The sequence below is a fragment of the Mycobacterium sp. genome (genome assembly GCF_965229265.1).
In the GTDB taxonomy this organism is placed as follows: domain Bacteria; phylum Actinomycetota; class Actinomycetes; order Mycobacteriales; family Mycobacteriaceae; genus Mycobacterium.
In genome coordinates this window covers 627428-1088800 of sequence record NZ_CBDDIY010000013.1, presented here as the reverse complement: position 1 = coordinate 1088800, position 461373 = coordinate 627428, and the positions used below count along the sequence as shown (strand labels likewise).

Below are 461373 nucleotides of genomic sequence, written 5' to 3'. Positions count from 1 at the left end.
CCGTTGACCGCCCATCCGGAACCGAGGGCCAACAGCACGAACGGGATGCCCAGGCCCAGGCAATAGGCGATCACCAGAGCCACCCCGCGGGCGACGCTGGCACCGTCGGTGGCCGAGGCGACGGTGATCACACCGGTCAGCGTCGGCCCCAGACACGGCGTCCACCCCAGCGCGAAGACCGCACCCAGCAGGGGCGCGCCCGCCAACCCCGCCAGCTGCTTGGGGGTGATCCGGGCCTGGCGCTGCAGCGCCGGAATGAACCCGATGAAGGCCAGGCCCATGACGATGGTCAGCACTCCCCCGACCCGTTGCAGCAGAAGCTGATTGGTGATCAGCGCGGTCGTCATGCCCAGCACCGCCACGGTGCCGAGGACGAACACCGCGGTGAACCCGGCCACGAACAGCAGTGCCGCACCGGCGACCCGCAGTCGCTGGGTCTTCAGCGCGACATGCCCGTCGAGGTCGTCGACTCCGACCACCGCAGCCAGATACGACAGATAGCCCGGCACCAGTGGCACCACGCACGGCGAGGCGAATGACACCAACCCGGCCAGCACGCACACCCCCAGGGCCAGCAACAGCGGCCCCGCGGCGGCGGTCTGCGCGAAACCGGTCATGGTGCAGCCGGTTTCGACACAGGCTCGGCGGCCAGCCGCTGCACGACCGGCAACAAATCCTCGGCCAGTAGCTCGCGCAGGAACACCACGGCCACCCGGTGGTCACGGTCGAGTACGACCGTCGACGGGATCACGGTGGTGGGGTACTTGCCGCCGAACGCAATCATGGTGCGCATCGCCGGGTCGTAGATCGACGGGAACGTCACCTTACGGTCGACGACGAAGTCCTGTGGTGCGGTGATGTCGTTGTCGCGGACGTCGATGCCCAGGAACGCCACGCCGGAGTCGCGGGTCTCGTTGTATACCTTCTCCAGCTGGGTGATCTCCGAGCGGCACGGCCCGCACCACTGGCCCCACACGTTGATCACCACGACCTTGCCCTCGAAGTCCTTCAGCGACACCGTCTTCGACGGGTCCATCAACTCCGGACCGGACAGCGGTCCCGGGGTTCCGCGGCTGGCCGGCGGGTCGTAGAAAATGTCCGTCTTGCCGCCGGGGGCGACGAACTCGAACGTGCCGCCCTGCGCGACGGCGTCGTCACCGGTGGAGCAGCCGGCCAACACCGCCGCCGCCACCAGGAGGACCGCCAGGCGCTTCACCGCCCGCCGAGCTCCGCGTATCCCCATCCGACGTACTCGTCCCCGTCGAAGTAGAACGATGTCAGCGACGCGAGGTTGCACAGGCGCCTGGTGGGGAAGTGGTGCAGCGGCTGATCGGTCATCGACCGACGCAGCGTCTCAACCGGCAGCTGATGGCTGACGCACACCGCCTCGTGGCCGGTGGCCTTGACCCGGGCCCGTTGCAGTGCGCCCTGCATCCGGGCCGCGACCTCGCGGTAGGGCTCACCCCACGACGGGGAGCGCGGATTTCGCAGATGCCACCAGTTGCGCGGGTCGCGCAGCGCACCGTCGCCCGGCGAGACCCGCTGCCCTTCGAAGACGTTGTGCGACTCGATGAGTTCTGCGTCGGTGTCGACCGCCAGCCCGTGCTCGGCGGCGATCGGGGCCGCCGTCTCCTGCGCCCGGTCCAGTGGAGATGCCACGACGTAGACGATGTCGCGGGCGGCCAGCCAGCTCGCCACCGCCCGTGCCTGGGCGCGGCCCCGGTCGGACAGGTGATAGTCGGGCAGGCGGCCGTAGAGGACGCCCTCCGGGTTGTGCACCTCGCCGTGGCGCATCACGTGGACGACCGTCCGGGTGGGTTCGGTACTCACTGCTTGGCCTCCGCCGCGGCACGGGCAGCCGCCGGTAGTGCGGTCGCGATCCGGTCGAAGGCGGCGTCGTCGAGAGCGGCTGAGACGAACCAGGTTTCGAATGCACTCGGCGGCGCGTAGACACCTGCGTCGAGAAGGGCGTGGAAGAACGCCGGGAACCGCCAGGTTTCGCTGGCCCGCGCCGAGGCGAAGTCGGTCACCGGCGAGTCGGTGAAGAACACCGACAGGAAGTTGCCTGCGCGCGCAACCTGGTGGACCAGCCCGGCTTCGGTCAGCGCAGCGGTGAGCAGGCCGGCCAGGCGGGTGGCGTTGGCATCCAGCGCGGCGTACACCGCGTCGTCGGCGTGGCGCAGGGTCGCCAGTCCGGCCGCCACCGCCACCGGGTTACCCGACAACGTGCCAGCCTGGTACACCGGCCCGAGCGGCGCCAGCCGTTCCATCACATCGGTGCGGCCGCCGAACGCCGCGGCGGGCAGGCCACCGCTCATCACCTTGCCGAAGGTGAAGAGGTCGGCATCCACGGGATCGAGTCCATACCAACCGCTTCGGCTCATCCGGAAGCCAGTCATCACCTCGTCGACGATCAGCAACGCGCCGTGTTCGGCGGTGATCCGGCGCAGCGCGGAGTTGTAACCCGGCAGCGGCGGTACCGCCCCCATGTTGCCCGGGCACGCCTCGGTGATCACCGCGGCGATGCTGTCACCGAAGGCGGCGAAGGACTCTTCGACCGCGGCGACGTCGTTGTAGGGCAACACGATCGTGTCGGCTGCGGTGGCACCGGTGACACCGGGAGAGGACGGCAGCCCCAGGGTGGCGACCCCGGACCCGGCGTCGGCCAACAGGGCATCGACGTGACCGTGGTAGCAGCCGGAGAACTTGATGACTTTGGACCGGCCGGTGAAACCGCGCGCCAGCCGCACCGCGCTCATGGTGGCCTCGGTGCCCGAGTTCACCAGCCGCACCCGCTGGACTGGTGTCACCCGGGCCACGATCTCGGCGGCCAGCTCCGTCTCACCCGGGGTGGGTGCACCGAACGACAACCCGTTGGCGGCGGCCCGCTGCACCGCCTCGACGACGGCCGGGTGGGCGTGGCCCAGGATCATCGGGCCCCACGAGCACACCAGGTCGATGAAGCGGTTGCCGTCGGCGTCGGTCAACCAGTAGCCCTTGGCCGAGGTGATGTAGCGCGGCGTGCCGCCGACCGAGTTGAAGGCCCGCACCGGCGAGTTCACCCCGCCGGGGATCACCGCGCAGGCTTCGGCGAACAACCTGGCCGAGGCGGCGGTCGATGCGGCCTGGTCCGTACTGCTCATGGCCACCAGTGTCCCAGCCGCGGCGGGGTGGTCAACTACAGGGTGTAGCAGCCGAGGGACCAGGCCCCTCAGGCCAGACCGGCTACCAACAGGTCGAGCAGATGCTCGTAACTGGCGGCCGGGTCGGGTGTCTGCCCGATTCCGGCGATCTCAATGGTGATGGCGCCGTGCACGGCGCTCCAGACGGCCTGGCCGGATTCGGTCGGACTCTCGGCCGCCGGACCGGTGGCGAACGCCCGGATCAGATCCACCAGGACGGCGAAGACGGGGCGGCCGCGCGCCGCAGCGGGCGACGCCTGGTCCTCCAGTGGGCTTCCGATCGAGAAGATCAGCCCGTACCGGGCGGGGTGGGCCAGCGCGTACGTGCGGTAGTTGCGGCAGGCCTGGCGCAACCGCTCGACCGGATCGACGTCGACGGGCGTTTCGATGGCCACGTCGAGTTCGTCGAGGGCCCGCATCGCCAGCGCGGTGAGCAGGGCCTCCTTGTTGGCAAACCTGTTGTAGACGCTCATGGGCGCGACCGCCGCTTCATGGGCGACGGCCCGGATCGTGACGCCGGCCGTTCCGTCGCGGTCCAGCACGGTCTCGGCCGCGTGCAATACCACGGCCGAGACCTGTTCGCTGGCGGTGCGGCGACGACGAGGTGCAGCGCTCATGCCCGGCCGGCGACACCTTGGACCGCCAGCCACGACAGGGCGGTGTCGGCAACGTCGCGCCAGCCGTGGTCGATGGTGAGCGAGTGGCCGCGTCCCTCGAACTCGTGGAAGTCGGTGACCGCGCTGGATTTGCGGTACAGCCCGTGGGCTGCCCTGGCGCTGACCAGGGGAACGGTGTGGTCAGCCGAGCCCCCGGTGATCAGCAGCGGTCCGCGCCCGCTGTTGGTGGTGTCGACCTTGGCCGGGGAGTTCGGGGCGAAGTTCGCGGTCGCAGCCTGGAACAGGGGCCTGCCCGGCGACGGGATGGACCACTGCTGCCACAGCGCGTCCGATTCCTCGGTCGTCAGAGCATTACCGAATCCATAGCGCCACTGAGCCTGGGTCAGCCCCTTGGCGCGGCCACGGTTCAACGGGTTGCCCAAGACCGGGAAGGCCGAACGCAACTGCGCGATCGGGAGCGGTTTGACGCCCTTGATCGGGGCGGGGTCGATGGCGATCGCCGCGGCGGCTTTGTTCTGTCCGAGCAGTTTCTGGGCGATCAACCCGCCGAACGAGTGGCCGATCACCACCGGCGGGGTGTCGAACTGGTCGAGGATCTTCGCGAAGTGGTCGGTCAGCTCATCGATGCCGAATCCCGCTTGATCAGAGGCCTTCTCGCGGGTGGCGGCCACGGTGGCCTGTTCGCCCGGCCACGCCGGTGCGATGGCCTGATAGCCCTGGGCGGCGAAGTGGTCGATCCACGGCTGCCAGGCGGAACTGGCGACCCACAGGCCGTGGATGAAGACGACGTTGGTCATGAGGTGGTCCTCCTGTTACGGCTTCGCTGTTCCTTATAGAACAACGTTACATAAGTGTGCAATCGTCTGAACACATCCACGGGGACGAGAAATTCCCGAGCCGACGTGGGCGTGCTCACAGGCGGCCCCGGGCCGGCTCAGACCTGCGTCGCCGACAGCGCGTGGGCGAACTGGGCGGCGAGGAACTCGCGTGCGCGGTCTTCGGGCCACCCCAAAACCGTGACCGTGACGTGGAACCCGCTCTGCGGGCCGTAGTGATACAGGGTGATGTCGGCGAAGTCGTCGTCGGACAGCGACGGGGAGAAGGCGCCCAGGTGTCGCATCTTCTGGGCGATCTCGTGCAGTGCGGAGCGGTGCCGGACCATGGCCTGGCCCAGTGATTTCGTCGCCTCGGGGTCGTGCGGGGCCGCGGCGACCACGAGTTGGACGATGTCGTCCTCCTCGGGCACGGCCACAGCCCGTCACCGCCAGGAACGGCGCTGACGGGTGCGCATATTCTCTACGCGTGTCCTCTGTGTCCGACCGGATGAGCCGACGCCGCCTGGCGTCCGGCGCGGGTCCGGACGCCTCGACCGCGGTGACGCTGGCCGACCTGGAACGGGGCCAACGGGCCACGGTCGTCGGCTACGGCGACGAGGTGGCCGCCAGCACCGCCCGACGCTTCTTCGACCTCGGCATCGTCCCGGGTATCGAGGTCACCATGGTGCGCCGCGCGCCGCTGCGCGATCCCGTCGTCTACCGCATCGGCGACTGTGAGCTGGCCCTGCGCGCGGTCCAGTCCCGCTGCATCCAGGTGGAACGGATCAGTTGAGCGGCCATCACCACCACGGCGGAGGAACCGCCGAAGCCAACGTCGGACTGACCCGCTTCGCCGTCGTCGGTAGCCCGAACTCGGGCAAGACCACCCTGTTCAACGCCATGACCGGCCTGCACGCGAAGACCGGCAACTATCCGGGCGTGACGGTCTCCCGGTTCGAGGGAAGGATGCGGCTCGGCGAGCACGACACCGTCGTCGTCGAAGACCTTCCCGGCACCTACAGCCTGGACCCGATCAGCCCGGACGAGCAGATCGTCGTCGACGTCCTGGACACCGACCACCACAACACCCGCGTCGACGTACCGGACGCGCTGCTGGTGCTGCTCAACGCGACCACCCTGCGCCGCTCGCTGGGGCTGCTGGCCCAGCTGCTGCAGACCGGATTGCCGGCCTGCGTGGTGCTGACCTTCACCGACGACCTGGCGCGCCGCAATGGGCGGCTCGACATCACCGCGCTGAGCCGGGCACTGGGTGTTCCCGTCGTCCCGGTGGTGGCCGGACACCGTGACGGCCTGGTGGCGCTGCGGGAACTCATGGCCGACCACCGGTCGTGGCCCGCCCCGGTCGTGCCGCCGCCGACCGAGACAGCCGAGGTCACCGCCTGGATCGACTCCGTGCTGGCCGCGGCCGGCTACACCGTGCCCGAGGTGGACCGGCGCACCAGCCGCATCGACGCCGTGCTGCTGCATCCGGTGGCCGGAACGGCGGTCTTCCTGCTGACGATGTTCCTGTTCTTCCAGACGATCTTCACCGTCGCCGCGCCGCTGCAGGACTACGTCGGGCAGTTCTTCGGCTGGCTGGGTGAACTGGTCGCCCAGCACGTGCACATCTCCTGGCTGTCGGCGTTCCTGTCGCAGGCGATCATCGGCGGTGTCGGCAGTGTGCTGGTGTTCGTGCCCCAGATCGTGCTGCTGTTCATCCTGATCGCGCTGCTGGAAGGCACCGGCTACCTGGCGCGGGCGGCGTTCCTGATGGACCGGGTGATGGCCCGCGCCGGCCTGGAAGGCCGGGCGTTCGTGGCGCTGCTGTCCTCGGTGGCATGCGCCATCCCGGGGATCATGGCGACCCGGTCGCTGCCGTCGGCCAAGGATCGGCTGGCCACCATGATGGGTGCCCCGCTGATGACCTGCTCGGCACGGCTGCCGGTCTACATTCTGCTGGTCAGCATGCTGCTGGGCGCCGACGCGCGGGTGGGGCCGTTCAGCGCCCGCGGTGTGGTGATGTTCGCGCTGTATCTGATGGGTGCGCTCTCGGCGATGGCGGTGGCCGCGGTGTTCAAGCGGTTCACCTCGCGCGGCGCCGCGGCGCTGCCGTTCTACATGGAGATGCCGCCCTATCAGGTGCCCCGGCTCAAGACGGTGGCCGCCGAGGTGTGGACGGCCGCCTCGGCGTTCCTGCGCAAGGTCTCCTCGATCATCCTGGTCACCACGATCGCGCTGTGGGTGCTGCTCAACCTGCCGCTGCGCCACGACGCCGAGCTGGCCGCCGCCGGGGTCGACACCGCCGACGATGCGGCCGCGTCGTCCTACGTTCTTGACCACTCCTACGGAGCGTCGGTCGGCCGGGCGCTGGAGCCGGTGTTCACCCCGCTGGGCTTCGACTGGCGGATCAACATCGGCGTGCTGTCCTCGCTGGCGGCGCGGGAGACCTTCGTCGCCACGCTCGGTCAGGTGGCCGCCGCGCAGGATCCCGAGAACCCCGCGGATTCGCTGCGGTCGATGCGGGTGCAGAGCGGGCCGTCGGCGGGCCGGCTGCTCTTCGACGCACCAACCATCGCCGCGCTTCTGGTGTTCTTCATGTTCGCGCTGCAGTGCATGTCGACGGTCGGCGTTCTGCGCCGCGAGACCGGCTCGTGGAAGTGGCCCGCGATCGCGTGGGCGTACATGTTCGTGCTGGCGTGGGTGCTGGCGTTCCTGGCCAGGACCGTCGCGGCGGCCCTGGTGTGATCGCCCTGCACGCCGAGCGGGTGACCGGCGAGCCGCAGGCGGTGCGCTGGGTGGTGCGGACGGCCGGTGTGCCGGTGGGCCGGGTGGTCACCGCCCCTGGCGAGCTGGGCCGGATGTTCGACGACGGAATCCTCACCGGTGGGCTGGTCGACGACACCGCGGTGCTGCTGTGGCTACGCGAGGGTCTGTCGTGGCGCACTCAAGGCCAGCCGATCCAGGCCGCACTGCGCGAGGCGCTGCGCTCCCCCGCCGGCTGGGTGGTCGAGCCGGCGCCTGGTGAGGTCCTGGAACGGGTCATCGCCGACGTGTTGGAGGGATCGGTCGGTGAGTTCGTGCGGTCACACGGCGGCTCGCTACGTGTGCAGCGGGCCGGTGACGTCGTGGCCGTGCAACTCGGCGGGGCCTGTGAGCATTGCCCGGCCGCCGAGCAGACCCTGGGACAGCGGCTGGTGACCGAATTGCGGCGCCGCTGCCCCGACCTCGTCGAATTGGACTCGCGCGGCGGGCAACTGACCCTTCAGCTGGGCCCGGTGCCCGGCCCGTAACGCCTGTGCGCCGAGTTACCGCTCGGCGGCCGCCGCGGCCAGTACGGCGGTGAACTCCGTCAGGAGTCTGTCGGCATCCGGGGCGTCAAAAGCCAGCGGCGGGCGGATCTTGAGGACGTTACCGGCGGGACCGGATGCCGAGATGAGCACGCGTCGGCGGCGCAGTTCGTTGACGATGACAGCAGCGCCTGCAGCGTCGGGGGTTCCATCGCGCGGGTCGACGATGTCGACACCGAGGAACAGACCGCAGCCGCGTACGTCACCGACGATGCCGACGTCACCCGCCGCGACCTCAACGGTGCTCTTCAGGTGAGCGCCGACGCGGGCGGCCCGATCGATCAGTCCCTCGGCACGGATGGTGTTCAGCACGGCCTGGGCCGCGGCGATGCATACCGTATTGCCGCCGAAGGTGTTGAAATACCGGATGTTACGGCCAAACTCGGTGAGCAGATCGGGCCTGAAGACGGCGGCAGCGATCGGCATTCCGTTGCCCATCGGTTTGCCGATAGTGACGATGTCCGGCTCGATCCCGTGACGTTGGAAACCCCACCATGCTGCTCCGGTGCGCCCGAACCCCGGTTGGACCTCGTCGGCGATATACAGACCGCCCGCGCGATGCACCTCGTCGAGGACCGGCGCCAGAAATCCCGCCGGGTCGCTGAGCACGCCGTCGGAGGAGAAGATGCTGTCGGCGATGAACGCCGCCAGTCCGATGCCGTGACGATGGAGATCCTCCACCGCGTGGCGGATCTGGGTCCGCAGAGACTCACCGGGCGCACCGTCTGCGGTACACCGTGGATCGATGGTGCGCACGTGGACGTCCAGTGGTGAATGCACACCCAGCGATGGTGAGATCGCGGCGACCGTCTCGGTGACACCATGATATGCGTTGGCGGTCACGATGATTCCGCGTCGTCCGGTGACGTACTTGGCGACCCGCAGCGCAAGGTCGTTGGCCTCGGACCCCGAACAGGTGAAGACGATGTTGGATAGTGCCGCCGGGAACGTGGACAGCAGGTCTTCGGCGTACTCGGTGACGCTGGGCTGCAGATAACGGGTGTTGGTGTTGACCGTGTGCAGTTGCCGTGTGACCGCTTCGGCCACTGCCGGGTGGGAGTGACCGATGCAGGGGACGTTGTTGTAGGCATCGAGATACTCGTTGTCCTGCGAGTCGTAGAGGTAGGTGCCGTTGCCGCGGACAACCTCCACTGGATCGTCATAGAACAGTCGATACACCGGACCGAGGACCCGGCTACGGCGCTCGACCGCGTCTCGGGTCTTCGGATCGAGGTCCGACATCCGAGCCGGATCGAATCCATTCACCATGGTGGGCGCGACGATCCGTGGCTGTGTGCTCATTGCGGGTTCGGTCCCTTTCACGTCGCGACGATGCTGCGGATCCGCGCCTCGGCGCAGTCGCGCGGAATGCGGTGCAGGTGAGCCAGGGCCTGCCAGGTGTGTTGGGAGCGCGCGTGGCCGTACGTCCGGGTCGAACCGTCACGCCGAGCTGTCCAGGTGGCGGCGTTGACAGCGAGACGGACCACCGCCAAGGGATAGATCAGGGAGAGTTCGGCATCGGTGAGGGGCAACACCCGGTTGAATCCGGCGGTTACATCCACCAGCGCCGCGATCGGGTCGTCCTTTCGCAGCATCGCGTACGCACCGGCAATGGCGGGCTCGCACACCCTGGCGGTGTAGAGGGCGTCGGCGAAGTCGATGACTCCGGCGATGCGCGTGCCTGCCGCATCGGCAAGCACATTGAAGTCATTGAGGTCTTGGTGCACAACGCCTTTGGGAAGTTCTTCGACAGTGGGCGCAATCACGTCGTGAAAAACGGCCAGGGCGTCCTCGCAGATCTGTTGATGCGCCGACTCGACGAGACTCGGCAGTGCGGCCGTGAGGGCGCGTGGCGCTGCGAGCAGGTCCCACAGGTGAGTCGGGGGCGGTGTTCCGATCGTGTGCATGCCGGTCAGACCGACGACAATCCTGGCCGCGGTCGCCCCCCAGTCGGCCAGCAACGCAGGCGGATGGGCGTCCAGTTCGGCCAGCAGCCTGCCCTCGATCCAGGAATAGACGCCGAGGTAACGGCCGTCGCCGAGCTCACCCACGTCCTGGCCGGAACGAGTCCGAAGGACGCCGGGAACGGGCACCGCGTCCGCGAGGCGGTCCAGCAGCCGATGCTGCCACCGGACGCTGTCGATGTCCTCGGCTCGGTAGACCTTGACCACGATTTGTCGGCCGCGATCGGTGGTGGCGGTGAAGGTCTGATCGAATTCCCCACCGAGGGGCCGCACCTGCCTGACACGCAGCCCAAACGCGGTTACCGCCACCGGGATTTGGTGCCACCCGACGCCGGCTTCGCCCGTCCGCTCCTTGGGGTCAGTGCCCATCGTCACGATTACCTATCGTCGAGGTCGACGACGCCGAAGTCCAGCCCGCGTCACCCGCCTCAATCGCACCCGGGCATCGCAGCACGACTCCACCGATCGGGGGACATGAAATTTCCTCCCCCGGCTGTCCGTTTGGGGGACAGACACCCACTTCGCGGCCGCGCAAGATTCCTCTCGTGCCTGGCTCACCGAGAGCAGGCCCCACAACTCGGAGGACATCATGACTGCAACCACCACCAAGCGCGCCGCCGGATTCTTCGCCGGCGCCATCGCGGCCGGCGCACTCGCCCTCGGCTTGAGCTTCGCCCCCACGGCAAGCGCAGCTGACGGCTGCGGCCTGGGCTACCACCTCGAGAACGGCACCTGCGTCGTCAACATCCCGGGCCCCGGCGCCCAATTCATCAGCCCCAACTGCTGGATCAACAACAATGGCGACGAGCGCTGCTACGCCCCCTAAATCCACGAGCAACCGCCCGGACTGGTCAGTCCGGGCGGTTGCGTCTGTGTGGGCAGGACTAGACCGCGACCGTGCGCAGCGCCTCGGGCAGGCTGGGCAGGAAGTGCCTGGTAGCGAAAGCCCGTATATCGTCGGCAGTTTCGAGAGGTTCGGCGCTGGGCAGCAGTAACACCATCATCGCGTAGCGCCAGATGGTGTCGGCCAGTGCATGGACGGCCTGCGGCCCGATCCGCTCGGCGAAACCGGGCGGGAAGATCACCTGCAACGCGGCCTCGATGCGCTGCACCGCGGCACCGTAGTGTTTGCGCGCCAACTCCAGCGTCAGCGCCGGCTCGTCGAGCACCATCCGATTCAGCACCCGGTGTTTGCGGCCGCGCAGTATCGCCTGGGTGAACGCCTCGACGTAGTAATTCGACTGCGGGCGCGCGGCTTTGAGATCCTCGGCGATGTCGGCGAATAACCGCGCGTTCTCCCGATCGACCACGGCGGAGACCAGGTCGTCCTTGTTGGCGAAGCGGCGGTAGATGGTCGTGCGGCTCACGCCGGCGCGGCGCGCAACGTCGTCGAGCGCGACCCGTCGGATACCGTGCCGGTCGAACTCGACGAGCGCGGCGTCGAGGATCGCTTCGGCCGACAGGTCAGACATGCCCTGCCCGCGCGAAACCGGCTCTGGCGTAACCGTTGTAGCGCACCGTCATCGGCAGGTGGTCCCACAGCCAGTTCACCGGGCGCGAGCGCCACAACGCGGCGAAGCGCTGATAGTTGCGTTCCTTGCGCTCGCTCCACGGCAAGCCAAGCACCTCGCGGGTGCGTGGCGGCATGCCACCCGTAGTCAGGAACGCCGCCACCGGGTTGAACACCGGCGACACCAGCCGCCACACCAGCGGGTGAACCGCCTTGGGCCTGGGGAATCCCTTGGTGACGTAGCCGACGCCGTACTTGGCGGTGGGGTGCGCGACGAGCACGTCGTTGATCATGCGCTCCCAATACCGCTCGAACTCGGCGTAGTCGGCGGGCATCGGGCGATCACTGACTCCGTAGCGGCGATACCAGGTCTTGGACTCCAGATACATCTGCTCCTTCTCGGCGCGGGTGAGGCGCTTGACGAAGGTGTCGGCGAAGTAGAGCGCCTGGTCGAAGAAGGTGGCGTGCGCCCAGTAGTACGTGTCGGGATCCAGTGCGTGGTAGCGACTCCCCGGCCCGTACTCGCTGGGCATGTCGCCCTTGATGTTGACGTGGAAATCGCGCACCCGCGGGCCGGCGTTGTCGTCGTCGCTGCCGTAGACGGTCATGAAGATCGGCGGCAGTGAGCGCTTAATCCGCGCGGCGGTGTCGGCAAACCACACCGAGTGGTCGAACACCCCCTGGCCCAGCTCGGCCAGCATGTTCTGCAGCACCGCGGGGCGGGGTCCGATCAGGAACATCCGATTGTCCCCGAAGTAGCGCCACACCAGGGACTGCGGGCCCAGCGGCAGGGCGTCGGTGGCGGAGGAGGATTCGGCGAGGTCCGTCATGTGCAACAGTGTTACAGATTCTGCACTGTGTACCAGTGGGCCGTGACGAGCGTCACGGCCTCGCCGAGACCGACGCAATGGCGCGATCCACTCGGACTTTCCCGCCCAAACTCACGTTTCGGCGAATCAGGTGAAGCGCTTGAGGCGCAGGCTGTTGGTCACCACCAGCACCGAGGAGAACGCCATCGCCGCGCCGGCGATCATCGGGTTTAGCAGTCCCAGCGCGGCCAGCGGGATGGCCGCGACGTTGTAGCCGAACGCCCAGAACAGGTTCTGCTTGATGATCCGCAGCGTGCGCGCCGACAACCGCAGCGCGGTCGGCACGGTCCGCAGGTCACCGCGCACCAGCGTGATGTCGCCCGCCTCGATCGCGGCGTCGGTGCCGGTGCCCATCGCCATGCCGACGTCGGCGGTGGCCAGCGCCACCGAATCGTTGACGCCGTCGCCGACCATGGCCACCGTGCGCCCCGCGGCCTGCAGCCGCTTGATCACGTTGGCCTTCTCGGCGGGCAGCACGCCTGCGATGACGTCGCCGGGAGCGATACCGACCTCGGCGGCCACCCGCGCGGCGACCGCCGGGTTGTCGCCGGTGAGCAGCATCGGGGTGATGCCCATCGCCTTGAGTTCGGCGATGGCCTCGGCGCTGGTCGGCTTGACCGCATCCACCAGCCTGATCACCCCGCGCCGGACACCGTCCCAGGTCACCGCGACGCTGGTGCGTCCGTCGTCGTCGGAGAAGCGGGCGACCTGCACGCTCACCCCGTCCACCACACCGCTGACCCCGGTACCCGGATCGCTGGTGAAGTCGCGCACCGCGGGCACGCGCAGGCCCCGCGCGCCGGCGGCGGCCACGATGGCGGCGGCCACCGGATGCTCAGAAGCCGACTCGACGGCGGCCGCCCGGGTCAACACCGCCTCGGCGTCGGCACCCGCCTCGGTTTCGACGGCGGCCACCTCGGTTTCGACGGCGGCCACTGTCATGGTTCCGGTGGTCACGGTGCCGGTCTTGTCCAGGACGACGGTGTCGACGCCGGTGACCGTCTCCAGCACCTGCGGTTCCTTGATCAGCACGCCCAGCTGCGCGCCGCGGCCGGTGCCGACCAGGATCGCGGTCGGCGTGGCCAGGCCCAGTGCACACGGGCAGGCGATGATCAGCACCGCCACCGCGGCGGTGAAGGCCGCCGTAACCGGGCCCCCGGCCAGCAGCCAGGCGACCAGCGTCACCGCGGCGATGCCGAGCACGACCGGGACGAACACCGCCGACACCCGGTCGGCCAGCCGTTGGATCGAGGCCTTGCCACTCTGTGCGTCGGTGACCATCCGCGCCATCCGCGCCAGCTGCGTGTCGGCGCCGACCCGGCTGGCGCGCACCAGGATCCGTCCGTAGGTGTTGACCGACCCGCCGAGCACCTCGTCGCCGGGGCGGACGTCGACCGGGACCGACTCACCGGTCATCGCCGAGGTGTCCAGCGCCGAGGCACCGTCCTCGACGACGCCGTCGGTGGCCACCCGCTCGCCTGGGCGCACCACGATCACGTCACCCACCCGCAGTTCCTCGGCAGCAATCCGGACCTCGCCGTCATCTCGGAGCACGACGGCGTCCTTGGCGCCCAGTGCGAGCAGGGCTTGCAACGCCGCCCCGGCCGATCGCTTGGCCTTGGCCTCGGCGTAGCGGCCGGCCAGGAGAAAGACCGTCACCGCCGCAGCGACCTCGAAGTAGACATGGCCGTGCCCGTGGGCGGCCGCCCCGGTCACCACCTCATACAGCGACCAGATATAGGCGGCCAGCGTGCCGATCGACACCAGGGTGTCCATCGTCGAGGCGCCGTGTCGCGCGCTGTTCACCGCGGCCTTGTGGAACGGATAGCCACCCCAGAACACGATCGGGGTGGACAACGCCAGTACCAGCCACTGCCAGCCGGGGAATTGCCAGGCAATCACCATCGACAACGCCACCACCGGTACGGCAAGCACCGCCGACCCGATCAGCCGCGGGCGGAGCTGATCGGCCGGCACATCGTGGCTCATGTGGTCGTGGCCGCCGCCGGAGTGGTCGACCACCGAGGCGTGGTAGCCGGTGGATTCGACCGCGTGGATCAGGTCGCGCTCGGAGACCCCCGGCCCGTGTTCGACGTGCGCGCGCTCGACGGCCAGGTTCACCGTGGCGTGTACGCCCGCCAGATCGTTGAGGCCGCGTTCGATCTTCGCCGCGCAAGACGCGCAGCTCATGCCGGTCAACTGGAGGTCGGTCGTCGTCATCCTTCGATGATACCCCTAGGGGGTATGTTTTCCAGCGCGCGCAGCAGCGCTGAACAGTCCCAAACGCCCGGTAACCGGGCAGGTCAGACCGGGGTCGTCGGATCCCCGCCGCGCCGGGCTCGAACCAGACCGGCCACCCCCAACACCGTCAGCACACCGGCCGCGGTCACCAGCGCCCAGGTCAGCATCATCAGCGGGGGGTTGTAGACGACCGACGTGGTCGAGGGCTGCCCATCGGCGACCGGGGCGACGTAGACCATGCTGCGAGCTGCCAGGCCGCTGGCGATGCCCGCGGCCAGCGCCAGCACGGCCAGCACCAGCTGCACGGTGTGCCTCACGACGTGCCTCACGACGCGCTCGCCCTCTGCTCCTCGACCAGCGCGGTCAGCGCCTCACGCAGCCGGCGATGGTTGCGCGCCCACGCCTGCGCGGTGCGCTCGCCGGTGAGCTTGACGCCGATTCCGGTGCGACCGCGGGGTACCCCGCTCAGTTCGCCCAGCGCGCGGGCGGTCTGCCACTTCTCCAGCGGTCCGCGGGATTTCACTGTGTGCTCCGGCTCCGGGAACACGGCCACGATCTGGCTCACCGGAGTGACCTCGGTGCCTTCGCGCAGCGCGGCCCGGGTCAACTCGACGCTGGTGTGGATCCGGGCGGCCTTGACCTGCAGTCCGATGAAGCCGGTCACCAGCACCAGGAAGATCAGCGGCACGATGGGCTGGAAGCCCACCCCGCTCTTGAACTGGATCATCAGCATCGTGATCGCCGAACCCGGCCCGGCCAGCAGCCAGTACCAGCTGGCACCGTTCTCGACGAACAACCGCTCCGGCTGCTCGACGTGCGGATCCTCAGACATCGGACCCCGCGGCGTCGGCGTCGAACCAGCCGGCCACCGCCGGACGACTCAACAGCAGCGTGCCGACGATGATCGGCAGCAAGCTCAGCAAGGCCACCAGACCGATGTTGACGAACACCTGCAGCAGCCCGACCAGCACGATGATCGTCAGTCCCAAGCCCAGCGTCGCACGCCGGAACCGCACGTCGCCGGTGCCGCGGGTCCGGCCGATCAGGAACGCCAGGCCCGCCCCGGCAAGCAGGCAGATCACGCCCGCGCCACGGCGGAAGATCAGCAGCTGGTGGATCGCCTGATCGGAATACGAGGGCGGCAGCGCCTGGCGGAGCATGTCGTAGCCGACGGTGATGGCGAGCAGCCCACCCGCCATCAGCAGCACGGCCCCCACCACCAGCAGCCAGAAGGCGACGTTGAGGGCACGCGGCCTCGGTTGGGTCGGGGTCATGGTCGGGCCAGCCTATCGGGTCACTTGGTGAAGAACCCGTGCGCATCCGGGCGGTGCAGCAGGTAGATGCCACCGACGATGAGCACCGAGCCGATGATGCCGGTGACCGCGAAGATCACCGCCTGCACCGCGTCGCGCTGGGTGCTGAGCAGGCTGGCCGTGGTGTAGATGACGGTGGCCACCCCGCCGCCGGTCAGCACGGTGCGGGTCCAGCGATAGCCCGAGCGCATCAGGAACAGGAAGGTCAGTACCAGGGCGGCCATCATCAGCGCGAACAGCACCGTGACGGCGATGACCAGGATGGAGGCCTGCTTGGTGGCGAAGAAAGCATCGGCCAGATAGCCGGTCAGCATCAGCGGCAGCGCGATCAGCCACAGCCAGAAGCCGGTGTCGACGTCCTCGGGGCGTGACGGTGACGGTGTGCCCACCGGCGGTTGCTGTGTCACGCCAGCCAGCCAGCCACGTCGGCCGCCCAGTAGGTCAGCACGATGTCGGCACCCGCGCGCCGGATGCTGGTCAACGACTCCAGCGCGGCGACCCGGCCATCGATCCAGCCGTTGGCGGCGGCGGCGCTGATCATCGCGTACTCCCCCGACACCTGGTAGGCGGCCACCGGCACCGGCGAGACGTCGGCGGCCACCCGCACGATGTCCAGGTAGGCCATGGCGGGTTTGATCATCACGATGTCGGCACCCTCGTCGAGGTCGAGTTCGATTTCGCGCAGTGCCTCCCGGGCGTTGCCGCTGTCCTGCTGGTAGGTGCGGCGATCGCCCTGCAGGCTGGAGGCCACCGCCTCCCGGAACGGGCCGTAGAAGGCCGAGGCGAACTTGGCCGCGTAGGCCAAGATCAGCACGTCGGTGAACCCAGCAGCGTCCAGGCCGTCGCGGATCGCAGCCACCTGACCGTCCATCATGCCGCTGGGCCCGACCACCTGAGCGCCCGCTTGCGCTTGTGCCACAGCCAGTCTCACGTACTGCTCATTGGTGGCATCGTTATCGACTCTGCCGCGAGCATCCAGCACGCCGCAGTGGCCGTGGTCGGTGAACTCGTCGAGGCAGGTGTCGGCCATCAGCACGGTGTCATTGCCGAGGTCGTTGGCCAGATCCCGCAGGCCCAGGTTGAGGATGCCGTCGGGGTCCACACCACAGGAGCCCAGGGCGTCCTTGTCGGAGTCGCGCGGAACCCCGAACAACATCAACCCGCCGACACCGGCCTTGATGGCCTGCTCGGCCGCGCGGCGCAGCGAGTCCCGGGTGTGTTGGTAGACACCGGGCATCGAGGATATCGGCCGGGGCTCGTCGATCCCGTCTGCGACGAACATCGGCAGCACGAGATGACGTGGCTCCAGCGATGTTTCGGCCACCAACCGGCGCAGCGCCGGCGTCGAGCGCAGCCGGCGGGGACGCTGTCTGAGGAAGGACACGCCTGCCTCCTAGCGGCGTCGGCTCTTCTTGCGCGGCGGCGGCAACGCACCCTCGGCGCGCAGCCGGGCGGCGTGCTCGGCGAGCGCGTCGACCAGCGGACCGATCGCCGCCGTCTCGGGCTGCACATCGACACGCAGCCCGAACTCGGCGGCCGTCTCGGCCGTCTTCGGGCCGATGCACGCCACGATGGTGCGGGTGTGCGGCTTACCGGCGATGCCGACCAGGTTGCGCACCGTCGAGCTGGAGGTGAAGCACACCGCGTCGAACCCGCCGGTCTTGATCATCTCGCGGGTCTCGGCGGGCGGCGGGGCCGCGCGCACCGTGCGGTAGGCGGTGACGTCCTCGATCTCCCAGCCGCGGTCGCGCAGCCCCTCGGCCAGGGTCTCGGTGGCGATGTCGGCACGCGGCAGCAGCACCCGGTTGACCGGGTCGAAAATGCTGTCGTATTCCGGGAATTCGTCGAGCAGGCCGAGCGAGGACTGCTCGCCGGACGGCACCAGTTCGGGGCTGACCCCGAAGGCGCGGACCCGGTCGGCGGTCGACTCGCCCACGCAGGCGATCTTCACACCGGAGAAGGCGCGGGCATCCAGGCCGAACTCGCCGAACTTCTCCCACACCGCGCGAACGGCGTTGGTGGAGGTGAACACCACCCACTGGTAGCGGCCGTCGACCAAACCCTTGACGGCCCTTTCCATCTGAGCCGGGCTACGCGGCGGCTCGACGGCGATGGTGGGCACCTCGATGGGCAGCGCGCCGTGACCGATCAGCTTGTCGCTCATCTCGCCGGCTTGGTCCTTGGTGCGCGGCACCAGCACGGTCCAGCCGTACAGGGCGCGGCTCTCCCACCAGTTCAGCTTGACCCGATGGGCGACGGTCTTGCCGATGGTGACCACCAGCGTGCCGGTCAGCGGGCCGGCCGGATCGTTGTTGCAGGCCAGGGTCGCCCGGTCGGTCAATCCGTGCAGCGTGGTCTCCACCGAGCGCTGCGCACAGGTGGTGCCGTTGGAGGTGACCACGCACGGGGTGCCCTCGGCCAGGCCGTACTCGATGAGGGTGCGGGCGGCCTCGGGCAGGTGTGAGGCGCTCGCGGTCAGGATCAGCGGACCGGGAGCGGCGGCCAGCGCCGCCCAGTCGACCTCGCCGCGCACGTCGGCCACGGTGTGCGCCGATCCCAGCGGTAGCCCCGCGTAGGTCGGCACTGCGCTGGTGGCGGGCAGTCCGGGGACGATCTCGAACTCGGCGTGGGCCCGGGCCACCGCGTTGACCTCGGTGATCACCGAGTCCACCGACAGCGGGTCACCGGCGACCAGACGCACGACGTCGAAGCCGGCCTTGGCCTCGGCGACCAGCGTCTTGGCCACCTCGGCGGGGTCACCGAGCGCGGGGCGGATGTCGGGGCCGACCGAGACGACCGGCGACGCGGTCTCGTCGTGTCCGTCGGCGGGTGTGCCCTCCGGCGCCGGAGCCGGGCCGGCGGCGGGCGGAAGGTCGGTACCGACCACGCTCAGCACGGCCTGCGGCACGTCGGGGTCGGTGAACACCAGCGCGGCATTGGCCAAAACGGTGCGGGCGCGCGTCGTCAGCAGGTTGGGGTCACCCGGACCCGAGCCGACGAACGTGATGTGTCCCGGCTTCGCCTTAACTCCCCGACCGTTCACGTGCCCAGTCATCGCTTCACTCCCGCCCTACCGCTTCATCGCGGAATATGTTCGACATGACTTCGCGCGCACCGAGCTCGAACAACTCCGCGGCGACCGAGAGCCCCAGCTCTGCGGACCGGCCGGGCGTGCCGACACCGGACGCACGGATCACGTCGGATCCGTCTGCTGCCGCCACGCATGCGCGCAGCGACAGCTCTTCGAAGACGCGGCCGTCGTCATCGATGGACTCGACCACTTCGGCGATCGCGCCCACCGGTGCGGAACAACCCGCCTCCAGTTCGGCCAGCAGGACTCGCTCCGCGGTGACCGCGGCGCGGGTGTCGGGATCATCCAACTGTCCCAACAGCGCCACGAGCTCGGTGTCGCCGGCGCGGCACTCCACCGCGAGCGCACCTTGAGCCGGCGCTGGCAACATTTGCACCGGCTCCAACGTCTCGGTGACATCGCCGAGTCGTCCGAGACGGGCCAGACCCGCCCGGGCCACCACGATGGCATCGAGATCACCACTGCTTACCCTGTTCAACCTGGTATCTAGGTTGCCTCGTAGGGGGCGAATTTCCAAACCGAGACCCAGTGCTCTAAGCTGCGCGGCCCGCCGCACGGACGACGTGCCGATCACCGAACCGGCCGGCAACTCCCCGAGCACCATGCCGTCGCGGGCCACCAGAGCGTCGCGGGCATCCTCGCGCCGGGGCGTGGCGGCGATAACAAACCGGTCGTCGGGAGCCGTCGGCAAATCCTTGTAGGAGTGCACCGCCATGTCGACCCGCCCGTCGGCGATGGCCTCACGCAGCGCCGCGGTGAATACCCCGACCCCGATCTCGGCGACCGGCTTCTGGGATCGGTCGCCCTCGGTGCTGATGATGACCAGCTCGGCACGATGGCCGCGTTGGATGAGTTGATCTCTGATGGTCCCGGCCTGCGTGGTCGCCAGCAGGCTGCCCCGGGTGCCGATCCGAATCACCGCGTCGTTACTGCCGGCCAACCGCGCTACCCGGTGCCGTCGGCTCGGCCTTGATCGAATTCCGCTGCCAGCAGGGGCAATTCCCCCGCGGCGACGGCATCGACGGCCTGTGGATCCAGCTCGAACAATTCGCGCAGCGCCTCGGCATAGCTGTCCCCGCCCGGGGCGCTGGCCAGCTGCTTGACGCGCACGGTCGGGGCGTGCAGCAGCTTGTCGACCACCCGGCGCACGGTGCGTGCCACCTCGTTGCGCTGGGCCTCGTCCAGGCCGGGCAACCGGTGGTCCAGCCGCAGCAGCTCGGCCTCGACAACATCGGCGGCACGCTGGCGAAGGGCCGTCACGGTAGGGGTGACCTCGGCCATCCGCTGACCCGCCAGGTAGCTGGCAACTTCGGCGGCGACGATCTGGCGGGCGGCTTCGGCATCGGTGGCCGCAGCCCGGGCGGACGGCTCGCGCTGCACCCGGTCCATGTCGACGACCGACACACCGGGCAGCCCGGCAACGGCGGGATCGATATCGCGCGGCATACCCAGGTCGCACAGCACCAGGGGCTGGGCATTCTCGTCACGTTTGCCGTCGGCCAGCGCGTAGTGCACGTCGGCCAGCGACACCACCGGGCGGACCGCGCCGGTGCAGCTGACGACGACGTCGGCGGCCGCCAGGGCGGTCGGCAGCTGCTCGAGGGACAGCGCCTCGGCACCGACGCCCTGCTCGCGAATGATCTCGGCCAGCCGCTGCGCGCGGGGCAGCGAGCGGTTGACGACGTGGATGTGGGTGACCCCGGCCCGCACCAACTGGGCGGCCGACAGCCCGCCCATCGAGCCGGCGCCGACCACGGTGGCGGTGCGCCCGGCCAACCCGTTGCCTGACGTCACCGACTCTCCGGCCAGGCGTGCGCTCGCGATGTCCAGGGCCACCGAGACCACACTGGCCCCGGCGGCGTCGATCGCGGTCTCGCTGTGCACCCGCTTGCCCACCGACAGGGCCCGCTGAGCCAGATCGTGCAGGATCCGACCGACGGTCTTGTTGGCCTCGGCGGTGGCGTAGGCGCGGCGGACCTGGCCGAGCACCTGCTGCTCGCCGATCACCGCGCTGTCGAGCCCGCTGGCGACGGCAAAGAGATGTTCGACGGCGGCTTCGCTGTAGCGGACGTAGGCGTACTTGGTGAGATCGCCCATCGGCATCCCGGAGTGCTCGGCAAGCACCTGACCGATCGCCGACAGCCCGCCGTGGAAGGCATCGACCACGGCGTAGACCTCGACGCGGTTGCAGGTCGAGAGCACCATGGCCTCGGTCACCAGCGGCGATTGCAGCACCTGGTCGATGATCTTGACCTGGTCGGACTCGCCGGTGGACAGCTGCTCGAGGACGGACACCGGGGCACTGCGATGCGACACCCCAAACAGCAGGACGCTCACGGCACGATCACCTGGCCCGCTCCCTCGCAGTGACGGAATGCTCCGTTAGTGAAACTTAGTTCCACGGTAAACGCTGCGCAGGCAGCTGACCAAATTCCGGCGGTGTTCATCTATCGGCCAAATCGGCCCGCAACCGCGCGATGTCGACGTCCCAGTAGCTGTGTTCGCGACCGTCGAGCAGGACAACCGGCAGGCGGTCGCCGAACTCGGCGCGCAATGCAGTATCGCCGGCCGCCGCGGCGGCATCGACGTCGGTCGAGGACAGGTCGAACTCGAGTTCGGCGGCCAGTTCGGCCAGCCGGTCGTACACCTGCTGGCAGATGCTGCATCCGGCTCGGGTCAACAACTCGACATGTGCGCGGCTCACCCGAAGAAGTGTCGCAGTTAGGGTGAACCCATGGGTTCCGGGGACCACGACCAGGAGCTCGCAGGTGATGCCAGCGCCGAGCGGGCCGTCGACGAGCTGGTCGCCGAGCAGGCCAGCGCGGTCGCTCGCGACGCCAGCATCGCCGCGCATCGCGAGCCTGCGCCGCACACCGCGCCCGAACCAACCCCCCCACCGCCGGCGGACCTGACCGCGGCGGCGTTCTTCGACGTCGACAACACCCTGGTGCAGGGCTCGTCGCTGGTGCACTTCGGCCGCGGGCTGGCCGCGCGCAAGTACTTCACCTACGCCGACATGTGGAAGTTCGTCTATGCCCAAGCCAAGTTCCAGCTGACCGGCCGGGAGAACAGCGACGACGTCGCGGAGGGCCGGCGCAAGGCACTGGCGTTCATCGAGGGCCGTTCCACCGCCGAATTGGTGTCCCTCGGCGAGGAGATCTACGACGAGATCATCGCCGACAAGATCTGGCCCGGCACCCGCGCGCTGGCACAAATGCACCTCGATGCCGGCCAGCAGGTGTGGCTGGTCACTGCGACGCCCTATGAACTGGCCGAGACGATCGCCAAGCGGCTGGGCTTCACCGGTGCGCTCGGCACCGTTGCGGAGTCCGAGAACGGCGTGTTCACCGGGCGGCTGGTGGGCGACATCCTGCACGGCGTCGGCAAGGCTCATGCGGTACGCCAACTGGCCATCCGCGAGGGGCTGAACCTCAAACGCTGCGCCGCGTACTCCGACAGCTACAACGACGTGCCGATGCTGTCGCTGGTGGGCACCGCGGTCGCGATCAACCCCGACGCCGACCTGCGGGAGCTGGCTCGCGAACGCGGATGGGAGATCCGCGATTTCCGGACCGCCCGCAAGGCCGCCCGCATCGGGGTGCCGTCGGCGCTGGCGCTGGGCGCGATCGGCGGAGCGCTGGCCGCGGCGGTCTCGCGTCGGCACGAGCCGTGAGAAGCCGCTGATAGGCTCCCCGGGTGTCAATCGCCAGCGACATCATCGGAACCCACTACCGCTACCCGGACTACTACCTGGTCGGGCGGGAGAAGATCCGCGAGTACGCCAAGGCGATCCAATCCGAGGATCCGCTGCACTACAGCGAGGAAGCGGCCAAGGCCGCCGGTTACGCCAACGTGGTGGCTCCGCTGACGTTCATCGCGATCGCCGGACGCCAGGTGCAGCTGGACATCTTCCGGAATTTCGACGTCGGCATCAACATTGCCCGTGTCATTCACCGTGATCAGAAAATCCGCTATCACCGGCCGATCGTGGCGGGTGACAAATTGTTCTTCGATTCGTGGCTGGATTCGGTGGTCGAATCGCACGGCACGGTGATCAGCGAATTGCGCAGCGAGGTCACCGACGAAGACGGCAATCCGGTGATGACGACCGTCGTGACGATGATCGGTGAAGCCCAGGGCGACGAGGAGACCAACGCCCAGGTTGCCGCGATCGCCGCCGCGGCACTGGGCAAGCAAACCGCGCGCTGAGTCCCGGGCTCAGCCCAGGAACATGTTGCGACGCTTGGCCAGCAACTGATACAGCGTCGCCTGGATGGTCTCGCGGACCTGATCGGTCAGCTCGAAGGTGACCATCGGGTCGTCGGCCGCCGACTCGTCGTAGTCGGCGGTCTCGATCGGAGTGCCGAATGCGATGTGCCACTTGGACGGTAGCGGCATCAGCCCGGCCGGCCCGGCCAGCGGGAACAACGGCGTGATCGGGAAGTACGGCAGGCCGAGCACCCGTGCCAGCAGCTTGACGTCGGCAACCATCGGGTAGATCTCCTCCGACCCGACGATCGAGCACGGGATGATCGGCGCCTTGGTGCGCAGCGCCGCGGACACGAACCCGCCGCGGCCAAATCGTTGCAGCTTGTAGCGGTCCCGGAAGTGCTTGCCCAGCCCCTTGTAGCCCTCCGGGAACACCGCGGTGAGCTCGCCGCCGGCCAGCAATCGGTGGGCGTCGATCGTGCAGGCCATGGTGTGGCCGGCCTTGCGCGCGATCGGGCCCAGCATCGGCATATCGAACACCATGTCGGCGGCCAGCAACCGTAGATCCCGGTGGGTCGGATGGTGATCGTGGACCGCCACAGACAACATCAGCCCGTCGAACGGCAACGTCCCGGCGTGGTTGGCGACCACCAGGCCCGCACCATCGCGCGGGAGATTCTCGATACCGCTGACCTCGACCCGGAACCAATTCTGGAAAAAGAACCGCAGCAAAGGCAGAACCAGCGCGTTGTTGAATTGGGGATCGAAGCCGAATTCGTCGACCGTGTAATCGCCGGTGAGCCGCTTACGCAGGAAATCAGCCACGGCCGAAATGCGTTGGGCGAGTTCGTTAGGAGTGTCCTCGGCTCGCCCGATTCCGCTGGCACCGCGCCGCGCGTCGATCTCGCGGACGACGGCGGCGATGTCCTCTGCCGAGGCACGGGTACCGGGATCGGCCAGCAACGAGGGATGCCGACGCGCCGCCTCCGCACGCAGCGCAGCACGTCGAGCGGCCGCGGCACGACTCGAATTAGAGTGCAGCGGAATCACTTTCGCTTTTGATTCACCCGCCACGTCAGTTACCTTCTCCCCAGCATCGGCTCATCAGCCGCCCCACCGCTGCGCGACGGCGACGGCGCGACCTTCCACCGAGCGTACCCATTTCGGATCGATGATCGGGGTCAAACCTCGGCCACGCACGTAGTCGTCGAATGCCTCTATCGTCGTCCACTTCGGCGAAAAGCCCAACTCGGTTCGCATTCTGGTGGTGTCCATGACCCGGCCGTAGCTCAGCCAATCCATCTGGTCGCGATTGAGTTCGGAGTTCCTGGTCGCCTTTCGCAACGAATCCAGTGCCCAAACCCCGAGGCCGGGCACCGGAAGCGCAATTCGGCCGGAGCGCCGGATTGCTTGCGACATCATGATGATTCCGTCGGCTCCGATGTTGAACGTGCCGGACCTGCCCGCCATCGTGGCCCGCTCCAGCGCCCCGAGCGCGTCCTGTTCGTGCAGCAGTTGCAGCCGCGCGTCATGACCGAGCACCGTCGGCACCAGCGGGCCCGCCAGGTACCGCGACAGCGCGGTATCCATGCCCGGGCCGATCATGTTGGCCAGCCGCAGAATGGTGACCGCGATATCGGGCCTGCGCCGGCCCAGGCCGCGGGCATAGCCCTCGATGTCGATGCTGTCGCGGGCGAAGCCCTCCCGGGGCGGGCGGCGGCTGCTGCTGTCCTCGGTGTAGACCACCGGATCGTGCGGGTGCGACCCGTACACCTCCGAGGTCGACTTGAGGATCACCCGTCGCACCGAGGGCGCCTTCTGGCAGGCCGCGAACAACTGCATCGCGCCCATGACGTTGATCTCTTTCAGCATGGCGCGACCGCCCGACCGCGGGGCGTAGGACGCCGCCGCGGCGTGCACCACGGTGTCGACGTCTCCGTTACGGATCACCTTGGCGATGAAGGGATTCCGGATGTCGGCGCGGACGAACTCGGCCCGGCCCATCCGGCGCAGGAGATCCTTGCTCGGCGCGACGGCGTCGACGGCGATGACCGTGTTGATCAACGGGTTCTGCGCCAACCGCGCAGTCAGGTATCCGCCCAGGAAGCGGCAGGCACCGGTGACGAGCACGACCTTCGGGTAATGCGGAGCCCCGGAATCAGAGCCGATATCGGTACCGCCGGTATCCATCTGCACAGCCTATCGGCCGGACCAGAGTCCGGCGCGACGCGACGACGCCGGGCCAGGGAAACGTCCCAGGCCCGGCCTGGCGACTACTTGCCGAGTTTTCTGCGCTGCACCCGAGTACGACGCAGCAGCTTGCGGTGCTTCTTCTTCGACATGCGCTTACGCCGCTTCTTGATGACTGAACCCATGAAATCCGCTACCTAAGTCCTCGCAGTGCCCGCATCAGCGCAGGCTTCCTTGTGTCTGGGACACCTTACCTAAGCACGCAGGCGGAACGGAAAACGGCCTGCGCTCGACCGGTTCGTTAACCCGCGTCGAAGTAGGAAGTCTCCAGCAGATCGTGGACGGCCTTGGCGTGCACCCGGAAGGAGCGGCCCACCCGGACGGCGGGCAACTCTCCGTTGTGCACCAGGCGGTAAACCGTCATCTTGCTGACCCGCATCAGCGCAGCCACCTCAGCGACGGTGAGAAATTGAGCTCTGGCGGTTGGCGCAGCGTCGGCGCCACCGGCATCGCGCGCCGATTTCCCAGCCGAATCCCGCGCCGATGGCCCGTTCATAGACGTCATCGCAACCCAATCCGTCAGGCACGGGCAGTTCCAGCAGCTTCCCCACTGCTGGCACCCAGCCGTGCATACACGAGGAGAATAGCGTGGCGGGTGGGGTTACTGCGACGGGTGTGGGTCAATCCATCAGAAATTTCTTGAACTACTCTGATGTAATTCCTAGCTGCTCAGAGCGTGTTTTTGCGGCGTCGACGGCGGCGGCGACCGCCGCCCGCACCCCTCCGCGTTCAAGTTCCCGCAGGCCAGCAGCGGTGGTACCGCCCGGGGACGTCACCATCGCCCGCAACCGGGCCGGCGAGGTATCCAGGCCGGTGTCGGTAGCCGCCGCGCGCTGGTTGTCGAGGCGCTCCAGCAGCATCGCCGCCGATCCGGCCATGGTCTGCACCGCCAAATCCGTCGCGACCGCGCGGGAGAGCCCGCTAGCGACGGCGGCGTCGACCAGCGCCTCGACGAACAGGAAGAAATACGCCGGCCCCGAACCCGACACCGCGGTGACGGCGTCAAGCTGGCTTTCCGGGACCGTGAGCACGTCACCGACGCACTGGAAAAGGCCCGAGACATCGGAGAGCTGCTCGGCGGTGGCGAATCGCCCCGCGGCCAAGGCACTGACGCCTGCGCCGACGAGCGCGGGGGCGTTGGGCATCACCCGGATTACTGGCGATCCCGCGGGCAGCCGGGACTCGTAGAAGCCGATCGTCACGCCCGCGACGACGGTCACGAAGACTTGCTCGACGGTGTCGGTCTCGGCGCGGGCGGCGACCTCGGCGATCTCGGCGACCACGCTCTCGGCGTCGGCCGGCTTCACCGCGACGATCACGAAACCCGCGGTCTCGGCCGCCTCGGCGACCGTCGCGATGCGCACCGAGTACTTCTCCGCGAGATAGCGGGCGCGCTCCGGCATCCGCTCGGAGACCACCAGGTCCTTGACTTGCCGGCCCGCGCGAAGCAATCCCGCAAGGATCGCCTCGCCCATGCTGCCGCCGCCGATGATCGCGATTCTGGCCATGTCGGAGAACCCTATCGGGCCCGTACCCGCCCCCGCGATTTCGGCGCGCTTCTCGCCGCCCAGCGGCGATACGCGCGCCGAAGTCCTATTCGGGTGGCACCAGGGCCAGCTGGCGGGTCTGCACGATGATGCGCCCGGCGTTGTCGACGACCGTGTGGTCCTCGTCGAACCAGTCCTGCCCGATCTGCGTCGTCGTGCACACCACCCGCAACCACCCGTCGCTGGGCAGCCCGCGCAGATAGGCGGTCATCTGCACCGTCGGGGCCCAGCCACGACGGCCGACCGCGTAGCAGATCGGCAGCGAAATGTCGCCGCACATCAACGCGAAGAGGACGTCCACGGGCCCGTCCTTGGGCCGCACCCAGATCTTGAACGTCGGTGAGCTCGACACGCTGTCGGCCTCGGTCAGCTCTGGACGGATGTCACAACCACGAGCCAGGTGGTTGATCTCGCCCGCGGGATGACCTGGCCCGATCGGTTCCACATGCGGCGGCGGATCCACACTCATCACCGCGGTGACCGGATTGGCCGACAACAGCGGCGCCGTGCGATGTTCCGGCTCGCCGAGGGTCACCACCGCACGCACACAGGTGCGCTCCCCCTGTGCCAGCTCGACGTCAACCAGCCCGATCCGGCGGCCACGCTTGCGCACGACGGTGATCAGCTGCACCGGCCCCGGATCGGGGGCGGACAGAAAATCCGCCGAGACGGCAATGGGCTCGAAATCCGTACCGGGCCGCTCGCCTGGCGTGCCGTAGGCCTCGCGGGCCGCCTTGGCGCACAGCGCGAGCATCACACCGCCGTGTACCTTCGGCCCGATTGTCCAGTGCTCGTTGAGGTTTCCCTCAAAGCCGTGGTCACGGGGATGCAGCACCATCGCATCAGCGAAGCGGGGATTCATCGGGGCCCTTCTCCTCAGCTGCGGTGCTCACCGCAGCAGGTGGGTGCGCGCGAACTGGAGCGACTCGGCCAGCAGCGCCTCCCGCTCGGCCTTGGTGCGCGCCCCGGAGGTCGTCACCTCCAGGATCACGTGTCCGGCGAAGTCGCTGCCGGCCAACATCTGGCACACCTCGACGGTGGGCTGGTTGCCATGTCCGGGCACCAGATGCTCGTCGGTCGCCGCGCCGCTGCCGTCGCACAGATGGAGGTGCACCAGGCCCTCGCCCATCCGGCGGGCCATCTCGAGTGCATTGGTGCCGGCCGTCGCCGTGTGGGACAAGTCCAGCGTGTAGTGGGCGTGGTTGCCGTCCAGCGGATCGTAGGACGGCGCGAACGCCGAGATGCCCACCCCGGGATGGCCACCGCGTTTGCGCATCCGCTCGATCGAGGGCTGGCCGGAGCCGAAGAAGCGGTCGGCGCGGAACGGGAACATGTTCTCCACCGCGACCAGGACGTCGCTGCGGCCCTCGAGTTCGGCGACTTGCTCGCTGAACCCGTCGGCATACCGGCGCTGCCACCGGAACGGCGGATGCACCACAACGGTCTGCGCGCCGAGCCGTTCGGCGGCCTGCACACTGCGGGTCAGCTTCGGGATCGGGTTGGCACCCCACACCCGCTGTGAGATCAGCAGGCACGGGGCGTGGACCGACAGCACCGGCATGTTGTAGCGGCGGGACAGCTTGGCGATCGCGCCGATGTCCTGGCTGACCGTCTCGGCCCACACCATCAGTTCGACGCCGTCGTATCCCAGGTCGGCGGCGTACTCGAAAGCGGCCTCGGTCCTCAGGGGATAGACCGAGGCCGTCGACAGACCGACCTTGATGGCTGGGCGCACTGATGAATCAGGTCGACTGCAGCAGCGCCAACGGTCCGAGCGTGACCAGCGCGCCGACCGCGACCGCGATCAGGGTGCTGGCGATGTCCTCGGTTTTGCGGACGATCCGGACTGCTACCACGAGGCCCAGGATAACGAGCACCGACAGCACCAGCGCGATGATGTTGTTCCACCTCCACAGCTGGTCGAAGGCGACGAACAAGCCGGCACCGAACGCCACGGCGAGGATCGACTGTCCCGCGACCAGCAGCCCGCGCCACAGCGCGGTGAGCTTGCCCTCGCGGGGCAGCTCCGTGGCGGTCTCGGCCGGCGCCTCGGTGGCCACCGCCACCCGGGCGCCTTCGTCGTCGTCGGCGACCCCGCGGCGAGCGAGGTCGTCGGCCACCGTCTGACCGCCGAACAGGGTTCCGCCCGAGGACTTGAGGTACGACTGCAGCTCGGCGGCCTCCTCGACATGCTCGTCGGCCGCCGATTCCAGGATCAGGGCCGACTCGTCGACCGGGTCGAACGTCATCTGCTCGGCGTCGGAAGCCGATCCGTTGCCGCCGGCCTGCGGCTCAGGTCTGCGCCGAGGCCGGGGGTCGTGGCTGCGTTCGGGGCCGCGTTCACGCCGCGGAAGGGGGCTGTCGGCGCGCGGCGGGGGTGCATCGAAGGGACGCGCCGGGGTCTCGTCCTCGGGAGCCGCCGGGCCGGCGACATCGGCACCCGCCGGGCCGGCGACATCGGACAAGGCCGCCGGCGGCGCGCTGGCGGCGCCATTGGTGGCCGGTGCCTGCTGCGCATCCGCCGCGGTGTCCTCGGCGAGCGTGTCGTCGGCGTCGTCGTCCCGGACGACGGGAATCGCACCGGTGCGGAAGATCGGAATCTCACCGGTCAGTTCGGCGACCGTCACCGAGTCGCTGTTGCCGCGGCGGCGACGGCGGCGCCCGCCCAGCGGCGGCGAGCCGATCGTTCCGTTCTTGGCCAGCAACTCGGCCACCGAGATCGGCCGGCTGTTCTCACTGTCATCTGGTGCAGTCATCGTCTGCCTCTCGATCGGGCGCCAGTCGACCGATCAAAACCCTGGCTTCCAGCATCCCCCACCGACGTCTCCACCAACGCGGTTCCGTCGGCTTCACTGTCGAGTCTGCGCAGGATAATGCCCTCCCGCAGGGCCCACGGACAGATGTCGACGGATTCCAATGACAGTGCTCGCATGCTTGCCTCCGCCACCAGAGCTCCGGCCACGATCTGCGGCGCCCGCTCGGCACTGACTCCTTCCAGCTCGGCACGATCAGCCGTGGTCATCCTAGAGATGAAAGATATGAGTTGCCTCAGACCGTTTGCCGTCAGCGTTCGCTTGACCCGCGGCCCGGCACCGGAGGGGGCGGCTCCGGTCAGCCGCGCCAGCGAGCGGAACGTCTTGGACGTGGCCACCGCGAGGTCGGGGGCGCCGGCACCGAGAACGAATGCACTGGCTTCGGCGACCTCGTTGTCGAGCCAGTCGCGCAGCATGGCGACCCGGCGCCGGCCCGGCGGATCATCGGGTAGCCACTCGCGGGTGAGCCGGCCCGCCCCCAGCGGCAGGGACAGAGCGACTTCCGGCGCCTCGTCGACGCCGTTGGACAGCTCCAGTGAGCCGCCGCCGATGTCGAGGTTGATGATCCGCCCGGCACTCCAGCCGTACCAGCGCCGCACCGCGAGAAACGTCAGCCGCGACTCGTTGGCACCGGAGAGGACCTGCAGGTTCACCCCGGTTTCGGCCAGCACCCGGGCCAGCACGTCCTCGGAGTTCTTGGCGTCGCGCACCGCGGAGGTGGCGAACGCCATCAGGTCGGCGCAGCCCGAGCTGGCGGCGATCTTGGCGAACTCGTCGACGGTCTCGATGAGGGTGTCGGCGCCGCGGCGGGTGAGCTTGCCGGAGTCGTCGATGGCCTCGGCGAGCCGCAGCGCGGCTTTGGTCGAACTCATCGGAGTCGGGTGGCCGCCGCGATGCGCATCGACCACCAGCAGATGAACCGTGTTGCTGCCCACGTCGAGCACGCCTAATCGCACGTCGTTAAAACTAGCGTGACGGGCGCGCGCTCCGTACCGGAGTGCGCGGTAGCCGCGCCATCCACCGCCCCGGCGGGGCGTGACACAGCGCCAAAGCCATCAGGAAGGCAGCGCGGATGTGCATTACGGTGGCCCCTGTGACGCGTGAGCACCCCGGCGAAGTCGAACTGGACTTTCCTCGTGAGTGGGTGGAGTTCTACGACCCGGACAATCCCGAGCATCTGATCGCCGCGGACCTGACCTGGCTGATGTCGAACTGGACGTGCGTGTTCGGGACACCGGCGTGCCAGGGCACCGTCGAGGGCCGCCCGGACGACGGCTGCTGCTCGCACGGGGCGTTTCTCTCCGACGACGACGACCGGGCCCACCTCGACGACGCGGTCGCCAAGCTCACCGATGCCGACTGGCAGTTCCGGGACAAGGGCCTGGGCAACAAGGGCTACCTCGAGATGGACGAGTACGACGACAAGCCCAACCTGCGCACCCGTAAGTACAAGGGCGCCTGCATCTTCCTGAACCGGCCCGGGTTTGCCGGCGGGATCGGCTGCGCGCTGCACACCAAGGCACTCCAGCTCGGGGTCGAGCCGTTGACGATGAAACCCGAGGTGTGCTGGCAGCTGCCGATTCGCCGCAGCCAGGAGTGGATCACCCGGCCGGACGGCTCGGAGATCCTCAAGACCACCATCACCGAATACGACCGGCGCGGATGGGGTGAGGGCGGCGCGGACCTGCACTGGTACTGCACCGGTGACCCGGCGGCGCACGTCGGCGCCAAGCAGGTCTGGCAGTCCTACGCACCCGAGCTGACCGAGTTGCTCGGCGAGAAGGCGTATTCGGAACTGGCCGCCATGTGCCGGCGTCGCAGCGGGTTCCCGCTCATCGCGGTGCACCCGGCCACCCGCGCCGCGCAATGACGTTCACCACGCAGACTGCGTCTGCTCAGCTCTGCCTGATCCCGCTCCCGCGAGCCCGTCGTTATCGCCGACGGCCACCTCGCACTTCGGCTCGATAACTACAGTTTCGGCAACGGTGCGACGCGGCCGCGGCCGCACCGGCAGTTGCTAGGGTGACCCGCATGCGCGCAATGGTCACCGGTGCGGCCGGATTCATCGGATCGACGTTGGTGGACCGGCTGCTGGCCGACGGCCACACCGTGATCGGGGTCGACAACCTGAGTACCGGCAAGGCGGCCAATCTCGACGCCGCCCGCGAGCACGATTCGTTCGAGTTCGCGCTGGCCGACATCGTCACCCACGACCTGATCGCTTTGCTCGGCGACGCCAAGCCCGAGGTGGTCTTCCACCTTGCCGCCCAGATCGACGTTCGGCGTTCGGTGGTGGAGCCGGAGTTCGACGCCTCGGTCAACGTCGTGGGCACCGTCCGCCTCGCCGAAGCCGCCCGTCGAGCCGCGGTCCGCAAGGTGGTGCACACCTCATCGGGCGGGTCGATCTACGGCGTGCCGAAGGACTACCCGGTCTGCGAGACCACGCCAATCGATCCGGAATCCCCTTATGCCGCAAGCAAAGTCGCCGGTGAGGTCTACCTGAACACCTTCCGCCACCTCTATGGGATGGACTGCTCCCACATCGCCCCGGCCAATGTGTACGGCCCCCGTCAGGACCCGCACGGTGAAGCCGGCGTGGTGGCGATCTTCGCCCGGGCACTGCTGTCCGGTGCGCCGACCAAAGTGTTCGGCGACGGCTCCAACACCCGCGACTACGTGTTCGTCGACGACGTCGTCGACGCGTTCGTCCGTGCCTCCGGCACCCTCGGCGGCGGCCAGCGGTTCAACATCGGCACCGCCGTCGAGACCAGTGACCGCAAGTTGCACACCCTGGTCGCCGCGGCGGCCGGGGCACCCGACGATCCGGAGTTCGCCCCGGCGCGCCTGGGTGATGTCGCACGGTCCTGCCTGGACGTCCGTAAGGCCGAGATGGTGCTCGGCTGGCACCCGCGGGTGACCCTGCCGGACGGCATTGCGCGCACCGTCGACTACTTCCGCGCTCGCAGCGACTAGCGCGGCGTCAATCCCGGTGTGTCCCGGGAATTTTCGACACCGGAGACACCTGCCAGGACCCGCGCCGCGACGTCGTCCCAGGACGCCCCGGCGGCCAGGCTCTGCTGGCCGGCCGCGCCCAGCGATCCCGCCAGTTCAGCATCGGCGAGGAGCCGGATCAGCCCGCCGGCGAGTGCCTCGGGGTCGTCGGGGTCGACGAGAACTCCCGAGATCCCGTCCCGGACCACCCCCGGGATATCCCCGACTCGGGTGGCCACCACCGGCCGGCCCAGGGTGAACGCCAGGTGCGCGACACCGGATTGCGAACTGCGCTTGTAGGGCAGCACGACGCAGCGGGCCGGGCCGAAATACGAGGCTACGTCCGCGACGGGGATGTACCCGAGCTGCACCGTGAGGCCGGTGAGGCCGGCGATGTCGGCGCGGAGGGCAGATTCGTCCATGTCGGGCCCCAGCGCGCCGGCCACGACCAGCCGGGCATCGGGAATCCGGTCGGTCACCGTGGGCCAGGCTCGCAACAGCGTGTCGATGCCCTTGTAGGCGGTGATCGTGCCGAAGCACAGCGCGACCGGACCGGTACTCGCCGCGCTGGGCAGGTCGGGGGCGGCATAGATCCCCTCGTCGCCGTGCGGGATCACGTGGACCGGCGCGGTGACCGGCCAGGTCTGCAGCAGAACCTGTTTGGCGGATTCGCCCAGGACGTAGACGACGTCGAGATCGGCGTAGGCCCCCGACAACGCCCGGGTCATGAGCGCCGAGGTCTTGTACAACCCCTCCTGGCCGGGTTGCTCGACCAGCGGCCGCGGTTCATGGGCCACCAGCACCAGGGTGGCGTCCGGCAGGACCCTGCGCACCGCACGCACACCCCAGCCGTCGATCGGGAACCGCCAGGCCGACCACGCGACGACATCGGGCCGGGTACGGATCAGATGTGCCAGCAGCACCCCCCAGGCGGCGGTGTGCCGTCCGGCTCGGATGACGCGGCGTGCCAGACGCAACAGTTCGGGCAGGTCCGCACCGGCGGTCGGGTGCCAGGTCGGCAAGATGCCCAGGACCCGGCAGCCCGGCTCACGCGAACCCAATTCGGGCGACCAGCCGGTGATCAGCTCGACGCTCTCGCCGGCGCGGGCCAACGCCTCGCCCAGTTGCAGCGAGAACTGGAAAAGACCGCCCGACGGCGGGAACTCCACCAGCGCCACCCGTCGCGCGGGCCGGCCCGCGGCGCGTCCGAGCACCTGCTCGTAGAGGGTCCGCAGTTTGCTGACCCAGACATCGGCACTGAACTGCGTCTCGTATCGCCGGCGGGTGGCACGGTGCATGGCGGCCAGCGCGTCGGGGTCGGTCCGGATCGTCGCCGCCATGTCGGCGATCCCGGCACTGAGGGCGCGTGGCTGTCCCGCATCGACCAGCAGCCCGCAACCGGGGCCGACGATGTCGGGGATGCCCCCGACGTTCGTCGCCACGATCGGACGGGCACCGGCCAGCGCCGAGATGAGCGATGTCGGTAGCGCGTCCTCCAGCGAGGGCTGGACAACGAAGTCGGCCGCCGCAATCAAGTCGGGCACGTCGCTGCGGAAACCGAGAACCCGAATCCTTTGCTGCAGAACAGGATCAGCGTCGACAAGGGCGGCGATATCGTCGAGCAGCGGACCGTCGCCGGCCAGCGCCACCACCACGGGGGTATCGCCGGGCAGCAGTCGCACGGCCTCCACGAGGTCGGCGTGCCCCTTCTCGGGTCGCATCAGGCTGGCGCAGACCGCCAGCAGGCCGTCGTCGGGTACCTCGATCTCCGCCCGGGTGGTGGCCGGATCCCGGGTCAGTGTCGGTTCGGTGATCCCGTTGGGCAACACCACGATCGGGGCGGCAGCACCGGCGTAACCGGAATACCACCTGTGCTGGGCACTGGACAGGGCGATCACCGTGCTGGACAGCAACCGCCGGCCGACGACCGCGGCCTTGACCCGCAACCGACCCGTCCTCGATGTCGGCAGGTCGATGACATGCAGGGTGGACACCGACGGCACGCCGACCAGCCGGGCGGCCATACCGCCCACCAGATCGGCGTGCTTGAGGTGGGTATGCACGACGTCCACCCGCTCCTGACGCAGCAACCTGGCCAGCCGCGGCACCGCGCTCGGATCGTAGCGCGCGCAACCCATCTCGTAGACGGTCGCACCCTGCTCGCGCAGCAGCGGGACGACGCGGTTATCCACCCCGCTCGCGGTGTGCTCATCGGAAAGACCGATGACGACGAGGCGAATCGACGCCGACGGCGCCGCTCGGGCCAGATCGACCAGTACCGACTCGGCCCCGCCGGGTCCGAGCGAATGAATCACGTGCGCCACCGTCAACGGCGACGGGACTGCGTCAGGCGCGTTCACCGATGACCTCCCGGTAGAGCTGATCGAGCCTGTCGACCCACGTGCGCATCGAATACTTCTCCTCGGCCTGCGCCCGGCCCGCCGCGCCGTATGCGGCGGCCAGCTGGGGGTCACCGATCGTCTCCAGCAGCGCCTCGGTCAGCGCGGGCACGTCCCGCAGCGGCACCAGCCGCCCGGTCACCCGGTCCACGACGATCTCCCGGGTCCCGCCGGCGTCGGAGGCCACGACTGGCAGCCCGCACGCGCCCGCCTCGATCAGCGCGGTCGGCAGGGCTTCGTCGACGGATGCCGACACCACCCCGTCGACGGTGGTCAGGATGTCGGGTACGTCTTCGCGCCGGCCGAGGAGTTGCACCGAATCCTGCAGATGCGCATCGGCGACCGCCCGTTCGATATCCGCCCGGCTGGGGCCGTCACCGACCACCAGCAGCGTCGCGCCGGGATGGACGGCCACCACACCGGCCCAGGCCCGGACGAGGTCGACGTGGTTCTTGTCCGGCCGCAGCGCCGCGACGACGGCCCACACCGGTCGCTCCGCGGAGAAGGGCCCGGTTCGTACGACGTAACGGTTGACATCCACCCCATTGGGGATCATCCGCCACGTCGAGCGGGCCGGCCCGTGCAGCTCGGCGTATCGGTCGAAGGCGTGTTGGGACACCAGCACCAGCCGGCCCAGACGGGCCGGGATGCGGACCGACAGCCGCTCTTTGAGCCACTCGCCGCGGCTGGTGTGGGGTTGCGGACTCAAGTGCAGGGTGGCAACGACTGGCTTACCGACCAGGCGCGCGGCGAGCGGCACCAGCGTCGCGGCGTACCCGAGGTGGGCATGCACGACATCGACCGGGGCACGACGCAACGCGCGCACCAACCGAAGAAATCCACGGGCGTCCAACAACTTCCGGACGCAGATGTAGCCCGGGTCGAGTCCCGCGTCGGACAGCCGTCCCAGCATGGCGTTGCGGCCGCTCTCCGGCGGCGCCAGACTCGACACCGAAACATCAAGGGAAGCAGGGCGATAACGCCCCAGCTCGGCGATAAGGTTCTCGGCCCCGCCGAAGTTGAAGGAGTCCAGCACCATTAGGACCCGGACGGGTTCGGCTGCGCGTTGCTCGTTCACCGAGAACCCCCGCTGCGGTCGGTTGGGCGCCGGCTTCTGGCGAACGACCGCCCCAGGCCGTTGACGGCGACGGCGACAGGGGCGAGACCGAGCACCACCAGGACGATCGCGAACCCGCTCCCGGTCTGCCGCACGGCAGGCTCTACGGCAGCCGGGTCCCCGCCGTCCGGGTCGGTGGCACGGCGACCGCGAACGGCCCGCACCACCGACAGGCCCGCCTCGAACAGGGCGGGTGCGCTGAGTTGCAAGCCCAGGACATACGTCAGCAAGCCGGCCGCCAACGCGACGAAAAGAACTGCCGGGGAAGGAAGTTCGGCCATCAGGTGCGCGATTACCAGCATCACGACGCCCATCCCCACCGCCGCGGGCAGTGGCCGCCCCACGGCGTTCCACAACTGGCCCGGGCTGATGCCACCGACCGTCCGCAGCAGCAGGGTATTCACCGCGAACAACGCGCACTCGACTGCCACCAGCATCAGCGCCACCATGACAATGCTGTGCCCGGCCGCCCACCAGACCGGACCGACCATGAGGACGAGCCGGGCCGAGCCCGTCCCCAGCAGCAGCGTCGGCCGCCCGATGGCCTTGAATACGTCACCGGCGTGCCACGACACCGAGAACAGCAGGCCGTAGACGGACAACACGACGAGTACCGGTGCGGCACCGGCGTATTGGGGCCCATAGAGGGTGTCGATGACCGCCGGGGCCACCGTTGCCAGCGCAACGCTGATCGGCGCGCTCAGCGCCATGGTCACGGCCATGACTTCCAGGAAGTGCTCCGAAAGTCGCTCGCGCGCATCTTGAAGTCGCGACAGCGAGCTGAACAGCACCTCACTGATGACGTTGCACAGGGCCAGAACCAGAAGGTCGGGCAGCCGGTATGCCAGGGTGTACAGACCCAGCTGCTCGTCTCCCCGTCGCATGCCGATGAAGAGATAGTCCATGTTGAACATCGCAAAGCTGAGCAGCGCGACGCCGGTCAACGCCGATCCGTAGCGAATGAGGTTGCGGGCCTGTCGCCGGTCGAAACCAAACGCGACCCGGGTCCGGGCGACCACCCAGTACAGGATCGTGGTCAGCACGGTCCCGGCAAGTTGGCCGTAGACCAGGCTCCATACCCCGTGCCCGGTCGCCGCCAGGACGATGGTCAGCACCGCTTTGACCGCCGAGCCCAGGAACTCCGGCCAAATCCGTTGCCGGAAGTCGAGGTCACGCCGCAGCCGGGCGGCGGGGATCGCGCTGAACGCCGAGATGGTCAGGCCGATCGCCAGGACCCGGATCAACGGGGTCAGCCCGGGCTGGTGCACCACGTGGGCGCCGAACGGGGCGAATACGGCCAGCGACACCCCGGCGACCACACCGAACACCGCCGAGAGGGTCAAGCCGGTAGGGGCGAGCCGCTCCCATTCACCCGGACTCTGGACGAGCGCGGCACCGACTCCGAGGTCTTTCATGTAATCGAAGAGATTGACCACCAGCAGCGCGAGCGTGAACAGACCGAAGTCGGCGGGATCGAGCAGCCGCGCGGCGACGATCGTCATGATCAGGGTGGAACTCTTGCTCAGTCCGAAGACCAAGTAGTTCCAGGCCGCCTGACGCCCGGTCGGGGGAGCCGGTTCCGGCGCCGCCGACGGTTGGTCCGCGACGGGCACCTGGCCATCGCCGGCTACGGTCGGATCCTCGCTGTGTGACACCCCGAAGAATCCCCGATCAACCAGTAACCGCAACTATTTTCACGGCAATCATAAGGCCTCGCACGGCGCCCAGGGCCGGACTTGCTGCCGGTCCGCAGTGACGTAGCTCAGCGTGATGCAAACAGGTAGCCGGCCGCCCACGGGCGCGGGTCGGCATCGCGGGAAGTGACCGTGAAGCCGGCCTCGGTCAGGATCGTGCGCACCGCTTCCTTGGTGCGGTAGGACTCGTCGCCGGTCTCGTCCGCGAGGAAGTCGTGGCAGCCGATCGCGGCGTGCCGGACGATCGGGAGCACGTCTTTTGCGCCCCGCAGGGCGGGCAGTTCGGCGCCCTCGATGTTCATCTTCACGAAGTCGATGCGGTCCAAACCCAGTTTGGCGACCAGATCCGGGATGGTCGTCGCCGGAACGGGCACGCCTTGGGAGCCGATCTTGTTCTCCAGATAGGACTGCGCCTGCAGGTCGCTGATCATGACCGGTTCGTCGGAGTCCATCACCGCCGCGTGGATCGGTTCGACGTTGCCAAGGCCGTTCACCTGGCACACCCGTTCGAGCTTGGCGTAGGTCGTGGGATGTGCCTCGACAGCGATGACCCTGCCCGACTCGCCAACCATTTTCGAGAACGGCAGGGCCTCGGTCCCGATCCCGGCGCCGATGTCGAGAACCACGTCCCCGGGCCGAATCGAGTAGTCGCGTAGGAAGACATCCCGGGCGAACTCATCGCACTGCCCGGCATCCATTCCCTCACCACCCCGGAGATCCGACATCAGCATGGCGCCGGCACGGGTTCGAGTCAGCCAATCACCGGTCTGCCGGTCATAGGTGATGACGGTGCGCTGGCCCTGGAGGGTCTTACCGGCAGACGCCGCGAGCCCGATCAACCAGCGGGTGCGCGGCCGGTCGAGCGCATCGTAGACGGCGTGCTTGAGAGCCATTTGTGCACCCTAGCAGCATGTCTGGGCTCGGCCGCCGGGTTGAGCGGACGGCATCAACTCAACACCCGCAACTTCTCCCACGGAACGTGGTCCATCGGGTCGTAGTCCCACCGAAAGCCCGCAGCCTGATAGACCTTGCCCAGCCCGGGCGGCGGCGCAGAGGTGTCGAGTTCGAAGCTCACGCTCAGTGGCGCGCCACCGGCGTCGACGACATATCCGCCGTAGGTCTGCATCGCGGTGGCGACCGCCAACTCGCCGGAGCGCAGGCCGAGTGTGGTCAAATCCAACGCTGGATCCAGTTGTAGGCGAGCGCCCTCGGGGAGGCAGTCCGTGCGCAGCGAGGTGCCGTCGGACTTCAGCGCCGGCGGCCGAAACGTGCTGCACGCGTTATTGGTCTGCAGGGCCAAGGCGTGCGGGATCGCGCCCGCGCTGATTTCGGCGACGCGGATGACGCCGGCCAGCCTGGAGGCGCCCGAACCGGTGGCCGCTCCTCCCCATCCCGACCCGTGCAAGCTGTTGACCGCCCCCCACTGCGTTGACCATTGGTCGCCCGCCCGGCTCGCCCGCCAGAATTCGAAGACCGTGCCACTCGCCTTGTCAACGGTGACCATCGCCGCATCAGACCCCGAATTTGGTTGCGCCCCAGCGGGGATCGGCACTGGCCAGCCGGCGAACGGACAGATGCCCCAGTTCTGGCCGACGCATTGCACCCGATATTCGGGCGTACCCGGCTGCGCAGTGAAGATCGGGACACCGTATTGCACGAGGTTGGCGAACACGCCGCGGGTCGACTGGACATGTCCGATCATCGCAGCGCTGCCGGGATCGATCGAAGGCCGTTCGGGAATCGCTTGCCGCCACGGGCTGTCCGCCGCGAATGGCGGCTCGGCTCCACCGTTGCGGGTGGTCGAGCAGGCCGTTCGACCGGCCGAGGCGGCCACCACCGCGACGATAGTGGACACCAACACCACCAGGAATCGCGCCGACCGGCGAGTGGGGTTGCCGGCCAACCTCATTCGGAGGCGACGCGGTCGTCGATGCGGATCGGTGCGACGAAATCCGTCCTGTCCCGACGCCGCCGGTCGAGGAATGCCGACAGCGACAGGCCGGCCACCAGCCCTCCGATGGCACCTACGGCGATGGCGATGAATACCGTTGTGGTCGTGTGGTCCCGGGTGTCGGTGATCTGCATGCTGCCGATCACCTGAAGCAGGTACTGGTCGTAGCCGTTCACCTGGCTCAACCGATTTCCGGCCACCGCCGCGGCCCGTTGGAGTTCGTCACGGGCCTGGGTCGGGTTGTCGGCCTTGGCGGTGAAGGTGAGCAGTCCCCGTACCGCGTCGGCGTCGATGGTCACCGACGATCGCTCATCGTGGAGCACTCTGGCCATGGTCGGCAACAACTCGATCCTCGACCGCACATCGAGTGCGTAGGAATACCAACCGTTGACCGGACGAGCGGGCACCAGGGTCATGTGCTGGCTGGCCCGGTAGACCGGTGAACTGTTCGCGGCCACGTAGCCCCAGAAGATGGCCCCGCCCACGGCGGCGGCCGCCAGCCATACTCCACCGTCGCGCGCGAACCTCCGCAACGTCGCGGCGGGCACCGGCCACGGCGGCGCCACCGCGGCCACCGTCGCCAACACCACCGCGAAGGTGCGGAAATACGAAAGATGCAGCCCCGCACTCGATATCGACCAGCCGATGATCGCCGCGACCAGCGCCGCGACCAGAACCCGGTCCCGTGACCGTGGCTGCGCAATGATCCGCAGCACGAGCACGCTCAGGAAGCCCATGATCATCACCGACCAGCCGATCAATCCGAACACCCCGGACTCGGCAAGCAACTGCAGGTAGAGGTTGTGCGCCGCGAGATTCGGCTCGCGGACGGCTGTCGACACCCGCCCGGCGAAGTTGATCACCTCACCGGCGAAAGTACCCGGACCGAAGCCGAAGTAGGGGCGCTCCGACCACATCATCGCGGCCTGCTCCTGAGCAGCAAGCCGGCCGAGCAACGAAGGGTCGACGTGGCCGTTGGCCTCCCCCTGGCTCATCTGACGGAGCATGTCCTGCAGGCGATTACCGACACCGGGCACGAAGAACAACGCCAGCACTGCCGGCAGGCTGGCCAGGCCCCAACGCCGCACCGATCGCTCCGAGGCGACGAACCACACGGCCATCGCGATTCCGGCCGAGACGAAAGTGCCACGCGATTGGGTCAGGTAGATGCCGGCCAGCAGGGCGAGGATCGCCGCGACGACCGCGGTGGCGGCCGGCTTGTTCGACTCGCGCAACGAACGCGTCAACAGAGCCGCCGCCAACGGCAGGCCCATGATCAGGTGCCGGCCCCAGAAGTTCGAGTCCGGCAACGGGCCACCATAGCGCGGCGTGGTGACGAGCTCGCCGGAAGACGTTGTCACGATGGAAAACCCACCGAACGACGTCGACCCGCCAAAGACTGCGTAGTCGATCACCGTCAGCACCGAGAGCAGGGCCAACACCGTCACGACGGTGATCGCGACGCTCCACGGCCGAGCAGTCATCTGGGCCAGCATCAGGACCAGCAGCAAAAAGACCACGTCGATGCCGGTGCGGCGGATCGCGGACAGCGACTCCCCCAGCTCCGAGCTACCGATGGTGGCCACACACTGCGTCGCCAGGAACAACGCCAGCAGTCCCGCGCAGATCACCGTCCACGTATTCAGGCGCGCGCGCAGCACGGGGTCGCGCAGACCGAGCCCAACGGCCAACACACCCAAGGCCATCGAGCCCTGGAACACTGGAATATTGCCGTGTTGCTCCATGACGCCGGAGAGGTTGCTGACCTCGATGGCGACCATGACGATCAGGGCGACATGCGGACGGCGCGCCGCGAACACCAAGCCGACGCCGCCGATGAGAGCGGCAATCACCAACAGCGGGCCGTGCGAGCCGAACATCGCCACGGCCGCCACCGCCGCGGCGCCGCCAACCAGCGCCATCGCCGCGATTTCGCCGGACTGCGGCATGTTCCGGATCGACCCGGTCATAGCCCGGGCAGCACCTCTTCGTGGACTGGGCCGTCCCGCCGGGGGGCGGAGTTGTTTCGGCGGTCGCGCGATCGGGCGACGAACCAGCCGGCGCCACCGCCGATGAGCAGTCCGCCCAGCGCCACCGCCGCCGCCACCTGCGACCGGCGCGGACTCGGCAGGGGAAGGGCGTTGTTCTCGGGGGGCCAGAGCACCTTCACCGCGTAGGGCACGGCCAGCGCCGTCACATCCGGGGTGGCCTTGGTCAGGACGTCGTTCAAGCCCGCCTCGGCGGCGGCCGCCGAATGGGCAACCACCGTCACGACGACGATCGTGGTGTCCGGCAGCGCCGCCGCCGACAGCGAAAGATCGGCCGCCGGCACCTTGGCCGCATTAGCTGCCGACGGCACCCACCGGGGGTCGTTGTAGAGCACCGCGACGGTCCTGCTGACCTGGCCCCGCGTAAGCACTTCCCAGAAGGCTGACGATTGCTCGGTGGTCAGATCGGCGCCGGGGAGCAGCGCGACGTTGGCCGATGCCTGATACCAGTGCGACTGGGGGGCGAGAAAAAAGCCCAGCGCCGCTCCGAGGACAGCGCCAACAAGCGCGAAGAACGCGATCGTCCTGCGGTGCTTGGTCATGTCCCTTCCTTTACTCTCGCCACCCCACGTGCAGCGTAGCCTCGACCCACTTTCGCGTTCGCTTTTGTTGCCAATATCCTCGGCCCTCGGGCCCGGTCCGGCGCCCTCTGAACTGGGATGACTGTGGTTGAACCCGATGGCCGGCCGGCTGTGGCCGGTGGCTTGGCAGCCCAGCAGAAAGCCGCGACGGTCATGCTATCTTCACGCCAGGAACTACCGGGTGGAGTTGCCAATGAGGCGGACAATTCAGATCGAATTCAATGAGTTGAGTCCGGCCTTGATCGACGAGTTCATTGCCGCCGGAGAGTTGCCGAACTTCCGGCGGTTGCGCGACACCTGCGAGGTGTTCGTCACCGACGCGTCCAACGAGATCAACCTGGAACCGTGGGTCCAGTGGCCGACTCTGCACACCGGCATCCCCGACCGGGATCACGGTATCCAGCACCTGGGCGAAGCCGACCTGGTTGCCGGGCGAGGAATCGCCCGCGAGCTGGCTGCGGCCGGGTTCAGCGTGGGCGTGTTCGGCTCGATGAACCTCGACTACGGACCGCTGGACGGCTTTGTGGTTCCCGACCCGTGGAATGCGGACCTGACGCCGCATCCCGCCGCACTCAGCGCGTTCACCAAGTTCGTGGTTTCCGCCGTGCAGGAGAACTCGGCCGACCGACTCGACAAGAGAGCGGCGCTCCCCTTTGTCAGCTACCTGGCGGAGCGGCACTACGGCGGAGCGGCGGAGTTCGCCTTCCTCGGACTGCTGTCACTGCCCCACAACGACGACGGCCTGCGGTTCCTTCTGCGCGCGGTGTGGCCGTTGGTTCTCCAGCGGTTGCCCGGCGCGCGGCTGCGGGTCATCGGACGCGAAGCCCGGCCCGAGCTGCTGGCCCTGGCAGACCAGCTGCGCGACAGCGTCACCGTCGAGGGGTACGTCGCCGACCTCTCCGAAGCGCTCGGCGGGGTCGCCGCACTGGTCAACCCGCTTCGCTTCGGCTCGGGTATCAAACTCAAGGTCATCGAGGCGCTGGGACGTGCCTTGCCGGTGGTGTCCACCCCGGTCGGTGCGGAGGGCATCGACAGCGGCCCTGGCACCGGGGTCCTGGTGGGCACCGAACCGGCAGAGCTCGCCGAATTGTTGTGTTCGTTGACCGACCCCACGTACAACGCCGATATCTCGGCACAAGCCCGCGCGCGTTTCGACGCCTCCTACGCCGCTGCGGCGGTGTTCGCGGCCTACGACACCGCGTTCGGCGACAATTCCGGTCACTGATATTTGCTGTAACCGCACTCTCGTGCACGTTTTGATGTGACAAGCGTCATTGAACCAGGCATTGCCGCAAGCCATGGCCCAGGTTACGGTGACGTTAATGCCGACCTTCAACGATGGAACCCATAGTTTCGCTGTAATACGCGATGAGCGTGATATCTGCTCGTCAACCGGTCGCTACTCGTCTTCGTTCCTTCGCCATAATGTGACCTATCCGTTATCCAACGTCCGGGAAATGACGGCACTGGCACCCGCGTCCCCGCCGACACCCAACGACATCCGGCACGCCCGATATGTCAGGGCGCTCCTGGTCAGCGATGCCGCAGTTATTTGCTTGGTCCTGGCGGTCGCGACGGTCCTCCGCTTCGGCGGCCAGCCGGATCTCCTCACCCGATACGGCGTCGTCTCGGCCGTACTGGCCGTTCTGTGGATGCTGGCGCTGGGCCTGAGCGGCACCCGGTCGCGCCGGGTGGTCGGCCGCGGCGTCGAGGAGTACGCCAACATCGTGTTGGCGACCCTGCAACTGGTCGGTCTGGTTGCCATCTTCGCGCTGCTGGCGAACGTCACCGTGTCACGCGGGTACCTCGCGGTGGCCTTCCCGCTGGGCTTGCTCGGACTGCTGTTCAACCGGCGGCGCTGGCGGCGGGTGGCCGCGGCCCAACTCGGCCGGGGGGAAGGACTGACCCCGGTACTCGTGGTGGGCACCCTCACGGCGGCGGCCGACATCGCGGCCAGGTTCGCCAAGGATCCCGCCGCGGGCCATCACGTCGTCGGAATCTGCACACCCGCTGGACCGACGCGGCAGCTCCACGCCATCGACGTCGACGGCCGGACCATCCCGATCGTGGGGATCGACCAGGCCATCGTCACCGCCGTGCGCCGCACCGGTGCGCACACCGTCGCGCTGGCCGCCACCGACCAGCTGCAGCCCACCGAGATACGCCGGTTGATCTGGGAGCTCGACTCGCTGGGAGTGGACCTGATGATCGCGCCGGGGCTGGTCGATATCGCCGAGGAGCGGCTGCGCAGCCGCCCCGTCGCGGGCATGGCCATGCTGGAGGTGACCAAGCCGCAACACGACCGCGCCAACTCGGCGGCCAAGCGGGTCTTCGACATCGTGTTCACCCTGGCAGCCATGGTCGCGATGGCCCCGGTGTTCCTGCTGGCCGCGCTCGCGGTGCGGCTGTCCAGCCCGGGCCCGATCTTCTATGTCGCCGAGCGGATCGGCCGTGGCGGCACAACGTTCACAATGCTGAAGTTCCGCAGCATGTACGACGGCGCCGACGCCCGCGCGGCGGCGATGATCGACGCCGACGGCGGCTGTCCGCTGTTCTGGAAGGCCAAGGACGATCCACGGATCACCCGGGTCGGCAAGGTACTGCGCAAGCTGTCCATCGACGAGCTGCCGCAGTTCATCAACGTGCTGCGCGGTGACATGAGCGTGGTCGGCCCCCGGCCGCAGGTCCGCCGCGAGGTCGACTCCTACGATGACCTGGTTCGCCGGCGGCTGGCCGTCAAACCGGGCCTGACCGGCCTGTGGCAGGTCAGCGGTCGCTCCGATCTGCAACGCGAGGACGCGATCCGGCTCGACCTGAGCTACGTCGAGAATTGGTCACCGATTCAGGACCTGGTGATCATCGCGAAGACCGTCAAGACGGTGCTGCGCGGTGACGGGGCGTACTGACCTCGACTAGCCCTCGAGCTTGTAACCCAGGCCACGCACCGTGACCAGGTGCACCGGATTGGCCGGGTCGGCTTCGATCTTGGACCGCAGGCGCTTGACGTGAACGTCGAGGGTCTTGGTGTCCCCGACATAGTCCGCGCCCCACACCCGGTCAATCAGCTGACCACGGGTGAGTACCCGGCCGCTGTTGCGCATCAGGTACTCGAGCAGATCGAATTCCTTGAGCGGCAACGTGATCGGCTCACCGTTGACGGTGACCACGTGACGCTCGACATCCATGCGCACCGGGCCGGCCTCCAGGATGGCGTCGCCGATGGTCGAGTCGTCGGTGTCGCTGCCCCGGCGCAGTACCGCGCGGATCCGGGCGATCAGTTCACGCGCCGAGTACGGCTTGGTGACGTAGTCGTCCGCGCCAAGCTCGAGGCCCACCACCTTGTCGATCTCACTGTCGCGGGCGGTGACCATGATCACCGGAACGCTGGAGCGCGCCCTCAGCTGCTTACACACGTCGGTGCCGGTCATGCCGGGCAGCATGAGATCGAGCAGCACGATGTCCGCCCCGGACCGGTCGAATTCGGCTAGGGCAGAAGGGCCGTCGCCGACCACAGTGGCCTCGAACCCCTCCTTGCGGAGCAGGAAAGCCAGCGGGTCGGCCAGCGACTCCTCGTCTTCCACGATCAATACATTGGTCATTGGCGTAGTGCCTCCTCGTCGATGGCCGATTGGTCGGCCGGTTCGTCGTCGCTATCTGGGTAGGCGGGAATGGACAGGGTGAAGGTCGAACCGGTTCCCGGCTGGCTCCACAGCCGGATGCTGCCGTTGTGGTTGGCCGCAACGTGTTTGACGATGGCCAGCCCCAGGCCGGTACCACCGGTTGCCCGGGAGCGCGCTTTGTCGACCCGGAAGAAGCGTTCGAATACCCGCTCCTGGTCGGCCCGCGCGATACCGATTCCCCGGTCGGTGACCGAGATCTCGACGTTGTCGCCACGGCGCCGCCTGCTGATCGACACCTTCGAGCCGTTCGGCGAGTATGCGATGGCGTTGGAGATCAGATTGGCCAGCGCGGTGACCAACAAGGACTGATCGCCGAAGACCCGGAAACCGCTGGGCGCGTCGGTGGTCACCGTGATGTCAGCACTGTCGGCCGCCACCTTATGGCGCGAAATCGCTTCGTTGACAACGGAATCCACGTCGATCGCATCGAGGTCGGGCAGTGGTTCGGCGCCCTGCAGGCGGGACAGTTCGATCAGTTCTCCGACCATGTTGGCCAGCCGTTGCGATTCGGTGAGGATCTTCTCGGCGAAGCGGTGCACGGTGTCGGGGTCGTCGGCGGATTCCAACAACGCTTCGGCAAGCACGCCCATCGCGGCGACCGGTGTCTTGAGCTCGTGGCTGACATTGGCGACGAAATCGCGCCGGCTGGCCTCCATCCGGGCCTGCTCGGACTGGTCGTCGACGTAGACGACGGCGAACCGCGGATCCTGCTTGCTCAGCATTCGGACGTGGCCGCGTACCGACAGCCCGGAGCGCCCGGTCGGCGCCCGCCGCGGCGGGGACAAATCGACGTCGACATCCTCGCCGCTGGCCAGGACGCGCTGGGCGGCGTTCCAGGCCCGCTCGTCGAGCTGGCGGTCACGCACCAGACCCAGCTCCACGGCGCGGTCGTTGATGAACACCACGTCACGATGTGAGTCGACGACCACCACGCCGACCGGCGCCAGCGACACCACATGGTGCAGCATCTGCGAGACGGTGATCCCGGCTTCGGTGATCGCCCGGCGCTGCTTGCGCTCGAGGATGCGCGGGGTGAGTACGGCCCCGATGGCCAGACCGAGGGCGAGCGCCACCAGCGCGACGGCGGCCAGCACAGCCACCGAGACAACACTCACAGGAAAAGCGTACGCACTGGGTGAACGTCATCCCAGCAGCGTGCGGCCAATTCGGGATACGTCACACGGTCTGCGCGCATGTATTCCGCCGCCGTTTACCGCCCGTTTGCCAAACCGGGGGTGTCTCCGGCTACTTGGCACCCTGGCTGGCCACCGCGGCCGCACCGGCGGCGGCAGCCTCGGGATCCAGGTAGGTACCACCGGCCACGATGGGCTTGAGGTCGGCGTCCAGGTCGTAGCGCAGCGGGATGCCGGTGGGGATGTTCAGGCCCACCACGTCCGCGTCCGACATGCCGTCGAGGTACTTCACCAGCGCGCGCAGCGAATTACCGTGCGCGACCATCAACACCGTCTTGCCGGCCCGCAGATCAGGCTCGACGGTCTCGGTGAAATACGGCACGAACCGGGCAACGACGTCGGCCAGGCACTCGGTCAGCGGACCGCCACCGATGTCGGCGTAGCGCGGGTCGGTGTCCTGGCTGTACTTGCTGCCGGGCTCGATCGGCGGTGGCGGGGTGTCGTAGCTACGACGCCACAACATGAACTGCTCGTCGCCGTACTTGGCCTTGGTCTCGGCCTTGTCCAGGCCCTGCAGCGCACCGTAATGGCGCTCGTTGAGCCGCCAGCTGCGCTGCACCGGGATCCACAGCCGGTCCGCGGCGTCCAGCGCCAGGTGCGCGGTGGTGATCGCCCGCCGCAGCAAGGAGGTGTAGAGCACGTCGGGCAACAGGCCCTGCTCGGCCATCAGCTTGCCGCCGCGCACCGCCTCGGCACGGCCCTTGTCCGTCAGGTCGACGTCCACCCAGCCGGTGAACAGGTTCAGTGCGTTCCATTCGCTCTCGCCGTGCCGGAGCAGGATCAGCGTCGCCGAAGAATCCGAAGCCATGCCCGAAGTCTCTCACGCCCGGATTCAGTCGTCGCCCTCGAAGTGCTCGGAGATCAGGTGCTTGAACGCCTGCAGGTTCTTCAGCGACTCGCCGCGGGCCACCCGCCAGGCCCACTCCTTCTGGATGGACGATGCGAAACCCAGCTCCAGCAGGGTGTTGAAGTCGTTGTCGACGGCCTCCAGCACCTGCCCGAGCACCCGGTCGATCTCGTCGGGGCTCACCGCGTCGAGTGCGATGCGCCCGATCAGGTAGATGTCGCCGACGTTGTCCAGGGTGTAGGCCACCCCGTAGAGCCGTCGGTTACGTTTGAGCAGGAAGCGGTAGACGCCCTCGTGGTTCTCGTCGGGCTGGCGGCAGACGAACGCCTCGACACGCATCGAGTGCTCCCCGATGCTGAGCAACGTGTTGGTCGTGAGCTTGCGTTCACCGGGCAGCTCGACGATCAGCCCGGCCAGCCCGCCGTGCGCACCCTCATGCCGGGTGTAGACCAGCTGGTGGTCGGCCAGCGCATCCTCGACGATCCGCTGCACCGCGGCGGCAGTCGCGCTCACGCACGCACCCCGCGCCGCCGACTCCACCGGCGACCGTTGCGCCGGGCCAGCAGGTCGCCGGCGGCGCGGCGGCGGTGCGCACCGGCGTAGTCGGTGATCGCCTGGCCGTAACTGGCGAGCAGGCCGTCGACGGTGTTGTCCCAGGAGAATTGCTGCGCGTGTGCGACGGCCGCGCGGCTCAGTTCGGCCGGGTCGCGCTCCAGCAGCTCGGCGATCGCATCGGCCCACTGACCGGCCTCGTGGTTGGGCACCAGGGCTCCGCTCACGCCGTCGGCCACCGCGACTGGCAGTCCGCCGACCGCGGCGGCGACCACCGGAGTTCCGCAGGACTGTGCCTCCACCGCGACCAGGCCGAACGATTCCGAGTAGCTCGGCACCGCGACCATGTCGACGGCTCGGTAGACGTTGACCAGCTGCTCGCGCGACTGCGGCGGCAGGAAGGTCACCCGATCGGAGATACCCAACTCGGCGGCCAGAGCAACCAGGACATCGGGTGCGGCCAGGCCGCTTCCGGACGGCCCGCCGGCGACCAGCACCCGCACGTCGGGCAGCTTGGCCGCCGCCCGCAGCAAGACATCGGGCGCCTTCAGCGGCTGGATGCGCCCGACGAACGCGATCACCCGCTCGTGGTCGGGCAGACCCAGCGCGGCCCGCGCGGCGCGCTTGTCGCCCGGAGTGAACGTCGCCAGATCAACGCCGGGATACACCACGTCGATGCGTCGCCGATCAGCGTTGTGCAATGAAATCAGTTGCTGCGCTTCATCTTCGGTATTGACCACCAGCCGGTCAGCCTCGTCGACCACCTGCTGTTCACCCACCGAGCGCAGCCGCGGTTCCGGCGCGTCACCGTCGGCCAGTGCAGCGTTCTTCACCGCAGCCAAGGTGTGGGCGGTGTGCACCAGCGGAACAGCCCACCGGTCCCGGGCCAACCAACCGACCTGGCCGGACAACCAGTAATGGGAGTGCACGACGTCGTAGTAGCCGGGCTCGTGGGTGGCCTCGGCGCGCAGCACGCCGGCGGTGAAGGCACACAGCTGGGTCGGCAGGTCGTATTTGTCCAGCCCCTCGAAGGGGCCCGCGACCACATTGCGCACCAGCACACCGGGCGCCACCCGGACCACGGCAGGATCGGACGAGGACGTCGCCCGGGTGAAGATCTCTACCTCAACCCCGCGCCGTGCCATGTGCAACGCCGTCTGCAGCACGTAGACGTTCATCCCGCCGGCGTCGCCGGTACCGGGCTGGGCCAGCGGCGAGGTGTGTACCGAGATCACCGCCACGCGTCTCGGCATGCCATCGGTCGAACCGTCACTCAGCTCCCGGGCGTGCCGCACGCCTCCATCTTTACACCTGTTAGGCCAGGGCTTCGCGGCGGTTCTGCGCCCGCCGCAACGCGCCGATCGGATCGGCGTAGAGGCCGCCCAGCGACACGATGCCAGCTCCGGCCTCCTGGACGCGGTTACCGAACGCGGTCACCCGGATATCGCGCGCAGGAAGCGCCGAACGCTCGGCGAAGGCGGCCTCGACCAGTTGCATGCCCTCGGGGTATTCGGTGAAGGCCTGACCGCCGACCACGAGGTCGTCGGGGTTGAGCATGTCGCGCAGCAGCGCCACCGCGCCACCGAGGACGCGGGCCCGTTCGGCCAGCAGTTCGCGAGCACCGACCGCGGCGGGGGTGTCGCCTTGCCGGGCAGTGCGCAGCAGCGTGGCCATCGAGGCACCGGGGCCGGAATCCGGAACAACGCCACGTTTACGGGCGGCCGCCAGCACCGCCTCGTCGCTGACGGTCGACTCCAGCTGGCCGCTGCCGCCGAGCAGCTCCGAGGACACCGGCAGCGCGGCGATGGTGCCGGGCCCGCTCGCCGGGCTGTGCACCCGGCCACCGATCACCAACGCGAAACCGACTGTCTCACGGGCATAGACGTAGAGGCTGCTCGACGTCGGCGCCGGCGGGCGGCGCAGTCCGAGCAGCACCTCGGCGCCGGCCATCGCGTCCACATGGGAGGCAACCGAAACCGGCAGACCCAACGCATCGGCGAGCACCGGCCCGACCGGGGCCTGCGACCAGCCCAGTCGGCTGTGGTCGACGTGACCGGTGAGGCTGTCGACCACCCCGCCGATCGCGACGCCGATCCACAACGCCCGGCGGCGGTGCCAGCGGCTCAGATAGCGCCGGGCGCTGCCGGCCAGCGAGGCCAGCGCAGGCCCCTGCCCGCCGCGCGGCGTCGGCGTCTCGACGGCGTCGAGCGTGCGCCCGAGCAGGTCGGTGGCGACGATGTTGGTGGTGCGGGCCCCGATGTGGATGCCGAGGGTCAGGAACGGTTCGTGGTTCACCTCGACCGGGACGCGGGGCCGGCCGATCGCCCCGGACACGGCCAGGTCGGCGCGCTCCCGCAGGACGCCCGCATCAAGCAGGGCCGTGACCTGGCGGTTTACCGTGGCGATGGACAGGTTGGTGACGGAGGCGATCACGTCGCGGCCGATGGCGCCACGCTGGCGCACCGCGGCGAAGACCGACGCGGCGGCGCCGTCGGGAATGCGCAGCGACGGGGCAACGATGTGGTGGCGGGTCCGCAGCGGGTGCGGCCGGGCCCCGACGCGGGGCGCGTCATGGGCGGAAGTACGAAGCGGATCGTGGGAAGAAAGGGCGACGGTACGCACTGGGAATTGTCCTTCTCGAGTCGGGGCGGGACCTATGCCACACCTGGCGACTTGAGCGGAACGAAAAGAGGCGTCCGGTCGGGTCAGGCGCAGCGAATCGCGTGACAACAACACGCGGTGTGCGCGACCAGACAGCTGGTCAGCCCGAAACGGATCACAACAGGAAGTTAGCACAGTTACTAGAGTTGGTCAGATGGAAACTCCAGACGCTCATTCCCGGGTCGCGGTCGTCACCGGCGCGAGCTCCGGCATCGGCGAAGCGACATCGCGAACCCTTGCCGCACTTGGCTTTCACGTGGTCGCGGTGGCTCGGCGCGCGGACCGGATTCAGCGCATTGCCGACGAGATCGGCGGCACCGCCATTGTGGCAGACGTCACAGACGGTGCGGCGGTGGACGCCCTGGCGGCCGAGCTACCCCGCGTCGACGTGCTGGTCAACAACGCCGGCGGGGCCAAGGGTCTCGAACCCGTCGCCGAGGCGAATCTGGAGCACTGGCGGTGGATGTGGGAGACCAACGTCCTGGGCACCCTGCGCGTCACCCGGGCCCTGCTGCCCAAGCTCATCGAGTCCGGGGATGGGCTGATCGTCACCGTCACCTCGATCGCCGCGCTGGAGGTCTACGACGGTGGCGGCGGGTACACCTCGGCCAAGCACGCCCAGGGCGCCCTGCACCGGACCCTGCGCGGCGAATTGCTCGGAAAACCGGTGCGGCTCACCGAGATTGCTCCCGGGGCGGTACAGACCGAGTTCTCCCTGGTGCGCTTCGGCGGCGACGAACAGCGTGCCGAGGCGGTCTATGCCGGGATCACGCCGCTGGTGGCCGCCGACGTCGCTGACGTAATCGGGTTCGTCGCGACCCGACCGTCGCACGTGAACCTGGACCAGATCGTCATCCGACCGCGCGATCAGGCCAGCGGAGGCCGGTTCAACCGCCGCTCGTAGCCGGGCTGGTCGTCGTCGGGCTGCTCGTGGTCGTGGGGGTGGTGGTGGTCGGCGTACCCGACAGGGTCGGTGCATCGCTTGGGGTGGCCGGTGCGCTGCTGGGGATGTTCGACGACTGCTGGTTGTCCGATAGTGCCGACATCGACTTCCACTCGTCCCAATCCACCGCCCAGTCCCAGATGTCGCCATCGGCATAGGACAGCTGGATCGACGTGCCGGTCACCTCGACCGGGTCGCCATAGACCGCCGTGTAGTAGTACTGCTCGGCATCACCGGTGGACAGGTTGATGCAGCCGTTGGTGACGTTGGTGTTGCCTTGGGCGCCCGAGGAAGCCGGGTTGGCGTGGATGAACTCGCCGTTGTTGGAGATACGCACCGCCCACCGCTCGTGCACGTTGCTGTAGCCGGCGGCCTGGTTGGTCATGTAGAAGTCGGCGTACTTCTCGGTGACCACATGGATACCGCTGCGGGTGACGTTGCGTGGCAGGTCGGCCTCCCCATAGCTGCACGGGAAGTCCATGACGACGCCGGCGTCGGTGATCACCTGGATGCGGTGCGAGGTGGCGTCGGCCTTGACGACCTGGCTCCGGCCGATGTCGAAGTCCAAGGTGGAATCGGTCGCGCCGTAGGCGTCGTCGCCGAACCGCACACCGTAGAGGCGCGCATCGACGTGGACCTTGGTGCCGGGCCGGTAATACTCCCGGGTCCGCCAGTGCACCCGCGAACCGCCCGCCTCGTCGGGCAGCCAGGCCCAGCTGCCCTCGGTCGGGGGGTCGGTGGTGACCGTCAGCGCCCGCTCGACATCGGGCCGGTGTGCGTCGTCGATCGCGGCATCGAACTGCAGGATGATCGGCGCCGCGACGCCGACGGTCTGCCCGTCGGACAACTGGAACTGACCGTTGACCCGGGTCGTGGGGTCGACCGTGGTGAACGACGCGGCGACCGGCACCGCCTTGCCGTCACGACCCACCACCGACCCGGCCCACGTGTAGGAGGCGCCGTAGCCGAGTGACTCGGTGGCGGTGAAAGCGGTGCGGTCGCGGTTGAGGGCGCCCGCCACGACCTTGCCGTCGGCATTGGTCAACGTCACCCGCTGCAGCCAACCGTCCTTGACCTGGAGGCTGACCGGGGTCGTCGGCAAAACGTCCGTGGCCGCGTCGGCCGGGCTGAAGCTCACCGTCGGCTTGGGCGGCGGCGCCGGCGTCCCGGACTGTTTGCCGGTTCCGGTCATGCAGGCAGCCAGCACATTGGGTGCGGCCACGCCGAACGCCAGCGCGGTCAGGGCCCGACGCCGGTTCATCGGCGACGGGCGGTTGGCTGGGCTCACATCAACCAAAGATACGGAACCCAGCCCCCAAGCTGCCAATTCGCGAGGTGTGGTTAAGGCCTCACCCAGCCCTGATCCGTCAGAGACCGAAGATCTTGAAGAACGCCGGGGCGGCGCCGCCGAACGTGGACCCGGCGAACTCGATGCTGCCGCCCACCAGCGCGACCTGAACGCCGGATTGCTCGGCGCTGTAATCGTCCCAGCTCACCGACACCGGACGGGCCGGCGAGAACAGCCCACCGACGGGGATGTGCGCGACGATGGTGGGGCCCGAGACACCGGTTTGGATCGGCAGGTCAAGCGTTCGCGTCCCGAAAAGCAGTGCGTTGGTGAACTTCGGTGCCGCCTCGGCCCAGGCGAAGATCGCGCCACCGACGTTTCCGCTGCTGGCTGCGGTGAAGAACGTGTTCAGGCTGTCGTAGGCGGTGAGCCCGGCACTGATGAAGGCGCCGGCGACGCTGGCGGTGAACGCGACCGTCGGGGGCACGACCAGCGTCCCGCCGGTCAGGGTCGTCGTGCTCTTGGGCGACGGCGTGGTCGTGAACGTCTGGTCTCCGACCAGCGAGAATGCGGCGCCGCCGAGCGGCGTATCCGCAGTCACGTCGACCCCGATGGAACCGCTCGTACCCAGATCCGGAGCGGTCACGTTCGCCACCAGTGAGATGGGACCGAACGGAGTGTCGATGGACTGGTTTATCGCTGGGATGGCGGCGGCGATGGCCGTCTTGCTGGCGGCCGACCTGGCACTGGCCGAGGGCGACGACACCGCGGCAGCGCTCACCGGGCTCTTGTTCACCTTGACTGCCGACGCACTCACCCGTTTGGACGAGGCCACGCCGGCGCTGCGCTTCGGCCCGGCCTCGTGACTGCTCGACGAGCTCGAGGACGCCGAACTCGAGGCCTGGTGATCGCCGGTGTCGGCTTGGGCGACACCCGCCGCGCCCGCCAGGGCGGCTCCAACACCCAGGGTCAGCGCGCCCGCACCGAGCCAGGTCCTGACTCCGAGCGTGCGGTTCGGTGCGCGCTTCGCCAATTGTGCGGTCCTAGAAGCCATTTCAGATCCCCCGGAAGTCCTCGACGCTAACCCGTGAGCGGGCTGACACCCACCATTTTCCCCATTTTTCGTCCCGCGGGTTAATTTTGCCGATATTCATGCCTGTCGCGTCGCAGTGCGCGTGATGAACCCGGGCGCCGACAGGCGATGCACCGGCCTACAGCGAGCACCCCACCAGTACGGGTTCGGCGACCAGCGTGATGCCGAACGCGTCGCGCACGCCATCGCGGACGGTGCGCGCCAACCCCAGCACGTCGGCCGTGGTGGCACCGCCCCGGTTGGTCAAGGCCAGCGCGTGCTTGGTCGACAGCCGGCAGGGCCCAGCGGCCGGGCCCGGGTAGCCCCGGCCGAATCCGGCGTGCTCGACAAGCCAGCCGGCCGCCAGTTTGACCCCGTCGGCGGCCGGATAGTGCGGCACCGGCTCGTCGAGCCGGGCCTGGAGTTCGGCGAACTGTTCGACAGGTACGACGGGGTTGGTGAAGAACGACCCGACGCTCCATGTGTCGTGGTCGCCGGCGTCGAGCACCATGCCTTTGCGGGCCCGCAATGCCAAGACGGCGGCGCGCACCCTGGCTGGATCGGCGGACTCCCCGGCCGCCACGCCGAGAGCCGACGTCAGCTCCGCGTAGCGCAGCGGAGCCGACCGGCCGGAGCCGTCGAGGGCGAACTCCACCTCCAGCACCACCGCGTCCGCGGAGTTCTTCAGCACGCTGTGCCGGTATCCGAAGCCCAGCTCGGCAGCCGGCGCCCAACGCACCAGCGCGCTGCGCCGGTCAAACAGCCGCACGCGGGTCAGGCAATCGGCGACTTCCACGCCGTACGCGCCGACGTTCTGCACCGGGGTGGCACCCGCCGAGCCCGGAATACCCGACAAGCACTCGAGCCCACCCAGCCCGCGGTCGATGGCCGCCACCACGACGTCGTCCCACACCGCTCCGGCTTCCGCGCGCAACAGCGAACCGTCAACGGCCACAGCGGCACTGGCCAGTCGAACCACGGTGAGGTCGGTGAGGGCGTCGGCAATCACCACGTTGGACCCGCCGGCCAAGACCAGCACCGGACCGTCGGCGGATCGATCGAGGGCGCCGACCGCGGCCACGATCTGGTCGGTGGTGGTGCAGGTGATCACCCGGCGGGCGACCGGACCGACGCGCAACGTCGTCAGGGGTCCCAGCGGCACATTCTCGGCGACCACCGCGCCGCCGTAATCCTCCAGCCCGCCCACGGGGCGTAACGGTAGCCTCACCAGGTATGCCGCGTTCATTCGACATGGCCACCGACTACCAGGGCAGCGTCGAACAGATCATCCAGGCCTTCAGCGACGAGCAATACTGGCTGTCGCGGCTGGCGGGCTCCGGAGCCGACGACGCGACACTGGATTCGCTGCGGGTCAGCCCGGACGGCGGCATCGACGTGGCGACGACCCAGGTGTTGCGGGCCGACCGGCTGCCCGCGCTGGTCACCCAGTTTCACCGCGGCGACCTCCAGATCCGTCGGGTGGAGAGCTGGACGCCGCTGGTGGGCGATACGGCCAACGCGACGGTCAGCGGCACCATCACCGGGGCGCCGGTAACGCTGACCGGCAGCGCACAGCTGATTCCGTCGGATGCGCGGGCTCGGCTGGCCCTCCGGGCCACCGTCGAGGTCCGCATCCCGTTGGTCGGCGGCAAGGTGGAGAACTTCATCGGCACCCAGCTGGTCGACCTGCTGATCGCCGAGCAGCAATTCACCACCCTGTGGATCGCCGGGAACGGCTGAGCCGCCGGTACGGTGGCGTCATGTCCCGCCGCATGGACTACGTCATCGGGCTCGACAAACCCGTCGCCGAGCTCTACCTGAGCTTTACCAGTCTCGGCTACTGGGAAGACCTGATCAGCGAGCACCAGCAACACACCGACACCGAGCTCACCCGGTTCAGTTCCGATGCGACCGGCACCGACATCGTGTTCACCCACACGGTGTCCCGTAAGGACTTGCCGCCGGTGGCGGCTGCGGTGGTGCCGCTGAAGCTGACCGTCACCCGCGCACAGCACTTCGATCTCTTCGACCCCGCAACCAACTCCGCCAACGGGCACTACCAGGCCCTGGTACCGGCTGCGCCGATGGACTTCGGCGGTACCTATGTGTTGCACGAGACCGCGGCCGGCAGTGAACTCCGACTCAACAGCGTCTGCACGGTCAACGTGCCGCTGCTCGGTGGCAAGATCGAGCAGTGGATCCTGACCGGATTACGCGGATTGTTCGACGGCGAACGGGATTTCACCCGTGACTGGATCGCCAGCCATTACTAGGCCACTGCGGCCGGTCGGCATTCCGACCCGCGGGACCACCAACGCCAACCGGCTGCGGCGAGCAGACCGGTGGCTGGTCAACTCCTCGCGGGTGCGGGCCGCGCTGGACTCTGCCACCGATCCTTTGGTCGTCGACCTCGGGTACGGCCGATTGCCGGTCACCACCTTGGAACTGGCGACGCGGCTGCGGGTGGTGCGGCCCGACATTCGGGTGGTCGGCCTGGAGATCGACCCGGAACGCATCGTTCCCGACGTCGACGGCGTCGAATTCCGGCTCGGCGGCTTCGAACTGGCCGGCCTGCATCCGACCCTGGTGCGGGCGTTCAACGTGCTGCGCCAGTACCCCGAGGACGCGGTCGCGCAAGCCTGGTCGGTGATGCGCTCGCGGCTGGCATCCGGCGGGTTGATCGTCGACGGAACCTGCGACGAGCTGGGCAGGCGCGCGGGCTGGGTGCTGCTGGATCGTGACGGTCCGGTGAGCCTGACCTTGGCCTGCGATCCTCGCCATATCGACCGCCCGTCGGATCTGGCCGAGCGCCTACCGAAAGTTCTTATCCACCAAAATATTTCAGGAACGCCCATCTACGCGCTGCTGACTGCCGCGGACCGCGCCTGGGCGGCGGCGGCCGGGCACTCGGTGTTCGGCCCCCGGGACCGCTGGCGGGCGATGCTCAACGACTTGCGGTCGGCCGGGCTTCCGATCCAGGCGCAGCGGCGCAACGCCCGCGACGCGGTACTGACCGTGCCCTGGGCGGCGGTGGCGCCCGACTAGGCTGACGGGCATGCGGATTGCGCTGGCCCAGATCCTCTCGGACACCGACCCCGCCATGAACCTGAAGCTCGTCGAGGACTACACCCGCGACGCCGCCGACGCCGGCGCCCGGTTGGTGGTGTTCCCCGAAGGCACCATGAGCCGATTCGGTGTCCCGCTCGCGCCGGTGGCCGAACCGCTGGACGGACCGTGGGCCGACCAGATACGCCGCATCGCACACAACGCGGGGATCACCGTGCTGGTCGGCATGTTCACCCCGGCAGCCGGCGGGCGGGTCACCAATACGTTGTTGGCCGCCGGTCCCGGCGTCGACGCGCACTACGACAAGATCCACCTCTACGACGCGTTCGGTTTCGCCGAATCCGACGGGGTCGTGGCCGGCCGGGAGCCGGTGGTGATCCACGTCGACGGCGTCGGCGTCGGGCTGACCCTGTGCTACGACATCCGCTTCCCCAGCCTCTATACCGAACTCGCCGACCGCGGCGCCCAGCTGATCACCGTCAGCGCGTCGTGGGGTGCCGGGCCAGGCAAGCTCGACCAGTGGACGCTGCTGGCCCGGGCCAGGGCGTTGGATTGCGCGTCATTCGTGGCCGCGGCCGGCCAGGCCTACCCCGGCGACGAGTTGGCCACCGCCACCAAGGCGCCCACCGGTGTCGGGGGCAGTCTGGTGTCCTCGCCGCTCGGCGAGGTGGTGGCATCGGCCGGCGCCGATCCCCAGCTCGTGGTGGCCGATATCGACATCGACCGCGTTGCGCAGGTGCGCGAGACGCTCGGCGTGCTGCGTAACCGCTCAGAGTTTGCTCAGACTGATAAGGCAGAATCGCCCGGGTGACGAATCCGCCACAAGGTCCTGACCATCCCGTCGGACCTGGCCATCCCGTCGGACCTGGCGAGCCGACCGTGTGGGCCTACCCCGCCGTCCCGGCGCCGGAACAGCCCACCCAGCACATCCCGCGACCGGGGGGCCCGGCCGACGCGCCGACCCAGCACATCCCCCACGTTCCGCCGCCCGAGGAGCCGGTCGAACCCAAGCGGGGGTTCCTGCGCGACCCGCTCTCCATTGTTCTGGCGCTGGTCATCGTCGTTGCGCTGGCGGTGGCCGGGCTGGTCGGTACCGAACTCTATGTCCGGCATCGCGCAGATACCGTGGTGGCCAATGCCGTCTCGTGTGTGGTGCAGGACAAGGCCAGCGTGTCCTTCGGCATGCGCCCCTTCCTGCTGCAGCACCTGAGCGGCCGCTACAGCGACATCTCGGTGCAGACCGCGGGCAATCAGATCCGCCAGGCCAAGGGCATGAAGTTGGATCTGCGCCTCGACGACATCACGGTGAACAAGACCGCGGACTCGGCCGGAACGCTGGGCGCACTGGATGCCACGATCACCTGGTCCAGTGATGGCATCAAAGAGACCCTGCAGGACGCCATCCCGTTCCTGGGCGGCCTGGTGACCAGTGTCACCACCAGCCCGTCGGACGGCACCATCGAACTGCAGGGTGGCCTGGGCACGGTGACCGCCAAGCCCCAGGTGACCAACGGTGGGATGAGCCTGGAGGTCGTCCAACTCACCGGTCTGGGCTTCACGCTGCCGCGGGAGACCATTCAGCCGGCGCTGGACGCCTTCATGATCACGCTGACCAAGAACCTGCCGATGGGCATTCACGCCGACAACGTCGCCGTCACCGACAGCGGGGTGGTGGCCACGTTCGTGACCCGGAACGCCACGATTCCCAACGGCCAACAGGATCCCTGCTTCGCCGGCATCTGAGCCGGGGTTCTCGCGTCCACTGTGCAATGACGGCTTCGACTGAGTGTGGGCGGAATCAGGCCGTGCTGGCCGCCCCGCGGGCACAGTCAACGCCCTGAGTGCACCGTGGGCGGCCGTCAGTCCAGCCCGTCGAGCACTGCCCGGGTACCCGACAACCCGAGGCGGGTCGCGCCCGCGTCGAGCATCGCCACCGCATCCGCGGCGGTCCTGATGCCGCCGCTGGCCTTGATGCCGAGCCGGCCGCCGACCGTGGCCGCCATGATGTCGACCGCCAGCACCGAAGCGCCGCCGGCGGGATGGAATCCGGTGGAGGTCTTGACGAAATCAGCGCCGGCTTCCTCGGCGGCCCGGCACACCGCGACCAGAGTGTGCTCGTCGCCCAGGCTCAGTAACGCCGCCGACTCGACGATGACCTTCAGCACCGCATCCGGCACCGCCGCACGAACGGTGCCGATGTCGGCGGCCACGTCGGCGAGGTCACCGGATAGCGCCGCGCCGACGTCGATGACCATGTCGACTTCGGCGGCACCGGACTCCACAGCCAGGGCTGCCTCACGCGCCTTGACGGCCGGCAGATGCTTGCCGGACGGGAAGCCCGCGACGGTCGCAACGGCGAGATCTTCGGGATGAGCGCCGGCGGCCTTGTGGGCGACCGAGACCAGCGACGGCGACACACAGACCGCGAACACCCCAAGGTCGGCGGCCTCCTCGACCAGCGCGGCGACGTCGGCCCGGGTGGTCTCGGGCTTGAGCAGGGTGTGATCGACCAGCGCGGCCACGTCTGCGCGCGAGCGCATCGCCATCAGAAGGGCTCCTCGACGCCGCCGGGATTGCAGCCCGCGGCCATCATCGTGTCGTCGTCCACCACCGGCCGCCACGGCTCCAGGTTCCAGCTGGTCTTGCCCGGTGCGGCGATCTCCGCGAACCGGAAGTGGCAGACGAACTGGTCCCGCATTCCCGGGATGTCGGCGTCGGGAGCCAGGGCCAGCACCTCGCCCCACGCCTCGTCGATTTCGGCCGGCGGTTTGAGCAGCTGTGCCCCTGCGTCGCGGCCGGACAGTGTGGGATAGACCCGCAGGCTGGACAGATCGCCCCAGTGCACCCACTGGACATGGTCGATGAACGGCGGCACCGGGTCGGGAGCGGCGGCTGCGGGAGCGGCCAGCGCGAAGGCCGCGGGAACCGCCAGAAGCACGACCAGCAGCCGGCTCGGCCTGTTCAGCGCGACTTCCCCTGGATCTCGAGCAGCTTGGGTCGGACGTCAACCAGGTAGACACCGGCGGCCACGGCGGCGATCGCCACGCCGGTGACGCCGAGAACCAGCGACAGCAGGACCGCCACACCGAGAATGACCAGCCACACCGGCTTGGTGAGTTTCTCGGCCGCGGTGTAGGCATCGGGGCGCTGCATCGCGGCATGGACGAACGCGTAGATCGCGGCCACGGTCACCGCCCAGAAGACGACCTCAAGAACAACACCCGCCACACCCTGGAGCATCACAGCTACCAGCGTAGGCGGGTGTTGTCTCGATCGTCGAACTAGTCGCCCGGTACCCGGGTCGCTTCGTTCGCTACTTCTGGGTGACCTTCTTGGCCGGAGCCTTCTTGGCCGGGGCCTTCTTGGCGGCAGCCTTGGCCGGAGCGGCCTTCTTGGCCGGAGCCGCCTTCTTGACCGGAGCCTTGGCCGGGGCGGCCTTGGCCGGCAGGTCGACGCCCACCAGCTTGGCGGCGCGCTCGCCCACCGCGCGGGTCTGCGTGGATACGTTGCCCAGCGCCTCCTGGGTCAGCTCGACCGCCTGGTCGACATAGCCCTCGGCACGTGCAGCGGCTTCCTTGAGTTCGGGCTGATTGCGCAGCCGCACCAGGGCGGCCTCGCCACGCTCGACAAGGCTGTTGTAGGTCGCGGTGGCGTCCTCGACGAAGCCCTCAGCGGCCTTGCGGATCTCTTCGGTCGACAGCTTGCCGCGCAGTTCCTCGGCGCGCTGCGGCAGGTCTTCCTGCAGCTTGGTCAGTGCGGCGCGCCGCTCTTCGACACGGGTGCTGGCCTCGGTGCGCGCATCTTCGGCGCGGTCACGCAGGGTCGCCAGGATCTCGTTGACGGTCGCCAGGGCCAGGTCCGCGGCGCCGACGGCGGCGAGCAGGGGGGCCTTGAGGTCCTCAACGTTAGGGTTCTCAGCCATCGCAGTGGCTCCTTTCGAATCTTTGAATCAGTTGGGGTTCAATGGTTTACAGAGGTTTCGAGCTACGGTTGTTCAGTCGACAGCTCCTCACGGGCAGCGTCGTTCTGCTGACAGAACGAGGTGTATATGTCGAGCAGAACCTGCTTTTGGCGCTCGGTTATCGCGGTGTCCCCGATGATGGCGTCATTCACCTGGCTGGCATCCCCGGGTTCGAGGATTCCGGCTCGGATGTAGAGCACCTCGGCAGACATCCTCAGCGCCTTGGCAATCTGGCTCAGCACCTCCGCAGAAGGTTTGCGCAGCCCCCGCTCGATCTGACTGAGGTAGGGGTTGCTGACGCCAGCCTTCTCGGCCAACTGCCGCACCGAAACCTGAGCGGCTTCACGCTGCGCCCTGATGAAGCCACCGATGTCGTGCGCGGCACTGGAAACCACGGCCTGAAGATCTGCGTCCTGCGCCATGACTGACCTCCTACCGCGTAGTTTCCGATGCGTACCGGAAATACGTTACGCCGGGGTGCTAACTTTTGCAAGCACCCTGTTAGCGCAGTTCAGAACAGTAATTGCGCCACCGTGTAGATCACCAACCCGGCCAGCGCGCCGACAACGGTGCCGTTGATCCGAATGAATTGCAGGTCGCGCCCGACGTGCAATTCGATGCGCTGGCTGGCCTCCTCGGCATCCCAGCGCTCGATGGTGTCGGTGATGATCGTGGTGATCTCGGCGCCGTACTGGCCGACCAGGTGCTGGGCGCCGCGCACGATCCAGTTGTCCACCTTGTCGCGCAGTTCGACGTCGTCGCGCAAGGATTCGCCGATGCGTACCACCGAGTCGGTGATGCGGCCGCGCAGCGTGCTCGACGGATCGTCCACCCCGTCAAGTACCAAGCGTTTCAACGTCTTCCACGCCGTCTCGGCGGCGCGGGTCACCTCGTCGCGCGCCATCAACTGCTCCTTGACCGCCTCCGCGCGCGCGATCGTGGCGTCGTCGTTCTGCAGATCGTTGGCGAATTCGAACAAGAAGCGGGTGGCCGACTGGCGCAGCTCGTGATTCGGGTTGCGCCGCACCTTGTCGGTGAAATCCATCAGCTCACGGTGAATCCGGTCACCCACCAACTGGTCGACGAATCGAGGCGACCAGGTCGGCGAATCGCGGGTGACGACACGTTCGATGGTCTCGCCGGCATTGAGTGCCCACTCGAAAGCCCGGTCGCACAGCAACTGGATGAGCGCCTCCTGACGGTTCTCGGCCAGCAACTGGGCCAGCACCCGGCCCACCGGCGGACCCCACTGCGGCTCGGCGAGCCGCTTGACGATGGTGCGGTCGATCACCTGCTGGATATCGTCGTCGTTGAGCAGCTCAACGACGACCCGTAGGACGGTGCCGGCCTCGGTGCCCACCCGGGCGGCGTGCGACGGTTCGGACAGCCATTTGCCCAATCGGCCGGCCACGTCGGCGTCGCGCAGTTTGGTCTCCACCACCGCCGGTGACAGGAAGTTCTCCCGCACGAACGCGCCCAATCCCTCACCGAGCTGGTCCTTCTTCCGCTTGATGATCGCCGTGTGCGGGATCTTCAGGCCCAGCGGGTGCCGGAACAGCGCGGTGACGGCGAACCAGTCGGCCAGCGCGCCGACCATTCCCGCCTCGGCCGCGGCACCGACGTAGCCGATCCACGCCGGCCCCCCTTGCGCCTGGCCCCACCGACAGGCCAGGAAGATCACGGTGGCACCGAGCAGGAAGCTCAGCGCCACCGCTTTCATCCGGCGCAGCCCACGACGGCGTTGCGCGTCGGCCTCGGAGTCTGCACCGGCGAACGATTCGGCGAAGGACTTGCCAGCGCGGACGACACCCGCCGGCAATGCCGGAGGGTCGTGATTGGTTGCCACACCTCCATCATCCGCTATCCCGCGATCCAGTTAATGTGACGTTGCCGTTCGAACAGACCGTAGGATCGTTGAGAACGAGGGGAACGGACTCCGCGATAGTGGCACAGCAGATCAGCCATGGGGTCGCCAAGACCGACGGTCGTAAGCGACGCTGGCACCAGCACAAGGTTGAACGCCGCACCGAATTGGTGGACGGCGCGCTCGAGGCGGTCCGGCGACGCGGTCGTGACGTCAGCATGGATGAGATAGCTGCGGAAATCGGCGTATCCAAGACCGTTCTCTACCGGTACTTCGTTGACAAGAACGACCTCACCACCGCGGTCATGATGCGCTTCGCGCAGACCACGCTGATCCCCAACATGGCCGCGGCGCTGTCGTCGAACCTCGACGGTTTCGACCTGACCCGCGAAGTCATCCGGGTCTACGTCGACACGGTCGCCGCCGAGCCCGAACCGTACCGATTCGTGATGGCAAACAGTTCGGCCAGCAAAAACAAAGTGATCGCCGACTCGGAGCAAATCATCGCTCGGATGCTTGCGGTGATGCTGCGGCGCCGCATGCAACGGGAGGGGATGGACGTCCACGGGGTCGAACCGTGGGCCTATCTGATCGTCGGCGGGGTGCAGTTGGCCACCCACTCGTGGATGTCCAATCAGCGGATGAGCAGCGACGAGCTGATCGATTACCTGACCATGCTGTGCTGGAACGCGCTGTGTGGGATTGTCGAGGTCGGCGGCTCGCTGGAGAAGTTCAATTCCATGCCCCACCCGTCCCCTGAGCTACCGCAGACCATCCTGTGAGGTAGGGACCCCAGCAGGGTGTCCCAGGAGTTGCTGAGCGTACTCGTCCTCGCACCCGTCGGCGCGGCCCTCGGGCAGCCACGCATACAGCGACAGCATGGCGGCGCCCATCCGGACGGCCGGTGCGCGCGCTCGCCTCCAGAGTCGTCCGTTGAACGTTTATTGTTCACTGGGCGAGGCCGAACACGTCGGGCAATGCGCAGGCCGGCAAACGCGGTGTGAAAGCCCCGCAGATCAGGTAGAACTCTTCTTCGAGTCCTGGATGGTTGCATTGGTGGCGCGGCCGGGTCACCGCATTCGTTACGGAGGTCAGGTGGAAAGCATCAGCGTCGCGAAGCTGCGCAGGCCGGTGGGCGTCATCGCCGCCATCGCGGTGTCAATGTCGGCATTGTTTGCTGGAACCGCGGTCAGTATGGCCGACCCGTACGACGACGACGGTGGCGGCAGCAGTTACAGCGGCGGCGATGAGGGCGGCGGCGCGCAGGAGGCCCCGGCCGGTGGTGGCGTCGAGGAACCAACCGGTGGCGGGACGCACGAAGAACCCAACGGTGGCGGCATGCCGGAGGAACCCGCCGCAGGAGAACCCGCCGGCGGCGGCATGCAGGAGGAACCCCCAGCGGGTGGCGGCATGCAGGAGGGCCCGGGCGGCGGCGAACCCGCCGGCGGCGGCATGCAGGAGGGCCCAGGCGGCGGCGAACCCGCCGGCGGCGGCATGCAGGAGGCCCCGGGCGGCGGCGAGTCTGCGGGCGGCTCGCAAGACGACCCCGCTGCCGGCGGCGCCCTGGCCGAGCCGGCCGGAGCTGAGGCCGCTGCCGAGGATGTCGCGACCGCGACGACCTCCGAGGTGGTGACCGAGAGTTCCTCGGAGGTGTCCTCGACGGAACTGACCAGCTACGAGGAGTCGATCTCCTCGACAGTGAGCAGTTCATCTCTGACTACCAGCATGTCACTGAGTAGCCCTGTGACACAGTGGAATTCGAGCTGGATCTCCTACGACAGCTACTACCGCCCGGTGTTCACCAACCCGTACCGGACACCGCTGAGCGTCCTGTACGACTACGGCGGCCAGACGCAGGTTTTCACCGTGCCGCCGCTGCAACGTGCCGCGCTGAACGTGCCCAACGCCGGCGTCTACAGCTTCACCGCCATGACCCGCCCGGAATCCGGACCGGCGACCAACCTGTCCGTCGGGAGCTTCTCCGGTGGCGGATACCAGCCGGCGCCCGGGCAGGCTCCACCCCAGAAGCCGGCGCCGCTGAACACCAAGAAGAACGTGCTCGTCCAGGTGAAGTTCGACCGGGGCAGCTCCGATCCGTTCCGGGTGAAGGCACTGACCGACCTCGGCCCCGATCCGGCCGTCAACGGCGCGATCAAAGTGCTGCTGGACGAGGAGGTACCGGCGTGGGGTCAGTGGTCGAAGAACCCGAAGGGTGAGGCGCTCTTCGTCATCAACGAGACGCAGCTGCTGCCGGGCCTCAATCGGCCGGCGCAGCAACCGCTGCCCGGCTACAACGTGAAATTGGCCGCCGCGGAGCATTCGACGTCCTGGGTTGACCAGAACAAGACCCTGCTCATCGCCGTGGCGGTCGCGGTGGGCGTACTGGTCCTCGGGGCCGTCGGATACCTGCTGGTTTCGCGGCGCAGCCCCGACGCCGAGTAGCCGCGGGCTAATCTCGTCGGCTATGACCGATCTGCCGTCCGAATGGACCCACGAGCCGCGCAAGATCCTCAGGTTCCGTCCGGGTGCCAAGGTCAGCGACATCGACGCCGATTCCAGCCCCGGCTACACCGGCAACCGCAACGGCTCCGACGAGGTGCAGGCCGCCCGCAACGAACGCTTCGCGGGACTGCAGGAGATGCTCTACGCGAACGGGAAGGCCGGTGGCAGCCGCTCCCTGCTGCTCGTGCTGCAGGGCATGGACACCGCGGGCAAGGGCAGCATCGTCAAACACGTCGTCGGAGCGGGAAACCCGATGGGGATCCGCTACACCAGCTTCGGCGTGCCCACCGAAGAGGAACGGGCCCACCACTATCTGTGGCGGATCCGCAAGGCACTTCCGACCGGCGGCCAGATCGGGGTGTTCGACCGCTCGCACTACGAGGATGTGCTGGTGGTCCGGGTGCACAACCTGGTGCCCCGCGACGTCTGGGAGCCCCGCTACGACGAGATCAACGCCTTCGAGAAGGAACTCGTCGATGCCGGCACCACAATCGTCAAGTGCGCGATGTTCGTCTCCCTCGACGAGCAGAAGCGCCGGCTGGCCGAGCGTCTGGAGCGCCCCGACCGGTACTGGAAGTACAACCCCAGCGATCTCGATGAGCGCAAACTGTGGCCGGCCTACCAGGAGGCCTACCAGGCCGTGCTGGACCGAACCTCCACCGACTACGCGCCGTGGTACGTCATCCCCTGCGACAAGAAGTGGTACACCCGGCTGGCGATCAACGAGCTGCTCATCGAGGCACTCAAAGGCATGACTTTGACCTGGCCGCCGGCGAGCTTCGATGTGGAAGCGGAGAAGGCGAAGCTGGCCCAGGCCTGACCGGTCAGTCTTTGACCAGCGTGAACTGGCCGACGTTGGTGATCCCGCGGCGGAAGAAGTCCGCACAACCGGTCAGGTACTTCATGTACCGGTCATAGATTTCCTGCGAGGTGATGGCGATCGCCTCGTCGCGGCTGGCCACCAGGTTCGCCGCCCACATGTCCAGGGTGCGCGCGTAATGCTGTTGCAGCAGATGGGTGCGGGTCAACGTGAAGCCCGAATCGGCGGCGAGCTGCTCGATGTCCTCGACCGCCGGCAACCGTCCACCCGGGAAGATCTCGTTCTCGATGAACTTCATGAACTTGAGATCGCTGATGGTGACCTTGATCCCGTTCTCACGGAAGAACCGCTGGGTATGCGCGAGGATCGTGTGCAGCAACATCCGGCCGTCAGCCGGCAGCAAGTTGTAGGCCTTGTCGAAGAACAGCGGGTACCGCTCGACCTTGAACGCCTCGAAGGCGCCGATGCTGACGATGCGGTCGACCGGGTCGTCGAACTCTTCCCAGCCCTGCAGCCGCACCTCGATCGAGCGGTTGGTATCGAGTTTGGCCAGGCGCCGGCGCGCATACTCGGACTGCTTTTTACTCAGCGTGATACCGATGACGTTGACGTCGTACTTCTGGACGGCCATCTCGAGTGCCCCGCCCCAGCCGCAGCCGACGTCAAGCAGTGTCATTCCCGGCTCGAGACTGAGCTTGCCCAGCGCCAGGTCGAATTTGGCGTTCTGCGATTCGTCGAGCGTCATGTCGTCGCGCTCGTAGTAGCCGCAGGTGTAGCCCATGGTCGGTCCGAGGAACAGGGCGAAGAAGTCGTCAGAGACGTCGTAGATCGATTGCGACTCCTCGTAGTAAGGAGTCAGATCGGCGTCTACGTTGGCCATCAACAGCTACCTTCCAGCGTTACACACGGATGGTCGGACCAGCAAAGCAACTCACGGCTTCGATCCCCCGACCAAAACCAGCAGCCTAGTCAATCAATGCTGTGAATGCACAAAGGGAGAGCTGATATCCCGCTCAGTATTTGTAGAAGCCCTGGCCGGATTTCTTTCCGAGCAGTCCGGCCTCGACCATCCGCAGCAGCAACGGCGGCGGCGCATAGTGAGCATCCTTCAACTCTTCGTACATCGAGTCGGCGATCAGCTTCATGGTGTCCAGCCCGATGAGATCGGACAGTCGCAGCGGACCCATCGGGTGCGAGAGACCGGCCACGATCGCGGTGTCGACGTCCTCGACGGTCGCCACACCGCCCTCGACCATCCGGATGGCCGACAGCAGGTAGGGCACCAGCAGGGCGTTGACGACGAAGCCGGAACGGTCACCGCAGCGCACCACCTTCTTCCCGAGCACCTCACCGGCGAACTGCTCGACGCGGGCGACCGCCTCCGCCGAGGTGACCAGCGTGTTGATCACCTCCACCAGCGGCAGTACCGGCACCGGGTTGAAGAAGTGCAGGCCGAGCACCCGGCTCGGATTCTTGGTTGCCGCCGCGATTTTCATGATCGGGATACTCGAGGTGTTCGACGCCAGCACCGCGTCGGGATCGATGATGATCCGGTCGAGCTCGGCGAAGATCTTGCCCTTCACCGCCTCGTCCTCGACGACCGCCTCAATGACGAGCTGGCGGTCAGCCAGGTCGGCCAGGTCGGTGGTGAACGTCAGCCTGGCCAGTGCGGCATCACGGTCGGCCTCGGAGATCTTCCCCTTGCTCGCCGCACGCTCCAGCGAGCCGGTGAGCCGGGCACGACCGGCGTTCAGCAGCTCCTCGGTCGGCTCGAAGACGATGACGTCGGCGCCCGCCTTGGCGGCCACCTCGACGATCCCGGAGCCCATCTGCCCCGCGCCGACCACGCCTACCCGTTGAATGCTCACTTCATCTCCTCACACATCAGGCCCCGCCCAATATAAGGACGGGGCCTGATGACACAGTCAGCGGCTCTCAACGGCGAGCGTGCGCGTGGCGCCACGCGTTGCGGCGTGTCACCGTGCAGACACGCACGCTCGCGCTGAGATCTAGTGGAACTGGCCCTCTTCGGTCGAGCCCGCGAGCGCGGTGGTCGACGAGGTCGGGTCCACCGTGGTGGCGATCCGGTCGAAGTAGCCGGCGCCGACCTCGCGCTGGTGCTTGGTCGCGGTGTAACCCCGCTCCTCGGCGGCGAACTCGCGCTCCTGCAGCTCGACGTAGGCGGTCATCTGGTTGCGGGCGTAACCATAGGCCAGGTCGAACATCGAGTAGTTGAGGGCGTGGAAGCCGGCCAGGGTGATGAACTGGAACTTGAAGCCCATGGCGCCGAGCTCCTTCTGGAACCGCGCGATGGTCGAGTCATCGAGGTGCTTGCGCCAGTTGAACGACGGCGAGCAGTTGTAGGCCAGCATCTGATCCGGGAACTCGCTCTTGACGCCCTCGGCGAAGCGGCGGGCCAGGTCCAGGTCCGGGGTGCCGGTCTCCATCCAGATCAGGTCGGAGTACGGCGCGTAGGACTTGGCGCGCGCGATGCAGGGCTCGAGGCCGTTCTTGACCCGGTAGAAGCCCTCGGCGGTGCGCTCACCGGTGACGAAAGGCTTGTCACGATCGTCGACGTCGGAGGTGATCAGCGTCGCGGCCTCGGCATCGGTACGGGCGATGACGACGGTCGGGACGTCGGCGACATCGGCCGCAAGACGGGCCGAGGTCAGCGTGCGGATGTGCTGCTGGGTGGGGATCAGCACCTTGCCGCCCAGGTGGCCGCACTTCTTCTCCGAGGCCAGCTGGTCCTCCCAGTGCGAACCGGCGACACCGGCAGCGATCATGGCCTTCTGCAGCTCGTAGACGTTGAGCGCGCCACCGAAGCCGGCCTCACCGTCGGCCACGATCGGGGCCAGCCAGTTCTCCACCGAGGTGTCACCCTCAACCTTGGCGATCTCGTCGGCGCGCAGCAGCGCGTTGTTGATCCGGCGCACGACCTGCGGCACCGAGTTGGCCGGGTACAGGCTCTGGTCGGGGTAGGTGTGGCCGGACAGGTTCGCGTCACCGGCGACCTGCCAACCCGACAGGTAGATGGCCTTCAGGCCGGCGCGAACCTGCTGGACCGCCATGTTGCCGGTCAGGGCGCCCAGCGCGTTGACGAATTCCATGTCGTGCAGCTGGTTCCACAGCACCTCGGCGCCGCGGCGGGCCAAGGTGGCCTCCTCGACGACGCTGCCCTGCAGCGCGACGACGTCGGCCGGGGTGTAGGTGCGGGTCACACCCTTCCAGCGGGGGTTGGTATCCCAGTCGCGCTGGATTTCTTCTGCGGTCTTCGGCTTGCCAACGTTGGACATCCGCCTGCTCCTTCGAGATCGAGTCGCCACGGTGACTGCATGAATGTTGTTAACGTCAGCGCGGCTTCGCTTGTGTGCTTACTCGAGCATGCCTCGCACCATTAGCCCAGTTCAAGCCGTTGTGACTGCCAATTTTCGCCAAGCCTGGCTGGATCTTTGCAAAGGTTGCGAAGGACCAAGCGGGCTTGACCGGTTCAGAAGTTACCGCGCGGTAACACCTTTTCGCAGGTCAGTACGCTTGTACTGTTAAACCGCGCGGCTCAGAGCGCGAAGATCGAGGCGACGGCTTTGGTCTCGCCGCCGACGACGTATGTGAGCGTTCTAACAGTGCGATCCGCGAGCTCCGGACCGAACTTGTCGGTGGATCCGGGCGGATACACGTGGGACAGGATCTCGAGCTTGTCGCCCAGGGCGACCGGCGCGTCGTGCTCGATGGTGACCCGCAGCGGGGATTCCAGGAGTTCGGGGTGGGGCCCCAGGAACTCCTCAACAACCTTCCAGTACACGGAGTTGTTGACGTGGTCGAACAGGTCGATATCGCTGACCCGGACCGGGAACTCGCGGATCTCGGCGGCGTCCTCCCGTGCACCGGGGCTCAGGTAGGCCTTCCAGCGCAGCCGGTTGACGTCGGTGGTGCGCTGCAGTCCTTCCAGGAAATCGTCGGCGATGCGGGCCGGGCCCTGGGTCTCCCGGTTGATATTGATCCAGAACGCCTCGGATTCGATCAGCCCGCCCTTGCGGCCGTCGATGCGCACGCGCATCTCGCACCAGCGATTCGAGGTACCCGAGCACCAGCGGCGAAGGCGAAGCATGTCCTGGAACTCGATCGGGCGGATCAGGTCGACCATCGTGCGCCGGACGATCCACAGCGGGTGGGTCTCCTCGTGGCCCAGTTCCCGAAGCTGGTCCTGGCCAATGTCCTGGATGTGCCGGCACGCCGCATCCAGGCGAAGGCGCCCCGCTCGGTCGATATCACCCACCCGCAGCGGCCATTGCCGGTCGAACACGTCGGGGTGCGGATCTGGAACGGGCATCAACGCCTTCGCCAATCCGGTGCTGGCGGTGGTGTGGCTGATGCTCATGCGCGATCCGCCTTCGGCATCTCGCTGGTGCCCATGTACGGCAGTCCTCTCCCCAACAGGAACTTTCCCCGCCCAGCGCGATCATGCCAAAGGCCCTACTGAAAGCCAACCGGCCTGGTTGCCAACGCTGCGAAGAGTTCCTTCGCAACCGTCGGTAGGCTCGTCTCGTGTCCAAGACGTTCGTCGGATCCCGGCTGCGTCAGCTGCGCAGCGAACGCGGTTTCAGCCAGGCCGGACTGGCCCAGATGCTGGAGATCTCGCCCAGTTATCTCAACCAGATCGAGCATGATGTCCGCCCGCTGACGGTGGCGGTGCTGCTGCGTATCACCGAGGTGTTCGGTGTGGACGCCACGTTCTTTGCCTCCCAGGACGACACCCGACTGATCGCCGAACTGCGCGAGGTGACGATGGATCGCGATCTCGACCTCGATCTCGGCATGACCGAGCTGGCCGACATCGTCAACACCCACCCCGCCGTCGCACGCGCGATCGTCAACCTGCACCGCCGCTACCGGATCACCACCGCGCGGCTGGCCGCCGCGACCGAGGATCGGTTCAGCCTCAACACCGGGGGCAGCGGTACGGGATCGATCTCCATGCCGCACGAGGAAGTCCGCGATTACTTCTATCAACGGCAGAACTATCTGCACGAGCTGGACACCGCCGCCGAAGACCTCACCATCCGGATGCGGATGCACCGCGCCGAGTTGTCCCGCGAACTGTCCGACCGGCTCACCATGGTGCACGGCGTACACATCATCCGCCGCATCGATCTGGGTGACACGGTCCTGCACCGCTACGACCCCGCATCCCGCACGCTGGAGATCAGCAACCACCTGTCATCGGGTCAGCAGGTGTTCAAGATGGCGACGGAGCTGGCCTATCTGGAGTTCGGCACCTTGATCGACACCCTGGTCGACGAAGGCAAGTTCACCAGCGATGAGTCACGCAAACTAGCCCGGCTCGGGCTGGCCAACTACTTCGCCGCCGCGACGGTGCTGCCCTACGGACAGTTCCACGACGTGGCCGAGAACTTCCGCTACGACGTCGAACGACTCTCGGCTTTCTACCAGGTGAGCTACGAGACGATCTGCCACCGGCTCTCGACGCTGCAGCGGCCCTCGATGCGGGGCGTTCCGTTCTCGTTCGTCCGGGTCGACAAGGCCGGCAACATGTCGAAACGACAGTCCGCCACCGGTTTTCACTTCTCCTCCGCCGGCGGCACCTGTCCGCTGTGGAACGTCTACGAGACGTTCGCCAACCCGGGCAAGATCCTGGTGCAGATAGCTCAGATGCCCGACGGGCAGAACTACATGTGGGTGGCGCGCACGGTGGAACGGCGCGCATCGCGATACGGCCAGCCGGTCAAGACATTCGCCATCGGCCTGGGGTGCGAGGTGCGGCACGCCAGCCGGCTGGTCTACTCCAAGGGGCTTGATCTGTCCTCCGACAATGCGACGTTGATCGGTGCCGGCTGCCGGGTGTGCGAACGTGACAACTGCCCGCAACGCGCCTTCCCGGCCTTGGGCCGCGCCCTGGATCTCGATGAGCACCGAAGCACGGTCTCTCCCTATTTGGTGAAGGAGTCCTGATGTCCCAACGCATTCCACCCGGTGGACGTCGTGAGCTCGGTCTGATCAACTGGGGGATCGCCCGGGTGGCCGCCCGTTCGATCCGCGCTCCGCAGATGCATCTGTTCACCACCCTGGGGCAGAACAGGTTGTTATTCCTGTCGTTCCTGCCCTACTCCGGGGTGTTGTTGAACTGGGGGAAACTACCCAAGCGGGACAAGGAGCTGGTGATCCTACGGGTGGGTCAGCTGCGCAACTCGGAGTACGAATTACAGCAGCACCGCAGACTGGCCCGCAGCAGGGGGCTCGATTCGGCGTTGCAGGACAAGATCTTTGCCGGACCCACCGCGCCGGGTCTGACCGAGCGCCAGCGCGTACTGCTGGCGGCGGTGGACGAGTTCGTCCTCGACCGGGACCTCACCGACGCAACCTTCGCCGAGCTGGCGGCGCACCTGACCCGGCAGCAGATCATCGAATTCTGCGCCCTGGCCGGTCACTACGATGCGATCGCCGCAATTTTGGCCACCCTCCGGGTGCCCATGGACTTCCCGGACTAGCCACGGACCCTAATGGGAACCGATCGGCGAGGCTTCGACGGGTGAAGGCCCGACAGAGAGAGGCTGATCACCGAGCCGCTGGCTGGTGAGCACTGTGCAGGCCCTGAAGCGCTTTCGACTTCTAGGGTTAGATCGTGCCCCAGCCGGTTGGTGAGGTCGCCTGTAGCGCTGATGGGGTGTCGTGCTTCGAGCACTGATCCATTAGGTTGCCGCCGGGTGTCCTTCGGCTCGAACTGGTTCGACGCACATCGAGCAGGGAGGCGATTTGACGATATTCGTTGGAGACGACTGGGCTGAAGACCACCACGACGTTCACCTGATGGACGTCGACGGGATCAAGCTTGCATCGCGCCGGCTCCCGGAGGGGCTAATGGGCATCCGCGGGTTCCACGAACTGGTGGCCGCTCACGCCGAGGGGCCAGACCAGGTGATTATCGGCATCGAGACGGGGGCGTGTCTCATTGACTGTGTAAGGGGTTGGGCCTGAATGGTGGTCAGGCATACTGACCGCCGGACAGGAGTGAGTGTTGTCCCGATCTGATTCACGTGACGAGGCCGCTAAGCGGCTGTCGCAGGTGTTGCCGCCAGCAGCGGTAGACGCCTTGTTGGCTGATGCCGAGGCCTCGGGCACCCCGATTGATGGTCCCGAGGGGCTGTTGGCCCAGATGACCAAGGCTGTGCTGGAACGGGCTCTGGATGTTGAGATCGCCGATCACCTCGGTTACGAGCATGGCGATCCAGCCGGGAATGGCTCGGGGAATTCCCGTAACGGGCACGGCCGCAAGACCGTGCTGACCACCGCCGGCCCGGTCGAGCTGGAGGTTCCCCGCGACCGCAATGGCAGCTTCACCCCGGCGATCGTGCCCAAACGCAGGCGGCGCCTGGGCCAGGTCGAGGACATGATCTTGTCGCTGTACGCCCGCGGGATGAGCACCCGCGACATCACCGAGCACCTCGAGGAGGTCTACGGGGCCAGCGTGTCGGCGGCGACGATTTCGCGGGTCACCGATGTCGTGGTCGAGGAGATCGCGGCCTGGCAGTCCCGCCCGGTCGATCCGGTCTATCCGATCCTCTACATCGACGCGATCCGGATCAAGATCCGCGACGGCGGCGTGGTGGCCAACAAGGCCGCCCACATCGTGATCGGGGTCGACATCGACGGGATCAAGCAGGTCCTGGGGATCTGGATCCAGCAGAGCGAAGGCGCCAAGTTCTGGCACGGGGTGCTCACCGAGCTGCGCAACCGGGGCTGCCGCGATGCGTTGTTCGTCTGCTGCGACGGACTGACGGGCTTGCCTGAGTCCATCGCCGCGGTCTGGCCCCAGGCCGTCATCCAGACCTGCGTGGTGCACCTGCTGCGGGCCTCGATGCGCTACGCGTCCTACACCGACCGCCGGGCCATGGCCACAGCGCTGCGCCCGATCTACACCGCGGCCACCGAAGAGGCCGCCGCACTGGCGCTCGAGCAGTTCCGGACCGAATGGAAGTCCAAATCCCCTGGAGCCGTGGCTGTGTGGGACCGGGCGTGGACAGAGTTCACGCCGTTTCTGGCGTTCCCGGTGGAGATCCGCAAGATCATCTACACCACCAACGCGATCGAGTCGCTGAACTACCAACTCCGCAAAGTCACCAAAGCCCGCGGCTCGTTTCCCTCCGATGCTGCCGCGATGAAACTGCTCTATCTGGCCATCCGCAACATCAACCAGAAACGAGACAACCAAGGACAAGGAACCTACCGCTGGACCGAAGCGCTCAACAACTTCGCCATCCAATTCCCCGACCGACTCCCACTATGAGAACCGACCAATGACCAACCGGCCCGCACTCCTTACACAGTTATCTTGACAAGCCCCGAGACGGATCGCGGCCTGTGGGTCGAAGCGCTGACCGCGGCCGGATATGAGGTGTTCGCGGTCAACCCGCTCGCAGTGGCGCGCTACCGTGACCGCCATCAAGTTTCGGGCGCGAAGTCCGACGCCGGGGACGCCAAACTCCTCGCCGATCTGGTCCGCACCGACCGGCACAACCACCGCCCGATCGCCGGAGACACCCCCGACGTGGAGGCAATCAAAGTGTTGGCGCGTGGCCACCAGAACTTGATCTGGGCCCGTAACAGAAACACCAACACGCTGCGTTCGGCGTTGCGCGAATACTACCCCGCGGCGTTGGAGGCCTTCGAGGATCTGTCCGACCGCGACGCCCTGGCTATCCTAGGCCGTGCTCCCACTCCGGTTGAGGCCGCACGGCTGAGCTTATCCAAGATCAGATCAGCACTCAAAGCTGCTGGGCGACAACGCAATCTCGACACCAGGGCACTGCAGATTCAAGAGATCCTGCGTCGTGAACAGCTCGCCGCGCCAGCCGCGGTCACCGCCGCGTTCGGTGCAACCACCCGCGCCGCAGTGGCCATCATCGCCGAGCTGAACCACCAGATAGTCGACCTCGAAGCCGAACTAGCGACACATTTTGAGACACACCCGGACGCCGACATCTACCGCTCCCTGCCAGGACTTGGTGTCATCCTCGGCGCCCGGGTGCTCGGTGAATTCGGGGACGACCCGAACCGCTACACCACCGCCAAGTCTCGCAAAAACTACGCCGGAACATCACCATTGACCGTCGCATCGGGCAAGAAACGTGCCGTGCTGGCCCGCCAAGTCCGCAACCGCCGCCTCTACGACGCCATCGACCAATGGGCATTCTGCACTCTCAATCTCAGCCCTGGCGCCCGCGCCTTCTACGACCAACACCGCGCCGCCGGGAACCTGCACCACCAAGCCCTCCGCGCTCTGGGCAACCGCCTCGTCGGCATCCTGCACGGCTGCCTACGCCACCACACCACCTACGACGAACATAAAGCCTGGGCACACCGCCAACCAGCACCCGACACCCAAGCTGCTTGACAACTACCGATCCTGGGATGTCTAACTCTTGCCAAACCGCGGCGCCTTGACCAACGGTTTGGCCTTCTCCGTGGCCAGCACCGATGGTGGGATCGTGGTCGTGACGGTGTCGCCCTCGGTCATCGGACCGGGCAGCACCGGCGAGGCCGCCGGCACCCAGTGCGGTGCGGCGCTGTCGCCGATCACGACGGACAGCCCGGCCATCGCCAGCACGGCAGAGCCACCGACCACTGCCAACAGGAATTTCGTACGTCCCACAGACGTCGGCCCAGCCACCCGGCTCCCCCATTTCCCCCGGCGCCCGCCGGATGGGAAGAGTGCACACCGCGATGCTTGGCGCCGGCTGCATCGCACCTACCGAATAGCTGTCAACCCTCAGAGGTAGGTGACGCCCAGCACGACGAGGGTGAAGATCACCGGCGAAATTGGGCACGCAGGCCATTACGACCCGATCGCGGCGATCCTGGCCACCTCTCGGGTGCCGATGGACTTCCCGGACTGACTACTGGCGGTCGCGCTTGACCTTGGAGTGGCCGGCAGCCGGCTTTATGACACCGCCGCTATCCCCGGCGGATGCACTCTGGCCGGGCCCGGCGAGACCGCTGGCCGCAGCGGATGCCTTCTTGACCGCTCGCCGCCCGGCGCCGACCCCGTTGATGTTGATTCCGAAGCCGTCTTGGGTCACGGTCCCGTTGGTCTGTGCGATCGATCCCGCCAGGGCCAATGTACCGCTTGTCTCCACTTTGTTGTCCTCACCAAGCACGTTGAACGCCACACTGCCGACTGCGCCGCCGCCGAGGTGGTCTGTGGTGATGGTGATGTTGTCGCCCAAGACATTGGACACGGCGTTCAGGACGCCCACGTTTTTCAGGTTGGCGCCGACGCCGACGAAGTTCGTGGTGATCGTACCGACGCTGACGTGGTCGATGTTGCCGATGTTGCCGCTGCCAACGAAGTCGACAGCCAGATTGCCGACGCCTCGGGCGACGACGGTCGTAGTGCCAGGGCTGGTGAATCCCACCGCGACGTTGGCCAGGTTGCCGTCGGTGATCGGGCCGTTGCCGGCAACCGCGGAGGTGTTGACACTGTCACCGACCAGTGCGACGGACAATGCACCACCGGCGAATGTGGAGTTGTTGCTATTCAACGTGATTGCAAGATTGAACAGGCCTCCCGCTGCGGTGCTGGCGGTGGACGAGTTGCCCAGGGTGATCGCGGCACCGATCAGACCATCCGCGTGCGCTTCGGCATTGTCGCCGAACGCAATGGCGACGCTGGTGAGAGTGCTACTGCAGTTTGCGCTGTTGCCGATGCCGAAGAATGACGCGCACGTTGCGTTGGCGGTGGGTGGCGACTGCACGCCCACCACCACCAGCGTGCCCACCGCCAGGGCGCCGACCGCTGCCGTCTTCGACCTTCTTGTCGTCCTACTCTTGTTCATCGTGCCCCCTCCGGTCCCGAACCTGCCACGGTGCCCGAACCTAAAGGACGCGGGGCGGACACACGAGTGATCCCCTGGCGCAAGGACTTCGGTCCCCGGAAACGATGACCTCAGGCCGCCCAGCCGGCCACGTCTACAGGTAGGTGACGCCCAGTACGACGAGGGTGAAGATGACCGGCGAAATGGGCACGCAGGCCAAGAATGCCGACCAGACCAGCCGTTTGCGCTGGTACATCCACCATGCCAGCAACCCGATGGCGACGGCGGCGACCGCGATCACCGCGGCGAGGATCAGCACCCAGAAGCTGACCCTCGTCCCGCCCGTCGCGATGGTGATCCCGATCAGCCACAGGATGTGGCCGACCACCAGTCCGCCGATACCGGCGATCAGTGTTGGCCTCAAAAGTTGATCATGTGGCCGGCGAGGCCGTGGAAGCATTCCTGGAGTGCCTCGGACAGCGTCGGATGGGTGTGCACGTTGCGAGTCAGCTCGTTGACCGTGAGGTCCCACTTCTGGGCCAGGGTGAGCTCGGGCAGCAACTCGGAGACGTCGGGGCCGATCAGGTGGGCGCCGAGCAGTTCGCCGTACTTGCCGTCGGCGATGACCTTGACGAACCCGGTCGGGTCACCTAGACCGTGGGCCTTGCCGTTGGCGGTGAACGGGAACTTCGCCACCTTCACGTCGTAGCCCTCGTCGCGGGCCTGCTGCTCGGTGAGTCCGAAGCTGGCGACCTGCGGCTGGCAGAACGTCGCACGCGGCATCATCCGGTAATCACCGAACGCCAAAGTCTCGGCGCCGGCGATGGTCTCGGCGGCCACCACCCCCATCGCCTCGGCCACGTGGGCCAGCTGCAGCTTGGCCGTCACGTCACCGATGGCATAGATGTGAGCGACGTTGGTGCGCATGTAGTCGTCGATGGCGATGGCCTTGCGCTCGGTCAGCGCCACCCCGGTGTTCTCCAGGCCGTAGCCCTCGACGTTGGGGGCGAAACCGATGGCCTGCAACACCTTCTCGGTCTTGATCTCCTCGGTCTTGCCGTCCTTGCTCACCACGACGGTGACCATGGCGCCATCATCAGTGATCGACTCCACCTTGGTGCCGGTGAGGATCTTGACGCCCAGCTTCTTGTACTGCTTCTCGATCTCCTTGGAGACCTCGGCGTCTTCGTTGGGCAGCGCACGCGGCAGGAACTCGACGATGGTGACATCGACGCCGTAGTTCTTCATGACGTAGGCGAACTCCATGCCGATCGCGCCGGCGCCGGCGATGACGATGGACTTCGGCAGCTCCCGCGACAGGATCTGCTCTTCGTAGGTGACGACGTTCTTCGACAGCGAGGTGCCGGGGACCAGCCGGGTGCTGCTGCCGGTGGCGATGATGGCGTTGTCGAAGGTGACGGTTTCGGTTCCGCCCTCGTTGAGCGCGACCGAGATGGTGTTGGCATCGGTGAACGTGCCGTAACCGTGGATCTCGGTGATCTTGTTCTTCTTCATCAGGAAGTGCACACCGGCGACGCGGCCGTCGGCGACCTTACGGCTGCGGTCGAAGGCGGCGCCATAGTCGAAGCTCGCCTCACCGCTGATGCCGAAGGTTTTGGCGTCCTTGGTGAAGATGTGCGCCAGCTCGGCGTTGCGCAGCAACGCCTTCGACGGGATGCATCCGACATTGAGACACACCCCGCCCCAGTACTTGGGTTCGATGATGGCGGTGTTCAGACCGAGTTGGGCGGCGCGGATGGCTGCGACGTATCCACCGGGCCCGGCACCGAGCACTACGACGTCATAATGAGTCACGCCGCTAGCCTATCGTCGGGCGGGCGATCCATTCGAAGTAGTAGGCACCGTGCAGTATCGCCGCGGTGGAAACCGAGGCCAGCGGCGCGGACATCAGCGCGATGGACAGCGCTGTCACGGGCGGCCGGTTGGGCACCATCGACAGCAGCATGCTGGCCACCGAGCACACGATCAGGTAGAGCAGGACGCCGAACACGGCCGGAGTCTTGGTCAGCGACGTGTACCACCAGAAATAGAACGCGAGGCCGGTGGCGGCGGCCAGCACCCACACCGCCGACACGATGAACATGAACTGCCAGCGCTTGACGTACTGGTGGGTACCTGAGGCCGCGATCTGCGCCGGGAGCACCACGACCGGCTCGGCGTGCGGTGAGCCGTTGACCGGATGCAGGAACGCGTCGGTGTCGAAGTTCTCCAGTCCACTGAACGCGAACGGCTTCGACTCGGCCCCTCCGGTGATGGGCTGGAGCGGGTTGGGATGCGGCCCAGTGTCGAAGATCGGCGCGTGATGGGGCTCGGTCGACGGCAGCGAAGTCTTGTCAGCCACCGGACACCACCTGAATCAGAACCAGTACCCCCAGCCAGCCCGGGGCCATCGCCAGGATGAACGCGCCCGCGGCGGTGATCCAACGCCGCCCGGACAACAGGATCACCGCCATCCCGATCACGGAGGGCACCGCGATCACCAAGCCCACCACGACGTCGGGCCGGACCGGCGTCTTCACCAGCACAGTGGTGACGACGGCAGCGATCAGGCCGGCCACCGTTCCCAGCAGCAACGCGCTTGTGAGCAGCCATGCCCGAGGCAGGGGTATCACGTCTACGAGGGTACTTGTCCGCTCGCGGACTACGGCTCAACGACTCCGGCGTGCCGACCAGGGATTGCGCAGGCATCGGCGGCCTCGGCGACCACGAGATCGTGCCGCTCGGGCGGGCGGGCACCCCGCTCATAGTCGGCACCGGTCAGCGGCGCGGAATCACCCAGCAACCGGTTCTCCGCCTCGGTGAAGGCCCGGCCGCGGCTGAGGAAACGCATTCCCTCCGGCGATTCCAGGCTGAACCCGCCACCGCGGCCCGGCACGACATCGATGACCAGCTGGGTGTGCTTCCACGTCTCGAACTGGGAGCCGGAGATCCACACCGGAGCTCCTTCCAGCACCCCGAGCAGCACATCGCGGTCGCCGACGATGAACTCCCCGTCGGGATAACACATCGGCGAGGAGCCGTCGCAGCAGCCGCCGGACTGGTGAAACATCACCGGACCGTGCCGCTCCTGCAGGCTGTGCAGGAGCGCGGCCGCCGCCGCGGTGATGAGTGCCCGCGGCGGCGCCTCCGTCTCGTGATTTCGGCGCGTTCCCGTTCGCTGGGCGGCGGAATGCGCGCCGAAAGTGGTCAGAAGAATCCTTGGGCTTTGTTGCTGTAGGAGACCAGCAGGTTCTTGGTCTGCTGGTAGTGATCCAGCATCATCAGGTGGTTCTCCCGGCCGATACCGGACTGCTTGTAGCCACCGAAGGCGGCATGCGCCGGGTACTGGTGATAGCAATTGGTCCACACCCGACCGGCCTTGATATCGCGCCCAGCCCGATACGCGGTGTTGCCATCACGACTCCACACCCCCGCCCCCAACCCATACAACGTGTCATTAGCGATGCGGATGGCGTCGTCGTAATCAGTAAACGACGTCACCGACACCACCGGCCCGAAGATCTCCTCCTGGAAAATCCGCATCCCGTTATGGCCGGTGAAAATCGTCGGCTGCACGTAATAGCCGCCGTTGAGGTCGCCGCCGAGCTCGGCCCGCTCACCGCCGGTAAGCACCTGGGCACCTTCACTCTTACCGATCTCGATATAAGACAGAATCTTCTCCAACTGATCATTGGAGGCCTGCGCCCCGATCATCGTCTCGGTATCCAACGGATCACCCTGACGCACCGCCTTGGTCCGAATCGCCGCCATCGCCAGGAACTCGTCATAGATATCGGCCTGCACCAAACTGCGCGACGGACACGTACACACCTCGCCCTGATTCAGGGCGAACATCGTGAACCCCTCCAACGCCTTGTCCTGGTAATCATCATTGGCCGCCAACACATCAGAGAAGAAAATATTGGGACTCTTACCACCGAGTTCGAGGGTGACCGGGATCAGATTCTGGGAGGCGTACTGCATGATCAACCGCCCCGTCGTGGTCTCCCCGGTAAACGCAATCTTGGCGATCCGATTCGACGACGCCAGCGGCTTGCCGGCCTCCACCCCGAACCCGTTGACCACATTGACCACACCCGCGGGCAACAAATCCCCGATCACCGACATCAAATACAACACCGACGCCGGAGTCTGCTCAGCAGGCTTCAACACAATCGCATTGCCGGCCGCCAACGCCGGCGCCAACTTCCACACCGCCATCAAAATCGGGAAGTTCCACGGAATGATCTGACCGACCACACCCAACGGCTCATGGAAATGGTAAGCCACGGTGTCCTCATCGATCTGCGACAACGACCCCTCCTGAGCCCGTATCGCCCCCGCGTAATAACGGAAATGATCCACCGCCAACGGAATATCCGCATTCAACGTTTCCCGGATCGGCTTACCGTTATCCCAGGACTCCGCCAGCGCAATCGACTCCAGATTCGCCTCAATACGATCCGCAATCTTGTTCAACACCAACGCCCGATCCGCCGCCGAGGTCTTACCCCACCCCGGCGCCGCCGCGTGCGCCGCATCCAACGCCAACTCAACATCAGCCGCGGACGACCGAGCCACCTCACAAAACACCTCACCCGTCACCGGCGTGCGGTTCTCGAAATACAACCCATCCACCGGCGCCACCCACTGACCACCAATGAAATTGTCATAACGGGCCTGGAACGACATCAACGCCCCCTCCGAACCCGGGCGTGCGAACACTGTCATAAGTCCTCCTCTACGAGACACTTTCCTTGTTACGAACGACACGAACCGCGGGTGCGGTCGATGCGGGCAGCACCATCGACAGGTCAGCCGGATACCGGACCGCCACGTCGATGCCCCCGGCGAACCGATAGGGCTGGGCGGCAAGCAAGCCGGAGAACTGCTTGCGCAGCCGGGACAGTTCGGCGCGAACCGTCACCACACGGGACCGGTCGCCGTACAGATCGTCGGCAAGCTCAGGTGCCGAGCGACCCTGCGGATGCCGCGCCAGGATGAACAGGATCTCGGCGTGCCGAAGGGAGATGTCGTGGCGCCACCGGCCGAACTGGCCGGCCATGTCCAACGCGGGCGCCCCGGGCACACTGAGGTCCAGCGACACCTGCGCCAACGCCGGCGCGCCGTCATCATCGGTGGGTCGCACCAGCCATCCGCCGGGCAGCACGTCGACGTCGCAGATGCCGAATGTGGGGATCCATGACCGGCCCGGACCGACGCCGTCGGGCAGCAGGATCCGGTTGTGCAGCGGCAACGAGTCGACCGCGGCCACCCAGCCGTCGAGGTCCACCGCCAGGGCGGGCGCGCCGATGCGAGCCAGGATCGGGGCGGCGACCATCCGCAGCCGATTCAGGACGCGGTCGTGCTGCTCACGCAGATGTGACTCGGCGAGCCGGGCGACGGCGTCGACCAATGCCACCGTCGTGGGGTGCACGGTTGGGGCCGGTCCGGACACGTCGACCACGCCGATGACGTGTCCGGTTCGCGGATCGCGAATGGGTGCGCCGGCACAGGTCCAGGAATGGTGGGTGCGCAGGAAATGCTCGGCCGAGAACACCTGCACCGCGCGGTTGGACACCAGGGCTGTGCCGATCGCGTTGGTGCCGACCTCCCCTTCGGCCCAGTGTGCCCCCTCGATGAACCCGAGACGGTCGGCGTTGTTCAGCACCGCAGGGGACCCGGAGCGCCACAGCACCCGCCCCGCGGAGTCCGCGACGACCAGGATGTTGGCGCCCTCGGCGACGATCGACTCCAGGCCGCGCGAGATGTCGTCGAGCACCGCCATCAGCCCCGATGCCCGTCGCAGCGCCTCCAGACCGCCGGACTCCACCACCGGTGGGATACGGCTGTCCGGGTCGACACCCGCCGACATCATCCGCCGCCAGGAATCGCCGATGACCTCGCGCGGGCGGGCGGGCGCACGGTGACCCGCCATCGTCGCGTCGTAGACAGCCGACATCAGCCGCGCGTAGTGGCGCGGATCTTCCCCGACGGCGACGGCGGGTTCAGGCACGGACAGACCTTGCATTACTGCCGATTGTGCTCTGCATCTCAGCGGTAGACCAGACCGCCGTCGATGAGGCCCGATTGTCCGGTCATGTAGTCGGCATCCGGGCCGGCCAGATACGAGACGAAACCGGCGACATCGTCGGGTGTTTCGGCACGGCCCAGCGCGATCCCGCCGACGAACTTGTCGTAGGTCTCCCCCTCGGCCGCCCCGGTCAGCTCCGCGAACCGCTTGTCGATCTCGACCCACATATCGGTGCCCACCACGCCGGGGCAGTACGCGTTGACGGTGATGCCGTCGGCGGCGTGCTCCTTGGCGGCGGCCTGGGTCAGTGCCCGGACGGCGAACTTGGATGCGCTGTAGACACCGAGCATGGCAAAGCCGTCATGCCCGGCGATGGACGAGGCATTGATAACCCTGCTGATCTTTCCTTGTTCTTTGTTCCCCAGCTGCTTGAACTTCGCCGCGGCTGCCTGAATACCCCACAGCACCCCGTTGACGTTGATCGCCCAGATCCGGCCCGCCTCCTCCGGTGTCACGTCGGCGAGGGGCCCGACCAACGCGATGCCGGCGTTGTTGACCATGATGTCGAAACCGCCGAGCGCCGTGGCGGCGTGCTCGACGGCAGCGAACACCTGGTCACGGTCACTCACGTCGGCAGCGAATGTCGTTGTTTTACAGCCGATTTCCGCGATCTCCGCCGCGACGGAGTCGATACCGTCGGTGCCGAGGTCGACGAGCGCGACGTCGGCGCCGTCACGGGCGAGGCGCAGCGCGATGCCCCGGCCGATCCCGCGGGCCGCTCCGGTGACCAGCGCCACCTTGCCGTGCAGTGTCATGCGTTGCTCCTTCTAGATGGCGGGGTCGACCAGGACTTTCATCTTCTTGCCGGCGTGCAGCGCCTCGAACCCCTCATCGACCACGTCGTCGAGGGGAATCGTGGTGACCCAGCCGGTGGTGTCGTAGGAACCCTTGGCCATCAGTGCGATGACGGCCTCGAAGTCGGCGCCGGTGTAGCACAGTGACCCCTGAATCCGGCTCTCGTTCATCACCAGGTTGAGAAGTGGCGTTTCCAAGGGCTTTTCATAGATGGCCACACTGACCATCGGCTTGCGCGAACCCACGCAGGCCAGCGCCGTCGCCACGGCCGGGGCGACGCCGGCGGCGTCGTACACCGCGTCGGCACCCCGCCCCCGGGTGTGGTCGGCGATGAAGGCGCGCACGTCGAGTGCGGCCGGGTCCAGTGTGGCGGCCCCGAGGGCTTCGACGGCCGCGCGCCGCGTCGGGGACGGCTCGACCACGAAGACGTCGTCGAGCCCCTTGCCCCGCAACGCGAACCACAGTCCGATCCCGATCGGCCCGGCGCCGAACACCATGGCGGTGTCGCCCGGATGGACGTCGCCGAGGGTGGCGGCGTGGTAGGCCACCGACATCGGTTCGACGAGCGCACCGAGCTCTAGGGACACGTTGTCGGGCAGCTTGTGCAACATCGACGTCGGCACGACGGTGTACTCGGCCATCCCGCCGTCGGACATCAGTCCGTGGAACCCGATCTGCTGGCACACGTTGTAGTTGCCGGCCAGACACGGCGCGCAGTGGTCGCACTTGTAGATCGGCTCAACGGCGACACGATCCCCCACGGCCCATCCGGCGACGCCGTCACCGACCGCGGTGATGGTTCCGGAGAACTCGTGGCCGATGGTCAGCGGTAGCTGTTGATGGGTCAGGGGGTGCGGCTCGGTGGGGACGAAGATCGGCCCGGCGTAGTACTCGTGCAGGTCGGTGCCGCAGATCCCGTTGAAGCCCACCTCGAGCTTGACCGTCCCCGGCGTGGGGTCCGGTTCGGCGACGTCGTCGATCTCGACCTTGTTGGGTCCGTAGTAGACAGCTGCTCTCATGGGACAGTTCTATGTGACGGCGGCCACACCTGGAAAGAGTTGCAGGGGGTTGCAGGGCCGTGGTTGCAACGCTTCGCAACTCTTGCCGGGCCGCCCGCGGCGGATGTGTTCTGGCTCACATGACATCGACATTGGAACCTCAGACGGACCTGACCCCGCAGCAGCGGGTGGACGCCTGGCTCGGCGGCTTCGAAGCGGCGCTGGCCGCCCGCGACATCGACGGGGTGACCGGCCACTTCGCCATCGACAGCTTTTGGCGCGACCTGGTCGCATTCACCTGGAACATCAAGACCGTCGAAGGGCGCGAACAGATCGCCGGCATGCTGAGTGCGCGCCTCGACGACACCGACCCGTCGGGCTTCCGGACCAGGGAGGAGCCGACCGCGGACGGCGACGTCACCTCGGCGTTCATCGAGTTCGAGACGGCGGCAGGCCGGGGTACCGGGCATCTGCGACTCAAGGGTGATCAGGCCTGGACGTTGCTCACCGCGCTGCAGGAGCTCAAGGGATTCGAAGAGGCCAAGGGACCCAGCCGGGTGCTGGGCGCCGTGCACGGCGACGACCCGGATCGCCGGTCGTGGGCCGAGAAGCGCGCCCAAGAGGAAGCCGACCTGGGCCGGACCGCCCAGCCCTATGTGCTGATCATCGGCGGCGGCCAGGGCGGGATCGCGCTCGGCGCGCGGCTTCGGCAGCTGCGGGTGCCCGCCATCGTGGTCGACCGCCACGAACGGCCCGGCGACCAGTGGCGCAAGCGGTACAAGTCGCTGTGCCTGCACGACCCGGTCTGGTACGACCACCTGCCCTATCTGCCGTTCCCGCCGAACTGGCCGGTGTTCGCCCCGAAGGACAAGATCGGCGACTGGCTGGAGTTCTATACCAGGGTCATGGAGGTGCCGTACTGGCCGAAGACGACGTGCCTGTCGGCGTCCTATGACGAAGGCTCGAAGACCTGGACGGTCGAGGTCGACCGCGACGGACAGCGGCTGACGCTGCATCCGACGCAGCTGGTGCTGGCCACCGGGATGTCGGGCAAGCCGAGCGTTCCCACGCTGCCCGGCCAGGACATCTTCCGCGGCGAGCAGCACCACTCGAGCGCGCATCCCGGACCCGACTCCTACGTCGGGAAGAAAGCCGTCGTGATCGGATCGAACAACTCCGCGCATGACATCTGCAAGGCGCTCTACGAGAACGGCGTGGACGTGACGATGGTGCAGCGGTCCTCGACGCACATCGTCAAGTCGGAAACCCTGATGGATATCGGCCTGGGCGACCTGTACTCCGAGCGCGCGCTGGCGGCGGGGATGACGACGGAGAAGGCGGACCTGACGTTCGCGTCGCTGCCGTATCGCATCATGGCCGAGTTCCAGATCCCGCTGTATGACCAGATGCGCGAACGCGACAAGGACTTCTACGCCCGTCTGGAAGCGGCGGGGTTCGAGTTAGATTGGGGCGCAGACGGATCCGGCCTGTTCATGAAGTACCTGCGGCGCGGGTCGGGCTACTACATCGACGTCGGCGCCTGCGACATGGTGGCCGACGGGCGGATCAAACTCGCCCACGGGCAGGTCGACCGGCTGACCGAGGACTCGGTGGTGCTTGCCGACGGCACCGAACTGCCCGCCGACGTGGTGGTCTACGCCACCGGGTACGGGTCGATGAACGGCTGGGCCGCCGACCTCATCGGCCAGGAGGTGGCCGACAAGATCGGCAAGGTGTGGGGCCTGGGGTCGGACACCCCGAAAGATCCGGGGCCCTGGGAAGGTGAGCAGCGCAACATGTGGAAGCCCACCCAGCAGGAGAACCTGTGGTTCCATGGCGGCAACCTGCACCAATCCCGGCATTACTCGCTGTATCTGGCACTGCAACTCAAGGCGCGCTATGAGGGCATCCCCACGCCGGTGTACGGCCTGCAGGAGGTCCATCACCTGAGCTGAGCGCCCTGCGGCCACAATGGTGGGCATGGCCGAAGACGACCCCTACCTCTGGCTCGAAGAGATCGCCGGTGACGAGCAGTTGGATTGGGTGCGCAAGCACAACGATCCGACCATCGCCGAGTTCAGCGGCGAGACGTTCGAGCAGTTGCGCACCGAGGCGCTGGAGGTGCTCGACACCGACGCACGCATCCCGTACGTGCGCCGGCGCGGCGAGTACCTCTACAACTTCTGGCGCGATGCGGCCAACCCGCGGGGGCTGTGGCAGCGCACCACGCTGGAGAGCTACCGGACGCAGAGCCCGGACTGGGACGTCATCATCGATGTCGACGCTCTGGCGGTCGCCGACGGCGAGAACTGGGTGTGGGCCGGAGCCGACGTCATCGAGCCGGAGCACACGCGGGCGCTGGTCAGCCTCTCACGCGGCGGCTCGGACGCGGCGATCGTGCGCGAATTCGACATGGTGAGGCGCGAATTCGTGACCGACGGGTTCGAGCTTCCCGAGGCCAAGTCGCGGGTGTCGTGGGAGGACCCCGACACGGTGCTGGTGGGTACCGACTTCGGGCCCGGCTCCATGACTGAATCGGGCTATCCGCGGGTGGTCAAGCGCTGGCGACGCGGCCAGCCGCTGGCCGATGCCGAGACGCTGTTCACCGGACCGGTCACCGACGTCATCGTCGGGGCATCGGTGGACCGCACACCGGGATTCGAACGCACCCTGCTGCACCGGGCCGTCGATTTCTTCAACGACCAGGTGTACCAGCTGCGTTTAGGGGAGCTGGTGCGCATCGACGCCCCCACCGACGCCACCCTGTCGGTGCACCGCGAGTGGCTGCTCATCGAGCTGCGCACCGACTGGCTGACCGGCACCGCGTGCTACCGCGCCGGGTCGCTGCTCGCGGCCGACTACGAGCGGTTCATCGACGGCACCGCGGACGTGACGGTGGTCTTCGAACCCGACGAGCACACCTGCCTGCACCAGTACTCCTGGACCCTTGATCGGCTGCTCCTGGTGACGCTGGCCGATGTCGCCAGCCGGGTGGAGATTGTCACACCGGGAAGCTGGACACGGGAACCAGTGTCGGGCCTCGGCGACAATACGGTCATCGTCGCGGCCGACGACACCGGTGACGAGATCTTCCTGGATTCCAGCGATTTCGTCACGCCGTCCCGGTTGCTGCACGGTGTCGCCGGTGGTGAGTTGACCGAGATCAAGCGGGCACCGTCATTCTTCGACGCTGCCGACCTGGAGGTGGCGCAGCACTTCGCGACCTCCGACGACGGCACCGCGGTGCCGTATTTCGTGGTGGGCCACAAGCACAATCGAGCTGCGGGGCCGACGCTGCTGGGCGGCTACGGCGGGTTCGAGGTGTCCCGCACTCCCGGCTATGACGGCGTGCTCGGGCGGCTGTGGCTCTCGCGGGGCGGGACGTATGTGCTGGCAAATATCCGTGGCGGCGGCGAGTACGGGCCGACCTGGCATACCCAGGCGATGCGCGAGGGACGACACAAGGTGGCCGAGGACTTCGCCGCGGTGGCCCGTGATCTTGTCGAGCGCGGCATCACGACCGTCGCGCAACTGGGCGCACAAGGTGGCAGCAACGGCGGATTGCTGATGGGCATCATGTTGACGAAGTACCCCGAGCTGTTCGGGGCGCTGGTGTGCCAGGTGCCGCTGCTGGACATGAAGCGGTTCCATCTGCTGCTGGCCGGGGCGTCGTGGGTGGCCGAGTACGGTGATCCCGACGATCTCGAGGACTGGGCCTTCATCTCCGAGTACTCGCCGTATCAGAACATTTCGGCCGAGAAACGTTATCCCCCAGTGCTGATCACCACCTCGACACGCGATGACCGGGTGCATCCCGGCCATGCCCGCAAGATGACGGCCGCGCTGGAGGAGGCTGGCCACGATGTCTGGTACTACGAGAACATCGAAGGTGGCCACGCCGGCGCGGCGGACAACGCGCAGACCGCGTTCAAATCCGCGCTGAGCTACTCGTTCCTGCACCGCATGCTGGGCTGAGAGCTATCCCCGCTAGCCGGCGCTGGTCGACCCTGCCCTCCGTTTGGCCGCGTGCGCGGTGCCCGAGGGGCGACGCGGGCCGGCTGCGCCTGTCGCGTTGTCTTTCTGCGGCATCGACGATGCGGCCACGGTGCGCTCACGCGCGCTGCCCGACGACGCATGCGAACTCGTAACCGCCGTCACCGCCGCAGTCGGCGTGGTCGGTTGTTTTGTCGCGGCGGCGCGCTGGGCGTAGGTCAGACCGAACGTGATGTCGTCACGCGCGTTGAGTAGGCCCGCGGTGATGCTGGTGGTGGGGTCGGAGACCGTCTGCACGGCCACCGAAGCCAAACCCTCAACACCGTGTTCGATCGCCTTCACCACGCCGAGCGCTTCACCCGACCGTGCGGCCGTCGTCGCCTCGTCGACCGCGGCGCTGACCACCTTGATGGCGCGCGCCAGGGCAAGCGTCGTCGGTAAGGCGATTTCGTCAATCGCGGCTGGAAGCACCTTGATCAGGCCCGCCAGGCTCTGCACCGGATCGCGCAGGATCATCATCGCCTGATTGAGGACAGCTGAGATGCTCACCGGCCCAAGCCGGCTCACCAGTGATGAGACGTCTTGAGAGCCGAATACCTGGTTGAAGGTGCTCGTGCCGATCTGCGACTTGAGATCGTCGACAGCAAGATTGAGGGTGATCCACGAGCTGTCTTTGCTCGCCGAGAGCATGTAGCCGACTTCGGCCGAGCGGAGCGAGATCTGGTCCGATCGCTGCTCTGGAGTGACCACAGCGGTGTCGGTGGGGAGGTAGTCACGCACGGCGGCGACGTCGACTACCTGCGTGGTGGGCGTGCCGGTCGGTAGCGCTCCCGGATAGTTCTGCCAGCGCAGCACGATGCTGCCCTGGTCATAGCCGGAGGAATCGAGCCAGTTGGGCACACCGGGATCAGTAGGGCTGATCACATAGCGGGTGTAGCCGTCGGCATCCGGAATGACCTGGGCGTTGGACAGACTGGTCTGATGTGACTGCCACGGCAGGGTCTGGGTGAACACATCGGTGATCTCGGCACCCGTATAGTCCGCCTCGATGGTCGGCACGGTCACGATCAGCGCCTGTCCGGGCTGGAGTTTGTAGTTTCCCCACACCGATGCCTGCGCGGTCAGACCCGTTACCGCACCCGATGATTCCCGGATCGGCGTGGTGGTGTTGGCCGGCAGATAGAACACCTGGCCGACCAACTGTTGACCCTTGATGCTGTCCTGCTTCACGCTGGCCGCGATCGTGTCCAGGATTGCCTTGGTCTCACCGGGCGTCAACGCGGGTGGGATCACCTGCGGCGGCGAGGAGGTGTCCACTCGTTTGATGGTGACCCGCCCCGGTGTCGCACTCCAGTCCGACAGGCTGTCGCGGACGATGACCGAGTTGGCGCCATTGGTCAGCGGAAGCCAGTTGCCCTCCTGAGGTGTGGCGCTGATGGTGACCGTGTAGGTGCCATCGGGGTTGATCTGCAACTGGTTGATGTTCAGGTTCGCTACGGTGGCCGGCAACGAGTTCGCAGCTGACAGACCGGCCTGCAGTGAAATGTTCAGATCGGTCCCCTGGCCCACCCGTCCCGTCATGACGTAGGTGCCGCTGGGATCCAAGAGGGTATAGCCGTATACGTTGTCGGGGTTGATCTGCAGGGGGCGCGTCCGTGGATCGCTGCCCGCCCCGTTGAGCATGTCGGCGATGCGCAGCAGGTACGGATTAGCCGGATCCCGCCCGGCCAGCAGTAGTTGCAGCTCCGAGTAGGCGACATTCTGGGTGTAGGCCGGTAGGAGGGTCCGGTCGGCAGCGGTGACGTACGGCAGCGCACCGGCCGCGACGGCGGCTTGCTGCTGGGCGGCCAGCACGTCGTCGACGCTCGCCTGCAACTCCGATGAGGTCGCCGACGCGTTCGGAGCTACCACCAGCGCGGCAACCATACCGCCCAGCACAGTTGTCGCGAGACCCCCATATCGCAGGGAAATGTGGCTTTTTCCAACACTTTTGGCAACCATGATCTCTCCATTGAGTTCGGTGTCGAACCAGTGACCGAGCCGGCACACCGCGGAGTCGGCCTAGCCGCCGACGCTATACTTAATGCATATTGATTTGCAATAGAATTCTCAAAATTGAGGTAGAGTGTCGGCATGACAACGACCAAGTCACGCCGCGGGCGCGCACCCTCGGTCACCCCGGACAAGATCGCTGATGCCGTGCGCCGCGTCAGCGCGACCGAAAGTCTCTCCATGGCCGCCGTGGCCGGCCAGCTAGGCGTGGATGTCACGACCTTGTACCGCCATGTGGGCGGACTCGATGCGTTGCGTCAGATTGGCGCCGAGTTGACGGCTCCCACGGTTGGCGAATGGCCCACCCCGGCCGGCCAGTCTTGGCGCAGTTGGCTTACCGCGTTGGCCCACTACTACCGGGGGGTGCTGCGCCGGAACCCGGACCTGGTCGAGTTCGCCCATACCGCAATCGATCCCGACTTCGAGCGGTTCGCGCACGCAACACGAACCCTGGTCGACTTCGGGTTCGAGCCGCGCGCCGCGGGTTTCGCTCACGGATTTCTCATCAACACCGTCGTCGGCTACGTCGAGCAGGAGCTGCGCGAAGCCGAACTGGTAGCGCGGGGCGAATCGTCGTTGTCGCGCTACATGCGGGCACTGCAAGGCGACCGAGGCAACGACCGGATCACCACCCTGCGCCAACTTGAACTCACGCCATCCGATTTCGACCCCGACATCGCCTTCGATCGCTTTCTGCGCTACGCCGTAGACGGCATCGGAGCCCAACCAGGAGTACCGGCATGATCAAGACAATCACTTTGATATCAGCACCCACACTCGTCTACATGGCTGTCGTGGCACTCGCCATGGCATTGCTCTAACCCCCTTCGACACCAGCCGGCCCGGCAGCGAACATCTTGCGCTGCCGGGCTTTTGGCGTAACACAAGGGGCAAACACCCAACCGGACCTTTTTGCGAAACTATTTGCAAAATATATGGCGAAGAGGCTAGGGTCGTAACCATGACGCAGTCGAGCCGCGGCGTGAGATCCCTGTCGACACTGGACCAACTCATCGTGGGCTGTCTGGTCTTGCTGTTGTTGGTCTTCGTCCTGGAGCTGATGCTCCTTGTGCCGTGCGGGGGTTGGCACAATCTGCCGACCTGCACCGCGTCGGTCAAGACCGACGGCGCCTGGACCGACTACTTCGCCATCGACCCGTTCTGGTCGACCATGCCCGACTGGTACGTCGTGGTCATGGACTTCCAGGACTTCCTGTTCAACCCGTTCTGGGCGCTGTCACTGGTGATGTACCTGCTACACCGGCAGGACACCCCGTGGTTTCGTACGGCGACCATCGTCGTGTCGTCGATGATCATCACCACCAGCCTGGTGGTGTTCCTGACCCAAGCGGCCTTCCCGGGCATCACGGGACGTCAAATAGGTCTGCTGCTGGTCATCAACGCGGGCTGGGCGGTGCTGCCCGCATTGTTCATCGTCCGCATGCACCTGGCAGGAGGAAACCGTGTCAACAGTCATTGAGAAGGGGCCAGACACCTACAACGCACCGCTGCCGCCCGGTCCCCGTTATACCAACCCGCTCAAGTTCTTCCGCGAGTTGCGCGCCGACCCGCTCGGCTACTATCGCCGAGTAGTCGCACAGTACGGCGATATCGGGTATATCGACATGTGGCCCCGACCGCAGGTATGGACGATCCGACCGGAGCACTACCGGGAGATCCTCGTCAAGAACGTGGACAACTATCCCAAGGGCATCGCGTTCGAACGACTCAAGGTCATCGGCGGCAACGGACTGTTCTTCAGCGAGGGCGAGACTTGGCGCAAGAACCGCAAGTTGGTATCGCGGTCGTTCACTCACCGAGCACTCGGCAAGTTGCTGGTGCACATCAGCGGCGCTGCAGTTGATTTCACCGATCGGATGGCGATCCGTGCCGGCGAGCCCGCCTTCGACATCGTTCCCGAGATGGCACGCGTCGCAATGGACGTTGCCTGCCGGTCATTCTTCGGCGACGACATTCTCGACCGGGCGATCCCGCTGAGCGCCGCACTGTGGGAAACCGCCGAGTACGCCGACAACGCGATGAACTCGCTGTTCCCTCCCCCGATCTGGGTGCCGACGCGAGTCAACCGCAAGACCAAGAAGGCGTTGAAGGTCATGTTCGGCACCATCGACGACCTGATCGACGACGCGCGGCAACGCGGCGAGACCGAGAACGTTCTCGGCAAGTTGATCACAGCCGTGGACAACGGCGAACTCTCTGCCGGCGAACTGCGCGACGAGATGTGGACCCTGCTCAACGCGGGCCACGAAACAACAGCCACCACATTGGGTTTCGCGTTTCATTTCCTGAGTCAGCATCCCGAGGCGCGCCAGCGGGTGGAGGCCGAAGCAGACGCTCTCGGTGACCGTGCCCCCACCCCAGACGACGTCGAACAACTGGACTTCACCCGCCGAGTCGTCTTGGAGACCCTGCGGCTACTACCGCCGGCATGGGGGACCTCTCGCGAGGCGGTGGCCGACGGTGTCGTGGGCGGATACCTCGTCCCCCGCAAAGCCATCGTTCAACCGCTGTTCTTCCTCACCCAGCGGCACCCGGAGTTTTGGGATCACCCAGACGAATTCGACCCCGACCGCTTCACGCCGGAGCGTTCGGCGGGCCGGCCGGCCGAGGCCTTCGCTCCGTTCGCGCTCGGTGCACGCCGCTGCATCGGCGAACGCTTCGCGATCCTGGAAGCAACGCTGGTTCTGGCAGCCTTTCACCAGCGCCTGGAGTTTCAGCTGGCTCCGGGATTCACAGTCGAACCAGGCCTGCAGGGGTTCGGCCCGATGCGGGCCCTCACCGGCATACCGATGACCGTCCACCACCGGCACTAGGAGAAACAATGACGCGCTACGCCTTTGACCCCTACGAACTCCGCGACCTCGCGCTGCAGCACGTGGGCAAGCCCGTTCCGCAGATCGCGGCCGACCTCGAGCACGATCTGGTCGCGCGGTACGGGGACATGATCCAGACGGACATGCCATGGGTCATGACCCCGGCCGGGTTCGTCATGTACCAGGTGAAGATGGTCTTCGCGCGCCGCAACGAGTACATCGGGTTGATGGGCGTGCCCGTGGCCTCAACCGGGCACACGGGGCGGCATCCGGTTACCTACTACGACACGATCCTGTCCGGCTCGTCTCGTAATGCCTCAGCGACAGAGCTGGTCGCCAAGGACGTCAAGGCCGGCGACTTTCTGATCACCCGGCCGTGGGAGGCATTCACCGCCAGTATTGAGGACCACATCTTTTTCCTGGAGTACTGCCGCGGCCCGTTGGCGACGATCATGCCGTTCGGGCTGGCCAACTTTGTCTTCGGGACGCTGGACGTCAAGAGCATGGGCCAGATCATGCGGACCAACGCGACGCTGAACTTGCGCAGCCGCGGAGTCCCGACACCGCACCGCGACGATCCCAACATCTGACGGCAGGGCAGGTGGGGCCGGCTCGATGACGGGTCAAGCCCGGACCGGCAAAGTGAGCTTGACGTTGGAGATGTCGACCAACCCGAGGCTGTAGAAGTTCTCGTAGTTGATCGCCGAGCTGGTGATCTGCAGGGTCATCGAGTCGTCGTTTGCGTACGAGGTGAACGCGATGGATTCCATCGGGATAGTCACCGTGTGGTGTTGCCCGTCCAGGGTGACCGGGATGGGCGTGACCATGTGACCGACGACGTCTCCGGTGCTGCCATCCACCAGCTGCGCATAAACGGTGCGGCCGGTCCCCAGGCCGGTGTAGTCGAAGCTCAACACCGGGGCGCCCACCACCTGTGCACCGACCGGAATCGTTGCCGTGGAGTTGAGCGCATTCCATGCCTTGGCCGGGTTGGGCAGGGAGAAGGGCAACGCCGTGAGGCCTGGGCCGGAGCCGCCGATCACCGGCACGATGCCCAGCAGACCGCCTGAACCTGTGACGCTGACCGGGTTGGCGCTGGCGAACCCGGCCTGGAAGGGGAACAGCTGCGATGCGAAGTAGTTGCCTTGCTGGTCGTACCACTGGAAGTTCGGGATCGTCGCGGCCGCTGCCCCGTTGCCGGCGACGTACTGGTCGAGCCACTTGAGGTTGTCGATGATCCCTTGATCGTCTTGGGCATGCATCTGGGCGGGAGTCATGGAATCGCACGTTCCGTGGCCGCCGCAGAACCACACCAGTTTGACCGGCGGAGAGTACGGGTTGGCCAACAGCGCTTGAGCGGTGTCTGTTGCTTGCTGGAGAGTGAACAACAAGTCCTGCATCCCCTGGAACAGCAACGTGGGCGTCCGTAGTTGGCTCAAGAGGGCGGTGGGACCCACACTACCCATCAGTGCCTGCTGGGACTGAGTCAAGTAGCCGGTCAGCAGACCGGTGATGACGCCGGCGTAGATGGTCGGGTTGACCCGCGCTCCGGTCAATGCCAGCGCCGCGGCCATGATCGTCCCGAAGCCGGTCTTGAACTGGTTGCTATTCGGGTAGAGCGAGCTGAGCAGTGAATTCCAACCGATCTCGGGGACGAGGGCCTTGATCCGGGGATCCACGGTGGTCAGCTGAATGCCGCCACCGTAAGAGCCACCGGTCATTCCGACCAAGGGATTGGCGGGAGCATTCGGATCCATCGCCACTTGCAGCCGGGCGGGATTATCGGCGCTGGACAGCCAGGAAATGATCGAGGAGACGTCTCGCCCCTCGAACATCGGGTTGTCGATCTCCAGCTGTCCTCCGGATGCGTACTCGCCGCGGGGATCCCACGTAACGACGTTGTAGCCGCCGCCGCCGCTGTATGTCGCACCGGTGACCGGATTGGTGAACGAATCGCTGCGCAAGGGCGCGATTCCTGGTGTGGCCGAACCTAATTGTTCACTCCAGAGGTCCATCTGTCCGAAGACCGTGGTGGGGTCGGAGTTGGACTTGGTTGCCAAGCCCGACGCCGCCAGTATCGTCGGAGCCGATACCGCCGCGCCGGTAGCGACGTTCACCGCTGGGAAGAAGTTCAGGCTGATCAAGGTGTCGTCGAAGGAAGGCATCATGTAGGTGAACGCTGTCGGGCGGCCCGCGGCCAGGGTGTTCGGGTTGACGGTGAACGTCACCACCCGTGATGCACCGATGATCGGTGACAGCACGGTGCCGACGATAGGAATGTCGTGGATGACGCTCACCGCGAGCGGCACCAGCGGGCCCGCCTCGCCCAACAGGTTCTCCAGGGCCTGGTCGAACGGCGTCAACTCCGAGACCCGGATCGTGAAGGTCTCGTGAGCCGCCGGATCGGTGAGCGCCGCGCCAGTGGGGAGGTAGGTGAAATCGCCGTTGTCGTCGAAGGCCACGAGCGGCAGTACCGGTCCGTTGCCGAGCTTGCCGCCCAGGCTGGGTGCACCAACCATGCTGTAGGTCAACGGGTTACCCGATGCGTCGGTGGCGTTGGCATTGCCGGTGAATACCCCGGCGTTCCACTGGACGGTCGGTGCCACCGTGATCGGGTTGGCGCCGAACAACAGTGGTGATGAGTTCGCGGTCGCGCTCGTGGCCGTTGCCATGGTGCGCCGGGTGCCGGCAATGACCGGTGCCAGACCCGAATCAGACGGCACCGCGGGTGAACCACTACCGATCGGGGAGCGCGACTCCGCGGTCGCGCTCGTGGCCCCGTCCAGCGCCGACGTGGCCACCGGACTCAACCTGAAGCGACCGGTGGCGCTGCGGGCAGGTGCGCCGGATCGAGCACCGGAGAGGCGCGTCTGCTGAGCCGCAACCCCGCCTGTCCTATGGGTCGGTCCGCCACCGGCGCGCGTCACGGCCGTCGTCGAGGCCGGTCCCCCGCCCCCATTGCTGACAGAAGACGCGTTCGGCCCGGGTGACGCGGTATCGGCCCACGCGACTCCTGCGCCTGTCAACACCGCGGCGCCCACGCCGACGGCAAATGCCGGTGCGCCGACCCGACCGACGAATGTCGCAGCTCGCGCGGAGAATTTCCTGGACGAACGGGGCACCGGTGCCTTCGCCTCGCCACTGCGACCGCGCGAGTCTCGCATCTAACGCCTCCCTGCGTGGGGTTGAGCTACACCGGTAGCAAACAAAGATCCCAGATTGGCCCGACGCCGGGGGCAAAATGGACGACATGCAGGATCTGCGGGTCGCCGGCGCGAACGCCCGCCAGACGGATGCCGGGTAGCGATCTCCGCGGGCGGTGCGACTGTATCGGTTCAGCTTCACCAAGATCACGTCACATCCGCTGACCAGCCAGGCACTGTCCGTCGACCGGCTGGCGGCCCGTGTCGCAGAGATCACCGATGATCTGGCCGAATTCCGTTGCAGCCCAGCCACCCTGACCACCGGTGCCGAACCCCAACGCGAGGCCACGACCGATACGAATGCCCGCTGTGAGCGCAAGCAGTTAGACGCGCGGCCCCGTCGTACCGCATTGCCGCCTTAGCCCTGTTACCCGCATCAATCGCACCTAATTCGTTCTGGCCAGGCTTACCAGCAGCGACACGATCACCCCGATGATCACCAAGCCGCCGCCGGCGATCAGGCTGATGTTCAGCCACTGGTGCATGCTATTCACAGCGGTGTTCACGACGGCATCGCCGATTCCCCTTATGTCTCCCGAGGTGTTGTCCAACACCGCATCGAGGGAGCGGCGGCCGAATTCGATTGCCGCCCAACCTGCCGCACCGACCAGCAGCCCCGATACCCCCAGCGCAACAAGCATCTTGCCGCGGCTTCGGGCAATGAACAGGGTCATCAGCGCGGCCAGACCGGCCAGCACCGCCAGTCCGACGCTGACCCATGGGCCGTACGTCGCGACTGACCGCAACAAACCAGGCCGCAACACCGCGGGAGCGTTGTCCGTCAACGGAATTGGTGCCGCCGTCGGCACAGTGATGTTGTAGTCGCTCAACGTCTGCTTGAATGCCGCGTCGGACAGCATCGGCGCGATGTCGATCACCCACCGCCCCTGCTCGTCCACGCTCGACCGGACTTGGTCGGTGAACAGCCAGCTGTGGGCAAACCGGTTCGCCTGGGCGAACTGGGCGGGGAACGACGAACTCGACGTGTAGGTCGCGGCGACCAGACTCACGGTGCCGGTGTTGACGCCGCTACCCAGCCGGCCCACCTGCGACGTCAGCTCCGACGCCATCGCCGCCTGCAGCCCCGGGTCGGCGGCGGCCTTCTGCACCAACGCCGCGTAGCCGTCGGCGTCAACCAGGTTCTGCTGCACCCATGCCACCGGCAGCGCCACCGCCACCAGGACCGTCGTGACGACCCACATCAGGAACGTCGCCACGAACCGCACGCGTCCTCCTCAACAAGGACGCGTACACGTCAATCGGAGTGAGTCGCGCGTCCCACAATCAGGGGATCGGGCTGGCCGACCACCTCATGGTCTTTGTTGTCATAGTTGAACTTACTCAGCACGTGGCGCATCGCGTTGATGCGGGCGCGTTTCTTGTCGTTGCTCTTGATGACGGTCCACGGCGCGATCTCGGTATCCGTCCAGGCGAACATGTCTTCCTTGGCGGCCGTGTAGTCGTGCCACTTGTCCAAGGAGGCCAGATCCGTCGGCGACAGCTTCCACTGCCGCACCGGGTCGACCTGGCGGATGGTGAACCGGGTGCGCTGCTCGGAAGACGAGACCGAGAACCACAGCTTGGTCAGGCTGATGCCGTCGTTGACCAGCATCTGCTCGAACAGCGGCGCCTGCCGGATGAACTCAGCATGCTGTTTGGGAGTGCAGTAACCCATCACGCGCTCCACCCCGGCCCGGTTGTACCAGGACCGGTCGAACATCACGATCTCCCCGGCCGCCGGCAGGTGGTTGACGTAACGCTGGAAGTACCACTGGGTGGTTTCCTTCTCGGTGGGCTTCTCCAGGGCGACCACGCGGGCACCACGCGGGTTGAGGTGCTCCATGAAGCGCTTGATGGTGCCGCCCTTGCCTGCGGCGTCACGGCCTTCGAAGACGAAGACGTGCCGTAAGCCGTGGGCCTGGCTCCACTTCTGCAGCTTCAGCAGCTCGATCTGCAGCAGCCGCTTCTGCTCCTCGTATTCGCTGCGGGACATCCGATGTTCGTACGGGTAGTTCTCCCGCCACGTGTCGACAGCCAGACCCGAGGCGTCGAGCAACACCGGGTCGTCATCGTCGTCGTCGAAAATCGTGTAGCCGTTGGTCTCTAGTGACACGCATGGCAAATTATCGTGCGCACTCGACAACCAGGTGACGTAACGGTGAACGAACGGTGTTAGGCGTATTCGTCGAGCGCCGCGACCACGCACACCAGCGAGCTACCCAGCAGCAGGCCACCGATGGTGTCGGTGAAGTAGTGGTAGGTGACCGCCTGGCCGAGCATGCCCAACAGTGCCCAGCCGATGCCAACCAGGACAATCCACAGCCGCGCACCGGCGGCCAGGATCACCAGCCCCAAGGCCACCACCATCAGGGTCGTGTGCCCGCTGGGGTAGGCCACCGCATCGCCCTTCACCCGGCCAAAGGCGTGCTTGAGTACACGCGAAAGCCACACCGCCACAACGGGAGTTGCCACGAAGAACACTGCCGGCAGCCATCGGCGCCGCAGCAGGGTGACCGTCAGTGCGCCCAGCAGGAGCACCCCGACGGTGCGGTAGTCGCTGAAGAACAGCAGCCACCGCAGAGCACTGCCATGGGCCCGCTGAAACCAGTCGTCCAGCGGCGTCGACCCGCCCCGAACCGCCACCCCGAGCAGCACCATCAGGGCCACGCCGGCCAGCGGCCACCACCGCAATGACCGGGCGGTCAGCGCGCGATGCCCCGCACGTAGGCGGCCTGCCCGAGATGCTGAACGCAGTCGTCGATGATGCTGACCAACCGGACGCTCGCCGTCACCGGCGGATTCCAGTTCGTGTCGACCACCCGGGCGAGTTCCTCGGTGCTGACACTGGCGATGTACTCGAGTGCCGCCTTGTGCACCGCGTGGTAGTAGCCGGCCAGCAGGTCCGCGGGAACCCGAACCTTGCCGACCTCCTCGGCGGTGTGGCCGTAGCCGTGCGCGTCGCGCGGGAGGTCCAGATTGAAACGGTCCACCCACTCGCCGCTGAACCACACCTGCTCGGTTCCGGCGATATCGGCAAGTTGCGCGTCCTGCACCCGTGCGCTGTGCCAGATCAGCCAGGCGATGCTGTTGGCGGTCGCGGTCGGCCGGAAGAACGACACCTCGTCGGTCAGGTCGTCAGTCAGGTCGTCGACGTGCTCGATGATGCGGCTGAAGGCATCCCGCAGGAGTTCGCGGGCGGCGTCTGCGTCATTGAGGGAGTCAGCCATAGGTCCGACGCTACGCGGGGTTGACCGGGGTCTGAGCCTCGGGCTTCGCACCATGGAACACCGCTTCGACGTTATTGCCGTCGGGATCGCGGACGAACGCGCCGTAGTAGCCAGGGTGATACTCCGGCCACAGCCGCGGAGCGTGCAACGATTCAGCGCCCAACGCCAGGGCGGTGTCGTAGAACGCCTGCACCGACTCGACGTCCTTGGCCGAGAACGCGATATGCATCTCGCGGTTGGGCCCGGTGACCTCGCCCGCGGAGGCATCCGAGATCCAGAAGTCGGGATGACCGCCGACGCCGTAGCCCACCGCCGGGCCGACATCCATCACCCGGTCGTAGCCCAGCACGTGCAGCACCTTGTCGTAGAACTCCCGGGACGCGGCGTAGTCGGCACAGTTGATTCCGAAATGATCGATCACACCCGCCATCCTGGCAGGTGGGGACGACGTAATCTCTCGGTATGAGTTACGACCTGGTCATTCGCAACGGCGCGATCGTCGATGGTCTCGGTGGCGAGCCCTACCAAGGCGACGTCGCCGTATCCGATGGAGTCATCGTGGCAGTCGGCACCGTCGACGGAACGGGGACCCGGGAGATCGACGCCACCGGGCTGCTCGTCACCCCTGGCTTCGTCGACCTGCACACTCACTATGACGGTCAGGCGATCTGGTCGGACCGGCTCACACCGTCGTCGGCGCATGGGGTGACCACCGCGTTGATGGGCAACTGCGGCGTGGGGTTCGCCCCGTGCCGCACCGAGGACCACGACGTCCTGGTGGATCTCATGGCCGGGGTGGAAGACATCCCCGGCGTGGTGATGGTCGACGGTCTGCCCTGGACCTGGCAGACCTTCCCCGAGTTCCTCGACGCCATCGACGCCGGGCGCCGCGACATTGATGTGGCGGCGCTGCTGCCGCACTCGCCGCTGCGGGTGTACGTCATGGGTCAGCGCGGAGTGGACCGCGAACCCGCGACCGCCGAAGATCTGGCCCAGATGCGCAAGCTCGCCGCCGAGGCCGTCGAGGTCGGCGCGCTGGGCTTCGCGTCGTCGCGGCTGACCATCCACAAGTCCGAGAGCGGCAAGCCGATCCCGAGCTACGACGCCGCCCAGGCCGAGATCGAGGCGATCGCCCGTGGCGTCGACGACGCCGGGGGCGGGCTCATCCAGTTCGTACCCGACCTGGTCGCCGGCGACTACGAGCCCGCGCTGCGGACGGTGTTCGAGGTCGCCGCCGAGGTCGGGCTGCCGGTGACGTTCACGCTGGCGGTCGGCAACGCCGGCGAGCCGTACTACCTCGACGCACTGACGATGGTGGAGAAGGCCAACGCGAACGGCGGGGACGTGACCGCGCAGATCTTCCCGCGCCCGGTCGGGCTGGTTCTCGGGTTGGAGTTGAGCGGCAATCCGTTCGTGCTCTACCCCAGCTACCAGGAGATCGCCGGGCTTCCGCTGGCCGAGCGGGTCGCCGAGATGCGCAAACCCGAAGTGCGGGAACGCATTCTGTCCGACAATCCGGCCGGTACCGGGCATCCGCTGATGTTCGCCGTTCAGGCCTGGGACTACATCTATCCACTGGGGGAGCCGCCGAACTACGAGCCCGACCCGTCGGAGTCCATCGCGGCGCGGGCCAGCGCGCGGGGCGTGAGCCCACTGGAGGAGGCCTACGACCGCGTCCTCGACGACGACGGGCACGCCATGCTGCTGGTGACGCTGGCCAACTTCCGCGACAACTCGCTGGATACGGTGGCCGAGTTGCTTCGTCGCGACGACGTCATCCTGGGCTTGGGTGACGGCGGGGCGCACTACGGGATGATCTGCGATGCAAGCTATCCGACCTACCTGCTCACGCACTGGGTGCGCGACCGCGCGTCCGGGCGACTGAGCGTGGCCGACGCGGTACGCGAGCTGACCTCGGTGCCGGCGCGGGTGGCGGGCCTGGCCGACCGCGGGCGAATCGCGGTGGGCTACAAGGCCGATCTGAACGTGATCGACGAGGCCACGCTGAGGCTGCACCGCCCGGTGATCGCCTACGACCTGCCCGGCGGCGGCCGGCGACTGGACCAGACCGCCGACGGCTACATCGCTACCGTCGTCTCCGGCGAAGTGATCGCCGAAAACGGTGTGCCCACCGGGGCCCGGCCCGGACGCCTGATCCGCGGGCGGCAATCCGCGCCGGTGTCATGAGCGTCAACGTCGACTTGGACCGGCTCGCCGAGACGCTGGCCGACTTCCCGTTCGCCTACCTGATCACCGTCGGTAACGACTTCCACGCGCATACGGTCGCGGTGGATGCGGTGTTGCGCGGCGGGGTGTTCGACGTCGGGACCGTTGGCAAGGCGACCCGCGCGAACGTCGCGGAACACGGCGACGTGACGCTGCTGTGGCCGCCGCGTGAGCGGGGTGGCTACTCGCTGATCGTCGACGGGCACGCCCTGTGCCCGGAGGAGAACGCCGAGCTGGTGGTCGTTCCCCGGCGCGCGGTGCTGCATCGGCGTGCGACGACCGACTCCCCGCCCCACCGCCCCGGCTGCGTCGACGACTGCATTCCACTGGAGAGCTGACGAGCCCGGCGCCGAGTGTGCGGTTTCGTACGCAACACGCCGCGGCGCGCGGATGAAAGCGCACACTCACCAGGTGCGTGGGCACCCCCGGGCAAGCAACGCTGACCCGACGCGGGCGAGGAATGCCGCCGGATTGTTGTGCAGCATCTCTGCGGTGAGCCTGACGTCAATCCAGCCCAACTCCGCCAGCTCCGCGTAGCGCTCGATGTCCCTGGACCGCTGCTTCGGGTCGGTCCAATGATGGGCGCCGTCGAAGTCGACGCCCACCCGCCATTGCGGCCATCCCATGTCGAGCCTCGCGACCACGAACCCGCACTCGTCGCCTACCCGAACCTGGGTCTCCGGCCGCGGAAAGCCGTTGCGCACAAGCAGAATCCGTGTCAACGACTCGTACGGCGACTCCGATCCCCCGTCGACCAGATCGAGTACCTTGCGCAGTTGCACGAGCCCACGCGAGCCGCGGTGATCGGCGATGACGGCGTGGACCGCATCGACGGTGAGGTCGGTCGCGGCCAGGAGGGCGTCAATCCGTTGCACGGCCGAGGTGAACTCCAGCCGTCGACCGAGATCGAATGCCGTGCGTGCCGGTGTCGTTATCGGAAGTCCCAGCACCTCACGACTCTCGGCGGGCATCAACCGATCGGCGTGGACGACGACACCAGGTGGTGGGCGGCGATTGGTGTGCATCAGCTCAGCGGGTGTGTCGGGATCAATCCACTTGGCGCCCAACATCGCCGAAGCCGACAGACCGGCAAGCACGCCTCTGCGACCAGACCACAGGCGGCCCGTGCACGATCGATGGCGGAGAGGGACGCGTCGCGCGGAGCCCAGACGCCGGGGTAAACCGCGGCGTGGAATCGCCTCAGTTCGCGAAAAGTCAGCGCCTCGCCAGCCAGCGCCTCTGCCGCGATGAACGGCCATGCGATGGTCTGCATCCGCGAAGAATGGCAGTGCGTTGAGACTGTTGCGGACAAGCATCCACAACCCGGGTCGCGAGTGTGCGGATCGATACGCGCTCGGCGGCGTGTCGCGTACGAAACTGCACGCTCGGCACACAGCAAAGTGCCCGGCTCGCTAGGCGAGCCGGGCACTTCGTTTGGACAGACTTAGAAGTCCATACCGCCCATGCCACCGGTCGGGTCGCCCGCGGGTGCGGCGGCCTTCTCCGGCTTGTCGGCGACGACGGCCTCGGTGGTGAGGAACAGCGCCGCGATGGACGCCGCGTTCTGCAGCGCCGAGCGGGTGACCTTGACCGGGTCGGCGACGCCGGCCTTGAGCAGGTCCTCGTACTCGTTGGTGGCCGCGTTCAGGCCGGTTCCGGACGGGGAGTTGCGCACCTTCTCGGCGACAACGCCCGGCTCCAGGCCGGCGTTGAAGGCGATCTGCTTCAGCGGGGCCTCGAGCGCGACGCGCACGATGTTGGCACCGGTGGCCTCGTCACCCTCGAGCTTGAGCTCGTCGAGCGAGGGAGCCGCCTGCAGCAGAGCCACGCCGCCACCGGCGACGATGCCCTCTTCGACAGCAGCCTTGGCGTTGCGCACGGCATCTTCGATGCGGTGCTTGCGCTCCTTGAGCTCCACCTCGGTGGCAGCTCCGGCCTTGATCACCGCAACACCGCCGGCCAGCTTGGCCAGGCGCTCTTGCAGCTTCTCGCGGTCGTAGTCGGAGTCGCTGTTCTCGATCTCGGCACGGATCTGAGACACGCGACCGGCAATGGCGTCGGAGTCACCGGCACCCTCGACGATGGTGGTCTCGTCCTTGGTCACGACGACCTTGCGGGCCTGGCCCAGCAGGGTGACGTCGGCGGTCTCGAGCGAGAGGCCGACCTCTTCGCTGACGACCTGGCCACCGGTCAGGATCGCGATGTCCTGCAGCATGGCCTTGCGGCGGTCGCCGAAGCCCGGGGCCTTGACGGCCACAGACTTGAAGGTGCCACGGATCTTGTTGACCACCAGGGTGGACAGGGCTTCGCCCTCGACGTCCTCGGCGATGATCAGCAGCGGCTTGCCGGACTGGATGACCTTCTCCAGCAACGGCAGCAGGTCCTTGACGGTGGAGACCTTCGACGACACCAGCAGGATGTACGGATCCTCGAGGACCGCTTCCTGACGCTCGGCGTCGGTCACGAAGTAACCCGAGATGTAGCCCTTGTCGAAGCGCATACCCTCGGTGAGCTCCAGCTGCAGGCCGAAGGTGTTGGACTCCTCGACGGTGATGACACCCTCGTTGCCAACCTTGTCCATGGCCTCGGCGATCAGATCGCCGATGGTCTGGTCGCCCGCGGAGATGCCGGCCGTGGCCGCGATCTGCTCCTTGGTCTCGACCTCTTTGGCCGAGGCCAGCAGGGTCTGGGTGACCTTCTCGACGGCCTTCTCGATGCCGCGCTTCAGGCCGAGCGGGTTGGCGCCGGCAGCGACGTTGCGCAGACCTTCGCGAACCAGGGCCTGAGCCAGGACGGTGGCGGTGGTGGTGCCATCTCCAGCGACGTCGTCGGTCTTCTTGGCGACCTCTTTGACCAGCTCAGCGCCGATCTTCTCGTACGGGTCCTCCAGCTCGATCTCCTTGGCGATGGACACACCATCGTTGGTGATCGTGGGGGCGCCCCACTTCTTCTCCAGCACGACGTTGCGACCCTTGGGGCCCAGCGTCACCTTGACCGCGTCGGCGAGGGCGTTGAGGCCCCGCTCGAGGCCGCGGCGTGCCTCTTCGTCGTAAGCAATGATCTTGGACATTGCGAAGTGAATCCTCCGGTTGGGGGTTACACGTCTTTGGTCGGACACAGTGCCCGCGACGGACGACCATGGCTGTGTTCGGCTCTGGTCTCACCGTCCCGACCTAGCACTCACCGGTCGGGAGTGCCAACCACATTCTTAGCACTCGACCATGGCGAGTGCAAGGCCGGTCAAAGCCCGCCCCCACGCGTTCACCCTGCGCGTAAGCCGTCCACAATCACGTCCGTGATCCGGTCGGCGACCCCGCCGCCGAACTCCTGCCCGCTCTTGCAGACGACCAGTAGCGCCTTGAGTTCAGGCACACCGACATCGGCACGGACCGCGCCGGCCCGCTGTGCCGCCGAGAGCAGCTCACCAAGGACGGCCAGGAATTCCGCCTCGGCACCGGGGGCGGCCTTCTCGACATCGATGCCGTAGCGGGCCAGCGCATCGACCATCCCGTGGTCGGCGGAACCGCTGCGGACGATCTCGCGGACGAATTCGAACAGCGCGGTCGACGGGTCACCGCGCAGCAAGGCCTGCCCGCGCTCGACGACCTGGCGGATCCGGTCGCCGACGACGGCCTCGAACAGCGCCTCCTTGGTCGGGAAGTGCCGGTAGACGGTGCCGGCCCCGACACCCGCCTTGCGGGCGATCTCGTCGATGGGCACCGATAGCCCCTGTTCGGCGAAGACTTCGTAGGCGACCTGGAGCACCCGGGCACGGTTGCGCGCGGCGTCAGCCCGCAGCGGCCGGTCCGGTTCCGACACCTCACACACTCCCTCACATTGACAAACCGGAGCGCGCGTTCCGTATAGTTGGCACAACCGGGGCGCACGCTCCGCTTAGCTATTCTAGATGAGGAGAATGCCATGCCCGCCTGGACTTGCGCCGACATTCCGGACCAGACCGGCCGCACGGTGGTGATCACCGGGGCCAACACCGGGCTGGGCTATGAGACCGCCCGTGCACTGGCCGGCCGCGGTGCCCGCGTGGTGCTCGCCGTCCGCAACCTCGACAAGGGCAAGGCGGCAGCCGACCTGATCGCCCGGCGCTACCCCGGCGCCGACGTCACCGTGCAGGAACTCGACCTGACCTCGCTGGATTCCATCCATGCCGCCGCCGACCAACTCCGCGCCGGCCACGACAGCATCGACCTGCTGATCAACAACGCGGGCGTGATGATGACGCCGAAGGCAACCACCAAGGACGGGTTCGAGCTGCAGTTCGGCACCAACCATCTGGGGCACTTCGCCTTCACCGGACTGTTGCTCGACCGGATACTCGCGGCCAAGGGCTCGCGGGTGGTCACGGTCAGCAGCACCGGGCATCGCTTCGGCCGGATCCGGTTCGACGATCTGCAGTCCGAGCGCAGCTACAACCCCTTGACCGCCTACGGGCAGTCCAAACTCGCCAACCTGATGTTCACCTACGAGTTGCAGCGGCGGCTGGCCGGAACCGACACCATCGCCACCGCCGCACACCCGGGCGGCTCGAACTCCGAACTGTCGCGTCACGTGCCCCGCGGCGTGCAGCAGGCCTTCCGATTGCTGGAGCAGAGCACCGAGATGGGCGCACTGCCGACGCTGCGCGCCGCCACCGACCCGAACGTGCTCGGCGGTCAGTACTACGGACCGGGCGGCTTCCTCGAGCTGCGCGGCCACCCCAAGCTGGTCGGCTCCAACCGCCGGTCCCACGACGTCGCCGCCCAGCAGCGGCTCTGGCAGGTGTCGCAGGACCTGACGGGTGTGGTGTATCCGATCGGCTGAGGTGCACACTGGGGTCGATGTCACTGCATGTGCCGCCCTATCCCCCGCCCCGGTACGACGGTGACGCCGGCGAGGTCAGCGCCACGCTGCGCAAAGCCGACACCCCACCGGATTACGAGAGCTGGGGAGTGAGGTACAGCTACCTGGCCAGCCAGCAGTCCACCGACGGCGACTTCGGCCTGTATCGCGTCGACCTCGCCCCCGCCGCCGGCGGTCCGGGGCCGCACTTCCACAAGGCCATGGCGGAATCCTTCTTCGTGCTGTCGGGGCGGATGCGGCTCTACGACGGGCACGACTGGGTCGACGGGGCCACCGGCGACTACCTGTACGTGCCGCCGGGCGGCATCCACGGCTTCCGCAACGAGGCCGACGAACCGGCCTCGATCCTGATGCTGTTCACTCCCGGGGCGCCACGCGAGTACTACTTCGAAGGGTTGGCCACGCTCGGCGACCTCACCGACGACGAGCGTCGCGAATTCTTCATCCGCAACGACAACTTCTTCGCCTGACGACACGCCGCATCGAGGTGCGCCTGCGGATCCGCTTGCACTAGAGTCCATCTCGTTCAGAGAGGAGTCCCAGGGTGCGGGCAGTGGATGCGCCCAGCGCCCAGGCATTACGGGGCTGGCAACGGCGGGCTTTGGTCAAGTACCTGACCGCCAAACCGCGCGACTTCCTGGCGGTGGCGACACCGGGCGCCGGCAAGACCACCTTCGCCCTGCGCATCGTCGCCGAGCTGCTCGCCGAGGGCACCGTCGAGGCCGTCACGATCGTCGTCCCGACCGAACACCTCAAGATCCAGTGGGCGCAGGCCGCGGCCCGGCACGGCATCGCCCTGGATCCCAAGTTCTCCAACTCCAACTCGCAGACGTCCTCGGATTACCACGGTGTCGTCGTCACCTACGCCCAGGTCGCCAGCCACCCCACCCGGCACCGGGTGCGCACCGAGAACCGCAGGACCCTGGTCGTCTTCGACGAGATCCACCACGGCGGCGACGCCAAGACCTGGGGCGACGCCATGCGGGAGGCGTTCGACGACGCCACCCGCCGGCTGGCGCTGACGGGCACCCCGTTCCGCAGCGACGACAGCGCGATCCCGTTCGTCACCTACGAGACCGGGCCCGACGGTTTCGCCCGGTCGCAGGCCGACCACGTCTACGGGTATTCCGAGGCATTGGCCGACGGCGTTGTGCGGCCGGTGATGTTCATGGCCTACTCCGGGGAGGCCCGGTGGCGCGACAGTGCGGGCGAAGAGCACGCCGCCCGCCTCGGTGAACCGCTGACCGCCGAGCAGACCGCGCGGGCCTGGAAGACCGCGCTCAACCCGGCCGGCGAGTGGATGCCCGCGGTGATTGCCGCGGCCGACACTCGGCTGCGCGGCCTGCGCGAACACGTGCCCGACGCGGGCGGCATGATCATCGCCTCCGACCAGACCGCCGCCCGGGCCTACGCCGACCTGCTGCTGAAGATCACCGGCGAGGCACCGACCGTGGTGCTCTCCGACGACCCGGGCTCCTCGGACCGCATCTCCGAGTTCTCGGCGAGCACCTCACGCTGGCTGGTGGCCGTGCGCATGGTGTCCGAAGGAGTCGACGTGCCGCGGCTGGCGGTCGGTGTGTACGCCACCAGCGCGTCGACGCCGCTGTTCTTCGCCCAGGCGATCGGCCGATTCGTGCGCTCGCGGCGCCCGGGCGAGACGGCGTGCATCTTCCTGCCGTCGGTGCCCAACCTGCTGCTGCTGGCCAGCGAGATGGAAGCGCAACGCAACCATGTGTTGGGCAAGCCGCACCGCGAGAACCTCGACGACGACCCGCTCGAGGCCGAACTGGCCAAGCAGAAGCGCGACGAGGCCGACGACCAGGAGAACAAGATCGAGTACCTCGGCGCCGACGCCGAGCTCGACCAGGTGATCTTCGACGGATCGTCGTTCGGCACCGCGACACCGGCCGGCAGTGACGAGGAGGCGGACTACCTCGGCATCCCGGGGCTGCTCGACGCCGATTCGATGCGAGACCTGTTGCGGCGCAGGCAGGAAGAACAGCTGACGAAGCGCACCGCCAGCGGCGAGGTGCCGCGGCCGACCACCCACGGTCAGCTGCGGGATCTCCGACGCGAACTCAACACCCTGGTGTCGCTGGCGCATCACCGCACCGGCAAGACGCACGGGCAGATCCACAACGAACTACGCCGGATCTGTGGCGGACCGCCGGTGGCCGCGGCCACCAGGGATCAGCTCAAGGCGCGGATCGAAGCGGTCCGCGGGCTCACGTCGTCGCAGTGACGACCGACAGGTTGGCGAGGTTGGCCAGCGAGTTGTCCAGGTGCTCGAGCGGGAACGGCGGGAACTGCATGTTCTCCCGGACCTCGGCGGGTGCCTTCGACCAGTCGTAGGTCAGGGTCACGCGGGTCTGCCGCTCACCGGTCGGTTCCAGGTCATAGCGCCACGTCCAGCCGCCCAGCCCCAGGGACCCGTCGGGGTTGTCCCAACCCGGCTCCCAGGCGATCACCCGGTCGGGTTCGATCGCGATGACCTGGTTGGCCATCCGGTAGTGCTTGTCGGGGTGGTCGTCGTGGTACATGGCCATCCGGAAGATCTGCCCGGCGCTGGTCAGGGGCTGCCCGTCCAGCGGTTCGCGCACCCATCCGGTGCCGTCGATGTGCTGGTGGGTGTTCGGGTCGGCCAGCACCCGGAACACGGCGGCGGCGGGTGCCTCGATGGTGGCGGTCACGATCAGTGTTTCGGTCATGCTCGGGTAGACCGGCGCGGGCGGCGAAACTCATCGCCGCTAGAGCCCCCGGGTCGCCGCTAGAACCCGAGCAACCCCGGCAGGTCGGCGACCGAATCCAAAACGTGGTTGGGTTGCATTGCGAATTCGTCTGCGGCCCAACGGTCCAGGGTGTCCTGGCGGAACTTTCCGGTGCGCACCAGCACCCCTGTCATGCCGACCACCTGGGCGGCCAGCACGTCGTTGTTGAGATCGTCGCCGACCATGAACATCTCGTCGGGGTCGACGCCGAGCCGGGCCGCCGACGCCAGGAACCCCGCCGGCGCCGGCTTGCCGACCGCGGCGGCCTTGCGCCCGGAGGTCTGCTCCATCCCGATCAGGTACATGCCGGTGTCGATGCGCAGGCCCTCGGTGGTCGTCCACGCGGTGCTGCGGTGCATGGCCACCACCGGGACACCCTGGGCCATCCACTCGTAAACCCGGCTCAACGTGCGGTGGCTGTATTCCGGGCCGGCCCCGCCCAGCAGGATGACATCGGGAACGCCGGGATCGATGCCGTCGTCGAACATCACCGAGTCGACGATGTCGATGCCCGGCATGTCATCGGTGATCTGGCCATTGTTGACCAGGAAACATCGGGCGTCGGGATAGTTGGCGCGCACATAGTCGGCGGTCAGCACCGCAGCGGTAATCACCTCGTCGGGCCGCACCTCGATGCCGGCCTGGCACAGCGCCGCGGCGATCTGCTGGCGGGTGCGGGTGGTGGTGTTGGTCAGATACGACCGCGCAACCTGGCGGTCGGAGAGCACCGCCAGAGCCTCGGCCGCACCGGGGATCGGCTGCCAGGAGGTGACCAACACGCCATCGATGTCGAACAGGACCCCACCGATAGCCATACCGCGACAGTAAACGGCCACCGCTTGGATGCAACTTGGGCCGGCTGTAACTTGGGGCCACAGTATCGTCGGTGCCATGAGCGCACCACACTGGACCGAATCAGACGTCCCCGATCAGAGCGGACGCGTCGCGATCGTCACCGGTTCGAACAGCGGCCTGGGCTTCGACACCGCACGGGTGCTGGCGCAGCGCGGGGCCAAGGTGGTGATGGCCGTGCGTGACACCGCCAAAGGGGAGGCGGCCGCAGCGCAGATCGGCAAGGCCGTACCGGCCGCCGACATCGCGGTGCACAAGCTGGACCTGGGCTCGTTGGCCTCGGTGCGGGAGGCCGCTGCCGAGCTGGGCGGCACCTATCCCCGCATCGACCTGCTGATCAACAACGCCGGGGTGATGTACCCGCCCAAGCAGACCACCGCCGACGGCTTCGAGCTGCAGTTCGGCACCAACCACCTGGGTCATTTCGCGCTTACCGGCCTGCTGCTGAACAATCTGCTGCCCGTCGCCGGATCGCGGGTGGTGGTAGTCGCCAGCATCGCGCACAACATCCGCGCCAAGATCGCCTTCGACGACCTGCAGTGGGAGCGCCGCCGCTACGAGCGCGTCGCCTCCTACGGACAGTCCAAGCTGGCCAACCTGATGTTCGCCTACGAGCTGCAGCGCCGGCTGGCCGCCGCCAACGCGAAAACCATTGCGGTTGCGGCACATCCGGGTGTATCGAACACCGAGCTGATGCGCCACGTCCCCGGCTCGTCACTGCCCGGCGTCAAGCTGCTCGCCGGTCTGGTGCTCAACAGCGCCGAGCTGGGCGCACTGCCGACATTGCGGGCCGCCACCGACCCGACGGTGGTCGGCGGCCAGTACTACGGCCCGGACGGGTTCCGCGAGCTGCGCGGCTACCCGAAGCTGGTGGACTCCAGCGGCCAGTCGCATGATCGGGGCATCCAGCAGCGGCTGTGGACGGTGTCCGAAGAACTGACCGGCGTCATCTTCCCCGTCTGATGCGCAGCGTCGAGGAACATCAGCGGGTCGTCGCCGAGCTGATCACGCAGCGCCCGTCGGTGACTGTCGGGCTGGCCGAGGCCGAAGGCCTGGCGCTGGCCGCGGACGTGGCAGCACCGTTGTCGCTTCCGATGTTCGACAACTCGGCGATGGACGGCTACGCGGTGCGCGCCGAGGACGTCGCCGGCGCCACCGCGGCCACCCCGGTGAAACTGCCGGTGGCCGAGGATATTCCAGCCGGGCGCACCGACGAGCTGACGCTGGCGCCGGGCACCGCGCACCGGATCATGACCGGGGCACCGCTGCCGGCCGGTGCGACGGCGGTGGTGCCGGTCGAGGCGACCGACGGCGGGACCGAGATCGTCGAGATCCGCTCGGCCCCCCAGCCGGGCCAACACATCCGCCGCGCCGGTGAGGACGTCACCGCGGGGACGCCCGTGTTGCGGGCCGGTCAGGTGGTCACCCCGGCCGCGCTGGGGCTGGCTGCCGCACTCGGCCTGAGTGCGCTGACCGTCCAGCCACGCCAGCGCGTGCTGGTGATGTCGACCGGCTCGGAACTGGTGTCAGCCGGCACCGCACTGCAGCCCGGCCAGATCTATGAGTCCAACGCCATCATGCTGGCCGCCGCCGTGCGCGAGGCCGGCGGACACGTGGTGGCGATGCCGACGTCCAGCGATGACGTCACGCAGTTCAGCGCGGTGCTGGCCGGCTACTCCGGGCAGGCCGACCTGATCATCACCTCTGGTGGCGTCAGCGCCGGCGCCTACGAGGTGGTCAAGGACGCCTTCGGCGGCTCCGGTGCCGAAGGTCGCCGGCCCGGCGGCTCCGGTGTCGAAGGTCGCCGGCCCGGCGGCTCCGGTGTCGAAGGTCGCCGGCCCGGCGGCTCCGGTGTCGACTTCGTCAAGGTGGCCATGCAGCCGGGTATGCCACAGGGGGCAGGCACCGTGGCGGGCACCCCGATCGTCACGTTGCCGGGCAATCCGGTCAGCGCGCTGGTGTCCTTCGAGGTGTTCGTCCGCCCCGCCCTGCGCGCGGCGATGGGCCTGCCCCACCCGCATCGACCGCGGCGCACCGCCGTGCTGGCCGACGCCCTGACCTCGCCGCAGGGCAAGCGCCAGTTCCGCCGCGGCGTGTACGACGCGGCCACGGGCACGGTCACCACCTACGGCCCGCCGGCCTCCCATCACCTGCGCTGGCTGGCCTCGGCGAACTGCCTGCTGGAGATCGCCGAAGATGTCACCGAGATGGCCGCCGGGCAACAGGTGCAACTCTGGGACCTGGCGTAGGTTCCCCCGAGATCAGCCGCGGCTAGAATCACGCCGATGGCCAGACGCCCCCGCACCGCGGAAGACGACATGAAGTCCGGCCCCCAGCGGCTGGTCGCGCTGGTGCGTTCCTCGGTTCCCCCCGTCCACCCCGCCGGTCTGCCGTTCATCTCGGCGGGCCTGGCGGTCGCCGCAGTCGGCCGCAAGAACCGCTGGGTGCGGCGGGCCGGGTTGGCCGCCGCCGCCGCGAACGCGGGCTTCTTCCGGCATCCGCCGCGGCGGCCACCGACCCGCCCGGGCGTGGTCGTGGCCCCGGCCGACGGGCTGATCTGCCTGATCGAGGAGGCCGAGCCGCCGCGCGAACTGGGCCTGGACACCGGCCCGGTCCCGCGGGTGAGCATCTTCCTGTCGCTGCTGGACGCCCACGTGCAGCGGGTGCCGGTCGGGGGCGAGGTGCTGGCGGTGCAGTACCGTCCCGGCAGCTTCCATTCCGCCGATCTCGCTGCCGCCAGTGCGGACAATGAACGCAACAGCATGCTGATCCGCACGCCGGAAGGACGGGACGTGGTGGTCGTACAGATCGCCGGCCTGATTGCCCGCCGCATCGTCTGCGACGTGCACGCCGGAGACACGGTCGCCATCGGGGACACCTACGGGTTGATCCGGTTCGGGTCGAGGCTGGACACCTATCTTCCGGCGGGCTCGCAGATCCTGGTCGAACCGGGTCAGCGGGCGCTCGCCGGCGAAACCGTATTGGCCCAGTTGCCGTGATCAAGCCCGGGCGTCCCGCCGCCATGCGCATCTTGCCCAGTGCGACGACGGTGTTGGCCATCTGTGCGGGGCTGACCTCGATTAAGTTCGCCCTCGACGGGCGCCCGCACATCGCCCTCGCATTGATCGGGGCGGCGGCAGTGCTCGACGGTATCGACGGCGGCATCGCGCGCGCCCTGGACGCACAGTCCCGGATGGGCGCCGAGATCGACTCGCTTGCCGACGCGGTGAACTTCGGTGTCGCACCCGCGCTGGTGGTTTACGTGACATTGCTGCCGACCTCGCCGGTCGGCTGGATCTTCGCACTGCTCTACGCCGTGTGCATCGTGTTGCGGCTGGCCCGGTTCAACGCCCTGCTCGACGATGACACCCGGCCGGCCTATACGCGGCAGTACTTCACGGGTATGCCGGCGCCGTGTGGCGCGGTCGGCGTGATCGGCCCGCTCGCAGCAATGCTGCAGTTCGGTCCCGGCTGGTGGACCTCGCCGTGGTTCGTCTGCTTCTGGTTCGCCGCGAACGCCGCCCTCCTGATCAGCCGGGTGCCGACGCTGGCGCTCAAGTCGGTATCGATGCCACCCAACGCCGCTCCGATCCTGCTGATCATGATCGCCGCCGCGGCGGCGGCGTTGCTGCTGTTCCCCTACATCCTGGTCCTGGTGATCATCGTGGGCTACGTGTGCATCATCCCGTTCACCATCCGCAGCCAGCGCTGGGTCGCTGCCCGGCCAGAGGCATGGAACGACGCACCCAAACAGCGGCGCGCAGCGCGACGCGCGAACCGCCGCGGCATGCCGAACCGCCGGTCGGCCAGGCTTCGGCTGCGCAAACCGGGCGGCTGAGCCGTGCCGACGAGCCTGGCGCTGACCGCGCGGCTGAACACCTCGGCCCTGGATTCCCGCCGCGGGGTGGTGCGGCTGCATCCGGAGGCCATCGCCGCACTCGGCATCCGGGAATGGGATGCGGTCTCGCTCACCGGCTCTCGCACCACCGCAGCGGTCGCCGCGGTCGCCCCCGCCGACACCCCGGCCGGCACGGCGTTGCTCGACGACGTGACGCTGTCGAATGCGGGCCTGCGCGAGGACACCACGGTGCTGGTGGCACCGGTGACGGTGTACGGGGCGCGGTCGGTGACCCTGCGCGGCTCGACTTTGGCCACCCAGTCGGTGTCGTCGGCCACCCTGCGCGAGGCGCTGTTGGGCAAGGTGATGACCGTCGGCGATGCCGTGTCGCTGCTGCCGCGCGACCTCGGACCCGGCACGTCAACCGCGCAGGCCAGTGCGGCACTGGCCTCGTCGGTGGGCATCACCTGGACCTCGGAGCTGCTGACGGTGACGGGCACCGATCCGGCGGGGCCGGTGAGTGTGCAACCGAATTCGTCGGTCACCTGGGGTGACGGTGTGCGGGCCGGGACCAGTGCGGGCGGGCATACCGCGGCGGTCAGCCCGCCCATGGTGTGGCCGGAGGCGCCGCCGGTCAGCGTTGATGATCTCAAGGGCCAGCACGTGCAGGCCGGCCGGCTCGCCGAGTGGCTCAAGCTCGCCCTTGATGAGCCGCAGCTGCTGGAAAAGCTTGGCGCCAAACCGAACCTGGGGGTGTTGGTCACCGGTCCGGCCGGGGTCGGCAAGGCCACCCTGGTGCGTGCGGTGTGCGCCGGTCGACGGCTGGTGGAACTCGACGGCCCAGACACCGGGGCGCTGGCGGCCCAGGATCGGCAGCGGGCCGTGGCCGACGCGGTGGCCACAGTCGGTAACGGCGGTGGCGTGCTGCTGGTCACCGACATCGACGCGCTGTTGCCGACGCCGGCCGAACCCGTTGCGGCCATGATCCTGGGTGAGCTGCGCAAGTCGGTGGCCACGCCCGGGGTGGCGCTGGTGGTCACCTCGCAGCAGCCGGACGCCCTGGACCCCCGGTTGCGGGCGCCCGACCTGTGTGACCGGGAGCTGGGCCTGAGCCTGCCCGACGGCGCCACCCGCAAGGCGCTGCTGGAAGTGCTGCTGCGCGACGTTCCTGCCGAGGACCTCAGCTTGGATGCAATCGCCGACCGCACACCGGGTTTCGTCCGCGCCGACCTGGCCGCGCTGGTTCGCGAGGCGGCGCTGCGGGCCGCTGCCCGGGCCAGTTCGGACGGCAAGCCGCCGGCGCTGATCCAGGAGGACATCACCGGCGCGCTCAGCGTCATCCGCCCGCTGTCACGCTCAGCTACCGAAGAGGTGTCGGTCGGCTCGATCACCCTCGACGACGTCGGCGACATGGTCGAGACCAAGCAGGCGCTCACCGAGGCCGTGCTGTGGCCGCTGCAGCATCCAGACACCTTCGCCCGGCTCGGCGTCGACCCGCCCAAGGGAGTGCTGCTCTACGGGCCGCCGGGCTGCGGCAAGACCTTCGTGGTGCGGGCGCTGGCCAGCTCAGGCCGGTTGAGCGTGCACGCCGTCAAGGGCGCCGAACTGATGGACAAGTGGGTGGGATCCTCGGAGAAGGCTGTGCGCGAATTATTTCGCCGGGCAAGGGATTCCGCACCGTCGCTGGTGTTCCTCGACGAGATCGACGCCTTAGCTCCCCGGCGCGGGCAGAGTTTCGACTCCGGGGTCACCGACCGCGTGGTGGCCGCGCTGCTGACCGAACTGGACGGCATCGAGCCGCTGCGCGACGTCGTGGTGCTCGGCGCCACCAACCGCCCCGATCTGATCGACCCCGCCCTGCTGCGCCCGGGCCGGCTGGAGAAACTGGTGTTCGTGGCGCCGCCGGATGCCGAGGCCCGCCGGGAGATCCTGCGTACCGCAGGCAAATCGGTGCCGTTGAGCCCTGATGTGGACTTGGATGCGCTGGCCGCCGACCTGGACGGCTACAGCGCCGCCGATTGCGTGGCGTTGCTACGGGAGGCGGCGCTGACCGCGATGCGCCGCTCGATCGACGCCGCCGACGTCACCGCCGCCGACGTGGCCACCGCCCGCCAGACAGTGCGTCCCTCGCTGGATCCGGTTCAGGTGCAATCACTTCAGGACTTCGCGGCCGGGCGCTAGGGCTGCTCGGCGATCGCGGCCAGCCGGTTGATGGAGCCCAGCAGCTTGTCCGCAGTGGTGGCCCGCGCCCGCACCATCCGGTTGGGATCGGCCAGCTGGGTCCAGTCATAGGTGTGGGTGACCAGCGTGTGGTGATCGTCGACTGGCTCGAGCTGCCAGCGCCAGAGATGACCGGGCGGCGGCGAGCCCACCTCCGACGGACGCCACGCGATCAATCGGCCCTCATCGAACTCGACCACGTGATTCTCCCGGTTCGGGCCCTGGGTCAGCGTCATGGTGAAGACGTCGCCCACGGCGCGGACCCGCTGACCCACCGCGGCCTCGGCGAGGTTGTCGTTGCCGTCCCACTCCGGCTGCCGCGCCGGGTCGGCGATCAAATCGAAGATCTTCGCCGCCGGTGCGGCGATCTGTCGGCTTGCGGTGACGACCTGTTGTTCGGGCATGGGCCTCATTGTCCAATGTCAGGGCACACCCGGCTGGCCCGGGCTTCCGGGAGCTCCGGTCTGCCCGTCGGCACCGGCACTGCCTCCCGTTCCTCCGGACCCGGCCGCGCCGCCGAGCCCGCCGCCGCCGGGTGTCCCGGGCTGTCCACCGCTGCCGCCGGACCCACCACCGTCTCCGTTGCCACCGTCGCCGCCGTTGCCCGCGGCACCACCGTCGCCGCCATCGGCACCGTTGCCGTTGGTGCCCGCGTTGCCCGTGCCGAGCAGTTGGCCGGCGTCACCGCCACCGCCCCCCTGGCCGCCACCCCCGCCGTTGAACCCATTGCCGCCGTTGCCGCCGGCAGCACCGGTCGTCGTCGCGTTGGCCCCGGGTGTTCCATTGCCCCCGGCACCGCCGTTCCCGCCCACTCCGGCGGACCCGCCTGACCCGGCGTTGCCGGACACCCCACCGCTGTTGCCGCCGGCACCGCCGCTGCCACCATTGCCGCCGGTAGCGCCATTGCTGCTGTTGGCGCCAATCACGGCCACCGAATTGTTCCCCAGATTGCCCACATAGATCGCAGTGCTGTTGGGGGCCACGGCAATGGGGGCGGGGTACTGGAATCCCGGTAGGCGGTCGGTCACCAGATTGGTCGCGGTGTCGATCACCCAGACCAGGCCGGTCAACTGATCGGTCACATAGGCGTGCACACCATCGGAACTGGTCGCCACCGCTGTTGCCTCTTGGAAACCGGTAATGGACGCCGTCACGGTATTGCTGGCGGTGTCGACCGCCCACACCGTGCCGTTACCGGGGCCGGTGACGTACACCTGGGAGCCGTCCGGGGTCACGGCGACATCCAGCCCGTCGTTGACCTGCGAAACGGTGGCCACGATGGCAGCGGTGGCGGTGTCGACCACATACAGCGTGGCGGCACCACCCCCGACGACGTAGGCGGTGCTGCCGTCACCGCTCAGGGCGATACTCAAACCGTAAGTGACCGGAAGAGTCCCCACCAAAGTCTGGCTCGCGGTGGATATGACCGAAACGGGTTGGCTGGCACTGTAGTTGGTCACATACAGCAGCGAACTGTCCGGGCTGACTGCCAAGCCGCCGGCCCCGGCGAAACTCGCTTGGATGGTGGAGGTTTCGTAGGTCGTGGTATCGATCACCGCCACCGTGTCGGTTTGCGAGTTGACGACGTACGCGTGCGCGCCGTCCGGGCTGATGACGACGGCCATGGGAGCGACGAAGCCGGTGATGACGCGGACGACCTGGTTGGTGCTGGTATTGATCACCGACACCGAGCCGCCGCCGGTGTTGGTGACATAGGTATAGAGCCCGTCGGGGGTCACCGCGATGCCACGCGGGTTGTTCTGGCCGGGGATATCTGCGGTCGTCGTATAGCTGCTGTTGATACCGGTTCCACCGTTGCCGCCGGCGCCACCCGCTCCGCCGTTGCCGCCGTTGCCGCTCTGGGATCCGGCGTCGCCACCGGCACCACCGTCGCCGCCGGATCCGCCGTTCACCCCGTCGGTACCGATAGCACCGGTGCCACCGGCACCCCCGTCGCCCCCGTTACCGATGGCGCCGCCATCACCGCCCGCGCCGCCGGTACCGCCGTCGAGCCCGGCTCCGGGGGCTGGCGTCCAGCCGTCGCCGCCGGCACCGCCGTTGCCCACCGTCCCGGTCACAGCCGAACCGGCGCTACCGGGCGTGCCCGGGTTGCCGCCGCCGCCGGTACCGGCCGATCCACCCTGGCCACCGCTCGTGCTGGGAGCACCCGGGCTTCCGCCGGCACCGCCCGCGCCACCGTCGGGTGTTGTGGCGTTACCCGCGGCACCCGCGCCGCCGGACCCGGGTTTGCCGCCATCACCCGCGGCACCGCCGTTGCCACCGTTGCCGGCCAGACCGGCGACACCGCCACCGAGGGCAAGGCCGGCCGCCCCACCGTCACCGCCTTGGCCGCCCGCGGCCCCTGCGCCGCCGTTCCCGCCGGCCCAACCGGAACCACCAGCGGAGATCGCGGCCGCGCCGTCGCTTCCCTTGCCCCCGGCACCACCGGCACCGCCGGCGCCGCCGACACCGCCACTGCCGCCAATCCCGTTGGCGGCCAGGGCATTACCCCCGGAGCCGCCGGCGCCGCCGTTCCCGCCGGCAGTGCCGCCACCTCCGTCGGCGCTGATCAACGACACCGTGGAGCCCGAGGAGTTTGTCACATAGACGACGTCGGAGGCGCTGACCGCGACTCCCGACGGCGACTGGAAGCCCCCGATGACGTTGACGACCGTGTTGGAGGTGGTGGCAATCACCGACACCACACCGGAGTCGGAGTCGCTGGTGACGAAGACCCACAACCCATCCGGGGTCGTCGCCGGGGAGTTCGCGCCCGTCTGGACCGAGAGCGTGGTGAGAACCTGCCCGCTGCCCGTGTCGACAACGACCACCGCGTTATTACCTGGCTCGGCGATGTAGGCCGTTGCGCCGTCGATGCTCAACGCGATGCCGGACGGCGAGCTGAGACCCTTGATCGGCTCGGCGAAGTCGTAGGTCGCGGTGTTGATCACCGAGACCGTTGAGCCGCCGCTGTTGGTGACGTAGGCCCATGCACCGTCCGGAGAGATCGCCACACTGGTCGGAAACTGCAAGCCCGTGATGGTCGTGTCGACCGTGTTGTCGGTGGTGCTGATGACCGACACCGAGCTGCTGCCGGTGTTGGCGACGTAGACGTATCGACTGTCCGGTGTTACGGCAACCCCGGACGGACCGTAACCGACATCGACCGTGTCGACGATCTCATTGCTCGCTGTGTTGATGACCGCCACGAACCCGTCGGTTTGACTCGCGTAACCACAAGCGACATAGACATATCCGCCGTTTGGACTGACCGCGACAGAAGTGGGGACGCCGGAGTCCGGGATCGAGATGACCTTGACGATTGTGTTGTCCGAGTTGACCACCGTCACCGTGTTCGCCGGGTTACTCACGACGTAGGCGGTGCCGTTCGGGCTAACGGCCACGTTCGACGGGCCGCTGAGCCCCGCGATGGCCGCTGTCGCCGAGCCGAAGCCGGCAGCTCCGGTGGCACCTGCACCGCCCGAGCCACCGTTTCCGCCAGCTCCACCGCTACCGCTCAACGTCCCGCCGCTGCCGCCCGCACCGCCGGCGCCGCCATTGCCGCCAGGGTCGAGCAGCGCGCCGACACCGCCGACACCGCCCTGACCGCCAGCTCCCCCGTCACCCACCGCGCCCGCGGCACCGCCGTTGCCGCCGGCGCCGCCGGGGTACGCATTCGTCGCGCCGTCACCGCCGGCGCCGCCGTCGCCGCCGGTAGTGGGGATGGCGCCACTGGGCGCGCGTTGCGTTCCGTCGCCGGATATGCCCCCGCTGCCCGTGGTGCCCGGATCACCGCCGTTGCCGCCGTTTCCGCCGTCGATGTAGTTCACGGTTCCCTGTCCGCCGCCCCCGCCGACGCCGCCAACCCCGGCGGCGCCACCGATGCCGCCTGCGCCAGCCGCCCCGGGGCCTCCGGACGCACCGCCCGCACCACCCACGCCACCGTTGCCACCGGCGCCACCGGCGCCACCATCGGCACCATTGCCACCGTTGCCCGCCGCGCGGGTTGCCCCCTGAGCGCCGTATCCGCCTGCGCCGCCGGCTCCACCGGCACCGCCACGACCACCGGCACCGCCGGCGCCACCGATGCCGGTCACCGCCAGTGCAGCGCCACCGGCACCGCCGACTCCACCCACGCCACCCGCGTACCCGGGCGTGCCGTTACCTCCGTCTCCGGATTCCGGTGACGCGCCCGCGACGCCGCCGCCACCCACTCCACCAGCGCCACCTACGCCGCCGGCGCCACCGGCACCGGCCTGCGAACCACCCGTGCCGCCGCTGCCGCCCGCCCCGCCCGTGCCGCCGCTGACCGCCGAGTTACCCGTGCCGCCCGCCCCGCCGGTGCCGCCCGCCCCGCCGGTGCCGACGGCTCCGCCGGCGCCACCCTGACCGCCCGCACCACCAGTTCCACCCACCACGGTGGAGTTCCAGCCGTTTCCGCCGGCACCGCCGTCGCCACCGGTCGTAGCCGACGCACCGGTGGCCGCCCGCGTGACGCCGTCACCGGCCAGCCCACCCGAACCCGGGGCACCCGGATCGCCGCCGGTGCCGCCGTCGGCGCCATCGGGCGTGGCTGAGTCCCCATTGGCGCCGGTGCCACCGGTGCCACCGGTGCCGGCGCCGCCGCCGACGCCACCCACACCGTTGGTGCCCCCCGCCGCGACACCGCCGTCACCGCCGACACCGCCGTCTCCGCCCGTGCCACCTCCAGTACCGCCGGTGCCCGCAGCTTTGCCGGTCGCGCCGGTGCCGCCGCTGCCGCCGAGCCCGCCGGCACCACCACTACCGGCGGATCCGGCGGTTGCCGTGCCGCCCGTGCCGCCAGTTCCCCCGATCCCACCGTTGCCGCCCATCAACGAGCCAGAAGTGCTGTTCCAGCCCGCACCACCGGCTCCGCCGGCACCACCAGAGCCAGCCGTCCCACTGGTGGTCGCGCCACCGGTGCCACCGCTTCCGCCGGCCCCTCCGGTCGGGTTCGCGGCGTCGCCCGCGGCGCCGACGCCTCCGGTGCCGCCTGCTCCACCGTTTCCGGTCCCACCGGCGCTCCCGATGGACCCACTGGCTCCGGCCTGGCTGAATACCAGGAGGACTCGACCGCTACCGGCACCGCCACCGGCGCCACCCAGGCCGCCACCACCGCCAGATCCGCCGTTACCGCCGGAGCCACCGCTGCCGTCTGCTGTGCCGACGACACCGGCCGCCCCCGTAGCACCCGCCCCGCCGGTACCACCGACGCCGCCGCCACCCCCGGCGCCGCCGTTTCCACCACGGCCGACCACCCAGCTGCCGTTCCCGCCAGCGCCCCCGGCACCGCCTAGGCCGCCTGTTTGGCCGGTCCCGCCGGCATCGCCGGCGTTGGCTCCGCTGAGACCGACACCCCCGGTCGCACCGGCTCCGCCAGCACCGCCGTCACCGCCATTGCCGTAGACCGACAGCAGGCCGGTCTGGCCGCCGTTGCCGCCATTTCCGCCGCTAGCCCCGGCGGTGGCAGTCGCCGCACCGCCGGCGCCACCGTTGCCGCCGTCACCGGAGAACAGTCCGCCGTTGCCACCATTTCCGCCGTTGCCGCCGGTCAGACCCGCCCCACCGTTGCCGCCATTGCCGAACCAACCGGCAGAGCCGCCGTTGCCGCCGTTGTAGCCATCGCCACCGCTGCCGAAGAGACCACCGTTGCCGCCATTACAGGCGGTGCCGCCGGTGCAACTCGCCGAGGTATAGCTGTATCCGTTGCCGAACAGCAGGCCGGCGTTCGGGTGAGTGGCCGTCCCGTCGCCGATGAAGATGCTGATCACCGAGCCGGGCTGCCATCCGCCGACGGAAACAGCCATCGGTGTGACTGCGCTTTGGCTGGGGCCGCGCAGGGCGGGTGTACCGATCTCTCGGCGGATTGCGGCCGCCGCCGTCCAGGCAACCGTCTGGGCACCGGTGTCCTCGGCAGCGCCTCGTCGAGGCCGCCCGGTGGCCGCGGACCGTGCGGCCGTAACTTCGGCGCGGATCGACACGGCTGGCGAATCGGAAGCCAGGTCGGCCGCGGCGGGCACTCCCACCTTGCCCGCAGACGGGCGGGACGTGGGTCGGCGAGTCTTCTCGCCAGGCTGTGCCGACCGGGCCCTGGGCCCGGCGGCGGCCGAGCGGGCGGACGAATCAGGGGAGGCCGACCCGCCGGAGCCGGCCGTGTCGGCAGACGCAATCGCAGGTAAGGCGCCGATCGCCGCGCCCACCCCGAGAGCGATGGCCAGCCCGCCGACTCGACCGATGTACGTCGAGCCCCGTCGCGTACCGAACCGCCGTGCCGCCTCCTGTGGCGATGCGTGCTCCATTTCGACTCCCCCGTACTACGCAGCGACCACAGACTCCCCACCCCCGTGCGCCGAAGGGGTAGAGCGATTTCACACCGCACCGCAGCGTTTCGCCTCGGGTGCCAAACGCAGTCAGATAATGACATAGCGGTCAATATCCCCGGAGGTTTTGGCACCGGACGGGAGTCGATCCTCCGCGGGCCCACTGACTGGGCCAATCCCGCCGTTGCCAGCAGACCAGAACAATGAACGTCAGCCATCGAAGATCGAAATGCCATGCTGTCCAAGCATTTTCGACGCCGTATGGGTAGCTCCGACTTTCGGTAGCCGAAAGCCCTGGACCGAACAGCAACCGCCACACCGTAGACTTGCCCCAGGACCTAGCCGAAAATTTTGGCTGACACCCCGACCGTCCTATAGATCGGAGTGCCATGCTCGTCATCCTGATCGCGCATGCGATCGCCGCCGCCGTGGCGCCGGCGCTCGTATACCGATGGGGACGGCTCGCCTTCTATCCACTGGCACTGGTGCCGGCCGGCTCGATGATCTGGGTCGTGGCCAACTGGCCGCATCCCGGTCGCCCTGACCCCGGACTCGACATTGCCTGGGTTCCAGAACTGTCGATGAACATCACGCTGCGGTTCGACACCCTGGCCGCCGTGCTGAGTGTGTTGGTGCTCGGCATCGGCGCGCTGGTGTTGTTCTACTGCGCGGAGTACTTCCACCACCGCGACAGCCACACCGAGAAGCGGCTGCCCAGCTTCGCCGCCGAACTCGTCGGCTTCTCCGGTGCCATGTTCGGACTGGTCGTCAGCGACAACATGCTGCTGCTGTACACCTTCTGGGAACTGACCACGGTGTTGTCCTTCCTGCTGGTGGGCCACTACGCGGAGCGAGCCACCAGCCGCCGCGCCGCCATGCAGGCCCTGCTCGTCACCACCGCCGGCGGGCTGGCCATGCTGGCCGGCATCATCGTGCTCGGCCACTCCGCCGGCACCTACCTGCTTTCCGAGCTGGTAGCCGCACCGCCGCACGGCACGGCCGTCGCGGTGGCAATCGTGCTGGTGCTCATCGGCGCGGTGTCCAAGTCGGCCCTGGTGCCGTTCCACTTCTGGCTGCCCGGTGCCATGGCCGCCCCGACCCCGGTCAGCGCCTACCTGCACGCCGCCGCGATGGTCAAGGCTGGGGTGTACCTCATCGCCCGGCTGACCCCCGGCTTCGCCGACTCACCGGGCTGGCGGCCCACCGTCATCACCCTGGGCGTGGTGACCATGCTGCTGGCCGGTTGGCGTGCCGTGCGCGAATACGACCTCAAGCTGATCCTGGCGTTCGGCACGGTCAGCCAGCTGGGCTTCATCACCGTCATGGTCGGGGCCGGCGGGCAGGACATGATGCTGGCCGGACTGGCCATGCTGTGTGCCCATGCTCTGTTCAAGGCGACCCTGTTCATGGTCGTCGGCGTCATCGACCACTCGACCGGCACCCGCGACATCCGCCGGCTGGCCTGGCTCGGACACCGCATGCCCGCACTGTTCGTCATCGCCGCCGCCGCGACCGCCAGCATGGCCGCGCTGCCGCCATTCCTCGGCTTCGTGGCCAAAGAGGCCGACTTCGAGACCATCGCGCACAGCGAATCGCTGGGCCCGTGGGCGCCTGTGGTGCTCACCGGCGTGGTGGTCGGCTCGGTCTTCACCACCATCTACAGCCTGCGCTTCCTGTGGGGTGCGTTCGCGCGCAAGGGATCTGGCGGCCCGACCATCCTGGTGGCCAACCTGCACCGGCCCGCGGCGGTGTTCCTGGTCGCCCCGGCGATCCTGGCCGCGGCCGGGCTGGCGTTCGGTCTGGCACCCGGCCGGCTCGACGCCACCCTCGACGACTACGCCGAAACGCTGCCCGCCGCGGGCGCGGACGACGGACACTACGTGCTGGAACTCTGGCACGGATTCGGTCTGGCCCTGCTGCTGTCGGCGCTGGTGCTCGCGGTGGGCACGACGGCATTCTTCCGCCGCGAGCGCCTGCGCCGGGCCCGCCTGGGCAACTGGCAACCGCTGGGCAACGCCGACCGGGTCTACGACGCGGTCATCCGCGGCGCCGACATGGTCTCGGTCCGGCTGACCGCCGTCACCCAGCGCGGTTCGCTGCCGGTCACCCAGTCGGTGATCCTGTCCACCCTGGTGCTGTTCCCCGTCGTCGTGCTGGCTCTGGGAGCCACGGACCGACCGCACTTCGCGTTGTGGGACTCGGTGGTGCAACCGGTGGTGGGCCTGCTCATCCTGGCCGCGGCCCTGGCCGCCACCGTCATGCGCAACCGGCTGGCCGCGGTACTGCTGGTCGGCATCACCGGGTACGGCTGCGGCGCGATCTTCGCCTTCCACGGCGCCCCCGACCTGGCACTGACCCAATTCCTGGTCGAGACCCTCACCCTGGTGATCTTCGTGCTGGTGCTGCGGACCCTGCCCGCCGAAGCCGACGAGGCCGACACCAAGCGCTACCGGCTGCCGCGAGCGGTGCTGTCGCTGGCCGTCGGCGCCACCGTGACCACCCTGGCGGTGTTCGCGATGGCCGCCCGCACCGGAACGCCGATCGCCGATCTGCTGCCCGACGCGGCCTATTACCGCGGGCACGGCTCCAACACCGTCAACGTGCTGCTCGTCGACATCCGCGCCTGGGACACCCTCGGCGAGATCTCGGTCCTGGTGGTCGCCGCCACCGGCGTCGCCTCGCTGGTGTTCCGCAACCGCCGCTTCGGTGCGGCCCCGCGCGTCTCCGACGCCGGCCAGCCCGACATCGGGGTGCTGCCCGCCCTGGCCTACAGTCCGGCCGCCGGCGACACCACCTGGCTGCGCGGCAGCGAACTGCGCGATCCCCGCTACCGCTCGCTGGTGCTGGAGGTCGCGACCCGGATGATCTTCCCGCTGATCATGGTGCTGTCGGTGTACTTCTTCTTCACCGGGCACAACACCCCCGGCGGCGGCTTCGCCGGCGGGCTGACCGCGGGCCTGGCGCTGGTGCTGCGCTACCTGGCCGGCGGCCGCTACGAGCTCGGCGAGACGTTGCCGCTGGACGCCGGCAAGATCCTGGGCGTCGGGCTGGCACTGTCGGGCGGTACCGCGGTGGGCTCCATGCTGCTGGGCGCCCCGGCCCTGTCGTCGGCGGTCATCACGTTGCACCTGCCGCTGCTCGGCACGGTCAAGTTCGTCACCGCCCTGTTCTTCGACCTCGGGGTCTATCTGATCGTGCTGGGCCTGGTCCTGGACGTGCTGCGCAGCCTGGGTGCGCGCATCGACGAAGAACTCGCCGGCCTGCCCCGGCCGGCCGCGAAGGCGCGGGCCTCATGACCACCTACCTCGTACCACTCGTCATCATCGGCGGGCTCACCAGTTGCGGTGTCTACCTGCTGCTTTCGCGCAACTTGACCAGGATGTTGCTGGGCCTACTGCTGGTCGGCAACGCGGTGAACCTGCTGATCCTGACCGTCAGCGGTGAATCCGGAAACCCGCCGATCCGGGGCCGCACCAGCGGATCGGAGACGACGACCGCCGATCCCCTGGCCCAGGGCATGATCCTGACCGCGATCGTCATCGCGATGGGCATCGCCGCCTTCGTGCTGGCCCTGACCTATCGGTCGTTCCGGTTGACCACCCAGGAAGAGGTCGGCAACGACCCCGAGGACACCCGGGTGTCGAAACTGTCCGGCGAGGAGGCCTCCTCGATCGACGAGGACGCCCCGCAGCACATCCCCGCCCGCGACACCGACGAACCCGACGAACTCGACGCACTGCCCGGGCACGAGGGGTCGCGATGACCCTCGCGGGTGTTCTCATGCCGCTGCCGGTGCTGATCCCGCTGCTGGCCGCGGCGTCGACGCTGGTGGCCGGGCGCCGCCCGCGGCTGCAGCGGCTGATCACCGTCGTGGCGCTGACCGGGGTGGTGGCGGTGTGCGCGGTGCTGCTGTACCTGGCCGACCGCGACGGAACCCAGGCGCTGCACGTCGGCGGTTGGGGCCCCACCGGGCAGGGGCTGGGTCCGCTGGGTATCACGCTGGTGGCCGACCGGCTCTCGGCGCTGATGCTCGTGGTGTCGGCGATCGTGCTGCTCGCGGTGGTGTTCTACGCCATCGGGCAGGGCATCCGCGACGGGGACGAACACCAGCCGGTGTCCATCTTCCTGCCCACCTACCTGGTGCTGTCGGCCGGCGTGTGCACGGCGTTCCTGGCCGGCGACCTGTTCAACCTCTACGTCGGGTTCGAGGTGCTGCTGTCGGCGAGCTTCGTGCTGCTGACCATCGGCGCGAGTAAGGAACGGGTGCGAGCCGGCATCTCCTACGTGATGGTGTCGATGGTGTCCTCGCTGATCTTCCTGATCGGCCTGGCCCTGGTGTACGCGACCACCGGGACGCTGAACATGGCCGAGCTGTCGCTGCGGCTGCAGGACATCAGCGGCGGCACCCGCAGCGCGATCTTCGCCGTGCTGCTGGTGGCGTTCGGGATCAAGGCGGCGGTGTTCCCGCTGTCGGCGTGGCTGCCCGACTCCTACCCGACCGCGCCGGCGCCGGTGACCGCGGTGTTCGCCGGCCTGCTGACCAAGGTGGGTGTGTATGCCATCATCCGCGCGCATTCGCTGCTGTTCCCGGCCGGCGGGCTGGACAACGTGCTGCTGGTCGCCGCGCTGCTGACGATGCTGGTCGGCATCCTGGGTGCGATCGCCCAGAACGACATCAAGCGGCTGCTGTCGTTCACCCTGGTCAGCCACATCGGCTACATGGTGTTCGGTATCGCGCTGTCCAGCCGGCTGGGCATGTCGGGGGCGATCTACTACGTCGCGCACCACATCGTCGTGCAGACCACCCTGTTCCTGGTCGTCGGACTGATCGAACGCCAGGCCGGCGCCTCGACGCTGCGCCGCCTGGGTGGGCTGGCCGCCGCCAGCCCGCTGCTGGCCTTCGTGTTCATGGTGCCCGCGCTCAATCTCGGCGGGATCCCGCCCTTTTCGGGATTCATCGGCAAGGTGGCCCTGCTCGAGGCCGGTACCGCGGTGGGTTCGGTGCTGGCCTGGTTGTTGGTCGGCGGGTCGGTGCTGACCAGTCTGCTGACGCTGTATGTGGTGGCCCGGGTGTGGACCAAGGCGTTCTGGCGCGCACGGGCCGACGCACCCGAGGGCGAGCTGGCCGACTCGGCGCCCTCGGTCTTGCTGGACGACTACGCGCAAGACGTCGCGTTCGACGATCGCGGTGATGTCGGCCGGATGCCGATCGGCATGGTGGTTCCGACGATGGGTCTGATCGCGGTGGGGCTGGCGTTGACGGTGGCGGCGGGGCCGATCTTCGGCTACACCGACCGTGCGGCCCAGGAGATCATGGACCGCGGCCGCTACATCACGGCTGTGCTGGGGAGTCCGTGATGAGGACGTGGGCGCTTCGGATCTGGACGTTGGTGTGGCTGACGCTGGTGTGGTTGCTGCTGTGGGGCAACGTGTCGGTGGCCAACGTGATCTCCGGGCTCGCGGTGGCGTTGCTGGTCACGGTGCTGCTTCCGCTGCCGGCGGTGCCGGTGCAGGGCAGGTTGCATCCACTCTCGCTGCTGTGGCTGGCGCTGAACGTGGGGTGGTGGCTGGCCGAGTCCTCGGCTCAGGTGGCGTGGCTGGCGATCCGGCCGGGCAAGCCGCCACTGTCGGCGGTGCTGCGGGCCCGGTTGGCGTTGAAGTCCGACCTGGTGCTGGCCCTGGCGGTCAACATCATGAACCTCACCCCCGGCACGATCGTGTTGGAGATCGACCAGACCCGCCGGCAGGTCTACGTCCACGTGCTTGATGTCGGCTCGCGACGTTCGGTGGACCGGTTCTATCGTCAGGTAGCTCAGCTGGAACGGCTGCTGATCGCCGCCTTCGAGCGCGACGCCGAATGGCGGCCGGCGGCAACCGAATCCGAGGAGGTGCCCCAGCGATGACTGTGGTGTGGGTAGTGGCGGGGGTGATGTTGGTCGCGGCGGCCGCGGTGACGATGATCCGGCTGCTGACCGGGCCCAGCACCCTGGACCGGCTGGTCGCCGTCGACACCCTCGTGGCGGTGACCATGTGCGGCATCGGCACCTGGGCCGCCTACAGCCTGGACACCACCGTGACCTACAGCCTGGCGGCGCTGTCCCTGATCAGCTTCGTCGGCTCGGTCAGCGTGGCCCGTTTCCGGGTGCCCGACCGTGCCAGGAAGGACCAGATGTGAGCGTCCTCGACGTGCTGGCCGCGAGCCTGGTGCTGGGCGGTTCGGCACTGGCCCTGACCGCCGCGATCGGCGTGCTGCGGTTTCCCGACACCCTGACCCGGATGCACGCCGCCACCAAACCCCAGGTGCTGGGACTGCTGCTGGTCCTCGGCGGTGCCGCCATCCGGCTGCGCGGCAACGTCGACGTGGGCATGCTCGTGCTGACCGCGATGTTCACCCTGATCACCGCACCGGTGATCGCTCACCGCGTCGGGCAGCTGGCCTACCGTGAACAGCGGATCAGCGACGACTTGACCGTCGACGAGATGCGCGACGACATCAGAGTGGACCGGAATCCGTGAGCCGAACCGACGATGACAGCTGGGACATCACCGAGGGCGTCGGCGCGACCGCGCTGAGCGTGGCCCGCGCGCGGGCCGCCGAGACCGATGCGGAGTGCCCGCTCTACACCGACCCGTATGCCCGTTTCTTCGTCGAGGCCGCCACCGAGGCGGGCTGGCGGTCACCGTTCATGGACGACCATCCTCGCCGTGCGCAGGCGATGGCCGCCTACATCGCGTCCCGAACGAGATTCTTCGACGAGTTCTTCACCACAGCCGGCGCCAACGGCCTCGACCAGGTCGTCATTCTCGCCGCAGGGCTCGATACCCGGGCCTGGCGACTGCCATGGATCCAGGGCACCACCGTCTACGAGATCGACCAGCCGAAGGTGCTCGACTTCAAGGAGCGGGTGCTCGCCGGCCACCATGCCCGGCCTGCCGCGGGCTATGCCGCCGTCGCCGCGGACCTGCGGCGCGACTGGCCAACCGCGTTGTGCGAGAAAGGTTTTGACCCGTCGGTGCCCACGGCCTGGTCGGCGGAAGGCCTGCTGCCCTACTTGTCGGCCGCCGCTCAGGACCTGCTATTCGAGCGCATCGACGAACTCAGTGCCGCCGGCAGCCGACTTTCCGTGGAGGCGTTCGGCCCGGAGTTCTATTCCCCCGAGCTGCTGGCGCGCCGCCGTGAGCGCATGGACGAGGCCCGCGCGGCCGCCGCCGAGGTCGGCGGGCACCAGATCCCCGATGTCAGCCGATTGTGGTACCTCGAGGCCCGCACGGATGTCACGCAATGGTTGACCGGCCGCGGGTGGGAGGTCAGCGCCATCGCCGCCGTCGACCTGATGGAGCATTATCGCCGGCCCGCCCCGGACGATCTCGAGGACGCCGTGCCCGACACCGTTCTGCTGGACGCCAGGAAACTCTGAGCTGACCGGCCGAGTCTGCGGTGACGGCATCGAGTCTGCGGCCAGCGCCACGACACGCCAACGAGTCACGCTCTCACCGCAGAATCGATGCGAGCGCGGGAAGGCCGCTATTCCTCGGACGCGATCTGGAATTCGACCAGGGCCGTGACGGTTTCGATGGCGTCGGTGAGCACGTCGACCCGCTCGGCCAAGGTGGGTGCGGCCAGCATCGCGTAGCGGTCGGCCTGTCCCATCGGGATCCGCGAGGCCAGCGCGTAGATGTGCCGCGCCGGGTCGTCGGCGACCTCGGGCTCGACCGCGAGGGCATCCGGGCGCAGCTGCGCCCCCCGCGAGCTGACGATGCGGCCCAGCAGCGCCAGGATCCGGTCGATGACGTCGCCGATCTGTTCGTCGGTCACCGGCGGGCCGGGCTCGTCGGGCCAGGGCTGTATCGCGGCCCGGGGGTACGGGTCGTCGGGCAGCCATTCCTGCACCCTGATACGTTCTCCGACAAGGGCTTTCAGCTGATACTGCCCCTCGCCTCCGTCGACGCACTCGACGATGCGGGCCAGCGCGCCGACGTCGCCTCGGACGTCCCCGCCGCCGACCTCTCGGCCCCGGGTGATCAGCACCACCCCGAACGAGGGATCGGTCATCGCCAGGCAGTCCGCCACCAGCTCGGAGTAGCGCGGTTCGAAGATCCGCAGCGGGAGCAGCTCACCGGGCAGCAGCGCCGATTGCAGCGGGAACATCGGCTGGGCAGACATCTAGCGGATGCCCTGTCCGATCACCACGTCGCGTACCGGTGCGCTCGGGGAGACGAAGCTGCACAACGCGCCGGCCACGCCGGCCCACAGTTGGGGATTGCTGGCCACGACCTTGTTGCCGGCATCGCCGATGGCTTTGATCACCTCACGGCGGGTGGCGGTGTCCATCGTGAGGTATTCGCGGCAGGTCGTGGTGAGCAGGTCGGCGGGCACCATGCCCTTGCCCGCCTCGCCGGGGGTCGCCACCGGCGTGCCGGGGATCGCCTTGGCGCAGCCGCCGCCGGCCACCACCACCACGGCCGCCAGCGCGGCCAGTCCCAGTCGACGAATCCTCATGGGTTGCCTCCCTCCGTGGCGCCACCGCTCCTCGGGCACGTCCGCCCGCGTCGTCGTGACGCCTCCAATCCTCGGGCTAGATGTCCAACTCCCCGACCAGCGAGTCGACCACCGCACACAGGTCGCCGCCGGTGTCCTGCGCCACTTGGTGCTGGCGCTGATAAGACGCGCCGCGCCGCGGAATGTCGGCCACCGCGGCCAGTTCGTCGGCGCAGTGCAGGGATTCGGCCACCGGCTGCAACCGGGTCAGCAGGTCGTCGAGGTCCTCGGTCACCAACCGCTCGTTGCTGTCGGCGTCCAGGATGATGATCGCGTCCAGGCCGTAGCGCGCCGCGCGCCACTTGTTCTCCTGCACATGCCACGGCGGCATCACCGGCAGCTGCTCGCCGGCGTCGAGCCTGCGGTCCAGGTCGACGATCAGGCAGTGCGTCAGGGCCACCAGCGCCGAAAGCTCACGCAGGTTGGACACCCCGTCGAAGATGCGTACTTCGACCGTCCCGAGATGCGGCGACGGCCGGATGTCCCAGCGGATTTCATTGATGTGATCGATGATGCCCGTTGTCTTCTGGTCGTGCACGAACCGCTCGAACTGCCGCCAGGTCTCGAACTGGAACGGCAGCCCCGCGGTGGGGAGCTGCTGGAACATCATCGCCCGGTTGCTGGCGTACCCGGTGTCGTCCCCGGCCCAGAACGGGGAGGACGCGGACAGCGCCAGCAGGTGCGGGTAGTGGTTGAGCAGCGAGGAGATGATCGGCATCACCTTGTGCGCCGACGAGACGCCGACGTGCACGTGTACACCCCAGATCAGCATCTGCCGGCCCCACCACTGGGTTCGCTTGATCAGCTCGGCGTAGCGGGGGGCGTCGGTCAGCTTCTGCGCCGACCATTGCGCGAACGGATGGGTGCCCGCGCAGAACAACTCCATCCCACGCTCGTGGACGATGTCTCGGGTGCTGCGCAGGGTGGAGCGAAGGTCGGCCATCGCCTGGTCGACCGTGTCGCAGACACCGGTCACGATCTCGACGGTGTTGCGCAGCAATTCCTTGTGCACGTGCGGGTTTTCGCCGAGGTGGGCGATGATTGCGGCGGCCTCGTTGCTCAGATCCCGGGTGGTGGCGTCGATGAGGGCGAACTCCCACTCGACACCGAGGGTGGGCCGGGGCGAGCCGGCGAAGTCGATGCGACCGGCGGCTGGGCGTTTGCCTGGCGCTGGACTAGCCGGTGCCGATGACACCGCACGCCACCCGCTTGCCGGCGTCACCGGTGGCCATCGTGGTTTCGTCCGGGCCGGGCGCACCCCCGTTGGTCTGCTGGTAGCGCTCCGGCGGGATGTTGGCGAAGTTGTCGGAGTCGGCGTGGATCATGATCGCCGTACCGGCGCCACCCAGCAGATCCTGCTTGCTGAACGCGTCGGTGGTGGTCACCAGCAGCGCCGTTCCGTCTTCGCGCACCTGCAGCGAAGTCAGGTCGCCGCTGGCGGGATGGCCGGAGTGACCGGCCACCTGGAGGTGGCCGCCGGCGGACAAGAAGTCACCGGGCGCGCCGCCCGCGGGCGCCACTGAGTTGGCCTCGCATTTGCCCACCGAGTGGATGTGCAGGCCGTGGAAGCCGGGGGTCAGCTTGCCGGTCGCTGTGGTCTGCACCGTGACCGTGGCGAAGCCGTCCTGGAACTCGAAGGTCGCCGCGGCGACCTGGGTGCCATCCGGCGCCTTGATCTGCGCGGTCAGCGTGTCCGCCGACTCGGCGGCGGGGGCCTGGGGTGCACCGTGTGATTCCTCGCCGGACTCCGACGGCGCCGGCGAGCCGGTCCAGATCGCCGGTGTGGTGCCGGGTTGGGTGGCGGTCGGCTCGTTGGGGCTGCACGCGGTGAGCAGGGCAACGGGAGCGACGAACAGGACGGCGGCGGCAGTTCTCAGGTGGCTGACGGGCTTGACCATGTGCCGAAGCCTATCCCGTCACCAGCACGATGACGCCGGGTGGCTGCTCGGCGATTTCGGGAATCCTCGGCGCTACCGGGGCGTCGAGCACCTTGGCCACGGCCTCGGCGGCGGCCTGTTCCCCCTCGGTGGTGCCGAAGTACACCGTCGTCGCCGCAACGCCTGCCAGCTCGAGGTTGCCGGTCTCGGTGACGTTCCAGCCGGCCTCGCGGAGCCGGTCACCGGTACGCCCGGCGGCACCCTCGTCCCCACCGACGTTGAAGACCCGCACATCGGCCTTGGGCGCCGGGGCTGCCGACGTCTTGGTGGTCGTGGTGGTGACGGTCTGCGCCGTGGAGGAATCGTCGCTGCTGTCGTTGCCCGAGCCCATGGCCTGGAATCCGACCAGCAGAAAGATGACACCGAGGAACAGCAGCACCATCACCATGGCCCGCAGGGGCAGCCCGGAGGAATCTGGGACGCGGTCGTTCATCGGGCCCACTGTAACCGCGGCTGGTTGCTCTTCGCGTAAGCGCTCATCAGCAGGACCGCCAACCGAGAAAAATCAGGGGACCTCGAAGCCCAGCCGCCGCGCCGCGCGCGCCTTCTGCCGGCTGGCTCGCAGCCGACGTAACCGCTTGACCAGCATCGGGTCGGCGGCAAGCGCCTCGGGGCGGTCGACAAGGGCATTGAGGACCTGGTAATAGCGAGTGGCCGACATGGAGAAGAGCTCCTTGATGGCCTCTTCCTTGGCGCCGGCGTACTTCCACCACTGCCGCTCGAAGGCGAGGATGTCGTATTCGCGGCGGGTCAATCCATCGGGGAGGTCAGCGTCGTCATTGGACCGCTCGGCCCGTGCCATGGCGCCGTCCATTTCGATCTGTGTGCCCCTTCGAAGATCCAAAAATGACATCCCTGTACTCGGCGCTCATTCAACCACGTCGGAGTCGGTTGGGACGGCAGCCGAGCCCGCGCGTCGGCTGACTTAAGCTTGCCGATCATGGCAGTCAGACCAATTGTGATTCTGGGTGATCCCGTTCTGCACAACCCGACGAGCCCCGTGCCGGTGGGAACCGACGGTTCGCTGCCCGCGGATCTGGCCGATCTGATCAAAGACATGTACGACACGATGGACGCCGCCAACGGAGTCGGGCTGGCGGCCAACCAGATCGGCGTGGGGCTGCGCCTGTTCGTCTACGACTGCGCCGACGAGCGCGGCAAGACGACGCGGCACCGCGGTGTGGTGATCAACCCGGTTCTGGAGACCTCGGAAATCCCCGAGACGATGCCCGACCCGGACAACGACGACGAAGGCTGCCTGTCGGTGCCGGGCGAGTCGTTCCCCTGCGGCCGGGCCAAGTGGGCCCGGGTCACCGGCCTGGACGCCGACGGCAACCCGGTCACCCTGGAGGGACACGACCTGTTCGCCCGGATGCTGCAGCACGAGACCGGTCACCTCGACGGGTTCCTCTACGTCGACAAGCTCATCGGCCGGCACGCGCGGGCCGCGAAGAAGGCCGCCAAGAAGAACGGCTGGGGTGTGCCCGGCCTGTCATGGATGCCGGGCGAGGTGCCCGACCCGTTCGGTCACTGACCCGATGGACCGTATGCCGCCCGTCGGCGCCCGGGTGAGCATCCGCTACCGCCTGCCCGACGGCAGCGCGCCCCCGATGACCGACGTGATCGGACACGTCCAGGCCGCCGAACACCTGGTCGTGCTGCGGACCAAATCCGGGCAACACGTCGAGATCGCGCCGGCGGACATCGTGGCGGTGCGCGAACTCAGCGACGTCCCGGTGCGGGCCGCCGAAATCCGGGCGCTGGAGCACGCCGCCGCGCTGGCCTGGCCGGGTACCGAGCAGGGCTGGCATGACGGCTGGCTGCTGCGCGCCGGCGGCGGCTACACCAGCCGCGCCAACTCTGCTGTCCCCCTGGACTTCTCGGCCACCGTCGCCGGTCTCGACGGGGTTGTCGACTGGTACAAGCGACGCGGGTTACCGCCGTGGCTGGCCCTGCCGGAGCGGCTGCTGCCGGTAAGGGCCGACGGCGTCAAGCACACCCGGGTGATGGTCATCGACCTGCCCGCCGTCGAGCCGGGCCCGGCGGTGACGCTGCGCGATCGGCCCGACGCGGCGTGGCTGACCTCGTACCGGCGTGAGGTGCCGGTGGAGGTGCTGACGGCCGTCGTGGACGGCGTCGTGGTGTTCGCCTCGATGGGCGACGCCGCGGTCGGCCGCGGCGCGGTGACCACCGCCCCGGACGGCACGCGCTGGCTGGGAATCTCGGCGGTGCACGTCGCCCCCGAACAGCGCAGGCGCGGCCACGCCCGGCTGCTGTGCCAGGCCCTGCTCGGCTGGGGCGCGCTGCACGGCGCGACCCGTTCCTACGTGCAGGTGCTGACCGCCAATACCGGCGCGGTCGCGCTGTACCACGGGCTCGGGTTCCGCCTCCACCACCACCACCGCTACGTGGATGCCCTGTCATTGGTCGCACGTAGGGTGTAGCCCATGTCCGACGACGTATTGCGCCTGGCCACCTGGAACGTGAATTCGATTCGCGCCCGGGTGGACCGGGTCGTCGACTGGCTGCGGCGCGGGGATGTCGACGTGCTGGCCATGCAGGAGACCAAGTGCTCCGACGACCAGTTCCCGACCATGCCGTTCCTGGAGGCCGGCTACGAGGTGGTGCACTGCGGATTCAGCCAGTGGAACGGGGTGGCGATCGCCTCCCGGGTCGGGCTCGACGACGTCGAGGTCGGGTTTCCGGGCCAGCCGTCGTGGAGCAAGGACGGGGTCGACGCCAAGGCGGAGGCCCGTGCGCTGGCCGCCACCTGCGCAGGGGTCCGGGTGTGGAGCCTGTACGTACCCAACGGTCGCACGCTGGCCGACCCGCACTACCAGTACAAGCTGGAATGGCTTGCCGCCCTTCACGGTACCGCCGAGTCGTGGCTGCAGGAAGATCCGCAGGCGCCGATCGCCCTGGTCGGCGACTGGAACATCGCACCCACCGACGAGGACGTCTGGGACATCGCGGCGTTCGACGGCGCCACCCACGTCTCGGAGCCCGAACGCAAGGCGTTCAACGCAATTGAGACGCGGTACGCCGACGTGGTGCGACCGTTCACTCCCGGACCCGGGGTGTACACCTACTGGGACTACACCCAGCTGGCGTTCCAGAAACGTCGCGGCATGCGGATCGACTTCATCCTCGGCTCACCGGGGCTGGCCGAGCGGGTCACCCACGCCGAGATCGTCAAGGACGAACGCCGTCCGGGTAAGAAGGGCGATCCCGCGCCCAGCGACCACGCCCCGGTGGTCGTGGATCTGCGCCGCTGAACCTCAGGTCGTCGGTTCGCTGACCTTCACCAGCATCTTGCCGATGTTGGCCCCGGTGAACAGCCCGTTGAGGGCATCAACGCATGATTCGAGGCCCTCGAAGACGGTCTGGCGGTGCACCAGCTTGCCCTCGGCCTCCCAGCGGCGCAGGTCGGCGAAGGCCTCGTCGAAGCGTCCCCACATGTCCAGCGCATTGAATCCCTGCATCGAGGCGGACTTGGCCAGCAGGTTCACATAGTTGGCCGGGCCGGGGTGGTCGCCGCTGAGGTAACTCGAGATGACGCCGCAGAGCACCACTCGCGCTTTGGGGGCCAGCCGCCCGAGTACCGCGTTGAGGATCGGGCCGCCGACATTGTCGAAGTAGACGTCGACGCCCTTGGGGCAGTGCTTCTTGAGCGCCGCGGCCACGTCGTCGTTCTTGTAGTCGATGCAGGCGTCGAACCCGAAGTCCTCCACCACCGCCCGGCACTTCTGCGGCCCGCCGGCGATTCCCACCACCCGCGCGCCGGCGATCTTGGCGATCTGCCCGGCCACCGACCCGGTGGCCCCCGCGGCCGCCGATACCACCACCGTCTGCCCGGCCTGGGGCCGGCCGATGTCGGTCATCCCGAAGTAGGCGGTGGCGCCGGTCGGGCCATACACACTCATGATCGCCAGCTGATCGGTCTCGCCGGGGATGGGCGTGCTGAACACGTCGTCGCGAATCACCGCATAATCCTGGAAACCCGTCAGGGTGGTGACGATGTCGCCGATTTTGAATGCGTCGCAACGGGATTCGACGACCTCGCCAATACCGGCCGCGCGGATCACCTCGCCGAGCTGCACCGGTGGCAGGTAGCTGGGCTGGTCGTCGAGCCAGGTCCGCGCTGCGGCGTCCAGGCCGACGTAGGTGGTGCGCAACAGCGCTTCCCCCTCGGCAAGCTCTGGCGCGGCGGTGCTGACCAGCTCGGTGTCGGTGGGTTGCACCAACCCCGCGGGGCGGCGGCGCAGCAGGATCTGGCGGTTCGTCAACGCGGGCACGGTCAGTGAAACTACCGCGGGCGATGCTGCATTCGGAGGCTGTTTGCCAGACTCACCATCCCTGCACCGGCTCCTGCCGCGGTAGCAAACCTCCGGACGCGCCCCGCGGGTTGTCCCGATTCCCGTGCCGCAGCCGTCCGGTCTCTCACTCGAGAGAGGTTTTGGGGTGTGGCGTGAACAACACAGTGCTAAAGCAGCAAATCTTCCATATTTGCCTGCCAGGTGATTTGATTCTGAGTCAGGGCCGTCGAGGTCTGTCACTCCGGGGAGGTAATCAGTGCGCACCGAACACACAACAAAGTGGCGCAGACCGGTCGGTTTCGCCGCCGCAGTCACGGTGTCACTGGCGTCATTGTTCGCTGGCGTTCCGGTCAGCGCAGCCGATCCCTACGACGACGACGGGGGCGGCAGTAGCTACGACGGCGGCGGCGACAGCGGCGGCGGGGGGATGGACGAGCCCGCCGGCGGCGGCATGCAAGAACCCGCCGGCGGCGGAATGGAAGAGCCCGGCGGGGGCGGAATGGAAGAACCCGGCGGGGGCATGCAAGAGCCCGCCGGCGGCGGAATGGAAGAGCCCGGCGGCGTTCAGGAACCCGGCGGGGGCATGCAAGAACCCGCCGGGGGCATGCAGGAACCCGGCGGCGGGGGCATGGAAGAACCCGGCGGGGGCATGCAGGAACCCGGCGGCGGGGGCATGCAAGAACCCGGCGGCGCCCAGGAACCCGGCGGCGGGGGCATGCAAGAACCCGGCGGCGCCCAGGAACCCGGCGGGGGCATGCAAGAACCCGGCGGCGGGGGCATGCAGCAATCCCCCGAGGAAGCCAGCATGGAGATCCCGACGGCGCTGGACGCGCCCGACGCGGATATCACCACCGCCTCGTCGTCGTCGGCGACGGAGGTCAGTACGTCAAGCTCGTCGCAGGAGATCAGCTCCTACCAGGAGTCACTGACCTCGACAGTGTCGACCTCGACGCTGGGCACGGCCATGACATTGAGCAGCCCTGTCGCGCTGTGGAACTCCGGTTGGCTGTCCTATGACCGGTACTACCGACCGATCTTTACCAACCCCTACCGCGATCCCCTGCAGGTCATCTACGACTATGGCAGCGGGCCGCAGACCTTCATGGTTCCCCCGCTGCAGCGGGCCGTCATCGACGTTCCCCAATCCGGGGTCTACAGCTTCACCGCGGCGACCAAGCCGGCATCAGGACCGCCGACCAACGTCTCGGTGGGTAGCTTCTCCGGGGGTGGCTTCCAGCCGGCTGCCGGGCAGGCCCCGCCCCAGAAGCCGCCCCATCTGAACGCCATCAAGAACGCCCTGGTGCAGGTGAAGTTCGACCGCGGCGCCTCCGAACCCTTCCGCGTCAAGACGCTGACCGACCTGGGCAAGGACCCCGCCGTCAACAACACCACGAAAGTCCTTCTCGACCAGGAGATTCCAGCCTGGGGCGAGTGGTCGAAGACTCCCAAGGGCGAGGCGTTGTTCGTGGTCAACGAGACCCAGCTGATGCCCGGTGTCAGTCCGCCAGCCCAAGATCCGCTGCCGGGCTACAACGTCAAGCTGGCCGCGTCCCAGCAGCCCGACTCCTGGATCGGCCGGCACAGTACGACGCTGGTCGTGGTCGCGGTCGGGGCGGCCGTGCTGGCGTTGGTCGCTGTCGGGCTCATCGTGGTCACCAGGCGTCGGCGCCCGGCGAACTATAACGAGGAGCACCATGTTTGAGTCCTTGCGACGCGGTTGGCAGATGGCCAAGGCGAGCTGGGGTGTACTCAGAGAACACCCGAAACTCGCCGTGTTTCCGGTGTTCTCCGGCATCGCACTGATCGGTGTGACCGCCATCCTGGTCATCCCGACCGGCCTGGGTGCCCTGGCCGGCTTCGGCATGGAGCTGTCGGACACCACGATGCAAACCTTGGGCTACGCCGCCTTGTTCGTGTGGTATTTCCTGTGCACCTTCGTCATCGTCTTCTGCAATGCCGCTCTCGTCGGGTGCACCATGCAAAGCTTCGCCGGGCAGTCGCCGACCATCGGTTCAGGGTTCGCCGCCGCGGGCAAGCGGATGCCACAGATCCTCGGTTGGTCGCTGGTCGCAGCCACCATCGGGGTAATCCTGCGGGTACTCAACACCTTCCTCACCGACAAGCTCGGCTTCATCGGGGAACTGGTCGGCAGCATCGCGGCAGGGCTGTGGGGCGTCGCGACGTACTTCGCGATTCCGGTGGTCGTCGCCGAAGGCGTGGGACCGGTGCGGGCGGTCAAACGGTCGTCGTCGATCCTGCGCCGGACCTGGGGCGAATCATTGGGCGGTTCAGCCGGACTCGGCCTCATCACGTTCCTGTTCTTGCTGCCGCTTGTCGCCCTCGTCCCGCTGGCCGCCGCCCCCGGTCTGGCCGGAGGGCCGCTACCGGTGATCGTGGTCTCGATCGCCGTCCTCTACGTGTTGGCGGTCACCGTCGTGTTCACCGCACTCGGCGCGATCTTCCGCACCGCGGTGTACACCTACGCCACCACGGGAAGCGCGCCTGAGCGCATCGAACCCGCCTTGCTGCAGTCGACGTTCCGGGCCAAATAGGCGTCCCAGTGGACGGCAGGTAAACACTGGGTAATTCGAGTGGCGGCCGCCGGCGCGCGGACGGACCATGGTCGGGGTGGGGTCTTTTGTATCGGTCTATGTCGATTGGTCGGCCACCGTCGAGCAGGTGCGTGCCGCCACCGCCGAATTGCCGCTGCCGCCCGGGGTGCTCGGCGTCGAGGTCGTCGCGGCCGGTGACACGCTCGGGTGCCGGATTGCGGTCGATCTGACTGGCGACTTCGACGAACGCCGTGACGGCCCACGGATCGCCCGGGCTTATGCGGCTCGTCTCACCGAGGCGCTCGCCGTGCCGGCATTCGCGCTGCACGATCTCATTCTGGTCGGCCGCTCAGACTGGTGAGGCGGCGTCACCCTGCGTTCGCACGAGATTTCCGCTCGGGCAGCCTTCCCGCCGTGGGCAGGCAAGCCGCGTGTGCTGGGCTGATGTCGCACCGGCCGACCCTTCCACGAAGTGGGTGAGTTGATGAGTTCGACCGTCGACGTCCTGATCCCGAAAAGTACTGCGCACCAGACGATAACGTGTATCGACGCGCTGATCGAGTTCTACCGCCGGCAGCCACCGGCGACGGCGTCCCGGGCGATCGGCGATCTCATCGAGTTCCGTGAGGTCATGTCGCAGAGCATGCGGGCATCCCGCGACCGCACCGCCCGTGTGGCGGCCGCCACGCTGGCGGGAATCTCCGATCGTCTCACCGCGTCCGCCCAGGCCGAGGTGGGCACCGACGAAATGCAGGCGGCGATGTGGCGCACCGCCGGGCGGCTGCACCGGTGGGTTGCCGAGGGCGCCGCGCCACCGGTTGCTAGTCCGCGCGCACCGTCGCGGGCGTCGCGGCAGGGGTGAGGAACTCGGTCGCGTAACGGCCCGGGTTGAACAGCGACGCGATCGCACCGATCACCATCATCGCCGCGGCGGCGCCGAACACCACCACGAGGCCGGCATGGAACGGCTCGGTGATCAGGTGCGGGAAGAACGTCTTGCCGGTCAGCACCTCGGCGTTGACACCCGGCTGGTGCAGGGCGTCGTAGGGAGCCAGCAGTTCGGCGATCGGGTTATAACCCAGGAACGCCGCGAACAGGCTGCCGACCGGGGGGAGGTTGGCGACATCATGGGCCACCGACGGCGAGACCCCCTGCTCGATGAGGCCGCGGCTCATCGCATCGGGCAAGGTGCCGGCCAGGCCGACGATCATCAGCGAGAAGAAGATCCCGATCGACAGCGATGAACCGGCGTTGAAGAACGTCGCGCGCACGCCCGATGCCGCGCCGCGCTGGGCGGCGGGGACGCTGGACATGATCGCGGCCGTGTTGGGCGCGGTGAAGATGCCGCCGCCGAGTCCGTTGAGGAACACCAGCACTGCGAAGATCCAGTAGTTGAAGTTGACCGGGATCATCACCAGTGCCACGAACGTGACGGCCATCAGCACCATGCCGCCCACCGTGAACGGCCGGGCTCCGAACCGGTCGGCGAACGAACCGGCGATCGGGGCGGCGGCGAGGAAGCCGAACGTCATCGGAAGCATGTAGATGCCCGCCCACAGCGGGGTGGATTCGAAGCTGTAGCCGTGCAGCGGCAGCCAGATGCCCTGCAGCCAGATGATCAGCATGAATTGCAGGCCGCCCCGGCCCACCGAGGACATCAGCCCGGCGAGGTTGCCCATCCCGAACGACGTCGACCGGAACAGTCGGATGTCGACCATCGGTTGGGCCACCCGCAACTCGATGAAGCAGAACACCACCAACAACAGCAGTCCACCGACGATCGCACCGATTACCAGCGGGTTGGTCCAGCCGGTCGTGGCGTCTCGGTAGGGCTGGATGCCGTAGGTGATCCCGATCAGCAGGACCGTCAGGCCCACGCCGAAGGTGATGGTGCCGGCCCAGTCCATCCGGCCGGGGTTGCGGACACCGAGTTCCCGCAGCGAACGCACGCTCCAGATGGTGCCGATGATTCCGATCGGTACGCCGACCCAGAAGATCGCCTGCCAGTGGATCTCCGAGAGCACCCCACCGATCAGCAGGCCCAGGAACGAACCGGCGACCGCGGCGACCATGTTGACGCCCAGCGCCATGCCGCGCTGGGTGGCCGGGAACGCGTCGGTGAGGATGGCCGACGACGACGTCATCAGCATGGCGCCGCCGACGCCCTGGATCACCCGCCAGGCGATGAGCCAGATGGCTCCGGCATCGAGATGGAACGGATCGAACGACAGCGCGACAGCCGCCAGGGTGAACACGACGAAGCCGACGTTGTAGATCCGCACCCGACCGTACATGTCCCCGAGCCGGCCGAACGGGACCACCAACACCGCGCTGACCACCAGATATCCCATCAGCATCCACAGCAGGTAGCTGACATTGCCGGGCGCTAGCGGGTTCAGGCCGATGCCGCGGAAGATGGCCGGCAGCGAGATCAGGACGATCGAGGCGTTGATCGTGGCGAGCAACGTGCCCAGCGTGGTGTTGGACAGCACGACCCACTTGTAGTGCGGGTGGTCGTGGTCCATCCGGCGCCGCCGATTGTCTGTTTCGGCCAGGGCAGGGTCAAGCTCGGTCGTCACGGGCGAATCTCGTTTCGTAAGCAATCGTCAAGCGCGTAGCAACGGGCACCGGTCGGCGCAATAACGCATATGTTAGCTATACAAATCACCTTGGGCCAATCCCGCCGATTTTCACCTTTCGCCGCGAAAGACCGAGTGCACCCGTGCAAAACGTGAAATCGACTTCAGGCCCGCTCTGCTCAGGGCTTCCAGCCGCGCAACAGGAGATTTCGCCGCGTACGGTCGACGATCTCGTCGTCGCGGTCCTCCTTGATGACGTGATCGACCGCCCAACCAAGGCTGTCCATGACCGGGCGCAGCCGCACGTCCTTCACATAGGAGCGGCGGTCGGTGCGGTGCACATCGCCGTCGTACTCCGAACCGACCCGGAAGCGCTCCCACCCCAGGTCGAGAATCCGCACCGCCCGCCAGCCGTCGAAAACCGGCACCTGGGTCTCGGGGCGCGGCAGACCCGCATCGATGTACAACAGCCGCAGCCGGGTCTCCTGCGGCGAGGCCGCTCCGCCGTCCACGAGGGGCAGCACATCGGTCAGCCGATTCAGTCCGCGCGCTCCGGGATACCGCTTGGCCAGGAGCAACACATCGTCGACTGAGAACACCTGGTTGCGCATCAAGGCGTCCAACCGCGCGATCGATTCACCTCGCCCCAGATGCCTGCCGAGATCGAATGCCGCTCGGGCACGCACGACAACGGGGATGCCCGCAACGTTGGTCACCTCATCCGGTGCGATCGCCTCCTGCCGGACCACTAGGCCTGGCTGAGGCCGCGCGTGCCGCGGTGATATCAGTTCGACAGTGGTGTGCGCATCGACCCAGTTCGCACCGTAGAGGCCAGCTGCCGCCACACCGGTGACCACGGCCTGGCGGCCCGTCGCCAACCACGCCGCCTTCGCCCGATCCCACAGCGTGACGGCCGAGTCCTTGGGCATGTACACACCTCGGAATAGCGGCTGGTACCAACGGGCCAGTTCACTCCTGGTGAGCCGACGATCCGTCAACGCCTCACGTCCGATGAACACATCCCGCTTGGCCATGGCCGGAGCGTGTCACCGGGCACCGACAACGACGGACCGCTGGGACCGGCGACTTTCACCTTCTGCAGCGAAAGATCGAGTGGACCGCCGCGAAACGTGAAACTCGTGGCTCGGCCGCCCGCTGCTTCGTGGGCTACTGTTAGCCCCGCACCACCAACCCACACGGGAGCGCACCCGACAGTGCGCTGAGAGGACGGCTAAGGGCCGTCGACCGTAGAACCTGTCCGGGTAATGCCGGCGTAGGGAGTGAAGATGACCGATCTTTTTGTCGACCCCACCGTCACCACCGGCCCGATCGCCGGCAGCGCGAAGGCCTACCGCGAACTCGACGGCGGCGCCCGCGTGCCGCTTCGCCGGGTCAGCCTGGCCGGCGGTGAACACCTCGACCTCTACGACACCTCAGGCCCGTACACCGACTCCGCCGCGGTGATCGACCTGCACGCCGGCCTGCCCGCGCGGCCCGGTGTGGTCCGTGGCCGCGGCACCCAGCTGCAGCGGGCCCGCGCCGGGGAGATCACCGCCGAGATGGCGTTCGTCGCCGCCCGCGAGGGGCTGCCCGCCGAGTTGGTCCGCGACGAGGTGGCCCGCGGCCGCGCCGTCATCCCGGCCAATCACCACCATCCGGAGAGCGAGCCGATGATCATCGGCAAGGCCTTCGCGGTGAAAGTCAATGCCAACATCGGCAATTCGGCGGTCACCTCCTCGATCGCCGAGGAGGTCGACAAGATGGTGTGGGCCATCCGGTGGGGTGCCGACACCATCATGGACCTGTCCACCGGCGCCGACATCCATGCCACCCGGGAGTGGATCCTGCGCAACTCGCCCGTCCCGGTCGGCACCGTGCCGATGTATCAGGCGCTGGAGAAGGTCAACGGCGATCCCACCCGGATGAGCTGGGAGATCTACCGCGACACCGTGATCGAACAGTGCGAGCAGGGTGTCGACTACATGACGGTGCACGCCGGGGTGCTGCTGCGCCACATCCCGCTGACCGTCAAACGGGTCACCGGAATCGTCAGCCGCGGTGGGTCCATCATGGCCGCCTGGTGCCTGGCACATCACCGAGAATCCTTCCTGTACACCAACTTCGAAGAGCTCTGCGAGATCCTGGCCCGCTACGACGTCACCTTCTCCCTCGGCGACGGGCTGCGCCCCGGGTCGATCGCCGACGCTAACGACGCGGCACAGTTCGCCGAGTTGGCCACCCTCGGCGAGCTGACCAAGGTCGCGAAAGCCGCTGGTGTGCAAGTGATGATCGAGGGCCCCGGTCACGTGCCGATGCACAAGATCGTCGAGAACGTCCGCCTCGAGGAGCAGTTGTGCGAGGAGGCCCCGTTCTACACCCTGGGTCCGCTGGCCACCGACATCGCGCCCGGCTATGACCACATCACCTCGGCAATCGGCGCGGCGATCATCGCCCAGGCCGGCACGGCGATGCTGTGCTACGTCACCCCCAAAGAGCACCTCGGCCTGCCCAACCGCAAGGACGTCAAAGACGGCGTGATCGCCTACAAGATCGCCGCGCACGCCGCCGACCTGGCCAAGGGCCATCCCCGCGCCCAGGAGCGCGACGACGCGCTGTCGCGGGCCAGGTTCGAGTTCCGCTGGCATGACCAGTTCGCCCTGTCGCTGGACCCGGACACCGCGCGGGAGTTCCACGACGAGACGCTGCCGGCCGAACCGGCCAAGACGGCGCACTTCTGCTCGATGTGCGGGCCGAAGTTCTGCTCCATGCGCATCACGCAGGACATTCGCGAGGCGATGGCCGGCAAATCGGAGGAGTTCGCCGCGCACGGCAACCGGGTCTACATCCCTCTGGAAAACTCGTGAGCGTGAAGTTCCTGCCGCTGACCCCGCCGGGCCAGACCCCGCTGCGAGTCCTGACCATCGCCGGCTCCGACTCCGGCGGCGGTGCGGGTATCCAGGCCGACATGCGCACCTTCGCGCTGCTCGGCATGCATTCGCTGGTCGCCGTCACCGCGGTGACCGTGCAGAACTCCCTGGGCGTCAAGGGTTTTCATGAGATTCCGCCCGCGGTGATCACCGGTCAGATCGAGGCGGTGGTGACCGACATCGGCGTGCAGGCCGCCAAGACCGGCATGCTGGCGTCCTCGCAGATCATCGAGGCGGTCGCGGGCACCTGGCGCGATCTCGGCCTGGCCGGGACCACCCCGTTCGTCGTCGATCCGGTATGTGCGTCCATGCACGGCGATCCGCTGCTGCATCCCTCGGCGCTGGACACCCTGCGCACCGAGCTGTTCCCGCTGGCCAGCCTGGTCACCCCGAACCTCGACGAGGTGCGGCTGCTCGTCGGGATAGAGGTGGTCGATTCCGAATCCCAGCGCGACGCCGCCAAGGCCCTGCACGCGCTCGGTCCGCAGTGGGCGCTGGTGAAGGGCGGACACCTGCGGGGGTCCTCGCACAGTCCCGACCTGCTCTACGACGGCACCGACTTCCATGAGTTCGACGCGCCGCGGGTGGACACCGGCCACGACCACGGCGCCGGCGACACGCTGGGCGCGGCCACCGCGTGCGCACTGGCCCATGGCTATTCGATGCCCGAGGCGGTGGCTTTCGGCAAGGCGTGGGTCACCGAATGCCTGCGCGCGGCCTACCCGCTGGGCGCTGGGCACGGCCCGGTGTCGGCGCTGTTCCGGCTGCAGGCATGAACCTCGACGACATCGCCGGCATCGCCCACGAACCGGCCGGCACCCCGGCGGGCGTGGTGGTGCTCACCCACGGCGCCGGCGGCAGCCGGGAGTCCCCGCTGCTGATCCGGATCTGCGACGAGTGGGCCGCCCGCGGGTGGCTGGCCGTGCGCTACAACCTGCCCTACCGGCGGCGCCGCCCGAAGGGTCCGCCGTCGGGTTCGGCCGCCGGCGACCGCGACGGCATCGTCGAGGCCATCGCGGTGGCCCGCACGCTGGCCGACGGCCCGGTGTTGGCCGGCGGGCACTCCTATGGCGGCCGGCAAACCTCGATGGTCGTTGCCGAGCATCCCGGCCTGGTCGAGGTGCTGACCCTGTTCTCGTATCCGTTGCATCCGCCCGGCAAGCCGGACCGGTTGCGCACCGAGCACTTCGGCGCGATCACCGTCCCGACGGTGTTCACCCACGGCACGGCCGACCCGTTCGGCTCGATCGGCGAGCTGCAGGCGGCGGCCCTGCTCATCGGCGGCCCGGTCGAGATCGTCGAGGTCACCGGGGCGCGTCACGACCTGGGGTCCAAGGCGCTCGACGTGCCCGCTCTCGCCGTCGACGCCGCGCTGGCCGCGCTGGGCTGAGCCGTGCTCATCGACTGTGCGCTAGCGGCGTCGAGCGTGCGGCGTGGGCGGAAATTCGCCGAGCACTTCACCGTGATCGCACACTCGAATCCCTGAACGCACAGTCGTAAGTCCCCGGGACTGGGGTCGACCGGCTCACCTTACCGGCGAGTAAGTGCCGTTAGTCTGGTCCACATGCCATCGACGCATTTCGACGCGATCATCGTCGGCGCCGGCTTCGCCGGAATCGGCGCGGCGATCCAGCTCAAACGCCTGGGACTCGACAACATCGTCCTGCTGGAACGCGAGGACGATCTGGGCGGCACCTGGTATGTCAACCACTACCCCGGGCTGACCGTTGACGTTCCCACCACCACATACTCGTACTTCTTCGAACCCAACCCCAACTGGAGCCGGTTGTTCTCCACTGGGGCCGAGATCAAGCAGTACGCCGACGACGTCGCCGACAAGTACGGCGTGCGGCGTCACATCCGGTTCAGCACGACCGTGGAAAGCGCCCGGTGGGACGACGAGGCCGCCCTGTGGCAGGTCACCCTGGCCGGCGGTGAGACGTTGTCGTCGCGGTACCTGATCACCGCCACGGGCTTCCTGTCCCAGCCGTTCACCCCCGAGATCCCGGGCATCCACAGCTTCGAGGGCAAGGTCATTCACACCGCTGACTGGGATGACGCCTACAACGCGGCCGGGCGCAAGGTCGGGATCATCGGCACCGGCGCCACCGCCGTGCAGCTCATCCCCGAGCTGGCCAAGGACGCCGCCGCGCTCACCGTCTACCAGCGCACCGCGATCTACGTAGTGCCCAAGGTCGACATCCGCTTCTCGGCCCGGGTCAAGCGGCTGTTCGCCCGGGTGCCACTCACCCAGCGTGCCGTCCGCGCGGTCACCGACTCGTTCTACGAGCTTCTGGTCTACGTGGGCGTGCTGCGCCAACGCCACTTCCCGCGGCTGACCATCGCCGCGGCCGACCTGGCCAAGATGTGGCGGTTCGCCACCATCCGCGACAAGGAGCTGCGCCGCAAGCTCACCCCGGATTACGACTTCGGCTGCAAGCGTCCGACCTTCTCCAACAAGTACTACCGCACCTTCACCAAACCGAATGTGCACCTGCAGACCAGCGGCATCGACCACATCGAGGCCGACGGCATCGTGGCCAACGACGGCACCAAGGCCGTGATCGACACCCTGGTGCTGGCAACCGGATTCGATATCTGGGAGGCGAACTTCCCGGCCATCGAGGTGATCGGGCGCGACGGCCGCAACCTCGGGAAGTGGTGGCGGGAAACCCGGTTCCAGGCCTACCAAGGCGTCGCGGTGCCGCAGTTCCCCAACTTCCTGAGCCTGGCGAGCCCGTATGCCTTCCTCGGGTTGAACTTCTTCAACACGATGGAATACCAGATGCGGCACATGGATCGGCTACTCAGCGAGGTAAAGTGCCGTGGCGCAACCACATTCGAGATCACCGAGGAAGCCAACGCCCGCTACCTGGACCGGATGACCGAGCTGCTCGGCGATACCTTGTTCACCCAAGGCAACTGCGCCGCGGCCCGGTCGTACTATTTCAATCCCAGCGGTGAGGCGGCCCTGCTACGCCCGATGACCACGCGCGCCGCGGTGCGCGAGGCATCGACGTATCCGATCTCCGACTACCGCATCAGTTGAACCCGAGAGGATCTCGATGTCTGCAGAGCGTTTGATCAAGCTGACCGGCCTGGCCGTGGCCGCTACCGGGCTGTCGCACTTCGTGCGCCCCGGGCTCTACGAGTCGGTCACCAAGTCGGCGTTCCCGGACAACACGCTGCAGCACACCTACATCGACGGCGGGGTCGAGACGGCGATCGGGCTGGCCCTGGTGGCTCCGAAGACCCGCAAGCTGGCCGTGGCCGGTCTGCTCGTCTACGGCGCCTATTTGGGCGCCAACGTCGCCCGCAACCGCTGACGCCCAAGGTCACAAATCCGACAAGTTTTACGACGACGTCAGAATTTTCGCTTACCCTGATCGGGCACGGCGACGCGTAGTCGTTGGCTTGTGAGGATGCCACGCGAAGGGTCGGGGGACCGTGCCGGACCGGCCTGGGTGCGGGCAACCACACCCACGCCGGTCCGCATTTCACGTTCAGGCCCTAGCATGCCGCGGGTGAGTACCCTGCAGCGTCGCCTCGGCACCTCCGATGCGGTGATCATCGGACTGGGCTCGATGGTCGGGGCCGGCATCTTCGTGGCGCTCGGTCCCGCAGCTGCGGCCGCCGGGTCGTGGCTGTTGGTCGGTCTGGCGGTCGCTGGCGTGGTGGCCTACTGCAACGCGATGTCCTCGGCGTGGCTGGCCGCACGCTACCCGCAATCCGGCGGCACCTACGTCTATGGCCGCGAGCGGCTCGGCGAGTTCTGGGGGTACCTGGCCGGCTGGAGCTTCGTGGTGGGCAAGACCGCCTCGTGCGCGGCGATGGCGTTGACCGTCGGCTTCTACGTGTGGCCGCGCTACGCGCACGCCGTGGCCGTCGCCGCGGTGGTGCTGCTGACCGCGGTGAACTACCGCGGGATCCAGAAATCGGCGCTGCTGACCCGCGTCATCGTCGGCGTCGTGCTGGCGGCGCTGGCCGCGGTGGTGGTGATCCTTGCGACCTCCGGGGAACCGGATCCGGCGCGTCTGGCATTGTCCGGCAGCAGTGTCACCGGGGTGCTGCAGGCGGCCGGGTTGTTGTTCTTTGCCTTCGCCGGTTACGCACGGATCGCCACCCTCGGCGAGGAGGTGCGTGACCCCGCGCGCACCATCCCGCGGGCGATCCCCATCGCCCTGGGAATCGCCCTGCTCATCTACGCCGCGGTGGCCGTCACCGTGCTGAGCGTGTTGGGCGCCGACCGATTGGCCACCGCGGCAGCACCATTGGCCGACGCGGTCCGCGCGGCGGGCGCCGGCGGCTTCGAACCGGTGGTGCGGGGCGGCGCCGCGGTTGCCGCGCTGGGCTCACTGCTGTCGCTCATTCTCGGGGTGTCACGGACGACGCTGGCGATGGCCCGGGACCGCCACCTGCCGGCCGGGCTGGCGGTCGTACATCCGCGGTTCGCGGTGCCGCACCGGGCCGAGGTCGTGGTCGGCGTCGTCGTCGCGGTGCTGGCGGCGATGGCCGATGTCCGTGGGGCGATCGGCTTTTCGTCGTTCGCGGTGCTGGTGTACTACGCGATCGCCAACGCGTCGGCGTGGACGCTGGGGCCGGGCCGCCGGATCGTTCCAGTGCTCGGGCTGATCGGATGCGTGGTTCTGGCGGTCGCGCTGCCACTGCACACGGTGCTCGCCGGCACCGGGGTGTTGGCGATCGGGGCTGCGGTCTACACCGTGCGCCGGCTGCGGTAGGCCTGCACCGCGGTGGGCAGGGTCATGAAGATGTGGTCGTCGCCGATCTTGTCGAGCAACCCCGCCGCCTGCAGCTGATCGCGCAGATCCTGTTTGACCCGGGCCATCGCGAAGACGATGCCGCGCCCGTTGAGGTCTGCCCGCAACTGGTCCAGCGCATCCAGCGCGGTCAGGTCGACGTCGACGTTCGCCTCGGCGTTGAGGACGAACCACCGCACCGGGTCGGGGTTGGCCTCCACGGCCGCCATCGCCCGTGCACGAAAATCCTGGGCGTTGGCGAAGAACAGCGGGGCGTCGTAGCGGTACACCAGCAACCCCGGCTCCAGCCGGGCGTCGGGATAGTCCTCGATATCGTGCATCCCGGCGATCCCGGGCACGAAACCCTGCACGCTGTCGTGGGGCCGCGCCACCCGGCGCAACAGGTCCAGGATCGACAACCCGACCGCGGCGAGCACACCGTAGAGCACGCCGAGAAGCAGCACGGCCACCGTGGTGAGCAGGGCCAGAATCAGCTCGCTGCGCCGGAACCGGGCCAGCCGCCGGAACTCGCCGACATCGATGAGCCGCAGCGCCGCGAAGACCACCAGGGCACCCAGCGCCGCGGTCGGGAACATCGCCAGCACACCATGTCCGCCGACCAGCACCACCAACACAGTGCCGAGGGTGACCAGCGAATACAGCTGGGTGCGCCCGCCCACCAGATCGGCCAGCGCCGTGCGGCTGGCACTGGAGCTGACCGGAAATCCGTGCGCCAGACCGGCTCCCACGTTGCACACGCCCAAGGCCCGCAACTCCGCATTGGCATCGACGTAACCGCGCTGGCGAGCCGCGAACGTCCTGGCCGTCAGGATGGTGTCCGAGAACGCCACGATCGCGATGCCGGCCGAGGCGGCCGACAGGGTCCCCACGTCATGCCAACCGATGGCGGTCAGGCCCAGCGGCGGCAGGCCCGCGGGGACCGCTCCGATCACCCGAATGCCTTTGTCGTCCAACGAGAAGACCGCGACGACGACGGTGGCGAGCAGGACGGCGAGGAACGGCCCCGGCGCGCGGGGCAGCCAGGTGGCCAGCGCGATCAGCACGGCCAGCACGCCGGCGGAGAACACCACCGTGGGTAGTTGCATGTCGCCCACCGACGCCGCCAGGGACCGAACCTGCTCGATGAACTCGTCCCCGCGCACCGGCGCTCCGGTCAGCTTGCCGAGCTGGCTGGTGATCATGATCACCGCGACCCCGCTCATGTACCCGATCAGTACCGGCCGCGACAGCAGGTCGGCGAGGAAGCCCAACCGGATCACCCCGCCGATGAAGCAGAAGATCCCGACCAGCACCGCCAGCGTGGCCGCCAGGACCGCGTAGCGCCCGGCATCCCCGGCCGCCATCGGGGCCAATGCCGTGACCGTCATCAGCGCGGTCGTCGATTCCGGGCCGGCCGAGAGCTGCCGCGACGTGCCGAGTACCGCGTAGACCGCCAGCGGCAGCAACGCACCCCACAGCCCGACGACCGGGGGCAGGCCCGCGATCGTCGCGTAGGCCATGACCTGCGGCACCAGGTAGGCCGCCACGGTCAGCCCGGCCAGCACGTCACCGCGCAGCCAGGACCGCCGGTAGCCGAGGAACTGGGTAAGCCCGGGCGCGGCGGCAGACCAGTTCATCGGTCTAGCATGCGCGCCGGCGCGTGATGCGGTTGAGTTTCCAACCGTGATTCCGCTGAGCTGGACGCCCGTCGAGACCCGCGCCGACGAGAGCTTCGTCGTCGCCCCGCACGAACGATTGAGCTGGCCGCGGACCCTGGGTATCGGGGCTCAGCACGTGGTCGCGATGTTCGGCGCCACGTTCCTGGTGCCGGTGCTCACCGGCTTTCCGCCCGCCACGACGCTGCTGTTCTCCGGCATCGGCACGTGTGCGTTCCTGGTGATCACCGGCAACCGGCTGCCGAGCTATCTGGGTTCGAGTTTCTCGGTGATCGCGCCGGTGACGGCGGCGGTCGCCTCGCACGGCGCGGGCAGCGCACTCGGTGGGCTGATCGCCGTCGGGGTGCTGCTGATCGCCATCGGGCTGGCCGTCCAGCTGGCCGGGACCCGCTGGATCGACCTCGCCCTCCCCCCGGTCGTCACGGGCGCCATCGTCGCGCTCATCGGCTTCAACCTGGCACCGGCGGCCAAGACGAACTTCGAGAAGGGCCCGCTGGTCGGCATCGTCACGCTGGTGCTGCTGGTGGCCGCGCTGGCGTTCTTCCGCGGCATCATCGGCCGGCTGGCGATCTTCCTGGCCGTGACGGTCGGCTATCTGCTCGCGCTGGCGCTAGGGGATGTCGACACCGCGGCGATCGCCGCGGCCGGCTGGATCGGCCTGCCGCAGTTCCAGACGCCGGCCTTCACCTGGTCGGTGCTGCCGATGTTCCTGCCCGCGGTGATCGCCCTGGTGGCCGAGAACATCGGCCACGTGAAGTCCGTCGGGCAGATGACCGGGGTCGACACCGATCCGCTGACCGGTCGGGCGCTGGCCGCCGACGGTGTCGCCACGGTGCTGGCCGGCCTCGGTGGCGGTTCGGCGACCACCACCTACGCCGAGAACATCGGTGTGATGGCGGCGACGCGGGTCTACTCCACCGCCGCGTACTGGGTGGCCGGACTGACAGCGATCCTGCTGGCCTTGTGTCCCAAGGTCGGAGCGACGATCTCGGCCATCCCGCCGGGGGTGCTCGGCGGGGCCACCATCGTGCTCTACGGGCTCGTCGGGGTGCTCGGCGTTCGGATCTGGCTGACCAATCATGTCGACTTCGGCCAACCGGTCAACCAGATGACGGCGGCCATCGCGCTGATCATCGGGATCGCCGACTTCACCTGGACCATCGGCAGTCTCACGTTCTCCGGCATCGCCCTGGGCTCCATCGCGGCGCTGGTGGTCTACCACGGCATGCGGGGCCTGGGGGTGTTGCGGGGCGGCCGGTCGACGTGAGCGCCGTATCGACTCAGTTCTCGGTGATGACGTGGCGGGTCCGGTCGTCGCGGACCGGAACTCCGTTGCGGCCGTCGATGTCCTGGGCGTAGAGGCCGACCGAGTAGGCCACTCCCCCGCCGAGGATGCCCAGTGCGGTCCGGTCGACGTGGTCGAGGGTGTCGGTGCTCTTGTGGTAGTTCGGGTCGAACGGAGCATCGGCCGTACCGCCCCACAGCTTCTGCTGCTCAGCGGTCTTGTTCTCCTCGGCCCCGGAGAACAGCCCGCCGGACGGCACCCCGGCCAGGGTGAACGCGTCGTAATCCGAGCGGCCGTCGAATGAGGTGTCCTGGGCGGTCTTGCCGGCCGCCGCGAGGTAGGCGACCAGGGTGCGCTCGATGCCCGGGGAGCCCTCCGGGACCCGCGGCACCTGCTCACTGCGTCCCGGCGCGCTGGACTGGTCACCGTCGTAGGTGAAGTAGCCCGGGTTGGGCGAGCCGATCATGTCGTAATTCAGGTACAGCGCAATGTCTTTGAGCTGTTCGGCGGTCAGCGACTGGACGTATTTCTGCGAGCCGACCGTGCCTAGTTCCTCGGCACCCCAGAACGCGAACCGCACCGCGTTCTTCAGCTCCGCCGCCGGCCCCAGCTGCACGGCCGTCTCCAGCACCGCGGCCACGCCCGAGCCGTTGTCGTTGATACCCGGTCCGTCCGGGACGCTGTCGAGGTGGGCGCCGACGACGACCACGTCACTGGCCGACCCGGTCTTGGTCTGGGCGATGACGTTGCGGGCATTGACGGTTTTGGTGCTGGCATCCATCGTGAGGGTGACCGGTCCTGGAGCGCCGCGCAGCCGGGCCCCGTCGGCCTTCTTCACTCCGGCCACCGGAATCTTGACGTCGGTGTCCTCGCCGAGGGTGGCACCCATGTGCTCCTCGTCGACGTTGTCGGCCACGATCAGCGCCACCGCACCGAGCTTGGCGGCGATGGCCTGCTTGTCGGCGAAGGGGCAGGCGCCGCGGTCGACCAGGACCACCGCACCGCGGACCGGCAGACCGTCGTAGTCGGCGGGGGCACAGCCCGGCGAGTCGTCGGCCGGTGCGGCCACCAGTGGTCCGGCGACGCCCTGCGGCGCTGTGGCGATACTGAACTCCAGCGCGCGGGCGGGCACCTCGGCGCCGCCGACCCGCAACGTTGTCGTGCCGGGTTGGAAGACCCGGGTCTGGAATTCCGGGGTCTGCACATCGAAACCCTTACCGCGCAGCACGCCGACGACGTAGTCGATGCTGGCCTCGAACCCGGGTGAACCCACCGCTCGGGTGCCGTTGTTAGCGTTGGCGATGTCCTGCAATTTCTGCAGGTGGGCGACCATCGCGTCGGTGGTGAGCCGCTGGCGCAGTTCGTCGGCGAACTGCGCGGCCGGTCTGCCAGCCACGACCGGTTGCGATAAATCGGTCGACCGGTCGCATCCGGTCAAGGCGACGGCGGCGACCACGACGGTCAGCCAGGCCATCACGGCCGGGGGTCTGTGCTTCACCGCGCCCAGGTTAGACGCTCGCCCGGATACGCAGGTTCGAGTGGCACGATGGCCGCAATGCTGTCGAAGACCGTGACCGCTCCTCGCCGCCGCCTGGTGACCTCCACCGAGGTGCTGGTGGCCGGCTTGGTGGTGTGCGCCCTGGCCGGCACCTGGATGCGCGATGGAGTCGCCGGCAACCCGCGGCTGGCCACCGCGGGCACCGTGTTCGCCGGCGTGTTCCTGCAGGCCGTGCCGTTCCTGGCGCTCGGCGTGGTGATCAGCGGACTGATCGCCGCCTACGTCTCGACCGAGCGGCTGGCCCGGTGGCTGCCCGCCAGAGCCCCGGCCGCGGTGTTGGCCGCCGGGGTGGCCGGTGCGGCGCTGCCCGGTTGTGAGTGCGGATCGGTGCCGGTGGCCCGACGGTTGTTCGGCGACGGGACGGTGGGCGCGGCGGCGCTGACGTTCATGCTGAGCGCACCGGCGATCAACCCGGTGGTGCTGGTGGCCACCTCGGTGGCCTTCCCCGGCCAGCCGCAGATGGTGCTGGCCCGGTGCGTCGCCTCGCTGGGGACTGCGGTCGTCATGGGGATGCTGTGGTCGCGGTGGGGTCGGCCCGGCTGGATCACCCGCACACCGCCGCGGGCGACCGGCAGCGATCAGTCCCGGTGGACGGTGTTCACCGAGGCCGCCCGCCACGACTTCTTGCAAGCCGCCTCCTATCTGGTGATCGGGGCGGCGGCGGCCGCGACGTTGCGAGTTGTGGTGCCGCCGTGGGTTTTCGAGCACGTGGCGGGCAACCTGCTCATCGGTGTGGTGAGCATGGCCCTGCTGGCTTTCGTGCTGGCGCTGTGTTCGGAGGCCGACGCGTTCGTGGCGGCCAGCCTCACCATGGTGCCGCTGGTGCCGCGGTTGGTGTTCCTGGTGGTCGGGCCGGCCGTGGACATCAAACTGGTCGCCATGCAGGCCGGTTTGTTCGGCCGCGGGTTCGCGCTGCGCTTCGCCCCGGTGACGCTGGTGGTCGCGACCATGCTGGCCACGGGAGTCGGGCTGGTGCTGCTGTGAGGCGTGAAACCGAGAACACCCTGCTGCTGATCGTCGGGATCGCCTTGGTGATGGTGACGGTCACCGGGGCCTACACCCGCTACGTCAAACCCACCATGCTGATCTGGCTGGCGGCCTCGGCGGTGTTGGTGATCGCGCTGGCGCTGGTGGCGATCGTGCGGGACGTGCGCGCCGGCGGCGCCCATCCCGAGCACGGCGGCCATACCCACCGCAACGGCATCGTCTGGCTGCTGGTCCTGCCGGTGGTGCTGCTGATCTTCGTGGTGCCGCCGGCGCTGAGCGCCCGGGCCGCCGCGCCGGTCACCGTGTCGGTGACCAATGCGCGCTCGTTTCCGCCGCTGCCGCCCGGCCCAGCGCCGGTGGTGTCACTGCCGGAGGTGCTGATGCGGGTCGCGGTCGGCAAGGTCGGCGCCCTGGACGGCAGGCAGATCACCGTCACCGGTTTCACCATGCGCGACGGCGATCACGTCGATCTGGCCAAGATCGTCATCATCTGCTGTGCGGCCGACGCCCAGCTGGCCAGGCTGCAGCTGTCCGGTCCGGCGGCGCCGACGGCGGCGTCCTTCCCGGAGAACACCTGGGTTCAGGTGCAGGGCACCGTGCCCGCCGGCCAGAGGTATACCGGGACGTCGTCGATCCCGACGCTGGAGGTGTCCAGCGTGGTCCGGGTCGACCCACCGGCCAACACCTACGGCTCCTGAAGCCTCGCCACGATCAGATCGGCCACCGCCTGCATGCCGGCGGCGTTGGGGTGAAACGGTTTCGGCCGCCACGGCAGAAACGACCCAGCCCCGATCGTCCACGGCTGCGCCGACCAGGCGTGGTGGTCTTCACTGGCTCGAGCCGCGGGCACGACCTCGCAGCCGGTGGCCTGCGCGGCCTGCGCGGTCAGGGCCGCCAGCCGCTGGGCGACGTGGCGGCCCAGTTCGGCGACATCCGCGGCCAGCGGCGGGGCCGGGGTTCCTGGCGGCGGCAGCAGGGTCAGGTAGTCCACGAACAGGATTCGCGCTCGCGGTGATCGGCCGCGCAGCGCCCGGCCGACGTCCCGAAGCGACGCACCGACCCGGTCCAGCGCCTCGTCGCGGGCGGCGGGGTCCAGCAGTTCACGCAGGGCGCCACCGAGCACCGGGAGCTTTCGCAGCACCGAGGGCATGGTCGCGGCGAACAGCAACGGCACATAGCCGGCGTCGTTGCCGCCGATGGTGACGGTGACCAGCTCCTCCGAGCCGTCCAGGGCGTCGACCTGCGGCGGCGCGCCATGCTGGCGATCGCGCAGGATGTGAGCGGTGGTGGCCCCGGAGTAGGTGACGTCGACCAGGTCGAGGCTCAGCCGCTGGGCCACCAGGTGTGGGTAGTTGCGGGCCGACCGTCCCGCCGCCAACGGCGAACCCGGCGCGCGGGGCTTGATACCCGGGCCGGCTGCCATCGAACTGCCCAGAGCGACATAGCGATTCACGCATCCTGCCAAGACAGGCTCGGGCTGGATGCCTGGGCCCAGAACCGCTTCGGGATCCGTCCGGCGTGGCGGGCCAGAAATCCGGCGGTGACGGCGGCGGCCATCGCGGCGGCCATTGCCGGAGGGTCCGCGGCACGCGTGACGGCGCTGGCCAAAAGGACGGCATCGCAACCCAATTCCATCGCCAGCGCGGCATCGCTGGCGGTACCGATGCCGGCATCCAGGATCACCGGCACCCCGGCGGCGGCGACGATCATCTCGATGTTGTGCGGGTTGGAGATCCCCAGCCCGGTGCCGATCGGCGAGCCCAGCGGCATGACCGCGGCGCAGCCGGTGTCTTCCAGCCGACGGGCCAGCACCGGGTCGTCGTTGGTGTAGGGCAGCACGACGAACCCATCGTCGACCAATTGTTCTGCGGCGCGCACCAATTCGATCGCATCAGGCAGCAGGGTGCGCTCGTCGGCGATCACCTCGAGCTTGACCCAATTGGTTCCGAGCGCCTCACGGGCCAGCTGCGCGGTGAGCACCGCCTCGGCCGCGCCGCGACAGCCCGCGGTATTGGGCAACGCGGTGATCTCCAGCCGGCCCAGCAGGTCGAGCACCCCGGTGCGGCCGTCAGCGTCAACCCGGCGCATCGCGACGGTGGTCAGTTCGGTGCCGGAGGCCACCAACGCCTCCTCCAGGACCGTCAGATTCGGCGCGCCGCCGGTGCCGAGGATCAGCCGGGAGCCGAACGTGCGGCCGGCGATCGTCAGATGGTCAACCACCTTGCACCGCCGTCACCACTTCCACGCGGGCGCCTTCGGTCAGCGCCGAATGCCATTGCGAGCGAGGCAGAACCGTCCAGTCGACCGCGACCGCGATACCGCGGTCGGGAATCCCGAGGGACGCCAGCAGCGCCTCGACCGTGGTGTCGTCGTCGACGTCGACCTCCTCGTCGTTGACCGTGACCTTCACGCCCGTGCTCCTATCAGTTCGGCGGCAACACGCTCGGCTGTCCAGGGGGCCAGCAGGAATCCCGACCGACCGTGCCCGGTGGCCACCAGCGTGCCTTCGTCGAGGCGCCCGACGATCGGAATGTTGTCCGGGGTCATCGGCCGCAGCCCCGCCGCGCATTCGGCCAGCTCGTATTCGCCAAGCGCGGGCATCACCGCGCAGGCATCGTCGAGCAGCTCACGCACGCCAGTCACCGAGGGCGCGGTGTCGCGGCCGTGCTCGTACTGGGTCGCGCCGACCACCACACCGTCGGCGCGGGGCACCAGGTAGACGTGCCGGCCGCGCACCCGGGCCCGCACCACCCGCTGCGGCACCGGCATGCACCCGTGCCGCCAGCGCAGCCGCAGCACCTCACCCTTGACCGGGCGGACCGGCAGACCGGGCCACAGCGACGGCGCGTCGATACCGTTGGCGATCACCACGGTGTCGGCACCGTCGCGCGCGTCGTCGAGGGCCCGTACCGGTGCGGCCCAACGCACCCCGAGCTGCTCGCAGTGTGCCTCCAGAGCGGCCAGCAGCTTACGGTTGTCCACCGCGAGCTCGTCGGCGGCGACGAAACCGTGTCGAATACCTTGGGCCAGAAGGGGTTCGATGTCGCGCGCGGCGGTGGTCACGGTCACCGGATGCCCCTGGACCGACAACCAGTCGGCGACGGTGCGCAGGTCGGCGGCGTCGGCGCGATCGACGGCGACCACCAGCGACTCGCGGGCGGTGACCACGTCGTCGGGCAGGCCGTCGAGGAACCCGCCGTGCCACAGGCGCAGTGACTCCAGGCCGATCGTCAGCAGCTGTTCCTCACCGGGCCAGGCTTCGCTGTGCGGGGCCAGCATGCCGCCGGCCACCCAGGACGCACCAAGCAGGGGACTGCGGTGCACCCGCACCGACAGGCCGTCCAGCGCGGCGCGGCGCGCCACCGCAAGCCCGATGACCCCGCCGCCGATGACGGCCAGCGATTCGTTCGACATATCCCTCTCGCTTCCTTCGCCGGCATGACCCGGATCAGGTGGTGACGGTCTGGAGGGTTGGTCGCCTCCACTCTCAGCCCCGCTCCCGGGACTCCCGTGCCGAGCCTCCACGCTAGCCGCTACCGTCGCGGTGTGCACGAACCTGCAACGACGCTCGCGGCCGCACGGCTATACCTGTGCACCGACGCCCGGCGCGAACGCGGTGACCTGGCCGAGTTCGCCGACGCGGCGCTGTCCGGCGGCGTGGACATCGTCCAACTGCGGGACAAGGGTTCACCCGGCGAGCAGCGGTTCGGGCCGCTGGAGGCGCGCGGCGAACTGGCCGCGTGCGAGATCCTGGCCGACGCCGCGCGCCGGCACGGCGCCCTGCTGGCGGTCAACGACCGCGCCGACATCGCCCGCGCCGCGGGTGCCGACGTGTTGCACCTGGGCCAGGACGACCTGCCGCTGGACGTGGCCCGTCAGATCGTCGGACCGGACACGCTGATCGGGCGTTCCACCCACGAGACGGGGGAGGCGGCGCGCGCGTTGATGGAGGACGTCGACTACTTCTGCGTGGGCCCGTGCTGGCCGACGCCGACGAAACCGGGCCGCCCCGCACCCGGACTGGACCTGGTGCGCGCGGTGGCGACCATGCACCCCGACAAGCCGTGGTTCGCCATCGGCGGGATCGACGAACAGCGCCTGCCCGAGGTGATCGACGCCGGCGCCCGCCGGGTCGTGGTGGTGCGCGCGATCACCGCCGCCGCGGATCCGCAGGCTGCCGCCCGACGGCTGCGGTCGGCGCTGAGCGCTGCTAGGTGACCCCGGCGGCGGCCGGCGTGCACCAGGCAAAGACCCCGGATTGGATCTCGACAGTGTGGGGCACCGCCAGCAGGCATTCGACGTGCTCGTGCGGGTTGAGCACCGTGGTGATGCGCAGCCGCTCCCAGCTGGCCGCGAATCCCGGATGCAGCGGCAGCCCGACGACCTCGTCCTCGGCCACCCAGCGCAACTCCGAGCTCTCCCGGTTCGGCACGGTGCTGAGCAACTCCGGTGCGTCGGCGACAACGGTGGTGTAGCTCCAGTGCGCTCCGCCGGCCCCGACCACCTCGGCGGTGACGACCGTCGCGCGCACCAGTACGTGCTCGGCGAGCAGCCCGGCCTCCTCGTGCGCTTCCCGCACGGCCGCCTGCTCGGGTGTTTCGTGACTGTCGCGGGCCCCGCCGGGCAGCGCCCAGGTACCGCCCTGGTGACTCCACGGGGCGCGGTGCTGGAGCAACACCGCGGGCGTGCCGTCCGGGCGGGGAGCCCGCAGCAACAACCCGGCGGCACCGTGCCGTCCCCAGTAGTGCGCGCCGGTGTCTGACACCACCCAGCCGTCGCCGTCGCCTCGCACGCGTTCAGGATAAGCACGCCACGGCACAGCACGTACCGTCGATCCCACCCCATCCGTCACAGCACCTCTTAGGATCGTCTCAGGAAGTGCGAAAGGAATCGGGGCAACAGGGAATGAGGTCCGCGCGAGGTGACCGTTGAGCTGGCGCACCCGTCGACCGAGCCGTTGGCGCAACGGTCGCCGACCCTGCCCGCTCACCCCCGCTGGTGGTTCCTGCGGACCACGCCGGGCCGGATCCTGACGATCGGGATCATCCTGGGCACCCTCGGAATCCTCAGCGCGTTCGCCACGTCGACGACGATCACCGACCGGCAGACCCAGCTGACCACGGTGCTCAACCACACCGAGCCACTGGCGTTCGCCGCCGGGCAGCTCTACACCACGCTGTCGGTTGCCGACGCCGCCGCGGCGACGGCGTTCATCGCCGGCTCGGAGCCGCGCGCGGTGCGGCAACGCTACGAGCAGGCCATCACCGATGCCGCCGTGGCGGTCACCCGGGCCTCCAGCGGGCTCACCGACGAGCCGCTGGTCCAGCTGCTCGGCCGGATCAACGCCCAATTGGCCGTCTACACCGGACTCATCGAGACCGCCCGCACCAACAACCGGATGGGCAATCCGGTTGGCTCGTCGTATCTGTCAGAAGCCTCGGCGCTGATGCAGCAGCAGATCCTGCCCGACGCGCAGCGGCTCTACGAACAGACCTCGGCGCGGGTGGACGCCGAGACCACCGCCTCCACCCAGATCCCGGCCCCGGTGATCGCGGTGGTCGCGATCACGCTGTTGTTCGGGGCGTTCGCCCACCGGTGGCTGGCCAGGAGCACCAAGCGACGGGTCAACGTCGGCCTGATCGCCGGCGGGCTGGCGATCGTGATCATGATCATCTGGGTGGGTTCGGCGCTGGCCATCTCCACCGCAGGCAGCCGAGCCGCCAAGGACACCGCGGCCGAGTCGCTGAAAACGGTGACTAACCTGGCGATCACCGCCCAGCAGGCCCGCGCCGACGAGACGCTGTCCCTGATCCGGCGCGGTGACGAAGACATCCGTAAGCGGTCCTACTATCAGCGCGTTGAAGCCATGCACACCCAGCTCACCGAATACCTGGCCCGCAAGGACGCGATCGCCAAGAGCGACCTCGCCGACGCCGACCAGCTGCTGATGAAGTGGCGCCAGGCCGACGAGCGGATCAATTCCTACATCTCGGTAGGCAATTACCAGGCGGCCACCCAGGTGGCGCTGGGCACCGGCGAGGACGATTCGACGCCGGCGTTCGACAAGCTCGACGCCGCGCTGTCCAGCGGTATCCGGGAGAGCCGCAACCAGTTGCGCAACGACATCCTCTCCGCCCGGCGGGTGTTGTCGGGTACCACGGTGGGCGGGGTGGTGCTGTCGGTGGGAGCGGCACTCGCGGTGGCGCTGGGGTTGTGGCCGAGGTTGAGTGAGTACCGATGAGCGGCATCCGGCGGGTCCTGTGCATCGCGGTCGCTGTCGCGACCCTGCTCACTGGGTGCGGCAGGACCGAATACATCCAGAGCCCGCCGGTGCCGACGCTGGCGCCGCCCACCCCGGCCGGGATGGAGGAGCTCTCCCCCGAACCCCCGCAGCCGCCCGACCCGACTGAGAACGACTGCGACCGCACCGCAAGCCTGCGCCCGTTTTCCACCAAGGCCGAGGCCGACGCCGCCGTCGCCGGGATCCGCGCCAGGGGCCGGTTGATCGTCGGGCTGGACATCGGCTCCAACCTGTTCTCCTTCCGCGACCCGATCACCGGGGAGATCACCGGTTTCGACGTCGACATCGCCGGCGAGGTCGCGCGCGACATCTTCGGCACCCCGTCGGCAGTCGAGTATCGGATCCTGTCCTCGGCCGACCGGATCACCGCCCTGCAGAACAACACCGTCGACATCGTCGTCAAGACCATGACGATCACCTGTGAGCGGCGCAAGCAGGTGAACTTCTCCACGGCGTATTTCACCGCCTACCAACGCATCCTGGCCCCGCGCGAGTCGGCCATCTCGCAGGCGTCGGATCTGTCCGGGCGGCGGGTGTGCGTGGCTCGGGGCACTACGTCCCTGGAGCGGGTCCGCCAGATCGCCCCGCCGCCGATCATCGTGACGGTGGTGAGCTGGGCCGACTGCCTGGTCGCGTTGCAGCAGCGCGAGGTCGACGCGGTGAGCACCGACGACTCGATCCTGGCGGGTCTGGTGGCACAGGATCCCTACCTGCACATCATCGGGCCGAACATGGCTCAGCAGCCGTACGGCATCGGCATCAACCTGACCAACACCGGGCTGGTCCGGTTCGTCAACGGCACGCTGGAACGCATCCGCCGCGACGGCACGTGGAACACCTTGTACCGCAAATGGTTGACCGTGCTGGGCCCAGCGCCCGCTCCCCCGACGCCGAGGTATCTGGACTGATGGACGGGCCAGATCAGCCGGATGTCGAGGTCGGAACCCAGCCGGCGAGTCTCGCCGACCTCGGCATGGACTCGGTGTCGACCGTGCGACCGATGGCCACCCAGGCGATCTTCCGGCCACGCTTCGACGACGAGGACCTAGCCGATAGCGCGGGCACCGAGCCCGAATCCATGCACCACGCCACCGTGGCCCGCTCGCTGTCGGCAACCCGCCGGCTCGGCGGCGGGCTGGTGGAGATTCCGCGGGTCCCCGAGGTCGATCCGCTCGCGGCGTTGATGGTCAATCCCGTTGTCGCCGAGTCGAAGCGGTTCTGCTGGAACTGCGGCCAGCCGGTTGGCCGCTCGACCGACGAGCACGAGGCGACGTCCGAAGGGTGGTGCCCGCACTGCGGCAGCGCGTATTCGTTCCTCCCGCAGCTGGTTCCGGGCGATATGGTCGCCGACCAGTACGAGATCAAGGGCTGCGTGGCGCACGGCGGACTGGGCTGGGTGTACCTGGCCGTCGACCACAACGTCAACGAGCGTCCCGTGGTGCTCAAGGGCCTGGTGCATTCCGGTGACGCCGAAGCGCAGGCGATCGCGATGGCCGAGCGGCAGTTCCTCGCCGAGGTGGCCCACCCGTCGATCGTGAAGATCTTCAACTTCGTCGAGCACCCCGACAAGCACGGCGAGCCGGTCGGCTACATCGTGATGGAATACGTCGGCGGTACGTCGCTCAAGCCGGCGGCCGGAAGGAAACTTCCGGTGGCCGAGGCCATCGCCTACATGGTAGAGATCCTTCCGGCGCTGGGCTATCTGCATTCAATCGGCTTGTGCTACAACGACCTCAAGCCGGAGAACATCATGGTCACCGAGGAGCAGCCGCGACCGGGGCTCAAGCTCATCGACTTGGGCGCGGTGTCGCGGATCAACTCCTTCGGCTACCTGTACGGCACCCCGGGCTACCAGGCGCCGGAGATCGTTCGCACCGGCCCCACCGTCGCCAGCGACATCTACACGGTGGGGCGCACCCTGGCCGCGCTGACGCTGAATCTGCGCACCCGCAAAGGCCGCTACGTCGACGGCCTGCCCGAGGACGATCCGGTGCTGGCCAAGTACGACTCGTTCGCCCGGCTGTTGCGCCGCGCCATCGACCCCGATCCCCGGCGTCGCTTCGCCAGTGCTGAGGAGATGTCCTCGCAACTCATGGGTGTCCTGCGCGAAGTGGTGGCTGAGGACACCGGCGCTCCACGCCCCGGTCTGTCCACCGTGTTCACCCGCACCCGTTCAACATTCGGCGTCGAGTTGCTGGTGGCGCACACCGACGTCTACCTGGACGGGCTGGTGCATGCGGCAAAGCTGACCGCGGCCGAGATCGTCACCGCGCTGCCGGTTCCGCTGGTCGACCCGACCGATGTGGCGGCGACGGTGCTCTCGGCGACGGTGCTCTCCCAACCGGTCCAGACGCTGGACTCGCTGCGCGCGGCCCGCCACGGTGGGCTGGACTCCGAGGGCGTCGATTTGACCGAGTCGGTGGAGCTGCCGCTGATGGAGGTGCGGGCGCTGCTGGACCTCGGCGATGTCGCCAAAGCCAACCGCAAGCTCGAGGATCTGGCCGAACGGGTGGGCTGGCGCTGGCGACTGATCTGGTTCAAAGCCGTCTCCGAGCTGCTGACCGCCGACTACGATTCGGCGACAAAGCATTTCACCGAGGTGCTGGATACCTTCCCCGGCGAGTTGGCTCCCAAGCTGGCGCTGGCGGCGACGGCCGAACTGGCTGGCACCTCCGACGAGCTGCCGTTCTACCGAACGGTGTGGCACACCGACAACAATTCCATCTCGGCCGGTTTCGGCCTGGCTCGGGCCCAGTCGGTGGAGGGTGACCGCGAGTCGGCGGTGCACACCCTCGATGAAGTTCCGTCCTCCTCAAGGTATTTCACCACCGCACGGCTGACCAGCGCGGTGACGTTGCTGTCGGGCCGCAGCGCGCACGAGCTCACCGAGGAGCAGATCCGTGACGCCGCCCACCGCGTGGAGGCACTGCCCGATTCCGAGCCGCGGGTGCTGCAGATCCGGGCCCTGGTGCTGGGTACCGCGATGGACTGGATCGGCGAACATGAGGCCAGCACCAACCACATCCTCGGGTTCCCGTTCACCGAGCACGGCCTGCGCCTGGGCGTCGAAGCCTCACTGCGCAGCCTGGCCAGGGTCGCCACCACCCAGGCGCACCGCTACGCCTTGGTCGACATGGCCAATAACGTCCGGCCCACCAGCACGTTCTAGATCCCTGGTGGGTGTGCCGCGCTGAGTGTGCGTGCAGGGCGCCGACTGTGCGTCCGCGGCGCTGCGACTCGACAATCGCCGCCCCTGGCGCACGGTCGAAGCCGTCACCGCACAGTCGATTCCCGCATCGCGATGGCACGGCGCACCCTGCGCAGCACATCGCCGGGATGATCCTCGGCCACCACCCGGATCAGCAGCCAGCCGAGCTCCTCGATCAACTCGCGGCGGCGGATGTCGCGGACGTACTGCCGGCGGTCGGATCGGTGCTGGTCGCCGTCGTACTCGACGCCGACCATCAGCTCGGGCCAGCCCATGTCCAGATAGGCCACGACGACACCGTCAGCGAAGACCGGCAGCTGGGTGTGCGGTCGCGGTAGTCCAGCGCGGATCAACGTCAGGCGGAGGTACGTCTCGCGGGGCGACTCCGCGCCGCGGTCGACGAGTTCCAGGGCGGACTCCAACCGACGCAGCCCTCGAGCACCTCGATGATTGCCGGCCAGAGCCAACACGTCGTCGACGCGGAACGAGGTGGCCCTGGCCAGGGCGTCGAGCCGGGCGACCGCCGATGTCGACGTGCCGGACCGCCCCAGGTCGAAAGCCGTCCGCTCCGCGGTGGTGACGCGAAACCCGTCGATCGACTGCACCTCGCCACCGTGCAGCAGCGCACGTCGGGTCACCACACCGCGCGGCGCGCGCGGATTCGCGTGAATCAGCTCTACCGCAACATCGTCGGCGATCCACTTCGATCCATGCAGCGCCGCCGCGGCGAGCCCGGCGACGGTGGCCGCGCCCCGCGACCACAGCCACGCTGCGGCTATCCGGTCGCGAAGCGTAGGTTCACCATCGCGCGGAATGTAGACATCAGGAAAGACGGGCCGGAAGCGGGTTCGCAACTGGTGGCGGTTCAATGCTCCGCCGGCCAGCGCCTCGCTGCCGATGAAGGGCTGGCTGCCGTTCCACACGCCAGCAGACTCCCATGGGGTGCCGCGGGCCGTCTGCGGCTATGTACAGGGCTCGACCGTGCTCACCGCCCGAAGCGCTCCCGCAGGACGGGATCGTTCTCCCACCACAGCGCAGGCGCCGGTTCGGCCGCCTCATCCAGCGCGGCGTCCACCTCGGCGGCCCGGCGCCGTTCCTCGGAACCGAGCTGCCGCATCAGCAGCAGGACGAACGGGATGCCCAACACATCACCGACGATCCACAGGATGCCCGCGCCGATCGACTGGTCGACCCGCAGGTTGGGGCCCCAATCTCGATGCAGCGCAGCGTAATAGTCGGCGGCGACGAGCGGGCCAAGCCACAGCACGACGCCGAGCACGCCGTCGGCCAACGACTCGATGGTGCTGATTCCGATCGACACCAGCGGCGAGAAGCGCCGGGGCACCGGGTCCGACTGCAGGCGGGTGTAGAAGTAGCCGAACCCGACGATGACGAGCAGCAGCCGGGTCCCCGCGGCCAGCGGGCCGGTCATCGAGGCGACGTACCACGGGGTGAGGTAGAGCAGCCACGGGGTGGCCAGCATGGCGACGGACGTGGCCAGCGGTGAGCACACCGCGCGCACGACCGGGCTCTGCAGCGCGGGCTCGACGAGTCGGCGAGCCCGGGGCGAGGCCGCGCACAGCGTCGCCACCGGCCGGCCCAGCGCGAGCAGGCACGGGGCGACCATCAGCAGCAGGAGCACCTGTAGCGACCGCACCCAGAACAGCACCGGCGCATACACACCCACCACGCTGAGCGTTGCCACGGCCCATATCGCGACGCCCAGGAAGAAGCACCACGCCTGGGTGCGGCCGACCTCGTCGGTGCGGCGGGCGCGTCGATAGCTACGCAGGTAGGCGACGCTCGCGGCGGCGATGGCCACCAGCGCGCTGGCGTCCAGCGTCCACACCCCGCCGATCACGGGCGCCGATGCTACGCGGACAGGCTGGGAAGTCGCCGTGATGCCGGTGTACCCCAACTGACTGTGCGGTTAGTGCGCCGACCGTGCACCCTGGGCGAACCTGCGCCCGCAATCCCGCCGTGGACGCACAGTGGAAGCCGCCGACGCACAGTCGGTCATCTGAGGGCGCTAGATCACGGTCAGGCAGGCGCGGGCGATCGCCAGCTCCTCGTTCGTCGGGATCACCAGCACCGTCGTCGGCGACTTGTCGGCGGAGATCCGCCGCGGGCCCCTGGCCGGACTGTCGTTGAGGTGTTCGTCGAGCTCGATGCCCAGCGGCGCCAGCCCGGTCAGCGCATCCCGGCGCACCCGCGCGTCGTTCTCGCCCACCCCCGCGGTGAACGTCACCACGTCGGTGTGCCCCAGCACCGCCAGGTAGGCGCCGATGTACTTGCGCAGCCGGTGGATGTAGACGTCATAGGCCAATTGTGCTGCCTCGTCACCGGATTCGATGCGCTGGTGCACCACGCGGAAATCGATCTCACCGCCGAGACCGTACATGCCGGAGTGCCGGTTGAGCATGGCCTCGATCTCCTCGACACCCATCCCGGCGGTGCGCCACAGGTAGACGAGCACACCGGGGTCGATGTCGCCGGAGCGAGTCCCCATCACCAAGCCCTCCATCGGCGTCAAGCCCATCGAGGTGTCGACCGGACGACCACCGGCGATAGCCGAGGCCGACGCCCCGTTACCGAGATGCAGCACAATCTGATTCAGCGACTCGATCGGCGCGCCCAGAAACTCCGCCGCCTGGTGGCTGACGTAGCGGTGCGAAGTGCCGTGGAAACCGTAGCGGCGGATCTGCCACCGGCGGGCCAGGTCACCGTCCATCGCATAGGTGGCGGCGGCCGCGGGCAGATCGTGGAAGAACGCGGTGTCGAACACGGCAACGTGGGGAACGTCCGGCAGAATCTTGTGCGCAACCTCGATCCCCAACACCGCCGGTGGGTTGTGCAGCGGGGCCAGCGGCGCAAGCTCATCGAGCTTGGCGATCAGGTCGTCGTCAACGAGGGTCGGCCGGTACAGATTCGGCCCGCCGTGCACCACTCGGTGTCCGACCGCAGCCAGGCCTAGTGTCTCCAGGTGTCCACCGACTTCAGCGAAGAGGTCGAAGGTCAGGCGAAGGGCCGCTGCGTGGTCGGCGACAGCCTCTTCACGGCGGACTTTGAGCCCGCCGAACTCGAGCAGTGCCGAAGAGTGATTGTCGCCGATCCGCTCGACGATCCCGCTTGCCACCGATACACCCGAATCTGGCTGAACCAGACTATATTTCACCGATGATGAGCCAGAGTTGAGGACTAGGACGGTTCGCTGCACGACTACTTCCCCTGGGCCTGGATCGCGGTGATCGCGACGGTGTTGACGATGTCCTCGACCAGCGCGCCGCGCGACAGATCGTTGACGGGTTTGTTGAGCCCCTGCAGCACCGGGCCGATGGCGATGGCCCCGGCGCTGCGCTGTACGGCTTTATAGGTGTTGTTGCCGGTGTTCAGGTCCGGGAAGATCAACACCGTCGCCCGGCCGGCCACCTGCGAATCTGGCATCTTGGCCGCCGCCACGGTGGGGTCGACGGCCGCGTCGTATTGGATCGGTCCTTCCACCAACAGTTCGGGCGCCCGGGTGCGCACCAGTTCGGTTGCGGCCCTAACCTTCTCCACACCGCTGCCGCTTCCCGAGCTGCCCGTGGAGTAGGACAGCATCGCCACCCGCGGCTCGATCCCGAACTGGGCGGCGGTGCGTGCCGAGCTGATCGCGATGTCGGCGAGCTGTTCGGCGGTGGGATCCGGCACGATCGCGCAGTCACCGTAGGCCAGCACCCGATCGGACAGGCACATCAGGAAGATGCTGGACACCGTGGACACCTCGGGCTGGGTCTTGATGATCTCGAAGGCGGGCCGCACGGTGTGCGCCGTGGTGTGGGCGGCGCCGGAGACCATGCCGTCGACGATGCCGTTGTGCACCAGCATGGTTCCGAAGTAGGACACGTCGTGCATGATCTCGCGCGCCTGCTCGAGCGTGACGCCCTTGCTCTTGCGAAGCTCGGCGTACTGTGCGGCGAACTGGTCGCACAGCTCACTGGTGCGTGGGTCGAGCACCGTGGCCGCCGCCAGGTCGACACCCAATTCCGCTGCGCGGGACCGGATGTGCGCTTCCTCACCGAGGATGGTCAGGTCTGCCACGCCGCGGCGCAGCAGCCGCCCGGCCGCCCGCAGGATGCGGTCGTCGTCACCCTCGGGCAGCACGATCCGCTTGCGGTCGGCCCGGGCGCGCTCCATTAGCTGGTAGGTGAACATCTGCGGGGTGGTCACCGTGGGGATCGGCAACGAGATCCGGCCCTGCATGTCGGCGATGTCGACATAGCGCTCCATCAGCGCTATCGCGGTGTCGATCTTGCGCTGCGACGTTGCCGTGACCCGTCCCCGGCTGCCGGCCACCGCGCTGGCCGTCTCGAAGGTGCCCAGGTCGGTGGCGATGATCGGCAGCCGCAGTCCCAGCCCATTGACCAGCTCGGCGATCGAGCCGTGCAGGGGAAGCCCGCCGTTGAGGATGATGGCCGACAAGGACGGGAAGCCCTCGGCGGCGTGCGCGCTGACCACCGCCAGCACCACGTCGGAACGGTCACCGGGGGTGACGACGGTGACGCCCTCGGTGAGCCGCTCGAGGCAGTGTTCAGCGGTCATGCCGGCGACGAGAACTCCCATCACCTCGCGGCCCAACAGCGACTCGTCGCCGTGAACCAGGACGCCGTCGACCGCCCGGCTCAGGTCGGCGACCGTCGGGGCGACCAGCAGCGGCTCCTCGGGAAGGACGTAGACGTGCGGCCCGAGATCTTTGCAGGCCTGCACCACCGCCTGCATCTGGGCCGGGTCGCACCGGTTGGCCACCACCGCAGCAGTATGGGCATGCTGGGCAGCCAGTTCGGCCAGGCACAGTTCGATGACCTGGACGACCTCGGCGGGTGTGCGGTCACGGGCGCGTACCGACAACAACACCGGAGCACCCAGGTTGGCCGCGATGCGGGCGTTCACGCTCAGTTCGGTGGGCGTGGCGACGTCGGTGTAGTCGGAGCCGACGATAACCACGGCGTCACAGCGGGCGGCAATCGCGTGATAGCGGTCGACGATATCGGCGATGGCGGCCTCGGGGTCGGCGTGCAGTCGCTGATAGCTGACGCCGACGCAGTCGTCGTAGCTCAGCCCCGCATTGCTGTGGGCCAACAGGAGTTCGAGGATGTAGTCACGATTCTCCCGGCGGGTGATGGGGCGGAACACCCCCGCCTTGGGCACCACCGCGGTCAGCCGGTGCAGGATGCCGAGTGCGATGGTGGACTTGCCGGTGTCGCCCTCGGGCGAGGCGATGTAGATGGACGTCGTGGATCGACCGTGGGTCACATCAACAGCTTGGCCTACCCGGGACCGGTGGGAAAGCCGAGCCATGTCCCGTCCAACCCGTGGTCACTTCACGTTTCCCCGCGGCAGAAGACGAGACATTCCTGTCCATCAATATAAGAATCGTGCACAGAAATGTGATTTTGGCAAACTAATTGAAGTATGCCCGAGCGTGCGTAGCCGAGCTCGGCTTTGTATGCTTTCCGGCGGGGTCTTAACAGGCCGACTTGAGCATCCATCGCCCAGGCTTGCTGGCTCGGGGTGATTGCGAGAACATGTCGGGGCGAAGGAAGCGGTGTGAGCATTCACGCAGACCTGACGACCAGTCGGACGGCTGCATCGCCGCTCCCGCTCCGCGCTGACGATCCCGCGGTGAAACTCGACTACCCCGAAACCGGCGCACCTGCCGAACCCGCCACCGAGCCCTTTGCGGCGCTGAGCGCTCCGGCGGTCCGCCCCGGCGCGCGGTCGCAGCCCTCCAAGGTGCTGACCCGGCCACGGCGCATTCCGTCGTGGTTACTGATTGCCCTCGTCATCGGCACCTGTGCCATCAGTGCCGCGCCGACGCTGCGGAGCAACGCGATCATCATCGCCGAGGGCTCCCCCACCGCGTACCTGGCGCTGGTGCCGCTCTGGGTGTTGGCGATCGCTCTCACCACCGACCGCAGCCCGCGGCGCCACGACGTCTCGGATTCCGACATCGACCGGATCCTCGCGACCTTGATCGCGACCCTGACCATCGCCTGTTGCCAGCTGGTCCTCAACCGGCTCGGCGCCGTCGGCGAGTTCTGGCATGCGCACCTGGTCTCCGTCTTCGCCTGGGTGGTGGCCCTGTCGATCCTCACCTTCGGGTCACGCTCCGCCGTCCGCATCCGCCTGGCGTGGGGATTCCTGCTGGCCTGCTTTCCCCCGTTCTTCCTGCTGGCCGGGCAGGCGCTGGGCGGGACGGTCCTCGCCTACGGTGCGCTCACCGCACTGTACGGCGCGGTGGCGACCTACCTGACGCTGCGCGGGCGGCCGACCAAATGGATCGCCGCACCGGCATACTTCACGTTCTCCTTCGCGGGGACGTATTTCCTGCAACATGTTTCACCGCCGATCGGCTATCTGGCTCCGGCCGCGACCCTGACCGTCCTCACCGTCGGGCTGGTCGTGCGCACAACACGCCACCATGGTCCCGCTGTCGTGCCGGCGCATTCACTGCTCAGCGTCGCCGTGGTGCTCGCGTTGTCGGTACTTGTCGGGGTGATGCCGCACCACCCGGTCAGCCATACCCCGCGCTCGGATCTCACCTGGGTGCGGTCCGACTGGATCACGCACACCAGCGACGCGGGGATGACGCTTGGCCAACCCGAGGTGTTCGCGTGGGGCCCACGGGTGATGGGCGACGGCGGCTCCGTTGTTCGCTATCCACTGCGTTCGGGCCGTGACGTGGCCTTCCTGGATGTGTTCTCGACCCGCGAGTACGGTCGGCTCACCGACTACTGCTGCGGGCTGTGGTACGCCACCTCCCCACCACCGGATGTCGAGCGGTCGTTCATCAGTTCCGAACACGGCATCAGCCAGGCCGCCGAGATGGGCAACCAGTACTCCCCTCCGCAGAAGCCCGGCGACCCGTCGTGGCATGCCCACCAATGGCTTTGGCGTTATCGAACGGCATCCGATGTGGTGTACCAGGCCGTCTACCTGGTCGCGTCGCGGGACCCGAAAGCACCCGAAAACGTTGCCACACCCCAACCGCCGACCCTGCGCACCGGGATCCTGCAACCGCTGGCGGCGCTGATCCAGGACCACGCCTCACTGCACACTCCGACGCCGTATGACGCGGCAACGTTGGACGCCCTGACGCGGCGGATCATCGCAACAGCACAGGCCGGCGCCCCTCGATGACCCTGTCCCGCGAAACACCGGCTGAACTCGCCGAGGAGTTCTCCGCGCGCCGGCTGTTGACCTGGCGGCAGCGGGTCCTCGGCCTGTCCATCGTCGCCACGCTTGGCATCGCCACCATCCTCGACTGGTCGACGACGGTGGCCGTGCTGATCACGATCGCCACGCTCTACTTCCTGGCCTCCACCATCGACCGGGCCTATCTGGTGTTCCGCGGGCTGGGCAGCGGCACCCGGGTGCACGTCACCGTCGAGCAGGCGTATTCCATTCCCGACCGCGATCTCCCGGTTTACACCGTGCTGCTACCCGCCTACCGGGAGCCCGACATCGTCGCGACGCTGCTGGAGGGCGTGAGCCAGATCGACTATCCCGCTGACAAACTCGACGTCTACCTGATCCTCGAGGAGGACGACGAGGAGACCATCGCGGCGTTCCAGTCGCAGCGGGTGCACAACATCAACCTGGTGGTGGTGCCGCCCAGCCAGCCCCGCACGAAGCCCAAAGCCTGCAACTACGCCATGGAGCTGCCCAGTGAACGCGGCGAGTACGTGACGATCTTCGACGCCGACGACATACCCGACCCGCTACAGCTACGAAAAGCGGCCTACACCTTCGCCAACGCCCCGGAGAACGTGGCCGCCTTGCAGGGCACACTGAGCTACTACAACGCGAACCAGAATCTGTTGACCAAGTGGTTCTCGATCGAATACGACCAATGGTTCTCCTATGTGCTGCCCGCGCTGAGCGAGGTCAACTGCGTGATCCCGTTGGGGGGGTCGTCCAACCACATCAAGAAGTCGCTGCTGTGGGAAGCCGGCGGATGGGACCCGTTCAATGTCACCGAGGACGCTGATCTGGGAATCCGGTTCGCCCGCATGGGATATCGCACCCTCATGCTCGACTCAGTGACAGCCGAGGAGGCCAACGCCGACCCGCTGAACTGGTTGCGGCAGCGTTCCCGTTGGTACAAGGGCTATCTGCAGACCTTCGTGGTGCACAGCCGCAGTCCGATCAAGCTGCTACGCGAAGTCGGTTTGGTGCCGCTGCTGCGGCTGATCAACATCACCGCGGGGATGCCGATCGCGTGCATGATCAACGTCGGGTTCTGGGCCCTCATTCTGCTGTGGTATGCCGGACGCCCGGCGTTTTTCGACGCCATCTTCCCCAACTCCACCTACTATCTCTCGCTGCTGCTGTTCACCGTCGGCAACGCGATCGCGGTGACGCTGAGTCTGTTGACCACACGTGCATCCGGCAAGCCGGAATGGCTGCTCGCCGCACTGTCGATACCGGGGTACTGGCTGTTGCAAGCAATCGGCGCGATCAAAGCGGGAGTGCAACTGGTGTACAACCCGTCCTACTGGGAGAAGACCGAACACGGGCTGGCCGACAAGGCAGCGCAGTGATTGGGCGCCAGCTCCGGCGGGTCGTCGCCACGATGTGCCTCATCGCCCTGCACTTGGCGCTGCATCCCCCGGCTGCCCGGGCGGATCCGGATATCACCGTGAGTTCCGACAGCACCCAGACGGTGTCGGAAACCTCCCCGTTCCCGACCATGACACTGGGCTGGCAGCAACTCGGGATGAGCTCGGCCCTGTACTTCGGTGCCGCCAACACAACCCAGACGGCGACGATCCCCGCACCGGCCGGGCTGGCCCCGATCACCCTGTCCGGCATGCTGCATTCGGCCACCAACATCCCGTCGGGCTATGTGGAGGCGCAGACCACCGACGGCCGGTTCCTGGGCTCGGTGCCGGTGCCCGACCTCGCCGCGGGCCGGACGTCGGTGCCGTTCAGCATCGACGTCAGCTCCGTGCCGGTGATCCGCAACCAGGCGCAGGTGAACATGGTTCTGCGGATATCGGGCGGCGACACCGTCTGCGGGCCGCCGCCGACGTTGGTCATCAGCGATTTCACGGTCGCGTTCGCCGGCGACGTGAGCCCGCCGACCACCCTTGCGCAGTACTTCCCGCCCATCGCTCCCACGATCGACCTCTACGTCGACCCGCAACCGACATCGGCCGAGAAACTCACCACACTGAGCCTGGTCACCGCGCTCACTCATCGCTACCAGCCGGCGTCGGTCCGGATCAATCTGCGCCAGCTGGCCCGCACCGAGGCCGAACCGCCGCCGGACGGGGACAGCCTCACCCGCGCCATCGTGATCCGCGACCGCAGCGATGTCGACGACCCCGATATCCGCCTGGTGACCAACGCGGTGCGGCCCTACGTCGTCGTCACCGGTAAGGGGCCGACCCTGGAACAACAGGTGGCACTGTTCCGCGACCGGCTGCTGGCGGTGGCCCAGACCGACAGCGTCGTCGTGAAGGCCGCGAAGATCGCGTCGGCTCAGGGCGCCCGGACCGCGACGTTCGGCCAGCTCCACGCCACCGGCGGCGCGTCGGTCCTGGGCGAGGCGACGATCTCGCTGAACCTGGGCACCGCGTCGTTCACCCTGGCCCGTCCCGGGATGATCGACATCCACCTGATGGCCAACTACACCCCGGTCGACGACAACGAGAAGGGGACGATGATCGCGGCCGCGGGCGGAGTCGTGCTGGCCACCGAACGCCTGGACAAGTCCGGCCGGCTGGACACCAAGTTCACCATCCCGGCTGAGATCGCGGCACGCAACCCCGGCCTGGTGCTCACCGTGGCATACGAACCGGGCGCGGGCGGTTGCACACCGCGAACAGTGCCGATGAACTTCCAGGTCGATCCGACGTCGACGGCGTCGGTTAAGCCGGGCGGCGCCGTCGCCATGGGCGGGTTTGCTTCTCTTCCACAGGCTTTCATCCCGACCTTCCAGGTGGCGATGGACGGCACCGATCCCGCGGAACTGTCACACGCGGCAACGATCGTCGGGCTCGTCCAGCGGGTGTCCCCGGTGGAACTGCGGCCGATCCTGGTCAGCCTGGACCAGGCGAGCGCCAGCAACGCCAGCGCGTTGATCATCGCGAATGCGCAAGCGGTGCACCGACACAACCTCAATCCGCCGATCGATACGGCCGGTGACCTGTCCAACATCGACGTCCCCATGGAGGTGAGCGCCGACATCCCATCGGGGTTGGCCACGCTCCAGAGCTACGCGCAGAACAACAGGACCGTTGTTCTGGTCTCGTCATCGGCCAATTGGGAGATGGCCACACCGCTGTTCGACTACCTCGGCGGGCTGCAGGACGGCTGGCGGGACCTCAACGGCGACGTCGTCGTCACTGGCTAGGGCGCGAACCCGCAGACCCTGACGATCCGGGCCGACGGTCCGGTGCCGCTGGCGGAGAATCCGGGCAGCGCATGGCGAAAGTGGGCATGGCTCAGCGGTGCCGCGGTGGCCATCTCACTGGCCGTTGTCGCCGCCTACCTGATCCGGCGCCGATCGGGCAGGGACGTGGCTTGACCGCTGTCCTCGAGATAGCCCAGCCCGCCGCGGCAGATCCGCTGGCGCTGAACCCGACACGGCGCCGGCGCAATCCACTGCGACCAGTGCTGTTCTTCGCGGCCTTCTTCGCGCTCTACGCGGGGATTGGTTACGTGCTGTACCGGATCGGCTACATCAACCCCGATGCGAGCGCCCGGGTCGGCAACGCCGGCTACACGATGATGAGCCGCTACCCCCACCTCGGCGCGGTGGGCTTCGTCTGGAATCCACTGCCCAGCTTCGTCGAGATTCCGCTGTTCCGGGCCACCTATTGGAACTCGTTTGTGAAGTCGACGGGTTACGTCGCCGCCATCCAGAGTGCCCTGTTCATGGCCGGCGCGGTGGTGCAGGTGCGCGGAATCGCCTTCGACCGTCAGGTCAGCGGCCTGGCCCGGTGGATCGCCGTCGCGGCGTTCGCCTTTCATCCGATGGTGCTGTTCTACGGCGGGGAAGGGATGAGCGAGGCCGCCGAACTGTTCCTGCTGCTGTGGGCGTGCCGGCACCTGCTGCGGTGGTTCCAAAGCTGCGCGCCCATCAACCTTGTCGTCTGCGGTATCGCACTCGCCCTGTGCTACCTGACCCGCATCGAAGCCGTCGTCGCCGTCTCGGTCACGGGCGTCACGGTTTTCGCCGTCTCCGCGCTGCGCAACCGGCCCGGGTGGGGGTGGCGGGGTGCGGCGCAGCTGGGGATCCACGACGCCGTGGTGGTCGCGTTCCTGCCCCTGTTCGCCATCGGCTCGTGGGCGATCGCCAGCTGGCTGCTGGTGGGCAGCCTGTTCGACTCCTTCACCTCGCAGTACGGCAACGCGGCCCAGGTCGCCGCGGCCGGAATCGGCAACACCCGCGACGCTCTCGGTTTCACCGGGACCACCCAGACCGTCGCGGCCCAATTGTTGGGCATGCAACCGTTGATCATCGTGGTTCTCGCCATGGTCATCACCCGAGCCGTCCGCCGCGGCTGCATCGACATCCTCGCGCCGCTGGCGATGTTCGGCTCGATCCTGGCTTTCCAGGTGTACGCGATCTACACGGCGACGACGTTCGGCTGGTTCCGGTTCTTCCTGACCGCGGTTCCGCTGGCCGTGGTGGCGCTGCTCGTCACCACCGAACCGGGCCCCGCGCGCGATCGCCTGGCACGGGTGCACTCGCGCCGCTCGCCGGCATGGCTGATCCCGATGCTGACCGCCGTCCTGGTCAGCTCCATTCCGTCGGCGTGGGCGTCGATGATGAATCCCGCTGTGGGAAAAGAGGAATTCGGCCTGCGTTCGGTGATCTGGCCGGACCGCTACCCGAAATCAGAGCACTGGATCTTCTGGGGCGGCGACCTGAGCCAGACCACCGCCGAGTGGTTCGACGACCAGAACCTTCCCAACGGCTCCGTCCTGGTCGACACCTTCTCGCTGGGCAAGACCTGGCTGGCCTCGAACCGCCCCAAACAGTTCGCGATCCGCAGCGACTACGACTTCTTCGACAAGGTCAACGCGCCCCTGGAAACCGGTGTCCGCTACGTCCTGGTCCCCAAGCCGACCGGGCTCGGGGAACTCGACGCCATCAACCTGCGCTACCCCACCATGTGGGCCGACGGTGCCGGGTTCGCCACGCTGGCTCTCAGCGTGGTGAACCCGCAAGGCTACGAGCAGTTCCGCGTCTACCAGATCAACGGTTCTGGCTGACGGATTACCCCAGCTTGCGCAACCGCGGCTGCAGATCCTTCTCGAACAGCTCCAGGAACCGGCGCTGGTCGTGGCCAGGGGCATGGAACACCAGGTGGTTCAGGCCGAACTTGACGTACTCGCCCACCTTCTCCACCGCCTCGTCGGGATCCGACGACACGATCCAGCGCTTGGCCACCTGCTCGATGGGCAGCGCGTCGGCGGCCTTCTCCATCTCGATCGGATCGTCGATGGAGTGCTTCTGCTCGGCGGTCAGCGACAGCGGCGCCCAGAACCGTGTGTTGTTCAGTGCCAGTTCGGGATCCGGGTCATAGGAGATCTTGATCTCGATCATCTTGTCGATCGCGTCGACGTCACGGTCGGCGGCCGCGGCGCCTTCCTTGACCGCCGGGATCAACTTCTCGGTGTAGAGTTCCTCACCCTTGCCCGAGGTGCAGATGAAGCCGTCACCGGCGCGCCCGGCGTACTTGGCCACCGCCGGCCCGCCTGCGGCGATATACACCGGGACACCGCCTTCGGGCACGTCATAGATCGAGGCGCCCTTGAGGTGGTAATAGTCGCCGTCGAAGTCGACCCGGTCGCCGCGCCACAGTTCGCGCATCAGGCGCACCGATTCGCGCAGCCGGGCGAAGCGCTCCTTGAACTCCGGCCATTCACCGATGAAACCGGTGGCGATCTCGTTGAGCGCCTCGCCGGTGCCCACTCCGAGGAACACCCGGTCCGGATACAGGCATGCCATGGTCGCGAATGCCTGCGCCACCACGGCGGGGTTATAGCGGAAGGTCGGGGTCAGCACCGAGGTGCCCAGCACGATCCGTTCGGTGCGCTCGCCGACCGCGGTCATCCACGCCAGCGAGAACGGCGCGTGGCCGCCTTCGTGGCGCCACGGCTGGAAATGGTCACTGACCGTGGCACTGTCCATCCCGTGCGCCTCGGCGAGCACCGCCAGCTCGACCAACTCACGCGGCGCGAACTGCTCCGCCGACGCCTTGTATCCCAGTTTCAGTTCAGCCACGCTTTCGTTTCTACTCCCCTCGCCCGTTTTGTGAGCAGCCGAGGTCTCACCGTGGGATTCAGAGCGCGAAGACCTGGCCGTCCTTGGCCACCGTGGTGGGGCCGGTGAAGTTCTTGCCGACGGCATCGAGCCACTGGGAGTCGGGCAGATCGACCGGGTAGTAGTGGCTCAGGATCAGCTGTCCGGGATTGACGGCGGCGGCAACCTCACCGACCTGTTCGGCGGAGGTATGCGAATTCTGCAGATAGGTGGGAGGGAAGCTGTTTCCGTAGTAGGCATCGTCGAGAGTGATCATCGCCTCGTGAACGAGAATGTCGGTGCCCTGGGCAAGCCTGATCAGGTTGTCGGATTTGGTGGTGTCGCCCGAGAAGGTGATCGAGACGGCGGGGTTCTTGAGGTCGAACCGGAAGGCGAACGCGGGGTATACGTCGTAGTGCGATACCAGGGTGGCGGTGACGACGATGTTGTCATCCTCCATCACCGGAAAGGGATTCGTCTTCGGCGAGCGGTTGCGGTAGTCCGAGCCGGGGGGCACCGCGACTTCGCTGACCCTGACCAGCTTCTCGATATCGACGATACCGACGTCACGGATGAAGATGTTGCTGGTGTAGGCGAAGGCCTTGTGTAGCGCGGCGGTGGTGGCGGCGAGTCCCGGCGTCGGGTCGGCGGGGTTGACCGTCGGCGGATGCGGGTGACCAACCTCGCTCGGCGGCAAACCGCCCGCCGCACCGGGGCCGTAGACCACGACGGGTGCCTTGTCGTGCGGGGCCTTGTAGCCACCCGAGAGAAAGAAGCTGTAGTAGTCGACGATGTGGTCGGTATGCAGGTGCGTGATGAACATGGCCTGCAGGTCATCGAAATTCAGGCCGGCGTTGGTGAACGCGTTCAAAGAGCCCAGCCCGCAATCGATCACATACAGGTCGCTGCCGATCTTCAACGCCGTGGAGATCCCGTAGCTGTTGGCCGACGGCGGTGGACCGGCCGCGACGCCGAGCGTGATCAGGGCATTGTCGGGCAAAGGAACTGACGCAGGGGATTGCGGCACCGGAGCGGCTCCAGGGCGGTAGCCCGCACCGGTCAACACCGCCGTGCCCAACGCGGCCGAACCGGCGACGAGCGCCGACCTGCGCGAAATTGCCTCCACGCGACGTTTGCTGTCGTGGTCGCAGCGCTCTCTCACGCCGGAATACTAACTGCTCGCGAGCGAATTATCGTGCTGCGAACGCGCGTCGTGCCGAGCCCGACCGCCCCGGCGAATGCCTAAACTCGTTCGCATGGCACCGGCCCTCACCGCCGTCACCGAACACGTCCACATGGCCTACACACCGTTGGTCAACTGGACCCTGGTCACCGACGACTCCGGGGTCATGCTGATCGACGCCGGGTTCCCGGGCAGCCGCCCGGACGTGCTGGCGTCGCTGCGCGAGTTAGGCTTCGGCCCCACCGATGTGCGGGCCATCCTGCTGACCCACGCCCACGTCGACCATCTCGGCTCGGCCATCTGGTTCGCCAAGACGCACGGCACGCCGGTCTATTGTCACGCCGAAGAGGTGGGCCACGCCAAGCGGGAGTACTTGCAGCAGGCCTCACCGCTCGATCTGGCGTTGCACGCCTGGCAGCCGCGGTGGGTGAAGTGGTCGTTGGACATCGTGCGTAAGGGCGCCCTGCTACACGAGGGCATCCCCGCCGCGGGCGCGCTCACCGAGGACGTCGCCGAGACCCTCCCCGGCCGGCCGTTGGCCGTGCCGACTCCGGGCCACACCGGCGGGCACTGCTCCTACCTCGTCGACGGTGTGCTGGTCAGCGGCGATGCCCTGGTCACCGGTCATCCGCTGGCAGCGCGGCCCGGGCCGCAGTTGCTGCATAGGGTGTTCAACCACGACGAGCAGGGCTGCGTGCGCAGCCTGGCCGCGCTGGCGATGCTGGAGACCGACCTGATGATCCCCGGCCACGGCCAGCTGTGGACCGGGCCGATCCGCGAGGCCGCCCGGCGCGCCAGCCACCGCTAGCTCAACCCGAGGATGTCCCGCAACGTGAGGCCGGCGTATTCGGTGCGAAACGCCCCGCGTTCCTGAAGCAGCGGCACCACGGAGTCGACGAATTCGTCGAGCCCGTGCGGGGTCAGGTGCGGCACCAGGATGAACCCGTCGCAGGCGTCGGCCTGGACCCGAAGGTCGATCTCGGCCGCGACGTGCTCAGCGGTGCCGACGAATTGCTCACGGCTGGTCACCGCGATGACGAGTTCCCGGATCGAGAGCCCGTCGGCCTCTGCGCGCTCCCGCCAGGCCGTGGCCAACACATGGGGGTCGCCGTGGCGCACCCGGCCCTGCGTGACCGTCGGATCGTCGAGGGGGTCGACATCGGGCAGCGGCCCATCGGGGTCATAGCCCGACAGGTCGCGTTGCCACACCTGCTCGAGCATCGCGATCGCGGTCTGCGGGCTGACCTGCTGGCGGCGGATATGCCGGGCCTTCTCCTCGGCGTCGCCGGCGCTGTCGCCGAGGACGAACGTGGCAGCGGGAAAGACCTTGAGATGGTCGGGATTTCGCCCATGCGCGGCCGCGCGCGTCTTCACGTCGCGGTAGTAGCGTTGCCCGTCTTCGAGGCTGCCGTGCAGGGTGAACAACGCGTCGGCATGTTTGGCACCGAACGCGCGGCCCTCGTCGGAGTCGCCGGCCTGCAACAGCACCGGATGGCCCTGCGGTCCGGCGGGCAGGGTGGCCACGCCGCGGACATCGAACTGCGGGCCGTGATGTTCGACCGGATGGATTCGGTCCGGATCGACGTAGCGGCCGGTACCCGGGTCGGCGAGCACCGCGCCCGGCGCCCAGCTGTCCCAGAATTCGCGGGCCACGGTGACGAACTCCTCGGCCCGAAGGTAGCGGTCGGCGTGGGCCAGGAAGCCGCCGCGCCGGAAGTTCGCACCCGTGAACGCATCGGAGGAGGTGACCATGTTCCACGCGGCGCGCCCGTCGGAGAGGTGGTCGAGACTGGCGAATTGCCTTGCCACTTCGAATGGTTCGTTGAAGGTGGTGTTGATCGTGCCCGCCAGGCCGATGCGGTCGGTGACCGCGGCGAGGGCCGCCAGGACGGTGAAGGTGTCGGGCCGCCCGACGACGTCGAGATCGTGGATGCGCCCGCGATGTTCCCGGAGGCGCAGTCCCTCGGCGAGGAAGAAGAAGTCGAACAATCCGCGCTCTGCGACCCGGGCGAGGTGGACGAACGAGTCGAAGTCGATCTGGCTGCCGGAGTCGGGATCCGACCACACCGTGGTGTTGTTCACCCCGGGGAAATGCGCCGCCAGGTGGATCGCTTTACGCTGCTTGCCTTCTCGTATCATGCCGACAGCCCCCACCGTTCGGCGAGCAGTTCGTAGGACCGCAACCGGTCCGCGTGCCGGAAGGTCGCCGTGGTGACCACCAGTTCGTCGGCGCCGGTGACGCGCTGCAGCGCGGTCAGCTTCTCGGCCACCTCATCGGCGTCACCGACGAACTGCGTGATGATCCGGTCCTCGACCACGACGCGTTGCTCGTCGGTCAGCGGCGGGCAGGCGTCGGGATCGGGGAAGGGCTCCGCACCGCCGCCGGCACGGATGGAGTACACCCAATGCCCATAGGGCCCGGCCAGATGGTGCGCGGACTCGGTGTCATCGGCGACCAGGACGTCGGCGGAGACCACGACATGGGGTTCGGACAGCAGCTCGGACGGGGTGAAGGCCTCCCGGTAGGCAGCGACAGCTTCCAGGGCCGACCCCGGGGTGCTGTGATAGCTCGCCACGAACGGCAGCCCGCGGGCTCCGGCCACCGCAGCGCTGCGCCCCTTACTGCTGCCGAAGATCCATGGAGTCAGTGCTGCTCCTTCACCGGGAACCGCGTGGACGGGGAACCCGGCCACGGTGTGACTGCCATCCAGCAGCGCCAGGATCTCGCCGACCTGCTCGCCGAAATCCGGTGGTATCGCGTCGGGCTGAGTCAGAAGCGTTGCGAGCGAACGCATCCGCGGGCTGGCGAGCAACGCGGTGGCGTCGAACAACGGAGGTACCACCACCCCGTCGACATTGCGCCACGAGGTGGCGGGGCGCTCAGGCTGCTCACCGCGTTCGACTTCCTTACGGCGCTGGCCGGAGCGACCGAGCCCCAGATCGATGCGCCCGGGGTGGAAGGCCTCGAGAATGCCGAAACTCTCCACCACCGCTAGCGCCGTGGTGTAACCGAGTTGGACCGCGGCGGCACCGACCCTGATCCGCTCGGTGGCGGCCGCGATCTGGCCGATCACCACAGCGGGCGACGAGCTGGCCACCGCAACGAAATGGTGCTCGGCCACCCAGTACCGCCGATAGCCCCATTGCTCGGCATGGCGGGCAAGGTCGATGGTGTTGCGCAGCGCGGAAGCGGCGTCGCAGCCGGCGCTGATCGGCGAGAGGTCCAGGATCGACAGCGGAACGTTCACGACAGCCCGACCGGGGTGTAGCGGTTGACGGCTGCCGGTAACCCGAGCCGTTCCCGCAGGGTCTCCCCCTCGCGGTAGCCGGTGTGGAACCGCCCGGCCCGCTGCAGCAGCGGAACCACCTCGTCGACGATCACCGGCAGGTCGGTGGCGTTGACCGCTGGGTGCAGCCGGAACCCGGCAAGTCCGAGGTCGTGCCAGGCCAGCAGCAACTCCACCAATCGAGTGGGCCTGTCGCCGAATACCAGTGCATCGGAATCGAAGTCGGTGGCGGAATCGAAACTGACCACCAGGTCGGCAACGACGACGGGGTGACCGCCGACGGCTTCGGTCTGCTCGAGGATGGTTCGGACCGACTCCTCGTCGTTCGGGGTCACGAACACGAGATCAGCTGATGCGTCGGCGAATTCATAGGCCCGGGGAATGTGGGCGAGCGCGGCGACCACTGGTTGGCCCTGCGGCGGCCGCGGCGTGATGGACGGGCCTTTCACGGAGAAGTATGCACCGCTGAAGTCCACGTAGTGCAGTTTGTCGCGGTCGACGTAGCGGCCGGTGGAGACGTCGCGGATCACCGCGTCGTCCTCCCAGCTGTCCCACAATCGCCGCACCACGTCGACGAAATCGGCCGCCTCGTCGAACAGCGCCTCGGGATCCGGTACGCCTCGCCGGCCGAATAGCTCTGCCTCGTGGGTGGTCGGGCTGACCCGCGCCTGCCACCCGGCCCTGCCGTGCGACACGAAGTCAAGCGTGGCAATGGCTTTGGAGACGTGGAACGGCTCGGTATGGGTGACGGTGGCCACTGGTATCAGTCCGATGTGGCGGGTGGCCGGGGCGATGCGCGCCGCCACCAGGACGGCATCGGCACGCCCGGCCAGCCGCTGCGGGTCGATCTCGGCTCGCCGTCCCGGCTGGGGCGTGAAGCTGTCGTCGATGGTCAGGAAGTCCAGGAGGCCTCGTTCAGCAGTGGCCGCCAGGCGCGCCCAGTGCCGCCCGGATGTGACCGGCGGGGCGGCGGGGTCGGCGGCCAGGGTCTGCCGCCACGCCTGCGGATGCCAGCCGTAGCCGTCGAGCGCGACGCCGAGGTGCAGGGGGTTGTGCGCCATCACGTAACTGTCTAACGCGTGGCCGCAGAACGCATTCCGGAATCGGGGGTTGCACTCACGGTGATTTCAAATCCGGCCAGCTGGCCCCGCTAGAACAGCTCCTTGATGAAGGCCAGCGCGTAGGCCTCGCCGTCGGCGGGCAGCGGCTCGGCGAGCCGGCGGTAACCGGAACTTTCGTACAGCGCTTCGGCTTCGGGCTGCCGGTCGCCGGTGGTCAGGTAGACCCGGCGATAGCCCCGCCCGGCGATCTCGGCTTCGAGCGCGGCCAGCAATACCGTGGCGTACCCCTGTCGCCGGTGCCTGCTGTCGGTCCAGATCCGCTTGAGTTCGGCGGTGTCGGCGTCCAGACGGCGAAACGCGCCGCCGGTCACCGGCTGATCGTCGATCAGACCGATGAGCATGCCGCCCTCGGGGGCGCTGAACGCCTCGGCCGGATGGCCCCGCAGCCACTGCATGACGCCGGCCTCGGTCCCGTCGTAGCGGGTCGCGTACTCGACGGCGAGCTCGGCCAACAGTGGTCGCGCCAGGTCGTCGTCCTGATGAACGGGGACGAAGCGCAGCACACTCACCGGTCCATTCTGCCGGTACCGGCCGCGCGTCGAGCGTGCGGCCAGGGCTTCGAGTGTGCAGCGACGGCGGCGATCCGCCGCAGAGCCCGCCTTGGACGCACACTCGAGACCGCCGGCGCACAGTCGTTCCGGCCGGCCGGGATGTCGTGAAGGCCTTTGCGCAGAAAATTGACACCTGTAAAGTTCCCCATCATGGACAACATCGCAGGCAAGACGATCGCCATCACCGGCGCGGCCCGCGGCATCGGCTTCGCCACCGCCCGGGCGCTGCTACAGCGTGGCGCCCGCGTGGTGATCGGCGACCGTGACGTCGCGCTCGAGGAGTCCGCCGTCGCCCAGTTGAGCAAGCTCGGGCCGGTCTCGGGCTACCCGCTCGACGTCACCGACCCCGAGTCGTTCGCGACCTTCCTGGACAAGGCCCGCGCCGACGGCGGCGGGCACATCGACGTACTGATCAACAATGCCGGCGTGATGCCGGTCGGCCCGTTCCTCGACCATTCCGAGCAGGCCGTGCGCACCGCGGTCGAGGTCAACTTCTACGGCGTGCTCACCGGCTGCCGCCTGGTGCTGCCCGAGATGGTGAAGCGCCGCACCGGACACATCGTCAACATCGCCTCGCTGGCCGGTGTGCTCGCCGTCCCCGGACAGGCGCTCTACGCCGGAACCAAATTCGCCGTGGTGGGCCTGTCCACGGCACTGTCCGACGAGTTCGCCCCACAGGGCGTCCAGATCAGCTGTGTCATGCCGACATTCACCAACACCGAGCTGATCGCGGGCACCAACGCCACCGGCGCCGCCAAGCCGGTACAGCCCGAGGACATCGCCGCCGCCGTGGTCAAGACCTTGGACAAACCGACGACAGCGGTCTCCGTGCCGTCCCCGTTGCGCTTCGTCGCCGGCGTCACGGCGCTGCTGCCACCGGGCGGGCGCCGCTGGCTGTCCAAGAAGATGGGCACCGACCGGGTCTTCCTGGATGTCGACACCACGGCCCGCGCCGCCTACGAGCAGCGCGCTCAGAACGCCACCGGCGTGGTGGAACCCCCCGAGAACGGCTGAGCGAGGACCGGCACGGCAGCACCGGGCCGGTAGGCCTCGACGGCTTCGATGTTGGCCAGCAGCGCCTCCGGCGCCACGGTGTACAGCGCGCCCTGCTCACCGCCGGTGCCGACGAGCACGGCGGTGACCCCGTCGGGGAAGTCGTTGTCGGCTCCCGCCAGGGTGATCCAGATCCGGGTGACCGGCTCGACCTGCTCGTCGGCAACCTCGGCGGCCGACGGGCTGTAATACCAGCTCAGCAGCGTCTCGGTGGAGTACTCGGTGTCGAATGTCCAGCCCCGGGACACCAACCACTGGTCGAACGTCTCGACCGCCTGCCCGAGTTCGTCGTCGAAGTCGTCGCCGACGATGGCCTCCATCACCTGATCGGGCAACCAGCGCTCGTCACGGCTTGCCTGGCGCTTCTTGCGGCGGGCCTTCTTGGCGTCGGACTGGCGGGACACCGCTATCCCAGCGCGCGATCCAGGTCGGCGATCAGGTCCTCGGTGCCTTCCAGCCCGACCGAGATCCGCACCACCCCGTCGCCCAGCCCGATGGCGGCGCGGCCCTCGGGCCCCATCGCCCGGTGAGTGGTGGTCGCCGGGTGGGTGATCAGCGACTTGGCATCGCCGAGGTTGTTGGAGATGTCGACGACCTGCAGCTTGTCCAGCACCTCGAAGGCGCGCTCCTTGCCACCGTCCAGTTCGAAGGTCACCACCGTTCCGCCGCCGCGCATCTGCCGCTTCGCCAGGTCGAACTGGGGATGGGATTCCAGGAACGGGTACCTGACCCAGTTCACGCCGGGTTGGGCTTCCAGGAATTCAGCGATGCGCTGAGCCGATGAGTTGCTGTAGTTGACCCGGACCGACAGCGTCTCCAGCCCTTTGAGCAACACCCAGGCGTTGAACGCCGACAGCGCGGGCCCGGTGTGGCGCATCAGTTTCTGCACCGGCCCGTCGATGTACTCCTTGTCGCCGAGGATCGCCCCGCCGAGCACCCGGCCCTGCCCGTCGATGTGTTTGGTGCCCGAGTAGATCACCACGTCGACGCCCAGCGGAAAGCCCTGTTGCAGAAGCGGGGTGGCAAACACGTTGTCCAGCAACACTTTTGCCCCCGCGGCATGGGCCAGCTCGGAGACAGCGGCGATGTCGACCAGCGATTGCATCGGGTTGGACGGAGTCTCGAAGAACACCGCCTGGGTGGGCTTGCTCAGTGCCTGCTCCCACTGGGACAGGTCATCACCGTCGACGAAGACGGTCTCGACCCCCCAGCGGGGCAGGATCTCGTTGCACACCACGAAGCACGAACCGAACAGGCTGCGGGCGGCCACCAACCGGTCGCCGGCGCCCAGCAGCGCGCCCAGCGCGGTGAACACCGCCGCCATGCCCGACGCGGTGGCGAACGCCGCCGGCGCGCCCTCGATCAGCCGCAGGCGCTCCTCGAACATCGAGATCGTCGGGTTGCCGTAACGGGAGTAGACATAACGGTCGATCTCGCCGGTGAACGCCTGCTCGGCTTCGGCCGCCGAGGCGTAGACGTAGCCCGACGTCAGGTACAGCGCCTCGGCGGTCTCCTCGAAACCCGAGCGCAGCAGCCCGCCGCGCACGCCGATGGTCGCCTGGCTGACCCCGTCGGGCAGCGGTGCGGGGATGCGCACCGAGGGCACCTCGTCGGTCATGACTGTTTCCAGGGCAGGCCCAGCGCCCGCCAGCCGTTGCTCCCGCGGTGGCCGTTCTCGTCGAGCTGTCCTTCGAAACCGTCCAGCATGTTGTAGGACGGCGCGATTCCGGCCGCGGTGGCGGTTTCTGCCGCGGGGATCGAACGATTGCCGGAACGACACAGGAAGATCACCGGGCGCTCGCCGGGAGTGACGCCGGCGGCGATCAGGTCGGCGATGAAATTGTCGTTATGCCCGCCGGTGCCGCGGTTCCACTCCACGAACACGACATTGCGGCCCAGGCTGGTCAGATCGGGCACGCCGACCCAGCGCCATTCGGCGTCGGTGCGACAGTCCACCAGCACCGCGTCGGGGTTGTCGCTGAGCAGCTTCCAGCTCTCCTCGGGGGTGATGTCTCCTGCATAGCTCACCCGCGTGAGTCTTCCATACGGGCCTGTGCCGAACCGAGTAGTCCCTATGCCGGGCCGGGTGAACAGACCGTCCATTGCCCGCCCTCGCGGACGAAGGTGGTCGGCGTCGTGAGCTTGTCGTCCGGTTTGCGCTCGAAGTGGTAGACGACGGTGGCGGTGGCCCGGTCGCCGTCGATGCGCACCCCGGTGACGTCGTCGACAAAGCGCGCACCATGGGCGGTCTTCGACTTCTGTTGGCGGGCAAGGACATCGGCCTCACCGCCCTGCTGCGCGACGCAGGTGTACTTGCGGAAGTCGGCGTAGTTCTCGCGCTGCAGGGCGTCGTTCTGGCCGATGGCGGCGCGACTGACCTGCAGGTCATCGCTCATCCCGTCGCCCCGGACCAGCCAGGAGATCCCCAAGCCGACCAGCACGATCACGACCACACTCAGCGCGATCAGAATGGGCAGCGGGCTGGCCCCGTCGCGCTCCGGCTCGGTCACGGTTGCCACAGTCTGCGCAGGGCGGCCGACACCTGGCGCACCCGGTCGCGGGCGGTCGTCACGTCCGGCGCGGTGGCCAGCGCCACCGCCAACCGCAGCCGTGAGGCCCCCTCGTGGCGACCGAACAGCCGCACGTCGGTCTCCGGTACGGCCAGGGCATCGGCCAGCACATCGGGGGCGGCGTCGGGCCTGGCGGTGGGCTCCTCGGTGCCGCCGTAGGTGACCTCTGCCGCCCCGGGCGAGATCATGATGGTGTCAACCGGCAGGCCCAGGACGGCGCGGGCGTGCAGCTCGAACTCCGACAACCGCTGGGTGCTCAGCGTCACCAGCCCGGTGTCGTAGGGGCGCACGCTGACATCGGAGAAGTACACCTCGTCACCGCGAACCAGCAGCTCGACGCCGAACACCCCGCGGCCCCCCAGCGCCCGCACGATCCGGGCGGCCACCGACTTCGCCGCGCCCAGGGCTGCCAGGGTCATCTGCTGCGGCTGCCACACCTCCAGCGCACCGCCGTCGATCTGGCGGTGCCCGATGGGTTCGCAGAAGTGCAGGGCCGGACCGCCGGGCCCGTCGGTGCGCACGGTCAGCAGCGTCACCGCGTAGTCGATCTCGACGACCGTCTCGGCCAGAACCCGGTTGTGCGGCACCCGGCCACCGGCCGCGACGGCGCGCTGCCATGCGGGCTCGACATCGTCGGGCCGCAGCAGCACCGACTGTCCCTGGCCGGGAACGCCGATCACCGGCTTGACCACCAGCGGGAAGCCGGCGTGCTCGGCGACCGCGGTCAGCTCCTCCACCGAACCGGCGAACCAGAACGGCGCGGTCGGCAGGCCCAGCTCGTCGGCGGCCAGCCGCCGCATCCCTTCGCGGTCCAGGCTCAGCTGGGTGGCGTAGACGGCGGGCACCACCTGCGTGGACCCGCTCTCGGCAGCGGCGCGCAGCGCGTCGATGGCCACCGCGTTGGTGTCCACCACGACGTAGGCCGGTTCCACCCGGGCGATGGCGGCGGCCAGCTCCTCGGGATCGGTCATCTTCACCACGAGCGCCTCGTCGGCGACGTCGTGGGCGGGGGCGTCGGCGTAGCGGTCGACGGCGATCACCTCGGCCCCCAGCCGCTGGAAGGCCAGCACCAGTTCGCGGCTCAGCTCACCGGAACCCACCAGCATCACCCGCATGATGCCCAAGGATAGGTGGGCTCAGCCCCGTGCAGGCCAGTGCCAGGGCGGCTCGTCGAGCAAGCCCTGGCCCACGATCTGGGTCTGACCCAGATCGGCTGTCGCCGGCCCGGCGGCTCCGGCCGCCTTGGTCAACTCGATGGTGTTGACGTCGCGCCGGCGGCGCAGCGCGTCGACCAGCGGCGCGGCGTGGGTGACGACGACGATCTGTGACCCCTCGGCGGACCGGGCGATCAGGGCGGCCAGCGCGGGCAGCAGATCGGGATGCAGGCTGGCCTCGGGCTCGTTGAGCACGGTCAGCTCGGCCGGTCGCGGGGTCAGCAGCGCGGCCACCCATAGCAGGTATCGCAGGGTCCCGTCGGACAGTTCGGCGGCGGTCAGCGCCCGCAGCATCCCCGGCTGGCGCAGCGTCACCTCGAATCGGCCGGCGGTAGCGCTGATCTCCACCCGGCTGCCGGGGAAGGCGTCGTCGACCGCTTCGACCAGCGCGTCGGCGTCGCCGATCTCGGCGACGGTCTGCAAGGCCGCCGCCAGGTCGGCGCCGTCGTGGCTCATCACCGGTGTCCGGGTGCCGATCTGGGACCGTCGCGCGGGAGCGTCGGCATCGGTGCGGACGTGGTCGTAGAACCGCCAGGACCGCACCCGATCCCGCAGCGCCAGCAGCTCGGGGGCGGCCTGCGGGTCGGCGATCTCGCTGAGCATGCTGTCGAACGGGCGCAGTGCGGCCGGGGTGATGCGCCAGCCGTCGTCGACGTCGCGGATCCGCACCGCAGGCCCCAGCCGCTCGGCGAGCAGCGCCGAGGGCCGCAACACCGGCCCGGCCCACACCGCCTCGGACTTGATCTCGGGGTCCAGGTTGAAGGCCGTCTTCCCCGGGACGGGAACACCGAAGTCGACGGCGTAGCCGAAGTCCGCCCCGGAGAACCCCAGCTTCAGACTGGCCGGACCCTTCGTTCCCGACCCGGCCCACATCGTCGAGCTCAGCCCGCCCTCGCGGGCCAGTGCGTTGACCGCTCCATTGCGGGCGGAGTCGGCCAGCAGCCGCAACGCCCGGTACAAGCTGGACTTCCCGCTCCCGTTGGGCCCGGTGACGATGTTGCACCGGTGCAACGGCACGACCAGCCGGCGCAGCGAGCGGTAGTTCTCCACGGCGACGGTGTCGAGCACGGCGCCACCTTAACCAGGGGGTGCGACACCCGCACCGCCGTGCACCCCGCTCAGACGGCGATGGCCACCGGATTCTGCACCGTGGGCGGCGTGGTCTGCGTGCCCGGAATCGTCGTGTAGGGCCACAGGTCCGGCGGGATGATCTGGTTGCCGGTCACCCCGGTCAGCCGCACGATGATCTGGGCGGGGATGTTCAGTGCCTGATAGATGACGGCGCCGAGGAATTGGACGGGCAGCTTCAGGTACTCCGGCATGTCGGCGGTGGCGCCGTCGAACGCGCTGTATACGAAATACGGGATGATCGACGCGACCGTTCGGATCGTCAGGGCAACGTTGGTCGCGATGTCGGGGTAGCCGTACATCGCGATGGCGTCTTGCAGCGCCTGCCGCAGTGCTTCCGGGCTGGAATCGACGGGCTGGTAATCGTTGCCGGAGCGGTCCATCAGGGGCTTTCCCTGGGTGTAGGGCTCCGGGGTCAGGCCGAAGAGTTCGGCGACCGTGGGGGCGATATCGATGTTGAGGAAGGTGTTGTTGACCGCCCCCGCAGTGAAGCCAGGCCCGTTGGCGATGACGAACGCCGTTGTCTCATAAGGTGTCTGGAAGCCATGCGCACGCATTTCCGAGCCGTAGACACCGATGGTGTTCCATGGCACCTGGCCGTGATCGGTGACCACCAGTACCGTCCACTGTTCGCCCGGGTTGGCGGCTTCCCAGTCCCTGACGGCATCCAGCATGGCACCGACGTTGTCGTCAACATTGCGTAGGGCATTCGCGTACTCCGGCGACCCGGCATTGAACTCATGCCCCGTGTCGTCCACCCCGACGAAATAGCTGAACTGGAAGCTGGGGGTTCCGGCGGCGGTGTTGGTGATCGCGTTGACCGATGCGGTGCCCACCTCGTCGTCGGTGTCCAGCCAGCTGTTGTTGATCTGCGGGTAGTACAGGATGGTGTCAGCCGGAGCCGAACCGGCACCGGCGATCTGGGCGATGTTCTGCCAGTCGGCGATGGCGGTGGTGTTGACGGCCGGGAGGTAGGTCTCGAGCTGGTTGAAAATCGTCGGCCACTTGTCGTACGTCCACGGGGTGAAGACGTTGTTGGTCAAGCCGAGCACTTCGCTCCACATCCCGGTCAGGATCCCCGACCACGACGGGTCGGAGACGGTGGTGTGTCCCAGCATCGTTGCCGCGCCGGTAGTGCCGCCATCCATCAATCCGAAGAGGTTCTTGTTGTAGGGATCGGCAAGGATGGCACCAAGATTGGTGCCATCGATTCCGATCAACAGCACGTGCTGGGCCACGCCGTTTGCCGGTGCACCGGCCGAGCTCCCGCCTGCTGCCGCGGTGACCGCGGTTGCCGTCATGACCACACCGCGGCGGCTGCGACCGACGGCCGCAGATGCAGTGGCCGCGGCCGCATTGGTCGAAACCACCGGCGTGACACCCACCGTCGACACGGCCAGCGAAATAGCCTCCGCCGCCGGACTTTTCACGGTTCGCGCCGCAGCAGCGGGCCGACGGGCGGCCGATAACGCGGCCGACGACCTGGCGGGTTGGCCCACAGCGCCCGCGCTTCGCCGGGTTTCAGCGTCCTGACGAGTCCGGGCTCGCGGCCCCGTGCTGGGCGAGCTGGCCTTGGCGACGCTGGCCGACGGGCTGGTATCGGAGTTGGCCGGTTCGGCCTGGGCGACCGCGGCGGCCACCGACGAACCGAGACCGAAGATACCTGCTGCTGCGACGCCGACGCAGAGTTGCTTTGCTCGCCTCATACATCAATCCCCATATCCAGTTTGCGTGGAACAGGAGACGGGCATGCCGATCCCCTGACTTGTTTGCGGAGATATATTTACCTGCTCTTAGCGACGTTTGCTGCAAAGTCGGCAAAACGAAGGGTCGAACGAAGGGTTAACCGCCGGGTGGCGCCGTCGGCCCGGTCAGGTGCCCAACTCCGCCCGGAAGCCGGCCATCGCGGCCAATACCGCGGCGAACACCCGATGCGCCGCGGCCAGGTCGGAGTCGGGCAGCTCGGCCAGCGCGCGGTGGGTGTGGCTGGCCAGCGGAGTGAAGAACGCCCGGCCTACCTCGATCCCGTGGTCGGCGTAGCGCAGGATCACCTTGCGGCGGTCGGCCGGATCCGACTCCCGTCGCAGGTGGCCGGACTCGATCATCCGCTCGACCAGATACGTGATCGCCCCGCCGGACAGACCCATTCGGGCACGCAGCTCCCCCGCGGTCAGCGGGGTGCCGGAGTTCTCGGCGACCATGATGTGGACCAACGCCCGGAAATCGGTGGCAGACAACTGGTGGGCGCCGGCGAACACCCGGCCGATCTGGTCGGATTCGGCCGAGAGCGCCTGGACGTCGGCGACCACGGCGGACTCGAGTGCAGCCCGGCCCGGTTTCTCCACCACACCAGAGTATCTGTTAAGTAGATGAAATGTTCAGATACTGAAGCTATTCTGGTCCCCATGCACCGTGGACCAGCGCTCACTCGACCGGCATGGGATCGCTTCGGCGAACTCGTCAGCGGGCGGTTCTCCTGGGTACTGGCCCTGATCGTCCTGATGGCCGGCGGCGCCCTGATGGGCGTCGTCGGGCAGAACGCCTCGGCCGACCAGTCCCCGGTGGCGCTGCCGCCCAGTGCCGAATCGGCCGAGGCCGCCGCCTTGCTCAAGCAGTTTCCCGGCGGGGACCAGGCTCCGGTGCTCCTCGTGGTCACCCGGCAGGACGGCGCGCCGCTGTCGTCGGCCGATCTGGCCGCCGCCGAGGGCGCCCGCGGGCGCATGCTCGCCGTCACGGGCGGCGCCGGGCCGCCAATACCGGTCACCGCCTCGACCGACGGAAAGGCCGCGCTGACCCCGGTTCCGGTGAGCTCCACCCTGTCCGGGTTTGCCCTCAACGACACGGTCAAGGCGCTGCGGGACGCCGCCAAGGCCGGGCTGCCCGCCGACCTGGTGGTCAATGTCACCGGTGGGCCCGCGTTCGGTGCCGACATCGCCAACGCGTTCTCTGGCGCCAACGTCACCCTGCTGGCGGTGACCGGCGCCGTCGTTGCGCTGTTGCTGATCATCACCTACCGCTCACCGGTGCTGTGGTTGGTCCCGCTGCTGGTCATCGCGTTCGCCGACCGGGTTGCCGCGGTGCTGGGCTCGGCCGTCGCCGAGGCCAGCGGGATGACCGCCGACGGCTCGACGTCGGGTATCACCAGCGTGCTGGTATTCGGCGCGGGCACCAACTATGCGCTGCTGCTGATCTCGCGCTACCGCGAGGAGTTGCGACGTTCGGTGGGCGGCCACCGCCGGGCGCTGCACACCGCGGTGCGGCACGCCGGGCCTGCGATCGTCGCCAGCAACGCCACCGTCGTTCTGGCGCTGCTGACCCTGCTGTTCGCCTCCTCGCCGAGCACCCGCAGCCTGGGCGTGCAGGCCGCCTCCGGCCTGGTGGTCGCCGCGGTGTTCGTGCTGCTGGTGCTACCCCCGCTGCTGGCATTGTTCGGCCGAAGCTGTTCTGGCCCTTCATCCCCCGGCCGGGCACCGAGGAGATCACCACCACCGGTGCCTGGCACCGGGTCGCCGACTGGGTGTCCCGGCACGCCGGCCGCGTCGCGGCCGCATCGATCGCGGTGCTGGCCGTGCTCACCACCGGGCTGATCGCAACCCCGGTGGGGCTCAATCAGATCGACCAGTTCCGGGTGAGCGCCGACTCCGTGACCGGGTACCAGACGTTGTCAGCGCACTTCCCCGGCGGACTGACCGATCCCACCCGCGTCATCGGCAGCACCGACAAGGCCGAAGCGCTGACTCAGGCGATGCAGACCACATCCGGCGTCGTCTCGGTGACTCCCGCCGGCCAGACAGACACCGGCCTGAGCCAGTGGCAGGTGGTGCTCAACGCCGCTCCCGCCTCGCAGTCGGCGTTCGATACTGTTGCCGCCCTTCGTGACTCGGTGAAGAAGGCCGACCCCACCGCTTTGGTGGGCGGCTCCGACGCGCAGGCGCTGGATGCCAAGAATGCGGCGATCCACGACCGATGGGTGGTGATTCCCGCCATCCTGGTCGTGGTGCTGGCGGTGCTCTACATCCTGCTCCGCGCCGCGCTCGCACCGCTGGTGCTGGTGGCGGCGACCGTGCTGTCCACGATGGCCGCCCTCGGCCTGGGCGGCTGGGTCAGCGTGCACCTGCTCGGTTTCCCGGCGCTGGACAACACGACACCGCTGTTCGCCTTCCTGTTCCTGGTCGCTCTCGGGGTGGACTACACGATCTTCCTGGTCACCCGTGCGCGTGAGGAAACCCCGCAGTACGGCACTCGGGGCGGGATCGTGCGGGCGGTGTCGGCCACCGGCGCCGTCATCACCAGCGCCGGAATCGTGCTGGCCGCGGTGTTCACCGTGCTGGGCGTGCTCCCGCTGATCGTGCTGACGCAGCTGGGCATCATCGTGGGCCTGGGCATCCTGCTGGACACCTTCGTGGTGCGTACGGTGGTCATCCCGGCGCTGTTCACCCTGATCGGCCCGCGCATTTGGTGGCCGGCGTTTGCCAGCGAGGAGATCGAGTCGGCTCAGCCACGACCCGCGGACAGCAGCACGTCTGGTTGACAGCGCACGGGATCAGCGGACCGGGTGCCATCCCGATCCGGGTGGGCGTCAGTGCCCGCCACCACCGCCGGGTCCGCCGCCACCGCCGGGCCCGCCACCGGGACCGCCGCCGGGACCGCCGTTGTTGTTCCTGGGTCCCCCGTTGTTGCCTTCGTTCGGACCGTTGTAGCCGCTGTTGCCGGAGTTAAGCGGCGGCGTCGTCGTGGGCGGGGTCGCCGCCGGGGTGAACTTGTTGGCACCGCGGTCGACGCTGGTGCCCTTCTCTGTTTCGCTGACACTGGGCTTCGACGTGGTGGCCGGCGACGCGGGTTCACTGTGCCCGCATGCGCCGATCAAACCGGCCAGTGTCATCATCGCCGCGGCGGCGACGAGTCTGACCGGCCCACGTCCCGCGGGTGATCGATGGTGCTTTCCAGGTGGATCGATGGGCAACATTGTCGTCCTCTCGTGAACGTGCCTGACAGGGTTGTCATGCGGGGTGGTCATCGTCGCGGCCCAGCTACAGCTGGGTGCCGGTGGGGATGGTCGAGGCGGCCTGGCCGTGGCGTCCGAGGGTGGTCGCGAAGGCATAGTCAGTCTGGGTGAGGCCACTGCTGGTCGGCGAGGCCCAGTGCGCACCGGCACCGGAGCCGTTGTCGCGGGCCAGCGACCACATCGAGAGCTCCGCGACGCGCGGGTCCGTGGCCGCGTATGCCACCAGTTCCTGCGCGTCGGCAAGGGTGAATACCTCAGTGGAGACGTCGTTCTGGCCGATCATCGGGGTCACGCCGATCTTGGTCGTGGTCAGTCCGATCTTGTCGAGTTGGGCCTCGGTGCTCTGGACCGCCAGAATGGCGCTGAGCCCCATATCGCCGCCGTTGTCGACGGCCGAGCCGTAGTCCATGGCCATGATGTTGACGATGTCGATGGTGGCGCCGGCTGCTTTCGCCGCCGCAAGGACGTTCAGGCCATCCGATGTCAGCCCGGTCGGCAGCACGGGCAGGGTGAAGCTGATCTTCAACCCTGGATTGGCAGCCTGAAGCGCGGCGAGGGCTTGTCCGCGGATCTGGTTGGCCGTCGCGTTAGCCGTCGCTGATCCCTCGACATCGAAATCCAGGGAATTGACGCCGTACCGGTCGATGACCGACTGCAGTTGGGTTTGCAGTTGACCTGCCGAGGTCGCCGCGACGGCCGGATCCACCCCGACCGCGCCACCAAAGGAGATGGTCACGTCGACGTTATTGCTCTGTAGTTGCTGCACAACGGTTTTGATCGACGTCCCATTGGACAGCTGGTCATTGGTGATCGATCCGCTGCCGCCCCATCCGATGCTTCCCGAACCGCTGCTTTGCAGGAAGGCGAGGGTGACGTGGTCCAGGCCGGCCTGTTGGGCCATGGATACGACGTTCTGGCCGGCGGTGAGTGACATGTCGACGTACGGCGAGAAGTAATAGCCGGCGGTCGAACCCTGGGCCGCGGTCGTCACCGAAAGTGGCGACGACTGGGGCGATGCCCCATAGGAGTTGACCGCCTCGACAGTGAACGTATACGAGGTCGACGATGCGAGTCCGCTGACGAACGCCGACGTGCCCGTCACCGTCGATGTCTTGATTCCGTCCTGGAAGACGTCGTAACTCGCGGCGTATCCACCGCCGTTACTCCACGACAAGGACACCGTGCTTGAGCTGACGCTCGAGACCGCAAGGTTGATGGGGGCCGAGGGCGCCGCGGTGGCGGTCGGCCCGACGAGAGTCCATGGCTGGCCCGAGCCGACGGCACCGTTGTTGCTCGCCGGATCCGCGCCGCTGGTCCACCAGTTGGCCTTATAGGTAACGCCATTCGCGGTCACCAGCGCGCCCGCGGTGTAGGCCGACCCGGGCGTGTAGGTGCTGATATCGCCGGAGTTCTCGGTACCGGATCCCGTCGAACCGGACCCCGTCGAGCCCGATCCCGTCGAGACGACCGTCCACGGTTGACCGGAGCCGACGGCACCATTGCTGATCACCGGATCCGCGCCGCTGGTCCACCAGTTCGCCTTATAGGTCACCCCATTGACGGTCACCAACGCACCGGCGGTGTAGACCGAACCGGCCGTGTACTCGCCGACATCGCCCGAGCCCCCTGTGCCCGAGCCCCCTGTGCCCGAACCCGTTGTGCCCGAACCCGTTGTGCCCGAACCCGTTGTGCCCGAACCCGTTGTGCCCGAATCCGTCGTGCCCGAGCCCGATCCCGACGAGACGACCGTCCACGGTTGACCGGAGCCGACGGCACCATTGCTGGTCACCGGATCCGCGCCACTGGTCCACCAATTGGCCTTGTAGGCAACCCCATTGACGGTCACCACCTGACCTCCGGTGTAGACGGCGGAAGCTTCGTAGGACGTCGTCGTCGCGGCCGCGTTGGTGGACCCAACGGTGGCTTGCGTGCTGCTGGCTGCCTGGGCGGTCGGCACCGCTTTGGCCGAGCCTGCTGTGCCAGCAGGTGGGGAGGACGAGGAAGCGGTCGTCCCTGTGGCAGGCTTCGCGGTCGCAGCCTTGGTCGGCCCCGCCGACGACCCACGCGCCGACGAACCCGACAGCTTCGCCGCGTGGCCGCCCGCAACCTTATCCGGCGTCACGTTTTTCGTCGGTGATTGCGCCTTCGGCGAGGACGTACCGCCACCGGAGGCCCCGTCGTCAGCATGGGCGACGCCGGACCCGCTCGCCAGCGCGGCGCCGACGCCCAGCGCGACCGCACCAGCGCCCAGCCACGAGTAGGGCTCGATGCGGCGCTGAGATTGCTTGCGGTGACGTCCCCTCGTCGTCCGTGTGCCATGCTGCACGGCCGCTCTGGACGAATACGAGTGGCTTCCCACTGCAATCCCCTCCTCGGGTTCGAGGTTGCCGTCCGTTCCCAACAGGGCGCGGATCGGCGTGCCGACCACACCGCTGGTGAGCTATCCGGCTGCCCTCGCCTGGCTGTAATCCCTAACGGCAGCAAGCTATCTGAAAACGGCCCGACGAGTGGGCCCGATTCGGGTGCCGGCGCCCGCTTGGGGTGGTGCCGCGTCGGCACCGAATTTGCCGCCGGTGCCTGTCCGGGGGATCGCGACGGCGGCGCGGCGCCGACGGCGGTTCGGCCACCGAGCGCGGTCACCGCGGGTTGGTGGCGGTAGCTTCGGTCGGCTCGCGCTTCCCGACGCCGGAGGCGCCGACGGCCACCTTCGGCGTCCGGATATGGGCGATGAACTGCGCGTTCAGGAACAGGAGAGCAGGACGGCGGGCCGGCCGCCAGCAAGTCGGTGCCGCGGGTTAACACCTCTGCGCGGCTGGCACGGCCGGCTTGCCCGGCAGATTCTCCGGTGCCGAACCGGGCGATTGAGACCCGCTCGCGGCCGCGAATCGCGGCTGGCAACGCCTCGGAAAACGCCCCAGCCGGCAGCAGTGCAGCGGCAGCATTACCGTCCCGGGAATCGGGACAGGCGATTCACGTTCGCACCGCGATGACGCGCGTCGCCGCCTCCACCGCAGCCGCACGGCGGTGGGCCACCACCTGTGGATCCGCAGACACCGCATGGGGATCAGGGGAATGTGCCCATGCCAGCCCGATACCGAACAACAGCATGAGGAGGTCGAAGGGCTCCCACACCGGGTCGACGTGGCCACGTTCCTGGGCGACGCGGATCGCCTCGAGAGCGTGGTCGACGACGGGTTCACCGTCGGCCTGCGGCTCATCGAGGGCTACCCCTTCCAGGCGTGCCCAGTCGTTCATTCGGACATGCTCGGGCTGGGTGCGGGCCAAGTCGTAGACCTCACCGACGAACTCGGCAACAGCGTCGGGGCGCAGCGTCACCGCCTGGAAGAACTCGGCGGTGTCACGGGCCACCACCGCACGAAACAGGGTCTCCTTGTCGCCGAAGTGGGCGTAGAGACGTTCCTTGCTGGCGGGCGCGGCCTTGGCGATCCGATCGATACGGGCTCCGGCCAGGCCGTATTGCGCGAACTCGGCGCGAGCCGCGGCCATGATCTCGTTTCGCAATTCTGTCGCGTTGCGCACAGTCGGATCATAGCCAGACGAAACATTCCGTCCGATCAAGCTTCCCCTTCCAAACGAACCAGTTCGTCTGTTAGAGTCACATCGGACGCGACGAGCGCGGATCACCACCGGCGATGAAGGGAGGCAACGATGCCAGATCTGCGGCGTGTCACCGTGGTCCTGGACGTCATCGCCAAGGGCCGGGGATCGCTCACCGTGACCGACTTAGCCACCCGGACCGGGCTCTCCCGCTCCAGCGTGCACCGCATCCTGCAGGCCCTCGAACGCGAGCAGTACGTGATGCGGGTGCCGGCCCACACCTCCTACACACTCGGGCCCGGACTACTCAACTTCGGTATCGATGCCCACCTGCGTCTGGTGGCCGCCAACCGTGGCCACCTGGTCACGTTGTCGCGCGCGTTGAGTGAGAACACCGAACTGGCCGTCATCGTCGGCAGCAGCGTCGTCGTCATCGACGGGGTGAGCGGATCGGATCGACTCGGCGGAACGGCCAGCGTCGGCAAGCGATTTCCGCTGCACGCCACAAGTTTCGGCAAGGCACTCCTATCGCGGCTGCCCGACCAGAACCAGCGCAGCATCATTGCGGAAACGCTGCCCCGGTTCACCCCGAACACCGTGACCGATCGCGATGCACTGCTGCATCAGCTCGAGACCATCGGGCGGATCAACGTGGCCATCGATGTCGAAGAACACCGCACGGGAATCTGCACCTTGGCCACGGCCATCAACGCACCGATCGGCGGATTGCAGGCCATCGGGGTCGTCATCCCCACGCACCGAATACGGCAGAAGCTCGGCGTGGCCATCGAGGCGCTTCATCGATTCAACCCCCAGATCGACGTAGCCGCCGCGAAGCCTGCACTCGCGGCTGACGTGACGTCGATCTGGGCGCGCGCCGAATAGGAAGGGGGCTTGCGACTCACGCTGGTATTCAGCAACATTCCCGCGCCCATTCATGAAATACCTCCCTCGAGCGCTTAGGATCCCGTCTGTCACGGATCGGCGGCCGCTCGCTAGTAGAAATGAACGAAAATGCAAAAACGCACTCTCACAAAGATTTTGGCCGCTTTCTGCGCAGCACTGTGCCTACTGGCGACCGCGCCGGGTGCCGGCGCGTGCACGCGGGTGACCTGGCTGGGACCCGAAGGCGCGGTCATCACCGGGCGATCGATGGACTGGCCGTACTCGTTCAACGCCCACCTCTACCTCATTCCGGAGGGCCTCACGCAGGACGGGTCAGGGGGCGTCAACTCGCTGACGTGGACCAGCAAGTACGGCGCGGTCGTCGTCGCCGGCGCGGCCAATCCGGGCGGGCCCATCAACGGGGTGTTCGACGGCATGAACGAAAAGGGCCTGGTGGCCAATCTGTTGTACCTGTCCGAAGCCGACTTCGGACCGGCACCCACCGATAACCGGCCGCGGCTGTCGTTCGCCGGCTGGGTGCAATACGTCCTGACCAGCTTCTCCACCGTCGACGAAGTCGTCGACGCGTTCAGCAACCCGTCGATCTACATCGTTCCCGTCGACTTCGGCCCCAACAAGATGGGACACCCGACCGTGCACCTGGCCGTCTCCGACGCCAGCGGCGACTCGGCGATCTTCGAATACCTCAACGGCAAGGTCGTCGTTCACCATGGCCGCCAGTATCAGGTCATGACCAACAGCCCGACCTACGACGAGCAACTCAAACTCGCCGCGCAGTGGAAGAACAGAGACCCCAACAGCGAACTGCCGGGATCCATCCGCTCAGAAGATCGCTTCGTGCGCGCGTCCTACTATCTGAGCCAGCTGCCGCAAACCACCGATGATCGACAAGCCGTCGCCGGCGTATTCAGCGTGATGCGCAACGTGTCGGTGCCCTGGGGCGTCTCCGACGCCGCCCACCCCAACCTCTCCCCGACCTACTGGCGATCGGTGGCCGATGCCTCGACCAGGGTGTACTACTTCGAATCAACGCTGAGCCCCAATATCGTCTGGGCCGACTTCAACCAGCTGGACTTCCAGCCAGGCTCCGGTGTGCGGGCGGTCTCGGTGGAGAACAACGACGCGATCATCGGCAACATCGACGCCGACTTCGCCCCCGCGGACCCGATCACCTTCCTGGCGCCATGACCGGCCGTCAGCTAGTCGCGCTCCCTGAACTCGTCACGGAGCCCTTCGAAGACACCGGCCCGGGCCAGCAGAAGCAGGCTGACGACCAGCACCCAGATCGGGAAGGCCAGGGTCAGCCACATGCTGACGTCACTGGAGATCAGCAGCGCGACCGCCAGCAGATAGCTGGCGATCACCAGCCAGCGCGGCATCAGCGCAGTGCGCAGCCAGATGGTCGCCAACGAGATCATGAACACCGCCGCCATCCGCAGCGCGTAGGTCTTGGCCAGTGCCAGAACCACCATCTGGCCGAAGAGGGCCACTTCGCTGTTGCCGAGGGCCTCCGGCCCCACCGCGCTGTTGCTGGCCGAAAGCCCGGCCCCGATCGCACTGGTCACGAACATCATGCCCAGGAACAACAGCCCGCTGCCGAGGAACACCGTGCCGAAGAACTTGTCCTCGAACCGGCCCAGACCGTCGCGCACCACCCCGATGAACCACAGGAATGCGATCCCGGCGAACGGCATCAGCACGGCGGCGATCTTCATCTTGCCGCTGGCCGCATCCAGCCACTGCGAACCGGGTTGAGCGCCCTCCGGCAGCGACGACCGGATCAGGATCAGGTTGGCGCCGAACAACAGCGCGAACAACACCCCGGCCGCCGCGGCAGCCCGCGGGGTGGTCAGGCTTTTCAGCGTGGACGAGCGGTGTTCTGACACGTCGTCATGGTGACAGACTCAGGGCTGGCCGGGCAGCAGACGCACCATGAGGCCGTTGGCCTCGGCGCACAGCGTGCCGTCCGGCGCGATGAGTTCGGCGTTGACGAAGGCCTTGCGCCCCTCGGCTTCGCGCAACCAGCCCCGCGCCGTCAGGTCGGTGTCGATCGGGGTGACGTTGCGGTAGTCGACATGCAGGAACGCGGTGCGGCTGATCGGGCGCCCGGTGGCATGGATGATCATGCCGAACACCGAGTCGAACAGCAGCGGCAGTACGCCGCCGTGCACGGCGTAGTTGCCGCCGACGTGAAACCTGCTGAACCGGACCGTCACTTCGACGCCATCGGGTTCCATCTTCGCCACCCGGAAGGGCGGCATCAGCAGGCTTCCACCGCCGGGCAGGGCCGGCACCCGGGCCGCGGGGCCAACTCCTTCGCCCGCTTCGTAGGGAGCCAGCAGCTGCACCAGGTCCTCGGCCCGGTCGGCGGCCGCGTCCCAGATGTCAGAGTCGGGGTTGGCCGACACCGCCAGGTCCTGGGCGCGACGCATCGCGACGAGGAAACGGCCGAATCCCGGTCCGGGGTCGGCGGGTTCGAGCTTCGGGAAACCGCCGTGCCGGTCGTAATCGGGGTCGAGCTGATGCGGGTCGCGAGCTATCGGCTCTTCGCTCGAGCGCTCATCGCTACTCATCCGTGAGGTTCGAGGATGTCGCGGCGCACGATGGTCTGCTCCCGGCCCGGACCCACGCCGATGCACGAAACATACGCTCCGGCAAGCTCTTCCACGCGAAGCACGTAGTCGCGTGCCTTGGCGGGCAGCTCGTCGAACTCGCGCGCGGTGGAGATGTCCTCCCACCAGCCGGGCAGTTCCTCGTAGATCGGCTCGGCCCGCGCGATATCGCTCTGGGTCATCGGCATCTCACTGGTGCGCTTGCCGTCCACGGTGTAGCCGACGCACACCGGGACGGTCTCCAGGCTCGACAGCACGTCGAGCTTGGTCAGGAAGTAGTCGGTGATGCCGTTGACCCGGGTGGCGTAGCGGGCGATGACGGCGTCGAACCAGCCGCACCGCCTGGGCCGTCCGGTGGTGACGCCCACCTCGCCGCCGGTCTTGGACAGGTAGGCGCCATTCTCGTCGAACAACTCGGTCGGGAACGGACCCGACCCCACCCGAGTGGTGTAGGCCTTCAAGATGCCGAGCACGGTGGTGATGCGGGTCGGCCCGATCCCCGAGCCGACGGCCGCGCCGCCGGCGGTCGGATTGGACGACGTGACGTAGGGGTAGGTTCCGTGGTCGACGTCGAGCAGCGTGCCCTGGGAGCCCTCCAGCAGCACCGTCTCGCCGGCCTCCAGCGCGGTGTTGAGGATCAGGCGGGTGTCGGCGATGCGGTGCTTGAACCCTTCGGCCTGAGCCAGCAGCGCGTCGAGGACGTCGTCGGGGTCCAGCGCCTTGCGGTTGTAGATCTTGACCAGCACCTGGTTCTTCAGCTCCAGCGAGGCGCCGATCTTGGCGGCCAGCAGGTCGCGGTCCAGGACGTCGGCGGCGCGGATCCCCATCCGGGCGATCTTGTCCTGGTAGCAGGGGCCGATGCCGCGACCGGTGGTGCCGATCTTCTTGCTGCCCATGTAGCGCTCGGTGACCTTGTCGATGGCCACGTGGTAGGGCATCAGCAGGTGGGCATCGGCGGAGATCAGCAGCCGCGAGGTGTCAATGCCGCGCTCCTCCAGGCCCGCCAGCTCGGTGAGCAGCACGCCGGGATCGACGACGACGCCGTTGCCGATCACGTTGGTGACACCGGGGGTGAGGATGCCCGACGGGATCAGGTGGAGTGCGAAATTCTCGCCGTTCGGCAAGACCACGGTGTGGCCGGCGTTGTTACCGCCCTGGTAGCGCACCACCCATTGGACCCGCCCACCGAGTAGGTCGGTGGCCTTACCTTTGCCCTCGTCGCCCCACTGGGCGCCGATGAGGACGATTGCCGGCATGGTGTTTCTCCTGCTTATTGTGGTCCAGCCGGTGACCCACCCTATCGGAGCGCAGCGCGAGGAGTGTCGTTGACCAACACCCAGATCGCCGTGTTGCGTTTCGGGGACCGCCGGCTGGCGCGTTCGCTGGCCTCGTTGCCGTCCTACAACGTCGCCGGCGCCGCCGATATCGACGCCGCCGTGCAGGGGGTTTCCCGGGTGGTCGTGGTGGGTTCCGATGCCGATCTGGCCGCGGTGCTGACCAGGCTGATGCGCACCGAGCGCCTCGATGTCGAGGTCGCCCACGTGCGCGGGCGGCGCGGGGCCCGGCGCGCACGAACCGGTGTGGCACAACGGGTCCCGTTGATCCGTGACGAGTCGGCGACGGTGGTGGTCAGCGCTGCGTACTGGCTTCCGCCGGGTGCGGCGCGGGTGGTGCACGGCGAGGCGGTGGTCGACGACGACGTGCTGTTCGACGGCGCGGTGACCGGCGTGCGGATCGAGCCGACCTCCTCGATGCCGGGCCTGCGGGCAGCGGTGCTGACCGGGCCGATGCGTCCGCGCCGCTGGCTGACCGGCCGGGCGGTGCAGCTGGGCTCGACCGGGGCCCGGGTGGTTCGCGACGGTGTGCCGGCCCCCCGCGAGGTGACGCGCTCGGCGTTCTACCGGCACACCACGGGCTGGTTACGGGTCTCGTGAGAGAAGTACACCCGGGTGCGGGTGAACACCGGGACGATCCCAGGTCACGTAGGTCTTCTCCGGTAGTTTCGTGAGGTGAGTATTCGTCCGCTGCGCCAGTCGGTGCGGCCGAGCCCGGTGTTCCTGGCGATCCTGGCGGTCACCGTACTCGGCGGGGTGCTGGCCTGGCTAGCCGCCGAGACGGTGCGCCCACTGGCCTACGTCGGGGTGTTCGTCTTCGTCATCGCCGGCTGGTTGGTTTCACTGTGCCTGCACGAGTTCGGCCATGCCTATACCGCGTGGCGGTTCGGCGACCACGACGTGGCTGTTCGCGGATATCTGACACTCAACCCGCTGAAGTACTCCAGCCCACTGCTGTCGCTGGGCTTGCCGCTGCTGTTCATCGCCCTGGGCGGTATCGGGCTGCCCGGAGGGGCGGTCTACGTCAACACCGGCTACATGACGCCGCGCCAGCGCACCCTGGTGAGCCTGGCCGGTCCGTCCGCCAACCTGGTGCTGGCCGTTGCGCTGCTGGCAGCGACCCGGCTGTTCTACGACCCCGAGCATGGGGTGTTCTGGTCGGCGATGGCGTTCCTGGGGTTCCTGCAGGTCACCGCGCTGCTGTTGAACCTGCTGCCGATCCCTGGTCTGGACGGGTACGCGGCGCTGGAGCCGCATCTGAGCCCGGAGACGCAACGTGCGGTCGCGCCGGCCAAGCAGTACGGCTTCCTGATCCTGCTGGTCCTGCTGCTGGCCCCGACGCTGAACCAATGGTTCTTCTCGGTGGTCTTCTGGTTCTTCGAACTCTCGGGGGTTCCCGGTGGGCTCGCCTCGATCGGGGGTCAGCTCACCCGGTTCTGGTCGGCCTGGATGTAAACGGAAACCGAGCCGGCGGCGACGCCCCCCTCCACCGTCGCCAGCCGGCTCAGCTTCCATACCCCGGTAGGCATTACCGAACATAACGGCATGTATGCAACTGCGGAAGTGACTTAGGACCCTACTTACCGGGACGTCAAATTCGCCGACGTGGCCAGCCACTCGGCGAGGGCCGGATCCGTCGCGCGACGCAACCCCTCCGTCGCCGACTCCCAGCGCCCTCGCGCCCGGCTCGTGTCGCCGTCGACGAAGCACGGGATCAGAATCCCACGCAGCGTGTCCATCGCGGCGAAGGTGAACTTCACCATCGCCTCGTGCAGATTGCTGGGCACTGCGCCGAGCAATGCGGTGTCGACCGCGCTGCCGGCGATCAGTTCGAACTTGGCGACCTCGCGGGCCAATGCCGGGTCGGTGCGGCCCGCAATCCAAAGTTCAGCCAGCGCAATAAAACCCGGACCAGAGTGGGTCTCCCATAGCAGCCCGAAGAGAACACCGAGCGGGTCACTAGCGGTGGTGAACCCGTGTTGAAACTCGGCCACTACCGTGCCCACCATGTTTGCCGTCATATGGTGGACGGCCGCCACTAGGAGTTCATGCTTGGATCCGAAGTGGTGTATCTGCGCACCCCGGGTCAGGCCTGCCGCCGCGGCGATCCGCGGTGTTGTGGTGCCCGCATAGCCGTACCGAGTCAAGCACTCGACGGTGGCGTCGAGCAGCCTGGCACGGGTTGCAGCACTGCGCTCTTCTTGGCTGCGCCGAGGCTTGGCCGGTGACGACACCACGGGCCGAATCGTACCAAGGGTCGGAATCCGGTGACGTTACATTCCGAACGGCAGGTAAATGCGACAACTTGTCGCCGCCTTCGCCGCCCAGATCGCTCGCCCACAGGCCGCCCACACCCCTTGCGACATATGCATCTTTGTGCATATATTTCGGGCATGGGTTCGGGACACGATCACAGCCACGGCGGGGATGCGCGGGTGAGCCGGATGCTCATCGCGGCGGCGATCCTGACCATCTTCTTCGTCGTCGAGCTGACCACCGCGCTGATGATCGGGTCGATCGCCCTGCTGGCCGACGCCGGCCACATGCTGACCGACCTGGTCGCCATGTTCATGGGGTTGACCGCGGTGCTGCTGGCCCGCCACGGTCCGGCCTCGGCGTCACGCACCTACGGCTGGCACCGCGCCGAGGTCTTCACCGCGGTGGCCAACGCCGTGCTGCTGATCGGGGTGGCCGTCTTCATCCTCTACGAGGCCATCCGCCGCCTCGGCAACGCGCCGGAGGTCCCGGGCGTACCGATGATCGTGGTGGCCGTCGCCGGGCTGATCGCCAACTTCGCGGTGGTGCTGCTGCTGCGCTCGCAGTCCGAACACAGCCTGGCTGTCAAGGGCGCCTACATGGAAGTGGTGGCCGACACCGTCGGCAGCATCGGCGTGCTGATCGCCGGCATCGTGACCGTCACGACGAGCTGGCCCTACGCCGACGTGGTGGTCGCGGTGTTCGTCGCGCTGTGGGTACTGCCCCGGGCCGTCTCACTGGCCCGCGCCGCGCTGCGGATCCTGTCCGAATCGTCCCCGCAACACATCGACGTCGACGAACTACGCGCTGCGCTGGCCGCCCTCGACGGCGTCACCGAGGTCCACGATCTGCATGTGTGGACCTTGGTGCCCGGCAAGGACATGGTTACCGCCCACCTGACCAGCACCGGGGACTCGAACCGGGTCCTCGACGACGCCAGGGCCGTACTCGCCGCCCGCGGGCTGGACCACGCCACCGTTCAGGTCGAACCGCCCGGATGTGCGGGCGACTGCCCCGGTCAGACCGACTGGTGAGCTAGTTGAGCACCCCGCCGCGCTGGCCGATCGGCCTGCGCGCGGCGCTCAGCACCGCGATACCGGTGGTCGCGGGCTGGGCCGCCGGAGCAGTCGGCGCCGGACTGATCGCCAGCCTCGGCGGCTTCACCGCCCGCTTCGGGGGCGATCGCCCCTACGCCAACCGCGGCATCGAGCTGGCCACGGTGGCGGTCTCGCTGGCCGCGGCCGTCGCCCTCGGCGACTGGTCGGCGCAGCTGCCGTGGGCGGGTGTCGCGATGGTGTCGGTGGTCGCGGTGGCGGCGGTGTGGCTGTGCAACGCCCTGGCCGTCGGCCCGCCCGGTGCCTACGTGTTCGTCGTGGCCTGCGCTGCCGGTATCGGCGTTTCGGCAGCCCAGCTGGCACCGGTGACCATCGGGCTGTTGGTGTTGGGCGGCGGCGCGGCGGCTTGGCTGGTGCAGATGGCCGGAGCGCTGGCGGATTTCCGCGGGCCCGAACGCGCCGCGGTCGCCGACGCCGCCGACGCCGTCGCCACCTACATCGAGGTCGCAGACTCGCCGCAGGAACGCGCCGCCCGCCACCGTGCCGCCATAGCGCTGCACAGAGCGTGGCGGGTGCTGGTCAATTACCAGCCGCTGCCGGCACCCGCCGGCGGCGTCCTGCACCGGCTTCGCGGCGCCAACCATGCGCTGCACCTGCTGTTCACCGAAGCCGTCGCCGCCGCCACGGACGGGCGCGGCCCGGATCCGGAGTCCGCCGAACGCGCCCGGCGACTCGGCGCCCTGGAGTTGGAGCCGGAATCCGTCGCCGCCCGGGAACCCGATCGGATCCCGCTGGGCAGCCCACCGGTGTTCACCGTGCTGCGCCGGGCCGTCAGCCCGGGATCGCACATCCGTCACATCATGGCTCGCGTCGCCGTCGGGGTACCACTGGCCGGCGCGGTGGCGATGGCCCTCGGCATCGACCACGCGTACTGGGCGATGGCCGCCGCGGTACTGGTCCTGCATCAAGGCACCGACCGCGACCGCACCCTACGCCGCGGTACCGAACGGCTGCTGGGCACCTGGCTGGGACTCGGCCTGGCCGGGGCGATCCTGCTGCTGCACCCGCAGGGCCTGTGGCTGGCGCCGCTACTGGCGCTGCTGCAGTTCACCATCGAGATGCTGGTAGTCCGCAATTACGCTCTCGCAACGGTTTTCATCACCACGGCGGCATTGACCATCGCGTCGGGGACGCACGCCGTCGACATCGGTCGGCTGCTGCTGGCACGCGGTGTCGACACCTTGATCGGCTGCGCCGTCGCTGTCGCGGTCTATCTGGTGGCCACCCGCCGGCAGGAGGCGACCCGGCTCACCGATGCGATCGCACGCACCCTGGAGGCGGCGGCCGCGGTTCTGCCCCACATCGCGGCTGGCGACACCGCGGGCCTGCCCGCCCGGGCCGCGCGTCGGGACCTGCAGGTCGCGGCGATCGCGCTGATGGAGTCCGACGACGCCGCGCGGGCCGGCTCTGCCCAGCAGCGTTCGACCGCGGATCGGCTGTTGCCTGCGGTGGCCGCGACCGAGCAGGTGGCCTACCGGACCATCGCGGCCTGCTGGACCATCGAGCACCGCGATGACGCCGCCGAGTTTGGCGGGTCCTTGTTCGATGGTCGGCCGGTGGACGACCCGATCGAGCAGCTGCGGGCGCTGGCTGCCGCGGTGCGCGTCGGCCGGGCGCCTGACCAGGACGCGCAGGCGGGTCCGTCGTTCGTGGCCGACGAGGTCGCCCAGCTGCGGCAATCGCTGCTCGACGACCGGTGAGTCGGGTTAGCTCAAGCCCAGCTCAGCGCGCGCGGCCGGATCGCAGTCGTCGAGCAGATCGAGGCAGCGGGCGAACTCCTCGGTCTCGCCGATGGTGTCGGCGGCGCGCGCCAGGGCCGCCACACACCGCAGGAAACCGCGGTTGGGTTCGTGGCGGTAGGGCACCGGCCCGAATCCCTTCCACCCGTTGCGGCGCAGCTGGTCCAGCCCGCGGTGATATCCGGTGCGGGCGTAGGCGTAGGCAGTGATCGCCTTGTCGTCGGCCAGGGCATCCTCGGCCAGGCAGGCCCAGGCGATCGAGGCGGACGGATGGGCCGCGGCCACGATCGCCGGCTGCTCGCCGGCCTCCAGTTCGGCTTCCGCCTCCGGGTCACCAGGCAGCAGGACGGGCTGTGGCCCGAGGAGGTCACCAAACGATGTCATGTGACCTATTGTGCCGGTGGCACCGGCAGCCATTGGTCGGACCCAACGGTTAGGGTCGATAACACCATTACTCGAGGAGGACCGCAGCACCCCATGTCGAACCCCTCCGGGCCTCACCACGACGACGCGACCCCGCCCGTCGTCCCCGATGGCGGCGAGCAGCCGCCACCGGAGACCGACGAGGCCACCGAGGTGATCGGGGCAGCCGACTCGTCGCCCGAACGTCGTTATACCGCACCGGGTTTCGATGCGGGGTCGACGCAGATCATCGACCGCGCACCGGAACCACAGACCGAGATCATCTCCACACCCACCGAGGTGTTCCCGGTGAGCGGCCGAGCACCACGCACCGGCCCGCAGGCCATCCCGCCGCGACCGCCGGCCACCCGCCGGCGCAGCTGGATCCTGGTCGCCGCGGTGATCGCGGTGATCGCCGCGCTGGCCGCGATCGCGATCCTGGCGACCATCCTGCTCACCCGCAACGACTCCGCGACCACGTCGCGGGAGGACATGGTGCGCTCGACGATCCAGAGCTTCGACACCGCCGTACAGACCGGCGACCTGGCAACGCTGCGCAGCATCACGTGTGGCCAAACCCGGGACAGCTACGTCAAGTACGACGACGCCGCCTGGTCGGACACGCACGCACGGGTAGCGGCGGCCGGGCAATACCCGGTGGTGGCCAGCATCGATGAGGTCGTCGTCAACGGCGACCATGCCGAGGCCAATGTCACCTCGTTCATGGCCTTCGACCCCGCCACCCGCTCGACCCGCAGCTTCGACCTGCAGTTCCGCGACAACCAGTGGAAGATCTGCCAGTCGACCTAAGAGCGATTTCGGCGCGCTTTCGTTCGGCTAGCGGCGGTTTGCGCGCCGTAATCGCGGAGTGCGGAACCGTCCGCGCCGCGGCGCACGTCCCATACACGTGCTCAACGATCTCCTGCGCCGCCATGACGGCGTCATCACCTTGGCTCAGGCGAACGACGTCGGCCTCTCCGAGCAAGCGGTACGACGGCGTGTCCGCGCGGGGCACTGGCGGCGGTGCTCGGCGGGGGTCTACTTCGTCGCCGATCGCCAGTTCACTGACGCGGCTCGCGTCCGTGCGGCGGTATGGGGTTACGGACGCTCAGCGTGTGCGAGCGGTCTGGCGGCAGCGTGGTGGCTTGAGCTGACCCGATTCCCGCCCGACCTCATCGAAGTGACGGTGCCGCGCAACAGCCACGGCCGGTGCCACTCCGGATCTCGAGTCCGGCGGCGCAACCTCTCGCGCCTCGACGTCGTCGAACGCCGCGGACTGCGCGTCACTACGCTTCCGCTCACGGCGATCGAGGCGGCGGCACGCCGCGGCGGCGGGCCCAAGCTGATGGACGAAGCTCTGCAGCGCCACACCGAACTCCGCCACCTCTGGGCAGCCCATCTCCGCAACGCGGGCCGATACGGGTCCCCCGCTGCGCGTCGGCTCCTGCAGGCGGCCGACGACGGCACGAAGTCTGCGGCCGAACGATTGTTCACCCGGCTACTGACGTCCTCCGGCGTCTCCGGGTGGAAGGCGAACCAGAAGGTCATCGGTTACGAGGTCGACGTCCTCTTCCGCGCCGCGAAGGTAGTGGTCGAGGTCGACGGATTCGCGTTCCATACCGATCCGGAGGCGTTCGGGCGGGACCGCAGGAAACAGAACGACCTCGTCCTGGCGGGTTACCAGGTGCTGCGCTTCACCTGGCTGGACCTGACCGAGTTTCCCGAACGCGTCCTCGCCCTCGTCCAACGGGCGATTTCGGCGCGCTAACCGCCGCTGAGCGAACGAAAGCGCGCCGAAACCGCTAGCCCGCCGAGACCGAGCGGCCCGCGCTGTGCAGGTCGTTGCACGCCTCGACCACGCGCTCAGACATTCCGGCCTCGGCCTTCTTGAGGTAGCTGCGCGGGTCGTAGACCTTCTTGTTCCCCACTTCTCCGTCGACCTTGAGCACACCGTCGTAGTTGGTGAACATGTGCGCGGCGAGCGGGCGGGTGAACGCGTACTGGGTGTCGGTGTCGACGTTCATCTTCACCACGCCGTACTTCAGCGAGTCCTCGATCTCGGACTTCAGCGAGCCCGAACCACCGTGGAAGACGAAGTCGAACGGCTTGGAGCCCTCCGGCAAGCCCAGCTTCGCCGAGGCCACCCGCTGGCCCTCGGCCAGCACCTCGGGCTTGAGCACCACATTGCCCGGCTTGTAGACGCCGTGCACGTTGCCGAAGGTCGCGGCCAGCAGGTACCTGCCGAGTTCTCCGGCGCCGAGCGCCTCGATGGTCTTCTCGAAGTCTTCGGGGGAGGTGTAGAGCTTCTCGTTGATCTCGGCCTCGACCCCGTCCTCTTCGCCGCCGACGACGCCGATCTCGATCTCCAGGATGATCTTGGCCGCGGCCGCCTGCTTGAGCAGCTCCTGGGCGATCGACAGGTTCTCGTCGATCGGCACCGCCGAGCCGTCCCACATGTGCGACTGGAACAGCGGGTTCTGGCCCTTGGCCACCCGTTCGGCCGAGATGGCCAGCAGCGGGCGGACGTAGGTGTCGAGCTTGTCCTTGGGGCAGTGATCGGTGTGCAGCGCCACCGTGATCGGGTACTTCGCGGCGACGACGTGCGCGAACTCGGCCAGTGCCACCGCGCCGGTGACCATGTCCTTTACTCCCAGACCGGAACCGAACTCGGCGCCGCCGGTCGAGAACTGGATGATGCCGTCGCTGCCGGCGTCGGCGAAGCCCTTGATCGCGGCGTTGATGCTCTCCGAGCCGACGCAGTTGATCGCCGGGAACGCGAACGAGTGCTCTTTGGCACGGCCCAGCATCTCCGCGTAGACCTCGGGGGTGGCGATGGGCATGGCATTCCTCTCGGCAGATCCGGCGTGTCTGCAGAAGTATCTCAAAGAGCGACCGCCACGGCGCCGCCAGCGGGGGCGAGCACAGCAAGTCCAGGACACCGACCGGTATGGTCGGGCCTCATGACGAGCACCAGCCTCGCGCTCATGCCCGATTTCCTCGACCCGGTCACGTTGATCAACCACTTCGGCACCTGGGCACTGGTCGGCTTGCTGGCGGTGGTGTTCATCGAGTCCGGGGTGCTCTTCCCCGTCCTGCCCGGCGACACCCTGCTGTTCGTGGCCGGGATGCTGGCGGCCGGCACCGCCACCACCGAGGCTGGAGCAGCGAACTTCACGCTCTGGCAGCTGCTCGTGTTCATCCCCATTGCCGCCATCCTCGGCGGCCAGGTCGGATACCTCGTCGGCCGCTTCGTCGGCACCGCCATGTTCAAGCCGGACGCCCGCTTCCTCAAGCAGCGCTACCTGGATGAGGCGCATCTGTTCTTCGAGCAGCGTGGCCCCTTTGCGATCGTGCTGGCCCGCTTCGTGCCGATCGTCCGGACGCTGGCCCCCATCGCGGCCGGCGCGGCGCGCATGCGCTACACCACCTTCACGGCGTTCAACGTCGTCGGTGCGATCGCCTGGGGTGTCGGCCTGCCGCTGCTCGGGTACGGTCTGGGCCAGTTCGAGATCGTCCAGAAACTGCTCGAGCCGATCTTCATCCTCATCGCTGTGGCGTCGATCAGCCCGATGATCATCGAGTGGTACAAACGCCGCAAGAACGCCAAGAACGGCGTCGCCGAGACGGCGCCGGAGCCGACGGACTAACGCCGCTTCACCCACTACCGGTCAAGAATTGACACACAGGTCAGCGGCTGTTTTACGCCTTGCTGGAACCTCGTAGCGCCGCGCACTCCGGCGACGCACCAGGAGCGCGCGTCCACCACGCGAAGCTGACTGCCAGGTAACGCACAGCGGTCCTCACAGGAGGCACCGATAGTTTGCGCTGATCGTCAGAAAGGTCACAGCTTTGATGAAGATCATCCTCAGTGGAATCGCCGCCTCGGCCGCCATCGGCCTGGCCGGCATGTTCGGCGGAATGGCCGTTGCCTCCGCCAGCAGCCCCACGGTCACCTTTGCCGTACAGGACGGCGACAGCGGCCACGACGGCGCAGCGGTCGACTCAGACGGCACCCAGGGCAGCTTCAAGGCGGCCACCGACGGCACCGAGTCCGGACCGATCCTGGCCGCGGCGCCGCAGGACAAGGCCGTGCCCTGATCCCACCCGGGATGAGATCGACCCACCCGGGATGAGGTCGTCGATGTCACCCGGGCTGCCGTCCCTCTGAGCGTCGCTACAGGGTGAACGCGCGCGGCGGCCCGGCGAGGCTGGCTTTCGCCTCGATAGCCATCGGGTCGAGGATTTCGGTGTCCCCGCGTTCCAGGCCGTCGAGCGCCAACCGGACGAGATCGGCCGGGTCCTGCACGGCGCCGTCCGGGAATTCGATGCCGTGGCGGGCGGCAAAGTCGAAGAGGGTCTGCGTCCCCACCAGCCCGGGAACGAGCGCAGCTACCTGCGTTGCCTGGGCGGCCAGCTCGATCCGAACGCCGTTGGTCAGCCCCCACTGCGCCGATTTCGCCGCCGCATAGGCCGTGTTCCCGTCGACGGTGTTCCATGCCGCCGCCGAGAGCACGTTGAGGATGGCTCCGCCGCCGTTGCGCGCGAGGATCGGCGCGAACGCCCGGATCATCGCGAGCGTGCCGTAATAGTTCGAATCCATGGTCGACCGGATCGCGTCGAGGTCTCCGGTCACCAGATTGCCGCCGGCGGTGTCGGCAGCGTTGTTGATCAGCACGTCCACATCGGTTGCCAGGGCGGCGATCGCATCGACCGAGGACTGGTCGGTGATGTCGAGCCGGACGACCGTCGCTCCAGGCACGTCCACCAGTTCGGGACGACGCGCCGTCGCGTAAACGCGTGCTCCCCGCTGCAGCAACTCCACGGCGAAGTGGTGTCCGATTCCCCGGTTCGCTCCGGTGACCAGCGCGGTAGCTCCACGTAACTTCATTTGCCCTCCACGGGTCTCGACTTAATATGACCAATCGGTCACGTTCTGCTGAGAGTTCCACAACATGACCAAGCGGTCAACTTGATAGCCTCGTCAGGTGACGCCCCCCGATCGCGTGATCCGTGCGGATGCGGCGCGCAACCGCGCCTTGTTGCTGGCCGCCGCCGAGGAGGAGTTCGCCGAACAGGGCATCACGGCGTCGGTGGCCGATATCGCTCGCCGTGCCGGGGTAGCGAAGGGCACCGTGTTTCGGCATTTCCCGGCGAAAGAGGACCTGATAGCCGCTATCGTCTGCGGGCATATCGCCGTGCTCGCGGAGGCCGCGCGGAGGCTGGCGGACTCCGCGGATGCCGGCGCGGCCCTGCTGGAGTTCCTCACCATCGCCGCCGACCAACGTCAACGACACGATCTGACATTTCTGATGTCGGCCAGCGACGGCGACCTCAGAGTCGCCGAGGCAAGCGATGCCCTGCATGCGAACCTCGAAACGCTGGTGGACCGGGCTCGCACATCGGGCGCCATCCGAGACGACGTGACCGAGGCCGACATCTTCCTGCTGATGTGCGCGCCGATTCACGCCGTCGAAAACCTCACCGCCCCACCGCCGCTGCTCTGGCAGCGGTATCTGGCCATCATCTTCGACGGGTTGCGACCCGACGGCGCGCGTCCGCTGCCCCAGCCGGCGCCCGTGCTGTCCTGACTACAGTGCCGCCAGTACGCCGAACAATTCACCAAGCCCGGCCAGGGAGTGTGCTGGCAGGACGGCATCGCAGTACGGCAGCGCAGCGGCCATCGAACCGGCCAGCGGTTCAAAGCCCGGCGCCGCCGCGCGCGGGTTGAGCCAAATCAGATGTGCGGCACGGCGTTTGAGTCGGGCCAGCGCATGATCGAGGACTTCCGGAGGGTCACTGTCCCAGCCGTCGGAGGCGACGATCACCACCGCACCCCGCAGTGCGTTGCCGTGCGGTGGCGCGAGGAGCTCGGCGACCGAGCGGCCCAGATGGGTGCCGCCGTAGCGATCGGTGACCTTGGCGTTGGCCCGTGCCAGCGCGGTCTCCGGGGACCGGTGTGCCATGACCGAGGTCAGCCTGGTCAAGGTTGTCGAGAATGCGAACACCTCGGGACGAAAGCCCGCCCGCCGCACCGCCGCAACGCGCATCAGATGCAGATAGATCCCCGCATACGGTTGCATCGAGCGGCTGACGTCGCAGACCAGCACCAGGGGGCGGGGGCGCCGGCGCGGCCGGGTCCGGGCCAGGACCAACGGTTCCCACCCGGTTGTGCGGCAGGCCCGGATGGTGGCGCGCAGGTCGATGCGCTTGCCGTGCCGGTCGGATTCACTGCGCATGCTGCGGCGCGTCGGCCAGCGGGCGGCCATCTGCTCCAACCAGTTTCCGATCAACCGGAGGTCGGCGTCGTCGAACTCCTCGAACGGATCCTCGGCGCGGGCAACGATCCGGCTGGGCAGGGTGTCGGGAATCGGGGCGGCCTGTGCCACCGGGTCGGCGGCCCGCAGTGCCGGCGGCCGGGTGATCCACGGCAGCCCTTCGGTGTCCGGGCCGCCGCCCGCCCGGCGTCCGGCCGCCGGGACGGGACTGGCCGCGACAGCGCGCTGCGCCCGCATCGCCACCGGGTCGACCGGCAGGGCGGCGTCGGCGAACACCGCCCCGAAGACTGCGTCGAAGGCCGGCAGATCCTCGGCGCGGTTGACCAGGGACAGCCGCGCGGCCCAGTACAGCTGGGTGCGCGAGGTCGGCACCAGCTCGCGCATCGCGGCGACGAGGACCGCCGGCCCGCTGGCCGACACCGTGAGGCCGCCGGCGCGCAGGCGGGCGACCAGCGCGGCCGCGAAGGCGGCCAGGTCTACCCCGCGCAGCAGCGCCGGTGCGCTCACTCGGTGTGCCGCCGCCGGAAGATCAGGATGAGGATCACCAGCACCAGGGCGGCGACACCCGCCGCGGCGTACTTGGTGACCGCCGTGCCACCGGCCAGCTGCAGCAGGTCGATCGGCTCCGGCTCGGGCGCGGGGACGGGCTTGGGTGCGACCGCGGCGGGACTCGGTTCGGCCGCCGGGGTTTCCGGCTCGGCAGACCCGGCCGGTTGCTTGCCGCCGGCCAGCTTGGCCTCCAGCGCGTCAACGAACTGCCCGAGCAGCTTTTCCGAGACCTGTTGGAGCATGCTGCTGCCGAACTGGGCCAGCTTGCCGACCACCTTCAGGTCGGTGTCGACGGTGACGCGGGTCCGATCGCCGGCCTCGTGCAGTTGCAGGGTGACCACGGCCGCGGCGTTGCCGGTGCCCCGCGCCTCCTTACCCCGGCCGTCGATGAGGGCGCGGTGCTGCGCCTGGTCTCGTTCCAGGAAGTGCGCCTTGCCGCTGAACTCACTGGTGACCGGGCCGACCTTGAGTTTGACCTTGCCGAGGAAATCCTCGCCGTCGTGACCGGTCAGCTGCGCACCCGGCATCAGCGGGACCACCTGTTCCATATCGGTCAGCACCTCCCAGGCCTGGTCGATCGGGACGCTGACGGTGAATTCGTTGGCGATCTTCATGGGTTCTCCTCTATCCGGCTCTATCCGGTGGCCAGTTCGGTGCGGTAGTGCAGGAACTCCTCGCGCAGTTCCACGCTGTCGTCGGGGGTCTTGGCCAGTGCGCTCAGCCCCGCCAGGGCCGCGGGGTCGACCAGTTCGCCCACTCCGAGCGCGACCAGCGCGGCGACCCAGTCGATGGTTTCGGCGACGCCGGGCGGCTTATCCATATCCAATTCCCTTACCCGGCTGACGAACTGGGTGGCGTGCTCGATCAGCGGGGCCGTCGCGCCGGGCACACTGCGCCGCACGATCGCCGCCGCCCGGGCCGGCTCCGGGTAGTCGATCCAGTGGTAGAGGCAGCGCCGCCGCAGCGCGTCATGCAGGTCGCGGCTGCGGTTGGACGTCAGCACCGTCACCGGGGGCAGCGCGGCCACGAAGGTGCCCAGTTCGGGCACGGTGACGGCCGATTCGCCGAGGAACTCCAGCAGCAGCGCCTCGAATTCGTCGTCGGCGCGGTCGATCTCGTCGATGAGCAGTACCGGTGGGGTGGGCCCGCGGTGGCGCACACAGGCCAGGATGGGCCGCTCGACCAGGTAGGCCTCGCTGTAGAGATCCGCCTCCGCGATCGCCGTCGGCTGGCCCCGGCTACCGCTTTCGGCCAGCCGGATGGCCAGCAGCTGCCGCTGATAGTTCCAGTCGTAGAGCGCCTCGGCGGCGGTTAGGCCTTCGTAGCACTGCAGCCGGATCAGTGATGTGTTCTGCACCGCGGCAAGGGTTTTCGCCGCAGTGGTCTTGCCGACGCCGGGCTCGCCTTCCAGCAGCAGCGGACGCTGCAAGGTGGCGGCGAGGTAAAACGCCGAGGCGGTGCCGACGTCGAGCAGATATCCGTGCTCGTCGAATCGGCGGATGACGTCGGAGACGTCGGTGAATGTCACGGAGCCAGCTCAAAGCGGCTCCGGCAACCGGGGCAGCAGAACCAGTAGTCGTGGTCGCCGACCCGGACATGCGGGGTGTCGCCGCCCACCGGGACGGTCATCCCGCAGACCGGGTCCACCGCGGTGTCCAGCGTGTGCGTCTCGGGTTGCGGAGCCACCGGCACACCGTGGCGGCGGATTCCGGCGATCACCTCCGCGGCGATGGACACCGCGATCTCGGCGGGCGTCTTGGCCCCGATCGGCAGGCCGACCGGGGTGTGGATCCGGGCTCGCTGCTGCTCGTCGAGGTCCAGTGCGTCGAGCACCGAGGCGCCGCGCACCCGGCTGGCCACCAGCCCGACGTAGCCGACGCCGGCATCCAGTGCGGCACGGACCATCTCGGCCTCGGCACCGCCGTGGGTGGCGATCACCACCGCGGTTGCCCCGTCGAATGCGCCCTCCCCGTCGCGGCGGACCTGGTACCCAAGCAGGTCACATACCCGGGCCAGCTCGTCCGCGATCGGCGTGGTGCCGCAGATCCGCACCAGCGGCGCTGGATACCGGGGTGCCAGAAAGATCTCCAGCGCGCCGCCGGACAGACACTGGTTGACGACGACGGCGGCGCCGGGCGAGTCGGGGAAGTGAACGTCACCGTCGGGCAGCACCCGCAGCAGCACGCTCTCGCCGGCCTGCAGCGCGCCCAGCGCCGCCTTGCGCACCGAGTTCTGGGCGCACTGCCCGCCGACGAACCCTTCGATGGTGCCGTCGGCGAGCAGGATCGCCTCGTCGCCGGCGCGCGCCGAGGTCGGCGGCTGGGCACGCACGACGGTGGCGTGCACGAACGGCGTGCGTTCGTCCAGCAGCTGCTCGGCCCGCTCGGTGAGCTTCATCGTCGCCCGCGCTAGATCGGCGGAGTGGCGCGGCCCTGCATGGCCTCCCACACCCGCGACGGGGTCAGCGGCATGTCGGCGTGCCGAACACCGAACGGGGCCAACGCATCCACCACGGCGTTGACCACAGCCGGCGGCGAGCCGACGGTGGCCGACTCCCCCACCCCCTTGGCGCCGATCGGGTGATGCGGCGACGGTGTCACGGTGTGGCCGGTCTCCAGGTGCGGCACCTCGACGGCAGTCGGGATCAGGTAGTCCATCAGCGAGCCACCTAGGCAGTTGCCGTCGGAGTCGAAGGCGATCATCTCCATCAGCGCCATCCCGATGCCGTCGACGATGCCGCCGTGCACCTGGCCCTCGATGATCATCGGATTGATCCGGGTGCCGCAGTCGTCGACGGCCAGGAACCGGCGCACCTTGACCACCGCGGTGCCGGGATCTATGTCGACCACGCAGAAATAGGCGCCGTACGGATAGGTCAGGTTCTCCGGGTTGTAGCAGACCTCCGCGTCCAGACCGCCCTCGATGCCCTCGGGCAGATCACCGGCGCCGTGCGCGCGCATGGCAATGTCGGCGATGGTCACCGACGCCGACGGGTCACCCTTAACGTGGAAGGAACCCTTCTCCCATTCCAGGTCGGCCACCGAGGCCTCCAGCATCCCGGAGGCGATGATCCTGGCCTTGTCGCGAATCTTGCGCGCCACCAACGCCGCTGCCGCACCCGAGACGGGTGTCGAGCGGCTGCCGTAGGTGCCCAGACCGAACGGGGTCTGGTCGGTGTCGCCGTGGACCACGTCGATGTCCTCGGGCGGGATGCCGAGTTCCTCGGCGACGATCTGGGCGAAGGTCGTCTCATGGCCCTGCCCCTGGGTCTGCACCGAAAGCCGCAGCACCGCTTTGCCGGTCGGGTGGATCCGCAGCTCGCAACCGTCGGCCATGCCCAGGCCGAGGATGTCCATGTCCTTGCGCGGCCCGGCGCCGACGGCCTCGGTGAAGAAGGACATGCCGATGCCCATCAGCTCCCCGCGCCTACGCTTCTCGGCCTGTTCTTCGCGCAATTGCTCGTAGCCAATCATGTCCATCGCCAGCCGCATGGTGGCCTCGTAGTCGCCGGAGTCGTACACCCAGCCGGTCTTGGACGTGTACGGAAACTGCTCGGCGCGCAACAGGTTTGCCAACCGCAGCTGCGCTGGGTCCATCTTCAGCTGGTGGGCCAGGCAGTCGACCAGTCGCTCGACGAAGTAGACCGCCTCGGTGATGCGGAACGAGCAGGCGTAGGCCACTCCGCCGGGCGCCTTGTTGGTGTAGACGGCGGTCATGTGGCAGTACGCGGCCTCGATGTCGTAGCTGCCGGTGAACACCCCGTAGAAGCCGGCCGGGTACTTCACCGGTGCGGCAACGCCGTTGAAGGCGCCGTGGTCGGCGAGCACGGTGGAGCGGATCGCCAGGATCTTGCCCTCGCTGGTGGCGGCGATCTCGCCGACCATGATGTAGTCGCGGGCGAACCCCGTCGAGGTCAGGTTCTCGCTGCGGTCCTCCATCCACTTGACCGGCTTGCCCAGCAGCAGCGAGCCGACGATGGCACACACGTACCCCGGGTAGATCGGCACCTTGTTGCCGAACCCCCCGCCGATGTCGGGGGCGATGATGCGGATCTTGTGCTCGGGTAGGCCAGCCACCAACGCATACAGGGTGCGGTGGGCATGCGGCGCCTGGGTGGTCGACCACAGGGTCAGCTTGCCCGTCACCGGGTCCAGATCCGCCACCGCGCCGCAGGTCTCCATCGGCGCGGGATGCACACGGGGATAGACGATCTCCTGTTTGACCACGACGTCGGCCCGGGCGAACACCGCTTCGGTGGCGGCGGCGTCACCGGTCTCCCAGTCGAAGCAGTGGTTGTCGGTCTTGCCGTCCAGGTCGGTGCGGATCACCGGGGCCGACGGGTCCAGCGCCGTGCGGACGTCGATCACCGGATCCAGCGGGCCGTAGTCGACGTCGATGAGCTCCAGGGCATCTCGCGCCGAATAGCGGTCCTCGGCGACGACGAACGCCACCTCCTGCCCCTGGAAGCGCACCTTGTCGGTGGCCAGCACGGCCTGCACGTCATTGGACAGCGTGGGCATCCACGCCAGCCCCTTCTCGGCCAGGTCTGCGCCGGTGACCACGGCCTTGACCTTGGGATGGGCCTGAGCGGCGGTGATGTCGATGCTGTTGATCGTGGCGTGCGCGTAGGGCGAACGCAGGATCGCCAGGTGCAGCATGCCGGGCAGTTGCACGTCGTCGACGTAGTTGCCGCGCCCGCGGATGAACCGGGGATCCTCCTTGCGGAGCATCCGGCCGTAGCCACAGGGCTTTTGGTCGTTGTCGGCGGTGTCCTCGGGCCGGCGGTGGACTTCCCGGGCGAGCAGCCGGGATTCGGCCGGGGTCACGCTTGCACTCCCTCGGTCGCATGCGTGGCGGCCCACTGGATGGAACGCACGATCGTGGTGTAGCCGGTGCAACGGCAGATCTGGCCGGAGATGGCCTCGCGGATCTCATCCTCGGTGGGATCGGGGTTGTGGTCGAGCAGCGCCCGTGCGGTGATCATCATGCCCGGCGTGCAGAACCCGCACTGCAGGCCGTGGCACTGCATGAAGCCCTCCTGCACCGGGTCCAGCGTGCCGTCGACGGCCAGACCCTCGACGGTGCGGATGTCGTGGCCGGAGGCCATTGCCGCGAGCATGGTGCAGGACTTGACCGGGTCGCCGTCCACCGCGACCACGCAGGTGCCGCAGTTGGATGTGTCGCAACCCCAATGGGTTCCGGTCAGCCGCAGCTGGTCGCGCAGGAAGTGCACCAGCAGCATGCGGGGTTCGATGTCGGCGCTGACCTGCTCACCGTTGACGGTCATGGTGACATGCATCAGTCAATTGCCCTTCGGTTCGGGGATGCCGCGCACCCGCTCGACGGCGCTGCGCAGGGTTCGGATGGTCAGCTCGCCGGCCAGGTGGCGTTTGTAGTCGGCCGTGCCACGCTGGTCGGTGACCGGTTCGCAGGCCTGCGCGGCCAGCCGCCCCGCCTCGGCGAACGTCTCCTCGGTGGCCGGGGCACCGAGGAGGGCCTCGCGGACGGCGGCGAGTCCGTCGCGGTCGGCATTGACGGCGGTGAGTCCGACCCGCGCGGCGACGATCCGGTCGCCGTCGAGGGTCACCGCCGCGCCGGCAGCGGTGACCGCCCAATCACCCACCCGTCGCTCGACCTTGGCATAGGCGCTGGAGCTGTTGTGCCGCAACGGTATCCGAACCTCAGTGAGGATCTCGTTGTGGGTCAGGGCGGTCTCGTAGGGGCCGAGGATGAAGTCGTCGATGTCGATCTCGCGCTGGCCGGACGGGCCGCGGGCCACCACCACCGCGTCGAGGATCTCGCAGACCGTGGACAGGTCCTCGGCGGGATCGGCCTGGCACAACGACCCGCCGACGGTGCCGCGATTGCGCACCACCGGGTCGGCGATCACCCGCTCGGCGTCGGCGAAGATCGGGCAGACCTGCGCCAGTGCGGCATCGTCGAGCACCTCCCGGTGCCGGGTCATCGCCCCGAGCCGCGCCAGCGTTGGCTCGACCGTGAGATAGCCCAGCTCGCCGGCCAGGTCGTTGATGTCGATCAGGTATTCGGGGTTGGCGATGCGCAGCTTCATCATCGGCAGCAGGCTGTGGCCGCCGGCGACGACGAACGCCCCCTCCCCCAGTCGGTCCAGCAGACCCACGGCGTGGTCGAGGCTGGTGGCGCGTTCATATTCGAAGGGACCGGGCACTTGCATGTGATGGACCTCACATCGGTAGCGGGCCCCAAGTCTGCGTCCGGCGTTTCGAGATCGTCAATAGCGACTTAAGCGATCGCTTAACTCCCCTGGCGGGGAAGGGCTAGCGTCGGCATCGTGGTGAATCCGGCCGCCGGTTTCCGACAGGGGCCGGCCGCGGCCGCCCCAACGGTGGGCGATGATCTCCGCGGCGATCGACACCGCGGTCTCCTCCGGGGTGCGCGCCCCGAGGTCGAGTCCGATCGGGCTGGACAGCCGAGCCAGTTCGGCGTCGGTGAGACCCGCCTCGCGCAGCCGGGACACCCGGTCGTCGTGGGTGCGCCGCGACCCCATCGCCCCGACGTAGCCGACGTCGAGACGCAGCGCCACCTCCAGCAGTGGCACGTCGAACTTGGCGTCGTGGGTGAGCACGCAGATGACCGTGCGGGTGTCGATGGTCCCGGCCTTGGCCTGGGCGGCCAGGTACCGGTGCGGCCAGTCGACGACCACCTCGTCGGCGGTCGGGAACCGCGCCGGGGTCGCGAACACGCCGCGGGCGTCGCACACGGTGACCCGATAGCCGAGGAAGGTGCCCTGCTGGGCCACCGCGGCAGCGAAGTCGATGGCGCCGAAAACCAGCATCCGCGGCCGCGGCGCGTGGCTGGCGACGAACACCTCCATGCCCTCGCCGCGGCGCTGCCCGTCGGGCCCGTAGGTGATGACCTCGCTGCGACCGGCCGCCAGCAGGCCACGGGCGTCATCGGTCACCGCGGCGTCGGCGCGTCCGGACCCCAGCGTGCCCGCGGCGGTCTCCGGCTCGATGACCAGCCGAAGGCCCACCCGATCGGGGTCGGGGTGGGTGATGACGGTGGCCACGGCGACCGGACGGTGGCCGGTGATCGCGTCGACGACCTGGTCAAGATGCGGAAAGCTTCGCGGCGAGACGGATTCGACGAAGATGTCCAGGACGCCGCCGCAGGTGAGGCCGACGGCGAAGGCGTCGTCGTCGCTGACCCCGTACCGCTCCAGCCGCGGCACCCCGGTCGCAACGACTTCAGTGGCCGACTCGTAGACCGCGCCTTCGACGCAGCCGCCCGACACCGAGCCGCTGACCGACCCGTCGGGCGCGACCACCATGGCCGCGCCCGGCTGGCGCGGTGCCGAGGAGAAGGTGCGCACCACGGTGCCGACACCGGCGGTTCCGCCGGCCCGCCAGATCGCGGCCAGTTCGGCCAAGACGTCCTGCACATCATCAAACGTAGGCTGATTTCGTGACACCGGCGCAACTTCGAGCCTTCTCGGCCGTGGTCCGGCTGGGCTCCGTGCGGGCCGCGGCCGAGGAACTGGGCGTCTCCGACGCCGGTATCTCGATGCATGTGGCGCAGCTGCGCAAGGAACTCGACGACCCGTTGTTCAGCCGGACCGCCGCCGGGTTGGCGTTCACGCCGGGCGGCCTGCGGCTGGCCAGCCGGGCCATCGAGATTCTGGGCCTGCAGCAGCAGACCGCCATCGAGGTGACCGAGGCCGCGCACGGCAGGCGGCTGCTGCGGATCGCCGCCTCCAGCGCGTTCGCCGAGCACGCCGCACCCGGGCTGATCGAGCTGTTCTCCTCGCGCGCCGACGACCTGTCGGTCGAGCTGAGCGTGCACCCCACCAGCCGGTTCGGCGACCTGATCGAGTCGCGTGCCGTCGATATCGCGCTGGGACCGGCCGCGGCCGGTGCGGGCGGCGCCATCACCGTGCGGCCATTCCTGAAGTACCAGATCATCACCGTGGCCTCCCCCGGCAGCCCGCTGGTCACCGGCACACCGACCCCGGCGTTGCTGCGCGAGCAGCACTGGATGCTGGGCCCGTCGGCCGGTGGCGTAGGCGGTGAAATCGCCACGGTGCTGCGATCTTTGGCGATACCGGAGGCCAACCAGCGGATCTTCCAGAGCGATGCCGCCGCGTTGGAGGAGGTCCAGCGGGTGGGCGGTGTCTCACTGGCGGTCGGCTTCGCCGTCGGTAAGGATCTGTCCGCCGGGCGCCTGGTGCACGTCAAGGGCCAGAACCTGCAGCTGTCCGGCGAATGGTGCGCCTCGACATTGCCGCCCGCGGCGCGTCAGCCAGCGGTGACCGAGCTGCTGAACTTCATCACCACTCCCCGCTGCACCCAGGCCATGATCCGCGGCACCGGGGTCGGGGTGACCCGGTTTCGCCCCAAGGTTCATGTGACGCTGTGGAGTTGACGCCGAGATCGACGTAATGGCGCGATCTACTCGCACTTTCGCGCCCATACGTTGGTTTGGGCGGAGATTACCTGGGGAAGTTCACGTCCTTGGTGACGGCTTCCCACTCGTCGATCGACGCCGACAACGCCGCGATCTTGTCCCGGACCGCTTTGAGGACGTCACGACCGAGCAGCAGGCGCAGCGGCGGCTCATCGAGGCCGGCGACCATCACCACCGCCTCGGCCACCTTGCGCGGATCCCCGGGCAGGTGGTCGGCGAACTCCTTGATCAGCGACTTACGGGTGCCGACACTGTCGTCGTAATCACCGATCGGAGTGGACGATTCCCACATCGAGCGTTTGGCCCAATCGGTGCGGAAGGCGCCGGGCTCAATGGCCGTCACCTTGATCCCCAGCGGTTTGACTTCCTGGGCGAGCGCCTCGGTGAGCGCTTCGAGCGCGAACTTCGTCGACGAGTAGTACGCGTTCGGCGGGTTGGCCACCAGTCCCGTCATCGACGAGATGTTGATGATGTGCCCGGCCCCCCGCTCCCGCATCGCCGGCAGCACCGCCTTGATGGTGTCGACCACACCGAAGTAGTTGGTGTCGAACAGGAGTCGGACCTTCTCGTCCTCCCCTTCCTCGACCGCCGACAGGTAGCCGTTGCCGGCGTTGTTGACCAGCACGTCCACCCCGCCGAACGTGGCATCGGCGGCGGCCACCGCGTCGGCGATCAGGCCCTTGTCGGTCACATCCAACGCCACGGCCAGGGCACGATCACCGAACTCGTCGACCAGATCCTGCACCGACTCGATCCGCCGAGCCGTCACCACCACATTGTGTCCGGATTCCAATGCAGCCCGCGCGATCTCGCGCCCGATGCCGGTGGAGCATCCGGTAACCAGCCAGCAACCCATGTCTTAGTTGGCCCTCTCGTTCGGGGTGCCCTCGGGCAGTCGGCGAAGATACGCCTTGCGCCGGGCGGCCAGTTGTTCGGCCCGCTGCTGCGGGGTCAGCCGCGGCAGGCCGGGCACCTCCTCGTCGAGGCGGTCGAGTGCGACGACGCGGCCGTGCGCGCCCAGATCGGGGCGCGGCGCGCCGCCGTCGAATTCGGCCATCCGCAAGGTCAGGACACCCTCACGCAGGCCGTCGGAGTCGATCCAGTTCGCCACGCCGGGGTCGACCGGACAGATCACGAAGGTGTAGCTGCCGTCCTCGTTGGCCACCGACTGCGCCTTGTTCAGGCTGCCGGTGCGGTCGACGATGTCCAGCGTGGTGCCCCAGATGTTGCTCAGCGGGACGGTGAAGTATTCGGCGCCGCCGTCATTGACGTCGACGACGAAAGCCTCATCCTGGCCTAGGTCGATCCGGCCCATCACATACACCTGATTACGCATCGCGCCGACCTTGTCCGCCGACCAGGCCAGGTTGAAGTGGTTGGCCGGCATCTTGTAGATCCCGTGACTGAGCTTGCCGGTGAAGTTCGCGAAATGGGCCATCATCGCCGCGGTCGCCTCGGCCTGCTCGTCGAGGGTGCGGGCCGGGGTCGCCGGGGGCCCGCCGAGGCGCTCCACGGTGATGTGGTTGGGATCGTCGCGCTCCCAATCCAGTAGCACGTCGCGGATGTAGAACTCGTGGGCCGCCGGGGATGTCTGCACATGGTTCACCCGCCCGTCGGCCGGCCCGGAATCCACCGTGATGGTGTAACTGCCGTCGGCGTCGACGTCCATGGTCCGGCCGTTGAGCACCGCGACGGTGCCCATGTTGGCGTCCCAGAGGGTGAAGTAGTTCTCCGTCATGCGGTTGCGCCCGACCCGCCCGCGAATCTCATAGCGCTCATCACCGGAAATCGGGATCACTCGATACACGGTGTCTGGATTGTCGATGCCCCAACGAGATCCGGGAATCTGGTGGCCGGCCACCGGGTGCGCCAGCCGGGTGATGCAACTGACCTTCGGGCGCAGCTTGTCCTGGTTGGACGACCAGACGGCCGCCGAGAACATCACCTCGGCGTAGGCCGCGTCGAACCGCTCCCGCATCGCGTCGGAGGGGTTGGCGCGGCTCAGCCAGTTCTGCGCCACCGACCGGTATGCCTGCCTGACCACCGGATGCTCGGTCAGCTCCAGCGCGGCCAACTCCTGTGCGTGCTGCGACGCGGTCGCCACTGGGTCGTCAATGCCGGCACTCATCCCGACTCCTCTCCGAAGCGCTTGTTGTACAGGGCGAAACGTTCGTCGACGTCCGCATCGGTCAGCCCGTAGGCGGCCAGATCGTAGGGGGGCCGCGCAACCTCGCGCGGTCGGTTTGCCAGCCAGTCGGCCATCGCGGCGGCCGCCACGTCCGTCAACGCCAGACCGACCGCCTCGTACACCCGGCTCACCTGGCCGATCGGATCGGCGACGGCATCGGCGTAGTGGATGTCGGTGACCCGGGAAGACTCGTCGGCCCAGCTGTCCCGCACCGCCATCGCCCGGTCGTTGGTCCAGCCCATCCGTTCCAGCCACTGCGCGCCGACCCGGTGGGTGTCGACCCGGTCGGCGTGCATGCCGTGCAGGGTGGCATTCAGGCTGGCGCCCGAGGCGACGGTGGCGCGCGGATCGCGATGCATGTGCACCACGTGCACGTCGGGGAACTGCGAGCGCAGCGCGCCGAGGTAACCAAGGTGGGCCGGTGACTTCAGCACCCAGCGCGCCGCGGTGACCCCGCGCCGGCGTTTCTGCCACTGCAGGAACCGCAGCATCCGGTGTAGATGGGCATAGGCGGGAGCGAAATCCTGTGTGTTCAACCAGGATCGGTAATGGGGCAGGTGGGCGCCGGACTCGGGGACGTGCGACAGGAACGCGTCGGCCAGGAAGACGATCTCCTCTTCGGCCTCCAGCGCATACATCGGATGGATGGCAAACAGCTCCGGCGCGAGTTGACGGGTCTTGTTCTCCCGTTCCCCGCTGACCGCGATGCGCGGGTCGACGCCGGCGAAATCGTAGCCGAGTTTGGGAGCGGCCTCGACCACCTCCCAGCCGCGCGCACAGTGCAGCCGCGCGTCGGCGGCGAGCAGCCGCTGCAGCAGGGTGGTGCCGCTGCGCATCATGCCGACCACCACGATCGGCGCGGCGATCCGCTCGTCGAGGATCTCGGGATGGCGGCGAATCCACTCCTGCGTGCGCAGACGCATCCGAAGGCTGTGCACCAGACCGGAACGCAGGAGGTGCTCGCCGACCGCGTTCAGGCCGGCGTCGGCGTAATCGTCGAGTAGCACCGCCAGCGGCGAGTCGAAATCACCGGGACCCCAGTCGCTCAGGCCCTCCTTGCGCTGCGCGTCGGCCAGCACAGCCGCCATCGCGAACGTCCCCTCGGCGCCCACCGGGTCAGAACTTCAGATGCTGACTGACGTCGCCGACCTGGTCGACGAACATGGTGCGGGAGTCGAACCACCACGTGCCGTCGACGCGGTGAAAGGTGTCGTGGTAGTGCCCGGTGACGATCACCTGCAGCGGAAGATCGGGCGTGGCCTGGGTGACACAGTAGTAGGACTTACTGCGCGCGGTGCCGGCCTGCTCGTCGATGTGCAATTGCACATTGCTGGTGTTGTGCTTGGTCTTCGGTGTGCCGTCCTCATAGAGGCGGGTGGCCATCTGGTACATCTGCCGCACCCGCTCGCACCCGGCGAACACCGTCTCGGGTGGGCCGTTCTCCACCCCGCAGATCCGCCCGTGGGTGAACAGCTCGGCGACCCCGTCGATGTCTCCGGCGTCGAGCAGTTCGGCATAGGTGTAGATGAGGTTGGTGATGGTCTGCGCGCTGTCACTCATTACGGGCATGATGGCAGAGCCGATGCTTAGTGGGTCTTGTTTTTCGAGAATCGGCGTTATGCTCGCCGGCGTGACACAGTGGTCGCCGAGCCGACTCGGCAATCTGACCGGCAAGCGGATCATCGTGACGGGCGCGACCAACGGGGTCGGGCTGGGCACTGCCCGAGCCCTCACCCGGGCGGGGGCACACGTCATCATGGCCGTCCGCAACACCGCGCTCGGGGCCCAGCGCGCTGCCGAGATCGGGGGCTCCACCGAGGTGATCGCGCTCGATCTGGCCGATCTGGCCTCGGTGCGCGGCTTTCCGGACCGGCTCGACGGCGAGGTCGACATCCTGATCAACAACGCCGGCGCGTTGAGCGAGCAGCGCCGCGAGACCGTGGACGGCTTCGAACTGACGCTGGGCACCAACCTGCTCGGCCCGTTCGCGCTGACCAACCTGCTCGGTGATCGGGTCCGCTCGCAGATCATCAACGTCTCGTCCGGTGCGCACCGGACCGCGACGCTGCACCTGGACGACATGCATCTGCGCAACCACAAGTGGACGACGATGGGCGCCTACGGCGCCTCGAAGCTGGCCGTCATGCTGTGGGGCCTGGAACTCGACCGGCGCCTGCGGGCAGCCGGCTCCCCCGTCGTCAGTCACCTGGTCCACCCCGGCTGGGTGGCGTCCAACCTGACCCATACCTCCGACTCGCCGTTGATGTCGTTGGCGCACAAGGTCGCCAAGGCCGCCGGCGACCGGTTCGCCAACGACATTGACGAGGGCGCGGCGCCGACCCTGTTCTGCATCAGCGAGCCGATCCCGCCCGGAAGCTACGTCGGTGCCAGTTCTCGGCTGGGCCTGGGCGGCGAGCCAGCCCTGATCGGGCGGACACCAGCGGCCTGCGACTACGACACCGCGGCCCGGCTGGTGGCCTTCGCCGAGCAGGAGACCGGTACCGCGATCCCACTCTGAGCCGACCCGTCACGTGGGGCGGCTGGCCTCCAGTGCGCGGATCAGACTGGCCGAATCCCACGGTCCACGGTGGCGGGTGCCGTTGACGAAAAACGTCGGCGTGGAGTTGAGGTCCATCAGCTCGGCGTCCTGCGCGTCGTCGTCGACACGGTGCAGCACCCGCGCGGAGTGCACATCCTCGTCGAATGTGGCGATGTCACAACCGACTTGGTCGGCATAACGGTAGATGTGTTCCCACTCCAGGTGGTCCTGGAACTCGAACATCATCGTCCCCATCTCGAAGAACTTGCCCTGCAGTGCGGCCGCCTCACTGGCTCGCGCGGCGTCCATCGCGCGCGGGTGCGGCCGCTCCAGCGGCAGATGGCGCCACACGTAGCGCAATTGATCGCCGAAGTGGGCGCGTACCTCGTCGATCGATCCGGTGGCCCGGCTGCAGAACGGGCACTCGAAGTCGCCGTACTCCACCAGCGTCAGGGGCGCGTCGGACGACCCCCGCAGATGGTCACGGGCCGGGTCGACTTCTCGGACGAGTTTGAGCCCGACCGGAACCGGCGGGCTGAGCCAGTCGGTCAACCGGAAGATGGCCCATCCCAGCACGACCGCGATGACGGATGCGGCCAGCACGCCGACCCGGGCCAAGTCCGCCGAGTGCGGATCCTTGATCGCCAGGTCGACGATGAACAGCGAGATGGTGAACCCGATCCCGGACAGCGCCGCGCCGCCGGCCACCCGCCGCAACGTCAGGCCCGGCGCCAGCCGGCCCAGCCCGGTGCGCTGCATCAGCCAAGTCGCGGCGGTGATGCCCACCAGCTTGCCCACCACCAGGCCGGCCACCACACCCCAGGTCAGCGGTGAGCGAGCCGCCGCAAGGACGGTGTCGGTGTCCAGCCGCACACCGGCGTTGGCCAGCGCGAACAGCGGCAGCACCCCGAAGGACACATACGGGCCGAACCCGGTCACCAGCCGCTCGTTGATCGAGATCGAGTCACGCAGGCTGCGGGTGGCGGCACGCGCGTACTGCGAGTTCGGTGACTGCCGGAACGCCTGGATGACCTCGACGGCAGCTTCCACCCGCTGGCGTTCGGGAGTGAAGACCGGAATCAGCAGCGCCACCGCGACACCGGCCAGTGTCGGATGTACACCGCCGGCGAACAAGGCCAACCACAGCGCCACCGCGAGAACGGAATACGCCAGGCCGCGGGTGGCCGGCGGCAGGTAGCGCACGCCGATCAGGGCGGCCAGCAGGACGACGGCGATCAGCAGCGGGACGACCTGCACGCGTTCGGAGTAGAACACGGCGATGGCGGCCAGCGCCCCGACGTCGTCGACCACCGCCAAGGTGAGCAGGAAGGTGCGCAACCGCGCCGGATATTTGGGTGCAATGATCGCCAGCGCACCGACCAGGAATGCGGTGTCGGTGGATATCACCACCCCCCACGCGCTGGCCTCGTCACCGGATGGGTTGAACAGCAGGAAGATCAGCGCGGGCAGGGTGAGCCCGGCGATCGCGGCCACCACCGGCACCAGGGCACGGGTGCGTTCGGTCAGCTCACCGATGGTGAACTGCGCCTTCACCTCCAGCCCGACGATGAAGAAGAAGAAGGCCATCAACGCGTCGTTGACGAGTTCCTTGACCGTCAATTCGGCGTGTCCGGCACCGAAGCTCAGCCCCACCGGCGTTTCCCAGAACTCCGAATAGGTATGGGCCCAGGGCGAATTCGCCCACACGATCGCCACGATGGTGAAGATCAACAACAGCGCCGCGGCGGCGTTCTCGCCGAATCGCTTGGCCGTCGGGTCGCGACTCAACCGGCTTCCCCTCACGCTGTCACCGTATGCGCAGCCTCCATCAGCATCCAACCCGACAGCTGTACCGACAGGTCGCGTTCCGGCGTCTCGGAGGAGTTCACCGCTCCTTCGACGAACTGCGCCTGGGCCCCAAGCGAAGTGGGAATCTCGGCGGTGCGGTCCCAGAACGCCGCGAACAGCGGCAAACCGTCGACGTCCTGGCGGTTGTCCCACGCGGCGTGGGCCGAGGCCAGCACGACGTCGCGGGCGGCCGCCCGGGCCGCGTCGTCCTCGGCCGAGTCGCCGGGAAGATCGGTGGCGGCCAACGCCAGATACCGGGCGGTGATCCCGGCGAACAGGCCGCCGTCCCCGCCGCCGGCGCCCTGCAGGACCCCTCCCGGCGCCATGTGCTCACCGATGGCGGCCACCAGGCGCCGCACCCGCGCCGGGTGACGATCGTCGTGGGTGCGCGACGCCAGTTCGGTTTCCAACCCCAGCACCACACCCTGGCAGTAGGTGTACTGGGCGCGCACCAGCGAGCCACCCTTGATGCCGTCGAACACCAGCTGGGTTTCCGGGTCGATCAGCGTCTCGTCGATCCAGTCGGCCATCTGCTGGGCCCGGCGCAGCCGTTCGCCCTGAGAGGTGAGGTAGCGGGCCAGGAAGATCCCGGCCGGCCCGTTGGCCGGCGCGTTGAAGAACTGATCCTGTTTGCGCCACGGGATTCCGCCGCCGTCCTCGGGCACCCAGGCCTTGACGAACTGCTCCGAGAGCGTCTTCAGCGCGCCGGCCCGCTCGATGCCGGCCAGCCGGGCGGCCCGCTCCAGCGCCAGCGCCAGCCAGGCCATGTCGTCGTAGTAACTGTTGGTCCAGCGGCCGTTGTTGCGCAGCCGATGGCCGCGGATCTGCCTCCTGATCGTGCCGAGCCGCTCCGGCCGCGGGTCGCGCACCTGAGCGTCGAGCAGGCAGTCGAGCAGGTGCGCCTGCCACCAGTAGTGCCAGGTGCCGAACGCGCGATCACCGCGGGTGGCCGGCCAGGCGACGACGCCGAGCTGCGTCCCGGGTACCCCCCACAGCCGGCGCAGATGCCGTTTGGCGATGGCCGTTTCTGCGCTGGCCGCGCGGTTCGCCCAGAGCTGATCCATGCGATGAATCCTGCCCTACCAAGCCTGGGAAAGATCGGCCCATTGCCTGATCCAGGTGTGCATCGCGATTCCGGCCGCGACCGCGGCGTTGATGCTGCGGGTCGATCCGAACTGGGCGATCGACACCGTGACCGCCGCCCCGGACTGCGCCGCCTCGGAGATGCCCGGACCCTCCTGGCCGAACACCATCAGGCAGTTCCGCGGTAGCTCGGTGGTTTCCAACGGCACCGCACCGGCGACGTTGTCGACGGCGACGACCGTCAACCCGGCGGCCGCGGCGAAGCTCAGCAGTTCATCGGTGCTGTCGTGATGGGTCAGGCGTTGGTAACGGTCGGTGACCATCGCCCCGCGCCGGTTCCACCGCCGGCGCCCGACGATGTGCACGGTGTCGACGGCGAAGGCGTTGGCGGTCCGGACCACGGCACCGATATTGGCGTCGTTGCCGAAATTCTCGATCGCGATGTGCAGCCCATGCCGGCGTTGGTCGATGTCGGCGATGATCGCCTCCCGCGTCCAGTAGCGGTAGGCGTCCACGACATTGCGGGTGTCACCGGCACGGAGCAGGTCCGGGTCATACCGGGGATCGTCGGGCAACGTCCCCGCCCAGGGACCGACACCCGGTGCGCCGGTGCTCCATTCAGTCGGCCCGGCCTCGGTCACGGGACTCCGGCGACAGTCATGCAGTGTCCGCACAACGTCGAATCAGCAACCGGGCTGGGCCGGTCCGGCCGCGACGACCTCGCCCGGGCTGCACCGTCGCTGAATTTGCTGACATCGGTCACCGCACCGCGGACCACAATCGCCCGGATCGAAGGCCCCGCGGCACCGTCCGTGCGGACGGTTCCACGTCGTCGCGGGGCGCCGTCGGCGGTCCCCGCGGCCGGTGCGATACGGGTCACGCCCCGCCCTTTCTGGCCCTTCGGCCGCGTCGTCGACTTCAGATCCGGCCCCCGAGTGGCCGGTAATGACAATCCGGGTGCCGACGATGACGAGTGTAGGGTCTGCGACCCGCTCAGTAGCTCGTTCGGCGCTGACCTCGGATGTTGTCCAGTTCGCGGTTCGCGGTGGCTCCCGTGCCAGGTGGTGTTCGCCGCTAGCCGCGCCGGTTACCCCCCGTTAACCAGGGGTTTTCCGGCCAAGAGGTGGAGTAAGGGCAGCCTTCGACGAGATACTGATACTTGCAAGTCCGAGTAATTTGCGCCCGCGCAAGGCCGGCTTTCCCGGCCAAAACCCGGTCCGCAGTTCAGCCGATAGATGGGAAACGATGAACGCTTCAGCGCTGGACTTCCCGGACCGAACGCTCTACCGCCTGCCGGCAACCATTAGCTGGCGTGACGCGGATACCGGTTGCACTCTGGTGCTCGCGCAGCCCGACGACGAGCCCGAGCTATGGGAGGGCTACGTGCAGGGAGCGTTGCGCAGCTACCACAAGCACGGCGTGGAGGACGCCCTCGACCTCGCCTCGTTCAGCGACGGTCGCGACACCACCCTGTTCTACGCCGCGCTCGACGAGAACGGCCGGATGCTGGGCGGCCTGCGGGCCAAGGGCCCCTATCTGCACGCCGACGAATCCCACGCGATCGTCGAGTGGGCGGACCAACCCGGGCAGGCCGCTGTCCGCAAGATGATCACCGACCGTTTGCCGTTCGGCGTCGTGGAGATGAAGTCGGCCTGGGTCAGCGACGAGCCCGCTCGTAGCGGCGCGCTGACCAGAACTTTCGCCCGCACCGCCTTCCCGACGATGAGCCTGCTGGGTGCGCAGTTCATCCTGGCCACCGCCGCGGCGCACGTGCTCGACAGGTGGAGCACCTCCGGCGGTGTGGTGGCCGACAAGATCCCCGCCGCCCCGTATCCGAACGAGCGCTACCGCACGAAGATGATGTGGTGGGATCGGCGCACGTTCGCCAACCACGCCGAGCCGGGTCAGCTGGCCAAGATCGTCGCCGAGATGCACATGCTGGCCTCGATCTGCGAGGAGTTCGGCGACTTCGGGCCCCAATACGGGAGCGGCATGTGAGTTTCGACGTCTCCGCCGACGCCGGCGCGGACGCGTTCAGCGCACGAATCCTGCTCAGCACCGACCCTGCAGACAACGCCGTGCTGACCCGGCTGCGCGACGATCCTCGCATCGAGGTCGTCGACCGCGGCTCGGAGTTCACCTCCGGGCTGCGTGCCCTGCGCCCCGCACCGGACGCCGATCTGCTGACCGAGCCGATGCGCTGGGCCCATTACCCGTGGCGGCGCGCGGTGGTGGCGGTGCCAGGACCGCGCGCGTTCGCACGCCTGCGGCTGGACCGCAACCGGAACATGGTCACCACCGGCGAGCAGCAGCGGCTGGGTGCGCTCACGGTCGGCGTGGTCGGGCTTTCGGTGGGTCATGCGATCGCCCACACCCTCGCCGCGCAGGGGTTGTGCGGGACGCTGCGACTGGCCGACTTCGACGAACTCGAGCTGTCCAACCTCAACCGGGTGCCGGCGACCGTGTTCGACATCGGGGTGAACAAGGCCATCGTGGCCGCCCGACGGATCGCCGAGCTGGATCCGTACCTGACGGTGCAGGTGCTGACCGCGGGTGTGACCGTGGACTCCATCGGCGAGTTCATCGACGGGCTCGACGTCGTGGTGGAGGAGTGCGACTCACTCGACATCAAGGCCGCCGTGCGCGAGGCCGCGCGGGCGCGACGGATTCCGGTGCTGATGGCCAGCAGCGACCGCGGCCTGATCGACGTGGAGCGCTACGACCTGGAACCGCAGCGGCCCATCCTGCACGGCCTGCTCGGCGATCTCGGCGTGGCCGATCTGGCCGGTCTGAGCGGCGCCGACAAGGTGCCCCACGTCCTGCGGATCGTCGACGCGCAGCGGCTGTCCGACCGGGGTGCCGCCTCACTGGTCGAAGTCGGCCACACCTTGTCGACCTGGCCCCAGGTCGCCGGCGACATCGCGGTCGGCGCGGCGACGGTGGCCGAGGCGGTGCGCAGGATCGGCCTCGGCGAGCCGCTGCCGTCGGGCCGGGTGCGTGTCGACGTGTCCGGCGCGCTAGACCACCTCACCGAACCAGACCCACCGCAGCCGGTGCCGGAACCACCCGATGTTCCTGTGGAACAACAGGATTCAACACCAGTAGCAATCATCGCGGCCGCCGCCGGGCGCGCCCCGTCCGGGGGCAACATGCAACCGTGGAAGATCGTGACTGAGGATGGTTCAGTGACCGTCGCGCTCGACCCGAAGTACACCTCGGCGATGGACGTCGCCTACCGTGGCAGCGCCGTCGCGATCGGGGCGGCGGCGTTCAATGCCCGGGTGGCCGCCGCGGCACAGGGAATGACAGGCCCGGTCAGCATCACCGAGGACGGCCCAACCGACCCGTTGCGGGCGGTGATCCGGCTCGCCGGAGGCCGCGACGACGCTCTGGCGGCGCTGTACCGCCTCATGCTGGACCGGGAGACCAATCGCCACCGCGGCACGCCGTCGCCGGTGACAGCGACAACCGTGACCGCGCTGCAGGCCGCGGCGCGCGGCGAAGGCGGCACCCTTGCGCTGCTGACGGCGCGCGAGGAGATCGAATCGGCGGCGGCGATCCTGGCGGCCGCCGATCGGATCCGCTACCTGGAGCCGCGCCTGCACGCCGAGATGATCTCCGAACTACGCTGGCCCGGCGATGACGCCGTCGACGGCCTCGACATCCGCAGCCTCGAGCTCGGCCCCGCCGACGTGGCGACCCTCGATATCCTGCGCCGCGGCGACGTGATGGCTCGCCTGGCCCAGTGGGACGCCGGCCAGGCGCTGGGTCGAGACGTCACCGAACGGGTGCAGGCCAGCTCGGCGCTCGGTGTCGTCACCGTGACCGGGCACACCCTGACCGACTATGCCCGGGGCGGGGCCGCCGTCGAGGCGGTCTGGATCGCCGCCCAGCAGCACGGCCTGGGCGTCCAGCCGGTGTCCCCGGTCTTTCTCTACGCGCACGGCGCCCGCGACCTCGACGAGCTCGCTCCCGGCCATGTCCCGGCGTTGCGGGCCCTGCAACGGCGGTTCCGGGTGTTGACCGCGACGGGCCAGGAGGAATCTCAGGCGCTGGTCCTGCGGTTCATCCACGCCCCCCGCCCGTCGGTGCGCAGCAGGCGCCGCCGCCCCGTCGAGCGGCTGGGTCGGTGAGCCTCGAGAACCTCGTCACCAGCGTGGCCACCAAGCTGATGGCAGCCACCTCGGCGACCTCGGTACAGGTGAGCCAGGAGGTGCTGGCCGAGCTGGTGGCCTCCTTCGGGGTCGACGTCAGCTTCCTGCGCTACAACGATCACTCGATCCGGGCGACCAAGCTGATCGCCGAGTGGCCGCCGCGGCCGGAGGTTCCCGACCCCGACCCGCTCGGGGTCGTCTTCTTCGCCGACGCCGACCCCATCTTCGCCGCCGCCGAGCACGCGAAGGAACCCGTCTTCTTCTCCCCGGATCCGACACCCGCCGATGCCGACGACTATCAGCGCCGCGTGCAGGAAGCCAGCGGTGTCGTCCTGCCGTCGCTGGCGTCGGTGCCGCTGCTGTCGGGGGACATCACCACCGGGGCACTAGGTTTCATCAAGTTCGGCATCAAAGACTGGTCCACCGAAGAGCTCAATGCGCTCAAGGCGATTGCCTCACTGTTCGCCCAGGTCCAAGCGCGTGTCACCGCCGAGGACCAGCTGCGCTACCTGGCCGAGCACGACGATCTGACCGGCCTCTCCAACCGGCGGGCACTGTTGGCTCACCTCGATGAACGGCTCCGGACGGGCCGACCCGGTCCGGTGGCCGCGCTCTTCCTCGATCTCGACCGGCTCAAAGCCATCAACGACTACCTCGGCCATCACGCCGGCGACCGGTTCATCAGGGCCTGCTCGAAGCGACTGCGGGAAGAAACCGGCGACGGCGACGTCATCGCCCGGCTCGGCGGCGACGAGTTCGTGGTCGTGCCGGCCCGGCCGATGGACGCCCAGGCCGCGGAGCAGCTGGCCGGTCAGCTTCAGCAGCTGCTCTGCCAGCGCGTCGCGATCGGCAATGAGCTCCTCACCCGGACGGTCAGCGTCGGTGTGGCACTGGGTTTTCCGGGCCAAGACACCACATCCGACCTGTTACGCCGGGCCGACCAAGCCGTCCTCAATGCGAAGAATGCGGGCGGCAACAAGATCGCGGTGTTCACCGAGGACATGTCGCTCAAGACTGAGTTCCGCAACGACATCGAGCTGCGCCTGCAGGGAGTCATCGAGACCGGGGCACTGACCCTGCACTATCTGCCCGAAGTCGACATGCGCACCGGCGAGATCCTCGCCGTCGAGGCCCTGGTGCGCTGGCAGCATCCGACGCGCGGCCTGCTGTATCCCGACTCGTTCATCCCGATCGCCGAATCGATCAACCTGGCAGGCGAATTGGGCCGTTGGGTGATGCGCGCAGCGTGTGAGCAGTTCAGCCGGTGGCACGCCGAAGGAATCGGTGCCGACACGGTACTGCGGCTCAACGTCTCACCGGTGCAATTGGTGACCGACGGATTCGTCACGCTGGTCGCCGACACCATCGCGGAGTTCAACCTCGACAGCAGGTCGGTCTGCCTGGAGATCACCGAGACGGTGGTGGTACAGGACATCGAGACCACCCGCATCACCCTGGCCGGCCTCAAGGAGGTCGGCGTACGGATCGCCATCGACGATTTCGGCACCGGCTACAGCGTGCTCACCCACCTGAAATCACTTCCGGTGGACACCCTCAAGATCGACCGCAGCTTCGTCCGCGAACTCGGCGTCAACCCGGGCGACCTGGCCATCGTGCGGGCGGTCATCGCGCTGGCCGAGGCCTTCGACCTGGAACTGGTGGCCGAGGGCGTGGAGACCCCCGCGGCCGCGCTCACCCTGCTGCGACACGGCTGCCATCGCGCTCAGGGATTCCTGCTGTCTCGTCCGCTGCCCGCGGATGCGATGGCAGGATTGTTCGCGAAAAAGCGCCTGCCGGTGGACTTCTCGGCATAGCCGTCGCCCTGATTCAGCCTCCGGCGAGCAATTCGACCCGACCGAAACGGCTCGCTGTGCGGCTCACGATGGCGACTTGCGTTGGGCAGCTGCGCAACTCGGCTTGCACCGGCCAATCCGCCGGCACCGGACCGGCGGAGAGCGCCACGCCCGCGGTCGCCCGCACCAGGCGGGTGCCCGCCGAGGTGCACAGTGCCGCGCCGGCGACTTTCCCGTACTCGAAGATCAGGTGCTCGAGCTGCGTGCCACCTCCCTCGTCGACGCCACAGTCGCGCGCCCGCTCACGCAGCCAGTGCGTCAGTTCGAGGCCGGGACGATCACTGTCGGGCCGGAAATCACCGAGCAGGCCGGCGCGGATCAGGTCGCCGGACTGCGCGCGCATCGCGGTCATCGACTCGGGCACGTGGCTGTAGATGATCCCGAACGGTGACACGGCACAGCGCGCCGACCAGTCCCGGAGCCGGGACCCGAAGAACGGCTCGATCGTGGCGCGACGGCCCGTCTCGACCACCACCGGGCGCGCCTGGACGATCGGCACCGCCAGGTCCTCGGGCAGCGGCGTCAACGGACCGAGATCGTCGGTCATCGCCTCCAGGTACTCGACAGTCCCGGGATCGGCCGGCAGGGCCATATCGGCCAGCTCCACCGTCAGGTCGAGTTCGGCGCAGAAAATCGCGTGCGCGAGAACGCCGGGCCCCGTGCCCGCGCAGATGACATCAACGACGTCGTCCCAGTCCAGGTCCGAGTGTGCCAGGGCTTCGTCGTTGATGCTCACCGCTGCCAGTTTCGTATATCTGTCCCTCGACACCAAACCAGCGCTGGGCTGATGCGTCATGTCCCGACGTCCCGGTGGTCGGTGAGGCGCCGATCCGCGAGCCCGACGATCCGGCTCAGGACTGCGGCAGGCCCAGGTCGGCCAAACCCAGGACGCTGCGATAGGGCACTCCCTCGGCCTCGATCGCCTCGGCCGCACCGGTGGCTCGGTCGACGACGGTGGCCACCCCGACCACCGTGCCGCCTGCCTCCCGGACCGCCCGCACAGCGGTCAGCGCCGACCCGCCGGTGGTGCTGGTGTCCTCAACCACCAGGACCTGTTTGCCCACCACGTCGGCGCCTTCGATGAGCCGTTGCATCCCATGACTTTTCACCGACTTACGCACCACGAAGGCATCGATCGGCCGGCCGGGGGCGTGCATGATCGCCGCGGCGACCGGGTCGGCTCCCATGGTCAGCCCGCCGACGGCCGAGTAGTCCCAGTCGGCGGTGAGCTCGCGCACGAGCCGGCCGATCAGCGGGGCGGCGCGGTGGTGCAGCGTGGCCCGGCGCAGGTCGACGTAGTAGTCGGCCTCCTTGCCGGAGGACAGGGTGACCCGGCCGAAAACCACCGACAACTGGCGGACCAGGTCGGCGAGTTCAGCGCGCTCGGCGGCGTTGAGTTCAGGTGCGTCCACGGCTTCGTCCCATCGCGTTGTTGGCCGCGCGCACCAGCCCGCGCGGCACCAGTCGTCCCACTGTCGTCAGCACCTTGTACTGCAGGCCGGGGATGCTGATGACCTTTCCCTTGGCCACGTCGGCCAGACTTTCGGCGACCACCTCATCGACGCCTAGCCACAGGAAGTTCGGGATCGACTTCATGTCGATGCCCGCCCGCTGGTGGAACTCGGTGTGTACGAACCCCGGGCACACCGCGTGGATGCTCACACCGGTTCCGGCCAGTCCGTTGGCCAGTCCCTCGGTGAACGACACCACCCACGCCTTGGACGCCGAGTAGGTCGACCCGCGACCCGACAGCAGCCCGGCGACGCTGGCGATGTTGATCACCGTCCCCGTGCCGGCGGCCAGCATGGGTGGCAGGGCCGCCCGGGTCAGCTGCATCACCGCAGTGACGTTGACGTCGAGCTGGCCCTGCAGCAGCGCGGGGTCGGCCGTCCAGAACTCACCGGAGGTACCGAACCCGGCGTTATTGACCAGCACCTGCACCCCGGCGGCCAGCCGGTCGGCCACGGCGGCCCGGCCGGCGGCCTCGGCGAGATCGGCCGGCAGCACCTCGACCTCCACCCCGTTGGCGGCGCGCAGCTCGGCGGCCAGGTCGTCGAGGCGCTCGGCGTTGCGGGCGACCAGAACCAGGTTGTAGCCGTCACGGGCGTAGCGGCGGGCATAGCCGGCGCCGAGACCCGCGGTGGGGCCGGTGATCAGTGCGACGGGGCGGGGCACGCCCAGACCCTACCGGCTCAGCGCGGGAAGTTGGTGGCCTGTGTGCCGGCGGGGGTCGAGTTGTGCGGCTGCTGCGGGCGCAGCGGTGGCGGAGCCTCGGCGTGGCCCGGCGGCAGCTCCCGGCGGCCAGCCGGGGCCAACGGGCGACCCGGGGAGGCATTGCGGCGGCCGGCGGACTGGGTAAGCGCCGCCTGCTGTGGCAGCGGCGGCAGCACCCGCAGCAGGTCGTTGAACTGGCGCACGGTACGCAGCCCCTCGTCCCACTGGGCGCGGGTGGAAGAGATCGGCATGGACACCAGCGTCCAGTTCTGCTCGTTCCACATGATCTCGGCGCAGTCCGGCGCCGTGTGGGCGAAGGTCACCATCCGGCGATCGCAGGCGCGGCGGGCGGCGTCGAGGTTGGTCGAATAGACCATCCGCGGGCCGATCGCGCCCAGCAGCCAGACGTCACTCTCGCGCGGCTCGGCGATGCCCTTGAGCCGCAGATCCATCACCACGTTGGTGCCAACCTTGCGGTGCAGGGCGATCACGGTGGCGACGTCCTCGAGGTCGAAGATGTATACCGCCTCGCCGCGGATCTGACCCAGCACCACGTTTCGAGCGGTGACATCGCCGACGGTGGACATCACGCCGCGCTTCCAGCGGTCGATGATCTCGGCGGACTCGGGCTCGTAGTCGAACCCGTGCGACCGCGCCCAGGACTTACGGCGGCGGCCCAAGCCACGTCGACGACCGAGGTCGACGTACAACAACACGGCCGCACCCACGAAACAGAGTGCGGACAGCGTGAACCAGAACGGAACCATTAGACGTAGCGTATCTGCTCGGCCGCCCGAAGCGGGAACTCCAGCAGGTCACAAGCGGATTACGGGAGCCGGCCGCGGGCGCGAACAGACGCAGAATCGCGTCCGCGGGGTGCGGATGGTGCGATTCTGCGTCTGGTCGTCACGGAATTCGGCAGGAACTCAGCCCAGGATCAGCGATTCGCCGTCCGGGGAGAGATTGACCGGCACGACGTCACCGTCGTGCACCTCACCGGCGAGCAGCAGCTTGGCCAACTGATCGCCGATGGCCTGCTGCACCAGCCGCCGCAGCGGCCGCGCGCCGTAGACCGGGTCGAACCCGCGATCGGCGAGCCACTTCTTGGCCGGTAGCGACACCTCGAGCTCCAGGCGACGCTGAGCGAGCCGCTTCTGCAGCTGTGCCAGCTGGATGTCGACGATCTGCACCAGCTCGTCGGGCTTGAGGCCCTCGAAGATCAGCACATCGTCGAGGCGGTTGATGAACTCCGGCTTGAATGCCGCGCGCACCGCCGCCATCACCTGCTCCTCGCTGCCGCCCGACCCGAGGTTGGACGTCAGGATGAGGATGGTGTTGCGGAAGTCGACCGTGCGGCCCTGACCGTCGGTCAGCCGGCCCTCGTCGAGCACCTGCAGCAGCACGTCGAAAACATCCGGGTGGGCCTTTTCGACCTCGTCGAACAGCACCACCGTGTACGGCCGGCGACGCACCGCCTCGGTGAGCTGACCACCCTGGTCATAGCCGATGTACCCGGGCGGGGCGCCGACCAGGCGGGCCACCGAGTGCTTCTCGCCGTACTCGCTCATGTCGATGCGGACCATCGCCCGCTCGTCGTCGAACAGGAAGTCGGCCAGCGCCTTGGCCAGCTCGGTCTTGCCGACACCGGTCGGACCGAGGAACAGGAACGAACCCGTCGGCCGGTTGGGGTCGGCCACACCGGCCCGGCTGCGCCGCACCGCGTCGGAGACGGCCTGCACGGCCTTGCGCTGCCCGACGACGCGCTTGCCGAGCTCGTCTTCCATCCGCAGCAGCTTGGCGGTCTCACCTTCGAGCAACCGGCCTGCCGGGATGCCGGTCCATGCCGCCACCACGTCGGCGATGTCGTTGGGGCCGACCTCCTCCTTGAGCATGACGTTCTCCTGCGCCTGCGCCTGCGGCAGGGCGGCGTCGAGCTTCTTCTCGATCTCGGGGATCCGCCCGTATCGCAGCTCGGCCGCCTTGGCCAGGTCACCATCGCGTTCGGCCCGCTCGGATTCACCGCGCAGATGGTCGAGCTGTTCCTTCAGATCGCGGACGATGTCGATGGCGCCCTTCTCGTTCTGCCACCGGGTGGTGAGCTCGGAGAGTTGCTCCTTCTTGTCGGCCAGCTCGGCACGCAACTTGACCAGCCGTTCCTTGGAAGCAGCGTCTTCCTCCTTGGCCAGCGCCATCTCCTCGATCTCGAGTCGACGCACCAGGCGCTCGACCTCGTCGACTTCGACGGGCCGGGAGTCGATCTCCATCCGCAGCCGGGAGCCGGCCTCGTCGACCAGGTCGATCGCCTTGTCCGGCAGGAACCGCGAGGTGATGTAGCGGTCACTGAGGGTGGCCGCCGCGACCAGCGCGGAGTCGGTGATGCGCACGCCGTGGTGGACCTCGTAGCGGTCCTTGAGCCCGCGCAGGATCCCGACGGTGTCCTCCACCGACGGTTCGCCGACCAGCACCTGCTGGAAGCGCCGCTCCAACGCGGCGTCCTTCTCGATGTACTTGCGATACTCCTCGAGTGTGGTGGCGCCGACCATCCGCAGCTCACCACGGGCGAGCATGGGCTTGATCATGTTGCCCGCATCCATCGCACCTTCACCGGTGGCTCCGGCGCCGACGATGGTGTGCAGTTCGTCGATGAAGGTGATGACCTGTCCGGCCGAGTTCTTGATGTCGTCGAGAACGGCCTTGAGCCGCTCCTCGAATTCACCGCGATACTTCGCGCCCGCCACCATGGAGCCCATATCCAGGGAGACGACGGTCTTGTCGCGCAGGCTCTCCGGTACGTCGCCGGCGACGATGCGCTGGGCGAGACCCTCGACGATGGCGGTCTTGCCGACGCCGGGCTCGCCGATGAGCACCGGGTTGTTCTTGGTGCGACGGCTCAGCACCTGGACGACACGACGAATCTCGTTGTCACGGCCGATGACCGGGTCCAGCTTGCCTTCCCGCGCCGCGGCGGTCAGGTCGGTGGAGTACTTCTCCAGCGCCTGATAGGTGGCTTCCGGGTCGGCGCTGGTGACGCGGGCACTGCCGCGCACCTTGACGAAGGCCTCCCGCAGGGCCTGCGGCGACGCACCGTGTCCGGTCAAGAGCTTGGCCACATCGGAATCACCGGTGGCCAGGCCGACCATCAGGTGCTCGGTGGAGACGTACTCGTCATCCATCTCGGTGGCCAGCTGCTGGGCTGCGGTGATCGCGGCCAGCGACTCGCGCGAGAGCTGCGGCTGCGAGGTCGCGCCGCTGCTCGAGGGCAGCCGGTCGACCAGGCGTTGCGCTTCGGTGCGGATCGTGGCGGGATCGACGCCGACGGCCTCCAATAGCGGCCCGGCGATACCGTCGGTCTGCGTGAGCAGGGCCAACAGTAGGTGGGCAGGCCTGATCTCCGGATTGCCGGCCGCACTGGCGGCCTGCAACGCGGCGGTCAGCGCCGCCTGGGTCTTGGTTGTCGGGTTGAACGCGTCCACGACACCTCCGTTTCGTCTAGAAAAACTTGTCGAGGTTTACAACGTCGTCAATCTTGAGTCTGTTCCGCTCAAGTTTAGCGAATTTGCCGCGCAGCCCCCAGAGGCTTTTGGCACCAAAATGGATCCGGTCGCAGACCAGCGTCGCCTTCTTGGTGGCCGTGGCCACGGTCTTGATGGTCCAGCTGCCATCCTGACCCCCTCGGCTCGTCCAGAGAGCCCGGGGCGTCGTCGCGCCGCTCAGGCCGCCGAGATGCGGGCCCGAATCTCGAAATCCAGGTCGATCGCCTCGGCGACGTAGATGTCCTGGCTCATCTGATTGCCCCGCATGGTGACCTCGCCGCGCGGGCTGACGTAGGTCAGCCCCACCGCCGCGGAGGTCAGGTCCGGCACCGCCAGCGATCCGGCCCGCGACACCAGGGCGATCAACAGGGTGATCGCCTCGTAACAGGATTCGCCGATGCTGTTCAGCGCCGGCGCGGCGGGCCCGTAGGTGCGGTAGTAGTGGCCAGCGAAGTCCATGCTGGCCGTGGTGTGCAGCGCCTCGAAGTACCCGGCCGCCGCGAACAGCCCCCGATTGCTCTCGCTGCCGCTGGCCATCAGCATGTTCTCCTCGACATGCGGGCTCAGCCGGGGCACCGCGGCGTCCAGGCCCGTCGCGGCGAACTGCCGGTTGAACATCACCCCGTCACGACCGACCAACAGCAGCAACACCCCGGTCGCGCCGCTGACCTCGACATCACGGATCGCCGCGGAGAAGTCCTCGGTGCCCAGCGGCACGTACAGCTCCCCTACCAGCGGGTTGCCCTGGGCGCGGGCATGGCCCGCGGCGGCGGCACCGGTCTGCCGCGGCCAGACGTAATCGTTGCCGATCACGATCCAGCGGTCCACGCCGTGCTCGGCCTTCATCCAGTCCATCGCGGGCAGCAGCTGGCGCGACGGGGTCTCGCCGGTCAGGAACAGGCCCGGGGTGCGCTCCCCGCCCTCGTAGAGCGGGCCGTACACGTAGGGGACCCGCCCGGCGGTGACCCGGGCGATGGCTTGTCGGACCGGCGAGATGTGCCAGCCGGTGACCGCGTCGATGGCTCTCAGGTCGACGAGGCGGGCGATGTCGGCGGCCACCACCGCGGGCGGGCGGCCGCCGTCCACCGGGACGAGGCGCAGCGGGCGGCCCAACAGCCCGGTAGTGACGTTCAGGTCGGTGATGGCCAGCTCGGCGCACGCCTCACAGGACGGTCCGTAGATGCCGGCCGGGCCCGAGCGCGGGATGACCAGGGCGACATTGATCGCGGCTGTGCGCTCCACCGTCGACCTCCATCCACCTGCCTCGCGACTGCGACGACCACCATCGTCGGCCCATCGCGTTACTACCGCGTTGCGCGACCGTTCACGGGCTGGAAAAGAGCTCGCCGACCCGGGCCAGGGTCCGGATGAACGCGACGGCGTTGTCCTCGCCGAGTTCGTCGGCCAGGGCCGCCTTGAGCGCCGACTCCTGTTTGGTGAGGCGGCGCACCTTGGTCTTGCCCCGCGCCGAGAGGTACACCAACACCCGCCTGCGGTCGGTCGCGTCGACCCGGCGCAGCACCAGTCCGCCGTCGACGAGCTTGTCGACGATGCGGGTCAGGGTCGGCGGCGGGATCGACATGGCGGCCGAGATATCACTCATGGTGAACCCGTCGCCGTTGCGCAGCGCCCCCAGCACCCGCCACCCCTCGATGCTGGTGACATCGGAGTCCAGCAGGCCGCTGCAGAGCGCCTCGGTCCAGCGGCGCTCGGCGCGAAAGAACACTTCGGCAATGCTTTCCAGATTGCTGGTCGAAGTCGGCACGACGTTCCCGGGCTCCTGAGTTAATCGCTTCCAGTTGACAACTATTTTGCGGGACAGACTATCTCACTGCACCGCACGGCGCAGGCCGGTTCCCTGGGCGATCGTCGCGATCGCGGCGGCACCCCATTCCGAGGCCACCCCGAATCCGGCACCGACCAGCGCGGTGGTCGCCGCGATCAGGGCGGGATGGGACACTCCGGCGGTGGTGATCGGATTGCCGGTCGCCGCGATGGTTCCCACGGTCATGGCGAACCCGAAAACGATGGCCGGCGTTGCCGATACCCAACTCAGCCGGGACACCTGGACCATCGCGAAACTGCCTATCCCCACGGCGATCGACAGCAGGACGGCGCTGGAGGTGGTGTGCACCGAGTAGAGCGTGGCGGTGGCGATCGCGATCCCGGTCCAGTTGCACGCGACGGACTTCAGCAACCCCGGCAATCCCGAGCCGACGAAGAAGAACGACGCCCAGGCCAGGAACAGCACCCAGACCGGCAGCTTCCACACGGTGGCGGTCATCAGGGTGGACAGCATGCCCAGCACGCCCACGCTCAGCGCCAGCGCGGAGACCTTCGACATTGGCGAATTCCCTTCTGCCTCAATGCTCGTGGTCATGGCCATGGTCATCGTGAGCCAGCCGCAGCTTCTCGGCGACGGTCCGCGTCTCGAGTTGACCCTCGTCGAAGAACCGCTTCTCGGCCGCCAGCCGGCAGAACGCCTCGCCGAACTGGCGGTAGTAGACCCCCGGATCGCAGGTCTCGTCGATCCCGGAGTCTCCGATCGCCGCGATCAGGTGCGCCTTGAATTCGTCCCATTCGAACGCACCGGATTTGCACAGGTGCACGACGAGGCCGAAAAGCCTTCCCTGCCAAGGTGCATCGAAGATCAGCTCGCCGTTGGACCGGGGCAGCGCGCTGGCACCGCCGAGGTCGTCGAATCCGGCCAGGTCCAGAGCGGCAGTCATCTAGACGCTCCCCGGGCCGGTGACCAGCGCGGTGCCCACCATGGAGTCACGGCTGATCAATGGGATGAGTTCCTCGGCGGTCATCCCCTCGGTGCCGGCCGGGCGCTGCGGTATCACCAGGTAGCGGATCTCGGCGCTGCTGTCCCAGACGTCGATCTTGACCTCCTCGGGCAGGGCGACGCCGAACTCGGCGAGCACGCTGCGCGGGTCCTTGACCACCCGGGCGCGGTACTGCGGGTACTTGAACCACGCCGGCGGAATGCCCAGCAGCGTCCACGGATAGCACGAGCACAGCGTGCAGACCACGACGTTGTGCCGCTCGTCGGTGTTCTCCACCGCCACCATGTGTTCGGTCTGCAGGCCGGTGAAGCCCATGTCCGCGATGGCCGCGGTGGCATCGCTCAGGAGCCAGTCACGGTAGTCGGGTTCGGTCCATGCCCGTGCGACCACCTTGGCGCCGTTGATCGGGCCCATGTCGTTCTCGAAGGAGGCCACCACGGCATCAACCGCCTCGTGCTCGGCCAAACCCTTCTCGACCATCAGTGACTCGAGCGCGTTGACCCGCGCCTCGACGTCGGACAAAGACAGCCAGTCCATTTCGCTCATCTCTCCTACTCTCAGGCCGGCTCGAGGTAGTTCTCGAACAGATCGGCATACAGGTTGAAATCTTCGACCGCCTCCGCACCCCACAGCGCGGTGGAGCTGAACTTCACCATGTAGAGCTGATGCGGGGTGTCCACCTGCTTGTGCGCGCTGTCGGCGGGGTCGTGGAAGGCGCCGTACTGCTTGGCGATCACCCCGGAGGCCCGATTCAGGTAACCGGGCAGCCGGTTGTGGGTCACCTCGTTGATGTTGCGGACGCTGACCCGGTCACCGACGGCATAGCGCGGCGGGGTGTCGGCGGGCAGGTCGTGGGGGGTGCCCTTCCAGAGGATGTCGACCATCTGCTGGGCGAACGGCGAGAGTTCCGCCGGTTTGTCCGGGTGCGGCGTCATCGAGGGCGGACCCAACTCCCGCATCCGCTCGTCGATCTCGTCATGGGAGATGTATCCCTTGTCGTTGAGCAGCTTCTCGACGGAGTACAGCCAGTGCGCGTAGTAGGTGGAGTCCAGGTACTCACTCCACTTCATCAGCTCGATACCATGGCGTTGCTCGTCGAGGTTGAAGGCACCCTTGGCGATGGCCATCGCGGTCACCGCGTGCATCCGGCCTTCGAACGGGTAGCGCCAGTCCGGGATTCCCGGTTCGAGGAACTCGGCGGCGACGGGGCCGATGCCATCGCGTCCGCCCAGATCGTGTGGACCGTGCATATGCGTTCCCTCCCATCATTAGTTCGTTTTCGTAATACTTCCATTTGGAACTATGCGCGGCCGTTGGGCGCCTTCGCAATCCGTACCGCCAGGCGTAACACAGGTTTTACGTGTGGCGCCTTGATTGTTAAACGTACATTTCGTCTCTCCCAGAACGGCTCGCACCAGTTGACCACCCAGGCTCCCACCGAGTATTCAGAGCTTGCGCAATATTTGCATTTTGGAAGTATCCCCCACTGAGAGGAACCCCATGTCGTCGACCACAGGACAACCGGCCACCGCGCGCGGCGCGCGGCTGGAGCTGCCCGACACCGCCACCACCGGTATCGCCCTGCAGCTGACGGTCACCGTCGTGCTGGCGCTGATCGCCTTCTACTTCATCGGATTCGACCAGGGCGCGGTGTCGGTCTTCGGCTCCGACACCCACGTCCACGAGTTCGTCCACGATGCCCGGCACCTGCTCGGCTTCCCCTGCCACTGAAGGGTTTTCCCATGAACAGAATCATCGGCCTCGGCCTGACCGCCGGCCTGGTGAGCGGTCTGGCGTCGTTCGGATTCGCCCGAGTGTTCGTCTCCCCGCTGGTCGACGCCGCGATCGGCCATACGGAGCACCACTCACACGAGCAGGAGGTCTTCAGCCGCGCGCTGCAGGAGAACGTCGGCGCGGGGGTCGGCACGGTGATGTTCGCCATCGTGCTCGGCGCACTGTTCTCGGTCGCCGTGTCGGTGCTGGCGATGCACGCGTCCCGCCGTGGCATCACCGCCGACCTGCGGTGGGCGGTCAGTGGGATCGCGGTGGCCGGCTTCGTCGCCGTCAATCTGGTTCCCGCCGTGTGGTACCCGGCCAATCCGCCCGGTGTGGGCATGTCCGGCACCATCGGTACCCGCACCACCGCCTATCTGATCCTGCTGGTCGCCTCGGTGGCCCTGGCGATCATCGCCGCCACGGTGGCGGTGCGACTGAGCCGGCGCCTCGGCAGCTGGACGGCCGTCACCGTCGCGGTCTGGGGCTATCTGGCGGCGGTGACCGCCGTCGGGCTGGTCCTACCCCATTTCGACGAGGCTCCGCACGGTTTCCCAGCCGCGCTTCTCGCCGACTTCCGGATGAATTCGATTCTGACGCAGGCACTGATGTGGCTGGTGCTGGGAACGGTGTTCGCCGCATGGCTGCCGCGTGCCATCAACGCGAGGACGGTCGATGCGCGCCGTTGAGTTCACCCCGTCCCGAGACCAGTACGTCTGGACCTTCGGCGGCGCCGAGCCGGTGATGGAGGTCGCCCCCGGCACCGCACTGCGGCTGTGGACCGAGGACGCCTTCGCCGGCCGGGTCACCTCCAGCACCGACAAACCCAGTCAGGTGCTCAACACCAAGGAGCTCAACCCCCAGACCGGACCGTTCCACGTCACCGGCGCCGAGCCCGGCGACACCCTGGCCTTGCACTTCGTGTCGATCGAGCCGGCCCGGGACTGGGCGGCCTCGACGACCATCCCCCTGTTCGGCGCCCTCACCGGCACCGACCGTACGGCGACGCTCCAGCCGGCGCTGCCCGAGCTGGCCTGGATCTACCGGGTCGACCGCGACCGGGGCACGGCCACCTTCACCGCTCACGAGAGCGACTTCACCCTCGATCTGCCGCTGGCGCCCATGCTGGGCACCGTCGGCGTGGCGCCGGCGTTGCGGGAGGTCCGCACGACGTTGGTGCCGGACTACTTCGGCGGGAACATGGACACCCCTGAGCTCCGCGCCGGCACCACCGTCTATCTCGGCGTCAACGTCGAGGGCGCGCTGTTCTCGGTGGGCGACGGCCACTACCGCCAGGGCGAGGGCGAAACGTGTGGGACCGCGCTGGAGGGCGCGATGCACGTGACCCTGATCGTCGACCTGATCAAGGGCGGAGCGCCGGCCTGGCCGCGCTTCGAGCACGACGACGCATGGGTGACCGTGGGCTCGGCACGCCCACTCGAGGATGCCTGGCGGTGCAGTCAGGTCGAGATGGTGCGCTGGCTCGGCGAGCTCTACGGGCTCGGCACCATGGACGCCTACCAACTGTGCAGCCAGCTGTGCCGATCGCCGCTGGCCAACGTGGTGGACGTCAACTACAGCGCGGTGACCAAGATCGACAAGGGTCTGCTCCCCACCGCCGTGGCCTACGGCGGGATGCATCGCCGGCTGGCGGCCCTCGGCGCGACCCTGGAGTAACCGGGGTTTCGAACATATGATCGATCGGTGGGTGAGCTGACGTCGATCGGCTACAACGGCCAGCCGGTCCGGCCGCCGTTCCGCCCGGTGCACCCACCGCTGCCGGTACTGGTCGACCTGACCGTGCTGTTTCCGCGGGAACCGCACCGGACCGGGCGTTATCACCCCCATGGCCTGCAGATGCACAAGGTCGTCAGGGGGACGTTGAGCTGCTGGGGGCTGTGCGAGCAGGGCGACTGGTGGGGGCTGGTGACCTACGAGATCGCCTACGGCCCGAAACGCAAGGCCGTGACGCACTGGGTGCCGGCCTGGACGCTCAAGCCGCGCGGGCCCGGGCCCACCACCGGCAACTAGACGGTGAAACCGCCGTCGACGTTGACGTTGGCACCGGTGATGTACCCGGCCTCCGGTCCGGCCAGGAAGCTCACGACGGCGGCGACATCATTGGTGGTCCCGTACCGGCCCAGCGCGCTGACCTGCTTGAGGCTCTCGGCGAAGTCACCGCTGTCGGGGTTCATCTCGGTGTCGATCGGGCCCGGCTGGACGTTGTTGACGGTGATCCCGCGCGGCCCCAGCTCGCGGGCCAGCCCGCGGGTGAAGGAGGACACCGCCCCCTTGGTCATCGCGTAGACCGAGACCCCCGGCCCCGGCACCCGATCGGCGTTGATGCTGCCGATGTTGATGATCCGCGCGCCCTCGCCCAGGTGGGCGACGGCGCTGCGGACCGCCCAGAACACGCCGCCGATGTTGATCGCCACCTGGCGGTCGAACTGCTCGGCGGTGAACTCGTCGATCGGTCCGATGGCGGCGATACCCGCGTTGTTCACCAGCACATCCAGGCCACCGAGCTCGGCCACGCTCCGATCCACCGCCGCGGCGATCTGAGCCGCATCGGCGGCATCGGCCTGGATCGCCACCGCAGTACCGCCACCTGCCGCGACGTCGGCGACCACCTTCTCGGCGTCAGCGGCCGAGCTGGCATAGGTGAAGGCCACGGCGGCACCGTCGGCGGCCAGTCGCCGCACGATCTGCGCGCCGATTCCGCGCGATCCTCCGGTGACCAACGCACGTCGTCCAGCCAAGGGTCCTGCGCTCATTCACGGCCTCCTGAAATCGTCATGGTGGTGGCTCATTCGCTACGTCAGCTCAAGCCCGGTGGCAATGAGCGGATTCCCGATGTGACGGGTCTCACATCGGCTCAGGTGCGCGAGTAGTCCCAGTACTGCAACCACTGCACGGCCGCGAACACGGTCAGCGTCAGCAGGTAACCGACGAGCAGCACCGCCGCGCCCACCGCGCTGACGCGGGTGGCCGCCCCCTCGACCGGGTCGAGCCAGCGGCGAAATTGCTGCCCGGCCCACGGCATCAGCACCCACTGCAGGGCCGCGACACTGACCACCTGGCTCAGCCACAGCGCCAACCAGGGCGGTGCGCCCAGTTCGTTGAGCACCGGGCCGAAGAACCGCGACAGCAACATGACCGTCGGGTAGAGCACCAGCAGGATCAGCATCGCCGTCTTCCACTTCGGGGTCACCGCGGTGCGCCCGTTCTCGGTGCGCACCGTGGCGCCGAACGCCGTCGTCGAGGAGACCACGGAAAACTCGTGGCTCAGGCTCGACCGCAGCGGTCCCAGCGCCCCGAGTCGCTCCGGCGAGCTCAGCCATGTCACGAGCTGGCGTTCGGTCCGAAACCGCAGCACCGCGAAAGACTCTCCACCGTCGGCCGGAGCGAACGTGCAGCACCCCTGGAAGCCGCTGAACCTCGCGCTGACTTGGGCCAGCTGAGCCTGGGCGGCGACGAATTCGGCGTCGCGCCCGGGCTCCACGGTGTGCCGGAACACCCCGGCACCGGGTGGCACCTCGTCGTCAGTGATCACGAGATCTGAAGTGGCACAATAAATCCCGCGCTGCTCGCCGACGCGGAACAACCGTTGACGGTCGGCGCTGTCCAGCCACGCGTGCAACGCGGCTTCGCTGTCGAAGCTCACCGCGACGCCCCAGTCCAAGTGCGGGTGCCCCAGCACGGACACCCGGACATCGGTGGCCTTCGGCGCGGTCGCCGCAAGCTCAGCGGCCCACGCGCTGAAGTCAGCGGAGTCGTTCGTCGGATGAAATATCGTGACGACGGTAGCTGCGCTCATGGCCGTCAGGATCTCATCTTCCCGGGTGCCCCCAGGTCAGTACGGGTGCTTGTTGGGCCGACTGTCCCACGCCTGGTAAGCGGACTTGGCCAGATCCGGCCGAAACTGCCGAATGGCGATACTGCGTTGCTCGTAGGGCCGGGCGAAGTCCTGGTACTGGAACTCGTCGTCGAATCCGATCCTGCTCGTCTCGACCAGGTCGTTGGCGAAGTAGACGGCGTCGATGCGGGCCCAGTAGATGGCGCTCATGCACATCGGGCACGGTGCACCGCTGATGTAAATCTGATGTCCCATCAGCATTTTCGCGCGCATCGGAACCTTGTCGGCCGAGCCGGGCGGCCGGGGAACAAGCTCGAGCAGCGACTCATTGACCCGATCGACCGAGATCGAGGGCGCCTCGGGGTTCAACACCGCGCAGGCCTTGCGGATCGTCTCGATCTCGGCGTGGGCGGTGACGTCACCGGTCAACAGAACCCGGTTCTGCCCGCGTGCCACGATCTGGCCGTCCCGGGCGATCACAGCACCGAACGGTCCTCCCCAACCGTTGTCCACCGACTCCACGGCAAGCCGACACGCCTCCGTCATCAGCTCGTCGGGCGTCATCGTCAATTCCCGTCAATCCCGTTGCCGCGCATACCTGCAAGTGGGGTAACGGTAACTCACCGCGTCCGCAGCGCAACTCGAGCCGCCAGATCAGTAGGCCCCGGCATTGGGCGGCGACGTGGTGGCGTACGGGTTGGAGATCGTCACGGTGGTCTCCGGCGTCGTGCTCGACGACTCCGGCGGCGGTGACAGTTCTGCCGCGCTCTCGGTGGGCGACGGCGGGGCCTGGCTGGTGGGGCTCAGATCCGTGGTCGACACGGGAGACGAGGTCGGCACCGACGTCGCCGTCGGCGCACGGGGAGTCGAGGGGGCTGTGGTCCGCGCCGAGGGCATCACCGGCGCCGGGGCATGCTGGCGCGAACTGTTCGCGGTGTCCATGACGGCAAGCACCAGGATCACCAGCAGCAGCACCGCCGCCACCCCGGAGACGTAGACCAGGGTGTTGCCGGGCCGGCCGTCGCCCGTTTCCTCGTCGGCATCCGTGGCCACGGGCAGAGATAGTACGGTCAGCCGTGGCCGCACGTTGACGTCTACCGCCAGGAGAAGCATGTGAGCACCAGTCTGGGCTCGGAGCTGGCCGAGTTGATCCCGCTGGCGCTGGTCATCACGCTGTCCCCGCTGACGATCATCCCGGGCATCCTGATGCTGCACACCCCCGCGCCGCGCCCGACCAGCCTGGCTTTCCTGGTGGGCTGGGTGGTGGGCATCGGCGGCCTCACGGCGGGCTTCGTGTTGGTGTCCAACGCTCTCGGCGGTCTCAACAAGCAGCCGGCGTGGGCACCGTATGTCCGCATCGCGATCGGCGCGGCGCTGATCGTGTTCGGGCTGTACCGCTGGTTCACCCGCAATCGCTCGGCACACACCCCGGGCTGGATGACGTCGATGACCAATATCGGCCCCGGTCGCGCCTTCGGCACCGCGATCGCCCTGGTGATCATCAACCCCAAGGTGCTGTTCATGTGCGCCGCAGCGGGTTTGGCGATCGGCTCGGCCGGCCTGGGCACCACCGGAGCCTGGACCGCCGATGCGGTGTTCACCGCCGTCGCCGCCTCATCGGTCGCGCTACCGGTGCTGGCCTACCTGGTGGCCGGCGAGAAACTCGACGAACCGCTGACCAAGCTGAAGAACTGGATGGAGGCCCAGCACGCCACGCTGGTCGCCGTGATCCTTGTCGTCATCGGTCTGATGGTGCTGTACAAGGGAATTCACGGCCTGTAGGCGGCGGGCAATCCCAGCTCAGCCGCGTCGGCGGTCAGGTAGCGCTGCACATTCGGCGCGATCAGTTCGGCGACCTCGTCGGCGGACAAGTCCGCCAGCGGCGGCAAACGCAGCACGTAGCGCAGCATGGCGGTGCCGACGAAGTTCGTGGCCGCCAGCATGGCCCGCAATGCGGTGTCGGGGCCGCCGCCGAGTGCCGCCGATACCGCGGTGAGCACGTACCCCCGCATGAAATCCCGGAATGCTTCCATGGCATCGGGATTCGACGTCGCGGACTGCAGCATCGCCGCCATCGACGAGCCGCTGTCGGGCTGCTCCCAGATCTGCAGGTAGACCCGGGTCAGCCGCATGCCGAGGTCCCGCTCATCGCCGTCTCCGATCGCCGCCACCAGAGCGTCGGGATCCAGGATCAGGCGCAACGACTCGCGAAAAAGCTCGGCCTTGGATCCGAACAGGTACAGCACCATCGACGGGTCGACGTGAGCATCCGCGGCGATCGCCCGCAGCGTCGTCTTCTCGTAGCCCTGGTCGGCGAAGCGGCGCTTGGCCGCGGCAAGGACAGTCTCACGAGAGACCGGCTCGCCCTGCCGCCGGCCGCGGCGCTTGGCCTGGGACACCGCTGGAGCCATGGGCCGACACTAACATTTCATTAGATGTTGAATTATTCTGGACGCCCCCTTACGCTGTCGATACCAATTCACTGAGTGTTGAAAAAGGGGTATCCGATGACCACTCAGACACCACCTCGGCACGCCACCCCCACCACCGGCGGCGAGCGCTCCGACGGCGCCCGCGCCGCCCGCCTCGTCGTCGCCGTAACCGTCCTGCTCGGCGTCGTCTTCCTGGCCTTCGCACTGCCCGCCGCGCGCTCCGCACCGCACGAGCTGCCGATCGGTGTCGTCGGGCCGGCACCGCTGGCCGGCACGGTTGCGGCCCAGCTGGACGCGGTCACTCCCGACGGGTTCGCCGTCACCGGCTATCCGGACGCCGCAGCGCTACGCCAGGCCATCCGCGACCGGAGGGCCTACGGCGGCCTCGGGTTGACCCCGGATGGTCCGACCCTGCTGGTCGCGACCGGCGCGAGCCCGGTGGTGTCCCAACTGCTCACCCAGGTCGGGAGCGGACTGGCCGCCCGCACCGGGACCCGGCTGCACACCGAGGACCTGGCGCCGCTGCCCGGCCGCGACCCGCGTGGCGGCGGCGTGGCCGCCGCGGCACTGCCGCTGACCCTGGCCGGCCTGCTTCCCGCCGCGGCACTGCTGATCGTCTTCCCCAACCGGGTATGGCTGCGGCTGGGTGCTCTGGTGGCGGCGGCGGCGCTGGCGGCCGCCACGATCGCCGCGCTGCTGGCCTGCGTATTGGGCTCCATCGAGGACAACGCGCTCGGGGTGACGGCGGGGCTGACGCTTGGTGCGCTAGCCACCGGGCTGGTTCTCCTGGGTCTGGGCTCGCTGTTCGGGCGGATCGGGCTGGGCGCCGGTGCAGCCATCGCGGTCCTGGTGGGTAACCCGCTGTCCGGGCTGAGCAGCGCACCGGAGATGCTGCCTCGCGGGTGGGGCGCGTTCGGCCAGCTGCTGCCCCAGGGGGCCAACGCCACCCTGCTGCGCTCGACCGCGTATTTCTCCGGGGCGGGGGCGGGGGCCGCCGTCGTCGTGCTGACCTGCTGGGCGCTGGCCGGGTTGGCGCTGATCGTGATCGCCGGAGTGCGCAGGCGCGCATAAACTCGCCGCCGTGGGCCTCGAGGATCGTGACGCGCTGCGGGTGCTGCAGGCTGCCCTCGATCCCCGGGCCGGCTCCGACGAGCTGATCCGCAGCCTCTACCTCCGGTGGTTCGCCCTGGACGCCGAGGTGCGGGACCTGTTTCCACCGGAACTGGGTCCCCAGCGCGTGGCGTTCGGGCAGGCCATGCACTGGGTGTTCGGTGAGTTCGTGGCCCAGCGCGCGCAGGCACCGGTCGCATTCCTCGCCCAGCTGGGCCGAGACCACCGTAAATACGGTGTGACACAACAGCATTACGACAGCATGCGTCGCGCATGGTATGCCACGATGCGTAGCCATCTGAACGACAGCTGGACCGCCGCCGTCGACGATGCCGCCACTCAGGCCATCAACCTGATCACCGGCATCATGTCCGGTGCCGCCGATGCCGAGGACAGCCCGCCGTGGTGGGACGGCACCGTCCTGGAACACCACCGGGTCTCGCGCGACCTCGCGGTCATCCGCCTGCACCTGGACCGGCCGATGCCGTATCACCCCGGCCAGTTCGTCAACGTCCAGATCCCGCAGTGGCCGCGGCGCTGGCGCTACCTGTCCCCGGCCATGCCCGCCGACCCGGAGGGCTTCATCGAGTTCCACGTCCGCTCCGTGGCCGGGGGCATGGTCAGCAACTCGCTGGTCGCCGAGACCCAGCCCGGCGACCGCTGGCGGCTGTCCAACCCGCACGGCGGGCTGCAGGTGGACCGCGACGCCGGCGACGTGTTGATGGTGGCGGGCAGCACCGGGCTGGCGCCGCTGCGGGCGATCATCATGGACCTGTGCCGGTTCGGCCAGAACCCCCGGGTTCATCTGTTCTTCGGGGCCCGCTATCCCTGCGAGCTCTACGACCTGCGGACCCTGTGGGAGATCGCCGCGTCCAATCCGTGGCTCTCGGTGTCGCCGGTATCGGACTACGCCGGCGACCCACCGTGGGCGGCCGACTATCCCGACGTCCAGCCGCCCCGCGGGCTGCATGTGCGCCAGACCGGACGACTGCCGCAGGTCGTCACCCAGTACGGCGGGTGGGGTGATCGCCAAATCCTGATCTGCGGCGGGCCCGCCATGGTCCGCGCCACCCGAGAGGCACTGATCGCCAAGGGTGCACCGCCCGAGCGCATTCAGCACGACCCGCTGGCGGGTTGAGCCCAGGGGCCACTACTTGTGTGACCTTCGTCCCTTCCACTTCGCTTCCAGTGAGACGAACATCACAGCGTGGGGGTTAGCAGTGAGGGGCTGTGATGACGGCTGCGGGTTCGGCTGACGCCACCGACGACCGCGAATTCGACACCATCGCTTGGCAATTCCTGTGCTCGCCGTACACCGGGCGCACCTACTGGGACTGGCCGTTGGAAAGGCGCCTTGACGCCTTTCTTCGCCATCAGGGCCGCGAGGACATCCTCAACAACGGCGCCGCCTACGCCACGGTCGTGGACCGCGTGATGGCCAACCTGGGGCGGGCCCGCCGCGACGGCGTGCTGTCCCCACCGCACGCATAAGAGGAGTTATGGACGTCATTCACAAGGGTGCCGGCGACCTCAAGGTCACCCCGAACCTCACCGATTATGCCCAGGTCCGTGCGTCGTTCGACTGGGCGGCCATCCCCGACGTCTGCGCCGGAATGGGCGGCGGATGCAACATCGCCTACGCCGCGGTGGATCGCCACGCCGAGGGACCCGAGGCCGGCCGCACCGCGCTGCGGTTTCTTGCCGACACCCCCGAGCTGACCCGGCACGACATCAGCTACGCCGAACTGGGCCGGCTCACCAGCCGGTTCACCAACGTGTTGCGCGGCCTCGGGATCGGCAAGGGCGACCGCGTCTTCGTCATCATGGGCCGCGTCCCCGAGCTCTACATCAGCATCCTCGGCGCCCTGCGCAACGGCAGCGTCGTCTCGCCGCTGTTCTCCGCCTTCGGCCCCGAACCGATCGCCACCCGCGTCACCATCGGATCGGCCGACGTGCTGGTGACCACCGCGGCGATCTACAAGCGCAAGATCGCCAAGATCCGCGACCAGCTGCCCTCGGTCAAGCACGTCCTGGTGGTCGGCGATGAGATGGCCGGCACCGAGAACTTCCACCGCCTGATGGACGCGGCATCCGACGACGCGCCGATCGAACGCACCACCGCCGACGATCCCTCCCTGCTGCACTTCACCAGCGGCACAACGGGAACACCCAAGGGCGCCCAGCACGTCCACGGTGCGGTGGCCATGCACTACATCACCGGGCGCTACGCGCTCGATCTGCATCCCGACGACATCTATTGGTGCACAGCAGATCCCGGCTGGGTCACCGGGACGTCATACGGGATCATCTCGCCGCTGCTGCACGGTGTCACCTCGATCATCGACGAGGCCGAGTTCGACGCCGAGCGGTGGTACCGAATCCTGCAGGACGAACAGGTCACGGTGTGGTACACCGCACCGACGGCGATCCGGATGCTGATCAAAGCCGGCCCTGAGCTACCCGCCAAATACCACTTCCCCACGCTGCGGTTCATCGCCAGCGTCGGCGAGCCGCTCAACGCCGAGGCGGTGTGGTGGGGAAAACGCGTGCTGGGGTTGCCGATTCACGACAACTGGTGGCAGACCGAGACCGGCGGGATCATGGTCGCCAACACCCCGGCCTTCGACATCAAGCCAGGATCCATGGGCCGGCCGCTGCCCGGGGTGGATGCCGTCGTCGTGCATCGCGACGACTCCGGTGCGGTCACCGTCGTCGACCAGGCAGACGTCGAGGGTGAGCTCGCACTCCGGGTCGGCTGGCCGTCGATGTTCCGCGGCTACCTGCATCAGGACGAGCGCTACCGCAAGAGTTTCGCCGGTGACCTGTACCTGTCCGGCGACCTGGTCAAGCGGGATGCCGACGGCTACTTCTGGTTCGTCGGCCGCGCCGACGACGTGATCAAATCCTCCGGCCATCTGATCGGGCCGTTCGAGGTGGAGAACGTGTTGACCGACCACCCCGCGGTCGCCGAGGCCGCGGTGATCGGCAAGCCCGACCCGACCTACGGCGAGCTGGTCAAGGCCTTCGTCACCCTCAAGACCGGGTACACGGGCGACGAGGACCTGCGTCGCGACCTGATGGGGCACGCGCGGAAACGGTTGGGGGCGGCGGTGGCTCCCAAGGAGATCGACTTCGTCGAGGCCCTGCCGCACACCCGTTCGGGCAAGATCATGCGCCGCCTGCTCAAGGCCCGCGAACTGGGACTGCCCGAGGGTGACATCTCCACGGTGGAGACCACCGGCACACCGCACACGCAGGAGGTGACGGCATGACCACGCCTGGACTGGCCCGCGGGCTGCTCTCGGATATGATCCGGGTGCGCCGCATGGAAGAGAAATGCGCCGAAATGTATAGCGCCGCAAAGATTCGCGGCTTCCTGCACCTCTACGTCGGCGAAGAGGCCGTCGCCGCCGGGTCGCTGCGGGCGCTGGGCGCACAGGATGCGGTGGTGACGACCTATCGCGACCATGCGCACGCCCTGCTGCGCGGGGTGCCGATGACCAAGATCATGGCCGAGATGTATGGGAAGGTGCAGGGCTGCTCGGGTGGTCGGGGTGGATCGATGCATCTGTTCGACGCCGAGCGCAGGTTCTATGGCGGCAATGCCATCGTCGCCGCGGGCCTGCCGCTGGCGGCTGGTCTGGCCTTCGCCGATGCCCAACTGAACCGCAAGAACGTCACCGCCTGCTATTTCGGGGAAGGTGCGACCGCCGAGGGGGCGTTTCACGAGTCGATGAACATGGCCGAACTGTGGCAGCTGCCGGTGCTGTTCTGTTGCGAGAACAACCGGTACGCCATGGGCACGGTGATCGACCACGAGCTGTCCCAGCCGGATCTGGCGGCCAAGGCGGCCTCCTACCGGGTACCCAGCGCCTCGGCCGACGGGATGGACGTGCTGGCCTGTCACGCCGTCACTCAGCAGGCCGTCGAGCACATCCGCACCGAGGGCGGACCGTACTTCATCGAGTTCCGGACCTACCGTTTCCGGCCGCACTCGATGTTCGACCCGGAGCTCTACCGGGAGAAGGCCGAAGTCGAGGAGTGGCGCAAGCGCGACCCGATCCACCTCTTCAGCGAGAAGTGCCTGGCCGACGGCACGGTGACCGCCGAGGACATCGCCGCCATGCAGGACTCCGCCCAGACCGAGGCGGCCGAGGCGGTGGCCTACGCCGAAGCGGGCACCTGGGAAAGCGTGGACGACCTGGCCCGGCACCTGATGTCACCGGCACCGGTGGAGGCTCTGTCATGAAGACGACCTACCGCAACGCGGTGCACGACGCGATTCGCCATGCCATGCAGCAGGACTCGCGTGTGCTGCTGCTGGGTGAGGACGTCGGCGCCTACGGCGGAACCTACGCCGCCTCCAAGGGGCTGCTCGACGAGTTCGGGCCCGAGCGGATCAGGGACACCCCGCTCTCGGAGCTGGGTTTCGTCGGCATCGGCGTCGGCGCCGCTCTGGGCGGACTGCGCCCGATCGTGGAGGTCATGACCGTCAACTTCAGCCTGCTGGCGCTCGACCAGATCGTGAATACCGCTGCCGCGCTGCGTCATATGTCCGGCGGGCAGTTCTGCGTGCCGCTGGTGGTCCGAATGGCCACCGGTGCCGGGCGCCAGCTGGCCGCCCAGCATTCGCACAGCCTGGAGGGCTGGTACGCCCACATCCCCGGGATCAAGGTGCTGGCACCGGCCACGGTGGCGGACGCCTACGGAATGCTGCTCACCGCGCTGGCCGACCCCGACCCGACGATCATCTTCGAGCACGTCCAGCTCTACAACACTTCCGTCGACGTCGACGCCCTGGCACCGACCGATATCGCCCGGGCCGCGGTGCGGCGCACCGGTAGCGACGTCACCCTGATCACCTACGGGGGCTGCCTGCCCAAGACCCTGGATGCCGCCGACCAGCTGGCTCTGGCCGGAATCGACTGTGAGGTCATCGATCTGCGGGTGTTACGGCCGTTGGACGACGAGACCATCCTGGCCTCGGTGCGCAAGACGCACCGGGCCGTCATCGTCGACGAGATGTGGCGCACCGGAAGCTTCGCCGGCGAGATCTGTGCCCGCATCGTCGAGGGCGCGTTCTACGACCTCGACGCGCCGGTCGCGCGAGTGTGCACCGAGGAAGTGCCGATCCCCTACGCCAAGCACCTGGAGGAGGCGGCACTGCCGCAACCGGACAAGATCGTGGCCGCGGTACGCGGCCTGTTCGGGGATTCCGGCGCACAGGACCCGGGGGTGGACCAACCATGATCGAGTTCACGATGCCGGCACTCGGGGCCGATATGGACGAGGGCACCCTCAACGAGTGGCTGATCAAGCCCGGCGACACGATCGCTCGCGGGCAGATCGTCGCGGTGGTCGAAACCACCAAGGCCGCAGTCGAAATCGAGTGTTGGCACGACGGTGTGGTGGGCGAGCTGCTGGTGCCGGTCGGGCAGACGGTCGCGGTCGGCGCCCCACTGGCCACACTGCTGGAGCCCGGAGAGACGGCCGCGCCGCACTCCTCGGCCACGGTGGCCGGCCCGGTGGTCACGCCCCACGCCGAGTCGTCGCCGGTCGCCGGCGCGGCGACACCGGCGGCCGCCCCCGCGCCGGTGGGCCATCGGCTCTGGGTGTCACCGCTGGCCCGCCGGACCGCGCTGTCGCTGGGCGTCGACCTGAAGGCCGTCACCGGAACCGGTCCGCAGGGCGCCATCACCCTCGTCGATGTCGAGCATGCCGCCGCCACCGCCCACCACGCCGAACCCAAACCCGCGCCGGCGGCAAAGTCGGCCGGGTCGGCCGCGGCGCCGAAATCGGCAGCGGAGAAGGCCAAGGAGCGCGGTGCGGCCATGCGCGCCTCGATCGCCGCGGCGATGGGCCGCTCCAAGCGGGAGATCCCGCATTACTACCTGTCCGACGAGATCATCCTGGACACCGCGCTGGCCTGGCTGACCGAGCAGAACCTCAACCGGCCGATCACCGAGCGGCTGCTGCCGGCCGTCTTGCAGCTCAAGGCGGTTGCCCTGGCCGCCCAGCGGTTCGGCGAGTTCACCGGGTTCTGGCGTGACGAGGGCTACGAACCGCACCCGGCTGTGCATGTCGGCGTGGCGATTTCGCTGCGCGGTGGCGGACTGGTGGCCCCGGCGATCCACGATGTGGCCGAGAAGAAGCTTGACGAGCTGATGGCCGATCTGAGCGATCTGGTCGCCCGGGCCCGAGCCGGGTCGCTGCGCAGCTCGGAGATGTCCGACCCGACCATCACCGTCACCAACCTCGGCGACCAGGGGGTCGACGCGGTGTTCGGCGTCATCTACCCGCCCCAGGTCGCCATCGTCGGTTTCGGCAGGCCCACCCAGCGGGTGGTCGTCGTCGACGGCGGTATCCGCGTCGCCACGACCGTGCAGACCACCCTGTCCGCCGACCATCGAGCCAGTGACGGTCACCGCGGTGCGCTGTTCCTGGCCGAGATCAACCGGCTGCTGCAGCAGCCTGACGAGTTGTAGAAGGGAGCCCGAGGTGAGCGATACCGCTATCCGCGATCAGGTCGTCGAAGAGCTGCTCACGATCGCACCGGAGATCGAGGAGGGCGATCTGTCCGACACCGAACTCCTGCGCGACCAGGTCGACCTGGACTCGATGGACTGGCTGAACTTTCTGGTCCGGCTGCACAAGCGGTTCGAGGTCGACATCCCGGAATCGGAGTACGCCTCGCTGCGGACGATCGACGATCTGACGAGCTACATCGCGTCCCACCGTTAGTATCCGACGATGGCACAACTGCCGTCCGTCGAGCTCCGCGACCCGTCCTCCCCGCTGACCGCCACGTTCGTCCCGTCGGCGGGCATGATCTGCACGTCACTGTCCGACGATGGTGCCGAGCTGCTGGGTCAGCGCCGCGGGCTGCAGGCCTACCTGACCACCGGCAAGACGATGGGCATCCCGATCCTGTATCCGTGGGCGAATCGGTTGAGCGCCAACGGCTATGGGCTCGACGGCGGCGCGGTGACGCTGACCCCGGGGGTCGGCGGTGTCCGCTCCGACGAGCATGGCCTAGTGATCCACGGCGTGCTCGCCGCCTACCCCGGCTGGCTGGTCACCGAACGGTCGGACAACCGGCTGACGGCTGATGTCGATTTTGGGGGGCAGCCGCGGTTGCTGGCCAGCTTCCCGTTCCCGCATATCGTCACCGTCGACATCACCCTGGCCGACCGGGCACTGCGGGTGGAGACGACGGTCACGCCCACCACGGCGGCGTCGGTGCCGCTGTGCTTCGGCTTCCATCCCTACCTGACCATTCCTGGGGTGCCGCGCTCGGAGTGGATCCTGCAGACCCCGCCGCTGCGGCACCTGCCGGTGGACAACTGGGGAATCCCGACCGGTGACTTCGAGGAGTGGCCGGCCTTGGCAGAGACGTTGGGCGAGAAGACTTTCGACGACGGGTTCGACCAGGTTCCGCAGGGCGGGGTATTCGCCCTCAGCGGTGGGGACCGCCGCATCGAGGTGGTCTTCGACCACGGGTTCCCGGCGGCGCAGATCTTCGCACCCGGCACCGAAGACCTGGTAGCCATCGAACCGATGGCCGCCCCCACCAACGCACTACGCGCGGGCGGCTACAGCACCGCGGTGCCGGGCCGACCGGCGATCTCGTCATTCACCATCCGGGTGCGCTGAGCCCGCCTCGCCCAAACCGACAAACGGGCGCGAAAGTGCGAGTTGATCGCACCATTTTGTCGATCTCGGCGCTACCGCCGCGGCTTCCAGACCACCAACGCGGTACTCTTCGGCACGACGGCCAGCTCGCGGCGTTGCTTGGCCCGCAACGACTCCAGCTCGGCGGCCATCTCCTCGATGCGGGACTGCAGCGCCTCAACATGATTGGTCAGCTCGATGATCCGCTTGATCCCGGCCAGGTTGACGCCCTCGTCCTGTGAGAGCCGCTGCACCTCGCGCAGCAGTTCTACGTCGCGTTCCGAATAACGCCGTCCCCCACCGGAACTGCGGCGCGGACTGACCAGGCCGAGCCGGTCGTAGGTGCGCAGGGTCTGCGCGTGCATACCGGCCAGCTCGGCGGCCACCGAGATCAGAAACGTCCGCGCCTCCTCGGAAGCACTCATCAGCGGTTACCCGCCCATCCCGCCCGCGGATCGAAACCACTGGCCCGCTCGGCGGCTGCATAGGCTTCCAGCGCCTCCAGCGCCTGGCCCTCGAGGTTGGGTGGCACCGCGACCTTGACGGTGACCAGCAGGTCACCGTGGCCGCCGCTGCGCTTGGCGACGCCACGCCCGCGCACCCGCAGGATGCGGCCGTCGGCGGTGCCCTTCGGCACCCGCACACCGACCTTACCCTCCAGAGTGGGCACGGAAAGTGTTGTCCCCAAAGCTAGTTCGGTGAAACTAACCGGGACGGTCACCGTCAGATCGTCACCGTCGCGCCCGAACACCTTGTCCGGACGGACGTGCACGGTGACGTACAGGTCACCCGAGGGTGCACCCCGTAACCCGGCCTCACCCTGGCCGGCAAGCCGGATACGCTGGCCGTCCTCGACGCCCGGTGGGATCCGGACGTTGATGGTGCGAGTCCTGGTGGTGACACCGGTCCCCCGGCACTCGTCGCACGGATGCTCGATGATCGAGCCACTGCCCCGGCAGTCGGTGCAGGGCTCGGAGAATCCGAACGCGCCCTGATTGCGGTTGATCACCCCGGAGCCGTTGCAGGTCGGGCACACCTTGGGACTGGTGCCCGGGCGCGCACCGCTGCCATGGCAGTTGGTGCACGGCGCGGGACTGGTCAGCCGCAGTGGCATGGCCACGCCCTTGGTCGCCTCCAGGAAATCGAGATCGGTCTCGGTCTCCAGGTCCTTGCCGCGTCGCGGGCGACTCGGCCGCGGCTGGGCACCGCGCCCGAACAGGCCACCGAACAGGTCGCCGATGTTCGCGCCGCCGGACTGGCCGGCCGCATCGAACAAGTCGTTCAGGTTGAACTCGGCACCATCGCCGCCGAAGCCACCGAAACCGCCGCCACCACCACCGTCGCCACCGTTGAACCGGCGACCGAAGCCACCGCCGGCGAACATCCGCCGGGTCTCGTCGTACTCCTTGCGCTTGGCGGCGTCGGTCAACACATCCCTGGCTTCACCGACCTCCTTGTAGCGCTCGTCGGCCTGCGGGTTGTCCGGGTTGCGGTCCGGGTGATTCTCAGCGAGCAGCTTGCGGGCCACCCGCTTGATCTCGTCCTCGCTGGCGTCAGAGGAGACGCCGAGCACCTTGTAGAAGTCTTTTTCGACCCATTCTCGTTGAACCATGCCGCGTCACCTCCCCTCACCCATGGTCGTTAGTTCGATTCTGCGTTCTGCGGACCGGTCTGCTCACCGTTGGCGGGCGTGTCGGCGTTCATAGGTCCCGTCGACTCACCCTCCACGGTGTCCACCACCCCGACGAGTGCGTGCCGCAACACCTGCTCGCCGAGCTTGTAGCCCTGGCGCATCACCGTGCCGATGACCGGCTTGGAGCCTTCGCCCTCGTGCTGCACGGCCTCGTGCAGGGACGGGTCGAAGTCGTCGCCCTCGGCGCCGAAGGCGCTCAGGCCCAGCCCGGTCAGCGCGGACGTCAGCTTGTCGGCGACCGACTTCAGCGGGCCGGTGTCCAGATCGCCGTGGCTGCGGGCGCGGTGGAGGTCGTCGAGCACGGTAAGCAACTGGCTCACCACGACGGCCTTGGCCCGCTCGCCGGCCACCTGCTGGTCACGCAGCGCGCGCTTGCGATAGTTGGCGAAGTCGGCCTGCACTCGCTGCAGATCTGCGGTGAGTTCGGCGACCTTGTCGGCCTGCTCCTCGCCGGCGGGGGCGGAGCCCTCCGGCGCCGACCCACTGGGGGCCGGGCCGGCGCCATATCCCGGGTCGCTTCGCTCCTGCCCTACGGAGGACTCGCGAACCTCGCCGGTCAAGGGATCGACTCGGCGCTTGTCGGTGACAGTTACCGGTTCGTCCGCATGCCCTTCACTCACTTGTGCTCCTGATCATCCTCGACGACCTCCGCGTCCACGACGTCGTCGGCACCCGAAGCACCCTGGGCGCCGCCGCCCGCGGCCTGCTCGGCCTGGGTGGCCTCATAGATGGCCTGGCCCAGGGCCTGGCTTTCCTGACCCAGCTTCTCCATGGCGGACTTGATCGCGCCGATGTCGGTGCCAGCCAGTGCCGTCTTGGCCTCGGTGATCGCGGCGTCGACCTTGATCAAGGTGTCCTCGGGGACCTTTGAGCCGCCCTCAGCCTCGCGCTGATCCTTGACGAACTTCTCCGTCTGGTAGACCAGCGACTCGGCCTGGTTGCGGACGTCGGCCTCTTCGCGACGCTTGCGGTCCTCGTCGGCGTGCGCTTCGGCGTCCTTGATCATCCGGTCGATCTCTTCCTTGGACAGGCCGGAGCCTTCCTGGATCTTGATCGTGTTCTCTTTGCCGGTGCCCTTGTCCTTGGCGGTGACGTGCACGATGCCGTTGGCGTCGATGTCGAAGATGACCTCGATCTGCGGCACGCCACGCGGAGCCGGCGGGATGCCGGTCAGCTCGAAACTGCCGAGCAGCTTGTTGTGCGCCGCGATCTCGCGTTCACCCTGGAACACCTGGATCTGCACCGAGGGCTGGTTGTCGTCGGCCGTGGTGAAGGTCTCCGAGCGCTTGGTCGGGATGGTGGTGTTGCGTTCGATGAGCTTCGTCATCACGCCACCCTTGGTTTCGATACCAAGGCTCAGCGGGGTGACATCAAGCAGCAGAACGTCTTTCACCTCACCCTTGAGCACACCGGCCTGCAAGGCCGCGCCCACGGCGACGACCTCGTCCGGGTTGACGCCCTTGTTGGGCTCCTGGCCGCCGGTGAGTTCCTTGACCAGATCGGTCACCGCGGGCATGCGGGTGGAACCACCCACCAGAACCACGTGGTCGATGTCGGACACCGAGATGCCGGCGTCCTTGATCACCTGCTGGAACGGCGCACGCGTGCGGTCGAGCAGATCCTGAGTGATCTTCTGGAACTCCGAGCGGGTCAGCTGCTCGTCAAGGAACAGCGGGTTCTTGTCGGCGTCGACGGTGATGTAGGGCAGGTTGATCGAGGTGCTGCCACTGGAGCTCAGCTCGATCTTGGCCTTCTCGGCGGCTTCGCGAAGCCGCTGCATGGCCATCTTGTCCTTGGTCAGGTCGATGCCGCTGGTGCCCTTGAACTTGTCGACCAGCCATTCGACGATCCGGTCGTCCCAGTCGTCGCCACCGAGGTGGTTGTCACCGGAGGTCGCACGGACCTCGACGACACCGTCACCGATCTCCAGCAGCGAGACGTCGAAGGTACCGCCACCGAGGTCGAAGACCAGGATCGTCTGTTCCTTGCTGCCCTTGTCCAGGCCGTAGGCCAGGGCCGCAGCAGTCGGTTCGTTGACGATGCGCAGCACGTTCAGGCCGGCGATCTGGCCGGCCTCTTTGGTGGCCTGACGCTGGGCGTCGTTGAAGTAGGCGGGCACGGTGATGACCGCGTCGGTGATGTCCTCACCGAGGTAGCTTTCGGCGTCGCGCTTGAGCTTCATCAGCACGCGCGCGCTGATCTCCTGCGAGGTGTAGTCCTTGCCGTCGATCTCCACCGACCAATCGGTGCCCATGTGCCGCTTGACCGAACGGATGGTGCGGTCGACGTTGGTCACCGCTTGGTTCTTGGCGGGCTGGCCGACCAGCACTTCGCCGTTACGCGCAAAGGCGACCACCGACGGCGTGGTGCGGGACCCTTCGGAGTTGGCGACGACGACGGGGTCGCCACCCTCCAGTACCGCCACGACGGAGTTGGTGGTCCCGAGGTCGATACCGACCGCACGAGCCATGATGAATCCTCCTGATAGTTACGTCTTGGGTCTGAGCGAACCAGGCTCAAGCCTGCTCCTTCCGGGGCCCGGCTGTCAAGCCATAGTTGAGTCGGTTCCACTCAAGTTGTCGAATGGCTCAACGGCGGACATTCCGGATTTGTTCCCAGCCGCTAGGTTGACGCCCATGCCCACTGTCACGCTCGCCACCGCCCAGGCCCTGATCGCCGCCGCGCACACCGAGGCCGACCGCCGCTCGGTGAAGATCTCCGCCGCAGTCGTCGATGCCGGTGGCAACCTCGTGGCCTTCGGCCGGATGGACGGCGCCGAGATCGCCGGGCCCGCGCTGGCCGTCGACAAGGCCTACACCGCGGTGGCCAACAGCATTTCCACCGCGGAGTTGGCCGTCCTGGCCGCCCCGGGCGGTGAGTTGTTCGGCTTGCACGCCAACGGCGGCGGGCGGTTCGTCATCTTCGGCGGTGGCATCCCGCTGCGTGACGGCGAGGTGATCGTCGGGGCCGTCGGCGTCAGCGGCGCGAGCACCGCCGACGATATCGGCTGCGCCGAGGCGGCGGTGCGCTCATGGTCTGCGGGATCTTGACGCTATCCGCGCCGCCGTGCCAGCAGCCGCACCAACACGAGCTGCGCGACGGCGAAGATGCCCAGCATGCCGCCAACGATCCCGAACGCACCGTACACACCGGATCGTGACGAAAAGGCCGCGCCCACAACGCTGTTGATGCCGACAGAGATCGCCGTCCGGCCGAATTCCGATGCCGCCGTCACACCGCCGGCGTATTCGAGTGGGGTCAGTTCCTGACGCCACCGGGTCAGCACCAGCCGCGCACACACGTTGCTGACCCCGAACAGGAACACCGCCACGACCATCACCGGCAGGCTCGCCGGGATCCACCCGACGGCGAGCACCACCGTCCCCAGCACTCCGCCGAGCATCCACCCCACTCCCGAACCTCGGTGCCGGGCCACGGCGTACAGCAGCGCCCCCGCCACTCCCCCCAGCGCGAACGCCGATCCGACATGCCCGACAGCGGCGGGATGGTGCAGGAGACCCTTGGCGAAGAACGCGCTCAGGAGCTTGCGTAGCTCGTAGAGGTGGAACAACACCAGCCCAAGGACGACGAGGAGCAGGTATGGGTGAGCAAGGATGTACTTGAGCCCGGCCCACGATCCTCCGTGCGATGCACTGTGGGGGCTGCCGGTCTCGGTCACCGCGGTTTTCGGGATCAGCAGGTAGCACGCCGCCGACACGACGAACCCGATCGGGATGACGATGTGCGGCACGATGCCGTCCGACCACACCATCAGTCCGCCGAGCATCAGCGGCCCGGCGACCGCACCCACCTCGAAGGCCACCTCGTAGCGGGAGTTGATCCGGTCGAGCAGATGACGGCGATGCCCGACCAGGTCGAGGGGAACGGTGTGCACCGAGGTATCCACGTAGCCGCGAATCAATGCCTCGAGGGTGTAACAGCCCATGACCCACGGCAGACTGGCGAACCCGAAGACCATGGAAATCGGAATGCCGGCCAGCACGATGCCCCGCAGCAGCGTCGAGAACGCCAGGACGAGCCGGGCACCGAACCGGTCGGTCGGCCAGCCGGCGAGATAGGTGCCGAGCATGTGCACGCCGGTACCGAAGGCGGAGAAGAAGGCCGCGCTGCCCAGCGATCCCGAGAGGTCCGCCACCAGCAGCGGCTGTGCCAGGTGCACGGCGCTGTTCACGATCTGCGTCACCAGGACGCCGGTGAGCAGACCGGTCAGCCGGACCGTGGGTGGTTCGACGGTGGCGCGGGTCATGCCGATGAATATCCTTCAGGCTTTGCGCCCCGGACCTACCGGAGCCGGACATCTAGACGAGATTGAACACCCCCCAGCAGGGACCGGCGCGGCAGAGCGGTGAACGCCACGACACGATCCCGCAAACGGTCTGACTGAATGGGGACTCTGACTCACCTACCGGCACCAGTGGTTCGCTGGCTTCATCCAGTGCCCGCTGAGCGGTCAGTTCCTCGGCAGGTGCTCGAGCGCGTTGTGGCCGACGAACACCGCCGCCGCGAGCAGAAGCACCGCGATGATCCAGCGCCCGTGGACCTTCATGATCCGCTCGTAGCTGTCCTTGATGCGGCTGGAGGCGCCGGGGCTGACCATCTCGATCACCGCGGGCGCAAGGGCGGGAACGACGGCGATCGCGGCGAACACCACAACGCCCAAGAGCCGTTCGGAGCGGTCGGTGATCTGCAGCAGCTGGTGCCCGGCGGCGATGGCGATCGGGAAGACCTTCGGGTGCAGCCCGCAGACGGCGAAGCCCGCCAGCGCGGCCCTGGTAATGCGTTGACGCACCGGCAGGTCGGCCTGCGGACTCAACCGGCGCGCCAGCGCCGGGAAGTGCTCAGTGATCCGGGCCCGTAGCTTGCTTGGCTGGTGGTCGGGCTCGGACACGTCGGCGATCGGCTTGTGGCGTACCGCGCCGATCGCGCGGTGGATCGCGATCGCCAGCAGTGCGGCGGCGATCAGGATGCGGACGACGAAACCCGGCCATGAGTCGTGGTGGGGAACATCCGGGGTCCCGGTCAGGTGCGCGATCAACATGCCCACGCCGGTGGCGAAGGCGATGCCGGCGACGGCGCCGACCGCGAAGGCGAAGGATGCCTGCCGGGGCACCTTCTTGTCGCTGGCCACGATCAATCCCAGGACAAGCGTCTCGGGGCTGAACAGGATGGCGAGCGCGAGAGTGGCGAGAACGGCGAGGTGCGTGCTCATGGCTCAGCCCAGCAGACTGTCGACGAAGGCTTCGGTGCCCTGCTTCCAGGCAATCACGAAGTTGCCGACGTCATCGCGGCTGATGTCGAGGACCGGACAGAACATGCTCGATCCGTTGTCGGTGAAGAAGTGCGGTGAACCGACCACGCCGCGGGCGCGCCCCTCGTCCCAGTCGGCTTGCACGGCAGCCGATGTCGCCTCGGCGTCGAGTGGTTCCAGCGCGAAGAGCTCGGCGATCGGGACAACGATGTCGGGCCTGCCGATATCGAGTCCCCGCTCGAACACCGCGTCGCGCAGCGCGATGCCCACCTCTTCGACCAGCACCGGATCGCCGGTGCGAGCTGCGGCCGCAGCCAGCGCGAACGCGGCCATTGAGGTGGCGGGAAAGCTGTCGACGGAGAATCCCGCGAACAGATCCGGACGTACCGAGGTGCGCAGGGCCGCGACCTCCATGCCGATGTGGTGGGGATCGAGTGGTGCGCCGTTGATCAGCTCCAGCGGCCACGCCCGGATCCGCAACCGCGGTTCGGCATGCCCGAGTTCGGCACGGCGGTCGATCAGTGTATGCAGTCCGGCATGCGTGAACGGACACAGGACGTCGGCGAAGACCTCGACGGTGCGCATGGCGGGCAGGTTACTCCGGTCGGGCGGGCCCGCGACCTCCACACGACTCGGCGGCAAAGTTTCCGGCGTTCGCTGCTGGAATCTGCTTGGATTTGGGCCAACCATCCGCCGACGGCAGGAGATCCGTGGACGACCAGGAACCACTCAGCACCACTCGCGCCTCGCGCCGCCTCTTCCTGGGTGCGCTCCCCGCAATTGCCCTCACCGCGGCGGCATGTGGCAGCAATCAGCCGGCCCACACCGTCGAGGAGGTCCGCGAGGAGGCCGGGCCGCCACCGCGGCCGAGCACACCCGACGAGGCGATCGATGCACTGGTGAAGGGCAACGCCCGTTTTGTCGCGGGCAAACCCCAGGTTCGCGAGACGGCCGACATCGAGTTGCTCTGGAAACAGATCGTCGACGGGCAACAACCGTTCGCGATGGTGCTCGGGTGCGCCGACAGCCGGCTGGCGCCGGAACTCATCTTCGATCAGTTCGTCGGCGATATCTTCGTGGTCCGCGAGGCGGGCAACATCGCCGAATCGCCCACCAACCTCGGCAGTCTCGAGTTCGGTCAAGCGGCACTGAAGGCCAAGGCGCTGGTCGTGCTGGGGCACTCGGGGTGCGGCGCGGTGAAGTCGGCGTTCGACGGTGCCACGCCGGGGGCCAACATTCAGGCGATCGTCAACGCCATCAAACCCGGAATCACCGGCGCGCGCGACGTCGAGGACGCCATTGCGCGCAACGTGGAAGCGGTGATCGCCCACGTGCGCCGGGCCAGCCGACTGCTCAGCGATGCCGAGGCATCGGGCGCGTTCAAGATCGTGGGCGCGGTCTACGACATCAAGACAGCCACGGTGCGGATGCTCTAGCCGGCACCTCAACGCGCTCCGAGCGAATGGTGACGGCGAGGCCCGAAAGGCCGTAACCGAGCCGAGATGAGTTCTAGTCTGTGCGACAGCTGTACATCGACTGTGGGACGGATCGGAGACGCGTAGTGACGGTCAAGAAGGTATGTCTGGGAATCGCGGTCGCGGGCGTGCTCGCCGGCACCGGATCCGCCGTCGCGACGGCCGTCGCGTATGCCGAGCCGGGCTCCTCGGACTCGCAGAGCGGCGCCACCGCGGGGCCACCCGCGTCGAGTTCGCCGTCGACGGCGCGGGCCCGCAAGCAGGCGACGAAGACCGTCGCGACGAGCACCCCGCGCGGGGCCGGCAGTGGATCGACCGCGACCACCGGTTCCGACCCGGTGAGTACGGCGCCCGCCGCGGCTTCGGTGAGCACGCCGACGTCGCGGCGGACGGTCGCACGCGCCGCGAAGCCGGGGGTGGCCGGCGATGTCGCGGCCTCGTCGACTCAGTCCTCTCAGACCACGGGAGCCGCCAGCCCCGCACCGGCTGCGTCGGTGGAACGTGCGCCGACCCTCCCTGATCCCCTGCCCGTTCCGGCTCTCCCGGCCAGCACGGTCACCATCACCAGCACCGGCTACTCCTACCGGGCCCGCAGTGCCAGCGCGGCGGCGGCATTGGTGGTGGCCCAGGACGCGGTCGACCCCACCAACGTCCACGTCTTAGTCCTCGGTGTCGACGGCACGAACATGCGCCGCATCCTGGCCGACCCCACCAACGTGAACTTCTTCGCTCTGATGGGCGCCAGCACCACCGGGATCGCGAGCATCGTCGGGCACACGACGATTTCCAACCCGTCCTGGACCGCGATCCTGACCGGGGCCTGGGACAACCAGTCCGGCGTAATCAACAACGTCTTCACCCCCGACACGTACGACAAGTGGCCGACGGTCTTCACCCAGCTCGAGGCGTACAACCGCGAGATCGACACCATGGCCATCGCCGACTGGAGCGTGATCACCGACATCGCCGGCGCGGGCGCGATCAAGGCCGACACCGTCACCTTCGTCCCGCAGGTGCCCGGCGACAGCAACTGGTCACAGACCGACGCCGCGGTCACCTCTGCCACGGTCGCGGCACTGCAGGGCACCGACGCCCCGAACTTCCTGTTCTCCTACCTGGTCCAGGTCGACGAGGCCGGCCACCAATACGGCGGCGCCTCACCGCAATACGCCGAAGCCATCCATCGCACCGACACCAACCTCGGCCAGATCATGGCGGCGGTCGCCGCGCGCGAGGCGGCCGGCGAGGACTGGACGGTCATCGTGGTCACCGACCACGGTCACCAGCCACAGGTGGGCTTCGGGCATGGCTTCCAGTCCCCGGATGAAACATCGACCTGGGTGATCGCCAACGGTGACTCGTTCGGGGCCGGAAAGCTGAATCTGGCCTACTCCATCGTCGACGTAACGCCGACGGTGATGGACCTCTTCGGCGGCCCCGCACCGCAGGGCTCGACGGGGGTGTCGCTGACGACGCTCGGCCAAAGCCAGGTCACTCCCGCCAATCTGCAGCAGGCAATCACCGACGCGATCGCCACGCAGGGCTGGCCGGATATCGCCACCAACGTCGCGTTGAGCGCGCGCACCATCTTCGCGACCCTCCCCTATTGGGTGGAGGGCACCATCTCCACCCTCACCTCGGAGCTGCAGAAGATCGCCAGCCAGAACATCTTCTTGATCAGCCCGCTGGCCCAGGTTGCCACGGCGGCCGTGCGGGTGATCGGTGGCGTGGTGTACGCGGCCACCGATGCCCTGGCCCAGCTGGTGGCCTGGATGACCGGGGTCGACATCTTCTCGCAGGGCTACCCGATCGATCCGCCGCCGGCCGCGACCAGGCCATCGGAGCTGGTGGCCTGATCCCCCCGCGGTCACGCCGACCGGTAGGCGATACTCCCTGGATGGGTACCTACGCCGTCACCGGCTCCGCATCGGGCATGGGAGCAGCCGTCGTCAGCAGGCTGCGCGCCGCGGGCCATCGCGTCATCGGCGTCGACATCAAGGAGGCCGACGTCGTGGCCGACCTGTCGACGCCGGCTGGTCGGCGGGCTGCCGCCGACGCCGTGCGGGCCGAGTGCGGCGGCACCCTCGACGGCGCGGTGCTGGCTGCGGGGCTCGGGCCCACCCCGGGTCGGGAGCGCCCGCATCTGATCGCCCAGGTCAACTACTTCGGGGTTGTCGATCTGCTGGAGGCCTGGCGGCCCGCCCTGGCCGCCGGTGAACGAGCCAAGGTCGTGGTGTTCTCCAGCAATTCGACGACCACGATTCCCGCGGTGCCCCGCCGCGCGATCGGGGCTCTGCTGGCTGGTGACAGCGAGAAGGCGGTGCGCACGCTTCGGCTCTTCGGCCGCGCCGCGCCCTCGATGGCCTACGGGGCATCCAAAATCGCCGTCAGCCGCTGGGTGCGTCGCCACGCGGTGACTCGCGAGTGGGCCGGAGCGGGGATCCGCCTCAACGCGATCGCCCCGGGCGCGATCTTGACGCCGCTGCTGGAGAAGCAGCTGGCCACTCCGGCCGAGGCCAAGACCGTCCAGGCCTTCCCGGTGCCGATCGGGGGTTTCGGCGACGCCGGCCAGTTGGCCGACTGGGTGGTGTTCATGCTTTCCGATGCGGCGGATTTCTTGTGCGGCAGCGTTGTTTTCGTCGACGGCGGCTCGGATGCCTACTTCCGCTCCGAACACTGGCCCGGCCCACTGCCCGCCCGCAGGCTGGCGAGCTACCTGTGGAAATTCAAGCGGTTCAAGAGTTTCGGCGACACCCAATGATCCGGCGGCTGGCCGCGATGTCGCTGATTGCGATCGTCCTGGCGGGCTGCAGCAGCCCTGAACACCCGCCGACGCCGGCGGCGAAGACCACTACCGTCGAGGTGCCCTACGACCAGCTGCTGACCCAGAAGCAGATCACCCGCGACGTGGAACTCCACGTCGGGGACACGCTGCGGGTCGTGTTGGCGTCCAACGCCTCCACCGGCTACCAGTGGTCGGCACAGGCGCAGATCGGCGACCCCGCCGTGCTGGCCCAACGCAGCCATGACGTCGCCGCCCCCACTTCCGCTCCACCGGGTGCGTCGGGCACCGAAACCTGGACCTTCGAGGCGCTCGAGACCGGCAGCACGACGCTCACCACAACCTACGGCCAGCCCTGGCCAGGCGGCGCCAAGGACGCGTGGACATTCACCGCCACCGTGACGGTGCACTGATCCCCGTCAGGGGCGCATCGCATAAGCGCCGTCGTAGGCCCGTACCTGCTGCCACACCCGGTCGAAGCGATCCGGGTCGGTCACCGGTTTACGCACCGCAGCCAACGCCCAGTCCTGTTGCGCCGGAGTTGAACTGGACTTTCCGTGCAGGGCGACGGCGTAGCTGGAGAAGTCCCTGACCTGGACGTCGAAGATCTGGTCTATCACGTCACGGTCCAATCCCCGCAACTCCGCCCGCTCGAGAATCAGCTGACCGTAGACCACCAGGGTGAACAGGTGCCCGACGACGAGCATGAAGTCGAGGTCGCGCAGCTGCTCGGCGTCGGGTGCGGCGGTGGTCAGCAAGGTTTGAAGCGCTCGCGCCTGTTCGGTGAAGCGTGCGACGTTCGGGATGGCCGAGGCCTTCTCGAAGACCGGCGCCCAATCGGCGAATTGCACTTTCGAGGCACCGCCGGCCGGACCCTGCGCCCAGAAGAACACGTCGTCGCACTTGTCGTCGCGAGTGCCGATCTCGGGGTAGGCCGCCGGGTTGAACAGGTAGTTGGGCATGAACTTCAGGATCTGCGCGACGTTGACGTGCACGGTGCCCTCCAGCCGGGGTAGCGCGCCGATCATGCCCTTGACTTCGGAGAAGTAGGTGTTGCGCTCGAATCCCTTGGCGGCCAGCACATCCCATAGCAGTCTGACCACCGTCTCGCCCTCGGAGGTCACCTTGGCCTTGGTCACCGGGTTGAACAGCAGGTAGCGACGGTCGTCGAGGCTGGCGCTGCGGAAGTAGTCGATGGCGCGGTCACTGAACAGTTTCATCGCCACCAGCCGGGCGTAGGCCTCCACAAAACTGGCCCGCACATGCGGGAAGTCGGTGACCGGGTTGCCGTACAGGATGCGGTTGTTGGCGTGGGTGATCGCCTCATAGAACGCGTGCTCACACATCCCGATCGAGGCGGTACACAGGTTGAACTTGCCGACGTTGACGGTGTTGAGCGCGACGGAGAACGCCTCGGGCCCGGTGCACAGGATGTCCTCCTCGCGAACCGGATAACCCTGCAGCGCAAAGTTACTCACATACATCTGGCCGTGCACCACGTTGCCGATCAGCTCGTAGGCGGGATGTCCGCTGTCGGCGACGAACCACACATAACCGTCGGGTCCCTCGATGTCGCCCCGGCGGCCGAACACCGACACCATGCCCGCCACGTTGCCGTTGCCGATGTAGTACTTCTGGCCGGTCGCGCGGAAGACCACCCCCTCCTCGTCGTCCGCGGCGGGGGTGAGAATCAGGTCGGTGTTGTAGATGTCGGCGCCGTGCTCACGCTCAGACAGTGCGAAGGCCATCACTCCGCCCGCCTCGAGCTGGGCCGCGGCACGTTCCTTGGCTTTGATGTTGTCGCTCTGCCAGATCGGGCCGAGCCCCAGGATGGTGACCTGCTCGGCGTACCAGTAGGCCAGGCCGTAGAAGCCGAGAATCTCGCTCAGGGCGGCGTTGCGGGAGGTGTCCCAGCGCTTGTTGTCGTCGCCGAGGCCGAACTCCGACGGGGTCAGGAACGTGGCAAAGATCCGCTCGCTCTTGATGAAGTCCAGAAAGTCAGCTACCCAGACCGCGTCGAGGTCGTCGCGCAGCAGTCGCGCCTTGCCGCGTTCCTCGAACCAGGCGATCAGCGCCTTCAGCTGACGCCGCGTCCCCGGATCGAACTGGCGCGGGTCGTAGGTGTTCGGGTTGAACAGCAGCCGGCCGTTGTCCGCCATGGCATGCCCCTTCCTCGGATGGGCTCGACACTAACGTGATCGTCGGCGGCTGATCGGGATTCACGGGTTACCGACAACCCGACCCCGCGAGTCACTCAAGTCTCAACTGTCACTCGATGCGTACCCTGACATACGACGGCAGGAGTTCGGTGTGCGAGTAGCCAGAGGCGTGAGGGCCGGTGTGGCCGTGGTGTGGTTGCTGGCCGCCGGTGCCGCTGCCGTCGGCTGCAGTTCCACCATCGACGGCGCGGCCACCTGCCCCGGCTGCGGCCCCGGCAGCGAGCCGGGCTTTCCCACCACCAGGCCCACCGTCACACCGCCGACCTCGTCGGCGGCACCCGCCTCGCCGACGCTGACGCCCAACCCGGGCGGGCAGACCCTGCTGCCCAGCGCCACCGGCTACGTCTACATCGAGACCAAGTCCGGCCAGACCCGCTGCCAGATCAACGCCGAGGCGGTCGGCTGCGAATCCGACTTCGAGAACCCGCCGGTCGTCAACGGCGAGCCCGCCAACGGGGTCGAGGTGTCGGCTGCCGGAAGCGTGCGCTGGATCGCCGGCAATCTGGGTGCCATCCCGACCACGCCGCTGGACTACGCGACCTATCACGCGGTCGGCTGGACCATCGAGGCCGGTGAGAGCGGGACTCGCTTCACCAACGACGGCACCGGGCACGGGCTGTTCATCAGCACCCAACGCGTCGAGGTCTTCTAAGCTGGCGAAGGTGGATTTCCGCGTCTTTGTCGAACCTCAGCAGGGCGCCAGCTACGACGACCAGCTCGCCGTGGCCCGGGCTGCCGAATACCTTGGTTACTCAGCGTTTTTCCGTTCCGATCACTACGTGGCGATGAGCGGCGACGGGCTGCCAGGGCCCACCGATTCGTGGGTGACGCTCGCCGGCATCGCCCGCGAGACGTCCACGATCCGGCTCGGCACGCTGGTGACCTCCGCCACCTTCCGCCACCCGGGGCCGCTGGCGATATCGGTGGCCCAAGTGGACGCGATGAGCTCCGGACGAGTGGACTTCGGCATCGGGGCGGGCTGGTTCGAGGCCGAACACCTGGCCTACGCCATCCCGTTCCCGCCGCTGGGGGAACGCTTCGACCGGCTTGGTGAGCAGCTCGACATCATCACCGGGTTGTGGACCACCCCGGCGGGCCAGACCTTCGACTACGACGGCACCTACTACACGGTCAAGGACTCGCCGGCGCTGCCCAAGCCGGTGCAGGATCCGCATCCCCCGATCGTCATCGGCGGCGCCGGCACCAAGCGCACCCCGGCGCTGGCCGCGAAGTTCGCCGCTGAGTTCAATCTGGCCTTTCCCGAACTGAGCTTCGTCGCCCCGCAGTACGGCAGGGTCCGCGACGCCCTCGCTGCGGCCGGCCGCGCACCCGACGACATCGTCTACTCGGCGGCCTTCGTGGTGTGCGCCGGACGCACCGACGCCGAGTTGCGTCGCCGGGCGGACGCCATCTCCCGCGAGGTCGACGAACTGCGGGCCAACACGCCGCTGTTCGGAACGCCCGCCGAGATCGTCGACCGGCTGGCCCCCTTCGTCCAGGCCGGTGTACAACGGGTCTACCTGCAGGTACTGGATCTGGCCGACCTCGATCACGTGGAATTGTTCGCCACCGAGGTGCTCCGCCAACTCGCCTGATTGCAGAACACTGCCTCTGCGCTGGCGGCCCGTTTAGCATGGGTAACCGTGGCGAAGTACGACCCCGCCGGGGCCACCGGCTACACGGCCGATGACGCCGCCGAGGTTGACGACGCCGCGCCGGCGGTCCCCTTCGGGGATCCGTTCGGTCCGTACCCGCAGGAGCCCTATCCCGGATCGGTGCCCTCGGACCGCCCCCCGGCCCCGACACCGGCGGCCGGTGCGGCGGGCGTCAACGACTCCGACCCACCGACCGACCCGGCGCTGCCCGCGCTGACCGCCGAGGAAGGGTTCGACCCGTTCGCCCCCGACGCGTTCTGGTTCCCCGAGCGGCCGTGGTACCGCAAGAAAGACGCCACCCTGGCCATCGGCGCCATCGGCGCGGCCGTGGTGGCGATCCTGGTCGCCGCCGTGCTGCTGTTCTCGGTGGGCTCCGACGACTCCGGCCCCGCCACCCCCTCGACGACGGCGACCACCGCGCCGAGCACCACGCCGCTGACCAGTTCACCGGCCACCGAGCCGCCGCCCCCGCCACCACCGGAGACCCCACCGTCGGCGCAGACCCAGACCTGGGTGCCGCAATATCCGCAGTACCCGCAGCAGAACGGTGGCGACCGGCCCAACGTCACCACGCCGCAGACCCGACCTCCGCAGATCAGCGTGCGCCCGACGCACCGCCCGGCGTTCCCCAACCAGCCCGGCGGGGGCTGACGGCTACTATCGGAACTCGTGGCGCGTGACGGATCTCCCGACCCGGGCAACTACTCCGATAGCGACCCCACCCAGTACGCGAACTACGGTGGCGGCACCGGTGAGGCCTACAGCGACTATCAGCAGTCTGGCTACGGACCGCCGACCGGCTACGACCAAACCCCGGGCCAGACCCCACCGCCCGACCCGTGGTACCGGAAGCCGGCGGCGCTGGTCGGGCTTGGTGTGCTGACCGCGATAGTCCTGGCGTTCCTGGTCTACGCGGTGGTCAAGTTCACCGGCAGCAGCGGCTCCGGCCCGGCGGTCACGTCCACCACGTCGTCCACCTCGTCGACGTCGGCCACCTCGGCAACGGGGGGCACCTCGGCTTCGGTTGCGCCGGCGCCGGACGGCACCACCCAGACGGTGACGCAGTCGCCGACGCCAACCTCGGAGGCACCGGCTACCACCACCGAGTCGCCGGCCTCGACCACGACGACCACCGAAGCGCCGTCGACGAGCACGAGTACCAGCACCAGCACGTCGGTCTCGACGTCGGTGAGCACCGTGACCGAGACGGTCACCACGACCCAGCGGGTGTTGCCGACGCTGCCGACGCTGTTCCCCCGGCCCAACGGCGGTCAGTAGCGGGTCAGTACCGGTCGGCGGCCGCGTACATGGCGATCAGCGCCTCGGCGCTGCGCACCGCTGCCCGGCATGCCCTGGTGGTGAAGGGATCGTTGAGCGGATGCTCGGAGCGACGTCGCCAGCGCTGCGCCGCGGCGAACGCGGCGCGGGGTCCGTCGTAGGGCGCCTCCGGGGTCAGGCCGAGCCGGCTGGCGGCGTCGGTACCCGAGCCCCCGATGATGCGCCGCAGCGACGCCATCTCGTCCTCGGTGAATGTCGTTGGGCGCGAACGCAGCTGGCTCAGTAGCCGAAGCTCCTCAAAGGCGTGGGTGTCGGCGAGCAGCGGATCGATGTCGGCGATGATGTAGGGCGTCGCGGTGATCGGGTGCGTCTCGACGAAGCGGCGCAGCGATAGCAGGGCGGTGTGTGCCTTGAGCAGCTCGGAGCGCTGCGCGAATTGCTGGTCGATCACGTCGCGCAGGGCGACCAGCCCGCTGCGCTCGAGGAGCTCGTCGGCCAGCGTGACGGAATCGCTGACACCCGAACGCAATACCGCAATCGAGATCCGCACCCCGAACATGCCGAACCGGTCCAGCAGCTGCGCCCGGATCTGCGCGTCGACCGGCAGTGCGCTGTCCTCGCGGACGAAGCGGTCCACGCTCAGCATCGCCTTGTTCAACTCGGCCGGGTCGACCGCGGCCAGCTTCTCCAACGCGGCGAACTCGCTTTGGCGCAAGGTGCGCGCGGTCAGCGCCAACAGCCCCGACACCGGCACCACCGCCTGGCAGATTCCGGTCCGGTCCAGTTCTTCGGTGAACCGCTTTGCGACGTCGTTGGCCGACAGCATCGCGTCGAGGCGCCCAGCGCCGATCTCGTCGGCGCGGGAGGCCACTCCGATGACGCCGAGTGCGCCCGAGGATCCGCCGACCAGTTCGCCGATCTGCTTGAGCAGCGCGATGTCGGCGGCGTTGAGCGTGCGCAGCAGGAACACCACCGCATCGACCCGGGGTACCCCGTCCTCGGGCACCAGCAGCCGCAGGGTCCGTTCGGAGACGTCGCGCGACAGCGAGGAGGTGCCGGGGGTGTCGATGATGGTGGCGTCGATCAGTTCGGCGGCCGGCCACTCCACGTCGAGGTCGACGATGTCATCGGGGTCCAGGGTGCCGAAGTCGAAGGTCAGCCCCGCCCAGTTGTTGACGCCACGGGCGATCGGCACGTTGGAACGCCGTCCGCCCACATGGTTCGCGGTGACCTTGGGGGTGGGCCCGTTGCGGAACCACGTCACGATGCGGGTCGCCTCGGTGGCATCGGTCGGCGCGATGCTCTCGCCGACCAGGGCGTTGACCAGGGTCGATTTGCCGGCCTTGAGCGTGCCGGCCAGTGCGATGCGGATCGGCCGGTTGAGCCGGCCGGCGATGCGGTCCAGTTCGTTGAACACGTCGGGCCGCTCCCGGTATCCGGGTTCGGCCTGGTAGGCGCGACGGGTGCCGCCCAGGATCGCGCGGACCTGATCGCTGGTGCTCATCGAACGACGAGTCTACGGTTCGGCGCGTGGCAGCCGCGGCGGCTAGTATCAGCCGCCATGGCCCCGGAGAAGACGCCGTGGTACCGCTCGGCGGCCGCCACCTCCGCCGCGGGGCTGCTCGGGCTGGCACTGATCGCGATTCTGGTCATGACGGTGGTGAAGATGTCGGCCAAGTGGAGCTCGCCGGAGACCGAGACCGTCTTCCCGCCCGGCACTCACCTTCCCGAGCCGCCGCACGTCGCGGCGACCACGTCGGCCTCCACCAGCACCTCGTATCCGAGCGTGCGGTTGTCCACCACCGACATCGGACTACCCGGCGAGAGCACGACCAGCGGGACGACATCGTCGAGCGCAGAGTCCACATCGGACATCCCGCCGGCCGAACGGACCGCGCCGACGTTCCCCGGCACCTTCCCGACCCGGGTCACCAACCCCCCGGGAGCGCGGACCACCAGGCCCGGCCCTCGGCTCAACGAGACACGGACGGCGTCGCCATAGCCGGTTGCGCTGGCGCCGAGAGCTTTTCGGCGTTATCGATGACCTGCGTGAGGATGTTGAGCTGGCGCTGCAGTTCGCTGATGCGGGTGTTGCGCTCGGTCTCCTCCAACCGCGCGGCGGCGATGGTGGACTGCAGCGACTCGTTGAGCGACCGGGTGGTCTGGTTGGCGATCTCGCGGTAGTGGTCGCGCAGCTGGCGCTGGACGTTCTTGAGCCGGTCGCGGGATTCCTTGGCGACGACGAACAGCACGTCGTCGACGAAGCGGCGTAGGTTGGTCTTGGCTTCGCCCCGCACCCGCAGCATCCGGTTCTCCATGTCCTCCTTGTAGGCCTTGCGCCCCAGCAGCAGGCCCGCCCCCAGCGACAGCGGGTTGAACATGCCCAGGCCGGCCACCGAGGTGAGCATGCCGAACATCAGCACGCCACCGTAGGAACCCCGCATGCTGGTGATCGCCTTGTGGCCCTTGCCGATCGGCTTGGCTTCCAGCCGGGCCAGTGACTTGAGCCGGCCCACACCGGCACCCATTTCGGCGGCGCTCACCTCGGGCATCTTGATGGCGTCCAGCCCGGCTTCGACGAAGGTGCGGGCGACGTCGGCGGCCAGTATCTCGGCCCGCTGGTAGGCCCACACGAAGTTGTCGCCGACGGCGTTGGCGACGGCGTCTTCCACCTCGGCGCCGATCTCGGCCCAGTGCTGGGTGGGGTCGCAGGCGTCGATGACCCCCTCGATGTGCTGGGTGATGGCGCGGAATCGGGCCCGCAGGTCGTGGTCGACGTCGGCGGTCAGGTCGGCGATGCCGTCGTTGAGCACCTGCTGCCACAGCGCGGTGTGCTGCAGGGCGTCCTGGGCCTCCTGTTTGCGCCGTTCGAGGTCCTCGGTGAGCCTGCGGGCCTCGTCGGGGTCGCTGAGCGCGGCCAGCTCGGAGTTCACCGCTAAGTTCAAATGCTCTGCTGACGAACGGATTTCGGCCAATACGTGGTCACGAACCCGGTCACTCTCCCGGGAGAGCACCTTCTCGGAGAGGAACTTCACGATGGCCGGGAAGTTCGACTCCTCGTTGAGGTCTTTGTCGTTGAGTTCGATGGCGTGACTGCGCAGCAGCGCCGAGGCGGGGATCAAGGGCAGATCCACGCCGGCGCGCTGCAGGTGTGCGGTGTTGGTGTCGACGATCTGCCGCCAGTACGGGTACAGGTCGGTTTTGGTGGCCACGACCGCGCCGACCGGGCAGATCTCATGGGCCTGGCGGATGAACCGCATCTCCGGTTCGGTGAACTCCTGGCTGGTGTCGCTGACCATGAGCATCGCGTCGGCGTCGGGTAGCAGCCCCAGGGTGGCCGACAGGTGCGGCTGGCCGTGCCCGCCGACGCCGGGGGTGTCGATGAACGTCAGACCGCCTTTGAGCAGCGGGCTGGGGGCAAAGACCTCGACCCGCAGCACTTCCCGACCCTGCGCCTGCGGTGCACGGCGCAGGTCATGGCGGATGTCGGCCATCGGGATGTCGATGGCCTGTGGCGGAATCCCCTCGCCGGCCGAGACGATCAGGCGTGCCGACGGCTCGTCGGCGTAGCTGACGACCGTGATCAGTGCGGTGGTCTCGTCATCACCGACCCGGGCCACCGGCAGGTTGAGCAGCGAGTTGAGCAGCTGGCTCTTGCCCTGCTTGAGTTGCCCGGCGATGACCACCCGGATCTGCGGGTCGGTGATGCGGTCGCGGGCGACGGCCAGCCGTGCGGCGAGGTCGGCGCGGTCGTTGAGGTCGGCGATGGCGCTGGTGTGACCGATCAGCTCCACGATCACGTTGACCCGGCGCGGGTCCTGCGGTTGCGTCACATGTCCTCCCAGTGCTCGCGTCTAACACGGTATGCGCACGCCGACCGGCGGGGACCTCCGGACATCCCGGGAGGTCCCCGCCGTCGGGGCGCTAGAAGCCGAGCAGGTGGTTACCCGATGCCAGCGCCATGTCCTGGCTGGCATCGAGCTGGCTGTGCACCAGCGTGGTGTCGTGGCTGCTGTCGAACAGCGAGTGGCTCGACGAGTCGCGCACCGAGCTGTCGGAGTTATCGGCCACTGTGATCGTCTCGCGGGCGTCGGTCGTGGTGTGGGCCACCGGCGTGGTCACCGAGTTTCCGCTGTTGGTCGAGGTGTGGCCGTCGATCACGGTGATGCCACCGCCGCCGGCATTGCCGCCGGAGCTGTGGCCGCCGCCCAGGCCGATGAGGCTGCCGCCGGTGCTGGCGCCGCCACCGTTGCCGCCGCTGGCGTCCACGTCGTGGAAGACGGGGCCGCCGTTGTCCTTGATCACCGTGCTGCCGCCGGTGGCGGTGGTGCCGTTGTCGTCGATGTGGCCGTGTCCGACCGCGACATTGGCTCCGGCGCCGGCCAGCACGTCACCGTTGTTGACGTCGTTGTTGTTGCCCAGGACCGCACCGTCGCCACTGACGATGTCGCCCTTGTTGGGGCCGTCGACCACCACGCCACCGTTGGTGGCGGTGTTCGTGGTCTTGTTGCCGAACGTGATGTCACCGAAGCCGAGGTTGAACGCACCCTGCTGGGCGTTGGCGCCGGCGGCCTGGTCCGGGCTCAGCAGCGAGGTGTCGTTGTGGCTGGCCAGGTCGGTCTGCGGGGCGAAGGTCGGCGACGGGGCGTAGACCGGGTCGAACGACGGCTGGTAGGCCGGTGCGAACCCGTACTGGTTGGACACTGCACGCTGCAGGCCGACGATCGGGTCGCCGCCGCCGAGCACGAGGCCCGGCACCGCGGTGGCCGCGACGGCCGACACCTGGGCTGCCGACACACCGGCCAGGCCGGCGTCGCGCATGGTCTGCTCGGGGGCCGAGACGAACGCGCGGGCGGCGTCCTCGTTGCGGAACAGGTCGAGGATCCAGTCGATCAGAGTGAGCATGGTCGAGACCTTTCTCAGGTGCTGCTCGCCGGTCCGTCCGGCGATCTGGACACCACGTTATGGACCGTGACCCGCCCCAGAAACGGGGTCGCAACCCCTTGTCGCCGCGACCCGGCTGGGGCTCGATCGGGGATTTCATTAGGGGATTAGGGGGATCCCCAGGGGGAGCCGCTGAAACGACAAACCCCCACGTCACAGGGACGTGGGGGTTGTGCCGGACAGGTCAGAAGAGGTCGAAGCCCTGGTGGTCGCCGGCACCGTGCGCGTCGTCGACGTGCGGGTGATCCCAGGCGGCGTGATCGGCCCACTCCGGCGCCGGGTCCACCGACGGGTCGTGATCGAGCCCGGCATCGATGACCTGTGCTGATGCATCCGGCAGCGACACCTCCGCCGCGGCCGCCTCGGCACCGGGATCGGTGATCAGGGCCGCGGTCCCGTGCTGGACGGCGTCGGTGATCACGGAATGGGCATCGCCGGGCACGGCGTCGGGTAGGTGGGCGTCGAAAGCGTCGAAGGCGGCGGTTGCCGCACCGCTTGCCCACACGTTGGCGTCAGCGGTGGCCGCACCGAAGCCCGGGGCTGCCCCGGATAGCGGGCCGGACAGTGAGTCGGCCACCATCGGGATCAGGTTGTTGACATCGGCACTGGTCACGCCGGTGAGGTGGGCGTCGGCGATCGCCGCGGCCGGATCGGCGGCGTACCGTGCGGCGGCGTCGGGATCTCGCACCAGCGACATCACGAAGTCGAGCAACGAGTTTGCCATGTCACGCCTTCTCCCCTACCGCCGATAGTCACAGTGGAATCCCAGCTGCTGCCCAGAATGCTATCGGCCGGTGCGGTCCCCGTGATCGGTGTCGAAGCCACCCGATACGCAGCAGCGTTAGGGGGTGGAGCCTTAGGGGTTCTGCCGACATTAGGGGATGGCTGCCCGGTTTTGGAGTGGGCAGCCATTAAGGTGAAAACGGCCGTCGTCGCGGCGGCGGAGGGATGTGCGAATTGAGCGAATCGCTGGGGTTGTCGATCGGGGCGACCAACCTGGTGGCAGCGCGCCCCGGTCGCCAACCGGTGACCCGCCGCTCGGTGCTGACGTTGTGGGGCGACCGGCCCGCCGACATCGGCGTTCCCTCCCAGAACCCCGAGCTGACCAGCCCCAACCTCGCTGCGTCCGGCCAGGTGTTCCGCGGCTTCGTCGAGCGGGTGGGCGACCCCGTTCCGCTGGTCGCCCCCGACGGGTCGCCGCATCGGGGCGAGGAGCTGGTGGCCGAGGCGCTCGAGGCGATGGCCCGCACTCTTGACGACGGCCAGCCACCGTCGAGCGTGGTCGTCGCCGTACCGGCGTACTGGGGTCCGGCGGCGGTTGGTGCCCTGCGCGGTGCGCTGCGCAGCAAGCCCACGCTGTCCCCCAACGGCGTCCCACCGACGCTGATCGCCGACGCCACCACCGCCCTGGCCGCCCTGCAGGCCGACCCGGGGCTGCCCAGCAAGGGCGTGGTGGCCCTGTGCGACTTCGGCGGCAGCGGCACCAACATCACCCTTGCCGACGCCGGGGCGAACCTGCAGCCGATCGGGGAGACGGTGCGCTTCGCCGAGTTCTCCGGCGAGCTGATCGACCAGGCCCTGCTGACCCACGTGCTCGCCGGCCTGCGCGACGCCAACGCCGACCCGGCCAGCACGGCGGCGGTGGGCGCCCTGACCCGGCTGCGGGACGAGTGCCGGGTGGCCAAGGAGCGGCTGTCCGCGGAGACGGCCGCCGTGGTGCCGGCCGACCTGCCGGGGGTACGTTCCGACGTCCGAGTCACCCGCCCCGAGCTGGAAGCCCTCATCGAGGCGCCGCTGGCGGGTTTCCTCGACGCGCTCGGAGACGCGCTGGAACGCAACCGGATTCCGGCGATCAACCTTGCAGCGGTAGCGACAGTCGGCGGTGGTGCAGCGATACCCATTCTGACCCAACGACTTTCGGAGGAATTGCGGGTTGCGGTGATCACCACCGCACAGCCCGGCCTCAACGCCGCGATCGGCGCCGCGGTGATCGCCGCGCGTGGCAGCGCCCCGGACGCGCCGACGAGCATGGCGATCGCCGCCGCCGACGCACCGACCGGCCTGGCTCCGGCGGCGTGGGCGGCCGGGGCGGCGGGGCAGGCCGCGGCCGAGTCGGCTACCGACGGTTCACCGTCGGCGACGTTCCGCGCGCTGGCCTGGTCGCAGGACGACGCCCCCAACGAGGAGCCGGTGCCCTATTCGGGCGAGGACTACACCTTCGACTACGCCCAGCAGCCCGCCGCCACCGGCGCTCGGCCCATGGTCGAATTCGAACCCAACGACGACGAACCCGCGCTGGTCGACGCGCCGGTGCCGTGGTACCGGCGCCCGCCGCTGCTGTTCGGCATCGCGGCGGCCCTGGCCGCGGTGGCCGTCGGCGGGCTGGCGATCACCCTGACCAGTTCCGACAGCACGCCGACCACCACGACCACCCGCGTCACCAAGCCCGGCGAGCAACCCAGTGACGCACCGAGCACCAATGTCGCACCGCCGCAGACGGTGACGATCACCGGCTCGGATGGCAGCCCGACACAGTCGACCATCCCGGCGTCCAGCACCACCGCGGCTACGACCACCACCACCGCGCCGACCACGACCACCACCACCACGACGTCACCCACGACGACGACAACCACCACGACCACGACGACCACCACGACGACAACGACCACCACCCCACCGACAACGACGCGTACGACGACGACCACGCCGCCGACCACCACGACGACCGTCGCGCCACCCACCACGACGGTGGCCCCGCCGACCACCACCGTCGCGCCGCCGACCACCACGGTCGCGCCGCCCACCACGCAGGAGATCCTGACCGGCGTGACAGCACCGGAAAGTTAGCCTCCCGGTGGCCGATTCGACGCCGGTGCCTGCCCTCCCGCAGACGGTCAACGCCGTGCTGGGCGCACTGGGGACGACTCCGGTCAAGCTCGCGGTGACCGGCGGCGTCGGCTCGGGCAAGAGCACCGTGCTGGCGGCGGTCCGCGATGCCCTGCGCGATGCCGGCGCCACCGTGCTCACCCGACCACCGGCCGATGGGGATCCGGCAACCGCGGCCGTGGTCGTCGACGACGTGCACCTGCTGAACCCCGCCGAAGTGCGCCGGCTCACCGAGATCGCCGGCGAGCCGGCCGCGACGGTGGTCGTGACCGCCCAACCGCGCGGTAACGACGATGACCTGCGTGCCCTGATCGCGGCGATCGAACGCGACCGGCCGCGAATCGCCCTCGAGCCGTTGACATCCGGTGACATCGCCCGGTTGCTCACCGATCCGTCCGGCCATCCGCCCCGCACCGAGTTGGTCGCCACCGTGCTTGTCGCCACCTCGGGCATACCCTTCCTCGTCGCCGCCGCGCTGGCCTCGGCGCGGCCGCACTCTGCGACCTCACTCGCCCAGGCCGCGTCGTTCGCGCTCATCGAGCGGTTGCGCATGCTCGATGAGGCCGAGCTGGACGCGCTGTTGATCGCCTCGCTGAGCCGCCACCTCGGCGCCGCCGATATTGCTGCGGCCCTTGATGTTTCGGCCGATCGGGCCAGAGTGCTGATCGACCGCGCCCGCGCCACCGGGCTGGTCGAGCCCGCATACAGCCCGCATTTCCTGCGGTCGGTGCACCGCGCCGTGGCGCAGACCCTGGGCACCGCGCGCCACCACGACGTCGAGACCGCCCTGCTCCGCTCGCAGATCGCCATGTCCACGCTGTCACCCGAGTTGGCGCTGCGGCTGGCCGAACACGGCGTGCGCGACCAGCAGCTGGCCGACGTGCTGCGGCGACAGGCCTCCTCGGCCCGCGCCGAGCCGGCCGCGGCCGCCCAGCTCTATCGGGCCGCGGTCGACGCCGGTGCGGTGGAACTGCGCGCGCAGCTGGCCGACGCGCTCGCCCTTGCCGGTGAGTACTCGGCCGCCGCGACCGAGGCCGATGACCTGCTCGGCTCGGGGGATCCCGCCGAGCGGGCCGCGGCGGTCCGGGTGGCGGCCAGCATGGCGATGCACAACGGCAACGCCGCGCAGGCCGCCGACCTGTTCAACTGGCTCGGGCCCTATCCCGACGCGGCGGTCAGCGCCGCCGGGGCGATCGTGTTGACCGCGACGGGCGACGCCGCCGCGGCCGAGCGGGCATTGGCCGCTGAGAGCGCGGGGCCGCCGACCGCGGCATCCCGCGCCGCACGGAGCCTGGCCGACGGCCTGTTGGCGACGGTCGGTGCGCCGTATGCGGTCGCGGCAACCAAGCTCGGCACGGCGATGGCCGCCGAGTACTCGGCCGCGCAGGTGCTGCCGGACAGCCCGGCGGCACTGGTGACGCTGGCGGCCTTACACGGCGGCGACCCGGTGCGGGCCCGCAGTGTCATTGGCCGAGCCGTGCGCGCCGACCGGGACGCTGAGGACGCGTTGTACGGGCAGCGGCACCGCCTGTTGCTGGCGTGGGCCAGGATGCAGGACGGTCAGTTCACCGCCGCGGCCGCCGACATCGCCGGAATCGATGCCCCCCCACCCGAGGGCGCCGACCGTCCCGGCGCCGGCCTGCAGCGCCGGGACGCGCTGTGGGCGGCGGCACTGCGGACCGCACTGGCCCGCCGCGGCGGTGACGCCGGGGCACTGCAGCGGCATTGGTATGCCGCGATGGAGGTGCTGGCGGAGTATTCGGTCGATCTGTTCTCGCTGCTGCCGCTGGGCGAGTTGTGGATGGCCTCGGCCCGGCTAGGCCAGCAGGACCGCCTCGCGCCGGCGCTCGCGCAGGCGTTCGCCGTGCTCGAATCGCTGGACAACCCGCCGACCTGGTCGGTTCCGCTGCGCTGGGCGGGTGTTCATGCGGGGATCCTGGCCAACGATCCCGCTGCGGTCGCCCCGCACGGCCAGGCCCTGACCGCCGCGGCAACGCACAGCCCGTTCGCCAAAGCGCTGGCCGGGGCAGGACGGACCTGGCTGCGGGTGCTCGCCGGGCAGGTCTCCCCCGAGGAGGTCAACGCGGCCGCCCGGGGCCTGGCCCAGTTCGGCCTGACCGCGGACGCCACCCGGCTGGCCGGTCAAGCCGCGCTGCAGGCGTCGGACCCGAAGGTGTCCGGCCTCATGCTGCAGGTGGCCCGTGACCTGAAGCTGTCCGCCGGTGACGGCACAGCCGACGACTCAGCTGTTTCGGCGGCCGAACCGTCCGGTCCCGCCTTCGCTGGCGCGCGGGCGAGCTCGCCGTTGTCGGACCGCGAGCGGGAGGTGGCCGAGCTGCTTCTGCTGGGCATGCCCTACCGAGACATCGGCGCGCAACTGTTCATCTCCGCCAAGACCGTTGAGCATCATGTCGCCCGCATCCGGCGCCGGCTGGGGGCCGAGTCTCGGTCGGAGATGTTGTCGATGCTGCGGGCGATCGTGGCTCCGGAGACATAGGGCCCCACCGCCGTCTGCTGGCGACGGGTCGCCGACCATCCGGGTGAGGAACGAACCCGAGCACCAGCACCGCACTAAGTTAGGACAGCCTTTGTAGCGTTGCTAATGGTCGGGATGCAACTATGAGCTGGATTGGAGTCAAGTTACTGGTCGGTAACTTGAACTAAGTTACCGATGGGTAACTTACGACAGGGAGGCAATCCGTGAGCGCTCTCGACTGGGGCAGGCTGGTGCTTGGCCTGCTGGCCACCGCCGTGGTGTTGGTGTTTGCCGCCCGCCGTGTGCAGTTCTTGACCAAGCTCATCCGGTCGGGCCAGCCCGTCGGTGACGAGGCCGGCCGCAAAGATGACATCCCCGCTCGGATCAAAGCGCAGTTCACCGAGGTCTTCGGCCAGAAGAAGCTGCTGAAGTGGTCCATCCCCGGCATCGCCCACTTCTTCACCATGTGGGGCTTCTTCATCCTGGCCACGGTGTACCTCGAGGCCTACGGCGTCCTGTTCAATCCCGAATTCCACATTCCGTTGGTCGGCCGGTGGAACGCCCTGGGCTTCCTCCAGGACTTCTTCGCCGTGGCCGTCCTGCTCGGCATCATCGTGTTCTCGATCATTCGGTTGCGCTCCGAGCCCAAGGAATACGGCCGCTCGTCGCGCTTCTACGGTTCCCACACCGGTGGCGCCTGGCTGATCCTGCTGATGATCTTCCTGGTCATCTTCACCTATGCGTTCTTCCGCGGCGCCTCGGTGAACGCCCTCGGTGAGGACTTCCCCTACGGCTGGGGCGCCTTCTTCTCACACGGGATGGCCGCGCTGCTGGCACCGCTGGGCCACACCGCCAACGTGTGGATCGAAACCATCGCGCTGATGGGCCACATCGGCGTCATGCTGGCGTTCCTGCTGATCGTGCTGCACTCCAAGCACCTGCACATCGGCCTGGCACCGATCAACGTCACGTTCAAGCGGCTACCCAACGCCCTGGGCCCGCTGCTGCCCGTGGAGTACAAGGGCGAGCCGGTCAACTTCGAGGATCCTGCAGAGGACGCCGTGCTCGGGCGCGGCAAGATCGAGGACTTCACCTGGAAGGGCTACCTGGACTTCACCACCTGCACCGAGTGCGGCCGTTGCCAATCACAGTGCCCCGCGTGGAATACCGGAAAGCCGTTGTCCCCCAAGCTCGTGATCATGAACCTGCGCGACCATCTGTTCGCCAAGGCGCCCTACATCATCGGCGGCAAGCCAATCCCCAACGGGGAGAACGAAGCCGAACAGTTCGCCTCCGCCGAGGGCGGCTTCGTGGAGACCAAGCACGATGCCCATGACCACGTCCCCGAGTCCGGTTTCGAACGGGTGCTGGGCTCCGGCCCGGCGCAGGCCACCCGCCCGCTGGTCGGCACTGCCGAGCAGCTCGGCGTCATCGACCCCGATGTGCTGTGGTCCTGCACCACCTGCGGCGCCTGCGTGGAGCAGTGCCCGGTCGACATCGAGCACATCGACCACATCGTCGACATGCGCCGCTACCAGGTGATGATGGAATCGGAGTTCCCCAGCGAGCTGGGTGTGCTCTACAAGAACCTGGAATCCAAGGGCAACCCGTGGGGGCAGAACGCCAAGGAGCGCCTCACCTGGATCGACGAGGTCGAGTTCGACATCCCGGTCTACGGCAAGGATGTCGACTCGTTCGCCGGCTTCGAGTACCTGTTCTGGGTCGGCTGCGCCGGCGCCTACGAAGACCGGGCCAAGAAGACCACCAAGGCGGTCGCCGAACTGCTGGCCGCGGCCGGGGTCAAGTTCCTGGTCCTCGGCGACGGCGAGACGTGCAACGGCGACTCGGCGCGCCGTTCCGGCAATGAGTTCCTGTTCCAGCAGCTGGCTGCGCAGAACGTCGAAACCCTCAACGACCTGTTCGAGGGTGTCGAACGCGTCGACCGCAAGATCGTCGTGACGTGCCCGCACTGCTTCAACACGCTGGGCCGCGAGTACCCGCAGGTCGGCGGAACCTACACCGTCGTGCACCACACCCAGCTGCTGAACCGGCTGGTTCGCGACAAGAAGCTGGTTCCGGTCAAGGCAGTCGACGGTGGCGCGAACATCACCTACCACGACCCGTGCTACCTGGGTCGGCACAACAAGGTCTACGACGCTCCGCGTGAGCTGATCGGCGCCTCTGGTGTGACGCTGACCGAGATGCCGCGGCATGCCGACCGCGGTCTGTGCTGCGGCGCGGGTGGTGCCCGGATGTGGATGGAAGAGCACATCGGCAAGCGGGTGAACCACGAACGCGTCGACGAGGCGCTGGCGCTGGACCCGGCCAAGATCGCCACCGGCTGCCCGTTCTGCCGGGTGATGATCACCGACGGTGTCGGCGACCGCGAGAAGGCCGATGAGGTCGAGGTTCTCGACGTCGCCCAGCTGCTGTTGGGATCGCTGGACCTCAGCACGGTCACGCTTCCCGAGAAGGGTGCGGCGGCCAAGGCCGCGGCCGCGGCAGCCCCGGTCGAGGCACCACCGGCGCCGAAGCCCGAACCAGCCCCCGCCGCCGAGCCCGCGGCGGCGGCACCCGCCGCGCCGGCCAAGGAAGCCGCACCCGTCAAGGGCCTCGGCATCGCCGGTGGAGCCAAACGCCCCGGCGCCAAGAAGACCGCTGCACCGGCCGCCGGTGCACCCGCGGCCGAGGCGCCCGCCGCCGAAGCCCCTGCGAAGGAAGCCGCACCCGTCAAGGGCCTCGGCATCGCCGGTGGAGCCAAACGCCCCGGCGCCAAGAAGGCGGCAGCACCTGCGGCACCTGCAGCGGAAGCTCAGGCAACCGAGGCATCCGCAGCCGCCGCACCGGTCAAGGGTCTCGGCATCGCTGCCGGCGCCAAGCGGCCCGGCGCCAAGAAGGCAGCAGCGGCACCGGCAGAGACGCCGAAGGCCGAGGCGGCCACCGTGAGCCAACCGGCCAATGTTGATCCGGATAAGGCCGAGACGGTCGAGCCGGTGCAGCAGCCCCCGGTCAAGGGCCTCGGCATCGCGGCGGGTGCCAAGCGGCCCGGCGCCAAGAAGGCCCCGGCAGCAGCACCCGCACCGAAACCCGAAGCCGCACCCGAAGCGGAAACTGCCGCGCCTCAGGCGGATTCACCCGCAGCCGAGCCCGCCGAACCGAAAGCCGAAGCCCCCAAGGTCGAGGCTCCACCGGTGAAGGGTCTCGGAATTGCCCGGGGCGCCCGCCCGCCGGGCAAGCGCTGACCCATCCACCGTCGCGCACCTCAGGCCGCTTCGCCGCCGCCGTCGTCGGGCGGGGAAGCGCCGCCGAGTAGTCGTTCGGGATGGTGAAAGTCGTTGGTACCGCCCCGAAGCATAGGAAGACCCGGCGGCGGGATCCACTCGGTTGTGCCGTCGGGTCGTTTGCGGGTGGTCCAGCCGCTGGTTTCGATGAGTTGGTTGTCGGGTCCGCAGGCGAGGGTGAGGTCGTCGATATCGGTGGTGCCGCCGTGTTTCCAGTCGCGGGCGGCGTGGTGGACCTCACTGTGATAGCCGGGGGCATCGCAGCCAGGTCGGGTGCAGCCCCGATCCTTGCTGTGCAGGATGATGCGCTGATCGGCCGATGCGATGCGTTTGGTGCGGCCCAGCCACAACGCCCGGCCGTTCACCCCGTCAAACAGCGCTAGATAGTGATATGCGTGCGCCGACAACCGGATCAGCTCCGGGATCGCAATGAAGGTCCCGGCGCCGGTGACGGCGTGGCCGGTCTGGTTCTGCAAGTCTTGCAGAGTCGCCGAGACGATCACGGTGACCGGGAGCCCGTGATGCTGACCGAACTTCGGATCCCCCAGCGCACCGCGTAGTAGCGCTTTCAGCGCGTCGTGCTGACGCTGGCCGTAGCTGCGCTGGTCCCCGCCCATGACCTCGTCGGTGGGCTCGCCTAGCACGGTGGGTGACTCGTCGGCGGGATTACACATACCCGGTGCGGCGTATTTGGCCATCCAGGCATCCACGGCCGCCCGCAACTCCGGATCGGCGACCAGCTTCCCGACACTCATGCCATCGACACCCTGCCCGCCGCACCACAGGAATCCCCGCTTGCGGGCGCGGTCGGCGTCGGAGAACGTCCCGTCGGGGTTGAGCAGCAGCGACAGTTGGGCGGCGACTTTGTCCAGCTGGTCGGGGCGCAAGTTCACCGCGTGCCCGGCCAGCGAGTTCTCGGCCTTCTCGACCTCGGCGGCCGGCACATGCCCGGGTAGATCGCGGAAGAACTTCGCAATGACCGTCAAGTGCTCGCCATCGAGTAAGCCGGCGTGCCAGGCCTTGGCGGTTTCGGGGAGTAGTGGTGGTAGGGGTTGGCCGGTCAGGGTGGTGCGCGGGGTCAGCTGTGCGGCCTGGCGTAGGCGGCGGTTGGCCTCACGCTTGCTGACCCGCAGCACGTCGGCCAGGGTGATCGGAAGTGGGGGGCAGCCTTCAAACCGTTCCAGGCGGGCCACCACCGCGCAGGACACCGCGACCTGGCGGCGGCGGGCGGTCTCCAGCCGATCGAGCACCGCGAACCGATCCGGCGGTGACAAGACGTCGAGATCGACCGCGCTCAGCGCCTCGACAGCCTCGTCGAGCTGCTCCAACACCGCGTCGATCGAACGCATGTGCGAAACATTACGCCGGCCCTACGACAAGAATTCGTAGGCGACGCCGCGGCCAGGAAGGGGTCAGCTGACCTTTGTCAGCTGGAACGGCGCCTGGGTGATCTGGCCGCCGGGGCAGTCACCATTGGAGTCGGCGGTCAGCGTTCCAGCCAGGGTGGCGGCATTGATGGAGTAGGCGATCCGCACGGGCGCATAGCTACCGTCGTCGCACACCACCCCGTCCGGTTTGGTCACGGTGAAGGTCCAGCGGCCATCGGTGTAGGTGGCAACACTGGTCCAACCCACCGTGCTGACGAGGTTGGCTGTGCATCCATTGGCAAGCACCGGGCACGTCGACGTCGCAGTCACCACCGCCCCGCCGTCTCCGCCGCTGACGGCGTATGTGCCCTGGATTGGTGCCGCATCGGCATTGGCCAGGGCCGGGCAGCCCAGCACCACCACAGCCGTACCCGCCGCCACACTCACCGCGGTCAGTGTGCTGGTGATCGTTCGCTTCATTCGTGCGCCCTTCCGAGTCTTTGCAGCAAATTAACAGCGTTTGTCACAGGAACTCGGGAGGCTGCAGCTCAACCGTCGATCGTGTCAGTAGTTAGAACGGGAAATGGATTTGCGCCAGGGTGGGAGAATCAGTCCCGTGAGCACTCATCAGTTGCCGTGGCACGGCACGAGCCAGCACCCTCGGCAACGTACGTTCACGCAGTCGACCAAGCTGCAAGATGTTCTCTACGAGATCCGGGGCCCGATCCACGAGCACGCGACCCGGCTGGAGAACGAGGGTCACCGCATCCTCAAGCTCAACATCGGCAACCCCGCGCCATTCGGCTTCGAGGCGCCCGACGTCATCATGCGCGACATGATCGCTTCGCTGCCCCACGCGCAGGGCTACTCCGACTCCAAGGGCATCGTCAGCGCGCGGCGGGCGGTCTTCACCCGCTACGAGCTGGTGGAGGGATTCCCCCGGTTCGACATCGACGACGTATACCTCGGCAACGGGGTCTCCGAGCTGATCACGATGACGCTGCAGGCGCTGCTCGACAATGGGGATCAGGTGCTGATCCCCGCGCCGGACTACCCGCTGTGGACCGCGTCGACCGCGCTGGCCGGCGGTACCCCGGTGCACTACCTGTGCGACGAGACGCAGGGCTGGATGCCCGACATCGCCGACCTGGAGTCCAAGATCACCGACCGGACCAAGGCGCTGGTGGTGATCAACCCGAATAACCCCACCGGCGCGGTGTACAGCCGCGAGATCCTGCAGCAGATGGTCGAGGTGGCCCGCAAGCATCAGCTGCTGCTGCTGGCCGACGAGATCTACGACAAGATCCTCTATGACGAGGCCAAGCACATCAGCCTGGCCTCGCTGGCGCCGGACCTGCTGACGCTGACGTTCAACGGATTGTCCAAGGCCTATCGGGTGGCCGGTTACCGGTCCGGCTGGCTGGTCATCACCGGCCCCAAGGAGCATGCGAGCAGCTTCATCGAGGGCATCAGCTTGCTGGCGAACATGCGGCTGTGCCCGAATGTGCCTGCGCAGCACGCGATTCAGGTTGCGTTGGGCGGCCATCAGAGCATCGACGATCTGGTACTGCCGGGCGGGCGGCTGCTCGAGCAGCGCGACGCCGCCTGGAACAAGCTCAACGAGATCCCCGGGGTGTCCTGCGTGAAACCCTCCGGTGCGCTGTACGCCTTCCCGCGGCTGGACCCGGAGGTGCACGACATCCACGACGACGAGCAGCTGGTGCTGGATCTGCTGTTGCAGGAGAAGATCCTGGTCACCCAGGGCACCGGGTTCAACTGGCCCGCACCGGACCACCTGCGGATCGTGACGCTGCCCTGGGCACGCGACCTGACCAGGGCGATCGAACGGCTGGGCAACTTCCTGGCCAGCTACCGACAGTAAGCACGCAGGCCCGGCGACCTACCCTGTCCGGGTGGCGCACTCGCACTCGCATACCGACCCGGCACCGCTGAGCCCGCTGGCCGCCCGCATCGTGGTGGTGGCGCTGGCCGTGATCGCCCTGGCGGTGATCGTCGGTGGTGTGCTGCTGTGGCCCACCGGTTCCAAGGTCGACATCCCGTTGCCCTTCCAGAACAGTGCGGGTGGGGCGGTCACCACCGAAGGCGGCCACGTGCTGTCCACCACCCTGGCTGACTGCAGCAGCCCGTCGGCCGGTCAGGTTCTCACCACCGCCCCCGCGCCCGGCATCCCGGGCAGCGGCCAGTGTGTGCAGACAGTCGTGGCCATCGACAGCGGCCCCAACCGCAACGCGACCACCATGCTCGAATTCACTCCGGGCCCGGGGCAGCCAAACCTGTTGGCAGGTGACAGTATTCGCATCTCCAGGCAGGTTGACCAACAGGGCGCCACCAGCTACGCGTTCTACGACTACGAGCGAACCTGGCCGCTGATCGCCCTGGCGGCGGTGTTCGCGGTAGTCATCGTGGCGGTGGCCCGCTGGCGGGGGTTGCGAGCACTGATCGGCATCGTCGTCGCGTTCGGGGTCTTGGTCGCCTTCCTGCTTCCCGCGTTGCGGGACGGCGCACCGGCCGTGCCGGTCGCGCTGGTCGCCTCGGCGGCGATCCTCTACGCGGTGATCTTCCTGGCGCACGGTGTGAGCCTCCGGACTGCCGCAGCCCTGCTCGGCACCCTGACGGCGATGCTGCTGGCCGCCTTCTTATCCTGGGGGGCAATCGAACTCGCGCATATCACCGGCCTGTCGGAGGACCAGAACAACGAGGTTGCGGCCTACCTCGGCCACGTCTCCATCAAGGGCCTGCTGCTGGCCGGTTTCATCATCGGCTCGCTGGGTGTGCTCAACGACGTCACCATCACCCAGGCGTCGGCGGTGTTCGAGCTGGCCCATGTCGGACACTCCGGTGAATTCCCGGGTCGCTCCGCTCCTGCCCTCCGAACACGGCGACAAATCTTCCTGCGCGCCATGCGGATCGGCAGTGATCACATCGCCAGCACGGTCTACACCTTGGTCCTGGCCTATGCCGGTAGCTCGCTGCCGCTGCTGCTGCTGTTCAGTGTGGCCAACCGCTCGCTGGGCGATGTGCTGACCAGTGAGAGCGTGGCGATCGAGATCGCGCGTTCCGCGGTGGGTGGTATCGCGCTCGCCCTGTCGGTGCCGTTGACCACCGCGATCGCCGCGGTACTGGCCACCCCCGCTAGTGGGGGCGATCCAGCAGCTCCAGCAGGTAACCGCCATAGCCTGACTTGAGCGACTCCCTGGCCTGCCGCGCCAGCTGCTCGTCGTCGATGAAGCCCATCCGCCAGGCCACCTCCTCGGGGCAGGACACCTTCAACCCCTGGCGGGTCTGGATGGTCCGCACGAAATCGCTTGCGTCCAAGAGTGAATCGAACGTCCCGGTATCCAACCAGGCGGTACCGCGCGGCAGGACCTCGACCGCGAGCCGACCCTGGTCCAGGTAGGTCCGGTTGATCTCGGTGATCTCCAGTTCGCCGCGCGCCGAGGGGCGCAGCCCGCGGGCGATCTCGACGACGTCGTTGTCGTAGAAATACAGTCCCGGTACGGCGTAGTTCGACGCAGGCGCCACCGGCTTCTCCTCCAGCGACAGGGCGGTGCCGTCGGCGGAGAACTGCACCACACCGTAGGCCGTCGGATTGGCCACCCAGTACGCGAAGATGGCTGCGCCCTGGACATTTCGGAAGCGGCTCAGGCTGGTACCCACGCCGGGACCGTAGAAAATGTTGTCACCCAGGATCAATGCGACCGGCCCGCTACCGATGTGGCCGGCCCCGATCAGAAACGCCTGCGCCAGTCCCTCGGGGCGGTCCTGCACCGCATAGTTGATGGCGACCCCGAGCTGTGAGCCGTCACCGAGCAGCCGGTGAAACGCGGGGGCGTCGTGCCCGGTGGTGACGACCAGGATGTCGCGGATACCGGCCATCAACAGCGTGGACAGCGGGTAGTAGATCATCGGCTTGTCGTAGACGGGCAGCAGTTGCTTGCTGACGCCCTTGGTGATCGGGTGCAGCCGCGTCCCGACACCCCCGGCGAGGATGATCCCCCGCATACCGATCAGACCTGCAGGTCTTCGTCCGACATCTCGGTGGCCGCCAGGGCCGCGGCCAGGTCGTCATGGCGGAATACCGAGGTGACGTGGTCGTGCACCACGCGGAACGCCGACGCCGTCGTGCGGGTCTCGGCGGGGCCGGTCTTGGAGGTCAACGTCTCTTCGACGACGACGACACCGTCGTGGTAGTAGATCTGGCCCACTTCGAGGGTAAACGCCGCTCGCTGTGCCCATTCCCGCAATGCGGCGTGGCCCTGGGCGGCGCCGTCGGAGTCGCCCAGCTCGATGTCGTCGCTGGACAGCGAGACCAGCGTGTCGAGGTCGCCGCTGCTCAGCGCGTCATGCCAGGCCAGAACGGTGGCGATCTCCGAGGTACTCATGGTCGCGCTCCTTGTTGATTGCTGACGCTGCCTGCCCAAACGTACCGGTCTAGAACGGCGTGCGTGCCAGCCAGGTGTCCCAGACGTCCGGGTCGCCGAAGATCTCGAGGCCTTCCTGAGCGGCGGTGCGGCGGCGCACAACGGCCAGCAGCAGGCTGCGGGCCGGGCCGCGCAGGGCCGCCGTCGATTTTCCATGCTCATGATCCAGCGCGATGCCGTCGAGGCGGCCGAGGATGGTCCACTCCCCCGCCTCGCCCAGACCGGGGTCGGTGGCGTGCAGATGCAACGACAGGCCGTCGCCTACCGGCCGGTCCCCGCCGGCCGGGCCCTCCTCGTCGGCCTGCACCACGACCCGCTCGAGCCACTCGGTGATCGCGTCGGCCGCCACCGCCGGCTCGACGTCGAAATCGATACCCAGCGCCAGGGCGGCGTCGGCTCGGTGCACCACCACTTCGTGCAGCCGCCGACGGATCCACCAGGAGGCGGGTCGGGGTCCCAGGAAGGTCCATACCGGGGTGTCGGCGCCGGTATGGCCGACGGCGTCGAGGAGTTGCTGCGGGCCGTCGTGCAGCCAGGCGATCTGCTCGTCGCGGCCGGCCGGTGGCTTGCCGCCGGCGACCGTGCGCGGGTCGATGGCGTCCATCGATTGTTGGGCGACGATCTGGGCGCACCACCGGTCACCGCGCCCGACGTGGCGCATCAGTTGCTCGAGCGTCCACCCCGGGCAGGTCGGCACCGGAGTCGACAGATCGGCGTGGCGGAGAAGTTCACCGAAGGCCGCGTTCTCGGCGACCAGTGCCGTTGTGTTGTCCACGCACCGAACCTACGTCACCAGCGGGCGACCCAACGCGTAAACCTTCCAGCCCGCATCGGTCCACCGCTGGACGTCGAGGCAATTACGCCCGTCGACAACAACTCTGGCCCGAACGGTCTGGGCCAGCTGATCCGGGTCGAGGTCGACGAACTCCTGCCATTCGGTGAGCACCAGCACGGCGTCGGCCCGGTCGCAGGCCTCGAGCGCCGAGGTCGAGTAGTTCAGCGTCGGGAAGAGCCGCTGCGAGTTCTCCATCGCTTTGGGGTCGTAGACGTTGACGGTGGCACCGTTGAGCTGCAGCATGCCGGCGACGTTGAGAGCCGGGGAGTCCCGCACGTCGTCGGACTCGGGTTTGAAGGCCGCGCCCAGTACGGCGATGTTCGCGCCGAGCAGCGATCCGCCGCAGGCGGTGGTGGTCAGTTCGACCATCCGGGTGCGTCGGCGCATGTTGATGCTGTCCACCTCGCGCAGGAAGGTCAGCGCGTGGTTGGCACCGAGTTCACCGGCGCGGGCCATGAACGCACGGATGTCCTTGGGCAGGCAGCCACCGCCGAAACCGAGTCCTGCGTTGAGGAATCGCCGTCCGATGCGCGGGTCGTATCCCAATGCGTCGGCCAACACCCGGACGTCGGCGCCGGCGGCCTCGCACACCTCGGAAATGGCGTTGATGAACGAGATCTTGGTGGCCAGAAAGGCGTTCGCAGACACCTTGACCAGCTCGGCGGTCTGCAGGTCGGTCAGCAGGAACGGCACGCCCTCTGCAAGGAGCGGGGCGTAGAGTTCGCGCAACACCGTCTCGGTTCGTGATGAATCCTCTTGCACGCCAACGACGATCCGGTCCGGGTGCAGGGTGTCCTGGACGGCAAAGCCCTCCCGCAGGAACTCCGGGTTCCAGGCAATCTCGACGTCGACACCGTCGCGGACCAGCGAGCGGGCTCGGCGGGCCAGCTCGGCCGCGGTGCCCACCGGGACCGTTGACTTGCCGACGATCACCCCGGGCCGGGTCAGTCGCGGCACCAGTTCGTCGATGACCGCGTAGACGTGGCGCAGATCCGCGGCGTATTCACCTTTTTTCTGCGGAGTCCCGACGGCAAGGAAGTGCACGTCGGCAAAGTCGGCGGCGACGTCGTAGTCGGTGGTGAACCGCAACCGCCCGGCAGAGATGTTGTCCTGCAACATCTTTGTCAGCCCGGGCTCGTAGAACGGGGTGTCACCGTCGGTGAGCTTGGCGATCTTGGCGGGATCGACGTCGACCCCGACGACGTCGTGACCCAACTCGGCCATCCCGGCAGCGTGAGTCGCGCCGAGATAGCCGGTACCGAAGACGGTGCATCTCATGCAGTCACTATAGGCAGCCTCACTGCCCTGACGTGGGCCAACTGCCCTGAGCGTGAGGCTAACGCCCGGTGAACTCCGGCGTCAGTGGCCGAAGCTCGGCCACGGCCACAGCGGGCTCTGCGAGCCGCCGCCACCGGATCCGCGGGAGCCGCTGCTACCACCCGAGCTGCTACCACCCGAGCCGGAGCCGCCAGATCCGTAGCCACCGCCGCCACCCGATCCGTAGTCACCGGAGCTGGAGCTTCCGGAGCCCGCGGCTGGGCTCGGGTAACTCGGCGCCTCGGTTGTCGGCGGCGAGGTCGGATACGACGGCGTCGACGGCGAAGTCGGATACGACGGTGAGCTTGGGTACGACGGCGTCGAGGGCGAAGTCGGGTACGACGGCGTCGAGGGCGAAGTCGGATACGACGGTGTCGACGGCGAGGTCGGATACGACGGCTCCTGCGGCGCCTGCGGCGGGCGCAGGAACGGCGGCAGGATGGGCCTGGGCAGCACGATGATCGGCGGCGGCAGGATCGGAGCCGGGATCACCGGAGCGATGACCGGCGCCGGCGCGGGCGCGGGTGCCTCAGGAGCGGGTGCGGGTGCGGGCGCCTCCGGGGCCGGCGCGGGCGCCGCGGGCGCGGGGGCCTGGGGTGCCGGAGTCACGTAGACCGTGCGCGGTGCCTGCTGCACGACGGGCATGGGTTCCTGAATGGTCTCCGCGGCCGACGGTGCGGGCGGCGGCTGCTGGGCCGCCTCGGGGGTTGCGGGCGCGGGCGCCTGGCTGCTCGGCACGATGACGCTCTCGCCGGGGCTGGGCCGCTGGTCCACGGTCGGGCGGATGCTGACCGCCAGGGAGATCACCAACGCCACCACGCCCACCACGAAGACGGATGTCAGCGCGCTTCCCACCAGCAGGAACGGCTTGCGGCCGGACTCGTCGGGGGCGATGTCGAGTTCTTCGGGCAGGGCCTCGTAGCTGAGGTCATCGACGGGATCGTCGGGCACTTCGCTGTAGCCCAGCGGGGCCATGTAGCCCGCGGCGGCCATCTGGGTGCCGGCGTCCGACATCTGGGTGTCCGCGCCGGCCGGATAGACCGCGCCGGCGGTGGTGCCGTCGGGATCCTGGGTGTGGGCAAGCCCGACGGTCGAGGCTTCGTAGCGCGGAGCGGTAGCCGAGGCCAGTGCCGCCCCGCGGGCCAACGCCAGCTCGGCTTCCTCGGGGGCGTGCACCGGCAGCGCGGTGCCCAGCGCCAGCTGCGACTTGACCGCTGCGACGTCGACGCCGGAGCCCAGCACGAACACGCCCTGCGGGGGCTGGTCGAGTGACTCCAACCCGGCGACCAGGCTGTGTAGTTCGGCCACGGCGTCCTGGGCGTGCAGGCTCTGGGTCTGGACCTTGACGATGGCCCCGCTGGCGGTTTCCACCACCGACAGGGTCGCGGTGTCACGCTCGAGGAACAGCAGGGCGGTGCGCTCATAGCCGACGGCTTGCCCGACCGCCTGGGCCAGGGCGCCCGCGGCGTGCAGTTCGGAGACCAGCATGACGTCGTCGATCTTTCGGGCCGCCAGAGCGTCGCGCAGTTGCGCCGCAGCGCCGTAGTCGGTCCAGGCGACGCCGGTCGCGATCAGGCGGTGTCCGCCTTCGGTGGCGCTTTCCCTGGTGCCAAGAATCGCCGCGATCACCTGTTCGGCGGCAGTTGCCGAACCGTCGCCGGTCGTGATGTCGAAGGTGTCGTGGTCGACGGTCACACCGTCGGCTTTCTCGCCTTCGACCAGCACCATGCGCACCGTCGTGGGTGTCATCGACACACCAAGAACGATGTTCACTCACCCTCCAAGGTTGTTTGCTGGATCACCCCGACCCGCTGCCGCGCTCCACCCTGCAAGAGCCGCTCGACTACAAATTCATCGCCGCGGGGGGCGGTGCTGTTACAGCCGATTGGATTAGCTGGTGAGGCACAACTGACCCTGGAGTTCCGAGGCTACCCGCCCGGCTTGGCCTGGATGAAGTTCTGGTAGGAACGCGACGGCGTGGGCCCGCGCTGACCTTGGTATTTCGAGCCCACGCTGGCACTGCCGTAGGGGTGTTCGGCCGGACTGGTGAGCCGCAGCAGGCACAGCTGGCCGATCTTCATGCCCGGCCAAAGGGTGATCGGCAGGTTAGCGACGTTGGACAGCTCCAGGGTGATGTGACCGGAGAATCCGGGGTCGATGAACCCAGCGGTCGAGTGCGTCAGCAAGCCCAGCCGACCGAGCGACGACTTGCCTTCCAGCCGGCCGGCGAGATCGTCGGGCAGGGTGCAACACTCCAGCGTCGAGCCAAGGACGAATTCGCCGGGATGCAGCACGAAGGGTTCACCCTCGCCGGGTTGGACCAGGCTGGTCAGCTCGTCCTGCTGCTTGGCCGGGTCGATGTGGGTGTATCGGGTGTTGTTGAAAACCCGGAACAGGTTGTCCAGCCGGACGTCCACGCTCGACGGCTGCACCAGGGTGTCGTCGAAGGGGTCGATACCCAGCCGACCCTCGGAGATTGCGGTGCGGATGTCACGATCGGAGAGCAACACGCGACGAGCGTATAGCCGCTAAGGGGGAGCAATGGGTGTGGCACTCGGCTTTCTGCGGATCTCGGCTGTGCTGCTGGTCCTCACAGCGTGCCCGACGGCCCAGGCCCAGCCCGACGTCGCGACGCCGCTGGCCGATACCTCCGAGCGGTCGGTCTCCGCGGCGATCGATGCCATCACGAGGTTCCCCACCGACCTGGACCCGCGGATCTGGGATGGGACACAGATGAAGCCGGACGTTCGGGACATGTCGCTGACGATCGTCGACCGGCTGATGAGGTCCTCCGGAATCGATGGGCTGGCGGTGGACGCGGTAGAGCTGCTGGGCAGCAACGCCTCCTACGAGTACGACGACAGCTCGGACTTCGGGATGCACGTGTTCGCACATTCCCCGTCGTTCCCGCCTGCGCAGCTCGACGGGCTGTTGTCGTTGCTCAATACCGCCGTCGAGCAGCGCCAGGAGGGACACATCACGTTCAGCGGCATCCCGGTGGAGGTGACGTTCCACGCCGAGCGGACCGAGAACTACCTGCCGCGGGCCGGCATCGGCCAGTATTCGATCTCCGAGGGGCGCTGGATTGAGATGCCCGTGCTCCAGCCCGACAACTTCGACCGCACGCAGATGGCCGCCGACCTGAGGAAGTTCGTGGCCGCCTACAACGAGCTGGTGACGCAGTACGCGGCCGGCAGGAAGGGCTTCGACTGCTCGCAGTTCGGCGATCTCGACGACGAGCTGGGCGACTATCGAGACTCCGGTTTCACCAATGGCTTCGGGAGTAGGTCGACGCAGAACCTGACCTATCGGGCGTTGCGTCGGCTCAACGTGTCGATCCCAAAGACGCTCGACACCCTCGAGGACCAGTGCACCTTCGTTAACGAGTCCATCGGCTGATCAGCGGGAGTATGTGCCCCTGCCCGGACGGGTTGCTATCCTTCTTCAGCACCACCGCCGATGTAGTTCAATGGCAGAACATCAGCTTCCCAAGCTGAATACGCGGGTTCGATTCCCGTCATCGGCTCTCTGTGATGTCTCAGGACATCGGAATAGCTCTGAACCCTCGTTGGGCTGTGAGCGTGGAGTATGGGTTTGGGATACCATGGCGTTCAACGGCTTTGCGGATTCGGTCAGCACGATCGCGCCGACGACGCGGCGGTGCGCGGTGATCGAGAGGGCGTAGCGGGCGTGGTCGTCGAGGAAGTCGACACCGACCTTCGGGCCGATCGTCTGGCAGGCGGCATACACCGACCGGTACTCACCGAGATGATCGAGCACCATCTTCACCGCACGCTTACGCTGCTCGACCGGGTAATGCTTAGCCATCCACGCCATCCTTCTCACAGGAGGAAGCGACATCAAACCCGGGGGTTCATCACGTGGCGCCGACACTATCAGCCCTACACGATGCGGGCGACCATGCAATGACCCCCCTTCGCGCAGCAGAGAGGTGAACTGCCCGCAACGAGGGTTCGACCGGCTGCCGATACCTCTTCGTCGGCCTGTCGAGCGTCTGGATACCGAATGGGTAGGCCCTTCCGATGGGCGCCACCTGCGTCACCGGAACGTGGCGTCGGATCACCCTAGGTTTCCGGTGAGGCCCACTGTCAGCGGTGTTGCCGCGGAGTTGTCGGCCATTCCGGCTAAGGTTACGTCGTGTCGGCCAAGACCCAAGAAGCCCGGAAGAGCAGCGGTTATGGTGTCCGGCTGGTTCGCGGTCCCTTCCTCAATCTTGCCCAGCACCGAGAACACACGGATGACATTGAGGTGTTCCTCAAGTACACCGAGGGACTGCGGCGTGACGGCAAACGTTTGGCCGCTGATTTCTTTAGTGGCGCCGGTGGGCTGAGCCTGGGGTTGGAGAGGGCCGGTTACAAGGTGGTCCTCGGCGCTGACCACGAGCCGTTCGCTAACCGGACTCACGCACACCACTTTGGCGGCATGTCGGTGGACTGGGACCTTGCTGACCCAGAGGTGGTGCGCGAGGTTGCCGAACTATGCCGAGCGGCTCACGTGGATCTCATCGCGGGTGGTCCACCGTGTCAGCCATTCTCAAAAGCGGGCCGTTCGATGATCCGCCATCAGGTCGAGTCGGGGCTACGGGATCGGCGCGACCAACGCCGCGACCTGTGGCTCTCGTTTCTTGAGATCATTCGGGTGGCAAAGCCGCGTGCCGTGATTATGGAGAACGTGCCTGACATGGCACTCGATCGCGACATGTTTATCTTGCGCAGCATCGTCGAATTCTTAGAGCAATTCGGATACAGCGTTGAGGAACGCGTCGTCGATGCCTGGCGGTACGGAGTGCCGCAATTCAGACAGCGCCTTCTTCTCGTGGCGCTCAAGGGGGAAATCAAGTTCACATGGCCATCAGAGGTCCGCCAGAAGGTCACCGTGTGGAACGCCATTGGTGATCTTCCAGAAGTCGAAGGTGGCTGGCGCCCCGAGGGCGGTGCGGAGGGTTGGGCTGACTACAGTGGGCCGCTGACTCAGTTCCAACGCGAAATGCGTTCGACTGTAGCGGAAAATCACGCGGCAAAGATCTTTGACCACATCACGCGGCCTGTCCGCGACGACGACCGCGAAGCCTTTGAAGGCATGACGCACGATACAAAATACACAGACCTGAGCACTGAACACCAGCGCTATCGAGGGGACATCTTCGATGATAAGTACAACCGTCTGAATGAGAATGACTTGTCCCGTACGATCACCGCTCATATCGCAAAGGATGGCTACTGGTACATCCACCCCAGGCAGAGCCGGACACTAACGGTTCGGGAGGCTGCTCGGCTGCAGACCTTTCCCGATCACTTCCGCTTCGATGGACCGCCCTCCGCGGCATTCCGTCAGATTGGCAATGCGGTTCCACCGCAACTCGGATTCGTCATCGGGACAGCCGTTTTGGAATCTTTAGCGAATGCCGAAGATCCGGGGATCAGCACGAAGGACACCAGCCGAGAGCTCGCCAAGTGGTTCAGACAACGAGCGGATTCCCTCACGCTGCCCTGGCTCAACGTGAAATCGCGCTGGGAGGTAGTCGCGGGAGAGATTCTTCTTGACCGCGCAAGTCCGCGGGTTGTTCGCCGACTGTGGCCGACCGTTCAAAAGCTTGCACCGTCGGCGAAGCGGCGGCCAGCGTCCTATTCCGACCTGCGCGAAGGATTGCTCGATATGTCGCGGACGGTCGGACGTCTCAATCGGGCGCAGGCCATCCTGGCTTTGGCAGATCAGCTGAATGAGGCGCCAGGGCTGCTGGACGGCCAAGCCGACGAGATCAAGTGCTCCACAGCGTTGCATGATTCAGTGATCGATCTCGCGGTGCTGGCGGTTCCGGGCGGATCACGCGGTCACGAAGATGAGGGGCTTGACGAGCCAATTCTCGTGACGAAGGGGGTACTTCGAGTCGCCCGGCGGTTCCAAGCTAATCGCGTTGATCGCAAGAACAAGATGACAGATGGCCGGATGGCAATTGCCCGGATGGTGGGCTTTGGGCCTGAGGCTCGTCATGCGCATCTCGGCTTGATCGAGCTTGCGAATAGCCTATGCCGACCGGAACAGCCGGCATGCGTTGAGTGCCCGCTTAGCGCTCACTGTGCCCGCGACGGAATCTGAAGTCTGCGGCTGTCGCTTCCGGAGATCAGACGCCAAGCGCAGCAGCGACATCCGGATCTGTCCGCCGAAGCACAGTCGCGATCCTCTTGAACGCTTTGTACTCACCGGCCTCAAGTGCCGCGGCCTGCAGCGCCAATCCAATATCGGAGGCTTGAGCGATGTGGTCACTTCCTGCCTTCTGCTTCTCATCGCTCGGCTTGGCACCCGAGGATTTTCGGTAAACTTCGTCTGCGATTGAGCACATTTCGTTGATAGGTCGCTCGATCATCTGGCGAAGTTGTCCGGGGATTGACACGCGCATCTTCGCCACATTGATGTTGAAGGCCGAGTCGAGGTCTGTGTCGAAATCAACGCTCGCGCGCGCCAGCTTGGTGTGCTCGTCGATACCGCGAATACCGAACCATCCGCCCCACTGCACGAGACGGTCCGCACGATAGGTGTATAGACCCTGTTGCCGATTCCACTTCAGAGGACCTGAGTGCCTGTCGAATTCGGCATGGCTGCTGAATTGATCGCGCCCTGGTAGCACATACCGGCGCAAAGTTACTGAGCCAGTCGTATCACCATGCTGAATCTCGAAGACCTCTTCGTCGAGCTCTGTCGTTGATCTTTCATTACGTGCGAAGGGATCCCACGGATGAAGTTTCTTCCCGTTGACGGTGATCACCACGGGGCCAGCTTTCGCTTCGTCCGCCAAGAACCTATGGAATACCATGGAGAGATGCTGGGCGGTCTTGTCAGCCATCGTCTCGAAACGCCTGCGCGCCCAGCCGCCAGCCGCATTGCGTGAAGGGACTACTCGGTCAAGCTTCTCCCAGACGACCACCGTGCCCGATCCGTCCTCAAGGAGCTTCCGAGCACTATCGATGACCTCGGTTCGCTCAGGCTCAATGATCAGCCAGTCGTCGAATTCGATTACCAGATCGAGGTCGAGCCGTCTTGTAAGGATCGGCCGGCGAACTCCCTCTTTGCGCGTGACAACGGTTAGCGATCGTCCCTGGGATAGCGAGGCCGTTTTCAGTCCTAGCCCGTAGCGCCCTAGATCACCGCGTGCATAAGCGCGCCGGCTCCCGAAGCGCATGGCCTCGGTCAATCCGTTCACCGTCATTCCGCGGCCGTTGTCAGCGATGAGCACTCGCGACCGCTCGCCTTCAAACTCTATGACGATGTTGACCTGTGTCGCTCCGGCGGTGATGCTGTTGTCAACGAGATCGGCAACGGCCGAGCTGAAGTCGTAGCCAATGTCGCGCAGCGAGTCGGTGAGACGAGCTGCGGACGGCGCAACTGCCGTAATGCGTGCCATATCGTCCCCTTTCTACTCCTGAGTCCAGGATCTCATAGCGGGCCGACATCGCCGGTTAAGCTCCCCATCATTTCCTGCACGCGACGTCCCCAGAGCAGCAAGATCGTCTCGGCAGCGATGGCTGGGTCCTCATGCTCCCAGACGTGTATCGGGATCCAACCCAATTTCCGCAGTTCACCGTCATTGCGCCGATCTCTCGCGACGTTCGTTTCGAGTTTGTCGGCCCACCACTGTCCATTGTTCTTTGGAGCGGTCCCGTGATCGGGGCAACGATGCCAGAAGCAGCCGTCGACGAACACGGCGATACGGGCGCGAGTAAATGCAATGTCCGGCCTACCGGGAAGCGTCTTGAGATGCGTGCGGTAGCGCATGCCACGCTTGTGGAGCTCGCGTCTGAGCGCCCTCTCCGTGCCGGTGTCCCTGTTTGGCATGGCGCTCATCTGTCGGCTCACAACGTCGCTAAGGGCTGCCGGTCCCCGGCGCTTCGTCCCACTTGTTGGATCTCCGTTGGGCGCGGCCGATGACGCTGAGCCGGATCTCAATTGAATGCCTCGCTCTGTTCGATCTCCCCATGTGCATCGATGCTGGCGGCCGTGACAGATGGTGGCGGCCATGCTTGATCGACAGCCGCCGCCAACTCGGTCAGGATGTAATAAGTGCCCCTCCGGACCCCGCGGCTAGCGAGCAGACCATCCCGTACGAGGCTTTGCAGCACCTCGCGAGCCTCCGCTGATGTAATGGGAACAAGTTCGCGCAAGCTCGTGTTGGTGACACGGCCGACGCGGCGCGCAACGGATAATGCTGTGCTTGCGGCAGTCTCGAAGTCGGGACTCACGCCATCAGTCGAAGTGCCGGCCCCATCTCCATCTGAGATCGTCATGCGCTCAACCACAATGACTCCAGCGCTGACAGGCGGCAGCCCGCGCAAGCTCGGCGCGGCGCCGATGCCATCCGTTTGCCGGTGTCTGCCTGTGGCACGGGACTCTCCGCCGGACAGACCGTCGGCAGCGGCTGTGAAGCAGTTCTCTACCACCGCGCGGAGTTCATCATCTGCTAGTGCAGGGAATGCGACCAATGGCGTGAGCCGGAGGAGCCGCTTCATCGCTTCCCGCATTAGCCGCATGCGGGAGTCGGCCGCTCCCTCGTCCACGCGGGCTAGGAATTCGAGGGCCACGTATCGCGCTAGACGACGGTCGCTTGCGATGGTTGGACGCTCCATGATGTTGACAAGTTCGTCCTCACCCAGCTTGGTCAAATCGATATCTGGACCAAGTATTTCGGCTCGCCACCAGAGCCGGCGAAAGGTATTCCGGTTGACATTGCCGACGAATCTTCGTTCATCAGCATCAACGCCGAATCGCCAAACCGCCACGTCGAGCAACCAGCAACAAGTCAGGTAGCTCCACACTTCCTCATTGGAGGCTTCGTTCGCAGACATCGGCAATGTTTCGTGGAGAAGCCGCGCTACGCGACCTTCGAACGATGACGGGTCGATGATTCGGTCAGGCATTCCGTGCTCACGGGCAACTTCAAGAACATCCGCTCGTAATCGCTCCAGCTGACTCATTTCGATGCGCTGGCCACCTACAGGCGTGTAAGTAACTGGCGCAGTGAGTTCCGGCATCCTGCTTGAGATTTCGGCGAGACCGGCGGTCAGCTCATCCCGGAGAATCTCAGCGACCGAGTGTTTCGCAATTCGCGGCAAGACGATCATGCGAAGATCCCGAATCGGGCTTGAATTTCTGCATTTACGCGATCTGCGTCCTCGTTGATGAGGGACCGTATCGAGGCAATTGGCTTTCCGGGCCAGCAGAGTGCGATGAGTTCGAAGATCATGCGACCTACGGTGCCATCGTCATAGCTTTCGGGGTCGTCGACGAATCGGTCATTTCGAAGCGCTCCCGCGATGAGTGATCTAGCGACGTCCAATGCGGCGAACGACCGGAGCATTCCCGCTCTCGGATCAGAACTTCCGGACCGCAACATCTCGGGAATCGACTCATGGCCTGAATTGACCAAGAGGCGCAGTCCCCCCAGAACCGGCGCTTCCAGATCATTGGAATCCCACTCAAGAATCCAAGCCGCGGTGTTGGGGTAGTACGGAATGGCGTTGAAGTCCGCCGCTGTAATCGGGAATCGGGCAGCCCCACCTTCCACGGCGACATGACATTCCTCGTCCCAGAGAATCGCACCGATCCGCCGCGGAGAGATCGGCGACGGTTCTACACCGGGATATCGAAGGACAAGTCGTGTTCTCAGTGTCACCCGACCACCGGACTCTCTGCCCGGAACGTTCAGCGTAAGCGCAGTCCGGACGGTACCGCGGAGGTCTCCAAGCTCGACGAGTGTTCCATCGCCGGAAATGCGGGTCTTATTAGAAGACCACGTCGCAACCAATGCGAAGGCTGCGCCGTCTGGGAGTCCGCAGGAGTTACGCGCTTCATCTAGGTCAACCTCGACCGTTCGGATGAGGTCCAGTTCGACGAATGGGTCCCAGTGATCCAGTCGATCGCCGAGTTCGGTTCCGTCGGTGAAGCACCAGGGTTGAACGGCGACGACGGTGTCTGGTGGCAGAAGGTAGGGAATAGCCTTGGGTGTCTTCATGCGCGTTCCACTGTTAAGTCGACACGCATCATCTCCTCGCGGAGATCGATTTCCACAGTCCAGTGTCCATCTGCGTCATCAGGTCCCACAAAGATTGGCGATGAGTTGTAGCGCAACCCCGAAGGTGCAACCCAGGCATGAACCGCCGGCGGCTCGTAGCCGACTGGTGGTTCGGTTTCCACTTGGGCGCCATCGTTTGTCATGACTTCTACCGCAGCTTCGAGGCGGACACGGTTGCCCCTCGTTCTGAGTTCAAAGGGATACGCGATCACCGCCGTCCCATCGGCGGATATCGCCGGCGTCGGTGTACCGCCAGGTTTTGTCTGGGGTAACGGCGTTGGCCTCGGAAGCGGCGTCTCAGATACATTTGAACCGTCGCCGGCAGTTACACCGTTCGCGCTCTGGCTAGCATTCTCAGCCTCACCGGGGTTCCCTGCTTGCGGTCCCGCCGCCTCAGGGTTGCCGTCTACCCACACGTCTTCCGTTATTACATCGATGTCTCTGTGGCCGGGGGCACGACGCCGCCGCTTGGCAGACGATCGCTGCGCGGTGGGACGTCGCGCTCCTGGTCCTTCCTGTCCGGGCATCAGTGCGGCGAGCGCATCTGCGAACTCCCCGAGAGGTATCGCGTCCGCGTCGCTGAGGTGCCGGACCGTGGCGTTGTAACCGGCCGCAAGTCGGCACTGTGCCTGGATACGCTCCAGGGCTATGCTGACAAAGGAACGGGACTGCTTATCGACGACTGACCGCGCCACCCAGTCGTCATGGGTGGGTGGCTCTGCAGCCTTGAATGCATCGTCCATGTCGAGCGCGCACTTGAAAACGCCCGCATAGCCCATGCGGCCGGTCGCAGACATAGCTCCCTCGAAGTAGGTGACGACTAGTTCCGGCGCGCGCATCAATGCGATGTGGTGAACAGACCCGCTTGTACGGCGTGCTCCAAGGGGGACCACTCTGTCTGGTAGATCAGCGGGCGCAACCGGATCCTTCTGAATTACCAGCCTTCCCAACTTCCTCGGGGGGCGGAGGCTGCGGACGTCGGAGTCGATGACGAATTCGTCCGCGACACTCCCGTCAGGCTCTTGGCGCACTCGGTCCATTGCCTCGACAAATCCCCGGAGCTGTGGGTGCGTGCGCGGATTCGGGATGCGTACTGCCTTGCCGTTGTCGCTGATCGAAAACTTCATGGTGCGTTGGGCGCCACCAGGAGTGTCGATCATTCGAGGCCAGAAGTTCCAACTAACCGCCTCTGCGATGAACTCCATTGTGGCGTCTGTACCATCGGCCGTTTCGATCGTTATCGCTGGCGCGACGACGAGGACGGTTGTCCCGAGGTCATCCGCGCCTTCCCTGGGAGGCAGGCCCAGTGCACTAGCGATCTCTTCGGCGTCACTTCCCGTTACGGGTTCGGGGACACCACCTTCCAGCCGACCCCACCAGTGCCGGCCTGTGAAGGGAACTCCGTCGACATCAAAGGTTTCCCCAAGCGCACAACCCAACAGCCTTCGTTCAGTGCCGCCGTCGTCAGTCCTGCAAAGACTGTCGATAACAACCGTACGAGCCGTACTTGCGATGTAGAAAGCAGCCTTCCCGTAGCCGAAAGAACCGCCACCAAAATCCTTGTCGGGGGGCTGACCGATGTTCCGAACGAAATCGACGAAGTCTCGCGGTTCACCGGGGCGGTCGGCGCGGGTTGGTCCTGAAAGGCCATAAGTACCGAAGTCGGCGAAGTAGAGCGTATGCATTCCAACGCGCATCTCACTGCCAAGCCTGAGACCTGGCGGCGGGTCGACAAGAACGCACTCCCTCAAGAATGAGACACCAGCCTGGTCGAGGGTCGAACGGCCAATTGCGACACGGATCGACGGTGAATCCGGCCGCTTTGCGTCCCAGCAGTTCTGCACGGCCTCACGCACCAAAACTTCGAGTGGCTCAGTGTCTGGACGCCCTAGCTGGTTCAGCACACCGATGGCCGCCAAGCCGCCAGTTGCGTTATACGGTTCCGAATAGCGCTGCATGGCCATCACGCGGGTACACCAACCGCGATCGAGGCCGCAAGCGCCTCGTACTCCTCCTCCAGCAATGCCCGTGCGGTGACGTGGGAAAGATCGATAACGTAGGCCAAATCAACGACGCCCTCTGGGCGCTTCCCGCCGGTAAACGACGCTGGGATTATGCGGGGTGTGTGATCGTCGACCGGCAGGGTTACGCGCTCCAACACCTCGAATCGCGTGCCATCGGTTGCGGGCAGATCCACGACTGGAATTCCACTGGAGGCCAGTGCATGGAAGAGCTGTTCTGCCGACACTCCCGCGTCCAAAAGTTCGTCGACTACTGCCGTCATGCGCAGTTGTCCGTGATGAACCGACTCAAGGCGAACAATATGGAGGTATAGGTCGCCTCCATCCGGCGGCAATAGCTGATCCTCGCCGTGGATCGTGACGCGATAGCCGGTGTGAGCGCGGGTCGTTTTCACTTCGATAGCGGTGTTGCCACCCCGCAAGTCATGGCGCTGGCCAAAAGGGCCGGACCAAAAGCCTATGTCAACGCGCCCAGACATTCTCACCACGTCGCGCACGACGAGAAGCTCCCCGAGAGCGGCTGCGATCTTGTCGAGGCTGGGCGGCCCAGCAGGCGGAACGAGAAAGCTTCTCCAACGCGCGAGCACAGTTGTTACCGCATCCGCTGGACTCTCGCCAGTGTCTGCCATCCGATAAATGACGGCTGCCGCGAAATGATCGAACACTTCGGAGAACGATGCGAAGAGGCAAGTGACATCGAGGACAAGTACTTCGAGGCCGGCGATCTGCAGCGGGCGGGTCGAGACAGCCAGAGCTGTTACCCGCGGATCGATTTCGACCCTTGAATCAGTCTCCAGAAGCAGATGCTGACGGGAGTTCTCGTCCATTGCCACATAGGCGCCATCGACTGAGTCGATGGCGAGTGTGGCGAGACCGCCCTGCTCAGGGATCCCATGTTTAGCGAGCGCCGCGTACGCTAGGCGAACTTCGTCGATCACCCCAGTTCGGCCTCCGTGTCGACTGGTTCGTCGGCTTCGTCCGGAACGTCGACTTCAACTTCGGGCATGGAGGCGACGTCGGCAGTGACGTACTCGACATTGGCTCTTGTGGAACGGCTTTCGGGGAAGACGAATCCGACCCCCATGACGTGGTCCACAGCGTCTAATGGCTCACGGGTCTTAGCTGTACCCCGCACCGGCCGGCTGTCTTTTGACACGGGATATAGCAACAGAAGACCCGAACCATCTCCGTAGCCGCCTTGAGTGGGACTGCTGCGGTACTTCGCCAATTCGGCAGGTTTTGTGTCAGAGGTCAAGGCGCCCTCAGGAAGGCGAATGTCAATGACACGGTCATTGCGGCTCATGAGTGCCTTGATGTCCGCGTATGTGTTTGTTCCGATCTGAAGCAACCTTGCTCGGTTGATACAGCCGATTTCCTCACCGGTTCCGAGATCGACTGATCCCAGGTAGTCCGACTGCAAGGATCGACCCATGATTGCGATGTTGAAGCGGAGGAGTTCTCCTTCCTCGCGCCGATCGAGGATGTAACGACTGATCAATGCGCTATCCAAATCACGACTGTTTTCGTGAAAGTGGTACACGGCCAAGAAGCTGACAATGAATTGCGAATCGACACCTTCGAGGATCTTGATCCCATTGCGCGGACTCCATTCCTTCTCTGGCTCAATCGAGTTGAGGAGTGTCCGTGTGGCTCTTATGTTGTCGCCCAACCACTCTGGTTCGCGATGGTCGAATAGGATCGTTTGCAGGCGGCGGCCGGCATACGAGGCCTCTGCGGTGCGTGCATGCTGCATTTTCGCAGCAGACGTGATCGCCAGAGACGGGTGTGTACGTATCCTCACGCCGAACTGTTCAGGAGTCAGGTGTTCCACCTCGAGTCGTTCAACGTCGTAACGGATTTCCTGCTCCACGGTGGCGAGATGGTGGAACCAGCCCCGCATCTCGTCAGTCATCCAGATGCGGGTTAAGTCCGCATAACCATTTCGGTAGCCGAACCAGCGGCCCATTTGCAGCAGCGTGTCGTACGCCGATGCGGTTCGAACGAAGAAAGAAACCGCCAGTCCTTCCAGAGTCAGCCCTCGGGAGAGGGTGTTTCCACCTACCGCGACAATGACGCGCGGATTGCTGTCGTCAAACGACAGCCGCTCTGGACTTCTGGAGTTGTCTACGATTACCTCTGCTGCCTCAGTGACGGATGTTAGGCCATCGACAAGTTCGTCCCAGCTCACTGTTTCCAAGCCGAAATCAGCGGCGGGAACTCGGTCACACTCGGTTTCCCACTGGTTTCGAAGCGATTGCAGTAGAGCCTCGTCACCTCTTTCAAGCCGCTTTCTGAGCAGGTCGAGGTGGTCTCGGATGGCATCAGCGGTTCGTTCGTGAACATCGATATGTTGAGAAGTATGAACTAGCGCTGTTGCGTGGCGGTTGCCTTTTCCGCGAATTCGACGCGCGACCGTGCTCATGAGGAAGTAACGCAAGGCCTCGTCAAGACTGTCCGTTACTCGTGGATCGAACTCATGCCGCTTGGCTGCGCCTTTTGGCTTGAGATCATCGAGCTCGTCTACTGGAACTGAACGAACGAAGTCGTGACCGTCGTCTTCGACGTCGATGTCATCAAAGTCCAATGGTTCGCGGCCAAAAATGGCCTCGGGACCGATATATGGCAGTGGGCGCGGCAGATCGACAATGAAATCGCGTGGGTAGAGATCCTGATAGTCACCGGGGTCGATGAGAACGTTCGCAAAAGGCGTTGCGGTGTAGCCGACGTAGGCAGATTTTGGGACCTTGTTGACTATGTCGCGGATGAGCCCGTTGATGCGCGAGGGCTGCCGATCGGGTTTGGCGGTGTTGACTGTTGCTTGGTCCGCTTCATCATCGATGATCAGAATGGGACAAGCTGCAAGGACTTCGGGGCGCGCGGAGAACAGCCAATTCTTGAGAGCTCGGAGTCGCGATCCGTTCTTCTTTACAACCGCCAAGACGCACTGCCGCTGGGTGGAAAGCAAGGCGTCAACATTCGCGGTCGGCCTGAAGTCCTCCTCGTCAGTAAGGCGGTGCCAGATATTGCTGTTTCGCTCCCAAAGTTGTTCATTCAATCGATCCTGTGTCTGCAGCCGAAGGGCGTCATGGATGCCTGAAAGCACGATGAACATTCGGTAGCCGGCATCGGCGGCTTTGGCGATTACCGCAGTGAAGTTTGTGGTCTTACCGCTCTGGACATAGCCGAGAACTAATCCGCAGCAATGGTATTGGTCTTGACCGGCCGGATTGGGCAGGTTGGCGACGACCTTTGTTGACGATTTGTCGAGGTCGGCGATCATGTGATCGTTCCAGCCCTCGCCATTCAGAATTTCGACGAGCGCCGCCCAGTTTTTGTCCGCAGCCCGCGGTCCCGGATACCAGGATTCGATATTGCCAGCGACGACTGAAGTCGGGATCTGCGCGTTGCGAATCCGCTCGTTGAGTTCGCGGATCCTTTTAGCTGCGGCCTCCGCCTTCTCAGGATTGCCCGTCTCTGAAAGCTCAGCGACAGCTTCCTCCAATGTCAACGAGGGTGTATCTCGGATGATCCGTGCCAGCGCCCGAACGTGCGCGTCCTCAGCTGCAAGGGCATCAAGGTTTTCCGGCCCATCAAGCACCGCGTCCATCAGGCGTCCCGATCCGAGCGGGTTGTACAAGGCGAAGAAAGTTGAGGAAAGACTTGGGCAATGATTCCCATGAGCTCGGCGGCACGCGCTTGGTCAAGCTGCAGAACCTGGCTAGTTGTCCCATCGGACGCGTACGTCTCCAACTGCAGAAGCCCCTCGCCCCGGTCGCACGTCCATCCACAATCCACGCGCGTCTTGTAACTGACCGTTCTGTCGCTCCGGTACGTAAAACCCGTGATCAGAGCCATCGCATATTCCCCTACGGTGCGGGTCCCATGGCTTGCGGTCTACCCGCCTGCCTGTCGTGTCAGTCTTTTTCGATCATCGTGCCAGATATCTACGGCGGACAGGCCCGGACACAGCTTAGTGAAGCTGGCAGGCCGAACTCGATTCAGCGGGGCGGGTCGCCACAAGTACGGGAATACATGGCTCGGCACCCATCGACAAGCTGCCTGTACCCCCGACCGCGCCGTTCTGGCTCGTACCTACTCCGGTCTGCGTCGGCCTAGACGGACCTCAGAATGGCCTAGTTTGTAGAGTTAAAGTACGGTTTCTTGTCGGACCAGCGATATCTGACCCGCGCTAATACGAACCTTCGTTCGATCCCAGAAAATACTACCCAAGCTGAATACGCGGGTTCGATTCCCGTCATCGGCTCCAGTTTGACCAGGGCATCGGAATAGCTCTGAACCCCGTTGGGGGTTCAGAGCTATTTTCGTGGGCGCGCGCCCATGAATGGTCGCCCTCGTAACCCGGACTAACGCACACCAAAGTCCGATTTATCGATCTATCTCGGACTAACGAGACGAGAAATCAGTCGACACCGCTCAAGTCCTCCGCGGTCCAGCGAACCGCGGTGACCGGGGGTGAGGTGATGACGTTGGCCAGGGCCTCCTCGATCGCATGGTCGTTGCGGTCCTCGGCCACCACGACCGCCACCACTCGCACCTCGTTTTCCGCCACCAGGTCCTCGGCCGAGATCGACCGGATTGCGAACTCGGGGCGGGTGATGGCGTCAACCACCAGTGCGCGCACCTCGCTCTCCGCCTCGGCGCGGCACCGCACTTCGAACCGGTATTCGGTCTGGCCCCCTTCGGTGCCGAGCTTGCGATGACGGTCGAGTGCCAGACTCAGGGGACGCAGCAGGACGTTGGCGGCGATCACCGCGACGGTGCCACCGGTGGCGGCGACGAACATGCCGGCGCCGGCGAGCGATCCGACGGCGGCGGAGGCCCAGAGCGTCGCCGCGGTGTTCAGTCCGGAGATGCTGGCGCCCTGTTTGATGATGACGCCGGCGCCGAGGAAGCCGATACCGGATGCGACCTGGGCAGCGACCCGGGTCGGATCGCCGGATCCGAACGCGTAGGCACCCATCATGACGAAGAGCGCCGAACCCAAGCTGACCAGCGCATTGGTCCGAAGCCCGGCCATCTTCGACCGCCACTGCCGCTCGAAACCAATCGCGCCGCCAAGGCCGACACCAGCGAGGATCCGCAAGCCGAATTCCAGGTGATAGGTATCAATCACGCAAAACGAATACCAGCGGCAGGTGAACTACTGGTGCACGGCGGCAACGGTGCGGTCGTCAGCCGTCGACATCGCCAGACAGCCGGGGCTCGGCCATCACCGAACCGCGCCGCTACGCGGATCCGACCGGACCGCTTCCGCCCGGCTAACCCCGTCGGAGCCAAGCGCTACCGGCTCCACGCGCACCGCAAATCCGTTCAGCACTGACATCCCGGCCAGCACTTCGATGTCCTCGACACGGTTCGAGGTGAGCTCATTGACGTTGGCACCCCCAGCCGCATTCGCCAACTGCCAGCCGCCGCGGTGTCCCCAGCCCGGCGGGATGGCGATGGTGCCCGGCATCATCTCGTCTGTCACCAGCGCCTCGGTCTCGATCGCGCCGTGCGCCGAGATAATGCGGATCTGCTCGCCGTCACCGACGCCGGCCGCCTGGGCGTCGACCGGGTTGATCCTGACCCGGTGTCGGCGCTGGCCTTTCATCAGGGTCGGGCTGTTGTGCATCCAGCTGTTCTGCGAGCGCAGTTCGCGCAGGCTGATCGCCAGCAGCGGGAACTGCGGGTCGGGCGTGCGGTAGCGCAACCGGCCCACTTCGGCGACGATCTCCGGCGGCGCCAGGTCAACCTTCCCGTCGGCATGGCGCACCACCTCGGCCAGCACCCCGGTGGGGGTGTGCTTGGCCAGCAGCAGCCCGTGCGGATATCTGGCGAGCCGGCGCAAGTTCAGCCCGCCGCGCCGCAGCCCGAACCGGTCGCCGTAGCGTCCGGTCCGCAGCAGCAGCGACATCACGGTGCGCGGCGTCATCCGCAGCCCGCGGCGGTCCAACCACGCCAGCACCGGATTCAGCCGTTGCATGGGCCCAGTCGCGAACAGCGACAAACCCATTCGACGAGCCAGCTCGTCGTAGATCTGCCACTCCTGGCGGGCCTGGCCGTAGGGCGCCACCACCGCCTCGGTGGACTGGACGAACACCGACGGGCTGCACGAGGCGAACACAATCGGCAGATCGTCGCGTTCAAGCATGGTGGTGCACGGCAGGATGTAGTCGGCGTGGCGATTCGTCTCGTTGACGTAAAAGTCAAGCGAGACAAGGAGATCCAACTGCCCGATCGCGTCCTCCAGCTCGTTGCTGTTGGGCACCGACAACACGGGGTTACCCGCGGTCACGAACAACGCGCGGAGCTGGCCGTCGCCCGCGGTGGTGATCTCGTCGGCCATCACCGCTGCGGGGAAAGCCCCGAACACCTCGGGGAATCCCCCGATCCGGGAATGCTTGGTGGCGTAGCTGAGCTTGCCGGCCCGCTCACCCATCTCCTCCAGCGGGATCACCGCGTGCGACATCAGGCTGCCGCCGGGCCGGTCCAGGTTTCCGGTGACCACGGTCAATGCGTCGAGCAGGAAGCTGACCAACGTGCCGTGGTGACCCAGGCATGCGCCGGTACGGCCATAGGCGGCCGCACTCGGTGCGGCGGCAAAGTCGCGGGCCAGCTGGCGCACCGTGTCCGCCGCCAGCCCGGTGTAGTACGCGGTGCGTTCCGGGACGAAATCCGCGCACAGCTCACGCAACGTGGTGAGTCCGCGGGCCTGCTGCGCGGCGACGGGCTTGTCGAGCTTCTCCTCGAACACCACGTTCAGCAGCGACAGCAGCAGCCAGGCGTCGGTATCGGGCCGGATCGCCAGATGTTCATAGGACTTGGCCGTCTCGGTGCGCCGCGGGTCGATCACCACCACACGTCCGCCGCGCCTGACGATATCGGCCAGGTCATCTTTGATCCGCGGCGCGCGCAGGGCACTGCCGTGGGAGACAAGGGGATTGGCGCCCAGCATAAGCAGGAAGTCGGTGCGCGGCAGGTCGGGGAAAGGCATCTGGCTTGCCGCGCCGTACAGCAGCTTGCTGGCCACCCACCGGCTGTTGATGTCTTGCGATCCCGCCGTGTACAGGTGGCCCATCCCGATCCGGTCCCCGAACAGACCCATCCAAATGCCCGCGGCGTACCCGAAGGCGGCCGGATTGCCGATGTACTGGCCCACCGCAGAGCCGCCGTGTTGGTCCAGCACCCTGGTGAGTCGGGCGGCGATCTCGTCGAGTGCGGTATCCCAGCTGACTTCCTCGAATCCGCCGTCAGCGGTTCGGCGCAGCGGATGGAGCACCCGGTCCGGATCGTTCTGAATGTCGGTGAAGGCGATGCCCTTGGGGCATGCCCGCCCTCGGGACAACGGGTTGTCAGGATCCGGACGCAACGTCACCAGCCGCTCGTCTTCGACCGTGGCGATCAACCCGCACATCGGTTCGCAGATACGGCAGTAGGTGACGCGTTGATCAGCGGACATGACACTCCTTGAAAACTGTCTGTGAGTGGTGTCACACAACGTACGGGCTAACTGGACAGGTGTCCAGCGCCACCGGATCGGCCGATCCTTGACGTCGCCGCCCCACCGGGCGCACTGTGAGAGTCGTCACATCAGCCACCCGAGCGCACGGGAGAGAGGCGGCAGCTCATGACCACCAGGGACAAGTACACCGAGGTTCCCGAGCCCTTCTTCTGGCAAGTTCCGAGCGCTGGCGACGCGCGTTTCACCTGGGAGTACGACGAGGGGCGCTCGCGGCTGCTCTCCCTGTATCAGAAGGGCAAGGACAAGCAGTGGGACGCCCAGTCGCGCATCGACTGGGCCCAGGACGTCGACCCGATGAACCCGGTGGGGCTGCCCGACGAGTTTCATCCGCTGTTCGGCAGCCCGGTGTGGGAGGCCGCAGACGACAAGCGCCGCGCCGAGTTACGCCAGCACAACCAAGCCTGGAACTTCTCGCAGTTCCTGCACGGCGAGCAGGGGGCGATGGTGTGCGCGGCCAAGATCGTCGAGGTCGTCCCCGATATGGACGCCAAGTTCTACGCGGCCACCCAGACCATGGACGAGGCCCGGCACGTCGAGGCCTTCTCCCGGTTCCTCCAGGAGAAGGTCGGCCTGGTCTACCCGATGAATCCGAACTTGAACACCCTGCTGGCCGACACCCTGAGCGACTCACGCTGGGACATGCCCTATCTGGGCATGCAGGTGCTGATCGAGGGACTGGCGCTGGCCGCCTTCGGGACACTGCGTGACTTGGCGGCGCCGGAATCGCTGGCCAAACAGCTGTTGGCCTATGTCATGCAGGACGAAGCCCGTCACGTCGCCTTCGGCCGAATCTCGTTGAAGGACTACTACTCCGCGCTGACCGATGCCGAACGCGGCGAGCGGGAGGAATTCGTCGTGGATGCCTGCTACCTGATGCGCGACCGGTTCCGCGGCGAGGAGGTGTTCGAAACCCTGGGCCTGGACGTCAAGGAGTGCGCGGAGTGGGTGGACAACTCTCCGCTGATGATCCAGTTCCGCTCACACCTGTTCAGCCGCATCGTGCCGATCGTCAAGGACATCGGGCTGTGGGGCGACAAGGTACAGAAGGCGTTCCGCGACATGGGCGTTCACGACATGGCTGGTTTCGACATCGATGCGCTGATGAAGGCCGACGAAGACCAGGCCGAGGCACTGGACCAAGCGCACGCCGAAATGGCAAGCCGGGCAGCCGAGGTGGATCAGGTGATCGCGGCGGGTGCAAGCTGACCGCGGCTCAAGGCGTAGGTCCTACCAGACCCGCACGTAGTCGACGAGCATCTCCGCCGGGTAGGTACCGGGCCGGGGATCGCCGCCGCCAGACCCGCTGACCGCCAGATTCAGCACCGGGAACACCCGATACTCCGGAAGGTTGAACGGCCAATCGTCGAGGGAGAACGACGGAACGGTGAAGTACGGCTCGGCCCCGTCGACGTAGTCCTGCCAGAAGTACATCCCGGCGTCGTTCCAGGTGACCCGCCAGGTGTGCCAATTGGAATCCACACGAACGGGAGTCGTCGCAAACGACGTGCCGTCCAGACGAGCGTGAACCGTCGTCCCCGACGGCCACTCGCCGTTGCCGTACCACTCGACCAAGTCGACCTCGCCGCCCACTTCGGGATGGTCGTTCATCAGCCACCAGGCCGGCCAGGCGCCCGCGGTCAGGCAGTTGAACTTGATCCGGGCTTCCCAGGTGGTTCCGATGCCACCCCACCAGTTGCCGACGACCTTGCCGCTGACGTACTTGTTGTCGTTGCGCGTCGCGCGGATGACGAGGTTGGAGTTGCCGTCGAGAAAGACGTGCTCGCGGTCGTCGCGGTACTGACCCATGTTCTCGGGGCGGTCCCAGAACACCGGGTTCTTGATGAGCTCACGTGCCTTGGCGATGTGCCACTTCGATGCGTCAGGCGCCGAGCCGGCCGGCCCGTCGAACTCGTCGTGGAACAGGTAGGCCGGCGTCGTGGCGTTGGGGGCCGGCGCTTCGGGGCGGGGGGCGGCTCCGGCCACCGGGGTTGGCAGCGCAGCGGCGACTGCACCGAACCCCGCCATCAGCATCAGGCTTCGACGATCAATATCGGGCACCGCTAAACCATAAAGCCGAATCCTCGGCGCGGGCGTATCCGGGGGCGTCAGGTCGGCACCGTCGCCGGATCGCCCTCCGGTGAGGTCGCCCCACGCCACCGTTGAGCTGCATAAACGGCCGCCACGTCGACGACATCACCCCCAGCAAACAACGGTGCTGTGTCGTCTTCGAGGCGCTGTCCCACGGGCAATCGAGCCGCCGGCGCCGCACCCCGTCACGCGACCGACCGCCTCTAGAACTTCGGCCCGGTTACCCGCTCTGCTGGCAAAGGAAGCACGGCGCGCCGCGGCGGTCCCGGCGCGGACACGCGGCGCGTCGCGACGACGCCGCGCCGACGCCCGACCCGGCGCCCCACCAGCCATCGACGCCGATTCGCCGCGGCCTGGAGCGGGCCACCGCCGGGCCGGCAAACCGTCGCCGACCTCGAATTCCGGGCCAGCCGCGACCGTCCCGCGCACCGCCGACAACACCGCCGCGTAACCCTGGGTTTGCCGGAGGGCAAGCATCGGGACCGACCTCATCCACCTGTACGGGTGGTTCTGACCTGCCCGGTCGTTTACTATGCCCGTGAAGCTAGCGAAGGGGCAGCAAATGGGGTCAAGCAAGTACGTCGGTTACGTCGGCGGGGTCGCGGTAGCGGTGGGGGTAGGTGCAGCCGTCGCGGCCGCCAGCCAGGGCGTCGCAAGCGCCGACACCGACAAGGCTGACTCCTCCAGCGCCTCGGATTCGGCAAAGGTCGATTCCGGTCCCAAGAAGGCGGCGACCGGCGCCACCAAGCGGGCCAAGCCGGTGTCCAAGGTGGGTGACAAGGCCGCGAACGCCAGCGACGGCGTGAAGAGCGCCGCGGCCGACGTCAGCGCGGTCTCACAGATCCCGGCGCTGTCGAGCGTCGCCAAGCCTGCCGCGGCCGTGTTCGAGGCCGCCCAGGTCGAGAAGCTGCAAGGCCTCTTCCAGGGCACCGGTCGGGCGGCGCCAAAGGCCGCCGCCGCCGTCTCCGATACCAACACCACCGACACCACGTCGACCACCACCCCGGTGGCCAACGCCGACACGCCCGCGGTGCCGTGGAGCCCCAACCCGTTCCGGCCGATGCCGCCGGAGCCGGCGCCCCAGGACATGCCGGGCCCGATCTGGACGCTGGAGCAGTCCTTCATCAATGTCTTCCCCGACCTGCTCAAGCCGGTGTCGCGCGAGGGATTCGAGCTCGGTTATCGCCTGACCCAGATGATCCCGTGGGTCAACGTGGTCGTGCCGTTGACCAACATCGTGACCGACCTGCCGAACGCCTTGCAGGGCGACAAGCTCGCCGCCCAGCGGGTCATCAACAACCTGATCGTCACGATCCACCCGGTCGCGGTGCTCTACTACGGCTACAACGAGATCGCCGACGTGCTGAACATCGAAGCGCAGGCCCTGCAGCTGCAGACCTGGGCCATTTCCACGGCGTGGAACATCCTGGACCCGTTCGCACTGCTGCACATCCGCGGCGAGTCCGGGCTGCCCCTATCGACGAGCACGCCGCCGCCGTACCCGCCGGACCCCGCCGAGAGCGCCGCCGCCGAGCAGAACGTGGTGCTCGCCGCGGCCGTCACACCAACCGCCAGCAAGAGCAACTCGGACTCCGGCATCGGTCTGCCCCAGGGAGCGACCGATCCGTTGCGGGCCGACGACCCGGATCCCGTCGGGATGCCCGCCGCGGCACTGGCCGCCGAAAAGGCGCTGGTGGCAGCATTCCCCGCGGAGGTCCAGCCGCTGATTCGCGAGGTCTACGAGGCCAACTGGCGGGTTACCCAGATGATTCCGGGTCTCAACGCCGTCATCCCGTTGACCACGCTGCTGCCGTCCCTGTTCCAGGCCTTGTTGGGTGACAAGGACACCGCACAGGCCGCCATCAACAGCGTGCTGATCACCACCACCCCGCTGTCGGTCCTGTACTACGGCTTCGACGAGATCGCCGATGTGCTCAATGCCGAATCCGAAGGCCAGGCACTCAAGTCGGAGATCTTCGCCCAGGCATGGGACGAACTCGATCCCAACGGCCTGCTGCACGTGCTGGGGCACTCCGGCATCCCGACGTAATTGATCCGACTTCGGATGCACCCACCGGCCGCCCCGCAAATCGCTAGCGCGGCTTGACATCTAACGACTGAACCGCCCCCTACCGGCACGTTGGCAGCGGGACGGCGACGTCGGCGCCCCAGTAGCACCGCGTCAGCAAGCATCTGTGCGGTTGCGCTGCGGCCCTGCACCACAGCGGCCGCTTCCTCCCCCGGATGCGGACGTGCGGTTCTGCCCCCAAGATCTAAGAGTTACGGCAGAGTGACTTAACTCAGTCGAACTTGTTGTCGGATCAGGGAGCAATATGAACCTGCGCACGATCGTCGCCGTTGGAACCGTCACGGCGTTAGCCGTCTTCGGCGTCGCCGCCTGTGGTGGCAAGGGCGGTGGCGGAAGCAGCCAGGGCGGTGAGATCAATGTGTCGATGACGTCGTTCCCCGACTACATCGACCCGCAGCTGTCCTACACCCTCGAAGGCTGGGAGGTGCTGTGGAACGTCTACACCCCGTTGCTGACCTACAAGCACCAGAAGGGTGACGCCGGTACCGAAATCGTCGCCGGCCTGGCCAAGGACATGCCCCAGATCTCGCCGGACGGCAAGACCTACAAGCTGACATTGCGGCCGAACATGAAGTATTCGGACGGCACTCCCATCAAGGCTTCAGACTTCACCTACGCCATCAAGCGCCTGTTCAAGGCGAACTCGGGCGGTTCGGTGTTCTACGAAGGAATCGTCGGGGCAACGGATTTCGCCGACGGCAAGGCCGACACCATCAGCGGCATCACCACCGATGACAACACCGGAGACATCACGATCCAGCTGGAGAAGCCCAATGGGACATTCAACAGCGTGCTGGCGTTGATGTTCGCGTCGCCGGTGCCACCTACCACGACACTGGACAAAGACGTCACCAACAATCCGCCGCCGTCCAGCGGGCCGTTCGTCATCACCAAGGTCAACGCACCGAACACGCTGACCTTGGAACGCAATCCGCAGTTCAAGACGGTCAAGGACGCTGGGGCCTCCGAGGTCGCCGACGCCCAGGTCGACAAGATCATCGTCACCCAGAACAAGAACAACTCCTCGCAGGTCACCGGCGTCGAACAGAACCAGATCGACTTCATGACAGACCCGCCGGACGCCGATCGCCTGCCAGAAGTGAAGGCCAAGTACAGCAACCGGTTCCGGCTCGAGGACTCGATCAACACCTACTACTTCTGGATGAACACCCAGAAGGCGCCGTTCAACGATCTGCGGGTGCGCCAGGCCATCAACTACGCAATCGACCCAGAAGCGCTCAACCGGGTGTTCGGTGGCCGTCTGCATCCGACCCAGCAGATCCTGCCGCCGGGGATGCCCGGCTACGAGGAGTACAAGCTGTATCCGGGCCCGGACCTGGATAAGGCCAAACAGCTTCTGGCTGAGGCGAATCCGGCAGACAAAGACATCACCGTGTGGACCGATGACGAGCCCGACCGCAAGCGCATCGGGGAGTACTACCACGATCTGCTCACCCAGCTGGGCTTCAACGCTCAATTGAAGGTGATCGCCGGCGACGTCTATTTCACGACGATCGGTAACACCTCGACGCCGGATCTGGACACCGGATTCGCCGACTGGTTCCAGGACTTCCCGCACCCGGACGACTTCTTCCGCCCGCTGCTCAACGGTGCGAACGTCCTGCCGACGAACAGCAACAACTTCTCTCAGGTCAAGCTGCCTGAACTCGACGCCAAGCAGGATTCGCTGCTCACCCAGCAGCTGACCGATGACGTCAAGAAGCAGTACGCGGCGCTGGACAAGGCCTACATGGAGCAAGCGGTGTGGGCGCCCTACGGCAACGAGGAATACACCACGTTCCTGTCCGAACGGATGAACTTCGATAAGTCCTATCACCATCTTCTGTTCAACCAGGACTACACCTCCTTCGCGCTGAAGTAATGGCGACTCCCATCACGGATGCGGCGGCACCCGCCCCCGCCGCCTTCCGGGGCCGCAGTCCCTGGCACCTCGCCTGGAACCGACTGCGGCGCAACAAGGTAGCGATTGGTTTTGGAATCCTCTTCCTGCTGATCGTCGTGTTCTGCCTGGCGGCCCCCCTGTGGGCCGACCATGTTGCACACACCAGCCCCAACCAGAACCACATCACCGACAAGATCCTGATCGACGGCCAGCTGACCAACATCGTCTCCCCCGACGGCACGCCACTGGGGCCCGGACTTCGCGGCCAGTACCTGCTCGGCGCCGACCAGAACGGTCGCGACGTGATGGTACGCCTGATGTACGGCGGTCGGACCTCGATCTACGTCGGCGTCGTCGCGGCGGTGATCACCACGGTGCTGGCCGTGATCGTCGGGATGCTGGCCGGCTACTACCGCGGCTGGATCGACTCAGTGCTGTCCCGGATCCTGGACGTGGTCTGGGCTTTTCCGGTGTTGCTACTCGGGATAGCACTGGGCACCACGCTGGCACTGGGCGGGCTCAAGCTCGGCGGCCTGCAGATCGCCGGTGACTCGCTGTGGATACCGATCCTCATCATCGGTTGCGTCTATGTGCCCTACATGGCCAGGCCGATCCGCGGCGAGATCTTGGCGCTGCGTGAGAAGGAGTTCGTGGAAGCCGCTGTGGCCCAGGGCAAAGGCCCGGTTCAGATCATGGTGTCTGAGCTGCTGCCCAACGTTATCTCGACGATCATCGTGTTCTTCACCCTCAACATCGCCAACAACATGCTGCTGGAGTCGGCGCTGTCGTTCCTGGGTGCCGGGGTGCGACCGCCCAACGCCTCGTGGGGGACGATGATCGCCGACGGTTATCAGACCATCTACACCGCTCCGCACCTGACAATCGTGCCGGGCCTGATGATCGTGCTGACGGTGCTCTTGCTCAACGTGTTCGGAGACGGACTGCGCGATGCCCTGGACCCCCGCGCCAAGATCCGGCTGGAGCACTGATCCATGGTTCGGTTTATCGCTCGACGTCTGATCGGCATGGTCGCCGTGCTGTTCGCCATCTCGGTGATCGTGTTCCTGATCTTCAACGTGATCCCCAATTCCGACCCGGCGGCGCGGATCGCGGGCAAGAATGCCAACCCGGCGCTGATCGCCCGGGTCAGTGCCGACCTCGGTCTGGACCGGGCGCTACCCATCCAGTACCTGACGATGATGAAGCAGATCTTCACCGGCGAGCTCACCTCCTACGCCAGCGATCAGAATGTGGCACAGCAGATTTGGAATGGCCTGCCGGCGACGTTGTCACTGACCATCGGTGCGGCGGTGCTGTGGATGGCGCTGGCGGTGTGGTTCGGCTACCTGAGCGCGGTGCGCGCGGGCGGCTTCACCGACCGGGCACTAACGATCCTGTCGCTGGTCGGCATCTCAATGCCGGTCTTCTGGCTGGCCGCGATCCTGTTGTACTTCTTGAGTTTCAAGGCTCAGCTGTTTCCCACCGGCAGCTATGTGCCATTGACCGAGGACCCGCTGGGCTGGCTCTATCACCTGATCCTGCCGTGGATCACGCTGGCCGTGCTCTATGTCGGCTTCTACAGTCGCGTGCTGCGCTCCAACATGCTCGATGCCATGAACGAGGACTACGTGCGGACCGCGCGGGCCAAGGGAATATCCGAGCGGCAGGTGCGGATCCGGCACGTGCTGCGCAACTCGATGATCCCGATCATGACACTGTTCGGGCTGGATTTCGGCGCCGTGGTCGGCGGCGGTGCCATCCTCACCGAGACGGTGTTCAACCTCAACGGTGTCGGGCTCTACGCCGGTCAGGCCATCGGCAAGCTCGACCTGCCCCCGCTGATGGCGGTGACCATGTTCGGCGCGTTCTTCATCGTCTTCTTCAACACCGTCGTTGACGTCCTCTACGCCATCCTGGACCCCCGGATCCGCCTCGGAGAGGCCGCACCCGCGTGAGCCCGATCCTGACTGTCTCCGACCTGCGGGTCAGCTTCGCCACCGATGACGGTGTGGTGCACGCCGTCGACGGGGTGTCCTTCGACGTCGCGCCAGGTGAAGTCGTGGCCATCGTCGGCGAGTCGGGCAGCGGCAAGAGCGTGACGGCGCAGACACTCATCGGGCTCACCAGGGCGTCCAACGCTCGGATCACCGGGTCGGTCACCTTCGAGGACCGCGAACTCACCGAGCTCCCCGACAGCGAATTGCGCCGGGTACGAGGCGAACACATCGCGATGGTCTTCCAGGATCCGATGACGTCGCTGAACCCGGTGTACCGGGTGGGCGATCAGATCGCCGAGATGATCCGCGCGCACCGCGAGGTGTCCAAGTCCGAAGCGCGGGCCCGAGCCGTCGACCTGTTGAGGTCGGTCGGCATTCCCAATCCCGAGCGTCGGGTGCGTGACTATCCGCACGAATTCTCCGGCGGGATGCGCCAGCGGGTGATGATCGCCATGGCGCTGGCGCTGGAGCCCGAGGTGTTGGTGGCCGACGAGCCGACCACCGCGCTGGACGTGACGATCCAGGCGCAGATCCTGCAGCTGATCGATTCGCTTAACCGCGACCGCAACCTGTCGGTGGTGCTGATCACGCACGACCTCGGGGTGGTCGCTGAGCTGGCCGACCGGGTGCTGGTGATGTATGCCGGACAGATCGTCGAGGACGCCACGCTCGACGAGTTGTTCTACAACCCGCAGCATCCCTACACCTGGGGACTGCTCGGCTCGATCGCCCGTCTCGACGAGGCCCGTCCGGAACGGCTGACCCAGATCGCCGGGGCGCCGCCGTCGCTGCTGAACCCGCCGACGGGTTGCCGGTTCGCGTCGCGCTGCAAGTATGCCTTCGACAAGTGCACGCAGCCACCGACTTTGGAGTCCCGCATCGACGTCACCGCTCATCTGGATCGCTGCTGGCTGGATCCCGCCGAGAAGGCGGCCCAGCGATGAAGGGCGACCCACTGCTGGAGGTCAGCGACCTCGTCGTGCACTTCCCGATCAAGTCCGGCATCGTCGTCGACCGTGAAGTGGCCCGAGTGCACGCCGTCGACGGCGTCAGCTTCACGTTGCACGAGGGCGAAACACTGGGCCTGGTCGGCGAATCCGGCTGCGGTAAGTCGACGTTGTGCCGCGCGATCCTGCAGCTGGTGAAACCCACATCCGGCTCGGTCCGATTCGAGGGCCAGGAACTGGTGGGCCGGTCCCGCAAGGACATGCGGCCGCTGCGACGCCAGATGCAGATGATCTTCCAGGACCCGTTCGCCTCGCTGAACCCGCGCAAACGGGTCGGCCAGATCATCGGCGACCCGCTCGAATTGCACGGGCTGGCCAGCGGAGCGGAGTTGAGGCGACGGGTGCAGGAACTGCTCGACCGGGTGGGGCTACAGGCCGAGCACTACAACCGTTATCCGCACGAGTTCTCCGGCGGGCAGCGCCAGCGCATCGGCATCGCCCGTGCGCTGGCGTTGCAGCCAAAGCTGATCATCGCCGACGAGCCGGTTTCGGCGCTCGACGTCTCGGTGCAGGCGCAGATCGTCAACCTGCTCGAGGAGTTGCAGGATGAGTTCGGCCTGTCCTACCTGTTCGTCGCCCACGACCTCGGCGTTGTGCGGCACGTGTCGGATCGGGTCGCGGTGATGTATCTCGGCAAGGTCGTCGAACAGTCGCACGCTGACGGGCTCTACGAGCATCCGCTGCACCCGTACACGCACGCGCTGCTGTCCGCGGTGCCGATCCCGGACCCACGACGGAATCTGGCGCGCGAACGCATCACGCTCGAGGGTGACGTACCCAGCCCGATCGACCCGCCGTCGGCATGCCGATTCCACACGCGCTGCACCTCCGCCACCGACGTGTGCCGCACCGAGGAACCGGCGTTGGCCGAGCTGGAGCCGGGGCATTTCGCGGCCTGCCACCATCCCCGGCTGTAGGGCCGGTCAGTAGGCGCCACCGGTGTCGGAACTAGATCCGCGGCCGAACGGCACCGGAGAATTCCACGCCCCCGTGCCGTATGGCACTGAGGGATCGGTGCCGTAGGGCACTTGCGGGTCCGTGCCCGTCTGTAGGCACTGATAGGCCATCGGGCAGGACGGGGATGTGTCGGCTGCTGTGGCGGCACCCGCCGTCCCGAGTGCCAGGACCGTGAGCGTGCCGACGACTGTCGCGATGATGGTGGATCTGTTCATGATGGACTCCCTGTGTCATCGACGCAGATGGACGTGACAATCACAGTTTTGCGCTGAGATCGGTCCAGGGCATTGCGGCTGGCACCCGCCGCGTATTCCGGCTACCCGGAAGACTCCCGCGCCGTTGCCGAAGTGGGTTTCAACCGGCGGCGGGATGGGGATATACCAAGCCATCACCACACCGCGAGTGAAGGACTGTGATGAACGGCGACAACAATGCTGCGGGCGAGGCACTCCGATCGGTCGGCCTACTGCTGAATCTCACCGCGATCGTGGCGTTCGCGTTGTGCCTGAGCACGTTGGGCACCCGGGGGCCAGTGCCATCTGGCTTGGCGGCGGCAGTGGCCGTCGTCGCGTTCCTCGCCAGCCTGGTGTGTTTCGCCGCTGATCGCCGGCGCTACGAGGAGAGCCTGGCAGCGGTGCCCGTCCGAAAGCTATGAGAGTGCCGACACCCAACGCATCCTCACCTGAGGGCATACTGCCGGTATGGCATTCAAGGTCTGGCTGACCGATCGGGATACCCCGCAAGACTGTGGTGACGGCGACGTCTACGACTTCCTGGCCGGGGGCGTGCTGGCCGTGCACTATTCGACACCAGGCCGTTCATCGGACTACTACCCGCCCGGTCGCTGGGCGCAGGTATCCGCCGAGCCCAACCATGTGCCGGGTGACCCGGCCAACATCTCGACGGGCCCTGACTTCGACTGACGATCAGCTGCCGGTGCCGTAGTAGCCCAGCTTCAGCAATTCGCTGATCTCGCTGACCAACGGCATCCGCGGGTTGGTGCGATTGGACAGGTCCTCGAACGCCGTCATCGCCAGGGCGGGCAGCGCATCGGTGAAAGCCTCTTCGCTGACCCCGAATTCGCGCAGCGACCGCGGCATGTCCAGCTTGTCGAGCAGTTCGTCGACGCCGGCAAAGAGCCGGTTTCGGCTGTCTTCGGCGCTGTGGCCGCCGAAGATCAGCGCGCCGATCTGGGCGTACTTCTCCGGCGCGATGTAGGCGGAGTACCCGGGTGCGGGCATGAACTTGCTGGGCAGGGATGCGTTGTACCGCAGCACATGTGGCAGGAAGATGCCGTTGGCTCGGCCATGTGGCACCCCGAACGCCGCGCCGGTGGCATGGGCCAAGGCGTGATTGGTCCCGACGAATGCATTGGAAAAGGCCAGGCCGGCCAGCGTCGCCGCATTGGACATCGCGGTGCGGGCCTCGATGTCGTCGGGATCGCGGTAGGCGTGCGGCAGCGCATCGAAGATCAGCCGGGCCGCCTGTGCGCACAGGGCGTCGGTGTAGGGCGAGGCGAAGATCGAGACGGCGGCTTCCAAGGCGTGGGTGAGCGCGTCGACACCGGTGTCGGCGGTCAGGGTGGCCGGCATGGAGGACGTGAGCAGCGGGTCGACGATCGCCATCTCGGGCACCAGGCTGTAGTCGACCAGCGTCTGCTTCTTGCCGTCGACGGTCAGGACCGCCGCCGGGGACACTTCTGAGCCGGTGCCGGATGTGGTTGGTATGGCGATCAATTGAAGGCGATGCCGGTCGGTGGGGTAGTCCGCGACGCGCTTGCGTGGATCCAGGAACGGCATCGTGAGCTCGTCGAGGGTCTTCTCGGGATGTTCATAGAACAGCCGCATCGCTTTTCCGGCGTCGAGCACCGAGCCGCCGCCGACCGCGATCAACACCTCGGGCTGGATCCGTTCCAGCAGCGCCACCCCGCGACGGATCGTGGCTTCGTCGGGTTCCGGGGTCACCTCGGCGAACACCTGCACGTGTCGAGTGCGCAGCTTGCTGCGCAGTAGGTCGACCACACCCCGCTCCTCGGACAGCGCGTCGGTGACCACAACGACTGTCTCGCAATCGAGTTCACGGAGATTGTCCAGGGCGCCGGCATTGAAGTAGGTGTTGGACGGCACCCGGAACCACTGCGGCGGGGTGCGCCGGTGCGCGACGGTCTTGATGTTGAGCAGCTGGCGGTAGTTGACGTTCTCGGTGGTGGACGAGCCGCCCCAGGTTCCGCAGCCCAGCGAGAAGGTCGGCGTGAGGTTGTTGTAGACCCCGCCGAGTGCGCCGACCGCGGTCGGGGCGTTGACCAGGATGCGGCCGGTGCGCACCGCCAGGCTGTAGGCGTCGATCACCGCCTGGTCGTCGGCGTAGATCGCCGACGTGTGGCCCAGGCCGCCGTGCTCGGTGACCAGCACCGCGACGTCGATGGCGTGCTGGACGTCGCGGGCCCGGACCACGCCGAGCACCGGCATCAGCTTCTCGGCGAGCAGCGGATGGGCTGCCAGCTCGTCGATATCGGCGGGCAGCGGCGCCAGCAGCACCTTGACCGTCGGCGGAACGCTGAATCCCGCGCGGGCGGCCAACTCCGGCGCCTTCTGGCCCACGGCATCCATGGCGACCTTGTCGCCGCATCCGAACGCGAACTGCGCGATCTTGGCGGCCTCGTCCTCGGTCAGCAGATGCGCGCCCATCTTCTCGAACTCGGCGATCATTGGGTCATAGATCGCGTCATCGATGATGCAGGTCTGCTCGGCGGGGCAAATGACGGATGAGTCAAAGGTTTTCGAGATCAGGATGTCGACGACCGCGCCGCGCACGTCGGCGGTCTTGTGGATGTAGATCGGCGCGTTACCCGGGCCCACGCTCAGGCCAGGCTTGCCGGCCTGATTGGCCAGGGCGACGATCTTCGGCCCGCCGGTCACCCAGATGAAGTCGACGCTGGGGTGTTTGAACAGGTAATGGGTCACCTCATGCGCGGCGTCGGGAATCACCTGCAGTGCCCCGGGCGGCATGCCGGCCGCCTCGGCGGCTTCCCGCAGGATCTCCACGCTGCGTTCGCAACAGCGCACCGCGTAGGGCGAGGGTCGAAACACCACGGCGTTGCGGGTCTTGGCCGCGACGATCGCCTTGAACAGCACCGTCGAGGTGGGGTTGGTGACCGGCGTGATGGCCAGCACCACCCCGATCGGCTCGGCGACGTAAACGATGTTGTGCTCGACGTCCTCGTCGACCACGCCGACCGACTTCTTGTCGCGCAGGTAGTCGTGCAGGAACTCCGTCGCGACGTAGTTCTTGACGACCTTGTCCTCGAAGACCCCGAACCCGGTCTCCTCGAGTGCCAGCCCGGCGAGCTCACCGGCCGCGCGCACCCCGGCGCGGACCATGGCCTCGACGATCCGGTCGACCTGTTCCTGGTCGAGCTTGCGGAATTCGCGGGCGGCATTCGATGCGGCCTCGACGATCGCGTCGATCTCCGCGCTGCGGATGTCGTCGGTCTGTATTTGTGTGTGGTCCAGTGTCCCGGTCATGGCGGCGCCTCTCGGAGATTCCGGGATCGTAAGACCGTGGCGGGCGGAGGATATAGGGATCAAAGACCCTTTTTGCTGAGTTAAGCTGACTGAACTCAGCGACACGACGAAACCGAGGGAGAGCGATGGCCACGCACCGCGCCGTACACGTGCAATCAGCCGGGGAACCGTTGGAATTGGTGGAGGTGGTGACCGAATCGCCCCAGGCCGGGCATGTGCGCATCGCCGTCAACGCGTGTGGGGTCTGCGGCACCGACCACGCCTTTGTCGCGGGTGCGTTCCCCAACCTGACCTGGCCGGTCACCCCCGGCCACGAGATCGCCGGGACGATCGCGGAGGTGGGCTCCGGTGTCGACGGGTTCGCCGTCGGTGACCGGGTGGCGGTGGGTTGGTTCGGTGGCAACTGCAACCAGTGCTTGCCCTGTCGGAAGGGCCAGTTCATGCAGTGCGTCAACCTGCAGGTACCCAGCTGGAACTATCCCGGCGGCTACGCCGAATCGGTGACCGTGCCCAGTACCGCGCTGGCCCGGATTCCCGACGAGTTGTCCTTCGCCGAGGCCGCCCCGATGGGGTGTGCCGGGGTGACGACCTACAACGCGCTACGCACCACCAAGGCCGTGGCCGGTGACCGAGTCGCCGTGCTCGGGTTGGGCGGGCTGGGGCACCTGGGGGTGCAGTGGGCGCGGGCCATGGGCTTCGAGACGATCGCGATCGCGCGCGGAGCCGGCAAGGCCGCCGACGCCAAGGAATTGGGTGCCCATCACTACATCGACTCCACCGCAGGTGACGTGGCCGCGGCGCTGCAGGCCCTCGGCGGGGTTCAGGTAGTGCTGGCCACCGCGGCCAATTCCGCGGCGATGGCGGCCACCGTGGGTGGGCTGGCACCGCAGGGGGAGTTGGTCATCATCGGGGCCACCTTCGATCCGCTGCCGATCACCCCGGGTGATCTGCTCTTCGGCAACTACAGCGTGATCGGGCATCCCTCGGGCACCGCCGCCGACATCGAGGACACCCTGCATTTCGCGGTGCTGTCCGGGGTGCGGGCCCGCATCGAGGAGCGGCCGTTGGCCCAGGCCGCCGAGGCCTACGCCGCGATGGACTCGGGCCGCGCGCGCTACCGCATGGTCCTGACGACCTAGCTACTCGGCCGCGTCGGACGGCTCGGCGTTCTCGGGTGCATCCAGCACGCTGACGTCGATGCCGTACGGCAGGAACCGCACGTTGCGGGTGGCGTCGGTGTTGTGTTTGTTGGCGCGCAGGGCGTCGAGCTCGGTCTGATAGACCTGCTCGACGTGCGCCTTGCCGCTGGCGTCGGTGATGAAGATGGCCCACACCCCATCGCCGGCCTCACCGGCGGTCTCCGGCTGGGACCGGGGCCGCGAGCGGCGGGTGAACTCATCGAACAGCACGCCGAATCCGGCGCGCTCCGTCTGCCCGCCGGTCGCGTTGAGGAACCGGCCGAACGCATCGCGAAGGCCCTCGCCGGCCTCACGCACGACGCGATCGAATTCGTCGGGGTCGAAGCCGAACGGTCCGTTGTTGTCCATGCTTGCCAGTGTGCGCGCAGTTGGCGGTCCCGTCGACAACGTGATCTTCGCGGCCAGCGAAATCAGCCCTGGTCGTCCAGGTCGTGACGGACCACTCGAAGGCGCCCGTGCGGCAGGCAGGCCGCGTAACCATGGCGCTTGCCGTAGAGCTCCCATGCCGTCGCGTGGTCGTCGGGATCGACGTCGATGCGGTGCCCACCGGAGAAGTCGACGTGCAGACTGCCGTCCTCGTCCCAGTCGGCGTGCGTACACGTCGAGCCCGCCATGTCGAAGAGAGGCCGTTCCTGGATGCGGACGTGCGTCGGGTCGATGGTCACCACGGCGGAGGGAAAGTCCATGACCTCCGGGAGAGTCAGCCGCAACGGCACCGCCACAACGAGTTCGTTGTAGTCGGCGAAGTTCAGCACGAGACCATCGCGGAATGCGATCCGCTGGACACGGCAGCCACTGATCCACTGCTCAGTCATCATTTGACTGTGCGCCGTCAGCGGGTCAGGCACAAGGGCAGATCCGCCATCGTCACGAACCCCGGCGACGCGGCGCATACCGCGGGGATGGCGTTCACCGCCTGCATGGCGGTAGCCACGCTGGCCGACCGCACGTGGTCGGCCAGCGACACATCGCGGCGGAAACTGGCCAGGGTCATCAGGTGCGCCTGCATCGACGGGGTGCCCTCGATGGTGACGGTCCACCCGCGCTGGGGGGTGGACCAGTGCGCAGGCTGCGGTTCTCCGACGGTCCAGAGGGTTTCGACCTCCACCACGGGCCGGCCGTCATGCAGGCCGCGCCACTGCCAGTGCTGACCGGCGACCGTGCCGGCGCGCAGGGTTCGACCGCACACGTCGCGATCCTTGCTCGCCGTCAGTAGCTCGAGGTCGGTGGTGACCTCATCGACGCCGAGCCGAAGGGCGTCGCCGAGCAGCCAAACCTGTTGCTGGAAAAGCTCACTGGTGAACTTCAGTCCCGCCGTGTCGGCGCTGACCTCGTCCGGCGGAGAGCCGAAACGCATCTGGTCGAAGGTGATCTCGGTGCTGTCGTAGACCGACCAGTCGGCGCGTTCCTGCACACGGACGTGTTCGATGGACCGTGACATCCCGGTGAGCGCCAGCGGGACGACGACGCCCAGGTTGCCCGGATTCAGACCGGTGCCGTGCAGCGAGGTGGCGCCGTCCCGGCATGCCTGGAGCAGCCGGTCGCGGTCGGACGGAGGCATGCGGGCGGGGTGGAAGGCGAACGCGGTGGTGACGACGTTGGCACCCGAGCTCAGGATCGCGGCCACGTCGTCGACCGAGGGGTGCCGCGGTGCGTAGAGCACGGCGTCGGCCTCGGTGACGTCGATGTCCGTGACGGCAGCGATACCGATCGGCTCACGGCCGGCGAGCACACCGGCGTCGGTCCCGACTTTGGCGTCGGAATAGACCTTGGCGCCAACCAATTCCAGGTCCGGGCGGTCGAGGATGCCGCGAATGGCTTCGACACCCACCGCACCGGTGCCCCACTGCACGACGCGGTAGGTCACTCGCTACACCACCGTCAGAGGGAGGGACCGACGCTCCTCGAATTCGAACGTGGCCCCGAGGCTGAACTTCGTAACCTCCACTTCGGGGGCGACTTTGGCGGCGGTGTCGGTCTTCTCGAACTCGGCGGTCCAGTTGTCGGCGGTTCCGCTGATCCGCACCGCGATGTGCGGATCGATGGCAGTGGCGATGGCCTGCAACGGTCCCGGGGATGCCGGTGAGCACAGCGAGATCCAGGATCCGTCGTCGTGGGCCGCTGAGGGGTGCACGTGCAGCCGGCCACCCTCGATTTCGGCGACGACGTAGCCGGCCGGGTTCAACAGCGGGTGCAGCTCCAGAACCGTGGACAGTCCGTCGAAGTCGTTGGATAACTTCAGAGCTCGTTGAATGCGCTCGGCGGCCACCCCGGCGATGCCGATCAGCTGCTTGGTGCAGATCTGGGCGGCCAGGTCAGTGTTGTCCTTGGTGCGGGCGCGTACCGCGACCCCGAAGGACAGGTTGAGCAGGTGCATCTGCAGCACCACCTCGTCGGCGATGCGGACCAGGGCCGAGTGCGAGAACGCCCCGAAGTCGATATCGGACAGCAGCGGGCCGGAGTAGTCGGCCTGACCTTCGTCGCTGGGGTCGATCGAGTCGAGTTCCCATGTGGCCGCCTTGGTTTGGGCAACGAGGTCCAGCGCCGGGATGCCGGTGACCTCCGGGTAGGACTCGTCGATGATGACGGTCCACGCGCAGTGCGGATGACGGTCGGAGGGAACGCGCGGGGGGCGGTGGATCGGGCGGACCTGAGCCTTGGCGTTGGTGGCCACAGCCGTGGCGTCAAAGGTGGGGTCTTCGATGTCGTGGCACATTCCCTTGACGTAGTCCGGGCCCATCGGCTCGACGTCGAGCAGGGCACCGCAGTGGTCGAGATGGAACTCGCCGTGCCAGCGGTCGTGGACGGTGTAGCGGAAATCCATGAACTGCGGCGGCGCGCCGATGTCGAGCTGCAGGCCCTTGAAGATGGTGAAGATGTCGACACCCTCGTACTTCAGCGCCTTTTGCATGCGCCTGGTGTAGAGCGGGCTGGAACCCGCCCACTCTTCGATGGCAATCTGCAGCATCTCAGGGCGACCGAAAGACTGGATGCACCATGCCATTCCAGATCGGTCGATCATCTGCCCGATCAACAGGAGCTCTGGGATCAGGGTTGCCAGGTCGGCCCGGGACAACTGGGCGTAGCGGCTGCGCGGTTCGCTCACAAGGCGAAACATAGTCGGCTCAATGTTATAAAGTCAACGATGTGAAAGCGCTCGGCACTCCCCCCACGCGGCAGACTCTGGCGCCGCGGAAACGGGGCGACGATACCCGCGCGATGATCATCGACGAGACCGTTCACTGTGTGGTCGAGGAGGGCTTTGCGGCCGCCACCGCCAAGCATGTGGCCGAGCGGGCGGGCGTCACCTGGGGTGTAATCCAATACCACTTCGGCGACCGCAACGGTCTGCTGATGGCCGTTGTCGACGAAGGCGTGGCACGGCTGCTCGAGAGCCTGGGTGACGCCGACGTCGCTGGCCTCGGACTGCGCGAGCGGATCGAAGTCGTCGTCGACACGGCGTTCCGGTGCTACAGCAGCCCAACGTCGTTGGCGGCGTTTGAAATTCTGCGCGCCACCCGCGGCACCCACGGCGAGAGTGCCCAGCGCCACCTGCTGGAGATCAGCGCGGCCATCAATCAGCTGGGCAGGCTCATCTCCGATGATCCCGGGGTGGCCGAGGTGATCTGGTCTGCGCTGCGGGGCATGGTGCTGGTCGAGATGATCGTCAACTCCCACCTGGAGTGGCAACGGGAGCGCCAGCTGCTGGTCGACATGGTCACCCGGTACCTGCAGGGCTGACCCAGCGAACACCGTCACAATCCGGGCGACGGCGTGTCGGCCGTCACTCGGCCCTCTCTAAACACCATGCGGCAGAGCGCGTCTGTCACCAAACTCACACGTCCAAAGTTGATTTACATGGAATTAACAAGGACGATTGAGGGGTTCCCCAATCAGGCGATCCCTGAGTGGTGGGCGCCAACAGCAAACAAACCCCTGTTGACCCGGGGGTGAACAAGGAGTTGAGAACACATGTCGCTCGCGCAATTTCGCACCGATATGAAGCGAGCCATGAAGCGTCGCCGTCTGTACGCGCGGATCAATGCACTGCCGCCGTCAACCGTTCGCGAGGAGCTCGTGGCCATCGCCCAACGGTATGAGGACGGCGGCCGCTGATCCGAGAGTGACACCGCGGGCCCTCATGGGCCCGCGGCTCCACTTATCGGGACAACCACACCCACCCGTCGGCTGGGGTGTGCTGCAATGTCGAACATGGCTGATGCGGATGCGATCGAGGCGATCAAGCAGGTTAAATACCGCTACTTGCGGGCCCTGGACACCAAGCACTGGGACGACTTCGCCGACACTCTGACCGAAGACATCATCGGTGACTACGGATCATCGCTGGGCGAGGAGCACCACTTCACCAACCGCAAGGATCTGGTGGAGTTCATGCGCACCTCGATGCCGGCCGGGGTGCTGACCGAGCATCGCGTCACCCATCCGGAGATCACCGTCGACGGCGACGAAGCCGAGGCCACCTGGTACCTGCAGGACCGGGTGATCGTGCCCGAATTCAACTTCATGTTGATGGGCGCCGCGTTCTACCGCGACCGCTACCGCAAAACCGCCGACGGCTGGAAGATCGCCAAGACGGGCTACGACCGCACCTACGAGGTGACGATGTCGACCGAGGCGCTGAACTTCAAGGCAAACGCGGGCGCGGCGATCGCCTCGCTCATTTAGCGACAGCGATCAGTGCGCCGGGTTGTAGCCAGCGCATGATCTTGACCAGGGTGTCGTCATCGAGGGACACGCAACCCGCGGTGGGGCCTCCGTCGGTGGTGTGGACGAAGAAGGCGCCTCCGTTGCCCGGCACCCGCGCCTTGTTCACCCCCATCACGATGGCGTGCGCGTACTGGGGGATGTAGAGGTTCTCGGTGCCACTGGCCGGATTGGTGTCGAACGGGCAGTCGGCCTTCTTGCAGATCTGCATGGTGTTGTAGGTCGGGCTCTTCATGTCGCCGTCCCACCAATAGTCCGGCGTCACCTGCACGTACTGCAGGCCACCGCCAGGGTTGGGCTTGGTGCCGAAAGCGAAGTCGAGAGTAAAGATGCCCATCGGCGTCTTCATCTCGCCGTCGTGGGATTGCGGGACCATGCCGTTGGCGCCGACGTGGGTCGGGATGGCGGTGGCGACAGGCTGCCAGCCGTTGGCACCGCGCTGCCAGACATCCATGTTGGCCGTGGCGCCGCCGGTGCTCACGACCGAGAGGACCTGGGTAGCGTCACCGACGTTGGCTTGGAACCACGGCGTTTCGGCGTGGCTGGGCGGGGCTGAGGTCAGCGCGAGCAGTGCCGCACTGACGGCAGCACACATCGAAACGACGGCTCGGCGCATCGGTTCATGGTGGCCGCGTAGTTCCTGACAGGTCAAGTCAAGGTTGGGCCACGATTTGGATTGGGCCAGCTAACGGAGTCGGGGTGGCTACGCGGGCTGGTGGCTCTCGACGAGCCGAATCACGCCGCGTCAGCGCGTCCCCGATCAGGCCGATGATCTGCGACAACACTCCTTCCGCCCCGGCTATTCGGCGCAAAAGGTGAATAGCGCTCCGGCAAACACAGCGGATACCATCGCTTCATGTCGCAAGCGCCGTATGGACCGGGGCCCGCAGGACCGACACCGTGGCCTCCGCAGGGCCCACCCCCGTCACGGGGACCGTCGCGGCTGCCGACGGCCATCGCCATCGTGGTCGCATTGATCGCGGTTGCAATCGCCATTGGTGCCTGGTTCCGGCCGATACCCAAGGCCGAGCCGCCCGCGGCGAAGACGTACAGCGAGCAGGAAGTGGCGGACGCGAAGAAGGCTGTTTGCGATGCGTTTGAGGACGCATACGACATGCTCGATGTGAATACGAGGAAAATACCCAACAATACGGGCGATCCATTCGCAATCATAGTGAATACTCGACTTGCGGTTCATATGGCTGCCGAATATCTTCTATCGAAACTATCCGAAAATCCTGCCGCACCTACAGAAATAAGTGCGCCTATCCGAAAACTCGCGAATACATACAACGACACCGTTCTTGAGCAGATCGGCAATAGCGATAAATCCAGGCTCGACTTGTACTACCAGACATCAATGGACCTGCAAACCCAGTTGCAACGGGATTGTAAGTGAGCGACTTCCCCCCGGGCGAGTGGTCACCGCTTCTAATCGGCCATCAGTGGCCGGACATGAGTTCGCTGATATTACTGACCTCTTCTGCGAAAAGTCGCGGCACCGCTGAGACAGCGTTACACGAATATGCAGATCAACTTTCTGCAATCAGAACCGGGCCACTCGGCGAACAGGAAGGATCGACTGCGGAAGACGTACGGTCAGCCTTTCGGTCCGGCGAGCAACACTCTCGAGAGCTGGCGTCGAAAAATGGTACCAAACGGGCCTCTTACGATTCCGCACAGAAATCAGTAGCAGAGCTGCGCGCAAATCTGTGGACGATCGCGGCCGACGGAAATGCAGCGATAAGGACCATTCAAGAATCGAAGGATCTGCTTCCGAATAAAATAAATCGGATCGTCGAAGCCGTCACAGATGGCCAGGCGTTAGCGAACGCAGAGGCGGCGAAACACTCCGCATCGATATACAGTGCAATTCAGCCTATCCTTGATGGCGATCTTGGCGGTGTTTCTGCGCAGTCCTTCGCACGGTCGAACGGGGTAGACATAGACCGCGCGTTCGGATCTCCCAACCCCGAGACGGTCCGACAACAAGTCACAAGGGCATTAGACGAATTCAAGCGAACACCACCCGCTGACAACACCGCTGCAAGTAGCCAAAACTTCTTGAGTTCTGGTGCGGACGACGCTCCCCCCGCGCCGAAGGTACCGTCTCCGAACTCCCAGGATGCTGAGTTCCTGACCCAACCCGGAACTGGACCGGTCGCGCCCACCGTCCCGAACAACACCTCAGTTGCGCCTCGAAACCTGACCGCGGCAGGCGCCGACGCAGCACCGCCCGTAATCGGCATGCAACCGAACAACGTTTCGAGCCCATCTGTCCCTGGTGCGCAGTCCCCCGTACCGACATCTAGCGCCGGGTCTCCAATTGCACCCAACTCGACGTCGACCGTCGCACCACTGCAATCTGTCGCAGGTGCTTCCCCCACCCCCACCAACGCCCTCTCCCCCGAGGGCTTCGCCCAAAACTTCAATGCGGGCAATCAAGCCGGGACACCGATGTCAGCCGGGACCGAAGCCCTCTCCAACAGCGCAGCGCACGCCATGCAGCCACAGGCCCCGATCCACCCTGAGGCCATGAGCACCCCGATGGCATCGACAACACCCTCAGCTGCAGCACCGATCTTCGAAACCGCCCACGCCACACCCACATTCGACACCGCACCGCCCGCCGCTCCCCCGGCCGACGCGCCGCAGACCGTCATGGCCGCACCCGCCACGGCAGCCGCGCCCATCGTGCCATCGACCGCCACCCCGGCCGCCCCTGCCGGCCCCCTTCCCGCATACGGCGCCGATCTACGCCCACCCGCGGCCACTGCACCGGCAAGTCCCCCAATGCCCTCAGCCGCCACACCTGGATCCGCCCCCCTGCACCCCTCCAACGCCAGCCCGCTGAGCCAGCCCGCCGTCGTCCGCCAACAGCCCACGACCGCAGCCGCCACCTCCGCCACACCGGCCGGCCTCACCGAAAATGCCTTCGCCGCAACGGCTGCCGGCGCTATGGCCGGCGCCAGCGCCGCCCAGACCCAAGCCCAGCAACGCCTGCAGCGCCTCCTCGACGCCGTCGCCCGCCAAGAGCCCACACTGGGCTGGGCCATCGGCGACCGAGACGACGGCACCACCGTGCTGACGACCGATCTCGCCAGCGGATGGATCCCGCCGCACGTCGAAATCCCCACCGGCATCACACTCCTCACACCCGGTCGACGCAGCCGGACATTGGAAACTCTGCTCGGCGAAACCTCCCTGACCGCCGCCTATCACCCCGGCCAGTACATCCCGGCCGCCGAAGACGTTCAGCCGGTGTCAATGTCCATCCGTGCCCGCCAAACCGACGACGTCGAAGAACTCGGCTGGGAACTCGCACAAGCCACCAAATGGCGCGACGGGCTGCCCCGCCTGGCACACACCCTGGCCAAAGCCGCATCGGCCGGCACAGGTTACCTGGACTCCGAGGTCGATCTGCTTCGTGAGCATCTCGGCATCATCTCCAAGCAGGTCACCTCCCGCTATCCCGACGTCGATGCAGCACAGGTGAGCAACTGGCAGCTGCTGGCGACCATCGACGCCCTGATCAAGAATGAAAAGACCGCTGCCAATTACCACTTCGCGTGGCTTCAGGCCCTGAACCTGGCACTGAGGGGAGAGGTGCACCCATGAGCGGTGGACAGCTAAACGCAAACGCGAGCGACTATCTCGCGGCGAACGGCATGAACCTGGCGCCGCCACCTATCAGCTCTGATCCGCTCGTCGCCGGCATGACCCCCATCGAGCAACTGCTACGAGTGCTTGGGCTGGCCGCCAATCTTGGTGATCCCAAGGACAACACCGAGAGCATCGAAGAGCATGCCAAACGTGATTCCAAGACGGCCGAAGCGGCAGCGAAGTTCCCCGCGCAGGACGAGCAGGCGAGCGCCGAAATGAAGGGCGTTGCCGGGCAGGGCCAAGCCGACCAGATGGCACAACAACTCCCGCAGATGGCTTCGGGCATCGCCGGGGCTCTGGCCGGCGCCATGGGCGGGGCGTTGCAACCCTTTGCCCAAATTCCCCAGCAGTTAGCCCAGGGTGCCCAACAGGCCATGCAAACGGGCATGGGCATGATGCAGCAGGCCGGCGGATCGGCCGCACAGCTCGACAAGGCGAGCCTGGACCTGCCGCTGGATGAATTCGGCGAAACGCCTGGTGAATTGGGCGCGGGCGGCGGAGCCGGCGGCGGAGGTGGCGGGATCGGCGGGACTTCACCGACGGCGATGCTGGGACCGCCCCCCATCCCCTCGGCCGGTACGTCACCGTCGTCGGCACCGGCCATGGGAGGTTCGGCACCGAAAATGGCTGCGCCCGGCCCAACTCCGTCTGCGGGCATGGGCGGCATGCCGATGATCCCGCCCGGTGCGATGCACGGCGCCGGCGGCTCCGAGAAGGACGCCAAACCCGACACCAAGCGGGTGTCCGTCCCGACCGTGAAGAACGGGGCACCCGTCCAGGGCCGGATCACCGCACCTCCCCCAGCTTCGCCGGTCTCCAAGAAGGTCGACGGCAAACCGGTGGCCACCAAACGCATCATCGTGCCCAACAGCAAGCCCGTCGACGAGGACGCCGCCGACCCGAAGTCCTGACACGCCGCAACGACCATTCGCAAACAAAGCCGACTGTGCCTTGAGGACTTCGACTGTGCGTCAGCGGCGGGGCAACTGCGAAACCGCCGCCCTCTACGCACACTGAACGCCCTGAGCGCACAGTCGAGTCCAATGCCGCTGACTCAAGCCCAGCGAAATTGACAGCCCCGTCGATCAGCGGCACCGCTACGTTGGGTTGATGACATCGCGAAGCTTGCTTGAGGGCCGGGGCATCCGTCAGATCACGGGCGGGCTGGGCACGCTGGATCGCGAAGTGTTCGAGGCCGTCGCCGAGTCCCCGAGCCTGCTGCTGGACAAGGCGATGCCGGTTCTGACCCGCGCCGCCGACCATTCGAAGCTGTGGCTCGCAATTGCCGCAGCCCTGGTGGCCACGGGGTCGCCGTCGGCGCGTCGCGGTGCCGGTCGCGGGGTGGTCACGCTGGCGGCGACCAGCCTGGTGACCAACCAGTTCGCTAAACGAGTGTGGAAGCGGCCGCGACCCGACGGCATGCTGGTGCCGCTGGTCCGGCGCGCTCGCCGCTTGCCGACGTCGAACTCACTGCCCTCCGGGCATTCGGCCAGCGCCGCCGCGTTCGCCATCGCGGTCGGGCTGGAAAGTCCGCCGCTCGGGCTGGGCCTGGCCCTACTGGCCGGGCTGGTCGGTCTCTCCCGGGTGGCCACCGGGGCGCACTATCCCGGCGACGTGTTCGCCGGGTTCGGCATCGGGGCCGCCATCGCGGTGCTGGGCGGACGACTGGTGCCGCCGATCGTGCCGGCCAAACTGTCCTCGACCGAGCCGCTGCACGTCGATACGCCCGAGCGTCCCGACGGCGCCGGGGTGGTCCTGGTGGTGAACCCCGCCTCGGGCAGCGGCAACGGGGCACGGGTCATCGACGAGGTTCGGCAGAAGCTGCCCAAGGCCGAGATCGTCGAGCTCGAAGCCGACGACGATCCGGAGACCGTGCTGCGGGCCGCCGCCGAACGCGCCGAGGTGCTCGGTGTGGGCGGCGGCGACGGGACGGTGGCCTGCGCGGCCGGTGTGGCCGTATCGGCGGAGGTGCCGCTGGCGGTATTCCCCGCCGGTACGTTCAACCACTTCGCCAAGGACATCGGCTGCGAGACCGTCGACCGCACCGTGTCGGCTATCCGGTCGGGCAGCGTGTCCTGTGTCGACCTGGTGTGCCTCAACGACGACCAGATGGTGATCAACACCGCCAGCATCGGCGCCTACCCCCAGTTCGTCCGGACCCGGGAGAAGCTCGAGCACAAGATCGGCAAGCCGCTGGCCGGGATGTATTCCATGCTGCACACGCTGCGCAAGGAGCGGCCGGTGCGGATCCGCTACGACAACAAGACACTGCAGACGTCGCTGTTTTTCCTGGGTAACTCGGTCTACCTGCCGTCCGGTTTCGCCCCCGCGCGGCGAATCCGGATGGACGACGGGCTCCTCGACGTTCGCATTCTGGAGACCGGCCGGCGTCTGAGCCGGCTGCGCATCCTCACCGCGCTGGCACTCGGACGGCTGGAACGCAGCCCGCTCTACCACGAGCTGCAGGTTCCGGAATTCTCGTTCGAGTCGGTCGACGGCCCGACCCCCCTGGCCCGTGACGGGGAGGTCGGCAAGGCCTACGAGCGGGCCAGTTTCACCGCGCGGTATCGAGTGCTGCCAGTCTTTCGCCCGCTGCGGTGACCAGCCGCGGCGGCACCAGCCGCAGACACAACACGTAGTACAGGAAGCCGAGCGCCCACCCGGCTACGACATCGGACGGATGGTGCACGTTGAGCACCACCCTCGCTACTCCGACGAGCACAACAAGCGCAATCCCGAGCGTCGTCACCGGTAGGCGCAACCCGGGAGTTAGGTAGGGCCACAGCACCGTCAACAGGGCCAGCACACCGACCATCACGCCCAGGGCATGCCCGGACGGGAACGACGTCGACGCCGCATGCGCCAACGCCGTATCGGGGCGCGGCCGATCGGCGACCACCTTGGCCGCCAAGGTGACCAGGCCACTGAGCTCCACGCTGACGATCAGGAACGCGGCCGTCTGCACATTGCGCCGCACCAGTGCCGCGATGATCAGCACCAAGGCGACGAGGCGAAACGCACTCGGGCCGAACACCAGGCTGAACTCCACCCAGAACGACACCCAGCCCGGCCGGGCCGCGCCGACATCGTGAAATCTCCGCAGCAGGACGTTGTCGACATCGTCGAGCCACACCCAGTTCTCCGTGTATCCCAGCCACATCGCCACGTACAGCAGCGCGGCGGCCACCACCGCCGCAATCAGCCAGGATTTCCTCGATGCCATCTCTTCTTGCCTACCACGCCCGTCTGGCACCATCGATGAGTGGCCATCTTCCTGCGCCGGTTGTTCGGAATCGGCAAGCTTCCGAGCGAAATGCGGGCGCAGTTCGACAGCGAAGGAATCATCTACCTCGCGGAGTATGTTCCGGTGACCCGCCGGTTCAGTGGCAAGGTGCCGGGGCATCGGGCCAGCGGAAGTGTCGCAAGCTATGTCGGGTCGCTGGTGTTCACGTCGCAGCGCGCGGTCGCGACGCTGTCGAGTCTGCCCAAGGTTGCCGGCCGCACCTTGGATGTACGGTGGACCGATCCGCAACAGGGCACCGCGACGGCCGAAATATCCAGTAGCGGAGTCACTTTGACTGTCGACATCGCCGCCGTCGATCCCAGGTTCAGCGGCCAGTTGTCGCTGACGTACAAGGCCGACATACCCGAGGACGTTCTGGACCGCCTGCCGACCAGACATCTCGAGTTCGACGTTCCGCCCGAATACGTGTTCCGTGCGGTCGGGGTTCCGCACAACCCCTGATGCCGCCGAGCCCACCGGCCGCTACTCACGGGCACAGCTTTCGTCCGCGTAGCGACACCCCGGCTGGACCGGCGTTGTCGCTGAGAGACGGGCACAACGTCAACCAGGCCCCCAGCCGATATGCACGGGAAGATGTGACCGATGGTGCTGTGGGGACAAGAATCGGGCTTGCGGATAACCCTTGATCCGAGCACCGACTGCGGGCACGGTCACTCCCCGGGGCAAGCTAGGCCCAACCAACCGAACGGAGGCACTGCGCGTGAGCCAGCCGCAACGCGACAACCTGCTGATTCTCCACTGGCATGACCTGGGGCGTTGCCTAGGCGTCTATGGACACCCCGGGGTGTCGAGCCCTCGCCTGGACCAGCTTGCCGCCGAGGGCATCGTGTTCACCCGTGCTCATGCCACCGCCCCGCTCACTGGTGCACCATCCTCGTGTCGGTAGTCTTCGTCGAGGGTTTTCTGGTGCACCATCCGGTGTGTCGGTGATCTTGGATGGATTGCCGATGCACCCGAGGTGGCTGCTGGTTCATCGCCCTGCTTGCTCGACGCATCTGACGTCCAGCATGAGTTCTGCGGGGGCCAGCGGTTACCCGGGGCACGCCGACCGTCGACAGGGCTAAGCGCCTCCGAGCGCCGCACAGTGAGCGAACGAGCAGTCGTGCCCCGGTACCACACGAGGGTGCCTCCCCACTGGGCTTAGCAGCGAGGAGGCTGTCATGAAGTCTGCCCGAAACACCCTGCCGACGGAACCCGTCAACGGCATCACCTGCGGCATCGACTGGGCGCGTGACGATCACGCTCTGTCGATCGTCGACGCCAAGGGCCGCGAAGTCACCCGCAAGACGATCACTCACAACGCGGCCGGACTGCGCGAGCTGCTCGCCGTGCTCGAGCGCGCCGGCGTGCGGGAGGTTGCGATCGAACGCCCGGACGGGCCGGTCGTGGACACCCTGCTCGACGCCGGTGTCACGGTCGTGGTGATCAGCCCCAACCAGGTCAAGAACCTGCGCGGCCGCTACGGTTCGGCCGGCAACAAGGACGACCGCTTCGACGCGTTCGTGCTGGCCGACACTCTGCGCACCGACCGAGCACGGCTGGCCCCGCTGCTGCCCGACACCCCGGCCACCGTCTCCCTGCGCCAGACCTGTCGTGCCCGCAAAGACCTTGTCGCCCACCGGGTCGCGGTGGCCAACCAGCTGCGCGCACATCTGAAGATCGTGTTTCCCGGTGCCGTGGGCCTGTTCGCCGCGATCGACAGCCCGATCAGCCTGGCGTTCCTGGCCCGCTTCGACTGCCAGCAACGGGCCGACTGGCTCTCGGTCACCCGCCTGAGCGCCTGGCTGGCCGGCGTCGGCTACAGCGGCCGCACTGATCCCCGCGAGCTGCACCGCCGATTGACCGCTGCTCCCCGCGCCACCAACGAGGTCACCGGCGCCGCGATCACCGGTGCGTTCGTCGCGACCCTGACCGCGCTCAACGCCCAGATCGCCGTCCTCGACGACAGCATCGCCGACCAACTCGCCGCCCACGCCGACGCGCACATCTTCACGTCCCTGCCCCGCTCGGGCACCGTGCGTGCCGCCAGACTGCTCAGCGAGATCGGGGACTGCCGCGCCCGCTTCCCCACCCCCGAATCGTTGGCCTGCCTGGCCGGTGTCGCGCCCTCCACCCGCCAGTCCGGCAAAGTCAAACACGTCGGATTCCGTTGGGCTGCAGACAAACAACTCCGGGACGCTGTCACCGACTTCGCCGGCGACAGCAGACGCGCCAACCCCTGGGCCGCCGACGTCTACACCCGCGCTATCGCCCGAGGACACGACCACCCCCACGCCGTCCGCATCCTCGCTCGCGCCTGGCTCTACATCATCTGGCACTGCTGGCAAGACGAAATCGCCTACGACCCCGCCAAACATCGCGCCCTCCAAATACTGCTCAACCAAGAACAACACCGGGCGGCTTGACACAGGGCAACTCATGCCACCGCCCCGCTGTGCTCGCCGTCGCGCGGATCGTTGTTCACCGGCCGCTACCCGCACAGCAACGGCCTGGTCGGCCTGGCCCACCACGGCTTCGAGTACCGGGCCGGGGTGCGCACCCTCCCCCATATCCTGCACGAACATGGCTGGTACTCAGCGCTTTTCGGCATGCAGCACGAGACGTCTTTCCCGGCTCGGCTGGGCTACGACGAGTTCGACGTGTCCAACTCGTATTGCGAATACGTCGTCCAACGCGCCCAGGAATGGTTGACGCAGAGCGCGCCGCTCGAACAGGGCCAGCCCTTCCTGCTGACCGCGGGATTCTTCGAAACCCACCGCCCCTATCCTCGCGACCGGTATGAGCCCGCCGACCCTGCCGACGTCGAAGTACCTGACTTCCTGCCGGACACCGCCGAGGTGCGCGGCGACCTCGCCGAGTTCTACGGCTCCATCGCCGTCGCCGACGCCGCCGTCGGCCGACTGTTGGACACCCTGGCCGACACGGGACTGGACGCCACCACCTGGGTGGTGTTCCTCACCGACCACGGCCCGGCCTTCCCGCGCGCCAAATCGACCCTGTATGACGCCGGTACCGGCATCGCGACGATCATCCGACCGCCACACCGGCTGGCCGCCACGCCGCTGGTCTACGACGAACTGTTCAGCGGCGTCGATCTGCTCCCGACCCTGCTGGAGTTGGTCGGCATCACCCCCGGTGACGACATCGAAGGCCTGTCCCACGCGCGCAACCTCCAGCCCGGCCAGGGCGAGCAGGTCGAGGTCCGCGACCACGTGTACACCGAGAAGACCTATCACGACTCCTACGACCCGATTCGGGCCATCCGCACCAAGAAATACAGCTACATCGAGAACTACGCCCAGCGGCCATTACTGGATCTGCCGCTCGACATTGAGGAGAGCCCGTCCGGGCACGCGGTGGAACCCTTCATCCACGCGCCACGCCCCTCCCGCGAGTTGTACGACCTGGAAGCCGATCCCGCCGAGTTGTGCAACCTTCTCGACGGCGAGGCAACCGACGACGCCGAAAACATCGCCGGGGAGTTCTCGGCCCGGCTCAACGAGTGGCGACAGAAAACCGGCGACGTCATCCCGTCGGAGTTCGCCGGAACCCGCATCGCGGCGCGTTACACCGAGACCTACTTCGAGCTTCACGGCTTGACCCTGACCAGTAGGTCGGCCACCGCCTCCGAACGCGGTCTCGATGATGAAGTTGGTTCCCCGCAATAGTTTTCGTCACAACGAGTTTTTTTTCCGCCCTCCGCACGGCCGCTGATCTGCGGTTAGGCTCACCGCATGTCCGCGCACCCGAGCGCCTACCTGGTGCTTGCCTCCCAGCGCAGCGGCAGCACGCTGCTGGTCGAGTCCCTGCGTGCCACCGGTGTCGCGGGTGAACCACAGGAGTTCTTCCAGTACCTGCCGGCCACAAGCATGTCGCCGCAACCCCGCGAGTGGTTCGCCGATGTCGAGGACGAATCCATCCTGCGGTTGCTTGATCCGCTGATCGAGGGCAAGCCAGATCTCGCTCCCGCCGAGATCTGGCGCGACTACATCCGCACAGTCGGGCGTACCCCCAACGGCATCTGGGGCGGCAAACTGATGTGGAACCAAACCCCCCTGCTACTGAGCCGCGCCAAAGACCTCCCCGAACATTCGGGGACTGGCCTGCTCTCGGCGATCCGCGACGTCATCGGCAGTGACCCGGTGTTGATCCACGTCTATCGCCCGGACGTGGTGTCCCAGGCGGTGTCGTTTTGGCGGGCTGTCCAGACCCGGGTGTGGCGCGGCCGCCCAGATCCAGTACGCGATGCCAGGGCCGAATACCACGCCGGGGCGATCGCGCACGTGGTCACGATGCTGCGAGCCCAAGAAGAGGGCTGGCGCAACTGGTTTGCCGAGGAGGACATAAAGCCGATCGACGCGCCCTATCCAGTGTTGTGGCGCAACCTCACTCAGGTCGTAGCACAGGTACTCGAAGCCGTCGGCCAAGATCCCCGGCTGGCGCCCGAACCGGCCCTGGAACGACAGGCCGACCAGCGCTCCGACGAATGGGTCGACCGCTATCGTGCCGATGCCGAACGTGACGGGCTGCCCACCTGAGCGACCACGAAGATGCGGCGGAACGGGAAGTAGGTCCGCCCGTCCCCCCGGACCGGGTAGGCCGCGTCGAGCAGCGGGATCAGCTCGGCCCGGAACTGCTGCCACTGGCCGTCGGTCAGCTGGTCGCGGACCGGGGTCAGCGCCGTCCCGGTGATCCAGTTCAATACCGGATGCTCGCCGGTGAGTTCATGGATGTACGTGGTTTCCCAGGCGTCGACGTTGCACCCCGCATCGGTGAGCAGCTCGGCGTATCGGGTCGGCGTCTCGACCACGTCTGCAGTGCGGAAGGCGAAGTCACCCAAAAGGTTTGACCACGGCTGCCGGTTTGCCAGCCCGCGCAGGGCCACATGCGACGGCGCGTCGAAATTGCCGGGGACCTGGACGGCAATCCAAGCGCCCGGGTCCAGCAGCTCCGCCCAGCGCACCATGAGCCGGGAATGGCCGGGGATCCATTGCAGCGCCGCATTGCTGAGCACCACGTCGGTCCCAGGCCGAGGCGTCCAGGTGCCGATGTCGCCCAGCTGAGCGTCCACGCCGCGCTCGCGTGCCGCGGCCACCATCTCCGGCGAGTTGTCCACGGCCTCCACCACGGCCTGCGGCCAGCGGCTGATCAACTGCTCGGTGAGGTTGCCGGGGCCGCAGCCCAGATCGGCCACCCGTCGCGGCGACTCGGCCCCGACGCGCGCGAGAAGGTCGAAGAACGGCCGGCCGCGCTGACCGGCGAACGCCAGATACGTCTGCGGATTCCACATGGACGCCACTTCATCACATCACCGCCGATCAAGAAACACACAGCGTTCTCCCAGCTCGGAGGACGCGCGCCGGCCAGCGGCATCATGCACCGTTGTGCCCGTGTCCGCGATCGTCGACCGACCCGATGCCCTGAGCGTGTCCGCGGTCGACGGCCCGACCCGGACCGACCCGCGCTGGCCGGCCGTTGCGTTGGCGGCTCTGCTGGTCGCCACCGCCGCGCTCTACCTGTGGGATCTGCCGATCAACGACGACGGGAACGCGTTCTACGCCGCAGCCGTACAGTCCGGGGCCAGGAACTGGGCGGCGTGGTTCTTCGGGTCGCTGGACCCCAACAATTTCATCACCGTCGACAAGCCGCCGGCCGCGCTGTGGGTCACCGGCCTGTCGGTGCGCTGGTTCGGAATGAACAGCTGGGCCATCCTGGTGCCGCAGGCGCTGATGGGCGTGGCCGCCGTCGCGGTGCTCTACGCCACGGTGCGCCGCAGCATCCCCGATGCGCGGCGCGGCGCGGCCGCCGCGCTCATCGCCGCGACCATTATGGCCCTCACCCCCGCAGCCACCCTGATGTTTCGGTACAACAATCCCGACGCGCTGCTGGTTTTGCTGCTGGTCGCGGCCGCGTACTTCCTGACCCGAGCGACGGCCGTCGCCTCCGGGCGCTGGCTCGTACTTGTCGGTGTCGCACTGGGATTCGCGTTCCTCACCAAGATGCTGGCTGCCCTGTTGGTGCTGCCCGCCTTCGGCCTGACGTATCTGCTGTTCGCCCCCACAGAGTGGCGCCGCCGGCTGCTGCATCTTCTCGGAGCTGCGGCGGCGCTGGTGATCTCGGGCGGATGGTGGGTTGGCGTCGTCGAACTCTGGCCCGCCGGCTCCCGTCCCTACATCGGCGGATCGACCGACAACAGCGTGCTGAACCTGGCGCTGGGTTACAACGGCGTCGACCGCATCGTCGGTGGCGGCAGCGAGCCGTCACACGGGCATCACGGCGGATGGGGTATTCACGCCGGGGTCTTGCGGATGTTCTCCGGCGAGATGGGTTACGAGATCTCCTGGCTGCTGCCGGCCGTCACCGTCGCGATCGCGGCCGGCGCCTATCTCATGGCCCGCGGCCGGCTGGCACGCATCGAAGCGGCGGGCTTCACGATGTGGGTCGGCTGGTTCGTCGTCAGCGCAGCGGTGTTCAGCTACATGACCGGCATGGTCCACCCCTACTACACGATCGCACTGGCACCGCCCCTCGGAGCGCTCATCGGCTTGGCTGCGGTGTGGAGCCCGACGGCGGCGGTGGCGATGGTCATGCTGGCCGCCGCATGGGGCGTGGCCCTGTTGCATCGCGCGGGATTGAGCCCGGCCTGGACGGGCTGGGCGATCGGGGCCGCTGCGGTGGCCGCGGTGGTCCTCCAGCTGGCGGCCCGGCGTTGGCGACGGCTGACACCCGTCGCACTGGTGCTCTCGCTGTGCGCCGCCTTGGGCGGGACCGCAATGTTCTCCGTCGCCACCGCAGCCACCCCGCACAACGGGTCGATTCCCAACGCGGCGCACACCGCCGACGTGTGGCCGACCGTCGGATCCCGCTTCGCGAAGACGGTGATGATGGGTGCCGGGTCGATCCACGTCGACCCCCGGTTGGCCGAACTGCTGTGCGCCACCCGTACCACCTGGTCGGCGGCCACACCGGGTTCCGAAGCGGCGGCCTCGCTGGAGATCGCATCCGGTACCGCGGTCATGGCGATCGGCGGATGGAGCAACGACCCGGTGCCGACGCTGCAGCAGTTCATCGACGCCGTCCACGCCGGAAAGATCGCCTACTACGTCGACAGCGGGCGGATGCGCGTCCACGACCGCAGCAGCGGTCAGATCGCCGACTGGGTGCAGCACCACTACCCGCCGATGAAGGTGGGCGCGACGACGGTTTACCACCTTGTGTGAGGTTCGGCCGGGCTAGCATCCCGGGTGAGAACCCGCCCGGAAAGGCCGCCCGACAATGACGTCAAACGCCGACATGCCCATCCCGGTGCCCGATGTGCCGGGCGCCGACGCCGGGTACAGAGGTCTGCCCGACCGCTCCGAGCTGACCCTGCTGCAGCGGGCCGTCGTCGACACCTCGGCGCTCGCCGACATCGGCCTGCGCACGGCGATCTCCTCGCTCGTGGGTGCTTCCATGTTGCCCACCGTCGCGACCGGCATCGTGCGCAGATCAGATCTGCATCGCGAACGCAGCAACCTCGAGTTCTATGCCGGTCTGGCCGCCCGCCGCGATCCCGAGGCCTCCTTCCCTGCGCCCACCGTCGTACCGACGGTGTCGGCCCGGCCGGCCAATCCGGTCGCCGAATACATCGCTCACGGCAACGTCGAGAACATCTCGTTCCCCAGCACCTTCGAGCCGGTCAATCCGAAGATGCGCACCCAGTGGGAACGACTGGAGCGCAACAACATCGTGTGGGCTCAGCACTGGCGTCATGCCGACGGGCCACGCCCGACCTTGTGCGTGATCCATGGTTTCATGGGGTCGGCCTATCTGTTCAATGGTCTGTTCTTCTCGCTACCGTGGTTCTACCGGACCGGCTACGACGTGCTGCTCTACACATTGCCGTTCCACGGCCGTCGCGCCGAAAAAGGTTCGCCCTTCAGCGGTTACGGCTTCTTCGCCCAGGGCATGGCCGGCTTTGCCGAGACCATGGGACAGGCGGTGCACGACTTCCGGTCGGTGCTCGACTGGTTGCGCCACACCGGCGTCGACCGGATCGCGCTCACCGGGATGTCACTGGGCGGCTACACCTCTGCGTTGGTGGCCTCTGTCGACGACCGGCTCGAGGCGGTGATCCCCAATGTTCCCGTGGTCACGCCCGAATCGGCGTTCGACGACTGGTGGCCGGCCAGCAAGCTGGTGTCGCTGAGCCGGAAGTTCGGCGGCATCAGCCGCGACGACTCTGCTGCCGCCTCGGCCTATCACTGCCCACTGAACTACCGACCGCTGGTGCCCCGGAATCGCCGGTTGATCATCACCGGCCTCGGTGACCGGCTGGCACCGCCGGATCAGGCCGAAGCGCTTTGGGAGCACTGGGATCGCTGTGCGCTGCACTGGTTTCCGGGCAACCACGTTTTGCACGTCAGCCAGCCGGAGTATCTGCGCCGCACCAACCGGTTCCTGCGGCCCTTCATGTTCGACCCGGAAGTTAGCCTTTGACCGCGCTCACCAGGGTGATGCTGGCCAGCATGTTGGCCGCCTCGGCGTCCGCGGACTCGACGGAACGGCCAACACTGGCCAGATAGTCCAGGAGGGTGGTGGCTTCGGCGGTCCACCCGCGCTCGGAGAACCAGTCCGCGGCAGGGGCGTGCTGCTCGTTGTACACCAGCTGCCACCACTGGCCACGCTCGTCGTTGACGGACTTCGCCTCCTGGACCTTAGCCTGGAACGCATCCCGCTCCATGGGCCTGCCCTCTTCGACAGCGAGGTGGCTGCCGGACCCGGCGAGCGAGTCGATTCCACTGAACAGCTGCTCCTGCGCGACGGCGGGAAGATAGATCAACAATCCTTCGGCGATCCACGCCGACGGCTCATCAGAGCGAAATCCACTGTCCAGCAGGGCCTGCGGCCAGTCGGAACGGAGGTCGATCGCCACCTCCCGACGGTCGGCCTTGGGGACCGCGCCGCGCGCAGCCAGCGCGTCGCGCTTGAACTCCAGCACCTGCGGCTGGTCGAGTTCGAAAACCGTTGTGCCGGTCGGCCAGTCGAGGCGGTACGCGCGGGAGTCCAGTCCCGCCGCCAACAGCACGATCTGGCGCACCCCGGCCTGAGCGGCGCCCCGGAAGTAGGCGTCGAAGTAGCGCGTCCGGGCGGCCTGGAAGGTCACGAAGTGCTCACCGAACTCTTTGGACTTCAGCGGGTGCTCGGGAGCCTTGCCGTCGAGCAGGTCCGACCACGGACCGCCGACCGCCCGGCAGAAGACCTCCGCATACTCATCAGCGGCGAGCGGGTCGGGCTTTTGCGCCTCGAGCGCCCGAGCGGCAGCGACGAACAGTGCCGTCGAGCCGACGCTTGTGGTGATGTCCCAGCTGTCGTTGTCAGTGCGCACGACGGCGAGGATACGCGCGGATTCTGACAGCGCTCACACCAGCGGGCGACCGGTACGAATACGCCAATCAAGGTCGTGCAGGAGCACATTGAACGGAAACGTCCGGACGAATCGTGGCGCGAGGTTGTTCGCAAACCGGATGACAGCCATCAGCCGATCGAACCGACGCTGCTTGTCGGCGTTCCACTCCAGGCGCATCTCGTCGCGGAACCGCTGCGGCAGGAATCCGGTGGTGATCAGCAGCGCGAGCCGTTCGTTGGCGCGTTGCAGCGGCCCAGGCAACCGCACACCACGCAGCCGGGACACCGCGATCGGGTACAGGTACTCCCGCACGGCGTCATCGATGGTGACCTGATCCAGCGATTCCTGCCAGTACCGGTCGAAGGCGGCCCGGTCGGCCGGCCACATCTTCGCCGGCACCTGCAGCGTGGTGCCCAGCGCCATCCCGTCGCGGTAGTGCCGGTCGGCGGTCGCCTCATCCATCTCACCGACGAAGATCCGATAGATATCGACCGCCCCCTTGTAGAGGCAGGCCGCGACCCATAGCTGGAGGTTTTTGTCGAAGGCGTTGTACTCGACCGGGCTTTCCGGCGTTGAGTACACCTGCGCGTGCGCCTTATTCACCGCGCGGCGGTATGCCGCTTTCTGTGCATCGCTGCCCCCGGTGGCCACAGCCAGATAGGTGAAGGTCGTGCGCGCCCGCTTGATCGGGTGACGGTCCACCCGTCCGCTCTCGACCCGGCTCTCCATGACGCCGTAGCCGACGCCCGGGCGCGCCAGCTGCATGATCACGTTCGCCGGGCCGGCCAGCAACGCCACTCCCATCAGGCCGTCGTCGATTCCGGCGCCGCGCCGGCGGCGGCGACCGTCTCGGTCCGGCGGTGCGGGAGGCTCGCTGACGGCACGTTCGACGTGGCTGATGGGTCCGGTGACCGTCATGGTGCTACCTGTCGACGTCGCAATCTGAAAACGTGCGTTTCCGAATATTGTCGCTACCCCGCCGCAATGTCAAGATGGGCAGATGACGCAGGCGCGGCCGTACGGCGGTGTGGATGCCGCAGACCGGCTGGCCCGGCGTCGCGCCCGTCTGCTGGAAGCGGGGTTGGAGCTGCTCGGCAGCGATCTCGACCCGGCCGAGTTGACCGTCCGGGGAATCTGCCGCCAGGCCGGGGTGGCCACCCGCTACTTCTACGAGGGCTTCACCGACAAGGGCGAGTTGGTAGCGGCGGTCTTCGACTGGGTGGTCACCGGACTGGCCACCTCCACACAGGCTGCCGTCGACGCGGCTCGCCCGGAGGAGAAGATCCGGGCGGGCATGGCCAACATCGTGCGGACCATCGAACAGGATCCGCGGGTCGGCCGGCTGATGTTCAGTTCGCAGTTGTCCAACACGACCGTGGTGCGCAAACGCCAGGAGTCCGGCGCGCTCTTCGCCATGCTCTCGGGCCAGCATGTCGAGACCATGTTGCGCCGGCCGGCCAATGACCGGATCACCGCGGTAGCCCACTTCGTCGTCGGCGGGGTCGTCCAGACCATCAGCGCCTGGCTGGTCGGCGAGATCCGACTGACTCCAGACGCGCTCGTCGATCAGCTGACCGCGATCCTCGGCGACCTCGCCGAGCCGCGACTGTTTCAGGACTGACCGGCCAGCCGCAACCGACGCCGACAAATCACCCGTGGCGGCCCGGCACGCCCTTCTGGCCGTTGATGCCACCATTGCCCGAGCGGCCGGGAACGCCGTTGCCGCCGGTACGCCCGGCGGCGCCACCCCGGTTCACCGAGGCGCCCGACGCGGATCCGCCGGCGCCGCCCCTACCGCCGTAGCCGTAGTTGCCGCCATTACCGCCGTAACCGCCCGAACCCGCGCTGCCGCCCGCACCGGGAGTCCCGGTTGCTCCGGAATTGCCGCCGTTACCGCCGCTGCCCCCGTTGCCGCCATTGCCGCCATTGCCGCCATTGCCGCCGTAGCCGCCGTTACCGCCAGCACCGCCGGTCGCATAGGTCCGCACTCCCCGCCTGACGGACCCGACGGCATTGCCACCGTTCCCGCCACGGCCGGCATTTCCGCCGTAGCCCCCGGTACCGCCGTTGCCGCCGATACCGCCATTGCCGCCGTTACCGCCGTCGCCGATGATGGTGCCGCCGTCACCGCCGGCGCCACCACGACCACCGTTACCACCGCGGCCGGCGAGGCCTCCGTTGGCGCCGTTGGTGCCGTAGCTGCCCGAGCCACCGCGCGCCGCGGTACCGCCGCGCCAGCCATTCCCGTTTCTGCCATTGACGCCGGACCGACCGGTGACACCGTTGGCGCCACGCCATCCGTTGCCGCCGTTACCGCCGTTGCCGCCGTTGCCGTACAGCACCGCGCTGCCGCCGCTGCCGCCGATGCTGCCCGCCCCGCCACTACCACCGTTACCGCCGTTACCGAAAATGCCGGCCGCGCCGCCGTTACCGCCCCTGACACCGGAGGTCGAGGTGTTGTAGCCGTTGCCGCCGTTGCCGACGAGCCAACCGCCCGAGCTCCCGTCCAGGCGGGAATTGTTGCCATCGACGCCGTCCCCGATCATCGGCAGCCCGCGTGACGGCCCGGTCTGGCTGGCCTGGACGACGGCCTGGATGACTGCCGGGTTCTGCGAGGCCTGAGCGACCTGCTCGGGCGTCAGACCGGTGCGGGCGGTGATGGCCGCCACCACGTCCGGGCTGTTGAGCAGCTCCTGGGCCTGCTGCGGGGTCAACCCACTCTGCACGCTGGCAGCGGCGAGCGCGGGCACGGCTACTTGAGCCGGGACGACGACGGCGAAACTCTTGCCGAACAGGTCGTTGCACGACAGCGGTGCGCAATTTCGCCCCGAGGCCGGACGTGCCGGCGACGAATCCACCAGCTGCTTCTCCACCGTTGTCAGGATGATGGCGGTCGAGACCGTCATCGGCTCCGGCGCCGGGGTGTGCAGATGCGACGACCCGAGGCCCACGCCCGCCACGGCTACAGCTGACGCCGCGCCAAGCTTCAGTCCACCCAGGAGATAATTAGCCATACGCCCCCGCCCTCGTCAATTTTGCTGAGACGGAAGGTACCAGAAGGAAGCCAATAAGGCCGTCGTCACCGGCATATTCGACGGCCTGGGCCGGTCCGACCGGAGGCGATGGGCGTGCCGTCAGGAGTTTGCGGCCACGCGGCTCACCGCGACACAGTGCCGGCCGTGACGCTCGGCGAGAAGCGGCGATCCGCCGCGGTCCTCGGTTGTGTCACCGCATCACCGTCGGTGAATTCTTTTGTCCAGCAGGCGAATTCGAGGACAATTCCGTCCGGATCGGTGAAGTAGAAGGACCGCACGTAGACCCCGGGGTGGAGTTCGGCCGCGACCTGCGAGGGGCTCTCGTCGTGGTTGAGCACCGGCCCGATGCCTACTCCTTTTTCCTTGAGCCGGCGCCGGTATTCGTCGAACTTCTCGGCGGGCACATGGAAAGCCAGGTGGTTCATCGACCCCACCGCGCTCACGATCGAGCCGAGGCCGGGCAGGGCCGCAGGCTGGGTGCTACCCGGCTCGCCGTCGGGGGCGTCAGCGAACCAGAAGAACGCCACACAGTCGCCGTTGCCGGCATCGAAGAAGAAGTGCTGGCCCATGCCGTTGGGAAGGTCGAGTGACTTGATCAGCGGCATTCCCAGCACGTTCGAGTAGAAGTCGACGGTGCGTTCCATGTCCGAACACACCAACGCGACGTGGTTGATTCCACCGAGTTGGAACTCGGTGTTGGTGTTGTGCGGCTTGATCACGACGTGCTCCCGGAGGTGCTGGCCAACGCTCGTAACTGAACCTAACATCAGATTCAGTTTTGGAGAAGGGTTGAGCGTGTCGACACTGTCCGAGCATCCGCGGCGCGCGCGCCCGGTCCTGCCGACCGCCCGCGGGCGCAAGACCCAGGCGGCCATCGACGCCGCGGCGCGGGCGGTGGTCGCCCGCAAGGGCATCCTGGCCACCACCGTCGCCGATATCGCCGCCGAGGCCGGCCGGTCGACGGCGTCGTTCTACAACTATTACGACTCCAAGGAAGCGATGGTCCGGGAGTGGGCCATGCGCTTCCAGGACGAAGCCACCGAGCGGGCCCGAACGATCACCCGGCCCGGACTCACCGATCGGGAACGCGTGCGCGAAGCCGCCGCCGCGCATTGGAACACCTACCGACACCGGCTGGCCGAGATGATCAGCGTGTCGCAGCTGGCCATGGTCAACGACGATTTTGCCCAGTACTGGTCCGAGTTGTGCGCCGTGCCGATCGCATTCCTCACCGAAATGGTCCACCGAGCCCAGGCGCAGGGCTACTGTCGCGGCGACGATCCCCACCTGCTCGCCGAGGCGGTTGTTTCCATGTTCAACCAGTTCTGTTACGTCCAACTCGGCCGGGGCAGAACAGATGTCGACGATAAGGCGTGCATATTGACGCTGACGAATATCGTCTATCGGACGATCTACGGAAAGGATGCCGACTGAGCATGGCAACCCCCGGAGTCGTTCGTGAGTTCATCGGCGTGACCTCGCCCTCCGCTCGCCGGGCCGGTGCCGGCGGGCACCCCTGCCAGGGCCTCTACTACCGCGGGGTGGGCCGAAAACCCAAGGTCGCCGTCATCGCCACGCACTATCAGATCGACTTCTCCGAGCATTACCTCGCCGACTACCTGGCCACCCGCGGCATCGGCTTCCTCGGCTGGAACACCCGATTCCGCGGCTTCGAGAGCAGCTTCCTGCTCGACCACGCCCTGGTCGACATCGGTGTCGGCGTGCGCTGGCTACGCGAAATCCAGGGCGTGGAAACCGTTGTTCTGCTGGGCAATTCCGGTGGCGGCTCACTGATGGCGGCCTACCAGTCCCAGGCCGTCGACCCCAATGTCACGCCGCTGGACGGAATGCGGCCGGCGGCCGGGCTGGCCGACCTGCCACCGGCCGACGGGTACATCGCCAGTGCTGCACACCCGGGGCGCCCCGACGTGCTCACCGCGTGGATGGACGCCGCCGTCGTCGACGAGAGCGACCCGGTGGCCACCGATCCCGACCTCGACCTGTTCGACGAGAACAACGGGCCGCCATTCACGCCGAATTTCATCGCTCGCTATCGGTCTGCGCAGGTCGCTCGCAACCACGCGATCACCGACTGGGCGCAGGCCGAACTCAAGCGGGTGCAGGCCGCTGGCTTCTCCGACCGGCCGTTCACCGTGATGCGGACCTGGGCCGACCCCCGAATGGTCGATCCGTCCATCGAGCCGACCAAACGCCAGCCCAACCTCTGTTACGCCGGGGTGCCGGTGAAGGCCAACCGCTCCCCGCACGGCATCGCCGCCGCCTGTACGCTGCGCAACTGGCTGGGGATGTGGAGCCTCAAGACCGCCCAGACCCGCGCCGAGCCGCACCTGGCTCGCATCAGCGCTCCGGCTCTGGTGATCAACGCCGCGCAGGACACCGGGGTCTTCCCCTCGGACGCCCAGCGCATCCACGACGCGCTGGCCAGCACCGACAAGGCCCTGCATTCCGTGGACACCGACCACTACTTCACCACGCCCGGTGCGCGCAGTGAGCAGGCCGACATCATCGCGAAGTGGGTCGCCAAACGGTGGCGCTAAGAGTCCTCGCCCACTTCCTGCCCGGTGACAATGTGCTGAAACTCGTTGAACCGGAATCTGACTGGCTCGACATCCGGTGGTGCCACGAGGATGACGACGACACCCTGCATCGCGAGCTTCCCGAAGCTGAGGTGATCTGGCACGTCCTGCGCCCGCTGTCCGGTGACGACCTTCGGCGGGCGCCGCGGTTGCGCCTCGTGCACAAACTCGGCGCCGGCGTGAACACCATCGACGTCGCAACCGCCACCGAACTGGGCATCGCGGTGGCCAACATGCCCGGCGCCAACGCGCCGTCGGTGGCCGAGGGTGCGGTACTGCTGATGCTCGCCGCGCTGCGCCGGCTGCCCGAGTTGGACCGAGCCACCCGGGCCGGGCGCGGCTGGCCGACGGACCCGAGCCTGGGTGAGACCGTCCGCGACGTCGGCAGCTGCACCGTCGGTCTGGTCGGCTACGGGAACATTGCCAAACGGGTCGAGCAGATCGTGCGCGCCATGGGAGCCGAGGTGCTGCACACCAACACCAAGCCCGACGGCACCGCCACCTGGCGGACGCTGGCCGACCTGCTCGCCGACAGCGACATCGTCAGCCTCCACCTGCCGCTGACCGCCGACACCGACAAGCTCATCAACCGCGCCGCACTGGACACGATGAAGCCACACGCGGTGCTGGTCAACACCTCCCGCGGCGGCGTCATCGACGAGCCGGCCCTCGTCGACGCGCTGCGCGACGGCCGGCTGGCGGCCGCCGGACTCGACGTGTTCGCCACCGAACCCGTCGAACCCGACAACGCGCTGCTGCGGCTCGACAACGTCGTCGTCACACCGCACGTCACCTGGATCACCGTCGACACCATGCGCCGGTACCTCGTCGAGGCAGTCGACAACTGCCGGCGTCTGCATGACGGCCGGGATCCGATCAATGTGGTCAACGAAAGGTGAGGATGTCCATCACATCCACCGGTGCGCAGGCCTTGGAAGCGCGCACGCTGCGCAAGGTCATCATCCGCGTCGTCCCGTTCCTGATGGCGCTCTACTTCGTCAACTACCTCGACCGCACCAATCTCGGCATCGCCAAGGCCGACATCAGCGAGCATCTGCAGCTCACTGCGAGCATGTTCGGGCTGGCCTCGGGCATCTTCTTCATCGGCTACGTGCTGGTCGAGGTTCCCTCCAACCTCGCGCTGGAGCGATTCGGTGCCCGGCGGTGGCTGGCCCGTATCGCGGTGTCGTGGGGGATCGTCGCGGTGGCAATCGGATTCGCCCCGAACGCCGCCACCCTGTTGGTGCTGCGGTTCCTGCTCGGCGTCGCCGAGGCCGGTCTGTTCCCCGGGGTGATCTTCTACCTGACCCGCTGGTTCCCGGCCGCCTACCGGGCGCGCATCGTGGCGATGTTCATGATGGCCAGCCCGATCGCGGCCGCGGTCGGAACACCGGTGTCGGCCTGGCTGATTCAGGTCGGGGAAGGCACCTTCGGGTTGGCGGGCTGGCAGTTCATGATGATCGGGGTCGGCCTGCCGGCGATCGTCCTTGGCATCATCTGCTGGTTCTATCTGACCGACCGCCCAGCCGACGCGCACTGGCTGCAACCCGACGAACGGCTCTGGTTGATCGACGTGCTCGCCGAAGAGGAGCGCCACGTCGCGGGCACCTTCGACTTCCCGCTGCGTCGCGTGCTGACCAGCCCGCGGATCTGGGCACTGTCACTGGTGTACTTCGGGATCGCCTACGGGCTATACGCGCTGGCGTTCTTCCTGCCCTCGATCATCTCCGGGTTCAAGAAGACCTTCGGCGTGCACCTGTCCATCGTGCAGGTCGGGCTGATCACCGCGATCCCCTACACCTGCGCGGCGGTGGCGATGTATGTGTGGTCACGCCACGCCGACCGCAACCGCGAGCACGTCTGGCACGTCGCCATCCCAATGGGGTTGGGCGGCTTGGCGATCCCGATCGCGCTGTACCTGGACAGCCCGCTGCTGGTGATGATCCCGGTCAGCATCGCCGCGATGGGCGTGTTCGCCGCCATCCCCAGCTTCTGGGCTCTGCCCGCCCAGTTCCTCACCGGAGCGGCGGCCGCCGGCGGGATCGGCCTGATCAATTCGGTGGGCAACCTCGGCGGTTTTGCCGCACCGTACGCCACCGGCGCGCTGAACCAGCTCACCGGCAACGACAAGGCCGGCATGTGGGCGGTCGGGATCATGATGATGGTGTCGGCGGTCGTGGTGGTGGCCCTGCGCGCCACGCCGGATCGCACGAGCCTGCGCTAACGGCATCGAGTCTGCGTCCACGTCGAGATTTCGGGCCGAATCGCGATCTGGACGCAGGCTCGATCGCCTCGGCGCGTCGGGTAACGTCGGCCCCAACCGACCGGTTAATTGGCGACGTTTGGTCAGTCGACTCCAGGGAAGGCATCCACCATGCCCATCGCGATCACGCCCGAGCACCACGACCTCGCGGAGTCGGTGAAATCGCTGGTAGCCCGGGTCGCGCCGGCGGAAGTTCTGCACGATGCGCTCGAAAACCCAGTCCCCACACCACCGCCCTACTGGAAGGCCGCCGCCGAGCAAGGACTGCACGGCGTGCACCTCGCCGAGTCGGTGGACGGCCAGGGCTTCGGACTCCTGGAACTGGCCATCGTCATCGCCGAGTTCGGCTACGGTGCGGTGCCGGGGCCGTTCGTGCCATCGGCGATCGCCAGTGCGCTGATCGCCGCCCACGACCCCGACGCGGAGGTGCTGCGTCAGCTGGCCTCCGGTGCGCTGATCGCGACGTGCGCACTCGAATCCGGCCTGACCGCCACCCGGCAGGACGACACGCTGGTGATCCGCGGCGAAGCCCGCTCGGTGCTCGCCGGCGCGCAGGCCTCAGTGCTGGTCCTGCCGGTAGCCATCGAGAGCGGCATCGAATGGGTGATCCTCGACGCCGCCGCGCTCGAAATCGAACCGGTGAAGTCGGTGGACCTGCTGCGTCCGATCGCCCATGTCCGGGCCAACGCCGTCGAGATCGGCGCCGAGCGGCTGCTGTCCACCCTCTCCCAGCCCGCTGGCCGCGCGATCGTCACCACGCTGCTGTCGGCCGAGGCCATCGGAATCGCCCGCTGGGCCACCGACACCGCCGCCGCGTACGCGAAGATCCGCGAACAGTTCGGCCGCCCGATCGGCCAGTTCCAGGCCATCAAGCACAAGTGCGCCGGGATGATCGCGACCACCGAGCGCGCCACCGCAGCGGTCTGGGACGCTGCGCGCGCGCTGGACGAAGCCGCCGACAAGGACTGGGACAACCAGGAAACCGCCTACGAGTTCGCCGCCGCGGTCGCCGCCAGCCTGGCGCCGGCCGCTGCCCAACACTGCGCCCAGGACTGCATCCAGGTGCACGGCGGCATCGGCTTCACCTGGGAGCACGACACCAACGTCTACTACCGCCGCACCCTGGGCCTGGTCGCCGCGTTCGGCCGGTCCACGGAGTACCCGCAGCGGGTGTTCGACACCGCGACGAGCACCGGGATGCGCCCGGTGAACATCGACCTCGATCCCGAGACCGAGAAGCTGCGTGCCGAGATACGCGCCGAAGTCGAAGCGCTGAAAGCGATTCCGCGCGGCGAGCGCACCATCGCGATCGCTGAGGGCGGCTGGGTGCAGCCGCACCTGCCCAAGCCGTGGGGCCGGGCGGCGGCCCCGGTGGAGCAGATCCTGATCGCCCAGGAGTTCGCGGCCGGGCGGGTCAAGCGCCCCCAGATGGGCATCGCTGCCTGGCTGATCCCGTCGATCGTGGCGTTCGGCACCGAGGACCAGAAGCAGCGTTTCCTGCCGCCGACATTCCGCGGCGAAATGATCTGGTGCCAGTTGTTCTCCGAGCCGGGCGCCGGATCCGACCTGGCGAGCCTGACCACCAAGGCCACCAAGGTCGAGGGCGGCTGGCGGATCACCGGCCAGAAGATCTGGACCACCGCCGCGCAGTTCTCCCAATGGGGTGCACTGCTGGCCAGAACGGATACCTCGGCGCCGAAACACAATGGCATCACCTACTTCCTGCTGGATATGAACAGCGACGGCGTCGAGGTCAAGCCGTTGCGTGAGCTCACCGGCAACGCGATGTTCAACACCGTGTTCATCGACGACGTGTTCGTCCCCGACGACCTGGTGCTCGGCGAGGTGAACCGCGGCTGGGAGGTGAGCCGCAACACCCTTACCGCCGAACGGGTTTCGATCGGAAGTAGCGAGCCGGGATTCCTGCCCAACCTCGACGTTTTCGTCGAGTTCGCCGGTGGCGGCCACTTCGACCAGACCGGTCACCATCGCGCCGGCGAGTTGATCGCCGAGGGGCATGCGGCCAAGCTGCTGAACCTGCGTTCGACCCTGCTGACGCTGGCCGGCGGTGACGCGATGCCGTCGGCGGCGATCTCGAAGTTGTTGTCGATGCGCACCGGGCAGGGCTACGCCGAGTTCGCGGTGTCCTCGTTCGGGATCGACGGCGCGGTCGGCGATCCGGGCTCACCGCAAGGCAAGTGGGCCGAGTATCTGCTGGCCAGCCGTGCCACCACGATCTATGGCGGCACCTCCGAGGTGCAGCTGAACATCATCGCCGAACGGCTGCTCGGCCTGCCCCGCGACCCGTAATGCCGTCGCCGAGCAGACGCAGACTCGCATGAACCGGGCGTCGGCAGTGCGAGTTTGCGTCTGCTCGCCGGAGAAGGTGACCCGTTAGTGCATCTCGATCTGGCGTAGCTCGCGCTTGAGGATCTTGCCGGTGGGATTACGCGGCAACTCGGAGAGAAACACCACCTCGCGCGGCACCTTGTAGCGCGCAAGGTGTTCGCGCACATAGTTCTTGATGGCTTCCTCGGTGACTTCGGCCTCCTCCTTGAGGACGACGAAGGCCCGCAGCCGCGCGCCCCATTCGGGGTCCTCGACGCCCAGCGCCGTCGCCTCGACCACATCGGGGTGCCCGCTGATGAGGTCCTCGACCTCGGCGGGAAAGACGTTCTCGCCGCCCGAGACGATCATCTCGTCGTCGCGGCCGCTGACGAACAGCAGCCCGTTGTGATCGAAGTAGCCGACGTCACCCGAGGACAGCAGGCCGTCGATGATCTGCTTGTTACCCCCGCCGGTGTACCCCTGGAACGGGAAGCTGTTGCCGACGAAGATGCGACCGACGTCGCCCTGGGGCACCTCGTTGCCGTCGTCGTCGAGGATCTTGATCTTGGTGCCCCGCACGACCGAGCCCACCGTCGCCGGATTCTTCAGCAGATCCTCCGGCTTGGCGATGGTGGCCAGCGCGACTTCGGTTGAGCCGTACAGGTTGTAGATGACCGGGCCAAGGTCCTTGAGCGCCCGGGTAGCCAGCTCGGCGCCTAGCTGGGAGCCCGACACGAACACGATCCGCAGCGAGGACAAGTCCGGCTTGGGGTCCATCTTCTCCAGCGCATCCAGCATGCGCGAGAGCATCACCGGCACCACCACGATCGCGGTCACCTTGTGCGTGGCGATGTCCTCGAGCACGGTCGCCGGCTTGAACTTGCGGCGCAACACCAGCGTCGAGCCCAGCGTCAGCGCGATGGTCGCGTGCAGGTAGCCCAGGGCGTGAAACATCGGCGACGGCAGCGAGGTCACCTCGCCGGCGCGGAATGGCACGCTGGACAGCACGCCGCCGATCGGCGCCAGGCTCGGCGGCGCATTCCGGGTCGCACCCTTGGGCGTTCCGGTCGTCCCACTGGTGAGGATGATGACCGACGACCGCTTGGTGACCTTGGGCGCCGGAGCCGTGCTGCTGCGGGCGATCAGCTCGGCCAATGTCTCGTCCGTGCTGCCGGAGGCTTCGTTCTTGTCCGGGTTGGTGCCCAGCGCGCGCAGTCTGCCCAGCGCCGGCTCGGCCAGCTTGACGGCCTCGGCGTACTCGTCGTCGTAGATGATCAGCTTGGCGCCCTCGCGCTCGGAGACGTCCCTGATCTGTGGCCCGGAGAACTCGGTGTTGAGCATGATGGTGCGGGCACCGACCCGCGCCGCGCCGTAGTTGGCAATCACGAACCAGCGATGGTTGCGGGCCAGGATGGCGACCCCGTCGCCGCCCTTGACGCCCATCGCCACCAGGCCGTTGGCCACCGCGTTGGCAGCTTCGTCGAGTTCCTTGAACGTCATCGACCCCTCGTCGTCGACGATCGCCAGCTTGTTGGGGGTGCGGCGGGCGTTGAGCGCCGGAACCATCCCGATCTCGCCCCACCGGCGGATGTCGGTGACCAGCCCGACCAGGTTCTGGGGTGGTTCGAGCCGCAGGGCGCCTGACTCGATCATCTTGTGCAGGTAGTGCAGCTCGGAGGAGCCGCGCTCGGCCAACTTCTGCACCTTGGCCAGTGCCTGCGAAGGGATATCCATGAGACTGGGCATGGCGCCCACCCTATGTGACGTGAGTCGCACCGAGGAGGGAACGGGCGGGCTAATTACCATGGTCCCTATGGCCGCAGCCTCGTCCGCGAAGGGAGCGGCGCTGGAGGTCGGGGGCCGCCACGTCACCGTCAGCCATCCCGACAAAGTGGTCTTCCCCGCGGTCGACGGGCGCGAGCCGGTAACCAAGATGGACCTCGTCACCTACTACCTGGCCGTCGCCGACGGGGCGGTGCGCGCCGTCGCCGACCGGCCGATGATCCTCAAGCGGTTCGTCAAGGGCATCACCGAGGAGGCCGTCTTCCAGAAGCGTGCCCCGGAGAAGCGCCCGGAGTGGGTCGATGTCGCCGAACTGCGGTACGCGCGGGGGACCTCGGCCCGGGAGGCCGTGCTGCACGACGCCGCCGGCCTGGTGTGGGCGGTCAACCTCGGCTGCGTCGACCTCAATCCGCATCCGGTGCGCTCGAGCGACCTGGACCACCCCGACGAACTGCGTATCGACCTGGATCCGATGCCCGGTGTCGACTGGCCCCAGATCCTGGAGGTGGCGCAGGTGGCCCGCGAGGTGCTCGAGGACCATGGCCTGACGGCGTGGCCGAAGACGTCCGGATCGCGAGGCTTCCACATCTATGCGCGGATCGCGCCGCACTGGCCGTTCACGCAGGTGCGGCTGGCCGCCGAGACGGTGGCCCGGGAGGTGGAGCGGCGGGCCCCGGAGCTGGCCACCAGCCAATGGTGGAAGGAGGAACGCCAGGGCGTGTTCGTCGACTTCAACCAGAACGCCAAGGACCGCACGGTGGCGTCGGCCTATTCGGTGCGCGCCACCGTCGACGCCCGGGTTTCCACGCCGCTGACGTGGGACGAGGTGCCGGGCTGCCGGCCGCAGGCGTTCACCATCACGACCGTGCCGGCCCGGTTCGCCGAACGCGGCGACCTGTGGGAGGGCATGGACGACGCGGTCGGCTCGCTGGACCCGCTGCTGCGCCTGGCCGAAGAACTCGGCCCGGCCGAGAAGCCCCAGAAGGGCACCAAGCCGCTGATCGAGATCGCCCGAACCAAGACCCGCGAGGAGGCGATGGCGGCCCTGGACACCTGGCGATCACGACACCCCGAGGCGGCCCGGGCGCTGCAGCCGACCGACATCCTGGTGGACGGGATGCGGGGGCCGAGCTCCATCTGGTACCGGATCCGCATCAACCTCGAGCACATCGCCGAGGGCAAGCGCCCGCCGCAGGAAGAGCTGCTTGCCGATTACAGTCCGTGGCAAGGGTATTCGGGGCGCCAGGCGCGGCAGTAACCGTCGAACGAGACACCCAGCCTGATCACAGGGTGAACCAATCCGCCGACATCAGCGTGGTGTTGAGCACCAAGATATTTGTCGACCAAAGGAATTCGCCGTGCCCGCAGCCGCACCGCCTACACCGGCCGTCCTCGTAGTCGTGACCGAGGTGACTTACTACCTGAGCCTGGCGTTGCCGCTGGGCGTCGCGATGACCGTCGGTCACCTCGCGACGCCGGAGGGTCGCGGCGGGCTGGTGTCGCGGGAGGCCCGCCGGTTGGCACTACCCGCCGCGGCCTTCGTCACCGCCGCCGCGATCTTGCGGTGGTTCACCTCAGGTTCGATTGGCCCAGCGCGTGTCCAGTTCGCCGGACTGGTGCTGATCGTGGCCGGGCTCGTCCTGATGCGACGATCGGCGTCGCGGCGGTTGGCCGCCGGCATCGCGGCGGTGGCCGTGGTCGTCGCGGTGCTTCCCGAGGTTCCGCTGCGCTGGCCGACCGCCGACAGCATGGCCCGCGATGTGTTGACCGCGGTGCACATCCTGGCCGCGTTGTCCTGGGTGGGCGGTTTGGTGAGTCTGGCCGCGGTGGGGGTGGTGTGGCGGCAACATCGCGGCAACGACCGGCACGATGCCGATGCCGATGCCGATGCCGATGCCGATGCCGATGCCGATGCGACGGACTGGGCACGGATCTGGGAGCGCTTCAGCGTGGTGGCGCTGGTCGCGGTAGCCGCGCTGATCGTCACCGGGGTCTGGCAGGCCTGGCTACACGTGGGGACACCGGGGCAACTACTCACCACGCCCTACGGGCGATACCTCGCGATCAAACTGGTTCTGGTGGTGGCGTTGCTGGCGGCCGGCGGTTACAACACCCGAGTGGTATTGCCCGAGATCCGCATGCGACAGCGGTCCGGCGACAGCCGAGGTGTGCTGCGCCTGGCGGCACAGCACTTCCCGCTGGTGGTGTCGGGTGAGGCCGTGTTGGGAGTCGGTGTCCTGATCGTGGTCCCGTTCCTGGACGGCTCAGCCCGCGCTCAGGCCGGGTGGCCCAGCGCCGGTCCGTTCGATCTGAGCGTCTTCGGTACCGGCGCGATGCTGCTCGCGCTGATCGCCGCGGCGATGTGGGCCGGCAGCCGTCGCCGCCCGATCAGGCGCTCGCAGCCCAGTACGCTTGCGCCTTGATCGCGCTGCGGGGGATGCGGTAGTTCTCGCGCAGCACCCTGGCAACTGCGCGGGTGGTGCGGTTGTCGCTGGCCACCCAGCCGAAGTGATCCTCGGCGTCGCGTGCTGCGGCGCGGACCACCTCGACCAACTCCTCCCCAGAGCGCCCGCGGTCCACCCAGACCACGCCGGTGTCGCGTGCCACCGGAAGGATTCGGTCGTCGTCGTGGGCAGCCGACAGGAACACCGTGGCGGGACTGTCGGCGATCGAGTCCAGCAGCGAGTTGATCGCCGGAAGCGAAGCGGTGTCGCCGACGATGACGTACCCAGCCGGCGCCGGACTTGGCAGCGCGAAGCTGCTGCCGAGCACCGTCGCCGAGATGGTGTGTCCCGGCCGGGCGTTGCGGGCCCACCGCGAGGCGGTGCCGTCGTGCAATGCGAACTCGATGTCCACGGTATCGGCGACGGCGTCCGGGTTGACCAACGTGTAGCCCCGCTGATGCAGTTTCGCGCCGTCGGGGAACCACATCCGGATCCACATCGTCGGATGGACGGAGCGGCCGGCTAGCAGACCGCCCGCATCGAAGCTCAATCGCAGATAGTGCGCGCTGATCTGTTCACGCCCGGTGACGGTCAACTGGTAGTCATCCGCGCGCAACAGCTTGAGCACCGCGCCCTGCCAACCTCGCGAGGGCGTGTTCTCGGTCATGAATCCTCCTGTGTCTAGGCGATCAGTCGTGCCCCCGACAGCGGAATCAGAGCGGTGAGCGCAGCGGCCTGCCGACCAGGGACCGGCACCAGTCCCGGCACCGGCACCGCACCGGAGGGCGACTCCGCGGTGCGGATCGCAGCTCCTGCGGTGATTCGTGGCAGCGCCGGCGTTCCGGCGATCTCCAACACGGTCCAGGACTCGCCCGGCGCCGACGCGCGGACCGCTGCCAGGGCTTCCTCGGTGGCCTCGCCGACACCGTAGACCGCCACATATCCCTGCGAGTCTCTGACCGCGCGCCATCTTTCCTGCGCACCTTCGGCGACCACGGTCGGCGCGTCGTCGACCAGTGTTGCCGTGCAGCCTATTTCATCCAACTGCCCGACAAGCCGGCGAGCAGCGGCCGCGGCCGTCTGCTGCAGCGGCAACTCCGGGGACCGCGCCTGCAGCGCCGCCAGGTTGCGCGCGGCGTCGAAGGTCAGTCCGATCCACTTCGTCGTGCCGGTCGCCGTCGTCCGAGTGGTGAGCCGGACTGAATCACACACCAGCCCATAGCGATCGAGATACCCGACCAGCAGCCCTAGCGGCACCTGACGGTCGGCCGCCGCCATCCGCAGCAGCACCGTCGTCGTGGCGTCCTTGCGTGCTACACCCTGCCGGATCGAGGTGCCACCCAGGGCGATCCTGACCCGCCGACGCAGGATCGTGGTCAGGTAGCGCCCACGCCACCACACCAATGACACCACCGCCACGGCGGCCACAACACCCAGTACCCAGCGTTCGGTCTCGGCCCGCCACGGGTAGGCCAGCACCGCCGCGACGACGGCCGACAGCACGACGGCCAGTCGGCCGGTACCAGGCGATGGGACACCGGTCATTTCAGTTCCTCCTTGCGTCGGCGCGTGATGACAGCCGCGGTGATCACCACGACCGCCAAGGCCGCCGTAACGGCGAACGCCGCGGTGCGGGTGGTGTGGTCGGTCGCCGGGGGCGGCGCTGGCGCCGCCACACGCTTGAGCGGTGCGGCGTCACCGGCAGGGTCGATGGTCCACGTCAGAGCGCCGACCGGATCGAGGGCGCCGGCACCGACGACGTTCGACGGCGCCTGCACACCGTTGTGGGCCGTCGCAATCAGCCGGTGCACCACTTCGTCGGCGTGCAACGCCGGATAGCGACTGCGCACCAGCGCCGCGACTCCCGCGACATACGCTGCGGCATAGCTGGTTCCGTCCATGGGCATCATTGCGCCGCGGCCGTCGGGCATACCGTCGGCGAGCCCACCGTTGGCGTCGTTGCTCAGCGACACGATGTCTTGTCCCGGGGCGGCGATCCCGACCCACGGGCCGGGCATGGTGAAGCCGGCCGGCTGTCCGTCCGCGGTCAGCGCCCCGACCGAGAGCACATAGGGCTGCCACCACGACGGGACTGACACCGAGGTGACGCCCGCCCAGTTGCGGGGGTCCCCCACCGTCCTCGGATCGCCGAGGGGATTGGCAGCGCACCGGGTTCCTGGCGCCCCGGCGGTGGTGGCCCCGGAATTGCCTGCCGCGGCCACGATGACCACATCCTTGTCGACAGCGGCATAACGTAGGGCAGCACCGAGAGCCTGCTGGTCGCCGAGTGCGTCCGGTGCCAGGCAGGACACAGTCGAGATGTTGATGACGGTCGCTCCCGCATCGGCGGCTCGCACGACGGCTCGGGCCAGTGTCTGGATATCGACAGCGGCCTGCACCGCCGCCGGGTCCTTACCTCCAGCGCTGGGCGCGAACCTCGGCGATGCCTGCCGGATCGAGAGCAGCCGGACTCCGGGTGCGACCCCGACGAATCTGTCGGCACCAGGCTGGCCCCCGATAATGCCGGCCACCGCCGTGCCATGCCCATCGCAGTCGGTCAGCCCGTCACCACCGGACAGATAGTCACCGCCGCCGATCACGTTGGGCAGCCGCGGACCGGGCCGTACCCCGGTATCAATCACCGCGACGGTCTGACCGTCACCGCGTGAATAAGACAACGCACCAGCCAGATTCAGCATCACCTGGTTCGGGGAAACCCCTGCCGGATCGGTTCCGGGCCGGACCCCGGTGGTCACGCAATCGGCACGCTGACTCATCGCCGTCGTGGGTCCGGCGGTCCCGGGCGGCGGTGTCGCGGCGTCGACCGCCGGTGGGCTCACCGCGCCGGCCGGTGCGGCGCTGACCAACAGCACTACCGCGATGAGCGCAGCAGCCCTGATCATCGCTCGAGGATCCAGGTGAACAAGCCGACGAGATAGGCCGCCACCGGGATCAACGAGGCATCCAGCGCTGCGGCCACGAACCCCCCCAGGCGTCGAACCGGGAGTGAATAGCGTCCGGCAACAGCCATTTCCGGGTTCACTGCGACCACAAGCCAGGCTGCCGTCAGGCCACCGAGAACGACCAGCGCCCACAGCGCGGGGACGAACCGCTGATCGACGGAATAGAGCACGAGCAAACCGGTGCTGACTCCGAACGGCTGCGCCAGCAGCCACGCCTTGCAGTTTGCGGTATCCCACACCCGGGCGCGCAGCACCGCCGCGGCCGCCGTCGCTGCGACCAGATACCAACCCCACGGGCCAGGGCCTTCCGGACGCCCGGCCACGAACAGCGAACCCGCCACCGAGAGCAGCACCGCGCCGGCGATCACGCCGTTCTGATGCCCCTCACCGCGCCGGACGCGACGCGGTAGGTCGGCGAGCACCTGTGCCGACGGAGCGGTCGGAGCCGGATCTCCCGGTGCGGGGATCACAGGCAGCGGAAGACGTGCCCACGCCGCGGCGAGTTGCGGCGCCGATATGGTGACCAGCAGGCCCACTATCAGCACCACACAGCCCACGGCGAGCGCCGGCAGCCGCCACAACGTCGAGGCCGCCGCGACCACCAGCGCGGTGACAGCGACAACCGTTGCAGCGGTGAACAATCCGACACCGTCATCGGATTGGATGAGGACGATAACCGACCACGCGGCCACCCCGGCGGCGGCGAGCATCACATGCTCGGGACCAATCGCCCCTGGAACCGCCAGCCAGAAAGCGCACGCAATCGGAAGCAGGGCCGCCGCTGAGATTTCGGTGGCGATGCGGGCAGAGCGCGCGCGCAGCAGCAGGCCCGCGAGCACGGTGACCACAGCCAGGCCGCTCACCGCGTACAGCCCCACCGGTGACGCGGTGAGTAGTCGGTGTACGACGGCGGCGCTCGAAAGAGCCAGTACGAAAAGGATTACCGCGAGTCGGGCCCCGAGCTGCAGGCGCTGCGGTCCCCACGGTCGCTTCCGGGCGGCCGAGAAGATCACGGCGGCGTCGGCGACGTCCTCAACCACTCCCGGTGATGCCGGCCCCAGCGGGATCGGCTGCAAGGTGAGCAAGTCACCGTCGACCACGCCGACGGTGTCCAAGCTCGCCTCGACACTGAACGGGGCCCCGGCGATCGGCGCCAGCGTCATCGGGATCGGGCTGTGGTCGGTGTCTGCGTCATCGGGGTCGGGTTGCGGCACCAACCGCTGCACAGCCGGCAGTATCTCGCGCAGCGGCAGTTCGGTGGGCAGCGCCACATCGGTGATCCGGCCGTGCGCCAGCACCGCGACGCGCACGATCGGCAGCACGGGGGTTTGGGTCATCGTTGTCGTCTCCTGTTTCAGGTTCTGTTGGTGGCGAAGTCGCGTACCAGTTCGGCCGCGGGAAACCAGCCGCCGTCGGTGAGGGTCTCGGTGAGTCTGGTCAGGGCCAGGGCGATCGCAAACGATGTCCCGGAGGTGAAGGAGGACAGCCACTCACCGTCGGTAGCGCGCTGTGGGCTGACCAACACCCGGCCGGCTTCGGTGTCGACGATGCCCACGCCGACCTCGCTGAATTCATGGGCGCCGTTGCGGTTCACCCCGGCCCGCACTTCCACATAGCTGCGTGAACCGCTCATCGCCGACCGCACTACCGCCGCAGCGGACCCCGGAATGCCGAGCTGGTCGAGCACGCCGTCCAGGCCGGCACCGTTGCGAAGCCGTTCGTCGGCCCGCGCTCCAACCCGAGTCGGCAGCATGAACTCGGTGAACCGCGCGGGAATGCGGCCCGGGAGCCCGGCGGTGATCACCTCAGCCAACAGGTGGGGGTCGGTGATATCGAGTTCGGTGAAGGTCACCAACTGACCGCTGCGCAGGGCCACGACGGTGCGTCCGGCGCGGCGGGCGACGATGCCGCGCAACAGGTCGGTGTCCGCGCCCCGGACGTACCGTAATTCGAGCCAGTGTTCGGCGTTGCATACCGTGCGGATCCACCGCATGACCGCGGGATGGACCACATCGTCGGCCGTCACGACCCCAGAGTCGATCAGTTCCGCGCGCAGCCCGGCACCGATGAGCGCGGCGTCGCCCGGTTGGCCCAGTGGCGGCGTGATGGCCAGAACCCACGGGAATGACCCGGCCCCAACGGTTTCAGCGACCAGCCAGGCTGCGTCAACCGTCATCTCGACGGCGTCAGGAGCGGGCACGCCTCAGCCCCACTTGGCGCCTTCGGCTTGGTCACGCGCGTGCATCGAGAGGGTGTTGGTCTCGTGCGTGGTGGCCATCGCACGGTAGGCGCGCACGAGCTCCTCCATGGCCAGGTTCCACTGCGCCTGCCATGCCTGATAGGTCAGGCCGCTGTCGCCCTGCCAGGCGCCTTGCAACGCGGACTGTTCGGCAGCGATGTCGGCGCCGACCGTCTGCAGCGCGCCTGCATATCCCGCCATGTCGCTCGCGTGCGCCAGCATGGCCGGGTAGTTGTACATGATCTGGGACATCAGAATCCTCCATACGTGGTGGCCGCGGCCGCGTCCTCGGCCACATATGTGGCGCCCGCTTCACCGAGGTTGATCTGCGCGATGTCGAGTAGCGCGTTGACCTTCGCCGACACCTCCACGAAGCGAGCGTGTGCTGCCTGGAAGGCGGCCGACGATTCACCGACATGGAATGCCTGGGCAGCCATTGCCGCCTGTTCGGCCTGGGCGATGGTGCTACGCATCAATGCCGTCTTGGCGCCGAAGGCGGCCTCCGCCGCCACGATCTGTGGAATGTGGGCGTCTAGCATGCTCACGGTCGTTCTCCAATCTTCGTCGTTGGGTAGATGTTTCGTCCGACTTCGACTCAGCCGCCCCGGGCGGCCAGATATGACGATGCTGCCGCGGCGTCGGTGACGGCATATCCGAGCCCAGCGTCGGCCACCGCGGCACCCGAGCGGCCGAGTTCGGTCACGCCCTGCGCTGCGACAGTGCTGTGTTCGAGACCCTGTGCGCTGAACGCGGCGGCGGACTGCAGTGACACCGGGTCCGCGGCGGGGGGTGCCACCGCGGTGATCAGCGGTGCGACGGCCGCATGCGCGGCAGCCAGTCGGGCGGTGAGCGCCTCCACCGCCGCGCTAGCCGCGGCAAGGCCTTCGGGCAGTACGCGAAGGGTCACGTCGGGTTCTCCTCTCCGAGCTGGGACGGCGTGACGTGGTGGGCATGAACGAACGGGCTCACCAGCTGCAGGTGCTCACCGATATCGTTGTCGCCCAGCAGAACCGCACGTCCAGGTGGCTGACGAGAGAATCGGTGACCCCGGATCTTGGCGCTGTCGGCGGGACTGCCCGACAGCATCAGGACGGCAGCTTGCAGGTCATTCATCCGGCGCAGCAGTGGATTCGTCATCAGCGTGTGGCCCGAGCCGCTGGCGCGTCCGGTCACGATCACCCGCAACCCGAGGTCTCGCGCGGCCGAGAGCAGTCCCAGCAGCGGGGTCCATGGACGATGGCCGGCGTAGGGTCCGGCCAGGGCCGGGCCGTCGGGAATCTGGTCGACGTCGTCGACGATCAGATAGTGGGTGTGGGAGTTCCCGCCAACGCGGCAGTCCCACGTCGACAGTTGACCCGGCGCGAGCCCCGCCGGTGGACGGCGTTGTTCGACGAGGTTGGCCAGCCCCAGCACCGCGGGGGTCACCCGGTCGAGGTTGGCACTGTACTCGTTGTCGGCGAACAGCGGCTCGTCGACGAGGTGCAGGCGCCGGTCGAACACCGTGAACGCGACGTCTTCGGCTGTCGAACTCTCCCGGATGGTGCGGATCAGATGCCGCAACAGCGTGGTCTTGCCGGACTTGGTGTCTCCGAAGACCATCAGCAGCGGTTGCTCGGCGAAGTCGAACACCACAGGGGACAAATCGATTTCGCGTTGGCCCAGCACCACTCGTTCCCGGCCGCGGGACAGCGGGGCGACGTCGGCGGGGTCCAGTTCCTCGGGCAGCAGACGCACCGGGGGCGCCTGCACGCCTGGGTGACGCGCATTGATCACCGGGATCCGGGCCAGATCCGGCTCGGCGAACAGAAAATGCTCACCGGCCATGGTCAGTCCGCGCCCGGGCTGGTCGTGCGGTACCGACTCGGCCGGGCGACGCAGGCTGTCGGGTACCCGCACGTTACTGTCCCTGGGGTCGGGCAGACGCAACTCCAGGCGCAACCCCAGCCCGTCGCGCATCGCCAACGGGATCTCCATCCAGTTCGGCGTGGTGACCACGACGTGGATGCCGTGTGCCAGGCCAGTGTTGGCCAACTCGGTGACAGCGGCCAACAATGGATTGCGGGTGTTGAACTGGTCGGTGTTGTCACGGCCGAAGGCATACAGGTTGTCGATCACCAGGAAGACTTCACCGTGGCCGTCGCGCCCCGCGGAGCCGGTGCCGCCCCGTCCGGCGGCACGCTGGCGGGCGGCGAGGAGTTGCTCGAGCTCACCAAAGGTGCGCCGGATCCGCTCTGGTTCCAGCGGCGAGGCGACACTGCCGACGTGCGCCAGACCTTCGATTCCACGAAGCCGCCCACCGCCGTAGTCGAGACAGTAGAAGGTGACCTCGCGCGGGGAATGCAACTCGGCGGCCGACAAGATGAAGGTCATCAGCGCCGTGGACTTGCCGGACTTCGCACCGCCGTGGATCACCATGTTGCCGGCTGCTGACGATGCGTCGAAAAGCAAAGGGTCACGGCGCATGTCGAAGGGACGGTCGATCTCGCCAAGCGGCCAGCGCCCCTGTTGCGCAGGCACGCCGGCATCGGCTAGCACCGTGTCCAGTCCGATGGGCTCGTCGAGCGGAGGGAGCCACAAGGTGGGCGCACTCGGTCCGAAGCGGGCCAGTTGGTCCCCAATGGTGGCCACCAACTTCCGCGGCGGTCCGGCCGGAATGTGCTCCTCGTCGGTGAGCACGACGACGTCTTCGTCGAGCGCGACTGGACCCGCGGTGAATCGCGTCGGTTCCGGCACAGCGGGAACCACATACGATGACACCGGACGCGGCGGGTCGTAGATGCCGTCGACGTAGGTGCCGCGGAACTTGATCGGGGCGGCACCGGGTGCGGGCACCAGGAATCCGACGCCCTTGTGCTCCTTGCCGGATTCGACGTGATAGGCGTCCTCGACACCGATGATCTGCCGGGACGCGGCTGGGCTGGCGACCTTGAGGCCGATCCGGTAGGAGGTGTTCTTGTCGATGTCCTTGATCCGGCCCACGTCCAACGTCTGGGAGGCGAACAGGATGTGGATCCGGAATGAGCGCCCCTTGCGGGCGACATAGTCGAAAAGGGCGGCGTATTCCGGGTGTTCGGCCAGCATCAGGGTGAACTCGTCGGCAACGACGAACAGCGTCGGCAACGGCGGCAGATCGATGGCCGCCGCTTCGGCGGCCGGGCGGGCGGCCTCGTATTCGGTCACCGAGTTGAAGGCGCTGCCTTGCAACTGCCGACCCGCGTCGCGCAGCAGGTTCTCCCGCCGGGCGACTTCGCCGCGCAGGGTGTCGGCGAACCGGTCGGCGAGCGATTTCTTCTCGGCCATGTTGGAGATGACCGCCACGACCTGCGGGAAGTTACGGAAGATGTCCGCTCCGGCCTCACCCTTGAAATCGACGTAGATGACGATGAGCCGGTCAGCCGAATGAGTGGTCAACAGGGACAACAGAATCGACATCAGCGTCTGCGATTTCCCGGACCCGGTCATCCCGATCATCAGCCCGTGCGGTCCCATCCCGCCCTCCGCCTCATCCTTGAGGTCGAAGTACATCGGCACACCGGTGGCCGTCACGCCGATCGGCACCCGCAGTTCGTCCTCGCGGCGGCGCGGCGCCCACAACGCGGGCACATCGAGGGCCGAGGCGTCCTCGATTCCCATCAGGCTGGTGAAACTCGCGCCCCGGGTGGCGGCTGAGCGCAGTCCCGCATGGGTCGGGTTGGAGTCCCACCGCGCCAGCCGCCGAGCCAGGTGGGCCGCCTGCGCGGCCGACATCCGGTCGGCACGCTGCACATAGGGCTGCCAACCACCAGTCTCCCAGCGCTGGATGGCCCCCGCGACGATCCGCAGCAGTGGCCGCTCCGGATCGGGGTAGCGGTCGGCCCTCGGGCTGATCTCGGCGTCGGCGGTGTAGATGACGGTGACGCCCGCCAACCCGGTCGCCAATACCGAATCATCCGGCTCGTGACCCGGATCGTCGACGACGATGACCAGATGACGCATCGGTGCGTCGGTACCGGTGCCGAACAGTGGACGCTCGGCCAGCACCGGCCCGACGGAGCCGACCAGCGCCTCGGTATCGGCCACCAGGTGTCGTGCGGGCCCACATCCGTCGAGGCGCCCCGCGATATCGGTGTGCGGTAACCACTTCAGCCAGGACCAGTCCGCCGACTCCAGATCTGGGCTGGCCAGCGCGATGCCCAGCGAAGCGGCATCATGCCAGGTGACGGCCTGGGCCAACCAGGCCCGCAGTACCGCCCGCACGTCGTCGGCCGGGCCGGCGACGGTGATGCGTGACACCGTCTTCAGGTCGACGCCCCGCGGTGCGTCACCTACGGTTCGGTGCACATCCAGCAGGGCGCGTAATGCACTGTACGACACCGGTTCCAGGTCGACCTCGTCGGCGGTGTCCTTGACTCGCATTGTGGTGTCCAGCGGCACGCTGTGCAGTCCGGTGCGTACCACCAGGAAATCGTCGTCGTGCGGGTCGCGCTCCCATTGCCGTCGCGATCCGGGAATCGCGGCCAGGGCTGCGGGATCGGGGTGCGACCACAGCAGCGCTGCCCGCTGCGCGGTCGCTGCGGCGCGCACGTTGTCGCGGACCACCGACAGGTAGCGAAGGTAATCGGCGCGTTCGGCGTCGACCTCCTCGGTGCGCGTCTTGTTGTCGTTACCGCGGTAGAGGGCGGTCGCGGCCAGCAACAGGACGAACGGGAAGAACAGGGTCTGCGGTGAGATCATCCGCATCCCGGTGGCGAACAGCGCGACGATCATCCCGACGATGAGAATGACGATCAGGAACGGCAACGCGCGCCGCAACAACGACGCGGGCACCACCCGGGGCAACTCCGGTGGCGCCTCGATGACGATCGCGCCCTTTTGGGTCTTCGGACCGGATAGCCGTCGGCCGGCCTCGAAGATCAGCCTGCTCATCGAACCTCCTGAAGTGCGGGCCGCACGGCGTCGTAGGTCACCAGCGCGTCGGCCTGGGACAGGGCCGGCCCGGGTGCGAGAAGCGTCAGCACCGCCCACGGGATCGGGAGGGCCGGATTACGCAAACCCAGTGCGGCCACTGCGTTCTCGGAAGTCTGATGATCACCGCCGATGCCGTAGCGGACGCCGGTGTCCGAAATCCAGAACAATGACCCGGCCGGTGGGGAGGCCGGCTGCTGGCCGACGGTCTGCACGAAGTAGCCGCGGCCGGCGGGCAACGCGACCCGGTCAGCGGTGCCGGCGGCGCCGGCTCCGACGAGCTCGACCGCCCGCACGCCGTCCGGAAGCGGTACCGCCGAGCCGCTCAGCAGAGACAGCGAGCTGGTCGCCGCGCCATCGGTCTTGGTCCAGTGCGCGCAGGTGACGGGCGCGTCGGCGGCATCGGCCAATTCGACGGGGTGCGCCGGGTAGGCCGACACGTCCAGCGCCGCCGACACGGGTAGCCGGGCGATGTCGTCGGCTTCCAGCTGCGGTGGTTGAGCCAGTCCGTGGGAGTCAGCGTTGCGCAGCACGGCGGCCAGCACCGGTGTGACGGGTTGCAGCCCGTCCGAGAGCACCGCGTAGTACGTCGGCGTGCCGTCATTGCGGTAGGCGATCACCACCGCTCCGATGGGCGCCGGAACCGGCAGCGGGAATGCCGCCGGCTGGCCGGCGTCGGCGATCTGCGGTACCCGTAGTGCGGGGCCTTCCGGAATCGCGTTGAACAATCCCGACGCGATGGGACGGGGTGTCGGTACCACGGCCGGCAGCCCCAATGCGTCGGTGACGGCGCGGTCGGCCGGGTCCACAGCGCTACGCCGGCCTTCCCACAGCAGCCATGTCCCACCGGCGGCGGTCACCAGCACGGCGTGGTCGGCCGGCAGCACGCCTGCGCGCGCCCCATTGCTGTCCACCGGACCGGTGATGACGGACACGCCGGCATTGGCCGGTGAGCCGTCGACGCCGTCGCACACTGTCCAGTCGGCGTTGCGGGAATCGTTCTGCACCATACGTTCCGGCGCACCCGGTATCCCGACCAGGCTGCCCCGGGCGAACGTGTCGAGCTGTTGACTGCTGACGCTGGTCGGATCGACCGGGCGCCCGACGGCGAGCCGCGCCGAGGTGAGGTTGAGCACCGGATGCAACCGGTCGCCGAGGCGGACGTACAGCGCCGAGGTGGACCGATCGGCGAGCACAGGATCGTTGCCGGCGACTCCGGCCGGCCGCAGCAGGGAGAACACGAAACAACCGGCGACCGCGGTCACCAGCACCAGGACGCCGGTGAGGACGGCGCGCGACTGACTGCGTAGGGGGTCGACGAGCATCCGGGTGTCGTGCAGGGCGAGGCCGGAAGCGATGCGGCGCATCACGAATCGCCAACCCGTCACCTGATGGCGGGTGATGAACCCGCGCCGGTAGGTGACCCGGTCGGCGTGGTCGTTGGACGGTGTGCGGGAGGAGAACGAGCGGCGCTCCTCATGAGGGTTCACGCCGGCACCGTCAGACCCAGGCCGCGCAGCAGCGGCACTACTGACCCGCGCACGTCGTCGGCGGTGATGGTGATGAGTTGCTCGTCGGTGAAGTCGTCGGCTCCGGACAAGTCGGTGTGGTCCAATCTGAATTCCCGTTCCTCTTCCGACCGTTCGACGACGTTGCGGACGAATCGTCCGTTGCCCGCGATATCCAGACTGCGCCGGTCGATCCCGGCCGAATCCGGCATCGTGGAACTGGCCAACTGCCCGAACAGCTCTTCGAGGTCACGGAGCGCGGCGGGGTCGAACGCGCTGTCTCGCTTGTGCGCCATGGCTTGGGCGATCTCGACGAGTTCACCGGCCGAATACGACGGGAAGTCGATGCTGCGGCTGAACCGCGACCGCAGACCCTCGTTGGTGTCCAGGAACCGGTCCAGATCAGCGCGATATCCCGCGACGATGACGACCAGCCGGTCCCGGTCGTTTTCCATCCTGGCCAACAGGGTGTCGATGGCCACCAACCCGAAGTCGTTCTTGGCCCCGGTGGCCACCAATGCGTACGCCTCGTCGAGGAACAGCACCCCATCGAGGGCGCTGTCGATCACCGCGTTGGTCTTGGCCTCGGTCTCGCCGATGTGCTGGCCGATCAGATCGGCACGGTGCACCTCGCGGACGTTCTCTCGCTTGAGCAACCCCAAACCGCAGTAGATCTTGGCCACCACCCGGGCGATGGTCGTCTTACCGGTGCCCGGTGGACCGGCGAACACCAGATGATGGGTGCGCTGCGCCACTGCCAGGCCACGCTCCTGGCGGCGGAGACCCATAGCCACGGAACTCTTCAGCCGCGCCACCTGATTCTTCACCTCATCGAGCCCGATGAACTCCCCCAATTCGCGCTCCGCTTCCTCCAGCAGGGCAGCCTTACGCTCACGAGAATCGGGGTCGACGAACTCCTCCTCGCCGGGCTCGGTGGCCGGATCCCACGGATCGGTACGCGCCTCGATACGCGCGGCGGTGGTAGTCGCGATGCCGAACGTGGGATCGGACAGGGCCTGCTCGACCTGCTCGTTGTCCGGGTTGGCCGCATACAGCTCCTGCAGTACGTCGGCGGCGCCCTCCTCCTCGCCGTAGGCCCGCAACGACAGTGCCTTGGCCAACGCACCATCGGCGGCGGCCATCGACACCGGGCCCGCCGGGTCCTCCAAATACGAGAGCGCTGGCGCGAACATCCCGAGCCGGGCCAACGCCACACCCAACGCGATCCTGGCCGCATGGGCATACGCCGGATCCAGGGCGGAGTCGTTGACTACCGGCGTGAGGAGCCTGATCACATCAGTCCAGCGTTGCGCCCGGGAGCGCACGGCGGCGTCGACCCACCGGGCCTCTGGCCATTCGGGCCGCCGGCCCCTGACCTCGCGCACCAGCTCATCGGCCGCGCCGAAGTCGCCCGCGACCGCCAGCGCGGCGGCGTACGCCAGCCGGAACGCGTCTGGTTCGATGGCGCGGAGACGCAAGTACAGACCCGTGTCGTAATCGAATCCCAGTGCGCCAGGGGCAAGTTCGATCCGACGTTGGAGCAATCCGCTGGTATCGGCCGTGCGGTCGACGGCCGCCAGCACCGCCAGGCTGTCATCACCGGATGCCGCCAGACCGGTCCACGCATCGCACTGCTCATGCGCGACCCGGGTCAGTTCACCGAAGCCTCGCCGCGCGGCGGCCAGGTCGGCGGGCCTGCGCCGGTCGTAGACCGCCAGTCCCAGCGCCTTACAACACGTGGCGAATCGGCTCACCAGGTCCGCGTCGGGACGCGCACCCGGTACCGGCTTGATAGCAGCACCGTTGATCATAGGCATCGTGCCGACCGCCGCCGGCGCTCTCCTTAGCATTGCCTAAACTAATTTAGGTGGGAAAGTTAGCATTGCCTAACCCGACTGTCGAGCCCTCCCCCGCCCATGCACAGTCACAGAGCCGGTGGCGGCGGCGCGGGGTCGGCCGCTGCCGCCTCACCTACCCAGGTTTGCGGCAGCAACGGCACGGTGGCCTTGTCGCCACGGGTAGTGGTGGCCAGCTGGGACAGACCCCTGGCGCCGAGCGAACCAATGCCGTGCTCGCCGACGCCCGCTGCGGGGGATCCCGCCGACGGGTCCGGGTCGTCGGCGGGCAGCGTCATCCGGCCGACGTCGGCCAGGTATTCCACTCGGTATTGACGAGATCTCCTGCGCTGCTTTGCTGTTCGGCTATCCTGCGCTCGATCCGCCTGCCGGACCGAGCCGGTTGCCACTGCTGCGGCAGCAGCCGACGCCGCAGCGGACGAGGTCGCTCCGGCGGACGGACTGAATCCCTCTCCGTCCGGGCCCGCGACGGCGTAGAGCAGCGTGCCGGCAGTCCCGGACGCGGGTGCGGGTGCGGTGGGACTCGGGGCGGGCGCCGAACTTGCGGTACCGGTGGCCACCGATGCGGTGTTGACCGGTAATGGGGCCGCCCCCGCGGCGGGGAGCAACTCCGGGCGCGCCGCCGGCGCGGCTACCGGTTCTTCGCTGGGAGTGTCGGGAACCGGTTGCACATAACCCAGGGCGGCCAGGCCGGCCAAACCGGCCGGCAACAACAGCGGGCTGAGCAGCGGCGTGAACGGGCCGAGATAGATGGTGGTGTCGATGATTCCGTAGGCCAGGTAGTAGAAGACCGTGCCGTCGACGAAGTTGATGATCGAGTCCAACACCTGGGTGACCATGTCGCGCCAGGGCTCTGGCAGGTCTTGGGCCAGATCGCGAAGTTCGACGAAGAAGTCGTGGATGGCCTTGATGACCTGCTTGGGGATACTCAGCGACTCGCCCTCTTCCGCCGTCGCCGCTGCGCTGACGATTTTGGGTGCCGGCGTTGTCGGCGTCGACGAGGCAGCGACCGCCTGGGTCACCGCCTGGTAAGTCGTCATGCTGGTGGCGGCCTGCATCCACATCCGGGCATAGTCGGCCTCGTTGACCGCAATCGGAATGGCGTTGATGCCAAGGAAATTGGTGGCCAGAAGCACACCATGCACGGCATGGTTCGCGGCCAGCTCCGGCAGCGTGGGCATAGCCGCCAGCGCCGACGTATAGGCGGCAGCCGCGGTCTCGTGACGCGCTGCGGCCTGGGCGGCCTGCGCCGAGGCTTCGCTCAGCCACGCGAGATAAGGCAGATGAGCGGCGGCGTACAACGCGGCGCTGGCGCCTTCCCACGACGTGGCCGACACGGTGGCGGCGAGGCTGCGCAGTTCCGCTGCGACCGCCTCGTATTCCACGGCCAAGGCGCGCCATCCCTGCGCCGCGGCCAGCAGGGACCCCGGACCAGGCCCGGTGGACAGCAATGCGGAATGAACCTCGGGAGGCACCGCGAACCACGGTGATGTCATGCCCAGCAACCTACATTAGGGGAGCCTAACCTTCACCTGCTCACTTTGGTTTGGGCACTGCCCTGACACCACCAGGGGTTTGAGGTTCAATGGTCCGGTGGCCGACATCCGCCGCACGCGCACGATAGCGGCCGAGCCGCAGGCTATTTGGGACGTGCTTTCCGACTTCGGAGCGATCAGCTCCTGGGCCGACACCGTCGACCACTCCTGCCTGCTCGAGCACGGCGCCGAACCGGGCCTCGGGATGTCCCGTCGCATACAGGTGGGGCGCGACACCCTGGTCGAGCGGGTCATCGAGTTCAGCCCGCCGAACTCCGTCGGCTACGACATTGAGGGGCTTCCCCGCTGGCTGGCCGCGGCCAACCACTGGACGCTGGTGCCCATCGGCGGCGACCACACCGAGGTGACGCTGACGAGCACGGTGCGCGTCGGCGCCAATCCGCTGGCCGCACTCGTCGAACGCGCGGCCTGCCGGTTCCTGGCCAAGCAGTCCGACGCTTTGCTCGCCGGACTTGCGAAACGAGTGGAGGCTTCCCGTGTCTGAGCGCCCCGACATCGTCATCGTGATGACCGACGAGGAACGCGCGATCCCGCCCTACGAAACCGACGACGTCCGCGCATGGCGCCAACGAGTCCTCAACGGCCGCGGGTGGTTCGACGAGCACGGCGTGAGTTTCGGCCATCACTACACCGGTTCACTGGCCTGCGTGCCGAGCCGGCCCACCATCTTCACCGGGCAGTACCCCGACCTGCACGGCGTCACCCAGACCGACGGCATCGGCAAGTCCTTCGACGACTCGCGGATGCGCTGGCTGCGCCGGGGTGAAGTGCCCACCCTCGGCAATTGGTTCCGCGCGGCCGGGTACGACACCCATTACGACGGTAAGTGGCACATCTCGCACGCCGACCTGACCGATCCCGAGACGGGGGCCCCGCTGGCCACCAATGACAACGAGGGTGTCGTCGATCCCGCCGCCGTGCGGCGCTATCTGGATGCCGACCCGCTCGCTCCGTACGGATTCTCCGGCTGGGTCGGCCCCGAACCGCACGGTGCCGGGCTGGCCAACAGCGGAATCCGCCGCGACCCGTTGATCGCCGACCGGGTGGTGGCCTGGCTGCAGGACCGCTACGCCAGGCGCCGCGCTGGCGACCCCGCCGCGCTGCGTCCGTTCCTGCTCGTCGCCAGCTTCGTGAACCCGCACGACATCGCGTTGTTCCCGACCTGGGCGATGCGAAGCCCGCTCAAACCGTCGCCGCTGGATCCGCCGCCGGTGCCGGCCGCCCCGACGGCCGACGAGGACCTCCGGACCAAGCCCGCCGCGCAGATCGCCTTCCGCGAGGCCTACTACTCCGGTTACGGCCCGGCGGCCGCCATCCAGCGCACCTACGAGCGCAACGCGCAGCGCTACCGCGACCTCTACTACCGGCTGCACGCCGAGGTCGACGCACCCATCGACCGGGTCCGCCGCGCGGTCACCGAGGGTGGGTCGGACAACGCCGTGCTGGTGCGAACCGCCGATCACGGCGACCTGCTCGGCGCGCACGGCGGGCTACACCAGAAGTGGTTCAACCTGTACGACGAGGCGACGCGGGTGCCGTTCGTGATCGCCAGGGTGGGCGAGCGCGAAACCCAGGCCAGGGTGGTGGATTCACCGACCTCTCATGTCGACCTGCTGCCGACACTGCTCGGCGCGGCCGGTGTCGACGTCGCATCCGCCGCCGCGACGCTGGCGGAGTCGTTCTCGGAGGTGCACCCGCTGCCGGGGCACAACCTCATGCCGATTGTCGACGGTGCGGCCGACGACGCGGACCGTGCGGTCTATATCATGACCCGCGACAACATGCTCGAGGGAGACACCGGCGCGTCGGGACTGGGCCGCGCGTTGAAGCAGACCGTGAATCCGCCCGCGCCGCTTCGCATCCGGGTTCCCGCCCACACCGCAGCGAACTTCGAGGGGCTGGTCGTCCGGGTGGACGGACGGCTGTGGAAGCTCGTACGCACCTTCGACGACCCCGCCACCTGGACCGAGCCCGGCGTGCGCCATCTGGCTGCCAACGGGCTAGGCGGACAGACGTACCGCACCAGCCCGTTGGACGACCAGTGGGAGCTCTACGACCTGACCAACGATCCGGTCGAATCGGTCAACCGCTGGACCGACCCTGGGCTGGATGACCTGCGCGAGTTGCTGTGTGGGCAGCTCAAGCAGGTCCGTGCGGATGCAATACCCGAGCGCAACACCCCATGGCCCTACGCATCCCGACGTCCGCCGCAGCGCCGACGGTTCTTCGGTTAGGCGGCCACCAGCCGCAACGGAAGCCGCCGGTGGCGCCGAATGATGTTGTTGACAGCCCATTCCGGCGGGGCAACCTGCTCAATGCGGGCAACCCGGTCCGCCAGCGCGCGAAGCATCGCGGCCGTCTCCAGCCGGGCCAGTCCCTGCCCGGCACAGGCGTGGGCACCCTGACCGAATCCGATGTGCCGCCCGGCGTCACGGGTGATGTCGAAGGCCTCGGGACGGTCCCATTCCCGTTCGTCGCGATTGGCCGAGGCATAGATCACCAACACCCGCGCTCCGGCCGGTAACGCGGCGCCGGCGATCTCGGTGTGCACACACGCCTGCCTGGCGAAGGCCCGCAGCGGGGACTCGTAGCGCACGATCTCGTTGACGGCGTTGGGAATCCGGTGCGGCTCGGCACGCAGGAGCTGCCACTGCTCGGGGTGGCTGGCGAACAGATCCAGTGCGTTGGCGATGGCGCTGATGGTGGTGTCCAGCGAAGGGGCAATGTAGTCGACCAGCAGGTCCGGGCACTCCTCGGCGGCGACCGTGCCCTCGTCGACCGACGTCAGGAGCTCGTGCGCCAGGCTGCCCTCGAGTGCGGTGCGCTGCCGGACGACCCGGCGGGCGAACCGCAGCATCTGGGTTGTCCCCGGCACGGCGCGAACGGCCTGCCGGTTGAGGGGTCCCAACGCGTCGAACGTGGCACCCGCCCAGTCGATGAGGTGCTCACGTTGGTCGCGCGGCCAGCCCACCAGGTCGGGGACGACAGCCAGCGGCAGTGCGGCGGCAAGTTCGACACCGTCGACATCGCCACGTCGCACCGCGTCGTCGACGACCTCGACGGCCTGCCGGTCGACCGATTCGCTGATCGCCCCCAACGCCCGTGGTAGCAGCCGGTGTGCGACGAGTTTGCGTCGCCGCTCGTGGTCGGGCCCGTCGCTGTTGAGCGTCGTGCCCCGGGACAGGCGGTTGCTGAGGCGATTGAGCGCGACGCCGTTGCCCGAGACGAAGACTGTGTCGTCACGCAGCACGGACTTGCATTCGGCGTACCGCGGCAGGGCATAGACCTGTTGGCGGGGTAGCCAGACGACCGACCCGAGCTCGCGCAGCCTCGAGTAGTGCGGGTACGGGTTCACGATCGCGTCGCGCGCGTAGATGTCCGGTCGGTATTCCGCTACATCGCGCGACTGCCGCACCAAGCCGATCCCACCTTGACTGAGGGTTCCGTCGTATGTGACGATTTCGTCATACAGTAGACCAGGAGGGTGCCATGGGCAAGGTCGTGGCGGCGCACAACGACTTGCACAGCGAGCAGGGCGCATTGCGGGGCGAGCATCCCGGTCGCTCGCGCAACCCGGTGATCAAGGTGCACGACCTCGCCTGGCTGGAGTTCGAGAAGCCAGACCTGAGCGCCGCGGAGACTTTCGCCCGGGCCTTCGGCTTCCAGATCGCGGCGCGCACCACCGACGAACTGCACCTGCGTGGAACCGACGCCGGTGCGCCGTGCGTTTTGTTGCGACGCGGAACTCGGACCCGGTTCCGTGGCCTGGCGTTCACCGCGCAGGACGATGTCGACGTCTACCGGTTGGCCGAGGCGCATCGCGCACCGACCCGGCCGCTGCCGGAGTCATTCGGCGGTGTGGCGGTCGAACTCACGGACCCCAGCGGTATCCCGGTGAAAGTGGTTGCCGGGCTGCACGCATTGCCCGAACTCCCGGCACAGGCCCCGCACGTGTTCAACTTCGGCCACCACGACGCGCGTACCAACACAACCCAGCGGCCACCGCGAGAACCCGCCGCCGTCCAGCGGCTCGGTCACGTCGTGCTGCAGTCCACGCGATACCGCGAGGCATTGGATTGGTACCTCGACAATCTGGGCCTAATCGTCAGCGACTTCCAGTACTACGCGGGTCAGCGCGACCGAGGGCCCACGATGAGCTTCATTCGTTGCGACCGTGGCGCCACTGCGACCGATCACCACACCCTGGCGATGGCATTGGGGCCGGCCAATCGCTACGTGCACTCGGCCTATCAGGTCAGCGACCTCGACGCACTGGCCGCCGGCGGCGAATACCTGCTTGAGCGCGGCTATTTCCGGTCATGGGGCATCGGCAGGCACATCCAGGGCAGTCAGTTGTTCGACTACTGGCGCGATCCGGACGGCTTTCTGGTGGAGCACTACGCCGACGGTGACCTGTTCGACAACACCCTGGAACCGGGTTGGGCGCCGTTCACCGCGTCCGGGCTGGCCCAGTGGGGCCCACCGGCCACCAGCGACTTCCTCGGAACCAGTCCCAAACATGCTCGCCACGAGGCGCTTTCGATGATCAACGCCGTGCGCGAGCGCAACGAGTTCGACGTCAAACGCCTTATCGGCCTGCTGAAAGTTGCCATCTCATGAGCATTTCCATTCTCCGCACCGCCGACGCGTGGTGGGTCGCCACCCCGGCCGGGGCGGCGAAAATCGCCACCTCGGCACGCAGCACCGCCGAACTCCTCGCCGACCGCGCCGCCATCGACACCGCCGCCGGCAGCGCCGACACCGTCGACGTCACGAGCCTTCAGCTGCTCTCCCCGGTCACCAAACCCTGCCGAGTGGTCGCCCAGATGACGAACTTCGCCTCGCACGTCCGCGATGCCGGCATGGACCCCGCCACCATCCCGCTGACGTTCTTCCGCAAGTCGTCGGCGTCGATCAGCGGCCCGTTCGCCCCGGTGGTCAAACCCGCGCACGTCAAGTTCCTGGACTACGAGGTGGAGATCGGCCTGGTGATCGGGCGCGACATCCCGGTCGGGACAACGATCGCCCGCTCCGAGCTCGCCGACTACGTCGCCGGCCTGGTGGTCACCAACGACGTGTCGGCCCGTGACATCCAGCTGCCGCAGAGCCAGTTCTACGAGGCCAAGTCCTACCCGAGCTTCACCCCGGTCGGGCCCGCCCTGGTTCTGACCGACGCAGCCGAACTCACGCGGTTCGGGGATCTGCGGTTGCGGTTGCGGGTCAACGGCGAGGAACGGCAGAACGCACTGGTCGACGGGGACATGCTGTACCGGCCCATCGAAGCGCTCCAATCGCTGGCCCGCTTCCAGGATCTCGCCGCCGGGGACCTGATCCTGACCGGGACGCCCGTCGGTACCGCACTCAGCGCTCCGCCGAAACCGATCGAGATCATCGGCTCGCTGCTGCCGCCCGCGCTGAAGTGGAAGGCGTTCTTTAAGCGTCAGGCCGGCAACCCGAAGTACCTGCACGACGGCGACGTCATCGAAGCGTCGGTGGGCACCGACGACGGTGCCATCGATCTCGGCACTCAGCGGATGACGGTGACCTACGCCTGAAAAGGCATGTCCGGCAACGGCAAAGCACAGACCTCGCCCGCTTCCTGCACCGACATGCCGAACAGTCGCAGCACATCCTCGGTGACCGCGTCGGCGGTCGCCCCAGCCTCCCGGTCGGGGTGCGCCTGCAGCAGATACCCCATCCCCAGCAGCGCGCCGGCCGCCACCGCCAGAGCCAACTCGGCGTCCTCGACGTGGAACCGCCCGGCCGCCACGGCGGCCTTGATGTCGCGCATCGCCCGCGGCGCCAGGCCCCGATCCGAGGACAGCAACGCCCCCCAGTTGGCGAGCAGGATTTGGCTCTCCTGCGGCCGTTCCCGGAAGAACCGGCCGGTCAGCCGGAAGCTGCACGCAAACACGGCCGCCGGATCCTCGAGGTCAGCCGTGAGGTGGTCCAGGACGGCTCCGTACGAGTCGAGAACGTCGATGACGGCGGCTTCGAACAGTTGTTCTTTGCTCTCGAAATGGTTGTAGAACGACCCCATGCCCACATCGGCAGCCTGGGTGATCTCCAGGACCGGGACGTTGAGCCGACCCGCGGCGATCATCGCTTGGGCCGCCTTGATCAGCGCCATCCGCGTGCGCTGCTTGCGGCGCTCCAGGCGGTTGATCGGCGCCTGATCCTCTTCGGTCACGGGTCCCCCAGCATCACACTCGTCAGCGGTGCAAATACTACCGGGTCTCACTACTGATGATTTCCTCAATCGGCCTTGACTGACAGTAACGTCGTATGTGACGATTTCGTCACTTGTGGTGGACAGGAGGCGGCATGAGAAGCCCCAACGATCCCGCTGTCGTCATCGTCGGCGCCGGGCCTACCGGTATCACCGCGGCGACGCTGCTTGCCCAGTACGGCGTGGCCAGCCTGGTGCTCGACCGCTACGCCGAGGTCTATCCGCAACCCCGTGCCGTCCATCTCGATGACGAGGTCTACCGCATCCTGCATCGGCTCGGCGTCGCCGAGGAGTTCGCCGCGATCTCCCGGCCGGCGCGGGGATTGCGGCTGCTGGACCCGGATCTGCAGGTTCTGGCGGAGTTCCAGCGCGACACCGCGCACACCCGCCACGGCTATCCCGAGGCCAACATGTTCGACCAGCCCGAGTTCGAGGCGTTGCTGCGGACCAACCTGGCGCGCCACCCGCTTGCCACGCTGCGCGGCAACGCCGAGGTCACCGACGTCGTCGAGATCGGCAATGGCCGCATCCAGGTCACCTACCGCGACCGCGGTGACGGTCGGGAACACGTCGTCGAGGCGGACTACCTGCTGGGCTGCGACGGGGCCAACAGCCTGGTGCGCGCCCGCATCGGATCGACCATGCGGGATCTACGTTTCGAGCAGCGCTGGCTGGTGGTCGACGTGTCCACCGCGGCCGACCTAGGTCAGTGGGCCGGTGTGCACCAGTTGTGCGACCCGCGCCGGGCCGGCACCTTCATGCAGATCGGCGACGTGCGCTACCGCTGGGAGTTCCGGCTGCTGCCCGGCGAATCCGCGGACGACTTCAGCACATTGGACGCGCTTGGCCCGCTGATCGCTCCCTGGACGACGCGGGTCAGGGTCGACGATCTGGAACTGGTCCGCGTCGCCGAATACACCTTCCGCGCCCTACTCGCCGACCGGTGGCGGCGCGGCAACATCTTTCTGCTCGGCGATGCCGCCCACCTCACGCCACCGTTCGTCGGCCAGGGTATGGGCGCCGGGCTGCGCGACGCGATGAACCTGTCCTGGAAACTGGCCGGGGTGATCGACGGACGCCTGGCTCCGGCGGTGCTCGACAGCTACGAGCAGGAACGAAAACCGCACGCGCACAAGATGATCAATCTGGCACTGCTGGTCGGCCGCGCGATGACCGCCGGCGGTGAGACCGGCAACCTGCTGCGCCGCATCGTCGTTCCCCGAATGCATGTGCTGCCTGGCCTGCGGGAGCGCGTGGTGGACTCCCGGACTCCGCCGCTGCATCGCTCGGTGTTCGTGCACCGGTCGCGCCACCCCCGCCAGCTCGGAGGGACGCTGTGCCCCAACGCCGTCGGCCCCGACGGGCGCCGGCTCGACGAGGTACTGGGCACAGGTTTCACGGTCGTGACCAGCCGACCGCCGAACGCGGCCGAACGACAGCTCATCGAGCGCTACGGCGCGGAAGTGCTGGTGACCCAGCCCGGAAGCGAGCTCGCGGCATGGTTGCGCCGCGCGCATGCCGACGCAGCGATCATCCGGCCCGACCGGACGGTGTGGTGCGCGGGCCGCGAGATCGCAGAGTTGGCCGGCCTACTCGGGAGCTATCTGATGGCTGTCGACGAAAACCAGGGTGCCCGCGTCCAATAACACTGCCCAGCGTCGAGCCGCATCGGCGATGTGGGTGTCGCCGAGATCGACGGCGTGGCCGGCCAGGTCGCCAAAATCCTCGACGATGACACCGGCTGCCTCGTCGTCGGTGTCGACGTACACCCGGATTCGCTGGTTGACGGCGAGCGGTTGTTCGCCGTCAGCGCGCTTCTTCTCTTCCGCTGACTTCTTCACCCGAATGCCTTCCCCGGGACGTGTTAATGCGTCAGTACAGCACGTTCAGGCTCGATGTGGGCCGGAATTCCGCGGGATCGGCGGCACGATCGACCACAGCACCTCGCTGTCGTCATGTCCGGGGTTATCCCAGGAGTGCACCGCTGTTGCCGAGAAGGTATAGCAATCGCCAGCTTTGAGTACCGATTCCTGTCCGTCGACGGTCAGCCGCAGGCAGCCGCGGATGACGAAAACGAAGATGGTCTGCGAGTCCAGGGTATAGGCCCCACCGGTGCCGCCACCGGGCTGCAGCACCGAGCGCATCACCTGGAGGTTGCGTTCGGTCTCCGGGGTCAGCAGGTATTCGCGGATTCCGCTGCCGCCCATCTCCACCGGCGCACCGTCACCACCGCGAACCACCGGCGACTCGGGATAGTCGAACAGCGAACCCACTGAGACACCGAGGATTTCGCACACCTTGAGGAGGTTGGGCACCGAGATCGTGGTCTGGCCGCGCTCGACCAGGCTCAGGAATCCCTTGGTGAGCCCGGCCCGGTCGGCAACCGCCTCCAGCGTCAACTCGCGCTCCCTGCGCAGCGCCCGTAGCTTGGGCCCCAGCCGGGTCATCCACCCGTCGATGCCCGCCGCCACATCGCTCCCGGCAGCCGCGTCCTGTGTCATGAGGACACCTCGCCTTCACCAGTCGCTCGGTCGCCAGGTCTTGCGCAGCCGAAGTTTAGCGGTATATAACTTTCCTAAGTTTTACACTACTAAACACCAGGACGGGACATGAGTCTGTACGCAGTGGTCGACCCCAAGACCGGAGACGTCGTGCGGGAGTATCCGACCGCGACCGACGAGCAGATCGAGCAGGCACTGGCCTCTGCCGCCAAGGCATACCGCGAGTGGTCCAAGACGTCCACGGTGGCGCAGCGGGCGGCCCTGGTTCGGCGCGTCGCCGAGCTGCACACCGAGCGCCGCGAGAAGCTCGCCGAGATCATCCACCGCGAGATGGGCAAGCAGCTGGAGCAGGCGCTCGGCGAGGTGGACTTCAGCGCCGCCATCTACGAGTACTACGCCGACAACGCCGAGAAGTTCCTGGCCGACGAGCCGATCGACCTGCTCGACGGCGACGGCAGCGCGGTGATCAAGCGCGGCCCGGTCGGCGTGCTGCTGGGCATCATGCCGTGGAACTACCCCTACTACCAGGTGGCCCGCTTCGCCGGACCGAACCTGACGCTGGGCAACACCATCGTGCTCAAGCACGCCCCGCAGTGCCCGGAGTCCGCCGAGGCCATCCAGCAGATCTTCGACGACGCCGGCTTCCCCGCGGGCGCCTATGTCAACGTCTATGCCACCAACGAGCAGATCGCCCAGGCCATCGCCGATCCGCGGGTGCAGGGTGTCTCGCTCACCGGTTCGGAGCGCGCCGGTGCGGCGGTGGCCGAGATCGCCGGCCGCAACCTCAAGAAGGTCGTGCTCGAACTCGGTGGCTCCGACCCGTTCATCCTGCTGAGCACCGACGACCTCGACGCGACCGTCGAAGCGGCCATCGCCGGCCGGTTCGAGAACGCCGGGCAGGCCTGTAACGCCGCCAAGCGGTTCATCGTGGCCGCCGACCTCTACGACGCGTTCGTCGACAAGTTCACCAAGAAGGTCCTCGAGACTGCCGACGAGTTGGCCCCGCTGTCCTCGCTGGCTGCGGCCACCCGGCTGGCCGAGCAGATCGACCGCGCGGTGGCCGACGGCGCCAACCTGGTCTCGGGTGGTGAGCGCAAGGGCGCTTACTTCCCGCCCGGTGTGCTCACCGGCGTGTCCCCCGACTCCCCGACCTACCGCGAGGAGTTGTTCGGCCCGGTCGCCATGGTGTTCAAGGCCAGCTCCGAGGATGAGGCCCTCGAGATCGCCAACGACATCCCGTTCGGATTGGGCTCGTATGTGTTCACCACCGATAGCGAGCAGGCCCAGCGGGTGGCCGACAAGATCGACGCCGGCATGGTGTTCGTCAACCTCGTCGGCGCCGACGGCGTCGAGTTGCCGTTCGGCGGCGTCAAGCGCTCCGGTTACGGCCGCGAGCTCGGCCGGTTCGGCATCGATGAGTTCGTCAACAAGAAGCTGATTCGGATCGGATGATCATGAGCACCACCGCAGCACCGCCCAAGAAGGACACCACTGGGTCGCATACCTATGGCCCACTCGAGCTGTTCGGTATCGACCGGTTGCTCGACTCCGACGAGCGCGACATCGCCGCCACCGTGCGCAAGTTCGTCGACACCAGGCTGCGGCCCAATGTCGAGAACTGGTTCGAATCGGCCACCCTGCCCAAGGAATTGGCCAAGGAGTTCGGTGACCTGGGTGTCCTGGGCATGCATCTGCAGGGGTACGGCTGCGCGGGGACCAACGCGGTCAGCTACGGCCTGGCCTGCATGGAGCTCGAAGCCGGCGACAGCGGGTTCCGCAGCTTCGTGTCGGTGCAGGGCTCGCTGTCGATGTTCTCCATCTACCGCTACGGCTCCGAGGAGCAGAAGAACGAGTGGCTGCCCCGGCTGGCCGCCGGGGACGCCATCGGCTGCTTCGGTCTGACCGAACCCGACTTCGGCTCCAACCCGGCCGGAATGCGGACCCGGGCCCGCCGCGACGGTAGCGACTGGGTGCTCAACGGCACCAAGATGTGGATCACCAACGGCAATCTCGCCGACGTGGCCACGGTGTGGGCGCAGACAGGAGACAGCAGCGGGGATATCAGGGGCTTCCTGGTGCCGACCGACACCCCCGGTTTCACCGCGAACGCGATCCACAAGAAGCTGTCGCTGCGGGCGTCGGTGACCTCGGAACTGGTGCTCGACAACGTCCGGCTTCCAGCCTCGGCGCAGCTGCCGCTGGCCGCGGGCCTGGGTGCGCCGCTGTCCTGTCTGAACGAGGCACGCTTCGGGATCGTGTTCGGCGCGCTGGGCGCCGCGCGCGACAGCCTGGAGACCGCAATCGCCTACGCCGGCGCGCGTGACGTGTTCGACCGGCCGCTGTCGAGTTTCCAGCTGACCCAGGAGAAGCTGGCCAACATGACCCTGGAGTTGGGCAAGGGCATGCTGCTGGCCGTTCACCTCGGGCGGCTGAAGGACGCCGAGGGCGCCCGGCCCGAGCAGATCAGCCTGGGCAAGCTCAACAACGTCCGGGAAGCGCTGGCGATCGCCCGCGAATGCCGAACCATATTGGGCGGCAGCGGAATCACACTGGAGTACTCCCCGCTGCGGCACGCCAACAACCTGGAGTCGGTGCTGACCTACGAGGGCACCTCCGAGATGCACCTGCTGTCGATCGGGCGCGCCCTGACCGGGCAGGCAGCGTTCCGCTGAGGTGACCGGTACGAACGAACTCCGGCATCTGATTGCCGGGCAATGGCTCTCGGGCAGCGGGGACGCGATATCCAGCGTCAACCCGGCCAGTCCGAAAGTAGTTGTTGCCGAGGGTGGTTCAGCCACCGAGACGGACGTGGACAACGCGGTCGGCGCCGCATCCGGGGCGCTGCGCGGCTGGGCCGCCACCCCGATGCACCAGCGCGGAGCCGTCCTGATCGAGGCTGCGGCGATCGTGGATCGCAACGCCGAAGGCTGGGGCCTCGAGCTGGCGATCGAGGAGGGCAAGACCAAGGCCGAGGGGATCGGCGAGGTGCGACGGGCAGCGCAGATCCTGCGCTACTACGGCAACGAAGGCGACCGGCAGGCCGGTGAGATCTTCGCCTCGCCGCGCGCCGGCGAGCAGATCTTGGTGACCCGCAAGCCCGTCGGCGTGGTCGGCGTGATCACCCCGTTCAACTTCCCCATCGCGATTCCGGCCTGGAAGATCGCGCCGGCCCTCGCCTACGGCAACACCGTGGTGTGGAAGCCGGCCAGCACCGTTCCGCTGCTGGCGATCCGGCTCGCGGATGCGCTCAACGCGGCGGGCCTGCCGGCCGGTGTGCTCAACCTGGTCATCGGCGAGGTCGCGGTGGGCGACGCGCTGGTCAACCACCCCGACATCGACGCGATTAGCTTCACCGGCTCCACCGGGGTGGGCCGGCGCATCGCCTCGGCGGCCGCCGCACGTGGCGTGCCGGTGCAGGCCGAAATGGGCGGCAAGAACGCGGCGGTGGTGCTTGACGACGCAGACTTCGACCTAGCGTTGGAGCAGGTCATGTTGGGTGCGTTCCGCTCGACGGGCCAAAAGTGCACGGCCACATCGCGGTTGATCGTGACCGACAAGATCGCCGACCGGTTTCTGGAGGCGCTGTCGCAGCGGGCCGATGCGCTGGCCGTCGGCGATCCGACCGACGAGGCCACCCAGATGGGCCCGGTCATCACCGGAACGGCCCAGCGCGGCATCTACGCGAGCATCGGCTCGGCGATCACCCAGGGTGCAGAGGTGCTGGCCGGCGGTGGGCCCTACCGGAAGGGACCACTCGCCGAGGGATTCTTCGTCGCGCCCACGATCGTGGAGTTGACCGGTCCCGCGGATGTCTGGACCGACGAACTCTTCGGCCCAGTGGTGGCGGCCCGCCGCGCCGCCGATGCCGAGGAAGCGTTCGCGCTGGCCAACGACAGCGAGTTCGGGTTGTCGGCAGCCATCTTTACCCAGGACCTCACTCGGGCACTCGAGGCGGCCGAGCACGTCGACGTCGGCGTCCTGCACATCAACTCCGAGTCGGCCGGCGCCGACCCGCACGTGCCGTTCGGCGGGGCGAAGAAGAGCGGCCTGGGGCCCAAGGAGCAGGGCACCGCGGCGCGCGAGTTCTATACCCACACCACCACGGTGTACCTGCGCGGCGGTCAACCGCGAGGTTGAAGGCCGACCGCACCGGTCGCCGCGCTCGGCCTTTCTACATGACCGTTCCGGCGCTCCCATCGTCACGGACGACGGGGCGGCCGCCGCCGTCCCACGCCACCATGCCGCCGGCCAGGTTGTAGACGGTGATCCCGGCGTCCGCCAATATCGCGGCGGCGACCCGTGATCGGTTCCCCGAGCGGCAGATAGCGACCACCGTGCCGGCCGGGTTGAGGCTGGCAGGGTCCAGTTCGCCAAGGCGAACATGTATCGCACCGGGGATGTGCCCGGCCGCCCATTCGTCGTCCTCGCGGACGTCGAGCAGGACGGCGGCGGACTCGTCCACCAGTTGCATGGCCGCGCCGGGGTCGATGTCCTCAGGTGTCGTAACCATCATGCTGTTCCTCTCCGCCCTCAGGCTTTCTTCCTACGAATCGCGGCTTCGATCTCGTCGCCCGGTCCTGCCAGTGATCCTACTTTATACCCCCATGGGTATACAGTTGAATGTCCTCGGGCGCGGTTGTCTGCCTGATTCCTCACACAACGCCGGGCCGGCCGAATCGAGTGGGCGCCCAGGGCGTCCACTGTGCGGTTAGGGCGATCTCGGGAGCGATTTCCCGCCGCCGACGCACAGTCGAAACCGCAGACGCACAGTCAATACGAAGCTGGGCACCCCGCCGCGGTCCGACCGTCTGCGGAGTGCCCAGCCGAATAGCGGCGCCTACTTCGTGCCGTTGCCCGCGGCGCGGGCTTGCTGTCGCTTGGCCTTCTCGGCGTCGGCAAGCTCGGCGACCCGGTCGGCGTCCTTGCGGGTGGACACCGCTTCGCTGCGCTTCTGCTGGGCGTCGGCGATCTTGGCCTGAGCGGCCTTGGTCGCTGCTTCCTGCGCCGCGTCGATCCGGGCCTGCTCGTTGAGCTTGGCCTTCTCCACCGCATCGGCGCGCTGGGCGGCCGCCTTGGCCACGCTGGTCGTGGCCGCTTCGGTGCGCTTCTGGGCGGCCTGCGCGGCGGTGCGCTTGCGCTCCTCGGCGTTGCGCCGTGCCTCTTCGACCGTCTCCTTCCTGGCGGTCTGGGCGTTCATCCGTTCACGATTCGCCTCGTCGCGGCGAGCGGTGAATTCCTCGCCGGCAGCTTGGGCTTGCGCTTGCGCCTCGGCATCGAGCCGGGCGGCCTCGCGAAGCGCGTCGCTGCGCTGCGCGAGGGCCACGCCGCGCTCGGCGAGCTCCGGATCTCCCAGGGCGTTGCCGACGGTCACATCGAGGGCACCCAGCGAGCGCTCGTAGAAGAGCCGGGCGGGTGATTCGGTGTCGAGGCGGGCGACGAGTCGGTCCTCGACGAATTGCAGGGGAATGCGCACCGCGCGGTATTGCAGGCGCAGGATGGCGAAGGGCACGTCAGTGATGTTCACGGGCTGGGCTCCTAGAGTCCGGTAGTCGTCGACGCTCAGGGGAGGTCAGCGTTGTTGGTCAGGTCATCGGCCGAGCGGCGCAGGCGATCGGCTTCGGCCTTCGACTCAGCGGCATCGAGCACCGCGTCCTGGTGATCGGCCGCGGCCGATTCGAGCTTCTCCTGCGCCTGCTGTGACTCCAGGCGGGCGCGCGCGTCGGCGCCGGCGGCTTCGCGGTGGGCGTCCCGCTCGGCCCGCGCGGCCTCGGTGACGACCTGCTGGTGGGCGGCCTGCTCGGCGGCCTTCTTCTGGGCCGCCGCCTGATCGTCGATCAGCTGCTCGGCCACCGCGGCCCGGCTGTCGACCTCGACACGGGCGTCCGCGCCGGCCGATCGGGCCTGTGCCTTCTGCTCCTGTGCCTCGGTTGCTTCGGCCTCGGCGACGGCCTCTACGGCGTTGGCCTCTTTGCGGTGCTGCGCCTCGACCTGGTCGAGTTGCCCTTCGGCGGTCAGCGAGTTGTTGCCGGTGACCGCACCGAAGATCTCCTTGGCCTTGCCCTTGATCGAGCCGATCAGGCCCGCTCTGGCCTGGGCAGCGTTGTCGTGTTCCATCAGGTCCTCTCGTGGATTGCTTACCCACGTGTTCCACCAGAGGAAAAGCCGAAACCCCTCGGCCGCGAGCCGGCTACGGCTCGACGGTGACCTTGATGGCCTCACCGCTTTTGACGATGCCGAAGGCGTCGAGCACGTTGTCCAGCGAAATATGCCGGGTGATCAGGTCTTTGACCGGGACCTGACCGCTCGAGATGTACTCCAGCGCGCGCTTGTTGTGCTCAGGGGCCGACCCGTTGGCGCCGTGGATGTGCAGCTGACGGTAGTGAACGAGATTGGAATCACAGGTGATCGTCGGATTCGTCTTGGGCAGGCCGCCGAAAAACGAGATGCGCCCGTTGCGGGCGGCCATCGCGATCGCTTGCTCCTGGGTGATGTTGGCCGCGGTCGCGGTGATGACCACATCGGCGCCCCGGCCGCCGGTCAGCTCCATGACCTTGGCCACCACATCCACCTCCGCGGCGTTGATGACCTCGTCGGGGTCGACCGCGTCGGCCGACATCTTGAGCCGGCTGTCGTTGACATCGACCAGGTAGACCGGCCCGCACTTGTGCACGCCGCGGGCGATCCGGATATGCATGCACCCGATCGGGCCGGCGCCGAACACGACGACGGTGTCGCCCTCCTCGATGCCGAGCAGCTCCTGTGCGTTGATGGCACAGGCGAACGGCTCGGCGGCCGACGCCTCGTCGAAGCCGACGTTGTCCGGGATGCGGTTCAGGCCGTCGACTTTGAGCACCTGCCGGGGCACGATCATGAACTCGGCGAATCCGCCGTCGTACTGGTAGCCCACCGAGGTCTGGTTCTGGCAGACCGCCATCCAGCCCTTGCGGCATTCGTGGCATTCGCCGCACGGCACCGCGGCGATCACCTGGACCCGGTCACCGGCCTGCCAGTCGCTGCCGTATCGCTGGTTCACCTCGGCGCCCACCTCGACGATCTCCCCGGCGATCTCGTGCCCGATCGTCCGCGGCGGGGTCAGGTTCTGGTGGCCGTTGTGGAAGATCTTGACGTCGGTGCCGCAGGTCGAGCAGTTGCGGACTCGGATCTTGACCTCGTCGGGCCCACATTGCGGTTCGGGCACCTCCTCGAGCCGGACGTCTTCGGGGGCATAGAAGCGCAAGGCCTTCATGGTGATCGTCCTTCGTCTCGAGGGGGCGGGCGCGGATGCATCAACCGCACCGTAACGACGATATCGGCAATCCGGGCATAAAACCACATTTTCTGTTGCCCATTCATGACCGATTGCTTGCGCAGATGCCCGGTTGTGGGTTTTACTGATCCCCAGATGTGACTGGCATCACCCCGAGATCGGAGGCCCGAGTTGTCCACCACCGAGACGAAGCCGCGGACGACCGCACGGGTCCATGTCCAGAAGCTGGGCACGTTCCTGTCGAACATGGTCATGCCCAATATCGGCGCATTCATCGCCTGGGGACTGATCACCGCCCTGTTCATCAAGGCGGGCTGGCTGACCGGCATCTTCGCCGGCCTGCGCAGCCCGGCCGGCTGGGTGGCCCAGATCGGCGGGTGGGGCGACTTCGCCGACGGCGGCGTCGTGGCACCGATGATCACCTACCTGTTGCCGATCCTGATCGGATCGACCGGCGGCCGGATGGTCTACGGCACCCGTGGAGCCGTCGTCGGCGCGATCGCCACGACCGGCGTCATCGCCGGCTCCGACGTGCCGATGTTCCTGGGCGCCATGATCATGGGCCCGCTGGGCGCGTGGGTGATGAAGAAGGTCGACGCGCTGTGGGACGGCAAGATCAAGCCCGGCTTCGAGATGCTCGTCGACAATTTCTCGGCCGGCATCGTGGGGCTCGCCATGGCCGTGATCGGATTCTTCGGCATTGGACCGATCGTCTCGGCGTTCAGCCGGTCGGCCGGTCACGTCGTCGACTTCCTGGTCGACCACAACCTGCTGCCGCTGACGTCGATCTTCATCGAACCGGCCAAGGTGCTGTTCCTCAACAACGCCATCAACCACGGCGTGCTGACCCCGCTGGGCACCACGCAGGCGCTCGAGACCGGCAAGTCGGTGCTGTTCCTGCTGGAGGCCAACCCGGGTCCGGGTCTGGGAATCCTGCTGGCGTACATGGCATTCGGCCGGGGCGCGGCTCGGGCATCGGCGCCGGGCGCCGCGATCATCCACTTCTTCGGCGGCATCCACGAGATCTACTTCCCCTACGTGCTGATGAAGCCGAAGCTGATCGCGGCCACCATCCTGGGCGGCATGACGGGCATCTTCATCAACGTGTTGTTCGGCTCGGGGCTGCGCGCCCCGGCCGCACCCGGCTCGATCATCGCCGTCTACGCGCAGACCGCCACCGGTAGCTATGTGGGCGTGACGCTGTCGGTGCTCGGCGCGGCCGGGGTCTCGTTCGCGGTGGCCTCGCTGCTGCTCAAGACCGACCGGTCCGACGCCGACGGCGATCTGGCCGCGGCCACCGCCGAGATGGAGGCCCTCAAAGGCAAGAAGTCCAGCGTCTCGGCGGCCCTTCTCGGCTCGGCCGGCCGCGCTCCGATCACCAGCATCGTGTTCGCCTGCGACGCCGGCATGGGGTCGTCGGCGATGGGCGCCTCGGTGCTGCGCAAGAAGATCCAGGGAGCCGGGTTCACCGACGTCAAGGTCACCAACCAGGCGATCTCGAATCTCACCGACAGCTACGGCCTGGTGGTCACCCACCAGGATCTGACCGACCGGGCCCGGCAGAAGACACCTTCGGCGGTGCATGTCTCGGTGGACAACTTCATGAACGCGCCGCAGTACGACGAGATCGTCGATCTGCTCGGCAGCTCCGGCGGTGGCAATGGCGCCGAGCCAGCCGTGGCCGAGCCGGCCCCGGAAGCACCGGCCGCCGACATCCTCGATGTGGAGTCGATCGTGCTGACCGGAACGGCCACGACGCGGGAGGCGGCGATCAGCGAAGCCGGCCGGTTGCTGGTGGCCTGCGGAGCCGTCGAGCCTGCCTACGTCGACGCGATGCACGAGCGGGAGGGCTCGGTGTCCACCTACATGGGCAACGGGCTGGCCATCCCGCACGGCACCAACGAGGCCAAGGACTCGATCCGCCGCACCGGTATCTCGTTCGTGCGCTACGCCGAACCGATCGACTGGAATGGCAAGCCGGCCGAGTTCGTCGTCGGCATCGCCGGTGCCGGCAAGGACCACATGGCGCTGCTGACCAAGATCGCCGGGGTCTTCCTGGACAAGGATGAGGTCGCCCGGCTCCGGGATGCCCGCAACCCCGAAGAGGTCCGGTCGGTACTCGGCGGCTCCCAGCCGTGAGAGACAAGTGAGAATGGGCGGGTGGATTCGGAGACCCGTCAAGGCCGCATCGTCGAGTTCGCCCGCACCCGGGGGCGGGTCGAGGTCGCCGCGCTCGCCGACGAACTCGACGTGGCCGCCGAGACGATCCGCCGCGACCTGAAGGTCCTCGCCGGCCGCAGGCTGCTCAAGCGGGTCCACGGCGGCGCTATCCCGCTGGAGACGGCCGCCTTCGAATCGACCGTCGAGTACCGAAGCCAGGTGGACCTGGCGGAGAAGCACCGGATCGCCGCGGCCGCGGTCGAGTTGTTGCAGGGGGCCGAAACGGTATATCTCGACGAAGGTTTCACCCCCCGGCTGATCGCCGAGCGACTGGCCGACCACGATCTGACGGTGGTGACCTCGTCGCTGCTGGCCGCCGAGGCGCTGGCCCACAGCCAGTCGGCGACCGTGCTGCTCCTCGGTGGACGGATGCGCGGGCGCACCTTGGCGACTGTGGATCACTGGGCGACCGACATGCTCGGCAGCTTGGTGATCGACGTCGCTTACCTTGGGACGAACGGGATTTCACCCGAACATGGCCTCACCACACCCGACCCGGCGGTGGCCGCGGTCAAGCAGACAGCGGTGAAGGTGGCCCGGCGCCGGGTGCTGGTCGCTGCCGCGTCGAAGTTCGGCGCGAGCAGCTTCTGCCGCTTCGCCGAGGTGGCCGATTTCGAGACGATCGTCACCGACACCGAACTGCCAGCCGCCGAGGCACGACGCTACGAGGACTTGGGGCCGGCGGTCATCCGGACCTGATGGGGCTCAGGGCCCGCGACGGGTGAGCCGGTGATACAGCGCGGCGGCCTCGGTCCGGTTGGCGGCCCCCAGCTTCCGGAGAATCTGTTTGACGTGCACCTTGACCGTGTTCTCGGTCAGGAACAGCCCGCTGCCGATCTGGGCGTTGGTCTTGCCCAACGCGATGCCGCGCAACACATCCCATTCCCGCGGTGAGAGCCGGTCGGTGGCGCGCTCAGCGCCGGGCAACGACGACACCGCGGCCAGCCGCACCGGTCCCGACTGGGTCGCGGACGCCGCCGCACACCCCTCGTCGGCGGGGCCGCCCAGCGCAGCCGACGCCTGGTTGATCACCCGCAACCGGTCGGCAAGCTGAGCCCGCTCGATCGCCAGGCCCAGCCCGCGGGCGTAGAGGCCGAGCAGCGTGCGATCGATCTCCTCAACGCCGCGATCGGGATACCCGTCGGCGTGCACCATGGCCACCGGAGCTCCCCACACCTGTACGGGAGCGGCGACATAGTCGGTGGTCCGTGCGAACCTGACCAATTTGCGAAAGACCCTGGGATTCGACTGCGCGTCGCGGACCAGGATCGGGACACCGCTGAGCAGCATCTCGGACTCGATCAGCTGGCCCGAGACACGGCGTGAATGTGCGGTGCCGAACGCCACCAGCTGCTCGGCGAAATCGGGATCGCTGCCGACGTAGGCCTGCTGGGCCAGCCAGATCCCCTGATCGACCCGGGAGAACAACACCCGGCGAAAGCCCATCAGCGCCGCAGCCTCGGGCGCCAGCCCGAGGAGTTCGTCCAGCGACGACGCCGCGACCAGCCGGTCAACGGCCCGCTGGACGCCGATGACCACGTGCGCCGGATCGCCGGAGTCGGGTTCGCAGACGTCGGTTCGCGCTCGGGCCGGGCCGCCCACCACCGCGGGCAGATGACTCAGCGCCGCAGCGCCAGATGCCTTTACCGCCGAGTCGAGCCGACCGATCACCCTCGCGAGAGTACGCGCGCTCCCCCATTATGTCTATAGGCGATACGCGATAATCGATCGGCATCGATAGCTAATAGACCAAGCAGACATGGATTTTGGACTCGTGATGTATTTTTGAGATACGTTCCCGATTGCGATACTGGGCGATCTGGGAGGATGTTGCGGTCCGGCGAAACACAGAGGGGGCACGCCAGCGATGCAGCCAACCGTCGCGGCCGTGAGACGCAGGCCGAAGGACCGGAAAAAGCAGATCCTCGATCAGGCCGCGCGGCTGTTCATCGATCGCGGATTCCATTCGGTCAAGCTCGAGGAGATCGCGGAGGCGGCCGGGGTGACCGCCCGGGCGCTGTACCGCCATTACGACAACAAACAGGCCCTGCTCACCGCGGTGATCCTCAACGCGCAGGACGAGTACCAGAGTGTCCGCAATCCGGAGGGTCGTGCGCCGGAGGCGGCGGCCCGCCCGCTGGAGGCCGAGCTGCCCGACCTCATCGCCGCGGCGGTGGAAACCCGGGCACTGACCGTGCTGTGGCAGCGGGAGGCCCGCTATCTCACCGCCGCCGACCGCATGGAGGTCCGCGACCGCATCAATGCGATCGTCGCGGGGATGCAGGCCGGGGTGCGGTTGGAGATGCCGCAGCTCAGCCCGCAGCACACCGAGCTTCGGGCGTGGGCCGTGTCGAGCACCCTGACCAGCCTGGGCCGGCACAGCCTCACCCTGCCGGCCGGCGAGCTCAAGGAGCTGCTGCACCGAGCGTGCCTGGCGGCCGCACGCACCCCCGCGGTCGGAGCCCTCGAACCGATCGAGGGGGCGCCGGAGCGCGAGGTGGCATTGTTCTCCCGTTACGAGACGCTGCTGGCCGCCGGCGCCCGGTTGTTCCGGGCTCGCGGCTATCCCGCGGTGAGCACGGCCGAGATCGGCAAGCTCGTCGGGATCGCTGGACCGGGCCTGTACCGCTCGTTCTCCTCCAAGCAGTCCATCCTCGACACCCTGGTACGCCGCCTCGACGAATGGTCCACGCTGGAGTGCGTTCGCGCGTTGCGGGCCAATGCTCCTGCCCCGCAACGACTCCGGCAGCTGGTGGACGGTCGGGTGCGGGTCAGCCTGGATGATCCCGACCTGGTGTCGGTGTCGATCACCGAGCTGTCCTCGGCGTCGGAGGAGGTGCGCGACAGCGTGGTGAGAAACCAGGCCGACCGCGACGGGGTGTGGATCGACCTGACCCGCACTCTGGTTCCCCAGACCACCGCGGCCCAGGCCCGGCTGCTCGCCGCGGCCGCGGTCAGCTTCATCGAGGATGTCTCACGGACCTGGCATCTGACCCGGCGCACCGACGTCGCCGAGGAGATGACCGCGATCGCGCTGTCGATCCTGACCAGCCGCGGCTGAGCCGGCACCGTCACCACAGGGCGGCAACCGTGCCGCCGTCGGCGAGTTGAGCGGTGCCGTTGACCATCGAGGCGTCGTCGGAGAGCAGGAACGCGACGACACCGGCCATCTCCTCGGGCCCGGCCATCCGACCCTGCAGGCGACCGATCATGGTGTCCGCACCGCCCGCACCGAGCGCATCGTCGAACATCGACATGGCGGTCTGCTGCATCGGTGTATCGACGAAAGCAGGCAGCACGGCGTTGGATCGCACGTTCGCCGAACGCAATTCGGCGGCCGTGATGCGGCTCAGGTGGATGATCCCGGCCTTGGACATCCCGTAGGCGGCGGTGCCTGCCGCCGCGACGAGACCGCCCAGCGAGGACATGTTGACGATCGCCCCGCCCCCGCGCTCGATCATTCTGGGCGCCGCGTGCTTGGTACACAGCCAGGCGCCGAGCAGGTTGATCCGGATGACCCGCTCGAAGTCCTCGACGGTGGTGTCCAACAGCGGCGCAAAGTGCACCACACCGGCATTGGCGACCAGCTTGTCGACACCGCCGAAGGCCTCGACACACGCCTGCACCATGGCGCTGACCTGGCCCTCGTCGCTGACATCCACCCGGTGACCGATCGCCCCGCCGCCGATGTCTGCCGCCGCAGCGGCCGCGGCATCGCCGTTGATGTCCGCACACAGCACCTGCGCGCCCTCGGCAGCGAGCCGGCGCGCGACCGCCAGGCCGATGCCGGCCCCGGCACCGGTCACGATCGCGGCCTTGCCGGCCAGGTCGGGATGCGTCATCGCCACCTCTTATCCCCTACCACGCTTCTCACCCGGTGGCCGACCACCGGGAGTACGACTCGACGTGCAGCCCGTGCTCGCGAACGGCCCCGAACATGAGCAGACCGAGGTCTGGTGCGTCGTCGGACAGTCTGACCGTATAAACCCCGAGGTCGCGCAGAATCCACGCGATGGTTTCCGACACCGCGTCGGGGGCGGCCATCTCACCGGCCAACAACCCGCACGCGCGCACCCCGGGCGGACGCACGTAGATGATCATCCCGGTACCGGTGGCGGTCATGTCGGCGACCGCGCTGTCCAGTTCCGCGCCGCAGCGGCAGGCCAGCGAGCCGAACACATCACCGCTGAGGCATTCGACGTGCACGTGCAGTGGCATGGGCGCGTCAGCACCGGCCGCGCCGGCGATGACGGCCAGGTGTTCGCAGCCGTCGCCGGTGCCGCGGTATCCGACAACCCGCAGGGCGCCGGCCGCGGTCGGCAGCGCGGTCTCCGCCAGGCGCACCACCTGGGGTTCGGTGCGGCGGCGGTACGCGGCGATCTCGGCGATCGAGACGACGGGCAGCCGGTGCCGGGCCGCGAACGCGGCCAGTTCGCGGGACCCGGCCATCGCGGCTGGATCGTGTTGCGACACAAGCTCACAGAGCACGCCGGCCGGCCTGCGCATGGCCAGGCGGGCCAGATCGACGGCCGCCTCGGCCGCACCCGGGTGCACCGACAGGACCCCGTGCCGTCGGGCCTGCACCGGGATGACATGACCGGGCCTGCGGAAGTCGGCGGCGGTGGCGTCCGCCGCCGCCAGCGTCGCGATCGTCCTGGCGCGATCGGTCGACGAGATCCCGGTGCCCACACCCCGGGCGTCGACCGCAACCCGGTGCGCCGCTGTCCCCGACGACTGCCCGTCCTGGTGGCACATCGGCGGCAGGTTCAACCGCTCACAGTCCGATCCCGGCAGCGCGACCCGGACGTAGCCCGAAGTGTGCCGGACCGTGAACGCCAGCAGTGCCGGTGTCGCGGCGTCGGCGGCGAACACCACATAACCCTGTTCGACGGTCTCGTCGACCACCACCGCCGGCCGTCCCGTGGCGACGGCGGAGACGGCGCGGCGCACGCGGCCGTGTGCGGTTCTCATGCGGTCTGCGCTCCGACGCCGGCCAGACGCCGGAACCGGCTGCCGTGGAACACCAGCGGCGGTGTCGCCGGGTCGGCGCCGAGCGCACAGATCTCCAGAACGGCGATCACATGGTCGCCGGCGGGGATCTCGCTGTGCACCCGGCAGTCCAGCCAGGCCGTGGCGCCGTGCACCAGCACTGCCCCGCTGGGCAGCTCCGACCATTCCACCCCCGCGAAGCGGTCACCGTGTTTGCGGGACAGGCGCAAGCAGACCTCGTCGTGTTCCTCAGCCAGCACGCTCAACCCCAGCCGCGGCAGGCCGCGCAGGGTGGGCCATGTCGACGAGGTGTTCTGCACGCACACCGAGACCAGTGGCGGATCTACCGACACCGAGGTGAACGAGCTGGCGGCCATCCCCACCGGCGCGCCGCCGGTAATCGCACACACGGCGGTCACCCCGGAGGGGAAGCAGCCGAACACCCGGCGCAGCTCGGCGCCGTCAGCGGGACAAGGGCGCAGCTCCACTACCGCAGTCCGCCAAGGAAATCGAGGAGCAGCCGGTTGGTCTCCTTGGGCTCCTCCTGCTGAATCCAGTGCCCCACATCGGCAACCATGTGGGTGCCGCAATAGTTCGGCATCACTTCCCCGGCCCGCTCGACCGCCTCGAGGCCCCAGATTGTGCCCACGTCGTACTGGCCGCCGATGAACAGCGCCGGCGGCGTCAGCGGGATACCCTCCTGGTCGGCGAGATCCTGCCAGTCGTTGTCGATGTTGTGGTAGAAGCTCAGCGGACCGCCGAAGCCGGATCGCTCGAATTCGCCGGTGTAGAAGTCGAGATCGGCCTCGGTGAACCACTCCGGCATCGGGTCCGGGTAGACGAACGCGTCCTTGAGCCGTGCGCCCTGCTCCATGCACAACGGTCCGGACCGGATCACCTCGATCGGATCCATCGCCGCCAGATCCACGCCCGCGGCGACCGCGGCCGCGGCAGCCGCGATCGCCGGCTGCCCGGACACGGTGTAGGTCAGGCCGAGCAGCCAGCCGCGCAGGTCCTCCTCGATCTCGGCGATGATCCCGTCCTGCTCGGAGAAGTAGTCCTGGTACCAGACCTTTCCGGGGCCGGCGAGTTCCAGGTGGTACTCGTTGGGACGGCGCTCCCCGAAGGGGCTTCCCGGCAGGCCGATCACCCCGCGCCCGGCAAAGGGCACACTGATCCCCACCACGCCGCGGCAGCGGTCGGGATGTAGCCAGGCGAAGGTCCAGGCAACGGGTGCGCCCCAGTCATGCCCGACCACCACGGCCTGCTTCTCGCCGTAGGCGTCGATGACGCCGAGGATGTCCCCCACCAATTCTTTGATGCGATAGGCGGTTTGGACGCGATACTTCGACGACTGACCGTAGCCCCGCTGGTCGATGGCGACCACCCGGTAGCCTGCCGCGGCCAACGCGGGAATCTGGTGACGCCACGAGTACCAGGACTCGGGGAAGCCGTGCACGAGGACAACCAGCGGTCCCTCGCCGTCCTCCACGGCGTGAATCCGGGTGCCCCGGCAGTCCAGCATCCGGTGGATCATGTCGCCCTCTTCTCTACTGGGTGCGGGTGGCGGTCAGATCGGCGAGTAGCTCGTCGGTGACCATCGGCGTCTCGATCTGCGGAACGGTGCGGTTGGCATAGTTGCGTTCGATCAGCGTCTGCTGCCCCGACAGCTTCGTGCGTGCCCATTTGCCGATAACGCGCGCGGCCACCTTCGGAGTCATCAGCGCCGCAGCAGGTTTGACCAGGTGGACGACCGCGAGGAACTCGTTGTAGGTCTCGGGATCGTCGTGCACCAGCTCCATCACCCGGTCCATGTACCAGGTCAGCGCACCGAAGTAGAAGGGCCGCTTCTTGTCGGCATCCTTGAGCCAGTCGAAGCGCAGGTTCTGCTCCCGGATGACGAACCACGCGGTGTCGGCCATCTTGGCGATCTTGCGGAAGTAGCGGCGGGGCAACTCGGGATGGCCGGCACCATACTTGGCCAGCAGAAGCTGCATCACACGAACCTCTTTGAGCGCCAACGTCATCCCCAAGCCGGATACCGGATCTGCGCTGGTGTAGGCGTCACCGACGACGAGCAGTGCCCGCGGCAGGTTGCGCTTCTTCTCGTAGCGCAACCGCAGCATGTTCGGGTAGCGGAAGTTGTAGATCTCCGATGCCGGTTCCAGGCCGTCGATGTTCTCCCCGATCACCGGTGAGGGCATCCGGTCGGCGAACTCCCGGAACTCGCGGGCGGTCCGCGGCGGTGAGTAGCAGTTGTAGGCGACCAGTGAGGTGGACAGGATGGTTCGGGAGCTGTCGGTGTAGTACTGCGCGGCGTAGGTGTCCTCGAAAGGCCGGTAGGCGTAGCAGATCACCATCACCTTGTCGTCCCACTGCCGTTCCGGCGGCACCTTGTGGTACATCGTGGAGTAGAAGCAGTTGATGATGTCCTGCTCAGACTCCGGGGCACCGATTCCGATGCGGTCGAGGAACTCCGGCAGACGGGTGTTCTTACCCGATGCGTCGACCACGAATTCGGCTGGTATCACCTGCAGCTCATCGCCGCCGCCGGATGTCGCCACGCCGATCACGGCGTTGGTGTCGCGGTCGTAGACCAGGTCGCTGACGGCCGCGTCGTAACGGAAGTCGACGCGCGGTTCGTCGTCGAGGCGGCGCCGCACACACCATTCGAGCAACGGGCGCCCGGCACAGACGATCTGGATGTCACCGGTGCCCGGCTTCTTCCACGAGCCGCCGAGGCGGATGCGGTACTGGGCGGCCATGTCGACGTCGAACGCGCCCTCGCGCACCATGTCGTCGATGATCCCGGGGAAGAAGCGCTCCAGCTCGATGCGGCCGGCGGTGAGCAGATGGTGCAGATGCCAGCCCTGGGCGGCACCGGGCCTGCCCTCGCGACGGGTGTGCGGGGGATCCTTCTCCAGGACGATGACCCGTTCGAAGGTCTCGGTGAGCACCTTCGCTGCGGCGATACCGGCGATGCTGCCGCCGATGACCACCGCGGTCCCCCGGCCGCGAGCCCGCACATCAGCCAGATTCAGTGCGGCGTAGTCCAGATACGGTGCACTGCGCCGGCGCGCGGGGCCGCTGGCCACGAACTTCTCGTAGTAGAGACCCGTGCCGTGGATTGCGTTGTGGCCCAGCCAGGTCCGGGTGGCTTCGACCATCGCCGGTGGACCGCACAGATAGACGTCGGCATTGCCGCCGCCGAACATGCTCGGGTCCAGGACGTCGGTGACCAGTCCGACCGGGCCGTCCCAGCCCGGACCGGGGTTGGCCACCACGGTGTGCACCCGCAGGCTTGGGATGCGCTGCTGCAGATCCTCGAGCTCGCCGAGCTTGCACAGGTCGTCGGCGTTGGTCACGCCGTAGATCACCTGTACCGGCTGGTCGATCCCGGCGTCCAGGCTGGCAGCCATCGCCAGGATCGCCGACAGCCCGGTGCCGCCGGCCACCAGCACCAGCGGCCGCACGACCGGACGCAGGTAGAAGCCACCCTTGCTGCACCGCATCGCGATGCGGTCACCGGGTTTGGCGCGATCGCGCAGGTAGTCCGACATCTCGCCGTGGGGCAGTATCCGCACGATGAACTCCACGGTGCTGCCGCCGTCGGCGGGATGGGCATAGGAGTAGTTGCGCCAGGCCGTTGTGCCGGGGACCTTCAACTGGGCGAACTGTCCAGCCTGATAGCTCAGCGGACCCAGATCCGAAACGTCGATCGTGAGGAGCGCGGTGCTCGCCGACACGTGCTCCACCGCGATCACCGTTCCGGTACCGGTGACCAGTCGCGCGGCGTTGTCGTCGGCGGGGTATTGGAGACTGATCAGGCAGTCCGAGGTGGCAAAGGTCTGGCAGGTCAGCACCTTTCGGGCATCGCGTTCCACCTCGGACAGCCCCTCGGTGCGGCCCATCTCGTACTCACCGGAGGTGCAGGTGGCCACACACGTGCCACAGATCCCGCTCTGGCATTCGTTGACGATCGCGACGCCGTGTTCTTCGGCGGCCTCCAGGATCGACTGGTCCGGCTGTGCCGGCATCGTCTTCGTTGTTCCGTCCGAATACCGGACGGTAATCTGCCGAGGTTGCATGTCCCTGCCTTCCCAGTCCGTTTCGACCCGTACTAGACGACCAAGCCAGCGGGCTTCTTGGCGATGCGGGCATTCAGCCGTGGCATGACTTCCTCGGCCAGCAGACGCATCGACTCCTTCCACGGGCCCGGGTTGTCGAGGTAGTCGAAGCCCAGGATCAGCAGGTGCCCGAAGCCACCCACCTGGTCGTAGGTGGCTTCCAGTTTGTCCACCACGGTCTCCACCGATCCGACCACGAAGGTGTTCTCGGCCAGGTATTCCGGCGTGACGTCCTCGTCGGGCACCGCCGGATTGTGCTTGTAGAACTTGGTCATGCCGAACATCCGGAACGTCGGCAGCACGTACTCGCGCATGTTGCGGCCCATCATGCCGTCGACCGCATAGCGGAAGGCCTGTTCGTCGGTTTCGGCGACGACGACTTCGCGGACCAGCCGCCAGTCGCGGCGATCGGGGGTACGCCCGGACCGGGCCGCACCTTCCAGTACCGCATCCCAGTGGGTGGCAACGTATTCGGTGTTTAGGTCCAGGCTCATCGGCAGGTAGCCGCGCTCACCGGCGAGCTTGAGGGTCTCCGAACCCGCACTGAACCCGGTCACCCCGATCGGCGGATGCGGCGCCTGGAACGGCTTGATGTGTCGCTTCATCAGGCCTTCGAACATCGGCGCGATCCCGTTGGCGTTCCAGTACTTACCGCGGAACTCCCAGGGCTGATCCTCGGTCCAGACCTTGAGCATGATCTCCAGCGCCTCGCGGGTCATCTCGCGGTGCTCGCCGTTCTGGCCGTCCACATCGAACAGGGCCCAGTCCCCAGGGATGCCACTGGCGCCGACGCCGAGCATGAAGCGGCCCTGGGCCAGATGGTCGAAGTAGGCCACCCGATGGGCCAGCTCGACCGGATGGTGATAGGGCAGCAGGTGGGCCCCGGGCGCGAGCTTGATGTTCTTGGTGCGCAACAGCGCCTGCGCCAACAACAGGTCCGGCGCGCAGATCGGTTCCCACGGCACCGTGAAGTGTTCGCCGACCCAGGCCTCCACGTAGCCCAGCTCGTCGGCCAACTGGATGAGCTCCAGATCCCATTGGGTCGCGTCGTAGAGGCTGCGCTCCGGCGGATGTGCCGGCATCAGGAAAATTCCGATCTCCATCTTGATCTTGAACCCTCTCGGTAGTCGTCGAACACGCGCATCCGTCTGGCAACTGCGACGTACACCACAGTACTAGCAAGATACTTGATTCGGCGCAAGATGCAGTTTTCTACGAACTTTGTGCTTCCATAGTCTTCTGGAAGACGTACTGACTATGGACATAAACCGGCGCCGCCGCGTAGCGTGCTCAGTCAGCGGCGTCCACGCCGGTGAAGGGAGCATCTGTGCAGCATTTCGACTACATCGGGTTTGAAACGGTCGACGACGGACGGATCGCCGTGATCACGCTCGACCGCCCGAAACAGCGCAACGCGCAGAACCGCGGGATGCTCGTCGAGCTCGGCGCGGCATTCGAACTCGCCGAGGAGGACGACACGGTCCGGGTGGTGATCCTGCGCGGCGCGGGGTCCTGCTTCTCGGCGGGCCACGATCTCGGGTCCGCCGACGATGTCCGAGAGCGCGGAACCGGTCCGGGCCGGCATCCCACCTATTACTGCAACGGGGGGACCCTCACCGGCGCCGATGCCCGGCACCGGCAGGAGTGGCATTACTTCTTCCAGAACACCAAGCGGTGGCGCAACCTGCGCAAGATCACCATCGCCGAGGTGCACGGCATGGTGCTGTCCGCCGGCCTGATGCTGGCCTGGTGCTGCGACCTCATCGTCGCCGCCGAGGACACGATCTTCGCCGACGTCGTGGGCACCCGCCTGGGCATGTGCGGGGTGGAGTACTTCGGCCACCCCTGGGAATTCGGCCCGCGCAAGGCCAAGGAGCTGCTGCTCACCGGTGATTCGCTGGATGCCGACGACGCCCATGCGCTGGGCATGGTCAGCAAGGTCTTCCCGGCCGCCGAGCTGTCGGCGCGCACCATCGATTTCGCCCGGCGCATCGCCAAGCTGCCAACCGTCACCGCGTTGCTGATCAAGGAGTCGGTGAACCAGAGCGTCGACGCCATGGGTTTCTCCACCGCCCTCGATGCGTGCTTCACCTTGCATCAGCTCAACCACTCGCACTGGGCCGAGCTCACCGGTGATCCGCGGGGCATCGGCACCGTGGAAAACGGGCTCGAAGACTGGCGGCTGGCGCCGGAGATACTGCCCGCGGCCAAGCAGCGGCCCTGAGCCAGCGGAGCACAGGTGGACATCGACTATCCCCCCGAAGCGCTCACGTTCCGCGCCACGATCCGCGCCTTCCTCACCGAATGCCTGCCGACCGGCTGGGCCGGGTCGGGTGCGCTGCCCCCCGAGGAGCGCGACCAGGTGCGGCAGTGGTGGCGCAAAGTCCTCGCCGACCGCGGCCTGGTGGCCGTGTCCTGGCCCCGGGAGTACGGCGGTGGCGGGCTGTCCGCAGTCGAACAGGCGGTTCTGGCCGAGGAGTTCGCTCGCGCCGGCGCTCCCGAGCGCGAAGAGAACGACATGCTGGGCATCGACCTGTTGGGCAACACCCTGGTCGCCCTCGGCACCGAGGAACAGAAGAGACACTTCCTGCCGCGCATCCTGTCCGGCGAGGATCGCTGGTGCCAAGGCTTCTCCGAGCCCGACGCCGGGTCGGACCTGGCGTCGGTGCGCACCAGGGCAGTGCTCGCGGGGGACGGCCACGCGAGCGACGCGACGGGGGACCAACACTGGGTCATAAACGGCCAGAAGATCTGGACCTCGGCCGGCGCGAGCGCCAACTGGATCTTCGTGCTGGCCCGCACCGACACCGCGGCGCCCAAACACAAGGGCCTGACGATGCTGCTGGTACCCATCGACCAGCCCGGTGTGCTGGTTCGGCCCATCGTCAACGCGGCCGGGCATGCGTCGTTCTCCGAGGTCTTCTTCAACGATGCCCGGTGCCGGGCCGCCGACGTACTCGGCGGCGTCGGCGGCGGCTGGGCGACCGCGATGACGGTGCTCGGTTTCGAGCGCGGGTCGCAGATCACCACGGCAGCCATCGAATTCGGCCGGGACCTGGACCGCCTGCGCCAACTCGCCCGGGACCGTGGCCGACATACCGACCCGCATGTCCGCGACGAACTCGCCTGGTGCTACTCGCGGGTACAGATCCTGCGATACCAGGGCTACCGCGGCCTGACCGCGCTGTTGAATGGGCAACGCCCTGGTGCCGACGCCGCAGTCAACAAGGTGATCTGGAGCGAATACTTCCGCCGCAGCACGGATCTGGCCGTCGAGATCCTCGGCGACGAGGCGCTGTGCCCGGGCGGCCCCGGTAACGGGGCCGCACTGATCATCCCCGTTCCTGGAACACCGAATTCGCCCGCATGCTGGCTCGACGAGCTGCTGTACGCGCGCGCGGCGACCATCTATGCGGGCAGCTCACAAATCCAGCGCAATGTGATCGGCGAGCAGCTGCTCGGACTTCCGAAGGAGCCGCGCTGACATGGATTTCCGATACAGCACCGAGCAACTGGACTTGCGAGATTCGGTGCGCGCCTTCCTGCAGGAGACCGCCCCGCCGTCCTGGGTGCGCCAGGTCGCCACGACGGCCGGCCACGACGAACGCCTCTGGCAGCGGCTATGCACCGAGTTGGAACTGCCCGGTATGCACGTGCCGCCGCGGTACGGCGGGGTGGGCGCCACCCTGGCCGAATCGGCGATCGTGATCGAGGAGTTCGGCCGGGCGTTGACCCCGGTGCCGCTGGCCACCCACCTGTTCGCGGTGCACGCCATCCTCACGATGGGTGACGAGGAGCAGCGCAGCCGCCTGCTTCCCGGCCTGCTCAGCGGCGAAGGGGTTGCCGCGTTCGCCGCGACCGCGCCGCTGACCGCCGACCGCAGCGGCCGTCACAGCGTTCTGGACGGGACGTGCGCCCCGGTGCTGCACGGGCACGTCGCGGACCTGTTCGTCGTGCCGGCCCGCGCCGACGCCACGACCGGGCTCTACGTCGTGGCCGCCGACGCACCCGGCGTCACGGTCGAACGGCTGCCGTCGTTCGACATCACCCGGCCGGTCGCGCGGGTGACCCTGCGGCAGGCCGAAGCCCAGCGGCTGGACGGGGCGGACAGCGACCTCGAGCGGGTACTGGATGCCGCGCGGGTGCTGCTGGCCGCCGAGATGCTCGGCGGCGCCGAAGCGTGTCTTGCGCTGTCGGTCGACTATGCCCGCAGCAGAACACAATTCGGCCGGCCCATTGGTACGTTCCAGGCGGTCAAGCACATGTGCGCCGACATGATGATCGAGATCGACGCGACCCGGGTCGCAGTGATGTTCGCCGCGATGAGCGCCGAGGACCCCGATGAACTGGCGATCGCCGCACCGCTGGTGAAGGCGCAGGCGTCCGACACCTTCGAGCTGTGCGCGGGCACGGCCATCCAGGTCCACGGCGGTATCGCGTTCACCTGGGAGCACGACCTGCACCTGTACTTCCGCCGGGCCAAGACCACCGCGGCGTTGTTGGGCAGCAGCACCCGCCATCGCGCGCTGCTGGCCGATCGCGTCGGCCTATAGCCACTCACCGGAGAGGAACCAGCAATGAACCCCTCGGCGTCGACCGGGATCACGCTCAGCGATGTTCTCGCCCGCCACGCCCTGGTACGCCCCGACCGGGTCGGGTTCGTTGACCCGCGCCGGCGCTCCACCTTCGGCGAGATCGACGCCCGGGTGACCCGCCTGGCCAATGCGCTCACCCACCGCGGGATCGGGCGCGGCGACCGGGTCGCGGTGCTGGGGTCGAACAGCCTGGAGTTGGTCGAAACCTGGTTCGCCGCAATCCGTATCGGCGCGGTGGTGGTACCGGTGAACTTCCGGCTGGTCGCCGACGAGGTGGCCTATCTGCTCGCCGACAGCGGCGCGTTGGCCGTCGTGGTCGACCGTGCGCTGAGTTCGGTGCTCGATCACGCGCTGGCGGCAACGGATTCGGTGCGCACCGTCATCACCATCGGGGGCGATCTGCAGGAGATCATCGACGGCGCGGCCGCCGAGCCGATCAGCGTCCCCGTCGGGGACGAGGAGCCCGCATTCATCATGTACACCTCGGGAACGACGGGCTTCCCCAAGGGCGCTGTGCTGACCCACCGCAACCTGTACCTGCACGCGTTCAGCTCCATCGGCACCCTGGGCCACCGCAGCGACGACGACTGCTGGATGGGGGTCGCCCCGCTGTTCCACACCGCCGGGGTCTCGGGAATGTTGCCGGCGTTCGTCACCGGCGGGACGGTCGTCATTCCCCCGTCGGGCGGATTCGACGCCGAGGCCACGGTGCGCACGATCGTCGAGGAACGGGTGACCTCATGCTGGATGACGCCGGCGCAGTGGCAGCTGGTCTGTGCCATGGAGGGGCTGTCCGAGTGGGACCTCGGTGGGCTGCGGCGGGTCTGGTGGGGTGCGGCGCCGGCGTCGGTCACGCTGCTGCAGAACATGATCGAGGCCTTTGCGCACGCCGAGATCGTCGCGGCGTTCGGCCAGACCGAATGCAGCCCGATCACCTGCCTGCTGCGCGGTGAGGACGCCCTGCACAAGATCGGCTCGGTCGGCACGCCGATGCTCAACGTCGAGGCCAGGATCGTCGACGACGACATGAACGATGTCGCACCGGGCACGGTCGGTGAGATCGTCTACCGCGGCCCGCTGGTGATGACGGGGTATTGGAATCGGCCCGCCGAGACCGCCGAGGCGTTCCGCGGTGGATGGTTCCATTCCGGTGATCTAGTCCGGCAGGATGAGCAGGGCTTCATCTATGTGGTCGACCGGAAGAAGGACATGATCATCTCGGGCGGCGAGAACATCTACAGCGCCGAGGTGGAGAACGCCCTGGCGGCCCATCCGAAGATCGCCGAGGTGGCCGTCATCGGGGTGCCGGATCCGAAATGGGGCGAGACCCCGCTGGCCGTCGTCGTGCCGCACGATCCCGATGACCCGCCGACCGACGACGAGGTCGAGTCGCATTGCCGCGAGCACCTGGCCCCCTACAAGCGGCCCCGGCACGTCGTCGTCGTCGCGGCGTTGCCGCGCAACGCCAGCGGCAAGGTGCTCAAGAACGTGCTACGGGAGCGCCACGGCGCCCGGTCGTATGCGGCAGGCCCCGACGATGTCGCGCTGCTGGAGCAGACCATCGGGGCCAACTTCGAGCGCACCGCCTCGACCTATCCCGACATCGACGCGCTGGTCGACGTCACCACCGGCCGGCGGTGGACCTACGCGGAGCTGAATCGCGAGATCGACCTCCTGGCAAGGGCGTTGATGAGTACTGGCATCGACAAGGGTGACCGGGTGGGCATCTGGGCGCCCAACTGCGCCGAGTGGACCATCCTGCAGTACGCCACCGCGAAGGCCGGAGCCATCCTGGTGACGATCAACCCCGCCTACCGCACCCACGAACTCGCCTACGTCCTGCAGCACGCCGGCGTGCGGATGCTGGTGTCGGCCCAGGAGTTCAAGGGATCCGACTACCGCAACATGGTCATGCAGGTGCGTCCCGAAACGCCGGAACTGACCGACGTCGTGTTCCTGGGCTCCGAGGACTGGGAGGACCTGCGCCAGCGCGCTGACACCGTGTCTGCGGCCGAGCTGGCGGCCCGGATGGGATCGCTGACCCCCTCGGATCCGATCAACATTCAATACACCTCCGGCACAACAGGTTCCCCGAAGGGTGCGGTGCTATCGCATCGCAATATCCTCAACAATGGTTTCTTCGTCACCGACCAGATCAACATCGGCCCGGGCGACCGGCTGTGCATCCCGGTGCCCTTCTATCACTGCTTCGGCATGGTGATGGGCAACCTCGGATGCACCACCCATGGCGCCACGATGGTGATCCCCGCGGCCGGATTCGACCCCGCCGCCACCCTGGCCGCGGTCGAACAGGAGCGATGCACCGCGCTCTACGGGGTGCCGACGATGTTCATCGCGATGCTCGGACACCCGGACCTGCCCCATCGCGACGTGTCCTCGCTGCGGACGGGGATCATGGCCGGCGCCCCCTGCCCGGTGGAAGTCATGAAGCGCTGCCTGGACCAGCTCAACATGACCGAGGTCGCCATCGCCTACGGCATGACCGAGACCTCGCCGGTGTCCTGCCAGACGCTGATCGACGACGACCTGGAGCGGCGCACCGCCACCGTCGGACGCGCGCACCCCCACGTCGAGATCAAGATCGTCGATCCGGACACCGGCGCCGTCGTCGAGCGGGGCCAGCCCGGGGAGTTCTGCACCAGGGGCTACTCGGTGATGCTGGGGTACTGGCGCGACGAGGACAAGACCGCCGAGGCGGTCGATGAGGACGGCTGGATGCACACCGGTGATCTGGCGGTGATGCGTGCGGACGGCTACTGCCAGATCGTCGGCCGGATCAAGGACATGGTGATCCGCGGCGGGGAGAACGTCTACCCCCGCGAGATCGAGGAGTTCCTGCACACCCACCCCGACATCGACGATGTCCAGGTCATCGGAGTGCCCGACGCCAAGTACGGCGAGGAGATCTGCGCGTGGGTCAAGATGCGCCCCGGCAGCGCACCGCTGGACGCGGCCGGCGTGCACGAGTTCGCGACCGGAAAGCTGGCGCACTACAAGATCCCGCGTTACGTGCGGGCGGTCGATGAGTTCCCGATGACGGTGACCGGCAAGGTGCGCAAAGTCGAGATGCGCGCCGAGATGATCCGGCTGCTCGGCGCGCCCCGATCAGGGGACTGACGCGCGGGGCGACCGGCATCACCAGAGCAGGACGATCGTCACCTGCTCCTCCGGGTCTGGCGGGTCCGCGGAATCGTCTGCGGTTGCCGCGGCAGGCGGAAACGCGATCACCTCCGCGTCCGGCTGGTCTGCATCCGGGCTGGTCACACCGCGAGTGTTGGATGAGCGTAGGCGGCTGTCACGCGTAGTCGGCTACTCGAAATCCGATGACCCGCGGACTGCCCGCAGCGGGACCGCGCCCCGGAGGGCACGACCCCGCTGCGCGGCAGATCACGGCTGCTTCTGCCCCGGGATCCCCTCGTAGGCGATGTCGCCGGTCTTGAGGTTCTGGGCGGTCAGCTCGGACAGACCGTCGAGGAACTTCTGCCGTTCGGTCACCACGTGCTGGATCGCGACGTCGACGTTGTCCTTGGTGATGGCCGGCATCATGTACACCGGCTTGGTGTCGACCTGTTCCTTCTTGGCCAGCGCGTTGGCCACCGCGAGACCCGCAGACAGTTCGACGGTGCCGTTCTGCAGCGAGGTGCCGATGAACTCACCGCTCTTCACCGCGTTGAGCCCGTCCTCGATGCCGTCGATGCCGACGATCGGAACGTCGGTGCGGCCGGCCTCCTTGAGCGCCTGCAGCGCACCCAGGCCCATATCGTCGTTCTCCGAGACGACGGCGTTGATCTGCGGCCCGAAGCCCGAGATCCAGTTCTTCATCTTGTTGACGGCCTCGTCGCGCTTCCAGTTCGCGGTGTCCTTGGCCAGCACCTTGATATCGGGGTACTTGGCCAGCACGTTGTTGATGCCCTTGGTGCGGTCGAGCTCGCCGGACTGTCCGAGCGGGCCCTGCAGGATCACGATGTTGCCGCGGCCGCCGAGGCGGTCGGCCATCATCTGCATCTCCTGTTCGCCGGCCGCCACGTCGTCGGGCTGCACGCTGCCGGCGACGTCGGGGTTGTTGAGGGCCGCGTTGACCGCGACCAGCGGGATGCCCTTGGCCTTGGCCGCGGCGACCTGCGGCCCCAGCGAGTCGGCCTGGATGGGCACCACGATGATCGCGTCGACGCCCTGGTTGACCATCGAGTCAACCTGGTTGGCCTGGGTCGAGACGTCGAGATTGGCCGAGTTCCAGACCAGCTCGATGTTGTTGGCCTTGGCGTAGGCCTCCATCCCCTCCTTGCCGGCGGTGATGAACGAGCTCATGTCGTAGACCGTGACGCCGATCCGCTTGGTGTCCTTGTTGGCCGTGGTGTCCCCGGCGCCGCAGGCGGTCAGCCCGAGCCCGAGCATGCCCACCGAGGCGACCGAGGCGATCTTGGTGATCAAACGCATGTGTTGGTTTCTCATTTCTGCGTGGGTGAATTGCGACTTCGGAAATGTTGTGCGGCAGCATGCTTCGTCAGGTACGCCTCCTGGACGACCACACGTCGACGGCCACCGCCGCCACGATCAGCACACCCTTGATCACGTCCTGCCAGTAGGCGGGCACCACGAGAATGTCCAGACCGTTGTTGAGGGTCATGATCATGAACAGGCCCAGCGCGGTTCCCCACACCGTGCCGCGCCCACCCATCAGGCTGGCCCCGCCGATCACCACCGCGGCGATGGCGTCGAGCTCATAGCCCTGGCCAAGGTTGGGCGGCCCGGAGATGACGCGCGAGGCGAGCATGACCCCCGAAATACCGGCCAGCAGGCCGGAAATCGCGTAGACGGAGAACAAGACGTTCTTGGTGTTGATGCCGGCGATCTCGGCCGCGTTGCGGTTTCCACCGACCGCGTAGACCCGCATGCCGTAGGTGGTGCGCTTCATGACGACCGCCAGCGCGATGATGCCGGCGATCATCAGCAGGACCGGGATCTGCAGGCCCAGGATCTTGGTGTTGGCGATCGAGCCGAATTCGGCGGGCAGTCCGTTGATCGGGGCACCGCCGCCGATGACGTAGGCCATGCCCGAACCCGCCGTCAGGGTACCGAGAGTCGCGATGAACGGTGGCACGGACAATCGCGACACCAGTACGCCGTTGATGCTCCCCACGGCCAGGCCGACGGCCATGGCCACCAGCACCGTCAGCCACACCTGGCCGGGGTTGGCCTTGGCGGTGGCGGCCCCGGCCATGGCCGAGACTGCGATGACGCTGCCCACCGACAGATCGATCCCACCGGTCAGGATGACCAGCGTCTGACCGAGGGCGATCAGCGCGAAGGGAGCCGCCGCCACCAGGATGGTGATCAGGTTCTCCGGTGTGGAGAAGCGCGCACTGCGATAGCTGAAGTAGGCGATCACCAGCAGCACGACGATCACCATCGAATAGCGCAGCGCGACACCGGTAAACCATTGGCGGGAAAACAGTTTGACGGGTTCACCGGTGATCGGTGAGGCCACCGTGTGGGCGCCGAGCGCCGCAGCCGGCGGGCCGTCGGTATCAAGGGAGGTCATGATGCTTTCTCCTGACTGGTGTGCTCGGTCGTCGCGTCCAGCGCGGTGGCCAGCCGGAACACCGATGCCTGGACTTCGGGGTGATCGAGGGCTTCGCGGTCCAGTTCGCCGACCAGCGCACCGCCGCGCATGACGAACGCGCGGTGTGACAGCCCGACGATCTCGGGCATATCGGAGGAGGCCATCACCACGGCCATCCCCTGCCCGGCGAATTCGGTGATGATGCGGTAGATCTCGCTGCGCGCGCCGACATCGACGCCCCGGGTGGGCTCGTCGAGCAGCAGTACGTTGACGTCACCGGTGAGCCAGCGGGCCAGCACCACCTTCTGCTGATTGCCGCCGGAAAGGGTACCGACCTCCTGGCCCAGCCCGCGGCTGCGCAACCGCACCGACGACATCACCTCCGAGACCGCCTTGGTGCGGGCCTTGCCCCGCAGCCAGCCGGCGAGGGAGAACGACGACAACCGGGGAAGCGAGCCGTTATCGAGCACGCTCATCGAGAGCACGACACCGGAGAGCTTGCGGTCCTCGGGCACCATCGCCATGCCCGCGGTGATGGCTGCGGCGGGGGTGTTGCGCTTGACGTGCTTGCCGCGCACCACGATCTGGCCGGCCGTGGTGCGGTTCGCGCCGAAGATGGCTTCGAGCAGTTCGGTGCGCCCGGCCCCGACCAGGCCTGCCAGCCCGAGGATCTCGCCGGCCTTGACGGTGAACGAGACCGCCGCGGTGGCGCCTTCGACCTGCAGATCCTGGACTTCGAGGACGGTGTCGGTGCCCGGATCGGGCCGGGGCGGGAACAAGGTGTCGAGCTCGCGTCCGATCATCGCGGTGACGATGTCGTCGTCGGACACGTCGGCGATCGACTTGTCGAGAATCAGCCCGCCGTCGCGGAGTACGACGACCCGGTCGGCGATGGCGCGGATCTCGGCCATCTTGTGGGTGGTGTAGACCATCGCGACACCGTGTTCCCGCAGGCGGCGCACGATCTGGTAGAGGCCTTCGACTTCACGCTCGGAGATCGCCGAGGTGGGCTCGTCGAGCATGACGACCTGGGCGCCGGTGCGGGCGGCCTTGACGATCTCGACGATCTGGCGCAGGCCGACCGGCAGGCTGCCCATCCGGGCGGTCGGCGAGATGTCCACGTCGAACACGGCCAGCGTCTCGCTGGCCTCGTGAATCATGGCCCGCCGGTTCAGGAATGGGCCGACTGTGAGTTCCCGTCCGACGAAGAGGTTCTCGTAGACGGTCATATCTTCGATGGAGGCCAGTTCCTGGGGCACGATCGCGACGCCGTGCCGGACCGCTTCCCGGGTGTTTCCCGGGGTCAGATGGGCGCCTTTGACCGAGACGGTTCCGTGGTCGGCGGTGTACTGGCCGCTGATGATCTTCATCAGGGTCGACTTGCCGGCGCCGTTCTCACCGGCCAGCGCCGTGACCGTGCCCGGCTCGAGGTTGAGCGTGACGCCCTTGAGTACCGGCACACCACCGAAGCTCTTGTGAATGTCATTGCAGGACAGCAGGTCTTCGGTCGCGCCGGTCCCATTCCCCCGGTCGCTGCGCTCCTGCCCGCCGGTCCCATTCCCCCGGTCGCTGCGCTCGTGCCCGCCGGTCCCATCCCCCCGGTCGCTGCGCTCCTGCCCGCCGGTCACCGTGGCACCACGATCGACTTGAGGCTGGCCGGGTCGGAGTCGCTGTCGAGCGCCTCGGCGACGTGGTCGAGGTCGTAATGGGCGGTGACCAGCGAGTCGAGGTCGACGGCGCCGGAGGTCACCAGATGGATTGCCGCCGGCCAGGTGTCGGTGTAGCGGAACACCCCGGTCACGCTGATCTCCATGTTCTGGATGTAGCCGATCGGCACCGGATACTCGTCGGCACCCATGCCGACCAGCACCACGTGACCCGCCGGGCCCACGGCCTTGATTCCGCTGACCACGGCCGGTGCGGCACCACTGGCGTCGACGAATGCGTCCACCTTGGGATCGAGGGCGGCGACGTCATCGGCGGCCGGGTCGAGGACCTCGGTGGCACCGAACGCACGCGCCCGCTCGCGCCGGTCGGCCACCAGGTCGGAGACCACGATGCGGGCCGCGCCGAACGCACGCGCGGTCTGGGCGCAGATCACCCCGATTGGGCCCGCCCCGGCGATGAGGATCGAACTTCCCGGCGTCACATGGGCTTTGCGCATCGTGGCGACAGCCACCGACAGCGGCTCCAGCAGTGCGGCGGCCTCATCGGACATCGAGTCGGGGACCGGGTGGGCCATGTCGTCGTCGGTGAGCACATAGCGGCAGAAGGCGCCGTCGATCGGCGGGGTGGCATAGAACTGCATCTGCGGGCACAGGTTGTAGCGGCCCGCGGTGCATTGCGGACATCTTCGGCAGGGGTGTTGGGGCTCCACCGCGACGCGCTGGCCCACCCGCGCCGCGTCGACCCCGTCGCCGACGGCGGCGACGCGCCCAGACAGTTCGTGGCCGAGGATCATCGGGGCATTCACCACGAAGTCCCCGATGCGCCCGTGCCGGTAGTAGTGCACATCGGAGCCGCACACCCCGACGGCGGCCACCTCGACGAGCACCTGGTGCGCGCCCGGTGTGGGTACCGGACGGTCTTCGACCCGCAGCGTGCCCACACCGGTCAGCACGCTGGCGCGCATGGTGGCCCCAGTGGGCTCGACGGTCCCGGTGGGTTCGATGGTTGTCGTCATGGCCTGTCTCCGTTCGCCGAGGCCAGCAGGGCATGCCCGACGACCAGGGATTGGGCGCCCGCAGTGATGCATAGGGGCGCGAGTTCTTCGGTGATCCCGCCGTCGACGATGACCGGGAGTTCGGCGGCGCAGGCGGTGGCGACACCGAACCGGCCAAGCAGGCACAGCCCCGCGGCGCCCGGCTCGATGAGTACGACCAGCGCACCGTCGGGGCGGGCCGGCCACGCGGGCGCGCCGATGCCGTCCCACTCGTTCCACAGCGCGACCCAGGCGGCACTGCCCGACTCGCGCACCGCGTTGGCACGTTCGTCGGTGAACGCATGCCAGGGCAGGAAGACCTTCGCCGGCCGCGTCGCCAGCACGGCCGGGAGCACCGCGTCGACGACGTCGGGCGTACCGAGCACGCGCACCCCGAGCCGGTCCGGCGCGATCACCGCCGCGATGTCGCGCAGTTCCGCGAGGCTGACCCCGGGGCGTGGGCCGTCGCCGTCGGCCACCAGGTCAACGTGGACATCGAGGCCGGCCGCGACCAGGGCACGTGCCGCCGCGGGCCGCTGCGCCGAGGGAACGGCATACACCGAGCCAGCCACCTTGTCCGCGAGCTGGGGGTCCCAGGACGTCAGGCGAAGCGTCGGGGTCATGGCGCCGTCACGGGGCCACGCGCGGCGTTGAGCGTGCACACCTGCGCTAGATACCCGCCAGTGACCTGGGCCACACCCTGGGCCGGATCCCGGCCGAGGTCGGCGGCCGTGGACGCCTGGCCGGCAATCGAGTGGTGCACAGCGGAATCAGGGCTCGTCAGCCCGCTGCCGTCTCCGATCATCTCCACACTCGCTCATCTGTGATACCCGGTGCTCATCTGATTGCGTGTGATTCGGATCATTGTCTACGCTATGCTCATATGTCAACCGCCCCGCTCATACGAGCGGCCGCTGCGGGGACCGGAAGGAAACGCCATGGGACCCGACGAGCTGTTCCAGCGCGCCGTGATCGCCCGGCGCTACTACCTGGAAGGGCGCACTCGAATCCAGATCGCCGAGGAATTCGGGCTGTCCCGGTTCAAGGTGGCCCGGATGCTCGAGGAGGCCGTCGAGTCCGGCATGGTGGAGATCAAGATCCACAATCCGGGGTCCATCGACCTCGAGCTGTCGACCGCGCTGCAGCGCCGCTACGGCCTGCAACATGCCTACGCGGTCGCGGCCGACTCGACCAATGCCGCCGACCGGGTGGAGGCGGTGGCCAAGGCGATGGCTGAACTGCTGCAGTCCATCCTGCGCGACGGTGACGTGGTCGGGGTGGACTGCGGCCGCACGATGACCCACATCGCGCCGTATCTGGCTGCGTTACCGCACTGCGACGTGGTCCAACTCACCGGGATGGCCGGGGCGCTGACCACCAACGGTGCCGACCTCGCCCGCCGGCTCGGCGAAATCACCGGCGGCACGTCGTGGCCGCTGTACGCCCCCCTCGTGGTGTCCGACGCCCGCACGGCCGAGAGCCTGGCTGGCAACCCGCAGATCCAGGAGACCTGTGCCCAGCACGCGAAGGTCACCTGCGCGCTGGTGTCCATCGGCGCCTGGGGGCCCGACACCTCACAGGTGTACACCTCGCTAACCCCGGCCGAGACGCGGGAGCTGCAGGCCGCGGGCGTCTGCGGTGAGACCTGCGCCCTGCTGGTCGACACCGAGGGCAAGCGGGTACCCGGACTCGACGAACGCCGGATGGGTATCAGCGAGGCCGCACTTCGCGCGATCCCCACCGTGATCGCCATCGCGACCGGTCCGGAAAAGGTCGCGGCAACCAAGGCGGTGCTGCGCTCGGGCCTGGTGTCATCACTGGTCACCGACACCGAGGTGGCAGCCGCCGTGCTCGAGTGAGGGAAGGATCGTGCTGAAATGACCGAACCTGCAATCGATTTGAATTTCCGCCTGGACGGGAAGGTGGCGCTGGTGACCGGCGGGGCGTCCGGCATCGGCGCGGCCATCGCGGCGGCCTTCGCCGAGAAAGGCGCCACCGTCGCCGTCGTCGACCTCAACGAGGCGGCGGCGGTGCAGACCGCCACGACCCTGGCCGGTGGGAGCCGCGGCTTCCGGTGTGACGTCGCCGATCCCGCGTCGGTCAGCGCCGCGGTCGACGCGGTAGCCGATGCGTTCGGCGGGATCGACATCCTCGTCAACAGCGCCGGGATCGTCATGCTGGCCCCCGCAGAAGAGCTGTCGCTCAAGGCGTGGGAGGCGACCATCGACGTCAACCTCAAGGGCACCTTCCTGATGTGCCAGGCCGTCGGAACCCGGATGCTGGCGGCCGGACGCGGGGTGATCCTCAACATGGCCTCGCAGGCCGCCACCGTGGCGCTGGATCAGCACGTCGCCTACTGCGCATCCAAATTCGGAGTGCTCGGAGTCTCGAAGGTGCTCGCCGCCGAGTGGGCCGGCCGCGGTGTGCGGGTCAATACCATTTCCCCGACCGTCGTGCTGACCGAACTCGGGCACAAGGCCTGGGACGGTCCGCGCGGGGACGCACTCAAGCAACTGATCCCCACCGGTCGCTTCGCCTACCCCAACGAGATCGCCGCCACCGCAGTGTTTCTCGCCTCCGATGCCGCAGCCATGATCAACGGTGCCGACCTGCTGATCGACGGCGGCTACACCATCAAGTAGCCGGCTAGATCCACTGGTCCCAGGGGACGCTCCAGTCCCCGTTCTGCCAGAGCTGCAACGGTTTCCCGCCGGTGTTGCGCACCTCGACGACATCGCCGGGCACCGAGAAGTTGTAGAACCAGGTTGCGTTGTCCCGGTTGAGGTTCAAACATCCGTGGCTGGTGTCGGTGTTGCCCTGCGCCCACACCGTCGCATCCAACTCGTGCAGGTAAACCCCGTCGGTACTGATGCGCACCGCATAGTTGATCGACTCCTTGTACCCGAGGTGGGAGTTGATCGGCAGCCCGTAGGTAGAGGAATCCATGATCACCGGATTGCTCTTGTCCAGAACGGTGTAGACGCCGGGCTGGGTCCAGAAGCTCAGGGTCGTGTTGCCGACCTTCTCGGTTCCGCCGCGGCCCATCGAGGTCGGCATGGTGCGGACCAGCTTCCCGCCGTCGAACACACTGACCTGCTTGGTGGCGTCATCGGCGATCGAGACGTGCGAGGCACCGATGGTGAACGTCAGCGGCGGGTTCAGCCCATCGGTGACGGTGACGGCAGTCCCCGGCGCGTAGTACTGCGGCGGACGCCAGTGGGCGGTGTGATCGTCGACCCAGTGCCAGGCGCCGTCGACCGGCGGCTCGGTGCTGACCTGCAGCACCTGCTCGGCCGTTGCTCGATCGATGGGTCCGGCGAAATGAGCGACGATGACCGTCCCGATCCCGTAGGTGCCGCCGTTCTGCAAGGCCGCACCGGAGGTGGTGGTCAACGAGACGGCTGGCAGGGCAGGGTCGTCGGCTCGGGCGATGCCCGGTCCGCCGGCCAGCGCCAACACCAGCGCGGCCACCACCGAAAACAGGGCCCCGCGACGAACTTCAGCCATTCACCACTCCACTCGACGGATGCACCGCTCGGTCATCGAGCATGACAGCGGCTCTGCCTAGTCTGGCCCCTGCCCTGCGATATCGGACAGTCGGCCGGCGAACCTTGCGAAAGGCTGTGAGGTTGCTGCGGTTTCACTGACCCCGACCCGACGGTGGGGTGCGGGGCATCGCTGCCACAGCCAATGCGGACACCACGGCCACGGCGAGCACCCCGATGAAGACTGCCGCCGAACCCGATGTGATGACCGCGGGCCCCAGCGTGTGCACGTCGCCCGGGCCGAAGATCGAGTTGGCGACGGCACCGAAAACCGCGACACCGACCGCGCTGCCCAGCGAGCGGGCGAACATGTTGGTGCCGGTGACCACACCGCGCTCGTTCCAGTCGACCGACGACTGCGCGGCGATGAGCGTTGGCAGCGCCAGCAGCCCCATCCCGCCGCCGATGAAGAAGCACACCACCGCCACCACCGCGACGCTCGGCGAATGCGCGATGGCGACCAGCACCGACATTCCGGCGATCACCGCCACCGCACCGACCGCGGCGGTCTTCTTGAAACCCCAACGGAGATAGAAGTATCCCGCCACGCTGGCCGTAGCCGGCCAGCCGAGCGTCAACGCGGCCAGGGTGAGCCCGGCGACGATCGGCTGGACCCGCAACGAGCCCTCCAGATACGTCGGCACATAGGAGGTCAGGCCCATCAGGATCGCTCCGACACCCACCGCGACGACGGTGGTGGTCCACAACAGCCTGCGCGAGAGCACCCACAGCGGCAGGATCGGCTCTTCGGCGCGGCGCTCGGCGAACACGAAGGCGACCAGCAGCGCGGCCCCCACCGAGAACGCGGTGATACTCGGGGCCGATGTCCACGCCCAGGTCTGCCCGCCGCCCAGGATGGCAAGGATCAGCAGTGTCATCGCGGCGGCCAGCAGCAGTGCACCGAGGTAGTCGACCTTCGCGCGCCGGTGCTCGATCGATTCGTGATAGTGCCGGATCAGCATCGCCGCGGCGACCAGGCACAGCGGAATGTTGATCAAGAACACCCCACGCCAGATGCCCAGTTGCGAGAACAGACCCCCCAGGGTGGGGCCGATCACCGAGGATACCGCCCACACGCTGGCCAGATAGCCCTGCACTCTGGCACGTTCGGCCAGGGTGTAGATGTCGCCGACGATCGTCATCGCCGTGGGTTGCACCGCACCGGCACCGATGCCCTGCACGGCACGAAACACGATGAGGGCAGGCATGTTCCACGCGAGGCCACACAGGATCGAGCCGAGCAGGAACACCCCGATCCCGAGCAGCAGGATGGGTTTGCGGCCGAAGACGTCGGACAGTTTGGCGTAGACCGGTGTGGTCACCGCCTGCCCCAGCAGGTAGGCCGAGAACAGCCACGGGAACTGCTCGAAGCCGCCGAGCTCACCCACGATGGTGGGCACGGCCGTCGCCAGCACCGTCGAGTCGATGGCGACCAGCCCGGTGCTCAGCATCACCGAGATCAGGATGGGGCCGCGGTCGGACCGGAAACCGACCGCGGTGCCCGACGCCGAGTTCACCGAGTCATCGAGTTGCACGCGTGATCCTTCCGGTGGATGCCCCGCGGCAAAACAATCACGACGAGCCAATCTATTCCCTCGGCGGCTATACCCCCGTCCAGGGTTGCCACGTTGAGATCTACAGCCGGTAGACCCGCGTGGCGTTGGCGGAGCCGATCATGTCGACGATGCCGATCGCGTCGGCCTCGGCGCAGTCACCGGCGCGCACCCACTCACCGAGCACCAGACCCATCGCGCGGCGCCACAGCACCGATCCCAGCAGGTGCAGTTCGGGCGGGCCGAAGGCATCCGAAGAGAACAGTTGCTTGGCGAACGGCGCGGTGTCCAGCGCCTCGGCGACCAGCGAGGTGGATCGCGGCCCGAGGTAGTTGATGGCCAGCCCGACATCGAAGTTGACGTGGTCGAAAGCCTGGGCCAGGTAGCCGGCCTGCCGGTGAAACGGATAGCAGTGCAGCAGCAGAACCGGCACCGGGGCCATGGTGCGTAGCAGCGGAAGAAGCAACAGCGGGTCGGTGCGGTTGAGGTCGAGGTCCCGGTCGCCGAAGCCGACGTGCACCTGGATGGGCAGACCGCTGGCGGCGGCCTCGTGCACACCGAAGGCGACCAGGACCGGGCTGTCCAGCCGCAGCGGGTGCGGGCGGGCGGCGAGTTCGGCCGCCGCCGCGACCACGGCGGCATCGGTTGGCCTCGACCAGTCGATGTCGAAGTTGGTCCGGTAGGCCGCGATGGTCTTGGTTCCGACGGTGTCTTCCGATGCCGCCGCGCCGGTCAACGCGGCCCGGAGGGCGTCGGGGAAGGACTCGGGGCTGGTGCCGGTTTCCAGCAGCTCCTCGGCGAGGCGTTCCAGGCGAAGGATGGACGACGACGGGCTGCCGCTGAGCGCGGCCAATCCCTGCGGGCTGCTGATCAGGTCGCCCTTGAACCCGGTGTCGACGATCCAGCGCGAGATCCCGGCCGCGCCCAGCATCCGGCCGGCCAGCTCGTCAGGACTCAATTCGCAACGCGCCGACCAGTATTCGTCGGCGTGGGCGTGCACATCCACACCCACCAGCGGTGCGCACCACCGGCGGATCGCCAGCCCCAGCGGCGAGTCGAACATCGTCATGAACGCCGGCACCGGGTCGGTGGACCCTTCGTTGATCGACGCCTCGAACGTCGCGCGATCGACCGGCTCGGTGAACGCGCCGTGCACGTGGTGATCGATCAGCGCGACGTCGCGCAGGTGGTCGGCAAGTCCCGCTGGGACCTGGGTGGTGACACCGGCGAACACATCGGGCATGTCACCAACCGGCATAGCGGGCAACCTCCTCGGCGTTGACCTTGCCCGCGGCCGCGTCGGCGATGGCCTGCCCGAGGATGTCCGCGGCGCGCAGGGCCTCGGCTTCGGTCAGGATCAGCGGCGGGGTGATCTCCAGGACATTACCGCCGACGTAGTACACGACCGCGCCCAGTTCCCAGGCCCGGTAGACCACCCCGGCGGCCAGGCGCGGATCTTTGTCGCCGGTGGCGGGATCGACGAGTTCCAGGCCGATCGCCAGGCCGCGGCCCCGGACGTCACCGATCCGGTCGGCGCCCGGCGAACCGGCGAGCCCGCGCAACGCGTCGGTGAGCACGGCGCCCACGGTGGCGGCACGCTCGGCCAACCCGTCGGCGACGATGGTGGCCAGTACCGCCCGCCCGGCCGCGGTGCAGACCGGATTGCCGGCGGTGGTCAGCAGTGCGGCGGCCGGCGGTTCGTCGAGCAGTGCGGCCGGACCCACCGCCGCCGACAGCGGCAGGCCACCGCCGAGCACCTTGCCGAACGTCACGATGTCGGGCACCACACCGTCGTGGTCGAAGGCATGTAGGGTGCCCGGGCGGCCCAGGCCCATCTTGACCTCGTCGCAGATCATCGGAACGCCGTGGGCCCGGCACAATTCGTGCAGGCGGGCCAGGAATCCGTCCGGCGGAACGACCAGGCCGCCGTCGGACAGGATGGGTTCGACGATCAGGCAGGCCACCGAACCACCGGCCAGGTGCGCGGCAGCCAACTCCAGGCATGCCGCCACATCGGCCTCGGCATCACCGTGAGTGGGGCGAAACGGGTTGGGGTACGGCAGGAAAGCGCTGTCCGGGTCTGCCGGCGCACCGGCATCAACGTGCACTCCGGACACTCCCATGGCAACCCCGACGCCCCCGTGGTAGCTGTGCTCGAAGGCCAGTACGGTCGGCTTGCCGGTGGCGTACCGGCACGCCCGCAGCGCGACATCGTTGGCATCGGAGCCGGCATGCCCGAGGTAGACCCGCCGCTCGCCGCTGCCGGGCACCAGCGCAAGCAGGTCTTCGGCCAGCCCCACCGAGTCCGGGTGCACGGCCGACAACCCGCCGGCACCCGGCGCATCCCGGACCGCACGGCTGACCGCCTCGACCACGGCTGGGTGGCCATGGCCCAGCCCGGAGGCCGTCCAGGTCGCCGACAGGTCGAGCAGTTCACGCCCGTCCGGGGTCAGCAGCGTCGACCCGTGGCCGGAAACGACTTCCAGCGGGAAGAACCGCAGTTTCTCGATGCCGGCGATCACGGCCTCGTCACGGTCGTAGAGCGTGCTCATTCGACGGGAGCGCCGGGGTGCATGTGCGGGGCGAGGTCCAGTTCCTCCGAGAGCGATTCACCCACCCGCTTGGCAATCCGCGAGGCGGCGATCGCGATGATCAAGCCGACCACACACCAGTACAGCCCCAGAAGCGGCGCCGCCGAAAGTGTCTGCGCATCCTTGACGTTGAACCACAGCACCACGACGATCACCACCGCGCCGAGCAATGGCAGCACCAGACCGAGCACCTTGCCGTTACCTCCATGCACGGGAGTGAATTTCGGCGCGCCGACAAACCAGGCCGCGGCGATTTCCACCAGCAGGTAGCAGACCATCAGGCACACCGATCCCGCGACGGCGAACAGGAAGTAGGTGTTGATCGCGGGGTTGCCGGTGCCCATGTCGGGCCAGCCGACAGCACCGCAGATCAGGTCGACGACCAGCGCCACCACGACCACCAGCCAGGTGGCCCGACGCGGGCCGCCGGTCTGGGCGTGAATATGGGCCAGCCCCTTGGGCCCGAAGCCGTCCCGGCCGAAGGCGTAGAGCATCCGTCCGGACGTCGCCGACGTCGCCAGGTGGCAGCCGAACGCCGAGACGATGGCGGTGAAGATGATCACCAGTGAGAACCACTGGCCGATGTAGGTATCGCCCAAGTCGCCCAACGTGTTTCCGGAGTTCTGGAACGCCGTCAGGCCGGCCTCGTCGGTGCCGAACCCGACCACCTGGGCGAACATGACCACCACGAACAGCACGCCGGTGAGGATCAGCGTGCCGGCCAGCGCCCGGGGGATGTTGCGCTTGGGGTCGTCGGTCTCCTCACCCATCGAGGCGCACGCCTCGAAGCCCGCCCAGGACAGGAAGGCGGCGACCACACCGGCCAGGACGGCCGACGCCGAGACCCCACCGCCGGAGAACGAGAACACCGAGAAGTCGATGCCGGTGGTGGGGGCGCCACCCTTGGCGAAGATCACCACGACCAGCACGATCATCGCCAGGATGCCGACCCCCTCGATGGCCAGCAGGATCTTGGCGAGCAGTTGGATGTCGCGCCCGGACAACAGGAACGAGATCACGGCGCCGATCGCCACGATCAGCAGCCATGGCACCTGGTAGGGATTGGCATTGCCGGGTTGCAGTGCGGCGATGAACGAGTTGACGAACGCCGCCGTCAACGCCAGCGTGCCGATGGAGAACCCCCAGTAGGCCCCGAGCATCGCGAAGCCGGAGAAGAAGCCGGCCCGCGGCCCAATGGTGCCGCCGACTAGGCCGTAGGCGGAACCGGCGTGGTTGAGGTGGCGGGTCAGCCGCACGAAGCTGTACCCCACCAGTGACACTCCGACCAGGCCGATCAGGAACACCAGCGGGATGGCCTTGCCCACGGTGGCGATCAATCCCTGCCCGTTGCCGGACATCGCCAGGGTCGGCCCCACCAGCGCGACCGAGAGGGCCAGCGCCACCCAGAACGGCAGCCGACGGTGCGGAAGCTGATCGGCCTCCGCCGAGGTGGTGCTACTCATCTCTCTCCTTCGTGTGCTCAACAGCTCCAGGCCAGGCGCAGCGCCTGGCAGGTCTGGATCAGTGGGGTGTCGCCGTAGGTGGCGATCTCGTGACGACGCACAGCGGCGAGGGTCTCGACAACGGCCACGCCCAACAACTCGGCCGCTGCCGGCGAGGACGCCAGCGCGTCGATGACCGCGCGCTGGCCGGTGGGCAGCGGCGGCGGAGCCCATTCGGATGCGCTGGGGTCCTCCGGTACCTCGGGCGGAAGCTCTGCAGCACAGTCGATTCCGCGCAGCGCACTGCCGAGGAAGGCGGCGGCCGCCAGGTACGGATTGGCGCTGGGGTCGATCAGCTTCAGCTCGGCGTTGGCGCCGTGCGGGTTGCCGGGGGTGGCGGCCACGAACCGCACCGCGGCCTCCCGGTTCTCCAGGCCCCAGCATGCCGTTGCCCCGGCCCAGTTGCCCGGTTTGAGGCGGGCCGCCGACAGCGCCGAACCGGCGTAGGCGCCCAGCAGCTCGGGCAGCGTCTCGAGCACACCGGCGATCGCCGAGGCGCCGGCCGGGCGGATGCCGTGCGGGCCGTCGCCACCGGAGAACAGCGGGCCCTGCGCGTCTGCCAGCGACAGGTGCAGGTGGGCACCGTTGCCGGCCTCCCCGTCGAAGGGGACGGGGGAGAACGAGATCTTCAGGTTGTGCCGGGCGGCGACCCGGCCGATCACGATGCGTGCCAGGATCACCGCGTCCGCGGCGGCCACCGGACTCGCCGGTGGCAGCGACACCTCGAGCTGGTCGTGACCGTATTCGGTGTGGATCTGCTCGAGTCTCAGCCCGGCCTTCTCGGCGGAGCGGGCGAGGTCCACCAGGAAGGCCGACCGGTCCAGCGAGGTCCGCATCCCGTAGGGCGACCACGGATCGGTCGAGGCGTGCGAGCCGTCGGCGGCCAGCATGGTGCACTCCAGCTCGGCCCCGAGCCGAACCGTCAGCCCGGCCTCGGCGGCGCGGGCTTCCACGCCGGCCAGCAGCGAGCGCACACACAGTGGGGCGGGCCGGCCCTGCTGGTCGTGCAGGCTGCCCGGCGCCCAGGCGATACCGTCGTCGACGATGCGCAGGTCGGCGGGGTCGATTCGGATCCGCAGGTCACCGGCGACCCCGATGTTCGGAGTGAAGGCGATGCCGCTGTCGACGCAGAAGACGCTCCAGGACGGGGACACCCCCATACCGGACCGGGCGAAGGCCTCGACCCGATGCAGGGGAACGTACTTGCCCCGGGTGACGCCGGCGAGATCGGTGAGCGATCCGGCGACGAGTTCCACTCCCTCGGAGCGCAACTGTGCCAGGCACCCGGCCAGGTCGACGGCGTCGGGCTCGTCGTGGGCGCCGGTGGGTAGCGGCATCGAACCTCCTGTAACGGGCGGCGAGACAGACCGACCCTATGTCACGAATGTTTCAGAAACTTTAAAAATCTCCGTTTACGATTGATTCGTAAAATCGTGGATCGGAGGATTCCCGTATGTGCCGATTGCTGGGTGTGGTGTCGACGTCACCGATCACGGTGCGCGACGCCGTCGGCGCCGCGACATTGAAGGACTTCGTCGCGTTGACCGCAATCCACGGCGACGGGTGGGGCATCGCCCGCACCGACTCCCCCGGCCGGCCACCGACCGCGGAGGTGTCGGCCGCCAGCGCTCTCGACGACCCCGGCTTCCGCACCGCCATCGCCGACGTCGCGGCGGTGGCCAGCCTGGTACATCTGCGCTGGGCCACCAGCGGCCTGGCCGTGCGGCCGCAGAACTCCCATCCCTTTGTCGCCGAGGGAATCGCCATGGCGCACAACGGATCCATCAAGCCCATCGCGACCCTGGACGAGTTGATCGCCCCGGAGATCGCCGCGACCCTGCGCGGCAGCACCGACAGCGAGCGCTACTTCGCTCTGATCCGCCAGCATCGCCGCACCGCCCCGACGCTCGCCGAGGCGGTGCGGCGCGCGGTGGCCCAACTGCGCGGGATCTACCCGGAGGCCAGCTTGAACGCGCTGGTTCTGGGCGAAGATCAGTTGATCGCCGTGCACGCGCATGCCCATAGCCGGCTGACCACCGAGGACCACGCCGAGATCCGCGCCACCGACCTGCCGGCCGAACACTTGGAGGACTACTTCGCGCTGCGGTTCGCCCGGCCCGACGACCACACCGTGGTGGTCGGCTCCACCGGGTTCGGTGAGCTGGACTGGCAGCCGCTGCCCCCCGAGTGCGTCACCTCCGTGTCATTGCTCGACCTGTCACTGGACCTGCTTCCGCTCGTGGCAGATTGAACGCGTGCCCGACCAGAGTTCCGCCACCGTCGCCGCCCGCGCCAACGCCGCGCTGCCGCGTCTGAGCCGCGCGGAGCGCCGAGTGGGGCGCGCGTTGCTGGCCGACTATCCCAGTGCCGGCCTCGCCAGCGCCGCACGGCTGGCCGAACGGGCCGAGGTCAGCCCACCGACCGTGCTGCGGTTCGCGCAGTCGCTGGGCTTTGACGGGTTCACCGATCTGCAGGTCGCTCTGCGCGCCGAACTGTCGGCGCAATCCAGCGGACCGATCACCCGACTGCCGGACGCGCCCGCGGCCGGCGGCATGCTGGATCAGCTGCTCCAGCAGGCACGCGCCCAAAACGACCGGGCCATGCAGACTTTGGCGCAGTTACCAGCTCCTGCCCTGGAGGCCGCCGTCGCGCTGCTGGCCGACACCAGCCGACCGCTGTACCTGCACGGCGGGCGCTTCTCCATGCTGCTGGCGATGCATCTGGCCGCCCACCTGGAACAGCTGCGCCCCGGTGTGCGGCTGCTGAGCGATCCCACCGGCCGCGATCTGGGCACCATGATCGAGCTGACCCGCCGCGACGTCGTCGTCCTGTTCGACTACCACCGCTATCAACGCAGCGCCGCCGAGCTCGCCGCACGTATCCACCGGGCCGGGGCCTCCATCGTGCTCATCACCGACGAGCTGACCTGCCCGGTGGCACCCGACGCCGAGGTGGTGCTGGCCGCGGCCAGCACCGTGGGCACCGTCTACCAGAGCATGGCGGCCGGATTCTTGTTGACCGAACTGCTCATCCCCCTGGTCATGGACGCCGTCGGCGAGCCGGCCCGGACCCGAATGGCCCTATGGGAGGAACAGCGGCGCGCCGAGCTGCTGCCCTGACTCCGGACCGGCCAGCCCCGCGGCGGCGGCCGACACGATGGCAGCGGTGGTCTTCTCGATGATCGGGGTGTCGAGCTTCCAGCACTGCCAGAACAGCGGAACGTCGAGGTGCACGTCGGCGATCTGGACGAAGCTGCCGTCGTCCAGCGCGGGCCGGGCCGACTGTTCGGGGTACATGCCCCAACCCACCGCGGCCCGAACCGCCATACCGAACCCTTCCGCGGTCGGCACATAGTGCACCGGCCGGGCGATGGCGCGACGAAAAACCTTGCGCACCAACATGTCCTGCAAGGCGTCGGCACGGTTCCACGCCAGCGACGGGGCGCGGGTCACCGCCTCGGGGGTGAACCCCTGCTGCAGGTACCGCTGCACGTAGTCCGCACTGGCCACCGGCAGGTAGCGCATCACGCCCAGCGGCCGCACCCGACACCCCGGCACCGGCGCGCGTTCGGTGGTCACCGCGCCCATCACGGTGCCGTCCCGCAACAGCCGTGCGGAGTGGTCCTGGTCCTCGATCCGAATGTCGAAGAGCACGTCCGGCAGGCCGGCCAGCACACCGGGGAACCACGTCGCCATCGAATCCGCGTTGACCACGATCGCGATCCGGGGCAGCTGCGCCGGTCCGGTGCCACCGGTCATCTCGGCGATGGCCTCAGCCTCCAGCATCGCCGTCTGCGCCGCCAGCCGCAGCAGGGGTATGCCCGCCGCGGTTGGCAGACAGGGCTTTCCGCGAACCAGCAGAACCTGGCCGACGTACTTCTCCAGCGCCTTGATGCGCTGGCTGACCGCCGACGGCGTCACATGAAGCTGGTCGGCGGCCGCCTCGAAACTGCCTAGTTCGATGATCGCGGCGAACGCCGCCAGCTGGCCCGCATCCAGGCGGGCCTCACCGGCCGGGTTCAGTAGCAGGGATCCGCGCCGGGGGTGTAGTACGGCACCCCTTCTGGGGTGTAGCACGGCGGCTGGCCCGACGCCGCCTGCGCGGCCGCGTCATCGGCGCCAGCCACCGCACCGGCCACCGCCACGTCCCCGGCGACGTTGGTACAGCCGCCGACATCCACGTGCCGCCCACCCACATCGCCGCAGACGTCTGCCTGGGCCCCAGGTGAAATCGCCACCGGCACCGCCACAATCGCCATAGCGCCCAACAGCGCCGCTGCCAGTTTCTTCATGGTCATATTTCCCCTCATGAAACCCGACCCACCCGGATTATCGCCGCTGGCGGGAAACTCCGTGGGGTATTGGCAGGACGGGTGAGCGGTGGCGGATCACGTCAGGGAGTAGCGGATCGGCAGGTGCTTGATTCCGCCGACGAAGGTGGTGGCCATCAGTTCGGGTTCGCCGGCCAGTTCGAGGGAGGAGATGCGCGGCACCAGTTCGGAGAAGAAGCCATGCATTTCCATGCGGGCCAATGCGGCGCCCAGGCAGAAATGCACGCCGTAGCCGAACGAGAGGTGCTTGTTGGGGTCGCGTCCGACGTCGAAGCGCATCGGGTTGGCGAAAACGTCCTCGTCGCGGTTGGCCGAAACATAAGACAGCAGAACCGATTCGCCCCTGGCGATGGGTACGCCGCGGACTTCGGTGTCGGCCCGCGCGGTGCGCATGAATTCCTTGACTGGCACGACGCAGCGGATCATCTCCTCGACGGCGGTGCCCATCAGGCCGGGGTCTTTCTGCAGCCGGTCCAGTTCGGCGGGGTTGCGCAGCAGTTCCAGCAGGCCGCCGGCGATGCCGGCGCTGGTGGTGTCATGCCCGGCACTGGCCACGATGACGTAGTAGGAGGCGGTGTCCATATCGGAGAGCGGTTTGCCGTCGATGGTGGCGTTGGCGATCGCCGAGGACAGGTCCTCGGTGGGCGTCTGCCGCCGTGAGGCCGTCAGCGCGGCGAAGTAGTTGAAGAAGTCCAGCAGCACCGCGAGCATCGCCTCGGGGCTCTTGTCCCGCTGGAACTCGGTGTCGTCGCCGCCGAACAGCTCCTGGGTCAGCTTGAGCATCCGCGGGAAGTCCGATTCCGGTAGGCCCAGCAGCGTCAGGATCACATACAGCGGATAGTTGACCGCGATCTCCTGGGCGAAGTCCAGCTCGGGACCCCGCTCCACCATCATGTCGACGTAGGACTTGGCCAGCTCGTCGCAGCGAGCCTTGAGCGCCCGCATGGCCTTCGGCCGGAACCAGTCGGCACCGATCTTGCGCATATCGCGGTGGTGCGGATCGTCCATGTGGATCAGCGTGCTCAGGCCGATGCCGGCTTCCCGGTCCGCACGCAGCTTGTCGTCGAGTTCGTCGGCGACCAGGATCGACCGCGGGTCATTGGTGAACAGATCGTTCTGGCGCTCGATGTCCATCACGTCGGCATGCTTGGTGATTGCCCAGAACGGCCGGTACCCCTCGACCTCCACCCAGGACACCGGGGCATGGGCGCGTAGATGGGCCAGCGCCGCGTGCAGGCGTCCCTCGTCGGCGTAGGCCTGCGGCTCGGCCAGCACGCGCGCCGCCTGGTCCATGATCCGTGCTGTCATCGCCTCACTCCTTCGCCGGGCCGCGGCCCGAGTAATCTAGAACGAATTCGTTCTAGATTATGACGCGCGCCACAGATGGGTCAAGATGGCCTCATGACTGTCGAGGGCCGCACGTACGGCGGGCGCACCGCCGAGCAGCGCTCGCAGGAGCGCCGGCGACGCTTGCTCGACGCGGCGCGAGACCTGATCGGCGAGGTCGGGGTCGCGCCCCTGACGGTCGATCTCGTCTGCGGACGGGCCACCCTGAGCAAGCGGTACTTCTACGCCGAATTCGCCAGCAAGGACGACCTGCTCGACGCCTGCGCCGAGGACCTGTACACCCGCCTGAAGTCGGCCATGGAGGTCGTGCTGGCCACCGCCCCACTGGCCGACCGCGCCCACGGCGTGCTGCACACCGTCGTACACACCCTGGTCGCCAGCACCGCCGACTCGCGCCTCTACCTGGAATCCCCCGGGTTTCCCCGGCTCCGCCAGATCCAGCTCCGCGAGATCGGCGAGTTCACCGAGCGCATCGCCGCCGAGGCCATGCCGTTCACCGGACCAGCGAAACCCTCGGTGGATCGCCTTTTAGCGACCAGGGCGATGGTCACCGCGGCCACCGAACTGATCAGCGCGTGGCTGCACGGCGATATCGACACCGACGAAGGCACCCTTGTCGCGACACTGACCGCCATCACCCTGGGCGCGGCCGGAGCCGTCTAATCCCAGATCGATTAGGTTACCCTAACCTCATGAGCTTCTCGTATGCGTCGGTCATCGAGACCCTCCAGCTGAGCCCGCGGCTGCGCCGGATCACCCTGGGCGTCGAGGACCCGGCAGCCCTGGCCGTCCAGCCGGGCGGGGACTCCGCGGTCGGGGTCTACTTCGATCCGGCAGCGCGCGGCGAGGGCCGCAACTACTCGGTGCGACGCCAGGACGGCGACCGGATCGACCTCGACATCGTCCTGCACGCCACCGGTCCCGGTACCAGCTGGGCGACGACCACCCGGGCCGGCGACCGAGTCGGGCTCGACCACGCCCGCTCCTGGTACCGACCCGCGCCGAGCGTCGAATGGCAGCTGCTGGTCAGCGACCTCGCCGGGCTGCCGGCCACCGCCCGCATCATCGAGGAGCTGCCGCGGGTCGTCTCGACCACTGTCGTCGTCGAGATCGCCGACCATCACGACCTGGACTACCTGCCGACCCGGCCCGAAGTCACCGTCATTCCCAGCTTCGGAACCGGAAACGGTTGCGCACCAAGTCGACTCGCTGATCTGATCCGTCAGATCGACCTGCCCGAGCGCGGCTACTGCTGGTTCGGTGGCGAGGCCGGCGAATCGCGGGCGGTCCGCAAGTACCTGCGCGGCCGGGGCTGGAGCATCGACCAGTACGACGTCACCGGGTACTGGCGGGTCGACTCCGAAGCCTGGGATGCCCGGTTCGCACTGGTCGAGGACGAGGTGCTGGGGGTCTACCAGCGGGCCCTTGCCGACGGCAAGGGGGACAAGGTGGCCTCCGAGGAGTTCGACGACGCGCTCGAACGAATCGGGCTGTAACCGCGTGTCAGCGCCTGCCGCGCAGGTAGCACCACCGCAGGCCGCGCCGCATGATCGGTCGCGCCGTCGTGCCGCCGGGCTGGCCCCGGCCGCCGGGCTGCTGGCGGTGGCGTGCGTGGCCAGCCTCGCGATCGGCACCCAGAACGTCACGCTGCCGACGGTGTGGCAGGCCGTCGTCGATTACCGCGACATCGGCGACCAGTGGATCGTGCACGACCTGCGGATCCCCCGCACCGTGCTGGCCCTGCTGGTCGGACTGGCGCTGGCGCTGTCTGGCACGCTGATCCAGGCGGTGGGGCGCAATCCGCTGGCCGACTCCGAGATCCTCGGGATCAATTCCGGTGCAGCACTATTCGTCGTCGCCGCGATCGCGTTCCTCGGCCTGCGGGGTATCTGGACCTACATCTGGTTCGCCTTCGCGGGCGCGCTGGCCGCCATGATCCTGGTCTACCTCGTCGGAATGACGGGCCGCTCGGCCGTGACCCCCGTGCGGGTGCTGCTGGCCGGCGTCGCCGTCGGCGCGATGATGGACGGCATCGGGTTCGCCATCCGCCTGCGCAATCCGCGGGCCTTCGACAACATGCGGTTCTGGGACGCCGGTGCACTCGACGGAAGGCCGCTGGAGGTGGCCGCGGCGGTGGCCCCCTTCATCGCGGTCGGGCTGGTGCTGTGCCTGATCGTCAGCCGCTCGCTGAATGTCACCGCACTCGGAGACGATCTGGCAAAGAGCATGGGCGGCAACCTCGCCCGCACCCAGGCGGTGAGCCTGGTCGCCGTCACGCTGCTGGCCGGGGCGGCCACCGCCGGGGCCGGCCCGATCGGCTTCGTCGGCCTGCTGGTGCCACACGCGGTGCGCCGCTTCACCGGACCGGACTGGCGCTGGATCCTGGCCTACGGCAGCGTCCTCGGGCCCGCCCTGCTGCTGTCCGCCGACATCGTCGGACGCGTCGTCATCCGGCCGGCCGAGCTGCCCGCCGGCATCGTCACCGCGTTCGTCGGCGCACCGGTACTGATCTGGTTGATCCGCAAGCGCGGAGCCGATCGATCATGACCACCACCGACTTCGGCCGTCGCCAGTGCGTCGTCCGGGCCGGTGCGGTGTCGGCGCGGGCCTCCTGGCGCGCGGTCGTCGTGGTCACCGCCCTGCTGGTGACCGCCGCCGCGTTCGCGATCCTTGGCATCGGATTCGGCACGTACACCGTCTCGCCCGGCGAGGTGTTGCGGGTACTGGTGGGTGCCAACACCTCCTTCGACCGGGTGGTCGTCCTGCAGTGGCGGATGCCGCGCACGGTGATGGCGCTGCTGGTCGGCGCCGCCCTGGGCATTTCCGGCGCGATATTCCAAGCGCTGACCCGCAATTCGCTGGGCAGCCCCGACATCATCGGCGTCAACTCCGGCGCTTACACCGGGGCCCTGGTGGTGCTCGCCGGGGTTGGCGGCGGCTACTACGCCGTGGCCGCGGGCGCCCTGACCGGCGGCCTGGCCACCGCCGCGGTCGTCTACGCGTTGTCCTACCGCCACGGGGTGGCCGGTTACCGGCTCATCGTCGTCGGTATCGCGGTGAGCGCGGTGGTGAACTCGGTGAACCAGTGGATCGTGATCAAGCTCGACTACCACACCGCCGTCACCGCCTCGGTGTGGCAGCAGGGCACCCTCAACGGGCTGAGTTGGACCCAGGTCGTCCCGATGACGGTCTGCCTGGCGGTGACGATCGCTGCGCTGGTGGCGATGGGGCCGCAACTACCGGTGCTGCAGCTCGGTGACGACGCCGCCGGCGCGCTGGGGGTGCGGCCCGAACGCGCTCGGCTGGGCTACCTGGTCATCGGGGTGGCGGCGGTGGCGCTGGCCTGTGCGGCCGCCGGCCCGATCACGTTCGTGGCGCTGGCCGCCCCCCAGATCGCCCGCCGGCTCACCGCCAGCCCCGGCGTCGGGCTCGGGCCCTCGGCAGCAACCGGGGCGCTGCTGCTGTTGGTAAGCGACATCGCGGCCCAGCAGCTGTTCCGGGGCAGCCAACTACCGGTGGGCGCGGTCACCGCGGCGCTGGGCGGCGCCTATCTCGTCTATCTGCTTGTGACGCAGGCACGAAAGGGGCCCCGATGACACCGAGCCGGCTGCGCGCCGAACACCTCTCGATCGGTTACGACCACCCGATCATCGCCGACCTGTCGGTGGATGTCCTCGACAACCGGGTCACGATGATCGTCGGGCCCAACGCGTGCGGCAAGTCCACCCTGCTACGCGGGTTGGCTCGGCTGCTCAAACCCACTGCCGGCCAGGTGGTTCTGGACGGCCACGACATCGGGACGCTGCATACCAAGGATGTGGCCCGGCGCCTAGGCCTGCTGCCGCAGACCTCCACCGCCCCGGAGGGGATCACGGTGGCCGACCTGGTCGCGCGGGGACGGTTCCCGCACCAGAAGGTCCTGCGGCAGTGGTCACCGGCCGACGACACCGCGGTTGCCGAGGCGATGGGTTGCACCGGCGTGAGTGACCTGTCCGCCCGACTGGTCGACGAACTCTCCGGCGGTCAGCGACAACGGGTTTGGGTGGCGATGGTGCTCGCCCAGCAGACCCCGCTGCTGCTGCTCGACGAGCCCACCACCTACCTCGACATCACCCATCAGGTGGAGTTGCTGGACCTGTTCGCGATGCTCAACCGGGAGCAGAACCGCACCGTGGTCGCCGTGCTGCACGACCTCAACCACGCCTGCCGGTACGCCGATCGGATCATCGCGATGAAGGATGGCAGGATTGTCGCCCAGGGCACTCCGGGCGAGGTGATCACCGAAGACCTGGTGGCCTCGGTCTACGGACTGGCCTGCCAGATCATCGAGGACCCGCAGACCGGAACACCCCTGGTCGTCCCCCGGGCCTCACCGCATATCAGGGTGCGGCGGTGAGATAGCCACCGGTGCGCACCACCAAATCGCTGACACCAAGGCCCGCCTGGTCAGGCGTTGGCCAGGTCGACCACCGGGCGGCCGTTGACGGCGTTGGCCAGCTGCGGCGTCAGCACGTCGAGCGCATACAGCATCGCATCGGGTCCGCTATAGGTCAGTGCGCCACTGAGATTGGAGTCGAACGTGGTGTAGAGCGTGCGGTCGTCGCGGACCACGCCCAGGCGCGCGAATGCCGGTGCGGCCAGCATCTGCTGCTTGGTGGCGCCGTTGACGAAGAGTACGTCCCGGTCGAGCAGGTCGAGCCGCTCCTCGCTGACGTCGCCGTGGACATCCTGCGTCTGGAAACCCAATGCGCTAAACAGTGAACGGCGCGGGTCCTTTTCGGGCAGCAGATAGTGCCCGCCGTTCTCCGGGCCGAAGTCGACGACCAATGTCTTGCCCGCGAACTCGGGGTTGGCCGTGCGCGCCTCGTCGATCCGGCCCTGGACCCGGTCGACGAGCTGCTTGGCCTGCTCTTCCTTACCCAACGCCCTTCCCGTGGTGAGCAGTTGCACGTTCCACGGCGTCTCCTCGTCGGCATAGTCGGCGGACTGGATGACCGTGGGGGCGATACTCGAGAGCCGTTCGTAGGTCGGCTTGTCGACCGATTCGTAGATCGCCAGGATCACGTCGGGTTTCTGCGCCGCGATCGCCTCGAAGTCGATGGAGTCGGCACCTCCCCAGGTTGGTATGCCCTTTCCGCCGGTGGCCTTCGTGACCCACGGGTAGTCGCTGTAGCGCTCGAAGAACTCACGGCTACTGACCGGGATGACCCCGAGTGGCAGGACGAAGTCCTGGTCGGTCCAGCCGACGGTGACCACCCGCGCCGGATTGGCCGGCACCCTGGTTTCGCCGAACTTGTGGCTGATCGTCACCCCTGCCGACGGCGTGGCGTCCCTCGCCGATGTGCACGCGGTGAACATGCCGACAGTCAGCACGACCGCAGCGACCGCGACAGCGCGCTGCAACCTTCGATGGTGCGGCATCACTGTTCCCTTCGCCGATCGATATCGCGGCCGATATTAGCTTAGGCTTACTTAAATTTGTGACCTCTCCCCCGGGCGGCCGGATCGAGGTGGAGCGTCGTTGGGCAGATCGGTATCGACGCGGCGGCTGCCGGCACCACGGACGTGGCGGTTTGCCCTCCCAAATGGGGCCGGCGCGTGATATACATCACCTAATCTGTCCAACATGAGGCAGATCACAGCCGGAGGTATGCGATGAGCAGCGTGGAACCTTCTCCCAAGTTGGTCGTGGCGGCACGCGCCCACCGCGACGCCAACACCACGTCCGCGCTGATGGCGTTCCTCATGGTCGCGATCGTCGTCGCCGCCGTGGCCGGCGTGGTCGTGGCCTTGACGATGGGGCACGCGGCTTTCGTGCTGAGTATCGTGCTGATCGCCTTCGGCCTCATCGCCGCCGCCGCGATCTGCTGACGCGGTTCGGCGCCGATCGCCGGACTCTCGCCCACTTAAGTGGGACTAATGCATGTGAAGAATCTTTAGCTGTACTGGATTAGTCGCGGCCCCTACCGTCGATGGCATGACCTCGCCGCTGCTCGTCGGATTCCTGACTTCGTCCGCGCTGATCGCCGCGATCGGCGCTCAGAACGCGTTCGTGTTGCGTCAGGGCATCCGGCGTGAGCACGTCCTGGCGGTGGTCAGCGTGTGCGCGGTGTCCGACCTCCTGCTGATCACCGCCGGTATCGCCGGGGTCGGTGCACTCGTCACGGCCCATCCCCAAACGGTCACCGTCGCCAAGGTGGGAGGCGCCGCGTTCCTCCTCGGCTACGGCGCGCTGGCCGCACGCCGCGCCCTGAAGCCCTCGGTCATGGCCCCCGCGCAGGACGGCTCGACCCGACTGGTCTCGGTGCTGCTCACCTGCCTGGCGATGACGTTTCTCAACCCGCACGTCTACCTCGACACCGTCGTGCTGCTCGGCACGCTGGCCAACCAGCACCCCGACGGCCGCTGGCTGTTCGGCGTCGGCGCGGTGACCGCCAGCGTGGTGTGGTTCTTCAGCCTGGGATTCGGCGCCCGCCGGTTGACCGGATTATTCGCCACCCCGCTTACCTGGCGGGTCCTCGACGGACTGATCGCCGCCACCATGATCGGGCTCGGCATCTCCCTGATCGCGTCCTGAACCGTCTCCGACAAAATTGACGCGTCGGCAAGCGTCGCCATCAGGTCGTAGGCGAGAATCGAGGCATGCCGCGGCCGCAGTCACATCCCGGTCTGAGGGAACGCAAGAAGATCAAGACCCGCAAGGCCATTCGCCAAGAGGCCTTCCGGCTTTTCGAGGAGCGCGGCTACGCTCAGACCACCGTTGAGCAGATTGCCGAGGCCGCAGAGGTCTCACCCAGCACCTACTTCCGGTACTTCCCCAGCAAGGAATCGGTCCTGCTGGCCGATGACCTGAGCATGGCCATGCTCGACGCGCTGGCCGGTCAGCCCGCGGCGATGACGCCGATCGCGGCCTTCCGCTGCGCGGTGCACGACGCCTACGAGGTAATGACCGCCGACGAGTGGGACACCGAGAAAGCCCGCCAGCGGCTCATCTACTCCCTGCCCGAACTGCAGCCTGCCCTTCGTGAGGAGTACAACGCCCTGGTCAACGGTGTCTCCGAGGCGATGGCCCGTCGCCTGCAGCGCACCCCGCACGACCTCGACATCCGCGTCTTCGCCGGCGCGGTGATCGGCGCGGTGATGGCACTGGGCAACCGCGGACCGTTCTCGCTCGACAACGTCGACCAGGCGATGGACGTTTTGGAGTCGGGTTTAACCCTGAAGTGAGCTAATCTCGCGCCGTGGGCACGCACTGGACCAGGCGTGGGTTCTTCGGCGCCGCCGGTGCGGCGGGGGCACTCCTCGTCGCGGCGTGCGCGTCGGACGGCTCGGGGGATGATGCGCCGCCGAAATCGGTGACGATCAAGCACATCTTCGGCGAGACCACCGTGGCGGCACCGCCCAAACGCGTTGTCAGCGCCGGTTTCACCGAACAAGACGACCTGCTGGCGGTCGGGGTCGTGCCGGTCGCCGTGACCGCCTGGTTCGGCGACCAACCCTTCGGGGTGTGGCCCTGGGCGCAGGCCAAACTCGGGTCGGCTCAGCCCGCTGTTCTGAATCTGGACAACGGAATTCAGGTCGACGAAATCGCCGCACTCAAGCCCGATCTCATCGTCGCCGTCAACGCCGGGCTCGATGCCGACACCTACAAGAAACTGTCGGCGATCGCGCCGACGATCGCCCAATCCGGCGGCGACGCGTTCTTCGAACCCTGGAAGGACCAGGCCAGCGCCGTCGGCACCGCCGTGTTCCAGGGCAGGCAGATGAAACAGCTCATCTCCGCGGTCGACGACAAGTTCGCCGAGGTGGCCAAGAACAACACCGGATTCAAGGACCGCAAGGCCGTGCTGTTGGCCGGCAGCTTCTTCGACAACGCGGTGACCGCGACGGTGTCCGGCTGGCGGACCGAGTTCCTGACCACGATGGGCTTCCAGATCCCCGACAGCATCAAGAGCTACGCCGTCGACAGCCACCGGGCCGCCATCCCCCGCGACAAGCTCGCCGACGCACTCGACGGTGCCGATGTGCTGATCTGGTCCACCGAGAGCGATGCCGACCAGGCGACGCTGTTGGCCGACCCGGCCGTCGCCGCACTGAACGCGACCAAGCAGAACCGCAACGTCTTCACCGGCAAGGACCTCGCCGGGGCGATCGCGTTCGCCTCGCCACTGTCCTATCCGGTGGTGGCCGACCAGCTGCCGCCGCTGCTCGCGCGCGCGCTGGGCTGACCTGTCGTGCTTGGATAGCACCCGTGACGAGCAGCCAGGCCACCACGCGCCACGACGCCCCGACTCCCGGATTCGCCCAGGTCGGCTCGCTCTACTATCCGATCCTCGTCTCCGTCTTCACCGCGCTGGTGATCATCTCCAATGTCACGGCCACCAAGGGGGTTGCGTTCGGGCCGATCATCACCGACGGCGGATTCATCGTCTTCCCCCTGACCTACGTCATCGGTGACGTGCTCTCCGAGGTGTACGGGTTCAAGGCCGCGCGGCGGGCGATCATCCTCGGCTTTGCGATGAACGGGCTAGCGGCACTGGCGTTCTGGGTGACGATCTACCTACCGGCGGCCGACTTCTACACCAACCAGGAACATTTCGAGAACATCGTCCACGCCTACACCCAGTTGATCGTCGCCGGCCTGGCCGGCTTCATCGTCGGCCAGACCATCAACGCCTGGACCGTCGTCAAGATCAAGGAGCGCACCAAGGAAAAGCACCTGTGGGCGCGGCTGGTCGGCTCGACCTTCGCCGGCCAGCTCGGTGACACCCTGGTGTTCTGCAGCATCGCCGCCGGCGCGATCGGGATCACCAGCTTCGGCGACTTCGCCACCTACACCGCCCTGGGCTGGGTTTACAAGACCGCCGTCGAGGTGGTGATGCTCCCCGTCACCTACCGGGTGATCGCCTACATCAAGCGCCACGAACCGACCTATACCGCAATGGTGTGACGGCTGCGATAAATATGGGATGCCTGGCAGCTCTGAATCTTCGATAAGGCAGTTCTGGCAGTGCTCGAAAACCCGCAAACCCCGCCCCTCGACGGATCTACCGTCGGTGGATGAGTGTGGCGACAGATCCCCAGGTGTCCACCACCATCCGTGATTACGGCGACCAGGCGCTACTGCTGGAGTGCGCCTCCACCGACGAGGTGCTGGACCTGGCCGCCGCCCTGCGTGCGGCCCACCTGCCCGGCGTGCTCGACATCGTCCCGGCCTCCCGCACCGTGCTGTGCACGCTGGTCGACCCGCGCTACCAGGCACCCACCCGCCAGCGACTCAGCCGGTTGCGCATCGATCGCACGCCCACCGGCGATCCGCGGCAGCTGCGCGTCGACGTGATCATCGACGTCGTCTACGACGGCGCCGACCTCGCCGATGTCGCCGAGCACACCGGCATGGCCGTCGCCGACGTCATCGACGCGCACACCGGCACGCCGTGGCGCGTCGGATTCGGGGGATTTGCACCGGGTTTCGCCTACCTGGTCGGTGGCGACCCCCGCCTGACGGTGCCCCGGCGCAGCGACCCGCGGACCGCGGTTCCGGCCGGCGCGGTGGGGCTGGCCGGGGAGTTCAGCGGGGTGTACCCACGCCAATCGCCGGGCGGCTGGCAATTGATCGGGCGCACCGAGGCGGTGCTGTGGGATATCGGCCGCGCACAGCCCGCGCTGCTGCTGCCCGGTATGTGGGTGCAGTTCAGGGCCGTCTGAGGGAGCTCGAGATGATCACACTGGAAGTCCTGCGAACCGGGCCGCTGGCGCTACTGGAGGACCTCGGCCGGCCAGGCCTGGCCCACGTCGGGGTGACCCGCTCCGGGGCTGCCGACCGCCGGTCACACCGGCTGGCCAACCGCCTGGTGGCCAACCCCGACGACCGGGCCACCGTCGAGATCACCCTGGGCGGGTTCGCCGCGCGGGTCCGCGGCGGTGCGGTGGACATCGCCGTGACCGGCGCCGACACCGACCCGGCGGTCAGCGGAGTTCCGTTCGGCACCAACAGCATTCACCACGTCCGCGACGGCGAGGTGATCTCACTGGGCGCACCGCACTCCGGGCTGCGCAGCTACCTGGCGGTCCGCGGCGGCATCGCCGTGGAACCCGTCCTGGGCTCGCGCAGCTACGACATGATGTCGGCGATCGGGCCGCGACCGTTGCGCCCCGGTGACGTGCTGCCCGTCGGTGCGCATACCGACGACTATCCCGAACTCGATCAGGCCCCGGTTGCCGCCATCGCCGGGGACCTGCTGGAGCTGCGAGTGGTGCCCGGCCCACGCGACGACTGGTTCACCGACCCGGACGCCCTGGTGCACACGGACTGGATCGCCACCGATCGCAGCGACCGGGTGGGCATGCGCCTGGCCGGACGGCCGCTGACCCACTGCTGGCCCGACCGACAGCTGCCCAGCGAGGGGGCCACCCGGGGGGCGATCCAGGTGCCGCCCAACGGCCAGCCGGTGATCCTCGGGCCCGACCACCCGGTCACCGGCGGCTACCCCGTCATCGGCGTGGTCACCGACGCCGACACCGACAAGGCGGCCCAGGCCCGGCCCGGCCAGACGGTGCGCCTGCACTGGACCCGGCCACGTAATGCAGCGGGGAGTTCCCCGGGCTGGTAAAGCTGAGGTGTGCACGCGCAGGTCCACACCGCCCGGCTGATCCACACCAGCGATCTGGATGCCGAGACCCGTCACGACGCCCAGCAGATGGTGGCCGAGGCGTTCGGCGGTTGGACCGACTTCACCGCCGACGATTGGGAGCACGCGCTCGGCGGCATGCACGCCATCATCGTTCACCGTGGCGCCCTGATCGCCCACGCTGCCGTCGTGCAGCGGCGGCTGCGCTACGACGGGTTGGCGTTGCGTTGCGGGTATGTCGAAGCCGTCGCCGTGCGCGAGGACTACCGCGGGCAGGGGCTGGCGCACGCCGTGATGGACGCGATCGAGCAGGTGATCCGCGGCGCCTATCGCATCGGGGCACTGAGCGCGAGCCCGGCCGGCGAGAAGATCTACCGGCCCCGCGGCTGGTTGCCCTGGCAGGGCCCCACCTCGGTGCTGACACCCACCGGCATCACCCGGACCCCCGAGGACGACGGCTCCATTTTCGTGCTGCCGGTCGACGTCCAGGTCGATACCACGGCCGAACTGGCCTGCGACTGGCGCGACGGCGACGTCTGGTAGCCACGACGGAACAGGTAGATAGCCGACGCTATATATTCATGAACCAGGCGTCCGGCCGACCCGATCCGTTCTGGATTCCCGGTCAGCCCTAATTCCCTGTGACGCAGGGGTTCTCAGCCGAGAGGGTCTGGCGGCAGTGCCGTTTGGATCGGCCACGCGGGTCTGCATCTGTCAGCGGCGAGGCCGACGAGGGGGCTGTGCCATCCAAGCCAATCTGGGAAGATGCTGTACCGGCAGCCAAGACGACCCCGATTGCCGCTACATAGGGGCCGTGATATAGATACCGAGTGGGTATCGAGCTGACCGATCGCGATGTCAGCGAGTGCATCGGGGACGTCCTGGACCAGGCCGTGGATCTGACGATACGGTCCCTCAGCGATCGCGCCGACCTGAGCACGACCGCCGCGAGCACCTTGAACCGGCTGGACCGCGAGGGGCCCATTCGCTTGACCTCCCTGGCGGCAAAAGAGGGCATCAGCCAGCCGTCGATGACCCAGCTGATCCAGCGGCTCGAACGCGCCGGCCAGGTGACCAGGCTCCCCGACCCTGACGACGGGCGAGCCACACTGATCGGAATTACCAGCGCCGGCCGGGCGTTACTCGACGAACGTAAGCGCATGCGCCGGGAACGACTGGCCGCATTGATAGCAAGCCTGACCCCCGAGGAGCAGTGTGCACTGTGGAATTCGGCGCGGGTGGCATTTCCGATCCTGTGCCGACTCACGGCCGAAGCTGAGCGCGCGGAGGACCGAATGACGGAGACCGGGACGACCGCGCCGCGGCCGGCTCCCTAACGGAAGGTATTCGGGGTGAAGACTATTCCGGTTGGTCGCGGGCTGAAAAAGGTATGGATACCAATTGTGCTGGTGGTGGTGCTGGCGGTTTCGGGCCTGGTTGTCTCGCGTCTGCACAGGATGTTCGCGTCACAGGACCTCAATGCCGGCTCCGGCGCCGGCATCGAGATCGTCCAGTTCAATCCCAAGGTGATGGTCTACGACGTAGACGGCTCACCCGGGAGCACCGCTCAGATCAGCTACTTCGATCCCGACGCAAAGGTGCACTACATCACCGCGCCGCTGCCGTGGTCGATCACCTTGTCGACGACGTTGCCGGCCGTCAGTGCCAGCCTCATGGCGCAGACCGACGGCGATCAGATCAGCTGTCGCGTCACTGTCAACGGAACCGTCCGTGAGGAGCAATCGGCCAATGGGATCAACGCCCAGACCTACTGCCTGGTGAAGTCCGCATGACACACACCGTCACCGCGCCGGAATCCGGCAGCAGCGCAAAGCGTCCCGTCCTTCCGCACCTGATCCGCATCCTCGCCGTGCCGATCGTCCTGTTCTGGATCGCGGTCGCCGTCGGCGTCAACGTGCTCGCGCCCCAACTCGAGGTGGTCGGCGAGTTGCACTCGGCGCCAATGGCTCCCGAGGATGCGCCGTCGATGCGGGCGATGAAGCTGATGGGCTCGAATTTCAAGGAGTTCAACTCCAACAGCACCATCATGGTCGTGCTGGAGGGTCAGCACCCGCTCGGCCCGGACGCCCACGCCTACTACGACGAGATCATCCGCAAGCTGGAGCAGGATCCCGAGCACATCCAGCACATCCAGGACTTCTGGGGTGACACGCTGACCGCGGCCGGCGCGCAGAGCGCCGACGGCAAGGCCGCCTACGTGATGCTGAACCTCGCCGGCGAGCAGGGCCAGACGCTGGCCAACGAGGGTGTGGATGCCGTCCGCAAGGTCATCGAGGACACCCCGGCACCGCCGGGCGTGCAAGCCTACGTCGCCGGCCCGGCCGCACTCACCGACGACCTGCATGTCATCGGCAACGCCAGCCTCGCCGAGATCACCCTGATCACCCTCGCCGCGATCGCGATCATGCTGCTGGTGGTCTATCGCTCGGTCCGCACGACGCTGATCCAGCTGTTCTTGACCTTCCTGGGACTGCTGACCGCCCGCGGCGTGGTCTCGATGCTGGCCGTACACGGCGCCTTCGGGCTGACGACGTTCGCCGGGAACATCCTCACGATGCTGGCCATCGCCGCGGCCACCGACTACGGCATCTTCATCTTCGGCCGGTACCGCGAAGACCGCGGCATGGGGCTGGACCGGGACGACTCCTACTACGCCACCTTCAAGTCCGTCGCGCCCGTCATCGTGGGTTCCGGACTGACGATCGCGGGGGCGACGTACTGCCTGTCCTTCGCCCGGCTGCCGTACTTCTCCACCATGGGCGCCCCGGTCGCAATCGGCATGCTGGTGATCGTGGCGATCGCCGTCACGCTCGGCCCGGCCGTTCTCTACCTGGGTAGCCGCGTCGGCCTCTACGAATCCAAGCGGCCTCCCCAGAGCCGATTCTGGCGCCGGGTCGGTACCGCGGTAGTGCGTTGGCCCGCACCGATTTTCGTCGCCAGCCTGTTCGTGGTGCTGATCGGCATCGTGGCCATACCCGGGTACAAACCGGCCTACAACGATCAGTACTACCTACCCAAGGACGCCCCGGTCAACCTCGGCTTCGCCGCCGCCGACCGGCACTTCACCCAGGCCAGGATGAACCCCGACATCCTGATGGTCGAAGCCGACCACGACATGCGCAATCCGGCCGACATGCTGGTGCTGAACAAGGTTGCCAGCAACGTCATGCACACCGAGGGCATTGCGATGGTGCAGAGCATCACCCGGCCGCTGGGTATCCCGATCCAGCACAGCTCGATACCGTTTCAGACCAGCATGCAGGGCCAGACCAGCAACATGAACCTGCCGTTCCAACGGGATCAGTTGGCCAACCAGCTCAAGACGGTCGATACGATGAACACCTCGATCGACATCCTGGAGAAGCAGTATCAGCTCTCGCTCAAACAGACCCAGCTCACCCAGGACTCCGCGGCCAGATCGGCCGACCTGCTCGAGACCACGAAGCAACTGCGCGACAACATCGCGAACTTCGACGACCAGTTCCGGCCGCTGCGGGCCTACTTCTACTGGGAGCCACACTGCTTCGACATCCCGATGTGCGCAGCAGCGCGTTCACTGTTCGACTCCCTCGACGGGATCGACGCGGTAACCGAGAAAACCCAAGGGGTGCAGGGCAATACCGATCAGCTGGCCGACCTCGCGCCGCAGCTCACCGCGTTGCTTCCGCAGACGATCGCGTCGATGAAGGTCAGCAGAGATCTAGCGCTGGCGTCCTACAACTCGCAGACAGCCCTGCTCGACCAGTTGCAGGCGAGCAACGACACCGCACTGGCGATGGGGGAGAGTTTCGACCAGGCAAAGAACGACGACCTGTTCTTCCTACCGCCGGAAGCCTTCCAGAATCCCGACTTCCAGCGCGGGCTGAAGATGTTCCTGTCTCCGGACGGCAAGTCCGCGCGCATGTTCATCACCCACGAGGGCGACCCGGCGACGGTCGACGGCATCGCCCGGGTCGACTCGGAACGCAAGGCCGCCCAGGAGGCCTTGAAGATGTCCTCGCTGTCTAACGCCAAGATTCACCTCGGCGGCGTCGCGGCGACCTACAAGGACATGTCCGATGGCGCACGGTACGACCTGCTGATCGCGGTCGTGTCGTCGCTGACGCTGATCTTCATGATCATGCTCATCCTGACCCGCAGTGTGGTCGCGGCCCTGGTGATCGTGGGTACGGCCGGCAGTTCGATCGCCGCGTCGTTCGGCATCTCGGTGCTGATCTGGCAGGACCTGTTCGGGATCCAGGTGCAGTGGCTGGTCATGCTGATGTCGGTCATCATCCTGTTGGCGGTCGGCTCGGACTACAACCTGCTGCTGGTCTCCCGCTTCAAGGACGAGATCCACGCCGGCCTCAAGACCGGCATCATCCGCTCGATGGCCGGTACCGGCGGCGTGGTGACGTCTGCCGGGCTGGTGTTCGCCGCGACCATGGCGGGGATGATGATCAGCAAGCTGGTGGTCCTGGCCCAGATGGGTTCGACGATCGCCATCGGGCTGCTGATCGACACCTTCATCGTGCGCTCGCTGCTGATGCCGTCGATCGCGACCATGCTGGGCCGATGGTTCTGGTGGCCGCAGATCGTCTACCCGCGGGGCGACAACCACTTCCGCAAGCCGGCACCCCAGCGGCCGTCGCGCGACGATGCCGACACCGCCGCGCTGCCCGCGCAGGCCTAGTGCCAGCGGTCGAGGATCTCGCGTGCCCGCACCGACAGCGCCGCCTGCCAGAACGGGCCGAAGCTGATCCGCGCCACCCCCAGCGGACCGAACGACGCCGGGTCGTCGGATTCGGGTACCGCGATGGCGTTGATCGGCAACGGCAGGTCTGCTGCCAAGCGGCGCAGCGTGTCCGGGTCGTGCCGGCCCACCGGGTAGAGCACGTCGGCGCCTGCCGCGGCGGCCTCGGTGAGCCGGGCGATCGCCCGGTCGACCCGGTCGGCATCGTCGCCGTCGTTGCGCAGGAACAGATCAGTGCGGGCGTTGACCACCACATGCACCCCCGCTGCGTCCGCGGCCGCGCGCAGGGCGCCCACCAGTGCGGCGTGCTCGGCGGACGACCGCAGTCGCTTGCCCTCACTGTGCACGGTGTCCTCGATGTTCAAGCCCACCGCGCCGGCGTCGAGCAGGCCGTCGATCAACCGCTGGCCCGGTAGTCCGTACCCGGATTCGACGTCGACCGAGACCGGAACATCCACGGCGGCGGTGATCTGGGCGACCCGGGCCACGACGTCCTCGAAGGCCATCCCCTCGCCGTCGGGCTTGCCGACGGAGTCGGCCAGTGGGTGGCTGCCGACGGTCAGGGCCGCGAACCCGGCATCCACCGCCAGCTTCGCCGACCAGGCGTCCCACACCGTGGGCAGGACAACCGGGTTACCCGGTCGATGCAGGGCCAACAACGCCTCGGCGCGGCCGGCGAGATCCTTCTGACTGGGCACCACGTCACCTCTGTTCTGTCGGGGGTTCGGGCTGTGCAACGCAACGGGCGCGTGGCCATTTCCGGACGTGACCTGTCTCACGTTGCGTTCCGAATGTGGCTAGCATCGATTGTCGTACTGTGATCCATGACACCTTCGCACCCCTTGGAGGTCCGTTGTCCACCACCACCGAACTGGCCGAACTTCACCATCTGATCGGCGGTCTGCGCCGCTGCGTGACCTCACTGAAGTCCAAGTACGGCGACACTCCGGCAATGCGACGAATCGTCAACGATGCCGAGCGCATCCTCAATGACGTGGAACTTCTCGATATCGACGCCGATGAGCTTGCCCTAACCCAGCAAACCGCCGTGGTCTCGGGAGAGAAGATCGGAATCCCCGACACCCCGTACGACTCCACCTTCTGGCAGGACGTCGACGACGAAGGAGTCGGCGGCCACAGCCGCCGGTGACCCGATGTAATCCGGGTGCCGTGATCTAGGTACCCTCCGATGAGTTCATGCGAAGGGGATCACAGTAGATGAGCGCACCTGCGGGTAACCGCCCTGCGACCGGCGTCTTCTCACCCGGCCGTGCCCAGATACCGCAACGCACGCTGCGGACCGACAACTGGCTGAAGTCCCCGATCTGGACGGACCTCGGCTTCGCCGCCTTCGTCATCTACGCGACGGTGCGGGCATTCCAGCGGGACCACTTCTTCGTCCCGCAGTATCACTACCTGACGCCGTTCTACTCGCCGTGCTTGAGCAAGGCATGCGGTGAGGCAAGCGATTTCTGGCCGCAGATCCTGCCCGCGACCGGACCGCTGTCCTTGCTGCCGTACGCCTTCCTGTCGCTGCCCTTCCTGCTGCTGTTCCGGTTGACCTGCTACTACTACCGTGGCGCCTACTACCGTTCGGTGTGGCAGTCCCCTACGGCGTGCGCGGTGGCCGAGCCGCACGCGAAATACACTGGCGAGACCCGCTTTCCGCTGATCATCCAGAACACCCACCGGTACTTCTTCTACATCGCCGGCATCATCTCGCTGATCAACACCTACGACGCGATCGTCGCGTTCCACTCCGAGACCGGCCCCGGTGGCTTCGGATTCGGGCTGGGCAACATCATTCTGGTTGGCAACGTGGTGATGCTGTGGGTCTACACGCTGTCCTGCCACTCCTGCCGCCACGTCACCGGCGGTCGGCTCAAGCACTTCTCCAAGCATCCGGTGCGGTACTGGATCTGGACCCAGATCAGCAAGCTGAACACCCGGCACAAGCTGTACGCCTGGATCACATTGGGCACTCTGATGTTCACCGATTTCTACGTCATGCTGGTTGCCAGTGGCACCATCTCTGACCTGAGATTTGTTGGCTGAGAACACCTTTGAACAACCATAGCTTGAGCGAGGTCAAATGACGGTGGAAGTCGAACGGCATTCCTACGACGTAGTCGTGATCGGTGCCGGCGGCGCAGGCCTGCGTGCGGTGATCGAGGCCAGGGAACGTGGTCTCAAAGTTGCCGTTGTGACGAAGTCGCTGTTCGGCAAGGCGCACACCGTCATGGCCGAGGGAGGTTGCGCTGCGGCGATGCGCAACGTCAACACCAAGGACAGCTGGCAGGTGCATTTCGGTGACACCATGCGCGGTGGCAAGTTCCTCAACAACTGGCGAATGGCCGAGCTGCACGCGCAGGAAGCCCCCGACCGGGTGTGGGAGCTGGAGACCTACGGCGCGTTGTTCGACCGCACGAAAGACGGCAAGATCAGCCAGCGCAACTTCGGTGGCCACACCTACCCGCGCCTGGCACACGTCGGTGACCGCACCGGCCTGGAGATCATCCGCACCCTGCAGCAGAAGATCGTCTCGCTGCAGCAGGAAGACAAGAAGGAACTGGGCGACTACGAGGCCCGAATCAAGGTCTTCCACGA

At 67.7% G+C, this 461373-nt stretch carries 433 protein-coding genes, 1 tRNA gene, 8 pseudogenes and 2 riboswitches (2 of these 444 only partly in view); of the genes and pseudogenes, 196 read left to right on the top strand and 246 right to left on the bottom strand.

What is annotated here, in order from left to right; genetic code table 11:
* The 7 genes from ADBZ9K_RS27155 to ADBZ9K_RS27125 form a co-directional block, all read right to left on the bottom strand.
* Positions 1–617, bottom strand: the 5' portion of a protein-coding gene (locus ADBZ9K_RS27155) for a cytochrome c biogenesis CcdA family protein (RefSeq protein WP_526625415.1). It extends 154 nt beyond the left edge of the window; only the first 617 of its 771 coding nucleotides appear in the window; it begins with the start codon at positions 615–617; its stop codon lies off the left edge, out of view.
* The gene (locus ADBZ9K_RS27150) at positions 614–1216 is read right to left on the bottom strand and encodes a TlpA disulfide reductase family protein (RefSeq protein ID WP_526625413.1); all 603 of its coding nucleotides are present in this window, start codon (positions 1214–1216) and stop codon (positions 614–616) included. The genes ADBZ9K_RS27155 and ADBZ9K_RS27150 overlap by 4 nt, the downstream gene beginning before the upstream one ends.
* Positions 1213–1794 (bottom strand): histidine phosphatase family protein, encoded by a 582-nt coding sequence (locus ADBZ9K_RS27145; RefSeq protein ID WP_526625659.1) that lies wholly within the window; start codon positions 1792–1794, stop codon positions 1213–1215. Before ADBZ9K_RS27145 ends, ADBZ9K_RS27150 begins: the two co-directional genes overlap by 4 nt.
* Positions 1795–1826: 32 nt before the next feature.
* On the bottom strand, positions 1827–3143 hold the full coding sequence (gene hemL, locus ADBZ9K_RS27140) for a glutamate-1-semialdehyde 2,1-aminomutase (RefSeq protein ID WP_526625411.1): 1317 nt from the start codon (positions 3141–3143) through the stop codon (positions 1827–1829).
* A gap of 68 nt (positions 3144–3211) precedes the next feature.
* On the bottom strand, positions 3212–3799 hold the full coding sequence (locus tag ADBZ9K_RS27135) for a TetR/AcrR family transcriptional regulator (protein ID WP_526625409.1): 588 nt from the start codon (positions 3797–3799) through the stop codon (positions 3212–3214).
* Positions 3796–4596: an alpha/beta hydrolase gene (locus ADBZ9K_RS27130; protein ID WP_526625408.1), complete on the bottom strand. Its 801-nt coding sequence runs from the start codon at positions 4594–4596 to the stop codon at positions 3796–3798. The genes ADBZ9K_RS27135 and ADBZ9K_RS27130 overlap by 4 nt, the downstream gene beginning before the upstream one ends.
* Before the next feature lie 137 nt (positions 4597–4733).
* Positions 4734–5051 carry a hypothetical protein gene (locus tag ADBZ9K_RS27125; RefSeq protein ID WP_526625407.1) on the bottom strand — a complete coding sequence of 106 codons (318 nt, stop codon included), beginning with the start codon at positions 5049–5051 and terminating at the stop codon, positions 4734–4736.
* A gap of 50 nt (positions 5052–5101) precedes the next feature.
* On the opposite strand from ADBZ9K_RS27125, the gene ADBZ9K_RS27120 reads away from it, so the two are divergent.
* Genes ADBZ9K_RS27120 through ADBZ9K_RS27110 form a run of 3 tightly spaced genes read left to right on the top strand, consistent with a single transcriptional unit; the run spans position 5102 to position 7904 of the window.
* Complete coding sequence (locus tag ADBZ9K_RS27120; RefSeq protein WP_526625406.1) at positions 5102–5407, top strand: FeoA family protein; 306 nt, start codon at positions 5102–5104, stop codon at positions 5405–5407.
* The gene (gene feoB / locus ADBZ9K_RS27115) at positions 5404–7359 is read left to right on the top strand and encodes a ferrous iron transporter B (RefSeq protein ID WP_526625405.1); all 1956 of its coding nucleotides are present in this window, start codon (positions 5404–5406) and stop codon (positions 7357–7359) included. Before ADBZ9K_RS27120 ends, feoB begins: the two co-directional genes overlap by 4 nt.
* Positions 7356–7904: a NifU family protein gene (locus ADBZ9K_RS27110; protein ID WP_526625403.1), complete on the top strand. Its 549-nt coding sequence runs from the start codon at positions 7356–7358 to the stop codon at positions 7902–7904. The genes feoB and ADBZ9K_RS27110 overlap by 4 nt, the downstream gene beginning before the upstream one ends.
* 15 nt (positions 7905–7919) lie before the next feature.
* Here the strand turns inward: ADBZ9K_RS27110 and ADBZ9K_RS27105 are convergent, their stop codons facing one another.
* Positions 7920–9230: a class-III pyridoxal-phosphate-dependent aminotransferase gene (locus tag ADBZ9K_RS27105; RefSeq protein ID WP_526625658.1), complete on the bottom strand. Its 1311-nt coding sequence runs from the start codon at positions 9228–9230 to the stop codon at positions 7920–7922.
* A gap of 50 nt (positions 9231–9280) precedes the next feature.
* Complete coding sequence (locus ADBZ9K_RS27100) at positions 9281–10294, bottom strand: phosphotransferase enzyme family protein (RefSeq protein WP_526625657.1); 1014 nt, start codon at positions 10292–10294, stop codon at positions 9281–9283.
* A gap of 220 nt (positions 10295–10514) precedes the next feature.
* Here ADBZ9K_RS27100 and ADBZ9K_RS27095 point away from each other — a divergent pair, with 220 nt between their 5' ends.
* Positions 10515–10751 carry a hypothetical protein gene (locus tag ADBZ9K_RS27095; protein WP_526625402.1) on the top strand — a complete coding sequence of 79 codons (237 nt, stop codon included), beginning with the start codon at positions 10515–10517 and terminating at the stop codon, positions 10749–10751.
* A 58-nt stretch (positions 10752–10809) separates the two neighbouring features.
* Here the strand turns inward: ADBZ9K_RS27095 and ADBZ9K_RS27090 are convergent, their stop codons facing one another.
* The 12 genes from ADBZ9K_RS27090 to ADBZ9K_RS27035 all read right to left on the bottom strand — a co-directional run bounded on the left by ADBZ9K_RS27090 (position 10810) and on the right by ADBZ9K_RS27035 (position 21653).
* A complete protein-coding gene (locus ADBZ9K_RS27090; protein WP_526625400.1) occupies positions 10810–11397 on the bottom strand; it encodes a TetR/AcrR family transcriptional regulator in 588 nt (195 codons plus the stop codon).
* Positions 11390–12265: an oxygenase MpaB family protein gene (locus ADBZ9K_RS27085; protein WP_526625399.1), complete on the bottom strand. Its 876-nt coding sequence runs from the start codon at positions 12263–12265 to the stop codon at positions 11390–11392. Before ADBZ9K_RS27085 ends, ADBZ9K_RS27090 begins: the two co-directional genes overlap by 8 nt.
* 126 nt (positions 12266–12391) lie before the next feature.
* Positions 12392–14524 carry a heavy metal translocating P-type ATPase gene (locus tag ADBZ9K_RS27080; protein WP_526625398.1) on the bottom strand — a complete coding sequence of 711 codons (2133 nt, stop codon included), beginning with the start codon at positions 14522–14524 and terminating at the stop codon, positions 12392–12394.
* Positions 14525–14607: 83 nt separating this feature from the next.
* Positions 14608–14874: a hypothetical protein gene (locus tag ADBZ9K_RS27075; RefSeq protein ID WP_526625397.1), complete on the bottom strand. Its 267-nt coding sequence runs from the start codon at positions 14872–14874 to the stop codon at positions 14608–14610.
* Positions 14871–15377 (bottom strand): transport-regulating membrane protein Mce1N, encoded by a 507-nt coding sequence (gene mce1N / locus ADBZ9K_RS27070; protein WP_526625396.1) that lies wholly within the window; start codon positions 15375–15377, stop codon positions 14871–14873. The genes ADBZ9K_RS27075 and mce1N overlap by 4 nt, the downstream gene beginning before the upstream one ends.
* Positions 15370–15819 carry a hypothetical protein gene (locus ADBZ9K_RS27065; RefSeq protein WP_526625394.1) on the bottom strand — a complete coding sequence of 150 codons (450 nt, stop codon included), beginning with the start codon at positions 15817–15819 and terminating at the stop codon, positions 15370–15372. The genes mce1N and ADBZ9K_RS27065 overlap by 8 nt, the downstream gene beginning before the upstream one ends.
* A 20-nt stretch (positions 15820–15839) precedes the next feature.
* A complete protein-coding gene (locus ADBZ9K_RS27060) occupies positions 15840–16265 on the bottom strand; it encodes a hypothetical protein (RefSeq protein WP_526625393.1) in 426 nt (141 codons plus the stop codon).
* Positions 16262–17242, bottom strand: coding sequence for a porphobilinogen synthase (gene hemB, locus ADBZ9K_RS27055; RefSeq protein ID WP_526625392.1), 981 nt, complete (start codon positions 17240–17242; stop codon positions 16262–16264). Before hemB ends, ADBZ9K_RS27060 begins: the two co-directional genes overlap by 4 nt.
* 9 nt (positions 17243–17251) lie before the next feature.
* On the bottom strand, positions 17252–18913 hold the full coding sequence (locus tag ADBZ9K_RS27050) for a bifunctional uroporphyrinogen-III C-methyltransferase/uroporphyrinogen-III synthase (RefSeq protein ID WP_526625391.1): 1662 nt from the start codon (positions 18911–18913) through the stop codon (positions 17252–17254).
* A gap of 4 nt (positions 18914–18917) precedes the next feature.
* The gene (hemC, locus tag ADBZ9K_RS27045) at positions 18918–19868 is read right to left on the bottom strand and encodes a hydroxymethylbilane synthase (RefSeq protein WP_526625656.1); all 951 of its coding nucleotides are present in this window, start codon (positions 19866–19868) and stop codon (positions 18918–18920) included.
* Between the two features lie 26 nt (positions 19869–19894).
* Positions 19895–21286 (bottom strand): glutamyl-tRNA reductase, encoded by a 1392-nt coding sequence (locus ADBZ9K_RS27040; RefSeq protein ID WP_526625389.1) that lies wholly within the window; start codon positions 21284–21286, stop codon positions 19895–19897.
* A gap of 106 nt (positions 21287–21392) precedes the next feature.
* Positions 21393–21653, bottom strand: coding sequence for a glutaredoxin family protein (locus tag ADBZ9K_RS27035; protein WP_526625388.1), 261 nt, complete (start codon positions 21651–21653; stop codon positions 21393–21395).
* 30 nt (positions 21654–21683) lie between these two features.
* Between ADBZ9K_RS27035 and ADBZ9K_RS27030 the strand changes: the two genes are divergently transcribed.
* Both ADBZ9K_RS27030 and ADBZ9K_RS27025 read left to right on the top strand, forming a co-directional pair.
* A complete protein-coding gene (locus ADBZ9K_RS27030) occupies positions 21684–22622 on the top strand; it encodes an HAD family hydrolase (RefSeq protein ID WP_526625387.1) in 939 nt (312 codons plus the stop codon).
* Between the two features lie 23 nt (positions 22623–22645).
* On the top strand, positions 22646–23158 hold the full coding sequence (locus tag ADBZ9K_RS27025) for an FAS1-like dehydratase domain-containing protein (RefSeq protein ID WP_526625386.1): 513 nt from the start codon (positions 22646–22648) through the stop codon (positions 23156–23158).
* A 9-nt stretch (positions 23159–23167) separates the two neighbouring features.
* Here ADBZ9K_RS27025 and ADBZ9K_RS27020 read toward each other — a convergent pair whose 3' ends face one another.
* The 9 genes from ADBZ9K_RS27020 to ADBZ9K_RS26980 form a co-directional block, all read right to left on the bottom strand.
* Positions 23168–24232, bottom strand: a complete 1065-nt coding sequence (locus ADBZ9K_RS27020; protein ID WP_526625385.1) for a lysophospholipid acyltransferase family protein — start codon at positions 24230–24232, stop codon at positions 23168–23170.
* A gap of 30 nt (positions 24233–24262) precedes the next feature.
* On the bottom strand, positions 24263–25348 hold the full coding sequence (locus ADBZ9K_RS27015) for an SDR family oxidoreductase (RefSeq protein ID WP_526625384.1): 1086 nt from the start codon (positions 25346–25348) through the stop codon (positions 24263–24265).
* Positions 25349–25431: 83 nt separating this feature from the next.
* Positions 25432–25533: a 30S ribosomal protein bS22 gene (locus tag ADBZ9K_RS27010; RefSeq protein ID WP_003402602.1), complete on the bottom strand. Its 102-nt coding sequence runs from the start codon at positions 25531–25533 to the stop codon at positions 25432–25434.
* Positions 25534–25649: 116 nt separating this feature from the next.
* The gene (locus ADBZ9K_RS27005) at positions 25650–25913 is read right to left on the bottom strand and encodes a helix-turn-helix domain-containing protein (RefSeq protein ID WP_135422369.1); all 264 of its coding nucleotides are present in this window, start codon (positions 25911–25913) and stop codon (positions 25650–25652) included.
* A 139-nt stretch (positions 25914–26052) separates the two neighbouring features.
* Entirely contained in the window at positions 26053–26916 is an 864-nt protein-coding gene (proC, locus tag ADBZ9K_RS27000) for a pyrroline-5-carboxylate reductase (RefSeq protein WP_526625383.1), read from the bottom strand.
* Between the two features lie 85 nt (positions 26917–27001).
* Complete coding sequence (locus ADBZ9K_RS26995) at positions 27002–27817, bottom strand: acyl-CoA thioesterase (protein WP_526625382.1); 816 nt, start codon at positions 27815–27817, stop codon at positions 27002–27004.
* A 27-nt stretch (positions 27818–27844) separates the two neighbouring features.
* Entirely contained in the window at positions 27845–28690 is an 846-nt protein-coding gene (locus ADBZ9K_RS26990; protein ID WP_526625381.1) for a sugar phosphate isomerase/epimerase family protein, read from the bottom strand.
* Between the two features lie 7 nt (positions 28691–28697).
* Positions 28698–29711: an Rv0497 family membrane protein gene (locus tag ADBZ9K_RS26985; RefSeq protein ID WP_526625380.1), complete on the bottom strand. Its 1014-nt coding sequence runs from the start codon at positions 29709–29711 to the stop codon at positions 28698–28700.
* Positions 29708–30724, bottom strand: coding sequence for a Ppx/GppA family phosphatase (locus ADBZ9K_RS26980; RefSeq protein WP_526625379.1), 1017 nt, complete (start codon positions 30722–30724; stop codon positions 29708–29710). Before ADBZ9K_RS26980 ends, ADBZ9K_RS26985 begins: the two co-directional genes overlap by 4 nt.
* Positions 30725–30861: 137 nt before the next feature.
* Between ADBZ9K_RS26980 and ADBZ9K_RS26975 the strand changes: the two genes are divergently transcribed.
* Positions 30862–31638 (top strand): DUF3109 family protein, encoded by a 777-nt coding sequence (locus ADBZ9K_RS26975; RefSeq protein WP_526625378.1) that lies wholly within the window; start codon positions 30862–30864, stop codon positions 31636–31638.
* Positions 31639–31799: 161 nt separating this feature from the next.
* On the top strand, positions 31800–32741 hold the full coding sequence (locus tag ADBZ9K_RS26970; RefSeq protein WP_526625377.1) for an NAD-dependent epimerase/dehydratase family protein: 942 nt from the start codon (positions 31800–31802) through the stop codon (positions 32739–32741).
* Here ADBZ9K_RS26970 and ADBZ9K_RS26965 read toward each other — a convergent pair.
* The 7 genes from ADBZ9K_RS26965 to ADBZ9K_RS26935 form a co-directional block, all read right to left on the bottom strand.
* Complete coding sequence (locus ADBZ9K_RS26965; protein WP_526625376.1) at positions 32738–35074, bottom strand: glycosyltransferase; 2337 nt, start codon at positions 35072–35074, stop codon at positions 32738–32740. The genes ADBZ9K_RS26970 and ADBZ9K_RS26965 overlap by 4 nt on opposite strands.
* A 31-nt stretch (positions 35075–35105) precedes the next feature.
* On the bottom strand, positions 35106–36236 hold the full coding sequence (locus ADBZ9K_RS26960) for a glycosyltransferase (protein ID WP_526625374.1): 1131 nt from the start codon (positions 36234–36236) through the stop codon (positions 35106–35108).
* Positions 36233–37930: a lipopolysaccharide biosynthesis protein gene (locus ADBZ9K_RS26955; protein ID WP_526625373.1), complete on the bottom strand. Its 1698-nt coding sequence runs from the start codon at positions 37928–37930 to the stop codon at positions 36233–36235. Before ADBZ9K_RS26955 ends, ADBZ9K_RS26960 begins: the two co-directional genes overlap by 4 nt.
* Before the next feature lie 107 nt (positions 37931–38037).
* Positions 38038–38862 carry an FkbM family methyltransferase gene (locus ADBZ9K_RS26950; RefSeq protein ID WP_526625371.1) on the bottom strand — a complete coding sequence of 275 codons (825 nt, stop codon included), beginning with the start codon at positions 38860–38862 and terminating at the stop codon, positions 38038–38040.
* Positions 38863–38915: 53 nt separating this feature from the next.
* Positions 38916–39824 carry a hypothetical protein gene (locus tag ADBZ9K_RS26945; protein WP_526625369.1) on the bottom strand — a complete coding sequence of 303 codons (909 nt, stop codon included), beginning with the start codon at positions 39822–39824 and terminating at the stop codon, positions 38916–38918.
* Positions 39825–39874: 50 nt separating this feature from the next.
* The gene (locus ADBZ9K_RS26940; RefSeq protein WP_526625367.1) at positions 39875–41890 is read right to left on the bottom strand and encodes an O-antigen ligase family protein; all 2016 of its coding nucleotides are present in this window, start codon (positions 41888–41890) and stop codon (positions 39875–39877) included.
* Positions 41887–42510 (bottom strand): hypothetical protein, encoded by a 624-nt coding sequence (locus tag ADBZ9K_RS26935; protein WP_526625366.1) that lies wholly within the window; start codon positions 42508–42510, stop codon positions 41887–41889. Before ADBZ9K_RS26935 ends, ADBZ9K_RS26940 begins: the two co-directional genes overlap by 4 nt.
* A 232-nt stretch (positions 42511–42742) precedes the next feature.
* Between ADBZ9K_RS26935 and ADBZ9K_RS26930 the strand changes: the two genes are divergently transcribed.
* The gene (locus ADBZ9K_RS26930; RefSeq protein WP_526625365.1) at positions 42743–43774 is read left to right on the top strand and encodes a glycosyltransferase; all 1032 of its coding nucleotides are present in this window, start codon (positions 42743–42745) and stop codon (positions 43772–43774) included.
* A gap of 232 nt (positions 43775–44006) precedes the next feature.
* Complete coding sequence (locus ADBZ9K_RS26925) at positions 44007–45455, top strand: sugar transferase (RefSeq protein WP_526625364.1); 1449 nt, start codon at positions 44007–44009, stop codon at positions 45453–45455.
* Between the two features lie 6 nt (positions 45456–45461).
* On the opposite strand, the gene regX is transcribed toward ADBZ9K_RS26925, so the two are convergent.
* From regX to ADBZ9K_RS26895, 6 genes are all read right to left on the bottom strand, one after another.
* On the bottom strand, positions 45462–46148 hold the full coding sequence (regX, locus tag ADBZ9K_RS26920; protein ID WP_526625363.1) for a two-component sensory transduction protein RegX: 687 nt from the start codon (positions 46146–46148) through the stop codon (positions 45462–45464).
* Positions 46145–47344 (bottom strand): sensor histidine kinase, encoded by a 1200-nt coding sequence (locus ADBZ9K_RS26915; protein WP_526625362.1) that lies wholly within the window; start codon positions 47342–47344, stop codon positions 46145–46147. Before ADBZ9K_RS26915 ends, regX begins: the two co-directional genes overlap by 4 nt.
* Before the next feature lie 130 nt (positions 47345–47474).
* A complete protein-coding gene (locus tag ADBZ9K_RS26910; RefSeq protein ID WP_526625361.1) occupies positions 47475–48230 on the bottom strand; it encodes a phosphoglyceromutase in 756 nt (251 codons plus the stop codon).
* 24 nt (positions 48231–48254) lie between these two features.
* Positions 48255–48782 (bottom strand): YbjN domain-containing protein, encoded by a 528-nt coding sequence (locus ADBZ9K_RS26905; protein ID WP_526625360.1) that lies wholly within the window; start codon positions 48780–48782, stop codon positions 48255–48257.
* Complete coding sequence (mshA, locus tag ADBZ9K_RS26900; RefSeq protein ID WP_526625359.1) at positions 48779–50074, bottom strand: D-inositol-3-phosphate glycosyltransferase; 1296 nt, start codon at positions 50072–50074, stop codon at positions 48779–48781. Before mshA ends, ADBZ9K_RS26905 begins: the two co-directional genes overlap by 4 nt.
* A gap of 61 nt (positions 50075–50135) precedes the next feature.
* Positions 50136–51443, bottom strand: a complete 1308-nt coding sequence (locus ADBZ9K_RS26895) for an ROK family protein (RefSeq protein ID WP_526625358.1) — start codon at positions 51441–51443, stop codon at positions 50136–50138.
* Positions 51444–51636: 193 nt separating this feature from the next.
* Between ADBZ9K_RS26895 and ADBZ9K_RS26890 the strand changes: the two genes are divergently transcribed.
* On the top strand, positions 51637–52386 hold the full coding sequence (locus ADBZ9K_RS26890; RefSeq protein WP_526625357.1) for an SDR family NAD(P)-dependent oxidoreductase: 750 nt from the start codon (positions 51637–51639) through the stop codon (positions 52384–52386).
* Here the strand turns inward: ADBZ9K_RS26890 and ADBZ9K_RS26885 are convergent.
* Both ADBZ9K_RS26885 and ADBZ9K_RS26880 read right to left on the bottom strand, forming a co-directional pair.
* Complete coding sequence (locus ADBZ9K_RS26885) at positions 52370–53722, bottom strand: Ig-like domain-containing protein (protein WP_526625356.1); 1353 nt, start codon at positions 53720–53722, stop codon at positions 52370–52372. The genes ADBZ9K_RS26890 and ADBZ9K_RS26885 overlap by 17 nt on opposite strands.
* A 70-nt stretch (positions 53723–53792) precedes the next feature.
* Positions 53793–54368: a hypothetical protein gene (locus tag ADBZ9K_RS26880; RefSeq protein WP_526625355.1), complete on the bottom strand. Its 576-nt coding sequence runs from the start codon at positions 54366–54368 to the stop codon at positions 53793–53795.
* 28 nt (positions 54369–54396) lie between these two features.
* Here ADBZ9K_RS26880 and ADBZ9K_RS26875 point away from each other — a divergent pair, with 28 nt between their 5' ends.
* Positions 54397–54579, top strand: coding sequence for a hypothetical protein (locus ADBZ9K_RS26875; protein ID WP_526625354.1), 183 nt, complete (start codon positions 54397–54399; stop codon positions 54577–54579).
* A gap of 345 nt (positions 54580–54924) precedes the next feature.
* Here ADBZ9K_RS26875 and ADBZ9K_RS26870 read toward each other — a convergent pair whose 3' ends face one another.
* Positions 54925–56031 (bottom strand): UDP-N-acetylmuramate dehydrogenase, encoded by a 1107-nt coding sequence (locus ADBZ9K_RS26870; protein WP_526625352.1) that lies wholly within the window; start codon positions 56029–56031, stop codon positions 54925–54927.
* Here ADBZ9K_RS26870 and ADBZ9K_RS26865 point away from each other — a divergent pair.
* From ADBZ9K_RS26865 to ADBZ9K_RS26845, 5 genes are read left to right on the top strand one after another with little or no spacing between them, the layout of a single operon-like run.
* The gene (locus tag ADBZ9K_RS26865; RefSeq protein ID WP_526625351.1) at positions 56019–56525 is read left to right on the top strand and encodes a DUF2505 family protein; all 507 of its coding nucleotides are present in this window, start codon (positions 56019–56021) and stop codon (positions 56523–56525) included. The genes ADBZ9K_RS26870 and ADBZ9K_RS26865 overlap by 13 nt on opposite strands.
* Before the next feature lie 20 nt (positions 56526–56545).
* The gene (locus ADBZ9K_RS26860; RefSeq protein WP_526625350.1) at positions 56546–57058 is read left to right on the top strand and encodes a DUF2505 family protein; all 513 of its coding nucleotides are present in this window, start codon (positions 56546–56548) and stop codon (positions 57056–57058) included.
* Positions 57051–57830, top strand: a complete 780-nt coding sequence (locus tag ADBZ9K_RS26855) for a class I SAM-dependent methyltransferase (RefSeq protein WP_526625655.1) — start codon at positions 57051–57053, stop codon at positions 57828–57830. Before ADBZ9K_RS26860 ends, ADBZ9K_RS26855 begins: the two co-directional genes overlap by 8 nt.
* A 10-nt stretch (positions 57831–57840) precedes the next feature.
* Complete coding sequence (locus ADBZ9K_RS26850) at positions 57841–58662, top strand: carbon-nitrogen hydrolase family protein (RefSeq protein WP_526625349.1); 822 nt, start codon at positions 57841–57843, stop codon at positions 58660–58662.
* Complete coding sequence (locus tag ADBZ9K_RS26845; RefSeq protein WP_526625347.1) at positions 58659–59594, top strand: LmeA family phospholipid-binding protein; 936 nt, start codon at positions 58659–58661, stop codon at positions 59592–59594. The genes ADBZ9K_RS26850 and ADBZ9K_RS26845 overlap by 4 nt, the downstream gene beginning before the upstream one ends.
* A 116-nt stretch (positions 59595–59710) precedes the next feature.
* Here the strand turns inward: ADBZ9K_RS26845 and deoC are convergent, their stop codons facing one another.
* From deoC to ADBZ9K_RS26815, 6 genes are all read right to left on the bottom strand, one after another.
* Positions 59711–60397, bottom strand: a complete 687-nt coding sequence (gene deoC, locus ADBZ9K_RS26840; RefSeq protein ID WP_526625345.1) for a deoxyribose-phosphate aldolase — start codon at positions 60395–60397, stop codon at positions 59711–59713.
* A complete protein-coding gene (locus tag ADBZ9K_RS26835; protein WP_526625344.1) occupies positions 60397–60789 on the bottom strand; it encodes a DUF2599 domain-containing protein in 393 nt (130 codons plus the stop codon). Before ADBZ9K_RS26835 ends, deoC begins: the two co-directional genes overlap by 1 nt.
* Before the next feature lie 23 nt (positions 60790–60812).
* Positions 60813–61091 (bottom strand): DUF2516 family protein, encoded by a 279-nt coding sequence (locus ADBZ9K_RS26830; RefSeq protein WP_526625654.1) that lies wholly within the window; start codon positions 61089–61091, stop codon positions 60813–60815.
* Positions 61092–61164: 73 nt separating this feature from the next.
* Positions 61165–61773: a heparin-binding hemagglutinin gene (locus ADBZ9K_RS26825; protein ID WP_526625342.1), complete on the bottom strand. Its 609-nt coding sequence runs from the start codon at positions 61771–61773 to the stop codon at positions 61165–61167.
* A gap of 62 nt (positions 61774–61835) precedes the next feature.
* Entirely contained in the window at positions 61836–62234 is a 399-nt protein-coding gene (locus ADBZ9K_RS26820; RefSeq protein WP_526625340.1) for a helix-turn-helix domain-containing protein, read from the bottom strand.
* Positions 62235–62323: 89 nt separating this feature from the next.
* Positions 62324–63658 (bottom strand): DUF445 domain-containing protein, encoded by a 1335-nt coding sequence (locus ADBZ9K_RS26815; RefSeq protein WP_526625338.1) that lies wholly within the window; start codon positions 63656–63658, stop codon positions 62324–62326.
* Positions 63659–63756: 98 nt separating this feature from the next.
* Between ADBZ9K_RS26815 and ADBZ9K_RS26810 the strand changes: the two genes are divergently transcribed.
* The 3 genes from ADBZ9K_RS26810 (at position 63757) to ADBZ9K_RS26800 (ending at position 66998) form a co-directional block, all read left to right on the top strand.
* Positions 63757–64458: a TetR/AcrR family transcriptional regulator gene (locus ADBZ9K_RS26810; protein WP_526625337.1), complete on the top strand. Its 702-nt coding sequence runs from the start codon at positions 63757–63759 to the stop codon at positions 64456–64458.
* A 313-nt stretch (positions 64459–64771) separates the two neighbouring features.
* The gene (locus ADBZ9K_RS26805; protein WP_526625335.1) at positions 64772–66118 is read left to right on the top strand and encodes a hypothetical protein; all 1347 of its coding nucleotides are present in this window, start codon (positions 64772–64774) and stop codon (positions 66116–66118) included.
* A 22-nt stretch (positions 66119–66140) separates the two neighbouring features.
* Positions 66141–66998, top strand: coding sequence for a polyphosphate kinase 2 family protein (locus tag ADBZ9K_RS26800; protein ID WP_526625334.1), 858 nt, complete (start codon positions 66141–66143; stop codon positions 66996–66998).
* Positions 66999–67002: 4 nt separating this feature from the next.
* Here the strand turns inward: ADBZ9K_RS26800 and ADBZ9K_RS26795 are convergent, their stop codons facing one another.
* The 4 genes from ADBZ9K_RS26795 to ADBZ9K_RS26780 form a co-directional block, all read right to left on the bottom strand.
* Positions 67003–67878, bottom strand: coding sequence for a cyclopropane mycolic acid synthase family methyltransferase (locus tag ADBZ9K_RS26795; protein WP_526625332.1), 876 nt, complete (start codon positions 67876–67878; stop codon positions 67003–67005).
* Between the two features lie 133 nt (positions 67879–68011).
* Positions 68012–68866 (bottom strand): 3-hydroxyacyl-CoA dehydrogenase family protein, encoded by an 855-nt coding sequence (locus tag ADBZ9K_RS26790; protein WP_526625330.1) that lies wholly within the window; start codon positions 68864–68866, stop codon positions 68012–68014.
* A gap of 141 nt (positions 68867–69007) precedes the next feature.
* The gene (aceA, locus tag ADBZ9K_RS26785) at positions 69008–70294 is read right to left on the bottom strand and encodes an isocitrate lyase (RefSeq protein ID WP_526625328.1); all 1287 of its coding nucleotides are present in this window, start codon (positions 70292–70294) and stop codon (positions 69008–69010) included.
* A gap of 260 nt (positions 70295–70554) precedes the next feature.
* A complete protein-coding gene (locus ADBZ9K_RS26780; RefSeq protein ID WP_526625327.1) occupies positions 70555–71376 on the bottom strand; it encodes an acyl-[acyl-carrier-protein] thioesterase in 822 nt (273 codons plus the stop codon).
* A 167-nt stretch (positions 71377–71543) separates the two neighbouring features.
* Between ADBZ9K_RS26780 and ramB the strand changes: the two genes are divergently transcribed.
* The 5 genes and pseudogenes from ramB to ADBZ9K_RS26755 all read left to right on the top strand — a co-directional run.
* Positions 71544–72968: an acetate metabolism transcriptional regulator RamB gene (gene ramB, locus ADBZ9K_RS26775; RefSeq protein ID WP_526625325.1), complete on the top strand. Its 1425-nt coding sequence runs from the start codon at positions 71544–71546 to the stop codon at positions 72966–72968.
* Positions 72968–73504, top strand: a complete 537-nt coding sequence (locus tag ADBZ9K_RS26770) for a carboxymuconolactone decarboxylase family protein (RefSeq protein ID WP_526625323.1) — start codon at positions 72968–72970, stop codon at positions 73502–73504. Before ramB ends, ADBZ9K_RS26770 begins: the two co-directional genes overlap by 1 nt.
* A 319-nt stretch (positions 73505–73823) precedes the next feature.
* Positions 73824–73952: pseudogene (locus tag ADBZ9K_RS26765) on the top strand (IS110 family transposase); the annotation flags it as partial.
* 118 nt (positions 73953–74070) lie between these two features.
* Positions 74071–75300: an IS256 family transposase gene (locus ADBZ9K_RS26760; RefSeq protein ID WP_526622597.1), complete on the top strand. Its 1230-nt coding sequence runs from the start codon at positions 74071–74073 to the stop codon at positions 75298–75300.
* A gap of 42 nt (positions 75301–75342) precedes the next feature.
* A pseudogene (locus tag ADBZ9K_RS26755) lies at positions 75343–76407 on the top strand (IS110 family RNA-guided transposase); the annotation flags it as partial.
* Positions 76408–76428: 21 nt separating this feature from the next.
* Here ADBZ9K_RS26755 and ADBZ9K_RS26750 read toward each other — a convergent pair.
* From ADBZ9K_RS26750 to ADBZ9K_RS26700, 11 genes are all read right to left on the bottom strand, one after another.
* Positions 76429–76644 carry a hypothetical protein gene (locus ADBZ9K_RS26750; protein ID WP_526625322.1) on the bottom strand — a complete coding sequence of 72 codons (216 nt, stop codon included), beginning with the start codon at positions 76642–76644 and terminating at the stop codon, positions 76429–76431.
* A gap of 265 nt (positions 76645–76909) precedes the next feature.
* A complete protein-coding gene (locus ADBZ9K_RS26745; protein WP_526625320.1) occupies positions 76910–77848 on the bottom strand; it encodes a hypothetical protein in 939 nt (312 codons plus the stop codon).
* 133 nt (positions 77849–77981) lie between these two features.
* Positions 77982–78251, bottom strand: coding sequence for a hypothetical protein (locus ADBZ9K_RS26740; protein WP_526625318.1), 270 nt, complete (start codon positions 78249–78251; stop codon positions 77982–77984).
* A complete protein-coding gene (gene lpdA / locus ADBZ9K_RS26735; RefSeq protein WP_526625317.1) occupies positions 78248–79642 on the bottom strand; it encodes a dihydrolipoyl dehydrogenase in 1395 nt (464 codons plus the stop codon). The genes ADBZ9K_RS26740 and lpdA overlap by 4 nt, the downstream gene beginning before the upstream one ends.
* A 4-nt stretch (positions 79643–79646) precedes the next feature.
* Complete coding sequence (locus tag ADBZ9K_RS26730; RefSeq protein ID WP_526625315.1) at positions 79647–80189, bottom strand: hypothetical protein; 543 nt, start codon at positions 80187–80189, stop codon at positions 79647–79649.
* Positions 80182–80460, bottom strand: coding sequence for a putative holin (locus ADBZ9K_RS26725; RefSeq protein WP_526625314.1), 279 nt, complete (start codon positions 80458–80460; stop codon positions 80182–80184). The genes ADBZ9K_RS26730 and ADBZ9K_RS26725 overlap by 8 nt, the downstream gene beginning before the upstream one ends.
* A gap of 29 nt (positions 80461–80489) precedes the next feature.
* A complete protein-coding gene (locus tag ADBZ9K_RS26720) occupies positions 80490–80954 on the bottom strand; it encodes a DUF779 domain-containing protein (protein WP_526625653.1) in 465 nt (154 codons plus the stop codon).
* Positions 80955–81034: 80 nt separating this feature from the next.
* A complete protein-coding gene (gene adh / locus ADBZ9K_RS26715; protein WP_526625652.1) occupies positions 81035–82558 on the bottom strand; it encodes an aldehyde dehydrogenase in 1524 nt (507 codons plus the stop codon).
* Positions 82559–82568: 10 nt separating this feature from the next.
* Positions 82569–83858, bottom strand: coding sequence for a GAF domain-containing protein (locus tag ADBZ9K_RS26710; protein WP_526625313.1), 1290 nt, complete (start codon positions 83856–83858; stop codon positions 82569–82571).
* A 23-nt stretch (positions 83859–83881) separates the two neighbouring features.
* On the bottom strand, positions 83882–84676 hold the full coding sequence (locus ADBZ9K_RS26705) for an acetoin reductase (protein ID WP_526625312.1): 795 nt from the start codon (positions 84674–84676) through the stop codon (positions 83882–83884).
* Between the two features lie 12 nt (positions 84677–84688).
* Positions 84689–85735: a 2,3-butanediol dehydrogenase gene (locus ADBZ9K_RS26700; RefSeq protein WP_526625310.1), complete on the bottom strand. Its 1047-nt coding sequence runs from the start codon at positions 85733–85735 to the stop codon at positions 84689–84691.
* 119 nt (positions 85736–85854) lie between these two features.
* Between ADBZ9K_RS26700 and ADBZ9K_RS26695 the strand changes: the two genes are divergently transcribed.
* Together ADBZ9K_RS26695 and ADBZ9K_RS26690 are read left to right on the top strand one after the other, a co-directional pair.
* Positions 85855–87669 (top strand): NAD(P)-binding domain-containing protein, encoded by a 1815-nt coding sequence (locus ADBZ9K_RS26695; RefSeq protein ID WP_526625308.1) that lies wholly within the window; start codon positions 85855–85857, stop codon positions 87667–87669.
* A 16-nt stretch (positions 87670–87685) separates the two neighbouring features.
* Positions 87686–89689, top strand: a complete 2004-nt coding sequence (locus ADBZ9K_RS26690; protein ID WP_526625306.1) for a prolyl oligopeptidase family serine peptidase — start codon at positions 87686–87688, stop codon at positions 89687–89689.
* 12 nt (positions 89690–89701) lie between these two features.
* Here the strand turns inward: ADBZ9K_RS26690 and ADBZ9K_RS26685 are convergent, their stop codons facing one another.
* Positions 89702–91633 (bottom strand): DUF1214 domain-containing protein, encoded by a 1932-nt coding sequence (locus ADBZ9K_RS26685; RefSeq protein ID WP_526625304.1) that lies wholly within the window; start codon positions 91631–91633, stop codon positions 89702–89704.
* Between the two features lie 207 nt (positions 91634–91840).
* On the opposite strand from ADBZ9K_RS26685, the gene ADBZ9K_RS26680 reads away from it, so the two are divergent.
* The 4 genes from ADBZ9K_RS26680 to ADBZ9K_RS26665 all read left to right on the top strand — a co-directional run bounded on the left by ADBZ9K_RS26680 (position 91841) and on the right by ADBZ9K_RS26665 (position 95183).
* On the top strand, positions 91841–92503 hold the full coding sequence (locus ADBZ9K_RS26680; RefSeq protein WP_526625303.1) for a hypothetical protein: 663 nt from the start codon (positions 91841–91843) through the stop codon (positions 92501–92503).
* A gap of 217 nt (positions 92504–92720) precedes the next feature.
* A complete protein-coding gene (locus ADBZ9K_RS26675) occupies positions 92721–93239 on the top strand; it encodes a hypothetical protein (protein ID WP_526625302.1) in 519 nt (172 codons plus the stop codon).
* On the top strand, positions 93223–94593 hold the full coding sequence (locus ADBZ9K_RS26670) for a cytochrome P450 (protein WP_526625300.1): 1371 nt from the start codon (positions 93223–93225) through the stop codon (positions 94591–94593). Before ADBZ9K_RS26675 ends, ADBZ9K_RS26670 begins: the two co-directional genes overlap by 17 nt.
* Positions 94594–94601: 8 nt before the next feature.
* A complete protein-coding gene (locus ADBZ9K_RS26665; RefSeq protein WP_526625299.1) occupies positions 94602–95183 on the top strand; it encodes a hypothetical protein in 582 nt (193 codons plus the stop codon).
* Between the two features lie 33 nt (positions 95184–95216).
* Here ADBZ9K_RS26665 and ADBZ9K_RS26660 read toward each other — a convergent pair whose 3' ends face one another.
* Positions 95217–97394, bottom strand: coding sequence for a CocE/NonD family hydrolase (locus ADBZ9K_RS26660; RefSeq protein ID WP_526625298.1), 2178 nt, complete (start codon positions 97392–97394; stop codon positions 95217–95219).
* Positions 97395–97912: 518 nt separating this feature from the next.
* Here ADBZ9K_RS26660 and ADBZ9K_RS26655 point away from each other — a divergent pair.
* Positions 97913–98158 carry a hypothetical protein gene (locus ADBZ9K_RS26655; RefSeq protein ID WP_526625297.1) on the top strand — a complete coding sequence of 82 codons (246 nt, stop codon included), beginning with the start codon at positions 97913–97915 and terminating at the stop codon, positions 98156–98158.
* Between the two features lie 24 nt (positions 98159–98182).
* Here the strand turns inward: ADBZ9K_RS26655 and ADBZ9K_RS26650 are convergent, their stop codons facing one another.
* The 5 genes from ADBZ9K_RS26650 to ADBZ9K_RS26630 are packed head-to-tail and all read right to left on the bottom strand — an operon-like array spanning position 98183 to position 101444.
* A complete protein-coding gene (locus tag ADBZ9K_RS26650; protein ID WP_526625296.1) occupies positions 98183–99022 on the bottom strand; it encodes a hypothetical protein in 840 nt (279 codons plus the stop codon).
* Between the two features lie 29 nt (positions 99023–99051).
* Entirely contained in the window at positions 99052–99909 is an 858-nt protein-coding gene (gene ppk2 / locus ADBZ9K_RS26645) for a polyphosphate kinase 2 (RefSeq protein WP_526625295.1), read from the bottom strand.
* 59 nt (positions 99910–99968) lie between these two features.
* Complete coding sequence (locus ADBZ9K_RS26640) at positions 99969–100454, bottom strand: phosphatase PAP2 family protein (RefSeq protein WP_526625651.1); 486 nt, start codon at positions 100452–100454, stop codon at positions 99969–99971.
* 44 nt (positions 100455–100498) lie between these two features.
* Positions 100499–101023 (bottom strand): mycothiol transferase, encoded by a 525-nt coding sequence (locus ADBZ9K_RS26635; protein ID WP_526625294.1) that lies wholly within the window; start codon positions 101021–101023, stop codon positions 100499–100501.
* A gap of 10 nt (positions 101024–101033) precedes the next feature.
* Positions 101034–101444 carry a VOC family protein gene (locus tag ADBZ9K_RS26630; protein WP_526625293.1) on the bottom strand — a complete coding sequence of 137 codons (411 nt, stop codon included), beginning with the start codon at positions 101442–101444 and terminating at the stop codon, positions 101034–101036.
* Positions 101445–101485: 41 nt separating this feature from the next.
* On the opposite strand from ADBZ9K_RS26630, the gene ADBZ9K_RS26625 reads away from it, so the two are divergent.
* Positions 101486–103210 (top strand): N-acyl-D-amino-acid deacylase family protein, encoded by a 1725-nt coding sequence (locus tag ADBZ9K_RS26625; RefSeq protein WP_526625292.1) that lies wholly within the window; start codon positions 101486–101488, stop codon positions 103208–103210.
* Positions 103207–103587 carry a pyridoxamine 5'-phosphate oxidase family protein gene (locus ADBZ9K_RS26620; protein ID WP_526625291.1) on the top strand — a complete coding sequence of 127 codons (381 nt, stop codon included), beginning with the start codon at positions 103207–103209 and terminating at the stop codon, positions 103585–103587. Before ADBZ9K_RS26625 ends, ADBZ9K_RS26620 begins: the two co-directional genes overlap by 4 nt.
* 66 nt (positions 103588–103653) lie before the next feature.
* Here ADBZ9K_RS26620 and ADBZ9K_RS26615 read toward each other — a convergent pair.
* From ADBZ9K_RS26615 to ADBZ9K_RS26605, 3 genes and pseudogenes are all read right to left on the bottom strand, one after another.
* A pseudogene (locus tag ADBZ9K_RS26615) lies at positions 103654–104522 on the bottom strand (endonuclease domain-containing protein).
* A 171-nt stretch (positions 104523–104693) separates the two neighbouring features.
* Positions 104694–106319: a chaperonin GroEL gene (groL, locus tag ADBZ9K_RS26610; RefSeq protein WP_526625290.1), complete on the bottom strand. Its 1626-nt coding sequence runs from the start codon at positions 106317–106319 to the stop codon at positions 104694–104696.
* 191 nt (positions 106320–106510) lie between these two features.
* Positions 106511–107068: a TetR/AcrR family transcriptional regulator gene (locus tag ADBZ9K_RS26605; RefSeq protein WP_526625288.1), complete on the bottom strand. Its 558-nt coding sequence runs from the start codon at positions 107066–107068 to the stop codon at positions 106511–106513.
* A 102-nt stretch (positions 107069–107170) separates the two neighbouring features.
* Here ADBZ9K_RS26605 and ADBZ9K_RS26600 point away from each other — a divergent pair, with 102 nt between their 5' ends.
* The 3 genes from ADBZ9K_RS26600 (at position 107171) to ADBZ9K_RS26590 (ending at position 110348) form a co-directional block, all read left to right on the top strand.
* A complete protein-coding gene (locus tag ADBZ9K_RS26600; RefSeq protein ID WP_526625287.1) occupies positions 107171–108067 on the top strand; it encodes an SDR family oxidoreductase in 897 nt (298 codons plus the stop codon).
* A 17-nt stretch (positions 108068–108084) separates the two neighbouring features.
* Positions 108085–108576: a cupin domain-containing protein gene (locus ADBZ9K_RS26595; RefSeq protein WP_526625285.1), complete on the top strand. Its 492-nt coding sequence runs from the start codon at positions 108085–108087 to the stop codon at positions 108574–108576.
* A 74-nt stretch (positions 108577–108650) separates the two neighbouring features.
* Positions 108651–110348 carry a DEAD/DEAH box helicase gene (locus ADBZ9K_RS26590; protein ID WP_526625284.1) on the top strand — a complete coding sequence of 566 codons (1698 nt, stop codon included), beginning with the start codon at positions 108651–108653 and terminating at the stop codon, positions 110346–110348.
* Here the strand turns inward: ADBZ9K_RS26590 and ADBZ9K_RS26585 are convergent.
* The gene (locus tag ADBZ9K_RS26585) at positions 110332–110814 is read right to left on the bottom strand and encodes an SRPBCC family protein (protein ID WP_526625283.1); all 483 of its coding nucleotides are present in this window, start codon (positions 110812–110814) and stop codon (positions 110332–110334) included. The two genes, ADBZ9K_RS26590 and ADBZ9K_RS26585, sit on opposite strands and share 17 nt — an antisense overlap.
* Before the next feature lie 59 nt (positions 110815–110873).
* Positions 110874–111689: an HAD-IIA family hydrolase gene (locus ADBZ9K_RS26580; RefSeq protein WP_526625282.1), complete on the bottom strand. Its 816-nt coding sequence runs from the start codon at positions 111687–111689 to the stop codon at positions 110874–110876.
* 76 nt (positions 111690–111765) lie between these two features.
* On the opposite strand from ADBZ9K_RS26580, the gene ADBZ9K_RS26575 reads away from it, so the two are divergent.
* Genes ADBZ9K_RS26575 through ADBZ9K_RS26555 form a run of 5 tightly spaced genes read left to right on the top strand, consistent with a single transcriptional unit; the run spans position 111766 to position 117745 of the window.
* Positions 111766–112689 carry an SDR family oxidoreductase gene (locus tag ADBZ9K_RS26575; RefSeq protein ID WP_526625281.1) on the top strand — a complete coding sequence of 308 codons (924 nt, stop codon included), beginning with the start codon at positions 111766–111768 and terminating at the stop codon, positions 112687–112689.
* The gene (gene moeA / locus ADBZ9K_RS26570) at positions 112689–113975 is read left to right on the top strand and encodes a molybdopterin molybdotransferase MoeA (protein ID WP_526625280.1); all 1287 of its coding nucleotides are present in this window, start codon (positions 112689–112691) and stop codon (positions 113973–113975) included. Before ADBZ9K_RS26575 ends, moeA begins: the two co-directional genes overlap by 1 nt.
* A gap of 36 nt (positions 113976–114011) precedes the next feature.
* Positions 114012–114725 (top strand): phosphatidylserine decarboxylase, encoded by a 714-nt coding sequence (locus tag ADBZ9K_RS26565; protein ID WP_526625279.1) that lies wholly within the window; start codon positions 114012–114014, stop codon positions 114723–114725.
* A 23-nt stretch (positions 114726–114748) separates the two neighbouring features.
* A complete protein-coding gene (locus ADBZ9K_RS26560; protein WP_526625278.1) occupies positions 114749–115564 on the top strand; it encodes a CDP-alcohol phosphatidyltransferase family protein in 816 nt (271 codons plus the stop codon).
* Between the two features lie 3 nt (positions 115565–115567).
* A complete protein-coding gene (locus ADBZ9K_RS26555; protein WP_526625277.1) occupies positions 115568–117745 on the top strand; it encodes an AAA family ATPase in 2178 nt (725 codons plus the stop codon).
* On the opposite strand, the gene ADBZ9K_RS26550 is transcribed toward ADBZ9K_RS26555, so the two are convergent.
* Together ADBZ9K_RS26550 and ADBZ9K_RS26545 are read right to left on the bottom strand one after the other, a co-directional pair.
* On the bottom strand, positions 117742–118188 hold the full coding sequence (locus ADBZ9K_RS26550) for an SRPBCC family protein (RefSeq protein ID WP_526625276.1): 447 nt from the start codon (positions 118186–118188) through the stop codon (positions 117742–117744). The genes ADBZ9K_RS26555 and ADBZ9K_RS26550 overlap by 4 nt on opposite strands.
* Positions 118189–118206: 18 nt before the next feature.
* On the bottom strand, positions 118207–123612 hold the full coding sequence (locus tag ADBZ9K_RS26545) for a beta-propeller fold lactonase family protein (protein ID WP_526625274.1): 5406 nt from the start codon (positions 123610–123612) through the stop codon (positions 118207–118209).
* A 902-nt stretch (positions 123613–124514) separates the two neighbouring features.
* On the opposite strand from ADBZ9K_RS26545, the gene ADBZ9K_RS26540 reads away from it, so the two are divergent.
* From ADBZ9K_RS26540 to ADBZ9K_RS26510, 7 genes are read left to right on the top strand one after another with little or no spacing between them, the layout of a single operon-like run.
* Entirely contained in the window at positions 124515–127421 is a 2907-nt protein-coding gene (locus ADBZ9K_RS26540; RefSeq protein WP_526625273.1) for a Na+/H+ antiporter subunit A, read from the top strand.
* Entirely contained in the window at positions 127418–127888 is a 471-nt protein-coding gene (locus ADBZ9K_RS26535; protein WP_526625272.1) for a Na(+)/H(+) antiporter subunit C, read from the top strand. Before ADBZ9K_RS26540 ends, ADBZ9K_RS26535 begins: the two co-directional genes overlap by 4 nt.
* Positions 127885–129483: a Na+/H+ antiporter subunit D gene (locus ADBZ9K_RS26530; RefSeq protein ID WP_526625271.1), complete on the top strand. Its 1599-nt coding sequence runs from the start codon at positions 127885–127887 to the stop codon at positions 129481–129483. Before ADBZ9K_RS26535 ends, ADBZ9K_RS26530 begins: the two co-directional genes overlap by 4 nt.
* Positions 129483–130028 (top strand): Na+/H+ antiporter subunit E, encoded by a 546-nt coding sequence (locus ADBZ9K_RS26525; protein ID WP_526625270.1) that lies wholly within the window; start codon positions 129483–129485, stop codon positions 130026–130028. The genes ADBZ9K_RS26530 and ADBZ9K_RS26525 overlap by 1 nt, the downstream gene beginning before the upstream one ends.
* Positions 130025–130300: a monovalent cation/H+ antiporter complex subunit F gene (locus ADBZ9K_RS26520; protein WP_526625269.1), complete on the top strand. Its 276-nt coding sequence runs from the start codon at positions 130025–130027 to the stop codon at positions 130298–130300. The genes ADBZ9K_RS26525 and ADBZ9K_RS26520 overlap by 4 nt, the downstream gene beginning before the upstream one ends.
* On the top strand, positions 130297–130641 hold the full coding sequence (mnhG, locus tag ADBZ9K_RS26515) for a monovalent cation/H(+) antiporter subunit G (RefSeq protein WP_526625268.1): 345 nt from the start codon (positions 130297–130299) through the stop codon (positions 130639–130641). Before ADBZ9K_RS26520 ends, mnhG begins: the two co-directional genes overlap by 4 nt.
* Positions 130638–131543: an SAM-dependent methyltransferase gene (locus ADBZ9K_RS26510; RefSeq protein ID WP_526625266.1), complete on the top strand. Its 906-nt coding sequence runs from the start codon at positions 130638–130640 to the stop codon at positions 131541–131543. The genes mnhG and ADBZ9K_RS26510 overlap by 4 nt, the downstream gene beginning before the upstream one ends.
* Before the next feature lie 107 nt (positions 131544–131650).
* Here ADBZ9K_RS26510 and ADBZ9K_RS26505 read toward each other — a convergent pair whose 3' ends face one another.
* From ADBZ9K_RS26505 to napA, 6 genes are all read right to left on the bottom strand, one after another.
* Positions 131651–132289, bottom strand: coding sequence for an LON peptidase substrate-binding domain-containing protein (locus ADBZ9K_RS26505; protein ID WP_526625265.1), 639 nt, complete (start codon positions 132287–132289; stop codon positions 131651–131653).
* Positions 132290–132625 carry a hypothetical protein gene (locus ADBZ9K_RS26500; RefSeq protein ID WP_526625264.1) on the bottom strand — a complete coding sequence of 112 codons (336 nt, stop codon included), beginning with the start codon at positions 132623–132625 and terminating at the stop codon, positions 132290–132292.
* A gap of 76 nt (positions 132626–132701) precedes the next feature.
* Positions 132702–133859, bottom strand: coding sequence for a glutamate--cysteine ligase (locus ADBZ9K_RS26495; RefSeq protein WP_526625650.1), 1158 nt, complete (start codon positions 133857–133859; stop codon positions 132702–132704).
* Complete coding sequence (gene sodC / locus ADBZ9K_RS26490) at positions 133840–134562, bottom strand: superoxide dismutase[Cu-Zn] (RefSeq protein ID WP_526625262.1); 723 nt, start codon at positions 134560–134562, stop codon at positions 133840–133842. Before sodC ends, ADBZ9K_RS26495 begins: the two co-directional genes overlap by 20 nt.
* A 10-nt stretch (positions 134563–134572) precedes the next feature.
* Positions 134573–135034: a LytR C-terminal domain-containing protein gene (locus tag ADBZ9K_RS26485; RefSeq protein WP_526625261.1), complete on the bottom strand. Its 462-nt coding sequence runs from the start codon at positions 135032–135034 to the stop codon at positions 134573–134575.
* A gap of 72 nt (positions 135035–135106) precedes the next feature.
* Positions 135107–135415 (bottom strand): nucleoid-associated protein NapA, encoded by a 309-nt coding sequence (napA, locus tag ADBZ9K_RS26480; protein ID WP_099246410.1) that lies wholly within the window; start codon positions 135413–135415, stop codon positions 135107–135109.
* Positions 135416–135541: 126 nt separating this feature from the next.
* Between napA and ADBZ9K_RS26475 the strand changes: the two genes are divergently transcribed.
* From ADBZ9K_RS26475 to ADBZ9K_RS26465, 3 genes are read left to right on the top strand one after another with little or no spacing between them, the layout of a single operon-like run.
* A complete protein-coding gene (locus tag ADBZ9K_RS26475) occupies positions 135542–136135 on the top strand; it encodes a peptide deformylase (protein ID WP_526625260.1) in 594 nt (197 codons plus the stop codon).
* Between the two features lie 4 nt (positions 136136–136139).
* Positions 136140–137045, top strand: a complete 906-nt coding sequence (locus tag ADBZ9K_RS26470; RefSeq protein WP_526625259.1) for an N-acetylglutamate synthase, CG3035 family — start codon at positions 136140–136142, stop codon at positions 137043–137045.
* Between the two features lie 18 nt (positions 137046–137063).
* A complete protein-coding gene (locus ADBZ9K_RS26465; RefSeq protein ID WP_526625649.1) occupies positions 137064–137876 on the top strand; it encodes an exodeoxyribonuclease III in 813 nt (270 codons plus the stop codon).
* A gap of 3 nt (positions 137877–137879) precedes the next feature.
* On the opposite strand, the gene ADBZ9K_RS26460 is transcribed toward ADBZ9K_RS26465, so the two are convergent.
* Complete coding sequence (locus tag ADBZ9K_RS26460; RefSeq protein ID WP_526625258.1) at positions 137880–138896, bottom strand: NADP-dependent oxidoreductase; 1017 nt, start codon at positions 138894–138896, stop codon at positions 137880–137882.
* Between the two features lie 277 nt (positions 138897–139173).
* Between ADBZ9K_RS26460 and ADBZ9K_RS26455 the strand changes: the two genes are divergently transcribed.
* The 4 genes from ADBZ9K_RS26455 to ADBZ9K_RS26440 all read left to right on the top strand — a co-directional run bounded on the left by ADBZ9K_RS26455 (position 139174) and on the right by ADBZ9K_RS26440 (position 142331).
* Positions 139174–140619, top strand: coding sequence for a hypothetical protein (locus tag ADBZ9K_RS26455; protein ID WP_526625257.1), 1446 nt, complete (start codon positions 139174–139176; stop codon positions 140617–140619).
* Positions 140612–141469: a DUF6159 family protein gene (locus ADBZ9K_RS26450; RefSeq protein ID WP_526625255.1), complete on the top strand. Its 858-nt coding sequence runs from the start codon at positions 140612–140614 to the stop codon at positions 141467–141469. Before ADBZ9K_RS26455 ends, ADBZ9K_RS26450 begins: the two co-directional genes overlap by 8 nt.
* A 76-nt stretch (positions 141470–141545) precedes the next feature.
* Complete coding sequence (locus ADBZ9K_RS26445; protein ID WP_526625254.1) at positions 141546–141830, top strand: hypothetical protein; 285 nt, start codon at positions 141546–141548, stop codon at positions 141828–141830.
* A 123-nt stretch (positions 141831–141953) separates the two neighbouring features.
* Positions 141954–142331, top strand: coding sequence for a hypothetical protein (locus ADBZ9K_RS26440; RefSeq protein ID WP_526625252.1), 378 nt, complete (start codon positions 141954–141956; stop codon positions 142329–142331).
* On the opposite strand, the gene ADBZ9K_RS26435 is transcribed toward ADBZ9K_RS26440, so the two are convergent.
* Entirely contained in the window at positions 142291–143994 is a 1704-nt protein-coding gene (locus ADBZ9K_RS26435; RefSeq protein ID WP_526625648.1) for an MFS transporter, read from the bottom strand. The genes ADBZ9K_RS26440 and ADBZ9K_RS26435 overlap by 41 nt on opposite strands.
* 233 nt (positions 143995–144227) lie before the next feature.
* Positions 144228–145082: a hypothetical protein gene (locus ADBZ9K_RS26430; RefSeq protein WP_526625251.1), complete on the bottom strand. Its 855-nt coding sequence runs from the start codon at positions 145080–145082 to the stop codon at positions 144228–144230.
* A gap of 152 nt (positions 145083–145234) precedes the next feature.
* Positions 145235–145345, top strand: a riboswitch (TPP riboswitch).
* On the opposite strand from ADBZ9K_RS26430, the gene thiC reads away from it, so the two are divergent.
* From thiC to ADBZ9K_RS26400, 6 genes are all read left to right on the top strand, one after another.
* Positions 145335–146912: a phosphomethylpyrimidine synthase ThiC gene (gene thiC, locus ADBZ9K_RS26425; RefSeq protein ID WP_526625250.1), complete on the top strand. Its 1578-nt coding sequence runs from the start codon at positions 145335–145337 to the stop codon at positions 146910–146912. It overlaps the preceding riboswitch by 11 nt.
* Before the next feature lie 2 nt (positions 146913–146914).
* A complete protein-coding gene (thiD, locus tag ADBZ9K_RS26420) occupies positions 146915–147751 on the top strand; it encodes a bifunctional hydroxymethylpyrimidine kinase/phosphomethylpyrimidine kinase (RefSeq protein ID WP_526625647.1) in 837 nt (278 codons plus the stop codon).
* A complete protein-coding gene (locus tag ADBZ9K_RS26415) occupies positions 147748–148365 on the top strand; it encodes an alpha/beta hydrolase family protein (protein ID WP_526625248.1) in 618 nt (205 codons plus the stop codon). The genes thiD and ADBZ9K_RS26415 overlap by 4 nt, the downstream gene beginning before the upstream one ends.
* A 174-nt stretch (positions 148366–148539) precedes the next feature.
* A complete protein-coding gene (locus ADBZ9K_RS26410; protein ID WP_526625246.1) occupies positions 148540–150024 on the top strand; it encodes a flavin-containing monooxygenase in 1485 nt (494 codons plus the stop codon).
* A 16-nt stretch (positions 150025–150040) separates the two neighbouring features.
* On the top strand, positions 150041–150301 hold the full coding sequence (locus ADBZ9K_RS26405) for a DoxX-related protein (protein ID WP_526625244.1): 261 nt from the start codon (positions 150041–150043) through the stop codon (positions 150299–150301).
* A gap of 189 nt (positions 150302–150490) precedes the next feature.
* Positions 150491–151714 (top strand): amino acid permease, encoded by a 1224-nt coding sequence (locus ADBZ9K_RS26400; protein WP_526625242.1) that lies wholly within the window; start codon positions 150491–150493, stop codon positions 151712–151714.
* Here ADBZ9K_RS26400 and sulP read toward each other — a convergent pair.
* Positions 151690–153369, bottom strand: a complete 1680-nt coding sequence (gene sulP, locus ADBZ9K_RS26395; RefSeq protein WP_526625241.1) for a sulfate permease — start codon at positions 153367–153369, stop codon at positions 151690–151692. The genes ADBZ9K_RS26400 and sulP overlap by 25 nt on opposite strands.
* 46 nt (positions 153370–153415) lie before the next feature.
* Here sulP and ADBZ9K_RS26390 point away from each other — a divergent pair, with 46 nt between their 5' ends.
* Positions 153416–154675: a uracil-xanthine permease family protein gene (locus tag ADBZ9K_RS26390; RefSeq protein WP_526625239.1), complete on the top strand. Its 1260-nt coding sequence runs from the start codon at positions 153416–153418 to the stop codon at positions 154673–154675.
* 13 nt (positions 154676–154688) lie between these two features.
* Here ADBZ9K_RS26390 and ADBZ9K_RS26385 read toward each other — a convergent pair whose 3' ends face one another.
* Positions 154689–156167 carry a M28 family metallopeptidase gene (locus ADBZ9K_RS26385; RefSeq protein ID WP_526625646.1) on the bottom strand — a complete coding sequence of 493 codons (1479 nt, stop codon included), beginning with the start codon at positions 156165–156167 and terminating at the stop codon, positions 154689–154691.
* Between the two features lie 81 nt (positions 156168–156248).
* Between ADBZ9K_RS26385 and ADBZ9K_RS26380 the strand changes: the two genes are divergently transcribed.
* Entirely contained in the window at positions 156249–157235 is a 987-nt protein-coding gene (locus tag ADBZ9K_RS26380; RefSeq protein WP_526625237.1) for a permease, read from the top strand.
* Positions 157232–157936 carry a TIGR03943 family putative permease subunit gene (locus tag ADBZ9K_RS26375; protein WP_526625236.1) on the top strand — a complete coding sequence of 235 codons (705 nt, stop codon included), beginning with the start codon at positions 157232–157234 and terminating at the stop codon, positions 157934–157936. Before ADBZ9K_RS26380 ends, ADBZ9K_RS26375 begins: the two co-directional genes overlap by 4 nt.
* Here the strand turns inward: ADBZ9K_RS26375 and ADBZ9K_RS26370 are convergent.
* The 4 genes from ADBZ9K_RS26370 to thiO form a co-directional block, all read right to left on the bottom strand.
* Complete coding sequence (locus ADBZ9K_RS26370) at positions 157924–158691, bottom strand: SGNH/GDSL hydrolase family protein (RefSeq protein ID WP_526625234.1); 768 nt, start codon at positions 158689–158691, stop codon at positions 157924–157926. The genes ADBZ9K_RS26375 and ADBZ9K_RS26370 overlap by 13 nt on opposite strands.
* A complete protein-coding gene (locus ADBZ9K_RS26365; RefSeq protein ID WP_526625232.1) occupies positions 158688–159458 on the bottom strand; it encodes a thiazole synthase in 771 nt (256 codons plus the stop codon). Before ADBZ9K_RS26365 ends, ADBZ9K_RS26370 begins: the two co-directional genes overlap by 4 nt.
* Positions 159451–159648: a sulfur carrier protein ThiS gene (gene thiS / locus ADBZ9K_RS26360; protein ID WP_526625230.1), complete on the bottom strand. Its 198-nt coding sequence runs from the start codon at positions 159646–159648 to the stop codon at positions 159451–159453. Before thiS ends, ADBZ9K_RS26365 begins: the two co-directional genes overlap by 8 nt.
* Positions 159645–160652: a glycine oxidase ThiO gene (gene thiO, locus ADBZ9K_RS26355; RefSeq protein WP_526625228.1), complete on the bottom strand. Its 1008-nt coding sequence runs from the start codon at positions 160650–160652 to the stop codon at positions 159645–159647. Before thiO ends, thiS begins: the two co-directional genes overlap by 4 nt.
* Positions 160647–160760: riboswitch (TPP riboswitch) on the bottom strand. (Overlaps the previous gene by 6 nt.)
* A gap of 24 nt (positions 160761–160784) precedes the next feature.
* On the opposite strand from thiO, the gene thiE reads away from it, so the two are divergent.
* Positions 160785–161456: a thiamine phosphate synthase gene (gene thiE, locus ADBZ9K_RS26350; RefSeq protein ID WP_526625227.1), complete on the top strand. Its 672-nt coding sequence runs from the start codon at positions 160785–160787 to the stop codon at positions 161454–161456.
* Here the strand turns inward: thiE and ADBZ9K_RS26345 are convergent.
* Positions 161449–162030, bottom strand: coding sequence for an NUDIX hydrolase (locus tag ADBZ9K_RS26345; RefSeq protein ID WP_526625226.1), 582 nt, complete (start codon positions 162028–162030; stop codon positions 161449–161451). The two genes, thiE and ADBZ9K_RS26345, sit on opposite strands and share 8 nt — an antisense overlap.
* Before the next feature lie 129 nt (positions 162031–162159).
* On the opposite strand from ADBZ9K_RS26345, the gene glnX reads away from it, so the two are divergent.
* Genes glnX through ADBZ9K_RS26330 form a run of 3 tightly spaced genes read left to right on the top strand, consistent with a single transcriptional unit; the run spans position 162160 to position 166708 of the window.
* Entirely contained in the window at positions 162160–163479 is a 1320-nt protein-coding gene (gene glnX, locus ADBZ9K_RS26340; protein ID WP_526625225.1) for a protein kinase G-activating protein GlnX, read from the top strand.
* Positions 163476–164447, top strand: a complete 972-nt coding sequence (locus ADBZ9K_RS26335; protein WP_526625224.1) for a glutamate ABC transporter substrate-binding protein — start codon at positions 163476–163478, stop codon at positions 164445–164447. Before glnX ends, ADBZ9K_RS26335 begins: the two co-directional genes overlap by 4 nt.
* Positions 164447–166708: a serine/threonine-protein kinase gene (locus ADBZ9K_RS26330; RefSeq protein WP_526625645.1), complete on the top strand. Its 2262-nt coding sequence runs from the start codon at positions 164447–164449 to the stop codon at positions 166706–166708. Before ADBZ9K_RS26335 ends, ADBZ9K_RS26330 begins: the two co-directional genes overlap by 1 nt.
* A gap of 104 nt (positions 166709–166812) precedes the next feature.
* Here the strand turns inward: ADBZ9K_RS26330 and ADBZ9K_RS26325 are convergent, their stop codons facing one another.
* The 4 genes from ADBZ9K_RS26325 to pta all read right to left on the bottom strand — a co-directional run bounded on the left by ADBZ9K_RS26325 (position 166813) and on the right by pta (position 172039).
* Positions 166813–167670: a hypothetical protein gene (locus ADBZ9K_RS26325; RefSeq protein WP_526625223.1), complete on the bottom strand. Its 858-nt coding sequence runs from the start codon at positions 167668–167670 to the stop codon at positions 166813–166815.
* A 62-nt stretch (positions 167671–167732) separates the two neighbouring features.
* Positions 167733–168608 (bottom strand): cytochrome c oxidase assembly protein, encoded by an 876-nt coding sequence (locus tag ADBZ9K_RS26320; RefSeq protein WP_526625222.1) that lies wholly within the window; start codon positions 168606–168608, stop codon positions 167733–167735.
* Positions 168609–168776: 168 nt separating this feature from the next.
* On the bottom strand, positions 168777–169964 hold the full coding sequence (locus ADBZ9K_RS26315; protein ID WP_526625221.1) for an acetate/propionate family kinase: 1188 nt from the start codon (positions 169962–169964) through the stop codon (positions 168777–168779).
* Positions 169965–169966: 2 nt separating this feature from the next.
* Complete coding sequence (gene pta / locus ADBZ9K_RS26310) at positions 169967–172039, bottom strand: phosphate acetyltransferase (RefSeq protein WP_526625220.1); 2073 nt, start codon at positions 172037–172039, stop codon at positions 169967–169969.
* 369 nt (positions 172040–172408) lie between these two features.
* Between pta and ADBZ9K_RS26305 the strand changes: the two genes are divergently transcribed.
* The 4 genes from ADBZ9K_RS26305 (at position 172409) to ADBZ9K_RS26290 (ending at position 179014) form a co-directional block, all read left to right on the top strand.
* Positions 172409–173926: a hypothetical protein gene (locus ADBZ9K_RS26305; protein WP_526625219.1), complete on the top strand. Its 1518-nt coding sequence runs from the start codon at positions 172409–172411 to the stop codon at positions 173924–173926.
* Positions 173923–175329 carry a glycosyltransferase gene (locus ADBZ9K_RS26300; protein ID WP_526625217.1) on the top strand — a complete coding sequence of 469 codons (1407 nt, stop codon included), beginning with the start codon at positions 173923–173925 and terminating at the stop codon, positions 175327–175329. Before ADBZ9K_RS26305 ends, ADBZ9K_RS26300 begins: the two co-directional genes overlap by 4 nt.
* A gap of 98 nt (positions 175330–175427) precedes the next feature.
* A complete protein-coding gene (locus tag ADBZ9K_RS26295; RefSeq protein ID WP_526625216.1) occupies positions 175428–177146 on the top strand; it encodes a hypothetical protein in 1719 nt (572 codons plus the stop codon).
* Between the two features lie 170 nt (positions 177147–177316).
* Entirely contained in the window at positions 177317–179014 is a 1698-nt protein-coding gene (locus tag ADBZ9K_RS26290; RefSeq protein ID WP_526625215.1) for a glycosyltransferase family protein, read from the top strand.
* Positions 179015–179018: 4 nt separating this feature from the next.
* On the opposite strand, the gene fgd is transcribed toward ADBZ9K_RS26290, so the two are convergent.
* Together fgd and ADBZ9K_RS26280 are read right to left on the bottom strand one after the other, a co-directional pair.
* A complete protein-coding gene (fgd, locus tag ADBZ9K_RS26285) occupies positions 179019–180029 on the bottom strand; it encodes a glucose-6-phosphate dehydrogenase (coenzyme-F420) (RefSeq protein WP_526625214.1) in 1011 nt (336 codons plus the stop codon).
* Positions 180030–180087: 58 nt separating this feature from the next.
* Positions 180088–181209, bottom strand: a complete 1122-nt coding sequence (locus ADBZ9K_RS26280; RefSeq protein ID WP_526625213.1) for an MBL fold metallo-hydrolase — start codon at positions 181207–181209, stop codon at positions 180088–180090.
* Between the two features lie 94 nt (positions 181210–181303).
* On the opposite strand from ADBZ9K_RS26280, the gene ADBZ9K_RS26275 reads away from it, so the two are divergent.
* Positions 181304–182038: an MBL fold metallo-hydrolase gene (locus ADBZ9K_RS26275; protein WP_526625211.1), complete on the top strand. Its 735-nt coding sequence runs from the start codon at positions 181304–181306 to the stop codon at positions 182036–182038.
* On the opposite strand, the gene ADBZ9K_RS26270 is transcribed toward ADBZ9K_RS26275, so the two are convergent.
* From ADBZ9K_RS26270 to ADBZ9K_RS26255, 4 genes are all read right to left on the bottom strand, one after another.
* Positions 182035–183369 carry an NtaA/DmoA family FMN-dependent monooxygenase gene (locus ADBZ9K_RS26270; protein ID WP_526625210.1) on the bottom strand — a complete coding sequence of 445 codons (1335 nt, stop codon included), beginning with the start codon at positions 183367–183369 and terminating at the stop codon, positions 182035–182037. The two genes, ADBZ9K_RS26275 and ADBZ9K_RS26270, sit on opposite strands and share 4 nt — an antisense overlap.
* On the bottom strand, positions 183366–184478 hold the full coding sequence (locus ADBZ9K_RS26265) for an LLM class flavin-dependent oxidoreductase (protein WP_526625208.1): 1113 nt from the start codon (positions 184476–184478) through the stop codon (positions 183366–183368). Before ADBZ9K_RS26265 ends, ADBZ9K_RS26270 begins: the two co-directional genes overlap by 4 nt.
* Positions 184475–185578 (bottom strand): LLM class flavin-dependent oxidoreductase, encoded by a 1104-nt coding sequence (locus ADBZ9K_RS26260; protein ID WP_526625206.1) that lies wholly within the window; start codon positions 185576–185578, stop codon positions 184475–184477. Before ADBZ9K_RS26260 ends, ADBZ9K_RS26265 begins: the two co-directional genes overlap by 4 nt.
* A gap of 89 nt (positions 185579–185667) precedes the next feature.
* Positions 185668–186147: a GNAT family N-acetyltransferase gene (locus tag ADBZ9K_RS26255; RefSeq protein ID WP_526625204.1), complete on the bottom strand. Its 480-nt coding sequence runs from the start codon at positions 186145–186147 to the stop codon at positions 185668–185670.
* Between the two features lie 192 nt (positions 186148–186339).
* Between ADBZ9K_RS26255 and ADBZ9K_RS26250 the strand changes: the two genes are divergently transcribed.
* Positions 186340–187203 carry an SDR family NAD(P)-dependent oxidoreductase gene (locus ADBZ9K_RS26250; protein ID WP_526625202.1) on the top strand — a complete coding sequence of 288 codons (864 nt, stop codon included), beginning with the start codon at positions 186340–186342 and terminating at the stop codon, positions 187201–187203.
* Here ADBZ9K_RS26250 and ADBZ9K_RS26245 read toward each other — a convergent pair.
* The 8 genes from ADBZ9K_RS26245 to ADBZ9K_RS26210 all read right to left on the bottom strand — a co-directional run bounded on the left by ADBZ9K_RS26245 (position 187161) and on the right by ADBZ9K_RS26210 (position 194499).
* Positions 187161–187646, bottom strand: a complete 486-nt coding sequence (locus ADBZ9K_RS26245) for a hypothetical protein (protein ID WP_526625201.1) — start codon at positions 187644–187646, stop codon at positions 187161–187163. The genes ADBZ9K_RS26250 and ADBZ9K_RS26245 overlap by 43 nt on opposite strands.
* A gap of 2 nt (positions 187647–187648) precedes the next feature.
* Entirely contained in the window at positions 187649–188860 is a 1212-nt protein-coding gene (locus ADBZ9K_RS26240; protein WP_526625200.1) for an O-succinylhomoserine sulfhydrylase, read from the bottom strand.
* A complete protein-coding gene (locus ADBZ9K_RS26235; RefSeq protein WP_526625199.1) occupies positions 188857–189270 on the bottom strand; it encodes a rhodanese-like domain-containing protein in 414 nt (137 codons plus the stop codon). The genes ADBZ9K_RS26240 and ADBZ9K_RS26235 overlap by 4 nt, the downstream gene beginning before the upstream one ends.
* Positions 189271–189314: 44 nt before the next feature.
* Positions 189315–189752 (bottom strand): Rv0361 family membrane protein, encoded by a 438-nt coding sequence (locus tag ADBZ9K_RS26230; RefSeq protein WP_526625198.1) that lies wholly within the window; start codon positions 189750–189752, stop codon positions 189315–189317.
* The gene (gene purT, locus ADBZ9K_RS26225; RefSeq protein ID WP_526625197.1) at positions 189749–190927 is read right to left on the bottom strand and encodes a formate-dependent phosphoribosylglycinamide formyltransferase; all 1179 of its coding nucleotides are present in this window, start codon (positions 190925–190927) and stop codon (positions 189749–189751) included. The genes ADBZ9K_RS26230 and purT overlap by 4 nt, the downstream gene beginning before the upstream one ends.
* Before the next feature lie 21 nt (positions 190928–190948).
* Positions 190949–192094, bottom strand: a complete 1146-nt coding sequence (locus tag ADBZ9K_RS26220; RefSeq protein ID WP_526625195.1) for an AAA family ATPase — start codon at positions 192092–192094, stop codon at positions 190949–190951.
* Positions 192095–192144: 50 nt separating this feature from the next.
* Entirely contained in the window at positions 192145–193860 is a 1716-nt protein-coding gene (locus ADBZ9K_RS26215; protein WP_526625194.1) for an alkaline phosphatase family protein, read from the bottom strand.
* Between the two features lie 165 nt (positions 193861–194025).
* Positions 194026–194499: a MarR family winged helix-turn-helix transcriptional regulator gene (locus ADBZ9K_RS26210; protein WP_526625193.1), complete on the bottom strand. Its 474-nt coding sequence runs from the start codon at positions 194497–194499 to the stop codon at positions 194026–194028.
* A gap of 60 nt (positions 194500–194559) precedes the next feature.
* Here ADBZ9K_RS26210 and ADBZ9K_RS26205 point away from each other — a divergent pair.
* A pseudogene (locus ADBZ9K_RS26205) lies at positions 194560–196685 on the top strand (MMPL family transporter).
* 48 nt (positions 196686–196733) lie between these two features.
* Here ADBZ9K_RS26205 and ADBZ9K_RS26200 read toward each other — a convergent pair.
* The gene (locus ADBZ9K_RS26200; RefSeq protein ID WP_526625192.1) at positions 196734–197120 is read right to left on the bottom strand and encodes a hypothetical protein; all 387 of its coding nucleotides are present in this window, start codon (positions 197118–197120) and stop codon (positions 196734–196736) included.
* A gap of 64 nt (positions 197121–197184) precedes the next feature.
* On the bottom strand, positions 197185–199116 hold the full coding sequence (locus tag ADBZ9K_RS26195) for a carbohydrate-binding protein (protein WP_526625190.1): 1932 nt from the start codon (positions 199114–199116) through the stop codon (positions 197185–197187).
* A 58-nt stretch (positions 199117–199174) separates the two neighbouring features.
* Here ADBZ9K_RS26195 and ADBZ9K_RS26190 point away from each other — a divergent pair, with 58 nt between their 5' ends.
* The gene (locus ADBZ9K_RS26190) at positions 199175–199420 is read left to right on the top strand and encodes a hypothetical protein (protein ID WP_526625189.1); all 246 of its coding nucleotides are present in this window, start codon (positions 199175–199177) and stop codon (positions 199418–199420) included.
* 709 nt (positions 199421–200129) lie between these two features.
* Here the strand turns inward: ADBZ9K_RS26190 and ADBZ9K_RS26185 are convergent.
* Positions 200130–200699: a TetR/AcrR family transcriptional regulator gene (locus ADBZ9K_RS26185; RefSeq protein WP_526625188.1), complete on the bottom strand. Its 570-nt coding sequence runs from the start codon at positions 200697–200699 to the stop codon at positions 200130–200132.
* 129 nt (positions 200700–200828) lie between these two features.
* Here ADBZ9K_RS26185 and ADBZ9K_RS26180 point away from each other — a divergent pair, with 129 nt between their 5' ends.
* Together ADBZ9K_RS26180 and bsh are read left to right on the top strand one after the other, a co-directional pair.
* Positions 200829–201602, top strand: coding sequence for an IclR family transcriptional regulator (locus tag ADBZ9K_RS26180; protein WP_526625186.1), 774 nt, complete (start codon positions 200829–200831; stop codon positions 201600–201602).
* Between the two features lie 222 nt (positions 201603–201824).
* Positions 201825–202811: a bile salt hydrolase gene (gene bsh, locus ADBZ9K_RS26175; RefSeq protein WP_526625185.1), complete on the top strand. Its 987-nt coding sequence runs from the start codon at positions 201825–201827 to the stop codon at positions 202809–202811.
* Positions 202812–202822: 11 nt separating this feature from the next.
* On the opposite strand, the gene ADBZ9K_RS26170 is transcribed toward bsh, so the two are convergent.
* Genes ADBZ9K_RS26170 through ADBZ9K_RS26160 form a run of 3 tightly spaced genes read right to left on the bottom strand, consistent with a single transcriptional unit; the run spans position 202823 to position 205491 of the window.
* Entirely contained in the window at positions 202823–203476 is a 654-nt protein-coding gene (locus ADBZ9K_RS26170; RefSeq protein ID WP_526625644.1) for a hypothetical protein, read from the bottom strand.
* Positions 203477–203527: 51 nt separating this feature from the next.
* Positions 203528–204196, bottom strand: a complete 669-nt coding sequence (locus ADBZ9K_RS26165) for a PaaI family thioesterase (RefSeq protein ID WP_526625184.1) — start codon at positions 204194–204196, stop codon at positions 203528–203530.
* Positions 204193–205491: an adenylosuccinate synthase gene (locus ADBZ9K_RS26160; protein ID WP_526625183.1), complete on the bottom strand. Its 1299-nt coding sequence runs from the start codon at positions 205489–205491 to the stop codon at positions 204193–204195. The genes ADBZ9K_RS26165 and ADBZ9K_RS26160 overlap by 4 nt, the downstream gene beginning before the upstream one ends.
* A 69-nt stretch (positions 205492–205560) precedes the next feature.
* Between ADBZ9K_RS26160 and ADBZ9K_RS26155 the strand changes: the two genes are divergently transcribed.
* Both ADBZ9K_RS26155 and ADBZ9K_RS26150 read left to right on the top strand, forming a co-directional pair.
* Positions 205561–206169 carry a peptidase M50 gene (locus tag ADBZ9K_RS26155; protein WP_526625181.1) on the top strand — a complete coding sequence of 203 codons (609 nt, stop codon included), beginning with the start codon at positions 205561–205563 and terminating at the stop codon, positions 206167–206169.
* Positions 206170–206244: 75 nt separating this feature from the next.
* Complete coding sequence (locus tag ADBZ9K_RS26150) at positions 206245–207024, top strand: site-2 protease family protein (RefSeq protein ID WP_526625179.1); 780 nt, start codon at positions 206245–206247, stop codon at positions 207022–207024.
* A gap of 125 nt (positions 207025–207149) precedes the next feature.
* Here ADBZ9K_RS26150 and ADBZ9K_RS26145 read toward each other — a convergent pair whose 3' ends face one another.
* Positions 207150–207806, bottom strand: coding sequence for a TetR/AcrR family transcriptional regulator (locus ADBZ9K_RS26145; protein WP_526625177.1), 657 nt, complete (start codon positions 207804–207806; stop codon positions 207150–207152).
* Positions 207807–207962: 156 nt separating this feature from the next.
* Here ADBZ9K_RS26145 and ADBZ9K_RS26140 point away from each other — a divergent pair, with 156 nt between their 5' ends.
* Both ADBZ9K_RS26140 and ADBZ9K_RS26135 read left to right on the top strand, forming a co-directional pair.
* The gene (locus ADBZ9K_RS26140; protein ID WP_526625175.1) at positions 207963–208859 is read left to right on the top strand and encodes a cation diffusion facilitator family transporter; all 897 of its coding nucleotides are present in this window, start codon (positions 207963–207965) and stop codon (positions 208857–208859) included.
* Positions 208860–208864: 5 nt separating this feature from the next.
* Complete coding sequence (locus tag ADBZ9K_RS26135; protein WP_526625173.1) at positions 208865–210640, top strand: FUSC family protein; 1776 nt, start codon at positions 208865–208867, stop codon at positions 210638–210640.
* A 6-nt stretch (positions 210641–210646) separates the two neighbouring features.
* Here ADBZ9K_RS26135 and ADBZ9K_RS26130 read toward each other — a convergent pair whose 3' ends face one another.
* Complete coding sequence (locus ADBZ9K_RS26130; protein ID WP_526625171.1) at positions 210647–211063, bottom strand: DUF3151 family protein; 417 nt, start codon at positions 211061–211063, stop codon at positions 210647–210649.
* Between the two features lie 93 nt (positions 211064–211156).
* Between ADBZ9K_RS26130 and ADBZ9K_RS26125 the strand changes: the two genes are divergently transcribed.
* Together ADBZ9K_RS26125 and ADBZ9K_RS26120 are read left to right on the top strand one after the other, a co-directional pair.
* Positions 211157–211891 carry an Rv0361 family membrane protein gene (locus ADBZ9K_RS26125; RefSeq protein ID WP_526625170.1) on the top strand — a complete coding sequence of 245 codons (735 nt, stop codon included), beginning with the start codon at positions 211157–211159 and terminating at the stop codon, positions 211889–211891.
* A gap of 97 nt (positions 211892–211988) precedes the next feature.
* Entirely contained in the window at positions 211989–212849 is an 861-nt protein-coding gene (locus tag ADBZ9K_RS26120) for a DUF559 domain-containing protein (RefSeq protein ID WP_526625169.1), read from the top strand.
* Positions 212850–212883: 34 nt separating this feature from the next.
* Here the strand turns inward: ADBZ9K_RS26120 and fbaA are convergent, their stop codons facing one another.
* On the bottom strand, positions 212884–213921 hold the full coding sequence (gene fbaA / locus ADBZ9K_RS26115) for a class II fructose-bisphosphate aldolase (protein WP_526625168.1): 1038 nt from the start codon (positions 213919–213921) through the stop codon (positions 212884–212886).
* Between the two features lie 120 nt (positions 213922–214041).
* On the opposite strand from fbaA, the gene ADBZ9K_RS26110 reads away from it, so the two are divergent.
* Positions 214042–214728, top strand: coding sequence for a VTT domain-containing protein (locus tag ADBZ9K_RS26110; protein WP_526625166.1), 687 nt, complete (start codon positions 214042–214044; stop codon positions 214726–214728).
* Positions 214729–214933: 205 nt separating this feature from the next.
* Positions 214934–215179: a hypothetical protein gene (locus tag ADBZ9K_RS26105; protein ID WP_526625165.1), complete on the top strand. Its 246-nt coding sequence runs from the start codon at positions 214934–214936 to the stop codon at positions 215177–215179.
* A 76-nt stretch (positions 215180–215255) separates the two neighbouring features.
* Here the strand turns inward: ADBZ9K_RS26105 and ADBZ9K_RS26100 are convergent, their stop codons facing one another.
* Positions 215256–215969: an SDR family NAD(P)-dependent oxidoreductase gene (locus ADBZ9K_RS26100; RefSeq protein ID WP_526625163.1), complete on the bottom strand. Its 714-nt coding sequence runs from the start codon at positions 215967–215969 to the stop codon at positions 215256–215258.
* A 97-nt stretch (positions 215970–216066) separates the two neighbouring features.
* On the opposite strand from ADBZ9K_RS26100, the gene ADBZ9K_RS26095 reads away from it, so the two are divergent.
* Complete coding sequence (locus tag ADBZ9K_RS26095) at positions 216067–216669, top strand: TetR/AcrR family transcriptional regulator (RefSeq protein ID WP_526625162.1); 603 nt, start codon at positions 216067–216069, stop codon at positions 216667–216669.
* On the opposite strand, the gene ADBZ9K_RS26090 is transcribed toward ADBZ9K_RS26095, so the two are convergent.
* Genes ADBZ9K_RS26090 through ADBZ9K_RS26055 form a run of 8 tightly spaced genes read right to left on the bottom strand, consistent with a single transcriptional unit; the run spans position 216670 to position 225325 of the window.
* Positions 216670–217863 (bottom strand): vWA domain-containing protein, encoded by a 1194-nt coding sequence (locus ADBZ9K_RS26090; protein WP_526625160.1) that lies wholly within the window; start codon positions 217861–217863, stop codon positions 216670–216672.
* Positions 217860–218519 carry an SRPBCC family protein gene (locus ADBZ9K_RS26085; protein WP_526625158.1) on the bottom strand — a complete coding sequence of 220 codons (660 nt, stop codon included), beginning with the start codon at positions 218517–218519 and terminating at the stop codon, positions 217860–217862. Before ADBZ9K_RS26085 ends, ADBZ9K_RS26090 begins: the two co-directional genes overlap by 4 nt.
* 20 nt (positions 218520–218539) lie before the next feature.
* Complete coding sequence (locus tag ADBZ9K_RS26080) at positions 218540–219433, bottom strand: ATP-binding protein (protein WP_526625156.1); 894 nt, start codon at positions 219431–219433, stop codon at positions 218540–218542.
* Entirely contained in the window at positions 219430–220302 is an 873-nt protein-coding gene (locus ADBZ9K_RS26075; RefSeq protein ID WP_526625155.1) for an XdhC family protein, read from the bottom strand. The genes ADBZ9K_RS26080 and ADBZ9K_RS26075 overlap by 4 nt, the downstream gene beginning before the upstream one ends.
* 11 nt (positions 220303–220313) lie before the next feature.
* Complete coding sequence (locus tag ADBZ9K_RS26070) at positions 220314–222710, bottom strand: aerobic carbon-monoxide dehydrogenase large subunit (RefSeq protein WP_526625643.1); 2397 nt, start codon at positions 222708–222710, stop codon at positions 220314–220316.
* Positions 222711–222727: 17 nt separating this feature from the next.
* Positions 222728–223204, bottom strand: a complete 477-nt coding sequence (locus ADBZ9K_RS26065; RefSeq protein WP_526625154.1) for a (2Fe-2S)-binding protein — start codon at positions 223202–223204, stop codon at positions 222728–222730.
* Between the two features lie 3 nt (positions 223205–223207).
* Positions 223208–224098, bottom strand: coding sequence for an FAD binding domain-containing protein (locus ADBZ9K_RS26060; RefSeq protein WP_526625153.1), 891 nt, complete (start codon positions 224096–224098; stop codon positions 223208–223210).
* 57 nt (positions 224099–224155) lie between these two features.
* A complete protein-coding gene (locus ADBZ9K_RS26055) occupies positions 224156–225325 on the bottom strand; it encodes an XdhC family protein (protein ID WP_526625152.1) in 1170 nt (389 codons plus the stop codon).
* Positions 225326–225348: 23 nt separating this feature from the next.
* On the opposite strand from ADBZ9K_RS26055, the gene ADBZ9K_RS26050 reads away from it, so the two are divergent.
* Positions 225349–226305 (top strand): LysR family transcriptional regulator, encoded by a 957-nt coding sequence (locus ADBZ9K_RS26050; protein WP_526625150.1) that lies wholly within the window; start codon positions 225349–225351, stop codon positions 226303–226305.
* Positions 226306–226372: 67 nt separating this feature from the next.
* On the opposite strand, the gene ADBZ9K_RS26045 is transcribed toward ADBZ9K_RS26050, so the two are convergent.
* Genes ADBZ9K_RS26045 through ADBZ9K_RS26030 form a run of 4 tightly spaced genes read right to left on the bottom strand, consistent with a single transcriptional unit; the run spans position 226373 to position 230095 of the window.
* Entirely contained in the window at positions 226373–227203 is an 831-nt protein-coding gene (locus ADBZ9K_RS26045) for an SDR family oxidoreductase (protein ID WP_526625149.1), read from the bottom strand.
* Positions 227204–227206: 3 nt separating this feature from the next.
* Positions 227207–228475 (bottom strand): hypothetical protein, encoded by a 1269-nt coding sequence (locus ADBZ9K_RS26040; protein WP_526625147.1) that lies wholly within the window; start codon positions 228473–228475, stop codon positions 227207–227209.
* The gene (locus ADBZ9K_RS26035; RefSeq protein WP_526625642.1) at positions 228472–229623 is read right to left on the bottom strand and encodes a sulfotransferase; all 1152 of its coding nucleotides are present in this window, start codon (positions 229621–229623) and stop codon (positions 228472–228474) included. The genes ADBZ9K_RS26040 and ADBZ9K_RS26035 overlap by 4 nt, the downstream gene beginning before the upstream one ends.
* Positions 229624–229651: 28 nt before the next feature.
* Complete coding sequence (locus tag ADBZ9K_RS26030; protein WP_526625145.1) at positions 229652–230095, bottom strand: nuclear transport factor 2 family protein; 444 nt, start codon at positions 230093–230095, stop codon at positions 229652–229654.
* 58 nt (positions 230096–230153) lie between these two features.
* Between ADBZ9K_RS26030 and ADBZ9K_RS26025 the strand changes: the two genes are divergently transcribed.
* Positions 230154–231053, top strand: a complete 900-nt coding sequence (locus ADBZ9K_RS26025) for an SDR family NAD(P)-dependent oxidoreductase (RefSeq protein ID WP_526625144.1) — start codon at positions 230154–230156, stop codon at positions 231051–231053.
* Positions 231054–231062: 9 nt separating this feature from the next.
* Here ADBZ9K_RS26025 and nhaA read toward each other — a convergent pair whose 3' ends face one another.
* From nhaA to ADBZ9K_RS26010, 3 genes are read right to left on the bottom strand one after another with little or no spacing between them, the layout of a single operon-like run.
* Positions 231063–232877, bottom strand: a complete 1815-nt coding sequence (nhaA, locus tag ADBZ9K_RS26020; RefSeq protein ID WP_526625142.1) for a Na+/H+ antiporter NhaA — start codon at positions 232875–232877, stop codon at positions 231063–231065.
* Positions 232874–233986 (bottom strand): glycoside hydrolase family 76 protein, encoded by a 1113-nt coding sequence (locus tag ADBZ9K_RS26015; RefSeq protein ID WP_526625141.1) that lies wholly within the window; start codon positions 233984–233986, stop codon positions 232874–232876. Before ADBZ9K_RS26015 ends, nhaA begins: the two co-directional genes overlap by 4 nt.
* Before the next feature lie 15 nt (positions 233987–234001).
* The gene (locus tag ADBZ9K_RS26010; protein WP_526625139.1) at positions 234002–234646 is read right to left on the bottom strand and encodes a TrmH family RNA methyltransferase; all 645 of its coding nucleotides are present in this window, start codon (positions 234644–234646) and stop codon (positions 234002–234004) included.
* Between the two features lie 604 nt (positions 234647–235250).
* Between ADBZ9K_RS26010 and ADBZ9K_RS26005 the strand changes: the two genes are divergently transcribed.
* The 3 genes from ADBZ9K_RS26005 to ADBZ9K_RS25995 are packed head-to-tail and all read left to right on the top strand — an operon-like array spanning position 235251 to position 239973.
* A complete protein-coding gene (locus ADBZ9K_RS26005) occupies positions 235251–236003 on the top strand; it encodes a hypothetical protein (protein ID WP_526625137.1) in 753 nt (250 codons plus the stop codon).
* Positions 236000–238138, top strand: coding sequence for an Rv1355c family protein (locus ADBZ9K_RS26000; RefSeq protein WP_526625136.1), 2139 nt, complete (start codon positions 236000–236002; stop codon positions 238136–238138). The genes ADBZ9K_RS26005 and ADBZ9K_RS26000 overlap by 4 nt, the downstream gene beginning before the upstream one ends.
* 38 nt (positions 238139–238176) lie before the next feature.
* On the top strand, positions 238177–239973 hold the full coding sequence (locus tag ADBZ9K_RS25995) for a putative bifunctional diguanylate cyclase/phosphodiesterase (RefSeq protein WP_526625640.1): 1797 nt from the start codon (positions 238177–238179) through the stop codon (positions 239971–239973).
* Positions 239974–239986: 13 nt separating this feature from the next.
* Here ADBZ9K_RS25995 and ADBZ9K_RS25990 read toward each other — a convergent pair whose 3' ends face one another.
* The 12 genes from ADBZ9K_RS25990 to nthB all read right to left on the bottom strand — a co-directional run bounded on the left by ADBZ9K_RS25990 (position 239987) and on the right by nthB (position 249798).
* Positions 239987–240748 (bottom strand): hypothetical protein, encoded by a 762-nt coding sequence (locus tag ADBZ9K_RS25990; protein WP_526625135.1) that lies wholly within the window; start codon positions 240746–240748, stop codon positions 239987–239989.
* Between the two features lie 115 nt (positions 240749–240863).
* The gene (gene pyrE, locus ADBZ9K_RS25985; protein WP_526625133.1) at positions 240864–241424 is read right to left on the bottom strand and encodes an orotate phosphoribosyltransferase; all 561 of its coding nucleotides are present in this window, start codon (positions 241422–241424) and stop codon (positions 240864–240866) included.
* Entirely contained in the window at positions 241411–242187 is a 777-nt protein-coding gene (locus ADBZ9K_RS25980; protein ID WP_526625131.1) for an SDR family NAD(P)-dependent oxidoreductase, read from the bottom strand. The genes pyrE and ADBZ9K_RS25980 overlap by 14 nt, the downstream gene beginning before the upstream one ends.
* Before the next feature lie 17 nt (positions 242188–242204).
* The gene (gene ttfA, locus ADBZ9K_RS25975) at positions 242205–242993 is read right to left on the bottom strand and encodes a trehalose monomycolate transport factor TtfA (protein ID WP_526625129.1); all 789 of its coding nucleotides are present in this window, start codon (positions 242991–242993) and stop codon (positions 242205–242207) included.
* Positions 242994–243152: 159 nt separating this feature from the next.
* Positions 243153–245699 (bottom strand): ATP-dependent chaperone ClpB, encoded by a 2547-nt coding sequence (gene clpB, locus ADBZ9K_RS25970; RefSeq protein WP_526625128.1) that lies wholly within the window; start codon positions 245697–245699, stop codon positions 243153–243155.
* Positions 245700–245715: 16 nt separating this feature from the next.
* Positions 245716–245865, bottom strand: coding sequence for a hypothetical protein (locus tag ADBZ9K_RS25965; protein ID WP_526625126.1), 150 nt, complete (start codon positions 245863–245865; stop codon positions 245716–245718).
* A gap of 71 nt (positions 245866–245936) precedes the next feature.
* Positions 245937–247001 carry a substrate-binding domain-containing protein gene (locus ADBZ9K_RS25960; RefSeq protein ID WP_526625125.1) on the bottom strand — a complete coding sequence of 355 codons (1065 nt, stop codon included), beginning with the start codon at positions 246999–247001 and terminating at the stop codon, positions 245937–245939.
* 82 nt (positions 247002–247083) lie between these two features.
* Entirely contained in the window at positions 247084–247524 is a 441-nt protein-coding gene (locus ADBZ9K_RS25955) for a MarR family winged helix-turn-helix transcriptional regulator (RefSeq protein WP_526625123.1), read from the bottom strand.
* A 63-nt stretch (positions 247525–247587) separates the two neighbouring features.
* Positions 247588–248103: a DUF1097 family protein gene (locus tag ADBZ9K_RS25950; protein WP_526625121.1), complete on the bottom strand. Its 516-nt coding sequence runs from the start codon at positions 248101–248103 to the stop codon at positions 247588–247590.
* 19 nt (positions 248104–248122) lie between these two features.
* A complete protein-coding gene (locus tag ADBZ9K_RS25945) occupies positions 248123–248488 on the bottom strand; it encodes a nitrile hydratase accessory protein (RefSeq protein ID WP_526625120.1) in 366 nt (121 codons plus the stop codon).
* A complete protein-coding gene (nthA, locus tag ADBZ9K_RS25940) occupies positions 248489–249085 on the bottom strand; it encodes a nitrile hydratase subunit alpha (protein ID WP_526625639.1) in 597 nt (198 codons plus the stop codon).
* A 20-nt stretch (positions 249086–249105) separates the two neighbouring features.
* A complete protein-coding gene (gene nthB, locus ADBZ9K_RS25935; protein ID WP_526625119.1) occupies positions 249106–249798 on the bottom strand; it encodes a nitrile hydratase subunit beta in 693 nt (230 codons plus the stop codon).
* A 250-nt stretch (positions 249799–250048) separates the two neighbouring features.
* Here nthB and ADBZ9K_RS25930 point away from each other — a divergent pair, with 250 nt between their 5' ends.
* From ADBZ9K_RS25930 to ADBZ9K_RS25915, 4 genes are read left to right on the top strand one after another with little or no spacing between them, the layout of a single operon-like run.
* On the top strand, positions 250049–250279 hold the full coding sequence (locus ADBZ9K_RS25930; RefSeq protein WP_526625118.1) for a CbtB domain-containing protein: 231 nt from the start codon (positions 250049–250051) through the stop codon (positions 250277–250279).
* 11 nt (positions 250280–250290) lie between these two features.
* Positions 250291–251010, top strand: a complete 720-nt coding sequence (locus ADBZ9K_RS25925) for a CbtA family protein (protein ID WP_526625117.1) — start codon at positions 250291–250293, stop codon at positions 251008–251010.
* Entirely contained in the window at positions 250997–251998 is a 1002-nt protein-coding gene (locus ADBZ9K_RS25920) for an acetamidase/formamidase family protein (protein ID WP_526625116.1), read from the top strand. Before ADBZ9K_RS25925 ends, ADBZ9K_RS25920 begins: the two co-directional genes overlap by 14 nt.
* A 27-nt stretch (positions 251999–252025) precedes the next feature.
* A complete protein-coding gene (locus tag ADBZ9K_RS25915) occupies positions 252026–252352 on the top strand; it encodes a hypothetical protein (protein WP_526625115.1) in 327 nt (108 codons plus the stop codon).
* Here the strand turns inward: ADBZ9K_RS25915 and ADBZ9K_RS25910 are convergent.
* The 4 genes from ADBZ9K_RS25910 to ADBZ9K_RS25895 all read right to left on the bottom strand — a co-directional run bounded on the left by ADBZ9K_RS25910 (position 252349) and on the right by ADBZ9K_RS25895 (position 255230).
* Positions 252349–253095: an SDR family NAD(P)-dependent oxidoreductase gene (locus ADBZ9K_RS25910; protein WP_526625114.1), complete on the bottom strand. Its 747-nt coding sequence runs from the start codon at positions 253093–253095 to the stop codon at positions 252349–252351. The two genes, ADBZ9K_RS25915 and ADBZ9K_RS25910, sit on opposite strands and share 4 nt — an antisense overlap.
* A 101-nt stretch (positions 253096–253196) precedes the next feature.
* Entirely contained in the window at positions 253197–254138 is a 942-nt protein-coding gene (locus ADBZ9K_RS25905; protein WP_526625113.1) for an antibiotic biosynthesis monooxygenase, read from the bottom strand.
* 36 nt (positions 254139–254174) lie between these two features.
* Positions 254175–254741: a nucleoside deaminase gene (locus ADBZ9K_RS25900; protein ID WP_526625111.1), complete on the bottom strand. Its 567-nt coding sequence runs from the start codon at positions 254739–254741 to the stop codon at positions 254175–254177.
* A 90-nt stretch (positions 254742–254831) separates the two neighbouring features.
* Complete coding sequence (locus ADBZ9K_RS25895; protein ID WP_526625109.1) at positions 254832–255230, bottom strand: hypothetical protein; 399 nt, start codon at positions 255228–255230, stop codon at positions 254832–254834.
* Positions 255231–255290: 60 nt separating this feature from the next.
* Here ADBZ9K_RS25895 and ADBZ9K_RS25890 point away from each other — a divergent pair, with 60 nt between their 5' ends.
* Positions 255291–255959 carry a GAP family protein gene (locus tag ADBZ9K_RS25890; RefSeq protein ID WP_526625107.1) on the top strand — a complete coding sequence of 223 codons (669 nt, stop codon included), beginning with the start codon at positions 255291–255293 and terminating at the stop codon, positions 255957–255959.
* Here ADBZ9K_RS25890 and ADBZ9K_RS25885 read toward each other — a convergent pair.
* A complete protein-coding gene (locus tag ADBZ9K_RS25885; protein ID WP_526625105.1) occupies positions 255947–256588 on the bottom strand; it encodes a TetR/AcrR family transcriptional regulator in 642 nt (213 codons plus the stop codon). The two genes, ADBZ9K_RS25890 and ADBZ9K_RS25885, sit on opposite strands and share 13 nt — an antisense overlap.
* 96 nt (positions 256589–256684) lie before the next feature.
* On the opposite strand from ADBZ9K_RS25885, the gene ADBZ9K_RS25880 reads away from it, so the two are divergent.
* From ADBZ9K_RS25880 to ADBZ9K_RS25840, 9 genes are all read left to right on the top strand, one after another.
* Positions 256685–257680: an ABC transporter permease gene (locus ADBZ9K_RS25880; protein ID WP_526625104.1), complete on the top strand. Its 996-nt coding sequence runs from the start codon at positions 256685–256687 to the stop codon at positions 257678–257680.
* Between the two features lie 10 nt (positions 257681–257690).
* The gene (locus tag ADBZ9K_RS25875) at positions 257691–258857 is read left to right on the top strand and encodes an FAD-binding oxidoreductase (protein WP_526625102.1); all 1167 of its coding nucleotides are present in this window, start codon (positions 257691–257693) and stop codon (positions 258855–258857) included.
* 95 nt (positions 258858–258952) lie between these two features.
* The gene (locus ADBZ9K_RS25870) at positions 258953–259210 is read left to right on the top strand and encodes a hypothetical protein (RefSeq protein ID WP_526625100.1); all 258 of its coding nucleotides are present in this window, start codon (positions 258953–258955) and stop codon (positions 259208–259210) included.
* 8 nt (positions 259211–259218) lie between these two features.
* Positions 259219–260991, top strand: a complete 1773-nt coding sequence (gene acsA / locus ADBZ9K_RS25865) for an acetate--CoA ligase (protein WP_526625098.1) — start codon at positions 259219–259221, stop codon at positions 260989–260991.
* Entirely contained in the window at positions 260988–261968 is a 981-nt protein-coding gene (gene pdhA / locus ADBZ9K_RS25860; protein ID WP_526625096.1) for a pyruvate dehydrogenase (acetyl-transferring) E1 component subunit alpha, read from the top strand. The genes acsA and pdhA overlap by 4 nt, the downstream gene beginning before the upstream one ends.
* Positions 261965–262969, top strand: a complete 1005-nt coding sequence (locus tag ADBZ9K_RS25855) for an alpha-ketoacid dehydrogenase subunit beta (protein WP_526625094.1) — start codon at positions 261965–261967, stop codon at positions 262967–262969. The genes pdhA and ADBZ9K_RS25855 overlap by 4 nt, the downstream gene beginning before the upstream one ends.
* Entirely contained in the window at positions 262966–264204 is a 1239-nt protein-coding gene (locus ADBZ9K_RS25850) for a 2-oxo acid dehydrogenase subunit E2 (protein ID WP_526625092.1), read from the top strand. The genes ADBZ9K_RS25855 and ADBZ9K_RS25850 overlap by 4 nt, the downstream gene beginning before the upstream one ends.
* A gap of 13 nt (positions 264205–264217) precedes the next feature.
* Positions 264218–264460, top strand: coding sequence for an acyl carrier protein (locus ADBZ9K_RS25845; RefSeq protein ID WP_526625091.1), 243 nt, complete (start codon positions 264218–264220; stop codon positions 264458–264460).
* A gap of 9 nt (positions 264461–264469) precedes the next feature.
* Entirely contained in the window at positions 264470–265372 is a 903-nt protein-coding gene (locus ADBZ9K_RS25840; protein ID WP_526625089.1) for an aldose 1-epimerase, read from the top strand.
* 71 nt (positions 265373–265443) lie between these two features.
* Here ADBZ9K_RS25840 and ADBZ9K_RS25835 read toward each other — a convergent pair whose 3' ends face one another.
* The 4 genes from ADBZ9K_RS25835 to dnaK are packed head-to-tail and all read right to left on the bottom strand — an operon-like array spanning position 265444 to position 269553.
* On the bottom strand, positions 265444–265815 hold the full coding sequence (locus ADBZ9K_RS25835) for a heat shock protein transcriptional repressor HspR (protein WP_526625088.1): 372 nt from the start codon (positions 265813–265815) through the stop codon (positions 265444–265446).
* Entirely contained in the window at positions 265815–267002 is a 1188-nt protein-coding gene (gene dnaJ / locus ADBZ9K_RS25830) for a molecular chaperone DnaJ (RefSeq protein WP_526625087.1), read from the bottom strand. Before dnaJ ends, ADBZ9K_RS25835 begins: the two co-directional genes overlap by 1 nt.
* A gap of 29 nt (positions 267003–267031) precedes the next feature.
* Positions 267032–267703: a nucleotide exchange factor GrpE gene (grpE, locus tag ADBZ9K_RS25825; protein WP_526625086.1), complete on the bottom strand. Its 672-nt coding sequence runs from the start codon at positions 267701–267703 to the stop codon at positions 267032–267034.
* Entirely contained in the window at positions 267700–269553 is a 1854-nt protein-coding gene (gene dnaK, locus ADBZ9K_RS25820) for a molecular chaperone DnaK (RefSeq protein WP_526625085.1), read from the bottom strand. The genes grpE and dnaK overlap by 4 nt, the downstream gene beginning before the upstream one ends.
* Positions 269554–269719: 166 nt before the next feature.
* Here dnaK and ADBZ9K_RS25815 point away from each other — a divergent pair, with 166 nt between their 5' ends.
* The gene (locus ADBZ9K_RS25815) at positions 269720–270133 is read left to right on the top strand and encodes a heme-binding protein (RefSeq protein WP_526625084.1); all 414 of its coding nucleotides are present in this window, start codon (positions 269720–269722) and stop codon (positions 270131–270133) included.
* A gap of 2 nt (positions 270134–270135) precedes the next feature.
* Here ADBZ9K_RS25815 and ADBZ9K_RS25810 read toward each other — a convergent pair whose 3' ends face one another.
* The 3 genes from ADBZ9K_RS25810 to ADBZ9K_RS25800 all read right to left on the bottom strand — a co-directional run bounded on the left by ADBZ9K_RS25810 (position 270136) and on the right by ADBZ9K_RS25800 (position 272937).
* Positions 270136–271350 carry an MFS transporter gene (locus tag ADBZ9K_RS25810; RefSeq protein WP_526625082.1) on the bottom strand — a complete coding sequence of 405 codons (1215 nt, stop codon included), beginning with the start codon at positions 271348–271350 and terminating at the stop codon, positions 270136–270138.
* A 204-nt stretch (positions 271351–271554) separates the two neighbouring features.
* Positions 271555–272313: a GAP family protein gene (locus ADBZ9K_RS25805; protein WP_526625081.1), complete on the bottom strand. Its 759-nt coding sequence runs from the start codon at positions 272311–272313 to the stop codon at positions 271555–271557.
* Positions 272314–272316: 3 nt separating this feature from the next.
* Complete coding sequence (locus tag ADBZ9K_RS25800) at positions 272317–272937, bottom strand: DsbA family oxidoreductase (RefSeq protein ID WP_526625079.1); 621 nt, start codon at positions 272935–272937, stop codon at positions 272317–272319.
* Positions 272938–273062: 125 nt separating this feature from the next.
* Between ADBZ9K_RS25800 and ADBZ9K_RS25795 the strand changes: the two genes are divergently transcribed.
* From ADBZ9K_RS25795 to ADBZ9K_RS25780, 4 genes are all read left to right on the top strand, one after another.
* Positions 273063–273788 (top strand): carbonic anhydrase, encoded by a 726-nt coding sequence (locus tag ADBZ9K_RS25795; protein WP_526625078.1) that lies wholly within the window; start codon positions 273063–273065, stop codon positions 273786–273788.
* Positions 273789–273913: 125 nt separating this feature from the next.
* The gene (locus ADBZ9K_RS25790; RefSeq protein WP_526625077.1) at positions 273914–275683 is read left to right on the top strand and encodes an alkaline phosphatase family protein; all 1770 of its coding nucleotides are present in this window, start codon (positions 273914–273916) and stop codon (positions 275681–275683) included.
* A gap of 41 nt (positions 275684–275724) precedes the next feature.
* A complete protein-coding gene (locus ADBZ9K_RS25785) occupies positions 275725–276588 on the top strand; it encodes an SDR family oxidoreductase (protein WP_526625076.1) in 864 nt (287 codons plus the stop codon).
* A complete protein-coding gene (locus ADBZ9K_RS25780) occupies positions 276585–277022 on the top strand; it encodes a protease inhibitor I42 family protein (protein ID WP_526625075.1) in 438 nt (145 codons plus the stop codon). Before ADBZ9K_RS25785 ends, ADBZ9K_RS25780 begins: the two co-directional genes overlap by 4 nt.
* Positions 277023–277028: 6 nt before the next feature.
* Here ADBZ9K_RS25780 and ADBZ9K_RS25775 read toward each other — a convergent pair whose 3' ends face one another.
* Positions 277029–278768, bottom strand: a complete 1740-nt coding sequence (locus ADBZ9K_RS25775; RefSeq protein WP_526625074.1) for an acyl-CoA dehydrogenase family protein — start codon at positions 278766–278768, stop codon at positions 277029–277031.
* A 151-nt stretch (positions 278769–278919) separates the two neighbouring features.
* Between ADBZ9K_RS25775 and ADBZ9K_RS25770 the strand changes: the two genes are divergently transcribed.
* Genes ADBZ9K_RS25770 through ADBZ9K_RS25755 form a run of 4 tightly spaced genes read left to right on the top strand, consistent with a single transcriptional unit; the run spans position 278920 to position 281761 of the window.
* A complete protein-coding gene (locus ADBZ9K_RS25770; protein ID WP_526625073.1) occupies positions 278920–279480 on the top strand; it encodes a hypothetical protein in 561 nt (186 codons plus the stop codon).
* Positions 279481–279490: 10 nt separating this feature from the next.
* Positions 279491–280423, top strand: coding sequence for an LLM class F420-dependent oxidoreductase (locus tag ADBZ9K_RS25765; protein WP_526625072.1), 933 nt, complete (start codon positions 279491–279493; stop codon positions 280421–280423).
* 48 nt (positions 280424–280471) lie between these two features.
* On the top strand, positions 280472–281134 hold the full coding sequence (locus tag ADBZ9K_RS25760; protein ID WP_526625071.1) for a hypothetical protein: 663 nt from the start codon (positions 280472–280474) through the stop codon (positions 281132–281134).
* Between the two features lie 18 nt (positions 281135–281152).
* Positions 281153–281761 carry a hypothetical protein gene (locus ADBZ9K_RS25755; RefSeq protein ID WP_526625070.1) on the top strand — a complete coding sequence of 203 codons (609 nt, stop codon included), beginning with the start codon at positions 281153–281155 and terminating at the stop codon, positions 281759–281761.
* Positions 281762–281765: 4 nt separating this feature from the next.
* On the opposite strand, the gene ADBZ9K_RS25750 is transcribed toward ADBZ9K_RS25755, so the two are convergent.
* The gene (locus ADBZ9K_RS25750; RefSeq protein ID WP_526625069.1) at positions 281766–283265 is read right to left on the bottom strand and encodes a dynamin family protein; all 1500 of its coding nucleotides are present in this window, start codon (positions 283263–283265) and stop codon (positions 281766–281768) included.
* A gap of 57 nt (positions 283266–283322) precedes the next feature.
* On the opposite strand from ADBZ9K_RS25750, the gene ADBZ9K_RS25745 reads away from it, so the two are divergent.
* The gene (locus ADBZ9K_RS25745; protein WP_526625068.1) at positions 283323–283763 is read left to right on the top strand and encodes a hypothetical protein; all 441 of its coding nucleotides are present in this window, start codon (positions 283323–283325) and stop codon (positions 283761–283763) included.
* Here the strand turns inward: ADBZ9K_RS25745 and ADBZ9K_RS25740 are convergent.
* The 3 genes from ADBZ9K_RS25740 to ADBZ9K_RS25730 all read right to left on the bottom strand — a co-directional run bounded on the left by ADBZ9K_RS25740 (position 283735) and on the right by ADBZ9K_RS25730 (position 287429).
* A complete protein-coding gene (locus tag ADBZ9K_RS25740) occupies positions 283735–285594 on the bottom strand; it encodes a dynamin family protein (RefSeq protein WP_526625067.1) in 1860 nt (619 codons plus the stop codon). The two genes, ADBZ9K_RS25745 and ADBZ9K_RS25740, sit on opposite strands and share 29 nt — an antisense overlap.
* 91 nt (positions 285595–285685) lie before the next feature.
* Positions 285686–286666: an IniB N-terminal domain-containing protein gene (locus tag ADBZ9K_RS25735; protein ID WP_526625066.1), complete on the bottom strand. Its 981-nt coding sequence runs from the start codon at positions 286664–286666 to the stop codon at positions 285686–285688.
* A 223-nt stretch (positions 286667–286889) separates the two neighbouring features.
* Positions 286890–287429, bottom strand: a complete 540-nt coding sequence (locus ADBZ9K_RS25730) for an Rv0340 family IniB-related protein (RefSeq protein ID WP_526625065.1) — start codon at positions 287427–287429, stop codon at positions 286890–286892.
* A 233-nt stretch (positions 287430–287662) separates the two neighbouring features.
* On the opposite strand from ADBZ9K_RS25730, the gene ADBZ9K_RS25725 reads away from it, so the two are divergent.
* From ADBZ9K_RS25725 to ADBZ9K_RS25715, 3 genes are all read left to right on the top strand, one after another.
* Positions 287663–289555 (top strand): Hsp70 family protein, encoded by a 1893-nt coding sequence (locus ADBZ9K_RS25725; RefSeq protein WP_526625064.1) that lies wholly within the window; start codon positions 287663–287665, stop codon positions 289553–289555.
* Between the two features lie 7 nt (positions 289556–289562).
* Positions 289563–292091: an isoniazid response ATPase/transcriptional regulator IniR gene (iniR, locus tag ADBZ9K_RS25720; RefSeq protein WP_526625063.1), complete on the top strand. Its 2529-nt coding sequence runs from the start codon at positions 289563–289565 to the stop codon at positions 292089–292091.
* Positions 292092–292294: 203 nt separating this feature from the next.
* Positions 292295–295312, top strand: a complete 3018-nt coding sequence (locus ADBZ9K_RS25715; protein WP_526625062.1) for a 4Fe-4S dicluster domain-containing protein — start codon at positions 292295–292297, stop codon at positions 295310–295312.
* Positions 295313–295332: 20 nt separating this feature from the next.
* Here the strand turns inward: ADBZ9K_RS25715 and ADBZ9K_RS25710 are convergent, their stop codons facing one another.
* The gene (locus tag ADBZ9K_RS25710; protein WP_526625061.1) at positions 295333–296700 is read right to left on the bottom strand and encodes an HNH endonuclease signature motif containing protein; all 1368 of its coding nucleotides are present in this window, start codon (positions 296698–296700) and stop codon (positions 295333–295335) included.
* A 63-nt stretch (positions 296701–296763) separates the two neighbouring features.
* Positions 296764–297198, bottom strand: coding sequence for a hypothetical protein (locus ADBZ9K_RS25705; RefSeq protein ID WP_526625060.1), 435 nt, complete (start codon positions 297196–297198; stop codon positions 296764–296766).
* Positions 297199–297301: 103 nt separating this feature from the next.
* Between ADBZ9K_RS25705 and ADBZ9K_RS25700 the strand changes: the two genes are divergently transcribed.
* Positions 297302–298600, top strand: coding sequence for a pyridoxal phosphate-dependent aminotransferase (locus ADBZ9K_RS25700; RefSeq protein WP_526625059.1), 1299 nt, complete (start codon positions 297302–297304; stop codon positions 298598–298600).
* 31 nt (positions 298601–298631) lie between these two features.
* Positions 298632–299924: a YibE/F family protein gene (locus tag ADBZ9K_RS25695; protein WP_526625058.1), complete on the top strand. Its 1293-nt coding sequence runs from the start codon at positions 298632–298634 to the stop codon at positions 299922–299924.
* On the opposite strand, the gene rfbA is transcribed toward ADBZ9K_RS25695, so the two are convergent.
* The 6 genes from rfbA to dcd form a co-directional block, all read right to left on the bottom strand.
* The gene (gene rfbA, locus ADBZ9K_RS25690; RefSeq protein WP_526625057.1) at positions 299872–300741 is read right to left on the bottom strand and encodes a glucose-1-phosphate thymidylyltransferase RfbA; all 870 of its coding nucleotides are present in this window, start codon (positions 300739–300741) and stop codon (positions 299872–299874) included. The genes ADBZ9K_RS25695 and rfbA overlap by 53 nt on opposite strands.
* A gap of 5 nt (positions 300742–300746) precedes the next feature.
* Complete coding sequence (locus tag ADBZ9K_RS25685; RefSeq protein ID WP_526625056.1) at positions 300747–301121, bottom strand: nuclear transport factor 2 family protein; 375 nt, start codon at positions 301119–301121, stop codon at positions 300747–300749.
* Positions 301122–301170: 49 nt separating this feature from the next.
* Complete coding sequence (locus ADBZ9K_RS25680; RefSeq protein ID WP_526625055.1) at positions 301171–301935, bottom strand: maleylpyruvate isomerase family mycothiol-dependent enzyme; 765 nt, start codon at positions 301933–301935, stop codon at positions 301171–301173.
* Between the two features lie 9 nt (positions 301936–301944).
* A complete protein-coding gene (locus tag ADBZ9K_RS25675; protein ID WP_526625054.1) occupies positions 301945–303273 on the bottom strand; it encodes a UDP-glucose dehydrogenase family protein in 1329 nt (442 codons plus the stop codon).
* A gap of 81 nt (positions 303274–303354) precedes the next feature.
* Positions 303355–305085: a DUF7159 family protein gene (locus ADBZ9K_RS25670; RefSeq protein ID WP_526625053.1), complete on the bottom strand. Its 1731-nt coding sequence runs from the start codon at positions 305083–305085 to the stop codon at positions 303355–303357.
* Between the two features lie 155 nt (positions 305086–305240).
* A complete protein-coding gene (gene dcd / locus ADBZ9K_RS25665) occupies positions 305241–305822 on the bottom strand; it encodes a dCTP deaminase (RefSeq protein ID WP_526625052.1) in 582 nt (193 codons plus the stop codon).
* Between the two features lie 31 nt (positions 305823–305853).
* Here dcd and ADBZ9K_RS25660 point away from each other — a divergent pair, with 31 nt between their 5' ends.
* From ADBZ9K_RS25660 to dcm, 3 genes are all read left to right on the top strand, one after another.
* Positions 305854–306711 carry a hypothetical protein gene (locus ADBZ9K_RS25660; protein WP_526625051.1) on the top strand — a complete coding sequence of 286 codons (858 nt, stop codon included), beginning with the start codon at positions 305854–305856 and terminating at the stop codon, positions 306709–306711.
* Between the two features lie 56 nt (positions 306712–306767).
* Positions 306768–306838: transfer RNA gene (locus ADBZ9K_RS25655), tRNA-Gly, on the top strand.
* Positions 306839–307470: 632 nt separating this feature from the next.
* Positions 307471–309429: a DNA (cytosine-5-)-methyltransferase gene (gene dcm / locus ADBZ9K_RS25650; protein ID WP_526625050.1), complete on the top strand. Its 1959-nt coding sequence runs from the start codon at positions 307471–307473 to the stop codon at positions 309427–309429.
* Between the two features lie 25 nt (positions 309430–309454).
* On the opposite strand, the gene ADBZ9K_RS25645 is transcribed toward dcm, so the two are convergent.
* The 9 genes from ADBZ9K_RS25645 to ADBZ9K_RS25605 all read right to left on the bottom strand — a co-directional run bounded on the left by ADBZ9K_RS25645 (position 309455) and on the right by ADBZ9K_RS25605 (position 322879).
* A complete protein-coding gene (locus ADBZ9K_RS25645; RefSeq protein WP_526625049.1) occupies positions 309455–310732 on the bottom strand; it encodes an ATP-binding protein in 1278 nt (425 codons plus the stop codon).
* A 32-nt stretch (positions 310733–310764) separates the two neighbouring features.
* A complete protein-coding gene (locus tag ADBZ9K_RS25640; protein ID WP_526625638.1) occupies positions 310765–311163 on the bottom strand; it encodes a very short patch repair endonuclease in 399 nt (132 codons plus the stop codon).
* Positions 311164–311270: 107 nt separating this feature from the next.
* Positions 311271–312446 carry a DUF6339 family protein gene (locus ADBZ9K_RS25635; protein WP_526625048.1) on the bottom strand — a complete coding sequence of 392 codons (1176 nt, stop codon included), beginning with the start codon at positions 312444–312446 and terminating at the stop codon, positions 311271–311273.
* Entirely contained in the window at positions 312443–313336 is an 894-nt protein-coding gene (locus ADBZ9K_RS25630) for a hypothetical protein (protein WP_526625047.1), read from the bottom strand. Before ADBZ9K_RS25630 ends, ADBZ9K_RS25635 begins: the two co-directional genes overlap by 4 nt.
* A complete protein-coding gene (locus tag ADBZ9K_RS25625; RefSeq protein ID WP_526625046.1) occupies positions 313333–315252 on the bottom strand; it encodes a hypothetical protein in 1920 nt (639 codons plus the stop codon). Before ADBZ9K_RS25625 ends, ADBZ9K_RS25630 begins: the two co-directional genes overlap by 4 nt.
* 107 nt (positions 315253–315359) lie before the next feature.
* Positions 315360–316355 (bottom strand): PD-(D/E)XK motif protein, encoded by a 996-nt coding sequence (locus ADBZ9K_RS25620; protein ID WP_526625045.1) that lies wholly within the window; start codon positions 316353–316355, stop codon positions 315360–315362.
* Positions 316352–319024 (bottom strand): Z1 domain-containing protein, encoded by a 2673-nt coding sequence (locus ADBZ9K_RS25615; protein WP_526625044.1) that lies wholly within the window; start codon positions 319022–319024, stop codon positions 316352–316354. Before ADBZ9K_RS25615 ends, ADBZ9K_RS25620 begins: the two co-directional genes overlap by 4 nt.
* Positions 319025–319837: 813 nt before the next feature.
* Positions 319838–320551, bottom strand: a complete 714-nt coding sequence (locus ADBZ9K_RS25610) for an MgtC/SapB family protein (protein WP_526625043.1) — start codon at positions 320549–320551, stop codon at positions 319838–319840.
* Positions 320552–320647: 96 nt separating this feature from the next.
* Positions 320648–322879: a molybdopterin-dependent oxidoreductase gene (locus tag ADBZ9K_RS25605; RefSeq protein ID WP_526625042.1), complete on the bottom strand. Its 2232-nt coding sequence runs from the start codon at positions 322877–322879 to the stop codon at positions 320648–320650.
* 168 nt (positions 322880–323047) lie between these two features.
* On the opposite strand from ADBZ9K_RS25605, the gene ADBZ9K_RS25600 reads away from it, so the two are divergent.
* Positions 323048–324148, top strand: coding sequence for a ferritin-like domain-containing protein (locus ADBZ9K_RS25600; RefSeq protein WP_526625041.1), 1101 nt, complete (start codon positions 323048–323050; stop codon positions 324146–324148).
* A gap of 21 nt (positions 324149–324169) precedes the next feature.
* Here the strand turns inward: ADBZ9K_RS25600 and ADBZ9K_RS25595 are convergent, their stop codons facing one another.
* Positions 324170–324991, bottom strand: a complete 822-nt coding sequence (locus ADBZ9K_RS25595; protein ID WP_526625637.1) for a glycoside hydrolase family 16 protein — start codon at positions 324989–324991, stop codon at positions 324170–324172.
* Positions 324992–325592: 601 nt separating this feature from the next.
* Here ADBZ9K_RS25595 and ADBZ9K_RS25590 point away from each other — a divergent pair.
* From ADBZ9K_RS25590 to ADBZ9K_RS25565, 6 genes are all read left to right on the top strand, one after another.
* On the top strand, positions 325593–327080 hold the full coding sequence (locus tag ADBZ9K_RS25590) for a hypothetical protein (protein WP_526625040.1): 1488 nt from the start codon (positions 325593–325595) through the stop codon (positions 327078–327080).
* Positions 327081–327363: 283 nt separating this feature from the next.
* A complete protein-coding gene (locus tag ADBZ9K_RS25585) occupies positions 327364–329001 on the top strand; it encodes an ABC transporter substrate-binding protein (protein ID WP_526625039.1) in 1638 nt (545 codons plus the stop codon).
* A complete protein-coding gene (locus ADBZ9K_RS25580; protein WP_526625038.1) occupies positions 329001–330011 on the top strand; it encodes an ABC transporter permease in 1011 nt (336 codons plus the stop codon). Before ADBZ9K_RS25585 ends, ADBZ9K_RS25580 begins: the two co-directional genes overlap by 1 nt.
* A 3-nt stretch (positions 330012–330014) precedes the next feature.
* Positions 330015–330977 carry an ABC transporter permease gene (locus ADBZ9K_RS25575; RefSeq protein ID WP_526625037.1) on the top strand — a complete coding sequence of 321 codons (963 nt, stop codon included), beginning with the start codon at positions 330015–330017 and terminating at the stop codon, positions 330975–330977.
* Positions 330974–331963, top strand: coding sequence for an ABC transporter ATP-binding protein (locus tag ADBZ9K_RS25570; RefSeq protein ID WP_526625036.1), 990 nt, complete (start codon positions 330974–330976; stop codon positions 331961–331963). Before ADBZ9K_RS25575 ends, ADBZ9K_RS25570 begins: the two co-directional genes overlap by 4 nt.
* A complete protein-coding gene (locus ADBZ9K_RS25565; RefSeq protein ID WP_526625035.1) occupies positions 331960–332943 on the top strand; it encodes an ABC transporter ATP-binding protein in 984 nt (327 codons plus the stop codon). Before ADBZ9K_RS25570 ends, ADBZ9K_RS25565 begins: the two co-directional genes overlap by 4 nt.
* A 6-nt stretch (positions 332944–332949) precedes the next feature.
* Here ADBZ9K_RS25565 and ADBZ9K_RS25560 read toward each other — a convergent pair whose 3' ends face one another.
* Entirely contained in the window at positions 332950–333198 is a 249-nt protein-coding gene (locus ADBZ9K_RS25560; protein WP_526625034.1) for a hypothetical protein, read from the bottom strand.
* A gap of 200 nt (positions 333199–333398) precedes the next feature.
* Here ADBZ9K_RS25560 and ADBZ9K_RS25555 point away from each other — a divergent pair, with 200 nt between their 5' ends.
* Together ADBZ9K_RS25555 and ADBZ9K_RS25550 are read left to right on the top strand one after the other, a co-directional pair.
* Positions 333399–333638 (top strand): hypothetical protein, encoded by a 240-nt coding sequence (locus ADBZ9K_RS25555; RefSeq protein ID WP_526625033.1) that lies wholly within the window; start codon positions 333399–333401, stop codon positions 333636–333638.
* Between the two features lie 46 nt (positions 333639–333684).
* Positions 333685–333906 (top strand): hypothetical protein, encoded by a 222-nt coding sequence (locus ADBZ9K_RS25550; protein ID WP_526625032.1) that lies wholly within the window; start codon positions 333685–333687, stop codon positions 333904–333906.
* A gap of 3 nt (positions 333907–333909) precedes the next feature.
* On the opposite strand, the gene adhE is transcribed toward ADBZ9K_RS25550, so the two are convergent.
* A complete protein-coding gene (gene adhE, locus ADBZ9K_RS25545) occupies positions 333910–336507 on the bottom strand; it encodes a bifunctional acetaldehyde-CoA/alcohol dehydrogenase (protein WP_526625031.1) in 2598 nt (865 codons plus the stop codon).
* A gap of 125 nt (positions 336508–336632) precedes the next feature.
* Here adhE and ADBZ9K_RS25540 point away from each other — a divergent pair, with 125 nt between their 5' ends.
* Positions 336633–337646, top strand: a complete 1014-nt coding sequence (locus ADBZ9K_RS25540) for an alcohol dehydrogenase catalytic domain-containing protein (protein WP_526625030.1) — start codon at positions 336633–336635, stop codon at positions 337644–337646.
* Here ADBZ9K_RS25540 and ADBZ9K_RS25535 read toward each other — a convergent pair whose 3' ends face one another.
* The 4 genes from ADBZ9K_RS25535 to ADBZ9K_RS25520 form a co-directional block, all read right to left on the bottom strand.
* Complete coding sequence (locus ADBZ9K_RS25535; RefSeq protein WP_526625029.1) at positions 337647–338054, bottom strand: Rv0313 family protein; 408 nt, start codon at positions 338052–338054, stop codon at positions 337647–337649.
* 62 nt (positions 338055–338116) lie between these two features.
* On the bottom strand, positions 338117–338521 hold the full coding sequence (locus tag ADBZ9K_RS25530) for a DUF6188 family protein (RefSeq protein ID WP_526625028.1): 405 nt from the start codon (positions 338519–338521) through the stop codon (positions 338117–338119).
* Between the two features lie 17 nt (positions 338522–338538).
* Positions 338539–339573: an NAD(P)H-dependent amine dehydrogenase family protein gene (locus ADBZ9K_RS25525; RefSeq protein WP_526625027.1), complete on the bottom strand. Its 1035-nt coding sequence runs from the start codon at positions 339571–339573 to the stop codon at positions 338539–338541.
* A gap of 3 nt (positions 339574–339576) precedes the next feature.
* Positions 339577–340824, bottom strand: a complete 1248-nt coding sequence (locus ADBZ9K_RS25520; protein ID WP_526625026.1) for a hypothetical protein — start codon at positions 340822–340824, stop codon at positions 339577–339579.
* Between the two features lie 29 nt (positions 340825–340853).
* Between ADBZ9K_RS25520 and ADBZ9K_RS25515 the strand changes: the two genes are divergently transcribed.
* The 3 genes from ADBZ9K_RS25515 (at position 340854) to ADBZ9K_RS25505 (ending at position 342392) form a co-directional block, all read left to right on the top strand.
* Entirely contained in the window at positions 340854–341447 is a 594-nt protein-coding gene (locus ADBZ9K_RS25515) for a TetR/AcrR family transcriptional regulator (RefSeq protein WP_526625025.1), read from the top strand.
* Positions 341448–341678: 231 nt separating this feature from the next.
* On the top strand, positions 341679–341822 hold the full coding sequence (locus ADBZ9K_RS25510) for a hypothetical protein (RefSeq protein WP_201274454.1): 144 nt from the start codon (positions 341679–341681) through the stop codon (positions 341820–341822).
* An 87-nt stretch (positions 341823–341909) separates the two neighbouring features.
* Entirely contained in the window at positions 341910–342392 is a 483-nt protein-coding gene (locus ADBZ9K_RS25505) for a nuclear transport factor 2 family protein (RefSeq protein ID WP_526625024.1), read from the top strand.
* On the opposite strand, the gene ADBZ9K_RS25500 is transcribed toward ADBZ9K_RS25505, so the two are convergent.
* Entirely contained in the window at positions 342385–343047 is a 663-nt protein-coding gene (locus ADBZ9K_RS25500) for a L,D-transpeptidase family protein (protein WP_526625023.1), read from the bottom strand. The two genes, ADBZ9K_RS25505 and ADBZ9K_RS25500, sit on opposite strands and share 8 nt — an antisense overlap.
* Before the next feature lie 348 nt (positions 343048–343395).
* Here ADBZ9K_RS25500 and ADBZ9K_RS25495 point away from each other — a divergent pair, with 348 nt between their 5' ends.
* The 4 genes from ADBZ9K_RS25495 (at position 343396) to ADBZ9K_RS25480 (ending at position 348695) form a co-directional block, all read left to right on the top strand.
* Positions 343396–343830, top strand: coding sequence for a hypothetical protein (locus ADBZ9K_RS25495; RefSeq protein WP_526625022.1), 435 nt, complete (start codon positions 343396–343398; stop codon positions 343828–343830).
* Positions 343831–344966: 1136 nt separating this feature from the next.
* Positions 344967–346049 (top strand): DUF5631 domain-containing protein, encoded by a 1083-nt coding sequence (locus tag ADBZ9K_RS25490; protein ID WP_526625021.1) that lies wholly within the window; start codon positions 344967–344969, stop codon positions 346047–346049.
* A complete protein-coding gene (locus ADBZ9K_RS25485) occupies positions 346046–347005 on the top strand; it encodes a hypothetical protein (RefSeq protein WP_526625020.1) in 960 nt (319 codons plus the stop codon). Before ADBZ9K_RS25490 ends, ADBZ9K_RS25485 begins: the two co-directional genes overlap by 4 nt.
* Before the next feature lie 199 nt (positions 347006–347204).
* The gene (locus tag ADBZ9K_RS25480) at positions 347205–348695 is read left to right on the top strand and encodes a bifunctional phosphatase PAP2/diacylglycerol kinase family protein (RefSeq protein WP_526625019.1); all 1491 of its coding nucleotides are present in this window, start codon (positions 347205–347207) and stop codon (positions 348693–348695) included.
* On the opposite strand, the gene ADBZ9K_RS25475 is transcribed toward ADBZ9K_RS25480, so the two are convergent.
* Positions 348649–349317, bottom strand: a complete 669-nt coding sequence (locus tag ADBZ9K_RS25475) for a phosphatase PAP2 family protein (RefSeq protein WP_526625018.1) — start codon at positions 349315–349317, stop codon at positions 348649–348651. The genes ADBZ9K_RS25480 and ADBZ9K_RS25475 overlap by 47 nt on opposite strands.
* Before the next feature lie 39 nt (positions 349318–349356).
* Here ADBZ9K_RS25475 and ADBZ9K_RS25470 point away from each other — a divergent pair, with 39 nt between their 5' ends.
* The 5 genes and pseudogenes from ADBZ9K_RS25470 to stf0 all read left to right on the top strand — a co-directional run bounded on the left by ADBZ9K_RS25470 (position 349357) and on the right by stf0 (position 353936).
* The gene (locus tag ADBZ9K_RS25470; protein ID WP_526625017.1) at positions 349357–349839 is read left to right on the top strand and encodes a hypothetical protein; all 483 of its coding nucleotides are present in this window, start codon (positions 349357–349359) and stop codon (positions 349837–349839) included.
* Positions 349840–350098: 259 nt separating this feature from the next.
* A pseudogene (locus ADBZ9K_RS25465) lies at positions 350099–350257 on the top strand (sulfatase); the annotation flags it as partial.
* 301 nt (positions 350258–350558) lie between these two features.
* On the top strand, positions 350559–351803 hold the full coding sequence (locus ADBZ9K_RS25460; RefSeq protein ID WP_526617886.1) for an IS110 family RNA-guided transposase: 1245 nt from the start codon (positions 350559–350561) through the stop codon (positions 351801–351803).
* 12 nt (positions 351804–351815) lie between these two features.
* A pseudogene (locus ADBZ9K_RS25455) lies at positions 351816–353066 on the top strand (sulfatase family protein); the annotation flags it as partial.
* A 66-nt stretch (positions 353067–353132) separates the two neighbouring features.
* Positions 353133–353936, top strand: coding sequence for a trehalose 2-sulfotransferase (stf0, locus tag ADBZ9K_RS25450; RefSeq protein WP_526625016.1), 804 nt, complete (start codon positions 353133–353135; stop codon positions 353934–353936).
* Here the strand turns inward: stf0 and ADBZ9K_RS25445 are convergent.
* Positions 353897–354688 (bottom strand): trans-aconitate 2-methyltransferase, encoded by a 792-nt coding sequence (locus ADBZ9K_RS25445; RefSeq protein WP_526625015.1) that lies wholly within the window; start codon positions 354686–354688, stop codon positions 353897–353899. The genes stf0 and ADBZ9K_RS25445 overlap by 40 nt on opposite strands.
* Before the next feature lie 100 nt (positions 354689–354788).
* On the opposite strand from ADBZ9K_RS25445, the gene ADBZ9K_RS25440 reads away from it, so the two are divergent.
* Both ADBZ9K_RS25440 and ADBZ9K_RS25435 read left to right on the top strand, forming a co-directional pair.
* The gene (locus tag ADBZ9K_RS25440) at positions 354789–356618 is read left to right on the top strand and encodes an ArnT family glycosyltransferase (protein ID WP_526625014.1); all 1830 of its coding nucleotides are present in this window, start codon (positions 354789–354791) and stop codon (positions 356616–356618) included.
* Between the two features lie 55 nt (positions 356619–356673).
* Positions 356674–357876, top strand: a complete 1203-nt coding sequence (locus ADBZ9K_RS25435; protein ID WP_526625013.1) for an alpha/beta hydrolase — start codon at positions 356674–356676, stop codon at positions 357874–357876.
* On the opposite strand, the gene ADBZ9K_RS25430 is transcribed toward ADBZ9K_RS25435, so the two are convergent.
* Both ADBZ9K_RS25430 and ADBZ9K_RS25425 read right to left on the bottom strand, forming a co-directional pair.
* Positions 357866–358765: a class I SAM-dependent methyltransferase gene (locus tag ADBZ9K_RS25430; RefSeq protein WP_526625012.1), complete on the bottom strand. Its 900-nt coding sequence runs from the start codon at positions 358763–358765 to the stop codon at positions 357866–357868. The two genes, ADBZ9K_RS25435 and ADBZ9K_RS25430, sit on opposite strands and share 11 nt — an antisense overlap.
* 33 nt (positions 358766–358798) lie before the next feature.
* Entirely contained in the window at positions 358799–359704 is a 906-nt protein-coding gene (locus ADBZ9K_RS25425; RefSeq protein WP_526625011.1) for an oxygenase MpaB family protein, read from the bottom strand.
* A gap of 82 nt (positions 359705–359786) precedes the next feature.
* Between ADBZ9K_RS25425 and ADBZ9K_RS25420 the strand changes: the two genes are divergently transcribed.
* Positions 359787–360407 (top strand): TetR/AcrR family transcriptional regulator, encoded by a 621-nt coding sequence (locus ADBZ9K_RS25420; protein WP_526625010.1) that lies wholly within the window; start codon positions 359787–359789, stop codon positions 360405–360407.
* A gap of 28 nt (positions 360408–360435) precedes the next feature.
* Here the strand turns inward: ADBZ9K_RS25420 and ADBZ9K_RS25415 are convergent, their stop codons facing one another.
* Together ADBZ9K_RS25415 and ADBZ9K_RS25410 are read right to left on the bottom strand one after the other, a co-directional pair.
* A complete protein-coding gene (locus tag ADBZ9K_RS25415; RefSeq protein WP_526625009.1) occupies positions 360436–361800 on the bottom strand; it encodes a PGRS repeat-containing protein in 1365 nt (454 codons plus the stop codon).
* Between the two features lie 143 nt (positions 361801–361943).
* Positions 361944–362540 carry a VOC family protein gene (locus ADBZ9K_RS25410; RefSeq protein WP_526625008.1) on the bottom strand — a complete coding sequence of 199 codons (597 nt, stop codon included), beginning with the start codon at positions 362538–362540 and terminating at the stop codon, positions 361944–361946.
* A 76-nt stretch (positions 362541–362616) separates the two neighbouring features.
* On the opposite strand from ADBZ9K_RS25410, the gene ADBZ9K_RS25405 reads away from it, so the two are divergent.
* The 5 genes from ADBZ9K_RS25405 to ADBZ9K_RS25385 all read left to right on the top strand — a co-directional run bounded on the left by ADBZ9K_RS25405 (position 362617) and on the right by ADBZ9K_RS25385 (position 368991).
* Positions 362617–363255 (top strand): TetR/AcrR family transcriptional regulator, encoded by a 639-nt coding sequence (locus ADBZ9K_RS25405; protein ID WP_526625007.1) that lies wholly within the window; start codon positions 362617–362619, stop codon positions 363253–363255.
* Between the two features lie 2 nt (positions 363256–363257).
* Complete coding sequence (locus ADBZ9K_RS25400; protein ID WP_526625006.1) at positions 363258–364379, top strand: alpha/beta hydrolase family protein; 1122 nt, start codon at positions 363258–363260, stop codon at positions 364377–364379.
* On the top strand, positions 364355–365317 hold the full coding sequence (locus ADBZ9K_RS25395) for a 2-hydroxyacid dehydrogenase (protein WP_526625005.1): 963 nt from the start codon (positions 364355–364357) through the stop codon (positions 365315–365317). The genes ADBZ9K_RS25400 and ADBZ9K_RS25395 overlap by 25 nt, the downstream gene beginning before the upstream one ends.
* A 2-nt stretch (positions 365318–365319) precedes the next feature.
* The gene (locus ADBZ9K_RS25390) at positions 365320–366642 is read left to right on the top strand and encodes an MFS transporter (RefSeq protein WP_526625004.1); all 1323 of its coding nucleotides are present in this window, start codon (positions 365320–365322) and stop codon (positions 366640–366642) included.
* 150 nt (positions 366643–366792) lie between these two features.
* Positions 366793–368991: an acyl-CoA dehydrogenase family protein gene (locus ADBZ9K_RS25385; RefSeq protein WP_526625003.1), complete on the top strand. Its 2199-nt coding sequence runs from the start codon at positions 366793–366795 to the stop codon at positions 368989–368991.
* A gap of 84 nt (positions 368992–369075) precedes the next feature.
* Here ADBZ9K_RS25385 and fadD2 read toward each other — a convergent pair whose 3' ends face one another.
* On the bottom strand, positions 369076–370755 hold the full coding sequence (gene fadD2 / locus ADBZ9K_RS25380) for a long-chain-fatty-acid--CoA ligase FadD2 (RefSeq protein ID WP_526625002.1): 1680 nt from the start codon (positions 370753–370755) through the stop codon (positions 369076–369078).
* A gap of 67 nt (positions 370756–370822) precedes the next feature.
* Between fadD2 and ADBZ9K_RS25375 the strand changes: the two genes are divergently transcribed.
* Together ADBZ9K_RS25375 and ADBZ9K_RS25370 are read left to right on the top strand one after the other, a co-directional pair.
* Positions 370823–372049, top strand: a complete 1227-nt coding sequence (locus ADBZ9K_RS25375; protein ID WP_526625001.1) for a DNA polymerase domain-containing protein — start codon at positions 370823–370825, stop codon at positions 372047–372049.
* 142 nt (positions 372050–372191) lie between these two features.
* The gene (locus ADBZ9K_RS25370) at positions 372192–373214 is read left to right on the top strand and encodes a CopD family protein (protein ID WP_526625000.1); all 1023 of its coding nucleotides are present in this window, start codon (positions 372192–372194) and stop codon (positions 373212–373214) included.
* Here ADBZ9K_RS25370 and ADBZ9K_RS25365 read toward each other — a convergent pair.
* The 12 genes from ADBZ9K_RS25365 to ADBZ9K_RS25310 all read right to left on the bottom strand — a co-directional run bounded on the left by ADBZ9K_RS25365 (position 373180) and on the right by ADBZ9K_RS25310 (position 388241).
* Positions 373180–373902 (bottom strand): siderophore-interacting protein, encoded by a 723-nt coding sequence (locus ADBZ9K_RS25365; protein WP_526624999.1) that lies wholly within the window; start codon positions 373900–373902, stop codon positions 373180–373182. The two genes, ADBZ9K_RS25370 and ADBZ9K_RS25365, sit on opposite strands and share 35 nt — an antisense overlap.
* A 14-nt stretch (positions 373903–373916) precedes the next feature.
* A complete protein-coding gene (eccE, locus tag ADBZ9K_RS25360) occupies positions 373917–374780 on the bottom strand; it encodes a type VII secretion protein EccE (protein WP_526624998.1) in 864 nt (287 codons plus the stop codon).
* Complete coding sequence (gene mycP, locus ADBZ9K_RS25355; RefSeq protein WP_526624997.1) at positions 374777–376138, bottom strand: type VII secretion-associated serine protease mycosin; 1362 nt, start codon at positions 376136–376138, stop codon at positions 374777–374779. The genes eccE and mycP overlap by 4 nt, the downstream gene beginning before the upstream one ends.
* Positions 376135–377535 (bottom strand): type VII secretion integral membrane protein EccD, encoded by a 1401-nt coding sequence (eccD, locus tag ADBZ9K_RS25350; protein WP_526624996.1) that lies wholly within the window; start codon positions 377533–377535, stop codon positions 376135–376137. Before eccD ends, mycP begins: the two co-directional genes overlap by 4 nt.
* A 17-nt stretch (positions 377536–377552) precedes the next feature.
* Positions 377553–378374: an ESX secretion-associated protein EspG gene (locus ADBZ9K_RS25345; protein ID WP_526624995.1), complete on the bottom strand. Its 822-nt coding sequence runs from the start codon at positions 378372–378374 to the stop codon at positions 377553–377555.
* A gap of 27 nt (positions 378375–378401) precedes the next feature.
* On the bottom strand, positions 378402–378689 hold the full coding sequence (locus ADBZ9K_RS25340; RefSeq protein ID WP_526624994.1) for a WXG100 family type VII secretion target: 288 nt from the start codon (positions 378687–378689) through the stop codon (positions 378402–378404).
* A complete protein-coding gene (locus ADBZ9K_RS25335) occupies positions 378689–378982 on the bottom strand; it encodes a type VII secretion protein EsxS (protein WP_526624993.1) in 294 nt (97 codons plus the stop codon). Before ADBZ9K_RS25335 ends, ADBZ9K_RS25340 begins: the two co-directional genes overlap by 1 nt.
* A gap of 50 nt (positions 378983–379032) precedes the next feature.
* On the bottom strand, positions 379033–379344 hold the full coding sequence (locus tag ADBZ9K_RS25330) for a PE domain-containing protein (RefSeq protein WP_526624992.1): 312 nt from the start codon (positions 379342–379344) through the stop codon (positions 379033–379035).
* Positions 379341–383342 (bottom strand): type VII secretion protein EccCa, encoded by a 4002-nt coding sequence (gene eccCa, locus ADBZ9K_RS25325; protein ID WP_526624991.1) that lies wholly within the window; start codon positions 383340–383342, stop codon positions 379341–379343. Before eccCa ends, ADBZ9K_RS25330 begins: the two co-directional genes overlap by 4 nt.
* Positions 383339–384871, bottom strand: coding sequence for a type VII secretion protein EccB (eccB, locus tag ADBZ9K_RS25320; protein WP_526624990.1), 1533 nt, complete (start codon positions 384869–384871; stop codon positions 383339–383341). Before eccB ends, eccCa begins: the two co-directional genes overlap by 4 nt.
* Positions 384868–386700, bottom strand: coding sequence for a type VII secretion AAA-ATPase EccA (eccA, locus tag ADBZ9K_RS25315; protein ID WP_526625636.1), 1833 nt, complete (start codon positions 386698–386700; stop codon positions 384868–384870). Before eccA ends, eccB begins: the two co-directional genes overlap by 4 nt.
* 113 nt (positions 386701–386813) lie before the next feature.
* Positions 386814–388241, bottom strand: a complete 1428-nt coding sequence (locus tag ADBZ9K_RS25310) for a PPE family protein (RefSeq protein WP_526624989.1) — start codon at positions 388239–388241, stop codon at positions 386814–386816.
* A 79-nt stretch (positions 388242–388320) separates the two neighbouring features.
* On the opposite strand from ADBZ9K_RS25310, the gene ADBZ9K_RS25305 reads away from it, so the two are divergent.
* The gene (locus ADBZ9K_RS25305) at positions 388321–388785 is read left to right on the top strand and encodes an SRPBCC family protein (protein WP_526624988.1); all 465 of its coding nucleotides are present in this window, start codon (positions 388321–388323) and stop codon (positions 388783–388785) included.
* Positions 388778–390535, top strand: coding sequence for a sulfatase-like hydrolase/transferase (locus tag ADBZ9K_RS25300; protein ID WP_526624987.1), 1758 nt, complete (start codon positions 388778–388780; stop codon positions 390533–390535). Before ADBZ9K_RS25305 ends, ADBZ9K_RS25300 begins: the two co-directional genes overlap by 8 nt.
* Here the strand turns inward: ADBZ9K_RS25300 and ADBZ9K_RS25295 are convergent.
* Positions 390532–391716: a cytochrome P450 gene (locus ADBZ9K_RS25295; protein ID WP_526624986.1), complete on the bottom strand. Its 1185-nt coding sequence runs from the start codon at positions 391714–391716 to the stop codon at positions 390532–390534. The two genes, ADBZ9K_RS25300 and ADBZ9K_RS25295, sit on opposite strands and share 4 nt — an antisense overlap.
* A gap of 74 nt (positions 391717–391790) precedes the next feature.
* On the opposite strand from ADBZ9K_RS25295, the gene ADBZ9K_RS25290 reads away from it, so the two are divergent.
* Both ADBZ9K_RS25290 and ADBZ9K_RS25285 read left to right on the top strand, forming a co-directional pair.
* Complete coding sequence (locus tag ADBZ9K_RS25290; RefSeq protein WP_526624985.1) at positions 391791–392921, top strand: VOC family protein; 1131 nt, start codon at positions 391791–391793, stop codon at positions 392919–392921.
* The gene (locus tag ADBZ9K_RS25285) at positions 392918–393856 is read left to right on the top strand and encodes a fumarylacetoacetate hydrolase family protein (protein ID WP_526624984.1); all 939 of its coding nucleotides are present in this window, start codon (positions 392918–392920) and stop codon (positions 393854–393856) included. The genes ADBZ9K_RS25290 and ADBZ9K_RS25285 overlap by 4 nt, the downstream gene beginning before the upstream one ends.
* Here ADBZ9K_RS25285 and ADBZ9K_RS25280 read toward each other — a convergent pair.
* Positions 393847–394491, bottom strand: coding sequence for a TetR/AcrR family transcriptional regulator (locus ADBZ9K_RS25280; RefSeq protein WP_526624983.1), 645 nt, complete (start codon positions 394489–394491; stop codon positions 393847–393849). The genes ADBZ9K_RS25285 and ADBZ9K_RS25280 overlap by 10 nt on opposite strands.
* Positions 394492–394625: 134 nt before the next feature.
* On the opposite strand from ADBZ9K_RS25280, the gene ADBZ9K_RS25275 reads away from it, so the two are divergent.
* The gene (locus ADBZ9K_RS25275; RefSeq protein ID WP_526624982.1) at positions 394626–396176 is read left to right on the top strand and encodes an FAD-dependent oxidoreductase; all 1551 of its coding nucleotides are present in this window, start codon (positions 394626–394628) and stop codon (positions 396174–396176) included.
* Here ADBZ9K_RS25275 and ADBZ9K_RS25270 read toward each other — a convergent pair.
* Together ADBZ9K_RS25270 and ADBZ9K_RS25265 are read right to left on the bottom strand one after the other, a co-directional pair.
* On the bottom strand, positions 396120–396371 hold the full coding sequence (locus ADBZ9K_RS25270; protein ID WP_526624981.1) for a hypothetical protein: 252 nt from the start codon (positions 396369–396371) through the stop codon (positions 396120–396122). The genes ADBZ9K_RS25275 and ADBZ9K_RS25270 overlap by 57 nt on opposite strands.
* A gap of 45 nt (positions 396372–396416) precedes the next feature.
* Positions 396417–397031 (bottom strand): helix-turn-helix domain-containing protein, encoded by a 615-nt coding sequence (locus ADBZ9K_RS25265; protein WP_526624980.1) that lies wholly within the window; start codon positions 397029–397031, stop codon positions 396417–396419.
* Positions 397032–397139: 108 nt separating this feature from the next.
* On the opposite strand from ADBZ9K_RS25265, the gene ADBZ9K_RS25260 reads away from it, so the two are divergent.
* The 3 genes from ADBZ9K_RS25260 to ADBZ9K_RS25250 are packed head-to-tail and all read left to right on the top strand — an operon-like array spanning position 397140 to position 401168.
* The gene (locus ADBZ9K_RS25260; RefSeq protein ID WP_526624979.1) at positions 397140–398483 is read left to right on the top strand and encodes an NAD-dependent succinate-semialdehyde dehydrogenase; all 1344 of its coding nucleotides are present in this window, start codon (positions 397140–397142) and stop codon (positions 398481–398483) included.
* Between the two features lie 2 nt (positions 398484–398485).
* Positions 398486–399703: an acyl-CoA dehydrogenase family protein gene (locus ADBZ9K_RS25255; protein ID WP_526624978.1), complete on the top strand. Its 1218-nt coding sequence runs from the start codon at positions 398486–398488 to the stop codon at positions 399701–399703.
* A 1-nt stretch (position 399704) separates the two neighbouring features.
* A complete protein-coding gene (locus ADBZ9K_RS25250) occupies positions 399705–401168 on the top strand; it encodes an aldehyde dehydrogenase family protein (protein ID WP_526624977.1) in 1464 nt (487 codons plus the stop codon).
* Positions 401169–401202: 34 nt separating this feature from the next.
* Here ADBZ9K_RS25250 and ADBZ9K_RS25245 read toward each other — a convergent pair whose 3' ends face one another.
* From ADBZ9K_RS25245 to ADBZ9K_RS25230, 4 genes are all read right to left on the bottom strand, one after another.
* Positions 401203–401541, bottom strand: coding sequence for a rhodanese-like domain-containing protein (locus tag ADBZ9K_RS25245; RefSeq protein ID WP_526624976.1), 339 nt, complete (start codon positions 401539–401541; stop codon positions 401203–401205).
* Positions 401542–401868: 327 nt separating this feature from the next.
* Entirely contained in the window at positions 401869–402555 is a 687-nt protein-coding gene (locus ADBZ9K_RS25240) for an IF2 family translation initiation factor (protein WP_526624975.1), read from the bottom strand.
* 35 nt (positions 402556–402590) lie between these two features.
* Complete coding sequence (locus tag ADBZ9K_RS25235; RefSeq protein ID WP_526624974.1) at positions 402591–403145, bottom strand: CsbD family protein; 555 nt, start codon at positions 403143–403145, stop codon at positions 402591–402593.
* A 73-nt stretch (positions 403146–403218) separates the two neighbouring features.
* Positions 403219–404277: a zinc-dependent dehydrogenase gene (locus tag ADBZ9K_RS25230; RefSeq protein WP_526624973.1), complete on the bottom strand. Its 1059-nt coding sequence runs from the start codon at positions 404275–404277 to the stop codon at positions 403219–403221.
* Positions 404278–404544: 267 nt separating this feature from the next.
* Between ADBZ9K_RS25230 and ADBZ9K_RS25225 the strand changes: the two genes are divergently transcribed.
* Positions 404545–406437, top strand: a complete 1893-nt coding sequence (locus ADBZ9K_RS25225; protein ID WP_526625635.1) for a PTS mannitol transporter subunit IICBA — start codon at positions 404545–404547, stop codon at positions 406435–406437.
* A gap of 21 nt (positions 406438–406458) precedes the next feature.
* Positions 406459–407217, top strand: coding sequence for a DeoR/GlpR family DNA-binding transcription regulator (locus tag ADBZ9K_RS25220; RefSeq protein ID WP_526624972.1), 759 nt, complete (start codon positions 406459–406461; stop codon positions 407215–407217).
* A gap of 6 nt (positions 407218–407223) precedes the next feature.
* On the opposite strand, the gene ADBZ9K_RS25215 is transcribed toward ADBZ9K_RS25220, so the two are convergent.
* Positions 407224–408189, bottom strand: a complete 966-nt coding sequence (locus tag ADBZ9K_RS25215) for a LuxR C-terminal-related transcriptional regulator (RefSeq protein ID WP_526624971.1) — start codon at positions 408187–408189, stop codon at positions 407224–407226.
* 196 nt (positions 408190–408385) lie between these two features.
* Here ADBZ9K_RS25215 and ADBZ9K_RS25210 point away from each other — a divergent pair, with 196 nt between their 5' ends.
* Complete coding sequence (locus ADBZ9K_RS25210) at positions 408386–409579, top strand: TetR/AcrR family transcriptional regulator (protein WP_526624970.1); 1194 nt, start codon at positions 408386–408388, stop codon at positions 409577–409579.
* Between the two features lie 10 nt (positions 409580–409589).
* Here ADBZ9K_RS25210 and ADBZ9K_RS25205 read toward each other — a convergent pair whose 3' ends face one another.
* The 6 genes from ADBZ9K_RS25205 to ADBZ9K_RS25180 are packed head-to-tail and all read right to left on the bottom strand — an operon-like array spanning position 409590 to position 416737.
* On the bottom strand, positions 409590–410360 hold the full coding sequence (locus ADBZ9K_RS25205; protein ID WP_526624969.1) for a glucose 1-dehydrogenase: 771 nt from the start codon (positions 410358–410360) through the stop codon (positions 409590–409592).
* Positions 410361–410388: 28 nt separating this feature from the next.
* On the bottom strand, positions 410389–411489 hold the full coding sequence (locus tag ADBZ9K_RS25200; RefSeq protein ID WP_526624968.1) for a 3,4-dihydroxy-2-butanone-4-phosphate synthase: 1101 nt from the start codon (positions 411487–411489) through the stop codon (positions 410389–410391).
* Positions 411486–411995, bottom strand: a complete 510-nt coding sequence (locus ADBZ9K_RS25195; protein ID WP_526624967.1) for a flavin reductase family protein — start codon at positions 411993–411995, stop codon at positions 411486–411488. The genes ADBZ9K_RS25200 and ADBZ9K_RS25195 overlap by 4 nt, the downstream gene beginning before the upstream one ends.
* A complete protein-coding gene (locus ADBZ9K_RS25190; protein WP_526624966.1) occupies positions 411995–413044 on the bottom strand; it encodes an alpha/beta fold hydrolase in 1050 nt (349 codons plus the stop codon). Before ADBZ9K_RS25190 ends, ADBZ9K_RS25195 begins: the two co-directional genes overlap by 1 nt.
* A 13-nt stretch (positions 413045–413057) precedes the next feature.
* Positions 413058–415595 (bottom strand): 2Fe-2S iron-sulfur cluster-binding protein, encoded by a 2538-nt coding sequence (locus tag ADBZ9K_RS25185; RefSeq protein ID WP_526624965.1) that lies wholly within the window; start codon positions 415593–415595, stop codon positions 413058–413060.
* A 32-nt stretch (positions 415596–415627) separates the two neighbouring features.
* Positions 415628–416737 carry an LLM class flavin-dependent oxidoreductase gene (locus tag ADBZ9K_RS25180; RefSeq protein WP_526624964.1) on the bottom strand — a complete coding sequence of 370 codons (1110 nt, stop codon included), beginning with the start codon at positions 416735–416737 and terminating at the stop codon, positions 415628–415630.
* Between the two features lie 209 nt (positions 416738–416946).
* On the opposite strand from ADBZ9K_RS25180, the gene ADBZ9K_RS25175 reads away from it, so the two are divergent.
* The 5 genes and pseudogenes from ADBZ9K_RS25175 to ADBZ9K_RS25155 all read left to right on the top strand — a co-directional run bounded on the left by ADBZ9K_RS25175 (position 416947) and on the right by ADBZ9K_RS25155 (position 423367).
* Positions 416947–417858, top strand: a complete 912-nt coding sequence (locus ADBZ9K_RS25175) for an enoyl-CoA hydratase/isomerase family protein (RefSeq protein WP_526624963.1) — start codon at positions 416947–416949, stop codon at positions 417856–417858.
* Positions 417859–417873: 15 nt separating this feature from the next.
* Positions 417874–419118, top strand: coding sequence for an acyl-CoA dehydrogenase family protein (locus tag ADBZ9K_RS25170; protein WP_526624962.1), 1245 nt, complete (start codon positions 417874–417876; stop codon positions 419116–419118).
* Between the two features lies 1 nt (position 419119).
* Positions 419120–420187, top strand: coding sequence for an acyl-CoA dehydrogenase family protein (locus ADBZ9K_RS25165; RefSeq protein WP_526624961.1), 1068 nt, complete (start codon positions 419120–419122; stop codon positions 420185–420187).
* Positions 420188–420211: 24 nt separating this feature from the next.
* Positions 420212–421729: pseudogene (locus ADBZ9K_RS25160) on the top strand (acyl-CoA synthetase); the annotation flags it as partial.
* Complete coding sequence (locus tag ADBZ9K_RS25155) at positions 421718–423367, top strand: AMP-binding protein (protein ID WP_526625633.1); 1650 nt, start codon at positions 421718–421720, stop codon at positions 423365–423367. The pseudogene ADBZ9K_RS25160 and the gene ADBZ9K_RS25155, both read left to right, overlap by 12 nt.
* Positions 423368–423385: 18 nt before the next feature.
* Here ADBZ9K_RS25155 and ADBZ9K_RS25150 read toward each other — a convergent pair whose 3' ends face one another.
* From ADBZ9K_RS25150 to ADBZ9K_RS25120, 7 genes are all read right to left on the bottom strand, one after another.
* Positions 423386–423514 carry a hypothetical protein gene (locus ADBZ9K_RS25150; RefSeq protein ID WP_526624960.1) on the bottom strand — a complete coding sequence of 43 codons (129 nt, stop codon included), beginning with the start codon at positions 423512–423514 and terminating at the stop codon, positions 423386–423388.
* Between the two features lie 123 nt (positions 423515–423637).
* Positions 423638–424687 (bottom strand): substrate-binding domain-containing protein, encoded by a 1050-nt coding sequence (locus tag ADBZ9K_RS25145; RefSeq protein WP_526624959.1) that lies wholly within the window; start codon positions 424685–424687, stop codon positions 423638–423640.
* A 67-nt stretch (positions 424688–424754) separates the two neighbouring features.
* Positions 424755–425792 carry an ABC transporter permease gene (locus ADBZ9K_RS25140; RefSeq protein ID WP_526624958.1) on the bottom strand — a complete coding sequence of 346 codons (1038 nt, stop codon included), beginning with the start codon at positions 425790–425792 and terminating at the stop codon, positions 424755–424757.
* Entirely contained in the window at positions 425789–427312 is a 1524-nt protein-coding gene (locus ADBZ9K_RS25135) for a sugar ABC transporter ATP-binding protein (protein ID WP_526625631.1), read from the bottom strand. Before ADBZ9K_RS25135 ends, ADBZ9K_RS25140 begins: the two co-directional genes overlap by 4 nt.
* A 125-nt stretch (positions 427313–427437) precedes the next feature.
* The gene (locus ADBZ9K_RS25130) at positions 427438–428496 is read right to left on the bottom strand and encodes an NAD(P)-dependent alcohol dehydrogenase (RefSeq protein ID WP_526624957.1); all 1059 of its coding nucleotides are present in this window, start codon (positions 428494–428496) and stop codon (positions 427438–427440) included.
* A complete protein-coding gene (locus ADBZ9K_RS25125) occupies positions 428493–429137 on the bottom strand; it encodes a ribulose phosphate epimerase (RefSeq protein WP_526624956.1) in 645 nt (214 codons plus the stop codon). The genes ADBZ9K_RS25130 and ADBZ9K_RS25125 overlap by 4 nt, the downstream gene beginning before the upstream one ends.
* Complete coding sequence (locus ADBZ9K_RS25120) at positions 429134–429325, bottom strand: hypothetical protein (RefSeq protein ID WP_526624955.1); 192 nt, start codon at positions 429323–429325, stop codon at positions 429134–429136. Before ADBZ9K_RS25120 ends, ADBZ9K_RS25125 begins: the two co-directional genes overlap by 4 nt.
* Before the next feature lie 127 nt (positions 429326–429452).
* Between ADBZ9K_RS25120 and ADBZ9K_RS25115 the strand changes: the two genes are divergently transcribed.
* The gene (locus ADBZ9K_RS25115; RefSeq protein ID WP_526624954.1) at positions 429453–430373 is read left to right on the top strand and encodes a sugar-binding transcriptional regulator; all 921 of its coding nucleotides are present in this window, start codon (positions 429453–429455) and stop codon (positions 430371–430373) included.
* Positions 430374–430391: 18 nt separating this feature from the next.
* Positions 430392–431156, top strand: a complete 765-nt coding sequence (locus ADBZ9K_RS25110; RefSeq protein WP_526624953.1) for an SDR family NAD(P)-dependent oxidoreductase — start codon at positions 430392–430394, stop codon at positions 431154–431156.
* Positions 431157–431160: 4 nt separating this feature from the next.
* Here ADBZ9K_RS25110 and ADBZ9K_RS25105 read toward each other — a convergent pair.
* The 6 genes and pseudogenes from ADBZ9K_RS25105 to ADBZ9K_RS25080 form a co-directional block, all read right to left on the bottom strand.
* Positions 431161–431913: pseudogene (locus tag ADBZ9K_RS25105) on the bottom strand (L,D-transpeptidase); the annotation flags it as partial.
* 241 nt (positions 431914–432154) lie between these two features.
* The gene (locus tag ADBZ9K_RS25100) at positions 432155–433594 is read right to left on the bottom strand and encodes an MFS transporter (protein ID WP_526624952.1); all 1440 of its coding nucleotides are present in this window, start codon (positions 433592–433594) and stop codon (positions 432155–432157) included.
* Positions 433595–433694: 100 nt separating this feature from the next.
* Positions 433695–434870 (bottom strand): amidohydrolase family protein, encoded by a 1176-nt coding sequence (locus tag ADBZ9K_RS25095; RefSeq protein ID WP_526624951.1) that lies wholly within the window; start codon positions 434868–434870, stop codon positions 433695–433697.
* Complete coding sequence (locus ADBZ9K_RS25090) at positions 434857–436164, bottom strand: class-III pyridoxal-phosphate-dependent aminotransferase (RefSeq protein ID WP_526624950.1); 1308 nt, start codon at positions 436162–436164, stop codon at positions 434857–434859. The genes ADBZ9K_RS25095 and ADBZ9K_RS25090 overlap by 14 nt, the downstream gene beginning before the upstream one ends.
* Positions 436161–437666 (bottom strand): amino acid permease, encoded by a 1506-nt coding sequence (locus ADBZ9K_RS25085; protein ID WP_526624949.1) that lies wholly within the window; start codon positions 437664–437666, stop codon positions 436161–436163. The genes ADBZ9K_RS25090 and ADBZ9K_RS25085 overlap by 4 nt, the downstream gene beginning before the upstream one ends.
* Before the next feature lie 17 nt (positions 437667–437683).
* Positions 437684–439042 (bottom strand): type I glutamate--ammonia ligase, encoded by a 1359-nt coding sequence (locus tag ADBZ9K_RS25080; RefSeq protein WP_526624948.1) that lies wholly within the window; start codon positions 439040–439042, stop codon positions 437684–437686.
* Between the two features lie 116 nt (positions 439043–439158).
* On the opposite strand from ADBZ9K_RS25080, the gene ADBZ9K_RS25075 reads away from it, so the two are divergent.
* Together ADBZ9K_RS25075 and ADBZ9K_RS25070 are read left to right on the top strand one after the other, a co-directional pair.
* Entirely contained in the window at positions 439159–439956 is a 798-nt protein-coding gene (locus ADBZ9K_RS25075) for a class II glutamine amidotransferase (RefSeq protein ID WP_526624947.1), read from the top strand.
* Between the two features lie 4 nt (positions 439957–439960).
* Entirely contained in the window at positions 439961–440824 is an 864-nt protein-coding gene (locus ADBZ9K_RS25070; protein WP_526624946.1) for a MurR/RpiR family transcriptional regulator, read from the top strand.
* Here ADBZ9K_RS25070 and ADBZ9K_RS25065 read toward each other — a convergent pair.
* The 3 genes from ADBZ9K_RS25065 to ADBZ9K_RS25055 all read right to left on the bottom strand — a co-directional run bounded on the left by ADBZ9K_RS25065 (position 440786) and on the right by ADBZ9K_RS25055 (position 443343).
* On the bottom strand, positions 440786–441727 hold the full coding sequence (locus ADBZ9K_RS25065; RefSeq protein WP_526625630.1) for an ArgP/LysG family DNA-binding transcriptional regulator: 942 nt from the start codon (positions 441725–441727) through the stop codon (positions 440786–440788). The two genes, ADBZ9K_RS25070 and ADBZ9K_RS25065, sit on opposite strands and share 39 nt — an antisense overlap.
* Positions 441724–441996 (bottom strand): hypothetical protein, encoded by a 273-nt coding sequence (locus ADBZ9K_RS25060; RefSeq protein ID WP_526624945.1) that lies wholly within the window; start codon positions 441994–441996, stop codon positions 441724–441726. The genes ADBZ9K_RS25065 and ADBZ9K_RS25060 overlap by 4 nt, the downstream gene beginning before the upstream one ends.
* Before the next feature lie 96 nt (positions 441997–442092).
* Positions 442093–443343, bottom strand: coding sequence for a cytochrome P450 (locus ADBZ9K_RS25055; RefSeq protein ID WP_526624944.1), 1251 nt, complete (start codon positions 443341–443343; stop codon positions 442093–442095).
* 93 nt (positions 443344–443436) lie between these two features.
* Here ADBZ9K_RS25055 and ADBZ9K_RS25050 point away from each other — a divergent pair, with 93 nt between their 5' ends.
* Genes ADBZ9K_RS25050 through ADBZ9K_RS25030 form a run of 5 tightly spaced genes read left to right on the top strand, consistent with a single transcriptional unit; the run spans position 443437 to position 447778 of the window.
* Entirely contained in the window at positions 443437–444045 is a 609-nt protein-coding gene (locus ADBZ9K_RS25050) for a TetR/AcrR family transcriptional regulator (RefSeq protein WP_526624943.1), read from the top strand.
* 29 nt (positions 444046–444074) lie between these two features.
* Positions 444075–444878 (top strand): siderophore-interacting protein, encoded by an 804-nt coding sequence (locus tag ADBZ9K_RS25045; protein ID WP_526624942.1) that lies wholly within the window; start codon positions 444075–444077, stop codon positions 444876–444878.
* A 4-nt stretch (positions 444879–444882) separates the two neighbouring features.
* Positions 444883–445929: a FecCD family ABC transporter permease gene (locus ADBZ9K_RS25040; RefSeq protein WP_526624941.1), complete on the top strand. Its 1047-nt coding sequence runs from the start codon at positions 444883–444885 to the stop codon at positions 445927–445929.
* A complete protein-coding gene (locus tag ADBZ9K_RS25035) occupies positions 445926–446978 on the top strand; it encodes a FecCD family ABC transporter permease (RefSeq protein WP_526624940.1) in 1053 nt (350 codons plus the stop codon). Before ADBZ9K_RS25040 ends, ADBZ9K_RS25035 begins: the two co-directional genes overlap by 4 nt.
* On the top strand, positions 446975–447778 hold the full coding sequence (locus tag ADBZ9K_RS25030) for an ABC transporter ATP-binding protein (protein ID WP_526624939.1): 804 nt from the start codon (positions 446975–446977) through the stop codon (positions 447776–447778). Before ADBZ9K_RS25035 ends, ADBZ9K_RS25030 begins: the two co-directional genes overlap by 4 nt.
* Before the next feature lie 50 nt (positions 447779–447828).
* Here ADBZ9K_RS25030 and ADBZ9K_RS25025 read toward each other — a convergent pair whose 3' ends face one another.
* Positions 447829–448740 (bottom strand): ABC transporter substrate-binding protein, encoded by a 912-nt coding sequence (locus ADBZ9K_RS25025; protein ID WP_526625629.1) that lies wholly within the window; start codon positions 448738–448740, stop codon positions 447829–447831.
* Between the two features lie 297 nt (positions 448741–449037).
* Here ADBZ9K_RS25025 and ADBZ9K_RS25020 point away from each other — a divergent pair, with 297 nt between their 5' ends.
* From ADBZ9K_RS25020 to ADBZ9K_RS24970, 11 genes are all read left to right on the top strand, one after another.
* On the top strand, positions 449038–449253 hold the full coding sequence (locus tag ADBZ9K_RS25020; protein WP_526624938.1) for a hypothetical protein: 216 nt from the start codon (positions 449038–449040) through the stop codon (positions 449251–449253).
* Between the two features lie 106 nt (positions 449254–449359).
* On the top strand, positions 449360–449959 hold the full coding sequence (locus ADBZ9K_RS25015) for a LysE/ArgO family amino acid transporter (RefSeq protein WP_526624937.1): 600 nt from the start codon (positions 449360–449362) through the stop codon (positions 449957–449959).
* Between the two features lie 65 nt (positions 449960–450024).
* Positions 450025–450609: a TetR/AcrR family transcriptional regulator gene (locus ADBZ9K_RS25010; protein WP_526624936.1), complete on the top strand. Its 585-nt coding sequence runs from the start codon at positions 450025–450027 to the stop codon at positions 450607–450609.
* A 14-nt stretch (positions 450610–450623) separates the two neighbouring features.
* Positions 450624–451610 (top strand): ABC transporter substrate-binding protein, encoded by a 987-nt coding sequence (locus ADBZ9K_RS25005; protein ID WP_526624935.1) that lies wholly within the window; start codon positions 450624–450626, stop codon positions 451608–451610.
* A gap of 23 nt (positions 451611–451633) precedes the next feature.
* Positions 451634–452332, top strand: coding sequence for a queuosine precursor transporter (locus ADBZ9K_RS25000; RefSeq protein WP_526624934.1), 699 nt, complete (start codon positions 451634–451636; stop codon positions 452330–452332).
* Positions 452333–452442: 110 nt separating this feature from the next.
* Positions 452443–453090, top strand: coding sequence for a 5-oxoprolinase subunit B family protein (locus tag ADBZ9K_RS24995; RefSeq protein ID WP_526624933.1), 648 nt, complete (start codon positions 452443–452445; stop codon positions 453088–453090).
* 11 nt (positions 453091–453101) lie between these two features.
* A complete protein-coding gene (locus ADBZ9K_RS24990) occupies positions 453102–453995 on the top strand; it encodes a 5-oxoprolinase/urea amidolyase family protein (protein WP_526624932.1) in 894 nt (297 codons plus the stop codon).
* A 9-nt stretch (positions 453996–454004) separates the two neighbouring features.
* On the top strand, positions 454005–454556 hold the full coding sequence (locus tag ADBZ9K_RS24985; RefSeq protein WP_526624931.1) for a GNAT family N-acetyltransferase: 552 nt from the start codon (positions 454005–454007) through the stop codon (positions 454554–454556).
* A gap of 287 nt (positions 454557–454843) precedes the next feature.
* Positions 454844–455350: a MarR family transcriptional regulator gene (locus tag ADBZ9K_RS24980; protein ID WP_526624930.1), complete on the top strand. Its 507-nt coding sequence runs from the start codon at positions 454844–454846 to the stop codon at positions 455348–455350.
* A 15-nt stretch (positions 455351–455365) separates the two neighbouring features.
* Positions 455366–455806, top strand: coding sequence for an MmpS family transport accessory protein (locus ADBZ9K_RS24975; protein WP_526624929.1), 441 nt, complete (start codon positions 455366–455368; stop codon positions 455804–455806).
* The gene (locus ADBZ9K_RS24970) at positions 455803–458706 is read left to right on the top strand and encodes an MMPL/RND family transporter (protein ID WP_526624928.1); all 2904 of its coding nucleotides are present in this window, start codon (positions 455803–455805) and stop codon (positions 458704–458706) included. The genes ADBZ9K_RS24975 and ADBZ9K_RS24970 overlap by 4 nt, the downstream gene beginning before the upstream one ends.
* Here the strand turns inward: ADBZ9K_RS24970 and ADBZ9K_RS24965 are convergent.
* Entirely contained in the window at positions 458703–459464 is a 762-nt protein-coding gene (locus tag ADBZ9K_RS24965) for an isocitrate lyase/PEP mutase family protein (RefSeq protein ID WP_526624927.1), read from the bottom strand. The genes ADBZ9K_RS24970 and ADBZ9K_RS24965 overlap by 4 nt on opposite strands.
* Before the next feature lie 155 nt (positions 459465–459619).
* On the opposite strand from ADBZ9K_RS24965, the gene ADBZ9K_RS24960 reads away from it, so the two are divergent.
* The 3 genes from ADBZ9K_RS24960 to ADBZ9K_RS24950 all read left to right on the top strand — a co-directional run.
* Entirely contained in the window at positions 459620–459916 is a 297-nt protein-coding gene (locus tag ADBZ9K_RS24960) for an Rv0250c family protein (RefSeq protein ID WP_526625628.1), read from the top strand.
* Positions 459917–459984: 68 nt separating this feature from the next.
* Positions 459985–460821 (top strand): succinate dehydrogenase subunit SdhC, encoded by an 837-nt coding sequence (gene sdhC / locus ADBZ9K_RS24955; protein ID WP_526624926.1) that lies wholly within the window; start codon positions 459985–459987, stop codon positions 460819–460821.
* A 37-nt stretch (positions 460822–460858) separates the two neighbouring features.
* A protein-coding gene (locus ADBZ9K_RS24950; protein ID WP_526624925.1) for a fumarate reductase/succinate dehydrogenase flavoprotein subunit crosses the window boundary here: on the top strand, positions 460859–461373 show its 5' portion. It continues 1402 nt past the right edge of the window; 515 of the gene's 1917 nt are visible here — the first part of the coding sequence; the start codon lies at positions 460859–460861; its stop codon lies off the right edge, out of view.

Bases quoted from the DNA above. Each gene is read 5' to 3' on its own strand.
- ADBZ9K_RS26500 (WP_526625264.1), bottom strand. From the start codon at position 132,625: ATGAGGATTCGTCGACTGGGACTGGCCGCGCTGGCGGCCGTGGTGGTG.
- ADBZ9K_RS26705 (WP_526625312.1), bottom strand. From the start codon at position 84,676: ATGACACTGCACGGCAAGGTGGCGCTGGTCACCGGAGCGGCCCGCGGG.
- ADBZ9K_RS25700 (WP_526625059.1), top strand. From the start codon at position 297,302: ATGGATTTGCGCCAGGGTGGGAGAATCAGTCCCGTGAGCACTCATCAG.
- mshA (WP_526625359.1), bottom strand. From the start codon at position 50,074: ATGCCGAGACGCGTGGCGGTGATCTCGGTACACACCTCGCCGCTGGCC.
- ADBZ9K_RS26165 (WP_526625184.1), bottom strand. From the start codon at position 204,196: ATGAGTAGCGATGAGCGCTCGAGCGAAGAGCCGATAGCTCGCGACCCG.
- ADBZ9K_RS26580 (WP_526625282.1), bottom strand. From the start codon at position 111,689: ATGGCTATCGGTGGGGTCCTGTTCGACATCGATGGCGTGTTGGTCACC.
- ADBZ9K_RS25075 (WP_526624947.1), top strand. From the start codon at position 439,159: ATGTGCCGATTGCTGGGTGTGGTGTCGACGTCACCGATCACGGTGCGC.
- ADBZ9K_RS25675 (WP_526625054.1), bottom strand. From the start codon at position 303,273: ATGAGATGCACCGTCTTCGGTACCGGCTATCTCGGCGCGACTCACGCT.
- ADBZ9K_RS25200 (WP_526624968.1), bottom strand. From the start codon at position 411,489: ATGAGAACCGCACACGGCCGCGTGCGCCGCGCCGTCTCCGCCGTCGCC.
- ADBZ9K_RS25815 (WP_526625084.1), top strand. From the start codon at position 269,720: ATGCCCACTGTCACGCTCGCCACCGCCCAGGCCCTGATCGCCGCCGCG.
- ADBZ9K_RS26820 (WP_526625340.1), bottom strand. From the start codon at position 62,234: ATGGCGCAGGACGCAGATCTTCAGGCCGTGGTTTCCAGTGCCGCGCAC.
- ADBZ9K_RS26110 (WP_526625166.1), top strand. From the start codon at position 214,042: ATGACGAGCACCAGCCTCGCGCTCATGCCCGATTTCCTCGACCCGGTC.
- ADBZ9K_RS26865 (WP_526625351.1), top strand. From the start codon at position 56,019: ATGCCGCGTTCATTCGACATGGCCACCGACTACCAGGGCAGCGTCGAA.
- ADBZ9K_RS25340 (WP_526624994.1), bottom strand. From the start codon at position 378,689: ATGTCCCAGATCATGTACAACTACCCGGCCATGCTGGCGCACGCGAGC.
- eccE (WP_526624998.1), bottom strand. From the start codon at position 374,780: ATGACCGGTGTCCCATCGCCTGGTACCGGCCGACTGGCCGTCGTGCTG.
- ADBZ9K_RS26585 (WP_526625283.1), bottom strand. From the start codon at position 110,814: ATGACCGAAACACTGATCGTGACCGCCACCATCGAGGCACCCGCCGCC.
- ADBZ9K_RS26330 (WP_526625645.1), top strand. From the start codon at position 164,447: ATGGACGGGCCAGATCAGCCGGATGTCGAGGTCGGAACCCAGCCGGCG.
- ADBZ9K_RS25425 (WP_526625011.1), bottom strand. From the start codon at position 359,704: ATGACGGTCACCGGACCCATCAGCCACGTCGAACGTGCCGTCAGCGAG.
- ADBZ9K_RS26215 (WP_526625194.1), bottom strand. From the start codon at position 193,860: ATGAGGCGAGCAAAGCAACTCTGCGTCGGCGTCGCAGCAGCAGGTATC.
- ADBZ9K_RS26565 (WP_526625279.1), top strand. From the start codon at position 114,012: ATGGCCAGACGCCCCCGCACCGCGGAAGACGACATGAAGTCCGGCCCC.
- ADBZ9K_RS25210 (WP_526624970.1), top strand. From the start codon at position 408,386: ATGCAGCCAACCGTCGCGGCCGTGAGACGCAGGCCGAAGGACCGGAAA.
- ADBZ9K_RS26100 (WP_526625163.1), bottom strand. From the start codon at position 215,969: ATGAAGTTACGTGGAGCTACCGCGCTGGTCACCGGAGCGAACCGGGGA.
- adh (WP_526625652.1), bottom strand. From the start codon at position 82,558: ATGACAGTGTTCGCACGCCCGGGTTCGGAGGGGGCGTTGATGTCGTTC.
- ADBZ9K_RS26400 (WP_526625242.1), top strand. From the start codon at position 150,491: ATGCCGCGGGTGAGTACCCTGCAGCGTCGCCTCGGCACCTCCGATGCG.
- ADBZ9K_RS25750 (WP_526625069.1), bottom strand. From the start codon at position 283,265: ATGAGCACCAGCGATCAGGTCCGCGCGATCCTGGGCGGCACCCGTCGC.
- ADBZ9K_RS26275 (WP_526625211.1), top strand. From the start codon at position 181,304: ATGGCACCGGCCCTCACCGCCGTCACCGAACACGTCCACATGGCCTAC.
- ADBZ9K_RS26875 (WP_526625354.1), top strand. From the start codon at position 54,397: ATGGACTGGTTTATCGCTGGGATGGCGGCGGCGATGGCCGTCTTGCTG.
- ADBZ9K_RS26970 (WP_526625377.1), top strand. From the start codon at position 31,800: ATGCGCGCAATGGTCACCGGTGCGGCCGGATTCATCGGATCGACGTTG.
- ADBZ9K_RS25345 (WP_526624995.1), bottom strand. From the start codon at position 378,374: ATGACGGTTGACGCAGCCTGGCTGGTCGCTGAAACCGTTGGGGCCGGG.
- ADBZ9K_RS26405 (WP_526625244.1), top strand. From the start codon at position 150,041: ATGTCTGCAGAGCGTTTGATCAAGCTGACCGGCCTGGCCGTGGCCGCT.
- purT (WP_526625197.1), bottom strand. From the start codon at position 190,927: ATGCGGGTGATGCTGGTGGGTTCCGGTGAGCTGAGCCGCGAACTGGTG.
- ADBZ9K_RS25930 (WP_526625118.1), top strand. From the start codon at position 250,049: ATGTCGTCGACCACAGGACAACCGGCCACCGCGCGCGGCGCGCGGCTG.
- ADBZ9K_RS25880 (WP_526625104.1), top strand. From the start codon at position 256,685: ATGACCACTCAGACACCACCTCGGCACGCCACCCCCACCACCGGCGGC.
- ADBZ9K_RS26030 (WP_526625145.1), bottom strand. From the start codon at position 230,095: ATGAGTGACAGCGCGCAGACCATCACCAACCTCATCTACACCTATGCC.
- ADBZ9K_RS26680 (WP_526625303.1), top strand. From the start codon at position 91,841: ATGACAACGACCAAGTCACGCCGCGGGCGCGCACCCTCGGTCACCCCG.
- ADBZ9K_RS26665 (WP_526625299.1), top strand. From the start codon at position 94,602: ATGACGCGCTACGCCTTTGACCCCTACGAACTCCGCGACCTCGCGCTG.
- ADBZ9K_RS25115 (WP_526624954.1), top strand. From the start codon at position 429,453: ATGGGACCCGACGAGCTGTTCCAGCGCGCCGTGATCGCCCGGCGCTAC.
- ADBZ9K_RS25580 (WP_526625038.1), top strand. From the start codon at position 329,001: ATGGCGACTCCCATCACGGATGCGGCGGCACCCGCCCCCGCCGCCTTC.
- ADBZ9K_RS25730 (WP_526625065.1), bottom strand. From the start codon at position 287,429: ATGGCAAACTCGTTGCTCGACTTCGTGATGTCGCTGGTGCGAGATCCC.
- ADBZ9K_RS27100 (WP_526625657.1), bottom strand. From the start codon at position 10,294: ATGGGCACTGACCCCAAGGAGCGGACGGGCGAAGCCGGCGTCGGGTGG.
- ADBZ9K_RS26545 (WP_526625274.1), bottom strand. From the start codon at position 123,612: ATGGCTGTTTCCGTCGGCGGATGGCAGCCCGGCTCGGTGATCAGCATC.
- ADBZ9K_RS26470 (WP_526625259.1), top strand. From the start codon at position 136,140: ATGGACCGTATGCCGCCCGTCGGCGCCCGGGTGAGCATCCGCTACCGC.
- ADBZ9K_RS26530 (WP_526625271.1), top strand. From the start codon at position 127,885: ATGACCCTCGCGGGTGTTCTCATGCCGCTGCCGGTGCTGATCCCGCTG.
- nthA (WP_526625639.1), bottom strand. From the start codon at position 249,085: ATGGACTGGCTGTCTTTGTCCGACGTCGAGGCGCGGGTCAACGCGCTC.
- ADBZ9K_RS25400 (WP_526625006.1), top strand. From the start codon at position 363,258: ATGGCAACCCCCGGAGTCGTTCGTGAGTTCATCGGCGTGACCTCGCCC.
- ADBZ9K_RS25660 (WP_526625051.1), top strand. From the start codon at position 305,854: ATGGGTGTGGCACTCGGCTTTCTGCGGATCTCGGCTGTGCTGCTGGTC.
- sodC (WP_526625262.1), bottom strand. From the start codon at position 134,562: ATGGTCAAGCCCGTCAGCCACCTGAGAACTGCCGCCGCCGTCCTGTTC.
- ADBZ9K_RS26440 (WP_526625252.1), top strand. From the start codon at position 141,954: ATGAGTTCGACCGTCGACGTCCTGATCCCGAAAAGTACTGCGCACCAG.
- mce1N (WP_526625396.1), bottom strand. From the start codon at position 15,377: ATGTCTGAGGATCCGCACGTCGAGCAGCCGGAGCGGTTGTTCGTCGAG.
- ADBZ9K_RS26140 (WP_526625175.1), top strand. From the start codon at position 207,963: ATGGGTTCGGGACACGATCACAGCCACGGCGGGGATGCGCGGGTGAGC.
- ADBZ9K_RS26675 (WP_526625302.1), top strand. From the start codon at position 92,721: ATGACGCAGTCGAGCCGCGGCGTGAGATCCCTGTCGACACTGGACCAA.
- ADBZ9K_RS26780 (WP_526625327.1), bottom strand. From the start codon at position 71,376: ATGAGCATCAGCCACACCACCGCCAGCACCGGATTGGCGAAGGCGTTG.
- ADBZ9K_RS26240 (WP_526625200.1), bottom strand. From the start codon at position 188,860: ATGACCGACGAGGTGCCCTCGGTGCGCATCCCCGCACCGCTGCCCGAC.
- ADBZ9K_RS26040 (WP_526625147.1), bottom strand. From the start codon at position 228,475: ATGAGTGCCGGCATTGACGACCCAGTGGCGACCGCGTCGCAGCACGCA.
- ADBZ9K_RS25775 (WP_526625074.1), bottom strand. From the start codon at position 278,768: ATGGCGGACAACGGCCGGCTGCTGTTCAACCCGAACACCTACGACCCG.
- stf0 (WP_526625016.1), top strand. From the start codon at position 353,133: ATGTCCGCGCACCCGAGCGCCTACCTGGTGCTTGCCTCCCAGCGCAGC.
- ADBZ9K_RS26830 (WP_526625654.1), bottom strand. From the start codon at position 61,091: ATGCTCCAGGGTGTGGCGGGTGTTGTTCTTGAGGTCGTCTTCTGGGCG.
- ADBZ9K_RS25255 (WP_526624978.1), top strand. From the start codon at position 398,486: ATGAGCACCACCGCAGCACCGCCCAAGAAGGACACCACTGGGTCGCAT.
- ADBZ9K_RS25885 (WP_526625105.1), bottom strand. From the start codon at position 256,588: ATGGCTCCAGCGGTGTCCCAGGCCAAGCGCCGCGGCCGGCGGCAGGGC.
- ADBZ9K_RS26485 (WP_526625261.1), bottom strand. From the start codon at position 135,034: ATGAACGACCGCGTCCCAGATTCCTCCGGGCTGCCCCTGCGGGCCATG.
- ADBZ9K_RS25045 (WP_526624942.1), top strand. From the start codon at position 444,075: ATGAGCTTCTCGTATGCGTCGGTCATCGAGACCCTCCAGCTGAGCCCG.
- ADBZ9K_RS25090 (WP_526624950.1), bottom strand. From the start codon at position 436,164: ATGAGCACGCTCTACGACCGTGACGAGGCCGTGATCGCCGGCATCGAG.
- ADBZ9K_RS27090 (WP_526625400.1), bottom strand. From the start codon at position 11,397: ATGTCTGACCTGTCGGCCGAAGCGATCCTCGACGCCGCGCTCGTCGAG.
- ADBZ9K_RS25050 (WP_526624943.1), top strand. From the start codon at position 443,437: ATGACTGTCGAGGGCCGCACGTACGGCGGGCGCACCGCCGAGCAGCGC.
- napA (WP_099246410.1), bottom strand. From the start codon at position 135,415: ATGGACGGCGCCATGGCACGGGCCGAGCGGTCCAATGACGACGCTGAC.
- ADBZ9K_RS26795 (WP_526625332.1), bottom strand. From the start codon at position 67,878: ATGGCCAACGTAGACGCCGATCTGACTCCTTACTACGAGGAGTCGCAA.
- ADBZ9K_RS26435 (WP_526625648.1), bottom strand. From the start codon at position 143,994: ATGGACCACGACCACCCGCACTACAAGTGGGTCGTGCTGTCCAACACC.
- moeA (WP_526625280.1), top strand. From the start codon at position 112,689: ATGCGCAGCGTCGAGGAACATCAGCGGGTCGTCGCCGAGCTGATCACG.
- ADBZ9K_RS25905 (WP_526625113.1), bottom strand. From the start codon at position 254,138: ATGAGCGCAGCTACCGTCGTCACGATATTTCATCCGACGAACGACTCC.
- ADBZ9K_RS25560 (WP_526625034.1), bottom strand. From the start codon at position 333,198: ATGAACAGATCCACCATCATCGCGACAGTCGTCGGCACGCTCACGGTC.
- ADBZ9K_RS25995 (WP_526625640.1), top strand. From the start codon at position 238,177: ATGGCAGCCACCTCGGCGACCTCGGTACAGGTGAGCCAGGAGGTGCTG.
- ADBZ9K_RS24990 (WP_526624932.1), top strand. From the start codon at position 453,102: ATGATCACACTGGAAGTCCTGCGAACCGGGCCGCTGGCGCTACTGGAG.
- groL (WP_526625290.1), bottom strand. From the start codon at position 106,319: ATGTCCAAGATCATTGCTTACGACGAAGAGGCACGCCGCGGCCTCGAG.
- ADBZ9K_RS26505 (WP_526625265.1), bottom strand. From the start codon at position 132,289: ATGTCTGCCCAGCCGATGTTCCCGCTGCAATCGGCGCTGCTGCCCGGT.
- ADBZ9K_RS25745 (WP_526625068.1), top strand. From the start codon at position 283,323: ATGGCCCCGGAGAAGACGCCGTGGTACCGCTCGGCGGCCGCCACCTCC.
- ttfA (WP_526625129.1), bottom strand. From the start codon at position 242,993: ATGGTTCCGTTCTGGTTCACGCTGTCCGCACTCTGTTTCGTGGGTGCG.
- ADBZ9K_RS26635 (WP_526625294.1), bottom strand. From the start codon at position 101,023: ATGGCTGACTCCCTCAATGACGCAGACGCCGCCCGCGAACTCCTGCGG.
- ADBZ9K_RS26085 (WP_526625158.1), bottom strand. From the start codon at position 218,519: ATGAAGATCGCCAACGAATTCACCGTCAGCGTCCCGATCGACCAGGCC.
- ADBZ9K_RS26985 (WP_526625380.1), bottom strand. From the start codon at position 29,711: ATGACTGCACCAGATGACAGTGAGAACAGCCGGCCGATCTCGGTGGCC.
- ADBZ9K_RS26595 (WP_526625285.1), top strand. From the start codon at position 108,085: ATGTCACTGCATGTGCCGCCCTATCCCCCGCCCCGGTACGACGGTGAC.
- adhE (WP_526625031.1), bottom strand. From the start codon at position 336,507: ATGACCGGGACACTGGACCACACACAAATACAGACCGACGACATCCGC.
- ADBZ9K_RS25735 (WP_526625066.1), bottom strand. From the start codon at position 286,666: ATGCTCACTCTGATCGACTGGATCCTCGACCTGTTCCGCAACGAGGAC.
- ADBZ9K_RS25095 (WP_526624951.1), bottom strand. From the start codon at position 434,870: ATGCCGGTTGGTGACATGCCCGATGTGTTCGCCGGTGTCACCACCCAG.
- ADBZ9K_RS25420 (WP_526625010.1), top strand. From the start codon at position 359,787: ATGACGCAGGCGCGGCCGTACGGCGGTGTGGATGCCGCAGACCGGCTG.
- ADBZ9K_RS25230 (WP_526624973.1), bottom strand. From the start codon at position 404,277: ATGAAGGCCTTGCGCTTCTATGCCCCCGAAGACGTCCGGCTCGAGGAG.
- ADBZ9K_RS26260 (WP_526625206.1), bottom strand. From the start codon at position 185,578: ATGGCGCACAACCCCCTGCACCTCGGCGTCGCGCTCGACGGCTACGGC.
- ADBZ9K_RS26575 (WP_526625281.1), top strand. From the start codon at position 111,766: ATGAGCGCACCACACTGGACCGAATCAGACGTCCCCGATCAGAGCGGA.
- aceA (WP_526625328.1), bottom strand. From the start codon at position 70,294: ATGTCCAACGTTGGCAAGCCGAAGACCGCAGAAGAAATCCAGCGCGAC.
- ADBZ9K_RS25275 (WP_526624982.1), top strand. From the start codon at position 394,626: ATGAGAAGCCCCAACGATCCCGCTGTCGTCATCGTCGGCGCCGGGCCT.
- ADBZ9K_RS26695 (WP_526625308.1), top strand. From the start codon at position 85,855: ATGACATCGACATTGGAACCTCAGACGGACCTGACCCCGCAGCAGCGG.
- ADBZ9K_RS25145 (WP_526624959.1), bottom strand. From the start codon at position 424,687: ATGCGTTTGATCACCAAGATCGCCTCGGTCGCCTCGGTGGGCATGCTC.
- ADBZ9K_RS26410 (WP_526625246.1), top strand. From the start codon at position 148,540: ATGCCATCGACGCATTTCGACGCGATCATCGTCGGCGCCGGCTTCGCC.
- ADBZ9K_RS25840 (WP_526625089.1), top strand. From the start codon at position 264,470: ATGGCACAACTGCCGTCCGTCGAGCTCCGCGACCCGTCCTCCCCGCTG.
- sdhC (WP_526624926.1), top strand. From the start codon at position 459,985: ATGAGCGCACCTGCGGGTAACCGCCCTGCGACCGGCGTCTTCTCACCC.
- ADBZ9K_RS26385 (WP_526625646.1), bottom strand. From the start codon at position 156,167: ATGGCCTGGCTGACCGTCGTGGTCGCCGCCGTCGCCTTGACCGGATGC.
- ADBZ9K_RS26710 (WP_526625313.1), bottom strand. From the start codon at position 83,858: ATGCAAGGTCTGTCCGTGCCTGAACCCGCCGTCGCCGTCGGGGAAGAT.
- ADBZ9K_RS25140 (WP_526624958.1), bottom strand. From the start codon at position 425,792: ATGACCTCCCTTGATACCGACGGCCCGCCGGCTGCGGCGCTCGGCGCC.
- ADBZ9K_RS26130 (WP_526625171.1), bottom strand. From the start codon at position 211,063: ATGACATCGTTTGGTGACCTCCTCGGGCCACAGCCCGTCCTGCTGCCT.
- ADBZ9K_RS25285 (WP_526624984.1), top strand. From the start codon at position 392,918: ATGAGCATTTCCATTCTCCGCACCGCCGACGCGTGGTGGGTCGCCACC.
- ADBZ9K_RS25785 (WP_526625076.1), top strand. From the start codon at position 275,725: ATGGGTACCTACGCCGTCACCGGCTCCGCATCGGGCATGGGAGCAGCC.
- ADBZ9K_RS25705 (WP_526625060.1), bottom strand. From the start codon at position 297,198: ATGAAGCGAACGATCACCAGCACACTGACCGCGGTGAGTGTGGCGGCG.
- ADBZ9K_RS26745 (WP_526625320.1), bottom strand. From the start codon at position 77,848: ATGAACAAGAGTAGGACGACAAGAAGGTCGAAGACGGCAGCGGTCGGC.
- ADBZ9K_RS25925 (WP_526625117.1), top strand. From the start codon at position 250,291: ATGAACAGAATCATCGGCCTCGGCCTGACCGCCGGCCTGGTGAGCGGT.
- ADBZ9K_RS26560 (WP_526625278.1), top strand. From the start codon at position 114,749: ATGCGCATCTTGCCCAGTGCGACGACGGTGTTGGCCATCTGTGCGGGG.
- ADBZ9K_RS25260 (WP_526624979.1), top strand. From the start codon at position 397,140: ATGAGTCTGTACGCAGTGGTCGACCCCAAGACCGGAGACGTCGTGCGG.
- ADBZ9K_RS24995 (WP_526624933.1), top strand. From the start codon at position 452,443: ATGAGTGTGGCGACAGATCCCCAGGTGTCCACCACCATCCGTGATTAC.
- ADBZ9K_RS25435 (WP_526625013.1), top strand. From the start codon at position 356,674: ATGACGTCAAACGCCGACATGCCCATCCCGGTGCCCGATGTGCCGGGC.
- ADBZ9K_RS25245 (WP_526624976.1), bottom strand. From the start codon at position 401,541: ATGGTTACGACACCTGAGGACATCGACCCCGGCGCGGCCATGCAACTG.
- ADBZ9K_RS25110 (WP_526624953.1), top strand. From the start codon at position 430,392: ATGACCGAACCTGCAATCGATTTGAATTTCCGCCTGGACGGGAAGGTG.
- ADBZ9K_RS27015 (WP_526625384.1), bottom strand. From the start codon at position 25,348: ATGGATACCGGCGGTACCGATATCGGCTCTGATTCCGGGGCTCCGCAT.
- ADBZ9K_RS26625 (WP_526625292.1), top strand. From the start codon at position 101,486: ATGAGTTACGACCTGGTCATTCGCAACGGCGCGATCGTCGATGGTCTC.
- ADBZ9K_RS25600 (WP_526625041.1), top strand. From the start codon at position 323,048: ATGACCACCAGGGACAAGTACACCGAGGTTCCCGAGCCCTTCTTCTGG.
- ADBZ9K_RS25520 (WP_526625026.1), bottom strand. From the start codon at position 340,824: ATGTTTCGCCTTGTGAGCGAACCGCGCAGCCGCTACGCCCAGTTGTCC.
- ADBZ9K_RS26525 (WP_526625270.1), top strand. From the start codon at position 129,483: ATGAGGACGTGGGCGCTTCGGATCTGGACGTTGGTGTGGCTGACGCTG.
- ADBZ9K_RS25190 (WP_526624966.1), bottom strand. From the start codon at position 413,044: ATGATCCACCGGATGCTGGACTGCCGGGGCACCCGGATTCACGCCGTG.
- ADBZ9K_RS27030 (WP_526625387.1), top strand. From the start codon at position 21,684: ATGGGTTCCGGGGACCACGACCAGGAGCTCGCAGGTGATGCCAGCGCC.
- ADBZ9K_RS25500 (WP_526625023.1), bottom strand. From the start codon at position 343,047: ATGCGCCGAGCCGTCGTTTCGATGTGTGCTGCCGTCAGTGCGGCACTG.
- ADBZ9K_RS25460 (WP_526617886.1), top strand. From the start codon at position 350,559: ATGAAGTCTGCCCGAAACACCCTGCCGACGGAACCCGTCAACGGCATC.
- ADBZ9K_RS25310 (WP_526624989.1), bottom strand. From the start codon at position 388,241: ATGACATCACCGTGGTTCGCGGTGCCTCCCGAGGTTCATTCCGCATTG.
- ADBZ9K_RS25685 (WP_526625056.1), bottom strand. From the start codon at position 301,121: ATGAGTACCTCGGAGATCGCCACCGTTCTGGCCTGGCATGACGCGCTG.
- ADBZ9K_RS25375 (WP_526625001.1), top strand. From the start codon at position 370,823: ATGGCCGCAGCCTCGTCCGCGAAGGGAGCGGCGCTGGAGGTCGGGGGC.
- ADBZ9K_RS25910 (WP_526625114.1), bottom strand. From the start codon at position 253,095: ATGAGCGCAGGACCCTTGGCTGGACGACGTGCGTTGGTCACCGGAGGA.
- ADBZ9K_RS25415 (WP_526625009.1), bottom strand. From the start codon at position 361,800: ATGGCTAATTATCTCCTGGGTGGACTGAAGCTTGGCGCGGCGTCAGCT.
- ADBZ9K_RS26535 (WP_526625272.1), top strand. From the start codon at position 127,418: ATGACCACCTACCTCGTACCACTCGTCATCATCGGCGGGCTCACCAGT.
- ADBZ9K_RS27135 (WP_526625409.1), bottom strand. From the start codon at position 3,799: ATGAGCGCTGCACCTCGTCGTCGCCGCACCGCCAGCGAACAGGTCTCG.
- ADBZ9K_RS26825 (WP_526625342.1), bottom strand. From the start codon at position 61,773: ATGGCTGAGAACCCTAACGTTGAGGACCTCAAGGCCCCCCTGCTCGCC.
- ADBZ9K_RS26925 (WP_526625364.1), top strand. From the start codon at position 44,007: ATGACGGCACTGGCACCCGCGTCCCCGCCGACACCCAACGACATCCGG.
- ADBZ9K_RS25365 (WP_526624999.1), bottom strand. From the start codon at position 373,902: ATGACCGAGAACACGCCCTCGCGAGGTTGGCAGGGCGCGGTGCTCAAG.
- thiC (WP_526625250.1), top strand. From the start codon at position 145,335: ATGACCGATCTTTTTGTCGACCCCACCGTCACCACCGGCCCGATCGCC.
- ADBZ9K_RS27005 (WP_135422369.1), bottom strand. From the start codon at position 25,913: ATGACGTCTATGAACGGGCCATCGGCGCGGGATTCGGCTGGGAAATCG.
- ADBZ9K_RS26640 (WP_526625651.1), bottom strand. From the start codon at position 100,454: ATGGTGCTGCTCGGGGTGGCGGTTCGGGGCGGGTCGACGCCGCTGGAC.
- ADBZ9K_RS25710 (WP_526625061.1), bottom strand. From the start codon at position 296,700: ATGCGTTCGATCGACGCGGTGTTGGAGCAGCTCGACGAGGCTGTCGAG.
- ADBZ9K_RS25085 (WP_526624949.1), bottom strand. From the start codon at position 437,666: ATGAGTAGCACCACCTCGGCGGAGGCCGATCAGCTTCCGCACCGTCGG.
- ADBZ9K_RS26860 (WP_526625350.1), top strand. From the start codon at position 56,546: ATGTCCCGCCGCATGGACTACGTCATCGGGCTCGACAAACCCGTCGCC.
- ADBZ9K_RS25810 (WP_526625082.1), bottom strand. From the start codon at position 271,350: ATGACCCGCGCCACCGTCGAACCACCCACGGTCCGGCTGACCGGTCTG.
- ADBZ9K_RS25225 (WP_526625635.1), top strand. From the start codon at position 404,545: ATGGTCATGCCCAATATCGGCGCATTCATCGCCTGGGGACTGATCACC.
- ADBZ9K_RS25035 (WP_526624940.1), top strand. From the start codon at position 445,926: ATGACCACCACCGACTTCGGCCGTCGCCAGTGCGTCGTCCGGGCCGGT.
- ADBZ9K_RS26335 (WP_526625224.1), top strand. From the start codon at position 163,476: ATGAGCGGCATCCGGCGGGTCCTGTGCATCGCGGTCGCTGTCGCGACC.
- ADBZ9K_RS26800 (WP_526625334.1), top strand. From the start codon at position 66,141: ATGACCGATCTGCCGTCCGAATGGACCCACGAGCCGCGCAAGATCCTC.
- ADBZ9K_RS26450 (WP_526625255.1), top strand. From the start codon at position 140,612: ATGTTTGAGTCCTTGCGACGCGGTTGGCAGATGGCCAAGGCGAGCTGG.
- ADBZ9K_RS27145 (WP_526625659.1), bottom strand. From the start codon at position 1,794: ATGCGCCACGGCGAGGTGCACAACCCGGAGGGCGTCCTCTACGGCCGC.
- ADBZ9K_RS26005 (WP_526625137.1), top strand. From the start codon at position 235,251: ATGAACGCTTCAGCGCTGGACTTCCCGGACCGAACGCTCTACCGCCTG.
- deoC (WP_526625345.1), bottom strand. From the start codon at position 60,397: ATGGCGATGCGCTCGCGCGCAGACGTGGCCGCGCTGGTCGATCACACC.
- ADBZ9K_RS25805 (WP_526625081.1), bottom strand. From the start codon at position 272,313: ATGAGCACGCACCTCGCCGTTCTCGCCACTCTCGCGCTCGCCATCCTG.
- nthB (WP_526625119.1), bottom strand. From the start codon at position 249,798: ATGCACGGTCCACACGATCTGGGCGGACGCGATGGCATCGGCCCCGTC.
- ADBZ9K_RS26035 (WP_526625642.1), bottom strand. From the start codon at position 229,623: ATGGCGGCTGTGCTGGCCGACGCGCAGCGCAAGGAGGGCCTGAGCGAC.
- ADBZ9K_RS25870 (WP_526625100.1), top strand. From the start codon at position 258,953: ATGACGGCTGCGGGTTCGGCTGACGCCACCGACGACCGCGAATTCGAC.
- ADBZ9K_RS25555 (WP_526625033.1), top strand. From the start codon at position 333,399: ATGAACGGCGACAACAATGCTGCGGGCGAGGCACTCCGATCGGTCGGC.
- fbaA (WP_526625168.1), bottom strand. From the start codon at position 213,921: ATGCCCATCGCCACCCCCGAGGTCTACGCGGAGATGCTGGGCCGTGCC.
- pdhA (WP_526625096.1), top strand. From the start codon at position 260,988: ATGACCACGCCTGGACTGGCCCGCGGGCTGCTCTCGGATATGATCCGG.
- ADBZ9K_RS25575 (WP_526625037.1), top strand. From the start codon at position 330,015: ATGGTTCGGTTTATCGCTCGACGTCTGATCGGCATGGTCGCCGTGCTG.
- ADBZ9K_RS25165 (WP_526624961.1), top strand. From the start codon at position 419,120: ATGGATTTCCGATACAGCACCGAGCAACTGGACTTGCGAGATTCGGTG.
- ADBZ9K_RS26890 (WP_526625357.1), top strand. From the start codon at position 51,637: ATGGAAACTCCAGACGCTCATTCCCGGGTCGCGGTCGTCACCGGCGCG.
- eccCa (WP_526624991.1), bottom strand. From the start codon at position 383,342: ATGAGCAGGCTGATCTTCGAGGCCGGCCGACGGCTATCCGGTCCGAAG.
- ADBZ9K_RS25015 (WP_526624937.1), top strand. From the start codon at position 449,360: ATGACCTCGCCGCTGCTCGTCGGATTCCTGACTTCGTCCGCGCTGATC.
- rfbA (WP_526625057.1), bottom strand. From the start codon at position 300,741: ATGCGGGGGATCATCCTCGCCGGGGGTGTCGGGACGCGGCTGCACCCG.
- ADBZ9K_RS25920 (WP_526625116.1), top strand. From the start codon at position 250,997: ATGCGCGCCGTTGAGTTCACCCCGTCCCGAGACCAGTACGTCTGGACC.
- ADBZ9K_RS26015 (WP_526625141.1), bottom strand. From the start codon at position 233,986: ATGGATCAGCTCTGGGCGAACCGCGCGGCCAGCGCAGAAACGGCCATC.
- ADBZ9K_RS25780 (WP_526625075.1), top strand. From the start codon at position 276,585: ATGATCCGGCGGCTGGCCGCGATGTCGCTGATTGCGATCGTCCTGGCG.
- ADBZ9K_RS26520 (WP_526625269.1), top strand. From the start codon at position 130,025: ATGACTGTGGTGTGGGTAGTGGCGGGGGTGATGTTGGTCGCGGCGGCC.
- ADBZ9K_RS25855 (WP_526625094.1), top strand. From the start codon at position 261,965: ATGAAGACGACCTACCGCAACGCGGTGCACGACGCGATTCGCCATGCC.
- hemL (WP_526625411.1), bottom strand. From the start codon at position 3,143: ATGAGCAGTACGGACCAGGCCGCATCGACCGCCGCCTCGGCCAGGTTG.
- ADBZ9K_RS27085 (WP_526625399.1), bottom strand. From the start codon at position 12,265: ATGACGGACCTCGCCGAATCCTCCTCCGCCACCGACGCCCTGCCGCTG.
- ADBZ9K_RS24970 (WP_526624928.1), top strand. From the start codon at position 455,803: ATGACACACACCGTCACCGCGCCGGAATCCGGCAGCAGCGCAAAGCGT.
- ADBZ9K_RS26950 (WP_526625371.1), bottom strand. From the start codon at position 38,862: ATGGCTCTCAAGCACGCCGTCTACGATGCGCTCGACCGGCCGCGCACC.
- ADBZ9K_RS25635 (WP_526625048.1), bottom strand. From the start codon at position 312,446: ATGATCGTCTTGCCGCGAATTGCGAAACACTCGGTCGCTGAGATTCTC.
- ADBZ9K_RS26045 (WP_526625149.1), bottom strand. From the start codon at position 227,203: ATGGGTTGCTGGCTGGTTACCGGATGCTCCACCGGCATCGGGCGCGAG.
- ADBZ9K_RS26430 (WP_526625251.1), bottom strand. From the start codon at position 145,082: ATGGCCAAGCGGGATGTGTTCATCGGACGTGAGGCGTTGACGGATCGT.
- ADBZ9K_RS25130 (WP_526624957.1), bottom strand. From the start codon at position 428,496: ATGACGACAACCATCGAACCCACCGGGACCGTCGAGCCCACTGGGGCC.
- ADBZ9K_RS25480 (WP_526625019.1), top strand. From the start codon at position 347,205: ATGACATCGCGAAGCTTGCTTGAGGGCCGGGGCATCCGTCAGATCACG.
- ADBZ9K_RS27095 (WP_526625402.1), top strand. From the start codon at position 10,515: ATGACTGCAACCACCACCAAGCGCGCCGCCGGATTCTTCGCCGGCGCC.
- ADBZ9K_RS27065 (WP_526625394.1), bottom strand. From the start codon at position 15,819: ATGACCCCGACCCAACCGAGGCCGCGTGCCCTCAACGTCGCCTTCTGG.
- regX (WP_526625363.1), bottom strand. From the start codon at position 46,148: ATGACCAATGTATTGATCGTGGAAGACGAGGAGTCGCTGGCCGACCCG.
- ADBZ9K_RS26025 (WP_526625144.1), top strand. From the start codon at position 230,154: ATGCTCGCCGGCGTGACACAGTGGTCGCCGAGCCGACTCGGCAATCTG.
- ADBZ9K_RS25490 (WP_526625021.1), top strand. From the start codon at position 344,967: ATGAGCACCCCGATGGCATCGACAACACCCTCAGCTGCAGCACCGATC.
- sulP (WP_526625241.1), bottom strand. From the start codon at position 153,369: ATGAACTGGTCTGCCGCCGCGCCCGGGCTTACCCAGTTCCTCGGCTAC.
- ADBZ9K_RS26250 (WP_526625202.1), top strand. From the start codon at position 186,340: ATGGACAACATCGCAGGCAAGACGATCGCCATCACCGGCGCGGCCCGC.
- ADBZ9K_RS25025 (WP_526625629.1), bottom strand. From the start codon at position 448,740: ATGTTCACCGCGTGCACATCGGCGAGGGACGCCACGCCGTCGGCAGGG.
- ADBZ9K_RS26620 (WP_526625291.1), top strand. From the start codon at position 103,207: ATGAGCGTCAACGTCGACTTGGACCGGCTCGCCGAGACGCTGGCCGAC.
- fadD2 (WP_526625002.1), bottom strand. From the start codon at position 370,755: ATGCCCAGTCTCATGGATATCCCTTCGCAGGCACTGGCCAAGGTGCAG.
- ADBZ9K_RS26870 (WP_526625352.1), bottom strand. From the start codon at position 56,031: ATGAACGCGGCATACCTGGTGAGGCTACCGTTACGCCCCGTGGGCGGG.
- ADBZ9K_RS25645 (WP_526625049.1), bottom strand. From the start codon at position 310,732: ATGGCACGCATTACGGCAGTTGCGCCGTCCGCAGCTCGTCTCACCGAC.
- thiO (WP_526625228.1), bottom strand. From the start codon at position 160,652: ATGTCGAACGAATCGCTGGCCGTCATCGGCGGCGGGGTCATCGGGCTT.
- ADBZ9K_RS25850 (WP_526625092.1), top strand. From the start codon at position 262,966: ATGATCGAGTTCACGATGCCGGCACTCGGGGCCGATATGGACGAGGGC.
- ADBZ9K_RS26180 (WP_526625186.1), top strand. From the start codon at position 200,829: ATGCCAGATCTGCGGCGTGTCACCGTGGTCCTGGACGTCATCGCCAAG.
- ADBZ9K_RS25535 (WP_526625029.1), bottom strand. From the start codon at position 338,054: ATGGACAACAACGGACCGTTCGGCTTCGACCCCGACGAATTCGATCGC.
- ADBZ9K_RS26200 (WP_526625192.1), bottom strand. From the start codon at position 197,120: ATGTTGCCCATCGATCCACCTGGAAAGCACCATCGATCACCCGCGGGA.
- ADBZ9K_RS26475 (WP_526625260.1), top strand. From the start codon at position 135,542: ATGGCAGTCAGACCAATTGTGATTCTGGGTGATCCCGTTCTGCACAAC.
- ADBZ9K_RS27050 (WP_526625391.1), bottom strand. From the start codon at position 18,913: ATGACTGGGCACGTGAACGGTCGGGGAGTTAAGGCGAAGCCGGGACAC.
- ADBZ9K_RS25565 (WP_526625035.1), top strand. From the start codon at position 331,960: ATGAAGGGCGACCCACTGCTGGAGGTCAGCGACCTCGTCGTGCACTTC.
- ADBZ9K_RS25950 (WP_526625121.1), bottom strand. From the start codon at position 248,103: ATGTCGAAGGTCTCCGCGCTGGCGCTGAGCGTGGGCGTGCTGGGCATG.
- ADBZ9K_RS26940 (WP_526625367.1), bottom strand. From the start codon at position 41,890: ATGACCGGGTCGATCCGGAACATGCCGCAGTCCGGCGAAATCGCGGCG.
- ADBZ9K_RS25060 (WP_526624945.1), bottom strand. From the start codon at position 441,996: ATGAAGAAACTGGCAGCGGCGCTGTTGGGCGCTATGGCGATTGTGGCG.
- ADBZ9K_RS25485 (WP_526625020.1), top strand. From the start codon at position 346,046: ATGAGCGGTGGACAGCTAAACGCAAACGCGAGCGACTATCTCGCGGCG.
- ADBZ9K_RS26600 (WP_526625287.1), top strand. From the start codon at position 107,171: ATGCCCGCCTGGACTTGCGCCGACATTCCGGACCAGACCGGCCGCACG.
- ADBZ9K_RS25010 (WP_526624936.1), top strand. From the start codon at position 450,025: ATGCCGCGGCCGCAGTCACATCCCGGTCTGAGGGAACGCAAGAAGATC.
- ADBZ9K_RS25020 (WP_526624938.1), top strand. From the start codon at position 449,038: ATGAGCAGCGTGGAACCTTCTCCCAAGTTGGTCGTGGCGGCACGCGCC.
- ADBZ9K_RS26270 (WP_526625210.1), bottom strand. From the start codon at position 183,369: ATGATACGAGAAGGCAAGCAGCGTAAAGCGATCCACCTGGCGGCGCAT.
- proC (WP_526625383.1), bottom strand. From the start codon at position 26,916: ATGGCCAGAATCGCGATCATCGGCGGCGGCAGCATGGGCGAGGCGATC.
- ADBZ9K_RS26105 (WP_526625165.1), top strand. From the start codon at position 214,934: ATGAAGATCATCCTCAGTGGAATCGCCGCCTCGGCCGCCATCGGCCTG.
- ADBZ9K_RS25030 (WP_526624939.1), top strand. From the start codon at position 446,975: ATGACACCGAGCCGGCTGCGCGCCGAACACCTCTCGATCGGTTACGAC.
- ADBZ9K_RS25945 (WP_526625120.1), bottom strand. From the start codon at position 248,488: ATGACTGCCGCTCTGGACCTGGCCGGATTCGACGACCTCGGCGGTGCC.
- ADBZ9K_RS26380 (WP_526625237.1), top strand. From the start codon at position 156,249: ATGCTGTCGAAGACCGTGACCGCTCCTCGCCGCCGCCTGGTGACCTCC.
- dnaJ (WP_526625087.1), bottom strand. From the start codon at position 267,002: ATGGTTCAACGAGAATGGGTCGAAAAAGACTTCTACAAGGTGCTCGGC.
- ADBZ9K_RS26910 (WP_526625361.1), bottom strand. From the start codon at position 48,230: ATGGCTTCGGATTCTTCGGCGACGCTGATCCTGCTCCGGCACGGCGAG.
- ADBZ9K_RS25390 (WP_526625004.1), top strand. From the start codon at position 365,320: ATGTCCATCACATCCACCGGTGCGCAGGCCTTGGAAGCGCGCACGCTG.
- ADBZ9K_RS26690 (WP_526625306.1), top strand. From the start codon at position 87,686: ATGGTGGGCATGGCCGAAGACGACCCCTACCTCTGGCTCGAAGAGATC.
- ADBZ9K_RS25055 (WP_526624944.1), bottom strand. From the start codon at position 443,343: ATGACAGCACGGATCATGGACCAGGCGGCGCGCGTGCTGGCCGAGCCG.
- ADBZ9K_RS25835 (WP_526625088.1), bottom strand. From the start codon at position 265,815: ATGAGTGCTTCCGAGGAGGCGCGGACGTTTCTGATCTCGGTGGCCGCC.
- ADBZ9K_RS25235 (WP_526624974.1), bottom strand. From the start codon at position 403,145: ATGGAACACGACAACGCTGCCCAGGCCAGAGCGGGCCTGATCGGCTCG.
- ADBZ9K_RS25510 (WP_201274454.1), top strand. From the start codon at position 341,679: ATGTCGCTCGCGCAATTTCGCACCGATATGAAGCGAGCCATGAAGCGT.
- ADBZ9K_RS26700 (WP_526625310.1), bottom strand. From the start codon at position 85,735: ATGAGAGCAGCTGTCTACTACGGACCCAACAAGGTCGAGATCGACGAC.
- ADBZ9K_RS26995 (WP_526625382.1), bottom strand. From the start codon at position 27,817: ATGAATCCCCGCTTCGCTGATGCGATGGTGCTGCATCCCCGTGACCAC.
- ADBZ9K_RS26540 (WP_526625273.1), top strand. From the start codon at position 124,515: ATGCTCGTCATCCTGATCGCGCATGCGATCGCCGCCGCCGTGGCGCCG.
- ADBZ9K_RS26075 (WP_526625155.1), bottom strand. From the start codon at position 220,302: ATGAAGCTCACCGAGCGGGCCGAGCAGCTGCTGGACGAACGCACGCCG.
- ADBZ9K_RS26930 (WP_526625365.1), top strand. From the start codon at position 42,743: ATGAGGCGGACAATTCAGATCGAATTCAATGAGTTGAGTCCGGCCTTG.
- mycP (WP_526624997.1), bottom strand. From the start codon at position 376,138: ATGATCAGGGCTGCTGCGCTCATCGCGGTAGTGCTGTTGGTCAGCGCC.
- ADBZ9K_RS25590 (WP_526625040.1), top strand. From the start codon at position 325,593: ATGGGGTCAAGCAAGTACGTCGGTTACGTCGGCGGGGTCGCGGTAGCG.
- ADBZ9K_RS25505 (WP_526625024.1), top strand. From the start codon at position 341,910: ATGTCGAACATGGCTGATGCGGATGCGATCGAGGCGATCAAGCAGGTT.
- ADBZ9K_RS27130 (WP_526625408.1), bottom strand. From the start codon at position 4,596: ATGACCAACGTCGTCTTCATCCACGGCCTGTGGGTCGCCAGTTCCGCC.
- ADBZ9K_RS25540 (WP_526625030.1), top strand. From the start codon at position 336,633: ATGGCCACGCACCGCGCCGTACACGTGCAATCAGCCGGGGAACCGTTG.
- ADBZ9K_RS26550 (WP_526625276.1), bottom strand. From the start codon at position 118,188: ATGCCCGAACAACAGGTCGTCACCGCAAGCCGACAGATCGCCGCACCG.
- ADBZ9K_RS25445 (WP_526625015.1), bottom strand. From the start codon at position 354,688: ATGTGGAATCCGCAGACGTATCTGGCGTTCGCCGGTCAGCGCGGCCGG.
- ADBZ9K_RS25585 (WP_526625039.1), top strand. From the start codon at position 327,364: ATGAACCTGCGCACGATCGTCGCCGTTGGAACCGTCACGGCGTTAGCC.
- ADBZ9K_RS26685 (WP_526625304.1), bottom strand. From the start codon at position 91,633: ATGGTTGCCGCGCTGGTGGTAGCTCCGAACGCGTCGGCGACCTCATCG.
- ADBZ9K_RS25290 (WP_526624985.1), top strand. From the start codon at position 391,791: ATGGGCAAGGTCGTGGCGGCGCACAACGACTTGCACAGCGAGCAGGGC.
- ADBZ9K_RS25475 (WP_526625018.1), bottom strand. From the start codon at position 349,317: ATGGCATCGAGGAAATCCTGGCTGATTGCGGCGGTGGTGGCCGCCGCG.
- ADBZ9K_RS25550 (WP_526625032.1), top strand. From the start codon at position 333,685: ATGGCATTCAAGGTCTGGCTGACCGATCGGGATACCCCGCAAGACTGT.
- ADBZ9K_RS25530 (WP_526625028.1), bottom strand. From the start codon at position 338,521: ATGACTGAGCAGTGGATCAGTGGCTGCCGTGTCCAGCGGATCGCATTC.
- ADBZ9K_RS26060 (WP_526625153.1), bottom strand. From the start codon at position 224,098: ATGCAAGTGCCCGGTCCCTTCGAATATGAACGCGCCACCAGCCTCGAC.
- ADBZ9K_RS26300 (WP_526625217.1), top strand. From the start codon at position 173,923: ATGACCCTGTCCCGCGAAACACCGGCTGAACTCGCCGAGGAGTTCTCC.
- ADBZ9K_RS26770 (WP_526625323.1), top strand. From the start codon at position 72,968: ATGTCCCAACGCATTCCACCCGGTGGACGTCGTGAGCTCGGTCTGATC.
- ADBZ9K_RS25630 (WP_526625047.1), bottom strand. From the start codon at position 313,336: ATGAAGACACCCAAGGCTATTCCCTACCTTCTGCCACCAGACACCGTC.
- dnaK (WP_526625085.1), bottom strand. From the start codon at position 269,553: ATGGCTCGTGCGGTCGGTATCGACCTCGGGACCACCAACTCCGTCGTG.
- ADBZ9K_RS26415 (WP_526625248.1), top strand. From the start codon at position 147,748: ATGAACCTCGACGACATCGCCGGCATCGCCCACGAACCGGCCGGCACC.
- eccD (WP_526624996.1), bottom strand. From the start codon at position 377,535: ATGACCCAAACCCCCGTGCTGCCGATCGTGCGCGTCGCGGTGCTGGCG.
- ADBZ9K_RS25265 (WP_526624980.1), bottom strand. From the start codon at position 397,031: ATGACACAGGACGCGGCTGCCGGGAGCGATGTGGCGGCGGGCATCGAC.
- ADBZ9K_RS25640 (WP_526625638.1), bottom strand. From the start codon at position 311,163: ATGCCAAACAGGGACACCGGCACGGAGAGGGCGCTCAGACGCGAGCTC.
- ADBZ9K_RS25615 (WP_526625044.1), bottom strand. From the start codon at position 319,024: ATGGACGCGGTGCTTGATGGGCCGGAAAACCTTGATGCCCTTGCAGCT.
- ADBZ9K_RS27010 (WP_003402602.1), bottom strand. From the start codon at position 25,533: ATGGGTTCAGTCATCAAGAAGCGGCGTAAGCGCATGTCGAAGAAGAAG.
- ADBZ9K_RS26160 (WP_526625183.1), bottom strand. From the start codon at position 205,491: ATGCCGGCAATCGTCCTCATCGGCGCCCAGTGGGGCGACGAGGGCAAA.
- ADBZ9K_RS25605 (WP_526625042.1), bottom strand. From the start codon at position 322,879: ATGTCCGCTGATCAACGCGTCACCTACTGCCGTATCTGCGAACCGATG.
- acsA (WP_526625098.1), top strand. From the start codon at position 259,219: ATGGACGTCATTCACAAGGGTGCCGGCGACCTCAAGGTCACCCCGAAC.
- ADBZ9K_RS25800 (WP_526625079.1), bottom strand. From the start codon at position 272,937: ATGCGCACCGTCGAGGTCTTCGCCGACGTCCTGTGTCCGTTCACGCAT.
- ADBZ9K_RS27080 (WP_526625398.1), bottom strand. From the start codon at position 14,524: ATGACGACGACCGACCTCCAGTTGACCGGCATGAGCTGCGCGTCTTGC.
- ADBZ9K_RS25900 (WP_526625111.1), bottom strand. From the start codon at position 254,741: ATGACGCCCGACGAGCTGATGACGGAGGCGTGTCGGCTTGCCGTGGAG.
- ADBZ9K_RS26850 (WP_526625349.1), top strand. From the start codon at position 57,841: ATGCGGATTGCGCTGGCCCAGATCCTCTCGGACACCGACCCCGCCATG.
- ADBZ9K_RS25125 (WP_526624956.1), bottom strand. From the start codon at position 429,137: ATGACCCCGACGCTTCGCCTGACGTCCTGGGACCCCCAGCTCGCGGAC.
- ADBZ9K_RS25185 (WP_526624965.1), bottom strand. From the start codon at position 415,595: ATGCAACCTCGGCAGATTACCGTCCGGTATTCGGACGGAACAACGAAG.
- ADBZ9K_RS26935 (WP_526625366.1), bottom strand. From the start codon at position 42,510: ATGACCAAGCACCGCAGGACGATCGCGTTCTTCGCGCTTGTTGGCGCT.
- ADBZ9K_RS25205 (WP_526624969.1), bottom strand. From the start codon at position 410,360: ATGACGCATCCCGACCTGGCCGGCAAGGCCGCGATCGTGACCGGTGCC.
- eccA (WP_526625636.1), bottom strand. From the start codon at position 386,700: ATGATCAACGGTGCTGCTATCAAGCCGGTACCGGGTGCGCGTCCCGAC.
- ADBZ9K_RS25180 (WP_526624964.1), bottom strand. From the start codon at position 416,737: ATGGAGATCGGAATTTTCCTGATGCCGGCACATCCGCCGGAGCGCAGC.
- ADBZ9K_RS26065 (WP_526625154.1), bottom strand. From the start codon at position 223,204: ATGCATGTCACCATGACCGTCAACGGTGAGCAGGTCAGCGCCGACATC.
- ADBZ9K_RS25080 (WP_526624948.1), bottom strand. From the start codon at position 439,042: ATGCCGCTACCCACCGGCGCCCACGACGAGCCCGACGCCGTCGACCTG.
- ADBZ9K_RS27105 (WP_526625658.1), bottom strand. From the start codon at position 9,230: ATGGTGAATGGATTCGATCCGGCTCGGATGTCGGACCTCGATCCGAAG.
- ADBZ9K_RS25385 (WP_526625003.1), top strand. From the start codon at position 366,793: ATGCCCATCGCGATCACGCCCGAGCACCACGACCTCGCGGAGTCGGTG.
- ADBZ9K_RS26125 (WP_526625170.1), top strand. From the start codon at position 211,157: ATGTCGAACCCCTCCGGGCCTCACCACGACGACGCGACCCCGCCCGTC.